The organism is Pedobacter sp., from assembly GCF_965227205.1.
In the GTDB taxonomy this organism is placed as follows: Bacteria; Bacteroidota; Bacteroidia; order Sphingobacteriales; family Sphingobacteriaceae; genus Pedobacter.
In genome coordinates this window covers 2,941,250-3,402,622 of record NZ_OZ245727.1, presented here as the reverse complement: position 1 = coordinate 3,402,622, position 461,373 = coordinate 2,941,250, and the positions used below count along the sequence as shown (strand labels likewise).

At 36.5% G+C, this 461,373-nt stretch carries 422 protein-coding genes, 3 tRNA genes and 1 pseudogene (2 of these 426 only partly in view); 242 read left to right on the top strand and 184 right to left on the bottom strand.

Annotated elements, in window-relative coordinates:
• The 3 genes from ACO05K_RS14590 to ACO05K_RS14580 form a co-directional block, all read left to right on the top strand.
• Positions 1-260 carry the 3' end of a pyridoxal phosphate-dependent decarboxylase family protein gene (locus tag ACO05K_RS14590; protein WP_421945161.1) on the top strand. 1,132 nt of this gene lie to the left of the window's left edge, so the window shows 260 of its 1,392 coding nt (coding positions 1,133-1,392); its start codon lies off the left edge, out of view; the stop codon is at positions 258-260.
• Positions 261-305: 45 nt separating this feature from the next.
• On the top strand, positions 306-605 hold the full coding sequence (locus ACO05K_RS14585) for a hypothetical protein (RefSeq protein ID WP_421945160.1): 300 nt from the start codon (positions 306-308) through the stop codon (positions 603-605).
• 86 nt (positions 606-691) lie between these two features.
• Complete coding sequence (locus ACO05K_RS14580) at positions 692-1,105, top strand: tail fiber domain-containing protein (RefSeq protein ID WP_421945159.1); 414 nt, start codon at positions 692-694, stop codon at positions 1,103-1,105.
• A 58-nt stretch (positions 1,106-1,163) separates the two neighbouring features.
• Here ACO05K_RS14580 and ACO05K_RS14575 read toward each other — a convergent pair whose 3' ends face one another.
• The 5 genes from ACO05K_RS14575 to ACO05K_RS14555 form a co-directional block, all read right to left on the bottom strand.
• Positions 1,164-1,898 (bottom strand): NUDIX hydrolase, encoded by a 735-nt coding sequence (locus ACO05K_RS14575; protein ID WP_421945158.1) that lies wholly within the window; start codon positions 1,896-1,898, stop codon positions 1,164-1,166.
• Between the two features lie 133 nt (positions 1,899-2,031).
• The gene (gene thrC, locus ACO05K_RS14570) at positions 2,032-3,339 is read right to left on the bottom strand and encodes a threonine synthase (RefSeq protein ID WP_421945157.1); all 1,308 of its coding nucleotides are present in this window, start codon (positions 3,337-3,339) and stop codon (positions 2,032-2,034) included.
• Positions 3,340-3,412: 73 nt separating this feature from the next.
• Entirely contained in the window at positions 3,413-4,342 is a 930-nt protein-coding gene (locus ACO05K_RS14565; protein ID WP_421945156.1) for a homoserine kinase, read from the bottom strand.
• Between the two features lie 179 nt (positions 4,343-4,521).
• Positions 4,522-6,972, bottom strand: a complete 2,451-nt coding sequence (gene thrA / locus ACO05K_RS14560) for a bifunctional aspartate kinase/homoserine dehydrogenase I (protein ID WP_421945155.1) — start codon at positions 6,970-6,972, stop codon at positions 4,522-4,524.
• Between the two features lie 769 nt (positions 6,973-7,741).
• Positions 7,742-8,188 carry a GyrI-like domain-containing protein gene (locus ACO05K_RS14555; protein ID WP_421945154.1) on the bottom strand — a complete coding sequence of 149 codons (447 nt, stop codon included), beginning with the start codon at positions 8,186-8,188 and terminating at the stop codon, positions 7,742-7,744.
• Positions 8,189-8,700: 512 nt separating this feature from the next.
• On the opposite strand from ACO05K_RS14555, the gene rsgA reads away from it, so the two are divergent.
• From rsgA to ACO05K_RS14535, 4 genes are all read left to right on the top strand, one after another.
• Positions 8,701-9,621 (top strand): ribosome small subunit-dependent GTPase A, encoded by a 921-nt coding sequence (gene rsgA, locus ACO05K_RS14550; RefSeq protein ID WP_421945153.1) that lies wholly within the window; start codon positions 8,701-8,703, stop codon positions 9,619-9,621.
• 64 nt (positions 9,622-9,685) lie between these two features.
• Positions 9,686-10,138 (top strand): D-aminoacyl-tRNA deacylase, encoded by a 453-nt coding sequence (dtd, locus tag ACO05K_RS14545; RefSeq protein WP_421945152.1) that lies wholly within the window; start codon positions 9,686-9,688, stop codon positions 10,136-10,138.
• Positions 10,138-11,676, top strand: coding sequence for a glycosyltransferase family 39 protein (locus ACO05K_RS14540; protein ID WP_421945151.1), 1,539 nt, complete (start codon positions 10,138-10,140; stop codon positions 11,674-11,676). Before dtd ends, ACO05K_RS14540 begins: the two co-directional genes overlap by 1 nt.
• Positions 11,666-11,992 carry a nucleotide pyrophosphohydrolase gene (locus ACO05K_RS14535; RefSeq protein ID WP_421945150.1) on the top strand — a complete coding sequence of 109 codons (327 nt, stop codon included), beginning with the start codon at positions 11,666-11,668 and terminating at the stop codon, positions 11,990-11,992. Before ACO05K_RS14540 ends, ACO05K_RS14535 begins: the two co-directional genes overlap by 11 nt.
• A gap of 10 nt (positions 11,993-12,002) precedes the next feature.
• Here ACO05K_RS14535 and ACO05K_RS14530 read toward each other — a convergent pair whose 3' ends face one another.
• On the bottom strand, positions 12,003-12,305 hold the full coding sequence (locus ACO05K_RS14530; RefSeq protein ID WP_421945149.1) for a DUF4286 family protein: 303 nt from the start codon (positions 12,303-12,305) through the stop codon (positions 12,003-12,005).
• Positions 12,306-12,443: 138 nt separating this feature from the next.
• Between ACO05K_RS14530 and ACO05K_RS14525 the strand changes: the two genes are divergently transcribed.
• Positions 12,444-12,773 carry a hypothetical protein gene (locus ACO05K_RS14525; RefSeq protein WP_421945148.1) on the top strand — a complete coding sequence of 110 codons (330 nt, stop codon included), beginning with the start codon at positions 12,444-12,446 and terminating at the stop codon, positions 12,771-12,773.
• On the opposite strand, the gene ACO05K_RS14520 is transcribed toward ACO05K_RS14525, so the two are convergent.
• A complete protein-coding gene (locus ACO05K_RS14520) occupies positions 12,770-14,593 on the bottom strand; it encodes a tetratricopeptide repeat protein (RefSeq protein ID WP_421945147.1) in 1,824 nt (607 codons plus the stop codon). The genes ACO05K_RS14525 and ACO05K_RS14520 overlap by 4 nt on opposite strands.
• Before the next feature lie 224 nt (positions 14,594-14,817).
• On the opposite strand from ACO05K_RS14520, the gene ACO05K_RS14515 reads away from it, so the two are divergent.
• From ACO05K_RS14515 to ACO05K_RS14505, 3 genes are all read left to right on the top strand, one after another.
• Positions 14,818-16,704 carry a S9 family peptidase gene (locus ACO05K_RS14515; protein WP_421945146.1) on the top strand — a complete coding sequence of 629 codons (1,887 nt, stop codon included), beginning with the start codon at positions 14,818-14,820 and terminating at the stop codon, positions 16,702-16,704.
• A gap of 3 nt (positions 16,705-16,707) precedes the next feature.
• The gene (locus ACO05K_RS14510; RefSeq protein ID WP_421945145.1) at positions 16,708-18,375 is read left to right on the top strand and encodes a sensor histidine kinase; all 1,668 of its coding nucleotides are present in this window, start codon (positions 16,708-16,710) and stop codon (positions 18,373-18,375) included.
• A 102-nt stretch (positions 18,376-18,477) separates the two neighbouring features.
• Positions 18,478-19,167, top strand: coding sequence for a response regulator transcription factor (locus ACO05K_RS14505; RefSeq protein ID WP_231459006.1), 690 nt, complete (start codon positions 18,478-18,480; stop codon positions 19,165-19,167).
• Between the two features lie 161 nt (positions 19,168-19,328).
• Here the strand turns inward: ACO05K_RS14505 and ACO05K_RS14500 are convergent, their stop codons facing one another.
• The 5 genes from ACO05K_RS14500 to ACO05K_RS14480 all read right to left on the bottom strand — a co-directional run bounded on the left by ACO05K_RS14500 (position 19,329) and on the right by ACO05K_RS14480 (position 25,406).
• The gene (locus tag ACO05K_RS14500) at positions 19,329-20,573 is read right to left on the bottom strand and encodes a metallophosphoesterase (RefSeq protein ID WP_421945144.1); all 1,245 of its coding nucleotides are present in this window, start codon (positions 20,571-20,573) and stop codon (positions 19,329-19,331) included.
• Positions 20,574-20,666: 93 nt separating this feature from the next.
• Positions 20,667-22,154 carry a magnesium chelatase gene (locus ACO05K_RS14495; RefSeq protein WP_421945143.1) on the bottom strand — a complete coding sequence of 496 codons (1,488 nt, stop codon included), beginning with the start codon at positions 22,152-22,154 and terminating at the stop codon, positions 20,667-20,669.
• Positions 22,155-22,234: 80 nt separating this feature from the next.
• On the bottom strand, positions 22,235-23,332 hold the full coding sequence (locus tag ACO05K_RS14490) for a vWA domain-containing protein (RefSeq protein ID WP_047798931.1): 1,098 nt from the start codon (positions 23,330-23,332) through the stop codon (positions 22,235-22,237).
• A 288-nt stretch (positions 23,333-23,620) separates the two neighbouring features.
• Entirely contained in the window at positions 23,621-24,286 is a 666-nt protein-coding gene (locus ACO05K_RS14485) for a suppressor of fused domain protein (protein ID WP_421945142.1), read from the bottom strand.
• A gap of 241 nt (positions 24,287-24,527) precedes the next feature.
• Positions 24,528-25,406, bottom strand: coding sequence for a carbohydrate kinase family protein (locus tag ACO05K_RS14480; protein ID WP_421945141.1), 879 nt, complete (start codon positions 25,404-25,406; stop codon positions 24,528-24,530).
• 84 nt (positions 25,407-25,490) lie between these two features.
• Here ACO05K_RS14480 and ACO05K_RS14475 point away from each other — a divergent pair, with 84 nt between their 5' ends.
• A complete protein-coding gene (locus tag ACO05K_RS14475) occupies positions 25,491-25,916 on the top strand; it encodes a YybH family protein (protein ID WP_421945140.1) in 426 nt (141 codons plus the stop codon).
• On the opposite strand, the gene ACO05K_RS14470 is transcribed toward ACO05K_RS14475, so the two are convergent.
• The 7 genes from ACO05K_RS14470 to hemW all read right to left on the bottom strand — a co-directional run bounded on the left by ACO05K_RS14470 (position 25,913) and on the right by hemW (position 33,145).
• Positions 25,913-27,178 carry a DUF5690 family protein gene (locus tag ACO05K_RS14470; RefSeq protein ID WP_421945139.1) on the bottom strand — a complete coding sequence of 422 codons (1,266 nt, stop codon included), beginning with the start codon at positions 27,176-27,178 and terminating at the stop codon, positions 25,913-25,915. The genes ACO05K_RS14475 and ACO05K_RS14470 overlap by 4 nt on opposite strands.
• 190 nt (positions 27,179-27,368) lie before the next feature.
• Positions 27,369-27,983, bottom strand: a complete 615-nt coding sequence (locus tag ACO05K_RS14465; protein ID WP_421945138.1) for a sugar O-acetyltransferase — start codon at positions 27,981-27,983, stop codon at positions 27,369-27,371.
• Between the two features lie 265 nt (positions 27,984-28,248).
• Positions 28,249-29,127, bottom strand: coding sequence for a cupin-like domain-containing protein (locus ACO05K_RS14460; RefSeq protein ID WP_421945137.1), 879 nt, complete (start codon positions 29,125-29,127; stop codon positions 28,249-28,251).
• Between the two features lie 127 nt (positions 29,128-29,254).
• Positions 29,255-30,040 (bottom strand): DUF3050 domain-containing protein, encoded by a 786-nt coding sequence (locus ACO05K_RS14455; protein ID WP_421945136.1) that lies wholly within the window; start codon positions 30,038-30,040, stop codon positions 29,255-29,257.
• 215 nt (positions 30,041-30,255) lie between these two features.
• Positions 30,256-30,807, bottom strand: coding sequence for a fasciclin domain-containing protein (locus ACO05K_RS14450; RefSeq protein ID WP_421945135.1), 552 nt, complete (start codon positions 30,805-30,807; stop codon positions 30,256-30,258).
• A gap of 327 nt (positions 30,808-31,134) precedes the next feature.
• Positions 31,135-31,917 carry an SDR family oxidoreductase gene (locus tag ACO05K_RS14445; RefSeq protein WP_421945134.1) on the bottom strand — a complete coding sequence of 261 codons (783 nt, stop codon included), beginning with the start codon at positions 31,915-31,917 and terminating at the stop codon, positions 31,135-31,137.
• A gap of 97 nt (positions 31,918-32,014) precedes the next feature.
• Positions 32,015-33,145 carry a radical SAM family heme chaperone HemW gene (gene hemW, locus ACO05K_RS14440; protein WP_421945133.1) on the bottom strand — a complete coding sequence of 377 codons (1,131 nt, stop codon included), beginning with the start codon at positions 33,143-33,145 and terminating at the stop codon, positions 32,015-32,017.
• A 98-nt stretch (positions 33,146-33,243) separates the two neighbouring features.
• Between hemW and ACO05K_RS14435 the strand changes: the two genes are divergently transcribed.
• The 6 genes from ACO05K_RS14435 (at position 33,244) to gldN (ending at position 39,904) form a co-directional block, all read left to right on the top strand.
• Positions 33,244-34,221, top strand: coding sequence for a DUF4271 domain-containing protein (locus ACO05K_RS14435; protein WP_421945132.1), 978 nt, complete (start codon positions 33,244-33,246; stop codon positions 34,219-34,221).
• 15 nt (positions 34,222-34,236) lie between these two features.
• Positions 34,237-35,007 (top strand): uroporphyrinogen-III synthase, encoded by a 771-nt coding sequence (locus ACO05K_RS14430; RefSeq protein ID WP_421945131.1) that lies wholly within the window; start codon positions 34,237-34,239, stop codon positions 35,005-35,007.
• Positions 35,008-35,232: 225 nt separating this feature from the next.
• Complete coding sequence (locus tag ACO05K_RS14425) at positions 35,233-36,561, top strand: SUMF1/EgtB/PvdO family nonheme iron enzyme (RefSeq protein WP_421945130.1); 1,329 nt, start codon at positions 35,233-35,235, stop codon at positions 36,559-36,561.
• A 47-nt stretch (positions 36,562-36,608) separates the two neighbouring features.
• Positions 36,609-37,415 carry a gliding motility protein GldL gene (gene gldL / locus ACO05K_RS14420; RefSeq protein WP_421945129.1) on the top strand — a complete coding sequence of 269 codons (807 nt, stop codon included), beginning with the start codon at positions 36,609-36,611 and terminating at the stop codon, positions 37,413-37,415.
• A 40-nt stretch (positions 37,416-37,455) separates the two neighbouring features.
• The gene (gldM, locus tag ACO05K_RS14415) at positions 37,456-38,991 is read left to right on the top strand and encodes a gliding motility protein GldM (protein ID WP_421945128.1); all 1,536 of its coding nucleotides are present in this window, start codon (positions 37,456-37,458) and stop codon (positions 38,989-38,991) included.
• Between the two features lie 7 nt (positions 38,992-38,998).
• A complete protein-coding gene (gldN, locus tag ACO05K_RS14410; protein WP_421945127.1) occupies positions 38,999-39,904 on the top strand; it encodes a gliding motility protein GldN in 906 nt (301 codons plus the stop codon).
• 138 nt (positions 39,905-40,042) lie between these two features.
• Here the strand turns inward: gldN and uvrC are convergent, their stop codons facing one another.
• From uvrC to ACO05K_RS14395, 3 genes are all read right to left on the bottom strand, one after another.
• Positions 40,043-41,854 carry an excinuclease ABC subunit UvrC gene (gene uvrC, locus ACO05K_RS14405; protein WP_421945126.1) on the bottom strand — a complete coding sequence of 604 codons (1,812 nt, stop codon included), beginning with the start codon at positions 41,852-41,854 and terminating at the stop codon, positions 40,043-40,045.
• A gap of 207 nt (positions 41,855-42,061) precedes the next feature.
• The gene (locus ACO05K_RS14400) at positions 42,062-44,284 is read right to left on the bottom strand and encodes a transglycosylase domain-containing protein (RefSeq protein ID WP_421945125.1); all 2,223 of its coding nucleotides are present in this window, start codon (positions 44,282-44,284) and stop codon (positions 42,062-42,064) included.
• A 67-nt stretch (positions 44,285-44,351) separates the two neighbouring features.
• The gene (locus ACO05K_RS14395; RefSeq protein WP_421945124.1) at positions 44,352-47,135 is read right to left on the bottom strand and encodes a tetratricopeptide repeat protein; all 2,784 of its coding nucleotides are present in this window, start codon (positions 47,133-47,135) and stop codon (positions 44,352-44,354) included.
• A 109-nt stretch (positions 47,136-47,244) separates the two neighbouring features.
• On the opposite strand from ACO05K_RS14395, the gene ACO05K_RS14390 reads away from it, so the two are divergent.
• The 8 genes from ACO05K_RS14390 to atpG all read left to right on the top strand — a co-directional run bounded on the left by ACO05K_RS14390 (position 47,245) and on the right by atpG (position 53,564).
• Positions 47,245-47,469: an AtpZ/AtpI family protein gene (locus tag ACO05K_RS14390; RefSeq protein ID WP_421945123.1), complete on the top strand. Its 225-nt coding sequence runs from the start codon at positions 47,245-47,247 to the stop codon at positions 47,467-47,469.
• 108 nt (positions 47,470-47,577) lie between these two features.
• Entirely contained in the window at positions 47,578-47,967 is a 390-nt protein-coding gene (locus ACO05K_RS14385; RefSeq protein ID WP_421945122.1) for a hypothetical protein, read from the top strand.
• A 14-nt stretch (positions 47,968-47,981) separates the two neighbouring features.
• Positions 47,982-49,181, top strand: coding sequence for a F0F1 ATP synthase subunit A (gene atpB, locus ACO05K_RS14380; protein WP_421945121.1), 1,200 nt, complete (start codon positions 47,982-47,984; stop codon positions 49,179-49,181).
• Positions 49,182-49,218: 37 nt separating this feature from the next.
• Complete coding sequence (atpE, locus tag ACO05K_RS14375; protein WP_010601523.1) at positions 49,219-49,425, top strand: ATP synthase F0 subunit C; 207 nt, start codon at positions 49,219-49,221, stop codon at positions 49,423-49,425.
• Between the two features lie 91 nt (positions 49,426-49,516).
• On the top strand, positions 49,517-50,011 hold the full coding sequence (locus ACO05K_RS14370; RefSeq protein ID WP_421945120.1) for a F0F1 ATP synthase subunit B: 495 nt from the start codon (positions 49,517-49,519) through the stop codon (positions 50,009-50,011).
• 102 nt (positions 50,012-50,113) lie between these two features.
• Entirely contained in the window at positions 50,114-50,653 is a 540-nt protein-coding gene (atpH, locus tag ACO05K_RS14365; RefSeq protein ID WP_421945119.1) for a F0F1 ATP synthase subunit delta, read from the top strand.
• A gap of 266 nt (positions 50,654-50,919) precedes the next feature.
• A complete protein-coding gene (gene atpA / locus ACO05K_RS14360) occupies positions 50,920-52,494 on the top strand; it encodes a F0F1 ATP synthase subunit alpha (RefSeq protein WP_421945118.1) in 1,575 nt (524 codons plus the stop codon).
• Positions 52,495-52,670: 176 nt separating this feature from the next.
• Positions 52,671-53,564, top strand: coding sequence for an ATP synthase F1 subunit gamma (atpG, locus tag ACO05K_RS14355; protein ID WP_421945117.1), 894 nt, complete (start codon positions 52,671-52,673; stop codon positions 53,562-53,564).
• 254 nt (positions 53,565-53,818) lie between these two features.
• On the opposite strand, the gene ACO05K_RS14350 is transcribed toward atpG, so the two are convergent.
• Positions 53,819-55,270, bottom strand: coding sequence for an IS1182 family transposase (locus ACO05K_RS14350; RefSeq protein ID WP_421945116.1), 1,452 nt, complete (start codon positions 55,268-55,270; stop codon positions 53,819-53,821).
• A 130-nt stretch (positions 55,271-55,400) separates the two neighbouring features.
• Positions 55,401-56,135: a hypothetical protein gene (locus tag ACO05K_RS14345; protein ID WP_421945115.1), complete on the bottom strand. Its 735-nt coding sequence runs from the start codon at positions 56,133-56,135 to the stop codon at positions 55,401-55,403.
• 170 nt (positions 56,136-56,305) lie between these two features.
• Between ACO05K_RS14345 and ACO05K_RS14340 the strand changes: the two genes are divergently transcribed.
• The 3 genes from ACO05K_RS14340 to ACO05K_RS14330 all read left to right on the top strand — a co-directional run bounded on the left by ACO05K_RS14340 (position 56,306) and on the right by ACO05K_RS14330 (position 58,655).
• The gene (locus ACO05K_RS14340) at positions 56,306-57,070 is read left to right on the top strand and encodes a 5'-nucleotidase, lipoprotein e(P4) family (protein WP_421945114.1); all 765 of its coding nucleotides are present in this window, start codon (positions 56,306-56,308) and stop codon (positions 57,068-57,070) included.
• Between the two features lie 58 nt (positions 57,071-57,128).
• A complete protein-coding gene (locus ACO05K_RS14335; protein WP_421945113.1) occupies positions 57,129-57,347 on the top strand; it encodes a hypothetical protein in 219 nt (72 codons plus the stop codon).
• A gap of 459 nt (positions 57,348-57,806) precedes the next feature.
• The gene (locus ACO05K_RS14330; RefSeq protein ID WP_421945112.1) at positions 57,807-58,655 is read left to right on the top strand and encodes a DUF4349 domain-containing protein; all 849 of its coding nucleotides are present in this window, start codon (positions 57,807-57,809) and stop codon (positions 58,653-58,655) included.
• 165 nt (positions 58,656-58,820) lie between these two features.
• Here the strand turns inward: ACO05K_RS14330 and ruvC are convergent, their stop codons facing one another.
• A complete protein-coding gene (gene ruvC, locus ACO05K_RS14325) occupies positions 58,821-59,408 on the bottom strand; it encodes a crossover junction endodeoxyribonuclease RuvC (RefSeq protein WP_421946298.1) in 588 nt (195 codons plus the stop codon).
• 41 nt (positions 59,409-59,449) lie between these two features.
• Here ruvC and ACO05K_RS14320 point away from each other — a divergent pair, with 41 nt between their 5' ends.
• The 3 genes from ACO05K_RS14320 to ACO05K_RS14310 are packed head-to-tail and all read left to right on the top strand — an operon-like array spanning position 59,450 to position 62,680.
• A complete protein-coding gene (locus ACO05K_RS14320; protein ID WP_421945111.1) occupies positions 59,450-60,427 on the top strand; it encodes a hypothetical protein in 978 nt (325 codons plus the stop codon).
• Complete coding sequence (locus ACO05K_RS14315; RefSeq protein WP_421945110.1) at positions 60,405-61,541, top strand: glycosyltransferase family 2 protein; 1,137 nt, start codon at positions 60,405-60,407, stop codon at positions 61,539-61,541. Before ACO05K_RS14320 ends, ACO05K_RS14315 begins: the two co-directional genes overlap by 23 nt.
• Positions 61,541-62,680 carry an ABC transporter permease gene (locus tag ACO05K_RS14310; protein WP_421945109.1) on the top strand — a complete coding sequence of 380 codons (1,140 nt, stop codon included), beginning with the start codon at positions 61,541-61,543 and terminating at the stop codon, positions 62,678-62,680. Before ACO05K_RS14315 ends, ACO05K_RS14310 begins: the two co-directional genes overlap by 1 nt.
• Here the strand turns inward: ACO05K_RS14310 and ACO05K_RS14305 are convergent.
• The gene (locus tag ACO05K_RS14305) at positions 62,670-63,020 is read right to left on the bottom strand and encodes a TfoX/Sxy family protein (RefSeq protein WP_421945108.1); all 351 of its coding nucleotides are present in this window, start codon (positions 63,018-63,020) and stop codon (positions 62,670-62,672) included. The genes ACO05K_RS14310 and ACO05K_RS14305 overlap by 11 nt on opposite strands.
• Positions 63,021-63,097: 77 nt before the next feature.
• Here ACO05K_RS14305 and ACO05K_RS14300 point away from each other — a divergent pair, with 77 nt between their 5' ends.
• Complete coding sequence (locus ACO05K_RS14300) at positions 63,098-63,706, top strand: ribonuclease HII (protein WP_421945107.1); 609 nt, start codon at positions 63,098-63,100, stop codon at positions 63,704-63,706.
• Between the two features lie 21 nt (positions 63,707-63,727).
• Positions 63,728-64,930, top strand: coding sequence for a glycosyltransferase family 4 protein (locus ACO05K_RS14295; protein WP_421945106.1), 1,203 nt, complete (start codon positions 63,728-63,730; stop codon positions 64,928-64,930).
• A 28-nt stretch (positions 64,931-64,958) separates the two neighbouring features.
• Here the strand turns inward: ACO05K_RS14295 and ACO05K_RS14290 are convergent, their stop codons facing one another.
• A complete protein-coding gene (locus ACO05K_RS14290) occupies positions 64,959-65,297 on the bottom strand; it encodes a hypothetical protein (RefSeq protein ID WP_421945105.1) in 339 nt (112 codons plus the stop codon).
• 78 nt (positions 65,298-65,375) lie between these two features.
• On the bottom strand, positions 65,376-65,624 hold the full coding sequence (locus ACO05K_RS14285) for a redox-active disulfide protein 2 (protein ID WP_421945104.1): 249 nt from the start codon (positions 65,622-65,624) through the stop codon (positions 65,376-65,378).
• 371 nt (positions 65,625-65,995) lie between these two features.
• Between ACO05K_RS14285 and gcvT the strand changes: the two genes are divergently transcribed.
• Together gcvT and ACO05K_RS14275 are read left to right on the top strand one after the other, a co-directional pair.
• Complete coding sequence (gcvT, locus tag ACO05K_RS14280; RefSeq protein ID WP_421945103.1) at positions 65,996-67,075, top strand: glycine cleavage system aminomethyltransferase GcvT; 1,080 nt, start codon at positions 65,996-65,998, stop codon at positions 67,073-67,075.
• 72 nt (positions 67,076-67,147) lie between these two features.
• A complete protein-coding gene (locus tag ACO05K_RS14275) occupies positions 67,148-67,861 on the top strand; it encodes a 2-phosphosulfolactate phosphatase (protein WP_421945102.1) in 714 nt (237 codons plus the stop codon).
• A gap of 116 nt (positions 67,862-67,977) precedes the next feature.
• On the opposite strand, the gene ACO05K_RS14270 is transcribed toward ACO05K_RS14275, so the two are convergent.
• Positions 67,978-68,787, bottom strand: a complete 810-nt coding sequence (locus tag ACO05K_RS14270; protein WP_421945101.1) for a patatin-like phospholipase family protein — start codon at positions 68,785-68,787, stop codon at positions 67,978-67,980.
• 28 nt (positions 68,788-68,815) lie between these two features.
• Positions 68,816-69,847: a gliding motility lipoprotein GldB gene (gldB, locus tag ACO05K_RS14265; RefSeq protein WP_421945100.1), complete on the bottom strand. Its 1,032-nt coding sequence runs from the start codon at positions 69,845-69,847 to the stop codon at positions 68,816-68,818.
• Positions 69,848-69,873: 26 nt separating this feature from the next.
• Here gldB and ACO05K_RS14260 point away from each other — a divergent pair, with 26 nt between their 5' ends.
• From ACO05K_RS14260 to ACO05K_RS14250, 3 genes are all read left to right on the top strand, one after another.
• Complete coding sequence (locus tag ACO05K_RS14260) at positions 69,874-70,551, top strand: porin family protein (protein ID WP_421945099.1); 678 nt, start codon at positions 69,874-69,876, stop codon at positions 70,549-70,551.
• A 14-nt stretch (positions 70,552-70,565) separates the two neighbouring features.
• Positions 70,566-72,206, top strand: a complete 1,641-nt coding sequence (locus tag ACO05K_RS14255; RefSeq protein WP_421945098.1) for an NAD+ synthase — start codon at positions 70,566-70,568, stop codon at positions 72,204-72,206.
• 79 nt (positions 72,207-72,285) lie between these two features.
• Complete coding sequence (locus ACO05K_RS14250; protein WP_421945097.1) at positions 72,286-72,975, top strand: response regulator transcription factor; 690 nt, start codon at positions 72,286-72,288, stop codon at positions 72,973-72,975.
• A gap of 50 nt (positions 72,976-73,025) precedes the next feature.
• Here ACO05K_RS14250 and ACO05K_RS14245 read toward each other — a convergent pair whose 3' ends face one another.
• From ACO05K_RS14245 to rsmI, 6 genes are all read right to left on the bottom strand, one after another.
• A complete protein-coding gene (locus ACO05K_RS14245; RefSeq protein WP_421945096.1) occupies positions 73,026-73,442 on the bottom strand; it encodes an OsmC family protein in 417 nt (138 codons plus the stop codon).
• Between the two features lie 110 nt (positions 73,443-73,552).
• Positions 73,553-74,074 (bottom strand): signal peptidase II, encoded by a 522-nt coding sequence (gene lspA / locus ACO05K_RS14240; protein ID WP_421945095.1) that lies wholly within the window; start codon positions 74,072-74,074, stop codon positions 73,553-73,555.
• 10 nt (positions 74,075-74,084) lie between these two features.
• Positions 74,085-74,567, bottom strand: coding sequence for a DinB family protein (locus ACO05K_RS14235; RefSeq protein WP_421945094.1), 483 nt, complete (start codon positions 74,565-74,567; stop codon positions 74,085-74,087).
• Positions 74,552-76,162: an apolipoprotein N-acyltransferase gene (gene lnt, locus ACO05K_RS14230; protein WP_421946297.1), complete on the bottom strand. Its 1,611-nt coding sequence runs from the start codon at positions 76,160-76,162 to the stop codon at positions 74,552-74,554. Before lnt ends, ACO05K_RS14235 begins: the two co-directional genes overlap by 16 nt.
• Before the next feature lie 444 nt (positions 76,163-76,606).
• Positions 76,607-77,254: a PH domain-containing protein gene (locus tag ACO05K_RS14225; protein WP_421945093.1), complete on the bottom strand. Its 648-nt coding sequence runs from the start codon at positions 77,252-77,254 to the stop codon at positions 76,607-76,609.
• Between the two features lie 23 nt (positions 77,255-77,277).
• Entirely contained in the window at positions 77,278-77,988 is a 711-nt protein-coding gene (gene rsmI / locus ACO05K_RS14220) for a 16S rRNA (cytidine(1402)-2'-O)-methyltransferase (protein WP_421945092.1), read from the bottom strand.
• Positions 77,989-78,105: 117 nt separating this feature from the next.
• Between rsmI and serS the strand changes: the two genes are divergently transcribed.
• Positions 78,106-79,377 carry a serine--tRNA ligase gene (gene serS / locus ACO05K_RS14215; protein ID WP_421945091.1) on the top strand — a complete coding sequence of 424 codons (1,272 nt, stop codon included), beginning with the start codon at positions 78,106-78,108 and terminating at the stop codon, positions 79,375-79,377.
• A gap of 311 nt (positions 79,378-79,688) precedes the next feature.
• On the opposite strand, the gene ACO05K_RS14210 is transcribed toward serS, so the two are convergent.
• The 5 genes from ACO05K_RS14210 to fabV form a co-directional block, all read right to left on the bottom strand.
• Entirely contained in the window at positions 79,689-80,003 is a 315-nt protein-coding gene (locus tag ACO05K_RS14210) for a hypothetical protein (RefSeq protein ID WP_421945090.1), read from the bottom strand.
• A gap of 99 nt (positions 80,004-80,102) precedes the next feature.
• Complete coding sequence (locus ACO05K_RS14205) at positions 80,103-80,789, bottom strand: SIMPL domain-containing protein (protein WP_421945089.1); 687 nt, start codon at positions 80,787-80,789, stop codon at positions 80,103-80,105.
• 596 nt (positions 80,790-81,385) lie between these two features.
• Positions 81,386-81,838, bottom strand: a complete 453-nt coding sequence (locus ACO05K_RS14200; protein WP_290243075.1) for a cold-shock protein — start codon at positions 81,836-81,838, stop codon at positions 81,386-81,388.
• 107 nt (positions 81,839-81,945) lie between these two features.
• A complete protein-coding gene (locus ACO05K_RS14195) occupies positions 81,946-82,482 on the bottom strand; it encodes a GNAT family N-acetyltransferase (RefSeq protein ID WP_421945088.1) in 537 nt (178 codons plus the stop codon).
• A gap of 74 nt (positions 82,483-82,556) precedes the next feature.
• A complete protein-coding gene (gene fabV, locus ACO05K_RS14190; protein ID WP_421945087.1) occupies positions 82,557-83,750 on the bottom strand; it encodes an enoyl-ACP reductase FabV in 1,194 nt (397 codons plus the stop codon).
• A 223-nt stretch (positions 83,751-83,973) separates the two neighbouring features.
• Here fabV and ACO05K_RS14185 point away from each other — a divergent pair, with 223 nt between their 5' ends.
• Positions 83,974-84,684 (top strand): DUF2490 domain-containing protein, encoded by a 711-nt coding sequence (locus tag ACO05K_RS14185; RefSeq protein ID WP_421945086.1) that lies wholly within the window; start codon positions 83,974-83,976, stop codon positions 84,682-84,684.
• Between the two features lie 96 nt (positions 84,685-84,780).
• Entirely contained in the window at positions 84,781-85,671 is an 891-nt protein-coding gene (locus ACO05K_RS14180) for a hypothetical protein (protein WP_421945085.1), read from the top strand.
• Here the strand turns inward: ACO05K_RS14180 and ACO05K_RS14175 are convergent.
• The 4 genes from ACO05K_RS14175 to ACO05K_RS14160 form a co-directional block, all read right to left on the bottom strand.
• Complete coding sequence (locus ACO05K_RS14175) at positions 85,668-86,444, bottom strand: hypothetical protein (RefSeq protein ID WP_421945084.1); 777 nt, start codon at positions 86,442-86,444, stop codon at positions 85,668-85,670. The genes ACO05K_RS14180 and ACO05K_RS14175 overlap by 4 nt on opposite strands.
• A gap of 82 nt (positions 86,445-86,526) precedes the next feature.
• Positions 86,527-87,255 carry a head GIN domain-containing protein gene (locus tag ACO05K_RS14170; protein WP_421945083.1) on the bottom strand — a complete coding sequence of 243 codons (729 nt, stop codon included), beginning with the start codon at positions 87,253-87,255 and terminating at the stop codon, positions 86,527-86,529.
• Positions 87,256-87,367: 112 nt separating this feature from the next.
• Positions 87,368-89,020 carry a M1 family metallopeptidase gene (locus tag ACO05K_RS14165; protein WP_421945082.1) on the bottom strand — a complete coding sequence of 551 codons (1,653 nt, stop codon included), beginning with the start codon at positions 89,018-89,020 and terminating at the stop codon, positions 87,368-87,370.
• Positions 89,021-89,129: 109 nt separating this feature from the next.
• The gene (locus ACO05K_RS14160) at positions 89,130-90,998 is read right to left on the bottom strand and encodes a CocE/NonD family hydrolase (protein WP_421945081.1); all 1,869 of its coding nucleotides are present in this window, start codon (positions 90,996-90,998) and stop codon (positions 89,130-89,132) included.
• A gap of 194 nt (positions 90,999-91,192) precedes the next feature.
• Here ACO05K_RS14160 and ACO05K_RS14155 point away from each other — a divergent pair, with 194 nt between their 5' ends.
• The 5 genes from ACO05K_RS14155 (at position 91,193) to ACO05K_RS14135 (ending at position 97,976) form a co-directional block, all read left to right on the top strand.
• On the top strand, positions 91,193-92,035 hold the full coding sequence (locus ACO05K_RS14155) for a DUF6515 family protein (protein WP_421945080.1): 843 nt from the start codon (positions 91,193-91,195) through the stop codon (positions 92,033-92,035).
• A 90-nt stretch (positions 92,036-92,125) separates the two neighbouring features.
• On the top strand, positions 92,126-93,289 hold the full coding sequence (locus tag ACO05K_RS14150; protein ID WP_421945079.1) for an esterase-like activity of phytase family protein: 1,164 nt from the start codon (positions 92,126-92,128) through the stop codon (positions 93,287-93,289).
• 176 nt (positions 93,290-93,465) lie between these two features.
• Positions 93,466-94,872, top strand: a complete 1,407-nt coding sequence (lpdA, locus tag ACO05K_RS14145) for a dihydrolipoyl dehydrogenase (protein ID WP_421945078.1) — start codon at positions 93,466-93,468, stop codon at positions 94,870-94,872.
• Positions 94,873-95,110: 238 nt separating this feature from the next.
• A complete protein-coding gene (locus tag ACO05K_RS14140; protein ID WP_421945077.1) occupies positions 95,111-96,631 on the top strand; it encodes a choice-of-anchor I family protein in 1,521 nt (506 codons plus the stop codon).
• Between the two features lie 145 nt (positions 96,632-96,776).
• On the top strand, positions 96,777-97,976 hold the full coding sequence (locus ACO05K_RS14135; RefSeq protein ID WP_421945076.1) for an MFS transporter: 1,200 nt from the start codon (positions 96,777-96,779) through the stop codon (positions 97,974-97,976).
• Positions 97,977-97,981: 5 nt separating this feature from the next.
• Here the strand turns inward: ACO05K_RS14135 and ACO05K_RS14130 are convergent, their stop codons facing one another.
• From ACO05K_RS14130 to ACO05K_RS14110, 5 genes are all read right to left on the bottom strand, one after another.
• Entirely contained in the window at positions 97,982-98,800 is an 819-nt protein-coding gene (locus tag ACO05K_RS14130) for a hypothetical protein (protein WP_421945075.1), read from the bottom strand.
• A 304-nt stretch (positions 98,801-99,104) separates the two neighbouring features.
• Entirely contained in the window at positions 99,105-102,299 is a 3,195-nt protein-coding gene (locus tag ACO05K_RS14125; protein ID WP_421945074.1) for an efflux RND transporter permease subunit, read from the bottom strand.
• A gap of 66 nt (positions 102,300-102,365) precedes the next feature.
• A complete protein-coding gene (locus ACO05K_RS14120; RefSeq protein WP_421945073.1) occupies positions 102,366-103,433 on the bottom strand; it encodes an efflux RND transporter periplasmic adaptor subunit in 1,068 nt (355 codons plus the stop codon).
• Between the two features lie 2 nt (positions 103,434-103,435).
• Complete coding sequence (locus ACO05K_RS14115) at positions 103,436-104,776, bottom strand: TolC family protein (RefSeq protein WP_421945072.1); 1,341 nt, start codon at positions 104,774-104,776, stop codon at positions 103,436-103,438.
• Positions 104,777-104,840: 64 nt separating this feature from the next.
• Positions 104,841-105,449, bottom strand: a complete 609-nt coding sequence (locus tag ACO05K_RS14110) for a TetR/AcrR family transcriptional regulator (protein ID WP_421945071.1) — start codon at positions 105,447-105,449, stop codon at positions 104,841-104,843.
• A 164-nt stretch (positions 105,450-105,613) separates the two neighbouring features.
• On the opposite strand from ACO05K_RS14110, the gene ACO05K_RS14105 reads away from it, so the two are divergent.
• The 4 genes from ACO05K_RS14105 (at position 105,614) to ACO05K_RS14090 (ending at position 107,997) form a co-directional block, all read left to right on the top strand.
• The gene (locus ACO05K_RS14105; RefSeq protein WP_421945070.1) at positions 105,614-106,051 is read left to right on the top strand and encodes a sterol desaturase family protein; all 438 of its coding nucleotides are present in this window, start codon (positions 105,614-105,616) and stop codon (positions 106,049-106,051) included.
• Positions 106,052-106,127: 76 nt separating this feature from the next.
• On the top strand, positions 106,128-107,144 hold the full coding sequence (gene murB, locus ACO05K_RS14100) for a UDP-N-acetylmuramate dehydrogenase (protein WP_421945069.1): 1,017 nt from the start codon (positions 106,128-106,130) through the stop codon (positions 107,142-107,144).
• Positions 107,145-107,278: 134 nt separating this feature from the next.
• Positions 107,279-107,809, top strand: coding sequence for an RNA polymerase sigma factor (locus tag ACO05K_RS14095; RefSeq protein WP_421945068.1), 531 nt, complete (start codon positions 107,279-107,281; stop codon positions 107,807-107,809).
• A gap of 20 nt (positions 107,810-107,829) precedes the next feature.
• A complete protein-coding gene (locus ACO05K_RS14090) occupies positions 107,830-107,997 on the top strand; it encodes a hypothetical protein (protein ID WP_421945067.1) in 168 nt (55 codons plus the stop codon).
• Between the two features lie 698 nt (positions 107,998-108,695).
• Here ACO05K_RS14090 and ACO05K_RS14085 read toward each other — a convergent pair.
• The gene (locus tag ACO05K_RS14085; RefSeq protein WP_421945066.1) at positions 108,696-110,177 is read right to left on the bottom strand and encodes a phytoene desaturase family protein; all 1,482 of its coding nucleotides are present in this window, start codon (positions 110,175-110,177) and stop codon (positions 108,696-108,698) included.
• Positions 110,178-110,283: 106 nt separating this feature from the next.
• On the opposite strand from ACO05K_RS14085, the gene ACO05K_RS14080 reads away from it, so the two are divergent.
• The 3 genes from ACO05K_RS14080 to ACO05K_RS14070 all read left to right on the top strand — a co-directional run bounded on the left by ACO05K_RS14080 (position 110,284) and on the right by ACO05K_RS14070 (position 112,064).
• On the top strand, positions 110,284-110,814 hold the full coding sequence (locus tag ACO05K_RS14080; protein WP_421945065.1) for a hypothetical protein: 531 nt from the start codon (positions 110,284-110,286) through the stop codon (positions 110,812-110,814).
• The gene (locus ACO05K_RS14075) at positions 110,815-111,510 is read left to right on the top strand and encodes a lycopene cyclase domain-containing protein (RefSeq protein WP_421945064.1); all 696 of its coding nucleotides are present in this window, start codon (positions 110,815-110,817) and stop codon (positions 111,508-111,510) included.
• Between the two features lie 317 nt (positions 111,511-111,827).
• Entirely contained in the window at positions 111,828-112,064 is a 237-nt protein-coding gene (locus ACO05K_RS14070) for a cytochrome b5 domain-containing protein (protein ID WP_421945063.1), read from the top strand.
• A gap of 145 nt (positions 112,065-112,209) precedes the next feature.
• On the opposite strand, the gene ACO05K_RS14065 is transcribed toward ACO05K_RS14070, so the two are convergent.
• Positions 112,210-113,130: a PfkB family carbohydrate kinase gene (locus ACO05K_RS14065; RefSeq protein ID WP_421945062.1), complete on the bottom strand. Its 921-nt coding sequence runs from the start codon at positions 113,128-113,130 to the stop codon at positions 112,210-112,212.
• Positions 113,131-113,275: 145 nt separating this feature from the next.
• Here ACO05K_RS14065 and ACO05K_RS14060 point away from each other — a divergent pair.
• The 3 genes from ACO05K_RS14060 to ACO05K_RS14050 all read left to right on the top strand — a co-directional run bounded on the left by ACO05K_RS14060 (position 113,276) and on the right by ACO05K_RS14050 (position 114,329).
• A tRNA-Asn gene (locus ACO05K_RS14060) sits at positions 113,276-113,349 on the top strand.
• Positions 113,350-113,435: 86 nt separating this feature from the next.
• Positions 113,436-113,509, top strand: a tRNA-Asn gene (locus ACO05K_RS14055).
• Between the two features lie 481 nt (positions 113,510-113,990).
• On the top strand, positions 113,991-114,329 hold the full coding sequence (locus ACO05K_RS14050) for a YnfA family protein (RefSeq protein ID WP_421945061.1): 339 nt from the start codon (positions 113,991-113,993) through the stop codon (positions 114,327-114,329).
• A gap of 22 nt (positions 114,330-114,351) precedes the next feature.
• Here the strand turns inward: ACO05K_RS14050 and ACO05K_RS14045 are convergent, their stop codons facing one another.
• Entirely contained in the window at positions 114,352-115,728 is a 1,377-nt protein-coding gene (locus ACO05K_RS14045) for an aspartate kinase (RefSeq protein WP_056851475.1), read from the bottom strand.
• 346 nt (positions 115,729-116,074) lie between these two features.
• Here ACO05K_RS14045 and ACO05K_RS14040 point away from each other — a divergent pair, with 346 nt between their 5' ends.
• The 13 genes from ACO05K_RS14040 (at position 116,075) to ACO05K_RS13980 (ending at position 131,293) form a co-directional block, all read left to right on the top strand.
• Complete coding sequence (locus tag ACO05K_RS14040) at positions 116,075-116,680, top strand: N-acetyltransferase (protein WP_056851476.1); 606 nt, start codon at positions 116,075-116,077, stop codon at positions 116,678-116,680.
• Between the two features lie 14 nt (positions 116,681-116,694).
• On the top strand, positions 116,695-117,849 hold the full coding sequence (locus ACO05K_RS14035; protein ID WP_421945060.1) for a M20/M25/M40 family metallo-hydrolase: 1,155 nt from the start codon (positions 116,695-116,697) through the stop codon (positions 117,847-117,849).
• Positions 117,850-117,902: 53 nt separating this feature from the next.
• Positions 117,903-119,234 (top strand): sigma-54-dependent transcriptional regulator, encoded by a 1,332-nt coding sequence (locus tag ACO05K_RS14030; protein ID WP_421945059.1) that lies wholly within the window; start codon positions 117,903-117,905, stop codon positions 119,232-119,234.
• A gap of 252 nt (positions 119,235-119,486) precedes the next feature.
• A complete protein-coding gene (locus tag ACO05K_RS14025; protein ID WP_082035969.1) occupies positions 119,487-119,564 on the top strand; it encodes a potassium-transporting ATPase subunit F in 78 nt (25 codons plus the stop codon).
• A gap of 37 nt (positions 119,565-119,601) precedes the next feature.
• Positions 119,602-121,320: a potassium-transporting ATPase subunit KdpA gene (gene kdpA / locus ACO05K_RS14020; protein WP_421945058.1), complete on the top strand. Its 1,719-nt coding sequence runs from the start codon at positions 119,602-119,604 to the stop codon at positions 121,318-121,320.
• An 8-nt stretch (positions 121,321-121,328) separates the two neighbouring features.
• The gene (gene kdpB, locus ACO05K_RS14015; protein WP_421945057.1) at positions 121,329-123,356 is read left to right on the top strand and encodes a potassium-transporting ATPase subunit KdpB; all 2,028 of its coding nucleotides are present in this window, start codon (positions 121,329-121,331) and stop codon (positions 123,354-123,356) included.
• Positions 123,357-123,374: 18 nt separating this feature from the next.
• The gene (locus ACO05K_RS14010) at positions 123,375-123,935 is read left to right on the top strand and encodes a K(+)-transporting ATPase subunit C (protein WP_056851481.1); all 561 of its coding nucleotides are present in this window, start codon (positions 123,375-123,377) and stop codon (positions 123,933-123,935) included.
• 256 nt (positions 123,936-124,191) lie between these two features.
• Positions 124,192-125,262: a porin gene (locus ACO05K_RS14005; protein WP_421945056.1), complete on the top strand. Its 1,071-nt coding sequence runs from the start codon at positions 124,192-124,194 to the stop codon at positions 125,260-125,262.
• Positions 125,263-125,577: 315 nt separating this feature from the next.
• Complete coding sequence (locus ACO05K_RS14000; RefSeq protein WP_421945055.1) at positions 125,578-126,708, top strand: sensor protein KdpD; 1,131 nt, start codon at positions 125,578-125,580, stop codon at positions 126,706-126,708.
• Between the two features lie 31 nt (positions 126,709-126,739).
• On the top strand, positions 126,740-128,488 hold the full coding sequence (locus ACO05K_RS13995) for an ATP-binding protein (protein ID WP_421945054.1): 1,749 nt from the start codon (positions 126,740-126,742) through the stop codon (positions 128,486-128,488).
• 259 nt (positions 128,489-128,747) lie between these two features.
• A complete protein-coding gene (locus ACO05K_RS13990; RefSeq protein ID WP_421945053.1) occupies positions 128,748-128,966 on the top strand; it encodes a hypothetical protein in 219 nt (72 codons plus the stop codon).
• Between the two features lie 15 nt (positions 128,967-128,981).
• Positions 128,982-130,154 (top strand): M20/M25/M40 family metallo-hydrolase, encoded by a 1,173-nt coding sequence (locus ACO05K_RS13985; RefSeq protein ID WP_421945052.1) that lies wholly within the window; start codon positions 128,982-128,984, stop codon positions 130,152-130,154.
• Between the two features lie 236 nt (positions 130,155-130,390).
• Positions 130,391-131,293: a prohibitin family protein gene (locus ACO05K_RS13980; RefSeq protein WP_421945051.1), complete on the top strand. Its 903-nt coding sequence runs from the start codon at positions 130,391-130,393 to the stop codon at positions 131,291-131,293.
• A gap of 39 nt (positions 131,294-131,332) precedes the next feature.
• On the opposite strand, the gene ACO05K_RS13975 is transcribed toward ACO05K_RS13980, so the two are convergent.
• Positions 131,333-131,596: a hypothetical protein gene (locus ACO05K_RS13975; protein WP_421945050.1), complete on the bottom strand. Its 264-nt coding sequence runs from the start codon at positions 131,594-131,596 to the stop codon at positions 131,333-131,335.
• Positions 131,597-132,348: 752 nt separating this feature from the next.
• Between ACO05K_RS13975 and nhaA the strand changes: the two genes are divergently transcribed.
• The 5 genes from nhaA (at position 132,349) to ACO05K_RS13950 (ending at position 139,922) form a co-directional block, all read left to right on the top strand.
• Positions 132,349-133,683, top strand: a complete 1,335-nt coding sequence (nhaA, locus tag ACO05K_RS13970; RefSeq protein ID WP_421945049.1) for a Na+/H+ antiporter NhaA — start codon at positions 132,349-132,351, stop codon at positions 133,681-133,683.
• A 4-nt stretch (positions 133,684-133,687) separates the two neighbouring features.
• Positions 133,688-135,019 carry a TIGR00341 family protein gene (locus ACO05K_RS13965; RefSeq protein ID WP_421945048.1) on the top strand — a complete coding sequence of 444 codons (1,332 nt, stop codon included), beginning with the start codon at positions 133,688-133,690 and terminating at the stop codon, positions 135,017-135,019.
• A gap of 533 nt (positions 135,020-135,552) precedes the next feature.
• On the top strand, positions 135,553-137,547 hold the full coding sequence (locus tag ACO05K_RS13960) for a S41 family peptidase (RefSeq protein WP_421945047.1): 1,995 nt from the start codon (positions 135,553-135,555) through the stop codon (positions 137,545-137,547).
• A 1,086-nt stretch (positions 137,548-138,633) separates the two neighbouring features.
• The gene (locus ACO05K_RS13955) at positions 138,634-138,942 is read left to right on the top strand and encodes a response regulator (protein ID WP_421945046.1); all 309 of its coding nucleotides are present in this window, start codon (positions 138,634-138,636) and stop codon (positions 138,940-138,942) included.
• A gap of 800 nt (positions 138,943-139,742) precedes the next feature.
• Positions 139,743-139,922 carry a histone H1 gene (locus tag ACO05K_RS13950; protein ID WP_421945045.1) on the top strand — a complete coding sequence of 60 codons (180 nt, stop codon included), beginning with the start codon at positions 139,743-139,745 and terminating at the stop codon, positions 139,920-139,922.
• Between the two features lie 175 nt (positions 139,923-140,097).
• Here the strand turns inward: ACO05K_RS13950 and ACO05K_RS13945 are convergent, their stop codons facing one another.
• Positions 140,098-141,660, bottom strand: coding sequence for a P-loop NTPase fold protein (locus tag ACO05K_RS13945; RefSeq protein ID WP_421945044.1), 1,563 nt, complete (start codon positions 141,658-141,660; stop codon positions 140,098-140,100).
• A gap of 121 nt (positions 141,661-141,781) precedes the next feature.
• Here ACO05K_RS13945 and ACO05K_RS13940 point away from each other — a divergent pair, with 121 nt between their 5' ends.
• Both ACO05K_RS13940 and ACO05K_RS13935 read left to right on the top strand, forming a co-directional pair.
• Positions 141,782-142,957, top strand: a complete 1,176-nt coding sequence (locus tag ACO05K_RS13940; protein WP_421945043.1) for a hypothetical protein — start codon at positions 141,782-141,784, stop codon at positions 142,955-142,957.
• 10 nt (positions 142,958-142,967) lie between these two features.
• Positions 142,968-143,846 (top strand): hypothetical protein, encoded by an 879-nt coding sequence (locus ACO05K_RS13935; RefSeq protein ID WP_421945042.1) that lies wholly within the window; start codon positions 142,968-142,970, stop codon positions 143,844-143,846.
• A gap of 605 nt (positions 143,847-144,451) precedes the next feature.
• Here the strand turns inward: ACO05K_RS13935 and ACO05K_RS13930 are convergent.
• Entirely contained in the window at positions 144,452-144,616 is a 165-nt protein-coding gene (locus ACO05K_RS13930) for a hypothetical protein (RefSeq protein WP_421945041.1), read from the bottom strand.
• Positions 144,617-144,912: 296 nt separating this feature from the next.
• On the opposite strand from ACO05K_RS13930, the gene ACO05K_RS13925 reads away from it, so the two are divergent.
• The 4 genes from ACO05K_RS13925 (at position 144,913) to ACO05K_RS13910 (ending at position 152,221) form a co-directional block, all read left to right on the top strand.
• Positions 144,913-145,557, top strand: coding sequence for a hypothetical protein (locus ACO05K_RS13925; RefSeq protein ID WP_421945040.1), 645 nt, complete (start codon positions 144,913-144,915; stop codon positions 145,555-145,557).
• 250 nt (positions 145,558-145,807) lie between these two features.
• Entirely contained in the window at positions 145,808-146,704 is an 897-nt protein-coding gene (locus tag ACO05K_RS13920) for a hypothetical protein (RefSeq protein WP_421945039.1), read from the top strand.
• A 374-nt stretch (positions 146,705-147,078) separates the two neighbouring features.
• A complete protein-coding gene (locus tag ACO05K_RS13915; protein WP_421945038.1) occupies positions 147,079-148,218 on the top strand; it encodes an SIR2 family protein in 1,140 nt (379 codons plus the stop codon).
• Entirely contained in the window at positions 148,208-152,221 is a 4,014-nt protein-coding gene (locus ACO05K_RS13910) for a hypothetical protein (protein WP_421945037.1), read from the top strand. The genes ACO05K_RS13915 and ACO05K_RS13910 overlap by 11 nt, the downstream gene beginning before the upstream one ends.
• A gap of 658 nt (positions 152,222-152,879) precedes the next feature.
• On the opposite strand, the gene ACO05K_RS13905 is transcribed toward ACO05K_RS13910, so the two are convergent.
• Positions 152,880-153,485 carry an AbiV family abortive infection protein gene (locus tag ACO05K_RS13905; RefSeq protein ID WP_421945036.1) on the bottom strand — a complete coding sequence of 202 codons (606 nt, stop codon included), beginning with the start codon at positions 153,483-153,485 and terminating at the stop codon, positions 152,880-152,882.
• A gap of 80 nt (positions 153,486-153,565) precedes the next feature.
• Between ACO05K_RS13905 and ACO05K_RS13900 the strand changes: the two genes are divergently transcribed.
• Genes ACO05K_RS13900 through ACO05K_RS13890 form a run of 3 tightly spaced genes read left to right on the top strand, consistent with a single transcriptional unit; the run spans position 153,566 to position 157,493 of the window.
• Complete coding sequence (locus tag ACO05K_RS13900) at positions 153,566-155,815, top strand: ATP-binding protein (protein WP_421945035.1); 2,250 nt, start codon at positions 153,566-153,568, stop codon at positions 155,813-155,815.
• Positions 155,815-156,792 carry a hypothetical protein gene (locus ACO05K_RS13895; RefSeq protein WP_421945034.1) on the top strand — a complete coding sequence of 326 codons (978 nt, stop codon included), beginning with the start codon at positions 155,815-155,817 and terminating at the stop codon, positions 156,790-156,792. Before ACO05K_RS13900 ends, ACO05K_RS13895 begins: the two co-directional genes overlap by 1 nt.
• Entirely contained in the window at positions 156,789-157,493 is a 705-nt protein-coding gene (locus ACO05K_RS13890) for a hypothetical protein (protein WP_421945033.1), read from the top strand. Before ACO05K_RS13895 ends, ACO05K_RS13890 begins: the two co-directional genes overlap by 4 nt.
• Here the strand turns inward: ACO05K_RS13890 and ACO05K_RS13885 are convergent.
• The gene (locus tag ACO05K_RS13885) at positions 157,482-159,023 is read right to left on the bottom strand and encodes an HsdM family class I SAM-dependent methyltransferase (protein WP_421945032.1); all 1,542 of its coding nucleotides are present in this window, start codon (positions 159,021-159,023) and stop codon (positions 157,482-157,484) included. The two genes, ACO05K_RS13890 and ACO05K_RS13885, sit on opposite strands and share 12 nt — an antisense overlap.
• A 195-nt stretch (positions 159,024-159,218) precedes the next feature.
• On the opposite strand from ACO05K_RS13885, the gene xth reads away from it, so the two are divergent.
• Positions 159,219-159,974, top strand: coding sequence for an exodeoxyribonuclease III (gene xth / locus ACO05K_RS13880; RefSeq protein ID WP_421946296.1), 756 nt, complete (start codon positions 159,219-159,221; stop codon positions 159,972-159,974).
• Between the two features lie 16 nt (positions 159,975-159,990).
• On the opposite strand, the gene ACO05K_RS13875 is transcribed toward xth, so the two are convergent.
• The gene (locus ACO05K_RS13875; protein ID WP_421945031.1) at positions 159,991-161,079 is read right to left on the bottom strand and encodes a sensor histidine kinase; all 1,089 of its coding nucleotides are present in this window, start codon (positions 161,077-161,079) and stop codon (positions 159,991-159,993) included.
• A 253-nt stretch (positions 161,080-161,332) separates the two neighbouring features.
• Complete coding sequence (locus ACO05K_RS13870; protein ID WP_421945030.1) at positions 161,333-161,797, bottom strand: LytR/AlgR family response regulator transcription factor; 465 nt, start codon at positions 161,795-161,797, stop codon at positions 161,333-161,335.
• 155 nt (positions 161,798-161,952) lie between these two features.
• On the opposite strand from ACO05K_RS13870, the gene istA reads away from it, so the two are divergent.
• Both istA and istB read left to right on the top strand, forming a co-directional pair.
• Positions 161,953-163,482, top strand: coding sequence for an IS21 family transposase (gene istA, locus ACO05K_RS13865; protein WP_421944705.1), 1,530 nt, complete (start codon positions 161,953-161,955; stop codon positions 163,480-163,482).
• Positions 163,483-163,501: 19 nt separating this feature from the next.
• Positions 163,502-164,251, top strand: coding sequence for an IS21-like element helper ATPase IstB (istB, locus tag ACO05K_RS13860; protein WP_238414369.1), 750 nt, complete (start codon positions 163,502-163,504; stop codon positions 164,249-164,251).
• A 23-nt stretch (positions 164,252-164,274) separates the two neighbouring features.
• On the opposite strand, the gene ACO05K_RS13855 is transcribed toward istB, so the two are convergent.
• The 3 genes from ACO05K_RS13855 to ACO05K_RS13845 form a co-directional block, all read right to left on the bottom strand.
• On the bottom strand, positions 164,275-164,487 hold the full coding sequence (locus ACO05K_RS13855) for a hypothetical protein (RefSeq protein ID WP_421945029.1): 213 nt from the start codon (positions 164,485-164,487) through the stop codon (positions 164,275-164,277).
• An 852-nt stretch (positions 164,488-165,339) separates the two neighbouring features.
• Positions 165,340-166,095, bottom strand: a complete 756-nt coding sequence (locus ACO05K_RS13850) for a LytR/AlgR family response regulator transcription factor (RefSeq protein WP_421945028.1) — start codon at positions 166,093-166,095, stop codon at positions 165,340-165,342.
• Positions 166,085-167,149: a sensor histidine kinase gene (locus ACO05K_RS13845; RefSeq protein ID WP_421945027.1), complete on the bottom strand. Its 1,065-nt coding sequence runs from the start codon at positions 167,147-167,149 to the stop codon at positions 166,085-166,087. Before ACO05K_RS13845 ends, ACO05K_RS13850 begins: the two co-directional genes overlap by 11 nt.
• 451 nt (positions 167,150-167,600) lie before the next feature.
• Here ACO05K_RS13845 and ACO05K_RS13840 point away from each other — a divergent pair, with 451 nt between their 5' ends.
• The 13 genes from ACO05K_RS13840 (at position 167,601) to ACO05K_RS13780 (ending at position 179,049) form a co-directional block, all read left to right on the top strand.
• Positions 167,601-168,716, top strand: coding sequence for an XdhC family protein (locus tag ACO05K_RS13840; protein ID WP_421945026.1), 1,116 nt, complete (start codon positions 167,601-167,603; stop codon positions 168,714-168,716).
• Complete coding sequence (locus ACO05K_RS13835; protein WP_421945025.1) at positions 168,713-169,303, top strand: nucleotidyltransferase family protein; 591 nt, start codon at positions 168,713-168,715, stop codon at positions 169,301-169,303. Before ACO05K_RS13840 ends, ACO05K_RS13835 begins: the two co-directional genes overlap by 4 nt.
• Positions 169,300-170,280 (top strand): GTP 3',8-cyclase MoaA, encoded by a 981-nt coding sequence (gene moaA / locus ACO05K_RS13830; protein WP_421945024.1) that lies wholly within the window; start codon positions 169,300-169,302, stop codon positions 170,278-170,280. Before ACO05K_RS13835 ends, moaA begins: the two co-directional genes overlap by 4 nt.
• A 7-nt stretch (positions 170,281-170,287) precedes the next feature.
• Positions 170,288-171,466 (top strand): gephyrin-like molybdotransferase Glp, encoded by a 1,179-nt coding sequence (glp, locus tag ACO05K_RS13825; protein WP_421945023.1) that lies wholly within the window; start codon positions 170,288-170,290, stop codon positions 171,464-171,466.
• Between the two features lie 9 nt (positions 171,467-171,475).
• The gene (locus ACO05K_RS13820) at positions 171,476-172,216 is read left to right on the top strand and encodes a sulfite exporter TauE/SafE family protein (RefSeq protein WP_421945022.1); all 741 of its coding nucleotides are present in this window, start codon (positions 171,476-171,478) and stop codon (positions 172,214-172,216) included.
• 1 nt (position 172,217) lies between these two features.
• A complete protein-coding gene (locus tag ACO05K_RS13815) occupies positions 172,218-172,715 on the top strand; it encodes a molybdopterin-binding protein (protein ID WP_421945021.1) in 498 nt (165 codons plus the stop codon).
• A 4-nt stretch (positions 172,716-172,719) separates the two neighbouring features.
• A complete protein-coding gene (locus ACO05K_RS13810; protein WP_421945020.1) occupies positions 172,720-172,953 on the top strand; it encodes a MoaD/ThiS family protein in 234 nt (77 codons plus the stop codon).
• Positions 172,954-172,956: 3 nt separating this feature from the next.
• On the top strand, positions 172,957-174,042 hold the full coding sequence (locus tag ACO05K_RS13805) for a ThiF family adenylyltransferase (RefSeq protein ID WP_421945019.1): 1,086 nt from the start codon (positions 172,957-172,959) through the stop codon (positions 174,040-174,042).
• Positions 174,021-174,485 carry a molybdenum cofactor biosynthesis protein MoaE gene (locus ACO05K_RS13800; RefSeq protein ID WP_421945018.1) on the top strand — a complete coding sequence of 155 codons (465 nt, stop codon included), beginning with the start codon at positions 174,021-174,023 and terminating at the stop codon, positions 174,483-174,485. Before ACO05K_RS13805 ends, ACO05K_RS13800 begins: the two co-directional genes overlap by 22 nt.
• A 1-nt stretch (position 174,486) precedes the next feature.
• On the top strand, positions 174,487-175,395 hold the full coding sequence (moaCB, locus tag ACO05K_RS13795) for a bifunctional molybdenum cofactor biosynthesis protein MoaC/MoaB (RefSeq protein ID WP_421945017.1): 909 nt from the start codon (positions 174,487-174,489) through the stop codon (positions 175,393-175,395).
• A gap of 220 nt (positions 175,396-175,615) precedes the next feature.
• Positions 175,616-177,883, top strand: coding sequence for a molybdopterin cofactor-binding domain-containing protein (locus tag ACO05K_RS13790; protein WP_421945016.1), 2,268 nt, complete (start codon positions 175,616-175,618; stop codon positions 177,881-177,883).
• Positions 177,884-177,914: 31 nt separating this feature from the next.
• On the top strand, positions 177,915-178,373 hold the full coding sequence (locus tag ACO05K_RS13785; RefSeq protein ID WP_421945015.1) for a (2Fe-2S)-binding protein: 459 nt from the start codon (positions 177,915-177,917) through the stop codon (positions 178,371-178,373).
• Between the two features lie 31 nt (positions 178,374-178,404).
• On the top strand, positions 178,405-179,049 hold the full coding sequence (locus tag ACO05K_RS13780) for a hypothetical protein (protein WP_421945014.1): 645 nt from the start codon (positions 178,405-178,407) through the stop codon (positions 179,047-179,049).
• Between the two features lie 149 nt (positions 179,050-179,198).
• Here ACO05K_RS13780 and ACO05K_RS13775 read toward each other — a convergent pair whose 3' ends face one another.
• Positions 179,199-180,014 (bottom strand): AraC family transcriptional regulator, encoded by an 816-nt coding sequence (locus ACO05K_RS13775; protein ID WP_421945013.1) that lies wholly within the window; start codon positions 180,012-180,014, stop codon positions 179,199-179,201.
• Positions 180,015-180,133: 119 nt separating this feature from the next.
• Between ACO05K_RS13775 and ACO05K_RS13770 the strand changes: the two genes are divergently transcribed.
• The 8 genes from ACO05K_RS13770 to ACO05K_RS13735 all read left to right on the top strand — a co-directional run bounded on the left by ACO05K_RS13770 (position 180,134) and on the right by ACO05K_RS13735 (position 187,103).
• The gene (locus ACO05K_RS13770; RefSeq protein ID WP_421945012.1) at positions 180,134-180,694 is read left to right on the top strand and encodes a DapH/DapD/GlmU-related protein; all 561 of its coding nucleotides are present in this window, start codon (positions 180,134-180,136) and stop codon (positions 180,692-180,694) included.
• Position 180,695: 1 nt separating this feature from the next.
• On the top strand, positions 180,696-181,766 hold the full coding sequence (locus tag ACO05K_RS13765; protein ID WP_421945011.1) for an alpha/beta hydrolase: 1,071 nt from the start codon (positions 180,696-180,698) through the stop codon (positions 181,764-181,766).
• A gap of 21 nt (positions 181,767-181,787) precedes the next feature.
• Positions 181,788-182,270 (top strand): cupin domain-containing protein, encoded by a 483-nt coding sequence (locus ACO05K_RS13760; RefSeq protein WP_421945010.1) that lies wholly within the window; start codon positions 181,788-181,790, stop codon positions 182,268-182,270.
• A gap of 142 nt (positions 182,271-182,412) precedes the next feature.
• Positions 182,413-183,594, top strand: coding sequence for an NAD(P)-dependent alcohol dehydrogenase (locus ACO05K_RS13755; protein ID WP_421945009.1), 1,182 nt, complete (start codon positions 182,413-182,415; stop codon positions 183,592-183,594).
• 10 nt (positions 183,595-183,604) lie between these two features.
• A complete protein-coding gene (locus ACO05K_RS13750; protein WP_421945008.1) occupies positions 183,605-184,087 on the top strand; it encodes a cyclophilin-like fold protein in 483 nt (160 codons plus the stop codon).
• Positions 184,088-184,129: 42 nt separating this feature from the next.
• Positions 184,130-184,549, top strand: coding sequence for a (R)-mandelonitrile lyase (locus ACO05K_RS13745; protein WP_421945007.1), 420 nt, complete (start codon positions 184,130-184,132; stop codon positions 184,547-184,549).
• 49 nt (positions 184,550-184,598) lie between these two features.
• Positions 184,599-185,600, top strand: coding sequence for a carboxymuconolactone decarboxylase family protein (locus ACO05K_RS13740; protein ID WP_421945006.1), 1,002 nt, complete (start codon positions 184,599-184,601; stop codon positions 185,598-185,600).
• Positions 185,601-186,641: 1,041 nt separating this feature from the next.
• Positions 186,642-187,103 (top strand): hypothetical protein, encoded by a 462-nt coding sequence (locus tag ACO05K_RS13735; RefSeq protein WP_421945005.1) that lies wholly within the window; start codon positions 186,642-186,644, stop codon positions 187,101-187,103.
• A gap of 94 nt (positions 187,104-187,197) precedes the next feature.
• Here ACO05K_RS13735 and ACO05K_RS13730 read toward each other — a convergent pair whose 3' ends face one another.
• A complete protein-coding gene (locus tag ACO05K_RS13730) occupies positions 187,198-189,066 on the bottom strand; it encodes a TonB-dependent receptor plug domain-containing protein (RefSeq protein ID WP_421945004.1) in 1,869 nt (622 codons plus the stop codon).
• A gap of 64 nt (positions 189,067-189,130) precedes the next feature.
• Between ACO05K_RS13730 and ACO05K_RS13725 the strand changes: the two genes are divergently transcribed.
• From ACO05K_RS13725 to ACO05K_RS13715, 3 genes are all read left to right on the top strand, one after another.
• Positions 189,131-190,609, top strand: coding sequence for a PLP-dependent aminotransferase family protein (locus ACO05K_RS13725; protein WP_421945003.1), 1,479 nt, complete (start codon positions 189,131-189,133; stop codon positions 190,607-190,609).
• Between the two features lie 115 nt (positions 190,610-190,724).
• On the top strand, positions 190,725-192,209 hold the full coding sequence (locus ACO05K_RS13720) for a PAS domain-containing sensor histidine kinase (RefSeq protein ID WP_421945002.1): 1,485 nt from the start codon (positions 190,725-190,727) through the stop codon (positions 192,207-192,209).
• A gap of 136 nt (positions 192,210-192,345) precedes the next feature.
• Positions 192,346-192,876, top strand: a complete 531-nt coding sequence (locus ACO05K_RS13715; protein WP_421945001.1) for a DinB family protein — start codon at positions 192,346-192,348, stop codon at positions 192,874-192,876.
• Positions 192,877-193,107: 231 nt separating this feature from the next.
• Here ACO05K_RS13715 and ACO05K_RS13710 read toward each other — a convergent pair whose 3' ends face one another.
• Complete coding sequence (locus ACO05K_RS13710) at positions 193,108-194,427, bottom strand: hypothetical protein (protein ID WP_421945000.1); 1,320 nt, start codon at positions 194,425-194,427, stop codon at positions 193,108-193,110.
• 17 nt (positions 194,428-194,444) lie between these two features.
• Positions 194,445-196,844: a TonB-dependent receptor gene (locus tag ACO05K_RS13705; protein ID WP_421944999.1), complete on the bottom strand. Its 2,400-nt coding sequence runs from the start codon at positions 196,842-196,844 to the stop codon at positions 194,445-194,447.
• Between the two features lie 81 nt (positions 196,845-196,925).
• Between ACO05K_RS13705 and ACO05K_RS13700 the strand changes: the two genes are divergently transcribed.
• Entirely contained in the window at positions 196,926-197,927 is a 1,002-nt protein-coding gene (locus tag ACO05K_RS13700; protein WP_421944998.1) for a helix-turn-helix transcriptional regulator, read from the top strand.
• A gap of 9 nt (positions 197,928-197,936) precedes the next feature.
• On the opposite strand, the gene ACO05K_RS13695 is transcribed toward ACO05K_RS13700, so the two are convergent.
• Entirely contained in the window at positions 197,937-198,827 is an 891-nt protein-coding gene (locus tag ACO05K_RS13695; RefSeq protein WP_421944997.1) for a helix-turn-helix domain-containing protein, read from the bottom strand.
• Positions 198,828-199,006: 179 nt separating this feature from the next.
• On the opposite strand from ACO05K_RS13695, the gene ACO05K_RS13690 reads away from it, so the two are divergent.
• Together ACO05K_RS13690 and ACO05K_RS13685 are read left to right on the top strand one after the other, a co-directional pair.
• Positions 199,007-199,990: an aldo/keto reductase gene (locus ACO05K_RS13690; protein ID WP_421944996.1), complete on the top strand. Its 984-nt coding sequence runs from the start codon at positions 199,007-199,009 to the stop codon at positions 199,988-199,990.
• Between the two features lie 10 nt (positions 199,991-200,000).
• A complete protein-coding gene (locus ACO05K_RS13685) occupies positions 200,001-200,627 on the top strand; it encodes a flavodoxin family protein (RefSeq protein ID WP_421944995.1) in 627 nt (208 codons plus the stop codon).
• Positions 200,628-200,634: 7 nt separating this feature from the next.
• Here ACO05K_RS13685 and ACO05K_RS13680 read toward each other — a convergent pair whose 3' ends face one another.
• The 3 genes from ACO05K_RS13680 to ACO05K_RS13670 all read right to left on the bottom strand — a co-directional run bounded on the left by ACO05K_RS13680 (position 200,635) and on the right by ACO05K_RS13670 (position 202,032).
• On the bottom strand, positions 200,635-201,135 hold the full coding sequence (locus ACO05K_RS13680; protein ID WP_421944994.1) for a GNAT family N-acetyltransferase: 501 nt from the start codon (positions 201,133-201,135) through the stop codon (positions 200,635-200,637).
• A 71-nt stretch (positions 201,136-201,206) separates the two neighbouring features.
• Positions 201,207-201,635 carry an NAD(+)--rifampin ADP-ribosyltransferase gene (gene arr, locus ACO05K_RS13675; protein WP_421944993.1) on the bottom strand — a complete coding sequence of 143 codons (429 nt, stop codon included), beginning with the start codon at positions 201,633-201,635 and terminating at the stop codon, positions 201,207-201,209.
• A gap of 25 nt (positions 201,636-201,660) precedes the next feature.
• Positions 201,661-202,032 carry a winged helix-turn-helix transcriptional regulator gene (locus tag ACO05K_RS13670; RefSeq protein WP_421944992.1) on the bottom strand — a complete coding sequence of 124 codons (372 nt, stop codon included), beginning with the start codon at positions 202,030-202,032 and terminating at the stop codon, positions 201,661-201,663.
• Between the two features lie 89 nt (positions 202,033-202,121).
• Here ACO05K_RS13670 and ACO05K_RS13665 point away from each other — a divergent pair, with 89 nt between their 5' ends.
• A complete protein-coding gene (locus tag ACO05K_RS13665) occupies positions 202,122-202,652 on the top strand; it encodes an NAD(P)H-dependent oxidoreductase (protein ID WP_421944991.1) in 531 nt (176 codons plus the stop codon).
• A 13-nt stretch (positions 202,653-202,665) separates the two neighbouring features.
• Here ACO05K_RS13665 and ACO05K_RS13660 read toward each other — a convergent pair whose 3' ends face one another.
• The 9 genes from ACO05K_RS13660 to ACO05K_RS13620 all read right to left on the bottom strand — a co-directional run bounded on the left by ACO05K_RS13660 (position 202,666) and on the right by ACO05K_RS13620 (position 208,924).
• A complete protein-coding gene (locus ACO05K_RS13660) occupies positions 202,666-203,550 on the bottom strand; it encodes a tetratricopeptide repeat protein (protein ID WP_421944990.1) in 885 nt (294 codons plus the stop codon).
• Between the two features lie 40 nt (positions 203,551-203,590).
• A complete protein-coding gene (locus tag ACO05K_RS13655) occupies positions 203,591-203,941 on the bottom strand; it encodes a nuclear transport factor 2 family protein (RefSeq protein WP_421944989.1) in 351 nt (116 codons plus the stop codon).
• A 117-nt stretch (positions 203,942-204,058) separates the two neighbouring features.
• Positions 204,059-204,865: an alpha/beta fold hydrolase gene (locus ACO05K_RS13650; RefSeq protein ID WP_421944988.1), complete on the bottom strand. Its 807-nt coding sequence runs from the start codon at positions 204,863-204,865 to the stop codon at positions 204,059-204,061.
• 213 nt (positions 204,866-205,078) lie between these two features.
• The gene (locus ACO05K_RS13645; protein ID WP_421944987.1) at positions 205,079-205,498 is read right to left on the bottom strand and encodes a VOC family protein; all 420 of its coding nucleotides are present in this window, start codon (positions 205,496-205,498) and stop codon (positions 205,079-205,081) included.
• Positions 205,499-205,545: 47 nt separating this feature from the next.
• A complete protein-coding gene (locus ACO05K_RS13640) occupies positions 205,546-205,800 on the bottom strand; it encodes a hypothetical protein (RefSeq protein ID WP_421944986.1) in 255 nt (84 codons plus the stop codon).
• A gap of 199 nt (positions 205,801-205,999) precedes the next feature.
• The gene (locus ACO05K_RS13635) at positions 206,000-206,437 is read right to left on the bottom strand and encodes a VOC family protein (protein ID WP_421944985.1); all 438 of its coding nucleotides are present in this window, start codon (positions 206,435-206,437) and stop codon (positions 206,000-206,002) included.
• A gap of 142 nt (positions 206,438-206,579) precedes the next feature.
• On the bottom strand, positions 206,580-207,005 hold the full coding sequence (locus tag ACO05K_RS13630; RefSeq protein ID WP_421944984.1) for a DUF7336 domain-containing protein: 426 nt from the start codon (positions 207,003-207,005) through the stop codon (positions 206,580-206,582).
• 181 nt (positions 207,006-207,186) lie between these two features.
• Positions 207,187-208,044 carry a hypothetical protein gene (locus ACO05K_RS13625; protein ID WP_421944983.1) on the bottom strand — a complete coding sequence of 286 codons (858 nt, stop codon included), beginning with the start codon at positions 208,042-208,044 and terminating at the stop codon, positions 207,187-207,189.
• Between the two features lie 127 nt (positions 208,045-208,171).
• Positions 208,172-208,924: a response regulator transcription factor gene (locus ACO05K_RS13620; RefSeq protein ID WP_421944982.1), complete on the bottom strand. Its 753-nt coding sequence runs from the start codon at positions 208,922-208,924 to the stop codon at positions 208,172-208,174.
• A 119-nt stretch (positions 208,925-209,043) separates the two neighbouring features.
• On the opposite strand from ACO05K_RS13620, the gene ACO05K_RS13615 reads away from it, so the two are divergent.
• The gene (locus ACO05K_RS13615) at positions 209,044-209,691 is read left to right on the top strand and encodes a DUF1349 domain-containing protein (protein ID WP_421944981.1); all 648 of its coding nucleotides are present in this window, start codon (positions 209,044-209,046) and stop codon (positions 209,689-209,691) included.
• A gap of 53 nt (positions 209,692-209,744) precedes the next feature.
• Here ACO05K_RS13615 and ACO05K_RS13610 read toward each other — a convergent pair whose 3' ends face one another.
• Together ACO05K_RS13610 and ACO05K_RS13605 are read right to left on the bottom strand one after the other, a co-directional pair.
• Positions 209,745-210,803: an NAD(P)-dependent alcohol dehydrogenase gene (locus ACO05K_RS13610; RefSeq protein ID WP_421944980.1), complete on the bottom strand. Its 1,059-nt coding sequence runs from the start codon at positions 210,801-210,803 to the stop codon at positions 209,745-209,747.
• Between the two features lie 40 nt (positions 210,804-210,843).
• Positions 210,844-211,206, bottom strand: a complete 363-nt coding sequence (locus ACO05K_RS13605; RefSeq protein ID WP_421944979.1) for a putative quinol monooxygenase — start codon at positions 211,204-211,206, stop codon at positions 210,844-210,846.
• Positions 211,207-211,435: 229 nt separating this feature from the next.
• Here ACO05K_RS13605 and ACO05K_RS13600 point away from each other — a divergent pair, with 229 nt between their 5' ends.
• Positions 211,436-211,885, top strand: a complete 450-nt coding sequence (locus tag ACO05K_RS13600) for a helix-turn-helix domain-containing protein (RefSeq protein WP_421944978.1) — start codon at positions 211,436-211,438, stop codon at positions 211,883-211,885.
• Here the strand turns inward: ACO05K_RS13600 and ACO05K_RS13595 are convergent.
• Positions 211,828-212,400 (bottom strand): hypothetical protein, encoded by a 573-nt coding sequence (locus ACO05K_RS13595; RefSeq protein WP_421944977.1) that lies wholly within the window; start codon positions 212,398-212,400, stop codon positions 211,828-211,830. The genes ACO05K_RS13600 and ACO05K_RS13595 overlap by 58 nt on opposite strands.
• Positions 212,401-212,531: 131 nt before the next feature.
• The gene (gene dinB / locus ACO05K_RS13590) at positions 212,532-213,632 is read right to left on the bottom strand and encodes a DNA polymerase IV (protein ID WP_421944976.1); all 1,101 of its coding nucleotides are present in this window, start codon (positions 213,630-213,632) and stop codon (positions 212,532-212,534) included.
• A gap of 62 nt (positions 213,633-213,694) precedes the next feature.
• Between dinB and ACO05K_RS13585 the strand changes: the two genes are divergently transcribed.
• Positions 213,695-214,060 carry a DUF6717 family protein gene (locus ACO05K_RS13585; RefSeq protein WP_421944975.1) on the top strand — a complete coding sequence of 122 codons (366 nt, stop codon included), beginning with the start codon at positions 213,695-213,697 and terminating at the stop codon, positions 214,058-214,060.
• Positions 214,061-214,117: 57 nt separating this feature from the next.
• Here the strand turns inward: ACO05K_RS13585 and ACO05K_RS13580 are convergent, their stop codons facing one another.
• The gene (locus tag ACO05K_RS13580) at positions 214,118-214,477 is read right to left on the bottom strand and encodes a response regulator (RefSeq protein WP_421944974.1); all 360 of its coding nucleotides are present in this window, start codon (positions 214,475-214,477) and stop codon (positions 214,118-214,120) included.
• A 261-nt stretch (positions 214,478-214,738) separates the two neighbouring features.
• Between ACO05K_RS13580 and ACO05K_RS13575 the strand changes: the two genes are divergently transcribed.
• From ACO05K_RS13575 to ACO05K_RS13495, 17 genes are all read left to right on the top strand, one after another.
• A complete protein-coding gene (locus tag ACO05K_RS13575) occupies positions 214,739-215,764 on the top strand; it encodes a LacI family DNA-binding transcriptional regulator (RefSeq protein WP_421944973.1) in 1,026 nt (341 codons plus the stop codon).
• Between the two features lie 458 nt (positions 215,765-216,222).
• Positions 216,223-219,147, top strand: a complete 2,925-nt coding sequence (locus tag ACO05K_RS13570) for a SusC/RagA family TonB-linked outer membrane protein (protein WP_421944972.1) — start codon at positions 216,223-216,225, stop codon at positions 219,145-219,147.
• Positions 219,148-219,241: 94 nt separating this feature from the next.
• Positions 219,242-220,831 carry a RagB/SusD family nutrient uptake outer membrane protein gene (locus tag ACO05K_RS13565; protein ID WP_421944971.1) on the top strand — a complete coding sequence of 530 codons (1,590 nt, stop codon included), beginning with the start codon at positions 219,242-219,244 and terminating at the stop codon, positions 220,829-220,831.
• A gap of 18 nt (positions 220,832-220,849) precedes the next feature.
• The gene (locus ACO05K_RS13560) at positions 220,850-221,884 is read left to right on the top strand and encodes a SusE domain-containing protein (protein WP_421944970.1); all 1,035 of its coding nucleotides are present in this window, start codon (positions 220,850-220,852) and stop codon (positions 221,882-221,884) included.
• 216 nt (positions 221,885-222,100) lie between these two features.
• The gene (locus ACO05K_RS13555) at positions 222,101-223,864 is read left to right on the top strand and encodes a glycoside hydrolase family 13 protein (RefSeq protein WP_421944969.1); all 1,764 of its coding nucleotides are present in this window, start codon (positions 222,101-222,103) and stop codon (positions 223,862-223,864) included.
• 63 nt (positions 223,865-223,927) lie between these two features.
• A complete protein-coding gene (gene pgmB / locus ACO05K_RS13550; RefSeq protein ID WP_421944968.1) occupies positions 223,928-224,608 on the top strand; it encodes a beta-phosphoglucomutase in 681 nt (226 codons plus the stop codon).
• 125 nt (positions 224,609-224,733) lie between these two features.
• A complete protein-coding gene (locus ACO05K_RS13545; RefSeq protein ID WP_421944967.1) occupies positions 224,734-227,052 on the top strand; it encodes a glycoside hydrolase family 65 protein in 2,319 nt (772 codons plus the stop codon).
• Complete coding sequence (locus ACO05K_RS13540; RefSeq protein ID WP_421944966.1) at positions 227,049-228,914, top strand: alpha-amylase family glycosyl hydrolase; 1,866 nt, start codon at positions 227,049-227,051, stop codon at positions 228,912-228,914. Before ACO05K_RS13545 ends, ACO05K_RS13540 begins: the two co-directional genes overlap by 4 nt.
• A gap of 124 nt (positions 228,915-229,038) precedes the next feature.
• Positions 229,039-230,415: an MFS transporter gene (locus tag ACO05K_RS13535; RefSeq protein WP_421944965.1), complete on the top strand. Its 1,377-nt coding sequence runs from the start codon at positions 229,039-229,041 to the stop codon at positions 230,413-230,415.
• 120 nt (positions 230,416-230,535) lie between these two features.
• Positions 230,536-232,419 (top strand): alpha-amylase family glycosyl hydrolase, encoded by a 1,884-nt coding sequence (locus tag ACO05K_RS13530; protein ID WP_421944964.1) that lies wholly within the window; start codon positions 230,536-230,538, stop codon positions 232,417-232,419.
• Positions 232,420-232,542: 123 nt separating this feature from the next.
• Entirely contained in the window at positions 232,543-233,097 is a 555-nt protein-coding gene (locus ACO05K_RS13525) for an RNA polymerase sigma factor (RefSeq protein ID WP_421944963.1), read from the top strand.
• A gap of 300 nt (positions 233,098-233,397) precedes the next feature.
• A complete protein-coding gene (locus ACO05K_RS13520; RefSeq protein WP_421944962.1) occupies positions 233,398-234,456 on the top strand; it encodes a FecR family protein in 1,059 nt (352 codons plus the stop codon).
• 181 nt (positions 234,457-234,637) lie between these two features.
• Positions 234,638-237,913: a SusC/RagA family TonB-linked outer membrane protein gene (locus ACO05K_RS13515; RefSeq protein WP_421944961.1), complete on the top strand. Its 3,276-nt coding sequence runs from the start codon at positions 234,638-234,640 to the stop codon at positions 237,911-237,913.
• 19 nt (positions 237,914-237,932) lie between these two features.
• Positions 237,933-239,513, top strand: a complete 1,581-nt coding sequence (locus ACO05K_RS13510) for a SusD/RagB family nutrient-binding outer membrane lipoprotein (protein ID WP_421944960.1) — start codon at positions 237,933-237,935, stop codon at positions 239,511-239,513.
• 132 nt (positions 239,514-239,645) lie between these two features.
• Positions 239,646-241,205, top strand: a complete 1,560-nt coding sequence (locus ACO05K_RS13505; protein WP_421944959.1) for a S10 family peptidase — start codon at positions 239,646-239,648, stop codon at positions 241,203-241,205.
• Between the two features lie 689 nt (positions 241,206-241,894).
• A complete protein-coding gene (locus ACO05K_RS13500) occupies positions 241,895-242,755 on the top strand; it encodes an SPFH domain-containing protein (protein WP_421944958.1) in 861 nt (286 codons plus the stop codon).
• Positions 242,756-242,827: 72 nt separating this feature from the next.
• A complete protein-coding gene (locus ACO05K_RS13495; protein ID WP_421944957.1) occupies positions 242,828-243,790 on the top strand; it encodes an acetyl-CoA carboxylase carboxyltransferase subunit alpha in 963 nt (320 codons plus the stop codon).
• Between the two features lie 407 nt (positions 243,791-244,197).
• Here the strand turns inward: ACO05K_RS13495 and ACO05K_RS13490 are convergent, their stop codons facing one another.
• Complete coding sequence (locus ACO05K_RS13490; protein WP_421944956.1) at positions 244,198-247,239, bottom strand: protein O-mannosyl-transferase family; 3,042 nt, start codon at positions 247,237-247,239, stop codon at positions 244,198-244,200.
• A 225-nt stretch (positions 247,240-247,464) separates the two neighbouring features.
• Positions 247,465-250,494, bottom strand: a complete 3,030-nt coding sequence (locus ACO05K_RS13485; protein WP_421944955.1) for a DUF2723 domain-containing protein — start codon at positions 250,492-250,494, stop codon at positions 247,465-247,467.
• Positions 250,495-250,848: 354 nt separating this feature from the next.
• On the opposite strand from ACO05K_RS13485, the gene ACO05K_RS13480 reads away from it, so the two are divergent.
• The 5 genes from ACO05K_RS13480 (at position 250,849) to ACO05K_RS13460 (ending at position 255,564) form a co-directional block, all read left to right on the top strand.
• A complete protein-coding gene (locus ACO05K_RS13480; RefSeq protein WP_421944954.1) occupies positions 250,849-251,790 on the top strand; it encodes a ribose-phosphate pyrophosphokinase in 942 nt (313 codons plus the stop codon).
• Positions 251,791-251,939: 149 nt separating this feature from the next.
• On the top strand, positions 251,940-252,524 hold the full coding sequence (locus tag ACO05K_RS13475; protein ID WP_421944953.1) for a 50S ribosomal protein L25/general stress protein Ctc: 585 nt from the start codon (positions 251,940-251,942) through the stop codon (positions 252,522-252,524).
• Between the two features lie 237 nt (positions 252,525-252,761).
• Positions 252,762-253,322, top strand: coding sequence for an aminoacyl-tRNA hydrolase (pth, locus tag ACO05K_RS13470; RefSeq protein WP_421944952.1), 561 nt, complete (start codon positions 252,762-252,764; stop codon positions 253,320-253,322).
• Between the two features lie 499 nt (positions 253,323-253,821).
• The gene (gene bshA, locus ACO05K_RS13465; protein ID WP_421944951.1) at positions 253,822-254,967 is read left to right on the top strand and encodes an N-acetyl-alpha-D-glucosaminyl L-malate synthase BshA; all 1,146 of its coding nucleotides are present in this window, start codon (positions 253,822-253,824) and stop codon (positions 254,965-254,967) included.
• A 150-nt stretch (positions 254,968-255,117) separates the two neighbouring features.
• The gene (locus ACO05K_RS13460) at positions 255,118-255,564 is read left to right on the top strand and encodes a KTSC domain-containing protein (RefSeq protein ID WP_421944950.1); all 447 of its coding nucleotides are present in this window, start codon (positions 255,118-255,120) and stop codon (positions 255,562-255,564) included.
• A 227-nt stretch (positions 255,565-255,791) separates the two neighbouring features.
• Here ACO05K_RS13460 and ACO05K_RS13455 read toward each other — a convergent pair whose 3' ends face one another.
• The 3 genes from ACO05K_RS13455 to ACO05K_RS13445 form a co-directional block, all read right to left on the bottom strand.
• Complete coding sequence (locus ACO05K_RS13455; RefSeq protein ID WP_421944949.1) at positions 255,792-256,286, bottom strand: SRPBCC family protein; 495 nt, start codon at positions 256,284-256,286, stop codon at positions 255,792-255,794.
• 6 nt (positions 256,287-256,292) lie between these two features.
• On the bottom strand, positions 256,293-257,402 hold the full coding sequence (locus tag ACO05K_RS13450) for a lactonase family protein (RefSeq protein WP_421944948.1): 1,110 nt from the start codon (positions 257,400-257,402) through the stop codon (positions 256,293-256,295).
• Between the two features lie 79 nt (positions 257,403-257,481).
• Positions 257,482-258,966 carry a pseudouridine synthase gene (locus ACO05K_RS13445; RefSeq protein ID WP_421944947.1) on the bottom strand — a complete coding sequence of 495 codons (1,485 nt, stop codon included), beginning with the start codon at positions 258,964-258,966 and terminating at the stop codon, positions 257,482-257,484.
• Positions 258,967-259,280: 314 nt separating this feature from the next.
• Here ACO05K_RS13445 and ACO05K_RS13440 point away from each other — a divergent pair, with 314 nt between their 5' ends.
• Together ACO05K_RS13440 and ACO05K_RS13435 are read left to right on the top strand one after the other, a co-directional pair.
• Positions 259,281-260,003, top strand: a complete 723-nt coding sequence (locus ACO05K_RS13440; protein ID WP_421944946.1) for a lytic transglycosylase domain-containing protein — start codon at positions 259,281-259,283, stop codon at positions 260,001-260,003.
• Positions 260,004-260,160: 157 nt separating this feature from the next.
• Positions 260,161-261,207 carry a 2Fe-2S iron-sulfur cluster-binding protein gene (locus tag ACO05K_RS13435; RefSeq protein ID WP_421944945.1) on the top strand — a complete coding sequence of 349 codons (1,047 nt, stop codon included), beginning with the start codon at positions 260,161-260,163 and terminating at the stop codon, positions 261,205-261,207.
• A gap of 57 nt (positions 261,208-261,264) precedes the next feature.
• Here ACO05K_RS13435 and ACO05K_RS13430 read toward each other — a convergent pair whose 3' ends face one another.
• The 4 genes from ACO05K_RS13430 to ACO05K_RS13415 all read right to left on the bottom strand — a co-directional run bounded on the left by ACO05K_RS13430 (position 261,265) and on the right by ACO05K_RS13415 (position 264,094).
• Positions 261,265-261,783 carry a HEAT repeat domain-containing protein gene (locus tag ACO05K_RS13430; RefSeq protein WP_421944944.1) on the bottom strand — a complete coding sequence of 173 codons (519 nt, stop codon included), beginning with the start codon at positions 261,781-261,783 and terminating at the stop codon, positions 261,265-261,267.
• Between the two features lie 40 nt (positions 261,784-261,823).
• On the bottom strand, positions 261,824-262,894 hold the full coding sequence (locus ACO05K_RS13425) for a serine hydrolase domain-containing protein (RefSeq protein WP_421944943.1): 1,071 nt from the start codon (positions 262,892-262,894) through the stop codon (positions 261,824-261,826).
• Positions 262,895-262,971: 77 nt separating this feature from the next.
• On the bottom strand, positions 262,972-263,586 hold the full coding sequence (locus ACO05K_RS13420) for a hypothetical protein (protein WP_421944942.1): 615 nt from the start codon (positions 263,584-263,586) through the stop codon (positions 262,972-262,974).
• A gap of 55 nt (positions 263,587-263,641) precedes the next feature.
• A complete protein-coding gene (locus ACO05K_RS13415; RefSeq protein ID WP_421944941.1) occupies positions 263,642-264,094 on the bottom strand; it encodes a DUF4262 domain-containing protein in 453 nt (150 codons plus the stop codon).
• A gap of 108 nt (positions 264,095-264,202) precedes the next feature.
• Here ACO05K_RS13415 and ACO05K_RS13410 point away from each other — a divergent pair, with 108 nt between their 5' ends.
• Positions 264,203-265,168 carry a hypothetical protein gene (locus ACO05K_RS13410; RefSeq protein WP_421944940.1) on the top strand — a complete coding sequence of 322 codons (966 nt, stop codon included), beginning with the start codon at positions 264,203-264,205 and terminating at the stop codon, positions 265,166-265,168.
• A 91-nt stretch (positions 265,169-265,259) separates the two neighbouring features.
• On the opposite strand, the gene ACO05K_RS13405 is transcribed toward ACO05K_RS13410, so the two are convergent.
• Both ACO05K_RS13405 and ACO05K_RS13400 read right to left on the bottom strand, forming a co-directional pair.
• A complete protein-coding gene (locus tag ACO05K_RS13405) occupies positions 265,260-265,826 on the bottom strand; it encodes a hypothetical protein (RefSeq protein WP_421944939.1) in 567 nt (188 codons plus the stop codon).
• 224 nt (positions 265,827-266,050) lie between these two features.
• On the bottom strand, positions 266,051-267,589 hold the full coding sequence (locus ACO05K_RS13400) for a reverse transcriptase domain-containing protein (protein ID WP_421944938.1): 1,539 nt from the start codon (positions 267,587-267,589) through the stop codon (positions 266,051-266,053).
• A 769-nt stretch (positions 267,590-268,358) separates the two neighbouring features.
• On the opposite strand from ACO05K_RS13400, the gene uvrA reads away from it, so the two are divergent.
• Complete coding sequence (gene uvrA, locus ACO05K_RS13395) at positions 268,359-271,202, top strand: excinuclease ABC subunit UvrA (RefSeq protein WP_421944937.1); 2,844 nt, start codon at positions 268,359-268,361, stop codon at positions 271,200-271,202.
• A gap of 366 nt (positions 271,203-271,568) precedes the next feature.
• On the opposite strand, the gene ACO05K_RS13390 is transcribed toward uvrA, so the two are convergent.
• The 12 genes from ACO05K_RS13390 to ACO05K_RS13335 all read right to left on the bottom strand — a co-directional run bounded on the left by ACO05K_RS13390 (position 271,569) and on the right by ACO05K_RS13335 (position 282,473).
• A complete protein-coding gene (locus ACO05K_RS13390; protein WP_421944936.1) occupies positions 271,569-272,336 on the bottom strand; it encodes a DUF3667 domain-containing protein in 768 nt (255 codons plus the stop codon).
• Positions 272,336-272,584, bottom strand: coding sequence for a hypothetical protein (locus ACO05K_RS13385; RefSeq protein WP_421944935.1), 249 nt, complete (start codon positions 272,582-272,584; stop codon positions 272,336-272,338). Before ACO05K_RS13385 ends, ACO05K_RS13390 begins: the two co-directional genes overlap by 1 nt.
• Before the next feature lie 149 nt (positions 272,585-272,733).
• Entirely contained in the window at positions 272,734-273,156 is a 423-nt protein-coding gene (locus tag ACO05K_RS13380; RefSeq protein WP_421944934.1) for an SH3 domain-containing protein, read from the bottom strand.
• An 8-nt stretch (positions 273,157-273,164) separates the two neighbouring features.
• Entirely contained in the window at positions 273,165-273,626 is a 462-nt protein-coding gene (locus tag ACO05K_RS13375) for a BON domain-containing protein (RefSeq protein ID WP_421944933.1), read from the bottom strand.
• Positions 273,627-273,791: 165 nt separating this feature from the next.
• Entirely contained in the window at positions 273,792-273,983 is a 192-nt protein-coding gene (locus ACO05K_RS13370) for a KOW motif-containing protein (protein WP_421944932.1), read from the bottom strand.
• Between the two features lie 17 nt (positions 273,984-274,000).
• Entirely contained in the window at positions 274,001-274,471 is a 471-nt protein-coding gene (locus ACO05K_RS13365; protein WP_421944931.1) for a CYTH domain-containing protein, read from the bottom strand.
• Positions 274,471-276,420, bottom strand: coding sequence for a beta-N-acetylhexosaminidase (locus ACO05K_RS13360; RefSeq protein WP_421944930.1), 1,950 nt, complete (start codon positions 276,418-276,420; stop codon positions 274,471-274,473). Before ACO05K_RS13360 ends, ACO05K_RS13365 begins: the two co-directional genes overlap by 1 nt.
• A 601-nt stretch (positions 276,421-277,021) precedes the next feature.
• Positions 277,022-277,720, bottom strand: a complete 699-nt coding sequence (locus tag ACO05K_RS13355; RefSeq protein WP_421944929.1) for a gamma-glutamyl-gamma-aminobutyrate hydrolase family protein — start codon at positions 277,718-277,720, stop codon at positions 277,022-277,024.
• Between the two features lie 81 nt (positions 277,721-277,801).
• A complete protein-coding gene (locus ACO05K_RS13350) occupies positions 277,802-278,821 on the bottom strand; it encodes an asparaginase (RefSeq protein ID WP_421944928.1) in 1,020 nt (339 codons plus the stop codon).
• Positions 278,822-279,136: 315 nt separating this feature from the next.
• Entirely contained in the window at positions 279,137-279,904 is a 768-nt protein-coding gene (locus ACO05K_RS13345) for a TatD family hydrolase (RefSeq protein ID WP_421944927.1), read from the bottom strand.
• 490 nt (positions 279,905-280,394) lie between these two features.
• Positions 280,395-281,390, bottom strand: a complete 996-nt coding sequence (locus tag ACO05K_RS13340) for an FKBP-type peptidyl-prolyl cis-trans isomerase (protein ID WP_421944926.1) — start codon at positions 281,388-281,390, stop codon at positions 280,395-280,397.
• A gap of 72 nt (positions 281,391-281,462) precedes the next feature.
• Entirely contained in the window at positions 281,463-282,473 is a 1,011-nt protein-coding gene (locus tag ACO05K_RS13335; protein ID WP_421944925.1) for a DHH family phosphoesterase, read from the bottom strand.
• A 215-nt stretch (positions 282,474-282,688) separates the two neighbouring features.
• On the opposite strand from ACO05K_RS13335, the gene ACO05K_RS13330 reads away from it, so the two are divergent.
• The 3 genes from ACO05K_RS13330 (at position 282,689) to ACO05K_RS13320 (ending at position 284,179) form a co-directional block, all read left to right on the top strand.
• On the top strand, positions 282,689-283,108 hold the full coding sequence (locus ACO05K_RS13330; RefSeq protein WP_421944924.1) for a nucleoside-diphosphate kinase: 420 nt from the start codon (positions 282,689-282,691) through the stop codon (positions 283,106-283,108).
• Positions 283,109-283,210: 102 nt separating this feature from the next.
• A complete protein-coding gene (locus tag ACO05K_RS13325; RefSeq protein ID WP_421944923.1) occupies positions 283,211-283,948 on the top strand; it encodes an FKBP-type peptidyl-prolyl cis-trans isomerase in 738 nt (245 codons plus the stop codon).
• A 57-nt stretch (positions 283,949-284,005) separates the two neighbouring features.
• Positions 284,006-284,179 carry a hypothetical protein gene (locus ACO05K_RS13320; protein ID WP_290239013.1) on the top strand — a complete coding sequence of 58 codons (174 nt, stop codon included), beginning with the start codon at positions 284,006-284,008 and terminating at the stop codon, positions 284,177-284,179.
• Between the two features lie 53 nt (positions 284,180-284,232).
• Here ACO05K_RS13320 and ACO05K_RS13315 read toward each other — a convergent pair whose 3' ends face one another.
• Positions 284,233-284,523 (bottom strand): DUF721 domain-containing protein, encoded by a 291-nt coding sequence (locus tag ACO05K_RS13315; protein ID WP_421944922.1) that lies wholly within the window; start codon positions 284,521-284,523, stop codon positions 284,233-284,235.
• Positions 284,516-285,619 carry a DNA replication/repair protein RecF gene (recF, locus tag ACO05K_RS13310; protein WP_421944921.1) on the bottom strand — a complete coding sequence of 368 codons (1,104 nt, stop codon included), beginning with the start codon at positions 285,617-285,619 and terminating at the stop codon, positions 284,516-284,518. The genes ACO05K_RS13315 and recF overlap by 8 nt, the downstream gene beginning before the upstream one ends.
• 100 nt (positions 285,620-285,719) lie before the next feature.
• Here recF and ACO05K_RS13305 point away from each other — a divergent pair, with 100 nt between their 5' ends.
• The 4 genes from ACO05K_RS13305 (at position 285,720) to ACO05K_RS13290 (ending at position 289,664) form a co-directional block, all read left to right on the top strand.
• Complete coding sequence (locus ACO05K_RS13305; protein WP_421944920.1) at positions 285,720-286,112, top strand: hypothetical protein; 393 nt, start codon at positions 285,720-285,722, stop codon at positions 286,110-286,112.
• A 124-nt stretch (positions 286,113-286,236) separates the two neighbouring features.
• Positions 286,237-286,902, top strand: coding sequence for a tetratricopeptide repeat protein (locus ACO05K_RS13300; RefSeq protein WP_421944919.1), 666 nt, complete (start codon positions 286,237-286,239; stop codon positions 286,900-286,902).
• Between the two features lie 211 nt (positions 286,903-287,113).
• Positions 287,114-288,526, top strand: a complete 1,413-nt coding sequence (locus ACO05K_RS13295) for an MBL fold metallo-hydrolase (protein ID WP_421944918.1) — start codon at positions 287,114-287,116, stop codon at positions 288,524-288,526.
• A gap of 172 nt (positions 288,527-288,698) precedes the next feature.
• Positions 288,699-289,664: a YpdA family putative bacillithiol disulfide reductase gene (locus ACO05K_RS13290; protein ID WP_421944917.1), complete on the top strand. Its 966-nt coding sequence runs from the start codon at positions 288,699-288,701 to the stop codon at positions 289,662-289,664.
• 102 nt (positions 289,665-289,766) lie between these two features.
• On the opposite strand, the gene ACO05K_RS13285 is transcribed toward ACO05K_RS13290, so the two are convergent.
• Together ACO05K_RS13285 and ACO05K_RS13280 are read right to left on the bottom strand one after the other, a co-directional pair.
• Positions 289,767-290,753 carry an alpha/beta hydrolase gene (locus ACO05K_RS13285; RefSeq protein ID WP_421944916.1) on the bottom strand — a complete coding sequence of 329 codons (987 nt, stop codon included), beginning with the start codon at positions 290,751-290,753 and terminating at the stop codon, positions 289,767-289,769.
• 14 nt (positions 290,754-290,767) lie between these two features.
• The gene (locus ACO05K_RS13280; protein ID WP_421944915.1) at positions 290,768-291,280 is read right to left on the bottom strand and encodes a DinB family protein; all 513 of its coding nucleotides are present in this window, start codon (positions 291,278-291,280) and stop codon (positions 290,768-290,770) included.
• A gap of 336 nt (positions 291,281-291,616) precedes the next feature.
• Here ACO05K_RS13280 and ACO05K_RS13275 point away from each other — a divergent pair, with 336 nt between their 5' ends.
• From ACO05K_RS13275 to ACO05K_RS13265, 3 genes are all read left to right on the top strand, one after another.
• The gene (locus tag ACO05K_RS13275; RefSeq protein WP_421944914.1) at positions 291,617-292,588 is read left to right on the top strand and encodes a polyprenyl synthetase family protein; all 972 of its coding nucleotides are present in this window, start codon (positions 291,617-291,619) and stop codon (positions 292,586-292,588) included.
• Positions 292,588-293,637 (top strand): TerC/Alx family metal homeostasis membrane protein, encoded by a 1,050-nt coding sequence (locus ACO05K_RS13270; protein ID WP_421944913.1) that lies wholly within the window; start codon positions 292,588-292,590, stop codon positions 293,635-293,637. Before ACO05K_RS13275 ends, ACO05K_RS13270 begins: the two co-directional genes overlap by 1 nt.
• Before the next feature lie 291 nt (positions 293,638-293,928).
• A complete protein-coding gene (locus ACO05K_RS13265) occupies positions 293,929-295,377 on the top strand; it encodes a M20/M25/M40 family metallo-hydrolase (protein ID WP_421944912.1) in 1,449 nt (482 codons plus the stop codon).
• 115 nt (positions 295,378-295,492) lie between these two features.
• On the opposite strand, the gene ACO05K_RS13260 is transcribed toward ACO05K_RS13265, so the two are convergent.
• Complete coding sequence (locus ACO05K_RS13260; protein ID WP_421944911.1) at positions 295,493-295,921, bottom strand: CBS domain-containing protein; 429 nt, start codon at positions 295,919-295,921, stop codon at positions 295,493-295,495.
• 582 nt (positions 295,922-296,503) lie between these two features.
• Between ACO05K_RS13260 and ACO05K_RS13255 the strand changes: the two genes are divergently transcribed.
• The 3 genes from ACO05K_RS13255 (at position 296,504) to ACO05K_RS13245 (ending at position 299,264) form a co-directional block, all read left to right on the top strand.
• Positions 296,504-297,766 carry a tyrosine-type recombinase/integrase gene (locus ACO05K_RS13255; RefSeq protein ID WP_421944910.1) on the top strand — a complete coding sequence of 421 codons (1,263 nt, stop codon included), beginning with the start codon at positions 296,504-296,506 and terminating at the stop codon, positions 297,764-297,766.
• A gap of 153 nt (positions 297,767-297,919) precedes the next feature.
• Positions 297,920-298,336 (top strand): helix-turn-helix domain-containing protein, encoded by a 417-nt coding sequence (locus ACO05K_RS13250; protein ID WP_421944909.1) that lies wholly within the window; start codon positions 297,920-297,922, stop codon positions 298,334-298,336.
• Positions 298,337-298,424: 88 nt separating this feature from the next.
• Complete coding sequence (locus tag ACO05K_RS13245) at positions 298,425-299,264, top strand: hypothetical protein (protein ID WP_421944908.1); 840 nt, start codon at positions 298,425-298,427, stop codon at positions 299,262-299,264.
• Between the two features lie 168 nt (positions 299,265-299,432).
• Here the strand turns inward: ACO05K_RS13245 and ACO05K_RS13240 are convergent, their stop codons facing one another.
• Entirely contained in the window at positions 299,433-299,669 is a 237-nt protein-coding gene (locus ACO05K_RS13240; protein WP_421944907.1) for a helix-turn-helix domain-containing protein, read from the bottom strand.
• A 78-nt stretch (positions 299,670-299,747) separates the two neighbouring features.
• Here ACO05K_RS13240 and ACO05K_RS13235 point away from each other — a divergent pair, with 78 nt between their 5' ends.
• The 7 genes from ACO05K_RS13235 to ACO05K_RS13205 all read left to right on the top strand — a co-directional run bounded on the left by ACO05K_RS13235 (position 299,748) and on the right by ACO05K_RS13205 (position 305,407).
• Complete coding sequence (locus ACO05K_RS13235; protein ID WP_421944906.1) at positions 299,748-300,287, top strand: hypothetical protein; 540 nt, start codon at positions 299,748-299,750, stop codon at positions 300,285-300,287.
• A gap of 205 nt (positions 300,288-300,492) precedes the next feature.
• Positions 300,493-301,467 (top strand): hypothetical protein, encoded by a 975-nt coding sequence (locus tag ACO05K_RS13230; RefSeq protein WP_421944905.1) that lies wholly within the window; start codon positions 300,493-300,495, stop codon positions 301,465-301,467.
• A 25-nt stretch (positions 301,468-301,492) separates the two neighbouring features.
• Entirely contained in the window at positions 301,493-301,675 is a 183-nt protein-coding gene (locus ACO05K_RS13225) for a hypothetical protein (protein ID WP_421944904.1), read from the top strand.
• Positions 301,676-301,709: 34 nt separating this feature from the next.
• A complete protein-coding gene (locus ACO05K_RS13220) occupies positions 301,710-301,931 on the top strand; it encodes a hypothetical protein (protein ID WP_421944903.1) in 222 nt (73 codons plus the stop codon).
• A gap of 2 nt (positions 301,932-301,933) precedes the next feature.
• Entirely contained in the window at positions 301,934-303,097 is a 1,164-nt protein-coding gene (locus ACO05K_RS13215; RefSeq protein WP_421944902.1) for a hypothetical protein, read from the top strand.
• Between the two features lie 228 nt (positions 303,098-303,325).
• Positions 303,326-304,642, top strand: a complete 1,317-nt coding sequence (gene ahcY / locus ACO05K_RS13210) for an adenosylhomocysteinase (RefSeq protein WP_421944901.1) — start codon at positions 303,326-303,328, stop codon at positions 304,640-304,642.
• A 438-nt stretch (positions 304,643-305,080) separates the two neighbouring features.
• A complete protein-coding gene (locus ACO05K_RS13205) occupies positions 305,081-305,407 on the top strand; it encodes a DUF6370 family protein (protein WP_421944900.1) in 327 nt (108 codons plus the stop codon).
• A gap of 168 nt (positions 305,408-305,575) precedes the next feature.
• Here ACO05K_RS13205 and ACO05K_RS13200 read toward each other — a convergent pair whose 3' ends face one another.
• The 3 genes from ACO05K_RS13200 to ACO05K_RS13190 all read right to left on the bottom strand — a co-directional run bounded on the left by ACO05K_RS13200 (position 305,576) and on the right by ACO05K_RS13190 (position 308,755).
• Entirely contained in the window at positions 305,576-306,556 is a 981-nt protein-coding gene (locus tag ACO05K_RS13200) for a polysaccharide deacetylase family protein (RefSeq protein WP_421944899.1), read from the bottom strand.
• Between the two features lie 176 nt (positions 306,557-306,732).
• Positions 306,733-307,113: a GtrA family protein gene (locus ACO05K_RS13195; RefSeq protein WP_421944898.1), complete on the bottom strand. Its 381-nt coding sequence runs from the start codon at positions 307,111-307,113 to the stop codon at positions 306,733-306,735.
• 1 nt (position 307,114) lies between these two features.
• Positions 307,115-308,755: an ArnT family glycosyltransferase gene (locus ACO05K_RS13190; RefSeq protein WP_421944897.1), complete on the bottom strand. Its 1,641-nt coding sequence runs from the start codon at positions 308,753-308,755 to the stop codon at positions 307,115-307,117.
• 84 nt (positions 308,756-308,839) lie between these two features.
• Between ACO05K_RS13190 and ACO05K_RS13185 the strand changes: the two genes are divergently transcribed.
• The 3 genes from ACO05K_RS13185 (at position 308,840) to ACO05K_RS13175 (ending at position 311,198) form a co-directional block, all read left to right on the top strand.
• Positions 308,840-309,556 carry a pyridoxine 5'-phosphate synthase gene (locus tag ACO05K_RS13185; protein ID WP_421944896.1) on the top strand — a complete coding sequence of 239 codons (717 nt, stop codon included), beginning with the start codon at positions 308,840-308,842 and terminating at the stop codon, positions 309,554-309,556.
• 62 nt (positions 309,557-309,618) lie between these two features.
• Complete coding sequence (locus ACO05K_RS13180; protein ID WP_421944895.1) at positions 309,619-310,515, top strand: EamA family transporter; 897 nt, start codon at positions 309,619-309,621, stop codon at positions 310,513-310,515.
• Between the two features lie 119 nt (positions 310,516-310,634).
• A complete protein-coding gene (locus ACO05K_RS13175) occupies positions 310,635-311,198 on the top strand; it encodes a hypothetical protein (RefSeq protein WP_421944894.1) in 564 nt (187 codons plus the stop codon).
• A 4-nt stretch (positions 311,199-311,202) separates the two neighbouring features.
• On the opposite strand, the gene ACO05K_RS13170 is transcribed toward ACO05K_RS13175, so the two are convergent.
• Positions 311,203-312,051 carry a hypothetical protein gene (locus tag ACO05K_RS13170; protein ID WP_421944893.1) on the bottom strand — a complete coding sequence of 283 codons (849 nt, stop codon included), beginning with the start codon at positions 312,049-312,051 and terminating at the stop codon, positions 311,203-311,205.
• Positions 312,052-312,068: 17 nt separating this feature from the next.
• On the opposite strand from ACO05K_RS13170, the gene ACO05K_RS13165 reads away from it, so the two are divergent.
• Together ACO05K_RS13165 and gcvP are read left to right on the top strand one after the other, a co-directional pair.
• Complete coding sequence (locus tag ACO05K_RS13165) at positions 312,069-312,323, top strand: hypothetical protein (protein ID WP_421944892.1); 255 nt, start codon at positions 312,069-312,071, stop codon at positions 312,321-312,323.
• A gap of 168 nt (positions 312,324-312,491) precedes the next feature.
• Positions 312,492-315,368, top strand: coding sequence for an aminomethyl-transferring glycine dehydrogenase (gene gcvP / locus ACO05K_RS13160; protein ID WP_421944891.1), 2,877 nt, complete (start codon positions 312,492-312,494; stop codon positions 315,366-315,368).
• A 254-nt stretch (positions 315,369-315,622) separates the two neighbouring features.
• On the opposite strand, the gene ACO05K_RS13155 is transcribed toward gcvP, so the two are convergent.
• The gene (locus tag ACO05K_RS13155) at positions 315,623-315,985 is read right to left on the bottom strand and encodes a glyoxalase (protein WP_421944890.1); all 363 of its coding nucleotides are present in this window, start codon (positions 315,983-315,985) and stop codon (positions 315,623-315,625) included.
• Between the two features lie 364 nt (positions 315,986-316,349).
• Here ACO05K_RS13155 and ACO05K_RS13150 point away from each other — a divergent pair, with 364 nt between their 5' ends.
• Complete coding sequence (locus tag ACO05K_RS13150) at positions 316,350-316,922, top strand: YceI family protein (protein WP_421944889.1); 573 nt, start codon at positions 316,350-316,352, stop codon at positions 316,920-316,922.
• A 523-nt stretch (positions 316,923-317,445) separates the two neighbouring features.
• Here the strand turns inward: ACO05K_RS13150 and ACO05K_RS13145 are convergent.
• Positions 317,446-318,210, bottom strand: coding sequence for an MBL fold metallo-hydrolase (locus tag ACO05K_RS13145; protein ID WP_421944888.1), 765 nt, complete (start codon positions 318,208-318,210; stop codon positions 317,446-317,448).
• A gap of 124 nt (positions 318,211-318,334) precedes the next feature.
• Between ACO05K_RS13145 and recJ the strand changes: the two genes are divergently transcribed.
• The 9 genes from recJ to ACO05K_RS13100 all read left to right on the top strand — a co-directional run bounded on the left by recJ (position 318,335) and on the right by ACO05K_RS13100 (position 326,233).
• Positions 318,335-320,035 carry a single-stranded-DNA-specific exonuclease RecJ gene (gene recJ / locus ACO05K_RS13140; RefSeq protein ID WP_421944887.1) on the top strand — a complete coding sequence of 567 codons (1,701 nt, stop codon included), beginning with the start codon at positions 318,335-318,337 and terminating at the stop codon, positions 320,033-320,035.
• A gap of 81 nt (positions 320,036-320,116) precedes the next feature.
• The gene (gene lptB, locus ACO05K_RS13135) at positions 320,117-320,857 is read left to right on the top strand and encodes an LPS export ABC transporter ATP-binding protein (RefSeq protein ID WP_421944886.1); all 741 of its coding nucleotides are present in this window, start codon (positions 320,117-320,119) and stop codon (positions 320,855-320,857) included.
• A 9-nt stretch (positions 320,858-320,866) separates the two neighbouring features.
• Positions 320,867-322,384, top strand: a complete 1,518-nt coding sequence (locus ACO05K_RS13130) for a GH3 auxin-responsive promoter family protein (RefSeq protein WP_421944885.1) — start codon at positions 320,867-320,869, stop codon at positions 322,382-322,384.
• A gap of 35 nt (positions 322,385-322,419) precedes the next feature.
• The gene (locus ACO05K_RS13125; RefSeq protein WP_421944884.1) at positions 322,420-322,848 is read left to right on the top strand and encodes a YkvA family protein; all 429 of its coding nucleotides are present in this window, start codon (positions 322,420-322,422) and stop codon (positions 322,846-322,848) included.
• Positions 322,832-323,155, top strand: a complete 324-nt coding sequence (locus tag ACO05K_RS13120) for a DUF2752 domain-containing protein (RefSeq protein ID WP_421944883.1) — start codon at positions 322,832-322,834, stop codon at positions 323,153-323,155. Before ACO05K_RS13125 ends, ACO05K_RS13120 begins: the two co-directional genes overlap by 17 nt.
• A gap of 8 nt (positions 323,156-323,163) precedes the next feature.
• Entirely contained in the window at positions 323,164-323,478 is a 315-nt protein-coding gene (locus ACO05K_RS13115; protein WP_421944882.1) for a CCC motif membrane protein, read from the top strand.
• 236 nt (positions 323,479-323,714) lie between these two features.
• Positions 323,715-324,125 carry a BrxA/BrxB family bacilliredoxin gene (locus tag ACO05K_RS13110; RefSeq protein ID WP_421944881.1) on the top strand — a complete coding sequence of 137 codons (411 nt, stop codon included), beginning with the start codon at positions 323,715-323,717 and terminating at the stop codon, positions 324,123-324,125.
• 395 nt (positions 324,126-324,520) lie between these two features.
• Complete coding sequence (gene pnuC / locus ACO05K_RS13105; protein WP_421944880.1) at positions 324,521-325,144, top strand: nicotinamide riboside transporter PnuC; 624 nt, start codon at positions 324,521-324,523, stop codon at positions 325,142-325,144.
• Complete coding sequence (locus ACO05K_RS13100) at positions 325,145-326,233, top strand: acyl-CoA dehydrogenase family protein (protein WP_421944879.1); 1,089 nt, start codon at positions 325,145-325,147, stop codon at positions 326,231-326,233.
• Here the strand turns inward: ACO05K_RS13100 and msrA are convergent.
• The 8 genes from msrA to ACO05K_RS13060 all read right to left on the bottom strand — a co-directional run bounded on the left by msrA (position 326,230) and on the right by ACO05K_RS13060 (position 332,485).
• Positions 326,230-326,772, bottom strand: a complete 543-nt coding sequence (gene msrA / locus ACO05K_RS13095) for a peptide-methionine (S)-S-oxide reductase MsrA (protein ID WP_421944878.1) — start codon at positions 326,770-326,772, stop codon at positions 326,230-326,232. The genes ACO05K_RS13100 and msrA overlap by 4 nt on opposite strands.
• A 76-nt stretch (positions 326,773-326,848) precedes the next feature.
• The gene (locus tag ACO05K_RS13090) at positions 326,849-328,261 is read right to left on the bottom strand and encodes a hypothetical protein (RefSeq protein WP_421944877.1); all 1,413 of its coding nucleotides are present in this window, start codon (positions 328,259-328,261) and stop codon (positions 326,849-326,851) included.
• Positions 328,262-328,325: 64 nt separating this feature from the next.
• The gene (locus ACO05K_RS13085; protein ID WP_421944876.1) at positions 328,326-329,372 is read right to left on the bottom strand and encodes a hypothetical protein; all 1,047 of its coding nucleotides are present in this window, start codon (positions 329,370-329,372) and stop codon (positions 328,326-328,328) included.
• Positions 329,373-329,469: 97 nt separating this feature from the next.
• A complete protein-coding gene (locus ACO05K_RS13080; RefSeq protein WP_421944875.1) occupies positions 329,470-330,351 on the bottom strand; it encodes a class I SAM-dependent methyltransferase in 882 nt (293 codons plus the stop codon).
• A 4-nt stretch (positions 330,352-330,355) separates the two neighbouring features.
• Positions 330,356-330,730: a type II toxin-antitoxin system VapC family toxin gene (locus ACO05K_RS13075; protein ID WP_421944874.1), complete on the bottom strand. Its 375-nt coding sequence runs from the start codon at positions 330,728-330,730 to the stop codon at positions 330,356-330,358.
• Between the two features lie 8 nt (positions 330,731-330,738).
• Positions 330,739-330,978, bottom strand: coding sequence for a DUF2281 domain-containing protein (locus tag ACO05K_RS13070; RefSeq protein ID WP_421944873.1), 240 nt, complete (start codon positions 330,976-330,978; stop codon positions 330,739-330,741).
• A gap of 20 nt (positions 330,979-330,998) precedes the next feature.
• Positions 330,999-331,751 (bottom strand): ABC transporter ATP-binding protein, encoded by a 753-nt coding sequence (locus tag ACO05K_RS13065; RefSeq protein WP_421944872.1) that lies wholly within the window; start codon positions 331,749-331,751, stop codon positions 330,999-331,001.
• The gene (locus ACO05K_RS13060) at positions 331,751-332,485 is read right to left on the bottom strand and encodes an MlaE family ABC transporter permease (RefSeq protein WP_132403625.1); all 735 of its coding nucleotides are present in this window, start codon (positions 332,483-332,485) and stop codon (positions 331,751-331,753) included. Before ACO05K_RS13060 ends, ACO05K_RS13065 begins: the two co-directional genes overlap by 1 nt.
• A gap of 145 nt (positions 332,486-332,630) precedes the next feature.
• On the opposite strand from ACO05K_RS13060, the gene ACO05K_RS13055 reads away from it, so the two are divergent.
• The 6 genes and pseudogenes from ACO05K_RS13055 (at position 332,631) to ACO05K_RS13030 (ending at position 339,358) form a co-directional block, all read left to right on the top strand.
• The gene (locus ACO05K_RS13055; RefSeq protein WP_421944871.1) at positions 332,631-333,320 is read left to right on the top strand and encodes an SDR family oxidoreductase; all 690 of its coding nucleotides are present in this window, start codon (positions 332,631-332,633) and stop codon (positions 333,318-333,320) included.
• 19 nt (positions 333,321-333,339) lie between these two features.
• A complete protein-coding gene (locus tag ACO05K_RS13050) occupies positions 333,340-334,020 on the top strand; it encodes a PspC domain-containing protein (protein ID WP_421944870.1) in 681 nt (226 codons plus the stop codon).
• A gap of 5 nt (positions 334,021-334,025) precedes the next feature.
• Positions 334,026-335,000, top strand: coding sequence for a LiaF transmembrane domain-containing protein (locus tag ACO05K_RS13045; protein WP_421944869.1), 975 nt, complete (start codon positions 334,026-334,028; stop codon positions 334,998-335,000).
• A gap of 115 nt (positions 335,001-335,115) precedes the next feature.
• Positions 335,116-335,718, top strand: a complete 603-nt coding sequence (locus ACO05K_RS13040; protein WP_421944868.1) for an RDD family protein — start codon at positions 335,116-335,118, stop codon at positions 335,716-335,718.
• A 126-nt stretch (positions 335,719-335,844) separates the two neighbouring features.
• A pseudogene (gene ispG, locus ACO05K_RS13035) lies at positions 335,845-337,826 on the top strand ((E)-4-hydroxy-3-methylbut-2-enyl-diphosphate synthase).
• Between the two features lie 257 nt (positions 337,827-338,083).
• The gene (locus ACO05K_RS13030) at positions 338,084-339,358 is read left to right on the top strand and encodes a mechanosensitive ion channel family protein (protein WP_421944867.1); all 1,275 of its coding nucleotides are present in this window, start codon (positions 338,084-338,086) and stop codon (positions 339,356-339,358) included.
• A gap of 149 nt (positions 339,359-339,507) precedes the next feature.
• Here ACO05K_RS13030 and ACO05K_RS13025 read toward each other — a convergent pair whose 3' ends face one another.
• Positions 339,508-340,332 (bottom strand): alpha/beta hydrolase family protein, encoded by an 825-nt coding sequence (locus ACO05K_RS13025; protein WP_421944866.1) that lies wholly within the window; start codon positions 340,330-340,332, stop codon positions 339,508-339,510.
• 57 nt (positions 340,333-340,389) lie between these two features.
• Here ACO05K_RS13025 and ACO05K_RS13020 point away from each other — a divergent pair, with 57 nt between their 5' ends.
• The gene (locus tag ACO05K_RS13020) at positions 340,390-340,617 is read left to right on the top strand and encodes a YtxH domain-containing protein (RefSeq protein ID WP_421944865.1); all 228 of its coding nucleotides are present in this window, start codon (positions 340,390-340,392) and stop codon (positions 340,615-340,617) included.
• A gap of 352 nt (positions 340,618-340,969) precedes the next feature.
• On the opposite strand, the gene ACO05K_RS13015 is transcribed toward ACO05K_RS13020, so the two are convergent.
• A complete protein-coding gene (locus ACO05K_RS13015) occupies positions 340,970-341,362 on the bottom strand; it encodes a MauE/DoxX family redox-associated membrane protein (RefSeq protein ID WP_421944864.1) in 393 nt (130 codons plus the stop codon).
• Positions 341,363-341,466: 104 nt separating this feature from the next.
• Here ACO05K_RS13015 and hemA point away from each other — a divergent pair, with 104 nt between their 5' ends.
• The 16 genes from hemA (at position 341,467) to ACO05K_RS12935 (ending at position 357,824) form a co-directional block, all read left to right on the top strand.
• Positions 341,467-342,693 (top strand): glutamyl-tRNA reductase, encoded by a 1,227-nt coding sequence (gene hemA / locus ACO05K_RS13010; RefSeq protein WP_421944863.1) that lies wholly within the window; start codon positions 341,467-341,469, stop codon positions 342,691-342,693.
• Positions 342,694-343,210: 517 nt separating this feature from the next.
• A complete protein-coding gene (hemC, locus tag ACO05K_RS13005; RefSeq protein WP_421944862.1) occupies positions 343,211-344,791 on the top strand; it encodes a hydroxymethylbilane synthase in 1,581 nt (526 codons plus the stop codon).
• A 597-nt stretch (positions 344,792-345,388) separates the two neighbouring features.
• Positions 345,389-346,357 (top strand): porphobilinogen synthase, encoded by a 969-nt coding sequence (gene hemB / locus ACO05K_RS13000; RefSeq protein ID WP_421944861.1) that lies wholly within the window; start codon positions 345,389-345,391, stop codon positions 346,355-346,357.
• 97 nt (positions 346,358-346,454) lie between these two features.
• Entirely contained in the window at positions 346,455-347,825 is a 1,371-nt protein-coding gene (gene hemL / locus ACO05K_RS12995) for a glutamate-1-semialdehyde 2,1-aminomutase (RefSeq protein ID WP_421944860.1), read from the top strand.
• A gap of 529 nt (positions 347,826-348,354) precedes the next feature.
• The gene (locus ACO05K_RS12990) at positions 348,355-349,221 is read left to right on the top strand and encodes a sensor histidine kinase (protein ID WP_421944859.1); all 867 of its coding nucleotides are present in this window, start codon (positions 348,355-348,357) and stop codon (positions 349,219-349,221) included.
• Between the two features lie 8 nt (positions 349,222-349,229).
• Positions 349,230-349,934, top strand: coding sequence for a response regulator transcription factor (locus tag ACO05K_RS12985; protein WP_269413539.1), 705 nt, complete (start codon positions 349,230-349,232; stop codon positions 349,932-349,934).
• A complete protein-coding gene (locus tag ACO05K_RS12980) occupies positions 349,934-350,449 on the top strand; it encodes a hypothetical protein (protein WP_421944858.1) in 516 nt (171 codons plus the stop codon). The genes ACO05K_RS12985 and ACO05K_RS12980 overlap by 1 nt, the downstream gene beginning before the upstream one ends.
• A 143-nt stretch (positions 350,450-350,592) precedes the next feature.
• Positions 350,593-351,618 carry a uroporphyrinogen decarboxylase gene (gene hemE / locus ACO05K_RS12975; RefSeq protein WP_421944857.1) on the top strand — a complete coding sequence of 342 codons (1,026 nt, stop codon included), beginning with the start codon at positions 350,593-350,595 and terminating at the stop codon, positions 351,616-351,618.
• Positions 351,619-351,677: 59 nt separating this feature from the next.
• Positions 351,678-351,887 (top strand): hypothetical protein, encoded by a 210-nt coding sequence (locus ACO05K_RS12970; protein WP_421944856.1) that lies wholly within the window; start codon positions 351,678-351,680, stop codon positions 351,885-351,887.
• Positions 351,887-352,168 (top strand): type II toxin-antitoxin system YafQ family toxin, encoded by a 282-nt coding sequence (locus tag ACO05K_RS12965; protein ID WP_421944855.1) that lies wholly within the window; start codon positions 351,887-351,889, stop codon positions 352,166-352,168. The genes ACO05K_RS12970 and ACO05K_RS12965 overlap by 1 nt, the downstream gene beginning before the upstream one ends.
• A gap of 23 nt (positions 352,169-352,191) precedes the next feature.
• A complete protein-coding gene (locus tag ACO05K_RS12960) occupies positions 352,192-352,746 on the top strand; it encodes a CopD family protein (protein ID WP_421944854.1) in 555 nt (184 codons plus the stop codon).
• A gap of 164 nt (positions 352,747-352,910) precedes the next feature.
• The gene (locus ACO05K_RS12955; protein ID WP_421944853.1) at positions 352,911-354,068 is read left to right on the top strand and encodes a hypothetical protein; all 1,158 of its coding nucleotides are present in this window, start codon (positions 352,911-352,913) and stop codon (positions 354,066-354,068) included.
• A gap of 453 nt (positions 354,069-354,521) precedes the next feature.
• A complete protein-coding gene (locus ACO05K_RS12950; RefSeq protein ID WP_421944852.1) occupies positions 354,522-355,091 on the top strand; it encodes an RNA polymerase sigma factor in 570 nt (189 codons plus the stop codon).
• Positions 355,072-355,824, top strand: coding sequence for a hypothetical protein (locus tag ACO05K_RS12945; RefSeq protein ID WP_421944851.1), 753 nt, complete (start codon positions 355,072-355,074; stop codon positions 355,822-355,824). The genes ACO05K_RS12950 and ACO05K_RS12945 overlap by 20 nt, the downstream gene beginning before the upstream one ends.
• Before the next feature lie 95 nt (positions 355,825-355,919).
• Positions 355,920-356,714 (top strand): outer membrane beta-barrel protein, encoded by a 795-nt coding sequence (locus ACO05K_RS12940; RefSeq protein WP_421944850.1) that lies wholly within the window; start codon positions 355,920-355,922, stop codon positions 356,712-356,714.
• A 117-nt stretch (positions 356,715-356,831) separates the two neighbouring features.
• Entirely contained in the window at positions 356,832-357,824 is a 993-nt protein-coding gene (locus tag ACO05K_RS12935; RefSeq protein WP_421944849.1) for an ABC transporter ATP-binding protein, read from the top strand.
• A 9-nt stretch (positions 357,825-357,833) separates the two neighbouring features.
• On the opposite strand, the gene ACO05K_RS12930 is transcribed toward ACO05K_RS12935, so the two are convergent.
• The gene (locus tag ACO05K_RS12930) at positions 357,834-358,241 is read right to left on the bottom strand and encodes a hypothetical protein (RefSeq protein WP_421944848.1); all 408 of its coding nucleotides are present in this window, start codon (positions 358,239-358,241) and stop codon (positions 357,834-357,836) included.
• Positions 358,242-358,377: 136 nt separating this feature from the next.
• Between ACO05K_RS12930 and ACO05K_RS12925 the strand changes: the two genes are divergently transcribed.
• Positions 358,378-358,938, top strand: a complete 561-nt coding sequence (locus ACO05K_RS12925; protein ID WP_421944847.1) for a DUF4230 domain-containing protein — start codon at positions 358,378-358,380, stop codon at positions 358,936-358,938.
• Positions 358,939-359,022: 84 nt separating this feature from the next.
• Here ACO05K_RS12925 and ACO05K_RS12920 read toward each other — a convergent pair whose 3' ends face one another.
• From ACO05K_RS12920 to atpD, 21 genes are all read right to left on the bottom strand, one after another.
• Positions 359,023-359,370: a cupin domain-containing protein gene (locus ACO05K_RS12920; protein ID WP_421944846.1), complete on the bottom strand. Its 348-nt coding sequence runs from the start codon at positions 359,368-359,370 to the stop codon at positions 359,023-359,025.
• A gap of 244 nt (positions 359,371-359,614) precedes the next feature.
• The gene (ilvA, locus tag ACO05K_RS12915; protein ID WP_421944845.1) at positions 359,615-360,865 is read right to left on the bottom strand and encodes a threonine ammonia-lyase IlvA; all 1,251 of its coding nucleotides are present in this window, start codon (positions 360,863-360,865) and stop codon (positions 359,615-359,617) included.
• Between the two features lie 513 nt (positions 360,866-361,378).
• The gene (locus tag ACO05K_RS12910; protein WP_421944844.1) at positions 361,379-362,884 is read right to left on the bottom strand and encodes a 2-isopropylmalate synthase; all 1,506 of its coding nucleotides are present in this window, start codon (positions 362,882-362,884) and stop codon (positions 361,379-361,381) included.
• On the bottom strand, positions 362,884-363,981 hold the full coding sequence (leuB, locus tag ACO05K_RS12905; RefSeq protein WP_421944843.1) for a 3-isopropylmalate dehydrogenase: 1,098 nt from the start codon (positions 363,979-363,981) through the stop codon (positions 362,884-362,886). Before leuB ends, ACO05K_RS12910 begins: the two co-directional genes overlap by 1 nt.
• 55 nt (positions 363,982-364,036) lie before the next feature.
• Positions 364,037-365,530 (bottom strand): ATP-binding cassette domain-containing protein, encoded by a 1,494-nt coding sequence (locus ACO05K_RS12900; protein ID WP_421944842.1) that lies wholly within the window; start codon positions 365,528-365,530, stop codon positions 364,037-364,039.
• 225 nt (positions 365,531-365,755) lie between these two features.
• Complete coding sequence (gene leuD, locus ACO05K_RS12895) at positions 365,756-366,337, bottom strand: 3-isopropylmalate dehydratase small subunit (RefSeq protein WP_421944841.1); 582 nt, start codon at positions 366,335-366,337, stop codon at positions 365,756-365,758.
• Positions 366,338-366,402: 65 nt separating this feature from the next.
• Positions 366,403-367,164, bottom strand: a complete 762-nt coding sequence (locus ACO05K_RS12890) for a class I SAM-dependent methyltransferase (protein ID WP_421944840.1) — start codon at positions 367,162-367,164, stop codon at positions 366,403-366,405.
• Between the two features lie 168 nt (positions 367,165-367,332).
• Positions 367,333-368,745, bottom strand: coding sequence for a 3-isopropylmalate dehydratase large subunit (leuC, locus tag ACO05K_RS12885; RefSeq protein ID WP_421944839.1), 1,413 nt, complete (start codon positions 368,743-368,745; stop codon positions 367,333-367,335).
• A gap of 122 nt (positions 368,746-368,867) precedes the next feature.
• Positions 368,868-370,349, bottom strand: a complete 1,482-nt coding sequence (gene ilvC, locus ACO05K_RS12880) for a ketol-acid reductoisomerase (RefSeq protein ID WP_421944838.1) — start codon at positions 370,347-370,349, stop codon at positions 368,868-368,870.
• Positions 370,350-370,604: 255 nt separating this feature from the next.
• A complete protein-coding gene (locus ACO05K_RS12875) occupies positions 370,605-371,078 on the bottom strand; it encodes a DinB family protein (protein WP_421944837.1) in 474 nt (157 codons plus the stop codon).
• A gap of 4 nt (positions 371,079-371,082) precedes the next feature.
• A complete protein-coding gene (locus ACO05K_RS12870) occupies positions 371,083-371,466 on the bottom strand; it encodes a glyoxalase superfamily protein (RefSeq protein ID WP_421944836.1) in 384 nt (127 codons plus the stop codon).
• Between the two features lie 115 nt (positions 371,467-371,581).
• The gene (gene ilvN / locus ACO05K_RS12865; RefSeq protein ID WP_421944835.1) at positions 371,582-372,220 is read right to left on the bottom strand and encodes an acetolactate synthase small subunit; all 639 of its coding nucleotides are present in this window, start codon (positions 372,218-372,220) and stop codon (positions 371,582-371,584) included.
• Between the two features lie 92 nt (positions 372,221-372,312).
• Complete coding sequence (gene ilvB / locus ACO05K_RS12860; protein ID WP_421944834.1) at positions 372,313-374,055, bottom strand: biosynthetic-type acetolactate synthase large subunit; 1,743 nt, start codon at positions 374,053-374,055, stop codon at positions 372,313-372,315.
• Positions 374,056-374,212: 157 nt separating this feature from the next.
• Positions 374,213-375,895, bottom strand: coding sequence for a dihydroxy-acid dehydratase (ilvD, locus tag ACO05K_RS12855; RefSeq protein ID WP_421944833.1), 1,683 nt, complete (start codon positions 375,893-375,895; stop codon positions 374,213-374,215).
• Between the two features lie 86 nt (positions 375,896-375,981).
• Positions 375,982-376,872, bottom strand: a complete 891-nt coding sequence (gene ilvE / locus ACO05K_RS12850; RefSeq protein ID WP_421944832.1) for a branched-chain-amino-acid transaminase — start codon at positions 376,870-376,872, stop codon at positions 375,982-375,984.
• A gap of 75 nt (positions 376,873-376,947) precedes the next feature.
• Entirely contained in the window at positions 376,948-377,079 is a 132-nt protein-coding gene (locus tag ACO05K_RS12845) for a hypothetical protein (RefSeq protein WP_421944831.1), read from the bottom strand.
• 306 nt (positions 377,080-377,385) lie between these two features.
• On the bottom strand, positions 377,386-378,105 hold the full coding sequence (locus ACO05K_RS12840; RefSeq protein WP_421944830.1) for a hypothetical protein: 720 nt from the start codon (positions 378,103-378,105) through the stop codon (positions 377,386-377,388).
• Between the two features lie 280 nt (positions 378,106-378,385).
• The gene (locus ACO05K_RS12835) at positions 378,386-379,837 is read right to left on the bottom strand and encodes an IS1182 family transposase (RefSeq protein WP_421942526.1); all 1,452 of its coding nucleotides are present in this window, start codon (positions 379,835-379,837) and stop codon (positions 378,386-378,388) included.
• A gap of 150 nt (positions 379,838-379,987) precedes the next feature.
• Complete coding sequence (locus tag ACO05K_RS12830; protein ID WP_421944829.1) at positions 379,988-381,235, bottom strand: cation:proton antiporter; 1,248 nt, start codon at positions 381,233-381,235, stop codon at positions 379,988-379,990.
• A 219-nt stretch (positions 381,236-381,454) separates the two neighbouring features.
• Positions 381,455-381,700, bottom strand: a complete 246-nt coding sequence (gene atpC, locus ACO05K_RS12825; protein WP_421944828.1) for an ATP synthase F1 subunit epsilon — start codon at positions 381,698-381,700, stop codon at positions 381,455-381,457.
• 85 nt (positions 381,701-381,785) lie between these two features.
• The gene (gene atpD / locus ACO05K_RS12820; RefSeq protein WP_231425224.1) at positions 381,786-383,288 is read right to left on the bottom strand and encodes a F0F1 ATP synthase subunit beta; all 1,503 of its coding nucleotides are present in this window, start codon (positions 383,286-383,288) and stop codon (positions 381,786-381,788) included.
• A gap of 161 nt (positions 383,289-383,449) precedes the next feature.
• On the opposite strand from atpD, the gene ACO05K_RS12815 reads away from it, so the two are divergent.
• The 14 genes from ACO05K_RS12815 (at position 383,450) to ACO05K_RS12750 (ending at position 396,411) form a co-directional block, all read left to right on the top strand.
• Positions 383,450-384,364 (top strand): SDR family oxidoreductase, encoded by a 915-nt coding sequence (locus tag ACO05K_RS12815; RefSeq protein ID WP_421944827.1) that lies wholly within the window; start codon positions 383,450-383,452, stop codon positions 384,362-384,364.
• 174 nt (positions 384,365-384,538) lie between these two features.
• Positions 384,539-385,003 (top strand): redoxin domain-containing protein, encoded by a 465-nt coding sequence (locus ACO05K_RS12810; RefSeq protein ID WP_421944826.1) that lies wholly within the window; start codon positions 384,539-384,541, stop codon positions 385,001-385,003.
• Between the two features lie 97 nt (positions 385,004-385,100).
• Positions 385,101-385,174 (top strand) — tRNA-Arg (locus ACO05K_RS12805).
• A 485-nt stretch (positions 385,175-385,659) separates the two neighbouring features.
• Positions 385,660-386,040 carry a transmembrane 220 family protein gene (locus ACO05K_RS12800; protein ID WP_421944825.1) on the top strand — a complete coding sequence of 127 codons (381 nt, stop codon included), beginning with the start codon at positions 385,660-385,662 and terminating at the stop codon, positions 386,038-386,040.
• Between the two features lie 33 nt (positions 386,041-386,073).
• Positions 386,074-386,877 carry an EboA domain-containing protein gene (locus tag ACO05K_RS12795; RefSeq protein WP_421944824.1) on the top strand — a complete coding sequence of 268 codons (804 nt, stop codon included), beginning with the start codon at positions 386,074-386,076 and terminating at the stop codon, positions 386,875-386,877.
• 36 nt (positions 386,878-386,913) lie between these two features.
• Complete coding sequence (locus ACO05K_RS12790; protein WP_421944823.1) at positions 386,914-387,900, top strand: TatD family hydrolase; 987 nt, start codon at positions 386,914-386,916, stop codon at positions 387,898-387,900.
• 6 nt (positions 387,901-387,906) lie between these two features.
• Positions 387,907-388,791, top strand: coding sequence for a UbiA-like protein EboC (gene eboC, locus ACO05K_RS12785; RefSeq protein ID WP_421944822.1), 885 nt, complete (start codon positions 387,907-387,909; stop codon positions 388,789-388,791).
• 34 nt (positions 388,792-388,825) lie between these two features.
• A complete protein-coding gene (locus ACO05K_RS12780) occupies positions 388,826-389,992 on the top strand; it encodes a 3-dehydroquinate synthase (RefSeq protein ID WP_421944821.1) in 1,167 nt (388 codons plus the stop codon).
• A 5-nt stretch (positions 389,993-389,997) separates the two neighbouring features.
• Positions 389,998-391,182 (top strand): metabolite traffic protein EboE, encoded by a 1,185-nt coding sequence (gene eboE / locus ACO05K_RS12775; protein ID WP_421944820.1) that lies wholly within the window; start codon positions 389,998-390,000, stop codon positions 391,180-391,182.
• On the top strand, positions 391,175-392,524 hold the full coding sequence (locus ACO05K_RS12770; protein ID WP_421944819.1) for an alkaline phosphatase family protein: 1,350 nt from the start codon (positions 391,175-391,177) through the stop codon (positions 392,522-392,524). The genes eboE and ACO05K_RS12770 overlap by 8 nt, the downstream gene beginning before the upstream one ends.
• 874 nt (positions 392,525-393,398) lie before the next feature.
• Complete coding sequence (locus ACO05K_RS12765) at positions 393,399-393,968, top strand: adenylate kinase (RefSeq protein ID WP_316735995.1); 570 nt, start codon at positions 393,399-393,401, stop codon at positions 393,966-393,968.
• Positions 393,969-394,131: 163 nt separating this feature from the next.
• Positions 394,132-395,127, top strand: a complete 996-nt coding sequence (gene obgE / locus ACO05K_RS12760) for a GTPase ObgE (RefSeq protein WP_421944818.1) — start codon at positions 394,132-394,134, stop codon at positions 395,125-395,127.
• Between the two features lie 211 nt (positions 395,128-395,338).
• A complete protein-coding gene (locus ACO05K_RS12755) occupies positions 395,339-395,803 on the top strand; it encodes a DUF1572 domain-containing protein (RefSeq protein ID WP_421944817.1) in 465 nt (154 codons plus the stop codon).
• A 26-nt stretch (positions 395,804-395,829) separates the two neighbouring features.
• Positions 395,830-396,411 (top strand): YdeI/OmpD-associated family protein, encoded by a 582-nt coding sequence (locus ACO05K_RS12750; protein ID WP_421944816.1) that lies wholly within the window; start codon positions 395,830-395,832, stop codon positions 396,409-396,411.
• On the opposite strand, the gene ACO05K_RS12745 is transcribed toward ACO05K_RS12750, so the two are convergent.
• A complete protein-coding gene (locus ACO05K_RS12745; RefSeq protein WP_421944815.1) occupies positions 396,408-397,151 on the bottom strand; it encodes a YdcF family protein in 744 nt (247 codons plus the stop codon). The genes ACO05K_RS12750 and ACO05K_RS12745 overlap by 4 nt on opposite strands.
• A 48-nt stretch (positions 397,152-397,199) precedes the next feature.
• Complete coding sequence (locus ACO05K_RS12740; protein ID WP_421944814.1) at positions 397,200-397,565, bottom strand: YtxH domain-containing protein; 366 nt, start codon at positions 397,563-397,565, stop codon at positions 397,200-397,202.
• A 455-nt stretch (positions 397,566-398,020) separates the two neighbouring features.
• Between ACO05K_RS12740 and ACO05K_RS12735 the strand changes: the two genes are divergently transcribed.
• From ACO05K_RS12735 to ACO05K_RS12715, 5 genes are all read left to right on the top strand, one after another.
• Complete coding sequence (locus ACO05K_RS12735) at positions 398,021-398,401, top strand: OsmC family protein (RefSeq protein ID WP_421944813.1); 381 nt, start codon at positions 398,021-398,023, stop codon at positions 398,399-398,401.
• A gap of 86 nt (positions 398,402-398,487) precedes the next feature.
• Entirely contained in the window at positions 398,488-399,741 is a 1,254-nt protein-coding gene (locus ACO05K_RS12730) for a DUF2130 domain-containing protein (RefSeq protein ID WP_421944812.1), read from the top strand.
• Positions 399,742-399,875: 134 nt separating this feature from the next.
• A complete protein-coding gene (locus ACO05K_RS12725) occupies positions 399,876-402,011 on the top strand; it encodes a glycoside hydrolase family 97 protein (RefSeq protein WP_421944811.1) in 2,136 nt (711 codons plus the stop codon).
• Positions 402,012-402,412: 401 nt separating this feature from the next.
• Positions 402,413-402,889 (top strand): acyl-CoA thioesterase, encoded by a 477-nt coding sequence (locus tag ACO05K_RS12720; RefSeq protein ID WP_421944810.1) that lies wholly within the window; start codon positions 402,413-402,415, stop codon positions 402,887-402,889.
• 121 nt (positions 402,890-403,010) lie between these two features.
• Entirely contained in the window at positions 403,011-403,253 is a 243-nt protein-coding gene (locus tag ACO05K_RS12715; RefSeq protein WP_421944809.1) for a hypothetical protein, read from the top strand.
• A 37-nt stretch (positions 403,254-403,290) separates the two neighbouring features.
• On the opposite strand, the gene ACO05K_RS12710 is transcribed toward ACO05K_RS12715, so the two are convergent.
• From ACO05K_RS12710 to ACO05K_RS12670, 9 genes are all read right to left on the bottom strand, one after another.
• Entirely contained in the window at positions 403,291-405,027 is a 1,737-nt protein-coding gene (locus tag ACO05K_RS12710; RefSeq protein ID WP_421944808.1) for an ATP-binding protein, read from the bottom strand.
• A 211-nt stretch (positions 405,028-405,238) separates the two neighbouring features.
• Positions 405,239-406,357 carry a sensor protein KdpD gene (locus tag ACO05K_RS12705; protein ID WP_421944807.1) on the bottom strand — a complete coding sequence of 373 codons (1,119 nt, stop codon included), beginning with the start codon at positions 406,355-406,357 and terminating at the stop codon, positions 405,239-405,241.
• Between the two features lie 81 nt (positions 406,358-406,438).
• Complete coding sequence (locus ACO05K_RS12700) at positions 406,439-407,509, bottom strand: porin (protein WP_421944806.1); 1,071 nt, start codon at positions 407,507-407,509, stop codon at positions 406,439-406,441.
• A 150-nt stretch (positions 407,510-407,659) separates the two neighbouring features.
• Positions 407,660-408,220 (bottom strand): K(+)-transporting ATPase subunit C, encoded by a 561-nt coding sequence (locus ACO05K_RS12695; RefSeq protein ID WP_421944805.1) that lies wholly within the window; start codon positions 408,218-408,220, stop codon positions 407,660-407,662.
• 155 nt (positions 408,221-408,375) lie between these two features.
• Positions 408,376-410,403 (bottom strand): potassium-transporting ATPase subunit KdpB, encoded by a 2,028-nt coding sequence (gene kdpB / locus ACO05K_RS12690; RefSeq protein WP_421944804.1) that lies wholly within the window; start codon positions 410,401-410,403, stop codon positions 408,376-408,378.
• A gap of 137 nt (positions 410,404-410,540) precedes the next feature.
• Positions 410,541-412,259, bottom strand: a complete 1,719-nt coding sequence (kdpA, locus tag ACO05K_RS12685) for a potassium-transporting ATPase subunit KdpA (RefSeq protein WP_421944803.1) — start codon at positions 412,257-412,259, stop codon at positions 410,541-410,543.
• 67 nt (positions 412,260-412,326) lie between these two features.
• Positions 412,327-412,404 (bottom strand): K(+)-transporting ATPase subunit F, encoded by a 78-nt coding sequence (kdpF, locus tag ACO05K_RS12680; RefSeq protein ID WP_410478693.1) that lies wholly within the window; start codon positions 412,402-412,404, stop codon positions 412,327-412,329.
• A gap of 337 nt (positions 412,405-412,741) precedes the next feature.
• Positions 412,742-414,322, bottom strand: coding sequence for a M1 family metallopeptidase (locus ACO05K_RS12675; protein ID WP_421944802.1), 1,581 nt, complete (start codon positions 414,320-414,322; stop codon positions 412,742-412,744).
• A gap of 72 nt (positions 414,323-414,394) precedes the next feature.
• Positions 414,395-415,732, bottom strand: a complete 1,338-nt coding sequence (locus ACO05K_RS12670) for a sigma-54-dependent transcriptional regulator (protein ID WP_421944801.1) — start codon at positions 415,730-415,732, stop codon at positions 414,395-414,397.
• A gap of 120 nt (positions 415,733-415,852) precedes the next feature.
• Between ACO05K_RS12670 and ACO05K_RS12665 the strand changes: the two genes are divergently transcribed.
• The 6 genes from ACO05K_RS12665 to ACO05K_RS12640 all read left to right on the top strand — a co-directional run bounded on the left by ACO05K_RS12665 (position 415,853) and on the right by ACO05K_RS12640 (position 423,727).
• On the top strand, positions 415,853-418,321 hold the full coding sequence (locus tag ACO05K_RS12665) for a PIG-L family deacetylase (protein ID WP_421944800.1): 2,469 nt from the start codon (positions 415,853-415,855) through the stop codon (positions 418,319-418,321).
• A 101-nt stretch (positions 418,322-418,422) separates the two neighbouring features.
• Positions 418,423-420,114: a sodium:solute symporter gene (locus ACO05K_RS12660; protein WP_421944799.1), complete on the top strand. Its 1,692-nt coding sequence runs from the start codon at positions 418,423-418,425 to the stop codon at positions 420,112-420,114.
• Between the two features lie 34 nt (positions 420,115-420,148).
• Positions 420,149-420,667: a DUF2911 domain-containing protein gene (locus ACO05K_RS12655; RefSeq protein ID WP_421944798.1), complete on the top strand. Its 519-nt coding sequence runs from the start codon at positions 420,149-420,151 to the stop codon at positions 420,665-420,667.
• Positions 420,668-420,826: 159 nt separating this feature from the next.
• Positions 420,827-422,905, top strand: coding sequence for a glycoside hydrolase domain-containing protein (locus ACO05K_RS12650; RefSeq protein ID WP_421944797.1), 2,079 nt, complete (start codon positions 420,827-420,829; stop codon positions 422,903-422,905).
• A gap of 97 nt (positions 422,906-423,002) precedes the next feature.
• Entirely contained in the window at positions 423,003-423,194 is a 192-nt protein-coding gene (locus ACO05K_RS12645; RefSeq protein WP_421944796.1) for a hypothetical protein, read from the top strand.
• Between the two features lie 77 nt (positions 423,195-423,271).
• Entirely contained in the window at positions 423,272-423,727 is a 456-nt protein-coding gene (locus ACO05K_RS12640; protein WP_421944795.1) for an NUDIX domain-containing protein, read from the top strand.
• Here ACO05K_RS12640 and ACO05K_RS12635 read toward each other — a convergent pair.
• Together ACO05K_RS12635 and ACO05K_RS12630 are read right to left on the bottom strand one after the other, a co-directional pair.
• On the bottom strand, positions 423,724-424,101 hold the full coding sequence (locus ACO05K_RS12635; protein ID WP_421944794.1) for a DUF779 domain-containing protein: 378 nt from the start codon (positions 424,099-424,101) through the stop codon (positions 423,724-423,726). The genes ACO05K_RS12640 and ACO05K_RS12635 overlap by 4 nt on opposite strands.
• A 63-nt stretch (positions 424,102-424,164) precedes the next feature.
• A complete protein-coding gene (locus tag ACO05K_RS12630) occupies positions 424,165-425,670 on the bottom strand; it encodes an aldehyde dehydrogenase family protein (RefSeq protein ID WP_421944793.1) in 1,506 nt (501 codons plus the stop codon).
• On the opposite strand from ACO05K_RS12630, the gene ACO05K_RS12625 reads away from it, so the two are divergent.
• Together ACO05K_RS12625 and ACO05K_RS12620 are read left to right on the top strand one after the other, a co-directional pair.
• A complete protein-coding gene (locus tag ACO05K_RS12625) occupies positions 425,669-425,794 on the top strand; it encodes a hypothetical protein (protein WP_421944792.1) in 126 nt (41 codons plus the stop codon). The two genes, ACO05K_RS12630 and ACO05K_RS12625, sit on opposite strands and share 2 nt — an antisense overlap.
• A gap of 30 nt (positions 425,795-425,824) precedes the next feature.
• Positions 425,825-426,751, top strand: a complete 927-nt coding sequence (locus tag ACO05K_RS12620) for an AraC family transcriptional regulator (protein ID WP_421944791.1) — start codon at positions 425,825-425,827, stop codon at positions 426,749-426,751.
• Here the strand turns inward: ACO05K_RS12620 and ACO05K_RS12615 are convergent.
• Positions 426,743-427,843, bottom strand: a complete 1,101-nt coding sequence (locus ACO05K_RS12615) for a DNA alkylation repair protein (RefSeq protein WP_421944790.1) — start codon at positions 427,841-427,843, stop codon at positions 426,743-426,745. The genes ACO05K_RS12620 and ACO05K_RS12615 overlap by 9 nt on opposite strands.
• A gap of 93 nt (positions 427,844-427,936) precedes the next feature.
• Between ACO05K_RS12615 and ACO05K_RS12610 the strand changes: the two genes are divergently transcribed.
• Positions 427,937-428,791 carry an NAD(P)-dependent oxidoreductase gene (locus ACO05K_RS12610; RefSeq protein ID WP_421944789.1) on the top strand — a complete coding sequence of 285 codons (855 nt, stop codon included), beginning with the start codon at positions 427,937-427,939 and terminating at the stop codon, positions 428,789-428,791.
• Positions 428,792-429,124: 333 nt separating this feature from the next.
• Positions 429,125-429,523 carry a GlcG/HbpS family heme-binding protein gene (locus ACO05K_RS12605; RefSeq protein ID WP_421944788.1) on the top strand — a complete coding sequence of 133 codons (399 nt, stop codon included), beginning with the start codon at positions 429,125-429,127 and terminating at the stop codon, positions 429,521-429,523.
• An 11-nt stretch (positions 429,524-429,534) separates the two neighbouring features.
• Here ACO05K_RS12605 and ACO05K_RS12600 read toward each other — a convergent pair whose 3' ends face one another.
• Positions 429,535-430,896, bottom strand: coding sequence for a hypothetical protein (locus ACO05K_RS12600; RefSeq protein WP_421944787.1), 1,362 nt, complete (start codon positions 430,894-430,896; stop codon positions 429,535-429,537).
• A gap of 163 nt (positions 430,897-431,059) precedes the next feature.
• On the opposite strand from ACO05K_RS12600, the gene ACO05K_RS12595 reads away from it, so the two are divergent.
• From ACO05K_RS12595 to ACO05K_RS12580, 4 genes are all read left to right on the top strand, one after another.
• On the top strand, positions 431,060-431,452 hold the full coding sequence (locus ACO05K_RS12595) for a BlaI/MecI/CopY family transcriptional regulator (protein ID WP_421944786.1): 393 nt from the start codon (positions 431,060-431,062) through the stop codon (positions 431,450-431,452).
• 23 nt (positions 431,453-431,475) lie between these two features.
• Entirely contained in the window at positions 431,476-433,380 is a 1,905-nt protein-coding gene (locus ACO05K_RS12590) for a M56 family metallopeptidase (RefSeq protein WP_421944785.1), read from the top strand.
• A gap of 30 nt (positions 433,381-433,410) precedes the next feature.
• Positions 433,411-435,864 (top strand): outer membrane beta-barrel protein, encoded by a 2,454-nt coding sequence (locus tag ACO05K_RS12585; protein ID WP_421944784.1) that lies wholly within the window; start codon positions 433,411-433,413, stop codon positions 435,862-435,864.
• A 67-nt stretch (positions 435,865-435,931) separates the two neighbouring features.
• A complete protein-coding gene (locus tag ACO05K_RS12580; RefSeq protein WP_421944783.1) occupies positions 435,932-436,417 on the top strand; it encodes a DUF7004 family protein in 486 nt (161 codons plus the stop codon).
• Here ACO05K_RS12580 and ACO05K_RS12575 read toward each other — a convergent pair.
• Positions 436,391-437,389, bottom strand: coding sequence for a DNA adenine methylase (locus ACO05K_RS12575; protein ID WP_421944782.1), 999 nt, complete (start codon positions 437,387-437,389; stop codon positions 436,391-436,393). The genes ACO05K_RS12580 and ACO05K_RS12575 overlap by 27 nt on opposite strands.
• A gap of 43 nt (positions 437,390-437,432) precedes the next feature.
• Between ACO05K_RS12575 and ACO05K_RS12570 the strand changes: the two genes are divergently transcribed.
• Both ACO05K_RS12570 and ACO05K_RS12565 read left to right on the top strand, forming a co-directional pair.
• Complete coding sequence (locus ACO05K_RS12570) at positions 437,433-438,575, top strand: serine hydrolase domain-containing protein (protein WP_421944781.1); 1,143 nt, start codon at positions 437,433-437,435, stop codon at positions 438,573-438,575.
• A 486-nt stretch (positions 438,576-439,061) separates the two neighbouring features.
• A complete protein-coding gene (locus ACO05K_RS12565) occupies positions 439,062-440,495 on the top strand; it encodes an AAA family ATPase (RefSeq protein ID WP_421944780.1) in 1,434 nt (477 codons plus the stop codon).
• A gap of 387 nt (positions 440,496-440,882) precedes the next feature.
• On the opposite strand, the gene ACO05K_RS12560 is transcribed toward ACO05K_RS12565, so the two are convergent.
• From ACO05K_RS12560 to ACO05K_RS12515, 10 genes are all read right to left on the bottom strand, one after another.
• On the bottom strand, positions 440,883-441,071 hold the full coding sequence (locus ACO05K_RS12560; RefSeq protein WP_421944779.1) for a hypothetical protein: 189 nt from the start codon (positions 441,069-441,071) through the stop codon (positions 440,883-440,885).
• A 631-nt stretch (positions 441,072-441,702) separates the two neighbouring features.
• Positions 441,703-441,969, bottom strand: coding sequence for a type II toxin-antitoxin system RelE family toxin (locus ACO05K_RS12555; RefSeq protein WP_421944778.1), 267 nt, complete (start codon positions 441,967-441,969; stop codon positions 441,703-441,705).
• Complete coding sequence (locus tag ACO05K_RS12550) at positions 441,969-442,217, bottom strand: hypothetical protein (RefSeq protein WP_421944777.1); 249 nt, start codon at positions 442,215-442,217, stop codon at positions 441,969-441,971. Before ACO05K_RS12550 ends, ACO05K_RS12555 begins: the two co-directional genes overlap by 1 nt.
• Positions 442,218-442,633: 416 nt before the next feature.
• A complete protein-coding gene (locus ACO05K_RS12545) occupies positions 442,634-443,893 on the bottom strand; it encodes a type II toxin-antitoxin system HipA family toxin (protein WP_421944776.1) in 1,260 nt (419 codons plus the stop codon).
• Positions 443,893-444,183: a helix-turn-helix domain-containing protein gene (locus tag ACO05K_RS12540; RefSeq protein ID WP_421944775.1), complete on the bottom strand. Its 291-nt coding sequence runs from the start codon at positions 444,181-444,183 to the stop codon at positions 443,893-443,895. The genes ACO05K_RS12545 and ACO05K_RS12540 overlap by 1 nt, the downstream gene beginning before the upstream one ends.
• A gap of 174 nt (positions 444,184-444,357) precedes the next feature.
• Complete coding sequence (locus ACO05K_RS12535; RefSeq protein WP_421944774.1) at positions 444,358-444,600, bottom strand: tyrosine-type recombinase/integrase; 243 nt, start codon at positions 444,598-444,600, stop codon at positions 444,358-444,360.
• 247 nt (positions 444,601-444,847) lie between these two features.
• Positions 444,848-446,113 (bottom strand): Hsp70 family protein, encoded by a 1,266-nt coding sequence (locus tag ACO05K_RS12530; protein WP_421944773.1) that lies wholly within the window; start codon positions 446,111-446,113, stop codon positions 444,848-444,850.
• A gap of 161 nt (positions 446,114-446,274) precedes the next feature.
• Complete coding sequence (locus tag ACO05K_RS12525; protein ID WP_421944772.1) at positions 446,275-447,516, bottom strand: PQQ-dependent sugar dehydrogenase; 1,242 nt, start codon at positions 447,514-447,516, stop codon at positions 446,275-446,277.
• A gap of 92 nt (positions 447,517-447,608) precedes the next feature.
• Positions 447,609-450,155, bottom strand: coding sequence for an ABC transporter permease (locus ACO05K_RS12520; RefSeq protein WP_421944771.1), 2,547 nt, complete (start codon positions 450,153-450,155; stop codon positions 447,609-447,611).
• Complete coding sequence (locus ACO05K_RS12515) at positions 450,148-450,879, bottom strand: ABC transporter ATP-binding protein (RefSeq protein ID WP_421944770.1); 732 nt, start codon at positions 450,877-450,879, stop codon at positions 450,148-450,150. Before ACO05K_RS12515 ends, ACO05K_RS12520 begins: the two co-directional genes overlap by 8 nt.
• Positions 450,880-450,958: 79 nt before the next feature.
• On the opposite strand from ACO05K_RS12515, the gene ACO05K_RS12510 reads away from it, so the two are divergent.
• Both ACO05K_RS12510 and ACO05K_RS12505 read left to right on the top strand, forming a co-directional pair.
• Positions 450,959-451,621 carry an arylesterase gene (locus tag ACO05K_RS12510; protein ID WP_421944769.1) on the top strand — a complete coding sequence of 221 codons (663 nt, stop codon included), beginning with the start codon at positions 450,959-450,961 and terminating at the stop codon, positions 451,619-451,621.
• Between the two features lie 115 nt (positions 451,622-451,736).
• Positions 451,737-452,939 (top strand): GAF domain-containing sensor histidine kinase, encoded by a 1,203-nt coding sequence (locus tag ACO05K_RS12505; RefSeq protein ID WP_421944768.1) that lies wholly within the window; start codon positions 451,737-451,739, stop codon positions 452,937-452,939.
• Between the two features lie 8 nt (positions 452,940-452,947).
• Here ACO05K_RS12505 and ACO05K_RS12500 read toward each other — a convergent pair whose 3' ends face one another.
• The 6 genes from ACO05K_RS12500 to ACO05K_RS12475 form a co-directional block, all read right to left on the bottom strand.
• Positions 452,948-454,237 (bottom strand): gluconate:H+ symporter, encoded by a 1,290-nt coding sequence (locus ACO05K_RS12500; RefSeq protein ID WP_421944767.1) that lies wholly within the window; start codon positions 454,235-454,237, stop codon positions 452,948-452,950.
• 10 nt (positions 454,238-454,247) lie between these two features.
• Positions 454,248-455,732: a gluconokinase gene (locus ACO05K_RS12495; protein WP_421944766.1), complete on the bottom strand. Its 1,485-nt coding sequence runs from the start codon at positions 455,730-455,732 to the stop codon at positions 454,248-454,250.
• A 51-nt stretch (positions 455,733-455,783) separates the two neighbouring features.
• Entirely contained in the window at positions 455,784-456,794 is a 1,011-nt protein-coding gene (locus ACO05K_RS12490; protein ID WP_421944765.1) for a LacI family DNA-binding transcriptional regulator, read from the bottom strand.
• A gap of 175 nt (positions 456,795-456,969) precedes the next feature.
• Positions 456,970-457,428 carry a DoxX family protein gene (locus ACO05K_RS12485; protein ID WP_421944764.1) on the bottom strand — a complete coding sequence of 153 codons (459 nt, stop codon included), beginning with the start codon at positions 457,426-457,428 and terminating at the stop codon, positions 456,970-456,972.
• A 79-nt stretch (positions 457,429-457,507) separates the two neighbouring features.
• Positions 457,508-458,119 carry a Crp/Fnr family transcriptional regulator gene (locus tag ACO05K_RS12480; protein WP_421944763.1) on the bottom strand — a complete coding sequence of 204 codons (612 nt, stop codon included), beginning with the start codon at positions 458,117-458,119 and terminating at the stop codon, positions 457,508-457,510.
• 176 nt (positions 458,120-458,295) lie between these two features.
• Positions 458,296-459,345, bottom strand: coding sequence for a helix-turn-helix domain-containing protein (locus ACO05K_RS12475; RefSeq protein WP_421944762.1), 1,050 nt, complete (start codon positions 459,343-459,345; stop codon positions 458,296-458,298).
• Positions 459,346-459,824: 479 nt separating this feature from the next.
• On the opposite strand from ACO05K_RS12475, the gene ACO05K_RS12470 reads away from it, so the two are divergent.
• Positions 459,825-460,796, top strand: a complete 972-nt coding sequence (locus ACO05K_RS12470; protein WP_421944761.1) for an aldo/keto reductase — start codon at positions 459,825-459,827, stop codon at positions 460,794-460,796.
• Positions 460,797-461,373, top strand: the 5' portion of a protein-coding gene (locus ACO05K_RS12465) for a helix-turn-helix domain-containing protein (protein WP_421944760.1). The gene runs 254 nt beyond the window's last position; only the first 577 of its 831 coding nucleotides appear in the window; the start codon lies at positions 460,797-460,799; its stop codon lies off the right edge, out of view. It abuts the gene before it with no gap.

Here is a 461,373-nt window from a genome sequence, read left to right as displayed (position 1 = left end):
TTTCTGCGTTTATAAATGAAAATCCTGCCTTTGAATTATTAGCGCCAGTTCGGTTAAATACGGTTTGTTTTGCACTCGTTGATGCCAAAAAAAATGAAACCTTTTTAAACACTTTGAACAATAGCGGTAAGGTTTTTATGACCGCAACATCTTATAAAGGTAAAAAGGGGATAAGGGCAGCCTTTGTAAATTGGCGCACAACTAATGCCGATATAGATTTGGTAACAAACGAAATCATCAAAATTCTTACAGAACTTTAACTTCAATTAGTTGTTTAATAAGTTGTACAACTTATCTTTGTAGCAATGAAGTTTATAAATATTAAATATGTGCTAATCATTTGCGTTGCAATTACCTTATTTTTTAAGGTGAGCAATGTAATGTCATATTTAAAATTCTCTGCTTCAAACATTGAATACTCTGCGTTAAGTGATGACGCTGAGAAAGAAGAAAAGAAAATTGAAAGCGAATATTTCGACAATCAAATACTCTTCGATTCATTCGTAAAAATATTTCCAACGGCAGAAAAGAAATTGATTATATCACACAATTTCTCCATTTTAGGCTATTTTCCAGAGGTTTTAACGCCTCCACCATCCGTTTAGAAGGTTCTTTTTAAGATAACTTTCATTCCTGTCTTTCAAGTTTTTGAAGACAATAACTATTCTTTTTAATTCAAATACATCATATTATGAAACGAGCAATTTCATTCGCGGTATTTTTTGTAGCCGCATCATTTTCTCTTAGTGCACAAGAGGTAGCACAAAACAATATTAAACCTGTAAATAATTCTTTAGAAAAGGTTTCTAAACTTCAACCTGTAAGTTTTACTTACGATGAAAATTGGGCAGAAAAGTTAAAGCTTTCAAAAAATACTCAATTGGGTTTTGTTGGGGCCGTTGCTAAAACAGCAGTTCCTGAGATTGTTAAAGTTCAGGCCAAAGATTATGTTTCGGGTAAGAATGCTTACAAAACAGCAACCTTAACTAAGGTAGATTACGAGAGTTTAATACCGCTTTTAGTTGGAAGCATAAAAGAACAGCAGCAACAAATTGATGAGCTCAAACGTGAGCTTCAATCATTAAAAACACAAAAAGGTGAATAGTTTTTTAGTTTAATAAGTTGGTTTAGGTCGGAACATTATTGTTCCGGCCTTTTTTATTTTACCAGTTGAACTCTTTTAAAGCTTTTTTATAATTTTCTTCATCAAAGCGATAAAGATTCGGCGCTTTATGTGCTCCGCCTTTTCTAGATTCAGCTTGTTTTATCAGAATGTTATAACGCATTATTTTCCTGTAAAAATTACCACGATTTAACTTCTGCCCTAATATCGCTTCATATAAAGCTTGTAATTCGGGCATTGTAAATGTTTCTGGTAATAAATTGTATCCAATAGGTTTATAACTGATTTGCTCTCGTAAAGCGGTTAGCGCTTTTTTTAAAATCTCTCCATGATCCATAATTGTATTAGGGAGTTTATCGACCGGAACCCATTCGCAAACATCTGAGTAAACATCTAAAACCGGAGTAACTTGTGTGTGATCGACCAAAGCATAGTAACCAACACTTACAAAACGTTGTTTATGCCATAAATCATCAGGATAATCTTTAAAATATTCTTCAGAACGATTCACATTTCCAAAAACACTAAATACATTTAAAAAAATTTTATCTGCACCGCTTCTTTCAAATAATATTCGCTCTGCAGCTGCATCAAGAGATTCATCTTTGTAAACATATCCCCCGGGAAGCATCCAGTTTTCTTCACCCTTTAATTTTAACATTAAAGCATTTAACCTGTTATCTTTAAATCCGAAAAGCACACAATCTACAGAAACATGAGCCAAAGCCTTACTGTAAAGCTTGCCACTTTCATCTAGAACCTCTTTAATAATCATCTGCCTGAAGTTTTGTTAATAGGACATCTAAATTAGTAATTTGTTACTTTTATTCTAAATGTCCTGTTAATAGTGGTGGCGATAACCGTTTATTTAAATCATATACAGACAGAACCTGTAAAATCAATAATTATTATCCCTTTAACAAGTATTCTTTAAAGCCTTCAAAATCTGTGTTTAATTTATCAGCATGCTGAGGTTTGGTTTCTAAAGCTTTAACTTGTTCTGGTATCTCAATTTTAGCTGCTATATCTGTAGGGAAAATATCAGGAAATTTGCAAGCGTGAGCAGTTGATAAAAATACGGCAGCACTTTCATCAGCAGGATTTTCTTTTCTGAATTTTTCAATGGCTAAATAGGCAATTGCAGTATGCGGACAAGCAACATAATCAAATTTAGCATCGATTTCTTTAATGCCTGCAAGTGTTTCATCATCGTTAAAACGATAAGAAGTGACTACTTTTTTCAATTCATCAACATCGTTTTTAAACAAATCCATAATGCGAACCCAATTACTTGGTGCACCAACATCCATCGCATTTGAATAGGTTTGAGTTGATGGTTTGGTTTCATAAACGCCAGTTTCCAAAAAGCGTGGAACAGTATCGTTTACATTAGTTGCGGCAATAAATTGTTTTACTGGCAATCCTAATTTGTAAGCCAATAAGCCTGCGCCAATGTTTCCAAAATTTCCACTTGGAACAGAAAAAATCACATCGTTTAAACCTTGTTTTTTCAACTGCGCATAAGTATTGAAATAATAAAAAGTTTGAGGAATTAATCTCGAAATATTAATTGAATTTGCAGAAGTCAAACGAAATTTTGCATTCAGTTCATCGTCAGCGAAAGCTTGCTTAACCAACGCCTGGCAATCATCAAATGTGCCTTTAACTTCAATTGCTCTAATGTTTTGTCCGTTAGTGGTTAACTGTAATTCCTGTATCGGGCTCACTTTTCCCTCTGGGTAAAGAATGGTAACACGAGTATTTGGTACACCTAAGAAACCCAAAGCAACAGCTCCACCTGTATCGCCAGAAGTAGCGACCAAAACATCTAATAATTGTTCTCCAGCTTTTAAGAAATAAGCCATTACACGGCTCATAAAACGAGCACCGAAATCTTTAAAAGCGAGTGATGGTCCGTGGAAAAGTTCTAGTACGAAAGTTTTATCATCAAGCTTTACTGCTGGTGCATCAAAATTTATCGCATCATCAATCAAAGCTTTTAAATCATCAGCAGGAATTTCATCTTTCAAAAAAGTTGAAGCTACCTTATAAGCAATTTCTGGTAAAGAAAACTGCTCAATATTTTTAATAAAATCTGCATCTAATTGCGGAATTTCTACAGGCATGTATAAACCTTCATCCTGCGGCATACTGTTAAAAACGGCATCTTTAAAGGAAACGCGTAAATCTTTATTGTTGGTTGAGTATAGTTTCATTTTTTAAGTTGTAGGTTTTAAGTTTTAAGTTATAAGTTTTGCACTTGCTGACTTATAACGTAAAACTTATTACTTAAATCACTCTCGGTCCTTCAGCGTTAACTGAAGAAACGTAGGCTTTGCTGTTAATATTAAGTTTGTGTAAATGTTGTTGTTGTGCTTTGGTTATTTTTTTTGCCGTTTCTTCATCTTTGGTCAAGGCGAAAACTGATGGTCCAGAGCCTGAAATTCCAAAACCAATGGCTCCGTTTTCCATCGCCAGCTTTCTCATTTCTTCGAAACCTGGAATTAAGATAGAGCGTGTTGGTTCTACCAAAACATCTTTCATGCTACGTCCAATTAAATCGAAATCATTCATGAATAATCCGCTTACCAAGCCCGCAACATTTCCCCACTGGGTTACCGCATCTTTTAAAAACACTTTGCTACGAATCATTTGGCGGGCATCTTTTGTGGGCACATCAACTTCAGGATAAACAATTGCCGCATACATTCCAGCTGGAGTGGGAAGCGAAATTACATCCAGTGGTTCGTAACTTCTAACCAAAACAAAACCGCCTAAAATGGCTGGTGCAACATTATCTGCATGACCATAACCGCAAGCCAATTCTTCACCTTTCATGGCAAAGGGAACCAATTCTTTTGCTGTTAACAAATCGCCCATTAACTTATTTATGGCGAACAAACCTGCAACAGTACTTGCCGAACTTGAGCCTAAACCACTACCAATTGGCATTTTCTTATGCAGTTCGATTTCAACACCAACATCCAAACAGTTAATGTGTTGCAAATAATGCTGAACGCTTGCGCTCACAGTATTTTTTGCAGCATCTAAAGGCAAACGACCATCATCACCAGTAATTCTTTTGATAACTACTCCCGGTGTATCCGTTAAACGCATTTCAACTTCATCGCCTGGTTCGTTAACTGCGAAACCCAAAACATCGAAACCGCAAACTACATTGGCAACAGTCGCCGGAGCGAAAACTTTTATTTCTTTCATAATTTGAATAAAGATGAAGGAGCAAGGATTAAAGGCCTTACACCAACTCACTTATATTTATCTTTTATCTCTGAATCGTTAGATAACCGTTTAAGTTTATAAGAATTGTCAGTCTGAGTTTATCGAAGACCTTATAAAAAGTGCTTCGACAAGCTCAGCATGACAAAACATACTTGCTCTTAACTTAAAGAACCCACATTTATAATATCTGCAAAAACGCCTGCTGCGGTAACTTCTGCTCCAGCACCTGGGCCTTTAACCACTAACGGACGAGATTTATATCTATCCGTAGTGAACGAGATGATGTTATCACTTCCCGAAAGCATATAGAATGGATGACTGTCATCAACCATCTGTAGGCTGATTTCTACATTACCATCTTCCAGTTTACCGATGTAACGTAATACTTTACCATCATTTGCAGCTTTGTTTTTTAAATCTTCAAAATAAACCGCATTCTTTTGTAATTCTGAGTAGAAATCTTCAACAGAAGTTGCATTTAAGCAAGCTTCAGGTAAAATATTGTCGATTTTTACATCAGCAGCTTCTAAGGGATAACCTGCATCACGAGCCAGGATTAACATTTTACGCATAAAATCTTTTCCGTTCAAATCATCACGTGGGTCGGGTTCGGTATAGCCCAATTCCTGTGCCTCTTTTACAGTTTCATAAAAACCAGCATCGCCTTTAAAATTATTGAAAATGTAAGAAATCGTTCCTGATAAAATCGCTTCGATGCGGGCAACTTTATCGCCACTCATCATCAACTCTCTTAAAGTACGGATGATGGGCAAACCTGCACCCACATTGGTTTCGTAATAAAAATCGACACCAAATTTGCGGGCAGTATCTTTAAACGATTTGTATTGAGCGAAATCGGCAGAGTTTCCTTTTTTATTACAAGTAACAACAGAAATGCTGCTTTCAAAAATTCCCTGATAAAACTCTATTGGCGATTCTGCGGCTGTATTATCCACAAAAACACAGTTTGGTAAGTTCATCGATTTCATGCGCTTAACAAAACCTGTTAAATCTGCCTGTTCGCCGTTGGTGTCTAAATTATTTTCCCAATCCTCGAGCGATAAACCCTCTGCACTGAAAACCATTTTGCGGGTATTGCTGATGCCTGCAACCTTAACTTGTAAATCGTTATTGGCCGCCAAGAAAGGCATTTGTTCTTTTAATTGGTTGAATAATGTTTTCCCAATATTTCCAGTTCCTAAGCAGAAAATGTTTAATGTGCGCTTTAAATCAGTAAAAAATGCATCGTGAACCGCATTAACCGCTTTCGATAAATCAGCTGCGCTGATGATAACCGAAATGTTATATTCTGATGAACCTTGAGCAATTGCCCTGACGTTGATACCATTTCTTCCCAATGCATTGAACAATCGTCCACTCATACCAGGTGTGCGTTTCATGTTCTCGCCTACAATGGCTAAAACGGCCAAATTATTTTCAACCTCTGGTAAAGCCAGTTTATTCGCATCCAATTCAAGCTCAAATTCCTTTTTAATTAAGGCAATTGCCTGACCAGCATCTGTTGGTTTAACCGCAAAAGTAATGCTATGCTCTGATGAAGATTGTGTAATCAACACCACGTTAATCTGCTCGCGAGAAAGCAAAGAAAATAACCTGCCGCTGAAACCAGCTTTGCCAACCATTCCACTACCAGTTAAGTTAATAATGCTGATATGGTCGATAGAAGAAATGCCTTTTATCGGCAAGCTCGATGCCTTAACATCGCTTTTAATATATGTTCCTGCAAAATCAGGTTGAAAAGTATTTTTAATAACAAGCGGAATTTTCTTCATAAAAGCCGGAATCATCGTTGGCGGATAAATCACTTTCGCCCCGAAATAACTTAATTCCATTGCCTCGGTGTAACTCAATTCTGGCAAAGAAAACGCTTTTTTCACGATACGTGGGTCGGCTGTCATCATACCATTTACATCCGTCCAGATTTCGATTTCTTCTGCATTTAAAGCTGCACCCCAAACGGCTGCGGTGTAATCAGAACCACCACGACCTAACGTAGTAACCCTCCCAGCTGCATTGCTGGCAATAAAACCAGTAACAAAAAGCACTTTGTCTTTATTGGCCTGATAAAAATCATTTATCAATATCTCCGTCAATTCGGTATCAACCTTTGCCTGTCCGAAATTGCTATCAGTTTTAATTAATTCTGAGCCATTAACGTACAAAGCTTCTGGCAATTGTTGCAATGCGATGTGCGCAATCATGAACGATGAACAACGTTCGCCGTAGCTTAAAATCTGGTCTTTTGTTTGTAAGCTCAGTTCTTTAAGGTTGGTTACGGCTTGTAATAAATCTTCCAACTCGTTGAAGAAGATTTTTAAACGGGTAAAAACCGGGTTTTGTGCTGCTGCAGGTAATAGCGAACGGATTACAGCAAAATGTTTTGCCTCAATTTCCTTTAATCCAGCATCGTAACTTTCGCCCCGTTCGGCACTTTCGGCCATATCGGTAAGTAAATTGGTTACGCCACTCATTGCCGATAATACAACTACCGGATTGCTCTGTAATTTTTCTTTGGCCACTATGCTCAGTAGCGTTTTAATGTTCTCGGCCGAACCTACGGATGTGCCGCCGAATTTTAATACTTTCATCAGTTTTTGGTTTAATGAACCTTGCACGTTTGCTTGTTAATTAATTTGTGCAGTTTTCAATGGTTTTGGTTTAAAAAAAAAGCGCCCCGATTTGTGTCGGGACGCTTTCTGTGTTTATCTTTTTTCAATTTACAACAAATTAGCCTCCCTGATTTTCTCCGGTGGTAATAATAATCGTTGTAATAATTGATGTGTTAAAATTCATGCTGTCTTTGTGTACTTTGTACACCGTAAAGTAGAAGATTATTTTTTTAAAATGCAAATTTTTTCTAAAATTATTTGAAAATATTTTAATAAAACGATTAACTAGATGAAATGATAGCATGTTTTGAACCGAAAACTAATATAGGTTTTTATAGTTTGGGTTCAACTCCCATCCTTTTTTCAAGGAGGGGTGTCCGCAGGGTGGGGTGGTTAATTAAATTAGTTTAATAATTAGAAAAGGTGCTTCAGTAATTCTTCGGTTGCAGCAGTCCTGCCATTTGCTTCAATCTTTTTGTTGCTGCTGCCTTTCCTATTATCGTCTTTGCGAGGAGGAACGACGTGGCAATCTATTTCGTTCGATTAAGCAAAAAGTATTTCCGCGTCTGTCAGGTTTAGTTAAAATTCGGTTTGTAGCACTATTTGAGTTTCTTGCCTATCAAGTTTGTGAAAGTTTAAAGCCTTCGTCATTGCGAGGCACGAAGCAATCTTAAAGCGTTCGCTTATCAAACTCAAAGTGGTAAGATTGCTTCGTGCCTCGCAATGACGAAATGAATGAGATTAACAACTACCTAACCCCAATATAAATCTCAACCTCCGAATCCTCTCCATTTTGAGATTTAGAGCCATAAACCTCAAAATCGGCAATGTAACTTCTGTTCAGATTCGCATCATTGTTCCAAATTTCTATCCAGGTATTTACAACTGCATTTGGCATTTCGCCTTTTGCAATATATTTTTTCAAGTTTTCGTTGTTAATCTCTTTGCCAACTAATCCATCAGGAATATTATTTAACGAACTTACCTTTTGGCCAATAATGGTTGTATATTTTCCGGTATAATCGCTTTCGTAATCGGTGTAAGTGGCATAAACATCTTCACTTTCCTTGTTCGGGATTTTATTGAAAATTTCTTCAGCGTAAAACTGTTGCCAAAGTTTGCCCAAATCTGTTGCAGCTTGATTGTTTTGGTTTGTTGTTTGAACGGAGATGCCGATAATTTTGAAGTTATTCATGTATTTAGATTTTAAACGAAGATAATATTTTCTATGATGTTGTCAGTCTGAGCTTGTCGAAGACTTTTTAATTTATTGTCCTTCGACAAGCTCAGGATGACAAACTGGAAAATACTCTGCGATAACATAGTTTCTAAGTGAAATTTATTAGCGCTTGAATTGTTACGCTTCGACAAACTCATGATGACAATTTCATCTATCGGTTGATGTCTCACCAATCGAAAACAAATCTTAATCTGTGGTTGGTGAGACACCAACCATTAGTACAATTTTATTAACGCTTAAATTGTTACGCTTCGAAAAGTCAGAATGACCAAATAGAACGGAATTTCTTGCAATAACCTTTGTTTTTAAACCTGATTGCCGCGAACATCCCGAATTTCTCGGGATAAAGCAGAAAGCAGGACGAACATTAAAATGAAACATAGGTTTTGCTTTCCAAATCCTTATCAATTTCATCTTCTATTTTACAAATACAACTTCCATCCTTTTATTTACCTTTGTTGTAAAATATGCAGGGCTTAGTTATTAAATCTACAGGAAGTTGGTACAATGTTTTGGCCGATAGCGGCGAACGTTACGATTGCCGGATTGTAGGGAAATTTAGGATAAAAGGGATTAAAACTACGAACCCGATTGCGGTTGGCGATAGGGTTAAATTTGAGCTCGAAAGTGGGAGTAACCAAGGTTTGATTAACGAATTGTTGCCTCGTAAGAACTATATTATCCGCAAATCGATTAACCTGAGCAAGCAAGCTCAAATTCTGGCTGCTAACTTAGATATGGCGATTTTGGTGGTTACGCTTGCATCGCCCAGAACTTCGTTAGGTTTTATTGATAGGTTTTTGGTTACTGCCGAAGCTTACGATGTACCAGCGGTTTTGGTGTTTAATAAGCTCGATTTATTTAGCAAAGAAGGGCTGGAAATTCTGCAAGACTTTAAAGATATTTACGAAAATATTGGCTACGCCACTTATGAGGTTTCGGCTTTAAAAGGCATAAATATTCCAGTTATTCAAGAACTTATTACCGATAAGATTACACTAATTTCTGGTCACTCGGGTGTTGGGAAATCGAGCCTAATTAATGCTTTATTGCCTGATAGAGATTTACGCACAGGCGAGGTTTCGGATTGGAGCGATAAAGGACAACACACCACAACATTTGCCGAAATGTTCGAACTGCCTCAAGGCGGTTTCATTGTCGATTCGCCTGGGATTAGAGAATTGGGTGTTATCGATATTGAAAAAGAAGAACTTGGTCATTTCTTTAGAGAGATTTTCAAAACTTCTCACAATTGCCGTTTTAACAATTGCAGACATATAAATGAACCTGGTTGTGCGGTAATTGAAGCTGTGAATAATGATGAAATCGCAATATCAAGATATGAAAGTTACCTAAGTATTTTTCACGGTAACGATACAAGGCATTAATCCCTTATTTAGCACAATTCTTCCAAAATACTTATCTTTCGCATAACATATCCCAAAGACTAAGATGCGAGCAGTTTTACAAAGAGTTACACAAGCCAGTTGTGTTGTTGATGGAAATACAACAGGACAAATTGAAACAGGTTTTTTAGTGCTTTTAGGCATTGAAGATGCTGATACCATTGAAGATTTAGATTGGCTTGCTCAGAAAATTGTAAATATGCGTGTGTTTTCTGATGAAAACGATTTAATGAATAAGGCGCTTGCTGATGTTAATGGTGGTATTCTTTTAGTTAGTCAGTTTACGTTATTTGCTGCCACAAAAAAAGGAAACCGACCAGGGTTTACAAGAGCCGCCAGACCAGATTTCGCTATCCCACTTTACGAAAAAATGATACTGAAGTTATCTGCTTTGCTAGGTAAAAAAGTAGAAACCGGAATTTTTGGTGCAGATATGAAAATCAGTTTGCTAAACGACGGACCGGTTACCATTTTAATTGACACGAAAAATAAGGAATAATGAAAAGCAGAAATCATCACCTTACAGAAGTTTTATTTCTTTTCGTTTTTATAATACTCAAATTTATTCTGAGCTACTTTTTAGTAAACGGTGTTTACGAACTTCACCGTGATGAGTTTCTGCATTTAGACCAAGGTAGCCATTTAGCAGCCGGCTTTACCTCAATACCCCCATTAACCTCAATCTTCTCGGTAATTATTAAGTTTCTTGGAAACAGCGTTTTTTGGGTGAAGTTTTTCCCAACGCTTTTTGGTGCGCTAACCATGCTATTTGCCTGGCAAATTGTAGGTGTGTTAAGAGGTAATTTATTAGCAAAATCTTTAGTAGCTATTGCATATATCTGTTCTGCGTATTTAAGACTTAATATTCTTTACCAACCGAATTCTTTTGATGTTTTAGCGTGGACAGCCATTTACTATTACCTTTTAAAATACTTCGAAAATAGGCAAGCCAAGTATCTATACTGTTTTGCCATTTGGTTAGGTTTGGGTTTTCTTAATAAATACAATGTGATGTTTTTAGTTTTGGGAATATTACCAGCGGTTATAATTTTACCTAACCGGAATATTTTTAAGGATAAGCATTTATATTTCTCTATACTTTTAGTGCTGATTATCATCTCTCCGAATGTTATCTGGCAAATTGTAAATAACTTTCCTGTTATAAGCCATATGAAAGAGCTAGCCGAAACGCAATTGGTAAATGTTAAACGAGCCGATTTCTTCAAAGAACAATTCCTCTTTTTTATAAGTGATATCTTTATTCTTATAGCTTGCTTTGTTGGTCTAATAGTTTACAAGCCTTTTCGGAAGCATCTTTGGGTAATACTTTCGTACGTTTTTACCATAATTATTTTTAGCTATTTTAAAGCTAAAGGTTATTATGCTTTAGGTCTGTATCCTGCATTGCTGGCTTTTGGTAGTGTTTATATTTGCCAAATTATTGGCAAAAGATATGTTTTAGCTGTATTGTTAATTTTCGTAATGGTTGGTTTTTTTGCCTATACCATTCCGCTTTTGATGCCGGTTTATTCGCCAAAGGAAATTGTTCGGAATCACAATAGATTTGAAAGAGTTGGAGCGTTGCGCTGGGAAGATGGAAAAAACCGTGATTTGCCGCAGGATTATGCAGATATGCAAGGTTGGAAAGAACTTGCAGCAATTGTAGACTCAGCTTACGGAAAAGTGAAAGATAAAGCAGCAGTTGTTGTGCGTACAGATAATTATGGACAAGCTGGAGCGATTAATTATTATTCGAAATTTAAAAACATAAATGCTGTTTCTTACAATGCGGATTATCTTTATTGGTTTAAGATGGATAAACCTATTAAAGATTTAATTTTGATAAGGGAGGCAGGAGAAAGCGATCCCGAACGGAAAAAAGAAAAACCGTTTTTTGATAAAATTATTAAAATTGGCGAATTGAAAAATAATTTGGCAAGAGAAAAGGGTACAACAGTATTCCTTTTGGAGGGTGCTAAAATAGATGTCAATAGCAGGTTAAAATCAGAAATAGAAGAACGAAAACATGACCATTAACGAAGCACAGGAAACAATAGATAAGTGGATTAACACAACCGGAATTCGCTATTTTAATGAGCTTACCAATACTGCCATTTTAATGGAAGAGGTTGGAGAAGTTGCCCGTATAATGGCACGTAAATATGGCGAGCAATCTTTCAAAAAAAGTGATGAAGCTGTAAACCTTGCTGATGAAATGGCAGACGTACTATTTGTTTTGATTTGTCTGGCAAATCAAACCGGAATTAATTTGACTGATGCACTTGAGCAAAATTTACAGAAGAAAAATATACGCGATGCAGAGCGCCACAAAAACAATGAAAAGTTAAAGTAATATTGACTATTTAACCAACAAACTCCATTAAGCTTCTATAAGCGACAAAACGATTTTTAAATTTTTCGTTCAAACCTTCCTGTAAAGCTGGAGCATATTTTTCCTGGTATTCGTTGTAGTTTTCTAAATTGTCAACAACATATTGAGCACAATAGGTTACACCTTCATTTGGCGAATCAATTACTTTTAAAAGTCTATGTGAAACAAACATTCCTGTAGCCATAACTTCCGGAATGTGGATTTCATTCATCCATTTTAACCACTCTTCGGCTGCAGTATCTTCTAATATTAGGGTAACGTTGTATAAAAGCATGGACAAATATAAATAATAAGCTTGGCTAATAATACTTTAATAAGATGACTTATATGTGAAATGTTAATGTTTTATATTATTTTAGATAAGTCATAAATTTTTCGAACTTAGTGTTTTAGAATTAACAATCACTCCTTAATGAAATTTTTCCGCCCGTATAGATGTTTTAAAGCATTTATAATTATTGCTGTTTTAACTACAATTTGTTTTTTTGCTTTTGTTTCTGAAGACAAGCATGTTTTTGCACCTAATTTTTTATTAAGTTCTTTAGCAGATTTGTATTCGTTTTTTCAATTTCCAACACATACTTTTTTGTGGAGAATTTTTAGCTCAAATTCTGCATTATACTTTTTCGGCTTGGTTTTTAATTGTGCGTTATATGCACTTATTATTGAGGTTGGCTTAGCTTTAGAAATGCAGAAGCGTTACGGTAAACAACAAAATGAACAAAAGGAAGGCGAAAACTAAACGCCATCTCCACGTAAGTTTCTAAATCTTTTTCTGGCTTCGGCAGTAAACATACTTCCCGGATAATCGGTAATCAATTTTTGAAAATATATTTTTGCCTGAACCAAATCATTTAGCTTTTTTTCATATAAATCTGCGAGGGTAAAAAGGGCATCATCTGTCCAGATTCCATCATTGTAGCTTTCATCAACTTTTTTTAGAATTGCAGCTGCAGCTTCATACTGCTCTGATTTTATTAAAATTTTAGCTTTGCTCATTAGTATCGCATCTGCAAGAGTATTTTGCGGAAAAGCAATTGAAATACTATCTAATTTTTTGATGGATTGTTCGGGCAAATTTCTAAAAACCAGCATTTCTGCATCGGCATACATTTTTAATGCACTGCTATCGGTTGGGGTTTGAATGTTATCAGATATTAAAAGACTTAAATTTAATGCGTCGTTTGCAATTAATTGGGTGGTTGCTGTTTTTAAAATCATGCATTGACCCATACTATATTCAAAGTTTCCCTGATAAAAAGAAAGTTTTGCACTTCTAAATCTAGCTTCGTTTCCAATTGGTTGGCCTTCAAATTGTTTACTTACTTGTTCGTAAACTAAAAAGGCTTCCCAAGGTTGTTTGGTTAAAATGTAAATGTCGCCTAAATCAAGTTTAAGCTGGCCATTTTCCTGCGGACTTAATCCCGGCAATTTCAATGCTTCTTCCAAAGCAAGTTCAGCTTTCTTTGGCTGATTTAAATAATACGCCTGCAAGTTCGACCACTTTTTTACAGCAAATAAGGTGTTTTTGTTCTTGCCGTTTTCATCTAATAAAACCTGATAATCTTTGGCTAAAAGGTCTAAATCTGCAACATTAAATTTCCCCTTGGTTTGTATATTATACTTTGTATTAAGTAATTCGATTTTAGCAGGCAGATAATATTGATTTTCCTTGCCTTTAGTAATTATATATTCATAGGCTTTAATTGCAGTTTCGTAAGCTCCATTATCAGCAAAAGTATAAACCGCGTTAAACAACGTAGTTCCATCTGCTTTGGTTCGTTTATCATAAGCAATTAACTGTCGTAAAGCCATATCATATTCCTGCTGCTGAATATAGTTCCATGTAAGCAGCTGAATATAAATTTCGGCATCTGGAGCTTTTTGAATCTTTTTTAAAATTCCGGTTTGAAAGGTTTGATAATCGTTTTTATCCTCAAAAATCATCGATAAAACGGCTTCAGCCTGTGGCAGGAGTTGCGGAGCTGTTGGCAAGATGTCTAAATATTCTTGCATCAACATCGGTTTATCCTTTTTAAAGCGATAAATGTTTAATAGTTCAAATGCAAAAGCCTTTTCATCATTTAATATTTTTCTGCCATGTTTAAAAGCTTGTATTGCATATTCATAATTTTCGAAACGATAGAAATTATTTGCTAGCATTCTAATCCGAAATTCGTCTTTTGGTAATTTATTTATTGCTTCGGTAAAAATTTTATTAGCTGCCGATGCGTCGCCTTTTTCCTGATATAATTTTCCTAAAGCTACGGCGTACATTTCATTATCAGGCGATTGCTTAATTTGCTTCTTTACCGTTTTCTCAGCAACATCGTATTTTTTTAATTTTAATAGAACATTAAAATATATGTCAAAATAACCCTCGTTATTTGGGTTAGCAAAAAGTTTTTCTAGTAATACGGCAGCCTTGTCAAACTCACCATCCTGATAATATTGAATTGCTAACGATGCATCATCATTGGCAATTTGTCTCCCAGGTCGAAATGTTTGAGCATTCGAAGCAATGGCTGCCAGAAATAAAAGGACAAAGATTACAGACTTCATTATAGAAAATATTCGTTTTAAATGTAACATTTTAATACCTAATTCCTTAAACTCAACTAGTAGATAAAACGTATTTTAAATGTTACCTGTATTTTATTTTGTGTGTTTATTTTAAATACTAAATTGGAAACAATCGGGTATTCGCCATGTTGGTAACATTCTTACTGCATAATACCTTTAAGCTAACAGGTTATTATATTTTTGTCGTCCCGAAAAAGGAGATTATGTTTAAAAGAATTATTTTATTGGTTTTAGTGGCTTTTATTTGTGCTTGCAAAGGTTCAAAAAAAGAGCAGACTATTCCTGTAGATAACTTTTTTCGTACTCAGGATAAAGCATATTACCATGTATCTCCAGATGGGAAATCTCTTTCATATTTAAAACTTCAGGATAAAAAACTCGATCTTTTTGTAGAAGACATAGAAAGTGGGACCGTTAAGCAACTTACACATCTAGAAGAAAAAAGCATAAGTTTTTATTTCTGGACAAGCAATAACGAGTTGATTTATTACACCGAGGATGAATCGAAAGAAAGAAAATCTGATTTGTTCGTGGTAAGTAAGGATGGAAGCAAACAAAAACAGCTTAGTTCAAACGAAAAAAATCGCCTTCGTGTTATCGAAGATCAGTTAATTGATGATAAGTATATTATTGTTGCCTCGAACAAAAGAGATTCAACCGTTTTTGATGTTTACAGGCTGAACGTTCGTACTGGTAACATGGAAATTGCCGCAAAAAACCCAGGTAATGTTACAGAGTGGGTAACCGATAATAAAGGTATTTTAAAAATTGCTGTAGCCAGCGATGGGGTAAATGAAACACTTTTGTATCGTGAAAACGAACGTTTACCATTTAAGGCTGTAACTACAAATAATTTTGAAACCACACTTCAACCTGTTGCGTTCTCAGAAAACGAAGCAGATGTGCTTTACGCAATTTCTAATGTAAACAGAGATAAAAATGCATTGGTGGCCTTAGATTTAAAAACAGGAACCGAGAAACAGGTTTTGTTTGGTAATGATACCTTGAATGTTGTTGATGCCAAATACTCTAAGGCGAAGAAGAAAATGATGTTTGTAACCTGCGAGACCTGGAAAAAGGAGAAATATTACCTTGATGATAGCACCAGAATTGCATATTCAAAAATAGATCAGCTTTTACCGGGAACCGAATGGCGGATAATGGATAAAGACAAAAACGATAAAGTTTTTGTGGTTAGAACTTATACCGACAGAAACCCGGGTTCTTACTATTTATATGTAGTTAACCAGAATAAGCTTAAAAAACTGGCTGATATTAATCCTTCAATTAATGAGGATGATATGAGCCAAATGAAGCCGATAAGCTATAAAAGTAGCGACGGTTTACAGATAAACGGCTATTTAACATTACCTAAAAATAAAAAGCCAACCAATTTACCTGTTGTAGTTTTGCCTCATAATGGTCCGGGAAGTAGAAATACCTGGGGTTACAACGCCGATGTTCAGTTTTTGGCAAATAGAGGTTACGCCGTTTTGCAGGTTAATTATCGTGGTTCTGGTGGTTATGGCAAATCTTTTTATGCTGCCGGATTTAAAGAATGGAGCGATAAAATTCAGGAAGATGTTAATGATGGTGTGAGATGGCTTGTTCAGAAAAAAATTGCAAACCCTAAAAAAGTAGCCATTTATGGTAATGGTTTAGGTGGATTTATTGCATTGAATTGTTTGTATAAAAATCCCGATATTTATGCTTGTGGTGGTTCAAATTCTGGCGTTATCAGTTTATTTAGCTATTTAACTACAATACCACCTTTCTTAAAATCGAACTTGCAGATGTATTACGAAATATTTGGCAACCCCGAAACCGATACCGATTACATTCGTTTCGCTTCACCAGTTTTTCATGCAGATAGATTTAAAGCACCGCTTTTTATTGCTCAAAACCCAAAAGATCCACGTGTAAATGTTGCTCAGGGCGTACAATTTGTAAAGGAGCTTAAAAAACGAAATGTTTCGGTTACTTATATTGAGAAAGAAGAAGGTCCGAATCCGGTTTTAAGGCAGCAAGGTAGAACCGCCTTATATAAAGCTTTAGAAGAATTTCTACAGGAAAACCTGAATAAAAAATAGGTTATGGCCCTGGAGAAGAAAAGTGGTTATCGGAAAAATTTCTCGTTGAGTGTTACCTTTATTGCACTCATATCTATACTTTTCGTTCTATCGTTGTTTTTGGCTTTTAACTACAGTAAAAAATCAATCGAGAACGAATTTGTTTCAGAAAAGGTTAATGTTTTAGAACAAAGTATTCAATCTTATAACGAATTTTTCCAGAATAAAATACCCGAAGTTTCTTATTACAATGGTTTTTTAGATTCGGCTACTGCATCTAAATTTGTTGATACTATTACGCTAAAATATCCTTTTGTTTCCAAAGTGATGTTTTACGATTCGGAGGTTAAAAATACGCCTGTTAAGGATGGAATGAATGCTGGTCATTTCTCAATCGGACCAAAATCCATATTTCAATTCGGCAGAACTGTAAAGCCGGATTCAATTAAATTGTTTTCTGAAGAAGATACCCGTTCTTTTAAGGTTAATGATGATTTTAATGGCATGGCGTTAAAACTCGTTCGTTTTATCGACCAGCTTGATACCGCTTCTGTTCCATCTCAAGAAGAGCTGTTTACAAATTTCTCGGTGGTTTTATCTAATAAGATAACTTACTTAAACATACCACGTCAGGAAGATTTAAAAATGTATAAGGAAATGCTTCAGCGCAAGTTAGAACCTTCTCCAGTGTATCAACAAGATATGTTGGTTTTTGAGTTGAATCCTTACAAAATCAAGGTAATAAATACGCGTCCGTTATTGTATCAAAGTATTAAAGTAGAGCCGTTAACTTACGATCCGATTGATACTTCTGATGAAAATATAACTACGGAAATTGCTTTACCAGGCGCTTTTTCAGATTTTAAGCTGTACTTCACTTCATCAAAATCATATATTAAGAAAGAAATTTTTATTTACTTTTTGCCAATAGCCTTGGTTTTGCTTTTGGTTTATGGAGTGTTATTATTGGTAGCATTTTTAATTTACCGAAACTTAAACATCAACAGTAAAATGTTTAAGCTGCAATATGATTTTGTAAACAACCTAACGCATGAGTTTAAAACTCCGGTTAGTGTAATCAAAATTGCGGGTAACAATATTAAAAGCGCACCTTCTTTAAGCCAGAAAGAACAACATCTTTACGGTAAAATTTTAGATGAAGAAGCCGATAAATTAAATGGTTTGATGAATAAATTACTGGCATTCACTCAAATCGAAAACAAAGCCATTAAACTTAACCAGGAAGAAGTTAATATTAAAGATTTTATTGAAAGTACAATAGAGTCGCATACTTTAAAACATCCTGATTTTGATATAACTTACGAAGTGGTTGGCTTTAAAACCTTTATAACTGACCCAGTTTTATTAGGTAGTTTGTTCGATAATCTGGCAGAGAATGCCTACAAATACTCTAAGCCCGAAAACAAAAAATTACACATTAGCGCAAAGCTGATAAAAGGAGTTTTGGTTTTTCGCTTTGCGGATAAAGGAATTGGCATTCCATCTTCAGAATTAAATAATATATTTAAGAAGTTTTTCAGAATACAGAACGAATATAACCAAATGGGAAGCGTAGGCTTAGGTTTGGCATTTTGCAAAGAACTGGTTAACTTTATGCTTGGCGAAATTACGGTTAAGAGTAAAGTTGGCGTTGGTACTGAGTTTAAAATTGTATTACCCTATAATAGTTAAAAATTGAATTTTGAGTTGTTTTAATGTTGAGGTGTTGTAAAGTTGTATAATCAGCTTTTAAACCCTTCAGCTTTTAACCTTTCAACCTAAACACACATATAAATGTCTAAAGAAGTAAAAATATTAATTGTAGAGGATGATGAAAATCTTCGCTTTCTTGTGGCGCACCGTTTAAAAGCCGAAGGTTACAATGTACTTGAAGCTAATGATGGTGAAGCAGGTGAGCGAATGATTTTAGCAGACCAACCTGATATTGTTTTATTAGATTGGATGATGCCCGGTAAACAAGGCGCTGAAGTTTGTGAATCTGTTCGTAAGCAAGGTTTCGAAAACCTGATTATTATGATGACCGCTAAAGCACAGGATGTAGATAAAATTGATGCTTATAATTTTGGCGCATCAGATTACATCACCAAGCCATTTAATATGGATGTTTTGGTGGCTATGTTAGAAAGCAAAGTGAAGTTCATCGTAAATAAAGATTCGGCCGAAATACACCGTTTTGGCAGTATGGAACATCATCCAAATATTCATACTTTATTTAGAGATGGAAAGAAAATTGAGCTTACCATTTTAGAAAACCGCATTTTGCTTTATTTCTTACGCAATCCGGGTAAAGTAATCAACCGTGATGAATTAATGCTTGTAGTATGGGGTTATAACTCTGATGTAAATACACGTACGTTAGATATGCATATTGTACGCTTGCGTAAAAAGATTGAATTGAATCCTGATAATCCGCAATTATTGCAAACTGTAAGAGGCGTGGGTTATCGTTTTAATGCGGGATAAGTGTTTTGTCATTCTGAGCTTGTCGAAGAAGTTTTAAAAAGCATTTCGAAAAGCTCAATAGGACACCATTACTCTAAACCTACTGGTTGGTGTCTCCACCAACCAGATTACTGGTAGATTTTCGGTTGGTGAGACACCAACCGATAGCATTCTTAATTCCTTTAACCTCTCTTTAGCGTAAATACCGTTATCTCTGGCAAAATACCAACTCTGCCAGGGTAACCTAAAAAGCCATAGCCAACATTAACATAAAGCTGTTGTTTCTGTTCTTGATACAATCCTGCCCATTCCTTGTAAATATATTGTACCGGACTCCACTGGTATTCCTTTAAACGTACACCGAATTGCATTCCATGTGTATGGCCGCTAAACATTGCATCAATCTGAGGATATTTTTGCAAAACCTCTCCACGCCAATGAGATGGATCGTGACTTAATAAAAGCTTCACAGGCAAATCATCTGTATTTTCAACAGCAAGTTCCATTTTTCCATATTTAGGAAAACGACCCATTCCCCAGTTTTCGATTCCTAAAATGCCGATTTCTTCACCATCAACTTTTAATCTTCGGTTTTCGTTCATCAATAAATCGTATCCCATTATTTTGTGAACATCAATAATATCTTTAAGGTTTTTTACTTTGGCTGGTGATGATTCTTTACCGAAATAATAGTCGCCATAATCGTGGTTACCAAGTGTTGAATAAACGCCTAACGGTGCTTTTACTTTTGCAAAAATGTCTTGATATTCACTTACCTCTTTGGTTAAATTATTAACTAAATCTCCGGTAAAGAAAACGAAATCGGGTTTCTCTGCAAGTAGCATTTCAACCCCACCTTTTACTGCTGTTTTATTGTAAAAACTTCCAGAATGAATATCCGAAATCTGAGCCATTGTAATTCCGTCAAAAGCTTTTGGAAGGTTCGGTAAAATTAAGTTTACCCTTCTTACCTGATAATCGTAAGCACCGGAAATAATGCCCCAACTTAATGAAGTTAACGGAACGGCAGCAGCAACTAAGCCAGCTTTTACCAAAAATTCTGAACGAGAAATAGGTTCTGCTTCGGTTATTTGTTGTGTTTTTACGGCCTCTTTCTTTTTAAAAAGTTTTATGAAAAGCCTTCTTAAATCATCAAAAACAAGGAAAGGTAACATTGCCAGTTTACAGGCTACGGTTAAGAAAAAGGTAACCAATATAATAGCTCTTAAGGCTAAAAAAAGATTGAGGTAAATCCCAGCGAAAACGCCAATAATGAGTAAAGCACTAAAAGTCCAATATAAAATTCCAAATATTTTTTTTGTTGATGGCTTCCATTTTTTAAAAACCGAAACAATAGCCCGGTAGCAATAAATATCAAAAGCTGTAATTAAAATGCAAGCTGCAATTATGAAAGGTAGTCTGCCCATATTGGGTTATTCGGGTTTAAATTAAAAAGCTTTGAAGAATATCTCAGTTAGAGAATATTTCTTCAAAGCTAAACAAAAATGCATTATTCAATTCTATCTAAAATCGTCTTCATCTTCTTCCTCATCAAATTCAGCATTGAATAAACTGCCAAACATATCCGAGAATCCAAAACCTCCGTTAAGATAGTTTTTGCTTAATTGAGAATATTCTGCTAAACCATGTAAAACGAATTCCATTAAAAGTAAAGTTTGGTTTTCGCTTAATTTTGGGTGGAATTTCTTAACAACATCATATAAACTTGGTACTAACATCAGCGCTTTTTTGTATTGAGCATTTGTTAAACTATCTGTTACATCAACATTGTTTCCTTCGGTAAACCATTCGGTAATTTCTGTATAAGGATTTGCCGTTTTGGTTTTCTTGGCTTTTTCTGGGTCGGGAAAATAACGGGCGAATAATGTTTTAACTGCTTTTCCTATTAATGTGGTTGCTACATGCGCCGGGCCTTCTAATTCACCTTCGTAAACCAGTTCTATTTTACCAGTAATTGCAGGAATAATTCCAGCTAAATCTGATAAACGAACGAAAGTGTTTTTCTCTCCGGAGATTAACATTCTGCGCTCGGCCGTGCTGATTAAGTTTTCGTAAGCCGAAATGGTTAACCTTGCCGAAACACCAGATTTTTGGTCGATGTATTCACTCTTGCGAGCTTCAAAAGCAATTTGCTCAATTAAGTCTTTCACCAAACCATCTGCTTCGATATTTGCTCTTTGCTCAGCTGTAAGTTTAGCTTCCTGAAAAGTGATTTTACGTGAAATTTCGATGCTTTTAGGGTAGTGCGTTAAAATCTGACTTTCAATTCTATCCTTCAATGGCGTTACAATACTTCCACGGTTAGTGTAATCTTCAGGATTGGCTGTAAAAACAAATTGAATATCTAAAGGCAAACGCAGTTTAAATCCACGAATTTGAATATCCTTTTCTTGCAACATATTAAACAATGCCACCTGAATACGAGCTTGCAAATCGGGCAACTCATTAATAACAAAAATACTTCTGTGTGCTCTTGGAATTAATCCGAAATGAATCACTCTTTCATCATTATAAGTTAATTTCAAAGTGGCTGCTTTAATTGGGTCAACATCGCCAATTAAATCGGCAACAGTAACATCTGGAGTAGCCAATTTTTCGGTATAACGTTCGCTTCTGTGCAACCAGGCAATTTCCGTTTCATCACCTTTGGTGGCAATTTCATTTTTGGCAAACCAGGAAATTGGATTTAGCGGATCATCGAAAATTTCGCTTCCGGCAACATAAGGAACATATTCATCCAATAAATTAACCATTAAACGGGCTATCCGGGTTTTTGCCTGACCGCGTAAGCCTAAAAGCAAAATGTTATGTCGCGAGAGAATTGCAGTTTGTAGTTCAGGAATTACAGTTTCATCGTAACCGATGATGCCCTCAAATTCTGTTTTTTTATCCCTTAAAACTTTTATCAGATTTTCTCTAAGTTCTTCCTTAACGCTTCTTGATTTATAATTTGTAGCCTTTAATTGGCCTAAAGTTGTGTTTTGCATATATCTGTGTTATGAGTTACAGGCTATGAGTTAAAAGGCTATACGTTTAAACCTAAAACTTTTAACTTTCAACCTTTAACTTATTTAACCGTTTTCCTTCTATTTTTAATGTAATCTTCAAAAATGTATTCGCCCAATCCATTTAGCGAACTGTAAAAAGCTCTACCGCCATTTATTTCAGTAAACTGACGGACGAACTGTTGTAAATATGGGTCTTTGGCAATCATGAAAGTGGTGATTGGGATTTTCAAACGCTTGCATTGCGCTGCCATATTTAAGGTTTTATTAATCACCTTTCTATCCAAACCCATACTGTTTTTATAGTATTTGCCGTTTTCTTTTAAACAGGTTGGCTTCCCGTCGGTAATCATAAAAATCTGCTTGTTATGCGTTTTACGGCGACGGAGCAAATCTGTTGCAAGCTCTAAGCCCGCAAAAGTATTGGTATGGTAAGGCCCAACTTGCAGGTAGGGTAAATCTTTAACTGTAATTGGCCATGCATCGTTTCCAAAAACTACAATGTCTAAAGTGTCTTTCGGGTATTTGGTCTTAATCAGTTCGGCCAAAGCCATTGCCACTTTTTTTGCAGGCGTAATTCTATCCTCGCCATACAAAATCATAGAGTGCGAAATGTCAATCATCAAGACTGTAGAAGTTAGTGTTTTAAAATCTTTTTCTTCTACTTCTAAATCCCTATCTGTTAGAGTGAAATCGCCAATTCCGTGGTTAATTTGTGCATTCTGGATAGAGGCCGTCATGTCGATTTGGTCTAAGCTATCGCCAAAATTGTATTCTCTGCGGTCGGCATTTTTTTCTTCGCCAATTCCCGATTGGTTGCTGTTATGGTTTCCGCGACCAGATTTTTTGAGTTTTCCGAAAATTTCATCTAATGCCGATTTCCGTATCGTTTGCTCTGTTTTTGCGGTTATCTTAAACTCACCAGATTGATTATCTTCCGTTAGGTAACCTTTATCTTTCAGGTCGTCGATAAAATTTCCAATACCATAATCATTATTGGTTAATTTGTATTGCTTATCAAGTTCGTTAAGCCAACTCAATGCTTCGGCAGCATCTCCCGCGGTATAATTTAGCAATTCGCTAAATAATTTCAGCAACTCATCAAAGCCACCCTTTGGCGTATCGCCAGGTTTATAATCAGAAAAACGAAAACCTCTCATGTGCTTTTATTAACAGAAAATTAAAGATAAAAGTTTGCTTTTGTATTAATTTAAGCGTGGTGTCATATTTGGAGTTAAGCTGAAATGTTAAGGCCGAAAAACTAAAGCAGAAAGCTCAAAGTTTAAATAATTTGGGCGTTCCCCAATCCCGATGAAAAATCGGGAAAGGGTCGGGCTTTTCAGGGCTTCGCTGCGCTACGGTACCGATAAAAAATCGGTACTAAACCCTTTCAATCCCTAACGCAAAACCTAGCGTAACTAAAGATATTCGTTTCTCCATAGCAATATTTAGGTTAATAAATTTGCTCTGTTATAATCGAAAATTTCTTTTGCATTTTTGTCGATTAACTTATCTAATAGGGCATTATATCCATTTTTTATTTTGTAATTCATTTCATCTTCATATAATGGAAAAGCAGAGTAAATATTGATTACGTTTTCTCCGGCTTGCAGCGAAGTAAAATCTTCATCAAATGTTACAGATGGCAAAACAACTATCCCAGTGTAAATTGTGTTTTCGCTATAAGGTTCCATATCTGCAGTGGCTTGTAAGGTATGACCGATAGACAACCAGGTGTCATAATGATGTGGGAACCGGGCAGATTCTTTCAGCATTTCAATTAGCCAATCGTTTGGGTTTTCTCCAGTAACTTTACCAAAACCTATAGATTTTGGTAATAACAACATTAGCTCGGCGAATTTATAATCTTCAGGGTTTTCAACTGCATTTGGAACCGTCATTTCTATTGTGCTCATTCCGGCAGTAAGTAAGAAATTAAATTCGTGCTGTTTAGAATTTACAAAATAAACATCGAGGTGTATATCTGGAGAAAATATTTCATGGAAAACTGTAATCTCTTCAGATTTGTATCGCTTATCTAAATGTTCTGAAATTAATTCTGAATGATGATAAAAGTGTTCTTTGCTTTTGAATTTCTCGAAAAAATCGTTCATAGTTTTGGTTTTGTAAGATTGGTTCATACAAAAACTACAATTCTTGTTCCAATTGTGATGAATATTGCGCCATCAAAAGCAAAAGGATAATTAAAGGTTATGCTCGGAAAGCTGCAGTGAATAAATCTCTAATTAAATTATTTAAAACTATCTTTTGCTTTAAAATAATACTCCTCAAAATAATGATTTATAAATCTTTTTTAGATAAAATCAGAGGATTAAATGAATTAATGTGTAATAATTACCCCAATGCCATATGGTAAATTTTCTTATTGTACTCTGGGTTTGCACCAGCTTGCGAAGCTACAAAAGCACCAACTTTGCAGGCATTATCTAAAATGGTTTCTATGGAATAACCTTGCAAATAACAAGCAACAAAAGTGGCTAGAAAAGCATCGCCTGCACCAACGGTATCTGCAACCTGAACTTTATAACCAGCATGTTTAAACAGTTTGCCATCTTTTAAAACGCAGGCGCCTTTATCACCAAGCGTTAAGCAAATAATTTCAATATTATATTTAGATGATAGCTGCTTTAAAATCTGTTCGTTTGTACTTCCTGTGAAACCGAATGTTTCTTTAACCCAAACAATTTCATCCTCATTAATTTTCAAAATATCAGCTTTGGCTAAAAGTTCTCCAATTAATTCTTTTTGGTAAAATGGTGCACGTAAATTAATATCGAAAATTTTGGTTTTGGCATTTTCTAAAAGTGAAAATATCGTTTTTCTTGATTCAGCATTTCTACAGGTTAAACTGCAATACACAAAAGCATCTGCATTTTTAACGGCGAGAATAACTTCATCCGTAAGTTTAATCGCATCCCAGGCAACTGGTTCTACAATAGTATAGGTTGCTTGTTGCAAGCTATCCAATTTAACTTCTACGGTACTTGTTGGTAATTCATTAACCTGAATTAAATCAGTTTTAAAATTCTGGTGATTCAAAAAATCTGTTAATTCTTTACCTAATTCATCTTTACCAACAGCACTAATGAAATTACTGGTTATACCTTGCTTATGTAGATTAAGCGCTACATTCATCGAAGAACCACCTGCATTTCTCCTGTCCGGAAAAACATCCCATAAAATTTCACCAATAGAAGTTACTGTCTTGCTCATAGAAAAATTGTTAAAGTATAAAGAAACAAATTTCTGTAGCTTTTAAATAAAATAAAACGCATTTTTATTTTTTAATTTTCAATTATGAGTATTAGGATTATAATATTTCTTTTATCAATTTCATTTTTTGCAAAGGCACAAACAAAAGGCGATAAGCAAGCTATTCTCAATGTTTTGGAAACGCAGCGAAGCGCCTGGAATAAAGGCGATGTTGAGCAATATATGCAAGGCTATGTAAAAAGCGATAGTTTATTATTTGTTGGGAAAAGAGGACCAACTTATGGTTGGCAACAAACTTTAGATAATTACAAAAAAGGTTATCCTGATAAGGCTGCAATGGGTTTTCTAACTTTTGGTATTAAAAAGGTAGAATTTTTAAATAAAGATGTAGCCTTTGTTTTAGGAAGCTGGAATTTAAAACGCGAAAAAGATGAACCTCAAGGATTTTTCACCTTGTTGCTAAGAAAAATTAAAGGAGAATGGAAAGTAATTGTAGATCATTCCAGTTAAGCTTCTACCTTAATCTTTTTATACTTCGATTTAAAATACTGCAACGAAAAGAATGTAAGCAGAATGCCCATTAGCGATAAAGCAATTACACTATTGTAGAAAAACGTTACCCAGTTTAATTTTACTTTCAATATCTCTTTACTAAACAAAACGCCAATACTGCCAACATAACCGAACGAATCGGCAATGTATATTAAAAAGCCAACGTTGCTCGTGTATTTAAAAGTAGAAATTAACCTGTCGAAAAATACAGCATTAAACGGAATGTAAACCATATAAAGTCCTAATCCGGTTAGTGTCATCCACCAAATTGGCGGCAACATTTGGGCTTTGAAAAGTAAACTGAAAGCCCCGGCAAAAATAAATCCTATTAAAATAAAATAGTGCGCTAACTGTAAAGCCTTAAAGTTGTTTTTAATCAGCACCATGCTACCAATTAAAAATAAAACAATTAAAGTTATTGGTGTTTCGGTTTTCGCAAAAATAGAGGGTTGATTAAAAAAGCCCATTTCCTTCCACATTTCAGCGCTGAAATTATCTCTGATATCTCTAAAAATAGTTGCAAAACAATAAATGGTAACGCAAGCCAGCAAACCCCAGAAAAAATCTTTAATAAATAATTTTCGGTCTGCCTTATTCATCGGGATTCTTTCCGTTCTAAACGTTATATCTTCTGCATCTGGAGGTGGAATCTTTTCCATCAAATAAACAAAAAGCAATAGGGGTAAGGCAAAAACTAATCCGGTGTAAAATGGTATCCAAAACTCAGAAAGATTAAAATTAATGCTTAACCATAAACCTACCGATTTTACAAAACCAGATGCGAAAATAAAACTCACCGCCAAGGTTGCGCCGATAAAATCAGTGCTTCGTCTACCTTCAACGTAAGAAAATACAACACCCCAAAGCATCCCCAACGGGAAACCGTTCGCAAACAGAAAAATAATATTGTAAGGAATTGGCGTGATGGCAAAAAACAACCAGCTTAACCAGGAAATTCCGGTTAAAAGAAGTATAATTTTACCTCGCCCCGTTCTTTTTAGTTCGGATATAAATTTTATTCCGTAAAATTTGGCTAACAAATAGCCAAGCATTTGGCAAATTACCAAAATGGTTTTATAATTATAACCGGCAATGGTTAAGCCATCGAATGTTGCAACGGTGAACGATTTTCTGAAACCGAAAATCATTGTGTAAGCTAAGAAAACAACAATAGCTGCGTATAGACCGGTTTTAATTTGCTGCTTGTTTTTAATAGCCATAATTCAATATAGCCTAATTTTTTAGAAAAACAATGTCATCACATTTGGCAACATCAGTCCTTCTTTACACTATATCTTTTCGCTGCGCTCAAAGGATGCCGTTTCAATAAGGTTTAAAAAACAAGGTTCAGTAATTCTTTTGAAACTTAGCAACCCCTCAAATATTTCAATCTAACAGGATTTCTAAACTTTACTCACCCAATTTAAAATCTTTATAATAGTAATCCTTATCCTCATCTGTTAACTGACGAATAACTCTACAAGGATTTCCTGCAGCAAACACATTATCTGGTATATCTCTAGTTACAATACTTCCAGAACCGATAACCACGTTAGAACCAATGGTTACTCCAGGATTTATTACAACGTTACCGCCAATCCAAACACTGTTCCCGATGTTAACTTCTTGTGCCCACTCATATTCTTGGTCACGTAGGTGTGCATGTATTGGGTGCCCGGCTGTATAAATGGCAACGTTTGGAGCAATAAACACACTATTGCCAATACTTACTTTAGCACAATCTAAAACTACGAGGTTAAAATTTGCGTAAAAGTTATCGCCAATTTCAATGTTGTAACCATAATCGCAGCGAAAAGGTGGTTCTATATAAAACATCTTTTCAGTTTTACCGAACAATCTTTTTAAAAGCTCTTTTCGTTGTTTAATACATTTTGGAGCAAGGTTGTTAAACTCATGAACAATTTCTCTGGCTTTTAATCGTTCTTGTGCTAATTCAGTTCCGCCAGCTTGGTAAGCTTTGCCGGCAAGCATTTTCTGTTTCTCGGTAAGTATTTCGTTTTCCATATACCGAAGATAAAAAAGTTTATGAATCTTTTTTGTCATTGCGAGGCACGAAGCAATCATACAAGTATAGGTTTATGCAGCTACCGCTTTAGGATTGCTTCGTGCCTCGCAATGACGAGCGCTGTAGTGGAATAGTAACAAACTCAAATAATATAACGATCTAAATAAAATATCCTGTAAACAAAAAACGGGGCTATCGATAAACGATGCCCCGCTGAAATTGCTTTCCCCAAAACCGATTAAACGGTTTGAAATATATTTTATTTTATGGTTTTCCTTTTGCTAAAGCTTTTTCTGCAATTACCACTGCTTTTTTCTCTCTCCAGTTAGCATACTTTTCTTTGAAAGTCATTTTAATTAAACTGTCTATTGCTCCATGAGTAAATAAACTCCAAACGCTAGCTACTTTGCGAGTGATAGATTGATCCCAAGCACGAAGACTTAAAGAGAATGAACCGTCAAGATATTTCATCCAGTGCCACATTCCTGTAGGCATAAATAAAGTATCGCCATGTTCTAAGAAAACTTCGTAACCCTCAACTCCGTTTAAAGCAGGAAACTTTTCGAAATCTGGATTAGCAACATCGTAATCTTCCAAAGCATAAGTTGCATTTGGTAAACAATACAATCTATCTTTCCATTTATTATCGAAAAGAACAATATGTTTTCTACCGCCAAAGTGTGTGTGGAAAATGTGCGGTAAATCAATATCGTAATGTAAAAACGTTACCGAATTTGAACCACCAAAAAACATTGCCGGCATACTTTCTATAAAACCACCCATTAAATCTTTGGGTATTTTTATATCGTTAATTAAACTCGGAACTTTTTTAAACAGGTTAAAAAAGAAGATGCGAAGTTCTGTAGGTTCGCGTTTAATCAAATCCAAATAATCGCCGAATTTCATATGTGCTGTTGCAGCATTAATCGGTTTTGATGGATCTGCTTTAGAATTATCATACAATGGAACTTCTAAATCTCCACCAATTTCCTTCAAATATTCGGTTGTCCATTTCTCTCTTGCAGGCCAGTCTTTTGTAAGACCTCTAATAACCAAAGGACGTTTCGTTTTCAGATAATTTTTCTTAAAATCCTCTGGAGTGATATTCTCAACGATATCTACAGGTTTTAAAATGAAACTCATGTGCTTAAAATCGGCTATTTGTACCGAACAACAAATGTGTGAATTTTATTTAATAATATTGTTACCTACCTTCAATTGTGACGAAAATCACTTAATTCTGACTTAATAATTTTTTAACAATTCGTTGTTATGCAACAACTTTCTGTTTAATTATTTCGGCATAAGCTGCGTCCCATAAATCAATACGATTTTGCAAAGCCACTTTCGCGGTTTCGTCAGCTTCAGCCCAAAAAAATTCATCTTTATTGCAAAGTTTTTCAGTCATTGATAAAGCTAAATGGCTATGGTGGTCGCCATCAACTTCAATATGGCGCTCCAGGTAATATTTAAATGTAGAAACCTGTTCTGGTTTAGTGCTGTTTAAATCATTAACCATGCTGTAAAACATATTTGGAATTAAATCTTCTCTGCCAAAAGTAAAGCTTGCTGCCTGTAAATGCGCTTTGCGACTATTAATAGTATCAAAAGTAGATTTTACAAAATTTCTAGCCGCATCTGGTACCTGTGCAAGTTCAAAAGCCATGTCAAATTCTCTTCCGTTTTGTAACGAGGTTAAGAAATTTTTAACAGGTTTGGTATCTGCACCGCATTGGTCCATTGCATCTAAATACAATTCGAAATGGCTTTTAATATTACCTTCTGCATCTACATCACTTTCTTCTCCGGCAACAATTTCGTTAATTAATTGGCGGGTAACTGCATCGCCAACCGGAAACCAAGGTAGGGTTGTGCAAGTTAAATTTATCTGTAATGCTTTAAGTAGCGACATAAAATCCCATACAGCGTAAATATGGTGTTCCATAAAAATTTGTAAATCTTCTAATTCACTTATTTCGCTGTAAACTTTATGATTAATGATTTGTTGCCTAAGCGGCTCGATGTTTTGTTGAATTTTTGAAATCTTGGGATTCATTGCTTTTGTTATTCAATAACTAAACTTGTTATCGCTAAGTTTAATTATTTATTAGGCTGTAAAATTATGTACTTAATAACAGCATTGGCTAAAAATTAAAAAACCTGAAAAACTACTGACAAATAACGCGTTTGCTGATTAATCCAGGTAACAAAAAAACGCTTCTACCAAATGGTAGAAACGTTTCAAATTATAGTTATAGGATGTGAAATCTCTTAGTTAGGCATTAACACAGTATCAATAACGTGTATTACACCATTTTTTTGGTTAACATCAGCAATAGTAACTGTACTCATTCCACCTTTTTCATCTTTAAGAACCAATTTTTTACCTTCCATCCAAGCCCAAAGTTTGCCACCTTGTACTGTAGTTAGTTCTGCTTTACCACCACCAGCTTTAATTGCAGCAGCAATTGCTTTGCTATCCATTTTACCGGCAACAACATGGTAAGTTAAAATTTTAGTAAGCGTAGCTTTGTTTTCTGGTTTAACTAAATTATCAACCGTTCCAGCAGGTAATTTATCAAATGCAGCGTTTGTTGGTGCAAAAACTGTGAAAGGTCCGGCGCTTTTTAAAGTTTCTACTAAACCAGCAGCTTTAACGGCAGCAACCAAAGTTGTATGGTCTTTAGAGTTTACAGCGTTGTCAACAATATCTTTTGTTGCATACATTTCTGCACCACCAACCATCGGGTTTTTTTGTGCGTAAACTTGACTTGTAAATGCCATAGTAACAACGGCAATTGCAGATAAGATTAATTTTTTCATTATTTCTAATTTTTAAGTTTCTGTTATTTGATTCCATTTACGATAGCCAACAGAGACTTGGTTTTTCTAAATTAGAAAATTAATTTAATTACCTGACAATGAGCTATTTAATTTTGTTTGAAAAGTAAGTGATGTAGTTCTTTTGAAAATACAGTCCGTTTTTCCGCTAAATCTTTTTTGCTCGTAAAAACAACTTACGAAGTCTAAATTTATGGAACTTAACTTTGGAGACTTCGTAGTTAAATCAAAGGCAAAAAAGTATACCGCTGCAATACGGTTTAGTTTAAGCAGGTTTGTGCAATTTATTAAAGTTTGCTTGCCTGGCGTTTACGTAACCTTTGCTTCTCTAACTTTTTTCGAAAATATTTTCGGGAAAAAGCGCTTAAGTAAAACAGCTTTAGTTTCTTTGCCGCCGATGTAAACTTCTTCTTTTTTAGCAGAAACCGCTTTAATAATTTCCTTTGCACAATCTTCAGCGCTCATTCCGTTCGCTTGTGCATCGTCCATTGTTCCCTGTGTTTTGCCGTCAGCCGTTAGCGCATTTATCGAGACATTGGTTTTAATAAATCCCGGACAAACAATTGTAATATCTATATTTTTATCATAAACTTCAGAACGTAATGAATCGAAATAGCCATGCAAAGCATGTTTAGATGCAGAATATGCAGAGCGTAATTTGGTTCCAAACTTGCCAACCAAACTACTTACAACAACAATTTGTCCACCACCGTTTGCAATCATATTTTTAACTACAGCTTTGCTTAAAATTGCAGTTCCCCAAAAATTGGTAGCCATAATTTGTTGCTCTGTTTCGGTACTGGTATTTAAAGCCAAACTCCGCTGACTAACACCGCCTGAATTAATAAGCAAATCAATTTTTCCGAAAATTTTGATAGCATCTTCAGCTTTTTGTTCTAGAATTTCAGTTTCACTCAAATCGAAAGGCAAAACATGTACATTGAATGAGTTTTGGCAGTTTCCTTTAACTCTGAATAACTCATCTCTGTTACGCCCAGAAATAATCAGCTTGTTACCTCCTTTAAAATATTCGTAAACCAAAGCTTCTCCAATTCCCGATGAAGCGCCTGTAATCCATATAATTTTAGACATACCTATATAATTATTGAATTAAAGATTGACTGAATGATAGAATGACCCTCTATTACGATATAAAAATCATTCAAAATTCACTCACTCTCTAATTCACTCATTCATTTATTATAAACAATTCTGATGCAATATGGTCGGCAAAAAGTTTTCCATTTTCGCTCAATTTAATCGTTTCGTTTTCTAATATTAACCAATCTTTATCTTCAAAATTTCGAAGATTATATTTCGTTTCTTCCAAAAAATCTTTTCCAAAATCAGTAGCAATTTTTTGCAAATCTGTACCCCAAATTGTTCTTAGCGAAGTCATCATATATTCGTTGAATCTATCGTTTAAACTAAGCTCTTCAATAATTTCTGGTAATTTATTGCTTTGCAATGTTTCAATGTATAAAGCATTATTTGCAGGATTCATGTAGCGGTTTCTGCCATCAAAACCATGAGCTGATGGACCTATGCCAATATAATCTACACCTTTCCAATAATTTGTATTGTGAACTGCATAGCAAGAAGGCTTCGCAAAATTTGAAATTTCGTAATGTTCAAAACCTGCCTTTTTAAGTTCATCCATCAAAATAATAAACTGAGAAGCACTTTGGTTATCATTTACAGGAGCTTGCTTTTTGGTTTTTATCGCATGCGCTAAAGCAGTTTTAGGCTCAACTGTTAGTGCGTATGCAGAAATATGAGGAACGCTTAATTCAATAGCCTTGTTAATATTGGTTTCCCACTTCTCATCAGTTAAAAGCGGATAACCATAAATTAAATCTAAAGTTAGGTTCTCAAATCCTGCATCCTGACTTCTTTTGATGCAATTTTCAGCTTCATCGGCATTATGCGCCCTGTTCATCCAAATCAAATCTTCATTAAAAAAAGACTGGATACCAACGCTGAAACGGTTCACAGGTAATTGTTTTAACTCTTTAAGTTTCTGTGATGTTAAATCATCAGGATTAGTTTCGATGGTAATTTCCGCATTTGAATCGACAGAAAAAGTTTGGTTTATAGTATCAAAAATTTTCTGCAAGGCAGATTGCGGTAGGATAGAAGGCGTACCGCCACCAAAATAAATACTTCCAATCTGTCCGCTAATTCTGTCTTTTTTAAATTTGATTTCCTTACATATGCTTTCAACCATTTCATCAGCATATTTTAACGATGTGCTAAAATGAAAATCGCAATAGTGGCAAGCCTTTTTGCAGAAGGGAATATGGATATAGATACCGGACATTGCCGCAAAGATACATCATATTCCAAATCCATTTATTTTCTTTAGGTAAACAATGATTATTCAGTTACTTTTGCGAATTAAGTTTTGAAGTGGCTCTAATGCTGAAACATATTTTAATCTTCCTTTCTTTAATTTTATGTGTAGAAATTGCTTCTGCGCAACAAGTCCCTGCTGTTAAGGATAGTGTTTCAGCGATTAAATACAGTTATAGACGTTATAAAGTCGACTCTGCTACCTTGGTGCGCCAACAATTTGTTACAGATTCAATTATTAGGCATACATGGGTTTTGCCAGATAGTGCATTAAATAAAAATGCTTTAATTGATAGTGTAGAGAAAGAATTTCTTTTTCCAACGCTGGATTTACTTGCTTGGCAGCAGAAATATAAAAACTTCAAGAAAAAAGAAAATCCATATCAGTTAGGTAAGTCAATACCTAAAGGAAATGTTTATTTGCTAGGCTTTATTTTTATAATGTTAGTTGTATTCGCCATTCTGAAAAATGCATTTTCAAAGCAACTGTCAGCTATTGTGCAATCATTTTTTAGCAACCGAATTTTAAATAATATTAATAAAGAAGATAATTTATTTAGTTCTTGGCCATTCTTGCTTTTGTTTATACAATTCGGATTCATTTTAGGAATGTTTTTCTTCTTGGTTGCGCAGTATTACAACATGTATCAAGCTCAAGATGGCTTTAAATTTTTCTTCTCAATCTCTCTAATTATTATTGTTTTCTATGCGCTAAAACTAGTTTTATTAAGGTTTTTAGGGTTTCTTTTTAATATGCAAAAGCCTGTAGGAGAGTACATTTCTATATTATATTTGAGTTATTTTAATGCTTCGTTGTTATTTATACCTTTAGTTGTGGCTTTCGCTCTATCGCCATTAAAGTATGGGGCAATTTACATAGGTATAGCGGTGTTGTTGCTGGTGGTTATATTTGCTTTTCAGTTACTTAGAGCAGGGGTAACCATACTTTCTAATAATAAGTTTTCGAAAATGCATTTATTTTTGTACTTTTGCGCCCTCGAAATATGTCCTATTTTAATACTAATTAAAACGATAGGGCTGTAGCAGATAAAAAGGAAAATGCAAGAAAAGAACGACTCTAGAATTCGTAAAGTAAAAAGTATTTTAGTTACTCTACCGAAACCTGAAACAGAAAAATCTCCTTATTACGATTTGGCGAAAAAGCATAACCTGAAAGTAGATTTCAGATCCTTTATTCATGTTGAAGGCGTTCCTGCCAGAGATTTCAGGAAGGATAAGATTAATTTAGCCGATTTTACAGCTGTTATTTTTACGAGTAGAAACGCTGCTGATCATTTTTTCAGAATCTGTGAAGAAATGCGTTACGATGTACCCGCAGAGCTAAAATACTTCTGTCTGTCTGAAACTATAGCTTTGTATCTTCAAAAATATATTCAGTACAGAAAACGTAAAATATTTTTCGGAAAGCAAACTGCAGCTGATTTGGCTGAAGTTTTGAAAAAACATGCTAACGAGAAATTTTTATATCCATGTTCGGACGTAGCAACTGAAGATACCATGAAATTCTTGGAAAAAAGTGGATATGATTTTACACCTGCAGTGCTATTCAGAACGGTTGTAAGCGACCTTTCAGACCTTGCTGAAGTGTTTTACGATGTCATTGCATTCTTCAGTCCATCGAGTATTCAATCATTGTTTAAAAATTTTCCTGACTTTAAACAAAACAATACGAGGATTGCAGCGTTTGGAGTTAATACCAGTAAAGCTGTAACTGATATGGATTTGGTTGTTGATATAGCAGCTCCAACACCTGGAGTGCCTTCAATGACTATGGCTATTGAGAATTACATCAAAGTTTCCAATAAATAAAAGATTCCCTCTAAATTTTTTTTGATAAATAACAATAAACTGCAACTTTTTGAGTTATAGCAGGATAGTGGCTTATTTGTAACGAAAATATTAGGTTAAACGTTCGGTGAAAACCGTTCTTATACCCTAATAAAGGGGTGTTCGTGTAATTTTTTTGAATTTGTTGTATATTTAAGTCATTTTTGATACAATTGCTAATTGTGTTTTTTACACTATAAAAGAAATATGAAGAAAATTTACCTTCTGTCTATATTGGCTGTAACAGTATTACTAGCTAGCTGTGGCCATGGCGGTCAAGGTGAGCTTGTTGGCTCTTATAACCGTAAATTTAAAAATCAAAGGATTCCGCTTGGAATGGTTTATATTCCACCTGGGCATACTCCTCTTGGAGGTTCAGATGAAGATATTACTTTTTCTCAGGCTGGACCAAGCAGAATGACAACCATTCCTGCTTTCTTTATGGATCAAACCGAAATTTCCAATGCAGAGTATCGCCAATTTACAAAATGGGTTCGCGATTCTATTGCTATTGTAGCAATGGGTTATCCTCAGCAATATATGATGACTCAAAAAGGTGCAGCAGCAAATGCAGTTGGTGGAGAAAAGTATATCGATTGGAGAAAAGTTGGTAATGGCTCAGGAATTTGGAGTGGTAAAGGAAAAGGTGCAAACGCAGCTAATGCAAGCCAATTGGATAATATGTATTATTCTGGCTTAGATGCCTTGCCCGGAAAAAAGGAAATCGATGTTCGTAAATTAGAATATACTTACGGCATATTAAATTTTGATAAAGCAGCTTTAGGGCACAAAGACCCAAATAGTAAACGTCAGGATTATATAGATAGATATTCAATAGCTGTTTATCCAGATACAATGGTTTGGAAAACAGATTATTCTTATTCGCAGAACGATCCAATGGTTAGAGGTTATTTTAACCATCCTTCGTATGATGACTATCCGGTTATAGGTGTAAGTTGGGAACAAACACAGGCTTTCTCACACTGGCGCACGCAACTTTATCAAGGTGTGGCTTCAGCCAGAAAAATGCCAGCAAATGCTAGAGCAGATTATAGACTACCATCAGAGTCTGAATTTGAGTATGCCGCAAGAGGTGGTAATACTAAAACAAAATACCCTTGGGGTGGTCCATACATTAGAAATACCAAAGGTTGCTTACAAGCTAACTTTAAACCAGGTCGTGGAGATTATTCTAGCGATGGCGGTATTTATACTGTAGGTGTACGTTCATATTTCCCTAACGACTACGGCTTGTATAATATGGCTGGAAATGTTGCCGAATGGACACAGACTGCATACAACAAATCAGCAGCTCCGCTTTTACACGATTTAAGTCCGAACTTCACTTATGTTGCAGGAAAAGAAGATAGCAAATATTTAAAACGTAAAGTGGTTAAGGGCGGTTCATGGAAAGATACAGGCTATTTCTTACAGAATGCTGTATCAACTTATGAATATCAAGACCAACAAAGATCTTATATCGGATTTAGATGTGTATCAGCACTTTACGGTACGGATTTAAGAAACAAAAACTAATAAACCAAACAAACTAAAAACTAAAGAAAACATTTTAAGAGAATTTTATGGCAGCAAAGAAACAACCAAGTTGGTTACACGTAGCGATTTCATGGGGAGCGAGTATTGTAATTATAGGTGCATTATTTAAAATTCTTCACCTTGGGGGAATCTTAGGTAACTACATGATAGGTGCCGGTTTAGGTATTGAAGCTTTGTTATTCTTTTTAACAGGTTTCTTCCCACCAGAGCCAGAACCAGCATGGGAAAGAGTGTACCCAGAACTTAGAGAAGATTTTAAAGGCGAATTGCCAGTTGCTTCAGCAAGACCACAAGCGGCAGTTTCGGCTCCAACATCAGCAGCTTTAGATAAAATGTTATCTGATGCCAAAGTTGGTCCTGAATTAATTGAAAGTTTAGGTAATGGCTTACGCACATTTGGCGATAAAGTAGCTGCAATTTCAAACGTTGCTGATGCTTCTACTGCTACAAATGAGTTTACAAGCAAAATAAAAACTGCTTCAGCAGGATTTGATAGTTTAAGCGTTTCGTTTGAAAAAGCTACTGCAAATTTAAAGGCAATGGGTGATAATGGTGTGAATGCTCAGGCTTACCATGATCAAGTAAATAATTTGGCTAAAAACTTATCTGCTTTAAATGCTGTGTATGAATTAGAATTGCAAGATTCATCTGCGCATTTAAAATCGATGAATAAATTCTATTCAAACTTATCGCTTACAATGCAAAACTTTAACGAATCTATGGAAGATTCTAAACAGTTTAAAGAAGAAGTAAATAAGTTAGCGAAAAACTTATCATCACTTAATGCCATTTATGGTAACATGCTTTCGGCTATGAACAGCCCAAGAGTTTAATTATTTAGTTTTTAACTTAATTAGAAAAGCTACATAAGAAATGGCAGGCGGAAAAGAATCAACGAGGCAGCGGATGATCAATATCATGTATTTGGTATTGTTAGCTATGCTTGCCCTTAACGTATCAGATACAATATTAGATGCTTTTAAAAACATCAATGACAGTTTAGATACATCAAAAAATAATGTTAATACAAGTATTGAACAACTTTTTTCTTCTTTCGAGAACTCAAAATTAAAAGAAGAGCCGGCAAGAGCACAGCCTATTTACGATAAAGCTAAACAAGCTAAAGCAGCTGCTGACGATTTGAACAATTACATTGAAAGCATTAAAAAGCAATTTACTACTGCTGGTGACGGAATAAATCCAGAAACTGGTGATTTGACAAATAGAGATAATCAGGATATTTCTCCTAATATCATGATTAATCAAAAGGAAGGCGCAAAACTTAAAGCTAAAATTAATGCAACTCGTGAGAAATTAATTTCTTTGCTTGATGCTCAGGATAGAGCTTCGGTAACTTTCTCACTTGAAGCAAAAGATCCGGCTAGAAAAAGAAAAGGAAACTGGGAAGAAACTCTTTTTGGTGAAGGTACTCCTTTAACTGCTGCAATGACAATCTTGACTAAACTTCAAACGGATACAAAAAATGCCGAAGCTGAAGTAGTTAAAAAGTTATTCGGAAATATGGATAAAGCCATTGTTAACATCGATAAGTTTGCAGCAGTTGCGGTTGCGCCAACTTCGTATGTTATTCAAGGTCAACCTTACACCGCAGAAGTATTTTTAACTGCGAGCGATTCAAGATCGAGTCCTGATATTAGCGTTGGCGGTGGAAAACTTAATGTAAAAGAAGGAAAAGGTACCTACACTGGTAGTACTGGTAGTGTTGGTGTTTTCAAATGGGTAGGAACAATTCGTGTTCGCCAAACTGATGGACAAATAAAAGAGTACAAAACACCTGAACAGAGTTACCAGGTTGCAAAACCTTCGGCAAGTGTATCTTCTGATAAGATGAATGTAATTTATGCTGGTATTCCAAATCCATTTTCAGTATCAGCGGCAGGTTTTCCATTAGAAAGTGTTAATGCAAGTGCTTCTGGAGCTTCAATGAGTAAAATCGGTGCAGGAAAGTACAATGTTCTTGCAAGTGGTTCTCAGGTTGGTTCTGATGTATCAATTAACGTTACGGCATCAAATGCTGGCAAAACAGTTAGTTTAGGTTCTCAGAAATTCAGAGTTAAGGCAATTCCAGCTCCAATTGCAAAAGTTGGTGGTAGAATTGGTGGAGATGTTTCTTCAGTTCAGTTAAAAAGTGAAACAGAAATTGAGGCAGATTTAGATGATTTCCCTTTTGATGTTTCTTTTAAAATTTTAAGATATAAGATAACTGTAATTAAACCACGCTCTGAAGCAGTAACCATTGCAGGTAGTGGTGGTAGCTTTGCTGGTGCGGTAAGAGGTGCAATGAATGCAATAACGCCAGGTTCGAAGGTTTTCTTTGATGATATCGTTTCTCAAGGACCAGATGGTCGTCAGAAAATTTTGCCTTCGGTTTCATTTAATGTTAAATAGAAGAAAGATGAAAAGGATTTTAAGCTTAGCGGTTTTAGTTTTATCAACAGGATTGGTTTATGCACAGACGCCTTTAAAGAAAAAGGCGCCAGTACAGCAATCTGCGGGTAATACGGTTACTCCGGTTGATTCAGCTAAAAAAGTTTCAGTGAAGAAAAAACTGAAGGTTCCGCCAAAGGATGGTTTTTATGCTCGTAAGGATATAGATAGTACTGAAATGGTTCCTTTTGCTGATGTACGTGAGGAAGATGTGTTTTACGCAAAGCGTATCTGGAGAGAGATCGATTTAAGAGATACTGTTAATTCAGTTTTGAAATCGCCTAAATCAAGGTTAATTGATGTTCTTATAGCTTCTATAAAAGCAGAAGAATTAACCGCATATGCACCAATTGATAGTGCTTTAAATGAAGATGATGCATTTCATACTCCTTTAAGCGCTGATTCTGCTGCGAGAAACGCATTGGGTACTTCAGAAGTTTCAAATAATAAAACAGGAACTGTTACTACGGTTGTAAATGATTTTAATCCTGAATCATTTTTGAAATTCCGTGTAAAAGAAGATTGGATTTTCGATACAAAACGTGGAATTTTTGAGCCTCGTATTGTGGGTATCGCACCGTTAAAATACAACGAGATTTCAAAAGTTTGGCAACCGGTTTTTTGGGTTAGCTATGATGAATTGAGACCTATTATTGCTCATAAGAGGTTAATCAATACTAATAATGATGCCTCAACATTGAGTTTTGATGATTTCTTTATCCGTCGTTTATTTAGCAGTTACATTGTTAAAGAATCTAATCCGGGTGATAATAAGTTGAGAGATATTATTTCTGATCCAAGAGAAAGACTAATGGAGTCTGAAAGAATTAAAAGAGCAGTTCTTGATTACGAACAAGGACTTTGGGAATATTAAAAAGAAAGGCTTCGATTTTCATCGAAGCCCTTCTTTTTAGAGCAGACCCTCATTGCGAGGCACGAAGCAATCTTAAAGCGCAAGATAGTTAAGAACTCAAAATAAGATAACTTCGTACCTTTTTGATTTTGATAAATTTTAGATTGATTTATCCTGCTTAAAATAATCTAATAGCGTTACGGTTTGCTTTTTATTTAAAACTTCTGAAAGCTCCTTTTCTGTAGCTTCTTTAATCTTTTTAACCGACTTGAAATGTTTCAGCAACTTATCGGCAGTAGTTTTACCAATGCCTTCAATTTGCTCTAATTCTGTTTTTAAAGTGCCTTGGTCTCGTTTTTTTCTGTGGAAAGTAATTCCGAAACGGTGTGCCTCATCCCTTAACTGTTGAATCACTTTTAAGGTTTCTGATTTTTTATCCAAGTACAAAGGATAAGAATCGCCAGGATAGAATAATTCTTCTAGTCTTTTAGCAATGCCAATCACAGTAACCCGATTGTAAATTCCAAGGGTTTTTAAACTTTTAACTGCCGATGAAAGCTGCCCTTTACCGCCATCAATAATAATAAGTTGAGGCAATGGCTGGTCTTCATCCAACATTCGTCTGTAGCGCCTAAAAACGGCCTCTTCCATAGTTGCAAAATCGTTCGGGCCTTCTACCGTTTTAACATTAAAGTGTCGGTAATCTTTTTTAGAAGGTTTAGCATCTTTAAAAACAACTATTGCTGAAACCGGATATTTCCCTTGAAAGTTGGAGTTATCGAAACACTCAATATGTTTTGGCAACTGAGTTAAGCGTAAATCCTTCTGCATTGTTGTTAAAATGCGGTCAACTCTTAAATCAGGATTAAGCTTTTCGTACTGGTTAAGCTTTTCCTTTTTAAAGAAGAGCACGTTTTTTTGAGATAATTCTAAAAGCTTCTTTTTCTCGCCAAGTTTTGGAACCGTAAATCTCAGATTTTCATCTTGTAAAGAAAGTTCAAAAGGCACAATAATTTCCTTGGATGTACTATTGAATTTCGTTCTAAAATCCAGCATCGCTAAAGTTAAAATCTCATCGTCGCTTTCATCCAATTGCTTTTTAACTTCAATAGTTTGGGTTTGGATAATTGTACCATTCATCACCTTTAGGTAGTTTACAAAAGCGTAACGTTCATCAGATGCAATGCTTACCACATCAACATTCGTAATGGCACTATTTACAACGGTAGATTTACTTTGGTATTTCTCTAAAACTTCTAATCGCCTTGCATATTGATGCGCCATTTCGAAGTTTAACTCTTCAGATGATTTTTTGATAACACCCTTTACATCGCGGATAACGTTGCCAATTTTTCCATTTAAAATCTCCTTTATCTCGCCAATGTTTTTATCATAATCAGCTTCGCTTTGATAAGCCTGACAAGGTCCTTTGCAATTTCCAATTTGATATTCCAGGCAAACTTTAAACTTCCCTTCGGCAATATTTTTATCGTTTAAAGGTAAACTGCAAGTTCGTAAGGCGTAAGTTTCTTTAATTAAATCAAGAATGGTATGCATCATTCCAATCGAACCATAAGGACCAAAATAGGTGGAACCATCTTTTATTACCTTTCTGGTCCAATATATTCTTGGGAAATGCTCATTCTTTACAATTATCCAAGGGTAGGTTTTATCATCCTTTAAATTGATGTTAAACTTTGGTTGATGCTTTTTAATTAAACTGTTTTCAAGCAGCCAGGCATCAATTTCAGTATCTACAATGGTAAAAGTTATCTTCCTTATACGCGAAACAAGCACCCGTGTTTTACCGTTAAATTGGTTTTTATCCGTATTAAAATAAGAACCAACCCGATTTCTTAAATCTTTAGCTTTGCCAATATACATCAACTTTCCATCCACATCCCAATATTGGTAAACACCGGGTTTATGTGGAATTGCGGTTAATGCTGTTTTATGGTCGAAACTGCTCATTAATACAAATTAAGATTTTGCTAGGATTTTTTGTAGTGATTTAATTAAAATTTGGGCGTGCCCCCAAGCTACGCAAGGGGTCAGGCTATTCGCTTCAAGTCCGCTCCCGATGAAACCTGTGAAACAATCAATCATACCTTTTAAAAATATGGTTCAATGCTTTAAATCGGGATTGCGGGCTTTCCGCTTCTATCCTTCACGCAAAACCTAGAAGCCTAACTTTTCGTCAAGCTCTGTGGTTCCTTCTTCTTGTTGCTGGTATTGGTTGCAGTCAAATACAATCGAAACACCCGATTTTGGGGCTTCAAAATCAGCATGACTAATCTTCAATTTAGGGTTTGCATAAACACGTTTAATAAAACCAGCAAAAATAGGCAGCGCAGTATTTGCACCTTCACCTTGACTAGTGCTAATAAAGTGAAAAGCACGATCTTCACAACCAGTCCAAACGCCTGTTACCAATTGTGGAGTAATTGCCATAAACCAACCATCGGAGTTGTTTTGCGTTGTACCTGTTTTACCACCAATTGGAGCATTAACTTTGTACTTGTTTATTAGCCTGTAGCCAGTACCACTTGTTACTACACCTTTAAGCATTCTGGTCATCACATAAGCAACTTCCTCGCTCATTATTGGTTTTGGTATTGGTTTTTGAGAAAATAAAACAACACCATTTTTATCTTCAATTCTTAATAAATAAACTGGTTTTGTATATACACCCTTATTTGCGAAAGCTCCATAGGCGCCAACCATATTATAAATAGAGGAATCAAACGTACCTAAAGAAATTGAAGGGTAAGCAGGAACATTTGGTATTCCCATTTTAGTTGCCAGTGTTGAAACTGCAACAGGACCAACTTGTTTCATTAAATAAGCTGTAACATAGTTTTGCGAATAAGCTAAAGCCTTCTGCAAGGTAATTGAACCTTCTAATGGTTTGCCGGAAGATCTTGGTGTCCACGGGTCGCCATAACCTTCAATTGTTACAGGCGTATTCGGAACAGTTAAGCAAGGAGAATAGCCGTTCTCAATAGCAACTGCGTAGGTGAAAGGTTTCGCAGTTGAACCAACTTGTCGGGTTCCCATTTTCACTTGATCGTATTTGAAATGCTCGTAGTTAATACCGCCAACCCAAGCTTTAACATAACCTGTTGATGGGTCCATACTCATCATCGCGTTGCGCAAAAGCATTTTGTAATACCGAACGGAATCAATTGGTTTCATAGTAGTATCAACATTTCCTTTCCAGGTAAAAATGGTTAACTGTGTTGGCGTATTGAAATCAGTTTTAATTTCCTCATCAGTTTTGCCTTCTAATTTTAAAGATTTATAACGGTCAGAGCGTTTTATACCTTGTTCAATTTGCAAAGCTTTGTCTTTAAATGGATTTCGTCCTTTCCAACTATTTGTAAATTGTGCTTGAAGCGTTTTCATGTACTCTTTTTGAGCTGCTTCAGCGTATTCCTGCATATCGTAATTAATGGTTGTGTAGATTTTTAAACCATCTCTATCCAAATCGTAAGTTGTTCCATCAGGTTTTGTAATTCCCTGTTCTTCAAAAATATTTTTAATATCAGCTTTTAATACCGACCTAAAATACGGCGCAATACCATCATTAACGGTTGCAGCATTAAAATGCAAACCAAGTGGTTTTTCCTTTTCAGTCTCAAACTGTTGTTGAGTTAAATGGTCAGATTTTACCATCATAGCCATTACCGTATTCCTGCGGGCTTTTGAGCGTTCAGGGTTTCGGGTAGGCGAGTACATTGTAATTCCTTTTTGCATACCAACCAAGGTTGCCGCTTCGGTAATGCTTAATTTATCTGGTGTTGTGTTAAAATAAACCCTAGCAGCCGATTTAATTCCGTAAGCCTGATTACCAAAATCTACCGTGTTTAGGTACATGGTAATAATTTCTTCTTTGGTGTAATTGCGCTCCAATTTAACCGCTACTACCCATTCTTTAAACTTTTGCATTACGCGTTTAAAGAAATTGCGCTCTCTTCCTTCCTCAGAAAATAAATTAAGTGCCAATTGTTGCGTTATGGTACTTCCACCTTGTTTTTTGCCAATTAAATTGTATCCAATAATTGTAAAGGTTCTTTGAAAATCTATGCCCGAATGGTCTTTGAAACGAGTGTCTTCTGTTGCAATTAAGCTATTTATTACATTTGGTGAAATCTCTTTATAAGTAACATTAGAGCGATTTTGAACAAAATAGGTACCCAATGGTCTTCCATCTTCAGCAATAATTTCTGAAGCCTGATTACTTTTTGGGTGTTCAATATCTCTAAATGATGGTAAACTTCCGAAAAGCCCAAATCCAAGCATTGAAATAAATATGGCAAAGATTGCAATCCCTCCGATTACAATTTTCCATATTCTTAAATTATATCTTTTAATATCAGCTTCTGAAATAGATTTTTTCATCCGTGTGTTTTTATTTTTAATGTGATGAAGTTGGTTTTTCTATCATTCAAAAAACCTTTTATTCACCTTAATAATTGTTTTTGTAAAACTCGAGATATTCGTTAATGCGACTTCTATCGGTTAGCTTTTCAAAATTTTCTTTACTAATTATAAAGCTCTTATACTTTGTAACCGGAACTTTCATTATGTTTTTTAGCTGCCCTTTTATGCTTTCCTCATAAATTTTGGCATCTTCCAAATCAACAAAACTGGTTACGTAAATAAGTTGGTCATCATCTAACTCTACCAATTTATGGGCCAAATCGTTATCAGGATAATTACCTCTGTTAAACTGTCCAACTCCGTATCTCGAAGAGCTCAAAGTTAAGGAAGCATCTGCAACATCTATAACATAATAATAAGTATTTGAGGTAGCGGTGCTAAAAATGCTCGCTGGTTTACTTTCTATAGGCTTAATAGTTGCAGTCGGTTCAACTTGTTTATCAGCTGGTTTAGTAACAGTTTTAGGCTGTTTATTGTCAGCAGCATTAATATTTTCAATCGGCTTAGGTTTATTGTCGGCAATTGGATTTTGAGCCACAAATCTGGGTTCATTTGAATCAAAATCAATTAATGCCACAGGTCTTTGCTTAAATTCGGCCAGGTTTGCATCAATGTATTTCAAATGATCGCGAACCAATGGAACGATAATTAAATCATTCGGATAAAGTGTTGTAATCGAATTAAATTCGGTAAGCAAAGCATCAACTTTCGAAGTTCTGCCAATTGCAATTGCTTTTAAATAAGCGTATTGAGGCGCTAAATCGCTATTTGGATAGGCCAGAAGGTTTTCATTTACTTGTTTAACAACATTGCCATAATCTTTGCGGGCATAATTATCAAAAACCTTATTGTACTGCTCATTAATGATATTTTCTAATTGATCTTGTTTAGCTGAATAAGCAGGGTCGAGAATACTTTTAGCGAAATTACTTTCTGGAAATTTATTTAAAACCTGTTGTCTGTACTCGTTTGATTTTCCAGCTTCAGTATCTTTATAATTTAGATAAAGACTGTAGTAGATTGCAGCCAGATGGTTGTTCTCAGGATATCTTTTTAGCAATTCAAGGTAAACCCGATTTGCTTCAGGGATATCATTTAATTCCTGCTGATAGAAACTTGCAATTTCAAAATAAGCATCGATAATTTTTTGATTAGATGCGGCAAGCAATTCTGGAGTCACTGGTAAGTTATCTATAAACTGTTTTTCAATCGAAGTTTGCGAATTATCAGTAGATGTATTTTGAGCGTTTGATGGATTAATTCCAGTCGCCACATTACTACCTGCTAAAACCTGATTGTTATCTTGTGCAGATGAGCGAGCACTTTGGCGCCAATTATCTTCGAGTTGACGGTTTCCCCAACGTTTTTTGAAATCGGCAAAACCATTGCTAATTGCTGCGCTGTTGTTAAAATAGAAAGTATTGCCTGTGCCGTTTGGTAAATTTGGATTTAACGATTGGTTAGGGGATGCAATATTACTCAGTAAATCGTTTCCTGTAGGATTTGAAGGGTTAGATACTTCAACTTTTGGGCGTAAGTAATCTTTTACTTTTGCCATTCTTTCACCTTCAGACAAACGAGAAATAAATTGTGCAGTGTCTTCTTTCGAGATTAGCGTATATCTATCTACTAGGTATTGCAGGTTGTTTGTTTTTTTAACAATGTTATCATAATCTGCAAAGTTTTTAGGTAAAATCGTTACTGCACTATCATAATAAAGCTTTGCCCTGATGTAATTTTTAAATTCCTTGAAATTTAAATCAGCAACCTTTAAGTATGATAAGGCTTTTTGGTTCTGGTTTCTGGTACTTTTTTGAATAGATTTTTGATAATTTTCTTCAGCCTTTACCAAATTACCTTCAGTGTAGAAAAGTTCTCCAACCTGATAATAAATCTGGTCGGTATAATCGAAGTTCTTATCGTCTTTCAGTAGAGCAAGCAAAGCTTGTTCTTCATTAATTTTGTAACCGCTTATTATTGCCCTAAGTTTTATGCGGTTTAAATTTGCATGAAAATACATTTCGAAAGGTGCATTGCTATTCTCTACTTTAGTAAAGTTGATAAATGCATTTTGATAATCTTTTTCCTTTTCTTGAAGTTGAGCAAGGATGTATTGCCACCTGATACGCAGTTGCTTTTCAGGAGCCAACCTTATTGCATTCTGTAAAAGTAAAATTGCTTCGTTGTTTCTCTTTTGATAAATACGCATTTGCGCTGTTGTAGCTAATGGCTCAGCTATATCTTTTTTGAGATCATCTGCTGCCCGCAACATGGTATCTAAAATTTTATCGGCAACAACCATATTATTTAGTTGCATCTGGCTTCTGGCTTTCCAGTTCATAGCCATTACAAATGTTTTTAAGTTGTTGTTATAAGTTTTTGCTACATAATCAAAATATTCTGATGAGATAAAATAATTTCCTTTTAGGTAATTAGCTTTGCCCATCAACATGTAAGAATCATCAATATAATTACTAAAGCTTTTTTCGTTGATTATGGTTTGCCCTTTGAAAATAACCTCATCTAATTGTTTGTTCTCAATTCCTGGTGTTAAAACTAAATTAACCTGAGGTTCAGGATCTAAATAAACCTGTAAAATTTGCCCATAATTATCTGCATAACTTTGTAAAAGCGTCTCATTGTATTCGGTAAGCAAAACATTTGAGTTATATATATAGTTATACCTTGCCGTAAGGTTTTGCATCTTACGGTCGATGGCTGTATTTTTATTGGCAACGCAGCCATAAAGAAATAATAAGCCAAAAAATAAAAGGAAGGGAGATAAAGTTTTGCCGGTATGTTTTTTCAAGTATTAATAATTGCTTTAGTTGTATATACAATTAACAAAATGTACGTAAAATTATTTTATTTAGCTATACATTTAATTTATCAAAGTTAACTATTTATTATATTAAAAAATGGATAAACCTGAAGACAACGGTAATGGGAAAAAGCTTAATGGAGTAGCAAAATATTCTGCTATTGGCTTTCAAATGATAGCTACGATTGGATTGTTAACTTTTATTGGTTATAAAATTGATGAGCATCAAAAAAACGAATCGAATATTATTACTGCAATTTTTGCTTTAGTTGGTGTTGCCTTGGGTTTATACCAGGCGATAAGGCAAATTACAAAACCATAAATCTAAAATTGATAAATTTTCAATAATTCAAATGTTGAGGTAGTTACTTGATTTTAAAAATCTTATCTTTGCAGAAGTTTAAAATAAGTTAAAAATATCTATCTGCAATTGACTCTAACCAAATTTACCAGCTATTACTTTATTCTTATTGGTTTGCTAATTGGCCTGGCTATAGTTATGCCCTTAATTTTACCTGGATTTCAAATTCTAGTGGGTAGTTTTTGGTTAATTTTTGGGTTTTTAGCCGGTATTACTTATATCGCTTATTTATTAGCTTACATGGGGATAAACAGAAATCCTGAAGCCGGAGTTATGGCTATTTTAGGCTCTGTAATTTTGAAGATGATTTTTTGTATGGCTTTTGTGCTGATTTACAGTATAAATACAAAGGAAAACGGCGTTCTCTTTGTTGTAAATTTTTTTTCTCTTTATTTATTGTTTACAGCCTTTGAAATGTACTGTTTGTTACGTAACTTGCGCCACCAAAATTTAAAGTAAAAAACTGCCAATAAATGGATTTTAACCGAGTTTTTATGTCGAAAGTTGTTAAGGTAATTGTTGTTTTTACGCTTTTAACAGCGTTTTTATCTATCAAAAATAATACTTTCGCTCAAGTTGATAGCGTTAATTCTCTACCTGTAGATACTGCTGTAGCTGCTACTCATGAAGCAGGTGCTGTTGTTAATCATGCTGAAGCTCATGAGGAAAAAGAAAAAGGTTTTGATATCACATCATTCATTTTTCACCACATTAGCGATAGTCACTTTTTTACACTTTTTGGTCATGGAGAACATGGTGTAACTTTACACTTGCCGATTATACTTTGGACTAACAACGGTTTAGTTACTTTTAGTTCATCTGATTTTAAATTTAACGACGACGGAACTCAGGTTGTTGAAAAAGATGGTCAGAGGTTTGCGATTGCCCATAACAAAATCTATTATGCAAATGCAACTGCGAATGAGCATGGTGCTTTTGTATCTCACGAAGTTAAAGATGGTGCTGAAGTTGTAACAAACGCTCGTCCTCTTGATTTCTCAGTTACTAAAAACGTTTTCAGTATGCTTTTATCAGTAGTATTATTGGTAATTGTTTTCACTACTGTAGCATCATCATACAAAAAAAGAAATGGTAAAGCCCCAAAAGGATTGCAATCTTTCTTAGAGCCGATTATCATATTTGTTCGTGATGATATTGCTAGGCCAAACTTGGGTCATAAGTACGCTGCTTTTATGCCGTATTTATTATCAGTGTTTTTCTTTATTTGGTTAAACAATATTTTAGGTTTAGTTCCATTCTTTCCGGGTGGTGCAAACGTAACTGGTAACATTGCTTTAACAATTGTTTTAGCAGGCTGTACATTTTTAATTATTACATTTAAGGGTAACAAATACTATTGGGGTCACATTCTTAATCCTCCTGTGCCTTGGTGGTTAAAACCGTTAATGATTCCTGTTGAGATTTTTGGTATTTTCACTAAGCCAATCGCACTTGCAATCAGGTTATTTGCAAACATTACTGCTGGTCACATCTTGGTAATGTCTTTATTATGCTTAATTTTTATTTTTAATTCACTTTGGATTGCTCCAGCTTCAATTTTCTTTGCCGTATTTATTGGCTTAATTGAGTTTTTGGTAGCGTTTATCCAGGCGTTTATATTTACTATTCTTTCGGCCTTATTTATTGGTATGGCTGTAGAAGAACACCATTAAGAACATTATTGTTAAATTAATATAAATAAATCAGAAAATGACTGGAACATTAGCTGCAATCGGCGCAGGCTTAGCTGCAATAGGCGCTGGATTAGGTATCGGTAAAATTGGTGGTTCTGCAATGGAATCTATTGCTCGTCAACCAGAAGCCGCTTCAAAAATTCAAACTGCTATGCTTATTGCTGCAGCCTTTATCGAGGCGGTTGCTTTATTCGCAGTAGTAGTTTCTTTGATCGCAAAATAATCAAAGAAAAACTTAATACAAGAACCTTTTCGGGATTGCCGTTAAGGTTCTTGTTTAAATTATGTAGTAAAAAGAATATTAATTATATAAGATGGATTTATTAGTTCCTGAAATTGGCTTGTTGGTATGGAATACCATTGCGTTTTTATTATTGGTGTTTTTGTTAGGTAAATTTGCCTGGAAACCAATTATGAAAGCTATCCACGAGCGTGAGCAAAGCATTGATGATGCTTTAAACAAAGCGGAGTTAGCTAAACAAGAAATGGCTCGTTTAACTAGTCAAAACCAAGATTTGATGCAACAAGCACGTGCTGAACGTGATGAGATTTTGAAAGAAGCTAAAACTTTAAAGGATAGCATTTTAAACGAAGCTAAAAAACAAGCTCAGGTTGAAGGTGCTAAATTAATCGAGAAAGCTAAAATCGAAATCGAAAACCAAAAGAAAGTGGCTTTGGCTGAAGTTAAGGGTCAGGTTTCTTCTTTATCATTAGAAATTGCTGAACGTGTTTTACGTACGCAGTTAGATGATAAAACCAAGCAGGAAGCTTTAGTGGCTAACTTGTTAAAAGACGTTGAATTAAACTAAGTTATAAGTACTACGTTTTAAGTTTTAAGTATTGGGCTTATAGTTAGGGTTACGCCGTAATTATAACTTACAACTTATAACTTACAACTTACAACTCAAAATATGTCAGAAATTAAAGTTGCAGGCAGATACGCCAAATCATTAATCGACTTAGCTGTTGAAAACAACGGTTTAGCTGAATCGTACAATGATATGGTTTTGTTTGAAAAAGTGGTTGATGAAACTCCTGAGCTAGAAGCGATATTAAAGAACCCAATTGTACCTTTAGATAAAAAGGTTGGTATTTTGAATGGTGTTTTTGCTGATAAGGTAGGTAAACTAACACTTACTTTTTTCAAAATTGTGGTGAATAAAGGCCGTTCGGCAATCTTATTTGCTACTGCAAAACAGTTTATTAAACAATACAACGAAATAAAAGGAATTGTTACTGCTGATGTTACTTCGGCAACTGTTTTAAGTGCTGAAGCTAAAGCACAGATTATTGAAACGGTAAAAAAAGAAATGGGTGCTAATGAGGTTATTGTTAATGAAAAAATTGACGAAAAACTAATTGGTGGTTTTATTTTAAAAGTTGGTGATAAACAGTTTGATGCAAGTATTGCCAGCGGATTAAATAAACTTAAAAAGGAATTTGCTGCGTAGGAGTATAAAGTAGTTAGTATCAAGTATCAAGTATCAGGTATCAAGTATCAAGTATCAAGATTGGGTTTGGAAACTGAAAACAGTAAACTGGTAATTAAATTTGAGGGATACTGAATTAACAAAAGAACTACAGCATTAAATAATATAAACCCGATTGGCAGCGGCAGGCTTTGAAGCTGAAAGCAAAAAGACTAAAGCAGAAAGCGGGACTGGAAAAACAAAAGAATTACAAGATTTACATTTACAAAAAGATATAAATTAAAATTATGGTAGAGGTAAGACCAGACGAAGTATCGGCAATTATCAGACAGCAATTGGCGGGCTTCAAATCAGAAACCGAACTGGAAGAAGTTGGTACCGTGTTGCAAGTGGGCGACGGTATTGCCCGTGTTTACGGTTTAACTAAAGTTCAATCGGGTGAGTTGGTTGAATTTGCAAACGGCCTGCAAGGCATTGTATTAAACCTTGAAGAAGATAACGTTGGTGTGGTACTTTTAGGTGCTTCTGACGGTATTAAAGAAGGTGATACAATTAAACGTACTAAAAAAATTGCCTCTATTAAAGTTGGTGAAGGTATGCTTGGCCGCGTAGTGAACACTTTAGGTGAGCCTTTAGATGGTAAAGGTCCAATCTTGGGTGAAACTTACGAAATGCCTTTAGAGCGTAAAGCACCTGGTGTAATTTATCGTCAGCCGGTAAATGAGCCTTTACAAACTGGTATTAAAGCAATCGATGCAATGATTCCAATTGGTCGTGGTCAACGTGAGTTGGTTATTGGCGACCGTCAGATTGGTAAAACTGCTGTTTGTATCGATACCATTATTAACCAAAAAGAATTTTATGAAGCAGGCCAGCCTGTGTTCTGTATTTATGTAGCCATCGGTCAGAAAAACTCTACCGTTGCAAACATTGTACGTACACTAGAGGAAAACGGCGCTTTACCATATACAGTTGTTGTTGCTGCTTCGGCTGCTGACCCTGCTCCAATGCAGTTCTACGCTCCGTTTGCAGGTGCTGCAATTGGTGAGTTTTTTCGTGATACGGGTAGACCAGCTTTAATTGTTTATGATGATTTATCTAAACAAGCTGTTGCTTATCGTGAGGTATCTTTATTACTTCGTCGTCCACCGGGCCGTGAGGCTTATCCAGGTGACGTTTTCTACTTACACAGTCGTTTGTTAGAAAGAGCTGCGAAAATTAACGCGAATGATGATATCGCTAAAGACATGAATGATTTACCAGAATCGATTAGACATATCGTTAAAGGTGGTGGTTCATTAACAGCTTTACCAATTATCGAAACACAAGCGGGTGACGTTTCTGCATACATTCCAACTAACGTAATTTCGATTACTGATGGTCAGATTTTCTTGGAGTCGAACTTGTTCAACTCAGGTATTCGTCCGGCTATTAACGTAGGTATTTCGGTATCACGTGTGGGTGGTAATGCTCAAATTAAATCGATGAAGAAAGTTGCTGGTACTTTAAAGTTAGACCAGGCGCAATACCGCGAGTTAGAGGCTTTCTCTAAGTTCGGTTCTGATTTGGATGCTGCAACAAAATCTGTTTTAGATAAAGGAGCACGTAACGTACAAATGTTAAAACAAGCACAGTTTACTCCTTTTACAGTAGAGAAACAAGTTGCTATCGTTTATGCTGGTACTAAAAACTTAATGCGTAGCGTACCAGTTGATAAAGTAAAAGAATTCGAAACTGAATATTTAACTCAATTGGAAATGCGTCATCCAGAAACTTTAGCGGCATTAAAAGCTGGTAAATTTGATGATACCATTACTGGTGTTTTAGATACAGTAGCAAAAGAGATTTCAAGTAAATACTAATAAGTATAAAGTAATTAGTATCAAGTATCAAGACAAAGCTTTGTGCCTAATCTTGCTACTTGTTAATGATGAAATAAAATAGATTAATTAGATACAGGTTAGTGAGTTTCAAATATTAACACAGGATGAAAATCCAATCTTGATACTTGATACTTAATACTCGATACTAAAAAAGAATGGCTAATTTAAAAGAAGTAAGAAACCGGATTGCATCGGTACAATCAACCCAGCAAATTACCAAAGCTATGAAAATGGTTTCGGCGGCTAAGTTGAAACGTGCTACCAATGCAATTATCGCTTTACGTCCTTATGCAACTAAGTTGAAAGAGATTTTAGGAAATCTTTCGGCAAGTTTAGAAGGTTCTTCATCGCCTTTTATTCAAGAGCGTGAACCTAATAAGGTTTTAATTGTAACAGTATCATCAAACCGTGGTTTGGCTGGTGCTTTCAACATGAACGTAATTAAAGCGGCCAATAATTTAATTGCTGAGAAATATAGCGAACAATTCAAAAACGGAAACGTAAGCATTATTTCTATCGGTAAAAAAACACAAGATTTTTACGAGAAACGTAAGTACAACGTTATTGGTAACAACAACGAAGTATATGCCGCGTTAACTTTTGAAAACGTTACTAAAATTACGGATGCAATTATGGCTGGCTTTTTAAAAGGCGAGTTTGATAAAGTGGAAGTAGTTTACAATCGTTTTAGAAACGCAGCCGTTCAGTATATTACTACCGAGCAATTGTTGCCTTTACCAAAGGTTGAAGAAGTTGTAGAAACAAAAGCAGATAAAAAAACTGCCAATGTTGATTACATTTTAGAGCCATCTCAAGAAGAAATTGTAGAGCAATTAATTCCAAAATCAATCAAAATTCAGTTATATAAAGCGGTGTTAGATTCTCACGCATCTGAGCATGGCGCACGTATGACATCAATGGATAAAGCAACTGAAAACGCTGGTGAGTTATTGAAAGCCTTGAAACTTTCTTACAACCAGGCTCGTCAGGCAGCAATTACAACTGAGTTAACTGAGATTGTAAGTGGTGCAGCAGCATTGAACGGATAATTAGAATTGTCATCCTGAGCTTGTCGAAGGATTAAATATAAAAACCCATTTCTTAGTTGGAGGGCACTGAAAAAGTAGACTTAAAAATGGTCTATAAAAAGATTAGCGGATGGGTAGGTTATAAGATCTCCATCCGCTTTTTGTTTTTTGAGTATTTTTATATTTTTACGGGGCCCAATCTATTGAGATTTCTCGCCGAATTCTGGTATTTTATGGTTGTTTTTAGGATATTTTGTGGCAATGATGATCCCGCTTTAGAATTTGAGGATTCTTTTAAGATTTACTACGAATATCGCAAGTGCACCTTGCATTTTCATGCTTTCAAGGCCATAGGAATTTGCTCTGTCATATCCATGAACATTTTTCAATTCACTATTTTTCGCCTCAATTTTATATCTGTGTTTTGACTTTTCCCTGAAGTACTCGCTTTGTTGGAATATTTCCTGCTCTTTGTGCTCATCTGGTTTTATTGCGACCGAGTAAGTCCTGCTTTTGGCTTCCGATTTATAGCAGCCATCTCTTAGCGGGCATACTTTGCATTTTTCGATATCGAAATAATAGGTCATCATCTGGTTTTTCCTGTCTACCTTTTTGCCCTGCACCCGTTTATACATAGCCAGGTGCCCTGCGGGGCATACGAACATATCTGCATCTTTATTGTAATCAAACTTTTCTTCCTCTTTTCTGGTACCATGAGTAATAGCAGGGTTCATCCTGGCAACTATCTTAACCTTATTTCCGTTCAAACCCTTAAGCTTAAGGTTGTTCTTGCCAGCATAGGCTGCATCATCTATAATAGTATCCACCTCCATTCCGTTTGACTGTGTCTGACCCAATAATTTTGGTAGCTCAGGACCATCTCCTTTCTCTCCGGAGGTAACAACAGCTGCTGTTATGATACGCTCCTCTGTCATTGCCAAATGAGTTTTGTAACCAAAAAAGCTACTATCAGCGGTTTTGTGTCCGACTCTGGCATCCATATCTTTGGATAAGGTGTAGTTATCCTGGGTATCTTCTACTGTTTCTTTTAAGAGGTTTAGCTTCTCTTTCACTGCAGGAATTTCACTTAATGCTTCATCAGACTCGATAACTTTTTGTAATTCCTTGCAGTATTCTATTTCTTTAAGAATATCATTTGAATCATTTTTCTCAGGCATCTGACCCTTGAAGTCATCATCCATTAGGTACACTGCTTTTCGAAGCAGTTTTGAGCGTTGCCTGAGTACTTCAATAGGTGAATATGGATTGGATCTGGAAAGTGAATGTGTCGCATCGACAATGATGGACCTGGATTTAATAATGCCTTTTTCCAATGCAAGGGAAACAGTTTTACCAATTAGAAGGTTTAAAAGATCCATGTCCTTGAGGCGGAGCTTTCGGAACTTGGTCAATGAGCTTGAATTGATCACATCCTCCTCCGGGGACATCTCCAGGAAATATTTGAAGGACATATCATAGCGGGAACGTTCTACCACATCAACATCTGAAACCGTATAAATTGTTTTCAGCAATAAGTATTTAAACATGCGTACCGGACTCTCAGCATTACGCCCGTTGTCCGGGCAGTATTTATCCAGAAGCTCATCATATATAAAACCAAAATCTATAAGCTCATTAATCTTGCGCAGTAAGTTCTCTTTGGGAACAATCAGGTCATAAAGCCTGGAAAACTCGCTAAACTGGATTTTTTGTTGTTGAAGAAGCATCTTAAAAGCAGTAATAATATACCTTTAAAATACAAAAAAAGGAGCAGAAAAACTAGTTTTCTACTCCTTTTGTCCTTTTCAATTAGGGGACTTTTTCAGTGCCCTCCTTAGTTGAAATGGGTTTTTTTGATTAATAATAAAGGTTCTCTGGATTGATTATTAACCGCAAATATCCTTTCTCAATTTTTTTAATATTTGTGCCATCACCTCGATACACTGATGCATTGAATTTTGCTTCTAACAAATATTTTCCTGATTTTAGTTTTTGAAAGTTTGTGACTTCAAATTTAGATTGGCTTTGTAACTCAGGCTTTAAAAGCGCATGATACGCAAGACTAGAATATCCATTAGTTTGCAAACCATAATTATCTCCAAATAATTCAAAAACAATACCATTTTGCGAATTATTTCTACTAAAATCCATTGCAAATTTACGTTCGCCAATAGAAAATAAATCTAATTTGTCTTTAGGTACAAAAAAGATGGTTTGGTTAGTTTGTGGCTGAGCCTGATTTTTGTTGTATTTTTTTAAAAAAGATATATCTATTCCGTTTCTTCCCTCACCTTCAAAAGGGAAGCCCACTCCAAACATCACTGAATCTTTATCGCTTGAGGTATACTCTTTCTGCTTTACTAACGAATCAAGCTTAACATTTGCTAGTGCATTTCTTAAAGAATTACTCCTGCTTTGTGATTTTCTTAATACCATTTGCTTTCCATCGATAATGTACGAAACGGAATCTTTTAACAGTTCTAATGGATCGGGTTTTTCAATAACAGGTGGTTCAATTCCTGGTCCTTCCTTCTTGCAAGCAGCAAAACAAAGCAAGGCTAAACTTAGCCCTAATAAACTTTTAAATTTCATAGTAATGATTTTATTTGTGTGTACACCAAAACTATTAAAAAGTATTAACTAAAAAGATAGTAATTGTAATAAAAAATCATTTTCAACATACATGTTACTGTAATAACTTTAACCGCTTAAATAGAACAAAGCAACAGATGTTTAATACCTTTGTATTTTAATTTGACAATATGAGAAAATACATCTTTATCATTATAACACTCGTTCCTTTCTTCGTTAAAGCACAATCTTCGGCCAGAGATTACACTAACGCCGTTTTATGGCAGCAAACTTCAGGCGAATACAAAGCATTGTGTTTTCAGGCATATAATTTTGCCCGCTTATCACTTAAAGAAGCTTTGTGGGCAGATACCAGTAAAAAACCAAATTGTGTTATTGTAGATATTGATGAAACCGTTTTAGATAATTCGCCGTTTCAAGGGCACGAAATTAAAAAAGGATTAAGCTATAACCCAACAGATTGGACAGAGTGGACAAACCTTGCAAAAGCAGATACTGTTCCCGGTGCTTTGGCCTTTTTAAAATTTGCAGCCTCGAAAAATATTGAAACTTTTTACCTGAGTAATCGCGATGAAAAGGATTATGCAGCAACTTTAAAAAATCTTCAGGCTTTTGGGTTTCCGTACGCAGATGATGCGCATTTGTTGGTTTCGAAAGGGACTTCAAACAAAGAACCTCGCAGACAAAAAATTGCTGAAACGCATAATATCTTAATGCTCTGCGGCGATAATTTAAGCGATTTCTCTAATATTTTTTATCGTGAAAATAAGAATACTACAGAGCAAGTAAATGCCAACCAAACGCTGTTTGGCGTAAAATATATAGTATTACCAAACCCAATGTATGGCGATTGGGAAAAGCCTTTATATCAAGGTGAAAACCTTAGTGATAAAGACAAAGGAAAACAACGCTTAGAACGATTAAAAAGTTACTAAGTTTATGTAATTATTCAGCAATAAGTATTACTTTTGCAGCATCATAAAAATAAACATTATGGAGAACAACGAATTAAAGCACAATACAGAAAGTATGCAAACGGCTAATCAGCCAGGAATTTATAAATTAATAATTTTTGGTGTACTCGTTTCTATCGTTGGTACTTATCTACGTTTCGCTCACGATTCTTGGCAAATGTCTTTAATCTCATGGATTATTTTATTCATCGGAGCAATTATTGCCATTAAAGGCGTTTTCAAAATTTTAGGTGCATAACACATTTTCTCTCTAAATACAAGAGCCAATTATGTTCGATACATGATTGGCTTTTTTGTTTTTAATCGTTTTATTTTTAGAAAGGCATGTTTCAGATTCGCTTTTGTACCGATAGCCCTGCCATCCGCTTTACTTGCCTCATAAAAATTCGGCTGCGTGTTCGCTCCTGTCAGGTTTAGGTTACTTATGTAAACCTTACTATTTGAGGTTTAGATTCGCCATTCTAAATTTTTGGCCACAAATTTACAGATTAGAGGTCATTTTATAATCTGTAAATCTGTGGCAACTATTCTAACATACCAACACTTGAAAATCTTTAACTGTGGATTGTGATGGGTTACCTAAATCGCTTTTTTGTATAAAGGGAAAAAGACGATTAAACTAACCAAAACGTCGGAAAAAAATCTAATGGCCATTAGATAATATTTTAAAATGATTACAAATTAAAACCATCGAATCATGAAAAGGAATATTATTGCTATTGCCATAATTTTAGGCTTGTTCGGCTGCCAAAATGCTGAAAAGAAATATGAATCTGTTGCATCAACCGATGCTGTAGCTGCCGATAGCGCTTCTGTAGCTAATGCTGAAAATACTGAAAAAATTATAAAGACCGCTGATATGCGGTTTCGGGTTAAAGACGTTCAAAACACGAAAGAGAAACTAAGTAAAGTTATTAAAGCCGAAGGCGGTACTGTTGCTGAATTTTCTATTCAAAGCGTAGTACTGGAAAGTGATAAAGTAAAACAATCTGCAGATTCACTGAAAGAAATTACTTCATATCGTACTGAGGGCTATTTGGTTGCAAAAGTACCTTCAGAAAAACTAGATGAGTTTACCAATACCATTGCTCAAATGTCGGTTTTTGTCCATAATCAATCGCTAAAAATGGACGACCAAAGCATTGCTTATTTAGCTAACAAACTTAAAGCCGAAAACCGAATTGAGGCTGTTGGCAGAATTAATAAATTGGCTACAAAGAAGAGTCCGAATGTAGAAACATCGATGCTAATTAAAGATGATTTGATTGATAAGAAAATAGAAAATATGTTGATTGATAGTAAGGTTAAATACAGCAACATTACACTTAATTTTTATCAGGATAATACTGTAAAAACAATGATTGTGGCGAATGATACTTTATCAGATTATCGTCCTGCTTTTGCAACCCGTTTATGGCTAAATATTGTAAGCGGATGGAGTATTTTTATGGAACTTATTTTAGCGCTAGCAAATTTGTGGATGCTAATTTTGGCAGCTGTTTTGGGCGTATTTGTATTTAAATATTATAGAGCAAGGAGAGTTTAAGTTTAATCCTCACGTCATTGCGAGGTACAGTTTATCCCGAGCATTCGGGAAAGCAATCTTTCTAGCAAAGAGATTGCTTCGTTTCATTAAAATGATTTTTTAAGGAGACCCTGAAAGAATTCAGGGTGACGATTAATCTTTCGGTCGGTGTCTCACCGACCGAAACTATTTCTTAGCTTTCGCAGCTAAACCTTTAACCTTGGTTTTGTTATCACTTACAAAAGATTCCCAGCCAGAATAAGTTTTAGATTTTCCGCTTGTTGATATTTTTTGGAAAGAATGGCAAACTGCAACGGCTAAACCATCAGTTGCATCTAAAAACTCTGGTGTTTCTTTAAAGTTTAGTAAGCGCTGCAACATGGCAGCCACTTGTTCTTTAGTCGCATTTCCGTTTCCGGTAATCGATTGCTTTATTTTACGTGGAGAATATTCGGTTACAGATATATTGCGAGATAACGCTGCTGCAATTGCAGTTCCCTGTGCTCTGCCTAACTTTAAAAGCACCTGAATGTTTTTGCCATAAAAAGGAGCTTCAATCGCCAAAACATCTGGATTATATTGGTCGATTAGTACTACGGTTTTTTCAAAAATGCGTTGAAGTTTAAGAAAAGGATCATCTAAATGAGTCATTTTAACTACGCCCATGCTTAGCAATTCGGTTTTATTTCCTTTTTCCAAAATCACTCCATAACCCATTACCGCTGTACCTGGATCAATCCCCAAAATTACCCTTTCCTTTTTTTCGCTCAACATTACAGCAATATTAAGCATATTTGCAAACTAAAAAGAGCAACTTGACCGCCAGAAATAAAAAAATATTTTCAATATCAGTTAAAACCACAATTGTAATCCTGGCATTTTGGTTTATTTACCATAAGCTGGTAGCTAATGAAAATCTGCAGAATTTTACTCAGCTTTTAAGCGATATTCCACAAGCTCAGATTATTGGCGTAATCGGATTTGTATTTCTACTTATGTTCGTTAACTGGTTTCTGGAGTCTGCAAAGTGGAAATATCTGATGCAAAGAATCGAACAGATTAGCTTTTATAGAGCAATTGAATCTGTTTTCTGCGGATTAACTTTGGCCATTTTTACTCCAAACCGATTAGGAGAATATGGAGGCAGAGTTTTCTTTTTATCGCCTAAAAGGCGAATTGTTGGTGTTGTTGCAATGGCAGTTGGTAACATTGGGCAATTGGTTTTAACAAATATCTTCGGAGCAATCGCCTTAAGTGCATTTATATATCGGTTTATGAATTTAGATTACCGATTATTTTTTGCTATTGAAATTGTAGTCGTAGTTTTTTGTCTGTTTTTTCTGGTATTTTTCTTTAACATCAGGTGGCTAAATGGTATTCTTTTATCTTTTAAAATCACCAGAAAATATAAAAAATTTTACAGCATTTTAGGCCGATACAGAAAGGGCGAATTGTTTAAAATATTAATGTTTTGCCTTGCCAGATATTTTGTGTTTAGTTCGCAATACTTCATTCTTTTTACTTGGCTCATTCCCGGACTTCATTATCTGGATATTGTAATGATGATTTGCATTTTGTTCTTCGTTCAATCTACATTACCATCTTTAGATTTGTTTGATGTAGGCATTAGAAGTGTAACGGCATCATATTTTTTTAGTTTTATTACCAAACAAGATGTGGCTGTAATTGCATGCACAGCTAGTATTTGGCTTATAAATATTATTATTCCTGCTATATTAGGCACATATTTCGTTTTTAAACTCAATTTTTTTGGAAATCCTAAATCTGATTAGTCTATTTTCTGCGCTATTAACCTTAGTTTATTGCTTATTAGTTGTTAGTTTTATTCGGGGATGGCATAAATTAACATACTTTAATCCAACTATTAGAGAACCTAAAACCAAGGTTTCGATAATTGTTGCTGCCCGCGATGAAGAAAATAATATTAGTAAAACAATAGATGATTTAATTGCTCAGGATTATCCAAAGTCTTTAACAGAAATTATCATAATTGATGATCATTCTACCGATAAAACAGCTGAAATTGTATTAAGCTACGCAGATAAAAATGTTAAGCTGATTAAATTAAACGAAGATAAAGCACTAAATTCTTATAAAAAGAAGGCAATTCAAACCGCAATTGGAACCTGTTCTGGAGATTTAATTATTACAACAGACGCAGATTGTAGAATGGGAGAGAAGTGGTTATTAACTATTGTCGCACTTTACGAGGAAAAGGATTATAAAATGATTTCTTCTCCGGTAGGTTATTTCCAGGAAAAAAGTTTATTTGAGCAATTACAATCGTTGGAGTTTTTATACCTGATTGGTTTGGGCGCATCTACAATCGGCAACAAAAAACCTTCTACTTGTAACGGGGCTAATTTGGCTTATGAAAAGGCAACGTTTTATGAAGTTGGTGGTTTTACCGGAATTGATGATTTGGCTTCTGGTGATGATGAATTGTTGCTGCATAAAATTGCAGCGAAGTACCCAAATAACATAGGCTTTTTGAAAAACCATGATGCCATTGTTTACACTCATGCTAAAGAGAATTTAAAATCATTTATTCAACAGCGAAAGCGGTGGGCCTCAAAAAGTACCAGATATAAAAACAAAGGCATTATCGTTTTAGGAGTTTTTGTATGGGTTTTTAACATTAGTATTTTAGCAAACTTTGTTGCTGGCTTATTCCTTCCGGGATATTTGACAATTATGTTTTACCAATTATTAGCTAAAATGATTTTGGAAGGGTTATTTTTATGGGATGTAACAAGTTTTAGCAAAAGGCGCAGCTTACTCGGATTCGTGCCTTTTTTAAGCATTTTACACATTCTGTATATCATATTTATTGGCGTGGCAGGAAACAGCGGAAAATACAATTGGAAAGGAAGAATGGTTAAGTAATGGATAATAGCCCATCGAAAAAAGTTTGGATAAAATTTAGAAGAAATAAGCTTGCTTTAAGCGGCCTTATCTTTATTTTATTATTGATGTTGATGGGCATTTTGGGTTATTTAATTATGCCCGATGATTCTCCAAACGCAAACCATCAAATGGTGCAGATTGCAAAGGAAAAACCTGGAGCCAAATTCACCTTTATGATTGTTGAACATTATCCTCAGGTTGAAAAAGTTGGATTTTTTGAAAGGATGTTAAACGGTCAAAAACCAAACTTTAAAAGTATTCCAATTACATCATACAGAATTGCTGGCGAAACAGTTTTTGCTACTGAGTTTATAGGCGAAGAAAAGGCAACAGAAACTAAATACAGCTTAAAAGATTTATGTCCGAATTGTAAAGTGCCTTCCACGTTAGGAACGGTAGAAATGCTCTTCGAACAGCATAACATCTACCAAAAAACTTTTCTTCTCGGAACAGATATTTATGGTCGGGATTTGTTGAGCCGCTTAATTTTGGGTATTCGTGTTTCACTTTCTGTTGGATTAATTGCGGTATTAATTTCGCTTTTTATTGGGGTAAGTTTAGGTGCAATTGCTGGTTATTTTGGCGGTAAAACCGATGCAGCCATTAGTTGGTTTATGAATGTAGTTTGGTCTCTGCCTTCGCTACTTTTAGTTATTGCCATTTCATTTGCATTGGGTAAGGGTTTTTGGCAAATTTTTATTGCTGTTGGTTTATCAACATGGGTAGATGTAGCCAGATTGGTACGCGGACAAGTAATGGCGCTTAAAGAAGTGGAGTTTGTTGAAGCTGCTAGAGCTTTGGGATTTAGCACTACCAGAACCATTATTAAACATATTCTTCCAAATATTGCCGGGCCAATATTAGTTGTAGCATCAGCAAATTTTGCGTCGGCTATTTTATTAGAAACAGGATTAAGTTTTTTAGGCTTCGGCGCACAACCACCAATGCCAAGTTGGGGTAGTATGATTAAAGAACATTATGGCTACATTATTATGGATGCAGCTTATTTAGCAGTTCTACCGGGTTTAGCAATAATGCTTACGGTTTATGCTTTTAATGTTTTGGCAATCGGCTTACGCGATGCTTTTGATGTTAAAGGGCAAAATGTTAGCGTTTAACTTTTCTCTTCGAAGCTTTGGCAAGCGGATTAAAATCGAGTGCAAGTTTCATCCAGAAGTCTAACTCATCATTACGGTTAAGTACATCTTCAGAAACAAGTATATATCCATTCATTACTTTATTTCCCATTGTCATTTGTTGCCAGCCATCTTTATTATTCAGGCTTTCCAAATCGGAAGGATTTATTCTCAACATTAAATCTTGCTTGGAAACCCCGATGCACATTTTGCCATTAACCATAAAAACCAATCCGCTAAACATTTCTTTTTCTTCAACATCTGGTAAATGCATTAACTTTTCAGCGATTCTTGCGGCTAATGTTTCATTGTATTTCCTCATGATTGATTGTTTAAAACTAATTTAATCAATCCGTACCGGTTAGGCAAAAATTAATCGTTATTCTTTAAATTTGCGTTATGTTATTAAATTGTTATCAGGAAGATTTTTTAGAAGCAGGTTGCGATGAAGCGGGGAGAGGTTGTTTGGCCGGTCCAGTTTTTGCAGCAGCGGTAATTTTGCCAAAAGGTTTCGTGCTGGAAGGCTTAAACGATTCAAAACAATTAACACACGAACAACGCAATTTGCTTCGCCCAATTATTGAAAGAGAAGCATTAGCCTGGGCAGTTGCCTCTTGCGACCATGAAGAAATCGACAAAATTAATATTCTAAACGCTTCTTTTTTAGCAATGCACAGAGCGGTTGAGAAACTTCACACTCGTCCGGGTTATTTGGTAGTTGATGGAAACCGCTTCAAAGCTTATCCTGAAATACCGCACAGTTGCATTATTAAAGGTGATGGAAAGTATTTGAATATTGCCGCGGCCTCTATTTTAGCAAAAACGCATCGCGATGAATTTATGACTAATCTTCACTTAGATTATCCACATTACAATTGGGGCAAAAACAAAGGTTATCCAACTATTGCACATAGAAAAGCGGTGCTGGAAATCGGGCTTTCGCCATTTCACCGTAAAACATTTAATGTTAGCGCACCACAGCTCGAATTGTTTTCAAAAAACGCCTAATTTTCGTATTTTCACAACATTGTGAAAATACTGCTAATTACTAAACGGGTTCCATTTCCGCCAAATAGCGGCTATCCAATTGTGGTTTATAACACCATGAAAGGTTTGCTTCAGCTTGGTGCAGATATTACTTTGTTTAGTTTGAATCCGGCAAATTCAAGAATTGATATTGAAGAAATTACCGGCCCTGTTTTCGAAAAAATAAAATACCACAGTTGCGATTTAGATACTGAAGTAAATGTATGGTCAGCATTTTTTAATATTTTCACCAATGAATCTTATAACGTCTCCCGGTATTATGATGAAGAAGCTGCAAGGATTTTAGAAAATGTACTCCGGGAGAATGTTTTTGATATCATTCAGTTTGAAGGCTTATTTGTGGTGCCTTACCTTGATATTGTTAAAGCGAATAGTAATGCAAAGCTGATTTATCGGGCACATAATATCGAATTTACCATGTGGGAACGACTTTCTCATTCTGAAAGTTTCCTTATCCGAAGAAAGTATCTGGCATTTTTAGCGCAACGCTTAAAAGCATACGAAACAGAACAAATTAATCGATTTCACCATATTTTTGCCATTAGTGAACCAGACAGGCAAAGCATTTTAATGTTTGGTTGTGAAATACCAATGTCGGTCTTTCCGGTGGCGATAGATTTAGAAAAATATAAAATCGATAACAGTAAAACCAGTTTTCCAACACTTTTTCATTTAGGGGCAATGGATTGGCGTCCAAACCAGGAAGGTTTAGAATGGTTTTTGGATGATATTTGGCCGGATATTGAAAAGTTAAATAAAGATTTACGCTTTTACATTGCCGGAAAAAATATGCAGAAGCATTTTTTTGAATACGACTCTGATAATCTGATTGTAGAAGGCGAGGTTTTTGATGCTGTAGAATTTATGAATTCGAAGGCCATTATGATTGTGCCTTTAATTTCAGGAACGGGAATGCGGGTGAAAATTATTGAAGGTATGGCGATGAAGAAATGCATTATTGCAACGCCAACAGCTGCCGAAGGTATAAATTGCAGGCATGGGCATGATATTTTAATCGCAAATTCTGCCGATGAATTTTACCGTTCTATTCTCCAATGTATCATTAACCCAAAAAGATGGTTGGAAATTGGTGATAATGCCCGTAAAACCGTCGAAAACGAACATGGCGTTCATTTGGTTGCGGGTAATATGCTCAAAGTTTACGAGCAGCTTTTAGCTAGTTAAAGCTACTCATAAACTTTTCTAAATGATTTTAATCCCATAAGCCAGTAGCTGCAAGTGCTAAAATTAAACTCAACCATAAGGAAACACAAAAAAGCACAGCGAACAAAACGTTAAATGCTGTTTTTTTCCAGCCATATAATTGCATAAAATTATTTATTAGCGAATAAATAGCACCTCCGCAAAAACCAGTAAAGGTAACGCTGACTGCAGATAGTATTGCCCAAAACCCAAATTTGGTTTCAGATGCTAGAATTAAAAATAGTATAAAGCTAACGCTAAGCATAAGCGCTAGGCTTCCACCTTTTAATGCGTACTTAAGCATTGTTTTTTGTGAAGTATTCTGGGTAAATTGTTTTTGGTTAGTCATAACTCTTGTTTTTAAAGTGCTTTGAAATACAAAGTAAGTGTATAAAAATTTACAAACCAAATTTTATCTATAAAAAAATTATAAGGCATTTCTTGAATTCAACTCTTTTTTAATTTCCTTTAAATTGCTGAAGTTTATAATTACGATAGGTAAGAGCGCTATAGGAACAACAGATAATGCAGAAAAACCTTTTTTAAATGCTGTAATAATATTAATTACAAATAAAACACCAAGCATTCCGGCGAGCATTGCAGTAATTACTTTGATTGATTTTTCATTTTTAATCAATTCTTCTGTGCTCATTTCACTGTATTTTGTTGCTTTCATGGTTTAATTTTTTCAGATTTAAATGAAGCCCTTAAATTATAAAATATGTTTTGGAATTTAGTAATTGAAAATCTTGAGGGGAACAGGCTTTATTATTTATGCATAGGTTTTTGTTAAATAAACCCGATAGTAGTGGAAATGCTTTTTTAATTGCAGCAACTTCGTTCCTCCGAATGACAAGAAGGTTAAAAAAGATTGGAACGAATAGCGGGGCTAAAGTACCTATGAAACGCTTACATACATTTCCAAATCCCGATAAAATTTTACCCAAAACATTCCCTTTTTCTTAGTAGTTTTGCCGCAAGAATAAACATACGGAGCGGTTAAAGTTAAAATTAAGTCGCTTTAGAAATAAATAACACATTCTAACAATGAAAAATACCGCTTTAACAGAAAAACACATCTCATTAGGTGCTAAAATGGTTCCGTTTGCAGGCTACAATATGCCGGTAACTTACGAGGGAATAAACGCAGAACATGCTACCGTTCGTGGCAGTGTTGGTGTTTTTGATGTGAGCCACATGGGAGAATTTATTTTAAAAGGCGAAAATGCTTTAGATTTAATTCAACGTGTTACCAGTAACGATGCATCGAAACTTTACGATGGTAAGGTGCAATATTCTTGCCTTCCGAACAAGGATGGCGGTATTGTAGATGACCTTTTGGTTTACCGCATAGATGAAAAAACGTATATGCTGGTTGTAAATGCATCGAACATAGAAAAAGATTGGAACTGGATTCAACAGTTTAATGATAAAGCGGTTGAAATGCATAATATTTCTGATAAAACTTCTTTGTTAGCCATTCAAGGTCCGAAAGCTGCAGATGCTTTGCAGAGTTTAACTGAAGTTGATTTAGCTTCTATGGAGTATTATACTTTTGTTAAAGGCACTTTTGCAGGTGTAGAAAATGTTGTGATTTCTGCAACTGGTTACACTGGAGCAGGAGGTTTTGAGATTTATTTTGATAACGAACACGCTGATAAAATCTGGAATGCAATCTTTGAAGCTGGTGCGCCGAACAATATTAAACCAATTGGCTTGGGTGCCCGTGATACTTTGCGTTTAGAAATGGGTTTCTGTTTATACGGGAATGATATTGATGATACTACTTCACCGTTAGAAGCTGGTTTGGGTTGGATTACTAAATTTTCTAAAAACTTCACAAATTCTGAGGCTTTACAGGCTCAAAAAGAAGCAGGTATTCAAAAGAAATTGGTTGGTTTTGAAATGATTGATAGAGGAATTCCTCGCCATGATTATGAAATTGCTGATGCGGAAGGAAACATAATCGGTAAGGTTACTTCTGGTACGCAAGCTCCATCTTTACAAAAAGCAATTGGTATGGGTTATGTTGCCAAAGATTTCGCTAAAGAAGGAACTGAAATTTTTATTAATATCCGCAACACGCCAATTAAAGCTAAAGTTGTTAAGTTTCCTTTTTATAAATAGATATAAGTAGTTAGTATCAAGTATCAAGATGATTGTCTTGCTACTTGATACTTTGTACTCGATACTCAGAATATGTCGAAAAAAATTGAAGTTTGTTTAACGCCTGCCCTGATTGATTTATACGATATTGAACAGAGTATTGTGGTTGTTATTGATATTTTAAGGGCAACCTCTTCTTTAACTTATGGGATAGAAAATGGTGCTGAAGCCATTATTCCGGTCGCAAATGTTGAGGATTGCTTAACTTTTGCTGATAAGGGTTATTTATTAGCAGCTGAGCGTAATGGTGAGGTTGTTGCAGGCTACGATTTTGGAAATTCGCCATTCTCTTACACAAAAGAAAAAGTTGAAGGTAAAACTATTGTGCTAACCACAACTAATGGAACTAAAGCACTTCATTTGGCTAATAAAAGAGCATATCAGGTTGTGATTGGTTCTTTTTTAAATCTTGATTCGCTTTGTGAGTATTTGGCAAGCCAAGACAAAAATGTTTTATTGCTTTGTGCAGGCTGGAAAGACCAATTTAATTTAGAAGATACTTTATTTGCAGGTGCTGTTGTAAATAAATTGCGTAAAAACTTCGAACATTTTGATGATTCGAGCGTTGCTGCTGAAGATTTATATTTATTAGCTAAAGATGATTTGCGAAAATATCTACATAAATCGTCGCACAGCCATCGTTTAGCACAGCTGAATATAGAAGAAGATGTTGTATTCTGTTTGCAATTGAATGTTTGCACAGCGATTCCTGTTTTAGAAGGAGAGCGACTGGTTAAGTTGAAGTAGAGGATTATCTGTTTATAACGAAGTAATCAATGAATCTTTATCAATTACAAAGATTTAGCTTCGCTGAGCACTGCGTGGTTTTCGGCTTCGCTCGAAATGACGGATATACTTAAGTTTTACTTCGTTATCAATTCCCTAATTGTAGGTGTTTTTTTAATAACGTTTAAAGCCTCTTCATGGGCTAACCAATAAATATCTTCAGCACGTTTCATATCGAAGGTGCTAATGGCGCCTAAACCTTTTGGTTCTATAACTACGTTGCAGAATTTTGCCTTACGCTCCATATCATGGTTTATAGACATCAATCCGGCCCGACCAAGCAAATTGGTTATTCCCGTAATTTTATCAACTGCCTTTAAATGATTACAAGATGAACCAATAATAAAATCACATTCATTCATTAAAGGTTCAACCGGAAAGTTATTTAAAATTCCACCATCAACGTACATTTGTCCATCAATCATAATTGGTTTAAAAATACCCGGAATACAGCTCGATGCATGAATGGCTCTGATTAGGGGCCCTTTAGTGAAATAAACTAATTTGCCTTCGCTAAAATTAACAGCAGCAATGGTTAACGGAATTTTGAGTTTCTCAATTGAATCTTCAGGGAAATATTCTTTTAAAATTTGTGAGGTGTTTTCAATATTTATTAAACCAAGTGAACCAACAGCAGGACGAACAAAACGCCATAATTTTGTTTTAAGGAAGATATTCAAACCTTCTTCGGGGTCGATACCTGCCGCAAAAAATGCTCCTGCAATTGCACCTGCGCTTGTACCACTGATGTGGCTGAAAGTTATCCCAAGATTACTGAAGGCTTTTAATATTCCTAAATGGGCAATTCCTCTAATTCCACCTCCTGATAAAACTATACCTACTTTCTTTGGTTTTTTAGGTTCTTGGATGTTTGGTTGATTCGTCATTAGTTCATAGATAATTTTCAATCAAAACTTACTTCCTTTTCGGTTTGTATTTCGATTGATTCAATATTTTCTGTGCATCGTTTTCTGCCATAAGCTGTTTTAAAGTAACATCTGGATGCGTTTCCATATATTTCTTTACAATTTGCCACCCTGTAAAAACACCAAGTTTTGGAGCAGAATCTCTGTTCTCGCCCAAGCCAGGTGTAAAAGGTCCTTCGGATAGAAAAACTTGTATTTTATGGTAATCTGTTTCATATAGAAAATTGTTTTCCAAAAAATATGCCCAAATATCTGTTTCAAAATTTTGTGCCCATCCTAATTGGTCTTTTGTATAGCCAATTTTTATCGAGTCGGGTATATTTTCTGGTAAAACCTGATCTAAGAAATATAAAATTTTACCTTGGAAAATCATTTTTGATAATAAAGTTCTATCTCCATCAGGTTCCTGAAAAAGTTCTTCGTGGGCATAAGTCTCTGCCACACGAGGTACAATATATTCCGGTGTAAATCTCTTCGATAAATAAAGCGGAACACTTTTAACTATGGCAGTATAAAATTTACTGTCCTTCCCTAAAAACATATCCAAACCTATGCCTAAATAATTATCGCCAACTGGCATTTGATATGCAAAACCCGATACAAACGAAACGATTTTAGGAATTTTTGCCTTCGGATAATAATATTTGATGTATTTAAAGGTTTCAGTCAAACCTTCTTCCTGCGCTTTTAAATTCAGGAAAACGCTATCTACTTCGTTCGTTAAATCTGTGTAGGCTTTATCATTATATAAATTGTAAAGAGATTCGGTATTTGAATACCTGCTATCCAGAATTTTATGAAGGAAATCATCATAAAAAACGCCATATTTTGTATTTAACTTTTTATCGGTTGCAGTAACATCATTTGCTTTTCCTGAGTAAAGGTCTTTATCAAAACGCTCAATCTTAATATCAAGTTTTATATTGCTAACATCCGGTCGATTACCTTGCTTACAGGAAATAAATACTAAGGCAAACAGAAAAATTAGATAAATTTGCTGGTGTTTTACGTTATACTTCATTATAGACAAATATAAACACATAAGGTATGAAAAGAATAACGACCGTTTTACTTTTATCATTTTTAAGTTTTGCTGCTTTAGCTCAAAATTTTGGTGGCCCAAATTATGGTTTCAGACTAGGTTTAACTGCAACGCCAACAATTGGCTGGATAAAACCAGAACAGGGTAAAACCAACGGTGTAGGTTTAGGATTTTCATACGGTATTATGGGCGATTTTAATTTTGCACCGAATTATAGTTTTTCTACGGCATTAACCATTACAACAATTAATGGAAAAAGTACCGAGGTTAATGTAAATCCGTATCATATATCTAGTAGTAGTGCAGGAATACCTGTTACGTACGATTTAAGATATAAAATGCAATACATCGAGATTCCACTTACAATTAAGCTTAAAACTTTAAAAGAAGATGGCAAAAGATGGTACGGGCAATTCGGTTTATCAAATGCGTTTAACATTAGTGCCAAACAAGATGCTGTTAGAAATAACGTAAACGTAGGCGACAATCAAAATATTTCTGATTTTTCAAGGTTCTACCGTGCCGGATTAGTTATTGGCGGCGGTGGCGAGTTCGATATTTCTGGAAATACCAGCGTACTTGCCGGCTTAACTTTTAATAATGGTTTTACTAACATTGTAAAAGATGGGAGTCGCGAAAGCAGAAACCATTACCTTGCATTAAACTTTGGCATATTCTTTTAAATTTTTTACATTACATGAAAATAGCTCTAGCTCAACTTAATTACCACATTGGAAATTTCGAGGCCAATACCGAAAAAATCATCAGCAATATTAAAGCCGCTAAAAGTAAAGGTGCAGATTTGGTGGTTTTTGCAGAATTGGCGATTTGTGGTTATCCGCCACGCGATTTTTTAGAATTTGATGAGTTTATATCGCTTTGCGAAAAATCGGCTTTAACAATTGCTGAGCATTGCCAAGATATTGCCTGTATAGTTGGTTTGCCGGTTAAAAATGATGTCTTGCAAGGGAAAGATTTGTTTAACGCAGCCTATTTTATAGAAAACGGAAAGGTAAAAGCTGTAACAAAAAAGGCTTTGCTACCAACTTACGATGTTTTTGATGAATACCGTTATTTTGAACCTGCTACGAAGTTTCAGTGTATCGATTTTAAAGGAAAAAAGATTGCTTTAACCATATGTGAAGATTTATGGAACATTAATGATAATCCATTATACGTTTCTATTCCAATGGATGAATTGATAAAAGAGCAGCCAGATGTTATGATAAATATTGCCGCTTCTCCATTTTCTTACACGCATGATGATGAACGTATAAAGGTACTTTCTGATAATGCTAAGAAATATAACCTGCCTGTATTTTATGTTAATCAGGTTGGTGCTCAAACTGAAATTATTTTTGATGGCGGTTCTTTAGTGTTTGATTCAGAAGGCGCTACAAAAGCAGAAATGAAATATTTTGAGGAGGATTTGCAAGTTTTCGATTTAGATGAAATAGAAAATGTAAAGAACAAATATCCGGCAGCACCACGCTTAACAGATATTGAGCAAATTCACGACGCCTTGGTTTTAGGTATTAAAGATTACTTTCAAAAATCGGGTTTTAGCAAAGCAGTTTTAGGTTTATCTGGCGGTATTGATTCTGCCGTTGTTTGCGCTTTAGCATGCAGAGCACTTGGCGCAGAAAACGTAATGGCTGTGTTAATGCCATCTAAATTTTCATCTGATCACTCTGTTCAAGATGCCTTAGATTTGGTTGAAAATATTGGCTGTATGCACGAAATTATCCCGATAAAAGATGCTGCTGAAGCATTTGATAATATGCTTGCTCCAGCGTTTAAAAGTTTGCCTTTTAACTTAACAGAAGAAAATATTCAGGCCCGTATCCGTGGAATTATAAATATGGCGATGAGTAATAAATTCGGCTATATTTTGCTAAACACATCAAACAAAAGCGAGTGTGCTGTTGGTTATGGTACACTTTATGGCGATATGTGTGGCGCTATTGGGGTAATTGGCGATGTGTACAAAACCCAGGTTTTTCAACTGGCGAGATACATAAATACCGAAAAGGAAATTATTCCGGTTAATACGATTGTAAAACCACCTTCAGCAGAATTAAGACCAGACCAGAAGGACTCTGATTCGTTACCTGATTACGATTTGTTAGATAAAGTTTTATATCAACACATCGAATTAAAACAAGGCTCGAAGGCTCTTATTGCTCAGGGATATGATGAAGCTTTAGTTACCAGGATACTTAAAATGGTTAATGTTGCAGAGTTTAAACGATACCAAACCCCGCCAATTTTAAGGGTTTCTCCAAAAGCATTTGGAATGGGCAGGCGAATGCCAATTGTTGGGAAGTATTTGAGTTAGCATAATAAATTTGAGAACATATGGGGCTATCTACTTAATTTTAAGTATTTTGCATGGATAATCCCAACCTCTCAAATTAATGTTAAGCTACTACAAACCTATTCTTACTGCGGAAATGCTGAGTCTTTTAGATGAGCATGCAGAATCATTTGAACATTTACCCGGTGCTGTTATCGTTCACGAAACCCTAAATTGGGAAGTAGCATACATGAACAGATTAGGCCTAAGTCAATTACAATTGAGCTTGGAAGAAGTTTGTAAACTTAGTAGTGCAGAGTACTATTTTAATTATTTTAATCCTGAAGATGCTAAAGATTACGTGCCAAAAATTATCTCATTCATGGAGAGAAATAAGCATGATGAAACACTCAGTTATTATCAGCAGCTAAAATTTCCTGGTACAAAAGGATGGAGATGGCATTTATCGAGTACAAAAATTTTTTTTAGGGATAATAACGGGGTACCGCTTTTATCTTTAACCATTTCAATACCAATTGATGCGATGCATCATCTGGCTTCTAAGGCGGATAGATTGCTCGAAGAAAATAATTTTTTAAGAAATAATTATAGCAGTTTTTCTAAACTCAGTAAGCGTGAAAAAACCATTTTGAGAGAAATGGCTTTGGGTAAAAGTTCTATCGAAATTGCGAACGAATTGCACATTTCTCCAACAACTGTTGATACGCATAGAAGAAATATTCGTGATAAACTTAATACCAAATCGTTTTTCGAGATTTCGAATTACGCAAGAGCATTCGATTTAATATAAACCTGTCGAAACTGAGTAGAAAAGTTTCGACAAGTTCTACATACAATTCCTTATGCTAAAGTTGCATCAACAGTAATTGTTGTATTTAATAATTTTGAAATCGGGCAATTTTTTTCTGCATCTGCAACCAATTCATCAAATTTCTCCTGTGTAATATCAGGAATAGAAGCGGTTAAAGTTAAATGAGATTCAACAATTTCTCCTTTTGATGGATCTAAATTGATTTCGCATTTAGTTTCTAATTTATCGGCAGTAAAACCGGCTTCGCCTAAGTTTGCAGAAAGTTTCATTGTAAAACAGCCTGCATGTGCTGCAGCGATTAATTCTTCAGGGTTTGTACCAACACCTTCTGCAAAACGCGAATTGAACGAATATTGAGTGTTGCTTAAAGTTGTACTTTGCGTAGTAATATTACCAGCGCCTTCTTTAATAGAACCTTGCCAAACGGCAGTAGCATTTCTTTTCATCTTACTTAATTTTGAGTTGATTTTAGTTTGTTAACACATAAAGATAATTATATGTTTGTTTATAAAATGAAATTAAATATTAAGGAATTGAGTTATTGATGTTTTGAAAATTATTCTGATTCGCTTGAACGAGGTTGATGATTGCTCAACCTCACCATTAACGATTGTATTAACAAAATACCAACTCCAATCATAATAGAAATATCGGCAAAGTTGAAAACCCCGGTTTGGAATATTTTAAAATCTAGGTGCATAAAATCCGTTACCGAACCATATACAATTCTATCATACAGATTACCAGTACCGCCGCCAATTAAAAAGCATAAAGCAATTTGAAAGCTTAACGGGAGATTGGTTTTGTTGTAAAGATAGAAGATTCCGTAACCTAAGAATAGTAAAGGTAAACCTGTTAAAATGATTAACCTGAATATGTAAGGCATTTGGTCGCCCAGACTTAAAAAAGCCCCACTATTTTCTACTTTAGTTAAAGTGAAAGTATCTTTTATGATGGTAATGTGTTCGTATTCGCTTATGTTATTTCTGGCAATATTTTTCGAAACCTGATCGCAACCTATGTTTAATAAGAGTAATAAGGTTATAAGAATTAATCTAACTGTGTGTCTTGATTTCATAAAATGGTTCTTAACGAATAATATCAGCATCAACAGGAATATAACCCAAATGCCTGCTTAACGACATGATTTGTCCTTTGTGATGAAATTCATGTGTAATTGTGTGCGTAAATAACCTCAATGGAGTGAGTTGCAATGTTTCTCCATCTCGGTAAATCTTAATTTCGATTTGATAATCTGATTCAAACTTGTGCAAATAGGTGTTAACAAATTCATCAATCTGATGGAAATAACCGATGCAATCCTGAATATTTTTATATTCAGAAAAAGATTTAAAATCATGTTTTAGCTTGAGCGCTCTTACACCAATCCACGCCGCATATGTATCGCAAATGTGTACTAAAAGGTTTCTTATAGAACCACGACCAAAGCTGCTGTTTTCGGCTACAAAGTTTTCAATACTCATCGTTTTAATATATTCAATTATGGTATTTCTCGAATATAGAACGTTATCGTACTGAGCCGAAAGTATATTTCTTACTTCTTTACCCATTTTCTGTATGGAATAATTAAGGCTAAAATAAAAGCAGCTACACAAAGTAATTTGGCAATTACATCACCACTTTTTACGTAAAAAGTAATTTCATCATTTAAATTAATATCTGCTTTAATTGCGGTTCTGGTCCACCATTTTGTGTTTTGAGTAATATCACCTCGTTGGTTTATAAAACAAGAAATCCCTGTATTCGCAGAGCGTGCAACATCTCTACGCGTTTCTATGGCTCTTAATCTGGCATACATTTCATGTTGAGATTTTCCTGATGTATTTCCCCACCAACCATCATTTGTAATAATTGCAATGAATTGGGCACCATCTTTTACTTGCTTTCCAATCCAATCGCCCCACAGGCTTTCATAACAAACTACAGGAGCTGCTCCAATTCCGCTTTGCGCATAAAGCACACTAGGTTCTTCCTGCCATCCCCATCCACCTACAGCACCGCCAAGTTGGGCAAATACGCCATCCAAAAATGAAAATACTTTAGGGAAAGGCATTTTTTCAACTCCCGGAACGAGTTTAGATTTGTGGTAAAACTGAACATTTGCAGAATTTTCTACCTGCATAGCCGAATTGAAATTATCATAAAACATTCCATCTCTGGGTTTTGCAGAAAGTGTTCTTTTATCTGGATACCATTTAATCGATTCTATTCCGGTAATAAGTGTTCCGTTTTTATATTTACCTAAGAAGCTTTGAAGGCTCAGAAGTGTTTGCGAATTATGAATCCTGTCTTCATCATCGTAAGTTGGTAAAGCTGTTTCTGGCCAAATAAAATACTCGGTATTACTTTGTGCAATGGAATCAGATAAGTGAGTTAAAATTTGAAGCTGTTCATTGGCAGAAATGCTTTCGAATTTTTGATAAGGATCTATATTCGGTTGTACCACAACTACGTTACTAGGTGTTCCGGCTTGCTCGTAGTTAAAATACTTAGTTAGAGATATAGCTATCGGAATCAGTACAACCAAGCCCCAAATTCCTAATGCTCGGTATTTCAAATATCCGCTTTGCGATTTTAATTTTTTATAAGCTTCAAATGCTAAAATATTGCTAAGTAAAATCCAGAGTGAGCCACCATAAATTCCTGTGCTATCATACCATTGCGCCAGTTGGTGCATGCCTGCCAAACCGTTTCCTAAAGTCATCCATGGGAAAGCTAAATCCCAGGTTTGCTGCAAATATTCTAAACCAATGTAAAAAGAAATCAACCCGAAATAAGCTATTTTTTGACTTGTGTACTTGCTTAATCTGTAAAACAACCAAAAGGCAAAAGTCATTAATAATGCGCCTAAACCAAAAGGAATAAGCGAAATAGGAATGGCTATGATTTCTCCGTTATAAGCACTAATTGCATTATAAACCCAGTAAATTGAAGCTGAGTTCCAAATCAGGAAAGTTAATCCAGCGGTTAAAAATATCGCTCTTCCGCGTTTTTTTATTTCCCTTTTGGATATATCTTCAAGCGCAATAAATAATGGAGCTAGGGCAATTAACAACAATGGCGTTGTAAATGGTACTGGTGGCCATGCAAGCCATAATAGAAATGCGCTTAGTAGGGCGAGGAGATAGTTTTGTCTGGATTTCATATTTCGGCTTATTTTTATGCCGTTAATTTTTACGCTCATAATGCTGAATTTTGTATAAAATCAATATCAGCGACATTTCATAGCAGATTTATTTTCTGCGTATTGTAATTCCCCTCTTTCAGAGGGGTGCCCGCAGGGCGGGGTGTTTATGTGTCTTAGCCAGACAGGCTTCTTTCTTTTGACAACAAAAGAAAGAAAATTGCCGGCTGAAAATTTTTGTATTAAAGTCAGTAGTTCGGCTTTGACACTGCATCCCCAATCCCGTACGTACGGGATGTTAGGCCGGTTTAAAGCAAAACGGAGGGTTTCTACTTAGGCCTTGCTAGATGGAAACATATCATTACTAGCTTAATTAAACATTAATTCAATTACAATATAAGCTTGTCGAATATTGTTGTTATACGTTTCGACAAGCTCAACGTGACAGTACTGGAAAATCTTGTTCTACAAACTATCTAAAATATTTGCTTTTTTGGCTTCGTATTCTTCTTGCGTAATTAAATGCTTATCGTACAAAGTTTTAAGCTTACGCAGTTTCAAAGTGGTTTCGTCTTCTGGTTCTTCAACAACCTCAGCAATTTCTATAACTGGTTTTTCAACTTCTACTGCCGGAATATCTACAAAAGATTGTGGCGGTGCCGATAGACTAACTGAAGCAGCAGTAGCACGATTCTCTTCTAATTTTTGCTGTCTAACTAACTCTTTAAAAGCTTCTAACTGTTCAGTTGCTGCCTGATGTAATTTTCTTGCCTGTACTTTCGGAATAAATTCAGTTACAATATTTTCGCCATGCTGCGGTACACAAATAAATTTCGAACCGAAAAATTCTTCTTTAAAAGAAACTTCTTTAATGCTTTTCCACGAAATATCCTTGAAATTCATGGTAAGTCCGAGGTTGCCTGGCTCGCAGTAAAAAATTCTTTTATTTGAAACCGCAATACTATCTGGAAGAAGATTAACAGCTGGTTTTTTTTGAACTGCCAGATATAAAATTTCTTCGCCGGTTGTTAAAAGATCATTCAATTTTCCAACAACCTTTTCAACAGCTTTTGGATCTTGTTCGTCACTTAAAAATCTATCTATACTAATCATTTTTTTAATATTAATTTGAGCTGTTAATCAGCATCGTTGTATTTATTTTTACTTTTCGATGCAGGTTTTCCTGCAATGCAAATTACAAATTCTCCTTTTAAAACATTGTTTTCAAAGTGTGATTTTATCTCTACCAAAGTTCCTCTAACGGTTTCCTCAAACATTTTGGTAAGCTCTCTACTTACCGATGCCTGTCTATCTTCGCCAAGGTACTGCGCAAATTCTTCTAAAGTTTTTAATAAACGGTGCGGACTTTCATAAAGTATAATTGTTCTGTCTTCTTCTGCTAGTTTTTTAAACTTCGTTTGTCTTCCTTTTTTAACAGGCAAAAATCCCTCAAAACAAAAAGCATCGGCGGGTAAGCCAGAATTTACCAAAGCAGGTACAAATGCAGTAGCGCCAGGTAAACATTCAACAGCAATATTATTTTTTATCGCTTCGCGAACGAGGAAAAAACCAGGGTCGGAAATTGCTGGCGTTCCGGCGTCGGAGATTAAAGCAATCTTTTGCCCTTCATTTAAAAACTTTATAATTTCAGAAGTAGCTTTGTGTTCGTTATGTTGGTGGTGCGAAAACACTTTCTTATCAATGCCAAAATGTTTAAGCATTGGTGCGCTGGTTCGGGTATCTTCAGCAAGAATTAAATCGCATTCTTTTAATACCCGAATTGCCCTAAAAGTCATATCTTCTAAATTACCAATCGGTGTTGGTACCAGAAATAGTTTTCCATCCATATTTTTTATACGCTCGTCATTGCGAGGAGGAACGACGAAGCAATCTTTTTGGAGAGAGATTGCCGCACTACGTTCGCAATGACGACTTAATTATTATCTTTGTGAAAAAATTAAATAATGCTGCAAGTTAACTATATCCGCGAAAATAGAGAGAAAGTTTTAGAACGTTTAAGTAAGCGTAACTTTAAACAACCAGAGTTGGTTGATGAAATCATCAAAATTGATGAAGAACGTCGTTCTACTCAAACTTCGCTTGATAGCCTTTCTGCCGAAGCAAATGCAGCTGCAAAACAAATCGGCGATTTAATGCGCACAGGCAAAAAAGAAGAGGCCGAAGCTATTAAAACTCAAACTGCATCACACAAAGAAAACATTAAAAGTTTAACTGAAAAGTTAAATGAACTGGAAACAGCACAGTTTAATTCTTTGGTGTTGTTGCCTAATTTACCTCACGATTTAGTTAAACCAGGTACTACGCCTGAAGAAAACGAAGTTGTTTTGGTACATGGAGAACCAGCTCAATTACCGAAAGATGCAAAGCCACATTGGGAGCTAGCTGCGAAATACGATATTATCGATTTTGAACTTGGTGTTAAAATTACGGGTGCAGGTTTTCCGGTTTATAAAGGAAAAGGAGCAAGATTACAAAGAGCTTTAATTAATTTCTTTTTAGATGAAGCAATTGCTGCTGGATACAAAGAAGTTCAGGTTCCGCATTTGGTAAATGCAGCTTCTGGTTTTGGTACTGGTCAGTTGCCAGATAAAGAAGGCCAGATGTACCACTCAACTGTTGATGATTTATATTTAATCCCGACGGCTGAGGTTCCGGTTACCAACTTGTACAGAGATGTAATTTTAAAGGAAGAAGAATTGCCAATCAAAAATACCGCATATACGCCTTGTTTCCGTAGAGAAGCGGGTTCTTATGGTTCTCATGTTCGTGGCTTAAACCGCTTGCACCAATTTGATAAAGTAGAATTGGTTCAGGTTACTCATCCAGATAAATCTTACGAAACTTTGGAAGACATGAGCACCTATGTACAAAGCTTATTACAAAAATTAGGTTTGCACTACCGCGTTTTACGTTTGTGTGGTGGCGATATGGGTTTTGGTTCTGCAATGACATACGATATGGAAACCTGGAGCGCATCACAAGAGCGTTGGTTAGAAGTATCTTCAGTATCAAACGTAGAAACTTTCCAAAGTAACCGTTCAAAAATTCGTTTTAAAGGCAAAGAAGGTAAAACCCAATTGGCACATACTTTAAATGGAAGTGCATTAGCATTACCACGAATTGTTGCTTCTATTTTAGAAAACTATCAAACAGAAAACGGAATTAAAATTCCAGAAGCTTTGGTGAAATATACAGGCTTCGATATTATTGATTAAAAAAACCTCTCCCTGCGAGCGGTAGTGGTAAGTCTTCTGACTTCCAGTCCCTCTCCTTGAGGAGAGGGAAGCACAGACAGTACATAAAACCCAATCCGTTAATAGGGAGAGGTATTTCTTTATCCATTCTCGTCATTGCGAGGCACGAAGCAATCTTAAAACGCATTAGGATTGCTTTGTGCCTCGAAATGACGAAAATATAGCCTTAATCTGTGTCCGCACAGATAAAATTATTAACCCACAAAAAAAGCTTTGCAGTAATGCAAAGCTTTTTGTTTTTATATAGATAGATGTAATGTTTTCTCTTGGGATTATAAAATCAAGATTAATAATAAAATGATGATGATAATAGCACCAACTGAAAGATAAACACCACCAGAAACTGCACGTGCCTGACCTTTTAATTCTTTTAACTCGCTACGAAGCGCTTTACGCTCAGCTCTGGTTAAATTAGATTTATCCATGTCTCTAATTTCTTCAACACGGGTTTTGATTTTCTCTAACTGCAAAGTTTGTTCGGCAGTTAACTCTGTTGGGTTTTTTGCTTTTTTATCTGCAGCCTGAGCAGAGTTAAAACTAATTGCTAAAGAGAAAACAAGGGCTAAGGTGTAAATGAATTTTTTCATAATTTATAAATTTTTAGTGTTTCGATGATAGCTTAACAAAAAACCTACCAAAATGTGTTGGTAGGTTTTAAAAAAAGCGTTAAATAAAATCTTTAACAACTATTTTATCTCAAACACAGCGTTAACTGTAAAATTTAACTTTATTTTTTTGAAATCTATTTCCGGTGCAGCGCCTGCATCAGCCATTTCTGCTTTCATCATATAGTTTCTATATACAGGCTGTATTACATTATCTCCACCATCTTGTATATCAATTACGGCACCTAATTTATCGCCAAGTGCTTCTACCATGTAAGCTGCTTTTTCTTTCGCGGCTAAAAGTGCTTTAATTTTAAGTTCTTTTTTAAGTCCTTCAATTTTCGAGTAATCATAACTCTCAATGTTTGTGCTTGCAATTCCTTTAGCGTCTATTGCTTCAATAATCGAATTGAATTTATTTAAATCGCTAACTTTTAAACGGTATTGTTTGCTTGCTAAAAAATCAGGATTTTTCTTTTTTTCGGTCGCGTAATTCCAGCTGCTTAAATTACTAACTGTTAAATTTTCTTTTGCAATTCCTGCTTTTTGCACCGCAGCATAAAGTTGTTTTTCTAATTCGGTAATCTCTACTTTTTTCTTTCCGTTTAAATATTCTTTAAGCGAAATGCCGATGTAAATAATATCGGGTGTTACTTCGGTTTCTGCCGAGCCACTTACATTAATTTTTCTGCGTAAATCTACTTGTTGAGCCTTAACTGTAGATAATCCTAAAACTGTAACCAGTGCAATTGCTATTAACTTTTTCATAATCTTATTTTCTTTGTGTGTGCTGTAATGATGAAAATTCAAAGCAAATTCCACACCGAGATTTAATATTTCTTTAATTTATGAAAATGAACGGTTCTTTTTCTTTGGCAAATCCAGCCCTGCTATCCGTTCCAAGCCGCTCCCGATGAAAATCGGGATGCGGGCTTTATACTCCTATCAGGTTTATTTACAAAAGATTGTGCTGCTATGTTACACAGTTCTATCGCCGAAAAACTTTGAGTAGTTCAACCAGAAATTTTTAAAACGCAGACTGTGTAATTTTCTCTTAAAAAGAACCACAGTTTTTGAAAAATAAACCCGACAGAGCTAAATAGCCCGGAATGGCAGCGCAGCGAAAATGAGGACTATAAGCGATGGCGGGACTGAAATAGCCTAAACCAACCGGAGCCTGATTTTCTAAAAATTTAAAATGAATTTAATTGGATATTCCTTTCGAAAGGAAAAAATGCGCCAGGTTTTATGCTTAAATAGACGGAATTATATATGTTTATAAAACCTTGCGCAGCAGAATTTTCTGCAAGATTTGAAGATGAATTTATAGATATAAACTACAAATTATACATCTGAGGATTAAATTAAACTTTAGAAACTTTTACTGCAGTTGGTCCTTTTTGACCCATTTCTACCTCGAAAGTAACTTTATCGCCTTCTTTAATTTGTGTCGTTAATCCATTAACGTGAACAAAAATGCTATCTTGAGTTTCAGTGTTTTTAATGAAACCGTAACCTTTGCTATCATTAAAAAATGTTACTGTACCTTTTTTAACCGGGTTTTCATCAACAATATCTTCTTGTCTTGAAATTCCAATCTGAATATCTTCGGTATTGATAACTTTTTTCTTTTTCGGATCTGGTGGAGTAGAAGAAATGTTACCATTTTCATCAACGTAAGCCATCATATCCTCAAGCGCTAAACCTTTTTTTGCATTAGCTTGACGCTCTTCTTTTTTCTCTTGTTTGTCTTTTTGTTTCTTTAATCGTTTTTTTTCGTTCTCTTTTTTGCTGTATGTTGCCTGAGATTTAGCCATATATTATTTAATCGTTTTGTTGTTAAAAAGGGTGAGTGGAATGGAGAATTATACAAATATAACAATACTAAAGTACAAATACGATTTTATTAGGTTCTGAGATTTGATTATTGGGCTGATTGCCACTCCTTTTTGTCTACTTCGTAAGCAAAATTCCATTTTAAAGGTTCACCATAATAGGCAACTTCAATTTCGCTTATTTTCTTGGCTCCAAGTTTTTCAGCAGCCTTTTGCGAACGAAAATTTGTTGCGCCAATGTGTAGAATTACTTTATCTACAAACTGAAAAGCATGGTTAAACATTAAGGTTTTTAAAGCTTTGTTGTGTGCTTTACCCCAATATGCTCTGCCAATAAATGTATAGCCCACTGCAACCGATTTATTTGGTTCATCTAATTCGTAAAACCTGGAACTACCAACTACATTGCCACTTTGTTTTTCGTAAACTATAAAAGCACCGCCAGATTCAATCGCTCCTTTAAAAAAGTTCTCGAAAACAGGGCGCTGATAACGGTTTTTATTTGGATGCTGTTCCCAAAGTAATTCGTCGTTGGCTACTTCGTAAAGCTTTTCAAAATCATCAGCCTTTAAAGGCACCACGCTTAACAGATCATTTTCTAAAATTGGTTGTAAGTTGAAACTCATATTTTAATCAAATTAAAAACGGCTGGTTTATGCGCCAGCCGTTTAGTATTTTATAATAAAAAGGTTTTTTGTTTTTACTCAACCAAACCTTCAATTTTTACAACTTCGTTGGCATCTTTTTGATAATCTACCTTATCAATCTCAAAACCGAATAAGCTTAAGAAATCAGAACGGTAGCCTGGCAAATCTCCGATAGCTGGTAAAGTTTCGGTTGTTGCTTCTTCCCAAAGTTTTGCAACTTTAGCCTGAACGTCATCACGCATTTCCCAATCGTCGATTCTGATTCTGCCTTTTTCATCAACTGGAACTTCTCCACCGTTAAACAATCTATCTGCAAATAAACGTTGAATTTGCTCTATCGTTCCTTCGTGTACGCCTTCTTCTTTCATTATTTTGTACAATAAAGAAATATAAAGTGGAATAACCGGAATTGCAGAACTTGCTTGCGTTACTAAAGCTTTGTTAACAGAAACATAAGCTTTTCCATCAATGTCTTTTAATTTATCGCTGATGGTAAAAGCAGTTGCTTCTAAATCATCTTTTGCACGTCCGATTGTTCCTTTACGATAAACCGGTTCGGTTAAAGCAGGGCCTATATATGAATACGCAACTGTCGTAGCGCCTTCAGCCAATAAATTTTCTGCTTTTAAGGCATCAATCCACATTGCCCAGTCTTCGCCACCCATAACAGCAACTGTATTTGCGATATCTTCTTCGTTTGCTGGTTCAATTGAAATTTCGGTTACATTACCTGTATGGAAATCGACCGTTTTATTGGTGTACGTACCACCGATTGGTTTTAACGTAGAACGATGTAAAACTTCTGTATTTGGGTTTTTTCTAACTGGAGAAGCTAAACTGTAAATTACTAAATCTATCTGACCTAAATCAGCTTTAATTAAATCGATTGTTTTTTGCTTAATCTCGTTAGAGAAAGCATCGCCGTTTATACTTTTAGCATATAAACCAGCTGCATGAGCTTCTTTTTCAAATGCTGCACTATTGTACCAACCTGGAGAAGCAGTTTTGCCTTCAGATGGTGCTTTTTCGAAAAAGACACCAATTGTTGCTGCATTTGAGCCATAAGCTGCAGTAATTCTTGATGCTAAACCAAATCCGGTTGATGCACCAATTACTAAAACTTTCTTAGGTCCGTTAACTTCGCCTTTTGATTTAACATATTCAATTTGGTTCTTTACGTTTTGTGCGCAACCATCTGGGTGTGCAGTTAAACAAATAAAGCCCCTCATTCTAGGTTCAATAATCATTGTTTTTTGATTTTACGTTTTGTATTGTATTTCGGGATATAGTTACAAATACCGAAATCTTTAACGAAGATAAATTTTTAATTGCTTAACGCTAAATGAAATTTAAATAAACGTCAATCGGTTAAGATTATATTTTCAAACCCAATATTAAATTAAGGTTAAATTAAATGCTTGATGGAAATTTTATAATTTAGCCAAACACAGATAAAACCATTTTACTTATATGAAAAAACTGCAATTGCTAACCATCGTTTTACTATTGTTTGTTGCAAAGCTTTCTGCCCAAACGCAGTATCAAAATTCTGGTTGGTTTATGTTGGTTAACAACACAAAATTTAACGAAAAGTGGGGTTTGCAATTCGATTTTCAGGTTCGTTCTGCTGATGATTGGGATCATGTAAGAAATACGCTTGTTAGACCTGCGTTGCAGTATTTCATCAGCAAAAATAGTAATGTTGCACTTGGCTATTTATGGCAAACTACCCAAACAACACCAGTGGGAGCAGATTATACAGTTACTCTAAACGAGCATCGAATTTTTGAACAATACATTTACAACCATAAAATTAAATCGGTTTTTGCAAGTCACCGCCTTAGGTTAGAGCAAAGATTTATTGGAAGATTAGCAAACGAAGATTTATTTTCGCAACGTTTTCGCTATTTCTTCAGGTTGATTCAACCTTTACAAAAAACAGAAGCAACATTTACTAAAGGGGCTTTTGTAGCCTTGCAAAATGAGGTTTTCTTAAATCTCCAGAATAACGATGAGTTAAGTAATAAGGTGTTCGACCAAAACAGAGCTTATTTGGCAGCTGGTTATCGTTTTTCGAAACAGTTTGATATTGAGGTGGGCTATATGAATCAGGCAATAAAAGGTAGAGCGAATAATACAGTAAACAATATTGCACAACTGGCTTTATATACAAGATTTTAATTTTGTTTTAATGATTTAAAGTCATATTCTTATTTGCAACTATTACAATATGTTAAATTGCTTGTAATAGTTGTCGCTTTTTGCTCACTTTGCCGCGTGAAAAAGTTCTCCATTTTATTCTTAGCGCTCTTGTTTGGTAAGCGTATACAAGCTCAAGAGGTTTCCCCTTCGTCTACAAATAATACTCCAACATCAAAAAGTTTATTTAATCCAGAATATAAACGCAATTTTTCGCGTAAAGGCGATTTTTATTTTCACTGGGGTTACAATAGTTCCTGGTACGGAAAAAGCGATATTCGCTTTCAAGGACCAAATTATGATTTTACTTTAAGTGATGTTACTGCTCGTGACAGACAATCGAAATTAGACTGGAGTTACTTAAATCCTAGTTTGATAACGGTTCCTCAATATAACATCAGAGTTGGATATTTTATAAAAGATAATTATAGCATCTCCATCGGTTGGGACCACATGAAATATGTTGTGGATATTCCTCAAACAGTTACCATAAATGGCTATATCGGCCCAAACATTTCTCATGATAATGCAACTACAGGAAATTTAGCGGGCACTTACAATGGGCAAATGATTAACGTTAAAGAAAGTATGTTAACCTACGAACATACTGACGGTTTTAACTATGCAAATGTAGAATTAGAGCGTTATGACGATATCTGGGTTGCTCCAAGCGGAAATACATCATTAACTTTAGAAACAGGTTTAGGTGGTGGTTTACTTGTTCCACGATCAGATGTTCGTTTGTTTGGCCAAGGTAGAAACAATCACTTCAGTATTTCTGGTTATGGTGTTTCAGCAAAAATTGGATTGAAATTTTATGTTTGGAAACATATCTACTTACAAAATACAACCAAAGTTGGCGCAACTAATTTAACCAATGTACATACCACAGGGTGGGATGAATTGGATAAAGCAAGCCAGAAAATTAATTACCTGGAAAACATGTGGGTAATTGGTTTCCAGTTTTAAGAATTTTTGATTTTTTCGTAATACTGGAGTACGCTATCTTCAGCCTTGTTCAAATTAATATTGGCTTTGTATAAGTCTTTTCTTAAACTTTGATAAAGCTTAATTATATTTTCAAGTGCTTTAAGTAATGATGCTTTTTCATTGTTTGATAGTGTGCCTTTAAGTAAATCGAAATCATTCTGGATTAATTGAGTTTCAACTTTTCGTACGCCTCTTGGCAAATTATTGTTTCGAAGATGCAACAGTGGACCGATTACAACCATACGCATAAATCCAAAGAAATCTAAGGCTTCGAAATACTCTCCGCGACCAATTTTTAAAAATGCGTAATGCACCCAAGTCCAAAAGCGATCTTCTATCCATTGAAAATCGGGCATTGGAAAATTTGCCTGTGTCTTATCTATTACATCTTGAAGTTGGTTATCTGTATCTAACAGAATAACCGGATTTTCAACTCTAATTTCAAACTCTTTGAGCGTTACAAATTTGATATCTACATGTAATAAAGGGTTTTCATAAAGACAAATTAACAACCTGCTTTCGCCAACATGCTCACCTGTAAAAGCCGACAATAAATATCCGAACTTATTGGCATAACCAAGCATTTTTTCTTTATCACCTCCAATAATTCCTTTGGTAACTAAAACAAGATCCAAGTCAGAATATTCATCTAACTCGTTTGTTAACCAAGAGCCCGCTGCCGCTAAACCAATAACATTTTCATCACTTTTTAAGATGTCAGTTACTTGTTGTGCAAATTCGTGTTGAATCATTTTAATTTTTATCGATGTAATTTAACAAAAAAAGCGCCCTGATTATTAGTCAGGGCGCTTTATATAATTTTTTTAGTTTGAATTATATTTTCCTAACTCTTCCTGAACCTACAATTGTCTTTTCAACTTGTGGATTACCAGAATAATTTACACTTCCAGAACCACTGATTACCGCTCTGATATTTTCCTCTGCATTAATATTTACAGTTCCCGAACCGCTGATGGTTGAAGTTAAATTATTTACAGAAAAACTTTTGCCAGAAAAACTACCAGAACTGCTGATAACGATTTTAGCTCTATCAGAACTTCCTGTTATGTTCAAAGAACCAGAACCGCTGATAACACCGTTGTAATTATCAACATCAGCAGTTGCTTTAATGCTACCCGAGCCGCTTAATGTTGTTGTTAAATCGTTAGTAGAAATTTTTCCATTAACTACTAGGCTTCCAGAACCACTCATTGTTAAACTTTTAATAGATTTTGCTGTAATGTAAGCTGTGATTTTTTTATCCTCATATTTTCTAGACCAGCTGGTTATGCTGTTCTCTGGACGGATAATTAACACGTTACCTTTTACTTCTGTGATAATTGAGGCAATTGCTTCTGCATCACCCTCAAAACGGCAACTTTCTGTATTTCCTAAGGTAACGATAACGTTAATCGGTCCTGCTGATGCAATGCCACTAAAGTTTTTAACGTCTCTATCCTCAGATTTTTTTGATGTTGAAATGGTTATTTCAGTTTTTGCGAATGTATTTAAGCTTGTTGCTAAAACTAATGCTGCAAAGGTAAAAGCGAATATTTTTTTCATATTATTAGAAATTATGGTTTTAGGTTTGATTAATCCATTTATGGATTTTCTTAATAAGACGATCGTTTTCCTAAAAAGTTGCACATGCTTAAAAATCTTTTTGAATTAAAGTTTATCCCTTTTTCGTTTTGATATAAAAAAGTGGGTCATGTTTAAAATTGTCAGCATTTATGCTTTTATCAACTTTAATTGTTTTCCAATCGTTTGAAGGCTTAATTAATGTATAGCTTCCGCTTTTCAGCGTTACTTTAACTGGCATATCAAAACCTTTAACATCAGTTATCCAACGGTAAGAAAGTACATTGTTCTCAATTTTATATTCCAATACCGGAATATTTGTAAAGCGAAGATATTGGTCGAAAATCTTGCTGAGTTTTAAACCACTTTGCTTAGCAATATAATTTTCAATATCGGCAGTTGTTACGGTTTTGTGATAAAAGGTTTTGTTTAATCCACGAAGAATTTGTCTGAATTTTTCATCATTATCTATTAACTGGCGGATGGTGTGAATCAGGTTTGCGCCTTTAGGATACATATCTCCAGAACCTTCTTTATTAACGCCATACGGTCCTATGACTGGAATATCATTTTGTATGATTTTTTGCAAACCAATGGAGTATTCGTTTGCTGCGGTTTTACTTTCTGTACATTCTGTAAACAGTACTTCCGAATAATTTGTAAAACCCTCATGTACCCACATATCGGCAATGTCTTTTGAGGTAATGCTGTTCCCAAACCATTCATGTCCACTTTCGTGTATGGTAATAAAATCCCATTTTAATCCGTGTCCGGTGCCGCTTAAATCTCTACCTAAATATCCTTTCTTAAATTGATTACCATAAGCAACAGCACTTTGATGCTCCATACCTAAATGTGGCGCTTGTACTAATTTATAGCCATCTTTATACCAAGGATAGGGCCCGAACCAATGTTCGAAACATTTTAGCATTGGTTTCACATCAGCATCCCAATGTGTACGGGCCTTTGCGTTATCTGCTTTAAGTGCCCAGTAATCGATGCTTAATTTTCCGTTTTCACCATCAAAAGTATCTGTCCAATGCGCATATTTGCCAATGTAGAAGGTTACATCGTAATTATTAATTGGGTTGCTTACTAGCCAATTGTATTGTTTGTAACCATCTGGTTTATCTACCGTATTTAATAATCTTCCGTTAGAAATTTCCTGTAAATCTTTAGGTACGCTGATGCTGATTTTCATGCTGTCAACTTCATCACTTTGATGATCTTTATTAGGCCACCAAACGCTAGCACCAAGTCCCTGGCAAGCAACAGAAACAAAAGGATTGCCTTCTGAATCTTTTTTGAAAATAAAACCGCCATCCCACGGTGCATTTTTGGCTACACGCGGATTTCCTGAATAAAACACAGTAAATTTCTCTTTGCTGCCTTTTTTAATTGTTTTAGGAAAAGTTACAAATACGGCATCGTATTCTCTGGTGAAGTTTAAATCTGCTCCATTAAAAACAACCTTTTCTACCTTCAAATTTGAGAAAAGATCGAATTGAAGTTCTGTAAAATCCTGAGTTGCTGTGAAGGCAAATTCGTTGCTCCCGGCAACAGATTTCTTTTCAATATTAATCTTAACATCTAAGTGATAATAATTAATATCGTAGCAAGTTCTTAGCGGGGTTAGTGTTCCTCGTAAACTATCTGCCCTAGAATTTTCCTGGTTTTTACCAAGCATTTGGGCATTTGCAGTTGAGATAGCTAATGCAAGTGCAAAAAGTGTAACAAGTTTTTTCATTTTTAGTTATATACTTCATTGTGAGTCACGAAGCAATCTCGCAAAATTAAACTCATAAGAGATTGCTTCGTGACTCGCAATGGCGATTTTTTAGTTAATAACAAGAAATTTATTTTAAAACAGATACCGAAATGTATGAGCTATTAGAAGTATCGTGAAAAATTTTATGCGTCGCTTTTTGGAAATCGGCAGGCTCAGCTTCGTAAATATTCATAAATTTTTGCGGGTTTCTATCTGCCAACGGAAACCATGAATTCTGAATTTGAATCATAATTTTATGTCCTTTTTTGAAGGTGTGCGCTACATCTGGTAACGCATAATTAACCTTTGTAATTTGTCCTGGCACAAAAGCTTCTGGTTTTTCGAAGCTATTGCGGTATTTTCCTCTTAAAATTTCACCTCTTACCAACATTTCATATCCTCCCATAATAATGTTTTTGGGGTTAGGAGTTGGATTTGGTTCGTTTTCCGGATAAACATCGATTAACTTCACCACATAATCAGCATCAGTTCCTGTTGTAGAAACAACTAGATTTGCCAAAACTGGTCCGGTTAAAGTAATATCTTCGGTTAAAGCATCTGTTTGATAAGTTTTTACATCAGGTCTGCGAGCCGCAAATCTTTGGTCATCAATCATATATTCTCGGGTACGTTTTGCTTGTACACCATCTTGGTAAGGAACCGGATTATTTGGGTCGCTCACATATTCATCCCAACTATCTGTTCTGCCAACTTTTTCAAAAGCCAGTTTTCCGTTAGGATGTAAATAAAGATTCTTAGTTTCAACTTCTTGTGGCGGCCAGTTTGCAAATTGCTTCCATTCATTGCTTCCGGTTACAAAAATATTTGCTTCGCCAGCTTTAAAATCACCTTCTCCTTTTAAATAATGTTTAAAAAATGGTAACTCGTATTGTTGCTGATAATCAATGCTTGTGTTTTTTCCGAATTTAATATCACCAAAATAAGAACCATCGCTGCGTACCCAGCCACCATGGTACCAAGGTCCAGCAACTAAAATATTGTTTCCGTTTGGATTTTGCTTTTCAATGGCTTTATAAGTAGCAAATGTTCCGTAGGCATCTTCAGCATCAAAAAAGCCACCAACAACCATCACTGCAGGTTTAACATTTTTTAAATGAGGAAGGATGTATCTTGCTTTCCAAAATGTATCCAAATTTGGATGTTTAACTAAATCGTTCCAGAATTTAATGCTATCAGCAAAATATTTGTCCTTTAAATTTTTAACCGAACCGGCTTCTAAATAGAAACGGTAATTATCCTGAATCGGGAATTGAAAACCTTTCGGGCCTTTATCGGGTGTAATAGGTTTCGGACGAGGAACGCCGAAACTACTCATAAAACTGAAGGCATCCATTAAAAATAAACTTCCACCATGATGAAAATCATCACCAATAAACCAATCGGTTACTGGTGCTTGAGGTGAAACAGCCTTTAAAGCCGGATGTGAATTCGGTAGTGAAGTTGTTGAGTAAAATCCCGGATAGGAGATGCCATAAATACCAGCGTTTCCATTGTTGTTTTTTATGTTTTTAACTAGCCAATCGATGGTATCGTAAGTGTCTGTACTTTCATCAATATCTTTTTTGCCTTTTTTCAAAGTCTGCGGACGTATATCCTCAAAAGTTCCCTCACTCATCCATTTTCCCCTTACATCCTGATAAACAAAAATAAATCCTTCACGCATCATCGCCGGGAAATTACCTAAACTCAGCTTATATTTATCTTCACCATAAGGTGCTACAGTATAAGGCGTTCTATTAATTAAAAACGGGAATTTCTTGGTTTGATTTTTGGGTACATAAATAGAGGTGAAGAGCTTAACGCCATCACGCATAGGTATTTGTCGCTCAATTTTTGTGTAATTGGCTCTAACGTATGCCGAATCTGTTTCTTGGGCAATAATCGCCTTTGAAACTAACAAGCAAACTATAAAAGATAAAATTTTAGTAAGGTTCATTAACAGTTGATTTTAGGAATAATTTTTAAATATAGACATAAGCCGAAAGATTTAGAAAAACATGCGGTAAAAGGTTTGTTAAGCGTTGCTGTTTAAATCGTCATTCCATTATCAGAATTTAGTTAAATAACGTTAAGGCATAATCTTTTGTAGATTTTCATCGTCATATTAATAATTGAATTAAACACTATAAAATGAAAAGGTTATTAAATAAAGGATTGGTTGTTTTTGCTGTATCGGCAATGGTAACAACTTTTAGCGTAGAAAGCGCTTTGGCGCAACGTCCTAGCCGGGGTGGAAGCTCAGGTGGTGGTCGTTCAGGAAGTGTAGCACCATCGAGAGGCGGTGGTATTTCACGTCAACCATCAATGCAGGCACCATCAAATAATAGAATTTCTCAAGCTCCGAATCGTGGTAATTACGGTTACGGTGGCAGACCGGAAAGACCCGGTTACCGTCCAAATCAAAGTTACCGTCCAAATTATAATTACAGACAAGGTTACCGTTATAGTCCGGGTTATCGTTTTTACGGGAGACCAAATTATGGATATTATAATTTCTACAGACCATTCATCGGTTTCCGTTTAAATGTACTGCCGCTTGGTTATTACCCATTTTATTACGGGCCAAATCAATATTACTATTCTGGAGGATTATTCTATCGCCAGTATGAAAATAACTACCAAGTTGTTACGCCTCCGGTTGGTGCCGAAGTTCCTAATTTACCAGATGATGCAGAATTGGTTACTATCGATGGTGTAGATTATTACGAGCTTAAAGGCGTTTACTACACTCAATCTACCAATAAAGAGGGAAAAACTGTTTATGTTGTTGCGGGTAAAGACGGTGTGTTAAATACGACTGATGGACCTGTTGTAACACATCAAATTGGCGATATTATTTCCGTTTTACCAGAGGGATGTAGAGAAGTAACCATTAAAAATGATAAGTATTTTGTTTCTCCTGATGATGTATATTACGAAGAAGTTATTGAGGGCAACAAAACCAGCTACCGTGTAATTGGCAAGTTGTACTAAACAAAATTTAAAAATAAGGCCGCTTTAATTTAATATTGAAGCGGTTTTTTATTGCACTAAAAAGTATATTTTTGCTTAAAACAAAATCTTTTGAAAATATCCTCAATCAAAATTTCCCTGCTTTACATTATTCTTTTTGGGCTATTAACTTCTTGCTCAACCACGCGTTATGCATCTAAAAAAGGTAATGAAACTACAATTTCTGCCATAAAATTTTTAGATGAATACATTATGCCAATTGGTGAGCAATTTAAAGGTACATCGGTTGGTGGTTTATCGGGGATTGATCACGATGCAAAAAACGATCGTTATTTTTTAATAAGTGATGATCCAAGCCAGTTTAGTACGGCCAGGGTTTATACTGCTAATATCAATATCAAAAACAATAAAATTGATACCGTTTTAATAAATGGAATTATACCGATTCTGCAAGAAAATGGTAAAGAGTATCCAAAGTATGGAACGGTAAAAAGTTTAAAAGCTGATGGAGAATCTGTTCGTTTCAATCCGTTAAAAAATGAATTAATTTGGAGTAACGAAGGAGAAAGATTATTTAAAAATGGCGATTCACTTATTATTCAACCTGCTTTAACTTTTATTTCTGCTGATGGAAAGTTTTTGGATACTATTCCACTTCCTAAAGGCTTTCATTTTACCAAAGGCGAAAATGGGCCGAGAAAAAATGCTTTATTTGAAGGCGTAACTTTTGCAGATAATTATAGAACACTTTATGCAAGTTTAGAAGAGCCCTTGTATCAGGATGGAAGATCGGCAGCTTATGGATTTGGCGGTGCAATAACACGCATCTTAAAGTTTGACACTAAGTCAAAACGAAACACAGCGCAATATGCTTATAATTTAGGCGAATTACCAGTAGAACCTACTGTGCAAAGCGACTGGAATTTAAACGGAATTTCTGAAATTCTGGCAATTAATAACCACACTCTGTTGGTGATGGAACGTGCCTGGGCTAAAGGACATGATGATCATACTTTTGTTAAACTGTTTTTGGTTGATTTAAACGAGGCAGAAAATGTAATTAACAATCCGTCGTTTTCGAAAAATCCACCGAAGGTGTTAAAGAAAAAACTACTTTTTGATTTTGATACAATTGATAAACACATCGACAATTTTGAGGGCGTAACTTTTGGTCCGAATTTGCCGAATGGAAATAAAACCTTAATTTTTTGTGTAGATAATAATTTCTCGAAAACCCAAACGCAACAATTTTTCCTTTTCGAAGTAGAACCTTAATTAGGTTAGATATTTCGGACAAAGGAATCATTCATTATTAAAAAGGAATTAGAAATACATTTAATATTGCTTATTCATTGTAAAAATGAATTTTCAAACCAATTCATTTAAGTTTTTGACTTTCAGCTTTCCGCCTTTTTTCCCTACATTTGGCTAATCAAAATTCTAAAGAAATTATGCAATACGATGTCGTTGTTATCGGTTCAGGGCCGGGCGGTTATGTAGGCGCAATCCGTTGTGCTCAGTTAGGTTTAAAAACTGCAGTTATAGAAAAATATAAAACTTTTGGAGGTACATGCTTAAACGTAGGTTGTATTCCATCAAAAGCTTTGTTAGATTCTTCTGAGCATTTCCATAACGCTGCTCACACTTTTACAACTCACGGTATCAACTTAAAAGATTTAAAAGTTGATATGAAACAAATGATCGCTCGTAAAGACGATGTTGTTGCTCAAAATACCGCTGGTATTACTTATTTATTCAAAAAAAATAAAATTGATTCTTACGAAGGGCTTGGTTCTTTCGTTGATAGAAACACAGTTTTAATCACTAAAGAAGATGGTTCTACCGAAACTTTAACTGCTAAAAATGTGATTATTGCTACAGGTTCTAAGCCAACAGCTTTACCATTTTTACCAATTGATAAAAAACGCGTCATTACTTCAACCGAAGCTTTAAATATTAAAGAAGTGCCAAAAACAATGGTTGTAATTGGTGGTGGTGTTATCGGTTTAGAATTGGGTTCGGTGTATGCTCGTTTGGGTACAAAAGTTTCTGTTGTAGAGTTTTTACCATCAATCATCGCTACTATGGATGCTGGTTTAGGTAAAGAACTTCAACGTGTTTTAAAGAAAAACCTGGGTATGGAGTTTTACATGGGACACAAAGTTACTGGCGCAACTACAAAAGGTAAAGTGGTAACCGTAACTGCAGAAAATCCAAAAGGCGAAACCATTTCTTTAGAAGCTGATTATTGTATCGTAGCAGTTGGTCGTACGGCTTATACAGAAGGTTTAGCTTTAGATAAAATCGGAATTACAGTTGAAGAACGTGGTAAAAAAATCCCTGTAAACGAACATTTAGAAACTTCGGTTAAAGGTGTTTATGCCATTGGCGATGTTATTACTGGTGCAATGTTGGCACACAAAGCAGAAGATGAAGGAACTTATGTTGCAGAAACTATCGCGGGACAAAAACCGCACATTAATTATAACCTAATTCCAGGAGTTGTTTACACTTGGCCGGAAGTTGCTTCAGTTGGTTTAACCGAAGAGCAATTGAAAGAAAAAGGTACAAAATATAAAGCAGGTTCATTCCCATTCAAAGCAAGCGGACGTGCTAAAGCAAGTATGGATACCGATGGTTTCATTAAAGTTTTAGCCGATGCTGCAACTGACGAAGTTTTAGGTGTACACATGATTGGCCCACGTGCTGCGGATATGATTGCAGAAGCAGTTATTGCGATGGAATTTCGTGCTTCTGCAGAAGATATTGCCCGTACTTGCCATGCTCACCCAACTTATACAGAGGCGTTAAAAGAAGCTGCTTTGGCTGCAACTGATAACAGAGCAATACATATTTAATAGGTATCCGTCATGCTGAACTTGTTTCAGTATCTCTACGCCTTGGTTTGTGTCTTCACAAACCAAAAGGAAAGCCGATAAGAAATTATCGGCTTTTTTTGTGGCTAACACTCATTGCCGTCTGCTTCAGCTGACTGTTAAAAAGTGTTTATCATTCCTTAACCAAAAGATAACATTGTGAGCCTATAAAACAGCAAGTTGCGAATTTATTTTTGCGATTCAGATAAGCAAACAAACCATGAACTGTAAAAAACTTTTTGTAGCCTTAATGATGGCTACAATGGCAATAACTGCCTGTAAAAAAACTTCAGATCCTATTGAAGAAATAGACCCAATCGTTGCAGAAGATATATCGAGTTTTAAAGAAACCGCATCAATAGATTTAGGAGGAGAAACATCGGCCGAAATTTCTGCTTACGATCCATCAACAAAAAAACTATTTGTTGTAAGTAATGAAGGAGGCGCGAAGGTTGAAGTTGTAGATTTAACAAACTATCCAACGGTAACTAAAACAAGAACCTTAACATTTGCAAGCAATGCTGGTATAAATAGTGTGGCTGTAAGCAATGGTTTGTTGGCAATAGCATTAGATGGAGCCGATAAACAAGGTAATGGCGATGTTGTTGTTTTAAAAACATCAGATTTATCTGAAGTTAAAAAAATCACGGTTGGCGCTATGCCAGATATGGTAACTTTTAGTCCGGATGGAAATTATATTTTATCTGCAAACGAAGGTGAGCCAAATGATGCATATACTGTAGATCCAAATGGAAGCATCTCAGTTATCAACGTAAAAGATAATTATTCGGTTAAAACTTTAGATTTTTCTGGATTCGAATCGCAAAAGGCAGCGTTGGTTACAGGTGGTTTTAGAATTTACGGACCAAAAGCAACATTTGCTCAGGACATTGAACCAGAATACATTGCTGTTAGTTCAGATTCTAAAAAAGCATATGTTACTTTACAGGAAAACAATGGTGTTGCAGAAGTTGATATCGTTGCCGGAACAATCACGAAAATTAATCCTTTAGGCACAAGAGACATCAGCCTTGCTGAAAATGCTTTTGATGTAAGTGATTTAGATAATAAAATAGCTTTAGGAACCTGGCCAATCAAGGCTTTTTATTTACCAGATGCAATTTCATTTTTTACAACAGAAGGCAATAATTATTTAGCTTTAGCAAATGAGGGTGATACTAGAGCCTGGAAAGGTTACGACGAAGAAGCAAGAGTAAAAAGTTTAAAACTCGACCCAACTAAATTTCCAACTGCAGCAACTTTGCAACTGGATGGAAACTTAGGCAGGTTAACGGTTACAAAAGCTTATGGCGATACAGATGGCGACGGAGATTACGATGAATTATATGCAACTGGTGGCAGAAGCATGAGCATTATTAATGCTAATACAGGTGCTTTAGTTGCAAATGTTGGAAAAGACTTAGAGCAACGTGTTATTGATGCAGGTAAGTATGATGATACGCGTTCGGATAATAAAGGTGTTGAAGTAGAAGGAGTAACTGTTGCACAGGTTAATGGCAGAACTTTAGCATTTATTGGTATGGAACGTGTTGATATGATTGCAATTTATGATGTTACAACTCCGTCATCACCAAAATTTGTTCAATTATTTGCTTCTGGAGATGCACCTGAAGGTTTACTATTTGTTAAACCAAAAGATAGCCCAAATGGCAGAAGTTTATTAGTAGTTGCAAGTGAAGGCGATGGAGCTGTAAAGTTCTTTCAACCGAATAAAATATAAAATAATTAACTTTTAAATCAAAAACCCGCTTTTGAGCGGGTTTTTTAGTTTAATAATTATATATAAATGATAATTATAACTTTCTATTACCATTTCAATTAATGATCTTTGTCACAAAATAATACTTCATTGTTAATATTGCATTTTGGAAGAACTTAATATAAATCAGGAATTATCAAATCAAGCAGAAACGAAACCTGTTAAAAAAAGTTCTCCAAATCGTATTCGCCTTGCGGTATCGTTATTTTACTTTGGTCAAGGTATTGCTTTTGCTTCTTGGGCAAGTCGTATTCCGGATATTAAACATACCTTAAATTTATCTGATGGAGAGTTGGGTAGTATTCTATTAGCACTACCTCTTGGCCAATTGGTAACTATGCCCATATCTGGTAGGTTGGTTACAAAATACGGGAGCAAAAAAATATTAACCATTACCGCACCGCTTTATGTGTTGGCACTTTCTAATTTAGGTTTAGCTTCTGCTTCGTGGCATTTAGCAGCTTTTTTATTTTTATTCGGGATAGTTGGTAACATGTGTAATATCGCCGTTAATACGCAAGGTTCTGAAGCAGAAAAATTATTTGGTAGGCCAATTATGACTTCCTTTCACGGCGCATGGAGCATTGCCGGATTTACCGGGGCATTAGTTGGCTTATTAATGGTTAACCTTCATATTGTTCCTTATCATCACTTTTGGATAATTACTTTCCTGATTTGGTTGAACGTGTTTTTAAACCATAAACATTTGGTGCCTGGTAAAGGTGCTAAAAGCGAACGTAAACCAAAATTATTTACCATGCCCGAAGGTTCTTTGCTACAGCTCGGAATTATCGGCTTTTGCAGCATGGCAACAGAGGGAGCGATGTTTGATTGGAGCGGCGTTTACTTTAAGGAAATTGTTAAAGCGCCAACATCATTAGTAATTCTTGGTTATGCATCTTTTATGGTGATGATGGCTACAGGTCGTTTTGTAGGAGATAAAATTATTGAAAGCCTGGGAAGAAAAAGAACCATTCAAATTAGCGGTTTAATTATTTCTTCGGGGATGTTCTTGTCGGTTTTTCTACCTTACATAGTACCTGCAACTATTGGATTTATGTTGGTTGGCGTTGGCGTATCGAGTATTGTTCCAACGGTTTATAGCGTTGCCGGGAAAAATGGTAAGGTAGCACCAGGAATTGCAATTGCAATGGTTTCGAGCGTGAGTTACCTAGGCTTTTTAATGGGACCACCACTAATCGGTTACATTTCGGCTCTATCAAGCTTACAGTATTCTTATGCCGTAATCGGTATTTTCGGTTTACTGGTAAGTTTAATAGTTGGCAAAATCAGAGCGATGGATTAACTAAATTACTCTTTTTTAGTAATCAGCGTTTTTATCATATTATGTTCTTTCAGTGCAGCTATTGCGATTTCAATCAATCGTAGGTTTTCATCTATGTGACCATGCTGAACTTCGACATTTATGTAAGGGATATCATTTAATTGAGCATAAACAGATAACGAACCATCATTTTCTCCAAATTTAGATTGAAGGATAACATTCACGTTAGCCTTTTTTAAACTGTTGAATAGCTTTAAATCGGTAACATAAAGCAGGTCATCACCATCCATTTCTGGGTTTAAATAAACAGAATCTGCAGTGCTCGATAAATCGTAGCCTGGTAGATAGGATGAAATTCCAAAACCACCGTCGGCATTGTTGTGTAGCGTTAAAATATATCCTGTTTCTTTGGGATTATAGTAATCGAGGATTTTCTTTCCTGCATCATTTAATGCTTTTTCAACTTCGTTTGAGCTGAATTCATCTTTTTTTAATCTGGTGTTAACGCCTCTTTCTGTATAAATTGCGTTAGGATCAATTCGATAGGTATCATCCATGTAGGTGAAGTTATAATCTCTAACACCACCATATTGGCTATCAATTAATTTTCCGCCATTCCACCTAATGTATTCGAAGCCGGCTTTTACACCAGTATCTTCATTATCATGCACAACCAGGAATTTAATTCCATTTGGCTTGTAGGTGTATTTTACAAGATTGATTTTTAAATCATAAAGCTGAAACGATGTTGAATCGGTTGTCATTGCTTCGAAAACCGGAGGATGTTGGGCTGAAACTGCAAAAGCGATGTTTATGATTAAAGCGCTGAGGATGATTTTAAGCATATGCCTAATATACAAATTGATACAATATTTTGTTTGGCGTTTTAGATTTTTGCAGTCGACTTTGTTGCTAACGGGATAGAAGCGATATCCTTTTTTGCTGATTTACTAAACTTACGAAGTCTCCTGAGCACTTAAGTAAATAGACTTCGTGAGTTTAAGTTTTGAGCAAAAAAGATTTATCGAACAGCCCGACTGGAGTAAGCGATGAAATACTGTCCTTACCTTTTCAAGAAAAAATAAAACAAAAAAAGGCCGCCTTTTGGGAGGCGACCTGATTGATTGTTAATCTGGATGTATAAAAATTTTAATGTTCTAAATCTGCATCGTATTCCAAAACGTCTTTATGGTCGTATGGTTCTTCCAGCAATTCATCTATGGTTTTTACTTTTTTGTTGAAACCAAATCTATCTAACATTCTATCGAAAACTAAATAAACTACTGGTACCACAATTAAGGTTAAAAATAGCGAACTGGTTAAACCACCCACAATAACCCAGGCCAAACCGTTTTTCCATTCTGCACCTGCACCACTTGCCAATGCAATTGGAAGCATACCAAATATCATGGCGATGGTGGTCATTAAAATTGGACGTAAACGAGCATGGTTAGCTAAGATTAAAGCATCGATTGTTGATTTTCCTTCTGCCTTCATGTGGTTGGTAAAATCGACTAAGATAATCGCATTCTTTGCCACTAAACCCATCAACATAATAAAACCTAAAATGGTAAATATACCCAATGAGTTATTCGTTAACGCCAAGGCTAATAAAGCTCCAATTAATGCCAATGGTAGCGAGAACATTACTACCAATGGGTAAATAAAGCTATCGTACAAAGCAACCATGATAAAGTAAACTAAGATAATCGATGCCAATAATGCAATACCTAAAGTACCAAAACCTTCTGCTTGATTTTCTTCATCTCCAGCCCATGTGTAGCTTACGCCAACAGGAGCTTTTAATTTACCGTTTTCTTGCAGTTCGATTAATTTTGCTTTAAAATCGGCTACAATTGTACCCGTTGGGCGACCAATGGATTGTGCCTGAACAGAAACCGAAGTAGATTTATTTAAACGCTCTAACTGACTTGGACCAGAACCTTCGGTAATGTTTGCAAACTGTGATAACTTAATTTGTGCACCCTTATCGTTCACAAAAATCAAATTACGTACATCATCGATATCTTTCCTGTTGAAATCTTGATATTGAATATTAATGTCGTACTCGTATTCGCCTTTTCTGTATTTACCATCGGTATTTCCGGCAAAGGCGGTTTGCATGGTAGAACCAACTGTTGAAAGCGTTAAGCCAACAGCCGACATTTTATCTCTATCTACCTGAACATTAATCTCAGGTGTACCTTTTTCTACAGAAAGTTTAATCTCTGTTGCACCAGGAATGGTTGCTAACAAGCTTTTAGCACCTTCTGCATATTTCAAAGCACTATCTAAGTTAGAACCCATAACCACTAAGCTAATTGGCGCATTCTCTGCAATACCCAAAATACTAATTGGCACTGTTTTAACTTTTGCTCCAACCAATTCTTTAGCTAAAGCTCTACTCATTTTCGTAGCGAATACATCAGATGACATACCTTCGCGTTTATCACGCTCAACTAACTTTACGTTAATCTCCGATTTGTATGCTGTTGCCTGTGTACCACCAAAGTCACCACTGGCTTGTCCAACTGTAGTAATTAACTGGATAATTTCTGGTTGTTTATCTAAGAAAGCTTCTGCTTTTTGTGTGTAGAAGTTAGTTTGCTCTAACGGTGCATCTTTTGGTAATTCAATTTGTACCAGGAATTCTCCTTTATCTGATTTAGGGAAGAACTCTGAACCAATAAAACCTGCACCTAATAAACCACATGAACCTAAGAACAACACAAAAACCATGATTAGGGTTAATGCTTTGTGGCGTAAGGACCAGTTTAAAATATTGGTAATCCAAATAGTGAATTTTTTAAGCTGTTTTTCGAACCATAAAATGAAACGACCAAACATGTTTTTCCCTTCAATGTGCTCTAGTTTTCCATATCTTGAGAAAAGCAAAGGAACGATAGTAAATGAAGCAACTAATGAAAGTAATGTTGCAATAATTACAACCACACAGAATTGGCGTAAAATGTTAGATACCAAACCAGAACTAATGGCGATAGGGAAGAACACTACTACAATTACCATTGTAATCGATACAACCGTAAAACCAATTTCTCTAGTTGCATCAGAGGCTGCTCTAACTTTATTTTTACCCATCTCCATGTGTCGCTGGATATTTTCCAGTACCACAATCGCATCATCCACAAGGATACCTACCACGAGTGATAGACCCAATAACGACATTAAGTTTAAGGTATAGCCGAAAAGACTAATACCGATAAAGGTTGCAATTAATGATGCCGGGATTGAAACCATTACAATTAATGCATTTCGCAAACTGTGCAAGAAGAAAAGCATTACAAAAGCTACCAATACAACCGCAAGCATTAAATCGTGTATTACCGCATCTGCCGATTCTAATGTAAAAATCGAACTGTCGTTAACAATTTTAATATCAAGCTTGTTGCCCGCATATTCTGTTTTAAGCTTTGCAATGATAGCGTGAACACCTTCACTCACTTTTACTGCATTGGCATCACTCTGTTTAATAATTTGAATTGCAATAGAAGACTGACGGTTAATACGAGCCAGTTTTTCGGTTTCTTTTTTCGAATCCTGAACATCAGATACATCGCCTAAACGAATTTGTGCACCCTCTTTTGATGTCGTTAACACCAAGTTTCTTAATTCATCGATACTTCTGTATTTACCCGATAAACGGATTAAAACGTCTTGATTCTGAGTTTTAACACTTCCGGTTGGGAAATCTAAGTTTGAACTTAAAATCATTTGCTGCACTTGCGGTACAGAAAGATTGTAACCTTGAAGTTTAGATGCATCTAAAGCAACCTGAATTTCACGTTCAGAACCACCAACTAAATTTACCTGCGCAATACCGCTAACCCTTGAAATTACCGGAGCAATTCTTTGATCAATTAAATCGTAAAAGGTAACATCATCCATGTTCGCCGAAGCCGTCATGGTAATTACTGGTAAATCATCTAAAGAGAATTTACTAAGTGATGGTGTTTTTACATCGTCCGGTAAATCAGAAAGGATAGCATTTACTTTACGTTGCGCATCATTTAATGAAATATCGATGTTTGCTGCATCTGTTAAAGTAATGGTTACAACCGATAAACTTTCATAAGAAACTGCATTTAGTTTCTTAATGTTTTCCATCGACGATACGGCATCCTCAATTTTTTTGGTTACCGTGTTTTCAACCTCCGCTGGTGATGCACCAGGATAAATGGTTGATATAGATACTACGTTGTTTGAGAATTTTGGAAGTAATTCATAACCCAGCGAAAAGTAACTTAACAGCCCCAGTAAAGTAAGTGCGGTAAATACCACAATTACCAGCGAGGGCCTTTTTATAGATATATCTGTTATTTTCATTTTAATTTTTTATGTTGAAATATCATTATCCTTCGACGTGCTTAGGATGACAAATTATAAACTAACTTATTTAACAATGCTTACAGCAGTGCCTTCAGCTAAGTTGATTTGTCCACTGGTAATTACAGTTTCACCTTCAGTTAATCCGCTAATAACTTCTACGTTATCACCTAAAATTCTACCTGTAACAACTTTTCTTATTTTAGAAGTGTTGTTCGATTTATCATAGATGAAAAGTTGATTGCTACTTACGCTACCCACAAAAGATGTGCGTGGTACCAAAATACTTGGCGCTTGCTTAGGGAAATTAAACACAGCAGTTCCATACATACCAGCTCTTAAGCTATTTTTTGTATTGTTAGATACTTCAATTTCAATTGGGAAGTTTAAAGTTGCATCTGCTTTAGCAGCAATAAAAGTAACTTTACCAGAGAATTTTTCATCAGGAAACACAGTTGATTTGATATCGATGTTATCACCGATTTTCAAACTTGCAACCTGCGATTCGTTAACGTTAACCTTTAACTTTAATTTAGAAACATCAACAATTTCGAATAATTGCGTTCCTTGCGCAGTAACAAAAGCACCTACTTCAATATAACGTTTGTTTACAATACCGTTAATTGGAGATTTGATATTTGCATCACTCAATTTTCTTTGAGAAGCCTGTAAACGCAATTTCGCATTTCTGGTTGCTAATTTAGCCTGATCTAACTGTTGTTGAGTTACACCACCAGTTTCATAAGAACTTTGATATCTAGCTTCATCTCTCTTAGCGTTATCATAAGAAGCCTGAGCAGTTTCTCTATCTGTATTGATAATTTCAGCATCTATGCGAGCTAAAACCTGACCTTTGCTAACACGAGCGCCTTCATCAACATAAATTGCCGAAACACGACCAGCATTTTCAGATAAAAAGTTTAATTCCTGTTTTGGTATAAAATTTCCGTTTGCAACAAAGTCCAAATCGACAACTTTTTTCTCTACAGTAGCAACACGAACCGCTACAGCACCACCACCTTCAGCAATGAATGCAGTTTTAGCTTCGTTCTTCTTTTTATTGTTGCTTAAAACATAAGCTATTGCACCAAGGGCAACAACAACTACGATTATTATGGTAATTATTCTTTTCATTTCTATTGTACTAGCGATTTAATATTTCCGTTTGATTTTATTAATTGTATTTCGGCAATTTTATAATTTAATAAAGCCTGTGTATAGCTGTTTTGCGATGATGTTAAAGAGTTTTCTGTATCAAGCAAATCTGTTAATGTTGCCAATCCGTTATTGTAATTGTTTTGTGTGCTTTTGTAAATTTCTTCAGCCAGCTCAACATTTTTACGTTGCAAATTGATTGTGTTTAAGTTATTGCGAAGTTGGATTTTAGCATTTTCGTAAGCTAAGTTTAATCCATTTACGTTTTCTTTTCTATCCTCTTTAGCTTTTAAAATATCAACATTAGCCTGGCGAACTTTTGAACGTGTTAAAAAGCCATTGAAAATTGGTACACGTAAAGTTAAACCGATTGCAGATGCGCCATATCCAATTGCAGCCGCATTAGAGCTTAAGAAATCGAAACCATCACTTTGGCTTGAATAAGTATAGTTTCCTGTTAATGATAATGATGGATAATACTCAGCCAAATAAGCTTTTCTTTGTAAAGAAAGTAACTTATCCTGGTTGTTCAAAAGCTTGATTTCTGTTCTGTTTGCTAAATCAACCGAATCTGTAAATACTGGTAATTGTGTAACCTGAGTAAGTTCTGCAGCTGGTAATTCAATTGGATTTGAAACCGGCATACCCATCGAAAATTTTAATTGATTTTCTAATTGAGTGATGGCATTAACAACTTGATCTCTTTGTGTATTTAAGTTTGTTAAATTAACCGTAATACGATCTACATCAATCTTTCTGGCCAAACCATTTTTAAACTGATTAGAGATTACTTTTTCTACAGTTTTAACGTTTTTGATGTTAGTATCAATTACGTTCAGCTGTTGTCTGTTAACTAAAACCTGATAATAGTTATTGGCAACCAATTCAATAATTTGCTCCTCAGTTAACTGTGAAGTTAAATTATAATACTCTTCACTAGAACGTGCTGCTTGCAAACCTGTAAATACCTGTTGGTTAAATAACTGCTGTGAAAGTTGTACACCCGCAGTCGAGTTCCAGTTTTGACCTAGCTTGATGGCCTGCGTTTGTCCACCAAAATTTGCAACAAGCTGACCGATAATTGGATTGTAAGTTAAGCCTGCATTACCTGTAATTTGTGGTAAAGCCTGCGCTCTAACTTCTTCAACCTTATATCTTCCACCTTCTATATCAAGTTTCGATTTACGAACTTTAATATTGTTTTGCAGCGCATAGGTAAGCGCTTCTTTTAAGGTAATCCGTTGCTGTGCAGCTAACAGATTAGGTAAAGTAATGCCGATTATAAGCAGGAGCATTAATTTTACCATTTTTATTCTAAGCATAATGTATTGTTTTTTGTTTTTGGGTTCTATTTATTTATCTGTATTAAAGCACTGCTGCTTTATATTATTCGCATCTTAAACCTTTGGTAAAAATTACAGACAGGTCTTTTTGCTTTTGGCTCATTCTGTTTAATGCCTTTTTATCAGGAAAAATGTCCTTTCCAGTTTCCATAACGCACATTGTGGTTAAGCCCATTAAGCTTTCTAGATACAGTTCTGATATATGGCTCATGTCAGGATGATCGATTTCACCTTTTTCTTTTGCCTTAGTAAAAACCTTTGCGAAGAAATCTTTTTCCAAATCCTTTAATGAATTCAGTTTAACTTTAATAACCTCATCATTTAATAAATCTGGTATCCCTTCAGCAATTTTCAGCATGTAATATTTCTGAAAAAATGTGTTTCGAACATCAATAGTATTAACCAAAGTGGTTTCTAAATTTTGCTCTGGGTTATACTTTTTCTGTATTGCTTCAAAAAAATCGGTAAATACTTTTTCAATTACACCAAGTATTAAGTGTTTTTTATCGGGGAAATAATAATAAAGGGATGGTTTTGAAACAGCTAAATCTTCTGCAATATCATTCATCGTAGTTTTGTTGATACCAAAATGGCTAAAACGCTTAATGGCACCTTCAATAATTTGTTCCCTTTTTTTATCGGCTACAATCATTTTACTTTTCTACTTTCTGACTTTTTTAATATATTAGTCAAAAGTAGATCTAAAATTTCAAATCTTAATCATTCGATTAATAAACGAGATATAAGGTTACAATATTATGACACAGGCAGGCTTTCTTATTGGTTTATATTGCGTTATGGTTTAAATATTCAGACATGCAATTTGTATTTAACTTAGTTATAATATGCACAACAGTTGTGCTGATGGAATGTCTGTCGTGGGCAATACATAAATATCTGTTTCACGGACCATTGTGGTTTATGCATAAAAGCCATCATAAACATTCAAAATCCTTTTTAGAATGGAATGATGTTTTTGCGCTAATCTTTGCCGTTTCTTCTCTTTACCTGATGTATATTGATAGAGAAAATCCCAGTCTTAGATTTTCTGTTGGTGCAGGTATTACAATTTATGGCTTAATCTATTTTGTAGTGCACGATTGGTTTGTACATCAACGAATCAAACCATTTAAATCAAAAAATAGCTATCTGGTTAGAATAAGGAAAGCGCATAAAATCCACCATAAAAATATGGACAAGGAGAAGGGAAGGGCTTTTGGATTGTTGTTTGTTAATAAAGAAGTATTAAAATAAGTTATCGAAAACCAATTTCAGCTAACTAAACTTCTATCTATATATTTCTTACTTTTGTCGGCATAACAAAATCAACATGCTTCAGATACAAGAAAATATTTCATTAAAACCTTACAATACATTTGGTATAGATGTTAAATCACATTTTTTTGCTGAAATATTTGAAGTAGAAGATTTAAAAGCACTTTTCGAAAACGAGCTAACCAAAACGCAAAAAATCTTAATTATTGGTGGCGGCAGTAATATGCTTTTTACCAAAGATTTTGATGGTCTTGTAATTAAAATAAGCATAAAGGGAATTCAGGCTAACGAAAACGGAGCGCAAATAAGTGTAAAAGCTGGCGGGGGAGTAGTTTGGAACGATTTTGTAAATTATTGCGTAGAACATAATTATGCAGGTGTAGAGAATTTAAGTCTTATACCGGGCACAGTTGGCGCATCTCCAATACAAAATATTGGCGCTTATGGAGTAGAATTGAAAGATGTTTTCGAAAGCTGCGAAGCATTCGAAATAAAAACAGGAAATGTAAAAACGTTCAACTTTAATGATTGCCATTTTGGTTATCGGGAGAGCATATTCAAAGGCGAGTTAAAAGGACAGTACATTATAACCTCAGTAACTTTCAATTTAAAAACTGAAGCCAATGTTAACACCTCTTACGGTGCAATCGAAACAGAATTACAAAAAAGAGGAATAGAAAAACCTGGCATAGCCGAAGTTTCTGCTGCGGTTTCGCACATTCGAGTAAGTAAACTGCCCGATCCTTCAACCATTGGCAACGCAGGCAGTTTCTTTAAAAATCCGGTTATAGAAAAGTACGAATTTGCAGACATTGTAGCCAAAACTCCAGATGTGGTGCATTATCCAACGGCCGATGGAAAAATAAAACTTGCAGCTGGCTGGCTTATCGAACAGTGCGGTTGGAAAGGTAAAATTCAAGGTCAAACCGGAACCTGGAAAAATCAGGCATTGGTATTGGTTAATCATGGAAATGCCACAGGCTCAGAAGTGTACAGTTTTTCTGAACAAATAATAGACAGTGTAAAGTCTACTTTTGGAGTCACTTTAGAACGCGAAGTAAATATCCTGTGACGAAACCCTGCCTGAGCTTTTAAAAGGCAATTTGGCACCGTGCCAAAAAAAGTTGGTACTAAGTTTGTTTAGCTTAATACGAAATAGAGAACAATTTATTTGTTTTTTCAAGTCGTACCTAAAGCTAAAATATCATGACAAAATTTGAATTCAACCATCTAGTTAACCACCATTCAGTATCCCTTAGATCGTATGCTTTGAACTTTACTAAAGATGCAGAAGACGCAAATGATTTAGTTCAGGATACTATGCTTAAAGCGATAACTTATTATAATAAGTTTAAAGAAGGAACCAATTTAAAAGGCTGGTTATTTACCATAATGAAAAACACTTTCATTAATAACTACCGTCGTTTGGTTAAAACAAATACTCTAATTACACAAAGCGAAGATATTTCTTCAGCAAACCTTTCATACAGTGCAACTAAAAATCAGGCAGAAAGTAAATTTGTTTTAGGCGATATCGATAAAGCCTTGGCAACACTTCCTGAAGAATATTATGTGCCATTTATCCGTTATTTCGAAGGGTTTAAATACCACGAAATAGCAGATATGTTAAATATCCCAATCGGAACCGTAAAAACACGTATCCATGTAGCAAGAGGGATTTTAAAAAAATATCTTAAAACTTATTCAAAAGACATCGCTGTAGAAGAGATGGCGTAAAAATACATCCACTTTAAAACATGAAAAGCTCAGATTTTATCTGGGCTTTTTTTATTATTGAAGATTTTTATAAATATTTGAAGCGCAAGTTAAGTGGCTTTTCGGTTTCAGCAGTCCCGCTGCCATTCCAAGTCTTCAGCTTTCGTACCTCAAGCTTCCGGGCTTTCCATTTTATCTGGGCTATTTAACTTAATTTACTGCATGTAGGTAGAAACCTCTACCTTCCAACTTTGCGATGTTATCAGCTCACTAAAATAGTTATCTGAATCTATCGAAAAACTCTCTAATAACCTGAGTTCGATTGATATTTCTTGAAGACAGAAGTCTAATGACCTTTTACGTCACTGCGAGGTACGAAGCAATCTGTTTTTTAGATAAGAAAGATTGCTTCGGCTCGCACAAGTCCAGCTTCGCAATAACGACCGTTCTTTTTTTGTACTAGTAGTTGGTGTCTCGCTAACCACAGATTAAAATTATAGTGTGTTTTGGATAATATTTAGATTGCTTTCTGTTGGTGAGACACCAACAGAAAAATAAAATTTGATGTGCTTTTCAGACTAGCACAACCGCTGTCTGTCTGAGCTTGTCGAAGACCTCTCTATAAAATAAAACATATTTGTCCTTCAGCTACTTGTTCAGAAACTTAATTACTATTAGCCAAAAAAGGAAAGTGTTTGGAAAGCGCTACAAAAGCAAAAGGCCTGGAATAAATCCGGGCCTTTTTGCTTATCATATATTTGGTTAGTTGATTCTTATGTTTTATTTCAACAATTCGCCTTCTCTCTAATTTCGAAACAAATGCAAACCTCAATAATTTACGCGTTTTAATGAAGTTTTGCAGTATTTTTGTTTTGTGGTTATAAAGATAAGGGAAATTTTAAATTTGTCAAGCTTTTTTTAACTTTTTTATTATTTCTTTTGCAACTACTTCTCCGGAGATAATTGCAGGTGGCACTCCGGGGCCTGGGACGGTTAATTGTCCGGTATATAATAAATTCGTTACGTTGCTTTTCATTTTTGGCTTCAAAAACGCTGTCTGTTTCAAAGTGTTAGCTAAACCGTAGGCATTTCCTTTAAACGCATGATAGTCGCTCTCAAAATCATTCATTGCATAGCTTCTTTTAAACAAAATACTATCAGTAATATCGTTACCGGTTAAATTTTTAAACCGTTTTACCAATAAGTTAAAGTATTCTTCCCTTTTGGTTTCGCTATCTTTCAAACCTGGTGCAACCGGAACCAAAAAGAAAAGATTCTCACATCCATCGGGTGCAACGCTCAAATCTGTAACCGAAGGGCAACAAGCATAAAATAATGGCTTCGACGGCCATTTGGCATCTGTATAAATTTCCGCGGCATGTTCATCAAAGCTTTCATCAAAAAATAGGTTATGATGAAGAATATTATTCAGTTTTTTGTTCAACCCAATATAAAATAAAAGGCAAGATGGTGCCATTGTCCTTTTATCCCAATAGTGTTCGTTGTATTTTCTATACGGTTTGTCTAGTAAATTTTGTTCAATGTGATGGTAATCGGCATTGCCAACAACAAAATGTGTTTCAATACTTCCATTTGTTGTAATCAATCTTTCAACTATATTATGCTGCACATCAATTTTGGTAACCTCGGTATTAAATTCAAACTTAACACCTTGTGCTTCGGCAATTTTCTGCATAGCCTCTACAATTTTATGCATACCACCCATTGGATACCATGTGCCTAAAATTAAATCTGCATAGTTCATTAAACTGTACAAAGCGGGCGTGTTTTGCGGCGTTGCACCTAGAAATAAAACCGGAAATTCTAAAAGCTTACGCAGTTTTTCATTTTTAAACAGCTTGTGAACATGAGTTCTCATGTTTCCGATTAGCTGTAGTTTTATGCCGCTTATAGCCAAACGTGGGTCGAAATATTCCATCACACTGTGCGATGGTTTATAAACGTACTCCGTCATTCCAACTTCGTATTTATATTTCGCCTGATTTAAGAAACTTATTAAATTCTTTGAGCTACCGGGTTCAAGTGTTTCAAAAAGTTTAAATAACTCTGCTTCCGTCGCCGGAACATCTAAAGTATCATCTTGCCCGAAGTAAATTCTATAAGATGGAGCCAAACGTTTTAGCTCGTAAAAATCGGAAGTTGTTTTTCCGAATTGCTGATAAAAATTTTCAAAAACATCCGGCATCCAATACCAACTTGGGCCCATGTCGAATAAAAAACCATCCTTGCTCCAGGTTCTGGCTCTTCCGCCTGCCATTTCGTTTTTTTCTATAACCGTAACATCGCAACCATTTTTAGCCAAAATTGCTGCGGCAGATAAGCCTGCAAAACCAGCACCAACAACAGTTACTTTTGTTTTTTTATCCATGCTGTAAATAAAAGAATTTTGAACGATTTTGTTTTTCTTTTCTTTAACTGCTTTCGCTGAACCTAATACTTAAACGCAAATAAAACCATTACCTTTGTTTGAACACATGATTAGACTACGATTTTTATTTATTTTACTCTTTGTTTCAACACAAATTTGCAAAGCACAATTATCAACAAAAGAAATAGCTGTTTTGAAACTGGAGCTGGTTAAAGCGGTTGAAAATTCAAGGCTTACCGATTCTCTTTCTAAAAAACTAAATGCTTTGCCTCATAAAACAGCGCTGATAACAGGCTATGCGGGCACGCTCGAAGCTTTAAAGGCCAAGCATTCATGGAACCCATACAACAAGATAAAATACGTAAAGCGTTCTTTAAAAACTATGCAAACGGCCATAAACATGGATAAGGAAAATTTGGAAATCAGGTTTATGCGGTTTTCAATCGAGCATTTTACACCTTCGTTTTTAGGTTTTAGCAAAGATTTAGATGTTGACAGGAAAGAAATTGTAAAACATTACCAAAATAATAATTTTGGTTTGGCAGATGATGCTTTAATTAAAAACGTGGCTAAATTTATGATTGATAGCAAACGTTGTACTGCCGCTGAAATTAAAATCTTAAAAAAACACATTTAAATGAATTACCTATATCTGCTTATAAATATTGCAGTAATCTTATTCCCGCTGTTGCTTTCTTTCGATAAAAAGGTTTATTTTTTTAGTAAATGGAAGTTTATTTTGCCAGCAATAATTATTACTGGGATTGTGTTTTTGATATGGGATTTACTTTTTGTAAAACTGAACGTCTGGTCTTTCAACCCTGCATATTTAGTGGGAATAAGTTTTTTTGGTTTGCCGCTTGAAGAAATTTTATTCTTTTTAACGGTTCCTTATGCCTGCGTTTTTATTTATGAATGTTTAAATGTTTACTTTCCGAAAAACAACTTACAACGCTATAGTTTGGCCTTAAGTAATTTGTTGTTAGGTGTCTGCATAGCCATATTATTTTTTGGCTACAGCAAATGGTACACGGTAATTAATTTCGGTTTCTTATTCGTAGTCCTTTTGTATGTCGAATATGTAAACGCAAAATTGCGCTTTATGTACAAGTTTTACAGGGCTTATGTTGTTTCGCTATTGCCATTTTATATTGTGAATGGTTTTTTAACTGCTATTCCGGTAGTAATTTATAATAATGAAGAAACTTTAAATATGCGGGTTGGAACAATTCCATTCGAAGATCATTTTTATCTGCTTTCTCTGCTGTTGATGAATGTATTTCTTTACGAGTTTTTTAAAAATAGGGCAGAGCTTAAGAAAATAGGTGAATGATAGTTCGTCTTTATTCGTCATTGCGAGGCACGAAGCAATCTCTTTACAGGAAGGGAATTTGTTCTTTTGAGATTGCTTCGTGCCTCGCAATGACGTGTGTTTATAGTATTTGCGACTAAAGAAATATCTATTAAGAAGGTTTATGAACAAGGTTTTGCGATTTACAAGCCATAAAAATGAAATGCAGTTTTTGCGAACTAGGCCCGGTTGCAGCGATACCCTGCAGAGAGTATTAACGAGCGAAGCGTATAAGCGAAAAACGGGAATAAACTTTGTGTTTTACACAGGAGCTGCGCTTCAAATAAATTTATTTTAAAATGATGGATTTACCAGTTTACACAAAATCTCAATTGGCGCTTCGAAACGGGCAAGACAAACCTGAAATTTGGGTTGCGTTTAAAGGCCTGATTTACGATATGACCGAAAGTAGATTGTGGCGGAACGGTAAGCATTATGAGCATTGGGCCGGACAGGATTTGACAGAAGAATTAGTCGATGCACCGCATACCGAAGCGGTTTTTGAGAAATTTACACCTATTGCTAAAATGCTTTAAAAGTTAGCCACAGATTAACAGATTTTGATTTTTTGATACACGGTATAAGATAGAGTTTACATCATATGCACTAAATAAAAGCCACAGATTGGCAGATGAATAAAATCTGTAAATCTGTGGCTGTAAATATAATAGTTGAAGCTTTTTATGCTTCTATTGTAAATGCGCTTAAGTTTACAAATTGTTGAATTCTGCTCGCAACTTCTTCTTCTGTTAAGTTTAACAATTTCTCAGTTCCGAATTTCTCTACACAGAATGAAGCTAATGCCGAACCATAAATGATTGCATTTTTCATGTTGTTAAAGTTAATAGTACCAACTTTAGCTAAATAACCAATAAAACCACCAGCGAAAGTATCACCAGCACCTGTTGGGTCAAAAACCTCTGCCAATGGTAGGGCAGGAGCAGAGAAAATCTGATCTTCGTGGAACAATAATGCACCGTGCTCACCTTTTTTAATGATTAAATATTTAGGGCCCATTGCTAAAATTTTCTTAGCCGCTTTTACTAAAGAATATTCGCCAGAAAGCTGACGAGCTTCTGCATCATTAATGGTTAAAACGTCTACTAATTTGATTGTTTCCAATAAATCATCCATCATAATGTCCATCCAGAAGTTCATGGTATCCATTACAATTAGTTTTGGGCGGTTTTTAAGGCGTTTAATTACCGTTTGTTGAACTTGAGGAGTAAGATTTCCTAACATTAAGTATTCGCAATCCTGGTAGCTTTCTGGGATAATTGGGTCGAAGTTTTCTAAAACATTAAGTTCCGTAATTAAAGTATCACGGCTGTTCATATCGTTATGGTATTTTCCCGACCAAAAAAATGATTTTTCTCCGGCTTTAATCTGTAAACCTTCGGTATCAATTCCGTGCTCATTAAAGGTATCGATATCCGATTTTGCAAAGTCATCACCAACTACTGCAACAATTTTTGCTTTATTATAAAAGTAAGAAGCAGCTAAACTTGCGTAAGTTGCAGCTCCACCAACAATTTTATCTGTTTTTCCAAAAGGAGTTTCAATAGCATCAAAAGCTACAGTACCTATGATTATCAGGCTCATATATTTTAATTTGAATTTTTTTAAAAATTTTTCACTGCAAATATTGCATAAATAATTTAAAAGCCCTAATATTGCATTCCCAAAACGAACAAGGGTATGCGAGCTGCAAAGCACAAAGAACCTCGTTTTAGGAAACAACCAGCACTCCTTCTTAGCTCAGCTGGTTAGAGCATCTGACTGTTAATCAGAGGGTCGCTGGTTCGAGCCCAGCAGAGGGAGCAAAAATCCTCACAGCAATGTGGGGATTTTTTATAATATAATTGCCAAATGATTTTGGTAGAAAATAGTTAAACCAGAATAAATATTCCTTCTTAGCTCAGCTGGTTAGAGCATCTGACTGTTAATCAGAGGGTCGCTGGTTCGAGCCCAGCAGAGGGAGCTGATAATCAATCAGTTAGCCTCACTCTGTCCGAGTGAGGCTTTTTATTTGCACAAAATTTGCACATTGAATTTTCTACGATTTTTTTTCTTGCAAACAGCTATGAAATTGAAAAGTCGAAAGAATATTTAGATTTTTTAGAAGTTAATTGATTTGAGAAAATTTGACAAGCGATGTTCAAAATTTATCATTGTGAATTTTCAGTTTGCACAGAATTTGCATAATTGTTATTGCCGCTTGTGTAGCTTTTATCCGCGGAAAATCGAACTTTTATGACCATTTTGAAGCGATAATAAATTTTGAAAAAGTTTTGAAGAACAAGATTGAGGTGAAGTATAGCAAAAAAGAAATGTTTGTAGTTTTTCACCTATCGGATAAAAGGTAAGCTATAGTAGAATGAAACAAGCTGGTCACATATACATAAAGTGAATCATTTTCGGCGATCATTTTGTAAGTTTGAAACTCCAAAAGACCTACCGATATGAGCATTTTTAAATCACTTTCTATTTTTGTTTTAGCCGGACTTTTTGAAATCGGTGGTGGATATTTAATTTGGCTTTGGCTTAAGGAAGATAAACCATATTGGTATGGGATTATCGGCACATTTATACTCGCGCTTTATGGTATTATAGCTACTTGGCAAACTGCAGAATTTGGGCGGGTATATGCGGCATATGGTGGTGTTTTTATTATCATGGCATTGATCTGGGCCTGGAAGATCGATGGATTTAAACCTGACCGATACGACATTATTGGCGCTCTCATTGCTCTTACAGGTGTTTGTATTATACTATTTTTTCCAAGGCCAGAGATCAAGTAGCCAGCCATGGAAATTTTTACTTTTATTGCATTGCTTTGTTTAGTGCTATTATTGCGGGACGGTAGTCTTCACGGTCCAATATAAACTGTATGTTTACCTTACGTAGTGCAAATCCCGCGCTTTTGATATTAATCCCATTTTCAGTCAAGGCAGAAGCACTTTTTGCAAGCAGGCCAGGTTGGTCTATATTGGAGCCAAGTAAACAGACAATCGCAACCTTTTCATATATGACTTTTTCAAACTCACGTTGGAGATCTGTGATCAGGTTTTTTCGGAAATCTTTTTCCCATATCAAAACTGAAATACTATTTGCACTGGTCGTCTTAAAAGTATATGAAATATTATGGGCGGCGAAAATATGCATCGCCTTTAAATCGCTGCCTACGCTTCCAACCATTAAAGCATCATATATGTCAATAAGCAGAAGTTTCTCTGCTCCGGTAATCATTTCTATGCGCTTTTTCTCACAAAGGTAAGACTTGGTTATAAGCGTTCCTTCATGGGCTGGATCAAATGTGTTTTTAATTCGAAGTGAAATCCCTTTCATTTCGAGTGGCTTGGAAGCAGAAGGATGGATTGCCTCCATGCCTACATCAGCCAGTTGATCGGCAATGTCGTAATTGGTAAAGCCAACCGGGCTACAGTTTTCTTTGCCAACGATAGCAGGATCGGCAGTTGACAGATGATATTCCTTATGGATGATGGCTTCATCGGGGCGCAGGATTTCTGCGATTTTGCTAAAGGTTACTTCAGAATATCCCCGGTCAAACTCCCTCATAATCCCTTCTGTTCCTTTAGTATAACCGGTAACAATGCAGATGGTCCGTGCTAGTGGTACCTCTTTAAATGCTTTTTTGATTCGCTGATCAATGGTGATTGAAGCATGGTCATCAAAACCTCCAAGATCCATCCGGTGAACACTAAGCCCGCGGTTTGCCAAGATATTGCTCAAAACGAAAGCAGAATGACTCTCACCAACGGAGGCAAGTATTTCCCTGGCTGCCAGCAAAATCCCGCTTTTGCTTACATACCCAGAGGAGAGGATGTTGACAAGATTATCCAGGTATTCAGCTGCTTTTTTGACATGGTTTTCAATAAAAAAATCTGCTGCCTGCAGATCCAATCCAATCTGGACATAACGAAGATTAATAGATTTGAGCTTGGATACCAAAGACTGCATCGGTCCGGCAAAATCCTGGTGTTTAGTTATCTTGTGATATATCCCAGGTGCTCCTGTTTTTTTGTTTTCCAAAAGCAAATCGGTAACACCTGAAAAAGCAGAAACGACAAATACCCGATTATAAAGTTCATCACCGCTCTTTCCATAAAACATGATATTTTCAATTACCTCATATAGTGCGGACATCGAGGTTCCGCCGATTTTTTCTACGCTTAACATTAGATTGCTTTTTCATCACCTATACCATTGTCATGCCAATACAAACCAAATTACAGTTGTTCCAAAGGCATAACAGCTAAAAATAGCCTTGATTTGGTATGCAACGGAGAAATAGTTTACTAAAACCCATCGTGTTTTTTTCTGCCGTTGCCACTGATCTTTTATGCACTATTGTTTACACTGCCAAAATGAAATTGACCCTTTCATTTTGAAAGGGTTTGGCATTAAGGGTTTCCATTCACAGAAAATAAATGTATCCGCTCATTTGCGCTAAAACCCTTTTTCAAGTCGGGCACTGATTTAAGGCACCACCTTTGTAATTGGCCTGTAATGAAATTTTAAGATAATGGATAACCAAATTATTTTTATACGAATCGCAGATGAGCGAGATACCAAATTTATACCCGAAATCATCGCCGAAACTGAGCGGTCTGCTATAGCGAGGGGTTCGGGAATTGCTAAAAGAACACCTTCTTCTGTAGAAGAGAAAATTCTTGCGGGAAAGTCAGTCATAGCGGTAACCAGTAGCGATCAGTGGGTTGGCTTTTCTTATTTAGAGACTTGGGAACAAGGCAGGTTCGTTTCGAATTCCGGCCTGATTGTCGCGCCTAAATTCAGGAATTCAGGAGTAGCAAAATCCATAAAGAACCGGATATTCAAACTCTCCAGGAGGCTATACCCGGAAGCGAAAATTTTTAGTATCACTTCAGGGCCTGCTATTATGCGCATGAATGCCAAGCTAGGCTTTCTGCCTGTAAGTTTCGCTGAGATTACCCATGATGAGCATTTCTGGGAAGGCTGTAAGAGCTGCGTTAATTACGATATTTTAAAAAGGAAGGAAAAATGCAACTGCCTTTGTACCGCAATGCTCTTTGATCCGGAATACCTCATTGACGCACAGCCGTTAATTTACCTTAACACAGAAATCTATCAGGAAGTTTCTTATTCTTAAAAACCAATTAATCCATGTACAACATCATCAGAAAAACAACTGCCGGAGCACCGGACCTGAACCAAATTTATCAGCATTCGCTTCAACTGCTTTCAACCCTTATCTCAACGCCTTCTTTCAGCAGCGATGAAATGCTGACTGCCGATGCTATTGAGTCCTTTTTAAACCTAAGTGGTGTCAATACCTTTAGAAAATATAACAATGTCTGGTGCTACAACAAGCATATGGATGCCGAAAAGCCTACCATTTTGCTAAACTCACACCATGATACAGTGCAGCCCAATGGTCAATACACTAGAGATCCATTTAATCCAGCCATAGAAGATGAGAAGATTTTTGGCCTTGGCAGTAACGATGCAGGTGGCTCTCTGGTTTCATTGATAGCTGCTTTTTTATATTTCTTTGAGCGCGATGACTTACCTTTTAATCTATGTCTGGCAGCGACTGCTGAAGAGGAGACCTCGGGGGAATTGGGTATCCGTTCGATACTTGGTGATCTGAAAGATATTTCGTTCGCAATAGTAGGTGAACCAACAGGGATGCAGATGGCCATTGCCGAAAAAGGGTCAATGGTCTTAGACTGCGTAGCCAAAGGCCGCTGTGGGCATGCAGCCAGGGAAGAGGGTGACAATGCCATTTATCATGCACTGAAAGACATAGAATGGTTCCGGACTTTCCAGTTCCCGATTATGGATGGTCAGCCACAACCCGTAAAAATGAGCGTAACTGAAATTAGGGCTGGTATTCAGCATAATATCATCCCAGCCGAGTGTCATTTCACGGTAGACATCCGTTATGATCATAATTACAACGAAAGGGAATTGATCAATATGATAATAAACCATACATCTAGTTATTTCAAGATTCGCCCCAATGTGTTGAAACCATCATTCATTGATTTGACCCATCCGATAGTAGTATCCGGATGCTCTCTGGGAAGAGCGACTTATCTTTCCCCGACAAGCTCAGACCAGGGCTGGCTGGATGTGCCCTCAATAAAGATGGGTCCGGGAAACTCTGCGCGCTCTCATACAGCTGATGAGTACATTGGTATTGATGAAATTGAAGAGGGTATCAATATTTACATTGCCATTCTTGAATCGCTGGATTTAACTCATCATAAAAACGTTCTCAGATTCGAGAAAGGGACGGATATCAATCCTGGATAAAGGAAGATTTTCCATTCCATCTTCATATCGAAAACGAACATTATATTTACCACATGGAAAAAACTGTCCTCATCATAGATGATGAGCCAAAAATACTTGGTCTGTTGTCCAGGATAATAGAACTTGAAGGCTTTAAAGTTCTTCAGGCTAATACTGGGAAAACAGGATTGAAAATCGTGAAATCCAGAGAGGTACATGTCGTCATAAGTGATGTTAAGTTGCCTGACATTAATGGTGTAGAACTGGTTTTAGCAATCAAAAAGCTAAAGCCTTTTATCGAGGTGATCAATCTCACGGCTTTTGGTACGATTTCCGACGGTGTTCAGGCCATGCGAAACGGCGCCTTTGATTATATTGTAAAAGGGGATGACAATGATAAAATCATTCCCCTACTGCATAAGGCTATTGACAAGGTGAAGCTCCAGATCCGTGTTTATGAACTGGAAAGGCAAGTTGGAAAAAAACATAGTTTTGATGAAATTATCGGTAGTTCCCCGTCAATAACTAATGCTATTGATATGGCAAAAAAAGTAGCCAATTCCGATGCTACTGTGCTCCTTCTTGGAGAAACAGGTACGGGAAAGGAGGTTTTTGCGCAGGCGATCCATCATGAAAGTCCCAGGAAGCTAAAGCCTTTTGTCGCACTGAACTGTAGCGGATTTAATCCTGAACTTCTTGAGAGTGAACTATTTGGATACAAGGAGGGTGCGTTTACCGGAGCTGCACGTGACAAAAAAGGGCTATTGGAAGAAGCTAACGAGGGAACACTATTTTTGGATGAAATAGGTGAGATGAACATAGATCTTCAGGCCAAACTTTTACGGGTACTGGAAAACCAGAGTTTCATCAAGATAGGAGATACCAAAACCAGCAAAGTTGATGTAAGAATCATTGCAGCGACCAATCGAGGTTTAAAGGAGGAGGCTGAAAAAGGTACTTTCCGGTCAGATCTTTATTACCGTCTGTCGGTATTCTCACTAGAACTTCCCTCACTTGGTCAAAGGAGGGCAGATATTGTGCCTATTGCAAAACATTTTCTTAATTTATTTGCAGCTAAGGTAAACCGGGCAGAGATGGTAATGGATAAAGAGTTTATAACCCTACTTACCAATCATGCCTGGAAGGGAAACATCAGAGAACTTAAGAACATCATTGAGCGGGTAGTCATTCTTGCCGACGGCAATTTGATTACCGCCGATCTTTTGCCCTTTGAGTTCCATGATCTTGATGGTGCAAACGGGGGGCTGAGCATGGCGGCAGTAGAGCGTCAGCATATCAAAAAAATCTTGATGCACACTGGCGGAAACAAGACCGAGGCGTCCAGGGTTCTGGGAATTGGGCTTACGACCCTTTATCGTAAGCTCGAGGAATACGGATTAAACTGATTTTTCCATAATGAAAATGACCCTTCCATTTTGGAAGGGTTTTTTTTTGAGAAAATATTTCAAAAGTAATTTACCTTCGATTAATTATTTGACCTTCAGTGTTTTATGTATTAATTAATTATTTGTGGTACGGGAGTTGAATAAGGGCTTACCAAAAGTAACTTATTATGACTGTACTATTTATCATCATCCTTCTTTTGCTCTGCTGGGCAGCTTACAAATCAATCGACTGGTTCGAAAAAATCTAAAACTATGATAGCACTATTTATTATCGCAATTGCCGTATTCATCTACATGATTTACGTGCTGATTAAACCCGAAAAATTTTAATCCTGTCTCCCGCTTGGGACCATTAACAAATTAAGAAATGAACACTGAATTAACCGGCATTATTGCCACATTCCTGCTCACCCTTGTTATCGCCATTCCTTTAGGGATGTATCTGGCCAAGGTTTTTGCAGGGGAAAAAGTCTGGACAGATTTTTTAAAACCTCTTGAATCCGGGATCTATAAGTTATCCGGAATAAACATCAAAGAGCAAATGAACTGGAAACAACAGATGAAAGCATTGATGACTATCAATTTATTATGGCTAGTCTATGGTTTCTTTGTGCTTATCTTCCAGGACAAGCTCCCATTTAACCCAGATGGAAATCCAGGAATGACCCCTGATCTTGCTTTCAATACCATTATCAGCTTTGTTGCTAACTGTAACCTGCAACATTATTCGGGCGAAAGTGGTGTAAGTTACCTTAGCCAGCAATATGTGTTGATGTTTTTGCAATTCGTAAGCGCAGCAACAGGTATCGCAGCTGCGGTAGTGCTGTTTAAAGCATTCAGGGATAAAACAACTACAGAACTTGGAAATTTTTGGGAATTTTTTGTAAAGGCAATTACCCGCTTGCTTATGCCTTTAGCTATTGTAGTTGCAACGATCCTAACATTTAACGGTACACCATCGAGTTACGAGGGCAAAGACCAGTTTATATCCATGCAGGGAGATACGGTAAATGTTTCCCGCGGACCTGCTGCACAGATGATTGCCATAAAACACCTGGGTACAAATGGTGGAGGCTACTTTGGTGTGAATTCGGCCCATCCTTTTGAAAATCCAAGCTACTTTACCAATATGGTAGAGTTGATTGCGCAGGTCATCATTCCAATTGCTATGGTCATCGCCTTTGGCTTTTTCATAAAAAGGAAAAAACTTGGCTGGACTATTTTTGGGGTAATGACAATCGGCCTTTTTATGTTGCTTATCCCAATGCTCAGCTCAGAGCTTGGCGGAAGTCCGGCATTAGCTAAAATGGGTATTTCCCAAACAACAGGTGCTATGGAAGGGAAGGAAGTACGCTTCGGACCGGCTGCATCTGCATACTGGGCTACTGTAACGACCATTATTTCTACAGGTTCGGTGAACAGCATGCATGATAGTACCATGCCAATGTCCGGTACATGGCAGCTATTGGGCATGATGATTAATTCATTTTACGGGGGATGTGGAGTTGGTCTACTGAATTACTTTATTTACTTAATTGTAGCGGTGTTTATTTCAGGACTAATGGTTGGTAGAACACCAGAGTTTTTAGGACATAAGGTAGAAGCCAGGGAAATTAAGATAGCGGCTATTATTACTTTACTGAGTCCATTTTTAATTTTGGCCGGAACAGCCATTGCAAGCTATGTTTTTACGAACTATGGAGATGCGGGCTGGGCAGTTCAACCCAAAAACTGGCTAAATAATCCAGGTTTTCATGGATTTTCAGAGATGCTTTATGAGGTAACCTCATCGAATGCCAATAACGGATCTGGTTTTGAAGGACTTGGAGATAACAACATTTTCTGGAACCTTTTAACAGGTGTTATTATTTTCCTTGGTCGTTTCCTTCCCATTATTGGTCCTATAGCTATCGCCGGATTGCTTGGCGCTAAAAAATTCATTCCGGAATCAGCCGGTACACTTAGAACAGATACGAAGACCTTTGCACTGATGACCTTTGCTGTTATTATCGTGCTGAATGCACTTTCTTATTTTCCTGCACTGGCCCTGGGCCCAATAGCGGAATATTTTACCATGCTTAAATAGATATATAAATGAAACCCAATAATAAATTGTTCGAACCTGCCTTGGTGCAGACCGCACTAAAACAATCCTTCATTAAGCTAGATCCCAGGGTAATGGTCCGTAATCCGGTGATGTTTACCGTAGAGATCGGAACCCTGGTAATGGCTTATGTTACCGTATATTCTTTCAGCCATAGCGGACAGGGATCTCCCTTATACAATTTCTTCATCTTTTTAGTTTTATTGCTGACAGTACTGTTTGCGAACTTTGCTGAAGCCATTGCAGAGGCAAGAGGTAAGGCACAGGCTGACAGTCTGCGCAAGACCAGGGAAGAAACACCTGCAAAAGTGCTTCTGGCAAACGGAACCATTGAGATCCGTTCATCTAATATGCTTAAAAAAGGTGATGTGTTTGTCTGTGAAACAGGAGATACCATCCCAACTGACGGAGAAATTATCGAAGGTATTGCAACCATTGATGAATCGGCCATTACAGGGGAATCTGCTCCGGTAATTCGCGAATCGGGTGGTGATAAATCATCTGTTACCGGTGGTACAAAAGTCTTATCAGATGAGATAAAAGTGCAGGTAAGTACTGCACCTGGCGAAAGCTTTTTAGATAAAATGATTGCTTTGGTAGAAGGTGCATCACGTCAAAAAACGCCTAACGAGATTGCTTTGACAATTCTATTAGCAAGCTTTACTCTAGTATTTATCATTGTATGCGTAACCTTAAAACCTTTCGCAGATTATGCAAATACTCCAATTACCATTGCAGCTTTAATTTCGCTTTTCGTTTGTTTAATTCCTACAACAATAGGTGGTTTGTTATCTGCTATTGGCATAGCTGGTATGGATAGGGCTTTAAGAGCAAACGTAATTACCAAATCGGGTAAAGCAGTTGAAACTGCAGGTGATATCGATGTACTGCTATTGGACAAAACCGGAACAATTACTATTGGTAACCGTAAGGCAACCAATTTTTACCCAACAGAGGGAGTAGATGAAAAAACATTTACTGATGCCTGTGTCTTGAGTTCACTGGCTGATGAAACCCCTGAGGGAAAATCGATCATCGAACTTGCAGGTGAACAAGGTTTCAGAACAAGCGGAACCCCTGAAGGTTCAACTTTTATCAAGTTTACGGCTGAAACCCGTTCTAGCGGACTGGATACAGCTGATGGTAGAAGAATCAGAAAAGGTGCTTTCGATTCAATCAGGAACATAGTTGAGAAAGCGGGTAACATTTTTCCTTCTGATATAGAAAACCATGTGAAAACTATTGCAACAAATGGTGGAACACCGTTAGTTGTTTCTGAAAATGAAAAAGCGCTTGGTGTAATCGAACTTCAGGATATTATTAAACCAGGTATCAGCGAACGCTTTGAACGGCTTAGAAAAATGGGTGTTAAAACGGTAATGGTAACGGGTGATAACCCTTTGACGGCTAAGTATATTGCTGAAAAGGCGGGTGTTGATGATTTTATCGCCGAGGCAAAGCCTGAGGATAAGATGAACTACATCAAGGATGAGCAAGCCCTTGGTAAGCTGGTTGCGATGATGGGTGACGGTACAAACGATGCGCCGGCTTTAGCTCAGGCAGATGTTGGTGTAGCCATGAATAGTGGAACACAAGCGGCAAAGGAGGCAGGAAACATGGTCGATTTAGATAACGACCCAACCAAATTAATTGAGATTGTAGAAATCGGGAAACAGCTGTTAATCACCCGTGGAACGCTGACTACCTTTTCGATTGCCAATGACGTTGCGAAGTATTTTGCTATAGTTCCTGCCTTATTTATCGCTTCAATCCCTGCGTTGCAGAGCTTAAATATTATGGGACTGCATTCTCCGGAATCGGCGATCATGTCGGCGGTCATCTTCAATGCGATTATTATCCCGATCCTGATTCCGTTAGCACTTAAAGGTGTTGCCTATAAGCCAATCGGTGCGACCGCACTCTTGCGCAGGAATCTGTTCATATATGGTATAGGTGGGGTGGTTGCTCCATTTATAGGCATCAAAATTATTGATTTATTAGTAGGCTTATTCGTATAAGCCTTAAATTAAAATAAAATGAAAAAGTATATTATTCAATCCATCCGCTTAACAGTTGTCTTAATTGTATTGTTATGCGTTGTTTATCCCATTAGTGTTGCCTTTATGGGTAAAATGTCCAAAGGAAACGGCGGGGGTGAGAAAATCATCAAAAACGGCAAAACAGTGGGATACGCATTACTTGGCCAGTCTTTTACCAAACCGGAATATTTCTGGGGAAGGCCATCTGCAGCTGGCTATAATGCGGCCGGTTCAGCGGGTTCAAATAAAGGACCTTCTAATCCGGATTATTTAAAGGATGTACAGTCTCGTATCGATACCTTATTGAAATACAACCCTGGGATTAAAAAATCCGATATCCCCGCCGATATGGTTACTGCATCAGGAAGCGGGCTTGACCCGAATATTTCTGAAGCCGGCGCCGCCATCCAGGTGGCAAGGGTGGCCAAAGCCAGGAAAATAGACGAGCAAAAAGTGAAAGAACTGGTTGCCATGAATACCCTTAAGCCCTTTATGGGACTTTTCGGACCATCATCGGTAAATGTACTGAAACTCAACCTGGCCCTTGATGAACTATAAAAAACTGACCATCCTGCTGCCTGCTTTTAAAGCGTTTGCCAAAACAGTCAAGTAGGCAGCATCACCGGTCAATCTGATAACACCCTAAAATTAATAACAACAAAGTTTTTGGGGCCCGTAAAAAAAGAGCACGGGTCTCAAGGGCTTTGCCCTAAAAAGCACATTTTCAATTTTTATGAAACCGTCATAATTTTTCATACCGCGTTGTGGGATTAACAAATTCGATGGCTTCATTACCGTTAAATTATTCAAAAAGATGAAAAAATTATTATTACTAGCCGCTGCAGTTTCAACAGTATTCTTAGCCAAAGCGCAGGAAGAACCAAAGATCAAGGTAACCGGATACCTGGAAGCCTATTATGGATATGACTTTAACAAACCGGCAGATCATAACCGCCCTAGCTTTATCTATTCACATAACCGCGCAAATGAAGTGAACTTAAATCTTGGTTTTATCAAAGCGGCTTACGATAGCGGTAATATCCGTGCAAACCTGGCTGTGATGGCAGGGACATACGCAAACGCCAACCTTACGGCCGAACCAGGAGTGTTGAAAAACGTCTTCGAAGCCAATGCGGGTGTAAAGCTTTCTAAATCTGAAAATCTTTGGATTGATGCGGGTATCTTTTCATCACATATAGGCTTCGAGAGCGCCATATCTAAGGACTGCTGGGTACTTACCAGAAACATTTCTTCCGAGAATACGCCTTACTATGAGTCTGGTGCAAAAATTACATATGGTACAAAGGATGGTAAATTTACAGCAGTCGCCCTATATCTGAATGGATGGCAGCGAATTACACGCCAGAATGGCAATGATAAACCTGCAGGAGGCTTGCAGCTGACTTGGAAGCCTACGGATAAAATTACGGTAAATTACAGTAATTTCCTTGGAAGCGAAGGCGCTGACACGGTTAGGGTAAACCGCTTCTATCATAACGTTTATGGTATCTTTCAGCTTACCGATAAGTTCGGCGTAACACTAGGTTTCGATTACGGAACCCAGCAAAAAATAAAAGGAAGTAATGACAAGAATGAAGTGATCTCACCAGTAGCTATCCTGCAATATAAGTTTGCGCCAAAATGGGCTGTTGCGGGTAGGTTCGAATATTATGAAGATAAAAATGGCGTATTTATAGCAACAGGAACTCCAAATGGATTTAAAACAAAGGGTTATTCTTTAAACCTTGATTATTCTCCAATTCCAAACGCTGTCATTCGTTTAGAAGGAAAAGCATATGACAGCAAAGATAAAATATTTGTCAGAGATGCCGGTGCGGTTAATGCCAATGCAGCATTAACTGCCAGCATAGCCGTTTCATTTTAATAAAGCTCATTTATCCACCCGGAAACATTTTTCGGGTGGTCAATTTAAAAGATTATGCATCCTTACATAGAAATCATATACTGCTTAATTTTGATCACCCTAGGTGTGATTTTAATTAAAAGGCTTAGGGTAGTTAAGAACAGGAAAAATATAAACTTTTACAGGACATTTGCCGCAAGGAAATATTGCGAGCTCATGTCCAGAAAATTAACCATCCGGTTAATTATTACGGTATTTGTACTAAGCCTGGTCGTAACCAGTTTTATACTAATCGAAAAGGGTATCATGAGTGTGGTTTGGAATTATTAAACGATAATGGAAGAGCAACAAAAGGAAGAATCGGTAAAACATTTTCTCGATCTGGTTAAAAAGTCGAGGCGTGGAAAGCTGAAAGTGTATATTGGCATGAGTGCCGGTGTTGGCAAAACGTACAGGATGCTCCAGGAAGCACACGCTTTGCTTCGTAATGGTATCGATATCTGCATTGGATATGTAGAGACCCATAACCGGGCGGAGACCCATGCTCTTGTTGCCGGTCTTCCTGAAGTCAAGAGGCGAAAGATATTTTATCGTGGTAAGGAACTCGAAGAAATGGACCTTCAGGGTATCATCAATCGTCATCCGGAGATTGTCATTGTTGATGAACTTGCCCATACGAATGCGGAAGGTAGTAAAAACAGCAAGCGCTGGCAGGACGTTTTTGATTTGCTGGAAGCCGGGATCAGTGTTATCTCAGCCGTCAATATTCAACATTTGGAGAGTATTAATGAGGAGATAGAGCAGATAACGGGTATAGCGGTGACCGAACGCATACCGGACAAGATTTTGGAGCTAGCCGATGAAATCGTAAATATCGACCTTACAGCTGATGAGCTGGTAACCAGGCTGAAAGAGGGGAAGATCTATGATAAGAGTAAGATAGAACGGGCACTTGGAAATTTTTTCCAGTCCGATAAAATCCTTCAGTTGCGCGAACTCGCCCTCAAAGAGGTCGTGCACCAGGTAGAAAGGAAAATCCAAACCGAAATCCCCAAATCCATTAAGCTTAGACCTGAACGCTTTCTGGCCTGTATATCTTCCAATGCTGAAACAGCAGGTGTTGTAATCAGGAAAACAGCACGCCTGGCATCCTATTACCGTTCTCCCTGGATTGTGCTATATGTACAGAGTGATAGTGAAAGCTTAGAACGCATAAAACTAGACAAGCAAAGGCACCTGATCAATCATTTTAAGCTTGCTACTGAACTTGGGGCAGAGGTGATTAAAATCAAAAGTAATCAGGTTACGCGTGCCATCATTGATATGGCTACCGAAAAGGAGGTTACAACCATCTGTATCGGGAAGCCACACCTGAATATCTTTCAAGTCATTCTTCGAACGGCAATCTTCAACGGACTGTTGAAAAATCTTGCCATGAAGGACATCGATCTGGTCATTCTATCTTAATACTTACCATATATACAAAAAAATAGTCATCATGAAAATAAAGACTAAACTCCGCCTGGGCTTCGGCTTCCTTTTTATATTAGTGCTCTCCTTCGGACTAATTGCCATTTTTTTTCTCAATGAGCTCTCTGATAAATCCAAGGTAATTCTCAAGGATAACTATAAAACCTTAAAATATATAGCCGCAATGCGTGGTGTGTTGGATAATAGCAGCCTCCCATTGCAAAATGCTGAAAAAGCAGTTTTCGCTAAAAACCTGAAATTGGAACAAGAAAATATTACAGAACCCGGGGAGCGCGATGCTGTAGAAAGCCTCCAGCGGGGTTTTGAAAAGATTTCAAATGCTAGCTCATCAGTGGGATTGGAGAGTTTTCTGAGGGAAGTGAGAACAGCTCTGCAGCAAATAGAGGATTTGAATATGAAAGCCATATATGAGAAGAACGGTTTGGCTACAGCAGCTTCCGAGCGAGCGAATATCTATATCGGCATAGCTGCAACAGTTTGTTTTATGATTCTATTTACTTTTATTGTAAATTTTCCTGGCTTTGTTGCCAATCCGCTTGCGGAATTCAGCAAGGCGATCCGCGAGATCAGCAGAGGAAATTATAAGCAGCGCCTGCACTTTAATAACAACGATGAATTCAGTGAGCTTGCTTCCTCGTTCAACAGCATGACAAAAAAGCTTAACGAATGGGAAAATAGCAATCTCTCGAAACTCAAATCTGAAAAACTGCGCATTGAGGCAATTATTGCCCAAATGCAGGATGCTATCATCGGGCTTAATGAAAAAGGCGAGATTCTCTTTCTAAATACCCTAGCCTCAAAACTAATTAATCTGGATGCCGAAAAGACCGTTGGTCAAAACGTATCTCAACTTGTCGAAAAAAATCAACTTTTTAAACGTATCTTGAGTCCTCAGACAGATACTAAGCCCTTAAAGATATTCGCCGATGATAAGGAAAGTTATTTTCAGCTCGAAAACAGAGAAATTGTTATACCCAATTTCGAGGTACAAGAAGGTGACACGCTTGTAGAATCCTCCAAATCCGCGGGGAGCGTTTACGTTTTGAAAAACATTACCCAATTTAAAGAACTTGACGAGGCTAAGACCAACTTTATCGCTACTGTCTCCCATGAACTTAAAACTCCACTATCATCGATAAAGATGAGTCTGAAGCTTTTAAAGGATGAAAGGGTCGGAGGAATGAACGAAGAACAAAAAGAATTACTCGAACATATTCGGGAAGATTCCGATAGATTACTTAAGATAACCAGTGAGCTATTGGATCTCTCCCAGGCCGAAACGGGCAATCTCAAGCTCAGCTTTGCGATCACCAAACCACTTGAAATCGTAAATTATGCGATTGATGCGGTAAGTTTTCAGGCGGAACAGAAGCATATTAGGCTCGAGGTGAACTGTGATGAAAACCTTCCAAAAGTGAATGCCGACATCCAGAAAACCGCCTGGGTACTAGTAAACTTTCTTTCCAATGCACTGCGATACAGCTCGGACAAATCAAGGGTTATTCTTGATGTCGTTCAGCTGTCCGGTCAGGTCCGCTTTTCTGTACGGGATTTTGGAAAGGGCATTGATGAAAAGTACCAGAAAAGGCTTTTCGACAGGTACTTTCAGGTGCCTACAGACGGGCAAAACAAGTCGGGATCAGGCTTAGGCTTGGCCATTTCCAAGGATTTTATCGAAGCTGAAAAGGGGAGGATCTGGGTCGAAAGTGCAATTGGAGAAGGAAGCAGCTTCTTTTTTACGCTACCCAACGCATAGGAGAAAGAGCTAATACATTCTCCTTTGAAAATTTCCAAAGAGATGTGCCTGTTTTCATGGTCATCTCTCTTGTTCTTTTTAATGTTTTTCCAAAATGGGAATGACCCTTCTATTTTGAAAGGTATAAGTATTGATGATCTTTATTCTTGAATGAATAGATCTCGCTTTATGGCCTATAATGGCCTGTTTTCCATTAAGAAGACACTTTAGGCATCCACTTTGATAATATTGGATAAAGTAAGCAATGGAAATCAAGAGTATGGCAAACAACGAAAGTCATGGAAAAAAAATCTTAAAAATGAACAGTGCTCGCAGTTTTCGACAGCTGTATGAATGGGTAAGGGTTTATCTTTCTCCTTTTAAAACAAACAAAAATCCTGTTAGCGATAAGATTCATGGAGAGCTTGCATATATGGAAAACCTTATCGGAGACCGGAAGGGTAGGCCTACTTTTTATATTTCCTATACAGGATTATAATTAAAACTAAAAATTATGGAAACCTATATGATTATAAATCCCGTTCCCATCAAAACTCCGGAGGAACTGGGACATCAGGCTATCGAACTCTTAAAAACACTGATCACTACGCCATCGACCAGTGGGGAAGAAAAGCATGCTTCAGACTTTATTGAAAATTTCCTCAGTGAATACTATGCCATCAGGACGATCAGAAAATTCAACAACATCTGGTGTTACAATAAGTTCTTTGATGTTAAAAAGCCAACGGTCCTGCTGACCTCGCACATTGATACCATACACCCACATGATAACTGGACCAGGGATCCGTTTACAGCATCAATATATGAGGGAAAAATTTATGGACTCGGAAGCAATGATTCCGGAGCTTCGCTGGTTTCTCTTTTGTCGGCATTTTTATATTTTTATGACTGGAAGGGCCTGCCTTTCAATCTTTGTCTGGCGGTAACTGCAGAGGAGCAGAATTCTGGAAATAAAGGACTGGGATCCATTCTTTCTGATCTAATGCCAATATCCTTTGCCATAATGGGCGAGCCTACAGATATGGATATGGCCATTGAGGAAATGGGCGCTATTGTGGTAGACTGTACATCCAGCGGAATATCCGCCCATGCGAGTTCAAGTGATGCAGATAATGCCATTTACCGGGCAATGAAGGATATTGGATGGTTTTCGAGCTTTCAATTTCCAGTCCATGGTTTTGACCATCATGCCGTGAAGATGACCGTAACCGAAATAAATGGCGGAGTAAGGCACAACATTGTGCCAAGTGAATGCTCCTTTACCGTGGACATCCGGTTTGATCATCACTACAGTGAAAAAGAAATCATGAACATCATCCGCAACCACACATTCTGTCAAACGGCTATCCGGACAAACCTGATTACCCCATCAGCGATCGACCTTAACCATCCCTTGGTTAATGCGGGAAAACAAATTGGCAGAAATACTTTTTCTTCACCAACCAGCTCGGAGCGGAGCCTATTGCATATGCCCTCTTTAAAAATGGGTCCAGGTTCTCCGTTGAGATCTTTAATGACCGATGAATATGTTTACTTATCAGAGGTCACCGAAGGGACTGCTCTGTATATAAAGCTGCTGGAATCCCTGAGCGCGATTTTTAATCATCACCCAGAAAATCGTAATACTGGCTATGAAAAAGAAACTGAGCCGGAACTGAATACATAGAAATCATGAAGAGCAAAAATAATGTTGTCTTTGAGATATTCCTCATTGATATTGTAGTCCCTCATGAGTTACCAAAATGAGAAATATCACCCCATTTTGATATGGTAACCCCATGTTGTTATTTTTTGGCATGAGAAAGAAAATGTCTTTTTAATAGGCACTGATGCCTTTATCTGACCTTTCAAATTTTGGGGCATTTCCTTTGCTAAAGTTATCTGTAAATTAAAACCAATATTATGTTTCTCATTATCCTAGGTTTCCTTATTGTTATAATAAGTATTATTTCCGCAAAAGGTGAAACGCGTCTCACCCGCTACAGCAGGCTCATTAGAATAGTAGGTGTTGTGGTTATCCTGTTAGGAGCGTCACTTTCCATGTTCAAGGTTGTTCCCGCAGGTCAGGTTGGGGTAAAGACATTGTATGGAAAGGTTGATAACGATGTGCTTTTCAGCGGACTCAATATAGTTAACCCCCTCGTTGAAGTCACTACCTTTGATGTCAAGACCCAGAATTATACCATGTCGGCGGTGCATGATGAAGGTAATAAAGTGGGCGATGATGCTATCCGTATACTGACCTCGGACGGTCTCGAAGTTACAATAGATCTTTCTGTTCTTTTCAGTGTCACCCCGAAGGATGCACCAAGGATATTAAAAGAAATAGGGGATGATTACCTGGATAAGATCGTACGTCCAATTGCCCGCACAGCTATACGGGACAATGCCGTTTCTTATGAAGCTGTGGCGCTGTATTCTACCAAAAGACAGGAGTTTCAGAGCAAGATATTTTCTGCAATTGATCAGAGTTTTGCCAAGCGAGGGTTAAAGCTTGAGCAGCTTTTGGTTAGAAATGTAACCTTGCCAGAATCTGTCCGAAAAGCAATCGAATCCAAAATCAATGCTGAACAGGATGCCCAAAAGATGCAGTTTGTACTGCAAAAGGAAAAACAGCTGGCTGAGCGTAAACGTATCGAAGCGCAGGGTATAGCCGATTATCAGCGAATTCTTTCAACAGGCCTAAGCGACAAACAGCTCCAGTATGAATCCATTCTCGCGCAGAAAGAAATCGCACTATCAACAAATGCGAAGATCATTATCATGGGTAACGCAAAAAACCCTATAATTCTGGGAGGAAATTAGAAAATAGATATCCTCTTTTATGGGAGGAGGATATTGAATTCATGCTGTTGAACTTTTAATTTTTTCCCAAATGATTTTCTCCAGTCTGGCCAACTGATTTGCGATTTTTACATAGCTATCAGTATTAAGTTTTTGTGCATGCCTACGAGCTATTAATCCATCCACATAATTTATGTCTCTAGTGATCTCGAGTAGCGATTTTACCAGGTTTTTATCCAGTATAACATCTGCCCACATCTCGGCATATTCCTGAATAATCCTGCCAAGAATTTTCTGCTCATTCCGATGATCAGCATTTCCCATATTGAATTTAATGTGTGAGTTATACTCTCGGCTATTGACCTTCAGTACCCCATTTCGTTTTTAAAGCATTTAGCGTTATGGCCAAAACTCCTTTTTATATCTGCCTTTTTTTTTAGCCATTGAAGATAAACTTCATCTACATTTCAATTTTATGCTGTGATCGGGTCAGTTTTCTTCTGCCTGCAAAAAAGGCAAATCCGATAATGACCATAATTAGGGATAGTAATGAACATATCACTGTCAGTGCATCAATTTTTAACATGCGGATCGGGATGCCCACAAGGATGATTGTTGCATAAAAAATTACTAAGAAATGGAAAGGTTTGACCCTACCGAGCCTGCTCAGTAGACTTCTTTTTTCGTTAATACTATAAGATCGTTTCATGTTCTCTATTTGCGATCATTTAACCAAAATCATTCCGATAACTTTATTTTTCTGTAAATTGCTTATAATCAGTATCTTGATTTTTATTCTAAGTTTAGAAATTGCGTGTATCCATCCATAATGGGGTGGTGATTTTCAAGTTGGGTGTGTCGGATAATCAAGGGTTTATTTCAAATTTGATAACAAGATTTCCGCATATGAAATTCTAAAAAAGTCCAATATAGATGGCATAAGAAAAGGCGTTTGGCGTCAGAATCCGTGTTAGAACTTACTTAAATCTTCTTATATGATTTATTGTTTTTTACAATAGGTTAATCGGCCTAAAAAAGTATTTTAGCAGTTTGTAATACTATAAAAAGTTCCTGTGATGAATTCTCTACCGAAAAGCCCAATTGAAAAAATAATAGCCCCAGTCAGTCGTTTTGTTCACCTGGAATATACCAGCGGGATTGTTTTGCTTATAAGCGTCGTGCTTGCGATTATTTGGGCGAATTCTGCTTTTAATGAATCCTATCATCATTTATGGGATACACATTTTATGGTCGGTCTTGGAGAACATCTTTTGGATAAGCCGCTTCATATATGGATTAATGATGGGCTAATGGCTCTTTTCTTTTTTGTTATCGGGCTTGAGCTCAAGCGCGAATTTATGGAGGGTGAGCTTTCCACCTTTTCCAAAGCGTTGCTACCTATGACTGCAGCACTGGGAGGAATGCTCGTCCCTGCAGGCATCTACTTTTTGATCAACCGCGGAACTAGTGCTGACCATGGCTGGGGTATTCCGATGGCGACAGATATTGCCTTTGCACTGGCACTGCTTTCCATGGCGGGTAAGCACATTCCTGGCAGTATTAAAGTTTTTCTATCGGCACTAGCTGTTGCGGATGACCTCGGCGCGGTGCTGGTGATTGCATTTTTTTATACTGGACAGGTCAACTTTGTAGCGCTTGGAATTGCCGGAATCTTTTTGATTGTATTGATTATTGGAAATGCAATGGGGATTAGGAGCAGTGCATTTTACCTCATTATTGGAATTGTCGTATGGATTGGGTTTCTGCTATCTGGTGTTCACGCCACCCTAGCCGGGGTATTGGTTGCTTTCACCATTCCGGCGAGGACAAAAATTGATGAAGAGGTCTATTCCAACACCCTTCGTAAATTAACAGACGACTTTGATCGTGAAATCCCTAGCAACAGTACATTAACCACGCCAGATCAGCACCAAACTATACAGCAGGTAAAGCACCTCAGTCTTGCTGCGGAAACCCCACTCCAGAAGATCGAGCATGCGCTACATCCCTATGTGGCCTTTCTGGTCATGCCACTTTTTGCACTAGCAAACTCGGGCATATTGATCGGTGCTGATTTTTTCTCGGCTATAATCAATCCGGTCTCTATAGGAGTAACAGTAGGCCTTGTTCTGGGCAAGTTTATCGGCATATTGCTATTTTCTTTTATCATGGTAAAACTACGTATTGCAAAGTTGCCTGAGGGTGGAACCTGGAAACACATGATTGGGGTTTCGCTTCTTGCTGGGATAGGCTTTACCATGTCCCTTTTTATAAGCGGCCTTGCCTTCTCAAATCCGCAATATGTTGAACAGGCCAAGTATGGGATACTGATTGCCTCTGTTCTGGCAGGCATACTGGGAACCTTGGTATTAAGAGGAACTGCGCCGAATCAAATTGAATTAAAAAAATAATGGTATGAAAGAACACGAATCAGGCCTGGGTGCTTACATCAGATTATTTTTTCAGCGAAGGTTCAACCTGCACCTGGATAAGGCCAATGAAGAAGAGGTAGTGACGGCCATAAAGGCCAATACAGTTTTTGTCGGTCCAAGTTTATGGACGCTTATTTTTGCGATATTTATCGCTTCCATCGGTCTGAATGTAAACTCGACGGCGGTAATCATCGGGGCGATGCTCATTTCGCCGCTCATGGGACCGATCATCGGGATTGGACTGGGCATCGGGACCAATGACCTTGCACTGGTACGCCAGGGCGGGAGGAACCTGCTGATTGCGACAATAATTAGTATCGCTACCTCAACACTTTACTTTTACATCACCCCACTTCATGATGCGCAGAGTGAACTGCTGGCCCGGACAACGCCTTCTATATGGGATGTATTCATCGCTTTCGTTGGTGGTTTGGCCGGAGCAATAGCGGTGACGAGAAAAGAAAAAAGTAATGTCATTCCTGGGGTGGCCATCGCGACTGCCTTGATGCCACCTCTTTGTACGGCGGGATTCGGGCTCGCTTCGGGCAACCTGCTCTTTTTTGCCGGGGCAATCTATCTCTTTTTCATAAACAGCCTGTTCATTTGCATTTCCACTTACCTGATCGTTCGTTTTCTTAAATTCAATAAAAAGTATTTTGAGGACAGAAATACGGAGAAAAAGGTGTCGAGATATATTCTCATTACGGTTTTAGTAACCGTATTGCCAAGTATTTATCTAGCTTACGGAATAGTACAAAAAAGTATCTTTGAAAATAGTGCGCAGCGGTTTGTTCGTGAAGAATTCAATTTTAGTAATACTCAGGTGGTCAATAAGAGTTTTAAGTATTCCAGGAATTTAAGAGAAATTGATTTACTTTTAATTGGTGCGGAACTGCCCAAATCAACTGTTGACAGCATCCGTTCTAAACTATCTAGTTATAAACTTATAGGTACTAGGCTCATTATCCGCCAGGGACTGGATGCCAGGGCAAATGTGGATTTTTCACAAATCAAAGCCAGTATTATGGAGGATGTATTCAACCGCGATTCGCTAGCTAAAAAGGTAGTGTCGGGAAACAAAGACGAGAGCAGCATTCCAGAAATCCGTGAAGAGATCAAGAGTTTGTTTCCAGCCATAAAAAGTTATAGTGTAGCTAATACTGTCTTCATGAATACCGATACCCTTAAAAGAGACACAATTCTTCAGTTTACAGCAACACTTACAGGCAAAATGCCGGATTCAGATAAAAACAAGATGGAGAAATGGCTTAAGGCAAGGCTCAGCGCTGATAAGCTCAAAGTCGTTTTAGAATAAGAGTAATCCATTTAATCTTGATGAAATTTAATCCTATTAAATTGAAAGAAAAATTTTGATTAATGATAGAGAATAGGATATTAATTGCGAATCCTTCACTTTTAAATAGATTATATGAAAAAAATTCTTGGAATAATACTTCTTGGCATTGGCCTATTACTTTTTCTTCTAGGAGGTAGTGTGACGGATAATACCGGGAAAATGACTTTTTCCCTTGTATTTTGTATATGGGGTTTAGTTTTGTTTAGTGCTAAAAATAATGTTTGACATTATTGCCCCAGCATCAATTTAAATCTGAATATTCTTTTAGGATTCCGCCTATGAAAAAATTACTAATAGAGGGGCAAAATGGTTTGTAGTGATTAAATATTTGGAAACCCAGTGTAGTTTATCCCTTACTACGAGATAATTAATGATTTAATTCAGATGCAATTACTGGGGAGATCGGGTCAACTGGCTTCGCGGTTATTCATTAAATGAGTAGATTCACACTTCGTTGTACATGATCATTCTGATCTTATAGTTCGTCCTGAATGGATATTTTGACAATTCTTTTTTACGTTCTGAATTATAATTTCAGTTTAGAGAACGTTTTTTTTAAACCAAAAAACTTTTCATCAACTTCCAGTTGCTATGCCGGATTATGGTTGAAACTAGAAGGAGAAAATGGTCAATTAGCATATATTGATACAAAGCAGGCGGGAACTCATGATTGGGCCGAATATAGAGTCAAACTCCCTTTCACCAAAAAAGTAAAGGGGATAGCTTATGGAGGATTTCTAGATGGGATTGGCAAAGTATGGTTCGATAATTTCCAGCTTTTTAAGGATGGAAAACGGATGAAAAACTTAAGGCGCATCCCTCCAAAGAAAGCTCAGGTAGATACTTCGTATCTGCATGGTTCTGATATAAGCGATGTACATACGAATGCCAGCAATATTACCAGACTCGCTATTGTAGGGCAGGTATGGGGGTTTTTGAAATATCATCACCCATATGCCGGTAGCGGCGATTTGAACTGGGATGGCGAATTATTCAAAATCTTAGCCAATATACGTAATTGTAATAATCTTCGGGACTTAAGTCACGCCCTTGAAGCTTACATAGATTCCCTTCCTAATGTGAAGAAGTGTGATAACTGTAAAATACCATCTGCTTCCGAAGTGTTAATGGCTCCGGATTATGGGGATCTCTTCACAGGAAAAACGCTATCAGCAAGCTTAACAAACAAACTTAGGTACATTCGGCAAAACAGGTCGGATAAACAGAATTATTGGGTAAAAAAAGAACCAGGCCTGGGTTATCCACTATTCGTCAACGAAAAAAGCTACGATGAAATGTTATTTCCGGATGCAGGCTACAGGCTACTCTCCTTATTTCGATATTGGTCTATCATAAATTATTATTCGCCATACAGAAACATTACAGAAAAACACTGGAACCAGGTTCTGAAAGATTTCATTCCGCAATTTGTAGCTGCCAGGAACGCCGAAGAATATACACTTGCAACATTAAGACTTATATCGACAATTAAGGACACTCATGCAAATATCATCAACGATTATCCAACCTTAGAATCACTAAAGGGTAAATATCGCGTTCCTTTTAGAGCCGAGTTTGTCGAAAACAAGCTAATCGTAAGCGGATACCGTACCGATACTTTAGGTATTCAGGATAAGGTTAAAATAGGTGATATTATTGTCTCGATCAAAGGAGAAAGAATTGAAAAGCTTGTCAAGAAATACTTACCAGTCACACCAGCTTCCAATTATAATGCTCAATTGAGAGATTTGCCATGGAATTATCTGATGAGAAGTAATGATGAAGAAATGCGGTTTGTGTTTAATCGAAATGGAAGGAGAATCAAATTAGACATCGCAACGCTCAAGGGCAAATCAAATTATAGAGCGCCCGGACAAACACAAAAAGAGGCTTATTATTTAATAAATGATCAGATTGGCTATCTTAATGCAGGTAAATACATAAATTCGGATTTAGCACAGATAGAAAAAATGTTCGCAAAAACAAAGGGAATAATTGTAGATATGAGGGAGTATCCGGCTGATTTGATGTCTTACACATTCGCAAGCTACATTAAATCATTCAAAAGTATGTTTTTAAAGCTGTCAACGGTAGACTATTCAAATCCGGGTACATTTGTGATCACTGATTCAGAATATAATGGACCAGCAAAAAATGGCGAATCATATGATGGGAAGGTAGTGGTAATTGTCAGTTCCGACACGCAAAGCCAGGGAGAGTACACAACAATGGCACTCCAGAGCTCACCAAATGTTAGCGTAATTGGAAGCCAGACAGCAGGTGCGGATGGGGAGGTAACCACTCTCGTACTTCCAGGTGGCATTTACACCAGGATATCAAGTAAGGGTGTATTTTATCCCGATAATTCTCCAACTCAAAGAATTGGTGTGAAAATCGATGAGTTTGTAAAACCAACAATTAAAGGGATAATATATAAAAAGGACGCATTACTAGATAAAGCTATTAACATCTTAACTAACAACTAATTTCCATGGATACCAATTCAATCGAGCTAAAATTATAACGTGTTGGGGCTGAATTATTCAAGATAACGCCTATATCTAGTAACATTTTCTTGCTAGATGAAAAGTCAATTTGCTTAAGATTGATAAAGAAACAAAGGCACAATTGAGCTTATATTTTTTATCAAAAAACGGTGGAATAAGAAGAATTTATTACTTGTCATGACTCAAAAGATGAGATACTGAATATCTTTAGTATCTTAGATTTATTTTAAGAAATTCATTAATTAAAAGCTATGTTATTTTTTGCTGTTCCATTGTATTTTATTGCTTTCATTGGCTGGATCATTTACGCAGGACTAATTAAAAAGAACCTAAAAGAAAATATGCCGATGTTTTATTTTGGTAGTGTTTTCAGTGTTATTTGGGTAGTGATCATCTTGGTATCTCTTTAGGTGTATCTGTAATAACTACAATCGATACTAAATATCAGATGTTTTGATTTTACTTTTGTTAAGCTATTAATGCTAACGAAAAGTTATCAATTTCAAATTAGCTAAGAATTGTTTGGGAAAAGTTTAAATTAAAGCACCTGATGCTTTCTTATAATTTAAGATTTTATATTCTCAAAAAACGGTCGTTTGTTAAGACTAAAACCGAGACCCATCCTTGCAACCCAATAAAATTCGATTTTGGCGACATGAACCTTTTCCATTACAGTAATATCGTTTTAGCAGGGTTTGTCGTGACCAATGATGGCAATTTTTATGGATGGATAAGAGACTTGACTAACAAATAGTTTGATTAGATATATTAAAGTTGTTCAAGATCTGTATGTTCTTTTTTTTTCACCAAGGTATTTGGTAAATAAAATCCATGTGATTCCAGCAACAGCAAAGCCTATAAAGGGGTTGTGCATTGTAGCTGCAGCGATCATTGCACAAGTTGAAATGAAGCAACTCAATAAAAATAATGTTTTCATAAATAAAGAAATACTAATGTTGAATAATGTTGTTCATTCTTTCTAAACGATCATTTATGCAGAAGATGAGCGGTGGTTTCGGGAACCAATGGTCGAAATGTTGGTTGATGGTGGCTTTGATGTCATGAGTGCTTTTAGTGACGGAATGGAGCTTCTTGGTTTCGCAGATAGGTGCACAGTTCCTCCGGATATATTTGACCGACCTGCGTATGCCAAATATGAACGGTCTTGAGTTGACAAAAGAAATTTTGAAAAGATATCCCAACGCTAAAGTGATTATTTTGACTTCAGAGATAGAAAATTTTTATGTCGAGGAGGCATCTAAAGCTGGTGCTGTTGGCTTTTCACATAAAATTATCGACTACAAAAATATCAAACACGCCCTGTTGGAGGTTCACCAAACAGGGGCGACTGCCGTCGGAAAACTGAATTTGTAATACATGTCCCGATATCCTTTAGGCAGAGGGTAAACACATCCACTACAGGCATATTCTATTACGTTGTCCTTGGATTATAGGTTGATTTCAAATCATCTAAAGCATTGCACAAAATTTGCACTAAAAATTCGCCTTTCCTTAGAGTCCACCTGCAACTTGCCGACCTTTCATGAGCAAGTAAGGCAGGTGTAAATTACTAAAAAAAGTAAGTAGTAACGTTGACGGACGATATAGAAAAAGAAATAAAATAATGATTTGGTAAGCATAAGGAGGCTGCTCAATAGCCACTGGCTTTCATCTCGTGTCCGTCTTTTTTGGCCTATTTTGTTCACTAGATTTCGCTGTGATGTAGACCCCGGCTCATTTCAAATGGTTTTAAGCTTCTGAAAAGCCGGGCCGAATTCACTTGGTATTTACACCTAGAAAAGAAAAAGTGAGTACGCTTTAATAGCTTCAAAAAGTTAATTTTCTCACCTTGATGTTCTTTATAAAGTGAGAAGATTTGGTGTAAATCATTGAAAAGATTTTTTTTTGCAAAGCCATCATCCGTGGAGAATGAAGGATTAAATAAAGGAAAGACTGATTTATCTAGAATAAAATCAAAAATCAAATACGATTTTCTCGCTGTGCAGTAGGGAATTGAAAGCAGCATTTTTTTATGAAGAAGCTGAATGCCTACTCAACTGATGATAAAGCAGCATTTTTGTTTGCTGAACTGAAATCGTTTGTTAATTTCGTTTTGATTAATCCAAATGGTTTTCAAGAAAGAAAAACACACTGCAAAAACTAAATATATAAAGATGGACAAATTCAAACAATTACAAGAGGTGATCTCTTCAACAGAAGCAGATGTTGCGAAATTTTATGATGGTGGAAACGCTGCTGCGGGAACTAGGGTTCGTAAAGCGATGCAAGACCTGAAAGTTTTAGCTCAGGAGATCAGAGCTGAGGTTACAGAAAAGAAAAATAGCGATAAATAAACAGAGATAGATTTTTTATCAAAACCACAGAACTCCTGTGGTTTTTTTGTTCACCTTTTGATTTATAAAAAAGGGCCGAACAGCTTTGCTGTTTGGCCCAATCTAAATTAACGCTCTCAGGGTAAAGATAACATTCCTGATTATTTTAAACAAGCGGTTCTCTGGAATTTAAATGTTATTTCAGAATACCTTTGATTTTTGACTTCCTGAGCGTTTCTTTTAATAAAACAAACAGGTTGAGCTCCGAAAACTTAACCTCAACACCTACCGCATCGGTCACCCTAAGGAATTGGTACCTGGTTTTTCTATTTTCCTCTATCGCCCTATAAATGATCTGCTTATCTCCCAGACTGATCTTGAGATTTGTGGAGTCAATTTTAGCATCCATGGTATTGAGTACCGGAAGGCAGTAGTCAATAATCCATGTACCCCAGTCCTTCTCATAAGCACTATCGATAATCCCGACATATCTTGGATCGGATGTACTTACCTCCGATAGTTGGTCCAGTTTGATTTCAAAGGCATCAAGGCTTCCAAATAACTGGCAAAAAAACTGGATGAATATCAGGATTTCGTAATCAATGGAATCCCCTTCAAATCCACTGTTCCCTTCATTAAAGAATTTGTACTTCCTGATATTGAATTTGGACATGCCCATGATCGACCGCAATTCCAAAAGACCAGTCTTGACCAATGCATTCAGAACATATGTTAGGCTCAACGAAAAATAGTTGCCCTCATGCTTTCTAAGGTCATATTTTTTTAAGGGATGGTAAATATCCGCTTTTTCCACCGCCTTGGTATTCAGCGTGTCTAGTATGCCCCTAAGGTTGGAGATGACATGTGCGGCATTATCAAAAGCGTATACATGGCTGCTGTAAAATTTATTGATGTATCCGACAAAATCGACGTTCTTGCCATATCTGTGTTCATAAATATAACGGATGTTCTTAACATCACAGACCACTATCACCTTATCGAACCCGAACTTGTTCTTATAGGTTTTCCAGTCCTGGTGTGCACTGAAGATATTGAAGATTCGGAAGACGTGCTCAGGATCTATTCTATCCAGGTCGTCAATAATGAGCACATTTTCCTTTGGCTTATCTTTGGACGCGCGTTCTTCCGTCTGGACATCTTCCAGAAAACCGGGTTCCTTTAGTCCCGTTAATATTCCCGCGATCATCTTGGATATCGAATCATATTCATAAACCGACCCTTTGACCATTTCAAAAGCGAGCGTATACTCTTCGATGACTTCGATTTTGCCCTCACGGATCTTCTTGAAATATTCCTCGAAGTCGCCCTTGGACTCTTTGGCAATCGAGATTACCTCAGAAATCTCCTTTCCGGTTTTATATATGATCGATGCAAGTTTTTGGAAAAGGTCAAGTGGCTTGAATTCATTGTTGATGTATAGCTGAAGCGCGAGCGATCTTGAAAAATCCAGGTCCCCATCCTGAAGTGCTATCTCCGATCTGTATTTCAACATAAGCTCAAAGAGAATATCATATTTGATGAGTTCAAATATATCTTCATTTCCCGAAACAGAATAATAGACAGGGTATAGGTGGACAAAGTTATACTCCTCGGTGTTTGCCCTGAAAAAATCATCCAGAAATGTTGTTTTTCCAGCTCCAAAAGGTGCAGAGAACAAGATGGAATTATTGCCGGGTATATCCAGATGGTTTTTGAAGTCCTTTGCGATATCAGGCGTTTCGATTTTGAGTTTTTGCATATAATTTCGATTTAGCTCCTAAAAAAATAAGTAATTTTATCTCCGCAAGATAATAATATTGGCAGGTGCAAATTGTGCGTTTGATCACCAATTGAATTTTTGCCCAAACTTTTTTAACGAAATGGAAACATCTACAAATCAGAAGGTAGGTTATAACAGTACCTATATCAGCATGAACCTGATCGACGAGCTGGATCATTTTCTGGGCGGGTATGCGAAGCCGAATATCGAGTTTATGTTTTCTCTGAACACATTTGTGGAATCTTTTATTGCCTGTTCGAGTTTTTACACCTCCCTTAGCGAGCTTAAACACATCCAGTTGGCCTCGCCTGCGTTATTTCCGAAGGGCCGACCAATTCTAAATTTAATTACCAAAGCATGTTCGATCAGATATGTGGACGGGGTAGTTGAAACCAATGGCCGCGAACTATATTCTGACTTCGATCCGGGACTTACCCGCAAGGAAGCCGAGCACAGGTTTGTGTCCAATTTCGGGAAAAACAGGTTCAGTGAATATCTCATTCCCAGTAGCATCTCTTCGGTCAAAACTGAGATCCCGCTGCTTATTTCTAATTTTGAGAACGGGAAGTTCTCAGTTTCCGAGATCAGGAGCAGCTCAAACGAGCTGATCTCGAATCTATTAAAGGTGGCAACCCATAACAGCATCCAAACGACACTTCCGTTGCAGCTTTTTAGCGAGCAGGTTCTTTCCCTCACAAACAGGCCGTATTCCATCAAGTCTTTGGAATCTTTGGCCAGCCTGTTTGATGAAAGTGTAGAAAGCCTGAAAAAGAGTCTCGACTACACTTTTCTCCCTATTCCACCCTTTACCAATATTCTTTTGAGCCAGATTCGAAATATTTCTGAAATTCCATATAAGCTGGGTCAGTTGCGGGCGGATTACCAACAGTTGCGGGACCAATTTGTAAAACTTGAAGATGAGGTCCATGGCGCAGCGAGTTTAAAGGAACAGTCTGATGCTTATGCCAGATTTCAGGAATTCTGGAAGGTCTTCAACCGGAAATACCTGGATGAGAACAGCAGGATTATCTATGGACTGCTTGATATCAATGAACCGAGCGGCAAAGACAGGTCAGGATGGCTATACGACAGGAAAGTTGTTAAAAGATACAAGGGATTAACCAATATCTGGGACCTCTTTGGAAATAGCAAAAATATCGGCGAACAGCTTAAGCATTTTGAAAGGCTCTTCGGTGTGCAATATAATCTAAGTGAAATTAACGGTGTCCATAGCTATGTGAAATCTAAATTCGGGCGGGTAAAAAAGAGCAGTTAGAACAAAAAACATGGGTAAGAGAGAATCAATCGGGTTGTTTTATTATGATAACGGTGCCTATAGGGAATATGGTCATGTTCCTGGTAACGGCTCCTACATAGCCATCGTTGAAGATCAAGGCTATCATTCAGATGAGGTACATATCTATCAGGTTCCCAAAAAAGATTCTGACAAGATTGAAACGATTGCCGTCGAGGTATTCAGCAGGAATGTCGTTTTTGCGATTACGCCAAAGCATGTTACCTTTTTAATTGACAAGGACATAAAAAAAGCCATGTCCAGTTTTTCTTTCGATTGGGAATACCGGCCAACCGTCATCCTGGAAATCCTGGATCGAGCTGTTATCAATGAAAGCCTGAACATCGAATTTCTGAGCGAAGTTTTGGGTTTGAAGGAAACATCTGATTATGGCTTGTTTTACAGCAGAAAAATAAAATGTTACCTGCATATAAATAATGGAATACTGACTGATTTCCAATATGACGATGGGCTCTCCACCTGGGCGAGGGAACTCCGGGATTCGAACAACGGGATTTATAACCTTATCTCAAAAACAGCCAATAGATATAGATCGGAAGATCCTTTTATGGCACAAAAGGAAATCAACACGCAATGCGATGCCTGGGCATCGGTGCCCCAGGCTTCAAGAAATGAATTTGCGACATTGCACCGCCAGGGTCATGGACCAATCAATTACCACATGCTTTTGGTTGCACATTATGGCACGACAATCTCCGAGCGGGAATTTCTTGAACTTAATTTTGGTAGATATCAATGGGACAAATCATGGCAGGGGAAAGGAAGGAAATATGACTGTGGCTATTTTTCTTATCAGTTTGACGAGAATGGGGAGCTCTTAGATGTGGCAGGTCCCAATTTCTTGGGCTGATCAAAGATTGGCCCTTTGAGTTGAATATGTCGATAAAGGGATAGTCACTAATCGCGAAAGGACGTCTCGCCACTGAGCAATTTAGGGGAGAAGTTCAAGATCAATCATTTCAAAATGATGAATCAGGGAACGTGTTTGGCTGAATTTCCAGATAATATTTTTCAAAAAAAAAGCATCAGCTGTCGCAAAACAACTGATGCAAATTTTTACAGATCAATTAGCAATATTTCCTTGGCAAAATCGAAAACTTTCCTGATTCTGCGCAGACAGCTGAAATGGCTGTCATGCTGAGATACAAGTCTGATAATCTGGCCGGCCTTAAGATTATTACCACCGTGGTAAAAATGTGAAACCATGTAGGGGTTTCCTGAGACGAAATATGTTTCCATCTTAAAATTGTGTTTTTAATTTTTTCGATTTGGGTACTTCGATCTTTTAGCAAAAATAAGCTATAAATTTTGTAGCGGCAAATTGCTGATCAGGTCATCTGAATGCTTTTGGTCGGCGTTATTTGAACTTGAATGATTTAGCTATTGAATCTTGTCCTTTCAGGTTTACCAATGGAATCCCAAATGAATTATATCACCTCAATCTGGCACAACATATTAAGTGTGTTTTAGGTAAATCTCTATCACTATACCACCATCAAGGTTTAAGCTATGGGCAATATATGTATAGCCTGAAAGCCATTCGGTCAGTTTTTGCTTAAGTGTTTCTATGATTGCCCCACAGTTTGATTGGCGGGCTTCTTCTTCGATACCTTTTGACATATCTTTTGTCCTCGTTCAGATCGATTACCTTGAGATCTATATTCAGTGAGTTTATTTCCTTTTTATCAGATTATCCTATTATATTCTTTGCTGATGTGGCAGCTTTATTCTATTTTACGATGCAAGTCCTTTTTAGGGAACAGTCAATATGGACGGAAGAAGGATTTTCAAACAGTCACATCCAAGTTGTTAGTGTAATTCGCTATCATGAAGACAGGTATGTTTCTTATTTTTAAATAAATTATCTATATTACAATCAATCGCAGCTACTATTCGAAATCTAAATTGAAGCTTTTGTGGAAGTTACCGACTTACCAAATTATCACCGAATTACTCCCTTAGATGAAAGCGTTCATATCCTTAACGTTATAAACAATAATATTATAAGGTATCATCGGGCATTATGTAGTTTGCCTGACTATCATGTCGATCCAAATATTGTCATTTCTATAAATACGATGAGTTTTGAAAACGGCTGCATGTTGGTGACTAGTTATCTAGATGAGTATCATGGTCACTTTACAAGACTTCTAAATGAGCAACAGAAAAAATATATAGCCCCCTACTTTAAGCGAATTAAAAGTGTACTAAATCTTTTTCCCGACATTAAAGAGTTCAGAAATCAAGTGGTGGCGCATAATTTAAGAGTTAAGAACAAAAGTGTACCCACCAATAAAAGTCTTAACAGTTTCTTGGTGCCGCAAACAATTATCGAATTCAGCTTAGTTATTGAATGTATAAAATACATTACCACGATAATTAATAGAATGTTTCCAACAGCGATGGAAAAGGTTGTAATGTATGTATCTGATATGGCGAAGAAATCAAATGTCGTTATGAAGCCACCGCTAACACCTGCAGATGCAGAAAAAATTCTAGTGGAACTTATTCGTGACCTAGACAAAATAACAAACAATGAGCGTATTCCAAATGAGAGATAAATGCATATTTTCAATATAAGAACTAAAAGTAAATTAATTCTAACTAATAAATCAAGTTTATAGTGAACTCAGGTCGGATTTGGTACATATAAATTTTAGTGAAATGATAAATTAGGTGGAAATGCATATTCTAGTTATGTTTCTCATTTGGTGATAATCTTATTATGACTGAGTGACTGAAAGAAGTTAATGGCCTAGGTGTTGTATTCATAGTTCATTATCTTGCCACTATACAAATAATCCCAACAAAATGCCTTTCAAAACTCTTATCTCACGCACTAATATTATTGAACTGCTTTTCGAAAAGTTAAACATTATAAATTATAGGCAACATACAATCCAAGTTGACAATACACCTGATTTCGAGGTTTTCCAGTATTCAGGACTGAATGTTGTGCCGTATTATTTCCATCAATCATGGAAATTCAAAGATCTCTATTATTCTGTTATTTCTGCTGATTTTGGAAGGTACGGTGTTTTCAACTATTCGAGCGTAAATCATATTTTAGATGATTTTAATTTGCCGGAAATACAGAGGGATGAACCGCTTGAAAGAGCGGTTGAACGTGCTGCGAAAAATGCCCATCCTTACTCAGACTTATTTCGTGATCATGAATATGATGGCTTCAAGGTAAGGAAAATTCAGGTCGACTATGTCAATAACCAGAATAAAACAATAGAATATTCGGGATTCTTTGATGGCGACTCAACAGCTATCGGGGAAGATATAGTGTTGATTGCCGAACTGAATTTAGCGGTTCTCAATGCTAACTTATCAGACCCCTTATATAGGCTGTTGTTGGTGGATAGTTATCTTCACTACAGTAGGAATGAATATAATCAGGCTTTTTTCTATGCTTTTGTAGCTTTTGAAACCTATCTAAATTCATCGGGTAAGCAAGGTCAATTAAAGCAAAAGCTTCGTGAGTTAAAGAACGGTGAAAGTGAAATCTTTTTGAATGCTACAGAAGAATTAGGACGGTTTGAAGAAATGAGAAATACGATTGCACACGGGAAAGAATATATCGAAATGGTGGAGTCAACAATAAAAGAGTTTTATGCCACATTTATTCCCTTAATTTTTTATGTAGAAGGCCACGCTAAGACTTTCAATGGTATATTACGAGCGAAAGTAAAATCATTTTAATCGGTTATATTAATTTTCTGGTTAATAGTAAATCGATACTTCGTAATGCTGATGTAAAACCTACTCTAGTTGACCCCGTTCCACCAAATTCCATAGTCGCAAGACAACTAATGATTCAATTCAAATGTTGTTTCCGATGGTATGGGATCGACAGGTTGTGCTTAGCCCACTCAAGGTGGAGCTTTTCGAGAATTTTATACATAAAATCTATATTTCGGATTTCGGCATTTTATTATAATTTAGCGGCGTGCATTTAGGAAATGAACGCTTCGTTTTTCACGAGGAGCAAATCCTGGATGTAAATCTTAGCTTTAGAAGAATGACGCTCAACAATAAATTAACCGCTTCTTCCCTCACCATTAATCCCTACCGGTATGTCTGAGGAAGAACTACGCCAGGAAATCTTTAAACGCAGTGAAAGTAATAAGGCCAAGCTCATCGAACTCATCGAGTCAGGAGAGGCCATTCTTTTGGCCGGGGCAGGGGTAACGGCAAGTATGTTTGTGACCTGGAAGGGACTTGTCGAGGAATTCCAGCGGGTAGCGACCGAAGCGCAGCCCGACTTTGCACCTTTTGATGATACAGCGGAAAATTACCTTGATTTTTTTGACCGCGTGAAAGCGGTACTCATTGCTGAGATCTATACCAACGTGATCATGCAGAAATTCCATACGGATACCTTTGAGGACTACCATAAGCTTCTGGTAAGTATGCCCTTCAGGGGATTTGTGACAACAAACTACGATACGGTGCTTGAAAATGCACTTACCCACCTCACCCGTAAGTCACAAATGCCTGTCTCTATCGATGAGGGTATCAATGCCAAGGTGCTGCTCAGTTTTTTCAAGTCACTAAACTATAATAAGTTGAATGCAAGAAAGATCTTTCACATCCACGGATTAAACTATACACCAAATACCATTCTGCTCAGTCAGTCGGAGTATATGGAGAAATATGGTTATATACTTACCCCGCCGACCCCGCCGGTACTGGCAGAACTCGCTAATCCCGATCTCACTCAGGACCAGATCAACAAGATCCTCAGCCAAAGCTCGCTAAGATGGACTGCCCATCGTAAAATTCTTTGGTCCCTGCTCGCGACAAGGCGGGTAATTTTCATGGGCTTTAGTATTGAAGACCCTTACTTTCTGCAGATGCTCAATATGGTAAAAGACGACCTCAATACCTACGATGATGAGGTACATATGGCTGTATTCAGGCTCGCTGAGGGAGGCGCGGCCAAGGCGGCGAAAATTGTAAAAGAGCTGAGTCAATACGGCATAGAGTGCGTGTTTTATGAAGATGATCAAAGCTATTCCGGATTTTCAAAATTCGTGAGTGAGCTTAGTGGGGCCGTTTCGATACACCCGAGCATCCCTAGGGAGGAACATCCCGACGCCGCAGCAGCGCAGCAGGAGGGGTCGGAAAATGTGGTTGATGAGCAGCAGGAAATTCCCGATTGGATGAATGACCAGAACAGGGTGTTAAGTAAGGATATTAGAAATGAAGATTGATAGAAAAAAGCTTATTGATCAGGTGATGGCATTTGCCCAAACTGACAGTGGGGTGATCATCGGAAATCCCGGGGTAGGGAAGACCTATACCTTGAGTGAACTCATGAGCAGGCTCCTGACACTGAAAATTCCTGCGGCCATGGTGCGCATGGATTTTCTGATCGAGGCTACGGATGCTGAAATCGCCCAGGGACTGGGTATGCCGAATCCAGATTGGCTTGGACTTTTAAAGCGCATTCCAATAAACGGAGATAAAAAGGGCGTATTGATTTTTGATTCCTTTGACTCGGCCAGGGATGAAAGTTTGAAGGACAAACTTATCCACCAGATTTCAAGGGCAAAGAACGAACTTCCCGGATGGTCGATCCTGGTCAGCGTGAGAAGCTATGACGCTTCAAAGTCGCAGAAGCTTATAGACTTGTTCCCGGCAAAATTCAATGATGACGGCATTCACTGCCGAAAATTTTTAATTCCGGTATTAAGCCAGGCTGAGCTTGATCCCTTTCTTGTGCTGAACCCTGGTATCAATGCTGTATTTTATGGGGCGGAACAAAAACTAAGGGAAATTCTTACCATTCCATTTTTTCTGAATCTATTGGAACTGATCCTGCAAAGTGATCTCGGAAATGTAGAGCATATCAAACTGGTCCGTTCGGAGATCCAACTGCTGGATATGTACTGGGAAAAGGTGATCTTCAAGGTAGGTGTCCCGGAGCAGGTTGAACTTTTGCTAATGGGCCTGAGTAATACTATGGTAGATGCGAAAACACTTTCTGTCAATAAACTTGATTATCTGGAAAAAATAAGCGCTGATAATGTGATCCTTATATCAAGACTGCTCAGCTTAAATGTACTTGCTGAACAGGAGGTCGTGTCATCCAAACTGGGCTTTTCTCATAATATATTATTTGACTATGCGGTGAGCAGGCTCCTCTTAAGGGATACCGCAACGCAGATTGTCGGCTTTATCCTAGAGGACAATGCAAGGCCGTTTTTTTTGCGGCCAAGTTTTATCTATTTTTTTTCCCGCTTATGGTATCGGCAGCAAGAAAGATTCTGGGAAGTTTACCGCGAATTATCCATTGCAGAACAGCCCCAGATTGTCCTTTTCAACAAGCTTATACCGGCCACTGTCATTGCCAGGGAATTCGATGATGTGAATCAATTGAATATCTTTGAGGGAACGGTAGCACTTCAGATCCAGCAAATCAGAAACATACTGCAGGCCATCCGGTTCCTGGGTGATAAGGGTAATAAGTTCTCCCATGTCGGGCTGCTGAGAATATTATCTACCCGCCTGGAACTGGCCTTTATCTGGGACTTCGTCATTATTCTTGAACTGCTGGTTAAAGATGCGGATATTGCAGGTGATCCGGAAATGTACCTGGCCTGTGGGGAAAGTTCACGAAACCTGATGAGCTTCCTTTTGGACCAGCGGATAAAATCACCCAATCAGAACCTGGACCAACTTGCAAGTTATCGCGGGACAGAGCTTGTGGCGAGAACCTTTGCTTCCGATCCGCTAGCTTCAAAGGAAATACTGACCAGGGTATTGGAAATTATGGATGAAAAGGATTTTCCGATTTCCTATATTTCCTATCTCAGTGAGAGCCTTGTTCACTTTTACCATCACGATCCGCTATTCGTAGCAGAGATATATGCCCGAATATTTGCTCCCCGGGTAATGGAGAATACCCCCACTGTGGCTCATGAAAGTGTGCTCATGACCTTCAAGACCAATAGAAGAGATGATTTTGAGCTGTGTCACTACAGGCTTTTACGCTTCTTTCCGGAATTCCTTGACGATTATCCACGAATCTGCATACCCATGGGGCTTGCTATAGTTAATGCCTTTATCATTGCCAGAAATAACGGGGAGATACAGGTGGCGCAGCATATAGCCATTCCCAGTTCAATGGTAATCAATAATGTACCTGCACAATACAAGGTTGATATGTCCGCGCTGTGGGCAGAAAACAGTGATTTGCATAAGCCGTTTTCGCACACTTCGCTCATCATTGACTTTTTGGAGCGCTGCCTTACCACTCCTGATTTACGGGATATCAATGAAATGCTTGAGATATATTATCGTCACGCAGAATTTGCATTTAATTGGAAAGCAATCCTCAATCTGGGAAGCAAGCTAACCGAGCAACTTTACGGGCTTCTTTATGAACTTCTCCTCCAACCACCGATTCTGTACTGGTCTGATACGGTGTATGAGGCCGCAAAATTCCTGGAACTATCTGCCCGTTTTTTGTCAGAGCCACAGCTTCAGAAAATAGAACGGGCAATTCTTGGCCTGTCCAGTTTTCAAAATGAGCCGGGAGAGAATAGTGCTGATGCCAGAATCGTCAGGCTGCTGGGCAGGATTCCAAAAGAGAATCTTAAGGATGAGCGGTCCCAAGCGTATTTAAGCAAAAATTCCATTATAGAAAATAAGCCTGTCGTGCAGTTTTCTTCCTCCTTTGGGACAATGACCACCGAAATGTTTCTTTCCGACAGTGGTGTGGACGTTGAGGAACCGGAGAATGAAAGGTTACTTTCTCTCAATGCAGGTCTGGAACAATTCAATATGACTTATCAGAATGATTTTCCCGATAATGAGGTCTTTGCCGGGCTTAGTGAGGTTGCCCTGGAGCTCTTCCGCTCCATAAAAGATAATCAGGATTTGCCCGGGCGTCTTTCTCAGACGATTTTTCAGGAGATTGCTGCATTTTTTACCAAAGTCGTACATTCAGTTTATCGGGTAAATAGTATTAAATTGCCCTTTGAATATGTTTTAGTCAAAGAGATCCTGCTCTATTGCTTAAATATGCACACCGAGAGTGATGAGTACGCGGAAAAGAATTATTCCCCTGCTAGTGGTTATTCCTCTACGCCCAGGAGCGCTGCTGCAGAGGGAATCCCTTATCTCTACGGTATTTCAGAAGACAGGGAACTGGTCGCGTTAATCGATACTTTCTCGAGGGATAAAAATGCCGTTACCAGATTTCATATCCTTAAATCGCTATACGTCCTTTACAAACCGGAGCCCGAAGAATTCTGGGACATTGTTTTTGACAGAATGCAAAATGAGAAGGATTCATTCACCAAGGCATCCATCATTCGTAGTCTGGATAATAAAATGATCTTTGACTATGATACTACTCGGTTGCTCAAAGCCCTTAAGATGGGTCAGCAGGCCATACTGAAGCTTAGTGGAAACAATTCTTTTCTTGAAAATTATCTGACCATTGCCCTTGGGTTTTACAGGCTGAGTGAAAATGATACAGTGAAAAAACTCCTTATCGATTCCATTAAGGAAAATCCAAGCCTGGCTAAAAGCCTGATCTTTCATGCCTTTCAGGTTATTGAGCCCGCGAACTTTTACCGCAATTATGCCGATCCAAAGGATGTTACACTGAATAAAAGGATCCTCGATCTGCTCCTTTTGGTCCTGGATACCAGCGGGGTCTTCCTTGACGAAGTTAGCGCTGGTAAAGGGGAGCCATCTGAGGAATTGAAAGAAGCATTTGTGGTGCTGGATACCATGATCCAGCGGATATATTTCTCCCTACAGGTCAATCAAAGGCTGATCAAGATGCATAGAGACCGTTTATCTATTTCTGATCAGGATAGGGAGCAGTTCTACTTCTTTATCAAGCCGCTGCTTGAGAAAATGCTCCAGATATCTACAGGCTTAGGTGGGGGAATCATACAGGCCCATACTGCACATTACTTTATTGAAATCCTCTCTGAGGCCCTAAAGTTTGACGCCGAATATTCGCTCTCATCTGTAGCTGCGATCACCCGGATGACCGCTGGCACGGCCTACACATTTGACCGTTCCGCTATTCAGGAAGTGGTCAGGTTTACCGAAAAGCTGCTGGCCGACCATAAGCGGATGTTGACTAATCCTGATGCATTTACCCAGATCATGGCGCTTTTAACGATCTATGTAGACTCCGGTTGGCCGGAGGCGCTGGAGCTGATATGGAAGCTTGATGAGGTCTTTAGATAACGGTGAAATTTGAATTATCATTTGATGTAGATTACTGATCCTTGAAAGGATAGCCATTCGGTCACCAGGCTGAATGGCTATCAATAAATTTAAGATTGCTGTACTTTTTATTTCCGGAAGTTGGATATGTTAGGCTCGAAATTATTAGTGTTTTTCGATAATATTATGAGAATCATCGCATAATAAACTAAAATACCTGTAAGCAGAGGGTAGGTAGATATAGTGCATTAATAACTTTTACTTCGGCATTGGATTGCAGGTCGTTTGAAATCATTTAAAGGATTTGCGAAAAAAAATGCAATAAAAATTCCGCCTTTTTCCTTCTAGTAGGCCACTCGTAAATGTAAATTCTATACTGATTTTTAAGACACACTTCACAGAGTAGAGGCCTACTATAAAAAATATGTTGAAGACAATCTATTTCCATCTTATCGAAGACCTATTTGACACGGAAAACAAAAAGATCTGGACTGTACAAACTTATAATATGCAACTATAAAATACACAACCTATCAACTAATTCCGTAGATGTACAGAGTTCATTATATGTACATCAAACCCACCACCTGTAATTATTTGGATTGTACGCTAGCAAAAAAACGAGAAAATTAAAGGTTGTAATAAAAAATAGAATTTTTTTTTTGACTGGGATAGCGGTTTATTCTCCAAATATTTTTTTTTCAAAGGCATCTCTTTCTTCGTTATTGCTAAGCAAATTTTTGAGTTTGTTGGAGGATGCTTTGATCTGCCCCAAAGGTCTAAACATAGGCTCCACGCATGCTAGTCTTATTTCTGCTTTTTCAATTATCTCGTTTGCCATCATGTCTGTAATTTTATTAACTGGGCTGAAGAATGAGTCATTCTTGACTCCAACGTATAAGCTATTGTTTTTCAAATTATTTATTTCTGAAATTGACTCGAGGTCCTTTAAGATAGCATCGGTTAAATGTGTTTCTTTTTCTGAATCTTTTTCAAAGAGCATAATTGCAAAGGCTTCTGATTTTAATGATAGTTTTGTTTTCTCTTGGTGATTTCGAAAACCCAAACTATCTAGGTATTTTTCATTAATTTCATCGCCTTGATAGTACCCAAGAACTGCTCTGTATAATAGCATTCCCTTACCTGATTCTTCAATGGACAGTTGAGCAAGGCTGTATGCCCTAGCAAAAAAATTGTTTTTTAGTAAAAACTTGGCTTCAATTAATAGAGCTCTTCCGTTTTCCATCACAGCCCTAAACCCTTTCTCAAGTTCGACATCATTCATATCCAAATATAAAAGAATATCTCAGGGTGATATGGTATTAGTAAAAGAATACTTATTTTGTAAAACTTATTAAATTAACAATGGATATTCTAAATTTCACAGTGGATAGCGCTCTTTTACAAGAATTGGGCGAAAAACTAGTTGAAACAGTTCATATTGCTCTTGTCGAATTGGTGAAAAATAGTTACGATGCTGATGCCACAGAGCTGGAAATCAAGTTCGTCAAAGATGAAGAGGGTAAATCTGAAATCCATGTGATTGATAATGGAAAGGGGATGAATTTTCAAGCTGTTCAGGATTATTGGATGCGTATTGCGACAACAAATAAAGAAATAAAATATTCCTCAACAATTTTTGGTCGGCCACTGACCGGGGCTAAAGGAATTGGTAGATTTTCGTGTAGAAGATTGGGGGCCAATTTAAAGTTAATAACCTATGGTACAGAACAAGGCGATGTTGTTGGAAATCAGTTAGGAATCGAGAGAACCGAAGTAGAGTTTCCATGGGGAAAGTTTATCCCCGGCACTGATGTAACAGATATAAAATGTGAAGGCAGTAGATTAAATCTAGATGGTCATACTGGAACTACTTTAGTAATAAGGGAAATTAACGAGGAATGGAATGTAAGAGGTTGGAATTGGTTAAAACGACAATTGGCCGTTTTATCGGCTAACCGCGGTGTGCAGCGTGCCAATTTCCCTTACGATCCTGGTTTCAATATAAAAATTACGGCTCCTGATTTTGAAGGGGGTATCAGGGATATAAGGGAGGATATAATAAATTCGGGATGGGGTACTTTAACCGCGCATATCAACTCGAAACACCAAGCCGTTTGTGTTTTAGAAGCAATGGGTATAGGAAGAAAAACTATTACCTCAACTTCGATATTCCCACATTTAAAAGATGTAAGGTTAGAACTGGGTATAATGGTTAGCGATCGGTCGCAAATGAGAAACGTCTCCAGCCTTTCCCTTGGTACATTACAAAATATCTTGCCTGAGTGGGGAGGTGTCCAGGTACGTTACAAGAGCTTTAGGGTTTTTCCTTATGGCGATGATGATTGGTTGGAAATTGACAAAGATAGAGGTCTAAGGAAAAGTCAATCTAGGATTAATGAACTTTCTTCATTTGCGAGCACACTCCGAGGGGTGGATCCTCAGCGAGCATTGCTAAACCTCTTGTCTATGCGGGGATATTTAGGTGGTGTAGAAATTGGCGAACAGGCAGAGGGCTTTGAGATGAAGTTAAATAGAGAGGGATTTATTCAGTCTGATGCAGTAGAAGAGCTGAAGCAATTTGTTCGATATGCAATCGATTGGTCTACTATTTATAGAGATTATTATTTAAGGCAGGATACGCAGGAAAAATCGATTGAATCAATCCGCCTGTTTGAAGATATCATCCATGAAAAGTTAGAGCCTGCAAAATATGTTGAAGCAGCTGTAGCTTATTTAGAAAAGGAGGTCAAAAACATTGCTCAAATCTTACCGGAGACAGAAAGATTTGAAACTGAAATGTCATTCTTCAGGGCGACAGATGTTATAAGGAAACATAATGACACAAATAAGGCTGAATTACTACACCTGAGGTTGGTTGCTTCGACATCTACATTGTTACTAATCTTCTCTCATGAAGTAAAATCCCTGCTCGGCCTATTAGAGCAAAGCAAAAATTCCCTAACCCATCTTGCAGCGAAGTTGCTTCCTAAAGAGCGAAATGAGGTTCTGAATTTGACCGGTAATTTTGTTGATTTGAAAGAGAGACTTGACGATTTGCTCCAGATGACCTCGTTGGTGGGAACAGACCAGAGGCATGCTAAACCGGGTCAGGTATCGATAAAAACCAAGATCACGAGAGTGCTTAAAGTTTTCTCATTAATCACTAAAAAATATCAAATTACTATTGATTTTTCTAAAGTCCCCAATAATATAGCCATAAAAAATATATTAGAGGCTGAAGTATATTCGATACTTCTTAACGTATTATCAAATTCAATAAAATCGGTCATTGCAGGCGGCAAAAATCGAAAGATTGAATTTTCTGCAATTAGGGATGACAACAAGACAATCTTATCTATTAAGGATACAGGCATTGGCTTGGATGAAGACAAGTTTGACGATGTATTTATCCCATTTGTTTCTGATCCAGATAGTAAATTATATAATAATCTTGAAAAACGTTTAAATCAAGAGGATAAACTAATAGTTGGAAGTGGAAGTGGCCTTGGTTTAGGTATTGTAAAAGAAATAATTAATGCTCACAATGGTGCGGTTAGATTCGTAACCCCTGACAAAGGTTGGAACGCTGAACTACAAATTTTATTACCATAATGTCAAATCTTAATTTTATTTGGATTGATGATCTTCCTGAAAGGGAATCAGAAGCCCGCAATATGGAAAAGTCTTTGGGTGTAACTATCGAATTCAAGGACGTCAAAAACAAGGAATTAATTAATGAATTAACGAAGATTGTTTCAGGGAAAGAACCAGATTTGATAATTATTGACCATAATCTTGAAGATGCGGACTCCGGAATATTTAAAAAAGGCTCATCTGCCGCACCTTTCATAAGAGAAATATGGCCGGAATGTCCAATTGTATGTGTCTCAGCAGTTGATATTCGTCAAGTCGACGGTAAGCAAAAATCTAATTATGAGGAGATTTTTTCAATCGATGAAATATCAAAACATTACTGGGAAATTCTATCTATCGCAAAATCGTTCTATTTTGCAAAAGAGAATCGTCCACAATCAATAGTTGACATATTGAATCTTCTTAATTGTCCAGAAATCGATAGGCATAAACTTGCATCAGTGTTGCCTACAACTCTCAAAGATAACCTTTCCGATACAAGCATAATACTAGAGCTGTCTGACTGGGTAAGAAATACCCTTTTAAAGAGACCAGGTTTTCTTTATAATACTTTATGGTTATCAACACTTATTGGCGTTAAAGTTGAAAGTTTCCAGAAAATTGAGCATAATTTCAAGGGAGCACTTTATGACGGCATATTTAATAAGGATTCAGACCCAAGATGGTGGAAAAGCCAAGTTATGGAGATTTTGTTTGAGATTTCTCAAATGCAGGGACTTCCTTGGGTAAAGGGTAGAGGCATTAATGGCCTTAGCGATCAGGATTTCAGCGTATGTTATGCTACTGAAGCTGAATTTCCCGAGACTGTAGCTTATGAGGACCAATCGCAGGACGCGAAGGAGGTTCCGGTGAAGATAAGGGAGACTGTTTTACATCCAGACTTCGAGAGTCTATTATACTTTGATGAAATTCGTTTAATGAAAGCCGCGGAATGAAAATAGATGAAAACTACCCAATATTTGCAAGTTTTGTGAAGAACGAGCTGGATACGTTAGAATATATAAAAACAAGAGCATTACTTACGAAGTATGAAAACTTGTCTAGTTCACTAGATTTAGCATTTTACGATTTAAAGCAAAGGCTGAAAAGCTCAAACTCACCAGACTTTATATTTCATTGTGACTTCAACATGAAAGTTGAAAAACATAACCATCGGATAATTATCGGAGCAAATGTCGTTTATGATTATGCAATGTGTTCATACTTTCTTGCTGTTGTGGGAAAAGGTGATGATGAAGGTAAGTTAATTAGAAAGTTTCATTTTGACTTTGCATTACCAACTATAGCTACAAGACAAAGGGTACCGGTTTTTCACCTTCAATATGGTGGTGAACTAAGTCCAAAGGTAGAAGAATCTGGGTTGAGTGGCGAAAGGCTTGATTCTTGGCTCTCAGTTCCTAGATTGAACTATACGCCCATCAATCTCGCACTATTGCTGGACATACTTTTTTGTGAATTTAAAACTCAGGAAACCTATGATATGATTCAGGGTGACTTGTGGAGGGCTATGATTTTCAATAATGAAAAGTTTTTAACGGTTAACTACTTTAAAAATATCTATGAGCATATTGGATCCACTAGGTATAAAAAGGAGAACCTTTTGAGAGATCTTTGCTACGGAGATTTATCGGGTTAAAGATGATAGGAAGTTCAATATTTCGGATTTGGCTATACCTGATTTATTCTCACTTATTAACCGAAGACACGTATTATAGATGTCATCTACTGCGCTCTCAAACAAATGATCGATCTTTTTCGGGATAAGAAAGGGAATTTTCCTGGCATCCCGAGGCTCAAATTTAAAAATACTATTGCCATATTCTCTAGCGATTGATTTAGTTTCATCTTGGAAATAACCAGAAAATGTCTGCATAGCAAAGAATTTGACAATACTTAAGGAATTTGAAAATTTTGGTTTAAGATATAGGCGATGAATCGAATTGGTGCAATTTAATTCTCGTCTAGCGTTGAGAATAAGTTTAGGCATTCCTTGAGAAAAATAAGTCAGAAATGCATCTGGATGTTTAAAGTCGTCATAGCTGAACAATCTAGTACGTTTTCTGAAAGTTTCGTTCAATAATGTTTCATTGGGAAAGCTTAAAAGAAATTTAGAAAATAGTTCGGGTGATTCATGCTCCATTTTTATTGCATCGATAATATAAATAGGACTAAGTTCATCAGTAAGAAGACTTTTTTTGTCAATTTGCAAACCTGATAACTGGATTCCCTTAGAGATTATCGGGTATGTAAATTCTGGAAAATAAGAGGTCTTAGTAATCTTTTTGGTGTCAAATAAGAGTAATTTAGATGCTCCCGTCACAATTCCAATTCGTATATCAAATACATCTCCAAGCGTTACTTGCTTCAGTTTAGAATTTCTTTTTTTTGATCCAATAATTTTCAACGGAGGCTTTTTCGCCCTATATTTCTTTACTTTGAATTTTTGTATATCTTTCAAAGCATCCACCAACAGTGGATAATGAGAATATGTTATGTTGCAGTTACCTTGCTGATGACCATCGCACAGTAGAAATACGGTTTTTTCGTATGTCCCTTCATCAATAAAGTATCTTTCATCAACCCTAACAAGTTGAACTGAGAGAAAGTGTGTCTGCAATTGAGAAAGAAATATTTTTCCATACTCAGTAAAAAATAAACTATCCGGTAATACCCAGGCCATCCTTCCACCCATCCTGAGATACTCAAATGACTGGATAACAAAATATACCCACAGGCTTGATCTTTTCGGGATCGAGAAACCCCTGTTTTTGAATTTTCCAATGAGCTGTTTTTTATACTCTTCTTCTAATTTTTGAATGGGCAGATAAGGCGGATTTCCCAAAATGACATTAACTTCAACTTTTTTTTCGATTAATTCGTTCGAAGTAAGAAAATCTCCGAGAATAAAATTGGAAGTGTCGATTCCTATTTCACTCAAAATTCTAAAAGCCTGGGCATCTATATCAAAGCCATAGATATTCTTCATTGCCTCCACTGATCCTAATTTATCTAAAGTATCCATCGATGAAATCAAGAAGTTACAGCCGCCAAAACTAGGTTCTAGTACAAGATCGTTTGGACTTCGAATAGCCCAGTCGCTTAGTATATTAGTTACTTTTTGTGGTGTATAATATGCTGCCAGCTTTTTTTTTTGGTCAACAGTCATAAGAGGCATTGAGGTTGTATGGTATAGTTTTATTTTGCATTGGAATTGCTAAAAATACACTTTTTAAATAAGTGTTACACATTTGAATCGATGCAAAAACTAAAATAAGTAAATATGATGCTTGATTTTCACAGAACGCTAGCTTCATCCTTCTTGTGAATATTAATAGTGGAAGTTAAGTTATAATCTAATTTTATAAGTATCGTCAATGGCCGGATCGAAATTTTGCTAAAATGGTTAAAAGAGCGGTCACCGGACGTTGTATGTCTGCAGGAAATAAAATGTCAGGACAAGGATTTTCCGGCCAAAAAGCTGATGGATGCAGGATATTATTGCATATGGCAGGGCCAGAAAAGCTGGAATGGTGTAGCAATCCTATCTAAGACAGAAATCAAGGAAACAAGGCGTGGCTTGCCTGGTGAACCAAAAGATGATCAGAGTAGATACATTGAAGCTTTTATCAATGGCCTGGTTATAGGCTGCATTTATCTTCCAAACGGAAATCCTGCGCCGGGCCCGAAATTTGAATATAAAATAAAATGGTTCAAGCGGCTGACTGCCCATTCAAAAAAATTGCTCTCTTTTGGCATCCCGACAATCTTGATCGGCGACTATAATGTTATACCGACTGACCTCGACCTTTATAATCCAGACAGGTTCAGGGACAATGCCCTTTTCTTTCCTGAATCCAAAAAAGCATATCAGAAACTATTATCTCTCGGATGGGCAGATGCAATAAGACCCCTGTATCCCGATGAAATTATTTATACCTTTTATGATTATCTTCGGAATGCATTTGGAAGGAATGCCGGTTTGAGACTGGACCATTTCCTATTGTCTCCGGATTTAAAAGGGACTTTGGTTGATGGCGGCGTCGAAAAGCATGTCAGAGGGTGGAAAGGAGCTAGCGACCATTGTCCGGTTTGGATCGAAATTCGACCACTAAAATAATCCCCTAGATGTATATTTAAACGATGGGATCAATTTTCAAAGTTATATTGACATCAAAATAATTACCATCCCTTTTGCCGTAAGACAATGAAAATTTATCGCCATAAGCCAAACCTAATCGCTTTTCAACATTCTCCATTCCTTTATTAAAGCCTGAATGGTGGATCCTGGTGTTGATCAGATTAGAAGTGCTTATTGAAAATTCGTTTTTACTCAATTTAATATCTAAAAATCCAGGTTGGTTTGGCTTTTGTAAATTTCCATGCTTAAGCATGTTTTCTAACAATGTGATTATGACCAATGGTATAAAGCGAAAATTCTTAACTTCTTCAGGATAAAAAAGATCAATATACTGTTCTTTGTCTTTCCTTATTTTATTAAGGGATATGAGGTTATCAATTTGATGGAGTTCCTCCTCCAGCTTGGGAAATTCTTCGGGGGATTCCTTGGTTTCAAGGCTAAACCGCATCAATTCGGCCAAATTAAGAACTGCTTCTCCGGCGTCCTCATTAAATTTCCGGACGCTATCATATAAAAAACTCAATGTGTTGAATAATAGGTGTGGATTGATTTGGGCTCGTAAATATTCATACTTCGCAACATGCAATTCATTTTGCATCTCTTTATTTTTCAAATCGTTCAAATATTCCATTCTTTCTGAATGTTCTCTTTTTAAACGTTCCGCTTTGAAACGCAAAAACAAATAGTAAAAGCAGGAAAGAACGATAAAAAACAAACCTCTCCAAAGCGATTGAAAAAAACTTTTATGGTTAGTAATAATTGTTGGGGTATTAAATCCTTTATGAGTTCCTTCCAGTACGTAATTAAGATAAGATCTGAAAAAAATATACAAACCGATTTGAATTATCATGAGGATGATTACCCTTGTCCAGGGTTTAGGCTTTGTAAAACTCTTCTTGAGCACAAAATGCGCATTCGCATAAAATAGAAGAATATTAAGAATATAATGGAGGGCATAATTCAAAGCTTTTCCAAAAAAGCCCATTGAAAGTCCGATCAGTCCGATCTCTAATGTTATGAATATCGCCCATCCAATTAGGTGCAAGCGCTGCACTTTTCCCCATTCGAAAATTTTCTTAGTCATGCTATAATTGCTCTTGGTGTAACCTCATTTTATCGCGGTGTAAAAAGTTTTTTTACGCTAAATAATGGCTCTAGTTTCAAAATAAAAACATGAAACAGAACCCTAAAAAACTGGTCAAAAAAACAGTATTTGTTTTTAGATCGCAGCAAACAACTCGAAAGTCCGAAACTGATCCGACTACTTCCAGCATCATCATTATTTCCAATGAAACGTTGATTAGCCATCGTTGAGTGTTGGTTTCACATTTGAATCCTTAAGACTTCCGGCCGGATCTTAATGTTTTATTTTCAGAAAATTCAATAAAACCTTGCTTATAGTTGTTGCCCATCGGAATGATGTGTGCTCCAAGCTTTAATGTGTTCCCAGCTATTTTTTCAACCCTTTCTTCATTTACGAAGTAACTGCGGTGAACTCTGTAGAACAAACTGCCCCAAAACTCCTTTTCAACTTCCTTCATTGTCAAATAAACGGTGTAATCTTCATCCTCAGTGACAATTTTCATATAGTTTTTCAAGCTTTCGAAAAATAATATTTTGGATTTCTTTATCTTCAGTTTCTGTCCCCTTTCGCCGATGCTGACATAGAAATATTTTTTTTGGGCAATCCGTATCCCTTCAATTCTTTTTCTTTCCGCATCTAAAATGTCCCAAACGGTTTTAATGAATTTCGGTTTTGAGATTGGCTTAACCAGATTGGAGATTTCGCTGAAATTGACCACCCTGTTTCGGTTTAAACTGACCACCTGTTCCGCGGGAAACTGACCACTGGATTTCGGACCAAATTGACCAGTCCGAACGATCGGCAAATGCTATAGATACAAGTCTATTTTTGGGATATACATAATTCCCGAAGATGGCAAATACGACTATTAGCATGAGCAAGATAAGACAGATTCTCAGAATGTACAGCCAGGGGCGAAGCAAGCTTTCCATAGCGACCCAGGTCGGTGTTTCCCGCAATACAGCAAAAAGATACTTCAGTGCGTTTGATTCCGGTGGGTGTACATTTGAACAGATAAATGCACTTAATGACAAGGAGCTTGAGGATTTTTTTGGAAAGAGCCGGGAACGGGCACCCGATAGCCGTCTTTTAACTTTACAACGTTGTTTTCCTGGTATTGACAAAGAACTTAAACGCACTGGGGTAACCCGTGTGATGCTCTGGGAAGCTTATCTAAAGGAATTTCCCAATGGCTTTCATTACACGCAGTTCTGCTTCTATTATAACCAGTGGAAGTCCCGTGTGAACCCGGTGATGCACCTTGACCACAAGGCGGGCGATAAACTCTTTGTTGATTTTGCCGGACAGAAACTCTCCATTGTTGACCAGGAAACCGGTGAGGTGATTGATGTCGAGGTGTTCGTTGCCATCCTTGGTGCCAGCCAGCTTACCTATGTGGAGGCCGTACTCACACAACAGAAAGAAGACTTTATATCTGCGTGCGAGAATACATTCCATTATATTGGTGGGGTCTCAGCGGCCATTGTTCCCGATAACCTCAAGGCAGCGGTAACCAAGAGCAACAAATACGAGCCTACCCTGAACGAGACCTTTGCGGATTTTGCCGACCATTACGGAACAACTATTCTGCCTGCACGGGCATACCGCCCAAGGGACAAGGCACTTGTTGAAGGAGCTGTTAAGATTGCCTATAGCCGGATCTACGCGCCATTAAGAAAACATGTCTTTCACTCCCTGGCAGAACTGAATGTTGCAATACTTGAGGCACTTGAGGTGCACAATAGCCAGCCCCTCAAGGGAAGAAACTATAGCAGACGCTTGCAGTTCGAGGAGATTGAGCGGGAGGCACTCAATCCTTTGCCAGTGCTGAAATACGAGTTCAAGAAACAGCACCACGCAACGGTGATGAAAAATGGCCACGTCAATCTTGGTCCCGATAAGCATTATTACAGTGTCCCATTCCGTTTTATCGGTAAAAAAGTCAAGATACTCTACTCCAGGTCAAATGTGGAGGTCTTCTATCACTATGAGCGCATAGCGATGCACAAACGGATGAAAAGTCCTTATAGTTACACTACGGATAAAGACCATATGGCCACTACCCATAAGTTCGTCACGGAATGGACACCGGACCGTTTTCTGGAGTGGGCATCCAGCATAGATGAGGACGTCAAGCTTTATATCCTTAAAATACTCGACAGGAAACAGCATCCTGAGCAGGCGTACAAATCATGCGTGGGCATATTAAGCTTTTCGAAGAAAGCCGGGAACCAGCGATTAATCAATGCCTGCAGACGGGCCCTTGGCTTTGGGATATACAGTTATAAAACCATACAGACCATACTTGAACGCAACCTTGACCAGTATGAGGAAAGCCTGTTCGCTGATGAACTGCCAATGCCAGCCCATGACAACATTCGCGGAGGCGACTACTACAAGTAACCATTAAAACCATATAGAAATGAATACGAATACACTTGACAAAATGCGAAGGCTGAAGTTCTATGGAATGTTCCATGCCTTCAAAAGCAGTATTGAAACTGGACAGACCACAGAATATACCGCTGATGAACTGTTGGCACACCTGATAGAGGCTGAATGGGATGACAGGCAAAACCGAAAGATTGAACGGCAGATCCTTTACGCCAGGTTCCGTTATAAGGCATCCATAGAGGATCTGCATTATCATGTAGAAAGAAGTATTGACAGAAACCAGATTATGAGATTGGCGGACTGCACCTTTATCGACAGGTTTGAAAATCTACTTATAACAGGAAGCACTGGCATAGGAAAAAGTTATCTTGCCTCAGCAATCGGTTATCAGGCATGTATGCTCGGTTACAGGGTTCTGTATGGAAGTACACCAAAGCTATTCGCAAAGCTAAAGATGGCAAAGGCTGATGGATCTTATATCAAAGAGGTTTCACGTATTGAAAAACAACAGCTTCTGATACTGGACGATTTCGGGATACAGCCATTCGACTCACAAAGTAGGGCTGCACTCATGGAGATCATTGAGGATAGGCATGGTAAGACATCACTTATTATAACATCACAGCTTCCGGTAAGTAAATGGCATGAGGTAATTGGAGAAAAAACGATTGCTGATGCAATCTTGGACAGGATTGTTCACGATGCCCACAGGATAGAACTCAAGGGCGAATCGATGCGCAAGAAAAGGACCGTTGCTCCCGAAAATACCTATCTGTAAAAATTACTTTTAAATCATTACTTTTAAATCATTACTTTTGACATCATACCTATAGCATCTGCTGCACTCGTTCGCCAGCAATTCAGGTGGTCAGTTTGCCACGGAATCACATGGTCAGTTTCTCCGAAATATACAGTAGCAGCCCTATTTACAGAATTAAAAAATGGTCTTATCCCGCCTATAGCTTTACATTTTACAACCAAACCTAGAAGCACTGCATAAGAATTCGATATCATCGATTTGGCGAGCTATCTGTTTTGATAGCTCGCCAAAAGTATATATGTGCTGACGAATATTGGTTTTATTGCGTACTGAAAAGCTGATTTTAAGGCGTAGAGGTATAAGCTATGGATTGTTTTTCCATTCCTCAATAAAAAGCTATATCTTTAATTAACAAAATAAAAACCGTTACAAATACATTACGGGATTTCTTTGAAGGCTTGTAACTAATTGATAAACATATTATTAGAAATGGGTAGCGTCCGTCTGTTAATCGGATGGGGTGATAAAGCGCTAAAAGCAGATAATAAATCATCTTCAGCGTAAGCCCTATGATTCACCTCGAAAATTACATTGTGTTAGCTATTTTCTACGTTTTCTAGGAATTCCCATTATGATTTCCGCTAGGAATTTATTTCTCAAGTTGTCATCCCTTTCTAATTGGTCTTTGGGAAAATGAAGTTTGTGAATTTCGGTTATCAGTCTGGAAATTTCTTTGAGTGGACAAACTCTCTGCTCATTGCATTTATCTTTTCAATCAACTCCATGTTTGTTTTGAGTAACTGCTGTAAAGTTTGGTTATCTGGGGGATTTCCTGGTTCTTTCATTTTTGTTGAAGATTAGTCCACTAACATTTATGAAGAACGGATTGGAGAAAAATTTATTTTTTATCTCACAATAGTGGAGAATATTGCATTCAAAACTAAATGCTTGTATGAATCTAATCGTGAACTATTTACAACCTATTGAAACCGTAGCGCAGCCAATAGTAAGCCATGAATACATGGTTGCATGCAACAGGCACCTTTTTCCTTTCCTCCAACTCTCACAGTAATGTAGCTAATAAGGTATTGTCTTACCTTCTGTTATCAAAGTACCCACTTCGTTAAAAACCGATTAAAATCCTCTTTGAACTGCTCACTTACTGGTATGGTGGTGGAACCAATCTGCACGCTCGTTTTGGTCGCAGAGCGGATGGCGCCCGTCGCAACAATGAAAGAACGGTGAAGACGGAGAAACATCTCTGTTGGTAGCTTTTCCTGAAGCCTTTTTAAGCTCGTAATAGTCAAAACTGGCTTTTCGGATGACGCAAGATAAACTTTTACATAATCCTTAAGTCCCTCGATGTAAAGAATGTCTGAAATGTCAATCTTCACCAATTGGTGCTCCACTTTCAAGTAAATGTATTGATCGGTAGTTTGCCTAGGCAGCCCTTCTATTTTTGCTACCTGAAGGCTGGATTTGTACATGGCGAAATAATCTTTGGCCTTTTCGGCAGATGCTGAAAAGTCGACAAAATTAAAGGGTTTGACCAAATAGTCCAGCGCATCGACCTTGAATCCATCAAGTGCATATTGGTCGTATGCAGTTGTGAAAATAATCCGCAAATCCTTTCGTTTGTCTGACTGTCCGATGATTTTCGCGAGCTCGATCCCATTTAGGTCTGGCATATTGATGTCCAAGAACAATAATTGAAGGTCATTATTCTGATGCACTTCGCTTAGCGCAGCAATCGCGTTGTTGAACCTTGCCGCCAGCCTCAGATAGGATGTACGTTCGATGTAGGAAGTGATCAGATCGAGCGCTGCTGGCTCATCATCTACGGCTATACAGTTAATGCTCATCTAAGTCCAACTTTAAGGTTACCACAAATTCTTTTGCGAAAGTATCATTTTCGGCTACAAGTTCATATTTGCCCTGATATATCAGTTCGAGTCTTCGTCTAGTGTTCAGTATGCCAATACCGCTTCCCTCCTCAAGTTGGCTAGTATGTCCGTTGAAAAGCGGATTGCGAGTTCCAAATACCAGTTTATTATCCCTTTCGAAAATCTCTATGTAAACATAGCTTGGATGGACAGCACTGACCCCGTGCTTAAATGCATTTTCGACAAACGGTAGCAATAACATTGGAGCGATGGGCAGATCGTTAAGCCCTATTTGTCTTTCAAATATGACCTGAACATCTGGAGCAATCCTAACCTTCATCAATGCAATATAATCTTCAATGAACTGTAGCTCCTTTGAAAGTGAAGTGACTTCGTTCTTGGTTTCATAAAGCACGTAGCGCATCATATGCGACAACGAATAGATAGAATTTTTAGCTGATGGTAGATTGGTGTCCATCAAGGCATAGATGGTATGCAACGTGTTAAAGAAGAAATGTGGATTGATCTGCGCCTTCAGGAAGGCTAGTTCAGCTACGACTCTCTCTTTTTCCAATAACTCAAATGCAACGTGTTTTTTCTGCAGTTTTTTAGCTACGTTAGAAACATAGCTTAACCCAAGAATAGTTACAGACATCGCAGTTATCCAGGTCTTTGTCCAATGTGGGTTAGGTTTATATGGGTGCCCCGGGGTTGAAAGCTGTTTGATGTTCGCTTCGTCAACACCAATGAGATCGCAGAAAAACAGATTGCCCGATACATTAAGCCATATAGCCAAAATTAGAACAACAAGATAAGGAAATCCCCAAAACTTATTTGAAAGAGTTGGATAAAAGAACAAAAGATTGGCAAAGTACAATGCGGCAAAGGATATATTTTCCACTGTTTGCTTCAAATAATATTGAGATGGCATGTTCTCCCTGCTCAGTTGCATTATTAGCCAAGCTCCCAGCACCAGCATAGTGAATGAGTCTATAGAGAATATGGCGCTAAGGATCCGCGTTCTGAAGTTCATTTTAACCAAGTTTTGATAGTGGTCAGCTAAAATAGTCATTTTAAATTTCCAGTCTTGGGCAATAGACAGTCTGCTGAAACTTATCGACGAATTCGGCATCGCCATCTACCATCCGCGCAAGGACAAATATCGGCAATCGGTCTAGTATTTTCGCCAATCCGTCTATTGTGTGGGAAATCTTTTAGGTAAAGCCCTATTTTGGTTGATGCAATTCCGCCTAATTTTTTACTTGACACAAATAAGGAATAATGTGTAATACGATTGCTGCTCATATTTAAAACTTCTTTAGCAACACTGGTTTATCTACCAGTAACCGGTTGCTAGGGAGTAGTATTGGCAGTCAAATCAATAATTGAAGTAACATTTGTATGGTTTTGGCTAATAATTTCGTCTTATCTTTTATCTTTAATTTAGACATACATTTATTACATCCGGCAATATTGAGTTAAGCATGAAAGAAATTATAGACATACTTAAGGCATATCGAAATACTCAAAAACAGAGTGTTAGGTCTGCTCTTGCCACTGTCGTCCGTGTGGAAGGCTCATCCTACAGAAGGGCTGGAGCAAGGATGCTCGTCACAGAAGATGGTATGTTAACCGGAGCGATCAGTGGCGGATGTTTGGAGGGTGATGCGCTGAAAAAAGCACTGTCTGCCATCCATCAACAAGAAAATAAATTAGTCACCTATGATACTACTGATGAAGATGATGCAAAGTTTGGTATACAGTTGGGCTGCAACGGTATTGTACATATTCTTTTCGAACCTATCGACAGCAATAAAGAGATAAATCCAATCTCCATCCTAGAGGCCTTACAATCGGAAAGAGCAGATGCGATGGTTGTTACCTTGTTTTCCTTAGAAAGTAAAAGTCAGATTGGAACTGTCATGGTCTATAATAATACAAATGTTATAGAAAATGTTCCGCTAGCTATCAGGTCCCAATTGCTCACTGATGTAGAGGAAACTTTTGCTGGCAAAACCTCCGAGTTCAAAGCTTATCCATTCGGCTCGGAATCAATCGATGCCTTTTTAGAGTTTGTCAAACCTCCAATCTCTATCATCATCGCAGGAGCAGGGAACGATGCCCAGCCCTTAGCGGAGATTGCCTATATGCTAGGTTGGGAAGTAACCGTAGCCGATGGAAGACCAACTCACGCTACACAGCAACGTTTTGGCAAAGCTAAAAACGTGTTGATTGCAAAACCAGCGCAATTGTTTCCGCTAGTAGAGATAGATGGACAGACTGCAATCGTGCTGATGACCCATAACTATAATTATGACATAGAACTTTTGGGGATGCTACTGACTACTGATGCACCCTATATCGGTACATTGGGACCAAAGAAGAAATTGATCCGTATGCTCGATGAATTGCAAATGAATACGGAAGAAAACCAGATGCGCGTCCATGGCCCTGTGGGACTCGATATCGGTGCGGAAACTGCTGAAGAAATTGCCATTTCCATCATTGCCGAAATCAAATCGGTTTTTGCGAGAGCTGCCGGAAAATCATTGAAAGAAAAAACTGGAGCGATCCATAGCAATACCGAAAAAAGCCTATGAGTACTGGAATTATCATATTGGCGGCTGGAAACTCTAGCAGGTTGGGAAGCCCCAAGCAAATGCTAAGTTTCAAAGGGCGAACGCTTCTGGCAACTACCGTCGAGGCCGCCGAACATACATCCTGTGCACCTATAGTTCTAGTCTTAGGTGCCTTTGCCAATGAAATCCTAACTGCACACCCAGAACTCAAAATAAATCATATTATTAATGATAGCTGGGCAGAAGGAATGTCGACAAGCATAGCTGCCGGATTAGGCAAAATGATTGATCTGGAACCCAGCACTGAAAATGTAATAATCACAGTGTCGGATCAGCCATTTATTACTTCTGCCACCTTTGAAAATTTATTGGACAGCCATGAAAGAACTGGTAAAAACTTGGTTGCCAGCCAATATGCACATACGATCGGAACACCAGCGCTCTTCAATAAAAAGTATTTTGAAGAACTGATGTTGTTGGAGGGACATTCAGGTGCAAAACATATATTGACCCATTACGTTGATGAAATGACCACTATTCCATTTGAACTTGGGCATGTTGATATCGACACGGAAACTGACTATAAAAATTTAACACAGCAAAAATGATAGTTGACTCTTTTGGACGCGTACACGACTACCTGCGGATATCTTTAACAGATAACTGTAATTTCCGTTGCTTTTACTGCATGCCAGAAGAAGACTACGACTTTACGCCTGCTTCCCGATTAATGCAGCCAGATGAGATTTTACATTTAGCTAAGATCTTTGTTGAACAAGGTGTAAAAAAAATCAGATTAACCGGTGGGGAGCCATTGGTTCGTAAAGATGCCGCAGAAATCATTACCGCCCTTGGCGGGTTGCCAGTCGAACTGGTGATCACCACCAACGGAACTAGGATTGCAGAACTATTACCCACGTTGATCGGTGCGGGAATTAAGACCATTAACATCAGCTTAGATACTTTGCAGCCAGAAAAGTTCCTAGTGATTACCCGTCGAGACCTTTTCCATCAGGTACGAAGCAATATAGAATTGCTGTTGCAACATAAGATAACCGTTAAGATCAATATGGTTGTGATGAAGGGGCTAAATGATAATGAGATTATTGACTTTATCAAATGGACCAAACATAATCCAATCCAGATCCGGTTTATCGAATTTATGCCTTTTAGCGGCAATAAATGGACCAGTAACAAGATGTTCTCGCTCCAGGAAATACTGAGCGTTGTTGGAAAAGACTATACCATTCTACCAGTTAAGGCAGAACCGCACGACACGGCAAAAAGCTTTATGATCCCAGGACACGAAGGTTCATTCGCCATCATCAGCACCATGACAGCTCCGTTTTGCAGTACCTGTAACCGCATGCGACTAACTGCCGATGGTAAACTGAAAAACTGTTTGTTCAGTGATGGAGAAACCGACCTACTCACTGCGCTTCGAAAGAACGAAGAAATATTGCCATTAATCGCGGCTTCAATTTGGAGCAAGAAAAAGGAATTGGGCGGGCAGCTTGGCAAACATTTTGAATTATTGGATGCCGAGAGTATCAAGAACCGCAGTATGATCACCATTGGAGGATAGGCCAGCTATGATTTCAGTTAGAGAAGCAAAGAAATTAATCTACGATCATGCTGCTAAACTGCAAGCCATCACTGTTCCGCTTGAGGAGGCAGCTGGGCGCATCCTAGCTGAAGATGTTTATGCCATATGCGATATCCCTGCTTTCAGGCAATCCTCAATGGATGGCTATGCCTTTAAATTTGAAGAAAACGTTACCTCGCTGAAACTAGTTGGCGAAATGGCTGCGGGAACAACGTTGAATGCTTCGATTGGGCATGGTGAAGCTTATCGCATTTTTACAGGAGCACCTCTTCCTTTGCAGGCTGATACCGTTATTATGCAGGAGAAAGTATCACTAGAAAATGATAAGGTCGTCCTTCTTGATCCGAACCTGAAAAAAGGCCTCAATGCAAGGGAGAAAGGTTCAGAAATTAAATTGGGCGATCTTGCGATAGGCAAAGGAAGCTTAATGACCCCAGCCGCCATGGGCTTTCTTGCGGGAATTGGAATAGACAAAGTAAGTATCGTTCCTTCACCAAAGATCGCAATCATCCTTACCGGAAACGAGCTGCAACAGCCAGGATCGCCTTTAGCTTTTGGCCAGGTTTACGAATCAAATTCGTTTGCGCTTACTGCCGCACTAAACCAAATGGGGATAACTGGTGTCGAGATTTTGACCGCAAAGGATGACCTTGAAACCTTAACTCATATATTAGGTGCCGCCTTGCAGACCCATGATATGGTACTGCTAACTGGTGGCGTTAGCGTAGGTGATTATGATTTCGTAATCCAAGCTACCAGCTTATGTGGTGTCAAGCAGATCTTCCATAAAGTAAAACAGAAACCGGGCAAGCCCCTTTATTTTGGCAAGAAGGAAAACAAGCTCGTCTTTGGTTTGCCTGGCAACCCATCATCCGTGCTAAGCTGCTTTTATAATTATGTTTTTCCAGCAATAGGGCTATTGAACAATAGTTTTATTAAAGTGAAAATTGTAACAGCGATACTAATAGCTGGCTATCGTAAGCCAAGTGGCCTGACCCATTTTTTAAAGAGTATTTATCATGAGGGTAAAGCTAAACCTTTGGGCGCACAGGATTCCTACCGCATGAGTTCTTTTGCGCAGGCGAACTGCTTGATCTGTTTAGATGAAGAGGCTACTGAATTCTTTCCTGGAGACGAGGTTTGTGCGTTATTATTACCGAATTAACTAGCATCTATGCAAACAGAAATACTACTATTATTTTCGCTTCTTTTCATCGTTGCCTTTCTTTATGCCTCGGTTGGCCATGGTGGCGCTAGTGGTTATCTGGCGCTAATGGCTACCTTTGCCATATCCCCTTTGGTGATGAAGCCAACCGCACTATTGCTTAACCTTTTCGTATCCTCGATCTCTTTCGCCCAGTTTTACAGGGGCGGCCATTTTAGATGGAAGACCTTTTGGCCATTTGTAGCCACTTCCATTCCGTTCTCTTTCCTTGGCGGCACGATGGCTATCGAAAGCAATGTCTATAAGAAAATACTTGGCGCATTACTACTTATTCCTGTTTTTCGTTTCTTCTTTTTCCCGAATGCTGACCCCAGAGACCAAAAGCCATCAAACATTCCTCTATCCTTATTGATTGGAGGTATAATTGGTCTGCTATCAGGTATGATCGGCATAGGCGGGGGCATCATTCTTTCCCCAATTCTGATCTTGTTAAAATGGACTGATCAAAAGCAGACTGCGGCCATCAGCGCTGCTTTCATCTTTGTTAATTCCTTTGCAGGTTTAGCAGGACAACTGATCAAGGGCATCACATTTACCACGGATATGTTCCTTTACGTAGCCATTGCCTTTGTCGGCGGAATTGCTGGAGCTTATTTCGGCTCATTGAAATTCCCGCAGACTGCCTTAAAATATGTACTGGCTATTGTACTGGCACTGGCAAGCTATAAACTTTTACTTACCACCGCCTAATATGAAATATCTTATTCCAATCCTTCTGTTAATCTGTTTTTCAGCCAAAGCACAGGAAAGCAAAGAATTTAAAGTTGATGGAAAGGTGGAACAAACTTTAGTTGTATCACTTGACAGCCTCAAAAAATATCCGATGTTAGCTCTTGATAGTATGGTCATCTATAATCATAAAATGGAACGCAAAAGCACCATTAAAAATATAAAAGGTGTTTTGTTAAAAGACATCCTCTCTAAAGTGGAAATCGACTCTCCAACGCCTACTGCCTTGAGTGAATATTATTTGGTTTGTACAGCTACCGATGGTTATAAAGTCGTGCTTTCATGGAATGAAGTCTTCAATTCAAAAAGCAGGGATAATATATTAGTCTTGTATAGTTTTGATGTTGACCCCAAAAAAGCTGAAAAGGGAAATATCGCAATGATTGCGCCCATAGATGTGGCCTCTGGTAGGCGCTATGTAAAGGGCCTAAGCAAGATCACAATTTTAAGAGTAAATTAGAGGTATGGAGATTGAGATCATAACTTTTGGAAAAATAGCTGAATTTCTGGCAAACCAGCGGATGGATGTTGGAGAAATTCGTGACACCGATAGCCTTAAAAGCTATCTTGAAAATTCATTTCCTAAGCTCGCAGGAATGAAATACAAACTCGCAGTAAATAAGAATATCATTCAGTATAACGAACCATTAAGTGAACAGGATTCGGTTGCAATTATGCCGCCGTTTTCAGGAGGTTAAATCATGGATAGCGAAAGATATAATAGACAGCTCATACTCCAAGGTTTCGGCGAGCAGGCACAAAAGAAACTGGCAACGGCTAAGGTTTTGGTGGTGGGTGCTGGAGGGCTTGGCTGTCCTGCCCTACAATATCTTGCAGCAGCAGGTGTTGGCCGGTTGGGTATTGTTGATGATGATATTATTTCCTTATCAAATCTTCACCGACAAATTCTTTATACAACGGGCGATCTGGGAAAGCTGAAAGTAACTGTGGTCAAAGCTCGATTAACCGAAATGAATGCTGAGGTCCATATTGTTTCCTATCCAAAACGCTTGGTGCGAGATAACATAGTTGAATTGCTCGGAGAATATGATGTTGTTTTTGATGGAACAGACAATTTCAAGACTAGATACTTGATTAATGATGTTTGTGCCGTACTAAAAAGGCCATTAATTTTTGCTGCTGTTTCTGGCTATGAAGGCCAACTGGCCGTTTTCAATGTACCTGATGAAAACGGATTGGCGACAAACTATCGTGATCTTTTTCCAGTTGAGCCTGCGGTGGGCGAAATACCCAACTGCGCGGAAAATGGTGTCCTTGGTGTGTTGCCAGGTATTATTGGTATGATGGCAGCAGGCGAAATCATAAAGCTGATTACAGGCATCGGAAAACCTTTAATCAACAGACTACTACATTACAATTTGCTAAACAATGAGCAGTACGAATTGAAAATCACTAAGGGGGAAGATTATCAACTTCCCAACTCCGTTGATGCTTTGCTAAGTGCTGATATTGGACATAGGGGATACATAGAAATAGACGGTGAACAATTGGATAGCATTAGAAAGGAGAAATCTTCACTATGCATCGACGTAAGGGAAGAACATGAATTTCCTCGATTGGACAAAAATATTTACCAGCAGTTTCCGATGTCAAATTTTAATGCTTTGCTAGAAGAAGAGATCAATGAAAAGAACATCGTATTGATTTGCCAACATGGTATAAGAAGTGTTGCGGCGGCCGAGGCCATGCACGAAAAGTATGGCAACACAAAAAACATTTATAGCCTAAAAGGCGGCATCGCCAAATGGCACAATTACCTAATATGATGTTAGAAAAACCAATAAAGAACATATTTGTAACAGGAGCGATCGAACCTGTATTTATTGCCGACAGTATCGCCAAGCACAGTAGTAAAACAGCTATCGGCGGGCACAGCATCTTTATGGGGCAGGTAAGAAAAGACGATATCGATGGCAAGTTGGTAGCTTCAATCGAGTACACCGCTTTCGAAGAGGCTGCGCTAGAAAAAATGCATGAAATTAGGGAAGCCGTTTTTGCGAAGTATCAATTGCATTGCATGCACGTTCACCACAGTTTGGGTACCATTAAAGCTGGAGAAATATGTCTTTTTGTTTTCACTTCATCAGCGCACCGCAAACCAGCTATTGATGCGTGCACCGAAATTGTAGAGCGTTTAAAAGCGGAACTGCCAATTTGGGGCAAGGAAATATTTGAAGATAATACACACCAGTGGAAGGAGAACATATAACATGGTAAACATCACCCAAAAATCAAGCACCTTAAGAATAGCAATCGCTACTGCAACGGTAAGTGTTTCCAAACCTGAAACGATTGTAGCTATTCAGCAACGAAAAGTACCAAAAGGCGACGTGTATGAATTCGCACGGGCTGCTGGATTGCTAGGCGTGAAAAAAACCAGCGATCTGATTCCCGATTGCCATCCATTGCCAATAGAATACACAAATATTTCTTATGAGATTGAGGGGTTATCTCTGGTCATTACAGTAGAAGTGCATACCATCTACAAAACAGGTGTTGAGGTCGAGGCCATGCATGGCGCATCAATTACGGCTCTTACAATTTATGACATGCTCAAACCCATTGATAAGGGCGTAGAGATTTCAAGTATCAAGCTACTTAAAAAATCAGGCGGTAAGACTGATCTTAAACATTTGAAATTTTCTCATCTCAAAGCTGCAGTGGTTGTCTGTTCGGACTCAGTTTCTCGAGGCGAATCTGAAGACAGTTCTGGTAAGCACATCATCGCTCAGCTTGAAGCTCTGGGAATTGATACACTTGCTTACGAAATTGTAAAAGATGAGGTAGAAACGATAAGAAATAAAGCTGTTGAACTTTGTGGGTATCAACACCAACTTGTGATATTCACCGGAGGAACTGGTTTATCTCCTCGTGACGTTACGCCTGAAGCTATTGCGCCGCTGATTGATAGGCCAATCGATGGCATCATGGAAACAGCAAGAAGATATGGACAAGAGCGTATGCCCTATGCCATGCTTTCTAGGGGAATAGCAGGTTTTGCAGGCAATACGTTAGTGCTTACTTTCCCAGGATCAAAGAAAGGTGCTGATGAATATTTAGCGGCATTGTTTCCACAAATACTTCATCTTTTTGACATCAATAAAGGACAAAAACACTAGTAGTAAGACTAGGCTATAGCCTAACCATAGATGATAAGGCGGAGTTCATCTATAACTTTAGCCGAACCATCTATTAATCTCTACCGAATAACTAAAATACACGATCTTGTAGGTATCCGATTGGAGACCTACAGACATATGGGTTAACTAATTGCCTTAATTATTAGTAACTTAACTGTAATAACCAACTTGTTAAAAGACATTATAAAAACCATTCACAATGGAAAAGACCAATACTAGTCAAAGTAGACGTTCATTTTTGAAAACTTCCGCACTTGCTGGAGGAGGGTTGCTCATCCATTTTAGCGGTCTGGCGAAATTTGCGGCCGCAGACAGGACTGCCAACGCCGATACTCTCGCACAATGGAGCGAATTGAACGGCTATATAAAGATTATGCCAGACAGTACCATCAAGATCATTTGCCCTAACCCGGAGTTTGGACAGAATGTGATGACTTCACTGCCAATGATCGTAGCCGAGGAACTGGATGTAGATTGGCAGCAAGTATTAGTTGAAATGGGGCATCATGATAATGTAAAGTTAGGTCCACAATTCACTGGAGGAAGCAATTCCATGCGGATGTATTGGAGAGTGCTGCGCGAAGCAGGTGCAACTGGGCGATATATGCTAGTCCAGGCGGCTGCCCAAACTTGGGCCGTACCGGCCGAAGAAATTACCACTAAAGCGGGAATGCTTTATCATGAGAAATCTGGTAAAAAAGGAAAATATGGAGAGTTCGCTTCCAAAGCGGCTACCATTACCGTTGCAAAAGGTGTGGTGAAGCTTAAAGATCTTAAAAATTTCAGCGTGGTCGGTAATTCCAAGAAAAATGTAGAGGGATCGAAAATTGTCTCAGGCAAACCGCTCTTTGGCCTGGATTACAAACATGAAGGCATGTTGATTGCAATGATCCACCATCCACCTGCTTTTGGGATGAAACTCAAATCTTTCGATGCTGCCCACGCGTTGAAAATGCCGGGTATAACCGATGTTTTTACCATGAAACTTTATGAAGATGGCTTTGAACAGGGTGGTTTTGACGTGCGTACTTTCAACGATTTACTTGTAGTTGTAGGAAAGACAACTTGGGAGGTGATGGAAGCACGTAAAAAGTTAACTGTAGAATGGACCCAGGCAACTGACGTAGTGAATACCTTTGGTGGAAGAAATGGAAAACGGGAGGTAAAGGTTCCAGGAGAATTAGAGGATACCGACGCCCAACGAGCTAAGATGAAGGAATATGCAGTAAAGCCTGGCCAACAATTGAGAAAGGATGGCGATCCGGAAACTGCATTTAAAAATGCTGCTCAGATTATTGAAAGAACTTATAATGCACCGTTCCTTGCACACAACTGCATGGAACCCATTAATTTCTTCGCCCATGTAACGGATGATATGGCATTATTGATTGGTCCAGTTCAAATACCTGGCTTCGTAGAGCCGACATTGATGAAAATATTGAAGCTACCCGCCGAGAAAATAGAAATACGGATGACCAGGATGGGTGGTGGATTTGGCAGAAAATCTTACGGACACTACCTCGTGGAAACCGCTTTGATTTCCAGGCGAATTAAAGCACCGGTAAAATTGATTTATACACGTGAGGATGATGCAACTTATGGGATTTACCGGCCAATGTACACTGCCACATACCGTGCCGCACTTGATGCGGATAAAAAGCTGATCGGATTTCATTTAAAGGGTGGAGGAATTCCTGAGCATGCTGTGCATGCAAACCGTTTCCCAGCTGGTGCAATTGACAATTACTTAGCTGAAAGTTGGCAAATCCCATCGAACATTACAGTGGGTTCATTTAGAGCGCCGGGATCAAATTTTGCTGCTGCTGCCGAACAATCTTTTTTGGATGAACTGGCTGAAGCTATGGGGAAAGACCCGATCGATTTCCGTTTGGAACTGCTCAAGAGAGCCAAAGAAAATCCTGTAGGTAGAAATAACGACTATAATCCCGACCGTTATGCGGCAGTGCTCCAGCTAGTGAAGGAAAAATCGGGTTGGAATGGAGCCGACCATAGTAGATATAGCAGAGGTGTTTCTGCTTATTTCTGCCACGCTTCCTACGCTGCCCATGTGATAGATATGGTAATGCGGGACGGACAGCCCTATGTAGAAAGGGTGTTCAGTGCGGTCGATTGCGGAATTGTAATCAATCCGGATGCTGCGGTGAATATGGTTCAGGGAGCAGTGGTAGATGGAATTGGCAATAGTCTTTATGGTGGGCTTACACACAAAGCGGGTGTTGTAGAGGAAAGTAACTTTCATAAATATAGGATCATCCGCATGCCCGAGGCACCAAAGAAAATAGAGGTCAGCTTTGTAGAGAACGACATTGACCCGACAGGACTTGGTGAACCTCCTTTCCCTCCGGTTTTCGGTGCAGTGGCCAATGCGCTATTCAAAGCAACAGGAAAACGGTATTACGAGCAACCGTTCATGCTTGCGAAACCTACAAGTTCACCGAACGTATAAAGAATTCTGCCATTACATTTAAGCTAAAAATATGATCACTTTAAATATCAATAAAAAGACACATAAAATAGATGCAGATCCTGATATGCCATTGCTTTGGGTACTGAGGGATATTGTTGGCCTAGTAGGCACAAAGTATGGCTGCGGAGTTGCACAGTGCGGTGCTTGCGTTGTTCACTTAGATGGTGAAGCAGTCCGTTCTTGTGTGACTAAGGTTAGTAGGGCTGCGGGCAAAAGCGTAGTGACGATAGAAGGACTTTCGCAAACCAATGACCACCCACTGCAAAAAGCATGGCTTGACCTTGATGTTTCGCAATGCGGCTACTGCCAAGCGGGTCAGATCATGTCGGCAGCTGTTCTGCTCAAAGAGAATAAAAATCCAACCGATCAAGATATCGACGATGCCATGGCAGGAAACATCTGTCGTTGCGGTACCTATTTGCGGATTAGAGATGCCATTCATTTGGCTGCCAAGGCCTCGAAAAAGTAAGAGAATCCAGTTGATAAATTAACTCATTCACATGAAACAAGATTTAAATTCACAAAAGGGCTTTTCTAGAAAAATAAGAACGATTGCAGTGCTAACGGTACTGTTTTCATTGGTAATTTTCATGGGCTTTGGTATTGAACATGGAACCACAACAACCGTTGTAAATATTAAGGCAGCTGAAAAGGATAGTGTCGCCTCTACAAAAGCATTTATGCAGGTGTATAAGGTGTTGATGAGTCCACGTTGTATGAACTGCCATCCATCAGGAGACATTCCTTTACAGGGAGATGATAGCCATTTGCATGCGATGTTTCCCAAACGGGGGGTTGAGGGAAAGGGTGTGACCGCAATGAAATGTATGAACTGTCATCAGCCTAAAAATGTTCCCGGTCTGAATACCCCTCCTGGGGACCCAAATTGGCATTTGCCTCCTGCAAACATGAAAATGGTTTTTCAGGGAAGAACACCTGCGCAACTGGCCAAGCAACTGGTCAATCCTAAAACCAACGGAAACAAAACTATGGAGCAATTGATTGCCCATGCAGATGATGGACTGGTAAAGGCTGGATGGAACCCTGGGGAGGGTCGTACACTTCCTCCGTTAAGCCATGCTGAATTTAAAAAGGAATGGATCCAATGGATCAAGACAGGGGCGTTTGCGCCAAAAGACAAATAGTTATAATGCATGAAGAAATTCCTGTACACTGAAATTTTTATGGTGGTTTAAAAGTATTTTTGGCTAAGTTCGATTTCCTAGGATGGAAATAACCACCATGTCGGGATGCCTTAGTTTACCAGAATAGGTAATAAATCATTAGAAAATTTTCATATACGCTCTCGGTACTCCTTCGGCGTCACGCCCAGCAATTTTTTAACATAGCGGGTAAAAAAGGAACGGCTCGAAAAGTCCATTTCATCGGCTATTTCGGAAATATTTAGCTTCTTGTTTTGTAACAGGATAATGATCCGCTCCTTTGCGTTACGCTGTATCCATTCCGAGGCGGTAATCCGGGTATTGGCCTTGCAAATGTAATTGAGGTACTTGGGGGTGATATTCAGCTTATCGCTATAAAACCGAACCTCCCGCTCTCTCATGCAATGTTCTCGCACCAATTGTACGAACTGCTCATAAAGGGTTCCGCTTTGGAGACTTCTTTTTTTTCTATCGAGCTCGTCCTCAAAAATGTGCCACATCTCCAATAAGAAAATCTGCATTTGCAGTTTAAGTGCTTCCGCATAGAACCGATGGCCTGTTTCTTGGGACATATCGTACAGCAACTGAAAATTTTTCAGGATCTTCTCCTTGTCTTTTTCATCCGGATGCAAGATCGGATATTCTTTGGAATGTATAATGCTGTCTATGCTCGTCGTGGCACTGGGCAAACTTGCGGTAAGCAGATCGCTGTCGACAAACAAAACCGTGGCCTTAAAATTTTTTGAAAAAGACAGGTCCGAAACATCGATACCCGCCAGCCAAAAAATAAACTCACCTTTTTTACTTTCATATTGCTGGCCATTAAAGAGAAATTTCACGCTCCCACGCTGACAATACATATGTGTATGGAACCGGATGTTAAAATCCTCTGGAAATTCACTTCCCGATACTGCTTTGTAGAGCATAACTTTTTGATTTGCTGCCATATTAGGTAAAAATATAATATTTAATTAATAATAGGTAATATTTGACATTACTTGCGAAATAAATGTAACAGAAGGTCTTTGGAATCCCTTTATCTTTGTTTTAGTTAAAAATCAGGGCAATGAGCACAGAGAACATTTTCGAGAGGTTACGCAATGGGGAAACCATTTCACCGAACGATCCCGATGCATACAGAATGCGAGAAGAATCGTTTGCGACCAAGAAACTTTTGGTCCAAATGAACAGCACCCCAGATCCAGATGAAATCAGAAGCTTATTAAGCCAGATTACGGGTTCGGAAATTTATGAAAGTGTTGTGGTATTCACGCCTTTGCATATCAATTATGGAAAACATACCAAAATCGGTAAAAATGTGTTCATCAATTTCGATTGTGTTTTTTTGGATCTTGGCGGAATTACCATTGAGGACGATGTGTTTATCGCTCCGAAAGTAAGCATATTATCCGAAGGCCATCCAACGTTCATAGAAGACCGGCATTCGTTGGTTCCAAAAGCCATACACATCAAAAAGAATGCCTGGATCGGTGCGGGGGCAACCATACTTCCGGGAGTTACCATTGGAGAAAATGCCGTGGTTGCCGCTGGAGCAGTTGTTTCCAGTGACGTTGCCCCAAATACAATTGTCGGAGGAGTTCCGGCAAAATTCATCAAAAACATTTAACATGAATAAATCAATTTTTATCACGCTCACGGCTGTGCTTTTATATGCTACAGCAAATGCACAATCGACATCAAAAAATGTACAGATGAAAGAAATATCAGCTAAAGATTACACCACGTTTAAGGTAAGTGACAAGGTCGCCCTGTATGCCGTAAGTTTCAAGAACCAATATAACCTCCAGGTGGCTGGACATCTTTTCATTCCCAAGAACTTGGATAGGAAAGCAAAAAATGCAGCAATCGTCGTGGGCCACCCGATGGGCGCAGTAAAGGAACAGAGTGCGGATGTGTATGCCTCGAATATGGCGGACAGGGGTTTTATTGCCCTGGCAATTGACCTTTCATTTTGGGGCGAAAGTGAAGGTTCACCACGCAATGCCGTACTTCCGGACATGTATGCCGAAGATTTCAGTGCAGCTGTGGATTTCCTTGGTACCAGAGAATTTGTTGACAGGGAGCGCATAGGAGTACTCGGCGTATGTGGAAGTGGGAGCTTTGTGGTCAGCGCGGCCAAGATTGACCCAAGGATGAAGGCAATTGCAACGGTGAGCATGTACGACATGGGCTCGGCAAACCGCAATGCTCTTAACCATTCGCAGAGCCTTGAGCAAAGGAAAAAAAACCAGGCAGAAGCAGTAGCGCAACGCTATGCCGAATTTTTGGGCGGCGAGACCAAATATACGGGAGGAACTACCCACGAGCTGGATGCAAATACCCATCCGATACAGCGCGAGTTCTATGAGTTCTATCGCACGCCAAGAGGGGAATATACGCCTAAAGGTGGCTCGCCGAAAACGACTACACATCCTACATTGAGCAGTAATACAAAGTTCAATAACTTCTACCCTTTCAACGATATCGAAACCATTTCACCCCGTCCAATGTTGTTCATTACCGGAGATAAGGCACACTCCAGGGAATTTAGCGAAGATGCCTATAAACGTGCAGGACAACCAAAAGAACTGGTCATTATACCAAATGCCGGGCATGTCGACCTTTACGATAAAACCGACCTGATTCCGTTCGACAAGCTGGAGGCCTTTTTTACCAAACACCTGAAAGACCAGAAATAGTAGATTTAAATATCAAATCATATGAAAGTATTAACAATAACCGCAATCGTTACATTGGCTCTGTTCAGTTTTACCGGAAGCGCCCAAAGTAATAAAAAAGCGGATCAGAAAAAACCAAACTTTATTTTTCCGAAAGGCACACTTGGACCAGCAGAAAATTTCACGGGCAAGGCATGGAATATTGGGCTGGTAGAGAATGACTCGGTTTATAATACCGTTGTCGGTAATGTCTATTTCGAGCCCGGAGCGAGAAGCAACTGGCACAAACATCCCGCGGGTCAGATCCTGATCATCACCGATGGTACGGGATACCACCAGATCAAAGGCCAGCCAAAACAAGCCCTTAAAAAAGGAGATATCGTAAAATGCCCGGCCAACGTAGAACATTGGCATGGGGCAAGTGCCGATACGGGAATGCTACAGATGTATATCCTCCCCAAAACGGAAAAGGGAATCGTGACCTGGCAGCAGAAAGTTACAGATGAAGAATACGGTAAAAAATAATCCCATGAATAAATACAAGAGGAGATGATCGGTGTTTTGTGCACTGCAATATTGCCTTTCACTAGTTTAAGTGCATATATTCTATAAAGGCGATGCAGGAAAAACAACTAGAATATAAATCACTAGAGAAAAAATATCAGATATGGAACGTACCGATTATTCAACAAGAAGAAAGTTCATTCACCAAACGGCAATTGTAAGTGCGGGCTTAATGCTTGCCGATCCACTTAATGTATTTTCAGAAACAGATCAACTGACAATTATGGCTAATAATATTAAATCAAAAGGCTTTGCCGGAAAAGACGAGCAAAGCAAACTAAGCTCTTGGAGCTTTGAGCGCAGGCCAGTAGGCGACAATGACATTTTAATTGAAATTAAATATTCTGGGATCTGCCACTCGGATATCCATACCATCAGGGGGCATTGGGGAAAGCAACAATATCCGCAAGTCCCTGGTCATGAAATAGCAGGAATCGTAACCGCTATTGGTAAAAGCGTTACCAAGTTCAAGGTAGGCGATAAAGCAGGTGTGGGCTGTATGGTTAACAGTTGCATGAAATGCGAGAGTTGTAAAAAAGGAGAAGAACACCATTGCGAAACAACGGGAATGGTCGGAACCTACGGTTCGCCTGAAAAAAGCTCGCCTACGGGCATTACCCAGGGAGGCTATTCAAATAACATTGTGGTTACCGAACATTTCGCGATAAAAATTCCAACCAATATTGATCTGCAATTTGCAGCGCCACTGCTTTGCGCTGGGATAACCACCTATTCACCGATGATGCAGTACAAAATGAAAAAGGGCGACAAGGTAGGTGTGGTCGGTATTGGCGGACTGGGGCACATGGCAATCAAAATTGCTGTTTCCAAAGGTGCAGAGGTTTATGCATTTACTACGTCTTCCTCAAAAACAGGTGATATCAAAGCTTTTGGGGCAAAAGAAGCGATCATTGTAAATTCTGCAGAAGATTTAAAGTCTTGGAAAGGCAAGCTGGACTATATGATATCTACAGTTCCATATGTCTATGAAATGTCTCCATACATAGACTGCGTAAAGCCATATGGCAATTTCACACAGGTGGGACAGCCGATAAATGGCGCGCTGCCAATCAATAACTTTAATATGATCTTTAACCGCGTAAACTTTAACGGGTCAATGATTGGCGGTATTTCAGAGACACAGGAGGTGATGGACTACTGCGCAGCGAATAAAATCTATCCGCAGGTACAGCTCATCAATGCTGATGAAATTAATGGTGCCTGGGAAAAAATCGTAGATAAGCGGGCTAGATATAGATACGTAATTGATGCATCCACTTTCTAAATTTAATCCTATGAAATATCTTATAACAACCATTGTGATGCTAGTTTCTCTATCTTTAAGTATGTCAAGCTGTGGCAAGGACAATGAACAGAAAATAACTTCAGAAAGTACTGATAATGATGGACAAACAGACAATCCAACAGGAAGCAAGATGAAGGTTACGATAGGTACTGCTGTATTTACAGCTACGTTTAACAGTAATGCTGCGGCAACTGCCTTTAAAGCTAGATTGCCACTTACGCTAAATATGACCGAATTGAACGGCAATGAAAAATATTTCGACCTTCCGGTAGCATTGCCAGCTAATGCTTCAAACCCCGGAACGATCCACACTGGAGACTTGTTACTTTACGGTTCTAATACGTTGGTTCTTTTTTATAAAACGTTTTCAACGTCTTATAGTTATACAAGGATTGCACGGGTTGATAATCCGGCTGGCCTTGCTGCTGCATTGGGTTCTGGCAATGCAACCGTAAAGTTTGAACTGCAATAGCTTAGGGAGATTATATCAAAAAGAATTCTTAAATTTCTAAATATGGAAACAACAGAAATATTCCCATCGGGCGAACCATTATCCAATGATTGGTTTACAGGAAAAGCATATTTATATCCCCTTGTTGCAAGGGACAACAATAATGGTTTTTCGGCTGGTGCCGTAACCTTTGAACCTGGGGCAAGAACCAATTGGCATACCCATCCAAAAGGACAGGTACTGATTGTTATTGAAGGTAATGGTTTTTATCAGGAACAGGGCAAAACTGCACAGCCGATAAAAAAAGGTGATGTGATAAATATTCCAGAAAATGTTACACACTGGCACGGGGCGTCAGCTACTGGCAGAATGGTTCATATTGCCATTACCAATTACAATGGCGATGAAAGCGTGGCCTGGCTTAAAGCAGTAACAGATCAGGAATTTCATGAAGTAAATCAACAAGATTATGAAAAGGCATAGCATTATCAAATGGGTGATCTGTCTGACCTTGATCATAAGCAGTAAAACAATGAACGCACAAATTGAAACTGGCACCAGTACTTCTTTAAGTCAGGCACAGCAAAGTCTGGTGGCTATTTCGTCACTTACCGCAACTGGTGATATGACGAACCTCAAGATACAGTTGAACACCGCACTTGGTGCAGGGCTTACAGTCAATGAAATCAAGGAAGTTCTGGTGCAACTGTATGCCTATTGCGGCTTTCCGCGAAGCCTCAATGCGATCAATGTTTTCATGAAGGTAATTGATGAGCGGAAATCCAAAGGCATTAGTGACAATGAGGGAAAGAAAATTATCATAAACCGTGCTTCAGGGGACAACTATGAACGTGGAAGAAAGGTATTGGAGACTTTAACTGGTACGTCCCAGGCAAAGCCGGCACCGGGGTTTGGTGAATTCATTCCCAGCATCGATGCTTTTTTAAAGGAACATTTATTTGCCGATGTTTTCCAGAGCGATGTGCTCACCTATCAGCAAAGAGAACTGGTAACTATTTCTGCTTTAGCCGCAATGCAGGGAGTAGAATCCCAACTGCAATCCCATGTTAAAATGGGAATGAATACCGGGATCACGCAAACGCAGCTAATAGAAGTTGCAAAACAGATCGAAAAGCACGTCAGCAGAACGCAGGCAAATTCTCTGAGAAATGTCTTATCTATTGATACCACCGCAATCGTCCAGGAGGATATGATGGTACGTATTTCCGAAATCGAAATCATACCAGAATACCTGGAGCAATATAACGCTATCCTAAAAGAAGAAGCCTCGGCTTCTGTAAAACTAGAACAAGGTGTGATTGCGATTTTCCCAATGTTCCAGAAGGAGACACCTACCCAGATTAGAATAATAGAGATATATGCGAATAAGGCGGCCTATCAATCCCACTTGACAACACCACATTTTCAGCATTACAAAACCAGTACGCTAAAAATGGTCAAAGCATTAAAATTGGTGGATATGGTAAGCCTGGATAAACAAACTATGCAAGAGATATTCAAAAAATTAAAATAATTGTGCAATGGTATAAAATAAGGATTGTTAAAAATATACACGTTTACAGCCTTTAGGATAACCCCAATAGTAGCGGAATTGATTATATTATTATGATTTCGTTTTGCTAGGAAAGAATTCAGAGTTAAAATAGATTATAATTCTAGTCTATAGCTTAGTAAAACCCTCAAGTATGCCTTCCAATACAAAATAACTCAGCCAAAACTCAGCCAAATCACCCAAAATGAGCGATAAGAAACCTCTTTTAGAGCATCAAAAACAGCGTTTAGAGCTCGCGATTGATGAAATATCCACTCCGATATTCTCCATCTAAATTGTCTGGTAAAGGAGTTTTGATGGTTCATAAGTTTTTCTGTTAGGTTCTCATTAGTTTGATATGTGTACAAGCAATAAAGTATCGCCTCTAATGCTTTATTGACTCCATTTTTAACACCATCTGTCAATCTGAACATTTGGTATTCTTTGAACATATATATATTCAAGTTATTTTTTTCTCCCAATTTTGTGTAGTATTTATGTTGGTTTTTGAAAAAAAATAAAAGGCTAGAACGATGTATTAGAAAAAAAAATTAAATTTGAGTTTATAAAAAAAACCGTTACAAATACATTACAGGATTTCTTTGAAAGGTCGTAACTAATTGATAAACATATTGTTAGAAATGGATAGCGTCTGTCTGTTAATCAGAGGGTCGCTGGTTCGAGCCCAGCAGAGGGAGCTTGAAAAATCAAGCTAAGCCCCACTCCGTCCGAGTGGGGCTTTTTATTTGCACAAAGTTTGCACATAGATTTTTTTTTGTAAATTTTGATTGAAAGCAAATAGAATTTTCAAGATCAGTGGCGATTAAGAAGTTTGCATAATTCAATTGCAATTGGTAAAATAGAAGTTTGAATAGGTTTAGGAATTAAGTATCAATTAGTTTGCACAATATTTGCACAAATTATTATAATACCTTCGATCTCTATTGATGGCATCCTTTAGCAACCCACCTTACGCTGGAGAACACGGCAACGCATTACAAAAGTTTTATTCCTTTAGCCGTTATGTCTTCTTCGGCTCTATCTTCCTTTAATGGAAGTACATTAGTTCCGATACCTTGGGAAACCAGTAGCGTTGTTATTTCAAACCCGGCTTATGTAGTAATGAACACTGACTTGCAAACATTTACTATAAACAAAACAGGATATTATAAATTATCTGGATTTATAAATTACAATCCAAAAATTAGTAGTTCGTCTAGTAAAACTGCATTAAGATTAGTGTTACAAATTAATAAACTAGGCATTTGGGTTGATAGAATTGCAGTAAATTCTACATTTGAAGAAATGGCAACGAATACCGTTCAAACTGTAACAATTCCATTTGACATTATAAAATTAGATGCAAACGATCAATTCAGGTTTATGATTACTAAACCAAGTGCAGGAAGCAATACAAATCACGGAACTAGTGCAGGAATAACCTCAATAACCGGAGATTTAAGAAAGTCTTTCAGGATAACCTAAATTAACAATTAATGGTTTTTTAAGGATTTAAGATTCCTGAGTATAGATAAAAACCAAAAAGCCAGCATTTGCTGGCTTTTTGGTTAGAGATTATTTAAAAACTCACAAATTTTACACCTAAACTAATCCATCTTGATGGCAAAGGTATCGCTCCAATTTCGTTGTAAGTAGTATCAAATATATTTTGAGCATCTAAAAAGAATGTAAACTTATTTACCGATTGTGATAATCTAACGTCGTTTATCCAATAAGATGGGCCTGACATTCTTTGGTTGAAACGGGTTGCCAGTAATACAGAAAAGTTTGCATAACGAAAATCAACTGTGTTGGTAACCTGGTGTTTTAAAGATGAAATTAAATATTTAAAGGCAAGTTGGGAATTGATGCCTGTGAATTTAGAATCTAAATAAGTATAAGCTAAATTAATATTGATTTTAGATTTCTCCGCTACCGCAAAATTGTAGTTCGATCTAACATTAAAGCCATTAGTTTGTAAATCGCCTATATTATTACTTTGCCAAGGTTCTGTAGTTACCGTTCGTGTCCAATCTATAAATTTATCTATGGTTCTGTAAAAGTAGTTGGCGTTGAAATTGAAGTTTCCCTTATCAATTTTTAAACCCAGTTCTGCCTGTAAAGCATTTTCTGGAGAAAGGTTTTCATTACCAATATTTCCCGGGCGCTGGTTTAAGTATAAATCAGTAAAAGATGGAATACGCTGACTTGTACCAACATTGGTTACCAGCCTCACGCCATTTGCAATTTCATAACTCGCATCTAAACCCGGGTAAATTTGCCATTTATAATCAGAATTATAGTTAAGATATGTTCCAATATTTACATTTAATTTTTCCAGCAATTGAGTTCTGTATTGAGCATAAATGCCTAAATTATCTCTGTTGCGTTCGCCAATGCTAGTGGAATTAATATCATCTTTTCTTGCTTCTGCTCCAAAACCAAATTCGCCAGTGGCAATTTTATAAGTTGTATTTAATTCGGCTGAAAAGGAATTGCTGTAATGCCTGCTTCTTCCTGCATTTAAATTTGATGGGCCAAAATAACGGTAATCATCAAAATTATAACGGTAACTTAAACGAGGCATTAAAGTCCATTTATCAGATATCTGGTGTTTAGATTGTAATGAAGCAAGCGTGGTTTGAACGTGTTCGTCAGAATTTTTATCGCCCGGACTGGCATAAAATCCGTTTGCGCCAAAACCACTTTTTACATAACCGAATAAAGCATCAACGGTGTTCGATTCATCGATTTGGAAATTCCCCTGATAAAGCAATTTAGTGTTTTCGAAACCTGTGTTGAAACGATATCCATTCCCCTTATCATACGCACCGAAAAGAGAATGTTGGTGATTTTTTTTGCTTAAAACACCACCAGCTTGAACACCACCACCAACAAATGTGTTTCCGTTTCCATCGGTATTTTTCTCGAAATTTGAACCGGCATAAGTCGAAACCAAAACACCGGAAGTTGTTGGTTTTTTAGTAACAATGTTAATGGCGCCAGTTAAACTGTTAATGCCGTAAATACGAGCAGCCGGACCACGAACAATCTCAATTCGCTCAATTGCTTCTACTGGAATTGGTAGGTTAAGCATATTGTGCGCTGTTTGCATATCGATAATTTTTGTACCGTTTAATAGCAAAACCGTTTGCTCAAAACTGCCGCCATCTACACTAATATCCGCTTGTCCGCCGAAAGCACCACGCTGTCTAATGTCTATTCCGTTAGCATATTGCAATACTTCCTGGAGCGTTCTGCCTGGTAATTTTGCAATAGTAACATTGTCAATTACATAAACATTTCTGTTTTGTTTTGAAATTGGGGTGTTGAAACGGTTCTCATTAATCACAACATCATTCATATTAATAATGCTGTCTTTTTTGATTTGGGCAGATAAACCTCCCGTTAAGCTTGCAAAAAGTATAGCAAAGTAAAGTTTCTTCATTCGTTTGTTTTTTTTGCAAAAGTAGTATCTTGCCGTACCATTAAAGTGTACCAGTTTTAATAAAATGGATAGTCCGGTTCAAATTCCTTTTCAAAGCTTTATTCAACTTAAGCCAAATGACAGCGTAGCGGTTTACCTGCAAATCGTTTTCGAATTTATAAAAGCGATACAAATGGGTTTGCTACCAGAAGGAACAAAACTTCCGGGTACGCGTGTGCTCTGCAAATTGCTTAAGGTTAATCGCAATACATTGATAAAAGCTTTTGATGATTTGCAGCTGCAAGGTTTTATAGAAATTTTGCCAAACAAAGGAACGTTTATACTTTCAAATCAAAAGCAAATTAAAGAGGCAAAACCTGCTCAAAATTTAAATACCAGTTTTGCTTTTAAGCGTTCGGTGATTTTAGAAGACCCTCTTGAAACCAGTAATTTGCCTTACCAATTTAATGATGGTTTGCCCGATTTAAGATTAGTACAAACCGATATTTTAGCCAGGTTGTATGTATCAAAACTGAAAAGAAAGAAAAACGGCATCAGCTGGAAACAACAACAATCGCAATCGCACACGGAATTTAAAAATCACTTTTCTAATTTTTTAAATGTAACCCGTGGTTTGCGCATTTCTTCATCTAACATTCTTACCACCAGCAGTCACGAAGTAAGCTTGTATTTAGCTATAAAACTATTAATCTCAAAAGGTGATAAAGTGGTTGTAGCTTCGCCAAGTTATTACGGTTCGAACATGACTTTGCTGGATAGGGGTGCACAAATTATTACCGTATCGGTTGACGAAGACGGTATAAACACAAAGGAATTAAAGAGAGTTTGCGAAGAAAATTTAATCAGAGCTTTATATCTCACCTCTAATTACCACTATCCAACTACAAATTGCTTGAGCGCAAAGCGAAGGATGGAGATTTTAGAGCTGGCAGATGCCTATGGTTTTGTAGTAATAGAAGATGATCACGATTTCGATTTTCATTATGATAACAATCCAATTCTTCCGTTATCGGCTGTAAATCCGAATGCTAATGTGGTTTATATTGGTTCGTTCGCCCGTTCTTTGCCATCAGGTTTTGGCTATGGATTTATTACAGCGCCAGCTGAGTTTATTGCTGAACTAGAAAAGCATCAGCGGATTTTAGAACCCGGAATTGATGTAATAAAAGAGCAGGTTTTAAGCCATTGGATAGAAGAGGGGGAAGTTCATCGCCTTGCGAAAAAAAACAAAAAGATATACAAACAGCGAAGAGATGATTTTGTGAATTTGTTAACCGAAAAATTGAAAGGCAAAATAAAATTTAAGATACCGGCACGTGGCTTAGCGGTTTGGGTAGAATGGCTTGATGATTTTAGCTTAATCAGGCTGAAACAGCAGTGTGCAAATTATGGTTTGTTCCTGCCAAAAACAATTTTGTATCAAACTAAAAACCTTCGGGCAATACGTTTAGGTTTTGGCCATCTAGATAAAAGTGAAATGGAAAACGCAATCGAAATTCTTCAAAAATCTTTAGATACAGTTTTACAGAAAGCGGTTAATTGATCTATAAATCGGTTTCCACAATATTGTTTTTCTGGTTAAAGCCAAAAAATTTTATCTAAAACAATGGTTGTATTTTCACGTTTTATTTCTGATTTTCGGTATTGTTTAACTAATTATGAGCGCAGCATCTAATAATCTGATTTCAGAACAGCAATCTGTTGTGGCAAGCGAGCAGCGTTTTAGAGCGTTAGTTACTGCTACATCTGATATGGTTTACCGTATGAGTGCGGATTGGCTTGTAATGCAAGAACTTGATGGAAGAGGTTTTCTGCCTAATACAACTGCGCCAAATGCCGATTGGATTGAGCAATATATTCATCCTTTAGATAAGGAAAAAGTAAGAACAGCAATTCAGGAGGCCATTCATGGAAAGAAAATTTTTCAGCTAGAGCATCGTGTGCTTCAGCGGGATGGTTCTATTGGATGGACACTTTCAAGGGCAGTACCAATTATTGATGATGCCGGAACAATAGTGGAATGGTTTGGTGCGGCAAGTGATATAACCGATCGCAAACGGTTTGAAGAGGCGCTTACAGAGGCAAAAGAGCAATCGGAACAACAAAAAAGATTATATGAAACCATCACCTCGGGTACGCCAGATTTGATGTATGTATTTGATTTGAATTACAACTTTATCTATGCGAATGAAGCTTTGCTAACCATGTGGGGAAAAACCCCAGAAGAAGCAATTGGCAAGGGATTGTTGGAAAATGGTTACGAGCCATGGCATGCTGAAATGCATGAACGTGAAATTGACTATATCATTGCAACTAAAGAATCTGTTCGGGGAGAGGTATCCTTTCCGCATGCTGTTCTGGGTAGTCGTGTGTATGACTATATCTTAATCCCTGTTATTGATGAAAGGGGTGAAGTAGAGGCTGTAGCAGGAACCACACGTGATATTTCGGATATTAAGGAGCACGACCAGCGCAAAAATGATTTCATTAGCATGGTTAGTCATGAATTGAAAACACCTTTAACATCGTTAACAGCTTATTTACAGGTTTTAGATAAGAAGCAAATTGCAGAAGCTGATGAAATGGCGAAGCGGGCAATTTTCCAATCTATAAAGCAAACCAAAAGAATGACTAATATGATTAATGGTTTTCTTAATCTGGCTCGTTTGGAATCGGGGAAACTGTTTATCGAAAAAATAGATTTTGATATTGCTGTTCTCTTAAAGGATATAGAAGAAGAAACTTTCATATTATATCCAAATCATGTTTTTATTTTTGAGCCTGTTGAATCTGTTATGATTAATGCAGACCGAGCAAAAATTAGCCAGGTGATTATTAATCTGATAAATAATGCGGCAAAATATTCTGAGCTGGGTTCTACTGTGCAGATTTCATGTGTTAGAATTGATAATAATATCTTTATTAAGGTAAAGGATGAAGGTGTTGGAATCATGGATGAAGAGATGCCAAAATTGTTTGAGCGTTTTTACCGGGTGCAGAATAATAATTTAATTGCCGGTTTTGGTATTGGTTTATTTCTTTGCAAAGAAATTATTAACGGACATGGTGGCGAAATTGGTGTAGAAAGTGTTTTATCAAAGGGGAGTACATTTCATTTCACACTACCACTAAATGTTAATTAAAGAGCTGCGGCACTAATTTGAATTAAAATAATTTTCCTCCAGATATTTCTTTTTTGTTTGCAGTTATTTTCTGAAATACATTAATAGCTATCTTTGCTTTAGGCCTCATGTTTCTGAGGTTTTTAAAAGCAACAAAATGAAAAAACTAAAACAAATTACTTTGCTTGCATTGTTCGTGTTAACAGTGGGAGCAGCCAAAGCACAAACAGCAACTGATGCAGTTGTTAAAGAATTGGAAAGAGCAAAAGCATACACTAAAGAATATCTTGATGTTATGCCAGAAGCTTCTTACAGTTTGAAACCAACTCCTCAAATGCGTTCTTTCGCAGATCAGTTTCTTCACTTAGCTGATGCAAATTATGCATTTGCAGCAACTGCAACCGGCGAAAAAAGTCCATTGGCAATGGGCGCTTTAGAAAAGGGAACAGATAAATCAAAAGCAACGGTTACCAAAGATGTTTTGGCAAGCTATGATTTTGTAATTGCAAGTATTAAAAAGCTTCCGGAAGCAAAATTAAAAGAAGTGGTTAAGGTTTTTGGTCGATTTGATTTAACCAGAGCACAGACTTTAGATAAATGTTTCGAGCATCAAACACATCATAGAGGGCAAGCAACCGTTTACATCAGATTGGCTGGTGCAACACCTCCGCAAGAAAAATTATTTTAAAAATAATTTTAAGATTGTCATTTAAAAAAAGAGGCTGTCTCAAAAGTAGAATTTGATAACTCAGTAGGAAATTTTATTTCGTTTTCTCGTCATTCCCGCGAAGGCCGGAATCCTAAAGCAATCACAAATCGCATTAAGATTCCCAATTAAATTGGGAATGACGACCGTTCAGAATATAACTTGCCTAATAGAGTAAACAAATATTTGAGACAGCCTTATTTTTTATGTTAATTAAAATACACCGATATAGTGGTTACCGATTTTGTTTACCAATTTAGCACCTTTGGTTAATACACCAGTTCTGCTGTTGATAATGTAGATGTTACCATCTTTACCAACCGGAGTCACTGCAACAAATATTTCATCGCCGTTTACCACAAATCCCTGGTACTGACCGAAACTTAAATCAACATCATCAGGAATGGCTACCTTTGTTGCTGTTCTGTTGTTTAAGTTTACTAATGCAAGGTAACCACCTTTATCAGCAACGTTGTAAGCAATAATTCCAACTCCGTTACCAGCATATCTCCAGGCATCAACATAACTTCCGGTTACACCCAAAGCCGCATCCAGGCTAAATACATAAGAGTTGTCATACTCGTTATTTTGTCCGATTCTTAAAATATGAGAACCTGAAGTACCGTTTTGTGTTGCCTGATAGATGTTACCATCTTCGCCTAAGAAAGCGTTAAAACTACGGTAACCATTTGTATTACCTTGACTAACCGTAGAAGAGATAACTTTTGGATTTTTTAATGAAGGATAATCTACCACAACTGATTTCGAAGAAATTTTAACCGTTCCTGTGTTATCAGCAACACCTGTAGTTGTGTTGTATTTACTTCTTGATGCACCGATGATTAATTTATCGCCAGCTTTGTTTAAAACTGGTCCATCTAAACGACCGATGTAAAAACCTTGAGCTTCTTCTTGTGTAGAAAGTGGAATTTCATATTGCTCGTAAGTTTTAATACCTGCAGCTTGTAAATTTAAAGATAACACAGTTGATGTACCTCTTGCATAGCTGTATGCACCACCTGCACCAGTCGTAATTTTTACACCTGAAACGTTTACCGCAATACCTGTTTGGTCGTTATCAAATAATTTAACCCATCTTGGCGAAGTTGTGGCGTAGCTAGAGATATTTACTTTATCAGATAATTCTGAGTAGTTAGAACCACCATTTACTTTATATTTAGAGAATTCGCCTCCGTTTGCACCAGTATATGCAATGTTAAAAAGTGTTGCACCATCGTTTGATGATTGTAAACGAGCAGTGCGTTGAGATCTTACCGGGAAACCATTATCATAAACGCTGAATGATTTGTTAGGATCTTTAGCATCGTTTACACTTACAGAATAAACCATCGTCCCGCCATTACCATCACCAGCAGTTGTACCCATTAAAGCACCAGAAAGTGTAATCCAGCGGTTAGAATCGCCTAAATTTTCTTCGGGTTGAGGCTCTTCACCAGTTTTTGAACAACCTGCAAGCGTAATGGTTGTTGCAACGGCTCCTAACATCAGGAGTTTTAAAAATTGCTTTTTCATCTTTTATAAATTAGATTTTAAAAATTATTAATGGTATAGTTAAATTTTAAGTAAAAGGCTCTGCCTGGTTTTTGAGCAGCGAAATTGTCGTATGCTTCTTTGTTGAAGATGTTTTTGGCATCAAAACTCAACACCATTCTTTGGTTTGGGAAGCGATAACTAGCACCTAAATCCTGAATAAATTGCGTTGGTGTTACGTTAAACTCATCGCGTCTTAATTGCCAGATGGTTTCGAATGGATGTACATATCCAAAATTGTAGTAAAGGTTAACCATCGATTTTTTCTGCAAAACATCATTAAATCGATATTGAACATTTCCGTTCGCGGTAAAAAATGGTTCGTTAGGTATTTGTCGACCGTTAAATAATGAAGCATTATCTTGCAGCAAAGCATTAAACTTCGACATGTTTAATATCACATTAAGGTTGCGATATATGTAGTTTATTTCGGCTTCGAAACCAATTGAACGTACGCCAGAAAGATTTACGTTGTTAGTGGTTTCTACATTCGTGATGTTTCTATCGTTTGATAATAAAACAATTTTATCTTTTGTATTACGGATAAAACCAGCACCAGAAACAGAAATTTTGTGGTCGTTAATCTGGTATGCACCAGCTCTAAAACCTAAGTTAAAATTATCGCTAATTTCTGGACGAATAGATGGATTTGGCGTTAAGTTATCAGCCTGATTACCAAAAATTTCAGATTCTCCGGGCATTCTTACCGCCTTTTCTGCTGATGCGATTAACACCAGATTATTAATTATAGAATACGATGCTGCAAAACCATATCCGGTTGTATTTCTATTGTCGCTGGTAATTCTCTCTACCCTTGTCGGCACGCCGTTAACCGTTTGTTGTATTGGGTCCATGCGGTCGATTTTTTGCTGATAATACTTTGCAAATAAATTGGTTCTTAAACGGCCGTTAAAAGTTTCAGCTTCGTAAGATAACGACGAAACATTCTTGGTTAAATCACTTGTAGATAAGTAGTTTCTTTCTAAAACCGTTCTTAAAGCATCAGAGTCTTGTCTATCAACTACATAAAACATATGGTTTAAAACAATTTTATGGTTTTGAACAATGTTATAACTTAAGCTAGAACGCAATGTTGCAATTTGCCTGTTAATCGTGTTCATGGTTGGCAAACCTTGCTGACCGCCGTTTAAAGTTCTTAAAGGGTCGCCCCTTATACCAATAACTCTTTCGCCGTTCCAGTTGTACCTGTAACTTACCGTATCCTGGATGTATTGTTGTCTATCACTGTAAACACCGTTGAAATTAAAGTTTAAGCCTTTTAAAAACAGGTTATTCTTTTTGTAATCTAAACCAATAACATGTGCCTGAGATTCTGAGAACCTACCCATGTAAGGTCTGCTCATATATTGCCCGTGCTGAACTTCATCGTAAGTATCGGAGAAATTGTAATTCAGCATTAAATTATCTGCCCATTTTACATCTGTAAAGCCAAGTTCGAAACGTCCGCCGAAAGATTTATAAGCATCGTTAAAACGTCTGCCTCTGGTTTCAACCATTTGTCCGTTAGGCATTTCGTTTCTTACAAATTGTCCCCATACTTCGTAATCATTATCGGTATAACTGTAAAAGCCTGATCCACGCACCGTAAAACCAGATTTCGCATTGCGATACATACCGCTTAAATCTGCCTGCTGCGTATTGAATGAGCCATAAGAAACAGAAGCAATCAGGTTATTTCGCATACCACCTTTCTTAAGGATTACATTAATACCGCCACCAAGAAAATCTCCTGCAAGGTGCGCTGGTAAAACGCCTTTGTAAACCTCAATACGTTCTATTAAAGCAGGTAAAATATTATTTAAGTTGAAAGAAGAACCATATGTAGAGATTTCAATTCCATCTATAAATACACCAATCGCTCTGCCAGACATGCCGTTAAGGTTGTAACTTGCATCAGAACCTAAACCACCGCTCTGACGAACCCTTACGCCAACCGTTCTGTTTAATAGTTCGTTAGTTTGTAAATTTCTTAAGGAAGCTTCTTTTGTATCGATAACATTTACCGCAAAACCAGAAGTTTCTATTTTTTTCTTTTCGGTTTTACCCTGAATGTTTACTTGCCCGAGTTCTTTATCAGAAATGCCTTTTACTTTAGAATTGGCGGTAATTGAAGCGCCATCAATTTTTACAGAAAGTTTTTTCGGTTCTGATACAACAGAGCTTATTAGCAAAACGTAGTTGCCGTATGGTAATGCCCTCAATTCATATTTTCCGTCATCATCCGTCATTGTGCTTCTGTTAATCTCTTTAATGGAGATGGTTGCACCAGCTAAAGGTTTTCCCTGTTCATCTATGATTTTACCCGATAATGAGCCAGTTTGTGCTTTAGCAGCAATTGAAATGATAAAAAATGTGATTACTAGTAAAGCGTGTTTCATTAATAATTGTGTAACTTTTTTAACTTCTTCTTTAGAATAGGTCTTAATAAGAATAACTTTGCGCAAAGATAGATTCTGAACATGACGCAATCGGGAGAAGAAACAACGCTTAAAGGAGAATATATTCCATCGATGGAAAGCGTATATTCATTTAATAAAGCCATAACAGTGAGCCACAGTATTAATGTGGGCAATAGAAATAAGGTTGAAATAAAAATGGCTTATCCTGATGATACTCAACCAGAATCTTATCAAATGATTTTTGTGATGAAAGGTAGCATCAGCATAAGTAAAAGAGGAGGCGTTACTGATGATTTGGAAATAGCGGCGCAGCAACATAATTTATGCAAGGTTGCATTAAAATCTACCAGAATAGAGATGCGCAGCTTAAAAGACGAAGTTGTATGCATTAATTTGAGCAAAGAGTTTTTAAGAAGATACATTCCCATAAATCATCTGGCATACCAACAATTAACACTTTTGAAGGATGACGGAGAACCCGCTGTACTTTCAGCTGGTAACCTGCCAATTACACCAGAAATTAGCTCTATTGTACAACGTTTAAGTACATCTGATAGTGGTGATTTCCACCAACAACTTTTGCTAGAATCGAAAGTAATCGAATTATTAGCCTTGCAGATTTCTCAATTTGAGCAGGTTCAAAATAATTCAGCTCCGGCATTGCTTAAGCAAACAGAAATGGAGAAAATGCAGGAAGCGAGGGAAATTTTAATTAGTAATACCGGCGAGCAACTTTCTTTAAAAACGCTTGCTTTAAGGGTTGGTACTAATGAATTTAACCTGAAACGTGATTTTAAAACGCTATTCGGTAATACGGTTTACGGTTACTTAAACCAGTATAAAATGGAACAGGCAAAGTTAATGGTTATAGAAAATGAATTTACCATTGCCGAAATTTCTGAAAAGGTAGGCTATAAACATGCAACCCATTTTACCAGTGCATTTAAAAAATACTTTGGCTTTTTGCCAAACAAGCTACGCTCTGGCAAATTGTCGTTATTAATATTTGCCGATGAATTGATGATGGTTTTCGAAAATTTTGGCTGTTTTGTTGGGTATTAATGCCTTAAACTAATTTACATTACGATACTCATTAGGTGAAATGCCCATTCTTTGCTTAAAGAAACGTGTAAAATGCTGCGGATATTTAAAGCCTAAATCATAAGCAACTTCGCTAACGGTTTTTTGTAAATCAAAAATTCTTTCTTTTGCCACTTCGATTATTTTACCCTGAACATATTCCTGTGCGGTTTTACCAGTTTCTTTCTTAATTAAATCTCCAAAATAATTTGGAGATAAATTCATTTCATCAGCACAATAAGCTACAGATGGCAAACCAATTTTAGCTGGTTTTTCTGATTGGAAATAGTCATTTAAAAGCTGCTCGAACTTTTCCAAAATGCCTTTATTTACGTTATCTCTGGTGATAAACTGTCTATCATAAAACCTTGTGCAATAGTTCAAAAACAATTCGATGTTTGATGCAATTAAAGTCTTGCTGTGTTTATCAATAGACTGTTCCAGTTCGTACTGAATTTTCGAAAAACAATCTGCAATTATCTTCTTTTCCTTTTCTGATAAATGCAAGGCTTCATTAGTATTGTATGAGAAAAAATTGTAATCGTTAATGTGCTTTCCTAATGCGGTATGGTGCAATAAATCTGGGTGAAATACCAAAGCATATCCAGATGGTTGGTAATAATCCTGATTAATAACTTCAGCAACTTGACCCGGACCAAAAAAAACTAAAGTTCCTTCCTGGTAATCGTACGAATGGTTGCCGTATTTAATATCACCACACTTTACATTTTTAAGTACAATGCAATAAACATTAAAGTTCATTTTATAATTTTTTCTTGGCGATGCCTGCGATAAATCAACAATGCTTACTAAAGGATGCAGCGTTTGGTTATTGTTGTAATTATTATAATCGCTAACACTATCAAAGTTTACAATATCCATTTCCTTGTTTAATTTTTTATAAAATTAAGCTTTTTGAACACTGCTCAATGTGTTTTGCCAAGCCATCAGTAATAATGGTATAGATTGCAGTAATCTATATAATAAAAGCAACACAATCCTTCCCGACATTTGTATTTATAATTGGAAATCAGCGCATTTCTATTTTTAATTTTATCATTATGGAAAAAAGAATATTAGGTAAAAACGGCTTAGAAGTTTCTGCTTTAGGATTGGGATGTATGGGCTTAAGTTTTGGCTACGGACCTGCAACTGATAAACAAGAAGCCATTAAATTAATTCAGGGTGCTTACGAAAATGGCATAACATTTTTTGATACCGCAGAATGTTATGGACCATTTGCTAATGAAATATTATTAGGCGAAGCTTTAGCTTCATTTAGAAACAAGGTTGTTATTGCAACAAAGTTTGGTTTTAAGGATGGAGATTCTACAAAAGGTTTAGATAGTAGCCCGGCACGAATTAGAGCCGCAGTTGAAGGTTCTTTGAAAAGATTAAACACAGATTACATTGATTTACTCTACCAACACCGTGTTGACCCAAATGTACGGATGGAAGATGCGGCTGGAACTGTAAAAGATTTAATTGCAGAAGGAAAGGTAAAGCATTTTGGTTTATCAGAAGCTGGCGTAGAAAGCATACGCAAGGCTAACGCTGTGCAACCTGTAGCTGCTTTGCAAAGCGAATATTCATTGTTTTTCCGTGAGCCTGAGCAAGAAATTATTCCACTTTTGGAAGAATTGGGCATTGGCTTTGTTCCATTTAGTCCACTAGGTAAAGGATTTTTAACCGGAGCAATAAACGAAGAAACTAAATTCGATGCTTCAGATTTTAGGAACATCGTTCCTCGTTTTTCTGAAGAGAACAGAAAGGCAAACCAGAGCTTGGTAGAATTGGTAAAAACCATTGCAGTTGAAAAAGATGCAACGCCTGCACAAATCGCACTTGCATGGTTATTGGCTCAAAAAAATTGGATTGCACCAATTCCAGGCACTACAAAACTACATCGACTTGAAGAAAATATTGGAGGCGTTTCTGTTGGACTTACGAGCGACGATTTACAGCAAATTGAAGCGGCTGCATCTAAAATTACAATTCAGGGCGAACGTTATCCTGCACATTTGCAGAAAATTGTAGGTAAATAATCCTCATAAAATGAAGAATAAGTTTTTGGTTTTTTGCCTCGGATTTTTAATTACATTTTTCACATCAGCTTGCAGTAATGCGCAACCAGATGTGAATTCTAAACAACAAAATATTGCCAAGAAAAAGATTTTGATAGTTTATTTATCCCGGACTAAAAATACAAAAGCAGTTGCGGAAATGATTTATAAAAACATTGGTGGCGATTTAGTTGAGCTTGAAGTTAAAAATCCTTATCCAACAGATTATAAATTAACAGTGGAGCAAGTTTCAAGAGAACTCAATTCGGGATTTCTACCGCCATTGAAAACTAAAATTAATAATATAGAAAGTTACGATTTGGTATTTATTGGTTTCCCAACATGGTCTATGCAGTTGCCGCCACCAATTAAAAGCTTTTTAAAAACCTATAATTTAAAGGGCAAAACCGTTATTCCGTTTAACACTAATGCAGGTTATGGTATTGGCAGTAGCTTTGAAACGGTAAAAGAACTTAGTAGTGGTAGCAAACACTTAGAAGGTTACAGCACCAAAGGCGGTGTAGAGCGAGATAATATTTTGTATATTATGGAAGGTGAAAAGTACATACAAGTAGAAAAACAAGTTAAAGATTGGTTAAAGAAAATAGAATTGCTGTAATAATTTTTTATAGCAATTTTTGATAACAGAAGAATCTTAATCCCGGTCTTTTCGCCAAACTGATTTCGCCACTAAAATCGTAACCAAGTTTAGGAAATAAAGCATTAGTTGCCTTGTTTTCAGTATTGGTATCAACTCTAAGTATTTTTATGCCTCTGTTGTTCGCTACAATTTCAGCTTGTTGCATTAGCGCCTTGGCAATTCCTTTTCCCTGTAAATCAGGATCTACCGCAAGGCGATGTGTAACAATGGCTTCCTCTGTAATATCCCAACCTGCATCTGCATATTCAGGGTCTTGGTCGGTTGTAATGGCCGAAACACCACCAATTTTACCATCTAATTCTGCCACCCACAATTGGCCAATTGCAATGTCTTTTTCAAAAACTTCTGGATTTGGATAATCATCTCCCCACTGAAAATTTCCTGTGGCACGCATAAGCGGAACAACTTTTTTAACCAAATGCATAATTGCCGGAACATCTTCTGTTTGTGCTAATCTTATCTCCATATCGCAAATATAAAAGAATGGATTTTCTACATCAAACGGAGTAAAGTCATAATTTATTCTTTACAAAATAATTAATCTTCAATCGCCTCGATTCCTTGTTGCTTTAGCTTTTCGAGATTAGCTTTCATTGCATTTAATTGCTCTGGAGTATGTCCGTTCCATTCCTTAATTTCTCCAACTACTTTTAAAGCTTGCGCTGTTCTGTAGGATTTTGTTGGATTGCCGGGATATTTTTTATCCGTTAAATTAGGGTCGTCTTCAAATTTCCCGATAGGTTCAACGATGTAAATTCTTTCTGCGTTTTCACCAACTGCCAATTCTGCGCCCCAGATAGAAGCTTCCAGTGTTGCTGAAAAATAAACAAATTTGGCCTTATTTCGGCTTCCGTAATTTGAATTAAAACCAGGTTTGATTAAGTCGCCAATTTTTAAATCGGCTTTGGTGCCATGATAAAAAACCTCTAAGTTTTTATCCTGATTATTCTGAATTGAATCGCTCATAAATTTATTTATTGATTTCTAATTTCTAACTTTCAGATGTGTTAATTAGGTTTTTATGTCTTTCTCCCCATTTTTCCAGACCTTTGATAACAGATTTTAATTCGTAGCCAATTTCAGTTAATTCATATTCTACCTTCGGTGGAACCTGTGCATAAACCTTTCGACTTACAATTTTATTTTCTTCGAGTTTCCGGAGTTGTAAAGTCAGCATTCTTTCGGTTATGTTGGGCAAGAATTTTTTCAATTCTCCAAAACGTAATTTGCCGTTTAGTAACCAAGAACAAATTACCAAAGACCATTGTCCGCCGATTAAATTGGCAGCATAAACCTCCGGACATTCATCGGCTAATGCCTGCTTGTTTGCAAAATTTGTTGATGTCTGCTTGATTTCAGTCATTACTTACATTTTTGATAGTACATTACAATTGGTAGCTAATATACAAAATGACGGGTTTGGCTCGTAAATTTGAATTAAAATAAAAACGAATGAAAATATTAGTAATTGTAACTCATCCCGATTTAAATAAATCTGTAATTAATAAAAGATGGGTGGCAGAATTGAAAAAGTACCCTGAAATTTATACCATACATGATTTGCATAAAACTTATCCTGACGGAAATATTGACGTTTTAAAGGAGCAACAACTGGTAGAGCAATACGATAAAATTGTTTTTCAATTTCCAGTTTTTTGGTTTAGCTGTCCGGCCTTGCTAAAAAAATGGATTGATGAAGTTTTAATATACGGATGGGCTTACGGAAGTAAAAGCGGCTACAAAGTTTCGGGCAAAAAAGTTGCCTTAGCTATGTCCGTAGGGGTAGAGGAACACGAATACAATCAAGGAGAAAAATATAGATATACGTTGGAAGAATTAACCCGACCGTTTGAGCTTAGTTTTGAATATGTTAGGGCAGATTACAAACCATTCTTTGCCTATTACGGAATCGAACTTAACACTACTGATGAGTACATAGAAAAAAGTGTTCCGCTTTATCTTGAATTTTTAAACTCTTTTTAAAGCATTGATAGAATTACATTTTATTCTCGCTTAAAATTTTTCTTGCATTATCATTCTTCGGATTTAGTGCTAACGATTTTTTATATGCCTTTAAGCTTTCTGCTTTTTTGCCAAGCTTCATTAAGCATTCACCATAACTATCAAAAGCATTAAATCCGTTAGGGTAAATTTCTGTATTGAGTTTGAAAATCTTTAAGGCTTCCTCTTCTTTATTAGCACCCATTAATTCATAACCGAAGGTATTAATTCTACTTTCAGAAATATCATATTCAGATTGTGCTCCTTTTTTAAACTCAGTTTTTATAAATTTTACCGTATTATCAATTGCATTTGATTTTGAATGATAATCAGAAACTGAAAGTAGATTCATGCTTCGCTCTTTTAACTTCTGCTCGGCAAGGGTTTCTACGTTGTAATATTTTCTTTGCTCGTCAGTAACCTTAGTGGTATCAATTTTATAGCGTTCAAATTTTGCATTTTCTCCCATTTTAATATACTGCGTTCCATAAATCTGAGGTTTATTTCTCCTCATCAAGTCTCTATCAATCGCGGCGGCTAATAACCACTTATTAATTGTGGGGTCTAATTCAATCGCTTTTTTCATTTGTTTAACAGCCATTGCAGAAGCTGTTGTATCTCTACCGTGTTGAAAAATCATGGCCGAATTATAGTAATCTTTACCGGTTACAATTTTACCATCTTTAATAAATTCGTAAACTTTTCGTTCTCTTAAACTATCCTGTTTAGATAAAATTTTCCAATCTATTTTGCCAGATTGCCTTGCACCTTGGTCTTCATCGTACATTTTTTGCAATTCTGCATTATCTTTCGATTGTGAAAATGCACTTAACGATAAAAGTGTGAAAAAAGCGAAGTGATAAAAAACGAGGTTCTTCATAGATTAGGTCTGATGTTTTTAAGATGATGTTTAAAGTTTGTTAAAGTTCGATATCCATACGCCTCAATAAATTATCTTCTAGGTTGTAGATGTGTTTTACATTTCCATCAAAAATTATATTGTCTTGTAAATCTTTAACTTTTTGATGTACTGTAATTTCTAAGCTTCCATTTTCTCTTTCTTTGAAAGCGACTGGTGTAACAACAGGATTTATCTCCGACCATTGTCTTGTCCAGTAAGCTCTTATTTCATCATGTCCGCTTACGTACCCACCTTCAAAAGCCTTTGGCCATTGTACATTTTGGTGCATTGTAGAAAGTGCGGTATCAATATCTCTGTTGTTAAAGGCGTTGTATGCTTTCTTTACTAATTCTATATGTGTTGATGTCATGGTTTTTTGTTAAAATTAGTAATTGGGTGCAATAATTAAGTGGTTAGACATTCAGTAGTTCGATTCGGTTACAAGAAATACTCAGCCAGAATCCGAAATTTTGTTTTTAATCTATGGTTATTTTTCAACCTTGTTGAGGAATTTTTCAATCAGCGGAATAACCAGCTCACTTTCTTTAAAATCAGGTTTTAAAGTCGTAATTTCTCCGATGTATTCTCCATGTCCGCCAGGAATTATTGCTAGTTCCGAATTTGCAATTTGCCTGTGTAACTCCAACGCATGTTCTGGCAAAATAACATCTTTATCGCCAATAATAATTAGTGTTGGAGCCTTAATTGCTTTAATCTGTTCATCAGGAATGTCTTTAAAATTTACCATTCTTTTAGCGTCTCTATCATGCATTACCTGTAAACCATCAGGATTTGGCGCAACCTTTTTATAGCCATCTTGCAATGGTTTTGGCATATTTTCTAGTTTCGCTTGAGCCATAAATCCCCAGAACCAATCTGGCACTCCATTGCGTTTAGCGAGTGCAGAACCTAAAATTATTTTGTTAACCAATTTTGGGTGGCGGATAGCGATTTGCAAAGTTGTTGTACCACCATTACTAAAACCTAAAAAATCGGCTTTGCCTATATTTAAATTTTTCAGCAGCGTTGCAATATCATCTGCGTCTTGTTCAAAGGTAAGGTCAGCGTTGCGGTCGCTTGTGCGCCCGTGTGCCTGAATTTCAACAGCAATAACTTCACGGTTTTTGGCCAACAATGGGATAACTTTTTCGAAATTAGTTTGGATGGTAGAACCTCCACCATGAACAAGAACAATTGGCTTTCCTTTTCCATGGATTTCGTAATACATTTTCATTCCATTCACATCAGAATACCCACTTTTAAAAGCAATATTGTTTTTTGATGCTGTTTCCATTTTTGTTTTTTGATTAGTTTTTTGTCCGTAGCATAGCTGCCCGAAAAGAAAAAATAAAATAATGTTAAGCCTTATAATTTTCATTTATTCACATCTTTTTTTGCAAATGATAGAAATAGCAAAAACTAATTTAATGAGAAAAGCTGAAGTTTTCGCTTCAGCTTTTTTATAATTTAATTTCTCCTTAAAGGATAAGTATTTATTTTGTAGTTATTAACTTGCTGGCTGTTCTGTCGGAAATTTGGTCATATCCATAAAGAAAACTTCCCAGGTATGTCCGTCAAAATCTTCGATGGTTCTTTGTACCATAAAGCCATAATCTCTTAACTCGTTAGGTTCAGTTCCGCCGGCTTTTAAACCAGCTTCTACAATTTTGTTTACTTCTTCAACACTATCAACCGATAATGAAAAAAGACCTGCTAAACCCGCTTTAGTATCGGCAATTGGTTTGGTTGCAAAAGTTGCAAATTTCTCGTGGTTTAAAAGCATTACGAAAATATTTTCGCTCCAAACCATACATTTTGCAGTATCGTCAGAAAATTGTGGATTGTTTGTAAAGCCTAATGCAGTGTAAAAATCTGTTGATTTTTGTAGGTCTTTAACAGGGAAGTTGATGAAAATTTGTTTGCTCATATTACAGATTTTTTGATTTGGTTTTCTTTACTATATAGCTTGGTTCTTTATTTTATGTTTCGTTCTTTCAATAGCTCATCTACCTTTTTAACCCTTTTGTTTTTTGGGTCATTAGTAAATTTGTAAATAAGAAAAAGAGGTATGATAAGTGAAACGTTATATGCGCTGTAATAAATGCTCACAAAAATAATTCCTACTAAAAAACCAATAAGGAAAGCATTTAGTATAGAGAATGATTTTAGTTCTTTTCTTTCGTCTATTAATTCCTGGTCCGTTAAACTCATTAATTCTATTTCTTCCATTAGTGTTTAAATATTTGTTTTCTAATAATTTATTGGGATTTTAGATAGGGAGGAAGTTTCGATAGAAACGTAATATTAAATTACAAATTTTAACAGAGATACAAAATTACTTTTTTGCGATATGGCATAAATTGAAGGCACATTTAAACAATAGAAGCTGAGAGATAATTCGTTACAAACGATTCTTAAATTATCTTGATTAAATTTGCCCTTTGTAATTCGGGTCGAAATCTACCATCCATTCAATACCATATTTATCTCTGAACATTCCAAAATATGAACCCCATGGACTTTCAGCAATAGGCATTTCAACTTGTCCGCCTGCCGAAAGCCCATTAAATAATTTATCGGCTTCTTCTTTGCTTTCTGCGCTTATAGAAATTTTACTTCTGTTTTCATTTTCGTTCGTTTTACCTAAAATTTCCGGAACATCATTTCCCATTAAAATGTTCGGTCCGATAGGTAAAGCAATGTGCATGATTTTATTTGCTTCGTTTTCTGATACCGGAAAATCATCACTTGCTAAATCTTTAAAACGCATAATTTTTGCAAATGCTCCGCCAAATACTGATTTGTAGAAATTAAAAGCTTCTTCGGCATTTCCGTTGAAGTTAATGTGAGGATTGATAATTGCCATAAGTTTTTTTTTTGGTTAGATTTTTAATAATTAAATTTAGTGAATTATTTTGGGCGGTGCGTATTGATTTGGTTATTGTTTGATTAAGTTAATACAGTTTCACCCCACTATCGAAAAGCCCTTATTAACTCTTCGGATATGTTTAACTGTTGTTACTTGGTTGTATGTCAGATTTACTTACAAGTTTAACCGCAAATAAATCATTGTCTTTTTCTTCACACTCTACAATGTCCAAATGTTTAAACTCACCTAGTAATTTATTTTCGTTTAGCTCCCAAATTTGATACAGGTTATCCGGCAAGCACTCGGCTTCAACTGTTATCCAAGTATCGTTTTTATTTTTTACTTGAATGTTTGTCATAGTCGAAAAACCTTCTTTCCAGTTATCTTGATCAAGTTCGTGTTGAGAAATCTCAAATGCATCTGGTCTATATTTGAAGCCATTCTTATCTTTAAGTCGAATTATTGCCAATTCAGCTTGTTCTTTTGTCGAATATGCACCAATTAATTTGGTCTCATCACATCCTTCAAGTTCGTAAGAATGATATAGAATAAACACTGTTTTCATTGTTTTTTTGATGTTTTTAAATTATCCATAACGTTTCAGGGCTTTGCGATGGAGGGGAAAATCAAAGCACGACCTGTCTCGATTTTACATCGGAAATCTTCAATTTTTTACAAAAGTTCAAACGAAGAACTACCCTTGAACTTTGCAGTTTCGCCCCACTATTGCAAAACCTTTGTTATGCCTAGTTTTTCTTAAACAGTCGTTTTAGTTTATTCAGAAATCCGCCCTCATTTTTTTGTGACGTTTGGTTACTTGCTTTTTCCATTTCAAGCACCATTTCTTTCGCTTTTTCATTTTTGTTTATGTGAACTCTTTTTGGTTCAGCTATAATTTGTCCACTTAGCCTTTCAAAACTTTTTTTAGCAGTTTCAAATACTTTGATTTCACTTTCAGGTCTGTCGTCAACAAATGAAATTTCAGGAAATAATCCGCTACTTGCCTTTACGGATTCGGATTCGAAGTCATTCATAATACCTCGATAAATTTTCATTGCCGTTTCTGTTTGTTCAACTCTTTCATATGACTGAGCGAATTGTAGCATATCTTCTCCAATTTCATATTTTTCCAATAAATTTCCAATTGAACTAGATATTTGTGCTTTTGTAGCTGAAAGATTTGCAATTGGTTTATCTTGATTTTCAGATTTTTTTAAAAACTCAATGAAATCTTGTAATCTCTGTCTTATAGCTGGATTTACTTTATATAATTCTTCAATGTCAGATAAGTAGACACCTTTGTTCATTGCAGTTTGAGACATTAGTTGAATAAATCCACCCATTTTGAAAGCTAGTTCAACTAAGATATTTAGAAATTTATCGAGTTTTACTTTGTCAATATTGGATTTGATGAGAGCCTCAAATATTTGCAAGCCTTCTAAAAATTCTTCCTGGTATCTATCTGCTGAAAAACTTTCTCCATCAATTTCAACCGTTTTGTCATTTAAAACATCCAAAAGATATAAGTATATTTTATATTCAGTTGAATTTATTAAGGCTTCCTTTAACTCGTCAAATTTATTTTCTTCAATTAAATGTGTCATTGTTTCGTTCGATTTTAAAATTAGGCATAACACCTAAATTTACGCATTGCCTAAATCCAAGTTATAAAACATTTCTAAATCTAATTGAGAAAAAATATCCAATTCTTTTTTAAGTGTAATAACCACCTCAAAACAAACCTGTGGTTTCTGCAATTCGGCAGGCTTCAAGCGCATTGGTTACGTTTAACTTATTAAAAATATTTTGCCTGTGCCGGTTTATGGTGTTTATGCTTAATGAAAGTTTATCGGCGATTTCTTTGCTGCGGTAACCGAGCTTAATTAAGTGTAAAATTTCCTTTTCCCTTTCTGAGATGATGTTGCTAAACTTTTGCTCATCGTGTTCTATAACTTTTCCTGTTAGCGTATTAATAATTACCCCATCAGGAATTGTAAATTCTGGGTGATTGTAAACAACATCATATAAACATAAAGCCAGCCAAATACTCCCATCATCAGAGCTAGAAACGTATAACAATCTATGTTTTATTAATATGTATTTGCCCGTTGTATCTTTAATTCTTAGCCGGGTAATTAGCTGGTAATTTGTTCGCTCAAGAACATCAACATTGTTTAATATTTTAAAAAACTGAAATTCGAGGCGGTATTTTTTTTGAAGATCTTCTGTATGCACTTTACTTAATAACTCATCTTCCCAAATAGATTTAATTTCGGTAGGTCGGTTGGTAAGCCCGATTTTATCCGCAACAGCACTGTAAGAAATATAACTTTTTCTTGCCTTTAAATCGCTTAAAACACTAATGCAGTTTTCCAATTTGCTATACATCTGGGCAATGTATTTGGCGCTTTCTAATTGTAAATCTTTATTTAAGTTGTTTTGAAAAGGTTGCGAGAAAAGTTTTATATCGAGTAGGTCTCTCATTGGCAAGCGCTGTTATGGTTATTTTTTACCATTGAATTTATAATTAGCGGCAAATAACTTTGCTAACTTACTAAAGTAGAATGGTGATTTTAAAAAATCTTAAAACGAAATCTTCGATAATGAAAAAAATCCTTTTGGCACTAAGCCTTATGTTCAGCTTGCTGGAATTGAAAGCGCAAACCCTCGAAAAAATGCAATGGTTTAATGAGCCTGCAAAATGGCAAATAAAAGATAACAGCCTAATCATGCAGGTAACGCCACAAAGTGATTATTGGCGCATAGCTCACTATGGTTTTACTGTAGATGATGCCCCATTTTATTTTGCAAATTACGGTGGTGAGTTCGAAGCAAAGGTTAAATTAACGGGTGCTTATAAAGCCCGGTTCGACCAGATGGGTTTAATGATACGTACCAACGAAAAGAATTATATTAAAACAGGAGTGGAGTTTGTTGATGGAAAATTTAATGTAAGTACGGTTGTTACCCACGATAAAAGCGATTGGAGTGTTTTGCCTTTAGAAAAGGTTCCTCCATTTATTTGGATAAAAGTTGTTCGCAGATTGGATGCTTTAGAGATTTTCTATTCTCTTGATGATAAAAATTACATTATGACACGTAATGCGCCTCTGCAGGATAACGCACCCGTTATGGTAGGTTTAATGGCCGCAAGTCCGGATGGAGCAGGTTTTGAAGCTAAATTTGAAAACTTTTCGGTAAAACACTTGCCTGATCAACGCAGGTTGGAGTGGTTAAAAAATCATCAATAAGGTAAAAATGGATAAGCAAGATTTTTTGCAGCTTGCTTATCCGTTTTATGTTTTTAGTTTTTAAGCGAAGCCATATCGATTACGAAACGATAGCGAACATCACTTTTAAGCATACGTTCGTAAGCTTCGTTAATATCTTGCATTTTAATTACTTCAATATCCGAAACGATATTGTGTTCGCCGCAGAAATCTAATAATTCCTGCGTTTCGGCAATGCCACCAATTACCGAGCCGGCAACAGATTTTCTGCCCATAATCATTGGTACGGTGTTCAACATCGGGTCAAGCGGACCTAAATAACCAACCAACACAATTGTACCGTTAATGTTTAACGTTGGGATGTATTCATTTACATCATGTACATAAGGAACGGTATCAATAATTAAGTCGAACTTTCCGGCTACTTTTTTCATCTGTGCGCTATCTGTAGAGATGATAACCTCGTTCGCACCTAATTCTTTAGCATCTTTTTCTTTCTCCGGAGATCTTGAAAAAAGTGTTACTTCAGCACCTAATCCTTTGGCTAGTTTTATTGCCATATGGCCCAAACCACCTAAACCAACAACAGCAACTTTACTGTCTTTAGTAACGTTCCAATGTTTTAACGGCGACCAGGTTGTTATTCCTGCACAAAGTAGTGGCGCAGTTGCAGCCAAATCAAGGTTTTCCGGAACTTTTAAAACGAAGTGTTCTTCTACCACAATTTTTTCAGAGTAGCCACCAAATGTACGGCCGCCAAGATGTTTATCTTTTGCATTGTATGTTCCGGTAAAGCCTGGAATACAGTATTGTTCTAAATCTTGCTTGCATGATGCGCATTCCTGACAAGAATCTACAATACAACCGATGGCTGCAATATCTCCAACTTTAAATTTACTCACCTCGCTGCCAACTTTGGTAACACGACCAACAATTTCGTGCCCAGGAACTACCGGATAAGCACTTCCGCCCCAATCGTTTCTGGCGGTATGTAAATCAGAATGGCACACGCCGCAGAAAAGGATATCAATTTCTACATCTTTTGGTGTGGTTACTCTGCGTTTAATTGTTAATTCTTTAAGCGCTTCGGTTTTTGAATCTGTTCCGAATGCTTTTATTTCGAATGTTTCCATTTATTTTATGTTTTAATTTCTAGTATGATTAATAAATAAATCAGTGTTTTTGTTTTGCACCAAGGCTTATTGGTAAACAAGGAATAAGCTCAAGGTTTTTTACCATTTTTTCTGTTGAAGTTTTATACTTTATAAAATGAGGTGATTTTAAATGTTTCTGATAGGCTTGCTCATCAAGGTAGGTTTCAAATATTGTAATGAAATTTGGTCTGTCTTTTTCTGCAACAGCATATAAAGTGAGTACGCCAGGTTCTTTTTTAATAGAGCTGGTAATTTCCTCCTCTAAAAGTTTTTTGTACTGCGCTAAATGCTCTGGATAGATTTCCAGTTTTGCAATTCGCACCATTTGTACTGATTGTGCGAAAGTTAAGGTGTTAACAAATCCTACAATTACAAACGTCATTATTAAAATTTTTAGCAGATAGCAGCTTCTTATATTCTTCATGTTTCTTTAAAAGTTTAAAATGGTCTGTATAGAACAAAAGTCTTATCTATTTCAGCATTACTTATTATATCAATTACGGTATTTTATACCATTATTACTGATGTATCCTTTGAGATAGAAAAGCAGCACATGGAAATATTAAATTTGATTTACCAGATAAACCAAGTATTAAAAAAGGAATACTCAAATGAGCGCAAAAATAGTTTCTGATTTACATTATGTGCCTGCAAATGCTTCAAATCGCATCACAACATTATTTCTGATATTTTTAGAAGAACAGTTTTCAAGTGCTGAACAAAGAAAGGAATACAAACTTCGTTCGGCTTCAGGATTTGCAAATCAGCTTAATATTCATGTAAACCATCTTAACAGGGCAGTAAAAGATGTAACAGGTAAAACAACTTCCGATTTAATTAGTAATCGGTTTATAAAAGAAGCTAAAAAACTTCTAACTAAAACAACACTAAACATTTCAGAAATTAGCTATGCATTAGGTTTTACAGAAACCTCTAATTTCAACGGATTTTTTAAAAAGCATGTTAAAATAAGTCCATCAAAATATAGAAAGCTTAATACCTTTTACTCATGGAAAAGTGGATTTGGTGCAGTGAATTTCGAAACACCAACAGTTAAATAACTTAAGTATTCAAGCGAAATTATTAAAGCGCCAGATAAATAAGGTTCATAATTTTTTGGTTTTATAATGTATAAAATATTGCGCTTGCTGAAATAGTGCTCATCGCAAAAGAGATTAAAAAGATGAAATCTCCTCTCCAGATTTTGATCTGCTAAAATAAAAGAAGCAGTTTCTCCGGTTGGAATAAAACTATCGTGTTTTTTATCCTTAACACCACCAAATTCAGTGTAGTTTTTATTGTATAAAGGGTTTTTCGTTAAAAAAATATCAAACATTTCTGGTCTGATGTGTGGTGCTAAAGCTAATAGCAGAACTATTCTTTCTTCTGTACTTACATTATCTCGCTTAAGTACTTCTGCGTAGAAAGATTCATCGTTGCTAATGTCAGGTGGTTCAATATCGTAAATGCTCGAATGCTCGTGTTCTAAATTAAAGAAAGATTTAATTCTAATGTCTATTATTTTTTGAAGCCAGATAAGCTCCTGTTCTAATGCCTCAGCATTTTTTCTAACCATAACTTTCATTGGGAAATGCTTTAATTTCGATGAGTTAAGATAAGGATTATAATTAAATAAAAGATATTTTTAGTGTGTAAATCCTTGAATGATTGTTTATTGGCAATGTTATTGTAAGATGGTTATTATTGCTAAAATTCAAATTCCAGCTGGTTATCTCTTGCGCTGTCATCAATTAAATCATCGTAAAAACGAGAAACTGTAATGCCTAATAATCTAACCCTCGAAAAACCTATTTCAGCCTCGCTGAGTAAAATCAAAGCTTCTTTATAAATAGATTCAGCTTTATCAATCGGCTGTGCAAACGAACGGCTTCTTGTTATTTGTTTAAAGTCTTCGAACTTAATTTTAATGGTGATGGTTTTGCCTTTCAGCTGTTTTTGTTCAAGTCGTTTTGCAACCGTTTGGCTAATTTGGTTTAAAAGATTGTGCATAACAGAAACATCGCTAGTATCGGTAGCAAATGTATCTTCTGCACCAACAGATTTTGTTTCGCGATGTGCCTGAACGGGGCGTTCGTCAATGCCACGAACTATTTTGTAGTAGAATTTCCCGGTTTTACCAAATTGAGCAATTAGTTGTTGTTCCGTAAGTTTCTTTAAATCCAAACCATTATTTAACTGCATCGCTTTCATTCTTGCGGCGGTTACCTTACCCACACCGAAGAACTTTTCAACCGGCAGTTTTTCCATAAAAGCTTTTATTTTTGAAGGACCGATAAAAGTTAAACCATCGGGTTTGTTCATGTCTGATGCAATCTTCGCCACAAACTTATTTATCGAAACACCAGCCGAAGCAGTAAGATTCAACTCGTTTTTAATTGCATCTTTTATAGATTGCGCAATATCTATCGCCGAACCAATGTTGAGTTTGTCTTCGGTAACATCAAGATAAGCTTCATCTAAGGAAAGTGGTTCAATAATATCTGTGTATCGACTAAAAATCTCTCTGATAGATTTAGAAACTGCGATGTACGCATCAAACCTCGGATAAACAAATATTGCAGTTGGGCATAACTGATAAGCCTTGCTGCAAGACATTGCAGAACGGATTCCAAACTGACGAGCTTCATAACTGGCTGTTGCCACAACACCTCTGCTATCGGGTTTTCCACCAACAACTAAAGGTCTGCCTCTATATTCTGGAAAATCACGTTGTTCTACAGATGCATAGAACGCATCCATATCAATGTGAATGATTTTCCTAAAATTTTGTTTGTCTTGCTCCAGCATTAATACTCTAAAATCGGGTTTTTATCTTGAAAATTGATTTAGATTTTTTTTCTTTACAAAATATGGAAAGAGCAATCAGGTTTTACAAAAATGCAAAAGGTGAATGGTATGCAGATATACCGGAGTGGGGAGGCGATCCGGCCGACTTACAAATGGTAGAAGGAGCGGATGAATTGCTGGATTGGATTGCTACATCGAATGATGAATGTAAAATTATCTGGGCAGATAATCACATGCCTGATGCCGAACAGCTTAAACTTGTTTATACCCGTGAAGAAAATTTGGGGGGAGGTGGCGATTATTTACTAGAATACTTTAACGGAAACCACATAAACCACAAATTATGGCTTTGTTACGTTACTGAATTTGTTTTTAAATCGCTGCCAGAAATTATTTATTTTAAGGGCACTGATGACCAAACTCCATAAGTGGAAATATCGCCATCATTCGCTGTTAAGTTAAATGCAATAAAAATGTGAGTAAATCTAATTCAATAATAAATCAACTTTGTTTAACAATGAGTCCATTTCAAATGGCTTTTCCATAAAATCATTTGCGCCTGCATCTAATGCCGATTGTTTTATATCGCGACTTGCAGAAATCATTAATATTGGAATGCCGCTGTAATCAGGATCGCTTTTGAGTTGTTTGCAAATATCTCTGCCGTCATGTCCGCTCATCCAAATATCTAAGAGTATTAAATCGGGTTTTTTCTTTACGGCGTCTAAAACTGCACCACCATCATAAGTAAAATCTACCTCATAACCCATAACTTCTAATATCATCGAAACTGCATCGACTATGCCCTCATCATCGTCTGCAATAAGAATTTTTTTAGTTCCCATTAAATTTATTCAAGTACTTGTGTTTGCTTGATTTCAGATACAACTGAATTTCAATACAGTATTAATACTTAATGCTTGTGTTTTGTTTTAATTAATAAATATTTCTTTGCTTTTATAAGTTTATGTGTCTCAATGTATGAGTTTATTTACATAATTACGGCTTTTTGTGGTTTTTTTGATTTTTTAAAATTCGACGTATTAGTGTTATAATATTTTATATTTACAGCAGAATTTTTACAATTATAAGGTTTGTTAACCAAAATGGATAGTATTAATATAAAGAAATTAGCAGAAGCTTTAAATTTATCTACCTCTACAATTTCAAGAGCTTTTAGAGATAATAGTGATATAAAGGCAGATACGAAAGCACTGATTTTGGCTAAAGCTAAAGAATTAAACTACCAACCAAACCATTATGCAAGTAATTTACGCGAGCAAAAAAGTAAAACTATTGCAGTAATTGTTCCGGAACTTGCCAACAATTATTTCTCGCAGGCCATACATGGCATTGAACGGGTTGCCCGGGAAAATGGTTATCACATTCTGATTTATGTTACAGATGATGATTTTAATAAAGAAATTAATTTCATCAGGCATTTGCACAACGGTAGGGCAGATGGAATTATAATGTCGGTTTCTGGTGAGGCAAATGACCACAATTATTTGAACAAGTTTGGTGCAAATCGTTTGCCGCTAGTGTTTTTCGATAGAATTTATGAAGACATTGAAACGCCACGCGTTATTACAAATGATTATAACAGCAGTTTCTTGGCAACCGAACATTTAATTGAGCAAGGTTGCAAAAGAATTGCTTATCTGGTTGTAAATAAAAGTTTATCAATCGGTAAAACACGTATGCAGGGTTATATAGATGCATTAGCAAAACATAACGTAATTTTTGAGGAACAATTAATTGTTGATTGCAGCAATAGTTACGAAGAAAACAGTATAATTATAAAAGATGCTTTAACACAATTAAAACCTGATGGTGTTTTCACATCTGTTGAGCGTTTAGCTTTTGCAACATACTATGCTTGCTACGATTTAAATATATCCATTCCTAATGAGTTAAAGGTAATCAGTTTTTCAAGTCTGGAAATTGCGCCGCTTTTAAATCCATCATTAACAACTATAACCCAGCCCGCTACCGAAATTGGTACGGAAGCTGCCAAAATGCTCTTCAGAGTTTTGGATCAGAAAAGTGATAAAAACAGCTCTTTAGAAGTAGTTTTGCAGTCTAAAATAATCATGCGAAATTCGACTTCAAATTCGCCTGAAAAGCGTTAAAAATCGTCTCCATTTTTCAACGTTTTTTTGATAAAAAATATACTCACTTAGTGTATTTTAAGCAGAATTTTTGATTTTCTTCGGGAACGTTCCCGAAAATTATTCTTAATTGCGCTGAAAATAGCCGGGAACGTTCCCGAAAATGGAGCTAAAAATCACTTAGTGTAAAAAATACACTTTAAATTTGTTTTTTGTTTTTGTAAAATATTTAATATCAATTAATTATAAATATAATACTCAGACTATATGAATTTTAATTTTCAAAAATTTATTGATTTTTAAATAAAAAACTAACCCTAAAATATCGCCAAAAATATATTTTTTAAATAAATTTTGAATTATGATTTAGTGCTGTAAATTAGTCGGGTGTGTAAATCACAATAATATTTAACCAAATTTTTATACTTAAAAGAGCTTCGAATATGAAAGTATTTTACCTGTTAAAACAGGGGCTTTTGATGCTGTTAGTTTTTTCAGCATTAATCGTAAAAGCACAAACCGGATCAGTTTCTGGTAAAGTGCTTGATGAAACCGGCCAACCATTGCCTGGTGCTTCCATTTTAGTTAAAGGAACTACCAGAAGTACATCAACAGATGCTGATGGTAATTTCAAACTGGCGGGTTTATCAACAGGTTCCCTAACCTTATCTGCAAGTTTTGTAGGTTACCAAACTATGGATAAGGCTGTAAGTGTTGCAGCAAACGCAACTGTTAGTTTCCAATTAGTGCCAGATGCACAAAAATTAAATGAAGTAGTTGTTATCGGTTATGGTACTGCCGAAAAGAAAAACCTAACAGGTTCAATTACAACAGTAAGTGCTAAAGATTTCCAAAAAGGAACAATTACTACACCAGAGCAATTGATTCAAGGTAAAGTTGCGGGTGTTAACATCATCTCAGGTGGTGGTGCTCCAGGTGGCGGTAGTACTATTCGCGTTCGTGGTGGTGCTTCGTTAAATGCAAGTCTTGATCCGCTTATTGTTGTTGATGGAGTTCCTTTCAGTGGAAACAGTATTGGTAATGCACCTAGTCCTCTTTCTTTAATTAACCCGAATGATATAGAAACATTTACGGTATTAAAAGATGCGAATGCAACAGCTATTTACGGTTCAAGAGCATCAAACGGTGTAATTTTAATTACAACTAAAAAAGGAACATCTGGTGCTCCACAAATAAATTTAAGCACTAATAATTCAATTTCTACTGTAGCTAGAAAAGTAGATGTGCTTTCTGCGGATCAAGTTCGTGCATTTGTAAATGCCAATGGTAATGCTACCCAAATAGCTTTATTGGGCACTGCTAATACAGATTGGCAAGATGAAATTTACAGAACTGCTTTTACAACAGATAACAATTTAAGTCTTTCTGGTTCATTTAAAGGTGTTCCTTATCGTGTTTCAGCAGGTTATTTAGAACAAGAAGGTGTTGTAATTACCAGTAAATTAAAAAGAGCTACAGGTGCTTTCTCAATTTCACCAAAATTATTTCAAGATCATTTAAAAATCGAGTTAAATTTAAAAGGCTCATTAACTGATTCTCAATATCCAAATGATGGAGCAATTGGCGCTGCCATTCAGTTCGACCCAACACAACCGGTTAATGCTACAAATAAATTTGGAAATTACTTCGAATGGATTACATCTGCTGGAGTTCCAAATCCAAACGCACCTCGTAACCCTGTTGCATTAATCAGGCAACAAGATAATCATGGCAATGCAGCAAGAAGTTTTGGTAACGTTAAATTGGATTATTCTTTCCATTTCTTACCAGAATTACATGCCGTAGTAAATGTAGGTTACGATTATTCAAAAGGATATGGACGTACAATTGTTCCTATTTTTGCAGCACAAAGTTTTTCAACTGAAGGTTCTTTTTCTAGAAGATTAAATACAGAGATGAATAAATTCTCTGAAGCTTATTTAACTTATGCTAAAACAATAGGTAAAAGCAGATTTGATTTTACCGGTGGTTATGGCTATTACGATGATGCCGTTACTAATTATAATTATGCAACTTACAGAGGTACCGGGGTTTTACAAACTACACCAGTTTTCCCATTCTCAATTGATCAAAATAAATTACTTTCTTACTACGGTCGTTTCAATTACACTTTAGCTGATAAATATATTCTATCAGGTACTATGAGGGCTGATGCTTCATCAAAATTTGCAGAAAACAATCGTTGGGGTTATTTTCCATCAGTTGGTTTTACCTGGAGAGTTATAGGCGAAGATTTCTTGAAAGACAGCAAAGTATTATCTGATTTGAAATTAAGACTAACCTATGGTGAAACTGGTAATAAAGATGGTATTGGTAATTATGATTATTTATCTAAATACTATGCTAGCACCAATAATGGTCAGTATCAGGTTGGAAACACTTTCTACAATTATTACAGTCCGGCAGGTTACGACCCAGATTTAAAATGGGAATCTACAACTACTTATAATGCTGGTTTAGATTATGGATTTTTACAAGGCAGATTGTATGGTAGTATTGATGCTTATTACAAAAAAACCAAAGATTTATTAAGTACTGTAACCATACCAGTAGGAACAAACTTTAGTAACGTTTTAACTACCAATGTTGGTAACATGGAAGTTAGAGGTGCTGAGGTAAGCTTAAATTATGTTGCAATTAAAACAGAAAATACAACTTGGGATATTGGTGTAAACGGTGCTTACAATAAAAGAAAGGTTACTAACTTAACATTAAATCCTAATTCAGGTTTTAAAATTGATGCTGGTGATATTACCGGAGGTACTGGTATTCACTTAAAATACAATGCTGTAAATCAATTACCAGGTTCGTTTTTTGTATATAAACAAGTATACAACGCTGATGGAAAACCATTAGAAGGTGTTTACGAAGATTTAAATAAAGATGGTGTCGTTAACGATGGTGACCAGTATTTTTACAAATCACCTGATCCGGTAATTACATTGGGTTTCAATACATCTTTCACATACAAAAGATGGACAGCAAGCACCGTATTAAGAGCAAATTTAGGTAACTATATTTACGATAATATTTCTTCTAACTTCGGTATCAGAAATAATGTGTTAAGCACACAAGGTATATTAAATAATTCTACATCAGATTTATTTAATACCAATTTTTCAGGAGCATCTGGTGTTCAGTACTTAAGCGATTATTACATCAGAAATGCATCGTTCTTAAAAATGGATAATCTTGGCTTATCATACAATGTAGGTAAATTATCCAAAAATGGTAATGCTTCAATGCGTATCTCGGCAAACTGCCAAAATGTATTTGTCGTATCTCAGTACAAAGGGATAGATCCTGAATCAGTTTCAGGTATCGATTATAACTTGTATCCTCGTCCGAGAACATACACATTAGGTTTAAATGTTGGGTTTTAATTATTAAATAGCAATGAACACTAATAATCTATACACCCAAAAAACAAGTGCAGAGATTACTGTGAACAATACCTATCAACGAAAAAATATGAAAATGAAAGATTCATTTAAAATATTAGTGGCATCAGGATTACTACTGGTGACATTAAATTCATGCAAGAAAGAGTCATTTAATTTAACACCAACTAATGATGTAACATCTGCTACTGTTTATGCAACTCCGGCAGGATATAAAAATAGTTTAGTTAAATTATATGCAACTTATGCACTAACTAGTCCGTCTGGTTCTGATAATAGTGATGTAGGTGGATTAAATGCTGGTTACGCAGATTTTCTACGTCTATTTTGGACATCTCAAGAGTTAGTTACCGATGAAGCAATTTGTGCTTGGGGCGATGTTGGTATTCCGGAATTAGATTTTGGTACTCCAACACCAGATAACCAATTTTTACGTGGTTTATATTCGAGAAGTGTATTGCAAATTACTTTTTGCAATGAATTCTTACGTGAAAGTACACCAGAAAAATTAGCAAGCAGAAATATCACTGGTGCTGATGCAACAGCGATTACAAAGTATCGTGCTGAGGCTCGTTTTTTACGTGCTTTTCAATATTGGGTTTTACTTGATGCTTTCGGTAATCCACCATTTGTAACGGAAGATGATAATATTGGTAAAGTTAATCCAAAACAAATTCAAAGACCAGCATTATTCAATTACATAGAATCTGAATTGAAAGCTATTGAAAGCGATTTAGCAGAACCAATAGCAAATGAATATGGTCGTGCTGATAAAGGTGCAGATTGGGCATTGTTAGCTAGATTATACCTAAATGCTCAAGTTTACACTGGCACGGCAAAATATACTGAAGCCATTACTTATTCAAGCAAAGTTATCAATGGTGGTTATAAATTAAAAGCAAACTATATGGATTTGTTTAAAGCAGATAACGATGTAAACAATACTGAAAACATCTTAACCATTAACTATGATGGTATAAACGGAACCAATTATGGCGGAACAACATTTTTAATTAATGCCGGTATCAATGCAGATATGAACCCAACAAGTTTTGGTGTGCCTGCAGGTGGTTGGGGCGGTAACAGAACCCGTCAGAATTTGCCAAATTTATTTCCAGATGCTAATGGAACTTTAGATACACGAGGTGTGTTTTTTGGAGCAAAGAGAAATGTTGATGCAGTTGGAGAATTTACAGATGGTTTACGTGTAACGAAATTTAAAAACATAACATCATCAGGCGCACCTGGCAGATCTTTAAATGGAACCTTCAGTTCTTTAGATTTTGCTTTATTCCGTTTGGCTGAACAATATTTAATTTATGGAGAAGCTGTTGCCCGTGGTGGTTCTGGTGGTACTGTGGCACAAGCTTTAACTTACGTAAATGCTTTACGTTTCAGAGCTTACGGAAATACATCAGGCAATGTAAGTGCAGCGGCATTAACAACTGATTTTTATTTAGATGAGCGTGGTCGTGAGTTATACTGGGAAGCACACCGTCGTACGGATTTAATTCGTTTCGGTAAATTTACAGGCTCTTCATACATATGGCCATTTAAAGGTGGTACGCAAGCAGGTACTTCGTTGCCAGCTTTCCGTAATCTTTATCCGCTTCCATTAGCAGATTTAATTGCTAATCCGAATTTGGTTCAAAACACAGGTTATTAATCTTTATTTATAAAAGATATGAAATCAATATTTTTCAAATCCTTAGCTATCTGCTTTATAGCATTATCGCTTTGGTCATGTAAAAAAGATGAAACCAGAACGGTTTCAAATATTACGCCAGCAGGTACACTGGCAGCTTCTACTACAACGCTAAATTTAGTTCAAAGTAGCGCTACATTGCCTGCGGTAACTTTAAGTTATCCTTTGGCTACGTCTACTGGTTATGTTGTACCAGTTACAACTACTTTACAATTTGGTTTAAAAGGAAGCAATTTTACACCGGTTAGAGAAATTGTTGTAACAAATAAAACCTATGCCCCAACTGTTACTGATGTAAATAACATGATTTTAGCTTTAGGTGGCAAGGTTGGAACTCCTGCACAAATTGAAGTAAGATTAAAATCAGGTGCAGCAGTTAATGATTTAACTTACTCAAACATTATTACTTTAAGTGCAACACCTTATTTAGCTTCTGCATGGATTTATGTTCCTGGTGCATACCAAGGCTGGAATCCAGCAACTGCTGATAGTTTGGTTTCTGTATCAAGCAATGGCGTTTACACAGGTATGATTGCTTACACAGCTGGTAACTTAGAATTTAAAGTAACACCTGCAAAAAAATGGGATATTGCTTTTGGCGATGCAGGTGCTGGTAAAATCAGTTCGAGCGCTGGCGATAACTTAAAATCGCCTGATGCAGTTGTTAAACAGGTTACTGTTGATTTAAACAAAAACACTATCGTTTTTGGTACACCAAGCGAGTGGGCTTTAATTGGCGATGCAACACCAGGTGGTTGGAATACCGATACAGATATGAAAGTTACTAATGATGGTAAAGGACTTGTTTACACATTAAAAACAAATTTAACCGTTGGTGAATTCAAATTCCGTTTCGGTCACGCCTGGGACATTAATTTAGGTGGCGATGCAACCCTAACCTTAAATGGTGGAAATATTAAAGTTGCAACTGCAGGTACTTATACAGTTACACTTACAGTAGTAAAAGCTGCTGATAAAGTAACTGGTGGTTCTTATACTATAGTTAAAAACTAATTTTTATTAATCGCCCCGTAGTAAATTCTACTGCGGGGCTTTTTAATCTCTTAAAGTCTCAACATGATCAGATCCCTCTACTTAATATTTCGCTCCCACATATATAATGTTCAGACTAATTTCAGCTCTACTGGAATAAAGATAATTTCATTTTGCTTAATACTACTTTCCTTTTGTATTAACTTATCCGCTCAAAAATTAGAGCGTATCGAACCAATGTTTTGGTTCTCAGGGATGAAAAATCCTAAATTACAATTACTTGTTCATGGCGATAATATTGCTGCAAGTACAATCTCTCTAACTTATCCAGGTGTAAAACTGGTTAAGGTTAACAAAGTTGAAAATCCTAATTACCTTTTTGTTGATTTAGAAATCTCTGCATCAGCAAAGGCAGGTAAATTCCCTATAAATTTTTCTGCCAACGGCAAAAAACTATTTTCTTACACTTACGAATTAAAAAACCGCGACAAAAGTGCGACCAGAATTCAAGGTGTAACACAAAAAGATTTTATTTATTTATTGATGCCCGATCGCTTCTCAAACGGCGATAAAAGCAATGATGTTGTTCAGGGTTTAACTGAAACTGCATTAAATCGCGATAGCATGTACTACCGCCACGGTGGTGATATTCAGGGCGTGATTAACCATTTAGATTATCTTAAAGATTTAGGAATTACCACAGTGTGGATGACTCCTGAAATTGAAAACGACATGCCTCAAGCTTCTTATCATGGTTATGCTGCTACAGATCATTATAAAATTGATCCACGTTACGGAACTAACGAGCTATTTAAGAAATACGTTGAAACTGCACATGCTAAAGGCATGAAGATTATAAAAGATATTGTGCACAACCATATCGGTACCGGACATTGGTTTTTTAAAGATTTACCAATGAAAAATTGGGTGCATCAATGGCCAAAATATACTCAAACAAATTACCGCGACCAAACGGTTATGGATACTCATGCATCTGAAGCTGATAGAAAAAAAATGCTTGATGGATGGTTTGTACCGTCAATGCCAGATTTAAATCAGAAAAATCCTTACGTTCAAAATTACCTTACACAAAACCACATCTGGTGGATTGAATATGCAGGGATTGATGGTCTGCGTTTAGATACATATCCTTATAATGATCCTGAATACATGGCAGATTGGGCAATTAAGTTAAGAAAGGAATTTCCCAATCTATCTGTATTTGGTGAAACCTTTGTTCATGGTGTAGCTAATCAGGCTTATTTTACAGGTGGAAATACAGTTAACCGCGGTTTCGATACACACTTACCAGGTATTACAGATATGGCGGTTAAAGAAGGCATTTATGAAGCTTTGAATGGTAAAAATGGCTGGACCGATGGTATAAACCGTTTGTATGATGTTGTTGCCCACGATTTTTTATACAAAGACCCATCGTTAAATTGCATAGCTTTAGATAACCATGATATGAGTCGTTTTTATTCCGTTGTGAATGAAGATTTCGATAAATATAAAATGGGAATGGCACTTTTATTAACCATGCGTGGTATTCCACAAATGTATTACGGAACAGAAATTTTGATGAAGAATTTTTCCAATCCTGATGGTTTGGTTCGTTCTGATTTTCCTGGCGGATGGGATGGTGATAAAAAGGATAAGTTCATCGCCGATGGCAGAACAAATAAAGAAAACGAAGCATTTACTTTTGTGAAAACTTTAGCAAATTACCGTAAAAACAGTCCGACTTTACAAACTGGAAAATTAATGCAATTTGTGCCAGAGGATGATATTTATGTTTATTTCCGTTACAACAAAATGGCTAAAGGTTCAGTGATGGTTATCTCAAATAATACAGAGAAAGAAAAAACATTAAATACCGAAAGATTTGCAGAACGGACAGCAGGAATCACAACTGTAAAAAACATTATTACAGGAGAAACTGTATCATTTAAAGAAATTAAAGTTCCGTCAAAAACGACTTTAGTTTTGGAGTTAAATTAAAGCTAAAAGCAGAATGCGAACTATCCTGATATTTGATACTCGCTACTAAAATACTATCAAACAATGCAAGAAACATCTCACATTTCACATCTCACATCTTCCATAAAAGCCTGTCTTTTTGATTTGGATGGTGTACTGGTAGATACCGCAGTTTATCATTATCAAGCCTGGAAACGTTTGGCCAATACTATGGGTTTCGATTTTACCGAAGAACAAAACGAGCAATTGAAAGGCGTAAGCCGTGTAGAAAGCTTGAATAAAATTTTGGCTTGGGGCAATGTAGAAAAAACAGATGCTGAAAAAGAAGAATTGGCTACGCTGAAAAACAGCTGGTATGTAGATATGATTACCAAAATGACACCTGCTGAGGTTTTACCTGGGACAGTTGATTTTTTAACCGAAATTCATAAAGCGGGTTATAAATTGGCTTTAGGTTCTGCAAGTAAAAACTCTGGAATTATTCTAGAACGCACCAATCTGGCTCATTTCTTTGATGAAATTGTAGATGGCAATATGGTTACGAAATCAAAACCAGACCCAGAGGTTTTTTTAAAAGGCGCTGAGCTTTTAGGATTCAAACCTGATGAATGTGCGGTGTTTGAAGATGCCGTTGCAGGTGTTGAAGCCGCAAAACGCGGTGGCATGAAAGCCATCGGTATTGGCGAAAAAAGTGTGCTTACCGAAGCTGATGTCGTGGTAAGTGGATTAGATAAATTAACAGTTAAGGATTTAGAAGAGTTATAAGTTAGCCAATGCCGTCATTGCGAGGCACGAAGCAATCTTAAAGCGAAAGAAATTCAAATCAATTGTGGGGATGAACGCTCTGAAAGGAGATTGCTTCGTGCCCCTCAATGACGAAAGCATAAAAGATGAAGAATTACATTAAAGCAGATGAGTGGAACATTATCGAAGAAGGCTTTGATCCACATTTAAATAAAATTTCGGAAAGTATTTTCAGTTTAGGTAATGGCCGAATGGGTCAGCGTGCTAATTTTGAAGAAACTTATACTGGCGAAACCCTTTTGGGTAATTATGTTGCTGGCGTTTATTATCCAGATAAAACCCGAGTAGGTTGGTGGAAAAACGGCTATCCAGAATATTTTGCCAAAGTTTTAAATGCAGCAAACTGGGTGGGCATCGAAGTAAAATTGGATGATGAAATCTTAGATTTGGCAACCGCCGAAGTAAGCGATTTCAAACGTGTGCTGAATATGCATGCTGGTGTTTTGGAACGTACTTTCACGGCAAAATTGAAAAGTGGTAAAACGGTAAAAGTTAAAGCAACTCGTTTTTGCAGCATAGCTGATGATGAGGTTGGCGCAATCCGCTACAGCATTACATCTTTAAACTTTGATGGTAAAATCACATTGATGCCTTTCATCGATGGCGATATCAAAAATCAAGATAGCAACTACGATGAAAAATTCTGGACAATGGTTTCAGATGAAATCACAGGTTCGGAAGCTTACATCAAACTAAGAACAAAGAAAACGGAGTTTGAGGTTTGCACAGGGAGCAACATTGAATTGTATAAAAATTCGGAGAAAGTAAGCATTAACCCAGAAGCTGTTCGCAAGGAAAAATTCGTTGGGCAATCTTTTTCAGTTGATGTAAAGGCGAACGAAGAAATCACTTTGATTAAAATCGCTGCTAATTTATCTTCAGAAAACTATCCAAAAGAAGCACTTTTAGAAGAAGCGAAATCAGTTATCGCGAAAGCAACAGCTAAAGGTTTCAATACCTTATTAAAAGAGCAAACAGAAGCCTGGGCGAAAAAATGGGAAGAAAGCGATATCATAATTGAAGGCGATGTTTCGGCTCAACAGGCTATCCGTTTCAATATTTTCCAACTGTTCCAGACTTATACAGGTAAAGATGACAGGTTAAATATCGGTCCGAAAGGTTTTACTGGCGAGAAATACGGCGGTTCTACTTACTGGGATACCGAAGCTTATTGTGTACCATTTTACTTGGCAACTGCTCCGCAGGAAGTAAGTAAAAATCTACTGGTTTATCGCCATAAACAATTGGGCAAAGCGATAGAAAATGCAGCTAAATTAGGTTTCAAAGATGGTGCTGCTTTATATCCAATGGTTACCATGAATGGCGAAGAATGCCACAATGAGTGGGAAATTACTTTTGAAGAAATCCATCGTAATGGCGCTATTGCATTCGCAATTTTCAATTACATCCGTTACACTGGCGATGAAAGTTATTTATCAGATTTCGGTTTAGAAGTTTTAATCGGCATTGCCCGTTTCTGGAAACAACGTGTAAACTGGAGTGGCGAAAAACAGCAATATGTAATGTTGGGCGTTACTGGTCCGAATGAATACGAAAACAACGTAAACAACAACTGGTACACCAATTTATTAGCAACCTGGTGCATGAAATATGCAACCGAAGCTGCTGAAATTGTAAAAACTCAGCAACCAGAAAAATATAACAGCTTATTAAAAAGCTTAAATTTCGACGCTAAAGAATTTGCCGATTGGGCAGATATTATCGAGAAAATGTATTATCCGGAAGATAAAAATCTTGGTATTTTCTTACAGCAAGATGGATATTTGGATAAGGAACAAACCTTGGTTAAAGATTTGCCGGCAAGCGAAAGACCAATTAACCAGAAATGGAGTTGGGATAGAATTTTGCGTTCGCCATTTATCAAACAAGCTGATGTTTTACAGGGATTATATTTCTTTGAAGAAGATTACGATTTAGAAACCATCAGAAGAAACTTCGATTTTTATGAGCCTCGTACGGTTCACGAAAGTTCTTTATCGCCTTGCGTACACAGTATTTTAGCGGCAAAATTAAATGATGAAGCCCGTGCCTACGAATTCTATTTGCGTACCGCCCGTTTAGATTTAGACGATTATAACAACGATACAGAAGATGGTTTGCATATCACATCGATGGCTGGAACCTGGATGAGCGTGGTTGAGGGTTTCGCAGGTATGCGTGTTCGCGATGGTAAATTGCAATTCAATCCTTTCTTGCCAACGCAATGGAAATCGTTCTCGTTTACCATTGGTTTCAGAGGTGCAACCTTGAAAGTGAACATCACAGAAAACGGCATCAACATTAAAAATAACAATGATGTTGATTTAGAAATCGGTATCAGAAACCAGGTTTATAAACTGGCTGGAAACGCAGAAATCGAAGTGAATAACGCGGAGTTGGTATGATTAAGGTGAAGGGTTTAGAGGTTGAGGGTATAGGGTTTAAACCTCAAGCCTTAATAAGTGGAAAGGTTTTCTTTGCTTCATGCTTTACTCCACTTGGAGGTGGCACAAGGAGGATTTTAGCACTTTCCATCATCTTTACCATTCTTTCATCATCATCATTTGCACAAAAAAAGAGTAAAAAAATGAACGATAAACAAATCGTTATATATCAGTTATTGCCGCGTTTATTCGGGAATAAAAATACAGCTAACATCCCTTACGGCACCATTGAACAAAACGGTTCGGGGAAGTTTAATGATATTACGGATAAAGCTTTAGATGGCATAAAAGAGCTTCATGTCAATTACGTTTGGTACACGGGTGCTATCGCTCACGCCAGTTTAACCGATTATTCTGCTTATGGAATTAAGGTTGATGATGCGGATGTGGTTAAAGGCAGAGCGGGTTCGCCTTACGCCATTCGCGATTACTATGATGTAAATCCTGATTTAGCAGTTGATGTGAAGAATCGAATGAAAGAGTTCGAATCTTTGGTAAAAAGAACACACGCTAAAAACCTGAAAGTAATTATCGATTTCGTTCCAAACCATGTAGCCAGAAGTTATCATTCTTACGCCAAACCAAAAAATGTAGTTGATTTTGGTGCGAAGGATGATGTAACTAAAGGTTTTAGTCCACAGAACGATTTTTACTATATCCCTGGTCAGCCTTTTGTGGTGCCGACCAATAGACAAAAAACGCCATTATCTGCTTTGCAGGATGGAAAGTTTGATGAAAATCCAGCGAAAGCAACGGGCAATGATGCTTTTACAGCATCGCCGAAATATGACGATTGGTACGAAACCATTAAGTTAAATTATGGTGTTGATTACCAAAACGGCAGACAAAATCACTTCGAACCTATTCCACCAGTGTGGACTAAAATGAGAGATATTTTAATCTTCTGGACGAAAAAAGATGTTGATGGTTTTCGTTGTGATATGGCCGAAATGGTGCCTATTGCCTTCTGGAACTGGGTTATTCCTCAGGTGAAACAAGTTAATCCAGATTTAATTTTCTTGGGCGAAGCTTATAATCCACAAGTTTACAAACAATATCTGGAGGAAGGAAAATTCGATTATCTATATGATAAAGTTGGATTGTATGATGGATTGAAAAGATTAATCAGAAACGAACCTCATGCAGATGTAGCCGCTATTCGTTATGTATGGCAGAAAGAAAGTGCTGGTTTTGGCAAAAATATGTTGCGCTTTTTAGAAAACCATGACGAGGAGCGGATTGCATCGGCAGGATTTGCCGGAAAAGCTGAACTGGCTTTGCCTGCAATGGTGGTTTCGGCAACTTTAGGTTCTGGGCCAGTGATGCTTTATTTCGGTCAGGAAGTTGGCGAACCAGGAAAAGGTGCAGAAGGTTTTGGTGGCGATGATAACCGCACCACGATTTTCGATTATTGGGGCGTTCCAAATCATCAGAAATGGATGAATGGCGGTTTGTTCGATGGTCATAAATTAAATGCTGCACAACAAAATTTAAGGGCTTATTACAAACAGCTTTTAAAAGTAACTTCAACAAGTGATGCAGTTGTAAACGGCGAAATTTATGATGTTCCGCAAGCTGGAAATATGAATAACCGTATGTATGCTTTTATTCGTTATTCGGGCAAACAACGTTTATTGGTTGTGGCAAACTTCGATAGAAATGAAACTTTAGAAGCCAATATCGAAATCCCTGACCATATTTTAAAAGTTAAGAACTCTTCTCCGGTAACGGATTTATTATCGGATAGAAAATTAAATATACCAGCAGGAACGAGCATTCCTGTTAAACTTGGACCGGTTTCGGCACAAGTGATAGAATTTTAAACCAATAAAATTAACCGCAAAGAACGCAAAGATTTTCGCAAAGTATACTAAGTGTAAACACCAAACTTTGCGTCCTTAGCGCTTTTTCGCTCTGCGCCCTTTGCGGTTAAATAAACCAAATACAATGAGCTTAAAAACAGTATTCGAGAACCCGAAATTAACCCTTGCACAAATTATTAATATGAGTGTAGGTTTCTTCGGAATCCAATTTGGTTGGGATTTACAACGTGCCAACATGGGGCGTATTTACGAAAACCTTGGCGCAAACCCCGACCAGGTTCCATTGTTGTTTTTAGCAGCACCATTAACTGGTCTTTTGGTTCAACCGATTATTGGTTATTTGAGCGATAGAACCTGGCATCCCAAATGGGGCAGAAGAAGACCTTATTTCATGATTGGTGCAATCGTGAGCAGTATCGCTTTAATTTTCATGCCGCACAGTAGTGTTTTATGGATGGCTGCAGGTTTACTTTGGATTTTAGATGTTTTTGGGAACATCGCGATGGAACCTTTCCGTGCTTTCGTTACCGATAAGTTACCTGACAGTCAGGTTAACCGTGGTTTTATTATGCAAAGCATGATGATTGGTTTGGGTGGAAGTATCGCTTCGGCACTACCTTGGTTAATGAACAATGTTTTTCATCTACAGAATACAGCAACTCAAGGCAACATCCCCGAAAATGTAAAATTCTCTTTTTATATCGGTGCATTTTTCTTTTTTGCTGCGGTACTGTGGACGGTTTTAACCACTAAAGAATATCCGCCACAAGAGGTTGATTTTAAAGAAAAAGTTTTGGAAAGCAATAAAGGTTTCGGCGGTGGTGCAAGGGAAATTTTCCATGCCCTAAAAAATATGCCGAAACGAATGCAAATTGTTTCTTTGGTGCAGTTTTTTACCTGGCCAGGTTTATTTTTAATGTGGTTTTATTACACCACGGCAGTTGCGGTAAACGTATTTGGTGGTAAAGATGCAGCCGACCCAATTTATGCTCAGGGTGCCGATTTCGGAAGTTTAACCTTAGCTTATTACAGCGTAATTACCTTTCTTTTCGCATTGGTTTTACCAAAAATCGCCGATGCTTTGGGCAGAAAAACTACCCACGCTTTATGTTTAATTTGTGGTGCAATTGGCTTAATCAGTGTGGCTTGGGTTCATGATAAAAACATGCTTTATGTATGTATGACAGGTGTCGGTATTGCCTGGGCAAGTATTCTTTCTATGCCTTACGCCATGTTAAGCGGCTCCTTACCTAAAGATAAAATCGGTATTTACATGGGGATTTTTAATTTCTTCATCGTATTACCAGAGATTATTGCCTCACTTGGCTTCGGATGGTTAATGCGAAATGTATTAAATAATGATAGACTTTTAGCAGTTCAACTTGGTGGAGGATTAATGATTCTAGCCGCTATGATTTGCTATTTATTTATCAGAGAACCAAAGAAAACGGATGAAGTTTTAGCTTCAGAACTGTCTATTGAAGAAAATAGGTCAGTGTAATATATTCCGTCATTGCGAGGTACGAAGCAATCTTAAAGCTATAGTATAAGATTGCTTTCCCGAAGCGTCGGGACAAGCTGTGCCTCGCAATGACGACTCCTCTATAACAATCCTAATCAAATGAAAAAAATCATCTACCTACTGCTGTTTGTAACAGCATTCCATACTTCCTGCAAAAAATCTTCTACCGATGGAGGAACAGAAACACCAACAAACCCAACGACAGATTTACCTGCTGGCGCAAAAGATGGCGTTGCTTTTATCAATAACGGCACATCGGCCATTGTAACGCTTTACGCACCTGGGAAAAACTCGGTTTCGTTAATTGGTGAATTTAACGATTGGTCGACAACGGCTTCTGTGATGAAGAAAACCAGTGATGGAAATACCTGGTGGGTTCAAATTAATAATCTTAACCCTAACACCGAGTACGCTTATCAATTTTATGTTGATGGAAATTTAAAAGTTGCCGACCCTTACAGCGAGAAAGTTCTCGACCCGGATAATGATAAGTACATCACCTCGAGTGTTTATCCCAATTTGAAAGCTTATCCAACGGGAAAAACAACAGGGATTGTGAGTGTAATGCAAGCAAACCAGCCAACTTACACCTGGAAAAATAACAGTTTTACTCGACCAGAAAAAAATAATTTAGTGATTTATGAATTGCTCATTCGTGATTTTACCACCGAGCATACTTATGCGTCTACGTTAGCAAAGCTTGATTATTTAACTGGTTTAGGCATTAATGCAATTGAACTGATGCCGGTAAATGAATTTGAGGGGAATTTAAGCTGGGGTTATAATCCATCATTTTATTTTGCTGCGGATAAATATTACGGAACAAAAACAGCTTTACAAAACTTTATTGATGAATGCCACGGTAAAGGAATTGCTGTAATTATGGATATGGTTTTAAACCACTCATTCGGACAATCGCCGATGGTGCAATTATATTTTGATGGCTCGAAACCAACTGCAAATAGTCCTTGGTTTAATGTTGATGCCAAACATCCTTTTAATGTGGGTTACGATTTTAATCACGAAAGCGCAGCTACTAAAAAGTTCTCGAAAGATGTAATCAAATTCTGGATGCAGCAGTACAAAATTGATGGTTTCCGTTTCGATTTATCTAAAGGATTTACACAAACGCAATCTTCAGGAGATGATGTTTTCAGAAAATACGATGCAGGTAGAGTGGCCATCTGGAAAGATTACAATAGCTATATCAAAAGTATCGACGCGAATAACTTTTATGTGATATTAGAGCATTTCGCGGAAGAATCAGAAGAAAAAGTTTTGGCTGATGATGGTATGATGCTTTGGAATAATTTAAATTATAACATGAACGAAGCGACTATGGGTTGGTTAACCAATTCTAACTTTCAGTGGGGATTTTATGCAAATCATGGTTTTTCTAAATCAGAAAATCTGGTAGGTTATGGCGAAAGCCATGATGAGGAGCGTTTAAATTTCAAAAACATCACTTATGGAAACGTTTCGGGTAATTATGCAATCAAAGGGAATCTGGCCACATCATTAAAACGTGAGGAAATAGCTGCAGCATTTTTATTCGCCATACCAGGTCCGAAAATGGTTTGGCAATTTGGCGAATTGGGTTATGATGTAAACATCGATTTCAATGGCAGAACAGGAGAAAAACCAATCAAATGGGAATATTTTAACGAGCCAAATAGAAAAGCTTTGTATGATGTTTATGCGAAATTAATCAAGCTAAAAAGAAATAATTCCATTTTCAATTCTACCAACTCAACTTATAATTTAACAGGTGGAGTAAAATACATCAAGCTGGTTGAAGGTTCAAATACAGTAGTTGTTGTCGGGAATTTCGATGTGGTCAATCAAACTGCAAATGTAGATTTTGGTGCATCGGGAACTTGGATTGATGCCTTTGGAAGTAATGTTAACTTATCATCTAACAATTATACCGCAACATTAGCGCCCGGAGAATACCATGTATTTAGTAAGGTAGCTTTAAAATAAATTCGTTTAAATTTAGTGTGGCCGCCAATAATCTGGAAATTGAAAGAAAATCTGATTATTGGCGGCTATTTGTATTAATTTATCTCTATTTTAGCTAACCTTACCTTAACAACTAACTAATACATGGAGAACAAATTAGCGCATCATTTGCTGTGGGAACGATTACGTGCCGCCGATAAAGATGCTTTTTTTGATCTCTACAAAGAACTTTACTATCCACTGGTAAATTTTGGTATTAGGGTTTGTGCTGATGCAGATATTTCCAGCGAAGCTACCGATTTGGTTTTTACCACCATTTGGGAGAAACATGAAACTTTATCAAGAGTTGATAATGTGGAAGCCTACTTACGAACGTTTCTTAAACGGAAATTACTCCGAATCCTCGAACGTAAGAAAAAATTAAGCATTGCACTTAATAACGCAGGGGCAGATGGCGAATGGATGGAAATGAGTTACGAAGAATTTATCGTTAAAGTGCAAAGCGATGAATTGGTCAGACATCAGCTAAAAAATGCTTTGGAGAAACTCACTTTCAGGCAGAAGCAATTAATACACCTTAAGTTTTTTGATGGATTGAGTTACGAACAAATCGCCGAACAAACCAACCAAACCATTAAAACAGCTTACAATACCATTTATGATGCACTAAAAGTGCTGAGGAAAGAGTTTAAATCGTAACCGAAATTATCTATACATCTACGGGTAGGTTCTCTTATTTATACGAATGACTAGTCCACAACGTCATTCTCGCGAAAGCGTGAATCTTAAAGTGTTCGTTGTGCTCCAGCTTTAGGATTCCCACCCGCGTGGGAATGACGAATTTGTTTGATAATTTGGATTTTTCGGTTTTATTCTAAAATTTTATTTCCTCATCCTATACTGCTGCAACGCAGTTATTTCGTCATGTTAAAAAAAAGTTAAAATTTCTTTAGGAAAAAGTAAAGGTTTTGGGCACTGATATATAAAAGCCAAATAATAATGATTGATAGAAGTCACTTCAATTCAGAAGACTTTCTTGTTGATAGCACTTTCCAGCAATATTGTGCCGGAACAGACAAGCTATGTGTAGGATATTGGGAAAAATATATTAAGGCACATCCAGAGCAAGCTGAAGTTATAACAGAAGCTAAAAAATTATTTTTTATTCTAAGCGGAAACAAACAGCCAATAAATAATCAATTCGATAGTTTTAAAGAAAATTTTAATACTGCACCTAAAACATTAAAAATTAATCCTTCATGGTTAAAAATTGCAGCAGCAATTCTCCTAATTGGTTTAATTGGATTTATTTATCAAAACTACAATAATAAAATATCTGATGAACCAATAGCAGTTGCTCAAGTTTTTAAAACCAGCACTGGTGAAAGGAAAAAGATCACGTTAAGCGATGGTACAACAGTTCTATTGAATGCCAAGAGTTCGCTATCTGTGAGCAAAGACTTTAATACGAAATTACGTGAAGTGATTTTAACAGGTGAAGCCTATTTCGATGTTGTGCATAATAAAGAGAAACCATTTCAAGTTCATACGGCAGAGTTTAATATTAATGTGCTTGGAACATCTTTCAATGTAAAAGCTTACCCAGATGAAGTAACCTCAGAAGCGACCTTGATTAATGGCTTAATTACAATGGAGGCCGTTAATGGAAACGGTGGAACAATTACTTTAAAGCCTAGTCAGAAAGTTACATTTTACAAAAACTTACCTCAAACACAAGCTAAGAAAGTTTTAAAACCAGCTTCTACGCGACCGGAAATTACCATTAACCATTACACATTAATTAAGGATAGTACCATCGTAGAAACTGCATGGACCAAAAATCGGATTGAAATCTACGATCAGGATTTTGATGAGATAAAAGGTGTGCTGGAAAAGTGGTTTAATGTAGAAATTAAGTTTGCCGATCCTGAGATTGAAAAGTATCGCTTTACCGCAACATTTATCAACGAAAACATAGACCAGGTAATGTCGACATTACAGAAAGTAGAAAATTTTAAATATGAAATAAAAGGAAATCAAGTAATCATTTCTAAGTAGAAAAAAAGGACGGTGTTGGCGCACCGCCCTTAAATTCTTCTTTGATTAATCAAATGGCAGTTTATGCGCAAACAGATTGCTGCCAGATAATTATGCAACCAAAAAAAACAAAAATATGATTTATTATTACTTACTGCAAGGGCATCCGAAATACCGGAGGCTTTTAAAATTCATTATGCTAATGAAACTAACCTGTATCATGGTTTTCATTACCTGTCTTAATGTTTCTGCATCGGTTTTTTCTCAGGAAAAAATCTCACTCGATGTAAAGAAAACAAAGCTAGCCAGGGTTTTACAGATTATTGAGCAGCAAAGCAGTTATCATTTTGTGTATAGCTCTTCTTACGTTCCTGTTAATAAGGATGTAAGTATTACGGTTTCTAATACTTTAGTTACTGAAGTTTTATCTACAATTTTAAACAGAACAAATTTAAAGTATTCAGTTTCTGATGGAGGTTTAATTGTTATCAGCAGAAATAAAGAAGTTCCAATTTCTGGAACGGTTAAAGATGCACTTGGCGGTTCACTACCCGGAGCCACAGTAAGGGTAAAAGGAACGGCGATTGGTGTATCGACAGATGTTAACGGAAAATTTGCTTTAAATGCTCCTGAAAATGCTGTTCTTGTTGTTTCTTACGCAGGATTTCAAACCAAAGAAGTTTCAATAGGTAATCAAACCAGTATTGATATTGTTTTAGCTGAGGATACGAAACAACTTAGTGATGTTGTGGTTACAGCTTTAGGTATCAAGAAAGAAAGAAGGGCTTTAGGTTATTCAGTAACTCAAGTTGGCGGAGAAACCTTAACACAAGCTCGTGAAAATAACATTACAAATTCTTTAGTTGGTAAAGTTGCCGGTTTAGATATCGCCGGAACATCAGGTGGTGCAGGTGCTGCAACTAACGTAACCATTCGTGGTGTTTCAAGTTTGGGCTCTTCAAGTCAGCCATTATATGTTGTAAATGGTATCCCGATGGAAAGTGCTCCAGTTGGATTTGGCAGTACAATCGGAATTGGTAATAATGGTGGTCAGTACGATAATGCACCTGATTTGGGCGATGCAATAAGCAACTTAAATCCCGATGATATCGAAAGTATTTCGGTGCTTAAAGGTGCGGCTGCATCTGCGCTTTACGGTAACAGGGCAAAAGCTGGGGTAATTTTAATCACCACAAAAAGTGGAAAAGGAAATAGCATAGAGTTTAGCAGTAATTACGTTGCCGAACAGATTATGGACAGAACAAACTGGCAATATGTTTATGGTCAAGGTGTAAATGGGTTAAAACCTACTACGCAACTTGCTGCGGCTTCAACTGGAAGTTCTAGCTGGGGTGCAAGATTAGATGGTAGCAGTGTTATCCAGTTTGATGGTGTGAGCAGACCATATACTGCACAAGAAAATAATATTGAAGATTTTTACAGAACTGGAGGAAGCTGGACAAATACATTAGCGCTGAATAAATCGTTCACTGGCGGTGTAATTCGTTTATCAGCAAGCGATTTAACCAATAAATCTGTTGTGCCAAACTCTGGTCTCGACAGACAAAACTTCACCTTATCAGGAACTTTTGATCCAATCAAGAATTTAGTAATCGATGCTCGTGTAAACTACATTTTAGAGCAGGCCAATAACAGACCAATGCTTTCAGACGGTGCAGGTAATGCCAATTATAATGCTGCATTTTTACCAACAAGTGTAAATATTGCAACCTTACAGCCTGGTAAATTACCTAACGGAAACGAACTTTCTTACAATACAGGTAATCCTTATGCAACAAACCCATGGTTTGCAGCTTACGATTTTATTCACAATACCAAAAGAGAGCGTTTATTAAGTTCATTCAGTGCTAAATATACTTTTGACAACGGATTATTTTTACAAGGAAGAGCTGGTAGAGATTCATATAATGATAGTTACATCGCCGTTACGCCTTCTGGCACAGCTTACGATGCTGATGGTGGTTATACTGAACAAAACAGTAAATTCTCTGATATTAATATCGATGGTTTAGTTGGTAAATCTTTTAAAGTTGATGATTTCTCCATCACACCAAATATTGGTGCAAGTTTTCGTCGTACAAAAAGCGAAGCCGTTACTAATGGAGGTGCATCATTTCAGTTATTCGGTATTTATACTTTAGCAAATACAGGTGGGAAATCAGTTTCAGCTTATAAACAAGACCAAGAAACGCAATCGGTCTATGGAACTTTAGAACTTGCTTATAAAGATGTTTTGTACTTAACAGGAAGTGCCCGTTCAGATTGGTTCTCGACGCTGGCTACACCAGGCAAAGACAATAAACTTAACGTAATCTATCCTTCGGTTAGTGGTTCATTTGTGTTTTCCGAATTATGGAAACCATCGTTTTTAAGTTTTGGTAAATTAAGAGCAGGTTATGCAATGGTTGGACAAGCAACTATACCTTTCCAAACTCAACTTTATTATAATTTACGTAGCGAATCCATCAACAACAATCCTTTAGGAAATATTGTAAACAGTTCTATTCCAAATTCATCTTTAAGAGCTTCAAAGGCAACTGAGTTAGAAATTGGTACTGAAATGAAGTTCTTTAAAGATAGATTAAGTTTAGATTTTACCTGGTATAACAAAAAATCTACTGATGAAATTCTTCCTGTTCCAACTTCTACTACTACAGGTTACAGCGGTGCTGTTTTAAATATTGGTGAACTTAGAAACAAAGGTGTTGAAGCCTTAGTTTCTGGTATAGTTTTAAAGAACGAAGATTTCAGCTGGACATCAAGTGTAAACGGTTCATATAATGATAACAAGGTAATTACGCTTGCGCCTGGAACAGCATCTCAGCTTTTAGCAACTTCAAGAAGTAATGTTGGTTTCTTGCAAAATTTAGAAGGTAAAGCTATCGGACAGGTTATGGCTTATGATTTCTTATACGATGCGACAGGCAATATTTTAAAAGATGCAAATGGTGCACCACAAAGGGGAGAGTTAAAGGCTTATGGTTCAGCTTATAATAAGTGGGCTGCAGGCTGGAATAACGAATTCAATTATAAAGGTGTAAATCTATCTTTCTTAATTGATGGAAAATGGGGCGGAAAAATCTTCTCGGCTACTGATTACTACGGTTACATTTTTGGCTTACATCAGGCAACGCTCGAAAATCGTGATGCTTTAGGTGTTAATGCTGCAAATTATTACAGCACTTATGCTAACAATGTTTCAAAGCAATTCGTTCAAGACGCTAGTTTCATCAAATTCAGACAAGTAATTCTTGGTTATAATTTCCCGGCTAAAATGTTTAATAATAAGATTAAAGGCTTAAATGTAAGTTTTGTTGGGCGTAACTTATTTATCCTGATGAAAAGAACGAATAACATCGACCCTGAATCTAGTTATAATGCAACCATTCCCGGTATGGAGCTAGGCGGTGTGCCACCTGTGCGTACTTACGGTTTAAATTTAAGTGTTAAGTTATAATCTTCTAAACGAATTGAAAATGAAAACGATCATAAAATTATACGTACCACTTTTATTATCTGGTTTAGTACTGATATCTGGGTGTACAAAAGATTTCCAAAAAATTAATACCGATCCTGTTTCGGTAAGTCAGGAACAATATAATCCAAATTACTTACTGTCAACGGCTCAATTAACATATACTGGTAGTACCGATTTTGCATACGAAACCTGGAGAGGAAATTTGATTTATGCCTCTACAATGATGCAAGGCATGTCATCTGTAATCGGATATTGGGCAGGCGATAAATACATGTTAAACGAAGGCTATACGGCTGCTTATTGGGAAAAGGCTTATCCTGATCAGGTAAAATATGCTGTTGATTTGGTTGAATTTACCAGAGGAAAAGCGCAATACAATAACGTTTATAATATGGGAAGAATCTGGAGAGCTTTAATTTTTGAAAGATTAACAGATTTGTACGGAGATATTCCTTATTCTGATGCAGGAAAGGGTTATTATTCTGCAATACTTTATCCAAAATACGATGCTCAGCAAGCCATTTATACTGATTTATTAAAAGAAGTTGATGAAGCATCTACTGCTTTAAATGCTTCGGGCGATGTTGTAAATGGCGATTTGGTTTTTGGTGGTGATGTTGCAAAATGGAAACGTTTTGGTAACAGTTTAATGTTGCGTATGGCTATGCGCTTAACCAAAGCCGATGCAACGCTTGCACAAACCTACATTACAAAAGCGGTTGGTAAAACCATGACCAGCGATGGTGATAACGCAATTTTTAAACACGATGCAAATGGCGGTCGTGTAACACAAAATAGAAATGCACAGGTTTTATTAGGAGATGGTGGTCAGGAAAATTACTACACCAGATGGAGCAGCACTTTTATTAATTTCTTGAAAAGCAATAACGACCCACGTTTAAGTAAAATTGCAGTTACCAAATTGTATTTAACAGATGGAAGCAAAACTCAAAATCCTAATTTTATCACTATAGCAGCAGTACAAAAAGGAATGCCTAATGGTAAAGATTTGAGTGGTATTGCAGGTAGAGATGTTCGTCAGGATGCTTCTTACACTGATTTTACAGATTATTCTTCACCGCATCCGGGTATGCTAAAAAGAGATGGTAACACCTTCATATTAACATATGCAGAAAGTGAACTACTTTGGGCAGAAGCAGCACAACGTTTTAATATCGGCGGTTCGGCAGCTACGCATTACAACGCAGGTGTAACAGCGGCAATGACATTCCTATCTCAGTATGATGCAGCGATGGCTGTAAACGCAAGCGATGCAGCCGCTTATTTAACTGCGCATCCTTATGTTGCAGCAAACGGATTAGATATGATTGCTACTCAATATTGGGCACATACCATCACTATGTTAGATTTTTATGAAACATGGGCAAACTGGAGAAGAACAGGTTTACCTGCGTTAGTTCCAATTGTGTATCCAAATACCAATACAGGTGGTTCAATTCCTCGTCGTTTTCCTTACCCTTTAGCAGAAGGTGTATCTAACGCGGCAAACTATAAAGCGGCTTCGGCAGCAGTTCCCGGAGGCGATAAGCTTGTTGGAAGAGTTTGGTGGGATAAATAATTTCACCATTTAAATCATCTCTACGAACGGTTCTGCAAATAGCAGAGCCGTTTTTTTTATGGTAACATTTTCAATGTTTTTTTGAATAGCAAAAGCTTTAGTTTGATATTTATGGTTCAAACCAAACTTTAAATGAAATTCAAATTTATACTGTCGGCATGCTTGCTTACAAGCGTTTTTGCCAGTGCACAGCAAACGCCACGAAGAACTCCGGCAAAAGAAACTACAACAACATCACAAGTTACCATTAAAGAAGAACCAAAACCTACGGGCAGCGAAAGAGCCATTAAGGTAGAAAGTGCTGTGATAACAAACCATAGTGTTAATATTGGTGGTAAATCAGTGCCATACAAAGCCACAACAGGTACATTGCCTGTTTGGGATGAGGAAGGAAAACCAATTGCAGGTTTATTTTACACTTACTACGAAAGAAGTGATGTACAAAATAGAGATAAAAGACCTTTAGTTATTTCCTTCAACGGTGGCCCGGGTTCAGCTTCTGTTTGGATGCACATTGCATATACTGGTCCGGTGGTTCTTAACATTGATGATGAAGGTTATCCGGTACAACCATATGGTTACAAAGAAAATCCATATTCAATTTTAGATGTTGCAGATATCGTTTACATCGACCCGGTTAATACGGGTTACTCAAGGGCAGTTAGTAAAGATATTCCGGGAAGTAAATTTTTCGGTGTAAGAGCTGATATTAAATATTTGGCAGAATGGATTAATACTTTCGTTACCAGAAATAATCGTTGGGCATCGCCAAAGTTTTTAATTGGCGAAAGTTATGGTACAACCCGTGTTTCCGGACTTGCTTTAGAACTGCAAAACAACCAATGGATGTATTTAAATGGTGTTGTTTTGGTTTCGCCAACAGAATTAGGTATCGAACGTGGTGGTCCGGTTGATGCAGCTTTGCGTTTACCTTATTTTGCTGCAACGGCATGGTATCACAAAGCTTTGCCAGCAGATTTACAATCAAAAGATTTAACAGCAATGCTGCCAGAAGTGGAGCAATTTACCATTAACGAAGTTATTCCGGCAATTTCCCAGGGCGCCATGTTAAGTGCTGAGAAGAAAAAAGCAGTCGCAGCTAAAATGGCTCGTTATTCTGGCATATCTGAAAAGGTTTTTCTTGATTACAACTTAAATGTTCCAACAAATTTCTTCTGGAAAGAACTTTTAAGAGATAAAGGTTTCACCGTTGGTCGATTGGATTCTCGTTACAAAGGAATTGATAAAATGGCTGCCGGAGAAGGACCTGATTATAACGCAGAACTAACATCCTGGTTGCATTCTTTTACGCCGGCGATAAATATGTACTTAAGAAATGAACTGAATTATAAAACTGATTTGAAATACAACATGTTTGGTTCGGTGCATCCTTGGGATAATTCTGGCGATAGAACCGGAGACAATTTACGTCAGGCGATGGCACAAAACCCATATTTACACTTATTAGTTCAATCTGGTTATTATGATGGTGCTTGCGATTATTTCAACGCAAAATATAGCATGTGGCAGTTAGATGCTGCGGGTAAGCTGCAAGATAGAATGAGTTGGGAAGGTTATCGCAGCGGCCACATGATGTACTTACGCAAAGACGATTTAAAAACATCTAACGAACATGTTCGCGAGTTTATTAAAAAAGCATTGCCAAAAACCGGAGAAGCGGCGAAATTTTAACCAGGATTTTTGAGGATTAATGGATTTTCAGGATGATTGAGATAAAACTAAATCACTTTAAATCTGCGTTTTTTTCTGCGTAAATCTGCGGAAAAATCTTTTAAAAATAATTTGTAGCGCAAAGATGGTACAACAATTAATCGTTAGTCCTGCTTTGCGCTACAATCTTTTTAAACTTCTGTCATGCTGAGGCACGAAGCATCTGTTCATAGGTTGCAGATGACAGCTTATTTATGTTACTGTACCAAAAAGTATTTCCGCTCCAATCACGGCTATTTTACTTATGCGATTGCAAGAAAAACCCCCTCGTAGTTGTAAAAACCTGCGTAATTTAAACCTGATAGTAGCGCTATCCTTTTGTGCTGTCATCCTGAGCGTAGTCGAAGGAAGCACAAAAGATATAGCGAATAGCAGGACTAACTTTTCAAATGAAAAACTGCAACTGCTTTTCAAAAAAATGATTTGAAATATTTCAAGTTTTCATTATATTTCTACCTAAACCAAGTAACAATGAATTTCGTTCTCAATCTAACCTGTGTTATTGCTGCAATAATACTTATCAGCTTCGGTGTAAATTCTATCAGTCAGCCCTCAAATTTGAAGGTTTATATCGGCGTTTTCGAAATTATTGTTGCCTTTATAATTTTATATTTTCCTATTCAAAAACTATTTAAAAAACTTTAACGCTCATGGACGACGGAACTACAAGAGGAACACTTATTAGACGATTTATTAAATATGGCTCAATTGTTATTGGTCTTATTATAATTTATGCTGTTCAACCTTTTACTTATGAAAATATTGATGCCGGAAATGTAGGTATAAAAATAAATTTATATGGATCGGATAGAGGTGTAGATAACATTACAATTGTTACCGGAAGGGTTTGGTACAACACCTGGACAACCAAAATTGTAGAATTTCCTACTTATACACAATCTGTAGATTATGAGCCATTTGTTGTTACCACAAAAGATGCTGCCGAATTTAAGGTAGACCCTAAGTTAAATTACCATGTAAATTCTACCATGGTGCCGCAAATTTACAGGCAGTACCGTAAACCATTAGCAGAAATTGAGCAGCAGTTTATGCGTAATACCATTTATGATGCGTATAGAATTGTAGCAAACTCTTTCAGTTCTGATTCGGTTATGAGTAACCGCGAACGTTTTGAAGATAGAATTCAGATGATTTTAACTAAAAACCTAAGTAAAGATGGTTTTGTGTACGACCAGTTAACATCGGCAATTACGCCGCCTGAAAGTTTAAGGCAAATGATTGATGAGAAAAACGCATCGATACAGGCACGTTTAAAGGCAGAAAATCAAGCTAAACAAGCAGATGCAGAAGCAAAAGTTAAAGTTGCAACGGCAACTGGTGAAGCACAAGCTTTACTGGTTCGTGCCAAGGCAGAATCGGAAGCAAATAAATTAAGACAGCAATCTTTAACGCCTTTATTGGTGCAACAGCAATGGATACAAAGATGGGATGGTAAGTTGCCTACAACGCAGGCAGGCGGAAATTCGAGCTTTATGTTGCCTTTGAAATAACCATTAAGTGTTAATAAAACACTAACTGTTAACTGCAAACTAAAAATAATTACTTATTTTTGTTGTCCAATTATGCAGCAAATAAAAACATCATTCGATTTTGAGAAACCTATTGCCGATTTAGTTCAGCAGATAGAAAAGGTTAAACAAGTTGCCGAAAAGACTAAGGTAGATATGTCTGCCACTTTAGATGAACTTGATGGCAAATTAGATGAAACCACAAATAACTTATATAAAAATTTAACCGGCTGGAATAAGGTTCAAATGAGCCGTCACCCAGACAGACCACAAACGCTGGATTATATCAATATGATTTGCGATGATTTTATCGAACTTCATGGAGATAGAACGGTTAAAGATGATAAGGCAATTATTGGCGGTTTTGCAACAATTAATGGCCAAACTGTGATGGTTATTGGTCACCAAAAAGGTAAAAATACTAAAGAACGCCAGTTCCGTAATTTCGGTATGGCTAACCCGGAAGGTTACCGTAAAGCATTACGTTTAATGCGTTTGGCTGAAAAGTTTAATAAACCTGTAGTTTCTTTTATTGATACGATGGGTGCTTACCCGGGTTTAGAAGCTGAAGAACGTGGTCAGGGTGAAGCAATTGCACGTAACTTACTTGAAATGTCTATTTTAAGAGTACCAATTATCTGCGTTGTTGTAGGTGAGGGTGCATCTGGTGGTGCTTTAGGCATTGGTATTGGTGATAAAGTTTATATGTTAGAACATACTTGGTATTCTGTTATTTCTCCTGAATCTTGCTCATCTATTTTATGGAGAAGCTGGGATTTTAAAGAGAAGGCTGCTGAATGTTTGAAGTTAACATCTGATGATATGTTCGGCAATAAACTAATTGATGGTATTATTCCAGAACCTTTGGGTGGTGCACATCAAGACCCGGAATTAATGGGACAAACGCTTAAAGATTATCTTTTAAAAGATTTAGCTGCTTTAGGTAAAATCAAAACAGATAAACTGATAGAACAAAGAATTAACAAGTTCTGCGAAATGGGACTTGTAAACGAATAATTTTAACAAATCATTATATTAAACCTGCTTAATTTATTAAGCAGGTTTTTTTGTGCACCAGACTTACGAAGTTTAATTAAGCGCTTTGTTTAAAACTTCGTAAGTCTTGCACAAGACGTTTAGTTGGACTTACGAAGTTTTAATCAGCACTTTGTTTAGAAAACTTCGTAGGTCTTGCAAAAGGCGGTTATTAGACTTACGAAGTTTATCGGCGTTTTGTTTAAACCTCATCGTCTTATTTCAGCATCCTAAAGCGTTAGATGCTTTTATAGACTTACGAAGTTTCTTTGCAATATGCTAGTGAAACTTCGTAAGTCTTAGCCCTCAGGGTGACGGCAACGGAAGGAAAACAAAAAAGCAGTTACAAATTAATGCAACTGCCTTAAATACTTTAAAACTTTCGAAGTTTATTCCGTTGGCTGCTGACCAAAATATCTGCTGAATCTGCCTTCGAGAGAAGTAAACTGGCGCTCTAATTGTGCGCTTACTTTGGCTTGTCCCATTGCTTTCGAAGTTTTAACCATTCTATCCAAATAGTACAATCCTGTTTGAATATTTTGCATACCTGTTAAGCTAGATTTTGAATCAGAAATATCTGCTAAGTAGGTTAACTCTTTAGTGATATAATCTCCTGATTTCGTTAAGATATCATTTGCTCTTGCGCTTTCTCCAAGTTTGTAAAGGTTTTCTGCCATGTAATATTTTACAACCACAGTGCGGATTCCGTAAAACTTATCCGGCATTACTTCAAAATATTTGTTAACCACTTTTTTAGCTTCATCTACTTTACCTTCTTTAATTAAGCTTCCAGTTAAACTGCTAAAAAGGTTTGTGAAAATGAAAGTATCATCAGATGATTGTGGATCTAAATATTTAGCGGTTTTCATATTGCCCCACTTAAATTTATCCATTACATTTTTGTAAAGAACCGGAGTATTTAATAATTCTTCTCTCTCTTCGCTTGCTGTAGTATCGGCTTTTAATGGCAATAATCTTAAAGCTAAACCTTCGCTGTATAAATACTTATCTAAGCCATTATATTGTTCTGATGGAACTGTAGAAGCGAAATAGATAGGGCGTTTCCAATTGTTATGTGCTAAAATATCAAACATTGCCAATGTTCCTTTCGTAACATAACCTTTGTTAAATTTCCATTCCATTGCCGGTGTAATTTTATCAGCATCAGCTGCCTGAACAGTTCCAGTGCTAATCACTTCCTGCGGATTGATGGTTAATTTGAAATTCTTAGTTGGTAAGAAGTTTGATTTCGTTCCATCCTGCATCGCAACTTTATCTTCAGCACTATCAGATAATAATAAATCGACCACATTTTTAAGCTCCACGCTACCGGCAATTTTATAATCATCGTAAGGCATTACATCACGTTCACCTTGTACAAATTGCGATTCTTTCATCGAAATTGGCAATGGTTCAGAATCGTTTTGCTTTTGCTTCATTCCATTGATATACCAATCAGTATCAAATAAACTCAAGTTTACAATACGTACATCTGGGCGAACTTTTTCAACTTCCTGAATATACCAAAGCGGATAAGTATCATTATCTCCATAAGTGAAAATAATGGCGTTTGGTGCGCAAGATTGTAAATAATCGTAAGCAATATCATGCGCTACCAACTTAGTTGAACGATCGTGATCATCCCAACCTTGTTGTGCCATAATAATTGGTGCTGCAAATAAACCAATAACAGTAGCTGCAATTGCACCAGTTGTTGGGGTTAACTTTTTAAACAGCCATTCTTTTATCGCCAACACACCTAAACCTATCCAAATTGCAAAGGCATAGAATGAGCCAACATAAGCATAATCACGTTCACGAGGTTCAAGAGGTTTTTGATTTAAGTATAAAACGATTGCAATACCTGTGAAGAAAAATAGTAAACCAACAACACCAGCATCTTTTTGGTTACGTTGAAAATGCCAGATAGCACCTAATAAACCAATAATCAATGGTAAAAAGAAAAAGCGGTTGTATGCTTTATTATCAACAGTTGATGGAGGTAAATTAGTTTGATTGCCATGCCAGATTGCATCAATTGGTTTAACACCGCTTAATGAAGTTCCTTCAAAACCGCTACCTTGACCTTGTTCATCATTTTGGCGACCAATAAAATTCCAACCGAAATAACGTAAATACATGTAGCCAATTTGGTAGCTAAATAAGAAACCAACGTTATCAATGGTATTCGGTTTTTTACTTGGGTCTAAGTGCATCCACTCTTTGTAGAAATCGGCATGACGCTGATCATCGCTGTACATACGAGGTAAAAATGTATTGTCGCTGTATTGATAATCGCTTTTCTTACCTGCAACTTCATACTTTTCTGCACCTTTTCTGTAAATGGTTTTTCCTTGTTCAACACCAACACGTTCAGAGTTATAATTCGGACCAAAAACTAATGGTCTATCGCCATATTGTTCACGGTTTAAGTAACTTAAAAATGAGAAAGCATCTTTTGGCGCACTGTTATTTAAGTTCGGGTCTGCTTTTGCTCTGATGATAATCATTGCGAAAGAAGCATAACCAAATATGATTAAAACTGTAGAAATTAAACCTAAGTTTAATAATTTCTTCTGGTGTTGAATAGAGTATCTGATACCCCAAACCAATAAGCCGATAACAATCAGAGCAAAGAATAATACACCCGTTCCAAAGCCTAAACCTAAAGTGTTTACAAAGAACAAATCGAAGTAAGCACCAAATGAAACCAAGTATTGGATGATACCATACTGAATCACACCTAATATTAAAATCCCTACAATTAAGGTTTTTATAATGCCTGAAGTGGTTACTTTTTCAGCTCTTTTGAAGTAATAAATGAAAGCAATTGCCGGAACAGTAAGTAAGTTTAATAAGTGAATACCAATTGATAAACCCATAATGTACGCGATGAACAATAACCATCTGTCTGCTCTTGGTTCATCTGCGTGAGATTCCCATTTTAAAATACCCCAGAATACTATAGCCGTAAATAAAGATGATTGTGCGTAAACCTCAGATTCTACAGCTGAAAACCAAAAACTATCAGAAAATGTGTATGCTAAAGCACCAACAATACCCGCACCCATAATGCTGTAAAGATTTGATGTAGAAACTTCTTCGCCTGCTTTTACAAGCGTTTTCTTAGCTAAAGCAGTTATCGTCCAGAATAAAAATAGGATGGTTGCCGCACTTGAAATGGCTGAACCGATATTCATCCAATAGGCAACTTTAGTAACATCGCCAAAGGCAAAAATACCAAAAAAACGTTGTATCATTAAAAATAAAGGCGCACCTGGTTGGTGTACAACTTGCATTTTTAACGCAGAAGCGATAAACTCTCCGCAATCCCAGAAACTTACAGAAGGCTCTAAGGTTAAAACGTAAGTTATTGTAGCAATTAAAAAGCAGATCCAGCCTACTATATTATTAACTTTTGAATAATTCATTGGTTTTTGATAATGGATAATTAAATGTTACTGTGCATAAAAATGCTGCCGAAATTAATTAATATAGTCGATAAATAAGGAAATTCTCCTATTGTTTTTACATATTTTAACTGTTTAATATTTTGACTGATGTCAAATTCAGCTTTAACCATAAATATTAAACAATAAAACCCATCTCTTTCCATTTCGAAAAAAGATGGGTTTTACCATGTAAACTTCTACTTCCTAACCACTAAAATATGGTGAAAATCGGTTAAGCAGCTGATTGTATTGCTTCTCTAACTTAATGCTTAAATCTTTTTGTTTGTAGTTATGGGTAAGCTTTACCATTTCACCAAGATAGGTCAGGTAGCTCTGTACATCTCGTTGGTTTGTTAGTCTGTTTTTGCTTTCAGATACATCAGCCAGATAGGTTAGTTCCTTATTCATATAATCAGCAGATCTAATTATAAAAGCATTTGCTCTGTTCAAATCATTTAATCGGTAGAGGTTTTGCGTAAAATAAAATGAACTCATTACATGGCGCATACTATAAAATTTTGCAGGCATTACCTCATAATATTTCTCTACTGCTTTTTTACTTTCGGCAATTTTATTTTCGGTTATCAACTCGCCAATTATTCCGTTAAACATATTTGTAAACATGGCAACATCATCGGCCGATTGCCTGTCTAAATGGTTTGCGTTTTTAATATTGCCCCATTTGTAAACATTTAACATGTTATTTAAATAAGGTTTAGCGTTTACTTGTTCGAAAATTTCTGTTTTATTGGTGTCAGGTATCAAAGGGAGTAACCTCAGGTTTAATCCTTCTGTGTATAAATATCTGTCTAAACCAATATATTGTTCATCAGGCATTGCATTGGTAAAATATATTGGTCTTTTCCAATCGTTGTGGGTTAAAATATCCAGTAATGCAAGTGTTCCTTTTGTAATGTATTCATCCTGATAAGTCCATTCCATGCTGCCGGCAATTTTTCCTGCATCTTCAATAGGAACTGTTCCGGTATCCAAAACATCTTTTTTATTTACTGTAATTTTGAAATTTTTTGTTGGTAAGATGTTTGATTTTGAGCCATCCTGTAAAGTGATTTTATCTTCATCACTATCAGAAAGTAAAACTTCAAGTATTTGCTTTAATTCTATATTTTGAGCGATTTTGAAATCCTGATAGTACATCACTTCTCTGGTGCCTTCAGCGTATTGCTCAGGTTTCATGGTGATGGGCAAAGCCGCAGATTCATTTTGCTTTTTGCGCAAACCATCAATTGTCCAGTCGAAGTTTAATAGACTTAAATTTACTACTCGAACATCAGGACGAATATGTTCTACTTCCTGAGCATACCAAACCGGGAAAGTATCATTATCACCATAGGTGAATAAAATTGCATTTGGAGCGCAAGATTTTAAATAGTTTGCGGAGATGTCTTTTGCTAAATAACTTTCTGAACGATTGTGATCGTCCCAACCCTGGCTAGCCATAATGATTGGTGCGGCAAACAAACCAATTACCGAGGCAAAAGTGGCGGCCATTTTTGGAGTAAGGTTTTTAAATAACCATTCCTTTAAGCCAACAACGCTTAAACCAATCCATATTGCAAAGGCATAAAATGAACCTACATAAGCGTAATCACGTTCCCGAGGTTCGATGGGTACAGAATTTAAGTATAAAACGATTGCTACGCCTGTAAAGAAGAATAATAATCCAATAACGCCTGCATGTTTCTGATTTCGTTTAAAATGCCAGATGGCTCCGATTATTCCTAATATCAGCGGCAAGAAGAAAAATCTGTTATACGCTTTATTATCAACAATTGATGGAGGAAGGTTTTGTTGATTTCCAAGTCTGACAGCGTCAATCGGTTTAACCCCACTAAGCCAACCGCCACCATTTTCACCAAGCTGACCATCAACGTTGTTTTGCCTGCCAACAAAATTCCACATAAAGTACCTCATGTACATATGCCCAACCTGAAACGAAGACATGTATTTTAGGTTGTCGGCTAAATTTGGTGTATGCGAATCATCAAAACCCATCCAGTTCTTATAAAAATTGATGTGTTCGGCTTTATCGCTATACATTCTCGGTATTGGCGTAGTTTTTTCGAAAATGTATTTCGAGTTGCTGCCTGCGGATTCATATTTACCATTCGACCCTTTGCGATAAAGCTTTTCCGTTTCTTTTAAATCTACTTTCTGCGTATTGTAGTTTTCGCCAAATAGGAGCGGTCTGCTACCATATTGTGCCCTATTAACGTATCTCAAAAATGAAAATGCATTATCTGGGTTGGTGTTATTCAAATTTGGTTTGGCTTGTGCTCTGATAATTAATAAGGAAAATGAACTGTAACCAAAAATTAATAATACTGTTGAGATTAAAGCCAGGTTTAAAACCTTTTTATTGTTTTTTATAGAATACCTGATGGATAAAACCAATCCGCCAATTAGTAGGATGGCGAAAAACAAAACACCGGTTCCAAAACCTAACCCAAGCTTATTGACAAAAAAGAAATCGAAATTTGCTGCTGCGGCTACCATATATTGGATGATGCCATATTGCACAAATGCTAAAATTAGAATAGAAACGACTAAGGTTTTTAATATTCCTTTAACTGTAGGATTTGGATTTTTGCGGAAATAATAAACAAATATAACTGCCGGAATAACCAATAAATTTAAAAGGTGTACACCGATTGATAAACCAACAATGTAGGCAACAAAAGCCAACCATCTGTCGGCACGAGGTTCATCTGCATTTGCTTCCCATTTCAAAATGCCCCATAATGCTACTGCTGTGCAAAGCGATGACATTGCATAAACTTCTGCTTCAACTGCTGAAAACCAAAAGCTATCAGAAAAAGCATAAGCCAGTGCTCCAACTAAACCTGCGCCAATTAGGGTAATGGTTTCAGCAATGGTAATTGTGTTATTGTTTTTGATTAAAACCCGCTTTGCTAAAGCAGTTATCGTCCAAAATAAAAATAAAATTGTTGCTGCACTTGCCAGGGCTGATGCAACATTCATTAAATAGGCAACTTTGCTGTTATCTCCAAAAGCCAATGCCGAAAATACCCTTTGAATCATAGAAACTATTGGTGCTCCTGGTTGGTGAACAACTTCTAAACGGAATGCTGAAGCGATAAATTCGCCGCAATCCCAAAAACTTACAGAAGAATCTAAAGTTAAAATATAAGTTGTTGCTGCAACAAAAAAGCAGAGCCAACCGGTAACGTTGTTAATTTTGGAATAATTCATAGTCTGGTTAATGATTGATATTAAATTAGTTATAGGTTTTAACCTATAAAGTCGGATTTAAAAGAAGAATGTTGCATGAGCAGCGAACATTTTTATTGAAAAATAAAAGATGAAAAAAAATGATTTTTTTTTGAAATCACTCTTGCATAATTAAAATATGCTTCCTACATTTGCATTCCCAATCGGGGATATATCCTCGATAAGTAGTTTGTCCGATAGTATAAGGGTAGTACGACAGTTTTTGGTACTGTTTGTCTTGGTTCGAATCCAGGTCGGACAACAAATTTAGCATCGGATCGTGTAAATAAAATTACATGATCCGATTTTTTTTAAACCGTAAACTACACACGGATCATGCCATTGCAGTTTAACCCGGTAAAACTATTTTCCGGAACAGGTTCAAGAGGATTATCACTAAAAATTGCTGAACATTACGGCAAACCACTTGGTGAAGTAAGTATCCACAAATTCAGCGATGGCGAATTTCAGCCTTCTTTTGATGAATCAATCCGCGGTTGCGATGTTTTTCTAATCCAGTCTACTTATCAGCCTAGCGATAACTTAATGGAACTTTTATTAATGGTTGATGCAGCTAAAAGAGCATCTGCACATTATATAACTGCAGTAGTTCCTTATTATGGTTTGGCCCGTCAGGATAGAAAAGATAAGCCACGTGTAGCAATTGGTGCTAAATTGGTTGCTAACTTATTAAAATCGGCAGGTATTCACCGCATTATGACGATGGATTTGCATGCTGCACAAATACAAGGTTTCTTTGATATTCCGGTAGATCACTTAGATGGTTCGGTTATTTTTGTTCCTTACATTAAAAGCTTAAATCTGCCTAATTTAACAATTGCATCGCCAGATATGGGCGGTTCTTACAGAGCCCGTACTTTTGCAAAGTTTTTTAATGCAGAAGTTATTATTTGCGATAAACGCCGTAAACGTGCCAATGAAATCGAATCAATGTCGATTATTGGTGATGTAACCGGACAAGATGTTGTTTTAATTGATGATATCTGCGATACAGCCGGAACCTTATCAAAAGCAGCAGCTTTGATTATGGAAAATGGTGCAGCAAGCGTTAGAGCAGTTTGTACACATGCTGTTTTATCGGGCAAAGCAATTGAGACTGTAGAAAATTCTGTGTTATCAGAATTAATTGTTACAGATACAATTCCTTTAAAACAACAGAGCGAAAAAATCAGAGTACTGAGTACCGCAAACTTATTTGCAAGAGCAATTGCTAATGTAAATGAGCATGGTTCAATCAGCGACTTGTTTAAAGTATAGGCTGGTTAATTGTTTTAACCGAGAAATTGGTTAACTGTTACAGAAATACTTTAATAAATATTAGAATAAAAAGGAAGATTGTGTGAGTTGTTGGTTCAGTTTAACAATTATACAATTAACCTATTAAACAATAAATAAATATAACAAAAATGAAAACAATCGCTATTAGCGGTTCTCCAAGAGAGAACGTAGGGAAACGCGATGCTAAGGAACTTCGTTACGAAGGTAAAGTTCCAGCGGTATTGTACGGTGGTAATGAACAACAACATTTAGCTGTTGTAATTGCTGATTTAAGAGATGTTATCTACACGCCAGAAGTAAACTTCGTAGAAATCAATGTTGATGGTAAAAAAACTAAAGCTATCGTAAAAGATACTCAGTTTCACCCGTTAACTGACATTTTAATGCACATCGATTTTCTTCAGTTATTCGACGAGAAAGAAATCGTTATGGAAATTCCTGTTAAATTAACCGGTACTTCTCCAGGTGTTAAAATGGGTGGTAAGTTAATCCAGAAATTACGTAAACTTCGCGTTAAGGCTTTACCAGCTAACATGCCTCAAAACGTTGAAGTAAGCTTAGAGAAATTAGAAGTAGGTAGTTTATTCCGTGTTCGTGATTTAAAAGGTCAGGATTACGCAATTACTAACACTCCTGAAGATACTATCGTTTCTGTTGCAATGTCTAGAGCATTAAAACAAGCAGAAACTGAAGCTGCAAAAGGTAAAAAATAATCAGGATTTCTTGATTATACAGAGAACGGCTCGAATTTATTCGAGCCGTTTTTTTGACCAGGATTGTTTAGGATTTTCAGAATAAGATCTTTCTACCATTGCCATTGTCCATTTCCCATCAAACATTCGCAATTTCCTATTCCCAATTTTCAATTATCCATTTCCCATCATACATCGCCCATCAAACATCCTCCATTTATCTTTGGTCTTTAAGTTTTAAGCATTTACATTTGCGCCATGAAATATCTTATTGTTGGCTTGGGTAATATTGGCCCAGATTATGCGCATACAAGGCATAATATTGGTTTTGATATTGCTGATGAACTTGTAAAAGGATTAGGTGGAAGTTTCGATAACATCCGTTTGGCATATTATGCCGAAGTTGGTTTCAAGGGTAAGAAACTCCATGTTATCAAACCAACAACTTTCATGAATTTGAGCGGTAAAGCGGTTAATTACTGGATGAAGGAGCTTAAAATAGCACCCGAAAATGTTTTAGTAATTGTAGATGATTTAGCACTTCCACTAGGTAAACTGCGCTTGAAATTGCAAGGCAGTAGCGCCGGCCACAATGGTTTAAAAAGCATAGAAGAAGTTTGCGGCGGACAAAACTATGCCCGTTTAAGATTTGGTATCGGTAACGATTATCCAAAAGGAAGACAAGTAGATTTTGTTTTGGGTTTGTTTGATAAGGAAGAACAACTCGAATTGCCTGCCTTGATAGATAAAAGTGTTGATTTAATTAAAAGCTTTGTAACTGTAGGTCCGGCACATACAATGACTGCCTTTAACAAATAGAAAAGAATATTTTTGCCTTAGCTGTAGATACAATTAGCAAAGGATAAGTTTAATTTTTTTGAAGCGCAAGGCATTGTAATACTTGGCTACTTTCTTCCCGCTTTTTGCTGCGCCCGATTAAACCTGTGAAACAAGCAAGCATACCTTTGAAAAATGAAAAACAATGCTTAATCGGGCTACGCGGCAATCGGGGCTATGTTACTTAATTCTGTGCGTTTGGGTGGGGTTTCTTGCAACAGCCATAGTTTATAAACCCGGTGGCAGCGATATACTTCTTGTTGCTAAAATTCAAATTTTGCAGCAGCGTTAACAAAAAGATATAGCGAACAACGGGGTAGGAGTATCTAAATGCAACCAACTTTAATTTTCAAATTTTAATTATAAACTTATTGTTGCTCTAGCCGCTAAATAATCCTTCAGCAATATTATTATTGCAATTTGCCGACACGCAAAATAGATTAAAATCGGCTACATTTGTGGTAACAACAATACATTAATAATGAAGATAGGAATTGTTTGCTATCCCACTTTCGGTGGTAGTGGCGTAGTTGCAACAGAACTTGGTAAGGCACTTGCAAATGAAGGGCATCAAGTCCATTTTATTACTTACAGCCAGCCTGCAAGACTCGATTTTTTTTCTGCCAATTTATTCTATCACGAAGTTTCTGTTAGAGATTATCCATTATTTGATTATGCTCCGTACGAATCTGCGCTTGCAAGTAAGCTTGTAGATGTTGTTCGTTTTGAGCAACTTGATGTGTTGCATGTTCACTATGCCATACCTCACGCTTCGGCAGCTTTTATGGCTAAACAAATATTGGCAAGCTATGGCATTCATATTCCTGTAGTTACCACACTTCACGGTACTGATATTACCTTGGTTGGAAAAGACCCAACCTATAAGCCTGTTGTAACGTTTTCTATTAACCAAAGTGATGGTATTACAACTGTATCTCAAGATTTAAAAGATGATACCTACAGACACTTCGAGATTACGAAGGATATAAAGGTTATTCCGAATTTTATAGATTTTAGTCGTTTTAAATTGCAGGCAAAAGACCATTTCAAAAAAGCAATTGCCCCAAATAACGAGCGCATTCTAATTCACACTTCAAACTTCCGAAAAGTAAAGAGGACTTCTGATGTTATCCGGATTTTCGAAAAAGTGCAGGCGGTGATTCCTTCGAAGCTTTTAATGGTTGGAGACGGACCGGAACGTGTTTATGATGAGCAACTTTGCCGTACCTTAAATATTTCAGATCATGTTCGCTTTTTAGGCAAACAAGATGCTGTTGAGGAAATTTTATCGGTTTCTGATTTATTCTTAATGCCTTCTGAATCTGAAAGTTTTGGTTTAGCTGCTCTTGAGGCGATGGCTTGTAAGGTTCCGGTAATTACTTCAAATGCTGGTGGTTTGCCTGAACTAAATGTTGATGATTTTTGCGGTTATATGTGTGATGTTGGAGATGTTGAAGATATGGCAAATAAAGCCATAACCATTTTAACAAATGATGAAACGCTGAAATATTTTAAAGAGAATGCGCTTACCAGAGCAAAAGATTTCGATTTGAAAAAGATTCTGCCTTCTTACATCAATTTCTATAAAGAGATAGTAGAAAATTCACTTCAGGCGAATATTAATTAACTATTTTGTTGCAACTGTAATGTAATTCAAAGCTTTATACACTTTGAGATGCGGTTATATTTTATTATTAACCAAAGCTTAATAAATTAATAATTGCCAAAACAAAACTTTCTCAAAATCAAATCATTATAAATCGTACCTTTGCGGCAAATGAAAAAAATAGTTGATTATAGAAAGCTTTTAAATGTAGATAAAACGGCAGAGTTAGCATTGCTGAAATCTGTTTATCGTACCATGATGAAAGAGTATCATCCTGATAAGTTTCAGGTTGAGGAAGAAAAGTTAGCGGCCGAAGCAAGAAGTAAAGAAATTATTGAAGCTTACCACTTTTTAGTAAGCATTGCGCCAGAAACTTGCGAGCAAAATATAGAAACGTACACAAATACAATTACCAACTCAAATATTTTAGATTTTGAGTATAAACAATCGGTGTTAAACATTCAGTTTTTTGATGGAAGCGCATATGAGTATTTCGATGTGCCGAGAGCAATTTATATTAAATTGGTAAATGCGGATTCACCCGGTAGGTTTGCCAGAAGACATATTTGTAATTCTTACCCATATCGCAATGTGGTAAAGGTTGCAGAAACAGTATAAAAAAAAAGCTTCTTGATAATTTCAAGAAGCTTTTTTTTAAAAGTGCGTTTTAACCAGTTCTTGTCCTAATGTCATTAACTTAAGGAGAAAACAAAAAAAAATGTCATCCTGAGCTTGTCGAAGGACAAATATTTTTGCTTTTCGACTATAAAAAAGGGTCTTCGACAGGCTCAGACTGACAATGGCTTTTATTAAGTTAATGACCTTGGGGGTGGTTTAAGAGAACCTTAATTATTCAACATCGGTTTAAAGCGATTGTCTTTATTTCTTAAATCTAAACCACCTTCGTAAACTGATTTTAAGTTCAGTAAATAAAAACTCCAGCCACCGTGGCAACCTAAACGTATGTTTCGTTTTGAGTTATCATCTGTCGGGATGTTTTTTTGAGTAAGCTCAACAATAACGTATTCAAATTCTTCCTTCAACTTAATGTCAACTAAGCAATTGCCAGCGAAAGTAAACTGAAGGAAATCAATATTATTAGCTTCTGTGATTTTACCACGTTCAATATCATCGTACAAATACCAAATCCATTTGTAGTTATCGCCTTTTAGAGCAGAACTATCTTTTTCTAAAACAATTTGGTTTTCATCTGAAAATTTAGCTTCGCTTAAAAACCATTTCTCAATTTCAGAAGCTTTTGTCCAGGCATTGTAAATGGTTTCTAAATTAGCTTTGATTGCTATTTTTAGCGTAAACTGCGTCCAATCAAAGTTTTCCATCCAATTCTATTGAAATATTAAACAAACAGGTGCGCCTACTTCTATGCGTTTGCCACTATCAGTAAGTTTGCCGGTTACGCTATTGCGTTTAAAAATTACAACATCATTAGTATATTGATGCGCAACCAATAAAAACTTGCCACTTGGGTCGATTGAAAAATTCCTCGGACCTTTTCCCAAAGTGCTTACGGTTTCAACAAATCTTAATATTCCGGTAGGGAGAATTGAAAATACCGAAATGGTGTTGGCATCGCCCCGATTGGTTTCGTAAAGAAACTTTCCATCAGCCGAAACATGAATATCTGCTGCATCAATTTTGCCTGTGAATGATTTATCTGTTGTGCCGATTTCCTGTATTTTCTTAAGGCTGCCGTTAGTGTAGAAAAATCCGGTAATGCTACCATTAAATTCATGTGCCAAATAAGCAAACTTCCCATTAGGGCTAAAAGCAATATGGCGTGGACCGCTTCCTGCGTTTGTAGATAATACACTTTTTAGCGCCAATACAGTGTTTTTATTAGTAGGATTGTAAGCGTAAGTATAAACTCGGTCTTCGCCTAAATCGTTGCATATTAAATATTTTCCATCCGGTGTAAATTTAACCATGTGTACGTGTGCACTTTCTTGTCTGCCTTTAGGGTCAATACTTTTACCGGTATGCTTAATTACTTGTACAGCCGCCGTTAAAGAGCCATTGGCATTTCTTTTAAAAACAGCAATCGTGCCACCCGAATAGTTGGCTACGATAACATTTTGCCCTCTAACGGTAATGTAACACGGATCGGCGCCTTCGCTACTTACTTTATTTATAAAAGTTAATTTTCCGGAAATTGCATTGTACTTGAATGCACTAATCGTGCTGGTCTCGCCAGTTTCGTTTACTGCATAAGCGAATTTTTTATCGGCAGAAAGCGCTAGGTAACTTGGATTGGCTACATCTTTTGTTATTGCTTTTAATTTGGTGTTGCCGCTTAAACTGTTAAAATTATAGGTATAGATTCCTTCACTCTTGCCAGTATTGGTGTAAGTACCAATAATTAGGTTGTAATTTGGTTTTTGCGCTAACGCTATGGTGTTAATCAATAGAGATAAAATTAAAAGGTTATATTTTTTCATGGGATTTCCTTTATTGGATTAAAACAAATATCAGAAAATAAACCTAACAAAAAAGGCAACCTTTCGATTGCCTTATATTCTATTTTATCAAATGTTTAATTTGAATTAATTCATGCTCTTCTAAATAGCGCCATCTGCCTCTTGGTAAATCTTTCTTAGTTAAGTTGCCATAAACTACACGATCTAACTTTTCTACAGAATAACCTAAATGTTCGAAAATACGACGAACAATACGGTTTTTACCACTGTGGATTTGAATGCCGATTTCCTTTTTGGTTCCACCTGCAACGTAAGAAATGTTATCAGGTTTGATTAAACCATCTTCTAATTCTAAACCAAAAGAAATTTTATTTAAATCACCTTGTGATAAAGCCTTATTTAACTCTACGTTGTAAATTTTAGTGATTCCGTTTTTAGGGTGAGATAATTTATCTGCTAAATCACCATCATTAGTCATTAAAAGTAAACCTGTAGTGTTACGGTCTAATCTTCCTACCGGATAAATACGTTCGCGACTAGCTTTATCAACCAATTGCATTACTGTACGGCGTTCCTGTGGATCGTCGGTTGTAGTGATGTAATCTTTTGGTTTGTTTAATAGAACGTAAACCTTTTTCTCGCGTTTTAATAATTCGCCATTGTAGCGAACTAAATCTTTCGCTGGGTCTACTTTATGTCCAAGTTCCGTAACAGCTTCGCCATTAACGGTAATAATGCCGGCTGCAATTAATTCATCGGCCTTACGGCGAGAACAAATACCTGCATTTGAAATATATCTGTTAAGGCGAATTAAGCCTTTATCTTCGTTTGTTTTTCTACCTTGTTTAATTACAGTTCTTTCTTCGCGATTAAACTCCGTATCTCTCGGTTGAGCTTCTTCACGTTTTCTAAAAGGTCTGCTATCTGCACCAGCTCTAGGTTTTACATCTCTAGAACTTCCTGCACTTGGTTTAAAATCATCAGTTTTTCCACCTCTTGATTTGAAATCTTTATATCCGCCTTCTCTAGGTTTGAAATCCCTGTCGCCAGTTCTCGGTTTAAAAGTTCTCGAATCTCCATCCTTAGATTTGAAATCACGCTCTCCTCTTGGTTTATAGTCTCTTGCTCCATCTTTTGATTTAAAATCTCTTTCTCCTGTTCTCGGTTTGTAATCGCTTGAGCCACCCTCTCTTGATTTGAAATCACGATCGCCTGTTCTTGGCTTGTAATCTCTAGAACCGCCTTCTCTTGGTTTAAAGCTTCGTCCTTCTGGTTTTGCATCTTTAGATTTAAATTCGCGTTCTCCGAATTTAAAAGCTTTTGGCTCTTCATCTCTCGATTTGAAATCGCGATCGCCTCTTGGTTTGAAATCTCTTTTATCGCCGAAAGATTTTGATTTGAAATCTTTGCTGCCTGCGCTTCTAGGTCTGAAGCCTTCTTTTGAATCGGATGATTTTTTGAATTTACTGTCTTTGTCTTCTGACCTTTTTCTGTCAGAACTTCCGGCGCTGCTTCTGCCTTCTGTTTTCCGGCTGCCCGGTTTGGACTTGTCATCCCGACTGTTCCTGTTGTTTTTATTTATCATGATACGCAATTAACCGCACCTAAAATGCGGGCTGCAAATTTAGGCAAAATTGATGAATAATACAATTTTGAGCAGCGTAAAAATTTGATAAAAAAATAGCCTCTAAAATAGGAAATTTGGGATGAAAAACAAAATTTAAAACCCACGTTTAAAGCACTTTAAAAGCTGTTTTGTAGTGATAATTACGCAAGTGCTTGATAATCTGATCATTATTTTTTACCTTTGCCAACGTTTTTTATAAGTTCACCAAAAAAAGGAGGAAGATGTTAAAGAAACACATAGTACCATTTTTGATAGTGTCTGCACTATTTATCATGGCAAAAGTGTTCGCTTACCAAATGCCCTTAGCACAAAAAAGTCTTTTAAAAGAAGAAAAATTAAACACTACAATACCCAAAAAAGAAGAGCCAAAAAAAGAAGAGCCAAAATCTCTGATGGCCCGATTAAATTTCGCTGATGAAACATTGCCGTTAGGTGATAGAAGAGTTGAGCGAAAAATGAAAAAAATCCTTGCGGCACACACGTTCGATAACACACAAACACATCGATTACAACGCAAGGCTGCAGAATGGTTCCCAATTATAGAACCGATTTTAGCAGCGTATGGAATTCCTGAAGATTTTAAATACTTAGCATTAGTAGAATCGGGGATGCAAGGTGGCGTTTCGCCCAAAGGTGCAGCTGGAGTTTGGCAGTTTATGCCAGGAACAGCACGCAGCTATGGTTTGAAAGTTAACGGCAATACAGATGAGCGTTATAATTTGCGCAAATCTACCGTTGCAGCCTGCAAATACATTAAAGAAATGTATAGAGGCTTAGAGAGCTGGACATTAGTTGCTGCGGCATATAATGTTGGCGACGGACGTTTACGCAGGCAAATCGATAATCAAAATCAAGACAATTACTACAAAATGAAACTTAACCGTGAAACCGGTGGTTACGTTTATAAAGTGATTTCGATGAAACAGATTATTGAGCACCCGGCACGTTATGGTTACGAAAAGCCTAAAGAGTTATTGGCTTATAACGCCGAATAATAAATAAAAGACAAGCATTTGGTAAACGTCCTGAATTTTTTCAGGACGTTTTTTTTTGCGAGATTCTTTTAGCCACGGAATCACAGAATTCACGGAATTTTTCTCTCCTAATTTCGCTGCGCTTTCTCCTTTCCCTTCAAATTCCTTTCTTTGCAATATGTATAAACTGCAAATAGAAAAAATAATACCCCAACCAGGTGATAATATTACCATTCAGCTTAAATCTGTTGACGGTGATTATCCTAAATACCTTGCTGGTCAGTTTATATCTTTAATTTTTCAGGGAAAACATGGCGAGATTAGGCGTTCTTATTCTTTTAACAGTTCGCCAGATGTTGATGAACCATTGGCCATTACCGTAAAGCGGGTAGAAAATGGTGAAATCTCCAGGCTTTTGCATCATAAAACTTCTGTTAATGATGTGCTATTTGCACAAGAACCCCAGGGTTTGTTTAGCTACCTGCCAGAGAAAATGCTTAAGCGTGATGTTTTTCTTTTTGCCGCAGGTGTAGGCATTACCCCACTCTTCTCGATTATGAAGACGGCTTTGGTAACCGAGCAACAATCAAAAATTACTTTGGTTTACAGCAATCGTTCTTTAGAGGATGCTTTATTTTATAATGAGATAAGTGGATGGCAGGCGAAATATCCCGATAGGTTAAAAGTGATCTGGGTTTTCAGTAACAGCAAAAATTTAATGACTGCAAGGTTAAATAAGTTTTACATCGATAAGCTATTAAAAGAACATTTAGTTTTTGATAGAAATGATGCGCTTTTTTATACCTGCGGACCGATAATTTACATGGATTTGTGCCGGATTACGTTATTGGGGATGGGTTTTGATATTACGCAGATAAAACGAGAAACCTTTGTTTTGCCGGAAGATGAGGTTGATGAAGATGACAGCACAGAAAAAGTGGTAGACAAGAATACTTATTCAGTTGTTTTAAACTTTAGAGGCGAAGTTCATCATCTTGATATTCCCTGGCCAAAACGGATTTTAGATGTTGCGCTTGAGCATAAAATTAAACTGCCTTATAGTTGTAGAGGAGGCGTTTGCAGCACTTGCGTTGCAAATTGCACAAAAGGAAATGTCCGTATGGATTATAACGAAGTTTTAACCGATGATGAATTGGAAAGGGGTAGGGTTTTAGTTTGCACAGGCCATCCAACTGAAAACGGAACAACGATTGAATGGGATTAAATTTGCCTGTTGTAACTGCTATCGATTACGCTAATCTTCCTCTCAGTTTTTATCGAATTATTTTTTCACTTTTTTGAGTGCATCAAGGTATTTCTTCTTAACTCCGTTATCTTCCTCTTTCTCGCAAATTGCTTCAACTTTCGGTAACAGTTTTTTATTGTTATCGGTTTTTAGTTTGAGTATTTCAGCTAGAGCATAAGCACTTGCCCAGCGCACAACTGTACCCGAATGTTCAGCATTGGATAGCAGATTATTAATCGCGTCTAGTAAGTGCGTTGGTAAAAGCTTGGCAATATTACCAATCACTTTTGCACTCTCCCATTTTACCCTTGGTTCGGTATCTTTTAATGCTTTGGTTACGTAGATGAATAAATCTTCGGTAGCTAAGGTTGGTTCTTTTTTAGTCGCGTATTCTATTGCTTCTATGCAGGTTGCTTTATCCGTTGCTTTTTGATTTTCGGTATAAGCTAATAATTCTTCAATTGGTAATTCGTTATTCAGTAACCATTCGCCAATGGTTGAAACCTTTGTTTTGGCCTTTATTGATTTATCTTTAAATATTTCTTCTAAAGTCATTTTGCATATTTTGGTTAGTCGATTGCTGCTGATTATAATTCTAGTTTATAACCGCATTTATTTTTGCCCAAAGGTCGTTATCAAATCCTGAAACTGCAAAATTTGGATTGCTTGGATTTGATGCATTGCCCATTCTGATAATCACCATTTTTTTGCTCGGGATTACGTAAATGCGTTGGTCGTTTGCGCCCATAGCGGCGTACATATCTGCAGGTGCATTAGGCACTAAAAACCCGTTGAAAACAGTTTGCTCACCAGGAATCATAAACTTGCTTTTGCCGTTAAGCCACCATAAATAACCATAAGATGGATTTATGCTTTGCGAAGTATTAATGCTTTCTGTAAAATATGGCTCGTTGATGATTTGTTCGTCTTTCCATTTGCCTTTATTTAGTGCTAAAAGCCCGAATCTTGCCATGCTTCTTGTACTGCTGTGGTAAATGGTATATATGGTTCCGAAATTCCAGAAACCATCCATACCGATTTTATTTTTCAGTTTCTCGTTAAAGTAAGTTTCGAAATCCTTGTTGCTTGCTTTGGCAACAACATCTGTTAATTTCTGAAAAATATTGCTGTAAGCCCATCTTGTACCCGCATCTGCAACGTAAGTAAGATTAGGTTTTACCACAAATTGCTTGGTATCATCATTGCCCGATGTCATGGTGAGTAAATTTTTTACGGTTATTAAGTTTTCCTTATCAGATGGCATACTTGTCCAGCCAGTTCCTAAATAATCTGAGGCTTTATTGCCAATTTTGAGTAAGATTTCCTGTTGTGCAATTCCTGTTGTAGTTGATACTAAAGTTTTGCCTGCGCTGTTCCATTCCCATTCGGTTGATGCGGTATGTCCATTGAAATATTCTTCCATCACAATTCTACCATTTACGAGTATCATAAACGATTTCGAGTTTTTTTGATCGAGGAAAGTTTTTAAATCTGCAATGGCTGTAGCATTCCAGCCCAATTGTGATGGGGCAGTTGTTTCCCATGTGCTGCCAGAATTTGTCGGGAAATAAAGATTTGTGTCAGGCGTGGTTGGCGTTGGTTCGCCACTTTTACGGCAGCTTACTAAAGATAGCATTGCCAATAACAATAGGTACAGACTTTTCATAATGTTGGGTTTTAAACTTTGACTGTTTTTTTAGAGAAAGTTTAAATAGGGTGTTTGGTTTGTGTTAAGTAGCGCACTCAATAGCGTTCCATTATTCGATACCAATTTTCTTCTAATTTCCAATTATATTCAGGCTTTGCTTTTATTTGTTCCTCATATTGCTTTTTTGTTCCGTTGTCATTTGTGAAAATAAAATAAGTTTGCGGGGACTCGAAAAAACCTCGAGAGATCCAAAATTTAATGGTTTTTGTGTTTTTAACTTTATTTTGATAAATCCAGATGTCGTTTCCTCCATTTGAAATAATCGGAAAGTCAAATGGAAGTTTACAAATTCCATTATTCATTTTACTATTTGGTTTAATTTTTTCGATGAGTGCTTCATTCACAGTTTGAAGACGTTTATTATAAGAAATAGTCCAATCAATTTTTTCAATAATTGAGCTAGGAATTTTGTTCAAATTGTAAAATGTAAGAAAAAATAGAAATAATGTTATAAAAAGATTTAATAGCCTACTTATCCTTAAGTCTCTCCGTTCCTTAACCACTTTTATAGTCTGTCTAACTAATAAGATGAACAAGGTTATGGAGACTAAAAGCCAAGAAAATAACTTTACAAAATATGGAAGATAGAAATATTCAGAAAAAGTGTAAACCAACCATAAGGTCACCAAGATTGCTATTTTCTTTATCATTAATTCATTTTTTAAATAAGATAGTTTGATTGTAATGTAATTAAGAATTGTTTCTCTATACAAACAAATGACCCATAATTTCCTGGTCATAATCATATCCGGTTTCTTGAGGGAATTTTCCTGCTAAGTCTGGGAAAATAATTTGAATAGATTTGAAAACATCGTCTTCATACCACTTAAATGAACTTAATATCTTTTTGCTTAAATTTTTGTTTTCCACAGGAATTATATAAACAGGGAAATCGTCCATTAAATTATTCAATCTTTTATTTAGAGGAATTTCTTGTGCTTTGAATGTCTCAGCATATTTATGTATCAAATTATTAGTAAGCCCATTTGGTAGTCCAGAAACAAAAGCCTCAGGTATTCCAAAATTTTTATATAACCCTGTTGAATAACCGAAGGGGGTGAAATCTTTTTCCTCTTGAACATAGGTTACATGAAATCCATTTTTTTTGATGTTATTATCAACTATTTCAAAATAAGCTCTTATTCTGTCTTTTTCCATTGTTCAGTATTAATATTGTGATTAAAACGAATATAAAATTTTAACTTAATTATTCGCCATTTCTATAAAACACAAAACCGTTCTTTGCAAACAAACGTTTATTGGGTAATGAAGAAACAGCTCCTGCTCCTTGTAAATATCATACTCCCCACGTTGCTTTTTGCCCAGGCAAACGTTACAGATTCTATTCAGCTGAAACGGGAAATCGCCAATAAATCTTTCGTAAGTCTGTATAAAGAAAATGCCGATTTAGCTTATACATCTCCGGGTGGAGAAATTGGCGCACCAACCAAATATGTAATTAATGGTCGGTTAACTACTACTTACATGCTTTTAGGAAGTTATAAATCGCCTGTGGCGTTTTCTATCATTCCCGATTTTACGGTTCGTGTGCGTAATGAATTTTCTGCTGCTGTTCGTACGCCAAGTTATCGTTTGGGTGGTGCTCTGTATGCTCGCTTAAATCAAAACCCCAATAATTATAAATATGCAGAACTGGCATTTACGCATCATTCTAACGGACAAGACCAGGATGCAAGAAATCCGGATGGAAGCATTAACACCTTCAACGGTAATTTTAATGCCAATTATTTAACGTTTTCTTATCGGTTTGGGCATTTGTTAAAATCGGCGATTGGCGAAACGAAATATTATACCGTAAATCATAGGGTAGGTTTTCAAAGTCATAAACTTTTTAGATATGAGCCGGTTTTAGATGATGGTTTCGGTTTTACCAGATTGTTATATAATTTCTCTTTCAGGAGGTATGATGAAATCGAACGAAAATCGCTAATACAGAACAATAAAAAGAGCGAGAAAGAAACCTGGAGGTTAAATGCAGAGTTTTCTTACGCCATTAATAATATCCCCAGGAAAAATATTGCCAATATTCAAAAGCGACTGAATGCGGAAATTAACTTTAATTATAGTTTCCCGTTTATGCATAATGTGTTTTTAATGGCTGCGGTAGGTTATTACGGAGAGGATAACTACAACATTTATTTTCAGGATAAGTATGCGTATATGCGTTTTGGGTTATCGTCTGGGTTTTTAAGAAACAGGGGGAGGGAATAGCTAATTCTAAGTTTTCAGCCACAGTCTTCGGTTTGTATTGTAAATTTAAGTGACCGCTGAAAAAGCGAACACTTAAACTAGTGGGGAATTTTTAAGCGGCGTTTTTATTTTTTTCGTTAAACTCTCTGATAATTGACTTTATTTTCAGGTTGTCAAACCATGGATGAAAAGGTGATTTAAGTCCTCTGTAATTAAAACGTGAAATGGTGATTAAAATATCTTGATTGTCGAGAATGACGATTACCCTCGTTCCCCATTTCCAGAAAGTCGCTTTCTTATAAATTCTCATTGTTTTTCCTTCAGTCTTATTAACATGAATTTTAAACCGCTGCTCCAAAATTTCTAAAATAACGTTACGGTTAAATTCCTGAGTTCTACCTTTAAATCTTTGTAGTCTATTGTCGTTTATTAATGCATAAAAAGTCAGTAACCCTAAGATGATAAATGGGGAGAAGGTTACTAAAAGCGATATGATTTTCTCTCGGCCTTCAATAATCCCTTGAACTGTCATTATTGTAGGGGCAACTAATCCTACTAAAATCATAGCCAGTGATAGAAAAATGTAAAATATAGATTCAAATTTTTGATAAAAGTCTTGATAAAGTACTTTTAAACGCTCACTTTTAATTGATTGGTCAACGTCTATATTAATTCGCATATATCATTTAAAATTGCTATTAGTTTATATATCCCGTTTCTGGTTTAAGTTTTCCGTATGGTCACTTAAATCTTTAACTGAAACTAAGGTCTCCGACCGAAATGTAGCATTGTATTTTCGCTAGAGTTGTATCTCAAGACAAAGTCTTCGGTTGTATTGTAAATTTAAGTGACCGCTGAAAAAGCGAACACTTAAAATAGTTGAACCGCTGAATGAGCGAACACCTAAACTAGTGGGGCGTTTTTTGGTTCTCCATATATTTCCAATAGTTTATTGAAATTTCTCCATAATTTTCGAGTTTGTCTTTTAATTGAATCTGAATTATTTATTTCCTTCATGGTATGGTCTGCCTTCAAAACATAACTTAAATAGTTTCCCCAATTATATTCTTTACTTTTTACGTATTTAGTGTTGTCAATTTTTGATGGCCTATAAATCAATTTCCTTTTTGCACCTTTGTGGGTAAATCTTTTAAAGAGTTTTGACTTAAAAATTCTTTTATCTGGGTTCTTGCTATTTCTTGCGAAAGAGGCTGATTTTTTAAAAGACTTTATCATTGAACGATAAAATTTTGAGAAGCCAGCTGATTTAATTAATACATTTTCTCCGTCGTAAGAGAAACCCAAATATTCTAACTTTTTGTTGAAATTTGGTGCTTTATTTTTTTCGTCTATTTCAAAACCAGTAAATTTTATACCTATATTTTCAAAACGATACACTTTTGTTTTTTTTGATTGAATTTCAAGGTTTGCAATACTTTTATCTGCAATACTTTCTCTAATAGTTTTTATTATTTCGTCTTCATATTGCTGTTCGCAAACAACTATCAAATCATCACTATACCTTTGGTAGAAGCCACCAATTAAATCAATTTTATTGAAAATATTTTGGTCAAAATCCAACATATAAACATTTGCTAATGTTGCGCTTATCGGACTTCCTTGAGGTATACCTTTAACGTTGTTTTTCGAAATTATTATTTTTAGATTATTTTTAAGAAAATCACTTTTTTCGCAATACGCAATTGCTTTTTTTTCTTTAAAATAATTTGACTTTAAAATTTCTTTTCGAACATATTCAAATTCATTATTTGAATTTGGAACTCCCCGTTTCACTAACATTGTATTGTTATAATTTTTAAAAAGCTGTTCACCTTCAACGTATTTGATTTTGGTAAGTGCTTTAAATACATTATAATGTTCCAGAGGTAGTGTGGAAGAATTTAATACTTTTGCCCATTGTTTTTTTAAAAGTTTGTGGTCAAGATTATCAAAAAATGAAGTTATATCAGCGACAATAACCGTTAGTTTTTTATCATTATTATCTTTTATAAATTTAAATGTTGATTTTGCGAAGTCAATGTTGCATTTATTCGATTCTGCTCCCTCGAACATTGGGATTTTTCTATAAGCAACGATTGAATTATTAAAGGTCTTACTCTTTATGTAATTCTCGTATGATTCAACGAGTAAACTATTGAAATAAGAGAAAATCAATGAGTCTAAATGAGAAGCAAAATATATATCTCTATTTTTTTTATCTTTTATTCTAAATCTCTTTTTAGTTTTTGTTTTGTCAGCTCTTAATTTATCGGGTCTGAATTTTCTTTGTGAAATACACTTATGAATTAGAGGTAGAAAACTATGAACTCTAACTTTTTCTTTATCCATTATGTATTCTTTTACCCAATTATAATCTTCGATTGTAATTGGTAATCCAATATGTGGATATTTTTTAAGTTTAAACCAACTTTCTAATTCCATAGTTTAAAAAAAGGGGCAGATTTATAGTAGCAGGTTTGAAATGTACAGGCTCTGACGAAGCTTTTGCCTTTTTCAAGGCTATTGCGACACTACTCTTTTCAGGTATAGAAATTGTTATCTTCGTCATTAAATTCATAAACACAATAAATATGTTGCTAAACGTCAAACGCAGAACCAACTTCAAGATTACAACAGGCATGATGCTGTTGATAACTCTTTCCTCAATTCTATTTAAAGAATATTTGGAAATTGGTATTCTCCTTCCCAGTTAACGTATGTCTTAACGTGGTGTCAAATAGTAAAACGTATCATTCCGACCTTCTGCCCCCTAAATCTTTATTAGTTAATATCCATTATTATATTGTCTGTTTTTATATTTTTCTATCAAGTGTCTTTCATAGGGTAAGATCTAACTTACATATCCACATAATCACACATCCCACCCCAAAAAGATGAAACAAGCAAAAAAGAGAGTAGCGTAAAATTTATTCTTCTAAAACTAATAAATTTAAATCACCCATAAAATATTTTATCCGCTTTGCGAATACCAAAAACTAAAAAATACAAAACCCTTGCCTCCGCTTAATGTTAATAGAGAAAGCCTTTCAAAATGTCAATATCAATTAGTAAAAAGCATGCAAATAATTATGACAATTAATCCTTAATACAGATTGGATTAGGCTTTCATTTTGATAAAATTTTTAGCAATTTTGCCGATTGGAATTTTGCCTTTTTTGTGGCTTGTAATTCCTCAACTTTTTTAAAAAATATGAGCAATAAATCTATCGACCTTGGCGAGCAAAAAGATGTAGAAGTTTACGGTGCAAGGGTACATAATTTAAAAAATATCGATGTTAGTTTCCCACGAAACCAGATGGTTGTAATAACCGGTTTGAGTGGTAGTGGCAAATCTTCTTTGGCTTTTGATACCATTTACGCCGAAGGACAACGCCGTTACATGGAAACTTTCAGCGCTTACAGTCGCCAGTTTATGGGCGGCATGGAACGCCCCGATGTAGATAAGGTTTCGGGCTTAAGTCCGGTTATTGCCATAGAACAAAAAACCACCAGTAAAAATCCACGCTCTACGGTGGGTACCATTACCGAGATTTACGATTTTATGCGTTTGCTTTATGCTCGTGTTGCAGATGCTTACTCGTACAATACCGGCGAGAAAATGGAGCGCATGAGCGAAGATCAGATTCTGCAAAATATTTATAAAAAGTTTGATGGTGTTGCCGTAAATATTCTTGCTCCGGTAGTTAAGGGTAGAAAGGGGCATTATCGTGAGTTGTTTGAGCAAATCCGTAAGCAAGGTTATACTAAAGTTCGTGTTGATGGAGAAATCAAAGACATCACTGCTAAAATGCAAGTCGACAGGTATAAAATTCACGACATCGAGGTTGTAATCGATAGGTTAATCATCGACGAGAAAGATAAAAAACGCCTGTTAGATTCCCTTCAAATTGCCATGAAAATGGGTAAGGGTGTTATCAAAATCAGCGATAAGGATAATAATGTGGCGCATTTTAGTAAATTCTTAATGTGCCCAACCACCGGAATTTCTTACGATGAACCTCAGCCAAACAGTTTTTCATTTAACTCGCCTTATGGTGCTTGTGAGCGTTGTGATGGTTTAGGTTATATTTTCGTAGTAGATAAGGAATCGGTAATGCCAAATCCGAAACTGAGCATTTTAAATGGCGGTTTGGCTCCGCTTGGCGAATACCGCGATACCTGGATGTTTCAGGTTTTAAAATCATTATCAAAAAAATACAATTTCTCTTTATCTACGCCGATAGAAAAATTAAGCGATGAGGTTATCAATATTATTTTAAATGGTACTCACGATTTAATAAAGGTTGAGGTAGAATACAATAAATGGAACGTACAGAATTATAACATCACTTTCGATGGAATAATTAAAATGCTTGAAGAGCAAAACGAGAAAAGAAGTGAAAGTGCTGTTGATGATTTGGAAGCTTTTAGAAAACTTAAAACCTGCCCTGAATGTAATGGCGCAAGGTTAAAAAAAGAAAGCCTGCATTTTAAAGTTGATGGTAAAAATATTTTCGATTTGTCGTCGATGGATATTAATAACCTTCACAAATGGTTTGAAAATGTTGATGAACGCCTTTCTGAGCGTCAGAATATTATTGCCAAAGAAATTTTAAAAGAGATTAACGCCCGTATTGGATTTTTAACTGATGTTGGTTTAACTTATTTAACGTTGGATAGAACTGCTCGTACACTTTCTGGTGGCGAAGCACAAAGGATTCGTTTGGCAACGCAAATTGGTTCGCAATTGATGAACGTAATGTACATTCTTGATGAGCCAAGTATTGGTTTGCACCAACGCGATAACGAACGTTTAATTAATGCACTTAAAAATCTTCGCGATTTAGGCAATACCGTTCTGGTTGTAGAGCATGATAAAGACATGATTTTGGAGGCCGATTGGGTAATTGATGTTGGTCCGGGAGCAGGAATACACGGTGGAACAGTTGTTGCAGAAGGAACTGCAAAGCAAATCTTAAAATCGAATACTTTAACGGCACAATACTTAAACGGTAAAAAAAGCATCGAAATCCCTAAAGTTAGGCGCAAAGGTAACGGTCATAAATTATCAATCGTTAAAGCCCACGGACATAATTTAAAAGATGTTTCTGTCGATTTTCCGCTTGGTAAATTTATTGCAGTAACTGGCGTTTCGGGTAGTGGTAAATCGAGTTTAATTACCGAAACTTTGTACCCAATTTTAAATCACCATTTCTTTAGGGCTAAGAAAACGCCTTTGCCTTACGAGAAAATTACGGGTTTAAAAGAAATTGATAAGGTTATTGAAATTGATCAGGCGCCGATTGGTAGAACGCCACGTTCAAATCCATCAACTTATACAGGTGTTTTTTCTGATATCAGAAACCTATTTGTTCAATTGCCTGAGGCTAAAATTCGTGGTTACAAGCCTGGTCGTTTCTCTTTTAACGTAAAAGGTGGCAGATGCGAAACTTGTCAGGGTGGAGGAATGAAGGTTATTGAAATGAATTTCTTGCCTGATGTACAAGTGCCTTGCGAAGAATGTGGTGGTAAAAGATATAACCGCGAAACTTTAGAAGTGCGTTATCGTGGAAAATCGATTAGCGATGTATTGGATATGAGCATTGAAGATGCTTGTGTTTATTTTGAGCACATTCCGAACATCTACCGTAAAATAAAAACCTTAAAAGATGTTGGTTTAGGCTACATTACTTTAGGTCAATCTTCGGTTACTTTATCGGGTGGTGAGGCGCAACGTGTTAAGCTTGCAACAGAATTATCGAAAAAGGATACAGGTAAAACTTTCTATATTTTAGATGAGCCAACAACCGGTTTACATTTTGAAGATATCAATGTGCTTTTAGGTGTGTTGCAGGAACTGGTAGATAAAGGCAATACAATTTTAGTCATCGAACATAATTTAGATGTGGTTAAAGTTGCCGATTGGGTGATAGATTTAGGTGAAGAAGGTGGCGCAGGTGGTGGAAGAATTTTATTTGAAGGAACGCCTGAAGGTTTAATTCAGAATCCAATTAGCTTGACTGGGAAGTTCTTGAAGAAAGAGATGGGATTGTAGATTGGTTAATTGTAGAATTGGTTAATTGAGCCTTGGTTATTTGCTGAATTTGTTATTGGTTCATTGCTGGTCTTCGACTATGCTCAGACTGACAACCGAAAATGAAATTTGATAATTGATTAAATTCCCGTCATTGCGAAATCGATTTTTCATCGATTGAAGCAATCTCATTCGAGATAATTTTCCAGAGATTGCTTCGTACCTCGCAAAGACGAATTCGCTAATATTGATTTTTATGAAATAAATTAACCTTCAGAATGACAGAGTTTTTTAAGATACCCGTTTCCGTCATTGCGAGGAGGCACGACGAAGCAATCTCTACTCGTAAAAATTCTCTAGACTATATTATGTTCAAATTTTAAGAACCTACTTTTTAACCGCTCCCAATACACCTAATACAAATCCAATAATTCCAGACAGGAACAAATACGATACAGGAATCATAATTGCCCTGAATATTGCCCCCTTTTTAGAGTATGGGTGGCCAGCGAAGAATTGGCTATAAAACCAAACGCTGTAGATTATCGTGCCCAAAGCAATAAATACATAGTATATATAAAATAGCACGATAATATTAGTGTAGAATATGGTTAATACCGAAAAAAACAAACCAAAAATTAGTTCACCTGCAGTTTTATAAGAGTTTAAAACTAAATGCTCGCTGTAATTTAACTTAGCTTTTCTAAACCATAAAAAGCTAAATAACGAATAGATAGGTATTAAAATTAAGATAACAAGCTTCGGATATTTTGTTGTGAATTTCTCTATTGAATTCATGGTTTGCTGCATGCTTTTTGGCATTAAATCCGTAATGTGGACTTGCGTATACTGCGACAATAATCCAGATGTAGCCAGAATAACTACGATCAGTGTTACGAAACTAAAGAAACGTGCTCTTTTACCCTGAATAAATTCACGAACGCTATGCCCTGGTCTGGTAAAAAGTTCTTTAATGGTATATAAAACACCTTTATCAACATGCCAAATGCCATGAATGAAATCATGTTCAACAAAATGTTTTAAAGAGTAACGGTGTGTGCTTGATTTCTGCCCACAACTTTGGCAATAATTTTCGGTAAGCTCACGATTGCAGTTTAAACAATTGTGATGAAGTGCAGGAGCGTTTGAATCCACTAGTTAATTTGTCTAGATTTTATTTCAGTGTTTATTTGGCCGAAACGGATAAGTATTGGTAATAAGGTTATCATACTTGCCGGAAGCACAGCAATTAGTCCAAAGTTTTTCTTCTGGACGGCTACATACAAAATTACACTAAATGATAAAAGCAATACGATGCCAAAACCAATTGCAACACCTTTTAACAAATTTCTTTGCTTAATTAGTGATTCAATACTTTGGTCGGATAAGTTATTATTTTTCATAGATAGTTTGGTTTATCTAAACAGAGCCGAATTTAGTAAAATTCGGTTAAAGTTTATATAAACTTTTGGTTACTTATGAAATTGCTTTTTTTAAGGATTTTATAGTTATAAAAAAAGCGCAACCGTTGCCGATTGCGCTTCAATGTATTTTAAGCTTGAGGTTCTAAGTATTGTGCATAACAATAACCTTCTTCTCCATCTTTAGTACGCACTAACCACCACAAATCATTGCTGCGGTTTACAAGCGTAATAATTTCATCATGTGCAGCTTTACCAACAATTGGCTGGTCAGTTCCCGGACCTTTACGGATATTTAAATTGCTGCTTTTTGTAATTACTTTTGCATGCGTTACCGCAACATCAATTGATACGTTAACGTTTAACACTAAATCGCCAGAAGCAAAATTCGGGTCAATTTGATTGTATATTTCCCAAAGATTATCCTTTGTTGTTGCATTAGCTGCTGTACCATCAACATATAAAATTCCATCTTGTTCGCGTACTGCTAAATCTGAAATTCCGGCAGAAACTGCTGCATCGGTTAACGCTTTATATTTTTCTTGTAATGCCATTGTTCAGGTTATTTTACGGTTAATTTATTGTCGATTTTTTTAGGTTTTAATGCGCTAAGTTGTTGCATTAATGTAATTAGAGATGCTTTTTTAATTTCTCCTGTTAGCAGAACCACACCATCTTTAACCTCGGCTTTTACTGTCGGGAAATCTTTAGTTGCATCAGCAACGTTTTTAGTTAAAGCTGAGTCTTCTGCAATAACTACAGGCGCTACGGCTTTAATTGTTAAGCTGTTAATAACCGATTTAACGCCTTTGTCCGCTTTAGCAATTTCTTCAGCTTTAGCTTTTGCAGCCTCATCGGCAACTTCGCCGGTAAGCGTAACATCACCTTTGGCTACTGCTACAGTAATTCCTGCAGCTTCTTTAGCTTGCACAGCAGACTGAATATCTGCATCTTTTGGTTTACAGCTGGCAAAAAATAGCGTAGCTGCGATAACCGCACTCATTAAAAATTTAGTTGTTTTCATCCTTTAATATAATTGTTTAAAATTTTTAATCGTAGAATCAGTTTATTTAGGGATAACTGATTTAAAGTTTAAACAAGGATGATTATTTCGAAAGAGGAATATAAGAATTGCCTTTTATTGAGTTTTTAAAACGGACAATTATTTATTCACATTTTATCAGAAGTATTAATTAGCTACAACAACATTCTTTCCTAACGTTTTGAATTTTATACCTGTTGTTTGGGTAACCGTTATTGTGATATGGCCAGTTTTACTCGTGTTAATATCGCTTACTATACCAGATTTACCTTTGTGTGTGCCGTTAATAACCATACACTTATCTCCATCTTTTAGTATTGATACTTGTTGTAAATCCATAATTCAGGTATTCTTAACTATTCCCAATTTTTAAAAGGATGTTTGGTTAAATTTGAATTGTAGTATTTCTTATCATGAGTAACTTCTTCGGCAACCCAGTCTGGGAGTTCAAATTGTTCATCTTCTGATAAAAGTTCAATTTCAGCTACGATTAAGCCTTTGTTATCGCCTGCAAAAACATCAACCTCCCAAAGTTTTCCTTTATGAGCAATTTCATATCTTACTTTTTCTAATTCAGCTTCTGAAAAGTTATCCAGCAATTCATTTCCTTCTTGCAATGGGATTTCATATTCAAATTCCAATCTCGATGCACCAACAGAAATGCCTTTTATGGTTAACCAGGCAGTTTTATCGGCAATTCTTACTCGGATGGTTTTATTCGGGTCAGTTAAAATGTACCCTTGCCTTAGCTGCTTTCCGCTTGGTTTATCTAATCCTTCCCATTCGGCTACCTTTATTAGGAATTTGCGTTCTATTTCCTGCCCCATTATTTAGCACGCTTTTGTAAGTCTGTAATCGGCAAGCTAATTAATCTACCAACAGCCTGTTTGCCTTTGTAAGAAATGATACGCAGCATACTTGCATCTTTTGGTGGCGTAATTGCTGAAGTATATTTAGGGTAAAAACGATCTGGAGTAGAATTATCGAAGCTGTAATAAATGTCTAAACCTTCAATTTCTGGGGTTAATTCTATCATTAATTGTTTGTCAGGAGATCTTTTTACATTAATAGATGGATCGTAAATCGCTGCAGAGTATTTGGTTTCAGCTAAATCTAAACGCTTGAAGTGTTGTTCTGTTCTATCTACAAAATTTACCCAATTTTTCTTTTCAATTGGGCTCCAAACCGATTCTGATATTGCAAATGCTCTCGGCCAAACCATATATTGAACCTGGCGGAAATTAAAAATCTGCTCCGTCCATAAATTTGCCTGACCACCAATAATGTATTTTGGATCGGCACCTGCCGGAATTGGGTTAAACTGGTAAGTTTTATTTAAACGTAGAGAAGCATAAACTTTAGGTTCTGTAATTACGTCGGCCTGCATATAATCCAAATAGGCAAAATCCGTCGGACTCATAACCACATTATGTTTATCTTTTGATGCCTGAATACCATATTTTAAACCTCTCCAGCTCATAACAGAGGCAGTCGGCGATACACCACCTTCTAAAATTTCATCCCAACCCATAAACTTTTTACCTTTTGAAACTACGATTTGCTCTACACGTTTTTCAAAATAAGCCTGCACCTGCGGAATGGTTTTTAAGCCTTCACGTTGCATTAGTTGTTTAACTTGCTCGTTTTTCTCCCAGAAATTATGCGGTGCTTCATCTCCACCCATGTGTATGTATTCGAAAGGGAAAAGTTTTGCAACCTGTGTAATCACTGAATCCAGAAAAACATAAACCTTTTCATTAGCGGGACAGAGTGTGTTATCAACCAGTGCTAAAGGTGGCGCACCACGGCTCCAATCCATAATTTTTTCTCCAGAACGAACTTTGTAATTCACCGCATCTGGGGTACAAGATAATTCAGGGTAAGAAGCAATTGCCGCTAAACTGTGTCCGGGAACGTCGATTTCGGGCATAACATTTACAAAACGTTCTTGCGCATATTGTACAATTTCCTTTATATCTTCCTGAGTGTAAAAACCGCCATAAGTACGAGGCTCATCTGCGGTAGGCGGAATAAAATCGCCAAAAGTTCCAACTTTTTTTACGCTCCATGCGCCAACTTCAGTCAGTTTAGGTAAGCCTTTTATTTCGATTCTCCAACCCTCATCATCTGTTAAATGCCAGTGTAATAAGTTAAACTTATAGCGAACCATATCATCAATGAAACGTTTAACTTCATCTTTGGTGAAAAAATGGCGGGCAACATCAAACATCAATCCTCTCCAACCAAGTTTTGGATAATCAATAACATCAACGCAAGGCGCTTTCCATTTTACATTGCCAACCAATTCCTTGCTTTCAATCTCCGCAGGAAACAATTGAATTAAGGATTGTATGCCCCAAAAAATCCCGGCAGGTTTATTTGCGGTTACTACAATTTGTGCTGGATTAACATTAAGCTTGTAACCCTCATTTCCAAGTTGAGCATCTTCCTGAGTATTTAGAATTAACTTGATTGTTGGGTGCGCTGCACTGTTTGCAGTACTCACAAATTTTCCGGTTGCAGTAGTTATTCTATCTGTAAGAAAAGCAATAGATTGTTTCAATTCGCTACTTTTTACAGCATGAATGATTACATTTTCAGGCAAAGTAAAAGTGCCGGTTTTCTTCATTAACGAAACCGGTTCTGGAATTATGGCTATTGGCGTTTGTACTGCAATAGCATCTCCGTCGCCAATTTCAGTTTCATTTACTATGGTTTGGGCATATCCACTTATTGTGAAAATGCAAAAGGAAACAATCAGGAATAGCTTTCTCATTAAATATTTTACTGATGATTAATTGAAAATTATTAATCGGCAATTTAATAAAAAAGATTTAGATGGGTTTTTTGGAAGGATTTTAATCAGTAATATTAATTCTAATGTTTCGATTTTTCTATCTTTTTACCTGTTAGTTTTAATTCTAATAGAATAAGTAATATATACGCAACTAATAGCAACAAGGAAATGAAGAAATCATCTATACTTCCTGATTTTACAACTACTGCCAAAAATGATGATACAACAAGTATTGATAAGAATAGAAAAATCAATACGGTAAAAAAAGAAGGCCTAAGTTTGTAATAGGTTATACTATTGTCTTTAGGAAAAGATATGATTATTTTTGGAAGAATTGTTTCGAATGAAGTTTTAATTCTCGTAAACTTTAAGTTCTTATCATTTTCATTTCCAAAAAAGTATTTATCCGACCCAATATTTGAAGTCTCAAATAAAATATCTAAAGATTTATTTCTTCGAAGACTGCGACTTCTTAAACATTTCTCTAAATTTTGTTTCTCGAATTGGTCTGTGAAATATATTCGTTTAATGTAGAGCATTAATGATTTGTTAGGTTACTAAATAACGGCTGAGTGTTTATTTACTTTGTAATCGCGTTGATAAAAGCATTGTGCAAATTCTTGCTAAATGGACTCTGTTTATCTTTTAAACGTTCGGGATGCCATTGTACAAATAGTAAAAAACCTTTTCCTTCGGGATCTAAACGCTCCATTGCTTCAGCAACTCCATCGGCCGTAATTGCACTTACAACAAAATCTTTGGCAACTCTATCTGTACTCTGGTGATGGTTACTGTTTACTAAGCCTTTATCGGTATTTACAATCTGGCTTAACCAGGAAGATGGATTTACAATAATCTCGTGGTATCTATCGCTTTTATCAGGCATTTTAGAGTGCGCAAATTTTCCCCAGGTAGGAATGTCGGGGATTAAGTTACCACCGAAAAATACATTTCCAACTTGCATACCTCTGCAAATGCCTAAAACCGGAATACTATTCTCTTCAGTGTAGGTTAGAACTTTAAATTCAAATTCATCGCGTTGCTCATCAATATCGTCATCGTAGCAGTATGGATAATATTCTGGCTGATTGTAAAACCTCGGGTGAACATCTTCGCCACCGGTTAAAACAATGCCATCACATTTTTTTATATCATCGAAGTTATTAAGCTTGTAACCGAGCTGAATTACTTCAACACGTTCATCGTAACTTAAAACCCAGTCGCGATAGATTTCAAATTTGCTGCAATCGGTAACACCGATAATAATTTTATCAGACATTTAATTCTTTCTTTATTGATAAAAAGATAATGCCCTAAATTAATGGAATTCGGCCGAAATCGCAATTAGAGATTTGAGAAATTATTCGCTGGTCAACTCACCACGAAGCGATTTTTCCATCAGTTTTTTACTCTCTTCAATTGGTAAACCTAAGCCCATAACAAACATAAGTTTGGTTACGGTAGCTTCAAAAGTCAAGTCATAACCGCTTAAAATGCCCATTTGCTGTAGTTCTCTACTGGTTTCGTAACGGCCTAATTGTACAGAGCCTTTTTTACATTGAGAGATATCTACAGTGATTTTATCCTTTGCAATCGCTTCTTTTAGACTGTCTAAAAACCATTCAGCCGTTGTGGTATTTCCAGAACCAAAGGTTTCCAGAATTATTGCATCTACTTTAGATTCGGTAATGGCCAGTACTGCTTGCGGCGTAATACCAGGATAGAGTTTAAGCACACCAATATTTGAATTGAAGTTAGTGCGGAGTTTCAAGCTTTCTTCAGGAGTATCTAAAATGTAGTTTTTATGAAATTGTAAGTGAACACCAGCTTCGGCTAAAAGAGAATAATTTGGCGAACGGAAAGCCTCAAACTTTTCGATATTGTATTTAATAGAACGGTTACCTCTAAATAATTGTGCATCAAAATAAATGCAAACTTCTGGTACAAGCGCTTTACCGTCTTCTTTTGTTGCGGCAATTTCTAAGGCAGTAATTAAATTTTCCTTCGCATCGGTTCTGATTTGTCCGATAGGTAATTGCGAACCCGTTAAAACGACAGGTTTGCCCAAGTTTTCTAACATAAAACTCAATGCAGAAGCTGTAAAAGCCATCGTGTCAGAACCATGAAGGATTACAAAGCCATCGTAAGCATCGTAATTGCTGTAAACAAGTTCGGCTAAGGTTTTCCATATTTCAGGACTCATGTTTGATGAATCCAAAACAGGTTCAAAAGAATGAACATCCAAATGATAATTTAATCGGCTCAGTTCTGGAACGTTATTTTTTATTTGTTCAAAATCAAAAGGAATTAACATTCCATTATCCGGATCGTTCACCATACCGATGGTTCCACCGGTATAAATTATCAAAATTTTAGTCATTTGGTTGGTATAGGTTGCTCAGCGCAAAAGAACGCAAAAGATTTGTAATTCGCAGATTAGTTTTCAATGAATTAACAATTAATGCAGGTTTTGCACCATTCTAGGGGGCAGGGGGAGGATTTATTAACTTAAGGGAAAACAAAAAAATATTGTCATCCTGAGCTTGTCGAAGGACAAATGTTTTTTATTTTTCAATTGTAAAAAAGGTCTTCGACAGGCTCAGACTGACAACTTCTTTTCTTAAATCAATGACGTAAGGGCAACACTGAAGACTTACCTACGACTAGCCTATATAAAATTTTCGAAAATGAATGTTTACACTCCAAAAATCTTTTTAGAATTGGCTGTAGTAATATTCGCTATTTCTTCTACCGATACATTATAAATTTCGGCCAGTTTTTGGGCAACATAAATCAAGTAACTGCTTTCATTTGGTTTGCCTCTAAAAGGAACAGGAGCAAGGTATGGCGAATCGGTTTCCAATACTAATTTATCTAAAGGAATATTTGCTAAAACCAAGTCTAAACCTGCTTTTTTATAAGTTACAACACCGCCAATTCCTAAATAGAAATTTAAGTTTATGGCTTGGTTGGCTTGCTGCTCATTTCCGGTAAAGCAATGAAAAATCCCTCTAAGTTTATCATCTTTCTCTGCTTCTAAAACCTCAAAAACTTCATCAAAAGCTTCTCTGCAATGTATTACAATTGGTAAGTCTAAATTTTTTGCCCAGTTTATTTGTTTGCGAAAAGCATCTTGCTGAATACCTAAAGTGGTTTTATCCCAATATAAATCAATACCAATTTCACCGATGGCGTAAATTTTTCTACCATTAATGCTGTTATAAATTTCTTGCAGTTGTGTCTCGTAGTCGTCTTTTACATCGCAGGGGTGCAATCCAGCCATCGCGAAACAGTTCTCTGGATACTTTTTTACCAAATCATCAATCATTTTAATCGATGCAACATCAACATTCGGTAAGAACAATCGGTTCACATTGTTTTCAAAACAACGCTCCATTAACTGAGCTCGTTTTTCTGCGTCTTGTTCGTAATATAAATGTGTGTGTGTATCGGTAAAAATCATTTGGCAAAGGTAAGGATAAAGCTTTGAAAGGTAAATTGCTGATGGATTTTAAAAGTTATCTTTTAACTATTAATATTTTGGAAATGAATGCTTCGGTGCGTTTGGCGGTTTGTAGTCCTGCTTTTTGTTACTCCCGATGAAAAATCGGGAATCACTCCAATCACGTTTAAGAACTGGGGTTTTTCGCCAGAGCTAAGCAAACTTACGAAGTCTATTAGCATTCTGTTTAGTTAGACTTCGTAAGTTTTTCAAGCCAAACCACCCCCGCCCCTCCTTAAAAAAGGAGGGGAGCTTCCCTCAGAGTTTAGGCGATTTCCATTGTTCTTAGCCCCGACATACGCGGAAATACTTTTGGCTTTTTAAACTTACGAAGTCTATTGAGTATCTTGTTTAGTTAGACTTCGTAAGGTTCATAAAAAGACAAAAAAATAAGTAAAAAATAAAGCCCCAGAATTATAAATCCTGAGGCTTAGAAAAATATTTTATTTAATTATTGTACCGGAGCAGCTTGTGGTTGTGCTGCAACTGGTGCACCAGCCGGACCTTTTTTAATTGCTTTGATTTCGATATCGAAAACTAATGGAGTGAATGGGTTGATTGGACCACCACCATTTTCGCCATAACCTAATTTAGAAGGAATGATGATTTTAATTTTACCACCAACACCAATTAATTGAACACCTTCTACAAAACCCGGAGCCAATTGGTTTAAAACTAATGGACGAGCAGCATATTGTGCCATTGGAGAGTGAATTCCTGCTTTTTTAGCAATTTTCTCATCAGAACTGTCGAAAACATTTGGATCGCCATTGCTTTTTTTGTTTGTAAACTGACCAGTATAATCAACGATAGCAGTATCTGTTAATGCAGCTCTTTCTGCATTACCTGGTTTTTCGATAATATATTGTAAACCTGATGCTGTAGTTTTAACATCTAATTTATTCTCTTCAACATATTTTTTAATTTTGGCGTTTTCGTTGTTTTTGTTTTTCTCGATTAAAGCCTTGTATTCTGTTTCAAAGAAATCTCTTTTCTTTTTTTCGAAAGTAGAATCTGCTTCGTTTGCAGCTTTGTGTAATACTTTTTCGATTTTAACTGTAAAAGTTGCGTAGTTAGATTTTAAACCTGCTGGTTTTGGTTGGCCAGAATATTTAGCCATCGAATCTAAATTTAATTTGAAAGATGCACTATCGCCTTCGCCTAACATTTTTAAAGCCGAAACTAAATCGCCTTTAAACATAGATTTGTTAATTGGGAAAAACGCCGGACGCTCGTTATCGTAAGTGTTTACCAAAGTAGAATCTGCATTTGTAGTACCCTCAACAGTTTGAACACCGTTTAATTTTACAAAATCGCCTTCTTTGATTTTTTCTTTGCCTTCATCTTTTAAGATTTTGTACTGCAAATCGCCTTCGCCCTTTTTGTAATTGTTACATGCAGCTAAACCCATTGTTGCTGCAAATAGAATAATAATTCCTTTTTTCATTATATTGTTAATTGTTTTTGGTCATGAAATTTGCTTTGCAACTTCACTATTATTTATATTTCTGTTATTAATTTATGCGATTAACTGACTTTTATAATCAGGTAAGATTGATTTAAATTGTTCAATAACTTCAGTTAATGATTTATCTGATGCACCTCCGGCGGCATTTCTGTGACCGCCACCATTAAAGTATTTTTTACAAATTTCGTTTGCAGGAAAGTCGCCTGTAGAACGTAAAGATAATTTCACTTTATCAGTTCTTTCGATAATTAATGCAGCTAAACGAATTCCATTTATAGATAAAGCATAATTTACCACGCCTTCAGTATCGCCTGTTGCACTGTGGTATTTTGCCAGTTCTTCTTTAGTAACCGTAATAATTGCAGTGTTAAATTCGTGAAAAACCTCTAATTTGTTTGATAAGCAATAACCCAAAAACCTTAAACGGTCTTCGCTGGCGTTATCATATACTAATTGGTGTATTTTCCAATGTTCTGCACCTAAATCAATTAAGTTTGCCGCAATGCGATAAACATTTGAGGTTGCTAACGGAAAGCGAAACGATGCAGAATCGGTCATTATACCTGTATACAAACAAGTTGCCACATCTTTATTAATACCGTCGCTATCATTGAGTTGGTTTGCAATGAAATCGTAAACCAGTTGTGCAGCTGCACAAGCGTTTATGTCCCAATGACGGTAATCATCAAAATCTTCTGGGTCAAGGTGATGGTCAATCATCACTTTTTTTGCAGATGCTGCTCTTACCAATTCGCCAAGCTCGTTAATTCTGCTTAGCGTATTAAAATCAAGGCAAAAAATTAGGTCGGCTTCTTCTACAAGTTTTGCAGCCTTTTCTTGTTCCTCTGTAAAAATTATAACATCAGCATTATTGGGCATCCAATGTAAAAATGTTGGATAATCGGTAGGTGTAATCACTTTTACGTGATGGCCTTTCTGTATAAGATAACCGTACAATCCTAACGATGAGCCCATTGCATCACCATCAGGTTTATGATGTGTAGTGATAACAATTTTCTGGGGCGAAGCCAGAATGGATTTTAATTCTGTTAATGTAAGCATAATTTTTGCGCTGCAAAGCTAATTAAATTTAGTGTTAGTTAAACTGTTATTTAATGGTTTAATTGCTTTTGTGTTTAACATCTTTATAAATTTTACGAACAATGCTTTAACGCATTTGTTTAATAAGTTGGTTTATACACGAAAGAGATTGTTATTTAGGCTTTTTCTTTCATCAATAAAACGTACTTTTGCACAAAAATTGATATCAAAGCACAATGAGCACTAACAGAACTTTTACAATGATTAAGCCAGATGCAGTTGCAAACGGCCATATCGGATCTATTTTAAACGACATCACAAATGCTGGTTTTAAAATCATTGCATTAAAATATACTAAATTAACTGATGAAACTGCTGGTCAGTTTTACGCAGTACACGCTGAGCGTCCTTTCTACAAAGATTTAGTTGGCTTTATGTCTTCAGGACCAATCGTTGCAGCTATCTTAGAAAAAGATAACGCTATCGAAGATTTCAGAAAATTAATCGGTGCTACTAACCCGGCTGAAGCTGCAGAAGGTACAATCCGTCAGAAATATGCAAAATCAATTGATGCAAATGCTGTTCACGGTTCAGATTCTGATGAGAATGCAGAAATTGAAGGTAACTTCTTCTTCAAAGCTGACGAACGTTTCTAAGCATATTTTTAAAAGATAAAACATAAAAACCCCGAAATATTTCGGGGTTTTTATGTTTTATAAGTTTTGTATCTTTCGCCATTAAAACACAATATAAATTAAATGAAAAAAATTTTCTTAACGGTATTAATTTCTGGTATCGCTATCACATCATTTGCACAAACCAAAAAACCTGTAGCTAAAAAACCAGCAACAGCAGCTAAAGTAGTATCAAAACCAACTGCTTCGCCTGCTGCTTTAAAATCATCTTTAGATTCGGCTAGTTACGCTTTCGGTACTTCTATTGGTGCAAGTTTAAAAACAACTGGTTTATCTACCTTAAATTACGATATATTATTAAAAGGCCTAAAGGATGCTTTTACTGGTGCCAAAACGGTTTTAGATCAGCAACAAGCGCAAGAAGCAATTTCTACTGTTTTAAACAATGCCAACAAAAGTAAATTTGCAGGTAAAATAGCAGAAGGGAAGGCATTTTTAGAGCAAAATAAAAAACGTACTGGTGTACAAACAACCGCAAGCGGTTTGCAGTATGAAGTATTGAAAGCTGGAAACGGTGCGAAACCTACTGCAACCGATTCTGTTTTAGTTAATTACAAAGGAACTTTATTAGATGGAAAGCAATTTGATAGTTCTTATGATAGAGGAGAGCCAATTACATTTACACTAAACCAGGTAATAAAAGGTTGGACTGAAGGTGTACAGTTAATGAATGGAGGTTCGAAATATAAGTTCTTCGTTCCTTACAATTTAGCTTACGGCGAGCGTGGTTATGGCCCGGATATTCCACCATATAGCACTCTGATTTTTGAAATTGAATTGTTAAAAGTTAACGGCAAATAGCCTCGAAACAAAACTTTCTTTCAGGTTTTATGTTAATTATACCAAATTGACATCAACATGAAAAGAACATTGCCTTTAGTACTTATTGCATTTTTATGCACTACCTTAACCAGTTGCGAATTGGCTCAAGGTATTTTTAAAGCCGGCGTTTGGTCGGGAATTATTATTGTTGTAATTGTAGTTGCGCTTATCATCTGGATTCTATCCAAAGTATTCGGCGGTAAGGGATAAAGGCAATTAAAAAATATGGTGTGAGGTTATTTACCTTGCACCTTTTTTATGTCTTACAAAAAGATAATTTCGTTTATTACAACACTGCCTGCGTGGTCATTTAGTTTTTGGATAATTCCAGCCCTCACCAAAACCAATTCATTTTTTATTACGGATGATTCAATCCTGATGAATAATTTTTTATCGTGGATATAAATCTGTTTGGTTCTGTTGGCAATTGCAGTTCCCATTATTTCCGGCCAAATGGCAACAATTGAAGTTTCGTCGAATTTACGGCGTATTCTATACACATCAAGCATTTTGCTGATGGCATCTTTTAGGGTAACATCGTTAGGTTTACGCATTTTGAATCTTTCCGTTTTCTACTTCAAACAAAGTTACATCAACTTCTATCTTTTTGAAAATAGATTTTACCCTTTCTATGCCTGTATCGGTAATAAAAATTTGCCCAAAATCGTGATGTGAAACCATTTGCATCAGCTTTTGAACACGATTATCATCAAGCTTGTCAAAAATATCATCGAGTAGCAATAAAGGTTTAAATCCTTTGTTTTTTGCAAGGTAGGCATATTGCGCAAGCTTTAAGGCAATTAAAAATGATTTCTGCTGACCTTGCGAACCAAACTTTTTCAGTGGCATTTCGTGTATGCTAAACACAAGCTCATCCTTATGTATGCCCGTGGTGGTGCGTTCTAAAACCCGGTCTTTCTCTACTGATTTTTTTAACAGTTCCTCAAAAGAAGTTTCCTTTAGTTGAGATTGATAGTTTAATTCTACAATTTCGTTATTATCCGTTAGGTAGATATAATATTGGTTAAAGAGCGGAATAAAATCATCCATAAAAGCATTTCGCATTGCGAAGATTTTATTACCTGCCAAAACCAATTGCTCATCCATAATTTCGAGCAAGGTAGGGTCGTACCTTTTGGTAACGGCAATTTGCTTAAGCATTGCATTTCGGTTAGCCAAAACTCGGTTATAACTTATGAGCTGGTCTAAATAATGTGAATCGGTTTGAGAAATCACATTATCAATAAATTTCCGGCGCTCTTCGCTACCTTCCATTATTAGATTTACATCGTAAGGCGAAACCATCACTACCGGGAACAAACCGATGTGGTCGGCAAGTTTATCGTACTCTTTTTTGTTTCTTTTGAACTGCTTTTTCTGGCTCCTTTTTACGCCACAGCTAATCTTTTCATTTCTTTCGTTGCGGTCAAAATCACCCTGAATCATAAAAACATCAGCACCGGTTTTGATTTGTTGTCCATCAATAGGGTTGAAATAGCTTTTGCACAAACACAGGTAATGAATAGCATCTAACATATTCGTTTTGCCAGAGCCATTATTGCCGGTAAATACGTTTACGGTTTCAGAAAAACTGATTCCTGCATCGCTGTAATTTTTAAAATTAAGAAGGGTAATATTCTTTAACCACATAAATATGTCGCAATTTACCTAATTTTTACCCTTCAAACGGTTAATGTTAAAAATTAAAGCTTACATTCATCGTTAGGAAAATTATATGGTAGCACAAAAAATGTTAGAAGGAAATGTTCTTTGGTCGTACGATCATGAACTGAACAACGAAAAAAGAAATGGTTGGTTAAAAACGATTGCTGGAATATTCTCTTTTATAAAGCCAATGCACAACCACGAAGGCAATATTCTTCTCGCATCTAATGGTCTTTTTATTACAGGCGATGAACATTTAGAACTTCCACTTTCGCACATTGAAGAAGTTTACATGGGTTTCGATGATATATTTCCGGCAACATCTGTAAAAAACTTTGGTGCACTTTGGCAGCCCATCCGTATAAAGTCTTTTATAAGCAATTCCGAAAGTCAAACCATTTACCTTATTATTAACTACAGCGGTATTTTCAGCGATAATAAAACCTGGTTTAACACTTTAATTAGTTTGCTAAGGTAAGAGAAACACAATATCCAATATTTCGAGCTTCTAAATAACTACAGTTTAATTAAATACTTAAAAATAAAGGTTGATACTTTGATTGAAAAACGTATTTTTGCAATCTTAAATTTTTTAAACAAACATGTCTACAACAGATAATCAGACAACTCAACCTATTAGAAAAGGTTCTTTTTTACAGGAAAATAATAAAAGCCTGCTATTTATAGCTGGTGCTGTAGTGGTTTTAATTGGTGTATATTTTTGGTACCAAAACGTTTACTTAAAAGATCGTGCTGAAGAAGCTGCAAGTAAAATGTTTAAAGCAGAGCAATTAATTGGTGTAGATTCTTTATCTAACAAAGCAATTAAAGGCGAAGGCGGTTACCCAGGTTTAGAGCAAATTGCTAAAGATTACGATAATACAAAATCAGCTAATTTAGCTAACTTATATTTAGGTGGTATTTATTTACGTAAAGGTGAATACAAACAAGCTATCGATGCTTTAAGCAAATACAGTGCTACTGGTAGTCCGGTTGCAGATCCATTAGCTTTAGGTTTATTAGGTGATGCTTACAGTGAATTGAAAGATTACAAACAAGCATCTACTTATTATAAAAAAGCTGCAGATAAAGCAAGTAAATTTACTTCTCCTATGTTCTTAAAGAAATTAGGTTTAGTAAACGAAAACTTAAAAGATTTTAAAGGCGCTGCTGAAGCATATAACAAAATCAAATCTCAATACCCTGAAAGTCAGGAAGCTCAACTAATTGACGCTTACATTGCAAGGGCTGAAGAACAAGTTAAATAATCATTAACTAAATATTTTTAAAAGAGACTATCGAAAGATGGTCTTTTTTTTGCCCTGATATTTTTTAGGTTGAGACTATGGGTTAAGTAAAACTTATGCAATTATGATGCGCATCATTTCGGTTATAATTAAATAGCATTATTTTTGCTTTGATTGTAAGGTGAAGATATAAGATTGCTAAATCTCATATCTCGATTCTCAAATCTAAAATATGAAGATAGAACAGATTTATACAGGTTGTTTAGCAGAAGCTGCTTATTATATAGAAAGTAATGGAGAAGCTGCTATAATTGATCCTTTGAGAGAGGTTTCAACCTATTTAAAAAAGGCAGAAAAGGCCGGGGCAAAGATTAAATATATTTTCGAAACGCACTTTCATGCCGATTTTGTTTCTGGTCATGTAGATTTGGCTGAAAAATCTGGTGCTGAAATTATTTACGGCCCGACTGCCAAAACTGAATTTAAAGCGCACATTGCAAAAGATGGTGAGCAATTTAAAATTGGTAATATTACAATTACTGCCTTACATACGCCTGGTCACACCCTTGAATCTACAACCTATCTTCTTACGGATGAAAACGGAAAAGACCATTGCATTTTTAGTGGTGATACACTTTTTATAGGAGATGTTGGTCGTCCGGATTTAGCGCAAAAAGGCAATTTAACAATGGAAGATTTAGCAGGAATGCTCTACGATTCATTAAATGATAAAATTAAACCTTTGGCAGATGATGTAATCGTTTATCCGGCTCATGGCGCTGGTTCTGCCTGCGGTAAAAGTATGAGCAAAGAAACGTTCGATACTTTAGGGCATCAGAAAGCAGTTAATTACGCTCTTAAGGCAGAAAATAAAGAACAGTTTATTGCAGAAGTTACGGATGGAATTATGCCTCCGCCACAATATTTTGCAAAGAATGCTGCAATTAATAAAGGTGCTGTAGAAAGTATTGATGAAGTTTTCGAAAAAGGGTTAAATCCATTAACACCTCAGGCTTTCGAAGATTTAGCAAACCAAATCGGTGCTTTGATTTTAGATACCCGCGATCCTCAGATTTTTGCAAAGGGATTTATTCCAAATTCAATTAACATTGGGTTGAACGGACAATTTGCGCCTTGGGTTGGCGCATTGATTAACGATTTGCAGCAGCCAATTTTATTGGTAACTGATGAAGGCAAGGAACAGGAAACCATTACACGTTTAACCCGTGTTGGTTACGATAATACGATTGGTTATCTGGAAAACGGATTTCAAAACTGGATATCTACAGACAAGGAAATTGATACCATTGAATCCATTTCTGCTGATGCTTTTGAAGAAGCCTTTAATCAAAATGAAATTACCGCTTTAGATGTTCGCAAACCTGGTGAATATGAATCTGAGCATTTGGAGTTTACTTTAAGTCGCCCGTTAGATTTTATTAACGATTGGATGGACGAGATAAATCCAAAATCTACCTATTACATTCATTGTGCTGGTGGTTACCGATCTATGATCGCGGCATCAATTTTAAAATCTCGTGGTGTAGAAAATGTAATAGATGTTGCAGGTGGCTATAGTGCCATTAAAAATACCAGTTTAAAAAGAACCGATTTCGCTTGCCCAAGTAAAGCAATGAAAGTTTAATTAATTTGAACCATCTTAGAAACCTAAGAACATTCTAGCTCTAAAAGTTTTCTGTGCTGAATTTAGAAAGTCTTAAATGTCTAAGCTGATCAATATTTTATTATCTCAATGAGGGTTTATTGCTATCGTCATTGCGAGGCACGAAGCAATCTCATTAGTCGATAAAACTTAAATGAAAAACCAATCTCATTACGATATCATCATCATTGGCGCTGGTCCGATTGGTATGGCTTGCGCTATCGAAGCCCAAAAAGCTAACCTTAGTTATTTGATTATAGAAAAAGGGGCACTAGTAAACAGCCTTTTTAATTATCCGGTTTTCATGACTTTCTTTTCCACTTCTCAAAAACTGGAAATAGGTGGCGTTCCTTTTGTTACGATTAGTCCGAAGCCAAACAGAAACGAAGCAGTTGAATATTACCGTCGCGTAGCTGAAAAATTTAACTTGAATATTAATTTATTCGAAAGGGTTAACAAAGTTGATAAAGGTGAGGATGAAATATTTAAAATCAATACCTCAAAAGCCGATTACACTGCAAAGAATGTAATTGTTGCGACTGGCTTTTATGATGTTCCTTTGTTACTGAATGTTCCTGGAGAGGATTTGCCAAAAGTTACACACTATTATAAAGACCCACATTTATATGCGTTCCAAAATGTAGTTGTGGTTGGCGCAAATAATTCTGGAGTTGATGCCGCCTTAGAAACTTACAGAAAAGGTGCGAAAGTAACCGTTATTATTAGAGGTAACGAACTCGGGCCGCATGTAAAATATTGGGTTCGTCCGGATATTGAGAACAGGATAAAGGAAGGAGAGATTACTGCACTTTTTAACTCTGAGCTACTTGAAATCAGAGAAAATGAAGTATATGTTAAAACACCTGAAGGCATAAAAACCATTTCAAATGATTTTGTAATCGCAATGACCGGTTATCAACCTGATTTTTCGATGCTAAGAAAATTTGGGATTGATTTACCCGAAAGTTTGTGCCCCGCTTATAATGAAGATACAATGGAAACCAATGTAAAAGGGCTTTACCTTGCAGGTGTGGTTTGCGGAGGTATGGATACACATAAGCTTTTCATAGAAAACTCGAGAGTACATGCCGAGATGATTGTGACGAATATTGTGGGGTAAGATAACGTTATCGTCATTGCGAGGCACGAAGCAATCTCGCTAAAAGATGTTTTGTCAAAAATAGATTGCTTCGTACCTCGCAATGACGACTGTCTTTAAACGTTACTGCAATTTCAAAACATCTTTTACAAAACTATCAATCGCTAACTCTACACCTGGTAAATCTTTTGATGTTAGATAACTACCTAACACGTGATTACCAGCATTTGGAATTGCAACTTTACGTTTTAACCCAGAGGCAGTTCCAAGTTCATCATACATTTTCAGCATTGCATCAACCCGAACAACAGGATCTTGTTCGAGTTCATTTTTATAATAGTATACCATTAAAACTGGTTGCTTTACCTTTTCGAAAATTTTTTTCAGCATAGTGGTTTCAACAAATTCCTGAAGCTCTACTAACGATTCTATCCGATAATTGGTGTACCAGTATTTTTTGTATTCTAAAGTTCTGCCATCAACAACGCGTTCATCGCTACCTAAAACTTTTCTTGCAATTTGCAATCCCCATGGGTCGTTTAACATCCAGGCATTTCTATCGTTAATAGCAACATTTGGTGAAAGTAAAATCAAGCTATTAATTTCTGGGTATGTAGCAGCAAGTTTTAAAGCTGCGGTTCCACCTGTAGAAGTGCCGATAAGAATTACCTTTTTACCCAATTTTTTACCAATTGCTAATGCTTCTTTGCTGGTGTTCCACAAACCATCGGCGGTGAAATTTTGCAACGGCGCAATGGTATCAATTCCATGATCTGCCAAACGCGATAAATATAAGTTTGCCTTTAATTTTTTAGCCAAATTTAAGTGGACCGGGTTACCTTCTGTTTTAGAAGCAGAAAAACCATGTAAATACACAATAGCGTATTCAGTTTGTTTATGATTTGAATCTGCCCAAACAATCTCCGCTTCATTACCCGGTTTTATTTTATGCTTACTTTCAATTTCTGCAACATATTTTTCAAGTTCTTTTAGTTCTGGAACTTTTACAGGTGTAGCCAGATATAATGGCCTTTTAGGTTTTGGTCCGGCGAAATAAGCAGCAACCAAAATTGCAGATAAGCCAAGCAAAACTTTGTAACGTTTTTTCATTTAGAGGATTTATTTTAATGCTTTTCTTTTACTACGGCTGCGGTAACCATTAATTGACCGACATGGCGCATTGTATGTTCTGCTGCATGGAATAATAAGCCAATAACTGTTGATGGTAAACCTGCTCTGCCAACGCCACGATAATCGCCTAAAGTTGCTTCGTCAGTGGTTTTTAATTGCTGTAAGGCTGTATCAACTTGTTTGTCAAATCTGTTTACTAATGCTTCAACGCTGTAACCATCGGTAGAATCTTTTCCTTCTTCATACAATTGTTCGAATTGAAAATCGGATAGTTTTTCTGCTCTGGCGTAAGTAAAAACCCTATCGAGTACGCCACTTAAATGCTGAAGATGAAAACCTACAGATGCCATATTTGCAAGGCGCAACCAAAGTAATTCTGCCGGGAACTGATGCATGTAATCATTAATTTCTTCTCTGGCTTGTAGCAATGCATGAGCGACAGGTTGTAACACGGTAATGTATTCGGGCGATGGACCTCTTTGCCAGACTTCGAGTTTTTGCGACATTGAACTGCTTTTTTATCTAATTAAAGGTAAAATATTTAATGAATAACTGAAACCTGCAAAGGGATTTTTAAATCTACGTTTTGGGTTTTAACAGCACATAACTTTGTTAATAAACCTGAGCGGAACGAGCACGACTCCCGATTTTAACATCTGTCTGGATGATTTGAATTAAGGCTTTCAAAATTCACAGGTTTTATCGGGAGGAGTAAAGTGTAGTGCAAGACTGAAGATTGTAATTTGTAGTTCCTTTCCTTTCCAAATCCTTATTATTAGCATTATACATTATCTTTTTATGGGAATTTAGTTTAAGTTTGCAGTCAAAATTTTTTCGACTTAATGCCGGGAATCGAACAGATAAAAACACCAATAGCAGCCGATATTAAAGCGTTTGAAAAAACCTTTAAAGAATCTATGCACAGCGATGCACCATTGCTGGATAGGATTACGCATTATATTGTAAAACAAAAGGGGAAGCAGATGCGCCCTATGTTTGTTTTTTTTGCTGCAAAACTTTGCGGTGGCATTACCGAATCTACGCATCGTGGGGCGGCTTTAGTAGAACTTTTACATACGGCTACGCTTGTACACGATGATGTTGTGGATAATGCTTATGAGCGTCGCGGGTTTTTCTCTATTAATGCCTTGTGGAAGAATAAAATTGCGGTTTTGGTAGGCGATTATCTTTTAGCAAAAGGTTTATTGCTTTCGGTGAACAATAACGAACATCGATTGTTACAAATTGTATCAGAAGCGGTTAAGCAAATGAGCGAGGGAGAATTGTTGCAGGTTGAAAAGGTTAGAAGGATGGATATTTCAGAAGATTTATATTTTGATGTTATCCGACAGAAAACTGCTTCGTTAATTGCATCGTGTTGTGCTGCGGGTGCGGCTTCTTCTGGTGCCGATGATGCTACAATTGAAAAAATGCGCTTGTTTGGCGAGAAAGTTGGAATTGCTTTTCAGATAAAAGACGATACTTTTGATTTTGGGACTGATGATGTTGGGAAACCATTAGGCATTGATATTAAAGAAAAGAAAGTAACGCTCCCTTTAATTTATGCGCTGAATAAGGCAGAAAAATCTGAAAGAAAATGCATCATAAATCTGGTGAAAAACCATCAGGATGATGCGGGCAAAATTCAGGAAATTATTGATTTTGTAAACGCAAAAGAAGGTGTTTATTACGCCAACCAAAAAATGCTTGAATACCAGAAGGAAGCTTTTGATATTTTACATCAATTTGAAGCCGGCGAAGCGAGAACGGGACTCGAACAACTCGTTTTATATACTACCGAACGTAAAAAATAATGAGTAACGAATTACTTTTCAGTCTAGGTTTCCTATTGTTTATAGTGCTGATTTTGGCACTTGATTTAGGTCTTTTTAGTAAAAAAGAGCATGTTGTAAGTTTAAAACAAGCCGGCATTATGAGCTTGATAATGGTTGGACTTGCGCTTGGTTTTTACTTTTTGTTGCTTACCGAAGGCCATCAATTGCACGGCATTGAGGATTTTAACCGATTGCAATACATTGTTACCAAGCATCAGCATCACATTAAACTCATACCTGATGATTTTCCGCAAAGTTTAGCCGTTTACAGACAAAACCTTGGTTTAGAATTTTTAACAGGTTACGTTATTGAATATGCTTTATCGGTAGATAACATTTTCGTAATTGTATTAATATTTTCAGCCTTTGCTGTTGAAGAAAAATATTACCACCGAGTATTGTTTTGGGGTATTTTAGGTGCAATTATTATGCGTTTCATCTTCATTTTTGTAGGTGCTGCGTTAATTACAAAATTTGCCTGGATACTATATATTTTCGGCGCATTCCTAGTTTTTACCGGTATAAAAATGTTTTTCAGTAAAGAGGAAGACGATAAAATTGATACTCAAAACCATCCGGTTGTAAAATGGGCTTCGAAAATTTTTGCTATTCACCCTAAATACGAGGGCAAAAATTTCTTTGTTAAAATTAACCATAAACGCATGGTTACTCCATTATTTCTGGTTCTATTAATTGTAGAGTTTACCGATTTGCTTTTCGCTGTAGATTCTATTCCGGCAATTTTTGCGGTTACTAAAGACCCATATATTGTATTCTTTTCGAATATTTTTGCCATCATGGGTTTACGTTCTATGTTTTTCCTTTTGGTAAATATTATCCATAAATTCCATTACTTAAAAACTGGTTTGGCATTTTTACTGGCCTTTATTGGTGTGAAAATGTTAGGCCATGTTTATTTAGAGAAATGGGGCTTTACTACAGAACATTCGCTAATTATTATTCTGAGTATTTTGGTTATCAGTGTAGTTGCTTCTTTGGTTTTTCCTAAAAAAGTAGTGCATAAATAAGGAGTTTTAATAACCATCTAAGACATCTAAATTCTCTGTCTTATGTTATCTTAAATGCCTTATGTGGTTAGTTTTTTCACCATCTAAGAAATCTAAGGTTCATCTAAGCTTATGATTTTAAATATTGTAACTCATAGATTTAAGTTTTTTGGCTCATTGCCTCATTGCCTTAGATTTTCTTAGATGCCTAAAATGGTAGAGTATTTAAATTGCAAAGCGCAAAATAAACGTTACAGCTAAAATTTAGTGCTTAAAATTTGTACTTTAAGCCCATCAAAAAACCAAACTTTTATGAAATATCTTTTATCTGCTGCAATTATTTGTGCCGCATCGTTTGTTAATGCGCAAGATAAATTTGGCGATGTATTTGCAAAAATCAATACTGAAGTTCAGCAAAACTCCAAAGCATATCAAACCTTAAAATACGAAACAGAAACCATCGGACATCGTTTAACGGGTTCTGAAAATGGTGCAAAAGCAGAACAGTACGCATATAACTTACTAAAATCTTATGGTTGCGAAGTTAAGTTTCAACCTTTCGAAGTAGAAAGCTGGAGCCGAAAAACCATTAATGTAGAAATTGGTGCTGATAAAAACACACTTGCAAAAGTTAAAGCTGTTACACTTGCGCATTCTCCGGTTAGTGCAAATATTACAGGAGATATTGTTGATGCAGGAAATGGTTTAGAAGTAGATTATCAAGCTAATCCAGCTAAATTTAAAGGTAAAATTGCCTTGATTTATTTAGGTGTTTTACCAGGTTCTGCCGCAGGAACAAAATCCTTACACCGCTCAGAAAAAACAGCTATTGCAACAAAATATGGTGCATCAGGTGTAATTATAATCAATACGGTTAAAAATGGGGTTTTGTTAACAGGAACAGCATCGGTTACTGGTAAATTAATTACCATTCCGGCAGTTTGTATTGGCTTAGAAGATGGTTTAGCTTTAAAGGAAAAACTTAAAACACAGCCTAGTGTTGCTCACATCGAAATGACCAACTTCTCGGGACTAATTAAAGCCAGAAATGTAGTTGCAACCTTTAAAGGAACAGAATTTCCGAAAGATAAAATTGTTGTTGGCGGACATTTAGATAGCTGGGATTTAGCAACCGGAGCAATTGACAATGGTATCGGTTCATTCGCGATAATGGATATGGCCAGAACTTTCAAAAAACTTAACTTAAAAACCAAACGTACGGTAGAGTTTGTATTGTTTATGGGTGAGGAGCAAGGTTTACTAGGTTCTAAGGCTTATGTAGAACAGGCTAAAAAAGATAAAAATCTTAATCAGGTTAAGTTTATGCTTAATTACGATATGACGAACGACCCAAAAGGATTTTCAACTTCTCGTGCTGAAATGAAAGAATTATTTACAGCTTGGGGCGCTGATATTGTAAAGATAGATACGGGTTTTAAAAATTTATTTAATGCAGGTGCAGGTTTGCATAGCGACCACCAACCTTTTCTTTTAGAAGGCATTCCGACAGGTGGCGGAGCAGGAGGCAAGCTACCGAATAACTCTGGGCCATTCTACCATTCAGATGGTGATAGCTTTAAGTTAGTTGATGAGCAAGGTTTAAAAAATACCGTTCGTTACAGCGCTATGTTAACTTATGCATTAGCAAATACTCCAAAAATTCCGGGTGGTGTACAAGGCGAAGAAGAATTGAGAACATTTTTAGAATCGCAGAATTTGAAAGAGCCTTTAACAATTGCTGGCGAATGGCGCTGGAAATAGTTTTTCATTAAAATACCTTAAATCATTTAACCCGTCATTTCGACTGAAGCAGTGAAATCTTTTTTACGCTTCGTTTCTCGAAATGACGGGTTTTTTACTTTCCACTTTTAACTCCCTACCCACTTATATAGCTTTCCAGCTGAGAAATTGTTTGTTTCTGATCTGCAATAATAAACTTTACCAAATCACCAATTGAAATCATTCCCTTAACCTCATTATTAGCTACAATTGGCAAATGGCGAATATGCTTTTCAGTCATAATTTCCATGCACTTATCAATCGTATCATTCATCGAAATGGTTATTGGGTTAGCGGTCATGGCTTCATCAATATTGGTGTCTTTTGATGCTTTGCCATGTAAAACTATTTTTCGAGCATAATCTCGTTCTGTAAAAATCCCAAGTAAAGTTTCGTTTTCCATCACTAATACGGCACTAATGTTTTTATCCGTCATTACTTTTAAAGCATCCAAAACAGAGCTGTTCGGACTAACAGAAATAATTCTAACTTGCTTGGTGTCAAGTAAATGTTTTACAGTTTTCATAATAGTTTAATTTGGTTACATCAATTTAAGAAATAATTAATGGTAAATCAATTTTTATTTTAAGGAAAATCACTGTTGTATTTTCAGTAAAACAACGTTTTAAAAAGGGTGATTTTACCTTAAAAATTTTTAGTAGGTAAATGTAGTTTTGGGTATGAACAATCAATCAAACGACATCCGGAAAATGCTTATTATCTTACTAGGCTTTATGATTGTTTTCAGCATTTTAAGTTCTTACGTCTTAAGAAATCAGAAGATCTCAGACAAGAAAAATAATTCTTTTTTTTGCCCTTCTTGCATTAGCAGTTTTAACAACAACTAGCTTATTTACAATTTACAAACGCTCCTGAGAGGTTATTTATTTGGCTTTCACAAAGCTATGCCGTAACTTTGCATCACATTTAAAAACAAGAAATTATGTCATCAGTAGTGACAAAAACGATATTTCTCACTAGCTTTTGTTTACTATTAATTTCATTCTGGGGCTTTTAGACGTAACATCATATACTATAAAATAACACTTTATTTATTTTTAGCGTGCAAAAAGCATGCAAATAAATAATAAGTTTTATATTTGTTACTATGGCAACAGTTCAGCTTTTTCTTGATAGAAGACGTTCAAAATCAGACAGTACATTTCCACTAAAATTAAGGATTGGTTTTGGTAAGAAAGCAAAACTATTTTCTACACAAATTTCACTTAAAGAATCAGATTTTATAAAACTAATAGCAGGAAAGGGGAAGTTTACGTCTGATTTAATTGAAGTTCAAAATTATACTGAGGCAATCCTTCGAAAGGCAAAAGACATAATTTTAACGCTTGACCCATTTTGTATAGATAAATTCTCTACAAGGTATTTACAAAAAGGAAATAGACTTGATTTGATTTACCTACTAAACGAAAAAGGTTCAAGATTAATAGTTGCTGACAAGATAGGAAATGGCAATTTGTATCTTCAAACCGCAGCTTTACTTAGTGCTTATTGCAAAGAACAAAAAAAACATTCAGAATTGATTCTTAATACTGTCACCGTTAATTTCCTTTCAGAATTTGAGAAATGGACTTTGAGTCAATTGAGACAAGAAAAGTCTGGAGATTTTGTTAATAGATATAGTAAAACAACGTTAGGGATGTATCTTATAAGAGTAAGGTCAATATTTAACGATGCTATAAGTGAGCAAATGATTTCAGGAACCTTGTATCCTTTCCACAGGCCACAGAATAACAAAGGGTATAAAATTCCTAAAGCAAGTGGGAACAAGCGTGCCCTTTCAAAAGAAGATATCATAAAACTATCGGAATATTCTACAATTAATAAAAATGAAGCTTTCGCAAGAGATATTTTCATATTTAGTTATTTATCGAGTGGGATGAATTGTATAGATATCTTTCGATTGAAATGGAGTGGGATTTCTGAAAATGATTTTAAGTTCATCCGTCGAAAAACAGAGTCAAAACTGGGTGAAAGTTGTGAGATTACTATTCTTCTAAATGACAAATTAAAAAGTATCATTGAGCTGCATGGCAGTGATAAAAATAATAATACTTATGTTTTTAATGTTATTGCGGAAGGCTCATCTGAGGTTGACATGCTTAAATCTGTTAGGTCTGCAATATCGATGATAAACTTTAATCTAAAAAAAATAGCGAAGGATCTTGGGATAACTCAAAATATAAGTACGTATTTTGCACGTCATAGCTTTAGTACCAATCTTATGAATAATGAAGTCCCTATATCTTACATAAGTAAACAATTAGGTCACTCAAGTCTGAAAACAACGGAAAGTTATTTAAGCAGTTTCGATACAAGTAAGTCCCTCCATTACGTCTCAGATTTACTATAAATAAAAAAAACTAAAAGATTTTTATTTTATGTTGTTCTGTACTATATTTGAACCATGTTAGTATAAAGGGTATCAACTAAATTCTTACGAGATAAACTTTATCGAATACTGGATCACTGGAATGTGCAGGAGCTTTGGTATAGTGCTTATTAAATGGATTTGCCACATCAAATCTGGGTTTTAAGATGCGCCAAAAGGATGGTAAAGGAGTGTAAAATAGCTGATGTGGCGGCTCTATTTTACATTCTTATTTCAATGGGACTATCAAAAGATACTCTATTAAAAGACCTTACAGTGGGTCAATTTGAAGCTGTTCTAAAAGCTCTGAATTTCTCAGGTGCTAAATCACAAGAAGTTTACTTAAATACTATCGAAGCTGCGGAATTTATCCGCAAATCGCCACAAGCATTAAGACAGATCGTTTATAACGGTAAAATTAAAAGTCTCAAACGAGGCAATAATCTTTTATTTTTAAAAAGTGATTTGATAGAGTGGCTAGAAAAAGGCAGGAAACTCGATAAAGCATCAAGCACCACTCACCTTCCGTTTTCTTTTCTGAATAGGAAATAATATGGAATTTATATTTAAAAAATTGCTAAACGGCTATGCCGCCTGCAACCCACTCTAACTTGATGAAGTTATGGTGGACTACGTAAATATGGCAATCATTGATCCTGCGTGCGCCAAGCTTTTGATTTCTGAAAATAAATACAATTTTGAGCAACATATATGTTTGAGAACAGGGACGATTTTAAGATATCGATGCAAGCATGGGCCATTAATTATAATAATTTATCCTAATGGGAAAATAATTTTCAAAGGAAGCCTTCATAAATTCTACAACTTTATCTCGTATGATCTCACTCATAATTATAACACTTTTGGATTTGAAGCAGTTGGATATGTAATAAATTATTTCAAAGAAATCTTCAATTTGGATGTTTTTAAATTACGCATTCATAACTTAGAAATTGGATTGAATCTGAAGATTAATTTGCCAGTTCATAAGGTTATTGGTCACGTACTTTGCTATAGGTCCAAAGATTTTTTTGAACGAGCCTTTGATAGTCCTGGACGAATGGTTGTATGTCCATTTTCTGAACATAGAATCAAGATTTATGATAAGGGGATGCAAGAAAATAAAGGTCGAAATGTCTTAAGATTAGAAAGTCATATAAATAAAATGCGTTCCAGATTTAATGCGCATGTTTATCTTTGTGATTTTTTAGATAAGAAAATTTGGGTAGCTTGTTCAGAAATACTATCTGATATGGTTAATAACATTACATTCAATGATGATTTTAATTATGATAGATTGTCAATCAATTCCAAAAGAATTTTTAGGGAAATAAATGATAGAAGCCTTTTTCAAAAGTTTGATAGACGTACCAAAAGTCGTAAGCTAAAGGCCTTCAATACTTTAATAGACAAACAAGGTTTGTTGAAGATAAAAAAGCAGTTATCAGAATCGATTTTAGAGGAAGTTAAATCTCTCTAATCAAAAAAGTGTAGACATCTCCACCTAAATAATAAAGGGTGGGAATGTCTATACTTTTTTATTTAAATCAATAAACCTGACAATTCTGACTATTAAATGAACAAATGATATTCAGAATCCGATTTTTCCGACTCCGTAAAAGACTTTTGGACTTTTCGGACAGCTATTCTAATCTGAATAGCTGAATGAAAATAGTTCAGATGGTTTTATGTTCAAAGCCTTTGCCAATAGATATATAGTAGAAATAGTAGTGTTTATTTTGCCATGTTCAATATCAAAGATTTGCGAATATTCGATATTGGCAATTAAAGCAAGTTTTTCCATAGATAATGCTTTAGATTTCCTTATAGATCGTAGATTTTCCCCAAAAGCCTTTAGATATCCATTATTGCGAGATTTATTCACGCTGCAAACTGCATGAAATTAGAGTTCTATGTTATGGTATATATCCTATATTTTGATATTTTTGTATAAAAATATCTTATGAAAAAAATACTAGTATTATTTGTTTTCTCTCCTTTTTGGTTATTTAGTCAGCAAAAGCCAAATAAATTAGCTGTAATTAAAGCCACAGCATTAAAAACGTTGAAGCAGAATCTTAATAATCCAAGTAGCTACACCGGTGTTTCTTGGGGTGATTTGAAAATTCAGAATACAAGCATAAATGATAGCGAGAAAAAATATCAGACTTTGTTGATAGCATTTAGTAGTCAGAAAAAATATTTAGCTAAACAAATTGATGATGAGATGAATAAGCGAAATTTAAGTGAGTTCGGACTAAAAGCAGATGAGGCTCTTATTTCTTCGAAAGAAAGTGAGTTAAAAAAAGTAACGAACTCATTGGATAGTATTATCAAAAAGAGAGAAATAGATATCCAGGGTTTCAAACCGCAATTTAAAAACTACTACATCGAGCATAAGTTTCGAACTAGGAATAATTTCAATGCGTTAATATTAGTGAATTATTTTTTTATTTTTTCAGAAGAATTACAACTTATGGAATATGGAATTTTAAGTTATTAGATATAATTACTCCTTGTAAAAGAGTTGTTCTTCGACAATTTATGTTCTTTATTAATTGATCGAAATCATAGATATGTATACTTGCTATTTTTGATTGTTTGTGAGCATCAATCTAATTTAAAGTGTAACAGATCTGATAAACGGCATCTTTATTTTGGTAAATAAATTTAATATTTTATTTTTAGAATAAAATTAACTCTCAACAATGACTTTCATCGCCAGTGTAATCGCTAAAGAAGGAGTTGCAATAATCGCTGACTCCTTAGTAACCACGTCACAACCAGTTCTAGATTACGGAACGTTTCAGCGCTATCTTATAGATCAAAAAAAAAACAACACAAACGGTGTGTCTCTTGAAGCAAAAGATATTGCTAGGTTATTTAAAGTAAAACCGTCATATACTAAAGATTATGAAGATAAGTTATATATGTATGATAAGTTTACTGCAATTACAACAGCGGGGTCTGCAAGTATTAATAATAAAAGAATTAAAAAACTTATTCTTGAGGCAATTCGTAAATTAAAGCCAGCTGGGAGAAATACAGATAAAAATATCAAAGATAAATTAGATAAATTGAAAGGTTTCATTTCTCAGGAAGTAAAGAAATATTTTTTGAAAAACGCAAGGATAAGTGAGACTATCTTACTAATAACATTTTATGCACCGGGGAACAATAAAACAACTGTGTATAAATTAATTGTGAAATCTGCTATAAAAGAAGATTTTGACGAGGAAGGTTTTGAAGTAGTAGAAGCTGATGTCGTTCCAGATCACATTAAGGTCGTTTGCGATGGGCAAAACCGGATGGCTGAAAGAATTTTGTTTGGTGATTTTAACGCAGCATTCGATTTAATACCTAAAATTGTTATGCGTGTTGCAAAAGACTTCAAGATTCCAGATGAGAAAGTGGATCAAGAATATTGGATTACTATTTTGGAAGATGAAAATATTATAAGTGAGCAGATGCGTGCGGAGGCCAAAATAAATAAATTAACAGGTTTAAGTTTGCAACAGGCTGTAGATTTAGCTAATTTACTTATGAAGATTGAAATTGATCTTCAGAAATATACGGAAAACATTCCGACAGTAGGGGGTGTTATAAAGTTAGCAGTTATAGATGATGATGGATTTAGATATGTAGCAGGAAATACAATAGTAAAACACCATGACAGTTATTAATTAAATTATATTTAATTTTGTTATTATGAAAACGACGATAAAAAAACGTAGAGTAAGCTACAACGACTTTTATTCAAAATTCGTTGAAAAATTGCGTTCGTCCGAAATTGAAAAGGAGAATGAAGAGCGCAAAGTAATTGCAAAGGATATCGAAAAAATCCTTGACGGTAAGACTATGGTCATTCACGGAAACATGATCTCCCTATAGTTAATTTAATTTTCATTCTTTTAAATCTAGCTGTATGAATAAAAATACTGCAATCGATAATTTATACCGAGTAGCTTTGAATATGTTTAGCCAATTCAGAACAGATGAGCCATTAATAAGTGATGAAGCAAAGGAAATTTTAAGTGTTGTTGAAAACAGAAACGAAATTTCGAAAAAAATCATTAATAATAGAAAAAATGGCGAGATCGTATTGAAGGTAGATGGTGAGGATATTAAGTTCTTTGTTGAGGCCTAAAATTGGAACTTCAATTAGCTCTTAATACTCTATTAGCCGTGATGATGGCTATATTCCCGGGCTTTCTATTTCGAAAATTTTACTATCGTGGAGAATTTACGAAGCAATTCAGCCAATCAAATGAATTTGATAAACTACTATGGAACTTATTTTTTAGCGCTTTAACTTTAGGATTCACTGCTTTATCAATTTATTTTTTCCGATCAGTTACTGAACTAAAAGTTTTGAGTAGCTTAGGTTATGATACAATTAGTCAGTTAGCGGGGCCAATTGCGGACAATAAAATACCTCAAAAGAAAATTCTAGACAAAACTTATAAGGATCTTCTTATAATTATAGTTTTAATCTATTCCTTTGCCTGTTTTTTTGGCTTTATGTTACATTGGCTTGTAAGGATACTTAAGTTAGATGTCAGGTTCTCTGTTTTGCGATTTAAAAATTATTGGTATTACTACATTCATGGCGGTAGGATACTTTATAATAAGGATAGTCATAGAAATTTGGAGTTTACAGTGGTAGATGTGCTTTGCGAATTTGCTGGTGGTACGAAGTTGTACTCTGGAATATTATCTCAATATACAATAAACAAAGACGATAATAATTTGGAAAATATTTTTCTCACTAATGCTAAAGTCCTTAAACAAATAAAGGATGAAGTTGGAAATACTGTTAAAGTGGAAAAAAGGGAGATTCCAGGCGCAACATTTTCGATTCCATACAAAAATGTAGTAAATATTAATTTTTCTTATGTATATAAAGAAGTTGTTGAAGTTAGCTCTCCTAAAATTTTCGGTTTAATTCTCAATATTTCATTTTTCGTATGTTACATTTTATTAATCTCGTCTTTGTGGTTTGACTTATCTAAATTTGGAATTATTGGGTTTTGGGATAAACTCGGATTTCTTTGCTGGTCATTTGTAGGTCTTACTAATTTTCGTCTCTTATTATCCATATTTAACGTAAGAGAACGCAAAAATAATGAATGGGTTGGTCAAATGTTATCTGCGGTTACTTCTGTATTTTGGGTGCTTTGGATAGGCAACGTTTTACCTCTTTGGCTAGTGGTTATTGAGTTAATAATTGCTATTTATTTAATTGCAAAATATTCAACTTCTGAAAAGGAAGATGCTGAATCAAATACTGAGTCCAAAGATGTGATTGTCTAAGAGGTAGCTATATGAATAGAATCCATTCCTGCTACTCAGAAAGAATTTAAGAAAAAACACTGTCATAGTTTAATTTATTAATGCTGAAGCTTTGGGTTTTGGCATACTAATTATGTATTTTTGCAGACGGAATTAATTGAGCGTTATAGTAAGTGTGCAAATAGCATGCACTTATTATCTGAATATACTTTTAATCGATTGATTATTAAATACTTAAAAAACAATAATATGTCATCAGTAGAGACAACTTACATCCCTTACAAAGTTAAGGACATTTCACTGGCAGAATGGGGCCGTAAAGAAATCGAATTAGCCGAAGCAGAAATGCCAGGTTTAATGAGTTTACGTAAAGAATTCGGTCCAACGCAACCGTTAAAAGGTGCTCGTATTGCAGGTTGTCTGCACATGACTATCCAAACGGCTGTATTAATCGAAACATTAGTGGCTTTAGGTGCAGAAGTTACCTGGTCATCATGTAATATTTTCTCAACTCAAGATCACGCTGCTGCTGCAATCGCTGCTGCTGGTATTCAGGTTTACGCTTGGAAAGGCTTAAACGAAGAGGAGTTTGATTGGTGTATCGAACAAACTTTACACTTCGGTCCGGAGCAACAACCATTAAATATGATTTTAGATGATGGTGGCGATTTAACTAACATGGTTTTTGATAAATACCCTGAGTTAATTGCTGCAATTAAAGGTTTATCAGAAGAAACTACTACTGGTGTACACCGTTTATACGAAAGAATGAAAAACGGAACATTGCACTTGCCTGCAATTAACGTTAACGATTCTGTAACTAAATCTAAGTTCGATAACAAATACGGATGTCGCGAATCTTTAGTTGATGCGATTCGTCGTGCAACTGACGTAATGATGGCTGGTAAAGTAGCTGTTGTTTGCGGCTATGGCGATGTTGGTAAAGGATCTGCAGAATCTTTAAGCTCACAAGGTGTACGTGTAATCGTTACTGAAATTGACCCAATTTGTGCATTACAGGCAGCAATGGAAGGTTACGAAGTTAAAAAATTCGCTACAGCGGTTAAAGAAGCCGATATTATTGTAACTACAACTGGTAACCGTGATATCGTTCGTGGCGAGCATTTCTTAGCTATGAAAGATAAAGCTATCGTTTGTAACATTGGTCACTTCGATAACGAAATCGATGTTGCCTGGTTAAACGAAAAATACGGTTCAACTAAGGTAGAAATCAAACCTCAGGTAGATAAATATACTATCGAAGGTAAAGACATCATTTTATTGGCTGAAGGTCGTTTAGTAAACTTAGGTTGTGCAACTGGCCACCCAAGTTTCGTAATGAGTAACTCATTCACTAACCAAACTTTAGCGCAATTAGAACTTTGGACTAACACAGATAAATACGAAAACAAAGTTTATGTTTTACCTAAGTATTTAGATGAAAAAGTTGCTCGTTTACACTTAGAAAAAATCGGTGTAGAGTTAGATATTTTAGACCAACACCAAGCTGATTACATTGGCGTTCCGGTTGAAGGCCCATTCAAATCAGACGAATATCGTTACTAATCGCTTCTCGTCATTGCGAGGAACAGCTTGCCCCGACCATTCGGGGAAGCAATCTCATAATGAGTTGCCAAAAGGGATGTGCAAATTGCATATCCCTTTTTTCTTAGTCAAGAAATTTTACCATCTAAGACATCTAAGGTTCATCTAAGTTCATGGGCTTAATTTATATGGCCAAAGTTTTACTTAAGCATTCATTTAATCTCCTTAATCTCTTTAAAGTTGTCGAAAGATTTTAAATTCCGTGCCTTCTGTGTTTCCGTGGCAAAAAAAAAGATTTTGAAAACGAAGATTCAGTAATTCTTCGGCAATTTCAGCCCTGCTGTACACTTTACTTCTCCCGATGAAATATCGGGATCCGTGTTCGTTTCCATCAGGTTTATTTTACAAAATACAGTAATACTTTTGCAACCAAAAACCTAAATTTGAGAAAAATATAGAATGAAAAATTTATTCTTTGCCCTATTTATTACAGTATTTGCTGTAAATACAAATGCCCAAACTGCACCTAAGAAAGAAATTATCAAACAAACTGTAGAAATTGCATGCGGCGAATGTCAGTTTAAAATGAAAGGTAAAGATTGTGATTTAGCCGTTAGAATTGATGGCAAACCTTATTTCGTTGATGGAAAAAACATTGATGATTTTGGCGATGCACATGGAGAACATGGTTTCTGCAATGCAATCAATAAAGCTGAAGTTACTGGCGAAATCGTGAATAATCGTTTCAAAGCAAAAGAAATAAAGCTGTTGCCAAATAAGAAGTAGTTAACCGCAAAGGGCGAAGAGTTTTTCGCAAAGAGACGCAAAGCTTATTTTGTAAGCATATGGTAATTATTTACTTACCCTACATTTTGTAAAATGGCTTAAGTTTGGTGCCTTGCTTAATTTTTCTTTGCGTCTTTCTCTCTGAGTTCTTTGCGGTTAAACGGAAAACTATTCAAATTCTTTTTCCAACCCCTGTCTTAAATCAAATAGAAGCCACTGTTTATTCTTAACATCACTTTGCTTTGTTTTTAGCAATTGAATAAAATCTTTCACGCCAATTTCTTCATTGCCATTACCGTGAATAAGAACAATACTGCCTGCATTGGCTTGCTGACCTTTAGCCAACCACGCATCCGAACCAATTGGTATCAATCCATATTCTTCAATTTTTCGAACAATCGATTTATCTGAAACCAAACCCGGAAAACGAAAAAATACGGAAGGAGTCAATCCATTTTTAAGCATCAGTTTTTCATTTTCTAAAACTTCAGTATCTAAATTAGTACCTGGAGAAAGTAGAAAATTCTCGGCCAATGGCAAATTATTTACTTCGTGATTGTAAGAATGATTTACCCAGGTAATTGCTAATTCCTTCTGACTGACAAGGCTTTTCAACCAGTTTAAATCATCTAAATGTTTTAACATCCATTTGCCAGATACAGACACAGCAAGTGGCGCAGGTTGCTCTATATTTTTAAATTCATTAAAAACAGATTGAAAAATAACTCTATCTAATGGTTTATGCGATGGACATAAATCGATGGTTAAAGTAATGCCTGCTTCATTCGGAATCGAATAGTCTATTCCTGCATTTTGAAGTTGAGCATCTGTTGAAAAAGCTGCTTCCAATGCCTTTACATAAGCTGTATTTTTAAAAAGTGCTAATACGTTTGAGTATGCTAAACTGCTTACTGAATAGTTGTTGGCTAAATCAACTTTAGTTTCCAGATTTTTCGGGTCAACCAATAACAAGTAATTCTGATTGTTGTTTACAAAGCTTCTCAAGGCTATCAACTTTTGGTTTGATTTAACAGCGAGTGCAAAATTTACCTTGTAGCGCTTAATTGCATCGAAGCTTTGAGCGTAAACACCAACCGAACTCAATAGAATTAAATAAATTGTTGAGCGTAACACTTTAGATAAAATCATAATCCTTATTTAAAATCTTTCTAATTTAATTCAAAATCAATTATCTTTACCAAACAGCGCCATGAACAAAGAAAAATTAAAATTGTGGTTTAAAAGGGTTGGATTAATTGGATTTTTATTCTTCTTAATTAAAGGCCTCGTGTGGCTTGTTGTATTCTATTTTATTGGCAAGAATGTTACCTAAATGTAAATAACATGTTCGCTAAAAAATTCCACACAAATACAATTACAATGGCAAAGAACTTTGCTAAATAAAAGTTAATTCCATTTCTGCGTTGGTGAAAAAAGTAAATAATTACTGTATTTAAGCCTAAACCAAATAAACTTACCGCTAAAAATTTGAAAAACTCTGCACCCCAATGTGCATTGGTACTTTGGAAAGTCCAGATTCTGTTAATAAGGTAATTGTTGGTTACAGCAAGTGTAAAACCGATTGCATTGGCAATATATTTATTGATTTTTATTTTTTCCTTAAACAACCAGGTTGCGCCAAAATCAATTGCCATGCCTAAAAGACCGGTCAATCCAAATTTTATAATGCGGAAAAATAAATCCATACTATTCTACTTTAACCAAATAAAAGTGCTCTAACACTTGGTTTCTTGTGTTTTTATTTAAAAATTTTGGCGTCAGTTTAGAAATATGAAAGTATTCAAAAGAATTCAATACTTTAACGTTATACGTTGTTTTTAATTTTGGTAATTCAGTTTCTGAAACATAAATAACTAAATCTTTTGTGGCTTTATAGTGATTTAAATCATCGTAATTCCATAAATATTTAACTTCTCCAGGAGCGTAAAAATCAAAAGAAAAAGCATCGATATAATTTAAAACAGCAGGTTTCGCAGTTGGATAGTTTTTCTTTAGCCATGTTCCGGCCTCACTGCCAGATTGATATTTTAAGGCTGCAGGATAGAAGAATACAAAAAGAAATATCATCAATCCAACGGAAAGAAATACACTTCGACCAATTATGGTTTCAATTTTAATTCCTTGAAAAAGCCAAAAGGCTAAAACGAAAAGGATGGCTAAAATGATAATCGCCAGTACATAATTGTTAAAGCCAAAGAAATAAGCTAAAGCAGAAAGTAGGATCAGAACTAAAGCATAAATAACATTCTGAACAATTAGAAAAGCTTTTAATCCTTTGATTTCGAGTTTCTGTAAATACAGCGCTGTAATAATTGCAAACTGTGGAAAAATGATTAAAATATAATGTGGCAGCTGAAACTTAGATAATGAAAAAATTAAAAACGTAACCGTAGCACTCGCCCAAATAATTATGCTTTCTGGAGCTAAATTAACTCTGTTTTTCTTTTTGAACAGGTTTACTACCGCTGCATATAATAATACCGACCAAGGCAGAAACGCCCAGAGAGTGGTATGTAAAAAGAAGGAAATATCGCCCTTTCCTTTTATCGGTCCGCTGTTAAAAAATCGGCCAAATTGGCTATCCCAAAAGAAAAATTTTAAACCCGAAACCCCAGTTCTGTTAAGCACAACTTTTTCTGGGTGTAAATCAAATTGTGTGTAAAGCGAATAAAGTTCTGGAGTAATGAAAATAAAAATTAAAACGATTGCTATCCACCATTTCGGTTGCCATAACTGTTTGTATTGTTTTGTAAATAACCAATAAATAATAAAACCTGCAAAAACAGGAATGAGTACAAAAATTCCTTTAATTAAAATTGCACAAGCCGCAAAAAATGAACCTGCCACAATGTGCCAAAATGAATGATTTTGCGCTTTGTAATAATGGTAAATTGAAGCCAGCGTAAAAGTTGTGATGTAAATTTCTGCCCTTACATCAAAAGTCGAAGTACCGATATGTAATGCACTGAGAAAAATTACAGCACTAATTAATCCGGTTTTTCCATCGTAAATGTCTTTTGCGAGTTTGTAGAGATACCATGCACCAAGAAGTCCAAATAAGAAATTTGGCAATTTATATGCAAAGGCTGAAATGCCAAAAAGTTTAAAAGAAGTAGCTGCAATCCAAAATGTTAAATGTGGTTTGTCAAGCCAATCCGCCCCGCGACCATAAAGATTAAACCAATCTTCAAAAATGATTATGTTTTTTGCCATCGAAGCATAAAGTGCTCCATCTGGTTCCATAACGCCACTAAAAAGGGCGAAGCTGCTTACGATTACGAGTATCGCAATTAAAATTTTGTATAGTGTTGTATCCTTTAAATTCATGACGATTTGAACAAATATGAGCAAAAAAAAGTCAAATTTATTTAGAGTTTGAGATAAACAAAGGCAAAGCGCTATCTTTACAGCATGACAAAGTTATCGGTTAACATCAATAAAATTGCTACGCTACGCAACAGTCGTGGTGGTAATAATCCTGATTTAGTTAAGGTTGCATTAGATTGTGAACGTTTTGGTGCGCAGGGAATTACGGTGCATCCACGCCCGGATGAACGCCACATTCGTTATCAGGATGTTTACGATTTGAAAGCTGTTATTGCTACAGAATTTAACATCGAAGGTAATTGCCGAGAAGATAAATTTGTCGATTTGGTTTTAGCCAACAAACCTGCCCAAGTTACTTTAGTTCCTGATGCCGAAGGTCAGATTACTTCAAACCACGGTTGGGATACAATAAAACATAAAGACTATTTGAAAGAAATGGTTTCTGTTTTTCAAAAGGAAGGTATTAGAGTTTCAATTTTTGTTGACCCAATAGTTGATATGGTTGAAGGTGCAGCCGAAACAGGAACAAACAGAATTGAACTTTACACAGAGGCTTATGCGCATAATTATTTTGCCGATAGAGAAAAAGCTATTGTGAATTATATTGCTGCGGCGCACCACGCAAATAAATTAGGTTTAGGTATTAACGCAGGCCATGATTTGGATTTGCATAATCTACATTATTTCGCTCAAAGTATCCCGGGTCTACTTGAGGTTTCAATCGGTCATGCTTTAATAAGCGATGCGCTTTACCTAGGTTTGGAAACAACAGTTCAAAAATATTTACAACAACTGGCATAACAAGCTGAAAGATTAAAGCAAAAAGTTAAAAGCTTTAATCTTTCAGCTTTTAACTTCTATCTATGTTAAAAGGAATTCTCCTTGTTTTTTTTGGTGCCTGTAGTTTCGGCATCTTATCTACTTTTGTAAAACTTGCTTATCATGAAGGTTACACTTTGGGTGATGTAACGGGCGCTCAGGCTTTTTTTGGTGCTGTAATTTTATGGACTCTGTTTTTCTTTCAAAGCAGAACATCAAAATATAAAGCTAAAGAAATAGAACTTAAAACCCCTTGGTGGAAAATGGTTTTGGCTGGTACTTGTACAGGTTTAGTTAGCGTGTTTTACTACCAGTGTGTTAAACTTGTTCCAAATTCTGTGGCTATTATTTTACTAATGCAGTTTATCTGGATTAGTATTTTGCTCGAATTTATAATATTCAAAAAGAAGCCTTCTGGATTACAATTTGTTGCAATTTTATTGGTTTTAGGCGGTACAGTTTTGGCAAGCGGTATGGTTGAAACCAGTATCGGAAGTTTAAATTTTACAGGAATTGGTTTTGGTTTATTGGCTGCTGTTTCTTACGCAGGCTTTTTAATGTTAAGCGGAAGAATTGGTAATGAATATCCAGCGTTAAAGAAAAGCGCTTTAATGATTACCGGAGCGTGCATTTTGATTTTCATTCTATTTCCTCCAGCATTTTTATTTAACGGTGCTTTAAGCGGTAGTTTATTAAAATGGGGATTAATTATTGCGATTTTCGGGACAGTAATTCCACCTTTGTTTTATGCGGAAGGCGTTCCAAGAATTGGCACAGCTCTAAGCTCAATTTTAAGTGCGGCAGAATTGCCTGTTGCAGTAATGATGGCTGGTTTTGTTTTGCAAGAGCAGGTTTCTTTTTTACGTTGGGTTGGAGTTGCAGTAATTTTATCGGCAATGGTGCTGCCAAATTTGAAGTATTTGAAAAGGGGAAAAGGGTAGAAGGTTTAAGGCATAAGGTACAAAACCCAGAATATTTTTATTTCAGTCACCTAACTTTCGGACTTCAGACCTCTGACTTTTAAAAAAAATAAATACCTTTAAAAAGCAAAATCAGAAACATGAAAAAACATATTCTTTATATTTTATCTTTTCTTATTATCGGCTTCGCCGGATGTAAAACCAAAACCACTATTAACCAGGAAGAAGCAGGTAGCGTAATTACTGATTATTTAACGGCAAACCCTGAATATAAAACCACACGATTTAACTTTGGGGAGATAAAGTTTAGCAGCAAAAGTGATAAACAAGATTTAGCTAAATACAAAACTTTAGAAAGTGCCGGAATGGTTACATTAAGCCTAAAAGAAGCCAATAAGAAATTCCTTTCGAAGGATAGAAGTTTTGTTTACCAGATAACATTAACAGAGAAGGCGAGTCCTTTGGTTTTAAAGCAAGATGAAGATAAAGCAACAGTTAAAGTTGTTGAGTATGTGCTTTCGGACGAAAAACCAGTTGATTTTTCTCAGGTAAATTCTAGTACAGCAAAGGTTACTGTTTCACTTAAAAAAGTAAATACAGATTTTGCTCCATTTGATAAAAATGCAAGTGAAAATAGTAGCTTTATTACCAAAACTTATAAGCTTAAGTTGAGTAAGGATGAAGGTTGGAAGGTGCAGAAATAGGTTTTTATTTCTTCCTATTCAAAAACCAAGTTTTAAATTTTTTAAACAAGTCTACTTTCTTGGGTTTAGGTTTTCCATCATGCGTTAAATCATTATCGTAATGATTTTGTAGTTCTTGTGCGTATTTTTTTTCTTGTGCATTGCCTGATTTCAGTTCTTCTATAAAACGAACGGCATTGAAATTAAGCGTACTATTAAAAGAAACCGCATAATATTCACTTCTTTTTATCGGGTTTTTGTTTGAGTTTATTTCTGTTGCTCCGTTTTCTGCGAAATAATCTATATGATGAATGAGCGGGTTGAGTTTTTTTAATCGTTTTGTTCCTTTTCTTTCGTTTCTCCAAGGATGCTCTTTTTTATAAAGTTGAGCCAGCAGAAAATCCTTTTTCCAAAGGGTAATTTGGTGCGACATTAGAAAATGAGAAGCTTTGTTATCCACTTCCGAAACATTAAAACCCTCTATAAAATTATCGGTTTGTTTAGTTGTATAAACATCAGAACTGTGAAGCTTTATTTGTTGAGCATCATTTTTATCAGCAAAATCGAATAATTCTTTGAAAAAAGTTGAATTTACAGGTTTGCTAAGCCACATGTCTTCCTGAAAATAGAGCACATATTCTTCTTCGATGCTTCTAAGCAAAGTTGCAAGTCTATCTGCCCATTCGCCTTTACCAGATTTTATGTTTGTAAAGCCTTTAATTGTCGCATCTTTTACTTCCGTTGCAAAATAATAATTGCAGGGAATTTCAAAATCCCAGTTTTTTGAAAATGCATAATCAAAACCTTCGTAAAGAAACTCGTAACGGTCGCAGGCATGAACTAAAAGCGCAACTTTATTATTTGATTTTGGCATGTAAGCTTAAACGATTAATGTTTCAAAGATATAAAACTTTGAAAGGGTTTAAACCGGGATTTGAGTACAGGTTTAATTTTCTAAACCCGACAGTAGCGAAAATACTTTTAAAATGCAGCAAGCCTGGATATGCTGCGCTGCTGAGGCACGAAGCATCTGCAACAAATGAAACAGATGCTTCGTGCCTCAGCAGGGTAGAAGTTGTTTTAAAAGATTGTAGCGAATGGCGGGAACAAACTTTAATTTTAGCAAAAGCATTGCTTTCCAAATAATCGGTTATTCTAATTAAATTGAATAAACGTTTGCCTTAATCCTTGTTTGCAAAATCTACTATTTTAGTCGCTTTTAAACGTAAATAAGACACCTTTTTTACACTGATACATAGCAAAATTCAACATCGTTTTTGCTACCTTTGCACGCAAATTTATTATTCATACCGCATGAGCTTAAATATCCATTACAAGGAAGATTTTCAAAATCGTCATATTGCACCAAATGAGGCAGATACAGCTGAAATGTTGCAAACTGTTGGCGTAAATTCTATTGATGAGCTAATTGAACAAACTGTTCCGACGGCGATTAGGTTAAAACAGCCTTTAAATTTGCCTGCTGCGAAATCAGAAACTGAATATCTTGGTGCTTTGAAACAAACTTCATTGTTAAATAAAGTTTTCAAAAGCTTTATCGGTCAGGGTTATTACGATACGATTACGCCAGGTGTAATTTTGCGTAACGTTTTCGAAAATCCGGGATGGTACACGCAATATACGCCATACCAGGCAGAGATTGCGCAAGGTCGTTTGCAGGCTTTGTTAAATTTCCAAACCATGGTTATCGATTTAACTGGAATGGAAATTGCTAATGCTTCACTTTTAGATGAAGGTACGGCTGCGGCTGAAGCAATGTTTATGCAATACAGTACGCGTAAAAATCAGGCTGCGAAAAAGTATTTCGTATCGGAATTGGTTTTTGCACAAACGATAGATATTTTAAAAACCCGTGCTAATCCTTACGGTATTGAGTTGGTTATTGGAAGTCATTTAGATTTTGTTGCTACTGAAGATTTCTTCGGTGCGATTGTTCAATATCCGGCAGGTAATGGCGAGGTTTTCGATTATAAAAACTTCGCTTCGGAGCTTCACAACCAAAATATTAAATTAACAGTTGCAGCTGATATTTTAAGCTTAACCTTATTAACGCCTCCAGGCGAATGGGGCGCTGATATCGTAGTGGGTACAACCCAACGCTTCGGTATTCCGATGGGTTTTGGTGGACCACACGCCGCATTTTTTGCAACTAAAGATGAATATAAACGTTCAATCCCAGGTCGTATTATTGGTGTAACCATTGATAGCCATGGCGATTATGCTTTACGTATGGCTTTGCAAACCCGCGAGCAACACATCCGTAGAGATAAAGCAACTTCAAATATTTGTACTGCACAAGCATTATTGGCTATTATGGCTGGTTTTTATGCGGCTTATCATGGCCCGAAAGGATTGAAAGCGATTGCAGAACGTACACATGGTTTGGCGGTAAGCTTAGCATCAACTTTAAAAGGTTTAGGTTACGAGCAATTAAACTCAGCATATTTTGACACCATTCGTTTCGATTTAGGCGATTTAAAAGGTGGCATTCATTCTGGTTGTTTAGATAACGAAATCAACTTAAACTACACTGGTAATGTTGCAACAATTTCAATTGATGAAACAACAACTTTCGAAGACATTGCTTTAATCGCAAGAATTTTTGCTAAAGTTAAAGCGGTAGCAGCCGACCAGGTTGAAGTGGTAGAAAATGTTGAAACCGTTATTCCATCGGCTTTACAACGTACATCTGATTATTTAACACACCCGATTTTCAATTCGCACCATTCAGAGCATGAAATGTTGCGCTATATTAAATCGTTAGAAGCAAAAGATTTATCGCTTTGCCACTCGATGATTGCTTTGGGAAGCTGTACAATGAAATTAAACGCAACGGCAGAAATGATTCCGGTAACCTGGTCTCACTTCGGTCGCGTACACCCATTTGCACCAGCCGACCAGGTTTTAGGTTATTATTCGGTTTTTAACGAATTGGATAAATGGTTAAGTGAAATTACTGGTTTTGCTGCCATGAGTTTACAGCCAAATGCTGGTGCTCAAGGCGAATACGCAGGTTTAATGGTTATTCGTGCTTATCACCAGGATAGAGGCGACTTCCACCGTAATGTAGCATTAATTCCGGCTTCGGCTCACGGTACAAACCCTGCTTCTGCGGCAATGGCCGATATGAAAATCGTTGTGGTAAAATCGTTAGAAAACGGTAACATCGATGTTGAAGATTTAAAAGCAAAAGCAGAATTACATAAAGACAATCTTTCGTGTTTGATGGTTACTTATCCATCAACTCACGGTGTATTCGAAGAAAGCATTATCGAGATTTGTGAAACGATTCACGCTAATGGCGGACAAGTTTACATGGATGGTGCAAACATGAATGCGCAAGTTGGTTTAACAAGCCCGGCTAATATCGGTGCCGATGTTTGCCACTTAAACTTACACAAAACTTTCTGTATTCCTCACGGTGGTGGTGGTCCTGGTATGGGTCCGATTGGTGTTGCAAAACATTTGGTTCCTTATCTTCCTGGTCACGCTGTAGTTGATATTGATAAAGGAAAATCAATTTCTGCGGTTTCATCTGCACCATGGGGTTCAGCTTCAATCTTGATTATTTCTCACGCTTACATCGCTATGATGGGTGCTGAAGGATTAACCAACGCTACAAAATATGCGATTTTAAACGCAAACTATATGAAAGCTCGTTTAGAGCAACACTACCCAGTGCTTTATTCAGGTGCTCAAGGTCGTTGTGCACACGAGATGATTTTAGATTGCCGTTCTTTCAAAGCTTTTGGAATTGAGGTTACTGATATTGCAAAACGTTTAATGGATTACGGTTTCCATGCACCAACGGTTTCATTCCCGGTTGCGGGAACATTAATGGTTGAGCCTACTGAATCTGAGCCTAAACATGAGTTAGACCGTTTCTGTGATGCTTTAATCGCCATTAAAAACGAAATTACTGAAGTAGAAAATGGAACTTTAGATAAAGTTGATAACCCATTAAAAAATGCACCACACACGGTTTCAGTAATTACTGCAAATGAGTGGGCGCATGCTTACAGCCGTCAAACTGCTGCGTTTCCATTACCTTACGTTTTGGAGCGTAAGTTCTGGCCGTCAGTTGGTCGTGTAAACGATAGCCATGGCGATAGGTCGTTAATTTGTGCTTGCCCACCGGTGGAGAGTTATTTGGAAGAAATAGTGCCTTAAGGTTTAGGGTAAAGGGTTTAGGGTTTTTCCTTGCCGAAGCCAATACCGTCATTGCGAGGTACGAAGCAATCTCATTAAGATAATTTATCTGCAAGTTGTATGAATTCATTTTCATAAAACTTGCAGATTTTTTGCTTTAAACGCCTTGGTTTGTGTCTTCACGAACCAAGTATCATTTCTTTATTTCGCTTTAATTTGGCACTTTGCTATCCCCCTTTGGAGGGGGCAAGGGTGAGGATTTTATATTTCAATCTCTAATAAAAAGCTCCAAAGTGCCATAAGATTCCCGAGGGATCGTGTAAAAAACATTCGCTTCCCCAACTTTCATTTCTTACCGGGGTTAGCCTTACATTTTTGTACTTAGCGGGTAAATCTAAAGCTAAAAGGTCTTTGTAGAAATTATTCACATTACCTACTTCAATAAAAATCATGGAATTATCAATCCAATCTTTAACATATGCTTTTTGTAAGTAAAAGGAAATCTTATCTGTGCTGAAGAGTGACATCTGTTCGCCTAAGCTCACTTCGTCAAAACCTAAATCTTTGTAAAATGCTCTCGATATTTCGAAATCCTTAGCGCCGATAAACGGGCGGATTGATTTTGCATTCTGTTTCATGGCGTGTATTTTAGAGTATACTAATATAAGAAAATAAAAGCTAGACATTTTGCAACCCAACATAGTAGCACAAACTTTTTTACTAAACGGGATTGAAATGGTATCCTTTTTTGTTGTAGTGTTTCGACAGGCTCAGCATGACAATCGCAAAAAAGATTTAATGGAAAGCCCGACGAACATTAATTATAACAACACAATTGCTTTCCAAATCATTTAAAATAAGATTCAGATTAAACCCCAGTAATATTTTTCAGTCAATAGAATGATTTTAAATAATTCAAATTATTTTTAAAATCTTAACATAGGTCAATAACATATTACCGAACGTTAATATATCTTTGTATCACAATTTAAAAACCAGAAAATGAAATTAAAAATCTCTTCAATCTTTTTATTAGTTGCAGTTGTGTCTTTATCAGCTTTTACAACTATTAAACCAGTTGCTTACACTGTAGATGCAGCAAAATCGACCATTACTTGGGTTGGTAAAAAAGTAACAGGTTCTCATAACGGAACTATCGCTTTACAATCAGGTACTTTAAACGTTGATGGTAAAAAAGTAACAGGTGGTACTTTTACTATCGATATGAACTCTATCAAAGATGCTGATGGTAGCGCGAAATTAGAAGGTCACTTAAAAGCTGATGATTTCTTCGGTACAGCTAAATTCCCAACAGCTACTTTCGTAATTACTAAAGTTGCTGGTACAACTGTAACAGGTAACTTAACTATTAAAGGTATTACTAAACCATTAAGTTTCCCTGCAACTGTAACTGTAAATGCTGATGGTACTGTTTCTGCTTTAGCAGGTAAAATCGTTGTTGATAGAACTAAATATGACATTAAATATGGTTCAAAATCATTTTTCGATAGCATTGGCGACAAAGCAATTAACGATGAGTTTGAATTAGCTGTTAAATTAGTAGCTAAAAAATAAACCCCTCCCAACCCTCCCCTGAAAGGGAGGGCTTTAAAGGTAAAAAGGTCTCGAGGCAAATCGAGACCTTTTTTTGTTAATTAGTTTTACCATCTAAGTAACCTAAGTCCATCTAAGATTTTGATAAGCATTTCAATAAACTTAGATGACCTAAGATTTCTTAGATGGTAAAAAATAGGTAACTGTAAAACCTAGCTTTTTAGTTTTTTAGATTTTGGAAAGCAGTTTTGGTTAAACTATTAAAATTTGTTCCCGCCATTCGCTGCAATCTTTTTGTAAATTTCTTTCGTGACAATTTATTCAAGGTTGCTGCAAACAAAAAGTATTTTCGCTGCTGTCGGGTTTAGAAACTAACAGAACTGCAAGAAACAAAGGTTGCAAATTGAAGTTTTGGCTAAAGCCCTGCTCGCTTTATTTTCCGTCAGTTGAAATTGATGGCAATGAAATTTAAAGTTTGTGGGTTTTCGCAATAATCTTTCAGCTTTAATCTTTTTGCTTTCGGCTTTTAACTTCCAACTCAACCTTACCTAATTTTAAATCCACCATCAACTTCATCAATAAAACCAGTAGCTTCTCTTTTGCTGTGGTAAAATAAACATTCCCAGTTTTCGGCTGCGGCTCTTTTGCCAAATCCTTTGCGTAACTCCATCGCCAAGCGACCATCGAAATCGTATTTAGCAATAAAGTTTTTTATTAATTCGCTAGGTTCTGGTAAAACATCGCCACCAAAAAATACTTTCTGATTGCCCTCAGTTAAAAGAAAAACCTGATGATTTGGACAATGAGCGCCGGTAAATTCAAAAGCAATGGTTTCATCTAAACTTCCATCTCCTTCTACAAATTTCAATTGTGCATTACGTTGTAAAAACTCAAAAATATCAGTGTGGTAAGAGCTAGAAGTGCTGCTAAAAGCTGTTTCCCATTCACCTCGATTAATTACATATTCTGCATCAGGAAAACTAACTTCTGTTTTATCGCCAATTTTGTGAATCATTCCGCCAGAATGGTCGTAATGCAAATGCGACATTAAAACCTTCGTTACATCAGTCGGGTCGAAACCTGCATTGCGGATGTTTTTATGCAAAATCAATTCGCCATGGTCATCACTAAAACCTAAGCCTGTATCAAAAAGAATCAAATCATTTTTCAGTTCAACTAAAAAAGGTTGTACGTTAATGAAAAGTGATGCCGGTCTATCTTTAAAACTATGAATGGCATCATCAAAAGGAATAAATTTCTTAGTGGCATCTACAGAATAGGTGCCTTCAAATAAGGTATGAACTTGCAAAATGTTAGAGTTTTAATGTTTCACAAAGTTAACAATCTATTTGTTTATTCGTTTTTGCGAGTAAGTCTAAGTTATGTAAGAGTATTCAATTAAAATGTATATTTACTGTTCGGAAATAGAATAAATGGAAAAAAGATGGGTAAAAGCATCAGATTGTAATGATGATACAATAAATAAAATTGCTGAAGAATTAAATATAGATAGGTCGCTTGCGCAAATATTAGTACAAAGAAACATTTGTAGTTTCGATGAGGCGAAAGATTTTTTCAGGCCAGATTTAGCGCATCTTCATAATCCTTTTTTAATGAAGGATATGGATGTTGCAGTTGCCAGAATTGAAGTTGCAATTGATAATCAAGAGAAAATTTTAATATATGGCGATTATGATGTAGATGGAACAACCTCTGTAGCACTTGCTTACAGCTTTTTTTCTAAACTAACTTCAAACATAGAATATTATATACCAGATAGATACCTGGAAGGTTATGGTATTTCTACCGCAGGAATAGATTATGCTAAAGACAATGGATTTACCTTAATTATCGCGTTAGATTGTGGTATAAAATCTATCGATAAAATTGATTATGCCAATACTTTTGGAATTGATTTTATTATCTGTGACCACCACTTACCAGGCAATGAATTGCCAAAAGCATTAGCCGTTTTAGACCCAAAAAGGAATGATTGCGAGTATCCATTCAAAGAACTTGCAGGCTGTGGAATTGGTTTCAAACTGGCGCAGGCTTATGCGCAGCAGTACGAACTTCCGCAAGAAACATATTTGCAATATTTGGATTTGGTAATGGTTAGTATTGCTGCAGATATTGTTCCTGTAGTGGGCGAAAACAGAATATTAGCTTACTACGGATTGCAAAAACTAAACACTAACCCTTGCGAAGGTTTAAGAGCATTAATGGAAGTTTCTGGTAAAACAGAAAATTACACCATTACAGATGTCGTCTTTACTTTAGGTCCGCGGATTAATGCTGCTGGTAGAATTGACCATGCAAAACATGCTGTAGCCATGTTGCTTTGTCAGGCTGATGGAAATTCATCAGAGCAAAGTGAATTGATTAACCTAAAAAATACCGAACGTAAAACTTACGACCAGGATATTACCCGTGAAGCTTTGGCTTTGATAGGCGATAGTGAAGTACTTATCAATAAAAAAACGACTGTTGTTTTTAACGAAACCTGGCACAAGGGCGTTATCGGAATTGTTGCGTCTCGTTTAACGGAGAAATATTATCGGCCAACAATCGTACTTACAAAATCAAACGGACATGTAGCGGGTTCTTGCCGTTCTGTTGTTGGTTTTGATTTGTACGAAGCTTTGAGTGGTTGTGCACATTTGCTCGACCAATACGGTGGACATAAATTTGCAGCAGGCTTAACCATGCAGGAAAGTAATGTTAATGCTTTTGCAGATAAATTTGAAGAAATAGTTTCGGCTAGTATAACTGATGAGTTGCTAACGCCAATGATAAGAATTGATGCAGAGATAGATTTGGCTCAAATCGACGGCAAATTTTATCGGGTTTTAGCACAAATGGGGCCTTTTGGGCCAGAAAACATGGCGCCAATTTTTGTAACTCACAATGTTTATCTTTCTCAATATGCAACGGTTGTAGGCGCAAATCATTTAAAAATTAATATAAAGCAACAAAATTCGAGTATTTTTGAAGGCATTGCTTTCGGGCTTGCAGAATTTGAAAAACTTTTACAACCAAAAGTTCCTTTTTCTGTTTGTTATACTTTGGAAGAAAATGTGTGGCGTGATAAAAAACGTTTGCAATTAAATATTAAGGGAATAAAAGTTAATTAATAAATCTACAAAAGATGTCATCCTGAGTTTATCGAAGGACGTTTCGACAAGCTCAACGTGACATCAACTGTTAAGTTATATATGATATTAAGAGCCGAAAATCTGGTTAAAAAATATAAACAGCGAACTGTTGTTAACGATGTTTCATTTAACGTAAGTCAGGGTGAAATAGTTGGTTTATTAGGCCCAAACGGTGCTGGTAAAACAACTTCTTTTTACATGATTGTTGGTTTAATAAAACCAAATGAAGGTCGGATCTTTCTGGAGGAAGAAGATATTACTGAAGATGCAATGTATCGCAGGGCACAAAAAGGTATTGGTTATTTAGCTCAGGAAGCATCAGTTTTTAGAAAACTAACTGTAGAAGATAATATTCTTGCTATTTTGGAAATGAGCAAGCTAAGCAAAGAAGAACAAAAGCACAAATTAGAAGAATTAATTAACGAATTCAGCTTGCATAAAGTTCGTAAAAACCGTGGCGATTTATTATCTGGAGGAGAACGTAGACGTACAGAAATTGCAAGAGCTTTAGCTGCAGACCCAAGCTTTATTTTACTTGATGAACCTTTTGCAGGGGTAGACCCGATTGCGGTTGAGGAAATTCAATCGATTGTAGCAAAACTAAAACACAAAAATATTGGTATTCTGATAACAGACCACAATGTTCAGGAAACACTTTCGATTACAGATAGAGCTTATCTGCTTTTTGAGGGTAAAATTTTGGAGCAAGGTGTACCAGAAGTATTAGCAGAAAATGAAATGGTTAGAAAAGTTTACCTGGGTTCTAACTTTGTTTTAAAACGTAAGAATTTTGATGTTTAAGAAAAGCTCATGGCAATAGTAAACTCTATTTTTACTTGGTTAATGAAAAAGCGCATTCATCAGATTGAGCTTTTTATGAAATATCCTCACGATGTTCAGCAGGAGTGGTTTCATACTTTAATTGATAGTGCCGAAAATACCGAGTGGGGTAAAAAATACGATTATAAATCGATTTTAACTCCTCAGCAATTTCAAGAACGTGTTCCAGTTCAAAATTACGATACCTTAAAGCCATACATCGAGCGGATGCTTAATGGCGAACAAAATATTCTGTGGCCCTCTGATATAAAATGGTTTGCAAAATCATCAGGTACAACAAGTGATAGAAGCAAATTTATTCCTGTATCAGAAGAAAGCTTAGAGGAGTGCCATTTTAAGGGCGGCAAAGATATGTTATCTATCTATTGCAATAACCGTCCGGATAATCAAATGTTTACAGGTAAAGGTTTGGTTTTGGGTGGAAGCCATCAGGTTAATCAACTTAACGAAGATTGTTTTTATGGCGATTTATCAGCTGTGCTGATTAAAAATTTACCAATCTGGGCAGAGTTTTATCGTACACCGGATATGTCGATCGCTTTGATGGATAATTACGAAATTAAGATGGATAGAATGGCAGAAGCGACTATCCATGAAAATGTAACCAGCATTTCGGGCGTACCAACATGGACTATCGTTTTAGCAAAAAAGGTATTAGAGCTTACAGGCAAAAAAAACTTACTGGAGGTTTGGCCTAATTTGGAGCTTTATGTTCATGGTGCTGTAAATTTCGGGCCTTATCGAGAGCAGTTTAAACAACTCATTCCATCACCGGATATGTATTATTTGGAAACCTATAATGCATCCGAAGGATTTTTTGGAATTCAGGATCAGGATAATTCCGAAGAAATGCTATTAATGTTAGATTATGGCATTTTCTATGAATTTATTCCGATGGAAAATATAGGAGAAGAAAATCCAAAGGCACTTTTGTTAGGCGATGTAGAGTTGAATAAGAATTATGCAATTGTAATTTCAACCAATGGCGGTTTGTGGCGATATATGATTGGCGATACTGTTCAGTTTACATCTTTGGAACCTTACCGCATTAAAATTACAGGAAGAACGAAACACTTTATAAATGCTTTCGGCGAAGAGGTAATTATCGATAATGCAGAACAGGCACTTACCAAAGCTTGCAATGTAACCGGTGCAGAAATTAAGGATTACACCGCCGGTCCGATTTATTTTGAGGGTGAAAAAGCAGGTGGACATGAATGGATTATCGAGTTTGACAAACAACCGGATGATTTTGAGAAGTTTATCGATGTAATGGATAATACCCTGCGTGAAGTAAATTCTGATTATGATGCTAAGCGCTTTAAGGATATGGCACTTAGCCGTCCGAAAGTTCATAATGCTGCTGCCAATACTTTTTACAATTGGCTAAAAGCAAAAAACAAACTAGGCGGACAACACAAAGTACCACGCCTTGCCAACGAAAGAAAATACGTTGATGATATTTTAGAGATGATGAAATCTCAATAAAATTGTGCTTTTCTCGTTAATTCTAAAACGATTGTATGAAATTGAACAGACAGAAAATATTAGATTTCTTTAAAAAATCGGAAAGCAAAGCGAGTGTTTTATTGAATAATAAGAGTAAAGCCAAACAAACCATTAACGATGCTTTGGGCAAAGCGGTTACAAACAAAGGTGACTTGGAAGGTGTTTGGAGTAAACTGATTTTGCTTTTTGCCGTAGCAAAGGATTATGTTGGTGGGCGCTACACGGAAATTCCAAAACGCTCAATTATAGCCATATTAGGTGGCATTGTGTATTTTTTATCTCCCATTGATGTTGTACCCGATTTTGTTCCGGTTTTAGGTTTTATTGATGATGTATTTGTTTTAAATCTGGTTTATAAACAAGTTTTAAAAGATTTGGAGAAATACAAAGTTTGGAAAGATCAACAACTGAATCTAAATGAACTTGATGGCGCATCAACATAAAGGCTTTTTCGATTGGTTAAGCCATCACTTATTTACTTGCCCATTTAAAGCGCAATTTGGTTTCGATTGCCCTGATTGTGGCTTACAACGTTCGGGAATTGCATTGCTACAAGGTAATTTTATAGAATCCTTCAAGCTTTATCCACCAACCATATTTATGGTTTTTCTTTGCTTGTTTACCGCTTTGCATCTAAAACTCGATTTCAAGTTTGGAGCACTAATTATTAAAAGTACTTTCATTGCTATTGCAGTAATTATTGTAATCAATTACATTTACAAAATATACAACCATCAACTCATAAGTTAAACTCTACCATGTCAGAAGAACAAACTCCACAAGAAAACCAACCATTCGAACCAATTAATACACCACCTGTAACCCCGCCACCTTTTCAACAACCACCGCCATTTGGTCAGTTTGGTGGAGGAATGGGTTATCAGAATTTACCTAATTCTACCATTGTACTGGTTTTAGGTATTGCATCAATCGCTCTTTGCTGCTGTTATGGAATTTTAGGTTTAATTCCAGCTATAATTGCCTTGGTTTTAAGCAAAAAAGATAAAGCTTTGTATGTTTCAAATCCTTCTCTTTATACTCAGAGTTCGTTTAAAAAATTTAAATGCAGGTAGAATTTGTGCGATTATCGGGTTAATTCTGAACATACTATCTTTACTTTATTATGCGGCAATCATCATTATTTTTGGCTTTGGAATGATGAATGATCCTCAAAAAGTACAAGAAATTTTAAAAGGGCTTCAATAATTTATACCCTCTTAATTTTACCTTAAAAATATAAATCGAATGGTGCATGCCATTCGATTTTCTTATTTTTGTACATTCAATTGTAAATCAAAACATAATATAAATGTATCCAGAATATTTAGTTGAACCAATGCGTAAGGAATTAACCAACGTTGGTTTTGAAGAATTAAAAAATGCACAGGAAGTAGATGCAGCAATTAAAGGCGAAGGCACTGTATTGGTTGTTGTAAACTCTGTATGTGGTTGCGCAGCAGCAAATGCTCGTCCGGCAGCAAGAGCAGCGGCAGCACACGAAAAACACCCTGATAAATTGGTTACTGTTTTTGCAGGAATGGAAAAAGAAGCAGTAGATCAGGCTAGAAACTACATGATGCCTTTTCCTCCATCATCACCAGCAATGGCTTTGTTTAAAGATGGTAAATTAGTACACATAATTGAGCGCCACCAAATTGAAGGCAGACCAGCGGCAATGATTGCTGATAACCTTATCGGTGCTTTCGAGCAATATTGCTAAATATTAAACTATTGTTATCCTGAGGAATAATTTGCTCAGGGTAACAATTAGAATAAAAATTAAATTCTCTCGATTTAAAAACTATATTTGCCTTACTCAATAGGGGTGCTTTTTGAAATGTTTCCAAAACAATCGAAAGGCTGAGATTACACCCATTACCTTGAGGAAATTAACAAATCATAATATTCAATGTTCAAAATGTTTGAAACTTGATATTTGATTACTGAGATTTCTACAAGTTATGCACCTGATTCGGATAATGCCGACGTAGGGAAGAGGTTATAGATTTGCTGTTTCGCCCCTGAAAGCAGTTTTCAATTATTTTTTATTTTTTGATTCATCGGTGGAAGGAGATATTTCTGCTGTAAATCAAATTATTTAACAATTTATTGTAAATGAATTTTCAGGATTGGTTTAAACTCTTTGCAGAACAGATAGCAAGCACATCGATAATCGAATGGTTAGCTGTAGGTTTTGGTGTTTCAGAAGTATTATTAGCAAAAAAGAATAATATTTGGCTATATCCAACGGGTATCGTTTCAATTTTGTTATCTATGTTTCTGCTGCTTAATGTAAAACTCTATGCAGAAATGTTATTGAGTATTTATTATCTGGTAATGAGTGTATACGGTTGGATAATATGGAAAAAACGTAAGGAAGAAGGAGAAAATCAAGTTTCTTACAGTTCTAATAGAGATTTACTTATCGCGATACTAATTTCCACTATTGGTTTTGTAGTTTTCTACTTCGCATTGAAAAATCATACAGATTCTGATGTTCCAATTTTAGATGCGTTTGTTTCTGCAACAGCCTGGGCAGGAATGTGGCTTTTAGCTAAAAGGAAAATTGAAAACTGGATTTTCCTGAATATATCAAACATTGTCGCCATTCCACTTTTATTTCATAAAAAACTTCCGTTAATGGGTTGTTTAACTGCATTTTTGTTTGTAGTTGCAATATTTGGCTTTTTCGACTGGAAAAAAATTATCAATAAAAACAAATTAAAACTTGCAGTCTAAATGGAAACATTAACATCAACAGATTGGCAAAAAAGGGTTAAACAATTTGCTGCATCATCAGAAGAAATGGGCGAGTTGCATCCCGAAATTTTAGAACTTGCTTATCAGGAAGATTGGTTTAAGCTTTTTGTGCCGAAAATATATGGTGGTGCAGGCAAAAAATTGCCAGAAATTTTAAGACTTGAAGAGGAACTTGCACAAGCAGATGGCAGCCTTGGTTGGACCATTACACTTTGTGCTGGAGCAGCATGGTTTGCAGGTTTTTTAAACCCTGAACTAGCCGAAGAAGTTTTTGAAGATAGAAAGGTTTGTTTTGCTGGAAGCGGTGCTGTAGGCGGAATTGCAATTAAAACAGCAAGCGGGTACCTGATTAATGGACACTGGAAATATGCGAGTGGCGCATTACATGCCACCATTTTTACGGCAAACTGTACACTAAAGAATCAAGATGGTTCGGATATATTAGATGAAGAAGGTAAGCCAAAAGTATTATCATTTATCTTAAAGAAAGATGAAGTGAAAATTTTATCGGGTTGGTCTTACTTTGGCTTGGTTGCAACAGGTAGTCATGCTTTTGAGGTAAATAACCTTGAGGTGCCTGCTAATCGCACTTTTAAAATAAACAATGATATAAAGTTTGAAGATGAAGGTTTCGATTATCCATTTTTACAGCTTGCAGAAACAACTCTTGTGGTTAATACCTTAGGAATGACCAATCACTTTGTCGAATTGGTTGAAGATGAATTTTTATCACGAAGTGGTTTAAAAAGATATTCTGAAGAGCAGATTTTATATTTCAAATCTGAACTAAAAGCGTGTAAAACTGAAATAAGTGAACTTCGAGATAACTTCTATAAAGCTTTTGATGAATCCTGGGAGCAGCTTCAAAACAATAGTACAATCACAGATGAAAAGTTAAGGCGAGTAAGCCTTATAAGTAGAACTTTAGCGCATGCTTGTTGGCGTATAACTGGTAAATTATTTCCATACGCCGGATTGGAAGCCGCAAAGACTGAAACAGAAATTAACAGGGTTTGGAGAGATATCCATACAGCTAGTCAACATGCTTTGCTAACATTTATTGATTAACTGGATAACTCTGATTTAATCATTTTATTAAACTCTAGAATGAATTTATCAAGCTTTGGTTGTATTACGAATGCGCAATAGGGTTTTCCTGCATTCTTTATGAAATAGTTTTGGTGGTAATCTTCAGCTTCATAAAAATCTGTTGCAAAACAAATTTCAGTAACGATAGGTTTTTTGAACACCCTTTCATTGGTTAGTTTTTCTATTATTTGTTTTGCAAGAAGTTTCTGTTCCGAACTGTGGTAATAAATAACAGAGCGATATTGAGGGCCAATATCATTGCCCTGCCTATTCAAAAAAGTTGGGGTGTGGGTTTTAAAAAACACAAGCAATAAATCATTATATGAAATTATTTTTTCATCAAATTCTATTTGAATCACTTCTGCGTGGCCGGTATCACCATTTGAAATTTCCATGTAAGTTGGATGTTTCAACAAACCTCCCATGTACCCGGAAGTTACACTTTCTACGCCGTTTAAAACTTGAAATACAGCTTCAGTACACCAAAAGCATCCTCCACCAAATGTTGCTGTTTGCATAATATATAAACGTAATGCAGGTAACAAAGGTTTTGGAGTTAAAAAAGCCTGTAAAGTTAATTACAGGCCTCTTTATTTATATTTGTCTTGCTCTCATCTTCTTTAATTCTTCCTGAAGATGTTTGGTATCGTGATTTTCAAATTTTGATTTTTCTATCGCTAATTGCTGATTTTTTATCGCCTCCTCATAATATTCAAGTCTGTATAAGATATGAGCTAGGGTATCATAATATGCACTTATTGGATGTAATTCAATTGAACGTCTACTCCAAATCATTGCTTTGGTTAAATGATTTATATTTTTCTTTCCTGTTTCATAAAATTTGTAAGCCGCATTATTTAATTCATTTGCATAACTGCTTGATGTAGGACCTACGGCAACAATAGATTGAGTAATCATATTTGCGCCTTTGGCTTTCATTAAACTATCCATTTTCTCTTTCGAAACAATGTTTTGATTTAATGTTGCTGGTAGTCCGCGTCTTTCCATAGCTTTAAGTTCTGCAGCTTCCATTTTCTTAATACTATCTGCTCCAATTCTCATATAATAACTATCATAATGATATGTTGCAGTTTGTAGATATCTAGCAGTATCCTTAACGGCCAAATAATAACGCATCATTTGGCTATCATAAGCTTTAGAACCTTTTATGTAATCATTTGACCATGTGCCCCTGGTAAATGATGCGGCAGATTGTGCCTTAGCTATGTTTTTAGCTTTTATCGCATCATTCATGGTGTTATTAATCATAAAGTTATTAAAAGTAGAACGCTTTGCAAATGGTTCCATTCTGTATATACTATCAATTAATTTTCGGTTAGTATGAGCAAACTTATATGCATTGCCATCGGTATGTGGTCCGGCCTCTAAAATATAAAGTACAGTTTGATAATTGTTAAAATCATCAATTTTTAAGCTTTTAACATATTCTTCAATTAATTCGGCATTGTTATTTTGGCCAAGTTTTTTTCTTGCATCAATCAAGTTTTTTAACAATTGGACATCCGTTTTATTTGCTGCATATTCAAGCTCTAGCTCCGAAATAGGCTTTTCCTTTAAAGCTTTTAATGCATTATCAATCATGTAAAAGTATCTCTGTTTAGAGGTAGAATTTCCATAATCTTTAAAAAAGACTTCTTTATTTGAACGTAAAAAGATGTACGCAGGGAATGAATTGATTGCTGATTTGGATAAAATACTTCTTATCGAAGTATCATTCATTATTGTTTTATAAGCAATAAAATTTTGATTAATTCTTTCAATCACTTCGGCATCATCAATAGCAGAAGTAAAATTTATTTTTGTTCCATTTGATGTTGTTTGTGGCACATTCATATTCGGAACTGAAACAATTAAAATAATAGGTTTATCTTTTTTAACCGATTGTTGTATTGCTTTTTCTAGTGATGATTGCGTGTTAAGTTTCTGCGCAAAAGCATTAGAGAAAAATAGGATGGTAATTGCTAATGTAGTAAGGAAGTTTTTCATGAGGCGTTTAATAATTTGCTGTAAGATACAAAAAGCCTGTAAACTTAATTACAGGCTTTGAATATTATTGGTATTGGATGTAGATTGGTTTAGGTGTGAGTTTCAAAAGTTCCTCTGGTGTCATTAACCTGTTTGGAGCTTTCTTCAAATCGTTCTTGTAAAACACTTTAAATCCAGTAAACTGAACAGGTTCAGAAAAGATGAAATGTCTGTATGTTCCTTTTTTCAATTCCGGTTCGCCCCATCCATCCATGTGCATTACCACTTGTACTTCCGGACGAAGTTTAATGTTTTGCGAATTGGTAACCATTTTCTTTGTAAAACGATGTAATACGAAAACTTTTGGAGGAAGATTGTGCTTTTTAACAATATCTGCTAAGTAACCTGTTACATAATTAATATCTGCAGCATCGTATGTTCCAATTTTTTTACCAGGTAAAGAGCCATCTTTCATAGAAAATTCAGGGTCGATGCCTAAATGCACATATGGCAACTCTAAATATTTTTCAATATGAGGTAATTCTGCTTTTATAGTACTTAAAGCTACTTGTAAATCTAAAAATACAATCGTATTTGGCTGCATTTTGGCAATTTTTAAAACAGAATCAATCTGCTTATTTCCCATACGATTAATGTATTTTCCATCTTTACCAGGTGTTCCGCTAGCTACGGCAGCGATGTAATGTAATCCTGGTTGTACAGGTGTAGATGGATCTGCCTTTTCCCATTTTTTAACTTCTGTATTTAAACGTTGCCACATTTCTTTTGGAGCATATTCTCCAAGGGCGCCCATTTTTTTTGAGTGAAGATTTCCATAGTAAACTACAATTCTTTTAAATGGTAAAATTGCACCTGCTAATGGATATGGCTGATTTTTAGCTGGCCATTTCCCCGTTGTATCTGTTATTGATAGTTTTTTTACTAATGAGTCGTAAAGCTTCGGATCAACCGGCTTCATAACATTTTCAACAGTATCCGTTTTTTTCTTTGTCGTGTCAGAAGAGAACATTTTACCAACGCCACCGGCTTTGCCGTCAGAATTGCAATTGGCAAATAAGCCTATCGCAGCAAAACCTAGCACAATTGTGCCGGTTAATTTTGGAAATTTCATAGATATATTTTAGGTTAAATTTTAGACAGTTTTTCCGAATCTGTTTGGGATGAAATTATGACGGAAAATTGAGAGTACAAAATAAAATAGTTAACATTTAAACATTACAGAATTTACCGAAAACACCAAGGGGTAATTTTACGCCTTCAGTAGCTTGTAAGTATAATTCGCCGGTCTCTAAATTGTTTACAGATGGGAATGATGTCCTGATTAAATTTTCTACAATAACTGATGAAAATCCCAGTGAGTAGGTATTAAGAATTAGAAAATGCTCTTCTTCATCCAGAAGCTGAACAACATCTTGCATCATTTCTTGAATATGATCTTCAAGCTTCCACTTTTCACCGTTTGGTCCATGCCCGTAAGCCGGAGGATCCAAAATAATTCCGTTATATTTTTTACCTCTTTTAAGTTCTTTTTTAACAAACTTTAAGGCATCCTCAACCATCCAACGGGTATTTTTTAAACCCGAAAGTTCTTGATTTTCATTCGCCCAGGTAACTACTTGTTTTATCGAATCTACGTGAGTAGTTTCTGCACCTGCAGCATTTGCAATAAGCGATGCAGCACCTGTGTAGGCAAAAAGGTTTAAAACTTTTGGTTGTGGGGTTTTAAATTTTTTAATCGATGATGAAATATAATCCCAATTAACAGCCTGTTCGGGGAAAACACCAACATGCTTAAAAGAAGTTAAACCTAAACGAAGTTTAATAGCAACTTCATTATTTTTGTATTCAACATGCCATCTATCAGGAATAGCTTGGTTTTTCTTTACCCATTCTCCCGAAGTTGCCGAACGACCTCTAAAAGTTATATTTGCCCTCTTTTTCCACTCTTGCTCAGAAAGTGTTTTTTTCCAAACCGCTTGTGGCTCTGGGCGAATTAAAATTGCAGTTCCAAAACGTTCTAGTTTTTCAAAATCCCCGCAATCAATCAGTTCATAATCTTTCCAATGGGTTGGGGCAAGTAATTGTATCATGTAATTAAAATAGCTTTAAATTTGGATAATTTTTGATGAGTTGGTCATCTGTAATTAATGTTAGATCATTTGCCATTGTTTGTGAAATAATCATTCTATCAAGAGGATCTTTGTGGATTAATGGTAGCGTTAAATATTTGTCAAAATCTGGTTTCTGAAAATTTAATATTGTAATACCATCATTTGTTATTACATCATACATTTCCTGAATACTTCTTGTAATAAATAATTTTCCAATATTAACTTTAACAATTATTTCCCAAATACTAGCAACGCTGATAAAAATTTCGTTTTCTTTATTATCAACTGCTTCAATGTATAGGATATTAAAATCTTCTTCATTGTTAATTAAAGAGATGAATATATGCGTATCAATCAAATACCGCATTACATATAATCTTTAAGATCTTCTAATGGCTCGTTAAAATCTTTAGGAATAATAAATAGACCCTTCGCTGCTCCATACAAGCCTTTTGGTTCTTCTACTAAATCATCTTGATTAATTGACTTTTCAGGCTGTTTAGCATGTTTGGCTTTCAAAAAATCAATAAAATCTTCAACCTCATTTACCATGCTTTTAGGTAAGGTTTCTAATTTATCGATGATATTTTTTGTTGCCGCTGTCATAATCAAATATAAGAATTTTATTAAAACTTATCTTTTGCAGCTTTCATAAAGCGGCTGGCGAAAACGAAGTCGTTAAGTTCTTTTATATCCGTATGGGCGATTTCTTTGTTGCTTCCTTCCCAGAATTTTTTTCCTTCGTGCAAAAACAAAATGTAATCTCCAATACCCATTACCGAGTTCATATCGTGGGTAACTACAATGGTTGTGGTTTTAAATTCTTCAGTTAATTCTTGGATCAATTCATCAATTACAATGGATGTTTTCGGGTCTAAACCAGAGTTAGGTTCATCACAAAATAAATATTTAGGATTCATGGAAATAGCTCGGGCAATACCAACACGCTTTTTCATACCACCAGATAATTCAGCAGGAAATAGCTTGTTTTTACCCGCAAGATTTACGCGTTCCAAACAAAAATTTACTCTATCTACTTTTTCACTTCTGCTTTGGTCGGTAAACATATTTAGCGGAAACATAATATTATCTTCCACTGTCATACTATCAAAAAGAGCCGAACCTTGAAAAAGCATCCCAATTTCTTTACGAACATCAATACGTTGCTCATAAGTCATCGGTGTAAAATCGCGACCATCGTATAATACCGAACCCGAATCTGGTTGATGTAAACCAACCATACATTTAAGTAGTGTTGTTTTTCCCGAACCAGAACCTCCAATGATAAGATTTGTTACGCCTTCTTCAAACTTCCCTGAAATGCCTTTCAAAACGTCATTTCCAGAGAATGATTTATATATATCTTTAATTTCGATCATTACAATAACAATTGAGTAACTAAATAATCGCAAACAAGAATCGAAATACAGCTAATTACAACCGCTCTTGTACTTGCCTGAGAAACCTCTAATGCACCACCGCGAACGTAAAAGCCTTCATAAGCCGGAACGGATGTGATAATAAATCCAAAAACAAATGCTTTAACTAATGCAACAACAATTGTGTAAGGGTTAAAATCAGTTGTAATACCTTGTATATATTCGGCAGGAGTTACCGCTCCAGAGATTGAACCGCCAATATAACCACCAGAAATACTTAAGAACATAGAAATAATTACCAACATTGGAACCATTGTTATACCTGAAATAATTTTTGGTAGAATTAGATAACCCGGCGCATTTATTCCCATAATCTCTAGTGCATCAATTTGCTCAGTAACTCGCATCGAACCAATTTCTGATGAAATTGCAGACCCAATTTTACCTGCTAAAACAATTGCGCTAATGGTTGGGCTAAGTTCTAAAATACTCGAATCTCGGTTAACTGAACCAATAATGGTTTTAGGGATAAAATCGCTAACCAGCTGGAAAGCAATCTGCAATGTCATTACTGCACCAATAAAAGTAGAGATGATTGCAATTAAGCCAAGCGAGCCAACACCAACGTAATCCATTTGTTTGGCTATTTCTTTTAAATATATCTTCAGTTTTTCCGGCTTTCTGAACACAGATTTGAGTAGCAGTATGTACCTGCCGAAATTGGTAAAATTCATTCCGTATGTGTTGCTTAATTAAGTGTGCATTATATAATACTACAAAGAAACGATAAAAAAGTTGTAGCCCTTTGTTAATTACAAAAATATTCGTGGTTTTGAATATAAATATGGTTTTTTGCTTACAAAAATTAAACCACAATACATGAAAGCTTTAATAACTGGTGCAACAAAAGGAATTGGTAGAGCTATTGCGATTAAATTATGGCAAAATGGATATGATTTAGCACTTATTGCCAGAAACAAAAAAGAACTTGAAAGCTTTAGAGATGAACTATTTCTGACTGGGAGAACGGTTTTGATTTATGCTGTTGACTGTTCGCAGAAAGAGCAGGTTTATGATTTTTTAAACAAGGTTGATAATGAGTTTGGGTTTGTTGATGTTTTGGTTAATAATGTCGGAACTTTTTTACCAGGTAGCTTGCTCGATGAGGATGATGAAGTTTTTGAAATACAACAGCAGCTCAACGTAAATTCCGCCTATTACATTAGTAAGTTTTTTGCTAAAAATATGCGTTCTGCTGGGCGTGGGCACATTTTTAACATATGTTCGGTTGCAAGTAAAACACCTGTAAAAAATGGCGGAAGTTATAGTGTAACAAAAGCAGCGATGTTAAGTCTTAATAATGTATTGCGGCAAGAATTAGCACCACACAATGTAAAAGTAACTGCTTTTTTGCCGGGTTCAACCAAAACTTCATCATGGGAGGGAACAACAATTCCGGATGAAAAATTTGTACAACCCGAAGATATTGCAGAAACGCTATTTACCATTTTAAACTTAAGTAAAGGGGTAAACGTTGATGAGGTTTTAATCACTCCGCTAGATTTTTAAACACAAAATGAACAACGTTATGGAAAAGAAGCTTTTTAGAAACGAACACGATAAAATGATTGCCGGTGTAGCTTCGGGTCTTGCAGATTATATGCAGGTTGAAGTAACCATAGTTAGACTGTTATTTGCATTATCAGCAATATTTTTTGCAGGAGGCGGACTTATCGCCTATGTAGTAATGTGGATTATTGTTCCGGTTAATAATGATCCGGCAGCCAAATTCTCAAAGTTTAACGATTATTTTAAGAATAATCCAAATACACCACCTTTTGGCACTAGTGGTGCTTATACTGGTCCGGTAGGTTCTACAAATACAAATTGGAGCCAGCCATTAAGCGATACTCAAAAAGTGCCTTTCGAAAGTCACGCCGATTTTAGCAAATTCAATAAACCTAATGATACAGGACGTACAATAGGAGGCTTGGTATTGCTTGTAATTGGTTGCTTTTTTCTGATGAGAGAACTGGATTTTATTCCGGATTGGTTCCGCTTTAGGAATTTCTGGCCAGTAATTTTCATTGTTTTGGGTATTAGCATCATCGCGAAAGCTAAAAGAAAAAATGATTGGGCAGCATTTCAAAATCAGCAATCTGCTGAAACAGAGCCAAAAACGGAAACTGTTACTAATGCAATTATTGTTGAAGAAACAGAAAAGCCGAAAGATGATAATAATTCGAATCCCGCTAACCCTCAAGTATAAATATTATGAAACTCGATAGACTGATTTGGGGTATCTTACTGCTTTTTATAGGTGGTGTACTCTTGCTAGAAAACTTTAATGTAATTACTTTTTACTGGCGTAATGTATGGCACTTTTGGCCAGTGTTTTTAATTATTGCAGGTTTAAACATCCTTTTTAATAAAAATAATACCCAAACGGGAAGCATAATTTCCATTGGCGTTTTAGTAATTACACTTTCTTTCCTATTTGTAAAAGGACAACAAAAACCCGAGCGTGGTTCTTGGTGGGGGCATAAACTTAAAGATGATGTTGATATTAACATCGATGATGATAATGAAGATTCGAATGATGAGGACACCGCTGGAAACCGCTTAAATTTTTCAGAAGTTTTTAACGCAGTAGATACAACTAAAAAAACTGTGTTAAATATTTCTGGTGGTGGAATTTCTTTTAATCTTGATGGAGAAACATCTGATTTGATAAACGCTGACGTGAAAAAGAGAAGACGCAGTAACTTTTCGCTTGTAAAACAATTAACTGATAGTGCTGTGGTTTTAAACTTCAAAATGGAAGGTAAAACTAATAAATGGAATTTTGGTGATGGCGGAAATGATGTTGATTTTAAACTGAATAAAGCTCCAAAATGGGATATCAACATGAAACTAGGTGCTGGAGAAGCAGATTTCGATTTCACTGATTATAAAGTTAGATCTTTCCGCTTTGATGGTGGTGCCGCATCTTTAGATATTAAAGTTGGCGATTTATTACCAATTACCGATGTTGTTGTAAAATCGGGAGTAGCCGATGTTAAAATCAAAATACCAACAAACTCTGGTTGTCGCATAAAAACCAAAACAGGTCTATCAGCAAAAGATTTTTCAGGCTTTGAAAAACTAAGCGATGGCGTATATGAAACAGCCAACTATAAAACATCAACCAAAAAAATATTTATTAATTTGGATGGCGGTTTAAGTAACTTTGAGGTATCGAGATACTAAGTTTTAGGTTGTAAGTTTTACGTTATAAGTTACATAAGCTATTTGTAGAACAGTAGAAATTAGTTTCTGTAACTTGCCTACCACTTAAAACTTACCACATAAAACGTATAACTTAATGGAATACACAGTTGTAATAAATGGAAAACCACAAGGGCCATACAGTTTGTCCGAGCTTGCGAACCTGAATATTACACCAAATACATTTATCCGTAAACCCGGAATGGATGATTATAAAGAAGCTCATGCAATACCAGAATTGCGTGAGCTTCTTGGTTTTAGCTATCAAAAAACCGCACCGCAATATTTCGCAGCTTTCGATTTGCGATTATTAGCCTCAGTTATTGATCACTTTCTTATTTTCATAATTTACAGCCTCTGTATTTTAATCAGCTTTGCTTTTATAGAAGGAAAAGACCAACGAATTATGGCCTTTGTAACGCCTTTGCCATTAATTTTTATTGTAAAACTTATTTATGGCAGTTTTGCAGAATCATCTGGCAAGCAGGCAACAATTGGTAAACGATTGGTAAATATTAAGGTTACAGATTTAGAAGGAACAAGAGTATCTTTCGGTCGCTCATTAATTCGAAATTTCTCTAAAATACTTTCTGTAATTCCGGTTTTCTTCGGCTATTTCTATAGTTTTCTAAATAAAAAAAATCAATGCTGGCACGATATATCTGCAAATACTTTGGTGATAAAAGATAGGTTGATATAACAAATTATTAAGTTTTGAACGATTTAGAAACTACTATTCACTCACTCAAAATTCATTCATGCCGTCATTAAATATTCGAACATTCCAACATCAAAACATTCCAACAATACTTATCTTTGCATCGGCATGGAAAATATACTTGTAAAAGATGGTTTAGGTGGTGGATATTGCAACAGTTTAACGCAATATTCCAGGTTTTTAACTCGCGAGGTAAAGATTGGAGATATGGCATTGGGCGGTCATAATCCAATTCGCATTCAATCGATGACCACGACCGATACCATGGATACTATTGGAACGGTTGAACAGACCATTCGTATGGTGGAATCTGGTTGTGATTATGTTCGAATTACGGCTCCAAGCATCAAGGAGGCTGAAAATTTATCCAACATTAAAAAGAATTACGCTTTCGCGGATACGATGTTCCCTTAATTGCCGATATTCATTTTACACCGAACGCTGCTGAAATGGCGGCCAGAATCGTAGAAAAAGTTCGTGTAAATCCGGGAAACTATGCCGATAAAAAGAAATTCGAAAATTTAGAATATACTCAGGATGCTTACACGGCAGAACTGGAAAGGATAAACAAGAAATTTATTCCGCTGATTAAAATTTGTAAGGAATACGGCACAGCGATGCGTATTGGTACAAATCATGGTTCTCTTTCTGATCGGATTATGAGCCATTACGGCGATACACCAAGAGGAATGGTCGAATCGGCAATGGAATTTATCCGTATGTGCGAGGCTGAAAATTACTATAATCTGGTTATTTCCATGAAAGCTAGTAACACACAGGTAATGGTTCAGGCTTACCGTTTATTGGTAGAAACCATGGTTAAGGAAGGAATGAATTACCCTTTACACCTTGGCGTAACCGAAGCTGGTGATGGCGAAGATGGTCGTATAAAATCGGCTGTTGGAATTGGAACATTGTTAGAGGACGGTTTAGGCGATACCATTCGTGTTTCGTTAACGGAAGACCCAGAATTTGAGGCGCCAGTTGCGAAAGCTTTGGCAGATAGATATGTGAATAGAGTTGAAAGTCAAAAGTTGAAAGTTGAAAGCAACACTGTCGTATGTCATCATGAGCTTGTCGAAGGACAATCACCAACTTATAGTCCATACCAATATTCCCGCAGAATTACTCAACCTGTTCAACACATTGGTGGTCACTACCATCCTTTGGTAATGATTGATGTTACAAAAGAAAACCTGAAAGACCCATATTTTTTAAGTTCTGTAGGGTATAATTATAGTGCTGGATTAGACAAATATAACCTAGCTGACCAAGCCTGCGATTTAGCTTTCCTTGGTGATAATTTGCCGTCATTTTCTTTTCCGGGGAATTTAAAGCAAGTTTATAATTACAATACTTGGTTAAAACTTCAAGATAAAAATAATTGCCATCCGCTTTTTTCTTTGGATGAATTTAGCAAGGCTGAAATCAAAGATGAATTATTAAACTTTGTATCTATTGATGCAAAACAACTAGATAATTTATCAATCGAGCAATCTAACAACATCGTTTTCATTTTGGAAACTTCAGCCAATCACGGAATGGCAGAACAAAGAGCATTCTTCGTTACTTTACAAGAAAAAAATATACAAATTCCGGTAATTATTAAACGCACTTACGAAAATTTAAACGCTGATAATTTACAGCTTTATGCTTCGACAGATTTTGGCGCTTTGTTTACCGATGGTTTTGGCGATGGGATTTGGATTGATGCTCAAGGTCAGGATTTGGCTTTGATTAATTCGACCAGTTTCGGGATTTTGCAGGCAACCAGAACAAGAATTAGTAAAACTGAATATATTTCTTGCCCGAGTTGTGGCAGAACACTTTTCGATTTACAGGAGACTACACAGCTTATTCGTTCGAGAACAGATCATTTGAAAGGCCTTAAAATTGGAATTATGGGTTGCATCGTTAATGGTCCAGGCGAAATGGCCGATGCCGATTATGGTTACGTTGGTACTGGTCCTGATAAAATTACTTTGTACCGTGGACAAGAAGTTGTGAAGAAAAATGTAAATACAGCTTTTGCTTTGGATGAGTTGATTGATATTATTAAAGGTGATGGGAATTGGGTTGAGAAAGGTTAGCTTTTAATTTTTCAAGAAATCAATTCGAGGGATATTTCGGCGCTGTCGTCATTGCGAGGGAGTATTTCACGACCGCGGCAATCTTATCTTTTATGAATGAGATTGCTTTAATCGATGAAAAATCGATTTCGCAATGACGGAATATCCTAAAAGTAACTACAGCCTGTAGAAGAATCGGATGTGTTTCGACAAGCTCAACATGACAAGAATCGAGCATCTGATTTATTATTCTAGCCAATAAAAACTAAATTACCTCAATGAATATTCCAACCTTTCAAACCATATTTAACGAATTCAGAAATTGGCTGATAGAAAAAGACCTTTCAGGAACTGAATTAATTTATTCTTACTTTTTTATTGGTTTAATTGGTGTAACCCTATTTCTTTTCATAACCATATTTGTCACCAGACAAGTATTTATTTTTGCTGTAAAAAGTGCTAAAACGAAGCCCGATTGGCAAAGTGCACTTTTTGAATTTAGGGTTTTCAGAGCTTTTGCATTGATATTTGGAGCATACATTATTTACAATGCTGTTCCATTTGTGTTTATCGATTTTAAAAACTGGCTTTTTTACGCATTAATATTCTCCAGGATTTATGTGGTTTTGGCTACCATGTTTGCCATTAATGCATTTTTAAATGCAATGGTTTCCATAATGGAAGCATCAAGGAAATATGCTGATAAACCTATTCGAAGTTATAAACAGGTTGCAAAAATCATCATCTATATTTTAGGCTTTGTACTAATTCTGTCTATCATTTTAAATGAATCACCTTTGTATATTTTTGGAGGTTTTGGTGCGGTTACGGCAGTATTTATATTGGTTTTTCGCGATCCGATTTTAGGTTTTGTTGCTTCTGTACAGATGAGTGCGATAGATTTGGTTCGCGTTGGCGACTGGATTACGGTTGAAAAATATGGTGCAGATGGCGAAGTAACTGAAATTAATTTAACCACAATTAAAGTTCGTAATTGGGATAAAACGGTTACGATTGTGCCAAGTTATGCCATTGTTAGTGAGTCATTTAAAAATTGGCGAGCAATGGAAGAAAGTGAGGGCAGAAGGATTAAACGTCACATTAATATTAAAATTTCGAGCATTAAATTTTGCGATGAGGATTTAATTAATCGCTTAAAAAGTATCGATTTCTTAAAAGAATATCTTCGCGAAACGCAACAACAAATTGAGATTTTCAACGCCGAAAATACAGTCAATCCAAACAATTTGGTTAACGGAAGGCACATGACGAATATTGGAACATTTCGTGTTTATGCAGAAAAATACCTGGAAAGCAATCCATTCATTAATACCGATTTAACTTTTATGGTACGCCAATTACAAGCTACGGAAAACGGACTTCCTATTGAAATTTATGTGTTTTCTAAAGAAAAGGGATTGAAAAAATTTGAAGAAGTTGCTGCCGATATTTTCGACCATTTGCTTGCTGCGGTTCCTTATTTCGATTTAGAGATTTTCCAAAGCCCAAGCGGAAGCGACATGCGTGGTTTTGTCAGCAGGGGAAATGATTAGTTTTGTTACTGTCATTCTGAACGTAGTGAAGAATCTGTAGGCAATGAAACAAAGCTGTAAGTTTAACTACGATACCAAGTTTGATTACTGCTGTTAAAATTGTCTTTTGTAGGTTACAGATTCTTCGTTCCTCAGAATAACAAAAGTTTCTACTCCCCCAAAAACATCAAAACCTTCTCGCAAACTTTAAACAAAAGTGGAGGCAAAGTTTCATTTCCATAAGGATGCGAGGCACCATAAACATGATTTGCGCCCTCAATTTTAACAAGTCGGCTGTTAGGGTTGGCATTAGCCAGGGTTTGAGCATTTTCAAAAGGAACATTCACATCATCATCACCTTGAACAATTAACCAAGGAATATTTATGCGTTTTGCTGCTTCAACTATGTTTAAGGTTTCTGCATTTTTTTCAAAATCCTCTAATAAGGCAACATTTAAAGGCAGTTGTTCTTTAGTTCTGGCATTGGTTACATAGATTTTTCCTGTACTTTTCCATTCGGCTTCCTGCTCTTTTTTCCAAAGGCTATCGAAACTCGAGATAGAACTCCAGGTAATTAATTTATTAATTCGTAAATCATTTGCAGCTTCAATAATAGCTAAACCACCACCACGACTATGGCCAATTATATTCACTTCAGTTTCTCTACCGTAAGCTTTTTCTATATAATCCAACACTGCATTTACATCAAAAAGTTCTTTCGAAAATGTATTGCCGGCAAAAGCTTCTAAATCACTTACATCTTTAGGATTATTTGCCGGAACGCCGCTGTACGATAAATTAAACTTGATGTAGCGGTAACCGTTTGCAGCAAAATAGCGGGCAACTAAATTATGTGCACCCCAATCTTTAAAACCTTTAAAACCGTGTACAAATAGTACAATCGGCGTATTTGGATTATGCTCATCAAAGGTAATGTCGCCAATTATTAATTTTCCATCCGAACCACTAAGGCTAAATTCGTTTTGTTTAATCATAATATTTTAACAGATGTTATGGAATAGTGTTTGCCTGATTTTTATAAAATAATTATTATGGCTACAGAAAACCAAACCCCAAACCCTGAATCAGAAAACGGATTTTTTGATAATTTAAAGGATAAATTTAACGAATTTAAAGAAAAAGCTGAAGATACATTTGAGGATATTAAAGATAAAGCAGAAGATATTTGGGAAGAAACCAAAGAAAAAGCTGAGGATTTAAAAGACCAGGCTGAGGAAAAATGGGAAGACTTAACCTCAAAAGAAGAAGAAAAAAAATAGTTTAATAACCAAATTGAAGACAGGTGGAATTTTAATTTTACCTGTTTTTTTATTTTAAGGGAATTTTACTTGATGAAGGTAAAATTCGAAAAGTAGTTTTGCGATATGCCATTCCCCTCCTTTGGAGGGGTGCCCGCAGGGTGGGGTGGTTTTGTGTTTCTTGCACAAACAGAAGTTCTCTAAACCCGATAATAGTGGAAATACTTTTTGGTGGTTTTAGAAAAAGATTGCCACGTCGTTCCTCCTCGCAATTAGGGAAATGGAGCAGAATGACAGAAGTTAACAAAAAGATTTAAACGAAAAGCGGGACTAACATTAAGCAAACTCACTGCAATTGCTTTTCAAATAATTTTTATTTTTTGGTATAAACCCACGCCCACCAAATAAAAAATGCCTGAAAAGGAATCCGAATCCATGCAATTAGTGGCGTAATTTCAATTGATTTTAGCATAAAAGGTGCTTTCTGAATCATATAAATATGCACAGGCATAAAGGCTAAAAGCATTAAAATAATTAGCCATGCTCCAAGCTTTCGGGTTGGCGAAAAAAGCAACATAATGCCAAAAGTAATTTCTGAAATGCCCGATAAGTAAATTAAAAATTTGTGTGCGGGCAACCATTCTGGCATAATTGCGTAATAACCTTGGGTAGATAAAAAATGATTAAAGCCAGCTGCAATGTAGAATAGGGCATAAATCCATAGAGAAATTTTGAAAGCTAAGGATGTATTGTCAGTGTTTTGCATTTATTTAAAACCGTTCTAAATTGATGTAAATTACAGATTAATGACGGTGACATGCACTAAGCCTGTTACTTTTGTATCCCGATAATAGTTAACAACGGAATCACTTGGAATATTTAAAAGTAATAGCTTTTACGCATCACCACATCGACCTGAAATCTTTAGGGAAATTAGTTATTTGCGATCAAAGTCTTGATAGCAGGTTGAAGAATATTCAAACGGAACTTCCCGTTAGCGAAATTTTTTACATCGGTACTTGTAATCGTGTAGAGTTTGTTTTCCTTACCAAAGAAAAGACCGACAAAGAATTTGTAACTAAATTTTTAACTGTTCTAGATATGGGTTTGCCTCCTGAGTTTATGGAGCGCTTCCTTGATAATGTTACTGTTTTCGAAAATGAAGAAGCTTTTAATCATTTACTAAGAACTTCTTGTTCTTTAGAAAGTTTGGTTGTTGGCGAAAAAGAAATCCTAGCTCAAATACGTAAAGCTTACGAGAACTGCCGTGATGCAGGTTTTACTGGCGATTATTTACGTATGATAATGGATAGAGTGGTGAAAACGGCGAAAGAAGTTTATACAAACACCAATATTTCAAAAAACCCGGTCTCTGTTGTTTCATTAGCTTATCGCAAACTTAAAGAATTAAATATGTGTGGCAACTCACGTGTTTTAATTATCGGTGCCGGCGAAACCAACCAGAACATTGCAAAATACCTTAACAAACATAAATACTCAAACTTCTCAATCTTTAACCGTACGCTTTCTAAAGCCGAAACTTTGGCAGAAGAATTAAACGGTAAAGCTTATCACTTAAGTGCTTTAGAGAATTTTACCGAAGGTTTCGATGTAATTATTACCTGTACGGGTTCTACAGAGGCAATTATTGATGAAAAACTTTACGCAAAATTGCTTAATGGCGATACTGGCAAAAAGGTAATTGTCGATTTAGCAATTCCAAACGATGTTGCCCCAGCTGTTATTCACAATAACCCGGTTCACTACATCGAGGTAGAATCTTTAAAAGAAGTTGCCCGCAAAAATATTCAGGAGCGTTACAACGAATTGGTTCACGCCGAAGATATTATAACAGCAAATATTGCAGAGTTTTTCACAGTTTTAAAGCAACGCCGTATCGAATTGGCTATGCAAGAGGTGCCCCGCAAGATTAAAGAAATCAAAAATACGGCCTTAAATGGTGTGTTCGCCGACGAAATTAGTCAGATGGACGATGCATCTCGTGAGGTTTTGGAGCGAGTAATGAACTACATGGAGAAAAAATGTATCAGCGTTCCGATGATTATGGCCAAAGAGATTTTGGTTAAAGAATCTTAGGGGATAACCATTTTTTATACTGTCGTCATTGCGAGGCACGAAGCAATCTTAAAGCGGTGGTTAATTAATATTCATAGGCTTAATTATTCTTATTTTCTTAGTGGTTCGATTAATTGAAAAGCAATTCTCTGTGCTTTTCGGTGGGTTCAGTCCTGCTTTTCGTTACAATCTTTTTGCGATTGCAAGTCTGCACCATTTCCGTCATTGCAAGGAGGAACTTCGTGTCAATCTTTTTTCGTTAACCATCAAAAAGTATTTCCACTTCTCCCGATAGCTATCGGGACGGGTTTAAAAGAGCCTCTGTTTGTGCAATATGCTCAAAACCACCCCGCCCTGCGGGCACCCTTCCAAACGAGGGGAATTGCAAATCGCACAAAAATCCCCTTAATATTATAAAGCTTTCCAGACTTTAAACTTTAAGCTTTCCACTCCGAACTGTAACCTCACTGTCTCATTTTTAAACAATTTACTAGATAAAGCCGTATTTAGTTAGATTTGCAAATCATTTAACAACACAGTGAAGAAATTAACCATCGGAACACGCGGTAGCGAACTTGCATTATGGCAGGCTAACCACATTCAAAGTGAATTAGCGGCTATCGGAATTGAGGCAGAAATTAAAATCATCAAAACGCAGGGCGATAAAATCCTGAATTTACGTTTAGATAAATTAGAAGGAAAAGGTTTTTTTACCAAAGAACTGGAAGAAGAACTTTTGGCTGGCACAATCGATTTAGCGGTACATTGCCTTAAAGATTTGCCAACAACTCATCCTGCGGGTTTAACGATTGCTGCAATTCCACCTCGCGAAGAAGCAACAGAATATCTTTTAATTTTAAAGGATTGTGTTGATGTTTCGCAAAAGCTTTCCTTAAAAAAAGGAGCAATGGTAGGTACTTCATCAAACAGAAGAAAAGCACAGCTTTTGGGTTTACGTTCTGATTTAGAAATTGAAGATTTACGCGGAAACGTTCCAACCCGTATTCAAAAACTTCGTGATGAAGATTACGATGCCATTATGCTGGCAAAAGCAGGCATTAAGCGTTTGGGTTTAGATGTAAGCGAATTTCATGTTGAAGAATTAGAACCAACTGAATTTGTTCCTGCTCCTGCTCAAGGTGCTTTAGCGATTCAAATCAGAGAAAATGATAATGAACTTTTTGAAGCTTTACAAAAACTTCACGACCCGGCAACAGCTGAAGAAGTTGGTGTTGAACGTAAAGTGTTGAATATTTTTGAGGGTGGTTGTCACATGCCTTTAGGCTGTTACTGCAAAAAAGAAGATGGCTTTTTCGAAGTGTGGACTTCCAAAGCGGAAACTGCAGAAGATTTTCCTGAACGTTTGTTTTTACGTTCGGAGACTACAGAGGGTTTGGCAGAAAAAATCGTTGCTAAATTTGATAAAGAAAGAAAGAAGCCAGCAAAGGTTTTCATCTCCCGCGAAATTGGTGAACACAGTTATTTCCGTAAAGCTTTAGAAAGTAATAATATAGAAATCGAGGGCCGTTCGCTAATTCGTACGTTCCCGATTGTTACTGTTTTAGACCAATTCATTTTAAAAAATATCGATTGGATTTTCTTCAGTAGCAGAAATAGTGTAGAATATTTTTTCAACTTAAAACCACAATTGCCAAAGAAAACACAATTTGGTGTGGTAGGTAGAGGCTCTGAAGATGCTTTGCGTAAGTTTAATCATTTCGCTGATTTTGTTGGCACCAGTGGCGATATTGCCGAAGTCGCTGAAGATTTTGCGAAATTAGTTTCTGGGAAAAATGTTTTATTCCCAAGAGCGCAAGACTCGTTACAGTCGATTCAGAAGTCGTTACCAGCAGATGCAAAAATTATAGATTTACCAATTTACGAAACGGTTATTGAAGAAAATATCGACCAGAGTTATGCAGATGTGCTGATTTTTACCAGTCCATCGAACGTTGATGCTTATTTCGCTGATAATTTATTGGAACCTGGTCAGCAAGTGATTGCGATTGGTAATTCTACAGGTAAAAAATTCGACGAAATGGGCGTGAAGTATGCTTTACCATATTCGCCTGATGAAATTGGATTAGCAGAAGCAGTTTTTGGGATTGAGATTAGGTAGAGGTTTAGGGTTTAAAGTTTTAGGGTGTAGGGTTTGGAAGCAGAAAGACTAAAGCTAAAAGACTAAAGCAAAAAGCAAGACCAAATCGTCATTGCGAGGTACGAAGCAATCTTAAAGCGAAGAGATTTAAAGATAGAAGTTTACCGAGATATAAAGATACATGCCGTCCTGCGGACACCCCTCTAAAAGAGGTAAATGATGGGCGGCTATTGCCTGGTTATAAAACTCTGAGGGGAACTCCCCTCCTTATTTTCAAGGAGGGGTTGGGGGTGGTTTTTGAGTTTCTTGTAAAAGCAGAAGTTTCTCTAAACCCGATTGAAGTGGAAATACTTTTTGAGCAGCAACCCTGAATAATTTGTCATGCTGAGGCACGAAGCATCTGCAACCGATGAAACAGATGCTTCGTTCCTCAGCATGACAGAAGTTAAAAAAAAAGATTGCAACGAAAAGCGGGACTGTTGTAACCGAAGCATTATTGAAACTGCTTTTCAGAAAAATATTAGTTAATGTTTCGTGAAGACACGAACCATGGCGCTACAAAAAATAATACAATACTCAAGTTTCGATACTTGATACTAAATACTTGATACTAAAAAAATGTTACATCGTCCGCGAAGATTAAGGAAAAACCCGTTGGTTAGAGAGATGGTAGCCGAAACCCGACTATCGAAAGATATGTTTGTGTACCCGTATTTTGTGGTGCCAGGAACGAATGTTACGCATGCAATTGATGCCATGCCAGGCGTAAACCATTATTCGGTTGATACTTTGGTGAAGGATGTGGATGCCGGAATGAAAAAAGGCCTGAATAAAATCATGCTTTTTGGTGTGGGCGATGAAAAATCGGCTGATGCAAAATCTGCTTATCACGACCATTCGTTAGTACCAACAGCGGTTCGTGAGTTGAAGAAACAATTTGGTGAGGATTTGTACGTAGTTACCGATGTTTGTGTTTGTTCTTACACCAATCACGGTCATTGTGGAATTATGGAGAACGATTATGTTCAAAATGATAAAACGGTAGATGTGATTGCGAAAATGGCTTTAACGCATGCACAAGCTGGCGCTGATATGTTTGCGCCATCGGATATGATGGACGGCAGAATCGAAGCGATGCGTAATCTATTGGATGAAAATGGTTTCGTAAATGCGGCTATTATGAGTCATGCCACGAAGTTTGCATCTGCTTATTATGGTCCGTTTAGGGAAGCTGCAGATTGTGCACCAAGTAAAGGCGACCGAAAGGCCTACCAAATGGATTTTAGAAACCCTTTGGAAGCTCTACGTGAAGCGCAATTAGATGAGCAGGAGGGTGCAGATGTGTTAATGGTAAAACCAGGATTAGCTTATCTTGATATTATACAGCGGTTAAAACAAGATACCAATTTGCCTATCGCAGTTTATAATGTTTCGGGCGAATACTCGATGGTTAAAGCTGCTGCACAACGTGGCTGGATTGACGAACAAAAAGTGGTTATGGAAACCATGCATGCCTTTGCCAGAGCAGGAGCAAGCATTATCACCACTTACCATATTAAAGATATTTTAAATAACGACTGGATGTAATTTGAGCTGAAAGCTTAAAGCAGAAAGACCAAAGCCACGTTGTAGCGCTTTACTTTTTGCTTTGAGCCTTAGTCTTTCAGCTTTAAGCTTAATAAAAATGTTAGATTCATTAAAGAAAATGTTTTCAGGCAATGAGGCCGATATTCCAGTGAATACGGGAAGTAAACCTGATATTTCGAGGGTTAAATCTGCGGAGTTGTATGAGAAGTCAAAAACTTATTTCCCTGGTGGGGTAAACTCGCCGGTTAGGGCTTTCAAGTCAGTTTATGGTACGCCACTTTTTATTGAGAAAGGCGATGGTTGCTACATTTGGGATGCCGATGGAAACCAATTTATTGATTTCTGTGGAAGTTGGGGTCCGCTGATTTTAGGACACAATAACACTAAAATCCGTGAGAAAGTTACTGAAGTGATGCAAAACGGAATGAGTTTCGGTGCGCCAACTGCTCTGGAAAATCAACTGGCAGAATTGATTATTAAAAACAATCGCTTTGTAGAGAAAATTCGTTTCACGAGTTCTGGTACAGAAGCAGTAATGTCGGCAATTCGTTTGGCCAGAGGTTTTACGGGCAGAGATAAGATATTAAAATTCGAGGGTTGTTACCACGGTCATAGCGATTCGCTTTTGGTAAAAGCAGGTTCGGGTTTAGTAACTTTTGGTGAAACTTCTTCGGCTGGTGTTCCAAAATCTTTTGCTGAAGAAACGATTGTAATTCCTTTAAATGATAAAACGGCTATTGAACAGGCTTTCGCTCAATTTAAAGACCAGATTGCTGCGGTAATTATTGAGGGGATTCCAGCAAATAATGGTTTAATTATGCAGGATGAAGAATACATTCATTTCTTGCGTAAAATCTGCACGGAGAACAATTCGCTTTTAATTTTTGATGAAGTGATTACAGGTTTCCGTGTTGGTTTTGAGGGTGCGGCTGCATATTATGGCATTACCCCTGATATTGTAACGTACGGAAAAATCATCGGTGGTGGTTTGCCAGTTGGGATGTATGGTGCAAGAGCTGAAATTATGGCGCATATCTCACCTGATGGTGGTGTTTACCAGGCAGGAACTTTATCTGGAAACCCAGTAGCAATGGCTGCAGGGATTGCAACTTTAACAGAATTAAATAAATCTAGCTTTTATAAGGATTTAAATAATAAAACTCAGGATTTTGTAGCCAGCATTCAGCGTTTTGCTACGGCCAGAAATTATAAGTTTAAAGTGTTTACGGTTGGTTCTATTTTCTGGTTTGCTTTTACCGATAAGGATAAAATTCAATCGGCTGATGATATTGATGCGGGCAGCATGGAGAAATTTAAAGTGATGCACCGTGAATTGCTAAACCGTGGGATTTATTTAGGCCCATCGGGATATGAGGTTGGTTTTGTATCTTCAGCACATACCAAAATAGAATTAGAGAAAGCGAAGAGAGCGATTTTTGAGGCGTTGGATTTGGTGTTTAAGAAATAACGGTTTTTAACCACAGAGAACATAGAGGTTTTCACAGAGTGGTATGAGTTTAGTTTTTGAATGATATAGGCATTTAAGAAAATATAAGCTCAGTACCTGAGCGTCATTGCGAGGTACGAAGCAATCTTAAAGCTTTGGGTTTAAAATAGCGATTGTTGTAGGATTGCTTTGTGCCTCGCAATGATGAGAGTATAAATAACTCTGAGGGGTATCCCCCTTTGGAGGGGGCAGGGGGAGGATTTAAGATTCTTTCAGAAGCTGAAGCTTCTTAAACCCGTCCCGATAGCTATCGGGAGAAGTGGAAATACTTTTTTTGATGTTTACCGAAAAAGATTGCCACGTCGTTCCTCCTCGCAATGACGGAAATGGAGCGAATGACAGAGGTTGAAAAAAGATTGCAATCACCAAAAATGTTGGGGAGGACTGAAATAACCAAAATGAACAGAAAATTGCTTTTCAAATAATATAATTTAGCAATTAAGGAATAAATCTTAAAATCCTTAAATCATTAAAATCCTTGTAAAGACAGATGAAGAAATCGATTATCATATTTTACGCATTATTGCTTTATGCTTTAATCCAGCTCATTTCTTGGGGTACTTTGGTGGTGCGTTTGCAGCCAAGCCGCATGACGATGATTATGGGAGAGGGTTCGGTGTTTTTATTTCTGCTTTGTATTGGTGGCTATTTTCTGCATCAAGCGCTAAAACGAGATGAAAAATTTACTGAACAACAGCAGAATTTTTTAATGTCGATTACGCATGAATTGAAATCGCCATTGGCAGCTATAAAACTTTCTATCCAAACCATTGTTAAAAGAGATTTAGATAAGGCTCGTCAGGTTTCTTTGTTGAATAATTCTTTGAAAGATATTGAGCGCTTGGATGATTTGGTAGAAAACATGCTTTTGGCGACAAAGATTGAAAACCGTTCTTACTCGTTTCCAAAAGAAGATTTTAACTTTTCGGAATTGGTTTATAGAATTACAGATAGATTGCAGGTACATTCTTGTGGTAACGAACAATTGATAAATGCGCAAATTCAGCCAAATTTGCAGTTAATGGGTGACAAGTTTGCCTTATCGTCAGTTGTTACTAATTTGATTGAAAATGCGGTTAAATATTCTAGCCCGTGTGATGAGATAAATGTGCTTTTAGACCAGGTTGATGGGCATATTCGATTAAGTGTGATAGATAAAGGACCGGGAATTTCAGATGCCGAAAAAATGTTGATATTTGATAAGTTTTACCGCGTTGGTAATGAGAATGTCAGGAAAGCGAAAGGAACAGGTTTAGGCTTGTTTATTGTGAAAGAGGTTTTACAGTACCATGATGCAGATATTGTAGTAAAAGACAATTTGCCTCAAGGAAGTATTTTTGAAGTAACATTTAGTTAATCTCAATTATGTCACAAAAATTAAGAATTCTATTGGTAGAAGACGAGGATCACTTGTTAGATGCTATCAAATTAAACCTCGAACTTGAGGGTTATAAAGTTCACGCCGTTAAAGATGGTAAAACTGCTCTTAAAGTATTTAAAGAGGAACGTTTTAACCTAATCGTTTTAGATGTTATGTTGCCTGAAATGGATGGTTTCCAAGTTTGTGAAACAATTCGTTTAGAGAATGCAGAAGTTCCTATTATGTTTTTAACTGCTAAAAATACATCAGAAGACCGTGTTTTAGGTTTGAAAAAAGGAGCTGATGATTATTTGGTTAAACCTTTCAACTTAGAGGAATTAATTCTTCGTGTTGGAATTTTAGTTAAACGTAGTTTAAAATCAGATGATTTAAAAGAACTAAATTCTTACAAAATCGGAGATAAAACAATCTATTTTAACTCTTTCGAATTGAAACACGATGATGGCACAATTACACCATTAACGAAAAAAGAAACAATGTTGTTGAAGCTTTTAATTGAGCGTAAAAATGATGCGGTTTCTCGTGAGCAGATTTTAGAAACGGTTTGGAATTATGATGTTTATCCATCTACAAGAACGATTGATAACTTTATTTTAACGTTCCGTAAGTATTTCGAGCCAGATCAAAAAAACCCAGTTTACTTCCACTCGATTCGTGGTGTTGGTTATAAATTTACTGATATTCATTAATGTATAACAACAAAGGCAGATATGCTTTGATGGCTGTTTTTATAATAGCCGCATTAGTTTGTAGTTATTACGAACAATACCAGTTGGCTGCATTGGCAGCCTTTTTATTAGGTTTTGTAATTTGGAGCCATTTAAAGCACAGTTCGGTTTTAATGGCATCTAAGCATTTCAAGAATAACGAATTTGTAAAAGCTAAAGCTTTGCTTGATGAGGTTGCTAGTCCGGAAAGATTAGCCAAAAGCCGCAGAGGTTATTACGAATTTATGCAAGGTAATATTGCTTTAAAAGAAGAGAACTGGGATAAGGCGGAATATCATTTTCAATTGGCAAGCCGTTTTCCGGTTGGTGGTAAAACGCAGAAAGGTTACGTGCTGATTCATTTGGCTAATCTCGCTTTGCGGAAAAAGGATAAAGAAAAAGCCGAGGCTTATACTAAAATCGCAAAAGAACTTGCTGATACCGAGCGTTCGAAAGATATTATTGTTAAGATAGAGAAGGAAATAGGCAAATTATAATACTAATATTGTCATTTTGAGAAACGAAGCACCCGTTTAGTAATAAAAAGGTACTTCGTTTTTTTTTTATTTATACCTTTGCGGAATTCAAATTTTAGACTGTTCGTCATGCTTTGACGATTAGTAAGATACAACAACAAATCATGAAGAATAATTTATTTTTAGACGCAGCATTTTCAAAACAAACAGAACGTCCACCAGTTTGGATGATGCGTCAGGCAGGTCGTTTTATGCCACAATATTGGGAGATTAAAAACAAATACTCTTTTTTAGAGATGTGTAAAACTCCAGAAATTGCTGCTGATGTAACGATGCTTCCTGTTGATTTGTTGGATATTGATGCGGCTATTCTATTCTGTGATATTTTAGTAACTGGCGAGGCGATGGGTGGCGATTTGAGTTTTACTCAAGGCGTTGGTCCGAAGTTTGCAAACCCTGTGCGTAATGCGCAAGATATTGAAAACCTGAACGTTGATTGTTTAGATGAATTGCAATATGTTGCGGATGCGATTAAAGTAATTCAACAACGCTTAAACGGTCGCATTCCATTAATTGGTTTCGCTGGGGCACCTTTTACGGTAATGAGTTATTTAATTGAGGGCGGTTCTTCTAAAGATTTTAAGTTAACGAAGCTTTTTATACATAATCAACCTGAATTAGCGCACAAACTTTTGGCTAAAATTGCTAAAGTAACGGCCGATTATTTAAATCTTCAAATTGCTGCTGGTGTTAATGCACTTCAAATTTTTGATAGCTGGGCGTTGGCATTATCTTGGAACGATTATCAGGAATTCTCACACCGTTATATTCAGGAAATTATTGCAAACTTAAACAGAAAAGATATTCCTGTAATTTCTTTCTGTAAAGGAAGTTCGGTTTTTGCGCCAATTATGGCAGAAGCTAGACCAGATGTAATTTCGGTTGATTGGAATGCTGATTTGTTGAACATTAAAAACGCTTTGCCAAAAGGCATTGCGGTTCAGGGAAATTTAGACCCACATATTTTATATGCTGACAAGGCTGTGATTAAAGCACAAATTCATAAATTATTTGAGCGCATGCGTGGTACTGAAGGTTTTATCTTCAATTTAGGTCATGGTATTATGCCAGATATTCCTTTTGATAATGTGAAGTATGCGATTGATGTAGTAAAGGAGTTTAGGTATTAACCCCCCTAAATCCCCTAAAGGAAACTTTGAACGCCATTTAATATTGATTATATTTGAGTATGGAAACATTAACTATCGATATTCCTGAAAACAAAAGTTCATTAGTAAAAAGCCTATTAAAAGAACTTGGTGTTACTATTCACAAAAAAAATGTAAAGAAAGTTCGAGTTCCAAATGAACTTACCCGTAAAACGATTGAAGATGCGCATAAAGGAATTGGAGTTGGAGAACCTATTGAGGATGTGAAATCATTTTTGGGTTCTTTATAATGTTTACTTTAAAGCCTACCCATCAGTTTAAAAAGGATGCAAAACGAGTAATCAAAAGAGCGTCTAAAAATTTATTTTTACTAGAAAATTTTCTGGAAAAACTTAAAGTAGAGGGGGCAATTGGTATAGAAAAGAAACATCTTCCACATAAACTCACTGGAAATTATAAAGATAATTGGGAGGCACACATTAAACCTGATTTGTTAATTATTTGGTTTGAAATAACTGAAGAAAACGAGATTATTTTACTGAGGTTAGGTACTCATTCTGACTTATTTTAACTCAAAGATTTGCTCTTCATATAATGATAGAAACCCTACAGCCATATTACTACTACTTTCTTGCGGTGCACATCGTATTTGTTATTAGCTGGATGGCTGGGTTATTTTATATTTTAAGTCTTTTTATTTACCATACAGAAGCTAATGAAAAACCAGAGCCTGAAAAAAGTATTCTGATAAAACAGTTTACGAAAATGGAGGCCACTTTATGGAAAATCATTGCTACTCCTGCAATGATAATTTCAGTTTTGGCTGGTGTTTCTATGCTTACTTTGCACTCTGGTTTGCTACAAGCCGATTGGATGCATGTTAAGCTTGGTTTCGTTGTCGGATTGTTAATCTATCATTTCATTTGCCAAAATATCGTAAAACAGCTTAAAAATGGTCAATTCAAAATGACAAGCTTTCAGTTGCGTTTGTGGCGTGAGTTGGCTACCATTTTTATGATTGCAATCGTTTTTGTGGTTATTCTAAAAAATGCATTAAACTGGATTTATGGTTTAATTGGCATAATGGGCGTCGCGATGGCGATTATGATTGCCGTTAAACTGTATAAGAATTATCGGTTGAAAAAGTAAGCTTGGAGTGTAAAGCTGAAAGACCAAAAAATAAGTTGAAAGCGATTGTATCAAGCATATTGTTAATCTATCGTAAACTTGCAATCTGTTCTTAATACTTGATACCCGCTACTTTATACTTTACCGAAAAACTATTCTAAATTTGGCCGATAAAATCCAAACACATGTTTACATCCACAGGTTTGAAAAAAGCCTTACTATTTATATCCTTTCTCTTCACAACTTACATTGCTTCGGCTCAGTTTAATCAATCGGCTCTTGAGAATAGAATTCGTCCGGATAGCAGTTTAACTGACGAGATTCATTTTAACTTTTACAACCTAAACTTCGTTCGGAATTACGAATACACCAATGATTTTCATGATGGTTATACTTTGTATGGAACGCAGTTGCAACCTCAGATTGTGTATTATGCGCATCCTAATTTAGCGATTACGGCTGGTGCTTTTATTCGTAAAGATTTTGGAAGAAATGGTATTACGGATGCCAAGCCATTATTTAGCCTAAAATATCATAAAAGAAATTTAACCTTAATTTTTGGTAGTCTGGAAGGTGGTATTCAGCATAAATATATCGAACCAATTTATAATTTTGAACGAACATTAACCAATCCAATTGAATATGGAACGCAGTTATTGGTTGAACGCAAGAGATTTAATTTAGATGCCTGGATTGCATGGCAGAAAATGATAGAAAAAGGCGAGGCTGCTAAAGAAGAAATTGTTGGTGGTTTATCTACTGAAACAACGATTGCGGAAAACAATGGCTGGAAGTTTAGCTTCCCTGCACAGTTTTTGGCTTTCCACCAAGGCGGACAAATTGATGTGTTAAAAGAGATTCCGATTAGTACGGTTTTTAATGGTGCCGCTGGATTGAAATTACATAAAGAAATTGGTACAAACATTAAACAAGTTTACACCGATAACTATATCGCAGTCTATAAAGATTTATCTCCTGATAAACGCAGAGCTTTTCAAAGCGGTTTCGGTGTGTGGTTAAATGCTGGAGTTGAAAGTAAATGGGGTAGTCTGGTTGCTTCTTATTGGAAAGGGAATAACTTTATTTCCATTAAAGGTATGCCTTTGTATGAATCGGTTTCGAGTAATTTATACACCAATGGTTTAAAGCAAAGCGGTAGAAACATTGTATCGCTGCGTTATGCTTACCAAAAGGAATTAATTCCGCATTTGTATCTTGATGTTCGTTTTGAGCCGCATATTGATTTAGACAATACGGATAAACAGCTGCAGTTTAATCATTCGTTTTTCTTGACATATAAACAGGATTTTAGATTGTTTAAGGCTAAGAAAGCAGAAAGGTAAAAGCTGAAAGGCTAAAGCGAAAGAATTAATTGTATTATAAGACCGTCAACTCAATAAAAATCTACAACAAAACCGTCATTGCGAGGTACGAAGCAGTCTTAAAGCGAAAGATACTAACCCGTAGTTGTAAGATTGCTTCATGCCTCGCAATGACGGCCGAAACTTGAACCCGATAGGAGTGGAAATACTTTTGCTTAAACCTATAAGGTTTTTAAAACCTTATAGGTTTGCAAAAGATTGTAATCTCCAACATTGTTGGGGAGGACCAACACTTCAAAAAAGCTTCTGCCATTGCTTTGCATATCAAAAATCTATATCTTTCTTGAAATTTATTTAAACATTATCTTATTGATAATCAGGTGTTAAAAAAAAATTTTAACTTTTATTTAACTTTTTCTACTACCTCATGCAACCATTGTTCGTAATCTGCCATCTTCTATATACAAACACACAATGAAATTGACGCGAAGCTATACGATAAACGATTTGATGGAGGGCTGCAAAGCTGGCGACCGGAAGATGCAGGAGCTGCTTTATAAGCAAACTGCATCGAAAATGCTGGCTGTTTGCATGCGCTACGCCAAAGATAGAATGGAAGCCGAAGATGTATTGCAAATGGGGTACATTAAAGTTTTTCAAAAGATTAAGGAGTACAGAGGTGATGGTTCTTCTGAAGGCTGGATTAGGAGAGTTATGGTGAACACGGCCATTGAAAGTTACCGAAAAAATTTACGCAGCTTAAATGTGGTTGAAATAGATGAAGCTTACGAGCAACCATCAACCGGATTTGATTTTGGCACATTAGGTATGCAAGATTTGATGAAGGTAATACAGAAACTGGCAGATGGTTACAGAATGGTTTTCAATATGTACGCCATTGAAGGTTATTCGCACAAAGAAATAGGTGAGACTTTAGGTATCTCGGAAGGCGCAAGTAAATCTCAATTATCGAGAGCACGAGCGATTTTAAAAGAAGAAATTATAAAAATGGAGGGATTTGGTTATGCAACCTATACAGGATAAGGATTTTGATAAGTTATTTAAAAACGCTTTCGATGATGCCGAAATTACACCATCTAGAGATTTGTGGAGTAGCATTGAAAGCGAAATTGAACCAAAGAAAAGGAGAATTATTCCAATTTATTGGTTGGCTGCAGCGGCGGTTTTATTAATTGCAACAGTTAGCATTTTGGTTTACCAACAGCAAGATACTGAGCCAAAAAAATATGCCAACAATGTGGCACCAAAAGTTGAAACACCAATTGTAACGGAACAACCAGCTCAAGATTCATCGTTTTCAATTGCAACACCAGTTGAAAAGGTTAATCAAGTGTTACCTGTAAGTGATAAACCAGTTACGACTTTAGCTAAAACTAGGGTAAAAGAAGATGCTAAGCCTATAGAAATACAGAAAGTTGTAACCGCACCTGAAATGCAAAAGCAAGAACAGGTAATTGTTAAAGTTGAGAACCCGCAAAAGGACATTAAAACTAAAATTGAGGAAGCAATTTTACAACCTAAACAAGAAACTGTAATTGCTTCTACACCAGCAGCTGTTAAAACAGATTATGTTGATAATGAAAATAATCAAGCTGAAAGTAAAGGGATAAGAAATGTTGGGGATGTTGTAAACTTAATTGTTAACAAAGTTGATAAGAGGAAAGATAAATTCATCCAGTTTCGTACCGATGATGATGATTCTTCGCTCTCCTCAATAAACATTGGCCCTTTCAAGTTTGGTAAAAAGAAAAAATAGAGTAGGATTTATTAAGATTTAAGGATTGGGCTGTGTAACATTCACTCTTTCAAAAATCAATCACTCAAAATTCAAAAAATAAACACACACAAAATATGAAACAGTTAATTCTTAAAACACTTTTGATAGGCGGGCTTATCGGTGTTATGGCTCAAGGTACTTACGCGCAGCAAGATTCGATAAAAAAGAATAGAAAAGATATAAATTTAGGTATGGTTAAGTTTACCAGAGATGGGAAAGATAGCTCTGCTACTGCTGCAAAATCGGGTCGCTTTGTTGGTGGAATTACCTTTACAAGAGTTGATTTGGGTTTCTCCAGATTAATTGATAACGGAGATTTTAACTTATCTCCAAATAATGAATTTTTAGATTATAAAGGTGGAAAAACAAGTACTTTCTCTTTTGATATCTTGCAGTTTGGATACCGTTTTAACTCTAACTTTAAAGTTTATGTTGCAGGTGGTTTCGACTGGACTTTAATTCGACTGAGAAAAAATATAACAATTGCTAAGAATTCTAATGAATTTGTTTACACCGAACAACCTGTTAACTTCTCAAAAAATAGATTTTCTAGCAGTTATGTACACATTCCTTTAAATTTTGAATTCCGTACTAAAGAAAACGGTAAAGGCAAGAGATTTTACTTCGTTCTTGGCCCTGAAGTAAGCTTTTTACTTAATGGAAAAATTAAACAGGTTAGTGAAGAACGTGGCAAAGAAAAACAATACGATAGTTACCATTTTCAAGCCGTACGTTACGGAGGCACAGTTAGATTTGGTTACGGTGGCTTAGGTTTGTTTACTAAATATTATTTCAACGATATGTTTACAACTTCACAGCAAGCTGGATTAAAGAACATGAGTTTCGGTGTAACCTTCGGTTTAAACTAAAATATAACAACACACAAATCATGTAAATCCTGTTTCGGTTAGGCGGAACAGGATTTTTTTGTTTAAAACATTTGGGTAAAGCTTTAGTCTTTCTGCTTTAAGCTTTATATTTACTCCGTGAGCGATACTATAATCATTGTAAAAAACTTAACGAAACAATACCAGGCTGAACAAGCCGGAGGAATAAAAAATATTAGTTTTAGCATTAATAGAGGTGATGTTGTGGCTATTATTGGCGAAAGCGGTAGCGGGAAATCAACTTTGTTAAAATCTATTTATGGTTTATTAAAAACCGATGAGGGTGAAATTTTCTTCGAAGATAAGCGTGTTTTAGGTCCGGATGAACAATTAATGCCGGGTCATAAACAGATGAAAATGGTGACTCAGGATTTTTCATTGAATATTTATGCAAAGGTTTATGATAATATTGCTTCACAATTATCGAATACAGATTTAAAAACCAAAGCAGAAAAAACTTTGGCAATAATGGAACATCTGCGTATCCTTCCATTACAAAATAAAAAGATTATCGAATTAAGCGGTGGAGAACAACAACGTGTTGCGATTGCCAAAGCGATGGTTGCCGATACTAAAGTTTTATTGTTGGATGAGCCTTTTAGCCAGGTTGATGCTTTACTTAAAAACCAATTAAGAGCCGATATTAAACGTGTTGCAGCAGAAACTGGTGTAACGGTTATTTTGGTTTCTCACGACCCAGCAGATGGATTATTTTTAGCTGATCAATTACTGATTTTGAGGAATGGTGAACTTTTGCAAACTGGCAAACCAACAGAAATTTATCAACACCCAAAACATATTTATACTGCACAAATTTTAGGCAACGCAGTTGTTTTATCTCGTGGCGATGCAGAAAAACTGGGTTTGAAAACTTTTGCGGCCTCTGTTGTTTTTTATCCCGAATGGGCTGAAATAAATAATGGTTGGAGTAGCAGAAGATTTGAAATTAAAGATGTTTATTATAAAGGATTCTATGACGAATTGCTATTGGAAAGAAATGGCGTAACAGTTAGGGCACTACAATTAAATAGGGGAGAGCATAAAAAAAACGACCACGTTCAATTGAACATTAGTCGTTTTTTAGAGTTTTAGAAATATAAATTATAAATCGTTTCCTACCAGTACTATTTTAATTCTAACAGTTGATGTAGGTCTTCTTGGTTGAAGTTGAAAATCTGCACTTTGAACATCGATAGCAACACCACCTCTATATACTTCATAGCTGAAAGCATCAATATTATATACAAAAGGTAATGCAATATAACTTGCACCGCTATTATAAGAAATGTAAACTAAAGTTCCTTCATTATCTATGTGATATTGGTCAATCTCAGGAACAGAAATTTCCGCTGTATACGTTCTGCTATCGCTGCTGAGTGCCCATGCCGTTGTTGGAATATCGCGAACTACTGTTAAAATAGTATTTGGACTTTGAACAAAGGTTTCTTTTTTGCAAGATGCCAAACCTAGTGTGGCAATGCAAAGCATTAAAATAGTAAGTTTTTTCATGTTGATTTTGTTTAATTTGTGTGTGTACTGAACGTAATACAAAACAACTGCCAAAAATTCTGAATCACACATTATGGATTAATAATTGTTTAGCAAGTGTAACATAACATTGAAATTTGAATTAATTCTTTTCACTATGAGAATCATTTTTAGAGTTTTACCTTGGCTAATTTTACTCGTTGCAGGTTACTTTTTTATCTCCAAAAAGTTCAGCATTAATACTTCTGTCGAAAGTAAACATCAACTTTTGGTAGAAAAAATAGAGGCTATTGGTAAACTGGAGCTGGTTCGCTATCAAATTAGCGATGTATTGGAGCATAAAAATAAAACCGATTTTTTGCCTGAGGCAAGTGTTTTGTTAATTGTAAAAGCAGAGGCTGTAGGTTGTATCGACTTAACAAAAATAACCAAAGATAATATTGAAATTGATGCTGATACAGCTGTAGTAAATTTGCCACAGCCCGAGATTTGTTATGTAAAAATCGACCATAAAAATTCGAAAGTTTACGATACCAAAATGGCTTTCTTCCGCGAAGCGGGATTAGTTGATGAGGCTTACAAAGCAGCAGAAAAACATGTAACCGCTGAAGTGAAGAAATCGGATATTCTGGCGCAAACCAAAACCAATGCGGCAAATGTTTTGAAACCTATTATCGAAGGATTAGGCTATAAAAATGTTCGGTTAACTTTTGATTAGTATTTTGTATGTTACCACCTCAGAAACCTTAGTACTGCTAAGTTTTTTAAACGGATAACTTAGGTGCCTGAGGTGGTGAAAAAATTATAAAAAATCTTCACGGTGAGGATTAAAAATATCGATTAACAATCCTTCTTCTAAACAAACCACACCGTGAAATACATTCGATGGCGCAAAGAAAACATCACCTTCGTTTAGTATTTTTTTATCGTCGCCCATGGTAACTTCAAAACTGCCTTTTGCTACATAACTCAATTGCAAGTGCGGATGATTGTGAATTGTACCAACTGCATTTTTCTCAAAAGCAACTTTAACCAGCATCAGGTTATCATCAAAAGGCATTACTTTACGCTTTACTCCTGAGCCTAAATCATCCCAGTCGATATCGTTATCGGTAATTAATGTTTTGTTGGTTAAATCTTTGAAGTTCATTTTTTTATGAGATTTTGTCACGTTGAGCTTGTCGAAACGCTTTTACCGTCCTTCGACAAGCTAAGGATGACACTGATTTAAAAACTTTATCTGCACTTAAATTTTACCACCTAAGAAATGTAAGTTAATCTAAGCGCAACTGTCTTAATGTTCTTATCTTTCTTAATGGTTATTTTTCTAAGTAATCCTTTGCGTTCTTTGCGAAAAACTCTGCGCTCTTTGCGGTTAAAAGCAGTTAAACAAATTAAACCAAATATTCAAACAAAGTCTGGTCTTGGTTCAACTCTATAATTTCGAATTTAAAATCTTCCATACGCTGCAATAAACTCGCATAATCCTCTTTATTGGTTAGCTCGATTCCAACTAGAGCAGGCCCATTTTCCTTATTCGTTTTTTTGATGAACTCGAAACGGGTAATATCATCATGCGGACCTAAAACCTCATTCACAAATAACTTTAAAGCTCCCGGACGTTGCGGAAAACGAACAATGAAATAATGTTTTAAACCCTCAAAAAGCAAAGATTTTTCTTTGATCTCCTGCATGCGCTCAATGTCGTTATTGCCGCCGCTAATTACGCAAACCACATTTTTGCCTACAATTTGGTCTTTTACCTGTTCTAACGCAGCAACAGATAATGCACCAGCAGGTTCTACAACAATCGCATCTTCATTATAAAGTTTTAAAATGGTGGTACAAATTTGTCCTTCTGGAATTAAATATGTCGAGCTGAGCAATTCCTTACAATATTGATAAGTAATCCAGCCCATTCTTTTCACTGCAGCACCATCTACAAAACGTTCAATATTTTCAACAGTTATTGGTCCACCGTTTTTAAGCGCCTCGCTTAACGATGGCGCACCCATTGGCTCAACCCCAAAAATTTTAACGTCAGGTTTTACCGTTTGCAAATACGCACTCACACCCGAAGCTAAGCCACCACCCCCAACAGGTACAACAATCATATCTAAATCTGGTAAATCTTCGAAAATTTCCATCGCAACCGTAGCCTGCCCCTCAATCACTTTTTCATCATCAAAAGGCGGAATAAATGTCGAAGATTTTTCTTCGCAATAAATTAAAGCCTCCTTTAAACAATCGTCGAAAGTATCGCCAACCAAAACAATTTCGATATTATTACCACCAAACATGTTTACCTGTTTGATTTTCTGCTTTGGGGTAATTTCAGGCATAAAAATTACACCTTTAATATTCAGTTTTTTGCAAGAATAAGCAACACCCTGCGCATGATTACCGGCACTCGCACACACAATTCCATTTTGTAATGCATCCGCATTTAAACCACTTATTTTATTGTAAGCACCTCGCAATTTGTATGAACGAACAATTTGTAAATCCTCTCTTTTTAAATAAATGTTGGCATTGTATTTTTGCGATAATCCTTCATTAAACTCAAGCGGAGTGCGTTTTACTACTCCTGCCAAGGTTTTAAAAGCGCTTTCAAAATCGAAAGTATTTTTTATTGTATTGTTCATTTTTTCTAGTATCAAGTAGTGAGAATCAAGTATCAAGATTTGAATCGCACTTATATTCTTTTGAAAAGCAACTTTTTTGCTTATCGGTTATTGTAGTCCTGCCATGCGTTACAATCTTTTTGCGATTGTCAGTCTGAGCTTGTCGAAGACCTGCAAACAAAAAGTATTTCCACTGCTGTCAGGTTTATATACTTTGGTCTGTGCAAGATGCTAAAGGAACACCCCGCCTTTCAGGCACCACTCTAAAAAGAGGGGAATTCCCCTCAAAGTTTAAAAGCAACATACAGACTTGCGCTTTGCAATTCCCCTCTTCCAGAGGGGTGTCCGCAGGACGGGGTGTTCCTTTTCATACCCCCATCTCTTTATTCCATAAACCTCATCGCCTTAAGATTGCTTCCCCGAAATGTCGGGGCAGGCTGTGCCTCGCAATGACGAAGCGGCTTTTCTTTTCGCTTTAACTTTTAGTCTCTAACCTTTAGTCTTTCAGCTTTAATCTTTCTGCTTTCAGCTCCCTTACAAAAACTTATTAATCGCGTCTAAATATGCATTAGCAGATGCCTTCACGATATCAGTGCTGAAACCAAAACCCACGAAAGATTTGCCTTGGTAATCTACCTTCATGTTTACTTTACTCACATCATCACTTCCGCCATGCATGGCTTGAATAGCAAATTCCTTAAGTGTAATATCTTTGTCGATGATGCTCACAATAGCGTTTATTGTTGCGTCAACTGGTCCGTTACCTTCGGCTTTAGCTTCTTTCTCTACACCTTCATATTGCAATTTGATGTTAGCTGTAGGCTTAGCCTGGTCGCCACAAACCACCTGAAGCAAGTTTAATTTGTAACCATTTTTGTAAGATTCAGTTTCGCCATCGCTCATTAAGAAAAGTAAATCATCATCTGTAATGTCTTTTTTCTCATCAGCTAAAACCAAGAAACGTTCGTACACATCATCAATATTAATTTTCTCAATATCATAATCTAAACGCTCTAAATGGTGTTTCAAAGCATGGCGACCGCTACGGGCAGTTAAAATAATATCCGCACTGTTTAAACCAACATCTTCAGGGTTGATGATTTCATAATTTTCGCGGTGTTTCAAAAATCCATCCTGGTGAATGCCAGAGCTATGGGCAAAAGCATTTTTACCAACAATAGCTTTGTTTGGTTGAACTGGCATGTGCATCATGCGACTAACCATTCCGCTGATTTCAGTAAAGTGCTTGCTGTTTATTCCGGTATGTAAACCTAAAGCATGGGTTTTTAAAATCATCGAAACTTCTTCCAAAGCAGTATTTCCGGCTCTTTCGCCAATTCCATTTATAGTACACTCAATCTGGCGGGCACCATTTAAAACACCAGCAATGCTATTAGCTGTTGCAACGCCTAAATCGTTATGGCAATGAACAGAAATAATAGCCTGGTCTATATTTTTAACATTTTCTTTTAAGTAAAGAATTTTCGAACCATACTGCTCTGGTAAACAATAACCATTCGTATCAGGGATATTTACCACAGTTGCACCAGCTGCAATTACCGCTTCAATCATTTGAGCCAAAAATGCATTGTCAGCTCTTCCTGCATCTTCCGCATAGAATTCAACATCCTCTACAAACTTTTTTGCATATTTAACGGCTTCAACCGCTCTTTCTAAAATTTTCTCTCGGGTACTGTTAAATTTGTATTGAATGTGCATATCCGAAGCGCCAATTCCAGTATGGATACGTGGATATTTGGCGTATTTCAACGATTCTGCTGCCACGTCTATATCGCCTTTAATGGCTCTTGTTAAAGCACATATGGTTGGGTTTTTTATCGCTTTTGATAACTCCACCACACTTTGAAAATCGCCTGGACTTGAAATTGGAAAACCAGCTTCAATCACATCAACACCAAGTAATTCAAGTGCTTTAGCAATCTCAATTTTTTGGTTGGTATCTAACTGGCAGCCTGGAACCTGTTCGCCATCGCGTAATGTGGTGTCGAAAATATATACTTTATTTGGGTCGTGTATCATTATTCTTGTGTTGGGATTAACTTTTGTGATAAAAATTTCAATACCAATTTGCCCATTTCGGCTGTGCCTAAAACTTTAAATCGGTTGGTGGTTTGGTCGGCAATGTCATGTGTTCTGAAACCTTCTTTCAAAACCGCATCAACGGTGTCAACCAATAACTTAGCTTCTTCTTTCAGCCCGAAACCAATTTCGAGCATTAAGGCTGCGGATAGGATAGAAGCGAGTGGATTAGCTAAATCTTTTCCTGTAATATCATGTGCCGAACCATGGATTGGCTCGAAGAAACCTGTACTTTCTCCGACAGATGCAGAAGCCAACATACCCATCGAACCTGCAATTTGCGAAGCTTCATCAGTTAAGATATCGCCAAATAAATTTGCCGTTAAAACCACATCAAATTTTTTCGGGTTTTTGATTAACTGCATCGCAGCATTGTCAATAAACATGTGCTCGGTTTCTACATCAGGATACTGTTTCGCAATTTCCTGAACGGTTTCACGCCATAAACGAGAACTTTCCAAAACATTAGCTTTATCTACAGAACATAATCTTTTGCTACGTTGTTGTGCGGCTTGGTAAGCTTTGTGCGCAATACGCTCCACTTCGTAACGATGGTAAATCATCAAATCAGAAGCTGTATTTCTATCTTCGGAACGTGTTTTTTCGCCGAAATAAACATCGCCAGTTAATTCGCGGAAGAATAAAATATCTGTTCCTCTTAAAATTTCTGGTTTAATGCTCGATGCCTGAAGAAGTTCATCAAATAATAAAATTGGGCGCAGGTTTGCGAATAAACCAAGTTCCTTACGGATTTTTAATAAACCTTGCTCAGGTCTAACTTTTAAACTCGGGTCGTTGTCGTATTTGGCATGGCCGATAGCGCCAAAGAGGATGGCATCGCTTTTTCTTGCTTTCTCTAAAGTTTCGTCTGGCAAAGGTTCGCCTGTAACTTCAATAGCCGCATGGCCCATTAAAGCTTCGTCAAAAACAAATTCATGACCGAAAATTTCTGCAATTTTCTCTAATGCTGCTTTTCCCCAAGTGGTTACTTCTGGTCCAATACCGTCTCCAGGTATTACTAAAATGTTCTTCTTCATCGTATTAATATTGTCGTCATTGCGAGGTACGAAGCAATCTCCTTTGCTGTACTTCTTAAACGAGATTGCTTCGTGCCTCGCAATGACGAGTTTGGGTATTTAAACTTTCGACGACTTTTACTTCGCCTTTTTCTAATAATATTCTTTTTTCGATGCAGGTTGGCAGCTGCGATTCAAAATGGCCAACATAAATTAAAGTCATTCCATTGCTGCACAACTCATCAACCAATTGGTTAAAATGTTGGGTTTGCTGTTGGTCTAAACCCTGACAAGGTTCATCTAAAATCAATAATTCAGGATTTTTAATGATTGTTCTAGCCAGTAAAACCAATCGTTGTTTCCCCAATGGAAGTGCCGTTAACAACTCATTTTTATTTTCGGTTAAGCTAAAATATTCAACCAATTCATCAACCTGTTGGCTTTTGCTGTATGGCAATTGCTGAAATAACCCGACAGTATCATAAAAACCCGAAGCAATGCTTTGCCAAACCGTTGCCGAAGCATCAAAATACCAATGAAATTCAGGTGAAATTAAACCGATGTGCTGCTTAATGTCCCAAATGCTTTCACCACTTCCTCGTCTGTTTCCAAATAAATAAAGTTCGTTGGCGTAAGATTGCGGATGGTCGCCGTTTACCAGACTTAATAAAGTTGATTTTCCAGAACCATTATGCCCTTGCAACAACCATTTTTCGCCTGCTTTAACTTCCCAGTTAATGTTTTTTAAAACTTGTTTTTCGCCGTAGCTGATATTCACATCAACCATTTTAACGATGTTATTTGATGAATAAACCGGCGATTCTTTTAGAAAATCTGGAATTTCCTTTAGATTTTTTTTAGCAGAAACTGATGTTACAACTCTTAAATTTGAAACGCTGATTTTACCATCTTTTATTTCCGCAAAGCGATTTATAGAAGTTGGCAATTCAGTATCGTTAGAAATCAAAATCAATTGAACGCCGCTTTCAGCAACCTCATCTAAAAGAATATTTAAATTTTTGCGTGATGCTGCATCTAAACCCGTGTAAGGTTGGTCGATGATTAATAGTTGTGGTTTTAGCCATAAAGCTTTAACCAATTGCAGTTTTTTGTGTTCTCCGCTTGATAATTCAATCAGTTGCGAACTGGCAAATGAAGAAAAATTTAAAGCTTCTAAAATGCGTTCAACTTTATCTAAATGAAGACTTTTTTCTTTGCCATAACTCACCAATTCAGCATGAACAGTAAGTGTATCCTTAGCCTGCTGACTGGTGTAACGCTGTTGATAATAGAAATTTGCAACGCCTTCTAAATTTTTAAATTGATACCAACTCTCTACAAATAAAACCTCGGCAGGCAAATCGCTTTCATCATCAAAGTTGATTTTTAATTCGCCAATGGCACTTTGTAAGCCAGCTATTATTTTAGCCAGGGATGTTTTTCCGCTTCCGCTTTCGCCAAATAAAACAGATTGTTCACCAGTATTTATTGTCCAATTCAAATCCTTTAACACCGATTTTTGTTGGTGTTTTAAGGTTAAATCTTGAATACTGACGAAACTTTCTTTCATGTTTTTTATTTTTTCCCTTCGGGATGATTGCACCGATTAAAGTGATTTCACTGATTTTTATTGGCGGTCGTCATTGCGAGGTACGAAGCAATCCTACAACTTGTGGCTTTGGTTTTTAACCTATCGCATTAAGATTGCTTCGTGCCTCGCAATGACGAGTGTGTTAGTTTTTCGCTTTAGCCTTTAGCTTTACTCTTTCGCTTTGGTCTTTCAGCTGTACGCTTTCTACCTCTTCTCAAACTCTTCAATCAAATCTTTTTGAGCCAAGATGAAATCGATATCATCATAACCATTAATCAAGCATGATTTTTTATAAGCATTAATCTCGAAAGATTCTTGCGTGCCCGTATCAACAATGGTTACCGTTTGGTTTTCTAAGTCAACTTCTAGAGGAGATTTAGCATTATTTTCCACCGCTTTAAAAATTTGAGCCAGAAAATCCTCACTCACTTGTATTGGTAATAAGCCATTGTTTAGCGCATTACCTTTAAAAATATCGGCAAAAAAACTACTGATTACCGCATCAAAACCTGCATCCTGAATCGCCCAAGCTGCATGCTCACGACTACTGCCACAACCAAAGTTCTTCCCAGCCACTAAAACCTGTCCGCTGTAAGTTGGGTTATTTAAAACGAAATCAGTTTTAGGTTGATTATTGTTTTCATAGCGCCAGTCGCGGAACAAGTTTTCGCCAAAACCCTCACGAGTTGTCGCTTTCAAAAACCTTGCAGGGATAATCTGGTCGGTATCGATGTTTTCTATATTTAAAGGCACTACTGCCGATGTTAATTTTGTGAATTTTTTCATTGTGTCGTTTTTTTGTTCTCTGGTTTGTTGGTTGTTTAGACTTACAACTTATAACCTAAAACTTATTACTTTTTTATCGCTTTCACTCGCAATCTTCTATAATCTGCTACCCATTCTCCGTTGATGAAATAATCGGGTTTCAGTATTTCTACGGCTAAATTTTTAATAGATTCAGCTTGTTCTTCTGTTGAGTTTTTAAATGCATGCTGTGCAAATTGGTTAATCCAAACATACATTCCGTCCTCGCCAATTAGCGTTGTTGGTCTGTCGAATAACCAAATTTGTTCTACTTCAAAACCTTTCGATTCTAAAAGCGTAGCGTAGGCACTCACTGATGGGAAAAACCAAAAATCAGTCAGCACTTTATCTGCAAAGCCTAATTGTTCAGCGGCAGATTTTATCGCATCGGTTATGCTTTTAACATTGCCTTTGCCGCCAAACTCCGCAACCAATCTTCCACCAGTTTTAAGGCTTTTAAATAATGCCTCAGCCAAAGCATTTTGGTTTTCAATCCAATGGAAAGTCGCATTGCTGAAAATTGCATCAAACTTTTCATGGTAAGCAAGTCGAGTTCCATCCACCACTTCAAAGTTTAAGTTGGGATAAGTAGTTCTGGCATTTGCAACCATATCTGCTGATGCATCAGTGCCTATAACAACAGCACCACTTTCGGCAATTTGCGCAGCCAGCTGACCAGTTCCGCAACCCACATCTAAAATGTGTTCGTCGGCTTTAGGCGCTAACCATTGCAAAACATCCGCTCCGAAATCAGATACGAAATGGTGTTGTTTATCGTATATTGTTGCATCCCAAACTATTTCTGGCATTTTTACTTTATTTTAATTTTTTTACCATCTAAGAAACCTAAGGCCATCTAAGATTTTTTCGCGTTATCGTCATTGCGAGGTACGAAGCAATCTATTTTATAAGTGAGATTGCTTCGTGCCTCGCAATGACGATTGGTAAAGGTCAAGAAGTCTTTAATCTTTGTTCCTTTATCTTTGTTCTTGCAAAAGCATTTCCCTCACATCCGTAATCACACCTGTAACAGCCGCCGCTGCCGCCGTTAATGGACTCGCTAATAAAGTTCTTGCGTTTTGCCCTTGTCTACCTTCAAAATTTCTGTTCGATGTAGAAACGCAATATTTTCCTGCTGGAATTTTATCCTCGTTCATACCTAAACAAGCACTACAACCTGGCTCACGTAATTGGAAACCAGCCGCTTCGAAAATTTTATCCAAACCTTCGTTTTTAGCTTGCTGCTCAACTTGTTTCGAACCTGGAACAATCCAAACCGTAACATTATCCGCTTTGCGTTTATCTTTTACAAAATCTGCTACCTCACGTAAATCTTCAATACGAGAGTTGGTGCAGCTTCCGATGAAAACATAATCAACTGGCTTGCCAATTAACGATGCATCATCATCAAAACCCATATAATCCAACGCCTTTTGATAAGAAAGCTTCTCTTTTTCAGGTTGTGCACTAGTTGCAGGGATATTTTCCTGGATACCCATTCCCATTCCCGGGTTGGTTCCGTAAGTAATCATCGGTGCAATGTCTGCCGCATCGAAAGTTAAAACGCTATCAAATGTTGCATCAGCATCGCTGTATAACGTTTTCCAATACGCTAAAGCTTTATCCCATTCGTCGCCAGTAGGTGCGAACTCTCTGCCTTTAATGTAATCGAAAGTGATTTGGTCTGGAGCAATTAACCCACCTCTTGCACCCATTTCGATACTCATGTTGCAAATCGTCATTCGAGCTTCCATACTCAAACTCTCGATTGCTGAACCTGCGTATTCAATGAAATATCCAGTTCCACCAGCGGCAGAAATCTGAGCGATGATGTAAAGAATAATGTCTTTCGCACCAACACCTTTTCCAAGTTCGCCGTTAACCTCAATTTTCATGGTTTTAGGTTTCGATTGCAATAAACATTGCGTTGCGAAAACCTGCTCTACCTGTGATGTTCCGATACCGAAAGCAATTGCCCCGAAAGCGCCATGTGTAGAAGTATGACTATCGCCACAAACCATCGTTTTTCCTGGTAAGGTAATACCCAACTCAGGTCCGATTACGTGAACAATCCCTTGAAAAGGATGACCTAAACCATAAAGTTCAATACCAAATTCAGCACAATTTTTAGTCAGCATATCCACCTGGTAGCGGGAAAGCTCTTCTTTAATCGGCAATAACTGGTTTAAAGTTGGTACGTTATGGTCGGCCGTAGCCACTGTTTGCTGCGGACGAAAAACAGGCAAACCTCTCTTGCGCAAACCATCAAAAGCCTGCGGAGAAGTTACCTCATGTATTAAGTGTGTATCAATGTATAAAATATCAGGAAACCCTTCTTCACTTTTTACAACGTGTGCATCCCAAATTTTTTCTACTAATGTTTTTGACATTTTGTTTTATTTTAATGTTGTCAGTCTGAGCTTAGCTAGTACTGAGCTTGTCGAAGTATCGAAGACTCTTTAAAGAATAAAAAGAATTCCTTCGACAAGCTCAGGATGACATTCTTTTTATTCTATGCAGTTTTAATCGCCTTCATTGCCGTCATCGCTTTACGCAACGTAGCACCAATTTGTTCTACTTCGTGTGAGCGGATTGCCTCGTTAACATCAATTAATTTTCTGTTATCAACACCACCGTCTTTACCTTCATTGAAGTTTTTACCAACTAAATCAATATCCACTTTTTTCATGAAATCAGCCAATAGAGGTTTACAAGCCTGGTCGAATAAATAACATCCGTATTCAGCTGTATCAGAAATTACGCGGTTCATTTCGAATAATTTCTTACGGGCAATGGTGTTTGCGATAAGCGGTGTTTCGTGTAACGATTCGTAATAAGCAGATTCTGGTTTAATACCTGCCTGAACCATTGTTTCGAAAGCCAATTCAACACCCGCACGTACGAAAGCAACCATCAATAAATAGTTATCGAAATACTCTTGTTCGCCAATTTTAACATCGCCAGCAGGCGTTTTTTCAAAGGCAGTTTCGCCAGTTTCAGCTCTCCAAGCCAAAAGGTTTTTATCGCCATTTGCCCAATCTTCCATCATAATGCGGCTAAATTCGCCACTCATAATATCGTCTTGGTGTTTTTGAAATAACGGACGCATAATATCTTTTAATTCTTCCGAAATTTCGAAAGCTTTAATTTTAGCAACATTACTCAATCTATCAATCATCGCCGTAATACCACCTTGCTTTAAAGCTTCAGTAATTACCTCAACACCATACTGAACCAGTTTAGAAGCGTAACCAGCATCAATTCCTTTCTCCACCATTTTATCGAAAGATAGGATAGAACCCGTCTGTAACAAACCACAAAGAATGGTTTGCTCACCCATTAAATCAGATTTAACTTCAGCAACGAAAGACGATTTTAAAACACCAGCTCTGTGACCGCCCGTACCAACAGCATAAGCTTTTGCCTGCGCTAATCCTTTACCTTGAGGGTCGTTTTCTGGGTGCACCGCAATTAAAGTAGGTACGCCGAAACCACGAACATATTCTGCTCTAACTTCGCTTCCTGGGCATTTTGGGGCCACCATAATTACTGTTAAGTCTTTACGGATTTGCATACCTTCCTCCACAATATTAAAACCGTGAGAATACAATAAAGTAGCGCCATCTTTCATTAAAGGCATAATTGCATTCACAACGGCAGTGTGTTGTTTATCCGGCGTAAGGTTAATTACCACATCAGCAGCTGGAATTAATTCTTCGTAAGTACCAACCTTGAAGTTGTTTTCCGTTGCATTTTTCCACGAATCTCTTTTGCCCTCAATCGCCTCTTTGCGCAACGTGTAGCTTACATCTAAACCACTATCTCTTAAATTTAAACCCTGGTTTAAGCCTTGAGCGCCGCAACCCACAATTACTAGTTTTTTGCCTTTCAAAGCGCTAACGCCATCTAAAAATTCGTTGCTTTCCATGAAATCGCAAACACCCAATTGGTTTAATTTTTCTCTAAGAGGTAATGTGTTAAAATAATTTGACATCGTTTTTGTTATTTATTTTATGGTTCTATTTTCTAATTATTTGTTCTTTTTGAAAAGCAATTTTCTGTGCTTTTCGGTTATTTCAGTCCTCCCCAACATTGTTGAGGATTGCAATCTTTTTGTACTCTGTCAGTCTGCTCTACTTCCATCATTGCGAGGAGGAACGACGTGGCAATCTTTTCGTAAACCCATCCAAAAGTATTTCCACTTCAATCGGGTTTATCTAACTTGGGTTTGGTGTTTTTACCATAAACCCTAAACCTTTTCTACACCTTTCTTCAGCGCCCATGCATATCCATAATGCACATTATCATGACCTATGGTTGTAACCAAGACCTCTTCAATACTTTTCATCTCTACGCCGTAAGTTGAAGTTGAAAAAGGAGTGATGTTCGCAAACATGCCATTAGCATAGTCTTCTTTTATCTTTTCAATACTGTCAAGCGCTAGAGCCTTTAATTCTGCTACTTCCTCCGCTGTTACAGTATAAGTAGGGCGAGTATCTTTTTTATAAAACTCATTGAATTTTATTGAACTCGCATCGGCTAAAATTCCTGTGCGCACATAACAAAGCGTTTGCGTACTCACCACAATATGCCCGAAATTCCAAATGATATTATTGCTGTAACCATCAGGAATTTTATTCAGCTGTTCAATTGATAATCCATCAACAAGTTGAATAAAAGCCTTGCGTGAGTTTATTATAAAATCAAATACTTCGTTTATCATATTTTTATGCTTCTATCTCCGATTCGTCTAATGGTTGGTTAAAAGTTATCTTATTAAAGAATGGGTCATTTACCGTAACTGCCCAACTTCCGTAAAAAGTTCTTTCTAAACCCGGTCTGTTATATTTATACTTCTTATCAATAATCTGTTTGTGAAATTCTTTCAAGCCAGTGCAATCGATATGAATATGAGCACCGGGAGCACAATCGCCATGATGCTCGCTTAAATGTAATTCAATTCCATCCAATGAAATCTGCATATAAGTTGGCGTATTATCTTCAAAACGATGCTCCCAATCTATCGTAAAGCCTAACCAATCCACATAAAATTCGATTGCTTTATCATAATCGAACATTCTTAAAATTGGCTTAACGCTATTACACTTCATAGTTTTTTTTGATTTTCGTCATTGCGAGGCTGGATTTGTGCGAGCCGAAGCAATCTGTCTGATTCCTCTAAATAGATTGCTTCGTCGTTCCTCCTCGAAATGACGGATTATTTTCCTACATCGTAAATATCTTGTCTCCCTTTTCTAAAAACTCATTCTCAATAAGTTCTTCACCAGGCTCAAAGGCTTCAAATTCTTTCAGTTTTTCGTGGAAACCAGCACTGTCTTTAATAATCGCTACCCTTGCCGAACGTACAAATTCAATTAATTCATAAGGCTCTAAAGCTTTCACTAAAGCATCGGTTTCTTCTCTATGACCAGTTACAGCAAAAACGGTATAATCTTTACGAATTACAACCGCACTTGCACCATATTGTCTAAGCAATCTTTCTACGGTTACTTTCTCCGCAATTTCATCAGTAGAAACTTTGTATAAAGCCAGTTCCTGCCAGATAATTTCCTCGTTGGTGTTGAAATAAACCTTTAAAACTTCAATTTGCTTTTCAATCTGACGAGCCAGTTTTCTAACCACCTCATAACTTTCCGTAATCACAATATTGAAACGGTGTATGCCGTCAATTTCAGATGGAGAAGTGTTTAAGCTTTCGATATTGATTTTTCTTTTGGAGAAGATAATCGCAATTCTGTTTAATAAACCGATACGATTTTCAGCATACACCGTAATGGTATATTCCTGCTTGCCCTCTAAATCAACTTTATCTATTTTATGTTCTAATGTGTTTTCAGTATTCATTTTTCTTGGATTAAGGATAAAGGAACAAGGATAAAAGACAAAAAACCTGTACTTTTAATCTTTATTCCTTGCTCTTTGTTCTTTTATCTTAATTATTTCAACCTAATCTCGCTTACGCTCATTCCTTGTGGAACCATTGGGAAAACGTTATTTTCTCTTCCAACCATTACTTCTAATAAGTAAGAACCTTCATGGTTAATCATCGTTTCCAATGCTGTTCTCAAGTTAGCACGTTCATCAACTTTATCAGCTTCAATGTAATAAGCTTTAGCAAGCGCCACAAAATCAGGACTGGTAATGTTTACAAATGAGTAGCGCTTATCGTGAAATAACTGTTGCCATTGGCGTACCATTCCTAAGAAACGGTTGTTTAAAATCAGGATTTTCACCGCTGCACCAAACTGCATAATAGTACCCAATTCTTGTGGTGTCATTTGGAAACCGCCATCGCCAATAATTGCGATTACCGTTTTGTTCGGTGCTCCATATTTAGCACCAATTGCTGCAGGCAAACCAAAACCCATTGTGCCTAAACCGCCTGAGGTAATATTGCTACGGGTATTGTTAAATCTAGCATAACGGCAAGCTACCATTTGGTGCTGACCAACATCGGTAACAATCACTGCGTCGCCGCCACAAATTTCATTAATGTTACGTAAAACTTCGCCCATCGTCATTTCTTCGCTTGTTGGGTAAAGTTCTGGCGTAATCACCTGGTCTATTTCCTCCTGATTATAATCTCTGAATTTGGCTAACCAATCTTCGTGTTTGTTCTCGTTAACTAAGTTGGTTAATAGGGGTAAAGTTTCTTTACAATCGCCCCAAACACCAACCTCAGCCTTTACGTTTTTATCAATCTCTGCAGGGTCAATATCTAAATGAATTACTTTCGCCTGCTTTGCATATTTGTCTAAACGACCAGTTACGCGGTCATCGAAGCGCATACCGATGGCAATCAAGACATCGCATTCGTTGGTTAAAACATTTGGGCCATAATTGCCATGCATACCCAACATACCAACATTAAGTGGGTGTGAAGTTGGAATGGCGCCTTCGCCCATAATTGTCCAGGCAGCAGGAATGCCACTTTTCTCGATGAAAGCTTTAAACTCTTCTTCAGCACTGCCTAAAACAACACCTTGCCCGAATAAAACGAATGGTTTTTTAGCTGCATTGATTAATTCAGCTGCTTGCTCAATATATTCAACCCTAACTTTTGGTTTTGGGCGATAAGAACGTATATGATTACACTTTACGTATTCAGGAAATTCCTCAACCTGTAATTGTGCATTTTTAGTAATATCAATTAAAACTGGTCCCGGTCTGCCGCTTTTAGCAATGTAAAATGCTTTAGCCAAAACCTCAGGGATTTCTTTAGCATCGGTAACCTGATAATTCCATTTGGTAACTGGGGTAGTAATGTTAATTACATCAGTCTCTTGAAAAGCATCAGTTCCTAATAAATGAGCGAAAACTTGTCCAGTGATACAAACCAAGGGTGTGCTGTCGATTTGTGCATCTGCTAAACCTGTAACTAGGTTTGTGGCCCCAGGACCACTTGTAGCAAAACAAACACCAACCTTACCGCTTGTCCGGGCAAAACCTTGGGCAGCATGGATGCCACCCTGCTCATGGCGAACCAAAATGTGTTCTAATTTATCTGCGTAATCGTAAAGTGCATCATAAATTGGCATGATTGCTCCACCTGGATAACCAAAAATGGTAGTGACACCTTCTTCAATTAACCCATTCAACAAAACCTGTGAACCAGTTCCCTTGAAAGTTTTTGAGGTTTCTGCCTTTGCCTCGGTTTGTATTTCTTGTGCAGTTTCCATAATTATGTTTTTGCGGTTCTATTATTTTTTAATCTTGATGTCACAAATTGTGACTTCAAGTCATCATCCCAAATTATAATGATTGGTGTCTTGATTGTATGCGGTCACAAATTGTGACCGGATTAAATTTAACATTTTCCTTCTCCCCTTCAGGGGGTTAATATTCGTCAGTTACGCAGCCACTTGCCGCATCTGAAACTGTTTTAGCATATTTATATAAAACGCCTTTTGTTACTTTTAATGCAGGTTGAACATATTTTTTTCTTCGCTCTGAGATAACTTCTTCGCTTACTTGTAAACTGATGATGTTATTAACGGCGTCGATTAAAATTGGGTCGTTATCTTCTACCAAACCAATTAAACCACCTTTGTAAGATTCTGGTGTGATGTGACCTACTACAAAACCGTGAGTACCGCCAGAGAAACGACCATCAGTAATTAAAGCAACCGATTTACCCAAACCTGCACCAATAATTGCCGAGGTTGGTTTTAACATTTCAGGCATACCTGGAGCGCCGACAGGGCCAGAGTTTTTAATTACAATTACATCGCCTGGTTGAACACGACCGCTAGAGATACCGGCAATTAAATCATGCTCACCATCAAATACACGTGCAGGACCTTCAAATTTTTCGCCCTCTTTACCAGAAATTTTAGCAACCGAACCTTTCTCCGCCAAGTTTCCATAAAGAATTTGTAAGTGGCCAGTTGCTTTAATCGGCTCGCTTAATTTTTGAACGATTTTCTGGTCGTAATCCATAATCGATTTCACATCAGCTAAATTTTCAGCCATTGTTTTACCAGTTACAGTTAAGCAATCGCCATGCAATAAACCTTCGTTTAATAAAAACTTCAATACTGCTGGAATACCACCATATTGATGTAAATCCTGCATTAAATATTTGCCACTTGGTTTAAAATCGGCCAAAACAGGCGTCACATCACTCATCTTTTGGAAATCATCCTGCGTAATTTCTACACCGATTGCTTTTCCCATTGCGATAAAATGCAACACCGCATTTGTACTTCCACCTAATATAATGATTGAGCGAATCGCATTCTCGAATGCTTTTCTCGTCATAATATCAGATGGTTTAATATCTTTTTCTAATAAAACTTTGATGTATTGACCAGCATCTAAACATTCTTGTTTTTTCTCAGGACTAACTGCTGGATTTGATGAAGAATATGGCAAACTCATACCTAAAGCCTCAATTGCTGATGCCATTGTATTTGCCGTGTACATACCACCACAAGCACCTGCACCAGGGCAAGTATGTTTAATAATGCCTTGATAATCATCTTCTGATAAATTACCGCATATTTTTTGTCCTAAAGCTTCAAAAGCTGAAACAATGTTCAATTCTTCGCCTTTGTAATGCCCAGGAGCAATTGTTCCACCGTAAACCATAATCGATGGGCGGTCTAAACGAGCCATTGCCATAATTGCACCTGGCATATTTTTATCGCAACCAGGAATAGAAATAATGCCATCATAATATTGGCCACCACAAATGGTTTCAATACTATCTGCAATTACATCACGGCTTACTAATGAGTAACGCATTCCATCTGTACCGTTGCTCATTCCATCACTCACACCAATAGTGTTAAAAATCAAGCCCACTAAATCATTTTTCCAAACGCCTGCTTTAACGTCTTTTGCAAGGTCGTTAAGGTGCATGTTGCAGGTGTTACCATCGTAACCCATACTTGCAATCCCGACTTGTGCCTTTGCCATATCTGCATCAGTTAATCCGATTCCGTAAAGCATAGCTTGCGCTGCAGGTTGTGTTGGGTCTTGTGTAAATGTTTTACTGTACTTATTTAATTCGCTCATTGTTATTGGTTGGTTGTAATGTTGTATTGTTTTAAGGTTGTAATGTTTTGCAATCCGTCTTGATACTTGATTCTCGCTACTCGATACTAAATAATCACTTCGTAATTCACTTTTTCAAGCACTAGGTTTTTGTAAGCACGTTGTATGGTATAACCAATAGATTCTCTCCATAAACTACGGAAAACGATATCATCGATTGAGGCAATACCTGCAATTTCAGTAGCTGTTCCACATAAGAAAGCACTATCTGCGTTTCTCAGATCTTCTACCATTAATTTTTTCTCTATACATTCGATATCTAAAACTGTACAAAGTTCTTTAACCGTAGCTCGAGTAATTCCAGGTAAAATATTTCCTAATGATGGCGTGTACAATTTTCCATCTTTTTCAATAAAAATATTTGCACCCGATGCTTCAGCTACAAAACCATGCATATCTAAAAGCAAAGCTTCATCATATCCTTTAATGTTGGCTGCGGTGGTTGCTAAAATTGAGTTTACATAGTTTCCGCTTAGTTTCGCTTCCATTGGAGATGATTTTGGATTCGGCCTTTCGTAATCTGAAATGGTTAATTTCAGTAACTTATTGCCCGAATAAGCATCCCAATCCCAAGCGCAAATTAAAATTGAAACACCACTTGGCTCATTCAATTTCATGTTTGGATGGCAAAAAACTAAAGGACGGATGTAGGCATCTTTCAGTTTGTTTAACGTTAGAAGTTTATAAGTTTCTTTGATTAATTCCTGTTTATCCCATGGGAATGGAATATTTGCCAGTTGGCAAGAACGCTCTAAACGATCGAAATGAGCAGCAGCTTTAAAAATACGATTACCATTGTGCGTTTTGTAAGCTCTAATACCTTCGAATGCTGCATAACCGTAGTGTAACGACTGGCCATAAAGGTCGGTACTGCTATCTACAGCCTTTTCAAACTTTCCATCAAGGTAAATGATCGTGTTCGAATTATAATATTTCATCACGTTTTGTTATTTAAAAAAAGCGTCCTGTTTGTATCAGGACGCTTTAGGTATATTTAGTTTTTTTAAATCTATTTATAAGCTGTCCATCTTCTTCCCTAAAATATTTAGGAGTAGCAGATTTAAAATAATGACAGGTAACAACACAACATTGCCAGCTGCAATTGCAGTAACATTGTTCGATAAAGTGTTGAATTGATTAGTCATTATTTCCTTATTGTTTATAAATACCAATTTAGTTTTTGGTTCATTAATATGCAAGAGAAATCAAAAAAAAGTGAAATTAGAATATAATTCTTAAAAAATAACCAAATTCAGAATAATATTCTTAATGATGATGGAATTAGTGATTTAATGTTGCTGACTGTAGACCAAATATCAAAACGGTATACGGTATGTTTGTTATGCTTGCATTATAAATTTACTGATTTTCTTCTTGAAATTTAAGTTTTGCCTCAAAAAATCAAAATAAAAGCTAAAGCTTTAAGTAAAATTAAAATTGAGAAAGAATAATTATTTTCTGATATCTGGATTTTTATAATGCATCATTTTCATTCCGTAAAGCCACCTGTCTCGGATATTTAATAAATTTCCTTCAAATTCAAAACCTGATAACATTTTGGAAAGTGCAGTTTCTCGTCTTAAAGATTTTTGAAGTTTTTTAAGTGAAGATTCACCCAGTTTTTGATAATAAGGGTCGATAATATTTTGCTCTCTTAGTAAAAGATGTCCATCCCAAACCTCGGCATCCATTCCTTTTAAAGGCTCGTGTTCATAAAGGAGTTTTAAATCTTTCCAAATATCATCAAAAATAATTGCGTTGCCCGTAATTACAAATGTTTCAATTTCCTTATTTGAGTTACCGGCTGCAAGCGCAATAGGGTTAAGAAGGTTTTTAAGTTTTGATGTGGTTTCTTTTGCTGCCGCTGGCCATCGGGTTTGAAAACCTAAAGAATCTGTTTTTTGTTCAAACCATTTATAGAAATCGCAGCGCTGATAAATATCTTCATACTCTAAATAGCCATTTATTTTTTTTAGATTGATTTTATTCGCTTGATTCCAGGTTTCTGAATTTTTCTCTCTATCCTCCTTCAGCCAGTTGCCATCACTGCCATTAGCCCTTTTTTCAGGATAAGTTTTATGGTAGTCATCCAAGGTTAAAAACTCTTTTGCATCTACTCTAAAAGAAAGTAGAATGAGTAGAAAAACATATAACTTTTTTAAGTTAACCATCTTTTAAACTGTATCTAAATAAGATACGATTAAAATGAGGGTTTGGGTTGCCGACGGGAAAATAAAAAGCCTTTCCGAAAGGAATGAGGGCACTGAAAAAGTAGACTTAAAAATGGTCTATAAAAAGATTAGCGGATGGGTAGGTTATAAGATCTCCATCCGCTTTTTGTTTTTTGAGTATTTTTATATTTTTACGGGGCCCAATCTATTGAGATTTCTCGCCGAATTCTGGTATTTTATGGTTGTTTTTAGGATATTTTGTGGCAATGATGATCCCGCTTTAGAATTTGAGGATTCTTTTAAGATTTACTACGAATATCGCAAGTGCACCTTGCATTTTCATGCTTTCAAGGCCATAGGAATTTGCTCTGTCATATCCATGAACATTTTTCAATTCACTATTTTTCGCCTCAATTTTATATCTGTGTTTTGACTTTTCCCTGAAGTACTCGCTTTGTTGGAATATTTCCTGCTCTTTGTGCTCATCTGGTTTTATGGCGACCGAGTAAGTCCTGCTTTTGGCTTCCGATTTATAGCAGCCATCTCTTAGCGGGCATACTTTGCATTTTTCGATATCGAAATAATAGGTCATCATCTGGTTTTTCCTGTCTACCTTTTTGCCCTGCACCCGTTTATACATAGCCAGGTGCCCTGCGGGGCATACGAACATATCTGCATCTTTATTGTAATCAAACTTTTCTTCCTCTTTTCTGGTACCATGAGTAATAGCAGGGTTCATCCTGGCAACTATCTTAACCTTATTTCCGTTCAAACCCTTAAGCTTAAGGTTGTTCTTGCCAGCATAGGCTGCATCACCTATAATAGTATCCACCTCCATTCCGTTTGACTGTGTCTGACCCAATAATTTTGGTAGCTCAGGACCATCTCCTTTCTCTCCGGAGGTAACAACAGCTGCTGTTATGATACGCTCCTCTGTCATTGCCAAATGAGTTTTGTAACCAAAAAAGCTACTATCAGCGGTTTTGTGTCCGACTCTGGCATCCATATCTTTGGATAAGGTGTAGTTATCCTGGGTATCTTCTACTGTTTCTTTTAAGAGGTTTAGCTTCTCTTTCACTGCAGGAATTTCACTTAATGCTTCATCAGACTCGATAACTTTTTGTAATTCCTTGCAGTATTCTATTTCTTTAAGAATATCATTTGAATCATTTTTCTCAGGCATCTGACCCTTGAAGTCATCATCCATTAGGTACACTGCTTTTCGAAGCAGTTTTGAGCGTTGCCTGAGTACTTCAATAGGTGAATATGGATTGGATCTGGAAAGTGAATGTGTCGCATCGACAATGATGGACCTGGATTTAATAATGCCTTTTTCCAATGCAAGGGAAACAGTTTTACCAATTAGAAGGTTTAAAAGATCCATGTCCTTGAGGCGGAGCTTTCGGAACTTGGTCAATGAGCTTGAATTGATCACATCCTCCTCCGGGGACATCTCCAGGAAATATTTGAAGGACATATCATAGCGGGAACGTTCTACCACATCAACATCTGAAACCGTATAAATTGTTTTCAGCAATAAGTATTTAAACATGCGTACCGGACTCTCAGCATTACGCCCGTTGTCCGGGCAGTATTTATCCAGAAGCTCATCATATATAAAACCAAAATCTATAAGCTCATTAATCTTGCGCAGTAAGTTCTCTTTGGGAACAATCAGGTCATAAAGCCTGGAAAACTCGCTAAACTGGATTTTTTGTTGTTGAAGAAGCATCTTAAAAGCAGTAATAATATACCTTTAAAATACAAAAAAAGGAGCAGAAAAACTAGTTTTCTACTCCTTTTGTCCTTTTCAATTAGGGGACTTTTTCAGTGCCCTCAAAGGAATCGAAAAGGCTTAGAGTAAATTATGATTCAGCTACAACTATTCTTCTTCTTTTGAAAGTACTCTCGATGCAACTTTACCCACAGTAAGCCCTTGAACAATGATTGAGAATACAACAACAAAATAAGTAGCTGCAATTAAAGTCGGTTTATATGGACCTTCATCCATCGATAAAGCTAAGGCAATAGAAACCCCACCACGTAAACCACCCCAAACCAATACTTTTATTGTTCCGTTGCTGAATTTGTTTTTGAAAGGAATTAAAAGAACCGGTATGTATATTGATAAAAATCTGGAGAATAGAACAATAACAATACTGGCTGTACCAATAATCCAATATGAAGTTATATTTTGAATAATTAGGAGTTCGAAACCAATAAAAAGGAATAGAACAGCATTAAGGATTTCATCTATTAACTCCCAGAATTTGTTTAGATAATCTTTAGTAGTTGCAGACATAGCCGTTCTTTTGCCATAATTTCCAATTACTATTCCGGCGGCAACCATGGTTAACGGACCAGAAATATGCATTGAATGTGCAATAAGATAACCACCCATAACAACTGAAAGTGTAATTAATACAGAAACTTTATAATCATCTATTTTTCGCATAGCATTTGAAGCGCCTAAGCCTAAGAGTGTTCCTAAAACGAAGCCGCCCAAAGCTTCTTTAATTAATAACCATGAGATATTTAAAAAAGAAATTTCTACCTCGCTGCTTTGTGTAAGCTGAAGAATTACCGCAAAAACCACTACTGCTACTCCGTCATTAAAAAGGGATTCCCCAGCTACCTTAGTTTCTAGCGACTTTTTAACTTTAGCTTCTTTTAGCACACCCATAACTGCAATTGGATCGGTAGGGGATATCAAGGCTCCAAAAAGTAAGCAATAAATAAATGGAACATGAACGCCTAAAATAGGCCCGAGGTAATATAAAATTCCGCCTACGGCGAATGTAGAAATAACTACACTTACCGTTGAGAAGATAATTACCGGACCTCTTTGTTCTTTTAAATCGATTAAATTAATATGGATAGCACCTGCAAATAGTAAAAAGTTAAGCATGGCGCCCATTAATACTTCTGTAAAATCTACATCAGAAAGTAACGTAGAAAAATGATTAAAGGCTTTAGGAAACAAACTACCTGTAACAACCAATATTATGGATGCAAGCATGGCAATTATCATGATGCCAATTGTAGAAGGTAATTTGAGGTAGCGTAAGTTTAAATAAGCAAAGAAAGATGCAATAACAATAAGTACTGAAAACGAATAGTATAATTCCATTAAAAAAATAAATATTAAAAATTTGCCATAATTAGCTATTCCCGTAATATAATTAATTCAGATTTTTATGGAGCATTTAAAACTAAATCTATAGGGAATTTTTACTTAAAAAGGAATTTTATATGATTTTGTGGACAAATAAAAAAGCCTTTCCGAATTAATCGAAAAGGCCTTTCTTGAGCCGATAATCCCGAAGGTTCAGCGCAATATGAATACTAATTAAGCGATACCTTCTGCCAAAACAACAATTTTGTTGTGGATGGCTTCAACTACACCGCCCTTAATAAAAAAGCGTTGTTCATCGTTTTGGTTTGCTTTTATAATAACTTCTCCATCTTCTAAAGTTGAAATGATAGCAGCGTGGTCTTTCAAAATCTGAAAAGAACCCAAAGTTCCAGGAACCGTAACTGCCGTTACTTCACCTTCGAACACTTTTTTATCTGGAGTTAATATTTCTAAGTTCATTTTTTTTGATTTGAGTACAAAGTAGTTAGTATCAAGTATCAAGATTATGTTTACAATCTTGATACTCGATACTCAAATCTTGATACTAGTTCGCTTCTGCTAATAATTTTTTACCTTTTTCAATAGCATCTTCAATGCTACCAACTAAGTTAAATGCAGCTTCGGGATATTCATCAACTTCACCATCCATAATCATGTTGAAACCTTTGATGGTATCTTTAATATCAACCAATACACCTTTTAAGCCTGTAAATTGCTCAGCTACGTGGAAAGGTTGAGATAAGAAACGTTGAACACGACGAGCTCTTGATACAACTAATTTATCTTCTTCAGATAATTCGTCCATACCTAAAATCGCGATGATATCTTGTAATTCTTTATAACGTTGTAAAGTTTCTTTAACACGTTGTGCAGTGTTATAGTGCTCATCACCTAAAACAGCAGGAGAAAGGATACGTGAAGTAGAATCTAATGGATCTACCGCTGGATAAATACCTAACTCAGCAATTTTACGAGAAAGTACTGTAGTTGCATCTAAGTGGGCGAAAGTTGTAGCCGGAGCCGGGTCAGTTAAATCATCGGCAGGTACGTATACCGCTTGTACAGATGTAATTGAACCACGTTTAGTTGAAGTAATACGCTCTTGCATTAAACCCATTTCAGTTGCCAATGTTGGTTGGTAACCTACTGCAGATGGCATACGACCTAATAAAGCCGATACCTCAGAACCTGCCTGAGTGAAACGGAAGATGTTATCAACGAAGAAAAGGATATCTTTTCCAGCGCCTTCGCCATCACCATCACGGAAATATTCTGCAACTGTTAATCCTGATAATGCTACACGAGCACGTGCACCAGGAGGCTCGTTCATTTGACCGAAAACCAATGTTGCTTTTGATTCTTTTAATTTTTCAGTATCAACTGCTTTCAAATCCCATCCACCTTTTTCCATTGAGTGTAAGAATTCATCACCATAGTTGATTACACCTGATTCGATAAACTCACGAAGTAAATCGTTACCCTCACGAGTACGCTCACCAACACCTGCGAATACTGATAAACCAGCATAAGCTTTAGCAATGTTGTTAACCAACTCCATAATTAATACAGTTTTACCTACACCAGCACCACCGAATAAACCGATTTTACCACCTTTTGCATAAGGCTCTAATAAATCGATTACTTTAATACCTGTAAAAAGTACCTCAGTTTCAGTTGATAAATCTTCGAACTTAGGAGGAGTAGCGTGAATCGGACGACCGTCAGCTTTATCTACTGCAGTGATTCCGTCAATCGCGTCACCAACTACATTAAATAAACGACCTTTAATTTGGTCGCCAACTGGCATTTTAATCGCTGAACCAGTATCAAGTACCTTCATTCCACGAACTAAACCATCAGTAGAATCCATAGAGATTGCACGTACGCGGTCTTCGCCTAAATGCTGTTGAACTTCTAAAACAATTTTTTGTCCATTTTCTTTTGTTATCTCTAACGCATCGAAAATTTTAGGTAGATGGGCATCATCAGCAAAGCTAACGTCAACCACTGGGCCGATAATTTGTGCTATTTTTCCTAAGTTAGGCATATCTGTTGTGAGTATATTTATTATAGTCAATGAATTAAAGCGATTTATAGGGGCTCCAATTCGGTTGGCAAAGTTAAGTTATTATTAGTAAATTTTAAATATATATTATAAGTTTTTTCAACTCGCTTTTAATAGATAATTTAGAAGCATAAATTTACTCTATGAAAACCGTTTTAACTACAGGTAGCAATGGCCTTTTAGGTCAGAAATTAACAGAAAAAGTATTAGCCGAAGGACGGATAAAATTAGTAGCAACATCAATAGGCGTAAATCGTTACCCTGTAAGCGAAGGATTCGAATATGCAGAAATGGATATTCTAAATGCAGAACAAGTAACAGCTGTTATCGAAAAGTATAAACCCGATGCCATTATCCACACGGCTGCTATGACAAATGTTGATATCAGCGAAGCTAACAAAGAACTATGCCATCAACTAAATGTAGAAGCTACTCAAAACTTAATATCGCTTTGCGAAGAAAATAATATACACCTTATACATTTAAGTACCGATTTTATTTTTGATGGTGCCGATGGACCCTATAAAGAAGATGATGCGCCAAATCCTTTAAGTTATTATGGAGAAACAAAACTTTTGGCTGAATTGGCGATTAAAGAATCGAAAGCAAATTGGGCAATTTTACGTACAATTTTAGTTTATGGTATTACTAATGATATGAGCAGAAGTAATATTGTACTTTGGGCCAAAGGTGCATTAGAAAAAGGTCAGCCTATTAATGTTGTTAACGACCAATGGAGAATGCCAACTTTAGCAGAAGATTTAGCCGAAGCCTGTTTATTGTCAGTAGAGAAAAATGCACAAGGTGTTTATCACGTTTCGGGGAAAGATTACATGAGCATTGCAGATTTAGTAAGAAAAGTTGCCGATTATTGGTCGCTCGATAAATCGATAATTTCTGAGATAAGTTCTGCAAGTTTAAATCAATCAGCAAAGCGACCAATTAAAACTGGTTTTGTGTTAGATAAAACGATAAAAGATTTAGATTACAAACCACATAGCTTTAATGAGGGGTTGAAAATTGTGGATGAGCAGATGAAAAAAGTAGCAAGTATTTAGTATCAAGTATCAAGACTGGATGATGAAAAGCTTAATGTAGAAAATGGGGAAATGGGGATTAGGAAATAGACAAATCAGTTAGCTCTTTCTTTTTGAGACTTTGACTTCAATTAACCAGTTAAACAATTAACCAGTTAAACAATTAATCAGTTAACCAATAACAACAATATAAGTATGTCACTACAAATTGGCGATAAAGCCCCAGATTTTAAATTATACAGTTCAGATTTAACTGAAGTTTCCTTAGCAGCATTTAAAGGTAAGAAAGTTATTATTCACTTTTTCCCGATGGCTTTTACCGGAACATGTACAGAGCAATTATGTACAATGAGAGATAATTTTAGTTTTTATGAAGGAATTAATGCTCAGGTTTTAGGTGTTTCTGTTGATTCTCCTTTTTCACTGGCTAAATTTAAAGAAGTTCAAAATTATCAGTTTCCTCTATTGTCTGATTTTAACAAAGATGTATCAGAAGCTTATGGTGCTTTTTATCCGGAATTTGTGTTCGGATTGAAAGGTGTATCAAAAAGAGCTGCTTTTGTAATTGATGAAGAAGGAAAAATTGCATATGCTGAAGTTTTAGAAGATGCACACGAGTTGCCTGATTTTAAAGCAATTGATGATGCATTAAAAGCATAATGATTTTGCAATGGTAAGATTTTTGAATATTTTTTTAAATAATATTTTGAATTTAAATCTCAAATCTTACCTTTGCAGTCCGTTAACAAACGGAAATGCATTTGTAGCTCAATTGGATAGAGCATCTCACTACGGATGAGAAGGTTTGGGGTTCGAATCCCTACAAGTGCACTTGAAGGGAGGATTGTAAAATCCTCCCTTTTTTTATCTGTAGGTGTTCGATAGATGTCGTTTTCGTAGTAGAGGTTCGAGTCGAACACCAAATCTATAAATTCACGCTTCTCTAGCGTCTCAAACTGATGATAGACCGATTTGATATCAGTTAGTACATCCAGTTGCTCATTGAGAATACCGTAAGCTTCACCATTGGACATACCAATTAATTTGACCCCTTCTAGCCAATTTATAAACATGAAGATCATCAAAAGCTTGCAACAAATCTACTCCTGGTGAGCCGGGGTCAATCTACTCCGGTTTATCCAACTATCGACAGAAAGTAAGATATTTAATGTGTTTACCACCAAAGTGGAGAAGAACCCCTTTCAGCGTAATATGCAGTTGGTTATATAATTTAAATTTTTTAATAAGGAAAAAAGACGGAAATAAATACCTTTGGATTTAGAAAATCGATTTAGTGAAAGTCTTATAAATTCTCAATGGTATTAATCATAATCAATATTATATTCTGCATTTCCTTCATTGGCTTTGCTTACGTCAACCTTAATGATAAGGATTCCTGGCTTTGGGTTCCTATTTATATGTCCGCTTCAATTTGTTGCGGAGTCGCTGCAGCGGGTTTCTTATACCCATATGTGTATCTGGCTTTAATTACGTTTTACCTGATTTACGCAACTAAAATTTTCTTTGCGAAAGATGGTGTTCGAAATTGGATAACCAAATATAATAAACCAAGTCTGGTAGAAAGCATGCAGGCCACAAAACCTTACATAGAGCAAACCAGAGAATTTTTTGGATTGCTTATTATCGCAGGCGCATTATTTATAAATTATCTGGTATCAACAGGAGTTTTTGCATAGATTTTTATGGCGACTAAAGATACTTCAGGAAATATGAGCCAACTATTTTTAAACATAATAAGAGATAATGTAGATGACAGTGCTTTAGAATGGCTTTTGAATGCAGGTTCAGCAAATGAAATCAGTAAACTAGGACAAGCTTTTGTAATGCTGCCCCGTAAAATCGGAAAATCCTTCTTAAATATTTCTGAAATACAGAACAAGAAGATTGAAGAAACAGGTTCAGTATATATAGCCGACTGGAGCGTTGAACGTTTAGCAAGGGTTTGGTTGCTAAGCGTTCATAGTTTTGCTGATGCTGAAAAATCGCATGCTGTTATCGAAAATCTATTTTTATCGGCTGAAGTAAATGAAGCCATAGCCTTATATTCTGCATTACCGTTTTTGGCAGCGCCAGAAACCTGGATAAAAAGATGTGCAGAAGGCATTAGAAGTAATATTGGCTCTGTATTGGAAGCGATTATCGAAAACAATCTTTATCCTTCCAAATATTTAGACGAAGCAGCCTGGAATCAATTGGTTTTAAAGGCTTTTTTTACCGAAAAAGACATCAATAAAATAAATGGTTTGAATGAACGGTCAAATTTGCAGCTTGCGATAACCTTGAGTGATTATGCCCGGGAACGTTATGCTGCAGGTCGCAAAGTAAATCCTGAATTATGGCATTTAGCTGGTCCGTTTATAAACGAGCAAATTTTTGAAGCAATAAAAATCGGTTTAACTAATCAAGACAAAGAAGATCATAAGGCGATAGCAATTGCCATTTCTGCATCTGATTTTGAACCCGCAAAAGTATATATCAGTCAATTTCCGGAACTTAATCAATTAAGTAATTAGACTTTAGAATTCGATAATAAATTAAAATTTTAGAAAATGTGTTGCAGCAATTCAATAGAAAGAGATAGGGCGACGATGGGTGAGCCTGAAGCGTTTGATATAAGTGCCGTTAAGGGAATGAAGTTTTTTGATCCGCATGTGCACATGACTTCCCGCACAACAGATGATTATCAGGCTATGGCTGATGCTGGTGTTGTGGCATTAATTGAACCTGCATTCTGGTTAGGGCAACCCCGTACCGGTTTAGATAGTTTCAGAGATTATTACAGCAGTTTAATCGGCTGGGAAAGATTCCGTTCCTCCCAGTTTGGAATTAAACATTATTGTACCATAGGCTTAAACTCTCGTGAGGCAAATAATGAAGCGCTTGCGGAGCAGGTTATGGAAATTTTGCCCTTGTTTATTTATAAAGAAGGTGTAGTTGGTATTGGCGAAATCGGCTTTGATGACCAGACTGCCGCAGAAGAAAAATATTATCGACTGCAACTGGAACTTGCTAAAGAAGCAGGTTTACCCGTTCAGATTCATACCCCTCACCGAGATAAGAAAAAAGGAACGCAGCGCAGTATGGATATTGCTTTAGAACATGGTTTAGATCCTTACCAAATCATCATCGATCATAATAATGAGGAAACCGTAAAAGAGGTTTTGGATAGAGGCTTTTTCGCTGCTTTCACAATCTATCCTTTTACCAAAATGGGTAATGAGCGTATGGTTGAAATTGTAAAGCAATATGGTTCGGAGCGTATAATGGTTAATTCTGCCGCTGATTGGGGTATCAGCGACCCATTGGCTGTGCCTAAAACTGCCGCTTTAATGAAGTTGAAAGGGATAAGCGATGCGGATATAGAACTGGTAACCTATCGCAATGCGATTACCGCCTTTGCGCAAAGCGGACAAATAGACGAAGCTGACTTTACTGCTCCTAAAAACATCGATCAAAGCGAAAAATTTGAAGGCAATACAATTTTACGCGGCGGACAACAACCACGGACAGATAGATCATCAATCATTATTAGCTAAATAGAATTGGGAAAATTATTCGCTTATTTGCGCATTATGCGCCCGGCAAATATTGTAACTTCTGTTGGTGATATTCTTGCAGGTATTGCCATTTCGGGCGTGTTGATAAACAATGGTACTTTACTTTGGTATGCCATCGTTTTTCTTTGCCTTTCTACTGCTTGTTTATATGGTGGTGGTATTGTTTTTAATGATGTTTTCGATGCTGAACTGGATAAAATTGAAAGACCTGAACGCGCCATTCCGAGTGGAATAATCAGTTTAACGAATGCGACCATTTTAGGTGTAGCTTTAATGATTTCGGGTATTGCATTTGCTTCATTAGCGAGCTTCACTTCTGGATTGCTTGCATTTGCTGTTTGTTTTTTTGCACTACTATATAATAAAATAGGAAAACATCATCCGTTTTTCGGTCCGCTGAGTATGGGCATTTGCCGTGGTTTAAATTTATTGCTTGGCTTAAGTATTGTGCCTGAAATGCTGTACCAACAGTATTTTATCGCAATAATTCCAGTGATTTATATTTTTTCCATCACCATGACAAGTCGGGGAGAAGTGCATGGCGGCAACACTAAAAATCTTTACCTCGCTGCAGGTTTGTATGCAATCGTAATTGGAGCTATCGCCTGGTTTGCTTTTATAAACGAACGGTTATTATGGTCGTTGCTTTTTCTTTTGCCATTTGCCTGGATGATTTTCAAACCTTTATCCAAAGCAATTAAGAATCCGATTGGTAAAAACATTGGAGGAGCTGTAAAAGCCGGCGTTATTTCTTTAATATTAATGGATGCTGCCTGGGCTGTAACTTTCGATGCGCTGCTTCTGGCTTTTATCATTGCCTTATTATTGCCCATATCGATTTGGCTTTCTAAATTATTCGCAGTCACTTGATTTTACAATTTATCAAAAAGATTATCCAATTTATATGGAACATTTGCAACAATCCTTTACCGTTCAATACAATTTTAACGTCTTCTTTACTTCTGCCCTTTTTTCAGTTGAAAACGATTTGTTTAAGAATTTTCTTGCAGGGTTGAATCCTGCAAAAGCGGTAAAAAAGATATTTTTTGTGATAGACGAAGGCGTTGCAAATGCACACCCTGACTTAAGTCAAAACATAAAAAAATATTTTAGTAAATACAACCTAACGCAATTGGTTGAAGATATACTGGTAATCCCCGGAGGAGAAATTGTAAAGAATGAAACCCAGTATTTCGATAAGGTTTTACAAGCTGTAAATACTTACGGCATCGATCGCCATTCTTTTATTGCAGCTATTGGTGGCGGTGCTTTGCTTGATATGGTTGGTTATGTTGCTAATGTTTCGCACCGTGGCATTAAACATATTCGAATCCCTACAACTGTATTATCTCAGAATGATTCTGGTGTGGGCGTTAAAAACGGCATCAACTATTTCAATAAAAAGAACTTTCTAGGTACTTTTTCGCCGCCCGTTGCGGTTTTTAATGATGATTCTTTTTTAAACACTTTATCCGATCGCGATTGGCGTTCGGGAATTGCAGAAGCCATAAAAGTGGCTTTGATAAAAGATGGCGAGTTTTTCGAATGGCTGGAAGCAAATGCTGAAGCCATGGCAAACCGAGATATCGAAGCGATGAATTATCAGATATGGAAATGTGCAAAGTTGCATATGGAACACATCAGAAGCGGCGATCCTTTCGAAAGTGGTTCTGCCCGCCCTTTAGATTTTGGACATTGGAGTGCACATAAACTCGAATACCTCACTAATTTCGAAATCAGACATGGCGAAGCTGTTGCAATGGGTATTGCTTTAGACACCATTTACTCACAACTTTCAGGAAGAATAAGTTCTCATGATTCACAAAGGATAATAAAACTGATTCAGGCGCTCGGTTTAGAACTAACACATCCATTGTTACAGGTAACGGCGGACAACAGCCCGATTTTACGAGGTTTAGAAGAATTCAGAGAACATCTTGGCGGAGAATTAACCATTACTTTGCTAACAGGAATTGGTAGCGGTGAGGAAGTTCATGAAATGGATACAGAACTGTTAAGACAAGCTGCTGAAATATTAAATCACCACTCAAATCTTCGGTCAATAATTTAATAGCTATGGAAATTAATTCAGCACATTTAACTTTCTGTACAAACATTTATGCCGGCGAAAGCTGGTCGGCACATTTTGCCGTTCTAGAGGATAGTTTTCCTGTTTTAAAGGCTCAGTTATCTCCCGATAAACCCATGGGCATTGGCCTTCGTTTATCCAATCTGGCGAGTTTAGAATTATTGAAGGAAAACCATCTAGAAGAATTTAAACAATGGCTTAACAAAGTTGGTGGTTATGTTTTTACAATGAATGGATTCCCTTACGGTGGCTTTCACCATACCAGGGTTAAAGACCAGGTGCACGCACCAGATTGGACAACCAATGAACGACTTGTTTATACAATCCGTCTGTTTAAAATTCTTGCTGAATTACTTCCCGAGCAAATGGACGGAGGCATTTCTACATCTCCGTTAAGCTATAAACCATGGTTTTCTAACGCTGATGAACGTAAATCTGCAACAGCAGCAGCAACTGAAAATATTCTAATGGTGGCTGCAGAGCTTAAAAATATAAAAGACCGGACAGGAAGAATCCTACACCTGGATATAGAACCCGAACCAGATGGTTTTTTAGAATCTGGAGCGGAATTTATTAACTGGTATGAGCAGGTTTTGCTGAAAGCAGGGAAATTAAACTCAGGCATTATAAAAGAACACATCTGTTTATGTTATGATGTTTGCCATTTCGCCATTGGTTACGAACCGCATATCGAAATTATTGAAGAACTTAAAGAAAAAGGCATTTCGATAGGTAAAATCCAGATTAGCGCTGCATTAAAAGCTAAATTGCCTGCTCAGATTTCAGAAAGAACGGAAGTATTCAATGCTCTTGCAGGTTTCGATGAGCCGACCTATTTACATCAGGTTATTGCAAAGCAAAAGGATGGCACTTTAATTCGTTATCCTGATTTATCCGATGCACTGGCCGATAAGGAAAATACAAATGCTGAGGAGTGGAGGGCACACTTTCATGTTCCAATCTTTGTTGAAGATATGGGCATGATACAATCTACACAAACTGATATTAAAGCCGTTTTAGATTATCATAAAAATAAACCTTTCACAAATCATCTGGAAGTGGAAACCTACACATGGGAAGTGCTTCCCGCTTCTTTAAAAGCACCATTAAACGACTCGATTGTTCGGGAATTACAATGGGTTAGAAACATTTTAGAATCAAATCATGAATAAAACAGTTGTTATTGATATTGTTGGTTTGTCTACATCAGTTATTGGAGAGCACACGCCATTTCTTAAAAAATACATTGCTGAAAAGCATTTAACCAATATTGAACCCTTATTGCCCGCAGTTACGACAAGTGTACAGTCCAGTTACCTGACCGGAAAATACCCATCAGAAAATGGCATTGTTGGTAATGGATGGTATGATAATGTTGATAGCGAAATAAAATTCTGGAAACAATCTAACAAACTTGTTGATGCAGAAAAAATCTGGGATAAAGCAAAAAGAGAAAATCCGTCTTTTACCTGCTCTAATATGTTCTGGTGGTACAATATGTATTCCAATGCAGATTACTCGGTAACACCTCGTCCAAACTATCTGGCAGATGGACGTAAACTGCCGGATTGCTATTCTCAGCCACCCGAACTCCGCGAACACTTACAAGAAAAGTTCGGTCAGTTTCCACTATTTCAATTTTGGGGGCCTGGGGCAAATATCAAATCAACCAGATGGATTGCAGATGCTGCCATGGAAACAGAGCAGCTACATAATCCAACACTTACACTAATTTACCTTCCGCATTTAGATTATTGTTTACAAAAATTTGGTCCTGATTTCGATAAGATAAATAAAGAACTTAAGGAAATTGATGAAATCGTTGAAGAACTGGTTGGGTTTTACGAGAAAAAAGGTGCAAGAATAATCCTGTTATCTGAATACGGTATTGAGCCTGTGAATCAACCAATTCATTTAAACCGGGTTCTTAGGGAAAATGGCTTAATCGGGATAAGAGAAGAACGGGGATTGGAGTTGCTTGATCCTGGCGCATCGAAAGCATTTGTTGTTGCCGACCACCAGATAGCTCATGTTTACATCAATGATAAGAGCGTAACGGAAAAGGTTAAAGAAATACTGGAAAATGCTAATGGTGTTGATTTGGTATTGGATAAAAAGGAACAGGAAAAATATAATATTAACCATGAACGAGCGGGGGATTTTGTAATTACGGCTAAAGAAAATTGCTGGTTTACTTATTATTTCTGGCTTGATGATGCAAAAGCTCCAGATTATGCAAGATGCGTGGATATTCATAAAAAGCCTGGTTACGATCCTGTTGAAATGTTCATGTCCTCGAAACTCCGTGTAGGTTATAAATTACTTAGAAAAAAATCAGGATTCAGATATGTTATGGATGTAATTCCACTTGATGCAACTTTGGTTAAGGGCTCACACGGTAGAGCCGGAGTATCAGACGCATTCAAGCCGGTGTTAATTACAGATTCTAAAATCATTAAGAAGCTAAAAGCACCGCATGTTTTTGACGTAATATGGGAGACGCTCGTAAAATAGATAGCTGACAACTCATAACAGTTAAGCGCAAGCTATCGCTCTTTTGAGTAGCTATCGCTTTACATTCTAGTTTGTTAGGAAGTATGGCTGGGGAATAGGGTAACATAATTCATTCCTCTAATTTTCCTGTTTTGATATTTTTGAACAATTTGAGCAATTCTATAGTATCTCTGAACACCCAGATTCAACGCGTAGATATGTAAAATTTAAACAAAACGCCTTTAAGCAAGATTGTCATTCTGTGAGATCCCAATTAAGCGCTAAAGTTCGAGGATTAAACCATTGTTCGATTATATTCCCTTTATTATTTACAGAATATAATCTGACACTTTAACCTTGATTTGATATTGTTAATATATTTAAAATACCCGGTCAGTTTCCAGTAACAGTCAGACGTGCTAACATCCTGTAAATGTATCATAATTGTACTTAAATAAGTGTTTTATCCATCGTTTCTATTGTTAAACAATGTGAGTAAGGGTATCAATTGTTCAATTGTAGTCCCTGCCAGTGCACGAAAGAGGGTTTCATTTATTTGAAATCCTTTTTTTATTTTAATTCAATTTTAGAAAGTGATTTATTGTCTAAATACCCATGGATTATCAACTAAGCTTTAAGGTAAATGCTGCTCAAGAGTATAATTCTTAGTAGAATATTTGGTTAGAAATCAATATCTCCAATAAATCTTTTTAAAAATATTTAGAATGGTTTTAAAATGCCCTGATTTTTAAATTAATTGCTGATTTTAAACCTCATCTAAATTAATAATTATATATTTGCAGCCTTGAAAGGCAACACTTTGTGTTATTTTTTCAATTTTAGATGAGTCCCGAGAATAAGGCTCTTAATTTTAAAGACAACCTAAACCACTTTAATGCTTAATTTAGTTCTCTTTGGCCCTCCAGGGGCGGGTAAAGGCACCCAATCTGCAAAATTGATTGAAAAATATCAGTTAGTACATGTTTCAACAGGCGATCTTTTTAGAGCACACGTTAAAGGAGAAACAGAATTAGGAAAAAAAGTTAGTCAATTGTTAGCTGATGGTGAGTTAGTACCTGATGCGATTACAATTGCCATGCTTGAAGAAGAAGTAGATAAAAACCCAGATGCAAAAGGATTTGTATTTGATGGTTTTCCACGTACAGTTCCGCAAGCAATAGAATTAGATTTATTTTTAGAGCGTAAAGGAAGTAAAATTGCTGGTGTTATTGCTTTAGATGTAGACCAGGATGAATTAACAAAACGCATTGCTGAACGTCATAAAATTAGTGGCCGCCCGGATGATGACGCAGAAAAGTTAAAAAAACGTATTTCTGAATACTTTGATAAAACAATCCATGTATTGCCTTATTACGAGGAACAAGGAAAATTAGAAAAAGTAAACGGAATTGGTGAGATTGATACAGTTTATAATAACCTTTGTTCGGTTATCGATAAATTTTAATATAATATTTTAAAATTCTAACATCCGCAAAAAGGCATTTATTGTTTTTTGCGGATGTTTGTTTTTTAGCGATTTTTGTAAATTGAAATCGTAAAACTAAAACACAATAAGTTTATCGGCAATTTTGTTAGTTCAAAATCGCCAATCTAAAATCTTAAATAATATGTCACAGGGTTCGAATTTCGTAGATTATGTAAAAATTTGTTGCCGTTCTGGTAAGGGCGGGGCAGGTTCTGCACATTTGCATCGTGATATTTTAACATCAATGGGTGGCCCTGACGGTGGAGATGGCGGTCGTGGCGGACATATCACAGTTGTTGGAAGTAGCAACATCTGGACATTATTGCACCTTAAATATCGTAAGCATATCATCGCTGAAGATGGATTGGCTGGCGGAAGTTCTCACAAATTCGGCCGACAAGGGAAAGACGAGATTTTAGAAGTTCCACTTGGAACTATTGCTAAAGATGCTGAAACTGGAGAAGTGCTTTTCGAAATTACCAAACATGGCGAAACGAAAATTTTAACGGCTGGCGGTCGCGGTGGTTTGGGTAACGCACACTTTAAAAACTCGGTTCAGCAAACACCACGTTTTGCACAGCCAGGAGAACCAGGAAAAGAAGTTTGGAACATTCTTGAACTTAAAGTTTTAGCCGATGTAGGTTTGGTTGGTTTTCCGAATGCAGGTAAATCCACTTTGCTTTCAGTAGTTTCTGCTGCAAAACCAGAAATTGCCGATTATCCTTTTACCACAATTGTTCCTAATTTAGGTATCGTAAGTTACCGTGGTGGAAAATCATTCGTAATGGCCGATATTCCTGGAATTATCGAAGGTGCATCAAAAGGAAAAGGTTTGGGTTATCGTTTTCTACGTCATATAGAGCGTAATTCAGTTTTGCTTTTTATGGTTCCGGCCGATACAAGCAGAACAATTAAGGAAGAATATGAAATTCTTAAAAGTGAATTGGAATCTTACAATCCTGAACTGATGCAAAAACCTCATGTTTTAGCGGTTACTAAATCAGATATGTTAGATGAAGAACTGATGGCAGAAATGAAACAAGACTTACCAAATGTACCATCAATATTTATATCTTCAGTAGCGCAAAAAAACATCTTGGAATTAAAAGATATGTTGGTGAAAGCTATTGAAGCATAGTTTGGCTTTTTAATCAAAGCTTCTTACCAATAATTCCTTTTTAGGCTCTGTACAGTATTTACTTCACAAAAGATTTTGCTTTTATTTAGCATTTATTCTTTGTTGTTTGGAATAAGTAATTCTTTTTAAATTAGTGATATGTTTTTTAAGGTATAACATCGAAATCATTAAGGTGTGTAAGTTTTGCCTTCTAAATTAATCGATAATATTTATGAGTAGAAGCATAATACTTGCCGGGAGACTAAGAGAAGTTTTTTTGAATGGTTTCTGGATTGCGAATACAAATTATCAGGAACTATTAAAAGATTTAACCTGGCAACAGGCAGTGCAAAAAGTTGGTAGCTTAAATACAATTGCTGCATTAACATTTCATATCAATTATTACCTTAAGGGATTTTTAGATGCATTCGAAAGTGGTCAACTTCAAATTCATGATAAGTATAGTTTTGACCTCCCGCCGATAAATTCACAAATCGAATGGAATAAACTAGTTAGTGATTTCCTCGACAACTCAGAAGCATTTGTACAAAAAGTTGAAAAGATGAATGATGAGGAGTTGGAAAAGCCTTTTTTTGAGGAGAAGTATGGTACATTTCTCAGAAATATTGAAGGCGTTATAGAACATAGTTACTATCATCTTGGTCAAATCTCCTTAATTAGGAAAATTGTTAGTTGATATAATATTTATTAAAATTTGAATTGATGAATACTGAAGTTGAAACATTTTTTGAAAAGGAAAAGAGATGGAATAAGGAATTCAAGTTATTGAGGTCAATCATTTTGGAAAATAGTGCACTTTATGAGGATTATAAGTGGATGCATCCTTGTTATACTTATCAGAACAAAAATGTTGTGCTTATTCATGGCTTTAAAGATTACTGCGCTTTGCTTTTTCATAAAGGTGCTTTGCTCTCAGATCCTGAAGGTATATTAATACAGCAAACAGAAAACGTACAATCGGCAAGGCAACTACGATTTACCAATATAGAACAAATTGAAGAACAAAAGTCTGCAATAAAAGAATACATAAAAGAGGCACCAGAAATAGAAAAGAAAGGTGAAAAAATTACCTTAAAGTCTGTTAAAGATTATCCAATTCCAGCTGAATTTCAAAAAGCACTAGAAGAAAGTGAAGAACTTTCGACTGCATTTTATGCCTTAACACCAGGCAGACAAAAAGGATATCTATTTTTCTTCAATCAGGCTAAGCAAGCTAAAACACGAGAATCAAGAATAGAAAAGTACTATCAGCATATTTTAGATGGTAAAGGAATTGATGATTAGCTTCTAATTCTGTCGACAATCAAACCTACCCATTCTTTCAAAATAAATTGCCAATAGCCTAATGAACCAGCATCGGGCAAATAATAGTCGGATATATCATAATTTTTTTTCCCAATATAATCGGTTGGATAATAATCTAATTTTCGGTTAAAAGCCTTGTCAAAAATCATTTTCGACCGGGGAATGTGCCAAGCACTCGTAATCACCAGCATAGAAGCATTGGGCTTATTTTTATTTACCAATTCTGCACTGTATTTCGCATTTTCAATGGTATTTTTGCTTCTGTTTTCAATTAATATCGATGAATCTGGAATGCCTAAACTTTTCAAATAAGTTAAAGTTAAGTCAGCCTCTATAGCTTCTGTACCAACAAGTTTTCCCGAACCACCACTCACTAAAATCTTTTTAATAGTTCCGTTTTTTAATAAATTAATGGTTTGAATTAGTCTATCGCCACGCTCATTTACCGCTAACTGACCACCTTGTGTAGATTTTGAAAAACCGCCTAATAAGATGCCGATATCGTATTGCTTTTTGACTGGATAAGATGCTTCGTAAAAATTATAAGCCTTACCAACCAAAAAACGATTCGAAAAGACAAAGAATAAAACGGTTGCAATTATTAAAAATTTCTTTCTACGTTCTTGTTTTTTCGAAAAAACAGCAAACAAGAGCGTTAAGAATATCCAGATAATTGGTTGCAGAATAAAAATTAAAATTTTAGAGATTACGAACGTCATTTAGCTTAATTAAAGCTCAAATGTATGTCAAAATCTGTTAAATTAAAATTATCCTTGTCCTTCTTGCACTTGCCCGTTTTGATGTGCATGTTCTAAAATATCCTGCACATCCGATTTACGTTTCTTTTCTACCTTATGCTTAAAATGCGGCACTTCATGCTCCACAATATCTTCTTCAATTGCCTCAACGCCAAATACTTTTTCTTTTAAAATATTGTATTTATCCTGAAAGCCGTAACGAAGATTTCTTGCACCACCTGCAATTTTTCCACGTGTTCCAGCTCCACTATCTGGTGCAAATAATACACTAATTACAGCTCCAGCAGCTAAACCTGCAACTAAAGCAATAGCAATCTGTGCGTTGTTATTAGATTTATGCGCTAAATATTTTCCGATTAACTTTCTGTATTTCATAATGATGTATTTCTAAAAAGAACAAATGCAGCATAATAATGTTTCGTTCTTTTTAAATTCAATATCTTATTAAAGAATTTTTTGAAGCGCAATTGCAATGCAACTATTAAAATTCAGTCCCACTTTTCATTTCAATCTTTTTTACTTCTGTCAATCGTCACCATTTCTGTCATTGCGAGGAGGCACGACGTGGTAATCTTTTTCGGAAGTACTTTAAAAAGTATTTCCACTTCAATTGGGGCTAAGTGGCAAAGGCATTTTTCATTTTTAGCGGTTTGCAGGGCGCTTAACCGTTGTTTCTAAACCTGATTTTAGTGGAACGCCCGCAAGCGAGGTACGAGTGCGGACTTGAAACGGTAAGCAGGACTGCAAGCCTCCAAGCGGACAGAACCTTTCATTTTCCAAAAAAAACAATTTGATTTTAACTAAGTTTAAACTTTTTAAATCGAAATATAATGGTAAAAGCAACGATAAATAAAGAGCACTACGCTTGTGCAGTAACGAACGGAACGCATGATATTGTAATAGATGAGCCTGCAGATTTAGGTGGAACGAATAAAGGTTTTGCACCAAAAGGCTTGTTGATGGCCTCGCTTGCATCTTGCGTGGCGATTACGCTGCGGATGTATGTGGACAGAAAAGGTTGGGCGGTTGATAAAATTGAGGTGGAGGTAAATATGGGAATCGAAAATGCGCAAAATATTTTCCTCGAAGAAATTACCTGTACTGGCGATTTAACTGAAGAACAGAAACAAAGACTGGAAGATATTGCGGCTAAATGCCCGGTAAGTAAAATTTTGACGGCAGGGAATGAAGTTCGCTCGAAAGTGCTTTAAGTAAATGGTGCAAAACTCCTTTACCTTTTCCTAAAAAGCTTTAATATCTTTGTACCTCTTCAACTTTTGTGAATTAGAAATTATTTATGGCTACCGAAATTAAATGCCCAAACTGTGCTCATGTTTTTCCGATGGAAGAAGCCATGGCCGAAGATTATAAGAAAGAGCTGAGAGAGAAAGCGGCGGCCTATGCCAGACAAAAAGACGAGGAGTACCAACGTAAACTTCAGGTTTTTGAGGCAGATAAACAGCAGCAACAAAAAACTTTCGAAGCTAAATTGGTTGAAGAAAAGAACAAATTAAAAGGCGATTTGGAAGAAAATCTGCGTAAAAGTATTGCGTCGGATTTTGAAACCAAATTGCAAATGCTGGAAGGCAATGCGAAAGACAGCGAAGAAAAACTAAAGCTTGCACGTGAAAAGGAATTAGAATTTTTGCGTCGTGAGCAGGGTTTGAAGCTGAAAGAGGAAGAAATGGAGCTGGCTTTTCAGCGTAAAATAAATGAGCAACGCAATGAGTTGGTCGAGCAAATTCGTAAACAGGAAGCCGAAAAAAATAGCATTAAAGATACCGAGCACCAGTTGCGTTTAAGAGAACTGGAAAAACAACTCGACGACCAGAAAAAACTTGCTGAAGAAATGAAACGCAAAGCGGAGCAAGGCAGTATGCAATTGCAAGGCGAAGTACAGGAGTTGATTTTAGAAGAATTACTGCGTAGTAATTTCCCGTTCGATTTAATAGAAGAAGTTGGAAAAGGTGTTCGTGGAGCGGATTGTGTGCAGGTGGTTCGAAATAACTTTGGACAAGAATGCGGCAAAATTATTTATGAAAGTAAGCGTACCAAAGATTTCGGTGGCGACTGGATTGAAAAGTTGAAAAAAGACATGCGGAGTATGGGCGTTGATGTTGCGGTAATCGTGAGTCAGTGTTATCCGAAAGGTATGGATTGTTTCGGGCAGAAAGATGGCGTTTGGATTTGCTCTTTTGAGGAAGTTAATGCGGTTGCTTATGTGTTGCGTGATGGGATTTTACGTTTATCTACCGCAATGAAATCGCAGGAAAACCGTGGCGATAAAATGCACATGCTTTACGATTACTTAACTGGAGCTGAATTTTCTGAGCAATGGAAAGCCATTCGCGAGGGTTTTATGAGCATGAAGTTGTCTATCCAACGTGAACGTGATGCCATGGAACGTTTGTGGAAAGCCCGTGAAAAACAATTGGAAAAAGTATTGTTAAACGCCACACATATTCGTGGCTCTATTGAAGGTATTGCAGGTAGCGATAGTATTCAGTTGAGTTTGACCGATGATGAGGAGGATACTTTGTTGTTGGATTAAGGACGAACGACACAGATAAAAGAACTCGTCATTGCGAGGCACGAGGCAATCTTTTTAATAAATATTGGATTGAGATTGCTTCGTGCCTCGCAATGACGTGGAGTATAAAAGAATTAAAAAGTAAATTATATAAAGTGAATAAAAACCTAAACAACAAAATCATTAACCTCTCTAAATTATTCGCAATTATTTGCGTTTTGCTATTTTCCGGGAACGTTTCCGGACAGGAATTAAAATCGCCTGATGCGAATTTGGTTGCTAATTTTTCATTAGCAACAGGAGGTGTACCGACTTACAGTTTAAAGTACAAAGGCAAGGAAGTAATCAAAACGAGCAAGCTTGGTTTGGAACTTAAAGATGGTAAAAACTTAAGCAGTGGTTTTACGATAAGCGATAGCAAAACCAGCACCTTTAACGAAACTTGGAAACCGGTTTGGGGCGAGGTAAAGGAAATCGTAAATCATTATAATGAGTTGGCGGTTACTTTAACGCAAAAGGAAAGCAATCGTTTCATCATTGTTCGTTTACGTTTATTTAACGATGGTTTGGGTTTTAGATATGAATTTCCGGAGCAGAAAAACCTTGATTATTTCGTAATTAAAGAAGAGAAAACACAATTTGCTTTAGCTGGCGACCATAAAGCTTTTTGGTTACCCGGCGATTACGATACACAGGAATATAGCACCGTAACTTCAAATTTATCAGAAGTTCGTGGTAAAATGAAAGATGCGGTTACACCAAATGCTTCACAAACAACTTTCTCACCAACGGGTTTACAAACACCTTTAATGATGAAAAGTAAAGATGGTTTGTACATCAATATTCATGAGGCGGCTTTGATTAATTATTCTTTAATGTCGTTAAATTTGGATGATAAAAACATGGTCTTAGAATCCTGGTTAACGCCAGATGCGGTAGGAGATAAAGGTTATTTACAGGCACCATGCGTTACACCCTGGAGAACCATTATTGTGAGCGATAAAGCGGGCGATATTTTAACTTCTAAGCTAACTTATAACTTAAACGAGCCAACAAAATTCAAAGATGTATCGTGGATTAAGCCTACAAAATATGTTGGCGTTTGGTGGGAAATGATTACTGGCAAAAGTACCTGGGCTTATAATGATTTAACAAGTGTTCAGCTGGGTGTAACCGATTACTCCAAAACTAAACCGAACGGGAAACATGCCGCAAATACAGCTCATGTTAAAGAATATATTGATTTCGCAGCGAAGCATGGTTTAGATGGCGTTTTGGTTGAAGGCTGGAATGAAGGTTGGGAAGATTGGTTCGGTAAAACGAAAGATTATGTTTTCGATTTCGTAACGCCTTATCCTGATTTTGATGTGTTGGAATTGCATCGCTATGCGGCAAGTAAAAATGTTAAAATGATTATGCACCACGAAACATCTTCTTCGGTTCGTAATTATGAAAGACATTTAGATACAGCATACAAATTTATGAAAGCCAATGGCTACGATGCTGTGAAAAGCGGTTATGTAGGCAATATGATTCCTCGTGGCGAGCACCATTACGGACAATGGTTAAACAACCATTACTTATACGCGATTGAAAAAGCCGCGGAATATAAAATTATGGTTAATGCACATGAAGCGGTTCGCCCGACAGGTTTGGCTCGTACTTATCCGAACTTAATTGGAAACGAATCTGCCCGTGGAACAGAATACGAAGCGTTTGGGGGTAACAATGCCGACCACACTACCATTTTACCTTTTACCCGTTTAATCGGCGGTCCGATGGATTATACGCCTGGTATTTTCGAAACCAAGGTAAGTGCTTATAATCCGGAAAATAATTCGTTTGTACACACTACAATTGCCCGTCAGCTGGCACTTTATGTTACAATGTATAGCCCGTTGCAAATGGCGGCAGATTTACCAGAAACTTACAACAAACATTTAGATGCTTTCCAGTTTATTAAAGATGTTGCGGTTGACTGGGATGATACGAAAGTTTTAGAAGCCGAGCCTGGAGATTACATCACATTTGCCCGTAAAGCTAAAGGAAAAAACAATTGGTTTGTTGGAAGAACGAATGATGAAATTGCCCGTACTTCGAAAATTGATTTCAGCTTTTTAGATGCTGGTAAAAAATATACAGCAACTATTTATGCTGATGCAAAGGATGCGCATTATGAAACGAATCCAAAAGCATATACCATTCGTAAAATGGAAGTAAGTAATAAAACAAAGTTAACGTTGAATTGTGCTCCGGGTGGTGGTTATGCGATTAGCATCATGGCAAAATAAGGTTACTGATTTAAAAGTTTACCACAAAGGCACAAAGAGCACAAAGGTTTTTTATTAATGATAGTCGTTCCATTTGGAGCGACTTTTTTGTTTTAAAATGCTTCCGCAGATTAAAATGATTTACGCAGATTTATAATTTTTTCTGTGCTATACACAATAGTTCGTCATTGCGAGGCACGAAGCAATCCTACAACTGTAGTTATAAAATTCTTTCACTTTAGGATTGCTTCGTGCCTCGCAATGACGTGCATTGTAGTTATTAAATTCTTTAGCTTTAAGATTGCTTTATGCCTCGCAATGATGTCATCTTAAAAAAATTACCACAAAAACATTAATTTTCGCATATTGCCATTAGCAAAATTATTTGCGTAAATCATTTTAATCTGCGGGACATAACTATCATGGCCAGAACAAAAAATCACATCGAATTACAATTTTTAAGCGAACCATCTGATGTAAATTACGGTGGAAAGGTGCATGGTGGTATGATGATGAAATGGATTGACCAGGCTGCTTTCGCCTGTGCTTTGCAATGGAGCGATTCTTATTGTGTAACGGTTTATGTAGGTGGAATTCGGTTTTTTCATCCAGTTCACATCGGTCATTTGGTGAAAATGGAAGCCCGAATTATTTATACGGGCAAAACCAGTATGCACATTGCTGTCGATGCTTTCTCGAAACCAGTTGGTCAGTCAGGATTTGTTAAAAACACCCACTGCATTATTGTTTTCGTGGCTGTTGATGAGGATGGAAAACCGAAAACAATTCCGTCTTTCACTCCAAAAACAGAGAAAGAAAATGCCATGCATGGCTATGCGATAAAACTAATGGAATTACGGAAAACTATTGATAAAGAAATGGAACCTTATATAGTTTAGTGTTTGTTGCTAACTGTTTGATTTATAGATTGAAATTATTTTAATGGCGAATTTAAATTAGGGTGTTTTTACGGTGCGATTTGAAAATTACTTGATTATTTTTGTTGTAAATCAAACCAAAATGGAAAACCAAACCCTTATTCTTTCACTACAAGGTCTTGTAATGGAAACTGAAAAGCTAAAAACTTATAATCCAAAAAGCTTTGAAAACATTTTTAATACGCTAAAGCAATTGCCTGAATTACAAACTTCAAAAACAAAAAACCTATTACAAGATTTGGTCACAGAAAAGAACTGGCTAAATATAAAGTATAATCTTCTTGATGAAATGGTTAAAAAGATTGGCGATTTCCTTCATGTTTAAATAAGATTTTACTCAGTTTTATTTCCTTTTGATTTAACTAAACAACCGGGAGCGTAAAGCAAAATTTGCTTCCTTCTCCAATTGCACTTATTACCCAAATTTTGCCATCTTCGGCTTCGATAAAATCTTTAGAGATGGCCAAACCCAAACCCGAACCCGATTTATTTTGACCATCCGTCGGTACTTGGAAATATCGCTCAAACAATCGTTTTTGGTACTTTTCATCTATACCTTTTCCAAAATCCTGAACTGAAAACTGAATGAATTTATCTTTCTGAAAAACATCAATTTTTACGGTCGATTTTTCTGAACTGTAACGCAGTGCGTTTGATAAAAAGTTAACTAAAACCCAGGCCGTTTTCTGAATATCTGCATTTACATTAGGCAAATTAGAATCACAATTTAACTCCAATTTTATTGATTTCTGTTCTGCCTGAAATTTAACAGCATCAATTGCATAATTTACAATATCCTCAGGTTTTGCAATGGCAAAAGTAAGTTTCAAATTTCCTGTTTCCACCTGCGATAAATCCAGTAATTCACCTGTGATTTTTAGTAGCCGGTCGCAGTCTTCTTTGATATGCGTGAGCAGTTGAATCTGTTCCTCGTTCATATTGCCAATGCGTTCATCGTTCAACAATTTTAAGCTCATTTTTATTGATGCCAACGGCGTTTTTAACTCATGAGAAACTGTGGCGATAAAATTCGTTTTTGCTTCATCCAATTCCTTAAACTGGGTTATATTTTTTAGAACAAAAACGCTTCCTGCCGATTTTGAAGATTCAAATAAGGTTTTATCTTCAGGTGTTTCGTAATTTGGAATGATAATTTCGCGGTTCTCTAACAAAAAGTACGATTCCTTTTCATCAGCATAAATTTTAAGCGTTTTATCTTCCGTTTCTGGCTTGATGATTCTTTTCAATAATTCATTTTTTTTCATCAATTCTGTAACGTTTTGTCCGATGATTTTTTCTTCGTCGAGGTTCATCAGCTTTGCTGCTAAATGATTTAAAAAAAGCACCTCGTCCTTTTCATTTAAACCGATAATGGCATCTTGCATTTGCGCAATGATGGCTTCGATTCGCGATTTTTCAGATTTAATTTTAGAAATATTACTGTTCTCCCATTCATTTAATTTTACCACCATGCCATTGAACGAATCTGCAAGTTCAGTAAACTCATCATGATTATTGAAATGAAGTCGCTGCTTATAATTTTTTTTGCTGATTTGTTTTATCGCCTGACTAAATTCGGCTAGCGGATTGGCTACAAAACCTGGGAAATTAACAATGAATGTAAATAAGATGAGGAAACCAACCATTGCAGCGATTGAAATGTATAAATTTGCCCTTGAAGATGTAGCATTTGCCATTTCATTTTTATCGTAAATGGCTTTCATATTCACTTCTTCGATGTTTTGAAGTGAAGAACGCATATCTTTTAATTCGATAGCATTGGCTGTTTTTTGCAACTTTTGATAAGCAAATGCCAGTTTTTGATAGGCTATTCTTTCACCATTTTCTGTAATGTTTTGTCCTTCATTTTTTAAATTTTGCTCAAATATTTTTGCTTTTTCTTCGGGTAGCGGAAAATTGTTTTCATCTGCTATATTTCGCATTGCGGAAACATATTTCAGCGATTTGTAATTGTCTTTCAGGATAACTTTCGATTTATCAGAAAGCTCATTTAAAAAGAAAAGCGCAATCAATCCAAAGGATAAGACGATTATAAAGAGAAACCCGAATCCGAGGCGGAGCTTGGTTTTTATTTTCATGATGATGTTGTTTTTGTTAACCGCAAAGAGCGCTGAGTTTTTCGCAAAGAACACAAAGCTGGTTTCTCAAACTCCGTGTACTCTGTGTTTTTCTCAGTGAACTCTGTGGTCAAATAATTTAAGGTTTTTTAACACAGAGAAACACCAAGATAGTTGCCATTTACTTTGCGTTCTTTGCGATTTTTCTTTGTGTTCTTTGCGGTAAAATGGTTTAAGATAGTATAACCAAATCAATTTCTTTTGCCGCTAAATTACGCAACAGTTGATTAAAAATTGCCGTTCGCATAATCACTTGAAAAATGGTTAAATGCGGCTTGCCAACGCAAATGGTTGTGATTTCTTTTTCTGTTGCCATGTTGATAATGGTTTGGGTAATTTGGTTGCTTTTAACTTTAATCAGCTCGGCACCCAATTCGGTTGCCAGCTTGAAATGATTAATCAAATGTCGTTGTTTATCTAACTTTATTTTATCGAAACTTTCGGCATCACTTTGTACATACAAAACAATCCAAGGCGAACGATAATATGAAGCCAATCGGGCAGTTTTTCTAATGACTACGCCTGCAGTCTCCACATTGGATGAAATACAGGCTAAAAACCTTTCCGGACGTAACTTGATGGATTTTGGTATTTCGGTCTGAATTTTTCGCTCAACCTGATGCACCACTTCTTTCAAAGCCAGTTCCCGCAACTGCAAAATTTTATCAGCCTGGAAAAAGTTTTGTAAAGCGCTTTCAATTTTGCTTTTATCGTATATTTTCCCCTCTTTCAATCTGGTCACTAATTCATCGGCTGTTAAATCGATGTTTACAATTTCATCAGCAATTTCAAGAATTTTATCTGGAATCCGCTCGGTAACATTAATGCCTGTGATGTGTTCAATTTCTTCGTTTATGCTTTCCAAATGCTGAATGTTTACGGCCGATATTACACTAATTCCAGCCTCCAATAAATCGAAAACATCTTGCCAGCGTTTCTCGTTTTTACTGCCTTCGGCATTGGTGTGTGCCAGTTCATCCACTATAACAATTTCGGGGTGGCGATTTAAAATGCCTTGTAAATCCATTTCATCTATTTCCTTTCCACGGTAGAAAATATTTTTTCTTGAGATTAGTGGCAAACCAGCAACCAAAGCCTCAGTTTCTGCTCTTTTATGAGTTTCTACATAGCCAATGCAAATATCGATTCCGTTACGCAAAAGCGCATGAGATTCTTGCAGCATCCGATAGGTTTTACCCACGCCTGCGCTCATCCCAATGTAGATTTTGAGTTTTCCTCGCCTTGATTTTTTAATGAGATTGAGGAAGTTTTTAACTGAATCGTCTTTCATGTTATATGTAAAATGGAAGAATGTAAGATGGATGAAGGAACTTTGCACATCATCCATTTTACATCTTCCTTCACCCATCAATTAAAAAGCTACTGCAATACTCGCCGTTAAGGTGGTATTCGCATTCACTGCGTTGCTTTCTCTGATAAAAATTTTGTCTTTACTACCATAGGTTTTGCCTTCTAAACGGATAACTGCATTTGAAATTGGCGAGTAATCGAGGTTTAGAGAATAGCCTTTTGTTTTGAAACCATTTGGTGTTCCTGTTGAAATAAAAATACCATTTTTATCTTCATAGTATTCGAATCTACCAGCGATGGCCCATTTTGGAGCGAACTTATATTGTGCAATTGCCACAGGCGATAGTATTTCATTTTTCTCGCTACTGCCTTTAACTTTTTGCTGTGCTCCGTAATCGAAACCAAGGGTTAAACCAAATTTATTTGTGAACTGAAAAACCCCATAAATATTATGGTATAATCGGTTTACACGTACCGAATCTGGACCTTCAGTTCCTAAATAATTGCTGTAATTTACTGTGATTTTATCAGTCGGTTTCCAGGTTAATTGTAAACCACCAGCGGGTTTGTTATTGCCATCAACGCGGGTAATCCTTTGCCATCCATTTAGGTAGAGTAGGGTCGCGGTCAGTTTTCCATCCTTTGTGCCATAAGTAAGTTTTGCTCCAGATTCATAATATGGTGTGTTTTCTGATGCGATATTGCGGGTTAATACCCAGCAATCTTTAGAGATGGCACTTTCAAAACCAATATGTGAAGCGAAAATTCCGGCATCAATCCACAGGTTTTCTGATTGGGAAAGTTTAACCCCTGCGTTGGCTTCGAAAATATTTTTTAGAACGCCAGGCTCTGCCGCTAAGTTAGCATTGGCATAAGTTCCAGCCATTACTGCCAGATTCGCCCGGATTGAACCACTATCATAAGCCGCTTTGATAAAACCTAAATTCAAGTTTAGTTCGTTTGCACGATTGTGAGAATATATAAAGCCTGGGCGGTTATGGTCAACTGGTTTATTAAAATCGTAACCATAGTAGGTTTCTAAGTAGCCTGAGAATTTTACTTTAGGTTCTTCTTGAGCAAAGGCAGTTAAGCTTGCTGTTAATGTTGTAATAAGGGTGATTAATTTTTTCATGATTTTATTAGTGTTTGTCATTTTGAGGAACGAAGAATCTGCAATCGATTAGTAGTACAAGAATTTTCTGTAGAAACTTAGGTTAAAAGCTTATTTAGGGAAGGTTTCTGCCGCTTGGAGATTCTTCGCTACACTCAGATGACAGGGTTTCTACAAATTATCCAGTGCTAAATTCAGGTTCAACACGTTTACTGATGACGGTCCAAATAAACCCATCATTGGTTTTAAAGTGTTCATCGCCACTAATTCTTTAACTTTCTGCTCGTCAATTTTACGGGCCTTTGCCACCCTGGCAATTTGTATGGCCGCACCTTGTTCAGAAATATTCGGGTCTAAGCCACTACCCGAAGCAGTAACCATATCAGCAGGGATATCTGATTTTTTTAACCCTGGATTATATTTCAAAAGTGTATCAATTCTAGATTGAACTTCTTTCAGATAATCTGGATTGGACGGACCTTTGTTCGAGCCAGCAGAACCCGCCGCATTGTAGCCAACTGCTGATGGACGACCCCAGAAATATTCGGGTTTAGTAAACGATTGACCTATTAAAGCGTAGCCGGCAGTTTTACCATTTCTGGTGATTTTTTCTCCGCCACCTTTTCCGTTAGAAAGTTTGCCTGCTAACGCAATGCTGATGGGGTAGATGATGCATAACAATACGATTAAAACCAGTGTTAAGCGTAGCGATTGTATGATGTATTTTTTCATTTTTTTTGAATTTTAGAAAATGGTCATTTAGGGAATAGGAAATAGATTTGACTTTTAGGGATTGGGTGTGAGGAAATTGAAAATAGATTTGAGTTTTAGGTAATGATTATTAGCCGCCTGACCTATTTCCTATTCCCTATTTTCCATTCCCTCTTTTAAACAAGCAACCCAATTACTAAATCAATTAATTTAATGCCGATAAACGGAGCGACAACACCTCCGATGCCATAAATGAATAAATTTCTACGTAGCAAAGCCGTTGCGCCAATCGGTTTGTAGGCCACACCTTTAAGTGCCAGTGGAATTAAAATCGGGATGATAATCGCATTAAAAATAACGGCCGACATGATTGCGCTTTCTGGCGTATGCAAACCCATGATGTTTAAACTTTGCAGAGCTGGAATGGAAGCAATAAACAAAGCCGGAACGATGGCGAAATACTTGGCTACATCATTTGCGATAGAGAAAGTGGTTAGCGTACCACGGGTAATTAAAAGTTGCTTTCCAATTTCTACAATTTCGATTAATTTCGTTGGGTCGTTATCCAAATCAACCATGTTTCCAGCCTCTTTCGCAGCCTGGGTTCCGCTGTTCATCGCTACACCAACATCAGCTTGTGCAAGTGCAGGTGCATCATTTGTACCATCACCCATCATGGCAACCAGTTTTCCTAAAGCCTGTTCATCTTTAATGTAATTCATTTTATCTTCAGGTTTTGCTTCTGCGATAAAATCATCTACGCCAGCTTTTTCTGCAATGTATTTCGCAGTTAAAGGATTATCGCCGGTAACCATTACCGTTTTAACGCCCATTTTTCTTAAGCGTTCGAAACGTTCACTGATGCCGGGTTTGATGATGTCCTGCAATTCTATTACGCCTAAAGCCTTTTCATTTTCTGAAACCACTAAAGGTGTTCCGCCATTCGTGGCGATGGATTTAACATGGTCTTCGATATCCGATGGAAAGATATTTCCAGCTTTTTCCACTATATTCCTGATGGAATCAAAAGCACCTTTTCTGATGCGTCTTCCATCTGTAGTATCCAATCCGCTGGAGCGGGTTTCCGCAGTGAATTTTATAAATGTTGAACCATGTGGCGTACCCGTATTCTTAAAACCTTGTTCGGCAGCTAATTCGATAATTGATTTTCCTTCCGGGGTTTCATCAGCTAAAGAACTCAATACGCAGGCATCGGTTAAATCTTTAATAACTACTCCTGCAGTAGGATAGAAGTTGGTTGCCTTACGGTTACCAATGGTTATCGTTCCGGTTTTATCCAAAAGCAGCACATCAATATCACCTGCTGTTTCTACAGCCTTACCCGATTTGGTAATTACGTTTGCCCTTAACGCCCTGTCCATTCCGGCGATACCGATTGCCGATAATAAACCACCAATGGTTGTCGGGATTAAACAAACGAACAGTGAAATTAATGCTGCAATGGTAATTGGCGTGTTGGCATAATCAGCGAATGGTTTCAGCGTTACGCAAACGATAATGAAAACCAATGTGAAGCTGGCCAACAAAATAGTTAGCGCAATTTCGTTAGGTGTTTTCTGGCGAGATGCACCTTCAACTAAAGCAATCATTTTATCTAAAAAACTTTCGCCGGCAGCGGTACTCACCTTAACTTTTATTTCGTCTGATAAAACCTTTGTTCCACCGGTTACAGAAGATTTATCGCCACCAGATTCACGAATTACGGGAGCAGATTCACCAGTAATCGCCGATTCATCGATGGTTGCGATACCTTCGATAATTTCCCCATCGGTTGGAATGGTATCACCGGATTCACAAACAAAAATATCGCCTTTATTCAGTTGATTAGATGAACGAATTTCAATTGTTCCATTCTGCAAAACAACTTTTGCAGGTGTTTCTTCACGGGTTTTACGTAAGCTATCTGCCTGTGCTTTACCTCGTGCCTCGGCTATTGCTTCCGCGAAATTGGCAAACAAAACCGTTAACAACAGCACTAAAAAGACGAAGAAATTATACAATGGAGAACCTTGTTCGCTGTTACTGAAAGAATACACCGTAACGTAAGCCATTACCAGCGTGCCGATTTCAACGGTGAACATCACCGGGTTGCGAACCATTACCCGCGGGTCGAGTTTGATGAAAGATTGTTTCAATGCAGTTTGCACTAAAGCGGGTTCAAATAATTTATTATTGGGTTTCATTTTTATTTATGTAAGATGTTTGATGTAAGATGGATAATGTGTTTCGGACTGTTCCAATATTCATTTTCCATCATTAATAAATCTTTAGAGCTGGATGATGTTTAGTCTATTCCCTTATCCATCATCCAGCTCACGTTTTACCTCAATTGAGAAAAGTATTCCGCCAACGGCCCCAAAGCCAACGCTGGGAAGTACGACAGCGCATTAAGCACTAAAATCACAGCGAAAGTCATTAGTGCAAATGTTTTGGTATCAGTTTTTAAAGTTCCTGCAGATTCCGGGATGAATTTTTTAGCACCTAATAAACCTGCAATGGCAACTGGGCCAATTATTGGTAAAAAGCGACCTAAGAAAATAATCACACCAGTAAGCACATTCCAGAATACATTGTTATCACCTAAACCCTCGAAGCCAGAACCATTATTCGCATTTGATGAAGTGACTTCGTAAAGCATTTCTGAGAAACCGTGGAAACCAGAATTATTTAACCAATTTTTAGGTTGGGTAGCCCAGGCTGCATCGCCATGATTGGTAAATACGAAACTTGCAATGGCTGTTCCCGCTAAAATTAAAAACGGACTTAACAACGTGATGATGGCAGCAATTTTAATTTCCCTGGCTTCAACCTTATGACCTAAAAACTCTGGCGTTCTACCCACCATTAAGCTCGAGATAAATACAGCAATAATCAGATAAATGAAATAATTTAATAATCCCACGCCGCAACCGCCGTAAATGGCGTTTATCATCATCGCTAGTAATTGCCATAAACCTGTTAGTGGCATGGTGCTGTCATGCATTCCATTTACCGAACCTGTAGAAATTACAGTGGTTAAAGTACTCCAATAGCCGGTGGCAGCAGGTCCGAGGCGCACTTCTTTACCTTCCATTGCTCCAGTATTTTGTGATATGCCCATCTTAGCCAAAGCAGGATTTCCGCCTAATTCAGAAGTCAGCGTTGGAATCATTAGCATCAATAAACCAATGGTCATTACGCCGAAGATAGTCCAGGCCAATTTTTTCCTGCGGATGAAATATCCGAACGCGATAATCATAGCCATGGGAATGATGGTTTGGGCAATAATTTCAACCATGTTGGTTAGGTAACTCGGGTTTTCGAATGGATGGGCAGAATTTGCACCAAAATACCCACCACCATTCGTTCCCAAGTGTTTGATGGCAATCATCTGCGCTGCCGGGCCTCTTGATACATTTACGGTATCGCCCTGAAGAGAAATGAACTGGTCTTTTGCGTCGTAACTGGCAGGTGTGCCATTAAAAGTTAAAATCAGCGCCACAACAATTGATAATGGCAATAATAATCGTGTAATGGCCCTTACGAAAAACTCCCAAAAGTTTCCCAGCTGTGTGGTGGTTTTATCTCTAAAAGCTTTAAATAATACCACAGCTGCGGCTATACCTGTTGCTGCGCTCACAAATTGTAGAAACATCAGTACAAATTGCTGTGTGAGATAGCTTACACCGCTCTCGCCTGAGTAGTGTTGCAGGTTACAATTGGCAACAAAGCTGATGATGGAATTGAAAGCCAAATCTGGTGTCATTCCAGGATTTCCATCAGGATTAAAGGGCAATTTTTCCTGAAATATCAACACAAAAAAGCCGTAAACGAGCCATAAAACATTGATGGTTAGCAAAGCTTTTAATTGTTGTTTCCAGTTCATCTGTTCTTTAATGTTGATGCCTGAAAGTTTATAAATTCCGTTTTCCAACGGCTTTAAAAAGTCTGTCCAGACTTTTTCTCCTGCAAAAACTTTCGCCAAATACTTACCCAAAGGGATGGCAATGACTATCGTTAGCAAGAAGGTGGCAATAATGCCAGTTAATTCAGTGTTCATTTTTTTGTTTTTTACAAATGATTGTCGTTGTGCTTAGTGTTTCGACAAGCCCAACATGACAACTGCGTTAAAATTTTTCTGGTTTAATCAACACGTAAATCATATAGATAAATACGGCGATTGCGATGATAAGTAGTGCTAACATTTTCTTTAATTTTTTTCGAACCAATCGATGGAAAGGTAAGTTGCCCAACAGAGCAGGATTAGAATTAGAAACAGGATAATTGTCATAACTTATTGATTTATGAAATGCCTATTGCCAACTCTTGTGCCGATGAAAATGTATTTTCTGTAAAAGATTGTTTTACAGTTGTTTGATTTGTTTTGAATGTGAAATCAAAATTTTAGGCAAAAAAAAACCCTTCCATTTTGGAAAGGTTTTTACCGTTTTGGTATGATGTTTTTTTGTCTTAGCCAGGCGGGCTTTTTTCTTTTTTGTAGCATTCGAGCTTTGGTCTTTCAGCTTTAACCTTTCACCTCCCTTAAAACTTTCCTTTCTGATTTAGCAGTTCAAAATACTTATCCAAATTAACACCTAAAGATTTTTCGAAAGAAGCCTTAAAATCTGCTGGCGTTGGGTGTTTGTTTTTCCACTCGCTAAAATAAGCCTGAAAAGCTTTGTCGAATTTTTCCTGACCGATTTCAGCTTCTAAAATATAAAGCCATAAAGCCGTTTTAGCATAAGAAATCAAACCATATTCTTCTGAAGTTTTAAAATCAGCTGCGGGTGTTTCAATCGCCGATTCCATTGGAACATTAGATAAAGCACCATAAATACTTGCCAGAAATTTGTCTGTAGGTAATTCCTTAATATTTGCCGGAATCGCATCACCAAAAATAGAATTAGCCTTGTATTTTTCAGCTTCGTATCTAAACTGGTAAAAAGTATTAAAACCTTCATCTTGCCATGTATGCATCCGCTCATTGCTTCCAAGCATACTCATAAACCAGTTGTGTCCAACTTCGTGTGTAATTACACCATCTAAAGTTTCTTTCTTTGCATCCGGACTTGTAATTAAAGTAATGGTGGGATATTCCATTCCGCCGCTGGCATTATTTTTTGGACCTTCAATAGCCTGAACGGTTGGATATTCGTACTCACCAATCCACTGGCTGTATTTCTTCGTCGCATCTTTAATGTAATCGATACTGTTTACCCAAAGTGTATTTTTCTTATTATGATAGTAACTAAAAGCATCAACCACTTTTCCCGATGCAAGTTTTACCGTATCATATTGAATAACCAAATCTTTATCAGCAAACCAGGCAAAATCTGGAACATTATTTATAGAGTAAGTTAATTTTTTGGTTTCTGATTTACCATCAGGTTTATAAAGTTCAGGTTTGTTATTTCTGTTGGCTGTATTTTTTGAACCAATAGTTTTGTATGCATTTAGTTCGTCAGCATTTTGCAAAACACCTGTTGCACCAACAATATACGATGATGGTAAAGTAATATGTACTTTGTAATCTGCATATTCGCTGTAAAATTCGCCCATATCCAAGTATGGAAATTCATGCCAACCATCCTTATCAAAAACTGCGGGTTTTGGATACCATTGCGTAACCATAAATTGAGTTTCAACATAGCCAGAACGAGAAAAATAACTTGGTAATTTCACATTAAAATCTGTTGATATTGAAACAGAATCGCCTGGTTTTAATGGCGATGGTAGTAAAACTTTAATCACATCTATATATTGTGGATTTGAATGCGCTTCTGTTTTAGCTGCTTTGCCTTCAACCTTAAAATTTAACCCATCAATACTGCCGTAGGTTACATTTTTAAGTTTCTCCTTACGGGATTTATCGGTTTTTATTTGTTGAAATAACGCAGTTGATTCATTTTTATAGGCGTTTGGCCAAATATGAAACCAGATAAAATCGAGATTTGAGGGAGAATTATTTTTGTAAATAATCGTTTCGGCACCTTTAAGCGATTTATCGTTATCATTTAAAGTAACATCGATATTGTAAGTTAAATGTTGTTGAAAGTAATTTTGCTGTGCAAAAATTGAAGATGTAATAAGGGATAATAAAATGGTTAGAAGGCTTTTCTGCATACTTGGTTTTTGTATAAAATATTTATCTGCTAATAAAGCAAATCGATTACGTAAAGAACGTAATTTATTAAATTAAATTTCTGAAATTCCGTATTCCTCTAATTTTCTGTAGAGTGTGGTGAGTCCAATACCTAGCAGTCGAGAGGTTTCTGTTTTATTCCCTTTTGTATGTGCCAACACTTTTTGAATGTGTTGTTTTTCTACTTCTTGTAGATTGAAGTTATTTTCCATTGGGGCAAATTCGAAAAATTCTTGTGGCAAAGCCGATATGCTTAATTCATTCTCATTTGATAAGATGACCAACCGTTCTATTACATTTTTAAGTTCACGGATATTTCCCCGCCAATTGTATTTTTTAAAAACTTCCAGAATTTTATCACTCAGTTTAATTTTTGGTTGATTTATTTTAGTAGAAAACTCCTTCAAATAATATTTGGCTAAGGCAGCAATATCTGATTTTCTTTCTCGTAACGGAGGGAGAGAAATTGTGAAAACAGAAAGCCTGTAATATAAATCAGAACGGAATTTTCCGCTGGCTGCATCAGCTTTTAAATCTTTATTCGTTGCCGCTAGAATACGTACATTTACCTGTTGCGTATGCGTATCACCAACTTTAATAAAACTTTGATTTTCTAAAACTCTGAGCAGTTTGGCCTGTAAATCCAGATGCATTTCTCCAATTTCATCCAAAAATAATGTTCCGCCATTTGCCTCTTCTAAAAGTCCTTTTTTATCTTTATTTGCTCCGGTAAAAGCTCCGGCTTTATAACCAAATAACTCGCTTTCTAATAACTCAGCACTGAAACCACTGCAATTTAAAGCAACGAATGGTTTAGAAGCCCTTAAACTTTCGTAATGAATAGATTGAGCAAAAACTTCTTTTCCAGTTCCTGTTTCGCCTAAAAGTAAAACCGTTGTATCCGTTTTGCTTACTTTTTTTGATATCTCTATAGCTTCCTTTAAAGCTTTTGATTGTCCAATGATTGTATCGAAATAGTATTTTCTTGTCGTTTTATCTTCTAATTGTAAAACACGCTTTTGAAGATTAACTTTATCCATAGCCTTATAAAGCAAAGGAATAATTTTATCGTTATCATCGCCTTTAACCAAATAATCAAAAGCTCCGTTTTTCATCGCTAAAACGCCATCAGAAATGGTTCCGTAAGCAGTTAAATTGATAACTTCGACATAAGATTTAATCGCTTTAATGTCTTTTACCAAGCTAACGCCATTAACATCAGGTAATTTTACATCGCTGATAACAACATCTACATCATTTGTTTTTAAAAGTTTTATGCCGTCTTTGCCGGTATTTGCCTGCAAGGTTTTAAAACCTTCTAATTCTATAATTCTGGAAAGTAAGCTGCAAATTTTCTTTTCATCGTCAATGATGAGGACAATCCCGTTCATAGGTGTAATTTATGGTACAATATTAAGGATTAAAATTTTGCTTTGTTTGTACCTTTTTTGTTTTCTACGCTTCAAAATAAAAGCAATTTAGCATCTTTGAAACAACACAAAGCAAATTGTATGTTTAAAGTAATTATTGCCACACTGGGATTGGGCTTTTTGTCCTTTCTATGCTCGGCGCAACAAGTACGTCCTTCAAAATCTTCAGAAATATATAGAGATTTAAAAACCCTTAAGCATATGCCTAAGGTGCTTTATCTCGCAGCCCATCCAGATGATGAAAATACGGGTTTACTCTCTTGGTTAATTAACGAACAAAATGTAGAAACAGGCTATTTATCTTTAACCAGAGGTGATGGAGGACAAAATCTTTTAGGAACTGAGCAAGGAGCAGCTTTAGGGTTAATCAGAACTCACGAACTTCTCGAAGCCAGAAATTTAGATGGCGCACAGCAATTTTTTACGCGTGCAATTGATTTTGGTTTTTCGAAAAATACCGACGATACCTTTAAACAATGGGATGCGGATAGTATTACTGCTGATGTGGTTTGGGTAATCAGAAAATTCCGCCCAGATGTTATTATTTGCCGCTTCCCGCCAACTGCTGCCGCAGGACATGGGCAACATGCTGCATCGGCTGTTGTTGCCGAAAAAGCATTTAAACTCGCTGCAGATAAAAATGCCTTTCCAAATCAATTGAAGTATGTAAACGTTTGGCAGCCTAAAAGGTTATTGTGGAATACCTTCCGCTTTGGAAATGTAAATACCACATCCGAAAATCAATTAAAAGCAAACGTTGGACAGTATGATGCCCAATTAGGCATGGGCTACGGTGAGCTTGCAGGCTTGAGCAGAAGTTTACATAAAAGTCAGGGTGCAGGAACGCAATCGGTAGCAGGCGTGAGAACTGAATATTTTACTCATGTTTTAGGAGAGCAGGCAAAAGGTTCTTTATTTGATAAAATTCCGCTTAATTGGACGGAAAAAGGGGTAAATGATGTTGATGATTTAATTGACGTGCTTTTGCTTTCTTTTGATTACAATCATCCTGATAAGAGTTTGCATGGTTTATTGATGTTGCGAAAAAAAATCGTCGAGCTTAAGGATGTTAACCTGAAAAAAGACAAACTTGCGGCCATTGATAAAATTATTTTAAGCTGCACAGGATTTATGGGCGAGGTGGTTACAAATCAGCCTGAAGCCATTGCAGGCAATAGCTACAGTTTTCGCTTAAATGTAATTTCAAGGTCGGCAAGTCCGGTTATTTTACAACAAGTAAACTGGATAAATCAAACTGATAATTTAAACAGAAGAATTGTTGGCGATTCATTAGTTACAATCGAACGTAAAATCCAAATTCCAGCCGATGCTAAACTAACTGAGCCTTATTGGCTGGAGAAACCTGCAAAAAACGCAGCAACTTTTAGCGTTGCGAATGATACACTAATCGGTTTGGCAGAAAATGAAGCGGCTCTAAATGTTACTTTATTGCTAAAAATCGATACAGATAAATTTACGGTAAAGCTTCCTTTATCATTCAAAAAATTAGACCCTGTTAAGGGCGATGTTGTAGAGCAACTTCGAATTGTTCCGGCTTTGGATTTGAGTTTTACCGAACCTGTTTATTTTGCTAGGGAAAAGGAAGCACTTGCAATTACACTAAAATTAAAGGCAAACAAAAATATTAATTACGGTAAAGTAAGTTTCAAAATCGGGAGTACCGTGGTTAAAACTTTTACTGGAATAAATTTAGCTGAAAACACCATAACCATTAAAGATTTTTTAATTCCTGGGGAAGATTTGGCAAAGATTAAAACAAGCCAGAACAAGCTGGAAGCTGTTTTTTCTTCTGAAACTAACGAGTTTACAAAAGGACAGGTTTTAATTCAATATCCTCATTTGCCATCCTTGCAATATTTTGTTCCGGCTACAACCTGGCTTTTGAAAGATGATGTTAAAGTATTAGCAAAAAAGGTTGGTTATATTCATGGTGCAGGAGATTTAATTCCTGAATTTTTGAGACAGGCAGGATTGCAGGTAGATGTATTAACTGAAGCCGATGTTTTAAATCCTTTAAAACTTGCTACTTATGACGCTATAGTAACTGGCGTTCGGGTTATCAACACAGAAAAAAGAATTAAAAACTGGCAAAATGCTTTGAGGGCTTATGTTGAAAACGGTGGTACAATTGTAATGCAATACAATACCACGCAAGATATGGCGCTGCAAAACTTTGGCATTTATCCTTTTAGCATCAGTGGAAAAAGGGTTACTGAAGAAAATGCTTCGGTTAAATTTTTAAATCCTAAGCATAAGCTGTTAAATTATCCAAACAAAATTACAGCCGATGATTTTAATGGTTGGGTGCAAGAACGTGGTGCTTATTTTCCAGACAAATGGGATGAAAAATATGAGCCACTTTTCGAAATGAACGATACAGGCGAAGAACCGCTTAAAGGTTCAACTTTGTATGCGAAGTTTGGTAAAGGGAATTTTATTTACACACCATTAGCATTTTTCCGTCAATTACCAGCAGGTAATGTGGGTGCGGCAAGACTATTCTTCAACTTTATTTCAGCGGGAAAATAAATGAAAAATCAATTCAAAAACTGGAATACCTGGTATATTTTATTGGCAATTGCATTGGTGTTTCAAATCGTGTTTTATTATTTGTTTACTAAATTTTGGGCATGAGTAATATAGATTGGATTGTTCTAATATTTACTTTACTCGCCGTTGTCGTTTATGGTGTTTTTATTGGTCGCGGGCAAAAGAGCAATGAATCTTATTTAAAAGCCGATAGCAAAATGCCGTGGTACATTGTATTGCTCGGCATTATGGCAACGCAAGCCAGTGCAATTACATTTTTATCTGCACCTGGACAAGCATACACCGATGGAATGCGTTTCGTACAATATTATTTTGGCTTGCCGTTGGCGATGATTGTAATTTGCATCACTTTCATCCCAATATTTCAGCGATTAAATGTTTACACCGCTTACGAATATCTTGAAAATCGCTTCGATAAAAAAACAAGAGTGCTTACGTCCTTACTTTTCCTTTTTTCCCGTGGATTATCAACCGGAATAAGCATTTATGCGCCAAGTATAATTTTATCAAGCGTTTTAAACTGGAATATTTATTTAACCAATATCCTAACGGGAGGGATACTTTTAATCTATACCTACGTTGGCGGTGCAAAAGCAATTGCGCACACACAAAAACTTCAGTTTCTGATAATTTTAGGAACCATGACTTTTGCGGGTTATTTATTGGTGCAGAATATGCCAAATGGTATTGGTTTTAGTGATGCACTTTATCTAGCAGGAAAATCGGGAAAGTTAAACGTAATTACTACTGAGTTCGATTGGAAAGATAAATATAATATCTGGAGTGGTTTAATCGGTGGTTTCTTTTTAGCGCTGTCTTACTTCGGTACCGACCAAAGTCAGGTTGGGCGATACATTACCGCAAAAGACAATACCAACGCAAAAATGGGTTTGCTTTTAAACGGCTTGGTTAAAATACCGATGCAGTTCGCCATACTTTTAATCGGAGCTTTACTCTTTGCGTTTTTCTCTTTAAAACCAGCGCCGATTTATTTTAACGAACGTTCTTATCAGTTTTTAAAAGAAAACCAACCTCAACAAGCTGCAGCTTTTGAAAAAGAGCACAAAACATTAGAGACGAGGTTTAACGCTCAATCTAAAACCATTTTAAGTCAGAAAGAAAGTCATTCACCAGAATTGAATACTACAATTGCCAATTTTAAAGTTACGCAGGGCGAAGTAAAAGCTTTACATGGCAGGGTAGAAGAAGCAATAAATAATTCGAATTACAACGCAGAGAAAACCGATACCAATTATATTTTCCTGTATTTCGTCAAAAACACACTTCCTGTTGGTATGATAGGCTTATTGTTTGCCGTGATTTTCTTAGCGAGTTGGGGTTCTATTTCTGCAGCATTAAATTCGCTTGCGGCTTGCTCATTAAAAGATGTACATCTAATTTTCAGTAAAAAACAAATTGATGATACCACTGAACTTAAGTACAGCAGGCTTCATACTTTAGGTTGGGGGATTTTTTCAATCGCAGTTGCTATGTTTGCTACACAAATGGGTTCACTGATAGAAGCCGTTAATGTTTTAGGCTCACTTTTCTACGGCCCAATTCTGGGGATTTTTCTTGTGGCATTCTACTTCAAAAAAATTAACGGAACAATAGTTTTTATTTCTGCAATTTTATCAGAAATCGCTGTAATTGCCGTTTATGAATTTGATGTCGTTTCTTTTCTGTGGTTAAATGTAATTGGCGCTGCTGCGGTAATCGCTTTTTCGACTTTAGGATTATTATTTTATCGACCCAAAGCATTAAATTCGTAAAATTAAAACAACAAAAACAGATAATTATATTACTATGAAAACCACTATTAAATCTATCGCTTTGCTTTTTGCGGCAATTACTATTTCTGTAGGCGCAATGGCTCAAGAAGCAAAAAAGCCAGCAAGTCCGGCTGCAACTGCTACAGGAAAAATTAAGGATGCAACGATTACAATTGCTTACAGTAGCCCATCTGTAAAAGGACGTAAAATTTGGGGTGGCCTTGAAAAATATGATGTTGTTTGGCGTGCAGGCGCTAACGAAGCAACAACTTTCGAAACTGATAAAAATATTACGGTTCAGGGAAAAGCTTTACCAGCAGGTAAATACAGCTTTTTCTTAATCCCTAAAGAAAGCGGAACATGGACTGCAATTTTTAACAAAGAGCCAAAACAATGGGGTGCTTATAAATATGAAGAAGCTAAAGATGCTTTACGTGTAGATGTTAAAGTAAAAGCATTAAAAGCAACACAAGAAACTTTAGTTTATAAAGTAAACAAAGCTGGTTTTACAATGGATTGGGATAAAGTTTCAGTTCCGGTAGCAGTAAAATAAGGCGAATTTTTTTTAAAATATTTAAGCCATTCTGATTTATCAGGATGGCTTTTTTATTGTTATTACATGGTATGCAAAGAAGATAAAATATAACGATATATTAACCTTAAATTATATAATTTAGCCCCAAGAAATCCAGACAAATTATTGATATTAAAGATGAGAAGAATTTTAACCGCCATTTGCTTTTTAATTTACTTAAACGTATTAGCTCAGAGCAAATCAACTAATTTCTCAATTGCCAACACCAGACCTGTAGATTTAGTGAACGTTTTTTTAGGCTCTTCAGGAGACCATGGCCAAATGTCGCCGGCAGCTTCCTATCCTTTTAGCATGTTGAGTATTTGTCCGCAAACTTATCCAAAAACCCACACCGGATATGAGTTTTTGGCAAAGAAATTTGAAGGTTTTACTCACAATAGATTTGAAGGCGTTGGTTGCCAGGGTTCTGGTGGAAATATCTTAATAAAACCATTTTTGGGTACAGATCCATCAAAATCAATGTTAATAAAATCAACAGAAAAAGCAGCTCCGGGATATTACGAAGTTGGATTTGATAACCAGATTAAAACACAATTAACAGTTTTGGGCAACGCAGGCAAACATGCTTATCAGTTTCCAAAGGGAGAAAAAGGTTTTTATCTGGATTTAAGTTATGCATTTAATGGAGCTTTTGTATCTGAAGAACATGAAATAAATGGGAATACAGTAAGTGGAACTTTGGTATCTAAAACAACTTGTAGTGTTGGTAAATATCGCTTGTATTATTATCTCGAATTGGATGAAAAAGCTACCTGGAAAGAGCAAAGCAATCATAAATTAATCGCGATGCTCAATAATGCTTCAACCACAGCAGGGATTAATATTGCATTTTCTTCTGTTAGTATAGATGCGGCTAAAAAATCAATTAATAAAGGTCCTTTTGAACAAATGAAAGCTCAAAGCAGTAAAGATTGGAATAGTAATTTGAGTAAAATTGCTGTTGATGGAGATTTGGAAAGTGCAAAGCTATTTTATTCTATGCTTTACCGTACCATGCAATCGCCGTACGTAATTTCTGAAAGTGATGGGCAATATCGTAACACCAAAGGTGAATTAAAAAAGGATACTGAAACAAGATATAATGGCTGGGCAATTTGGGATAATTACCGCACACAACTTCCATTGCTTTCAATTATATCGCCAGATCGTTACCAAGGAATTGTGACTTCCATTGCTGATTTATATAACTCAGGCAAAAAGGATTATGCAACGCAAACAGAACCATCAAACACAGTTAGAACCGAACACGGTATTGTTGTCTTATTAGATGCTTACCGCAAAGGTTACAAAGTTGATTTTAAAAGCATAACCGATTCTTTAATGAAAGAGGTAAATGGTTTAGATTTTAAATCGCCAGATAAAGCTTTAGAGTCGAGCTACGATAATTGGGCACTTTCGGAAATTTTTAAAATTCAGAATAATAAAGAAAAATCAGATTTCTACTTAAATAAAGCTCTGGAATATAAAACCTATTGGAACAAAGATTTTAAAGACCTAACGAAAAATGATGTTGACAGAATGCAGGCAAGAGGCTTATATCAAGGAACCATCTGGCAGTATCGTTGGTTTGTTCCTTACGATTTTAAAGGGTTGATTGAACTTGATGGTGGAGAACAAAATTACCTTAAAAACTTAGATACATTCTTCGAAAGAGATTTATATAACCACGCAAACGAACCTGATTTGCAAGCTCCGTTAATGTACAATGTTACTAAGTCTGGGTATAAATCTCAGGATTGGATGCACCAGTTAGCAGCCGATACCGTTATCCAGAATTACTTTAATGATAACAGCCGTGGCATTGGTTCTTTTATCGGTAAAATCTACCAAAATAAACCCCAGGCATATGTACGTACAATGGATGATGATGCAGGCGCAATGTCGGCTTGGTATGTTTTTACAGCGAGTGGATTTTCTCCTCCATGCGTGGGTTGGCCGGTTTATTACTTAAACGTTCCGCTTTTTAAATCAGTTACTTATCAGGTTAAAGCAGGTAAAACATTTAAGGTTGAAGTAGAAAATTTCAGCGTTAAAAATAAATACGTAAAAGAGGTTTTTCTAAACGGTAAAAAGTTTAATAAGAATTACATTACACAGGACGAAATTAATGCTGGAGGAATTTTAAAAATTGTTGCTTCTGCTACTCCTGTTTTGGTTTCCAATACCGAAAATTGGATATCCAGCCTAGAAAAATAATCTGCCATTTGTTGGTTTTTAGTCAGATTGATTTTTTTTATTATCTGAGCAAAACAAAATTGATTTGAGCCGTGTTCTTGATAAAAATATATAGCACATGGCTCCTTTGAAAACAGACGAAAATCAGAATGATACGCTTACACGTAAAAGCGTTGTAGAAGAAAACAATTACAATCAAGATACAATGCACCCTGAAGCATATAAGGTGAAAGGACCGTCTCCTGAAAAGATGAAAACGGTTTCAGAATCTTTGCGTACTTATGCTCATGGAATATACGGATTACTATAATCGGTTTAACGGTTTGGTTAGAAAAGCAATCTGAAAAAAATCAGGTTGCTTTTTTTGTTTAATTTAGACTTTAAGTTTTGAAACAAAGCGCAGGCATATTAGCATTTAGGATAATTGGGGAAGAATTTGAGTTTTTCCTTGTACATCCGGGCGGACCATTTTTTGCTAAAAAAGATGCCGGAGTGTGGACTGTACCCAAAGGAGAATTACTTGCCAATGAAGAAATGCTTGCAGCGGCGATTCGCGAATTTGAAGAGGAAACTTCCATCAAACTTGAAGGAGAATTTATTCCGCTAAAAGAAATTACCCAAAAAGGCGGAAAGAAAGTTTACTGTTGGGCAATTAATTTCGATTTTGATGCTTCGAAAATTGTAAGCAATACCTTCGAAATGGAATGGCCTCCGCGAAGCGGCAAAAAAATAGAAATTGCCGAAATTGATAAAGGAGAATGGTTTAATTATCAGGAGGCAAAAATTAAAATTAACGAAAGGCAAATCCCTTTTCTTGATGAAGTTATAAAGCGTTTTGGTTAGTCATCTTCCAGCGGAATTAAAGGTTCCAAATCCTTAATTTCATCATCAGTAAACAACCTCGAATCTATATAAAAACCAACATCCAGGGTAGATTCTAAAGAAAAACTGGCAGCTCTTCCTTCCATAGCATCAAGTGTAAGTTGCGTATGTTTCCAATATTCAAATTGGTCGCCTGCCATGTAAAACTTACAGCCTTCAATTTCGCCAATACAAACATCGTTAGAGCCAATTAAGAAACCACCTTTTTCAAAACAATGTGGATAAGAGCCTTCACAACAACCTCCACTTTGGTGAAACATCAACTCACCATATTCAGCTTTAAGTTTACTGATAACTTCTGCAGCTTTTTCTGTTACTAATACTCTCTTTATCATTTCTTACAATTTAATAAATAAAAACCGGCTGCTAAACAAAATAACAGCCGGAACAAATTTCCCTTAAAAGAAACCTAGTTTATTTTTATCGTAAGAAATAAGCATGTTTTTAGTGCTGCGGTAATGGTCAAGCATCATTTTATGGTTTTCGCGACCAAAACCAGATTTTTTATAGCCACCAAATGGCGCATGAGCTGGATAAGCATGATATTGATTTACCCAAACCCTTCCAGCCTGAATCGCTCTTGGAACTTGATAAAGTTCGTGTGCATCTCTTGTCCATACACCTGCGCCTAATCCATAAAGTGTATCGTTTGCAATTTCGATGGCTTCTTCTACGGTTTTAAAAGTTGTAACGCATACTACAGGTCCAAAAATTTCTTCCTGAAAAACACGCATTTTGTTGTGTCCTTTTAAAATGGTTGGCTCAATATAATATCCGGTTGATAAATCACCGTCAAGTTTATTTGCTTCGCCACCAACTAAAACTTCAGCCCCTTCTTCCTTACCAATTTTTAGGTAGGATAGAATTTTCTGGTATTGCTCGTTTGAGGTTTGAGCACCCATCATTCCGGTTCTATCCAAAGGATGTAAAGTTTTAATTGCTTTTGTACGCTCAATTACCTTTGCAATAAATTTATCGTAAATACTTTCCTGAATTAATAAACGCGATGGACAAGTACAAATTTCACCTTGATTTAAAGCAAACATCACTGCACCTTCTACAGCTTTATCGAAAAATTCATCGTCAGCATCTGCTACAGATTCAAAGAAAATATTTGGAGATTTACCACCCAATTCCATTGTTGATGGAATGATATTTTCGGCTGCGTATTGCATAATCAACCTGCCAGATGTTGTACTTCCTGTAAAAGCCACTTTTGCAATTCTGGATGATGTTGCAAGTGGTTTACCAACTTCGATGCCATAACCGTTTACAATGTTTAAAACCCCTGGAGGCAATAAATCGCCAATCAATTCCATTAAAATGATTATCGAAACTGGTGTTTGCTCGGCTGGTTTAACCACTGTACAACAACCTGCTGCTAATGCTGGTGCAATTTTCCATGTTGCCATTAAAAGCGGAAAATTCCATGGGATGATTTGAGCCACAACGCCGATTGGTTCGTGTAACGCAATGCTAACCGTGTGCTCATCGTGTTCAGAAATGCTGCCTTCATCTCCTCTGATTACACCAGCAAAATAGCGGAAATGATCAACCACCAATGGTAAATCAGCGGCTAAAGTTTCGCGTACAGCTTTACCATTGTCAATGGTTTCTACAGTGGCTAAATATTCAAGATTATCTTCAATTTTCTGAGCGATCTTTAACAGAATGTTACTCCTGTAAGTTGGTGCACTTTTGCTCCAGGTTTTGAAAGCTTCGTGTGCAGCATCGAGCGCAAGCTCAACATCTTCTTTACTAGAACGGGCCGCTTTTGTAAATACTTTTCCATCAATTGGAGAGATGTTATCAAAATAAACACCCTTTACAGGCGGTACAAATTTTCCTCCAATAAAATTATCGTAATGTGGTTTAAAGCTCGGTTTGCTTATTAAATTTTCCATGATTTTGAGATTTGGTTATTACAAACCTAAGCGCAAACCCATCGGTTCAGATAGTGAAATTGTAGCAAATGGTAGCATTATTGTTTCAGGCTATGTAACCTTATCGAAATACAGTTATATTTGAATATCAAGTAAATAATCTAACCAAATTACTATGCAGCATACTTTGGATACCGTTAACTTGAGTAAAACGGAAAATTTACAAACCCTTGTCGAAAACCGGACCTCTTATACCTTAGAACGTTGTGAGCTTAATGTTTTTGAAACCTATACAAAATCTTACATGGTGCCTTTAACCTTTAACGATTTTGTAATTACGAGTATGCTACGTGGAAAAAAGGTAATGCATTTATTTGATAAGCAGGGTTTTGAATATAATCCTGGTCAAACGGTAATTGTTCCCGCTTCTGTTACCATGAAAATTGATTTCCCCGAAGCAACAGACCAAAATCCAACCCAATGTATTGCTTTGGCAATAGATCAGGAGCAGATAAAAAAGACCATAAATTATTTGAATGAGTTTTTCCCAAAAGAAGGAACTGCCGATAAATGGGCTTTGGATTATAATCAATATCACTTTCAAAATAACCAGGAGATTGCTTACCTGATAAATAAAGTGGTTAAAATTTGTGCAGAAAAATCAGTAGAAAAAGACATACTTGCCGATTTAACATTGAAGGAACTTTTGGTAAGGATAATGCAAAGTCAGAATTTGTATGCATTAAATAATGTGCATGATAACGTAAACCAAAATCCAATGGCTTACATTATCGATTATATAAAATCTAATCTCAACGAGAAAATAAATATTGATGGCTTAACCGATAAAGCCTGCATGAGCAGGGCAACATTTTATAGACTTTTTAAAAGAGAATTAGGAATTTCTCCTAACGATTTTATACTGAGCGAAAAAATTAGCAAAGCGAAAGCCCTTTTGGCTAATCCAGCAGCTAAAGTTACTGCCGTGAGTTATGAGCTGGGTTTCAGCGACGCAAATTATTTTATTCGTGCTTTTAAAAAGATAGAAGGTGTTACGCCAGGAAGTTACCAGAGCAACATTATCAATCAAATTTTACACTAATTCGAAAGCTGAAATCTCTTTCTCAACACCGTTGATGATAATTGAGATTTGATGTTGACCAGGATAATATTTTCTTGTAGTTATCAGCACAAATTTCTGCTTTCGGTTTAACATTAGACTACTTCCCGATAAATAATCACGCTCAGAAATTTTAAACACCTTTTTGCTTAACTGACCGTTTTGCTTCATATAGTAAATACCATATTCTAGTCTAACTTTTTGCTGAACGGCATTTGTGTTTGCGATATTGAAAGAAAATTCAAGATTGCCGCCAATATTTACAACTGGCGTTAACACTTTAAAATCTGAAAGATGGATGCCTTTATCACTTAATCCATAATGTTTTAAAATTTCCGAATGCCCTTGTTTCAAAAGTGTTCGGCTTCCATGTTTTACAATAGCATCTGTTTCTTTGCTCAAACCCGACCATCGTGTGGCAATTTCCAATACAATCGAAGGGTGATCTTTAGCAATGTCATTAAGATTATTTGCTACACTTCTGCGTACATATTCAGAAGTATCTGCTTTTAAATTCTCTAAAATTGGCAACACACCAGATGGATTTTTCTTTAACGCCGGAATACCCATTGCCCAAGGCAAACGTGGTCTGCTACCCTCACTGGCCAATCTGCGTACTTTATGATTTTCATGCTTCGACCATTTTAACATTTCTGCAAGCATTGCATCTCCGTACTTTAAAATAAATGGGCGAATGGCAAATTCACAGCTTGTAAATTGAGTAGTAAATTTTAATGCCTTTACAGCGCTCTCAAAATCTTCTAAACCGTAAGTTTCAATATAATCTGGCAGAAACATATAGGTTAATGAGTCTTCACCAATTCGTTCAATTCTTAATTGATTAATTATTTTTTCAATTAGCAAGGTGCTTTCGGCAAAGTTTTCTGGCATAAAATGATGTAAAACCTTAGTGGTGTGTTTCATCCTTTCTTTCAGTTCCTTTGATTCAAAGTCTGCTGTGTAAATCTCTGCGATAAACTTATTTTTATCAAAACCAGGCAAGGTTTTAATTAAAACGTTCGATAGATTATCGTAGAAATTAGGAGAATATAAATCTTTTAAAAGGTAGCTCATTGTTAAAAAATATGCCACAAAGTAACTTATAATTTTACTCTAGTTTAAAAAAGCTTTTGCACAATCAGTGGAGTTTTTGTTGATATTTGTTAGATGGAACAATTAAATATCGGATGGGTTGGACTTGGCAATATGGGGATGCCAATGTCAGCTCAATTAATTAAGGCAGGTTACAAACTTAACGTTTTCAATCGCAGTAAAGATAAAGCGCAATCGTTGCTAAACAGTGGCGCTGAGGTTGTTTCAAGTCCACGGGATTTAGTAGCTATAAGCGATATTATTTTTGTAATGGTTTCTGATGACGCAGCAATAAAACAAATTTTTACTGGAGCCGATGGTTTGTTAGAGCAAGATTTAAGCAATAAAATCATTATAAATATGAGTACAGTTTCTCCGGGAATAAGCATAGAAATGGCTTCTCTTTGTAAAACGAAAGGCGGTGCTTATTTAGATGCACCAGTTTCTGGAAGTGTTAAGCAAGCAGAAACGGGTACACTTGTAATTATGGTTGGTGGTGATGAAGCAGCTTTTAATAAAGTAAAACCAGTTTTCGAAAAATTAGGAAAACTAGCGATGTTGGTTGGCGAAACAGGTGCAGGAAATAATGCAAAGCTTGCCATTAATGGTTTATTGGCTTTACATGCTCAAGGTTTAGCAGAAGCGATTTTGTTCGCTCAATCTAAAAATATAGATACTCAAAGTTTACTTACACTAATAGAGAATAGCGCTTTAGGTAATATTTTCAGCAAAATAAAAGGTGAAGCAATTGTAAATGATAATTACAATGCCGCTTTTGCTTTAAAGCACATTGTAAAAGATTTGAATTTGGCAAAAGCAGAAGGTTTGGTTTCGCCACTTGCTAAAACTACACTTGCTACATACGAGGATGCTGCACAAGAGCATGAAAATGAAGATATTATTGCTGTGTTTAAGGCCTTGAAATATTAAACGACACAATTAGGGTGTTTATCGATTCAATTAAACTAATTTCATAATATTAGCTTAATTGAATCTTTTAAATTGTCCCGCACATGAAAACATTCTTAATTCGATTGCTCTGCAACCATGAATATAAAAATGCGTTCTCTTCAAAACCTGTTTATCATGTAAAACACGGTCAAATCTATTTAGCTAAACACACTTGTATACATTGCGGAAAGAATAAATATTTTTTAGCTAACGAAAAATATTCCATCACTTCATAAAGGAGTGTATTAATAGTAGAAACTTGAAACCAATGTGTTGTCGCCATGTTTTATAAGCAGTTAACATATAAAGGTTATGAGCATTACATTAGAACAAGCAGAAAAAGCTATTGCTGCTGCGAAACAAAAAGCATCAGCAATAGATACTAAAATGAATATTGCCATTGTAGATTCTGGAAGTAATTTGATTGCATTTGCACATATGGATGGAAGTTGGATTGGTTCTGTTGATATATCTATCAAAAAAGCCAGAACGGCAGCATGGTTTCAGATGGACACTAAAGCGTTAACGCCACTTGTTCAGCCAGGCGAAGCATTGTTTAACATAGAACATTCAAACGGTGGTTTAATAACGTTTCCCGGTGGAGTTACCTTAAAAAATTCTGAAGGTGAAATAATCGGTGCAATTGGAGTATCTGGAAGTACGGTTGATGATGATCATGAGGTTGCGATAGCTGGATCAGAGGCCATTTAACCAAGGTAATCTTAATTCATCTTCATCAGCTTAGGATAAATACGTATAAAAATTTGTCCGCCTATTGGATTTTTTCCGTAAAGATTATCTAAAGCACTTTTTGTGTTGTAGATGGAAAACTGTCCGCCAATAGCTGAACGGAATTTTGAAAATTTGAATACATCGTAATTTACACCCAAGCTTAAAACGTTTACTCCAAATAGATCTTTACCGAAAGTATTTTCATTAAGGTTTAATTCTTCTGCCGATTTTTGAACCCATTCGTAACGGCTGTAAAGCGAAAGCTTTTTTCTTCGATATGCAGCCTCAATTAATGCTGCGTTTTCTCCTGAATGTCCTTTGCTTTTGTTTAAGCCCCATAAAGCGGTTGCATTTAAATTCTGTTCATCGCCAATTGGCAATGCGTAAATTGCTGAGGCAATTGTTCGATTAACGTTTTCATTATTGTGCAATAGCTCAGGGCTTTTAATCCATCCTTGCGAAACCTGTAATGCCCAGTTTTTATTCGGATTGAAAGATAAACGGGCAGAATAAGAATCGAACCGAGGTTTATCAAAATCAAAACGGTTTTCATCAGGTTCTCTACCTGTAAAAGAAGATGCCTCAATTTTAAATTTATCATATCTAAAACCTAAAGTTGCTACACCAAAGGTGATGTGTGTTCCGTCATTCCAATGGTGTGAAATTGGCGCATCTGGATTAGCCAAAGCAGATGGACGATGCATAAAAGCAACTGAACCCAAAGCTGGTTCGCCTGGATAACCAAAGTAAAAGGTAAGATCGGCTTTCTTTGAAAACGAGTGCGTGTAAGCCACAGATAATTCTGAAAATAAATCGTGAGGATGTTGTTTATCTACTAACGGATTTCCTTTCCAGCTTTCTCCGGTTTGAAATAATAGGGGATAACCAGCACCACCTTCTGTTAACCTATCGAATGAAATCATCGCACCGAAATGGAACAATCCTTTTTCTCCCACTTTTCTTTGTCCCATCGCCATAAACCAGTTTGGCGCATCAAATTTATCTCCACCGCGACTGCCTTTATTTGCAATATCTTGATTGGTATACCTTAAAGCAACGTTACCATGTAACATGTACATCCACTTTTTTGAATGAAGCTTTATGCCATACATTGGCGCTGCATCTGGTAGCCAAGAAGTTCCTGACCCATTTCTGCTCATCGGTAAATTGAGGGAATAGGAATGGCTCATTGGTGTTCCTGCATCCATGTTATTATGAGCATGATTTGCTGCGGTATCTGTTTTCGCAGAAACCGTATCCTTTTTAGATTGCATGTGCATTTCGTGCTGTGCCTGTACCGAAGATGCAGCTCCGATGATAAGGACGGTGAGCAATGTGAGTTTTAAATTCATATAGAACTGATTTTTGATTTCGTATGTGTGTAACACAAAATTAATTTACCAGAAACAGCTGCTGTTACATCTTTTACAAAATGATTTATATAATTCTCAGAAAAACATTGGAGAAAAAATAAATAATATTTGTTTCGTACGAAAAACATCGTACCTTTAAATTATGAATACGAATAAAGCCGAACATAATTTACCTGAACCTACAAAAGCTGAGTTGGAAATTCTTCAAGTTCTATGGGAATTTGGTCCATCAACAGTTCGTTTTGTAAATGATAAGCTAAACGAACAACGTGAGGTGAATTATACATCAACCTTAAAACAAATGCAGATTTTAACTGAAAAAGGTATTTTGAAACGAGATGAGAGCCAAATGAAACATATTTACATTCCGGTTGAGGCAGAAGCGAAAACTAAAAATCAGTTACTGGATAGGTTTGTAAGTACCCTATATAAAGGCTCAGCTTCTTCTTTAGTTATGCAGTTGCTTGGTAATGAAAAAACTTCTAAAGAAGATATAGATAAGATTAAAAAACTACTTGAAGATTTAGATAATTAAACAAACTCTTAAAGAACCACAAAATGAAATTTAATTTGACAGATTTTTTTGCTCCAGATTGGTTAAGTGCTTTTGGTATCATGTTATTCCACTCGCTATGGCTGGGCGTAATATTATCGTTTTTAGTTGCAGGTATAATATTTTTTACAAGAAAAGGCTCTGCAAATTTGAGGTATAATTTGCTTATTTCTGCAATGTTTTTATTTGTTGCATCGGTTTCTTTTATGTTTTATAATTCTTTCGATAATCAAAATGTAATAGAAGTACATGCGACTTCTAAATTATCGATAGATAAATCAACATCGCAGATGAACACAAATACTGCCAACAATGTGGCTGCAGGCTTTGAAACATTTAGAAGCATTTGGAATGCTTATTCGCCTCAGATTGTTTTGTTATGGTTTATTGTTATCTGCATTAAAAGCATTCAGTTGTTTGTTGGATTAAATGGGGTTTATCACCTCAGAAAAACTAAAGTTTATTCGGCAGGAAAAGTATGGGAAGATAAGTTAGATACATTGGCCAATCAATTTGGCGTTAGCAGAAAGGTAAAAATATTGCAATCAGGATTGGCGCAAGTGCCGATGGTTATTGGACATTTAAAGCCATTGGTTCTAATCCCACTTGGTTTGCTCAATAGCATTTCTACTGAAGAAGTTGAAGCAATTTTATGCCACGAATTGGCACATATCAAACGAAAAGATTATCTGGTTAACCTTTTACAAAGTTTTGTAGAAATTATATTTTTCTTCAACCCGGCAGTAATATGGCTTTCAAAATTAATCCGTGAGGAACGAGAAAATTGCTGTGATGATTTGGCGGTTGCAAAATTAGAAAACAAGAAAAATTATGTAAAAGCATTAATTGTTTGTCAGGAATTTCAATTAAACGCTCCAAAATTTGCCATGGCTTTCAGCGATAAAAAAAGCCCGCTTTTTGAACGTGTAAGCCGAATGCTTTTTGATAATAAAAAAACGCTAAATAAAATGGAAAAAACAATTCTTAGTGCTGCATTAATATCGGTTGTGGTATTTTCAGCAGCTTTCAAAAATTTAAGTGCTAAAGATAACTATGTAAAAAATGCAGCTGTTATTACGGTAAATCAACCAGTTCAAAGTTTACAAGATTCTTTAAAAATTAAATTAGCTAAACAAAAGGCCGAGGCTGATAAAAAACAAGCAGAAAAGCAGAAAGCAAATGTTGATTTAGAAAAGGAAATTGCAATTCGTATGGAATCGCAAGAATTAATAGATAAAGAAATTAAAGCTGATATTGAGCGCAAATTGGCTGATGAAAGATACAAAGTTGACCAAAAGAAATATGAAGAGCATCAGAAACAATACGATGCTGAACAGAAAAGATATGATGCAGAGCAGAAGCGATATGATATAGAGCAAAAACGCTATGAATCTAAGCAAAAGCAATACGAGGTTCAGCAAAAAATTTCTGAGGAGATACAAAAAGCAAGAAGTAAAAAGCATAGTGCGACTGAAATCCCTGTTCCTTCAGTACCGCCAACACCTCCAACTCCACCAATTCATTTAGATTTGAATGTTCCTGTAGCAGTACCTGCAGCACCAACTCCTCCGGTTTACCAAAATGAGTATAACTCTTTTTCTGAAACATCATCGTCACATAAAGCTAAAAGCAGCTCAAAAGTTTCGATTAAAACGGGTACACAAAGAGTAGTAGAATCTGTTACAAGCACGGATACAGATGATCACGATTACAAGAGCATCATTAAAGATTTAATTAAAGATGGTATCATTAAAACCCAAAATAAATTATCGTACAAGCTTGATAAAAATGGTTTCATTATAAATGGTGTAAAACAGAGTAGTAGTTTTCATCAGAAATATAAAAGCAAATATCTGCCTAAAAGCAATAGTGCATTGTTATACGAATATCAGGAAACTAACAATAACTAAATCCTCAGAGCAAAATTAATCTCAGTTTTAATGAATAAAAAATTAACGGCTTTTTTCGTCGTGTGGATAGGTATTGCCCTTAATTTCGCACAAGCACAGCAAAATTCATCTAAAATTTCAGGCCGTGTGGTAGATGGGGAAAATAATAATCTCGAGCTGGCCTCAATAGCATTGTATAATAGCAGAGATTCAGTTTTGCTTAAAACAACTTTGAGCGAAGCAGATGGTCAGTTTAGCTTTAATAATCTATCTTTTGGAAAGTATCATCTGCGCATTTCATCAATCGGTTACGGAATTTATAAAAGTAGTGAAATAGAATTAAACGAGAAAACCGATCCAGTAAATATTGGTAATGTAAAACTCTTAGCCAACGAAAACATACTGAAAGACGTTACGGTAAGTGGTAAAAAGGCTTTTGTAGAACAGAAAATTGATAGAATGGTGGTTAATGTAGATGCATTGATATCTAACGCAGGTACTACTGCTTTGGATGTGCTTTCTAAATCGCCTGGCGTAAATGTAGATCAAAATGGAGTTATCAGCTTAAAAGGAAAAGGTGGTATCAATATTTTTATCGATGATAAACCAACTTATTTATCAGGACAGGATTTGGAAAATTATTTACGTTCGCTGCCGTCTTCTACATTAGAACAAATTGAGATTATGACAAATCCTCCGGCAAAATATGATGCTGCCGGAAATGCAGGCGTAATTAACATCAAGACTAAAAAAAATAAGGTTGCAGACTTTAACGGAGGGGTAAATTTGAGTTTGACTCAAGGACAGTTAACGAGATCTAATAACAGTGCAAATTTTAATTTCAGGAAAAATAAAATAAACGTTTTTGGTAATGTAAGTTATAACCTAAATAACAGTTTTACCGATTTGGATTTAAACCGAACCTACAAAAATGCCGATGATTCGCCAAAGTACTACTTTAATCAGAACTCATATTTTAAGCGACATGGAAATACGTTTAACACAAAGGCTGGAGTAGATTTTTATCAAACTGTAAAAACAACATGGGGTTTTGTTTTTACAGGAATGAGCCGGATTTCTGAACAGATTAATAATAATACGAGTAATTTACTAAACGCAAATAAACAACCGGATTCGGTAATTAAGGCTAAAAATATAGATAACATAAATTATAAAAATGCTGCATTTAATCTTAATTACAGGCATAAGTTTGATAAAGAAGGTGGCGATTTCTCTTTTGATTTAGATTATCTTAATTACAGAAACCGAACCGACCAAGCTTATACTAACGATAGTTACTTTGCAAATATGCAGCGTAAATCTCAGGATTTGCTTACAGGATATTTGCCATCAAACATCCAGATTTATACAGCTAAAACCGATTATTCTAAAAACCTAAATAAGCATTGGAAATTTGAGTCAGGTTTAAAATCCAGTTATACCAAAACCGATAACGCTGCAAATTACTTATATACTGCCAACCAGATTACGGTTGTAGATTATGAAAAAACCAATCAATTTGTTTACAAGGAGAACATAAATGCAGCTTACGCAAACATTAGTATGGAAGGTAAAAGGTTTTCGCTGCAAGGTGGTTTAAGGTTTGAAAGTACAATTTCTGATGGGCACCAACTTGGTAATTTGCTCAAGCCGGATTCATCTTTCAGAAGAACTTATAATAATTTTTTTCCAACCTTATATTTCTCTTATAAGCTAGATACAGCGAATAAAAATCAAATTGGTTTAAACTACGGAAAACGTGTGGATAGACCATATTATCAGGACTTGAATCCTTTTTTCTCTCCACTCGATAAATTTACTTATTATGTTGGAAATCCTTTTTTACGTCCATCGTTTACACAAAGTTTAGAACTTTCTCATACATACAAAAATAAGATAACCACGACATTAGGCTACAGCTGGATTAAGGATGATGTAAACGAAACCATCGAAATAGTTGATGGTACTTATTACAGCAGGCCAGCAAATATTGGTAAAGGAACGGTTAAAAATATTTCAGTAAGTGCCGATCTTGATATTACCAAGTGGTTAAGTACACACATTTATGCTGAGCTTGCCAATATTGTATCTAAAACAGATTTTTATACCGGGTTTTTAAAAACCAATGGAAGTTATTTCAGAACAAATCCAAATCTGCAGTTTAAGATAAGCCCAACCTGGAATGCTGAAGCTAATCTAAGGTATCAATCTAAGTTTTCGAGTGTACAGTTTTTAATTGGTTCTGTACACGAATTTGGTGCTGCTGTTCAGAAGAAATTATCAACAAAAAGTACCTTGAAATTATCTGCATCAGATATTTTTAGAAATAGGGTAGTTGTTGGTGTGATTAATAATTTGGCAGCTACAAATGCCGGTTGGATAAACAGGCAAGACTCCAGGAGTTTGATTCTAAGCTACAGTTACCGTTTTGGAAAGGCATTTGCTGCTCCGGCAAAGCACGAATCTTCTGGCGCTGATGCCGAAAAAAACAGGGTTAAAAATTAAGAATGTAAAAGGAAATTATTTAGCTTTATAATACATCCCGTTTTAATTGATTTTAAATTTTACGGGTATGGCTACGCTAATAAAAATACTTAATAACAACACACGCATCGAATTTGATAAAGGAACTTTTGATGATTGGTGCGTATATCTTTCTAAACCAAATGAACATAGGTATGCACCGCTTGATACCGAATATTTTGGGCGATTGCAGATTTTGGCGAAGAAATACACCACTCAAAAAATCTACAACGATTTTATAAAGTTTTACACCCTAACGGATAAGAATATTAGTCAAGTAATTTTAAGGTTAATAGATGCCATAGCAAAAGAATACTTGGAAGACGAGCAGGAGATTAACATTTGGTTCACAGTAATTTACGTAGGCATGATTGCCGAAGAAAATAAAGCTTATGCCATTTTGAAAAAACGTGTTAAACGTTTGGGGATGCATCAGGTTTTAATGCAGCACTTATCTCCAGTTTATGCAGCCAATTTTTCAAAAGGTAGGAAATGGAAAGAATTGGATTTAATTATGAAAGCAAATGGATTTTGATAAATAGTAATTCATAATTAAGACCTCATTTATTTCACCGCGTTTGGCAGCGTTAGAATTTATCATTCTTTTAGCTTTTACTCTAACGATTGTATTTAATGGCTTATCATAAAGCTGGTCAAAAAAATCATCGCCAGGATTAATATTTTTAGGATCGGAATTGCTTAGCAACCAATATTTTTTTTGCGCTGTTAATTTTTCGGTAAAAGTTGCCAGCCTTTTTTGTTCAGCATCATCAAAACTTCCGCTTGCATAAGCATTGAAAGACGCTGTTTGGCTAATGGGTTTATAAGGCGGGTCGAAATAAAAGAAAGAATTTTCTCCAGCAAAATTAAGCGTGCTTTCGTAATCTCCATTAAGGATTATAACCTTTTGCAATAATTCGCTAATGGCTAAAATATTATTAGCATCGCAGATTTTTGGTTTAACGTACTTCCCGAAAGGAACATTAAATTCATTTTTTTTATTAACCCTGTAAAGACCGTTAAAACAAGTTCTGTTTAAGAAAATAAATAACGCAGCATTTAAAATATCAGTTTCCGATGTAGAATTAAATAAAGTCCTCTGATTTAAGAAGTAAGCTTTTTTGGCATCTTCATCTAACAGGGCATAATATTGATTTTGAATATCTTCTAAAAGGGCAATCAATTCTTTTGGAGAATTTTTAATGCTCTGATAAACATTAATTAAATCTGCATTTACATCATTAATTATTGCTTGTTTTACATTAAAAGTTTGAATAAACCAGAAAAATACCGCACCGCTACCAATAAATGGCTCAACGTAGGTTAAATCCTGTAAAGTTTTTATATTTTCGGGTAAGTAGCTTTCAATAGCAGGAATTAATTGTGTTTTTCCTCCTGCCCATTTTAAAAATGGTTTTGCTATAATGGATTTAGTATGGTTTGGCAATGGTGTAAAAGCTGCTGAATTAATACGCAAGTTATAAAAATAGATTGATCTGTAATTCAAAACATAATTAGTTTATCACAATTAAATTCAACCCCTATCAATAATGAAAATTAAGCTAAGTTCCATCTGTCTATTCCTGTTTTGTTTGTTTGCCGATACGCAGGTATTTAGTCAGAACGCAAAATTCGAAAATGAATTTAAAGATATAATGGAACGCTATAAAAATGTAGGTGTTTCAATAGCCGTTGTTAAAGGTAATGATGTGGTTTTCAGTAAAGCTTACGGCTTAAAAAATATTGAGAGAAATGAACCGCTAACGGAACAGAATTTGTTTCGCATTGCCTCAATATCAAAATCTTTTTCGGCAACTTCCATTATGCAATTGGTTGAAGCCGGGAAAGTTAAATTATCAGATGATTTTGGAGATTTGATGGGTTTTAAAATTAGAAATCCGAAGTTTCCGAATAAAGTAATTACACTTAAAATGGTGATGTCACATACCTCAGGTATAAATGATAGTCAGGGTTATTTAAGCTTAAACGTTATAAATCCTGATAAAAATCCAGACTGGGCAAAATGCTACAGCGACAACGAACCCGGAAGCACTTACGATTATTGCAACTTGAATTATAATATGGTTGGAACGCTAATTGAAAAATTATCTGGAGAACGTTTCGATCAATACGTTAAAAATCACGTCGTAAATCCACTAAAATTATATGGCGGTTATTGTGTCGATTCTTTAGATAATTCGCGGTTTGCAAGTTTGTATGAGTACAATGCAAAAACCAATATGTTTACTGAAGCTACACAAGCTTATGCACCACGCCGCGAAGAAATTAGTAAATATGTTATGGGTTACAGTACACCAATTTTTTCGCCAACTGGCGGAATGAAAATTTCGGCTGTAGACTTAGCAAAATATATGACGATGCACATGAATTTGGGTACGTCTGCAGGTGTAAAAATTATCTCAAAAAAGAGTGCTAAATTAATGCAGACAAAAGTTTCTGAACCTGAGCAATATGGTTTGGCTTTGCTTAAAACAAGTAAAGTTATACCGGGAATTGAACTTACCGGGCACACTGGTTCTGCCTATGGATTATACAGTACCATGTTTTTTTCTAAAAAAGAAGGCTTCGGAATTGTGATTATTACCAACGGCTGCAACCCAACTTATACAGATGGTTTTCCTGATTTTAGCCGAGCCGCGATAAATTGCGTGTACAATAATTTGATTAAATAGTTAAAACAATCTGTCATCTGTAAAAATTCATTTTACCAAAAAAATTGCAGCGGAAAGTCAGTACCTATCGGTTAGAGTAGTCCCGACGAAGCCAGAACAAGCCTTATTCAAACAACCTTCTGATTAACAATTGCTTGCAAACACAATTACGACTCACTAACTATCCAAAATGATTATTATTGGGCTCAAATGTTATTACCCAAATTTACGAAATGAATTTGTTTAACACAAGAAAAATCATTAAGCCATAATAAGCTAAATAGTATTAAGAAAGCCGAAAAAACTAATTTTTGTAAACTAGGCTTACTAAATCGCCATGAGTAAAGGAATTTTTATTAAAACAAAAAAACTATCTATCAACAGCCAAATTAATTGATTTAATATACGTTTTGGCTGAAGATATTTTTTTATCAGCAGCCAAAATGCTATATTTGAACAATGTTTTGGCTGCGGATAAAATTATGTTAATCTCTTAGAAGAAGAAATATGGAATTGCTTATCGGAAGAATAGCGGAAAAGAAAATATTGTCAGAGGCGCTTGCTTCGTCCTCATCAGAGCTCTTAGCAGTCTTTGGCAGGAGAAGAGTCGGAAAAACTTTCTTGATCCGATCGGTCTTCCAGAAACAGCTCATTTTTGAACTGTCGGGAGTTCACGACGCGAATGCTAGCGAGCAATTACTCAATTTTAGCAAGGCTATCGCAGATGCATTAGGCTCAGGATTAACTCCTGCAGCTCCTAAGAACTGGACGGAAGCTTTCTGGCAACTCAGGGAATTTGCAGCCCCTATACTTAAAAAAAGAAAAGCTGTAATTTTCTTTGATGAGTTCCCTTGGCTAAGTTCGCATAAATCTGGATTTCTTTCTGCATTTGAATATTTTTGGAACCAATGGGCCTCTCAACAGCCAAACCTGATTGTTACTATCTGTGGATCTGCTGCCACTTGGATGATCAAAAAAGTTGTCAATAGCAAAGGAGGCCTGCACAATCGCTTAACGCGTAAAATCCGTCTGTTACCTTTCACATTGCACGAGACAGAACAGTACCTAAAAAGTAATAATATCCATATTGACCGTTACCAGGTGCTAACCATTTTTATGGCAATGGGCGGTGTCCCCCATTACCTGAAAGGACTAAAAAAAGGGGAAAGTGCTACCCAGGTCATTGACAGGCTTTGCTTCACAAAGGATGGTCCCCTTTCAACAGAATTCGCAAACCTATACCGCTCTCTTTTCGAAAATGCAGACAGGCATATTTCCATAGTTAAGGCACTCGCGGATAAACCATCTGGATTGACAAGAAACGAAATCATACAGACATGCAACCTACAGAGTGGGGGTACTACCAGTCTTTTACTTGAGGAACTTGTGGAGTCTGGCTTCATTACTCCGCACCTGCCTTTCCAGAAGAATGCCAATCAGAGCATTTACAAGCTTAGCGATGAATACAGCCTTTTCTACCTTAAATTTATTGAACATTCCCGAGCCACCGGTGCTGGTACATGGTTAAAAAAATCATCAACGTCTTCCTGGAGGAGTTGGAGTGGTTATGCCTTTGAAGGGATCTGCATGAAGCATACGGACAATATTAAGCAAGCGCTGGGTATTTCTGGAGTGTTCACTGAAACATCAGCTTGGCGGCACTCTCCTAAAGATGGAAATGGTGCACAGATCGATCTTTTGTTGGACAGAGCGGATAACGTGATAAGCATATGTGAAATGAAGTTCTCAAATGCTGAGTTTGCCATAGATAAAACCTATGCTACTGAGTTAAAGAACAAACTTGATATATTTCGTCGGGAGCGTAAAACTAAAAAAGCACTTTTTCTAGCCATGGTTACAACCTATGGCACCAAAGACAATATGTATTCTATTGGCCTGGTACAGAACGTAGTTACCATGGATGATTTGTTTGTGCCTTAGTACAAGGTATCAAAAGGATTCAAAATGCTGTTTTTATTAAATTGTTTTGTCCACTAAAAAAACAAAATTTTAGGTAAACACCTTATGCATTTACCCTAATTCTGTTACAGGAATTTCAACATCTACCTTAATTCTATTTCAAATTATTAATCTATGTAAGCTAATTTCGTGACGATTTATAGGGATTAATTTTTGCGGAACCAAACATCATTAGGACCTTTATCACTTTAAAACGTATAATACTGTACTGCTTTTTTCTCCGTTGCTGTACTTGGTGCATATAATTAATAGGTGGAAGAAAATATAAATAAGAAATGGATACCTTCGTTTTGTGAGATGAATGTTAATATCTATCGAAATTTACTATGCGTAACATTGTGATTAGTCTTATCTGCCTCCAATCCAAATTGTTCCTTGCGGAAATGCATTGAAAGTTCTTTCAATACCATTTTCTGTTAGAGTAAACGTACGGTGAGGTTTTTCAAGTTTTTTACCAAACCACTTTTTCGTTTCATTGTAATCCTTTAGGTTACGATAGTCTTCGGGCTTACCTAAGTGATCATCTTCTATAGTCATTTCATGTTCGAAAGATTTCTATTGGTATTGTTTAATTCTTTCTTCTAATTCACCATAATTTTTAAATCCGAATGCCTTCGGAGGATTCGATTGGTGGAAAGTATTATTATAAAAGTGCAGCTTCTCATCAATTGCAGAAACGATCTGTGATTTGGAAATATAAGGTTCGAATAACCAAATTTTTAGGTAATAGTCTTTAGTTAAGGTATCTAATTCGGCCTTCCAAGATTCATAGATATCGAGTAATCCTGCGATAATTTTTCTTCTATTTTTTCTCCTAGGCTCAGGAATTGCGCTGTTGATAATGGAGATATCGCACCAAGGGTGCACGAGAACTTCACAATAATCCTTGTGGTTTTTAAAGAAGTAGTGTTTATTGTAAATCAAATTGGTGTGTACCCAATCTTCAATATTCTTTGACCTTCTTTTCTAACCTCTAATTTTCTGGATTTTTATTAAGTTGAGACGTTGATTGCGTTATAGTTTTTTTGACGAAATCTTTTGGTTGCAATTGAAGGAACAATCAGCCAGGTGTGGTGATTTTTATACTAGAATTCTCCTAACTTTTAATTGGTCAACAGCCTGTTGACCAATTGATTTTTTTTTGAGATTTTATATTGTCTGATCTTCATCAAGGAAATATCTTATAAATGTCGTTTCTTTTTACAAATCTGGCTAACTCAATAGTATTTTCATCTTTATAAAACCCCAATCGATAATCCCCAATTCTCCAACGATAAGCTGTAGAGAAACCTTTCATTTTTTTAATATTTGAAAGCTCTTCTAAGCTCTCAGCATTTTCAATATCAATAATAAATTCTTTGATTTTATCTTTCAATTTTCTATCGGTTAGTTTCTTAATATCATTTAGAAAACTTCGTAAGATAATAATTTCCATTAGTCCAAAGCCTTCATTAATTCCTCACGACTTACTACATCATTTCTATCAGCTTGTTGCATAAGTAATAGTAAACCCAAATCCTCTTTATCTTCTTCAGACAAAGTCTTCAAGCGTTCTTTTTCTCTATATTCTACATAAAAAGAAACAGCCTTTTCCATAACTGATTTAACACTTACCTCTTCAAAAACAGACAATATTTTTAATTTAGTTAAAAGACTTTCGTCAATATCAATGTTCTTTTTCATTTCAAAATTTTTATTAAGTTAAATATAGACAATAATATATTATATACAAAATGTATATAATATATTATTTCGTTTCATTTTTAAGGTTTTTATTGTTCTGCATTTTTTTATTTCCTTGTTTCTCGAAAAGATTTTAATACACAGCGTGGAGATTTCGCTGAAATTGGTTCTTCAGCACTTATAGTGAATAAAAAAAGTTAATTGTGACTCAAAGGAAATTTGATTCTTAAATATGTTTTGATTTTGTTATAGGAACATGCCTGCAAACTGAACCCCTGGATTTTCACCAACAGTGGCGAAGAACCGGATTAGTAGATACTGGATTCTGATCGAAAGTTTGCAGGTGAGTTTTGTTCCCTGAATTGGGGAATTTGCAGATCACTAATTGGTCAACATATTTATAATGATTTCTTTCACTATTTAGTAATTATTCTAAATGCGGGAGACATTTCTTCTTGTTCCGCCCGGGATATTCCCAATTTAGTAGCTATCGTTCGCCAATCCTTTACAGTTATTGAAACCTCTTTAATGATTTGGTGCATTTGATTTTCTTTTAGCTGAAACAATTCGCCAACACTTAAAGCCAAATCGAAATCCAACGCGTTATTGTCCATATCAATATTAAGAGCCAATCCATTTTTATCTACTGAGGGATTGATGTCATACGCAGGCGATAACATCCATCCATTTGCTGTCAATAAAAAGCCATGATTCCTTAAATGATCATCCGTGTTGGAGATTGCTATGTTAAATACTATCCTTCTCCATAATTGATGCAGGTCTTCTTCTATATTCGATCCATAACGCTGTATAAAATCTGCTATCTCAAGATAACTAGGAGTAGCATCTCTAATGCTATCCTCACTATTTTTTGTCATAGTCATAGCTGAAGCAAAATGAATACGCTCACCCATATCCCGATCAAACCGCCTGGATAAGAATGTACGATAGGGTCCTTTTACCTTTTCAAGTGTACAAACTGGCATATTGATTCCTGCCCTGGTCGCCAGTTTGTAAGCTAAGTATTCCCATGCAGCCTTATCAATTATATCAGCTTTTGAGGGAAACTTTGCAATACACAAATGACCATCCAAATCAACAACATTTGCTTTTGGCCTTGCTCCACCCAGCGATGACCCTGGCGCAAAAAGCATTGGAATCCAATCACTACCATTTTTCCCTTCCTCATCTTCTTCATAAGCTTTGACACTTGCCTGTAGCTCCCGGAGATGAGTAATTGGTGGAGTAGGATTATCCTTGTTATCATCAAGAAAAGGTCCGTTGGGATTTAGCTTAAACCTTAATGCTCCCATCCTGGAAGCATCATGAACGCCCAATAAAAAATCAATTTCGTATAGTTTCGGCGTCGCGTCCCCTTTGGCAAAAGCAGTTTGCGCAGCACGACGCAACATAAGCTTTCGTCCCCAGGTATCCGGCATCGAATCCATAAATATACCAAAATTGTCTTTTTTGTCAGGGTATTGGGTTCCTGAATATAAACCGATTTCAGGATCAAGCAAAAACAACTGATCAGACTTTAGCCAACCTCGGTCGTATTCAAATCCAAATATCCTATGTCCTTTACTCTGCTGAGCAGAAATCACACCTATGCACTGTGGGGCATCCATGCCTTTCCAGTGAGCATATACCCATATATCTGTCTTTGTTGCTACCATTACTTTAACAAATCTAAGTCTTGAAGTTTTCTACCAAGTTCATCATCTACTGCCAACTTAAGGAAATCTTCATGCAGATTCAGTGCCTTAAGTACGTTGAAATATGACCCCATAGAGACTCCAGGATCCCCCCGTTCAATTTTACGAAGAGTTGCTCTTTCAATAGCAGCGCGTTCTGCAAGTTGAATTGCAGTTAACTTTCTGCGCTTCCTGGCAAGTTTGATGTTTTCGCCTAACTGATCCCAAATTATTTTATATTTTGGGAATATAGCAACTTTCTTCGATTTCATAATGAGTATAATTATGCCCAAATATACTCATAATGGATATAATAACGCTCATTGAAATTTTCATATCATACGATCTCCTAACAAAATTTGAGATTTATAAAAATAAATGGATAATATTATGCCCAATAATTGTCCAAATGCGCATAATATTACCCATTGTTAGCTGTTTCATCTTTACCTAAAGAGTTTCATAACTTTCAAACCATCAAATTTTTGATCCTTATTCCGCTTCAGAATCTTCTCCTGTAGTGCAGACATCTCAGTACTAACTTTCGTATCGACCACCTTCGCATAATGTCGGGTTGTTTTCAGGCTATCGTGCCCAAGCATCTGGGATACAGTCTCAATCGGAACACCATTTGAAAGGGTAATAGTGGTTGCGAAAGTGTGCCTGACAATACTACAATCTTTTGGCAAAAGTTTGTGGAGTTTAAAAGTTTTGAGCTACAACAAGGATTTTCGCTATATCAAGGCTATTTAACTTATAACAATACCATTTTGAAAGGATTTTTCTGCACAAGCCTTTGCACTTAAACCCGAAATAAACGAACACGGGACGCAGTGAAGTAATCCAAACCATAAAGCGATAATCATAATAGATTCTGAAATAAATTCAGAAAACAATGGTTTAGAACATCAGATATTTAAACACACAGGCATTAACTCAATTAAAAAGATAGCCACTATACGCTAAACCTTTGGCAACACTTTTAAAGTTATCGCCAGAGTTTAAATTAATGTGCGGAAAACGTGTTTTAAATAAATTTTGCACCGCCGGAACGAGTGACGTTCCTCCGGTTAAAAACAAACTGTTTATTTCGTTAGGATTGATGTTGTTTTTGCTTAAAAACTCATCCAAATAATCATTAATTCGGTTCAAATCTTTGTCGATGATGGAATCGTAATACTCTGTACTGATGCTTTCATCAATATAAATGCCTAAGTTTTTATAGTAGAAATTACTTTTATCTTGCGACGAAAGTTCAATTTTTGTACGCTCGATAGATTGAAAAACCGAGTAGCCTAAATTGTTATCAACCAAAGTTATCAGGTTCTTAAATTTAGGGTCGTTTCCTGAATAGTAATAATAGTTTTCAATGTCTTTTTTGATTCTCAAACCATTAAAAAAGTTCATTTTATCCCAGGTACAAATATTCGCAAATAAAGATTTTGGTACTAGTAATTTTTTCCCCGGACTAGCCTCATACTGCGTGTTTTTGCCGAAATGTGGTGTGCCTTGTTCCCACATAAAAGCCGAATCAAAACTGTCTCCGCCAATATAAATACCACCCGTTGCCATCATATCATTTTTCCTATCCAAACTTCCAACTTTATCGGGGTCTAAAACCAAATAAGTAAAATCGGTCGTTCCACCACCAATATCGGCAACTAAAACATTTTCTTTTTTGTTGATGGTTTTCTCATAGGCAAATGCTGCTCCGATAGGCTCAAATTGAAATCTAAGTTCATTGAAACCAGCCTTTTCTGCTGCTTTATTTAAACGGTTTTGCGCTAATGTATCTTTCTGACTGCTGTCATCATCAAAGAATACAGGTCGGCCAATAACGGCTTTTTTACAATCTGTTCCGGTAATTTTATCAGCTCTCGATTTTAGTTCAGTTAAGATAATTGCAACAAGGTCTGATGCATTGTAACGCTTGTTTTGAATCAATGTTTCTGTAAAACTGCTTCTTGATAAAATCTGTTTTATCGATTTGATAAAACGCCCTTTCATACCGTCTTCCAGATAGGTTTCTATCGCCTTTTCGCCCACAACATATTTTTGTTCACCAGCAAGCGAATGATTCTCGGGAAAGTAAATCAGCGATGGAATAATTATCGTATCAATAATTTCTGCTTTTTGCTCATCATATATAGATAGCGCAGAGTTAGTTGTTCCGAAGTCGATTCCATAAAGGTATTTACTCATTTTGAAGAAGATTTAATATAACAGAAATTTTGGCGGGGCTGCGAAAGTATGAAAAATTGAGGGATTCTCCAATCGATAAAACATTAAATTTAGGTAAAGCCTGCAACAAAAAACAGCCACCTGATTTAGGTAGCTGTTGAAATTTTTATAAAACTGAAAATTTACTGTTTATCGATTTTATATAGCCTTCCGCCATCTGTAACGGCGTATAACGCATTATCTGTTCCTTGAGTAATATCTCTGAAACGTTGTCCTTCACCACCTAGTAAACGCTCTTCGCTAATGATGCGATTGTTTTCTATAGCAAGTCTAACAATATGTGTTCCGCTTAATGAGCCTATAAAAAGATTGTTTTGCCATTCTGGTACGCGGTTTCCTTTGTAAAAAGTCATACCGCTTGGCGATACAACCGGGTCCCAGTAATAGGCAGGTTGCTCCATTCCGTTTTGCTGTTGAATGCCCGAACCTATTGCTGCCCCACCATATTCAATACCGTATGTAATAGTTGGCCAACCGTAATTACTTCCTGCCTGTACTCTGTTAAGCTCATCGCCACCGCGAGGACCATGCTCACTTTGCCATAAATCACCAGTTGTTGGGTGTATTGCAAGCCCTTGAGGATTTCTATGGCCGATACTGTAAAGTTCTGGCAAAGCACCCGAACCGCTAAAAGTTGGATTACCAGCTGCTGCTGCACCGCTGGTTGTAATTCTAACAATTTTACCCAAAGCTGCCGAAACAGATTGTGCTAATGGTCTGGTTGCTAAATCCGAACGTTCACCAGTGCTTACAAATAAGTTTCCGGTACGATCAAAAAGTATTCTTCCTCCGTAATGCAACGTGCCATTGTAAACTGGGTTAGCCCTATATATAATCGTTGCGTTTTCAATGGTACGTTCGTTATCAGCAAGACGTCCTTTAGCAACTGCCGTTTGTGTTCCTCCAGTCGAATTAAGAGAGAAAACCCAATAAACCATTCTGTTTGTGCTAAACTGCGGGTCGATACAAAGTCCTAATAAACCACCTTGCCCTGAAGAATTGACAGCCGGAATGCCGGTTATTGCAGCGCTCAAAGTTCCGGTGGCGGTTGCAATGCGCATCGTTCCGGTTTTTTCGGTTATCAATAATCTTCCATCAGGTAATGGAGTTATGCCCCAGGGCGATGAAAGTCCTGACGCAATCGCTGTTCCTTGAAATGCAGTTGTTGTAACCACTTTGCCAACTCGTGTTTGACCCGTAAACGCAGGTTTATAATTTGTGTTTGGGGCAGCAGTTTCTACTCCGGGCCCTGTTGCTGGTTCAGGTCCAGGCTCTTCAACACCTCCATCATCTACTTTAGAACACGCAGTGAATATAAGCAGCAAGCCTGCAAGTAGTGAGTAGTAAAGTTTTGACTTAATCATGTTTTCAAATTTTAGGTTTAACATAATAGATGGTAATACTTTAACACTCATGTTGTTAAAAGGTTCTAACGAATAGATGGAATTTTTATTCTTTAGTTTACTTCATTCCTTAATATCTGCAAAGGCGGTTTGTTTAATATGCTTCTGCTACTTAAATATCCTGTAATAACAACTAACGTAACAACACTGGTAAATAATATTAAAGTAGGTAAAAGGGGAGGAACAAAATTTGAATCGAAGCTAAATTTAGCCAAACCCCAACTTCCTGCCAAGGCTAAAATTAAACCTGCCGCTGCAGCAAGTAAGCCAAGGAAAAAGTATTCAATAACGTTAATGGCTAATATTTGCTTTCTGCTTGCGCCCATTGTTCTAAGTAAAATACTTTCTTTAATACGTTGGTTTTTACTGGTAAGCACAGCTGATACTAAAACAATCCATCCGGTTATCATGCTAAAACCTGCCATAAATTGAATTACGAAGCCTATTTTGCTCAGTATTTCATCTAAAAGCTTCAATACCAAACCTAAATCGATAACCGAAATGTTTGGGAATTTACGTACAACGTTTCCTTGAAAACTTGCCGAAGTTTCACTATTTGGTATTCTTGTCATTAATACATGAAACTGTGGTGCCTGTTCTAAAACACCTGCCGGAAACACAACCCTGAAATTGGTTTGTAATCTGGTCCAGTTCACTTCGCGTAAGCTACCCACAACGGTTTGCAAAAGCATTCCTTGTACATTAAAAGTGATTTTGTCATTAACCTTAACTTTTATGCTTCGTGCAAAATTCTGGTCTAAGGAAATATAAATTACATCATTAGGACCATTAACTTTTGGTATCCATTTACCTTCAATTATTTTTTCGGCAGCGGTTAAAGTATCTTGATAAGTAGCTCTGAGTTCGTTTCTAAAAGCCCTTGTATTGGTGCTATCTTGCCCTGCTTTTTTACCGTTTATTTCTTCAATCCGCATGGTAATCACCGGAACCTGATTCATCAATGGCAATTTATATGATTTGGTTAAATCGGTTACAGCTTGCTTTTGCGAAGTCTGTATATCGAACAACACCATGTTTGGCTGGTTAGTTCCGGATGAAAGCGTAACGCGGTTTATCAATATGCCCTGAACAAAATACAAAGTGCAAATAAAAGCTGTCGAAAGCCCAATAGAAACGGTGAGCATTAGGGTTTGATTATTCGGACGATACAAGTTAGCAAATCCTTGTCGCCACAAATAACTTAAAGATGCAGGCATTAATTTTCTAACCAGATACATTAAAAGGCTGGATAAAGCCATCAATAATAAAAACGCAATTAATATCCCTATGGTGAAGGCTAAGGTTTGAATCCAGCTTTTCATCTGCAAATAAGTGAAGCCGGCTACAAAAGCAATCATTAATAGATAAACAAAAGCCTTCAAGTAATCTCTTTTTTTGTTTGAATTACCCTCAAAAGTTGCTCTAATAGCATTTAATGGCGAAATTCTTCTAACCGATAAAAGTGATGGCAAAGCAAAGAGTACCGATATAACTAAGCCCAATAACAAGCCCTGCCCAATGGCCGACCATGAAATCTGCATTGTAATTTCTACCGGCAGGAAATCTTTTAATACAATTGGCAAAAGAAATTGTATTAACGTACCCAATACAGAACCAATTACTGCTGCAATAATTCCGATAACAGAAACTTGTACCAGGTAGATATAAAATGCATCCCAGGCTTTTAAACCCATGCAACGTAATGTGGCAATTGCCGAAAGTTTTTCTTGAATATAAACGTGAATTGCACTACCTACACCAACACAGCCAAGCAACAATGCAATGAACCCGGTTAGCGCTAAAAAGCGGTTCAAATCTCTGAAAGAACGTCCGGTTTGTTCTTTTCGTTCTGCAACAGTATCTAAATCAAAGCTTTCTTTTTCTGCTTTAGGCTGAAGATTTTTTATAACCGCATTGAGTTTATCTTCACTATTAAACTTATAATAAAATTTATAGTTAATGCGGCTCCCGGTTTGCACCAAGCCCGTTTTATCCATATATTTTAGTGGGATGTAAATAATAGGTGCAACACTTGCCGCAATTCCGGTTTGTCCGGGTGCTTTATCTAATGCGCCTGCAATTTTAAACTTTAGATCGCCAACAATTATCGAATCGCCTGTTTTAGCATTAAACTGGAGCATCAATGTTTTATCAACCAAAGCTTCGCGACCGTTAAAAAAGCCTTTTGCAGCACTTACAGGTGTGGTTTCAATAGTGCCATAAAATGGATAATTGCCCTGCAAAGCTTTCATTTGTACCAAACGGCTACCACCATCTTTTACAAAATATACCATCGAGGCGAATGTACTTTCAGTTGCCCGGTCATCGCCCATGGTTTTAAGCAATTTTTCCGTTGGCTTGCTTAAGGTTTTTCTACTTTCAACAATTAAATCGGCTCCGGTAAGTTCTTTTGCTTGTCTGTCTAAGTCGTTTTGTAAGTTATCCTTAAAAGAATAAACAGCTACAAGTGCAGCAATGCCCAAAACAATAGAGGAAATAAACAGCAGCAAACGCGATCGGTTTTTACGACTATCCCGCCATGCCATTTTAAAAATCCACGAAAGCGGAACATTTTGTTTAGGTGTTAATTGCTTATGCATAACTTGGGTTTTCGTCGGCTATAATTAGCCCACCTTTCATTTTTACAACTCTGCCTGTTCTCGAAGCTAAATCCAAATCATGCGTTACAATAACAAGTGTTGTACCTGCATCAGTATTCAAATCGAAAAGCAGTTTTATAATTTTTTCGCTTGTTTCAGCATCCAGATTTCCGGTAGGTTCATCAGCAAATAAAATGGCAGGTTTATTAGAGAATGCTCTTGCTAATGAAACCCTTTGTTGCTCGCCACCAGATAATTGAATTGGATAGTGTTGCGCCCTTTCTGTCAAGCCTACTTTGTCTAACAATTCCATCGCCTGTGGCTTAATGTTTTTTAAACCCCTTAATTCTAACGGAACCATGACATTTTCTAATGCAGTTAAAGTTGGTAACAGCTGAAAATTCTGAAAAATAAACCCAACATGCTGGTTTCTTACCGAAGCCCTTTCATCTTCAGATAATTTATCTAACAAAACACCAGCAAGTTCAACATTACCGGAGGTAGCTCGGTCTAAACCTGCGCAAAGTCCTAGTAAGGTGGTTTTACCACTTCCCGATGGACCAGTTATGGCAACGGTTGAGCCGGTTTCTATATTTAAGTTTATGTTATGTAAAACGGTAAGTTCGTGTCCTGCACTCTGATAAATTTTGCTTACATTTCGGATGTTCAGAATATTTTCCAATGGCTGAATAATTAAATCTTTGGCTTTAAACGCAGCAAACATATTGTGCGTTTAGCCTGTTAAAGATATTGTTTTTTGATAATTAGAGATTGAAATTATAGATATGTTACGAAAACGTATAATGAGTTTAATTGTTTTTGCCGGAATGTTCGCAGCTTGCTCAAACAATAGTAATACCGATAAGATTGTAGATAAAGATTCAGTTAAAAATGGTAAAGCCGAAGTCGAATCTCCTGTTAAAACGATTCTGTTTTTCGGAACAAGTTTAACTGCCGGGTTGGGTTTAGATCCAACTGAAGCTTATCCGGCTTTAATTCAGCAAAAGATTGATGCAGAGAAACTTCCATACAAAGTAATTAATGGTGGCTTAAGTGGTGAAACTTCTGCCGCAGGCAAAAGCCGTATCGATTGGTTATTAAAACAAAAAGTAGATATCCTTGTGTTGGAGCTTGGTTCTAACGACGGCTTGCGTGGTTTACCCGTAGCCGAAACCGCTAAAAATTTGCAAAGCATTATTGATAAGGTTAAAGCTAAATTTCCTGAAGTGAAAATTGTTATCGCTGGTATGCAGATGCCACCAAGTATGGGCGCTAAATATACAGGCGACTTTAAAAACATATTTCCGGAATTGGCAACAAAAAATAATGCGGCTTTAATTCCATTCCTTTTAGATAAAGTTGGAGGCGTGGCGAAACTTAATCAGGCAGATGGAATTCATCCAACAGCAGAAGGCGATAAAATTTTAGCCGATAACGTTTGGGTTGTTTTAAAACCTTTGCTTTAAACTAAATTATTGCAGAATCAACGAAATAAGATTGTTTAATTTTTATCGTTAAATATTTTTGAATAAACAGTTAATGTTATAAATTGGCGTACGCTCGGAAATTTTAACATTTTACATGACTCCCGTTACAGAACACATCCGCCCGATCCCCGAGAATGAAGTTGGCAGGCTTGCAGATTTAGCCGAATTCGACCCCGACTATACAGATCTTCAAAATGATTTTGAACATTTAACCGCTTTAGCGGCCAAAATTGCTGGTACAGATATTTCTTTGGTAAACCTGATTGATTCTTTTACCCAATGGTCTATTTCGCATTATGGGATTGATGTAGGCCAGATGCCAAGAGAGGAGTCGATTTGCCAATATACTATTATGGAAAGCGGACATTTTGAAGTAAATGATTTGTCTTTGGATGACAGATTAAAAAACTTCTCATACGTTGGAAATCCGCTAAACCTAAGGTATTATTTTGGTGTGCCATTAACAACGCCAAATGGCTACAATATTGGAGCGCTATGCGTTTTGGATACTAAAACAAAAAGGCTGAGCGATGATAAAATAGAACTGCTTAAACTCATCGCCAATGAGGTAGTTGATAAACTGATTAATTTGAAGATTCTTCACAGTATAAAAGCTGAATTGGATGAATACAAAAATGATCTGCGTAAAACTGCTCACGACATTAGGGGCCCTTTATCAGGTATTACGGGTATAATCGATATCATTCGTAAAAAGATGGATAGGGCAAAGCCTGAAGACATTCTTGATTATATTGAAATGATTGATAAGACCACGAAAGCCGTTTTATCGCTATCAGAAGAAATCTTAAGCAGAGAAAAGTTTCCTAAAGAAGACGATTTTGACCTCGCCATATTTAAAGATAAGCTGGAGAAATTATACCTTCCACAGGCAAAGGCTAAAAATATTTTCTTTAAGGTTACAATTGGAAATGTGAACACTAAGGTATTATTCGCAAAGACTAAATTATTACAAATTTCTGGTAACCTGATATCGAATGCAATAAAGTTTAGTTCAGATTATGGAACAGTTACCATTAAGCTGGAGCTGGAAATAAAGGATAAATCAAAAACCCTAAAAATGAACGTTTCTGATAATGGCAATGGTTTAAATGAAACAGCTGTAGAAAAAATACTCGCCGGAAATTTAGAAACAACCAAAGGAACCAAAGGGGAACGTGGCTATGGCTTAGGTTTGCCAATGGTTGTAGAAAACATCAGAAGCCTTAACGGCGATATTCAAATTGAATCGCAGGAAGGGTGGGGTACAAATTTTGAAGTAACCATTCCTCTTACTTAATTTTAAGATTACACGAAATTATTAATAAGTAAAACTCCCAGTAAGCCAAGTATAGAAACAATGGTTTCCATCATGGTCCAGGTTTTAAAGGTTTGTTTTAAATTGAGTTCGAAGTATTCTTTAAACATCCAGAATCCCGTATCGTTAACGTGTGAAAACATTAAGCTACCCGCACCCACAGATAAAACCATAAGTTCTGGAGAAGCTCCAATGCCAATGAATGGCAAAACTATGCCTGAAGCAGTTAATGCAGCTACGGTTGCAGAACCAAGTGTAACTCTTAATGAGGCCGTAATTAACCAAGCTAAAAATAATGGCGATAAATTCAATCCCATGGTTAGTATTTTAACAGTCTCACCAACACCGCTATCCACCAAAATTTGTTTAAATGCACCACCTGCAGCAATAATTAAAATAATCATTGCAATACTTTTTACGCCTTCTACACAAGATTCCATCGCTTTTGATATAGAATTATCCTGAACCAAAACTGTAATCAATACCGCAATTAATAATGCTGCTGTTGGATCTGCCAAAAAGATAAACACCGGTTTTAATAAATAGGGTTGGGTAATGGCTGTACCGATTGTGCCCGCAATGATTAAAAAAACTGGTAATAAGGCTGTAAAAAAACTTTTTAATCCCGAAGGAGAGTGTTCATCTTCGGAAATTTTAAATTGCGTTGTAGCCTCACCCAAAGATTTTTTAATGATTAATCTTGGAAAATAAATTCCGGCAATTATTGCAATCGGGATGCTTAACATCAAACCGTAAATTAAAGTTTTGCCAATATCAGCATGAAAAATTGCTGCTAAAGATACTGGCCCCGGATGCGGAGGTAAAAAGCCATGCGTTACGGATAATGCTGCTGCCATTGGGATACCGATGTATAATTTTGGCAATCCTGTAGCACTAGCAATTGCAAATACCAAAGGTATCAATACAACAAAGCCGGCATTGTAAAATAGTGGAATACCAACCAGTAATCCGGTAATTAATACCGCCCATTGAATGTTTTTTTGTCCAAAAGCTTTGATTAAGATGAACACAATTTTCCGGGCAGAACCACTGTCTTCAATAAGTTTACCCATCATGGCCCCTAAAGCAAGTACCATTACCATGCTTCCTAAGGTACTTCCTATTCCAGTGCTTATGGCTGCCATTACTTTTGCAGCGGGCATACCTAAAAGTAATCCCGTAACAATTGCAACAAGTAATAAGGCAATCATCGGGTTTAACTTTTTAATTATCAGGATAAAAAGTAACAGTATGCCAAGAAGTACAATAAATAAAGACATGGTTTTCGATTTAAGAATTGTTAATTTCTTTCATACATTCCTTCAAGTTAACGTATGCTTTCTTATAAATCCCGAATCTTCTTTGATAGAAAATATGATGAGAAGTATCAGGGTAAATAATATTGAATTTATTTTGAGTAGCTGATGGATAATTATCGATTAAGCCATTCGCTTTTGCCGCAAGGTAAGCAGCGCCTACAGCCGATGCATCTTCTTCAGTAATGAGCAAAATTTCTTTTCCGGTAACATCGGCCAAAATTTGCATCCACACTTTAGAATGAACAAAGCCACCGCTTGCATGGATTTTTTTGATACTCGCACCATTAGTTTCCATTTCTGTTAATACATCATTTAAAGAAAAACAAATGCCTTCAATTACAGCCCTTGCCATATCTTTTTGGTGATGTTGATTAGACAAGCCTAAAAAAGTGCCTGAAGCTCTGCTGTTCCAAATCGGTGCTCTTTCCCCTGTTAAGTATGGTAAAAAAATTAAACCATTGCTTCCGACAGCACTTGTTTCTATCTCGTTAAACAAATTAGTATAATCTGCTTCGTTAAGCTCTTTTTTGCCAAATACATTCTTCATTAACCATTGGAGGGCGAGTCCACCGTTATTAATCGGGCCACCACAAATAAAAGTTTCACTATCCAGAATGTAATTAAATGTCATCGCATTTTTGTTTACAACTGGCTTTGAACTGGGAACACGTAAAGCACCAGATGTGCCAATGGTAACTGCTGCGGCACCATCACTAATGGCTTCGCTACCTAAATTAGCCAAACAACCATCACTTGCACCAATTACAAAACTTACATTTTTATTATTGAAAAATGCCTGATGCGCTTGAACCAGCTTTGTATTGCTAAAGGAAGTTTGGACAGGTTCTGATAAGTGAGCGGAATTAATCTTACATAATTTTAATGCCTCTTCATTCCAGTTAAGCTTATTGATATCAAACAGGCCAGTGCAAGATGCAATGGAGTAATCAATTTTATACTCACCAAATAACTTAAACCAGATATATTCTTTTATGGATATGAACTTACTGGTTTCGATAAATAATTGAGGTTCATTTTCCCTTAACCAAATAATTTTGCATAGCGGCGACATTGGATGGATGGGCGTTCCGGTAGAGGCGTAAAGTTGCAAGCCTTCATCACCATTTAACAACCTGTTGGCAATATCTGCACTACGATTATCTGCCCAGGTAATCATTGGCGCCAAAGGCTCTCCATTAGAATCAACCATAATTAAACTGTGCATTGCACTACTTAAGCCAACGGTAAATGGTTCAGCACCTAGTTCAGTTTTTAAATCAGCAATGCAGTTTAAAAAAGCTTGATAGATAATTTCAGGCTCTTGTTCGCTATAGCCAGGTTTTACCGAATGGGTAGGGTAGTAATGCTGGCTCGTACTTATTGGTTCGTAGTTTAAATTAAGGGCTACTGCTTTTGTACTACCAGTTCCGATGTCGATTCCTAAAATGTATTCCATCTAAATCTATAAGGTAATTTAAATTATAGTAGCTTAATTTTTGCGTCGATGTTATTGTGTAGATTGCCTGATGTTTAAATTTGCACCGATATTGAACACTTCATGTTTTGTGGGTTTTGCATCGGCTTGCAATCTTTTAATGAGTTGTTTAACTATTTTTTCGCCCAAAAGTTGAATCGGTTGCTCTATTGCTGTAATTGAGGGTTTGATAAATTCTAATAACTCAAAATCATCAAATGAAATTACTGCCTTAGAGGTAAGCAACTGTTCATTTCCAGTTCTTGATAGTTTTAGGCCATCCATTGTAAGATAATTCGATGCAAAAATAACAGCATCTAATTCAGGTTTTTCAATCAAAAACTTTTTGATACATTCCGTGGAATCTTCACTGGTGGTATATTTTATTTTCAAAACGCTTTGCGTTTTGCGGGCGTTATCAATTGCTGCTGCATAACCTTTATAACGATCGAGCATTTGCTGTTGTTGGGTATCAATAGTTACAAAACCAATATTTTCATAACCTTTATCCAGAAGGTGTTGGCTGGCATTGTAAGTGGCTAAATAATTATCCGTTAGCACATAATCGGCTGTTAGCTCTGGTAAATATCTATCAAAAAGAATTACAGGGGTTTTATCTGTTACAAGTGCTCCAATTTCTTTTTCTAAGCCCTCAGCAATGGCAATTATGTAACCATCAACATGTCTTTCTTTAAACATGCTCAAAATCTCATTTATCCTCTTCCTATCGTTGCCAGTACTGCTAAAAATTATTTTATAACCATACTCAGAAGCTTTATAGTCAATTACGCTGGCTATGCCAGAGAAAAATGGTTTTGAAATATCATCCACTAAGAAACCTATAATTTTAGATTTTCCTGTTCTTAAACTTCTGGCAATAGAGTTTGGTTGATAGCCCAATTCTGCTACAACACTAAGTATTTTTTCGGTAATGCTGGCGCTAATGTGTTTTTCTTTTGCTTTACCGTTTAAAACAAATGAAACTGTGGTAGTTGATGTGCCCACGCGGTTGGCGATATCTTTAATGGATATTTTTTCCTGCATTGATTAAAATATGCTTAATGAGTATTGTTAACTAGCCAAAATAAAATTTGGGCATTTAGCAAATATAAAATTAATAATCACTTGATAACATCAATTAATCATATTAAGCAAGCATAAATTGGGCAGAGTCCCTTTAAAAAAATTATAAATACAAATTATCGCAGATGCTACGTAATTATTTCTTTGTGTGCTTTAATTTATTGCTGGTATTCTCCATTTTTTCAACAGAAAAAACGCCATTCCCTTCAACCAGAAAGCAGGCAAGAGCAATTAGTACAGCAAGAGAAAGCCAAAACTCGCTATAAGGCTTAAATATTCCGTGCGAAAGGTTGATAAAAAAGGTTGCGCCAATAAGAATAGGCAGATTAAGCAAACAGAATGTACGGGTACAAGTACCTAACATAATGGCTAAGCCACCAATAATGTGCAACAATATGATTAAATGGGCAAACATGCTTATAGATACCGCAGTGCCTAAATGTGCACCACGCATCAGTGCGTTAAAAGCGTCGAGATTTATCCAAAAGGCAATGCCTTTCCAAAATAATATAATGCCTAAAATAATTCTGAAAACATCTATCCAGGCAGGATGGTGGCTATCGCCCCAATTCTGAATTTTTTTTATTGTGCTCATAACGATTAAACTTGGTTAGTTCAATTTACGAAAAAAAAACTCGTTTGTATGTGATGAGACGAAAAATAAAAACAGCTAATTAACTTGCGTGTTGCAACTGTAATGATTTGGTTCTCATTCTGCTTAGGGTTTCTAAACGCATACCTAAATAGCTGGCTAAATAGCGTAAGGGAATTCGGTTTGTATTAAGTTGTGTGTTTTCGAATTTGAGATATCTGCCCATTGCAGATGGAATTCTGGCAAGAATAGCACGTTCTGCTGCGGCGTGATATTGTATCTCCAGCAGTTTTCTGCTAATAAGATTAGTTTCAGGGAAATGAGATAGAAAATCGATATTTTGGTAAGGTATAGAAATTAACTCGCTATCTTCCAATGCCTGAACGTATTCGTATGAGGGTTTTGAATGCTGGTTAGGATTGCGGATGGCTGTGATAAGTTCGTTATCTGTACCAAACCAGGTACTGATGTCTTTCTGGCCTTCTTTTATGAAGCCTCTAACCAAACCCTTTACCAGGAAGTATACCGAATTATTATTATCAATTGGAGAAAGGATAAATTTATTCTTTTTAATGTGAATGTATCTGCAGGTTTTTAAATGGTAATTTATAAAACCCTCAGACAAGGGGTGGAACTGCTCAAGGAAATTAAAAAGCGGTTGTATAAATAAAGGATTTTCTGAATCTTTTATCATATCGGTTCGGGAATAATTTAGAGATTTAAGCTTTATTTAGAAAAACCGATTTTGTGTTTTTTCTATAAACCAAAAGTATCTGTAATTCAACCAAACCAATTAAAATTGAAGCCCTGTAAGCCCTAACGATTCAACGGTTAGATGAATTTATATTCCTGAAAAGTGTTGAGTTGAGTTTACGAATTGAAGTAAGTGCTTGGTAGAGCGCCTTTTTCTTTTTTAAAAGCATTGTAGAAGGTAGCCAGGCTTTTAAAACCCGATTCTTGAGCAATGGCCTCTATTGTCATTCTATTTCCTTGCAGTGGATATTGTTTTAAGAAGTGTTCGATCCGGTATCCGTTTATCCAGTCTCTGAAATTTTTTCCAATTTCATTATTTAAGACATATGAACAATGATGAACAGGTATATTAAGTTTAATAGCAACATCAATAATTTGTAGTTCGGGCTTCAAATACAGTTGTTCATCTTCCATCGCTTGCTTGATTAAAATAGAATAGGCTTTTTGCTGTTCTGTGGGAAGTTGATTTCTTTTCTTATCAGTATTAGTTCGCCTCTGCTCTAATTCTTTGTCGGTTATTTCAACCTGTTCTATTGCTAATTCATGAACCTGAAAAGTTTTTTCATCCCAGGTAGTTGCAACAAGAAGGTGTCCATAGAAAAGTTTAGGCTTGTGTAAAGCGTAAGATAAAACGATTAATAGCGCTACGCAATTGAAAATGATAAAGTAAGTATGGTTAAGTGGAATACCTAGCCATAGATATAAAATAGGCGACAATCCAATTATTTGGAAAATTGTAGCGACTCCAAGTATGAATAAAACCCAATCTTTTCCAAGGTTTTCTTTTCCATTTGATTTGATGATTCCCGATTTTAGAATCGCCCTCCAGCACATAAAAAGATAAAATAACATTAATATGGTTCGTCCCCAATTGTGAAAATAGATTGTAAACAAACCGCTTTTTGCCGATAGTGTTAAATAGCCGTTTTGTGCAAGTTGTTCGGAAATAAGGCCCCAGTCTAAAGGAGCGAGTCCTGGCCAGGGAATAACGTGTATTACAGCCAAAACTGCGGGGATAAAATGAAGCCATTGGATGGGTAATATTCCCTTTCTGTCTGTTAAAGAACCGGTTACATAGAGGTAAAAACAAGCAGGGGCTAAAAAATGAAATGGCGTTAATATCTGAAAAAGTACAGATAAGGTTTTCTCATGACCAGCAGTTATCAATATTGAATTTAATATCTGGCCGAACCTTGTAAAAAAGACTATAGATAAGAGTATATTATTTGTCCGGTTCCCTTTTTTTGCAAAAAAGAGGTGTAAGGAAAATAGTAGAAGGAAGAAACAAGTCGTACTGACTAAAAAACTTTGGAAATACATAAAGAGCCGCTTCCAAGATAGCGCTTTATTGTAAATTTAAGAATACATTATTTTAATTTTTTATACAATAGTTCTAATGATTTTTAAAATATGATAGAATTTGACAACTATCGATTATCAACCTAAACATCATTGCGAATGAGAATAACAGCAAATATCAAATGAGTAATTTGTTGAAGAAACTGTTCTATTTTAAATTCTAGGCAGTAGCTAATCACTTCTCTGACGGTCTTCGATCTTTTTTGGCAATCATGATGAGCCGTATAAGCAAATTAATTGAGCTCTGCAGGCAATTTTATTTTCCCTGCAGACTGGATATTTGTGTTATGAAAAACATCAATCAAATTCAGTTGGGCCATAATGGGCCTTTTGTATCCAGTCTTGGGCTGGGGTGCATGCGCATGTCCTCAATTTGGGGAGGAAGAACTCCTAATGAACCAGAAAGTATTGCCACTATTAATGAGGCCTTGGATCTCGGCATCAACTTTTTAAACACCGGTGATTTTTATGGTGCGGGCCACAATGAAATGCTTATCGGAAAGGCGATAAAAGGGAGACGGGATGATGCTTTTATCAGTGTAAAGTTTGGAGCGCTTTTTCATAATGGTCAATGGTTGGGCCTTGATCTTAGGCCAAATTCAATTAAAAACTTTATTAATTACTCACTTACCCGCCTTGGTATCGAAACCATTGATCTCTATCAGCCTAGCCGGATGGATGACAGCGTACCGGTGGAGGATATTATCGGAACCGTGGCTGAACTGGTTAAGGAGGGTAAAGTCCGTCATATCGGAGTATCAGAAATTTCCGCTGAGCAGCTGCGTAAGGCCAATGATGTTCATCCGATAAGTGCACTGGAAATCGGTTATTCCCTTGCAGATAGGCAAATAGAAAATGAGTTGCTGCCTGCAGCCAGAGATTTGGAGATTACTGTCGTCGCGTTTGCAAACACAGCAGAAGGTTTACTAAGCGGAGAATTAAGCGCGCCATTAGCTGATCAGGATTATCGTCAGCATTTCTCCAGATTTCAAAACGAGAATCTCTTACACAATCTTCAAAAAGTCGAAATATTGAAAGATTTGGCATCCGCGAAGGGATTTACCCCTACACAGCTTGCGATTGCTTGGGTAAAACAGCAGGGCAAACAGATCATGCCTTTGGTTAGCATGAGCAAAAGATCTCGCCTGGCTGAAAATATCGCAGCCATGAAAATCGAGTTTAGCGAGGAAGAAATGAACACATTAAATACTACTTTTGCAATAGGCGCCATTAAAGGAGGTACCTATTTAGCGCGATAAATGGAAAGTCCAGCAGAAATTCTTCCAGGTGTAATCTTTTACTCTTATCTCTCTACTCAAAGGAGACAGAAAGCATGTTTTTGGAATCACCATACCTTGATATTGCAGGTTTCCGGTGAATTCGCGCTGGAAACCTCGGCGCAAAGCATTTCGATGGAGGCAGGAGAGATGCTGCTGATCGGCAAAAACCAGTTGGGTACCCTCACCAAGACACCTGGTGAGAATGGTAGCTATGAAACCATTGTCATATCACTCCAAGAGGACTTGATGCGAAAAATTGCCTTGGAAGAAAAAATTACTTCTGAGGGCAAATATGTCGGAAGGCCAAACCTACTGATTCCCTCTAATGAATTTTTGCAGGGCTATTTTCAATCCATCGTCCCTTATGCAAGAAGTTCGGGAGCCACCATGACCGATGAGATGGGTATATTGAAAGTAAAAGAAGGCATTAAATTATTACTACTGGCGCTTCCTGCATTACGAAATTTCCTGTTTGATTACGCAGAACCTCATAAAATTGATCTGGAAAAGTTCATGCTTAATAATTTCCAGTTTAATGTACCAATAGAAAAATTTG

Excerpts from the sequence above, each read along its gene's own strand:
- pth (WP_421944952.1), top strand. The coding sequence starts at position 252,762 with ATGAAATATCTTATTGTTGGCTTGGGTAATATTGGCCCAGATTATGCG.
- ACO05K_RS14305 (WP_421945108.1), bottom strand. The coding sequence starts at position 63,020 with ATGAGGAAATACAATGAAACATTAGCCGCAAGAATCGCTGAAAAGTTA.
- ACO05K_RS13885 (WP_421945032.1), bottom strand. The coding sequence starts at position 159,023 with ATGACTGTTGACCAAAAAAAAAAGCTGGCAGCATATTATACACCACAA.
- ACO05K_RS14130 (WP_421945075.1), bottom strand. The coding sequence starts at position 98,800 with ATGCTTAAAATCATCCTCAGCGCTTTAATCATAAACATCGCTTTTGCA.
- ACO05K_RS12835 (WP_421942526.1), bottom strand. The coding sequence starts at position 379,837 with ATGCTTCTTCAACAACAAAAAATCCAGTTTAGCGAGTTTTCCAGGCTT.
- ACO05K_RS12515 (WP_421944770.1), bottom strand. The coding sequence starts at position 450,879 with ATGTTTGCTGCGTTTAAAGCCAAAGATTTAATTATTCAGCCATTGGAA.
- ACO05K_RS13765 (WP_421945011.1), top strand. The coding sequence starts at position 180,696 with ATGAATAAATCAATTTTTATCACGCTCACGGCTGTGCTTTTATATGCT.
- hemW (WP_421945133.1), bottom strand. The coding sequence starts at position 33,145 with ATGTCCGGTATCTATATCCATATTCCCTTCTGCAAAAAGGCTTGCCAC.
- ACO05K_RS12800 (WP_421944825.1), top strand. The coding sequence starts at position 385,660 with ATGGTATTAATCATAATCAATATTATATTCTGCATTTCCTTCATTGGC.
- ACO05K_RS14210 (WP_421945090.1), bottom strand. The coding sequence starts at position 80,003 with ATGAAAAAATTCATTTACACCTTAGCCCTTGTTTTCTCTTTAGCAATT.
- ACO05K_RS13290 (WP_421944917.1), top strand. The coding sequence starts at position 288,699 with ATGAAAAACCAATCTCATTACGATATCATCATCATTGGCGCTGGTCCG.
- ACO05K_RS13915 (WP_421945038.1), top strand. The coding sequence starts at position 147,079 with ATGTCTGAGGAAGAACTACGCCAGGAAATCTTTAAACGCAGTGAAAGT.
- ACO05K_RS13440 (WP_421944946.1), top strand. The coding sequence starts at position 259,281 with ATGGCAAAAGTGTTCGCTTACCAAATGCCCTTAGCACAAAAAAGTCTT.
- lpdA (WP_421945078.1), top strand. The coding sequence starts at position 93,466 with ATGCAATACGATGTCGTTGTTATCGGTTCAGGGCCGGGCGGTTATGTA.
- ACO05K_RS12950 (WP_421944852.1), top strand. The coding sequence starts at position 354,522 with ATGAAATTGACGCGAAGCTATACGATAAACGATTTGATGGAGGGCTGC.
- ACO05K_RS13625 (WP_421944983.1), bottom strand. The coding sequence starts at position 208,044 with ATGACACATTTAATTGAAGAAAATAAATTTGACGAGTTAAAGGAAGCC.
- ACO05K_RS14005 (WP_421945056.1), top strand. The coding sequence starts at position 124,192 with ATGAAAAAATTATTATTACTAGCCGCTGCAGTTTCAACAGTATTCTTA.
- lspA (WP_421945095.1), bottom strand. The coding sequence starts at position 74,074 with ATGAAATCAAGACACACAGTTAGATTAATTCTTATAACCTTATTACTC.
- ACO05K_RS13370 (WP_421944932.1), bottom strand. The coding sequence starts at position 273,983 with ATGGATTTACAACAAGTATCAATACTAAAAGATGGAGATAAGTGTATG.
- ACO05K_RS13255 (WP_421944910.1), top strand. The coding sequence starts at position 296,504 with ATGGCAACAGTTCAGCTTTTTCTTGATAGAAGACGTTCAAAATCAGAC.
- ACO05K_RS13510 (WP_421944960.1), top strand. The coding sequence starts at position 237,933 with ATGAAAACGATCATAAAATTATACGTACCACTTTTATTATCTGGTTTA.
- ACO05K_RS14500 (WP_421945144.1), bottom strand. The coding sequence starts at position 20,573 with ATGGGCAGACTACCTTTCATAATTGCAGCTTGCATTTTAATTACAGCT.
- ACO05K_RS13665 (WP_421944991.1), top strand. The coding sequence starts at position 202,122 with ATGAAAATATTAGTAATTGTAACTCATCCCGATTTAAATAAATCTGTA.
- ACO05K_RS14050 (WP_421945061.1), top strand. The coding sequence starts at position 113,991 with ATGAGCATTTTTAAATCACTTTCTATTTTTGTTTTAGCCGGACTTTTT.
- pgmB (WP_421944968.1), top strand. The coding sequence starts at position 223,928 with ATGCAAGAAACATCTCACATTTCACATCTCACATCTTCCATAAAAGCC.
- ACO05K_RS13785 (WP_421945015.1), top strand. The coding sequence starts at position 177,915 with ATGATCACTTTAAATATCAATAAAAAGACACATAAAATAGATGCAGAT.
- ACO05K_RS14425 (WP_421945130.1), top strand. The coding sequence starts at position 35,233 with ATGAAGAAAATTTACCTTCTGTCTATATTGGCTGTAACAGTATTACTA.
- ACO05K_RS12645 (WP_421944796.1), top strand. The coding sequence starts at position 423,003 with ATGGCTCCTTTGAAAACAGACGAAAATCAGAATGATACGCTTACACGT.
- ACO05K_RS12745 (WP_421944815.1), bottom strand. The coding sequence starts at position 397,151 with ATGACGTTCGTAATCTCTAAAATTTTAATTTTTATTCTGCAACCAATT.
- lptB (WP_421944886.1), top strand. The coding sequence starts at position 320,117 with ATGATATTAAGAGCCGAAAATCTGGTTAAAAAATATAAACAGCGAACT.
- ACO05K_RS14555 (WP_421945154.1), bottom strand. The coding sequence starts at position 8,188 with ATGAATAACTTCAAAATTATCGGCATCTCCGTTCAAACAACAAACCAA.
- serS (WP_421945091.1), top strand. The coding sequence starts at position 78,106 with ATGCTGCAAGTTAACTATATCCGCGAAAATAGAGAGAAAGTTTTAGAA.
- ACO05K_RS13595 (WP_421944977.1), bottom strand. The coding sequence starts at position 212,400 with ATGGTTAGAAAAAATGCTGAGGCATTAGAACAGGAGCTTATCTGGCTT.
- ACO05K_RS13575 (WP_421944973.1), top strand. The coding sequence starts at position 214,739 with ATGGATAGTATTAATATAAAGAAATTAGCAGAAGCTTTAAATTTATCT.
- ACO05K_RS13770 (WP_421945012.1), top strand. The coding sequence starts at position 180,134 with ATGAGCACAGAGAACATTTTCGAGAGGTTACGCAATGGGGAAACCATT.
- ACO05K_RS13415 (WP_421944941.1), bottom strand. The coding sequence starts at position 264,094 with ATGGAAAAAGACAGAATAAGAGCTTATTTTGAAATAGTTGATAATAAC.
- ACO05K_RS13790 (WP_421945016.1), top strand. The coding sequence starts at position 175,616 with ATGGAAAAGACCAATACTAGTCAAAGTAGACGTTCATTTTTGAAAACT.
- ACO05K_RS13840 (WP_421945026.1), top strand. The coding sequence starts at position 167,601 with ATGAAAGAAATTATAGACATACTTAAGGCATATCGAAATACTCAAAAA.
- ACO05K_RS14525 (WP_421945148.1), top strand. The coding sequence starts at position 12,444 with ATGAAATTTTTCCGCCCGTATAGATGTTTTAAAGCATTTATAATTATT.
- ACO05K_RS14245 (WP_421945096.1), bottom strand. The coding sequence starts at position 73,442 with ATGAAAAGAAATGCTACTGCCGTTTGGCAAGGTTCTATTAAAGAAGGC.
- ACO05K_RS13775 (WP_421945013.1), bottom strand. The coding sequence starts at position 180,014 with ATGGCAGCAAATCAAAAAGTTATGCTCTACAAAGCAGTATCGGGAAGT.
- ACO05K_RS12715 (WP_421944809.1), top strand. The coding sequence starts at position 403,011 with ATGGAAAACCAAACCCTTATTCTTTCACTACAAGGTCTTGTAATGGAA.
- gcvT (WP_421945103.1), top strand. The coding sequence starts at position 65,996 with ATGAAAAATACCGCTTTAACAGAAAAACACATCTCATTAGGTGCTAAA.
- ACO05K_RS12815 (WP_421944827.1), top strand. The coding sequence starts at position 383,450 with ATGAAAACCGTTTTAACTACAGGTAGCAATGGCCTTTTAGGTCAGAAA.
- ACO05K_RS14250 (WP_421945097.1), top strand. The coding sequence starts at position 72,286 with ATGTTAAGCTACTACAAACCTATTCTTACTGCGGAAATGCTGAGTCTT.
- ACO05K_RS13555 (WP_421944969.1), top strand. The coding sequence starts at position 222,101 with ATGTTTTGGTTCTCAGGGATGAAAAATCCTAAATTACAATTACTTGTT.
- ACO05K_RS14310 (WP_421945109.1), top strand. The coding sequence starts at position 61,541 with ATGGATAATAGCCCATCGAAAAAAGTTTGGATAAAATTTAGAAGAAAT.
- ACO05K_RS13635 (WP_421944985.1), bottom strand. The coding sequence starts at position 206,437 with ATGGCAATTATCAATCCTCACATTAACTTCAACGGAAATGCCGAAGAA.
- ACO05K_RS12780 (WP_421944821.1), top strand. The coding sequence starts at position 388,826 with ATGGAACATTTGCAACAATCCTTTACCGTTCAATACAATTTTAACGTC.
- ACO05K_RS12595 (WP_421944786.1), top strand. The coding sequence starts at position 431,060 with ATGAATACGAATAAAGCCGAACATAATTTACCTGAACCTACAAAAGCT.
- ACO05K_RS13515 (WP_421944961.1), top strand. The coding sequence starts at position 234,638 with ATGAAACTAACCTGTATCATGGTTTTCATTACCTGTCTTAATGTTTCT.
- ACO05K_RS13295 (WP_421944918.1), top strand. The coding sequence starts at position 287,114 with ATGAAGATAGAACAGATTTATACAGGTTGTTTAGCAGAAGCTGCTTAT.
- ACO05K_RS13285 (WP_421944916.1), bottom strand. The coding sequence starts at position 290,753 with ATGAAAAAACGTTACAAAGTTTTGCTTGGCTTATCTGCAATTTTGGTT.
- ACO05K_RS13905 (WP_421945036.1), bottom strand. The coding sequence starts at position 153,485 with ATGAATGATGTCGAACTTGAGAAAGGGTTTAGGGCTGTGATGGAAAAC.
- ACO05K_RS12740 (WP_421944814.1), bottom strand. The coding sequence starts at position 397,565 with ATGAAATACAGAAAGTTAATCGGAAAATATTTAGCGCATAAATCTAAT.
- ACO05K_RS13980 (WP_421945051.1), top strand. The coding sequence starts at position 130,391 with ATGTTTCTCATTATCCTAGGTTTCCTTATTGTTATAATAAGTATTATT.
- ACO05K_RS13065 (WP_421944872.1), bottom strand. The coding sequence starts at position 331,751 with ATGATCGAAATTAAAGATATATATAAATCATTCTCTGGAAATGACGTT.
- ACO05K_RS12485 (WP_421944764.1), bottom strand. The coding sequence starts at position 457,428 with ATGAGCACAATAAAAAAAATTCAGAATTGGGGCGATAGCCACCATCCT.
- ACO05K_RS14515 (WP_421945146.1), top strand. The coding sequence starts at position 14,818 with ATGTTTAAAAGAATTATTTTATTGGTTTTAGTGGCTTTTATTTGTGCT.
- ACO05K_RS14175 (WP_421945084.1), bottom strand. The coding sequence starts at position 86,444 with ATGATTCAACACGAATTTGCACAACAAGTAACTGACATCTTAAAAAGT.
- ACO05K_RS13705 (WP_421944999.1), bottom strand. The coding sequence starts at position 196,844 with ATGAAACACGCTTTACTAGTAATCACATTTTTTATCATTTCAATTGCT.
- ACO05K_RS13335 (WP_421944925.1), bottom strand. The coding sequence starts at position 282,473 with ATGCTTACATTAACAGAATTAAAATCCATTCTGGCTTCGCCCCAGAAA.
- atpB (WP_421945121.1), top strand. The coding sequence starts at position 47,982 with ATGGATTTTAACCGAGTTTTTATGTCGAAAGTTGTTAAGGTAATTGTT.
- uvrA (WP_421944937.1), top strand. The coding sequence starts at position 268,359 with ATGAGCAATAAATCTATCGACCTTGGCGAGCAAAAAGATGTAGAAGTT.
- ACO05K_RS14435 (WP_421945132.1), top strand. The coding sequence starts at position 33,244 with ATGCTGAAACATATTTTAATCTTCCTTTCTTTAATTTTATGTGTAGAA.
- ACO05K_RS13560 (WP_421944970.1), top strand. The coding sequence starts at position 220,850 with ATGAAATCAATATTTTTCAAATCCTTAGCTATCTGCTTTATAGCATTA.
- arr (WP_421944993.1), bottom strand. The coding sequence starts at position 201,635 with ATGAGCGATTCAATTCAGAATAATCAGGATAAAAACTTAGAGGTTTTT.
- ACO05K_RS13420 (WP_421944942.1), bottom strand. The coding sequence starts at position 263,586 with ATGATAAAGAAAATAGCAATCTTGGTGACCTTATGGTTGGTTTACACT.
- ACO05K_RS12540 (WP_421944775.1), bottom strand. The coding sequence starts at position 444,183 with ATGAAATCGAAGAAAGTTGCTATATTCCCAAAATATAAAATAATTTGG.
- gldN (WP_421945127.1), top strand. The coding sequence starts at position 38,999 with ATGAAAAGGATTTTAAGCTTAGCGGTTTTAGTTTTATCAACAGGATTG.
- ACO05K_RS14065 (WP_421945062.1), bottom strand. The coding sequence starts at position 113,130 with ATGAGCCTGATAATCATAGGTACTGTAGCTTTTGATGCTATTGAAACT.
- ACO05K_RS12565 (WP_421944780.1), top strand. The coding sequence starts at position 439,062 with ATGGAATTGCTTATCGGAAGAATAGCGGAAAAGAAAATATTGTCAGAG.
- ACO05K_RS12660 (WP_421944799.1), top strand. The coding sequence starts at position 418,423 with ATGAGTAATATAGATTGGATTGTTCTAATATTTACTTTACTCGCCGTT.
- ACO05K_RS13875 (WP_421945031.1), bottom strand. The coding sequence starts at position 161,079 with ATGACTAAGAAAATTTTCGAATGGGGAAAAGTGCAGCGCTTGCACCTA.
- ACO05K_RS13175 (WP_421944894.1), top strand. The coding sequence starts at position 310,635 with ATGAAAAAACATATTCTTTATATTTTATCTTTTCTTATTATCGGCTTC.
- ACO05K_RS12810 (WP_421944826.1), top strand. The coding sequence starts at position 384,539 with ATGTCACTACAAATTGGCGATAAAGCCCCAGATTTTAAATTATACAGT.
- ACO05K_RS13740 (WP_421945006.1), top strand. The coding sequence starts at position 184,599 with ATGAACGCACAAATTGAAACTGGCACCAGTACTTCTTTAAGTCAGGCA.
- ACO05K_RS12695 (WP_421944805.1), bottom strand. The coding sequence starts at position 408,220 with ATGAAAAAATACATCATACAATCGCTACGCTTAACACTGGTTTTAATC.
- ACO05K_RS13110 (WP_421944881.1), top strand. The coding sequence starts at position 323,715 with ATGTATCCAGAATATTTAGTTGAACCAATGCGTAAGGAATTAACCAAC.
- ACO05K_RS13995 (WP_421945054.1), top strand. The coding sequence starts at position 126,740 with ATGAAAATAAAGACTAAACTCCGCCTGGGCTTCGGCTTCCTTTTTATA.
- ACO05K_RS14505 (WP_231459006.1), top strand. The coding sequence starts at position 18,478 with ATGTCTAAAGAAGTAAAAATATTAATTGTAGAGGATGATGAAAATCTT.
- ACO05K_RS13630 (WP_421944984.1), bottom strand. The coding sequence starts at position 207,005 with ATGAAAACAGTGTTTATTCTATATCATTCTTACGAACTTGAAGGATGT.
- ACO05K_RS12580 (WP_421944783.1), top strand. The coding sequence starts at position 435,932 with ATGGCTACGCTAATAAAAATACTTAATAACAACACACGCATCGAATTT.
- ACO05K_RS12590 (WP_421944785.1), top strand. The coding sequence starts at position 431,476 with ATGAAATTTAATTTGACAGATTTTTTTGCTCCAGATTGGTTAAGTGCT.
- ACO05K_RS12920 (WP_421944846.1), bottom strand. The coding sequence starts at position 359,370 with ATGAACTTCAAAGATTTAACCAACAAAACATTAATTACCGATAACGAT.
- kdpA (WP_421945058.1), top strand. The coding sequence starts at position 119,602 with ATGAACACTGAATTAACCGGCATTATTGCCACATTCCTGCTCACCCTT.
- ACO05K_RS13600 (WP_421944978.1), top strand. The coding sequence starts at position 211,436 with ATGAGCGCAAAAATAGTTTCTGATTTACATTATGTGCCTGCAAATGCT.
- ACO05K_RS12955 (WP_421944853.1), top strand. The coding sequence starts at position 352,911 with ATGTTTACATCCACAGGTTTGAAAAAAGCCTTACTATTTATATCCTTT.
- ACO05K_RS13245 (WP_421944908.1), top strand. The coding sequence starts at position 298,425 with ATGGCAATCATTGATCCTGCGTGCGCCAAGCTTTTGATTTCTGAAAAT.
- ACO05K_RS13275 (WP_421944914.1), top strand. The coding sequence starts at position 291,617 with ATGCCGGGAATCGAACAGATAAAAACACCAATAGCAGCCGATATTAAA.
- ACO05K_RS12795 (WP_421944824.1), top strand. The coding sequence starts at position 386,074 with ATGAGCCAACTATTTTTAAACATAATAAGAGATAATGTAGATGACAGT.
- ACO05K_RS13195 (WP_421944898.1), bottom strand. The coding sequence starts at position 307,113 with ATGGATTTATTTTTCCGCATTATAAAATTTGGATTGACCGGTCTTTTA.
- ACO05K_RS13690 (WP_421944996.1), top strand. The coding sequence starts at position 199,007 with ATGGAAAAAAGAATATTAGGTAAAAACGGCTTAGAAGTTTCTGCTTTA.
- ilvN (WP_421944835.1), bottom strand. The coding sequence starts at position 372,220 with ATGAATACTGAAAACACATTAGAACATAAAATAGATAAAGTTGATTTA.
- ACO05K_RS13950 (WP_421945045.1), top strand. The coding sequence starts at position 139,743 with ATGGACAAATTCAAACAATTACAAGAGGTGATCTCTTCAACAGAAGCA.
- ACO05K_RS12655 (WP_421944798.1), top strand. The coding sequence starts at position 420,149 with ATGAAAACCACTATTAAATCTATCGCTTTGCTTTTTGCGGCAATTACT.
- ACO05K_RS12840 (WP_421944830.1), bottom strand. The coding sequence starts at position 378,105 with ATGGTTAACTTAAAAAAGTTATATGTTTTTCTACTCATTCTACTTTCT.
- gldL (WP_421945129.1), top strand. The coding sequence starts at position 36,609 with ATGGCAGCAAAGAAACAACCAAGTTGGTTACACGTAGCGATTTCATGG.
- ACO05K_RS12480 (WP_421944763.1), bottom strand. The coding sequence starts at position 458,119 with ATGATAAAAGATTCAGAAAATCCTTTATTTATACAACCGCTTTTTAAT.
- ACO05K_RS13055 (WP_421944871.1), top strand. The coding sequence starts at position 332,631 with ATGAAAGCTTTAATAACTGGTGCAACAAAAGGAATTGGTAGAGCTATT.
- ACO05K_RS13205 (WP_421944900.1), top strand. The coding sequence starts at position 305,081 with ATGAAAAATTTATTCTTTGCCCTATTTATTACAGTATTTGCTGTAAAT.
- ACO05K_RS13730 (WP_421945004.1), bottom strand. The coding sequence starts at position 189,066 with ATGAAGAAACTTTACTTTGCTATACTTTTTGCAAGCTTAACGGGAGGT.
- ACO05K_RS13450 (WP_421944948.1), bottom strand. The coding sequence starts at position 257,402 with ATGAAAAAATATAACCTTTTAATTTTATCTCTATTGATTAACACCATA.
- ACO05K_RS12610 (WP_421944789.1), top strand. The coding sequence starts at position 427,937 with ATGGAACAATTAAATATCGGATGGGTTGGACTTGGCAATATGGGGATG.
- ACO05K_RS13540 (WP_421944966.1), top strand. The coding sequence starts at position 227,049 with ATGATTAAGGTGAAGGGTTTAGAGGTTGAGGGTATAGGGTTTAAACCT.
- ACO05K_RS14260 (WP_421945099.1), top strand. The coding sequence starts at position 69,874 with ATGAAAAGAATAACGACCGTTTTACTTTTATCATTTTTAAGTTTTGCT.
- ACO05K_RS13725 (WP_421945003.1), top strand. The coding sequence starts at position 189,131 with ATGGATAGTCCGGTTCAAATTCCTTTTCAAAGCTTTATTCAACTTAAG.
- ACO05K_RS13580 (WP_421944974.1), bottom strand. The coding sequence starts at position 214,477 with ATGGGAACTAAAAAAATTCTTATTGCAGACGATGATGAGGGCATAGTC.
- atpH (WP_421945119.1), top strand. The coding sequence starts at position 50,114 with ATGTCAGAAATTAAAGTTGCAGGCAGATACGCCAAATCATTAATCGAC.
- ACO05K_RS14455 (WP_421945136.1), bottom strand. The coding sequence starts at position 30,040 with ATGAATCCCAAGATTTCAAAAATTCAACAAAACATCGAGCCGCTTAGG.
- obgE (WP_421944818.1), top strand. The coding sequence starts at position 394,132 with ATGTCACAGGGTTCGAATTTCGTAGATTATGTAAAAATTTGTTGCCGT.
- ACO05K_RS13340 (WP_421944926.1), bottom strand. The coding sequence starts at position 281,390 with ATGAAAAAAGGAATTATTATTCTATTTGCAGCAACAATGGGTTTAGCT.
- ACO05K_RS12845 (WP_421944831.1), bottom strand. The coding sequence starts at position 377,079 with ATGACTAATCAATTCAACACTTTATCGAACAATGTTACTGCAATTGCA.
- ACO05K_RS13940 (WP_421945043.1), top strand. The coding sequence starts at position 141,782 with ATGGAAACATCTACAAATCAGAAGGTAGGTTATAACAGTACCTATATC.
- ACO05K_RS13920 (WP_421945039.1), top strand. The coding sequence starts at position 145,808 with ATGCCTTTCAAAACTCTTATCTCACGCACTAATATTATTGAACTGCTT.
- ACO05K_RS13735 (WP_421945005.1), top strand. The coding sequence starts at position 186,642 with ATGTCTTCTTCGGCTCTATCTTCCTTTAATGGAAGTACATTAGTTCCG.
- ACO05K_RS13935 (WP_421945042.1), top strand. The coding sequence starts at position 142,968 with ATGGGTAAGAGAGAATCAATCGGGTTGTTTTATTATGATAACGGTGCC.
- ACO05K_RS13015 (WP_421944864.1), bottom strand. The coding sequence starts at position 341,362 with ATGCAAAACACTGACAATACATCCTTAGCTTTCAAAATTTCTCTATGG.
- ACO05K_RS12525 (WP_421944772.1), bottom strand. The coding sequence starts at position 447,516 with ATGATTAAGTCAAAACTTTACTACTCACTACTTGCAGGCTTGCTGCTT.
- ACO05K_RS12930 (WP_421944848.1), bottom strand. The coding sequence starts at position 358,241 with ATGAAAAAACTTACTATTTTAATGCTTTGCATTGCCACACTAGGTTTG.
- ACO05K_RS13385 (WP_421944935.1), bottom strand. The coding sequence starts at position 272,584 with ATGAAAAATAATAACTTATCCGACCAAAGTATTGAATCACTAATTAAG.
- ACO05K_RS14000 (WP_421945055.1), top strand. The coding sequence starts at position 125,578 with ATGGAAGAGCAACAAAAGGAAGAATCGGTAAAACATTTTCTCGATCTG.
- ACO05K_RS12505 (WP_421944768.1), top strand. The coding sequence starts at position 451,737 with ATGACTCCCGTTACAGAACACATCCGCCCGATCCCCGAGAATGAAGTT.
- ACO05K_RS13660 (WP_421944990.1), bottom strand. The coding sequence starts at position 203,550 with ATGAAGAACCTCGTTTTTTATCACTTCGCTTTTTTCACACTTTTATCG.
- ACO05K_RS13655 (WP_421944989.1), bottom strand. The coding sequence starts at position 203,941 with ATGACATCAACACATATAGAATTAGTAAAGAAAGCATACAACGCCTTT.
- thrC (WP_421945157.1), bottom strand. The coding sequence starts at position 3,339 with ATGAAACTATACTCAACCAACAATAAAGATTTACGCGTTTCCTTTAAA.
- atpG (WP_421945117.1), top strand. The coding sequence starts at position 52,671 with ATGGCTAATTTAAAAGAAGTAAGAAACCGGATTGCATCGGTACAATCA.
- ACO05K_RS13650 (WP_421944988.1), bottom strand. The coding sequence starts at position 204,865 with ATGGAAACAGCATCAAAAAACAATATTGCTTTTAAAAGTGGGTATTCT.
- ACO05K_RS12550 (WP_421944777.1), bottom strand. The coding sequence starts at position 442,217 with ATGAAAAAGAACATTGATATTGACGAAAGTCTTTTAACTAAATTAAAA.
- ACO05K_RS13720 (WP_421945002.1), top strand. The coding sequence starts at position 190,725 with ATGAGCGCAGCATCTAATAATCTGATTTCAGAACAGCAATCTGTTGTG.
- ACO05K_RS12750 (WP_421944816.1), top strand. The coding sequence starts at position 395,830 with ATGAATACTGAAGTTGAAACATTTTTTGAAAAGGAAAAGAGATGGAAT.
- ACO05K_RS13485 (WP_421944955.1), bottom strand. The coding sequence starts at position 250,494 with ATGAATTATTCCAAAATTAACAACGTTACCGGTTGGCTCTGCTTTTTT.
- ilvA (WP_421944845.1), bottom strand. The coding sequence starts at position 360,865 with ATGAACAATACAATAAAAAATACTTTCGATTTTGAAAGCGCTTTTAAA.
- ACO05K_RS13505 (WP_421944959.1), top strand. The coding sequence starts at position 239,646 with ATGAAATTCAAATTTATACTGTCGGCATGCTTGCTTACAAGCGTTTTT.
- ACO05K_RS14160 (WP_421945081.1), bottom strand. The coding sequence starts at position 90,998 with ATGAACCTTACTAAAATTTTATCTTTTATAGTTTGCTTGTTAGTTTCA.
- lnt (WP_421946297.1), bottom strand. The coding sequence starts at position 76,162 with ATGAAATCCAGACAAAACTATCTCCTCGCCCTACTAAGCGCATTTCTA.
- ACO05K_RS14390 (WP_421945123.1), top strand. The coding sequence starts at position 47,245 with ATGGATAAACCTGAAGACAACGGTAATGGGAAAAAGCTTAATGGAGTA.
- ACO05K_RS13685 (WP_421944995.1), top strand. The coding sequence starts at position 200,001 with ATGAAGAATAAGTTTTTGGTTTTTTGCCTCGGATTTTTAATTACATTT.
- ACO05K_RS13975 (WP_421945050.1), bottom strand. The coding sequence starts at position 131,596 with ATGGGAAATGCTGATCATCGGAATGAGCAGAAAATTCTTGGCAGGATT.
- ACO05K_RS13235 (WP_421944906.1), top strand. The coding sequence starts at position 299,748 with ATGAAAAAAATACTAGTATTATTTGTTTTCTCTCCTTTTTGGTTATTT.
- ACO05K_RS12530 (WP_421944773.1), bottom strand. The coding sequence starts at position 446,113 with ATGAGTAAATACCTTTATGGAATCGACTTCGGAACAACTAACTCTGCG.
- ACO05K_RS13490 (WP_421944956.1), bottom strand. The coding sequence starts at position 247,239 with ATGAATTATTCAAAAGTTAATAATATAGTAGGCTGGATCTGCTTTTTA.
- bshA (WP_421944951.1), top strand. The coding sequence starts at position 253,822 with ATGAAGATAGGAATTGTTTGCTATCCCACTTTCGGTGGTAGTGGCGTA.
- ACO05K_RS13165 (WP_421944892.1), top strand. The coding sequence starts at position 312,069 with ATGTTTCAAAGATATAAAACTTTGAAAGGGTTTAAACCGGGATTTGAG.
- ACO05K_RS12875 (WP_421944837.1), bottom strand. The coding sequence starts at position 371,078 with ATGATAAACGAAGTATTTGATTTTATAATAAACTCACGCAAGGCTTTT.
- ACO05K_RS12630 (WP_421944793.1), bottom strand. The coding sequence starts at position 425,670 with ATGGAAAATTTAATAAGCAAACCGAGCTTTAAACCACATTACGATAAT.
- atpC (WP_421944828.1), bottom strand. The coding sequence starts at position 381,700 with ATGAACTTAGAAATATTAACTCCAGATAAAAAAGTGTTCGAAGGTGAA.
- ACO05K_RS13500 (WP_421944958.1), top strand. The coding sequence starts at position 241,895 with ATGGACGACGGAACTACAAGAGGAACACTTATTAGACGATTTATTAAA.
- ACO05K_RS12720 (WP_421944810.1), top strand. The coding sequence starts at position 402,413 with ATGGCCAGAACAAAAAATCACATCGAATTACAATTTTTAAGCGAACCA.
- ACO05K_RS12910 (WP_421944844.1), bottom strand. The coding sequence starts at position 362,884 with ATGATACACGACCCAAATAAAGTATATATTTTCGACACCACATTACGC.
- ACO05K_RS13760 (WP_421945010.1), top strand. The coding sequence starts at position 181,788 with ATGAAAGTATTAACAATAACCGCAATCGTTACATTGGCTCTGTTCAGT.
- ACO05K_RS14115 (WP_421945072.1), bottom strand. The coding sequence starts at position 104,776 with ATGCTTAGAATAAAAATGGTAAAATTAATGCTCCTGCTTATAATCGGC.
- uvrC (WP_421945126.1), bottom strand. The coding sequence starts at position 41,854 with ATGAGCAGTTTCGACCATAAAACAGCATTAACCGCAATTCCACATAAA.
- ilvB (WP_421944834.1), bottom strand. The coding sequence starts at position 374,055 with ATGGAAACTGCACAAGAAATACAAACCGAGGCAAAGGCAGAAACCTCA.
- ACO05K_RS13620 (WP_421944982.1), bottom strand. The coding sequence starts at position 208,924 with ATGAGAGACCTACTCGATATAAAACTTTTCTCGCAACCTTTTCAAAAC.
- ACO05K_RS12545 (WP_421944776.1), bottom strand. The coding sequence starts at position 443,893 with ATGGTAGCAACAAAGACAGATATATGGGTATATGCTCACTGGAAAGGC.
- kdpA (WP_421944803.1), bottom strand. The coding sequence starts at position 412,259 with ATGAACACTGAATTAACTGGCATTATTGCCACCTTCTTGCTAACGATA.
- moaA (WP_421945024.1), top strand. The coding sequence starts at position 169,300 with ATGATAGTTGACTCTTTTGGACGCGTACACGACTACCTGCGGATATCT.
- ACO05K_RS13845 (WP_421945027.1), bottom strand. The coding sequence starts at position 167,149 with ATGAACTTCAGAACGCGGATCCTTAGCGCCATATTCTCTATAGACTCA.
- ACO05K_RS13745 (WP_421945007.1), top strand. The coding sequence starts at position 184,130 with ATGGAAACAACAGAAATATTCCCATCGGGCGAACCATTATCCAATGAT.
- murB (WP_421945069.1), top strand. The coding sequence starts at position 106,128 with ATGCTTCAGATACAAGAAAATATTTCATTAAAACCTTACAATACATTT.
- ACO05K_RS13355 (WP_421944929.1), bottom strand. The coding sequence starts at position 277,720 with ATGTCTGATAAAATTATTATCGGTGTTACCGATTGCAGCAAATTTGAA.
- atpE (WP_010601523.1), top strand. The coding sequence starts at position 49,219 with ATGACTGGAACATTAGCTGCAATCGGCGCAGGCTTAGCTGCAATAGGC.
- ACO05K_RS13185 (WP_421944896.1), top strand. The coding sequence starts at position 308,840 with ATGACAAAGTTATCGGTTAACATCAATAAAATTGCTACGCTACGCAAC.
- ACO05K_RS13330 (WP_421944924.1), top strand. The coding sequence starts at position 282,689 with ATGAGCACTAACAGAACTTTTACAATGATTAAGCCAGATGCAGTTGCA.
- ACO05K_RS14125 (WP_421945074.1), bottom strand. The coding sequence starts at position 102,299 with ATGAAAATAACAGATATATCTATAAAAAGGCCCTCGCTGGTAATTGTG.
- ACO05K_RS13930 (WP_421945041.1), bottom strand. The coding sequence starts at position 144,616 with ATGTCAAAAGGTATCGAAGAAGAAGCCCGCCAATCAAACTGTGGGGCA.
- ACO05K_RS12940 (WP_421944850.1), top strand. The coding sequence starts at position 355,920 with ATGAAACAGTTAATTCTTAAAACACTTTTGATAGGCGGGCTTATCGGT.
- ACO05K_RS13265 (WP_421944912.1), top strand. The coding sequence starts at position 293,929 with ATGAAATATCTTTTATCTGCTGCAATTATTTGTGCCGCATCGTTTGTT.
- ACO05K_RS14510 (WP_421945145.1), top strand. The coding sequence starts at position 16,708 with ATGGCCCTGGAGAAGAAAAGTGGTTATCGGAAAAATTTCTCGTTGAGT.
- ACO05K_RS14140 (WP_421945077.1), top strand. The coding sequence starts at position 95,111 with ATGAACTGTAAAAAACTTTTTGTAGCCTTAATGATGGCTACAATGGCA.
- ACO05K_RS13850 (WP_421945028.1), bottom strand. The coding sequence starts at position 166,095 with ATGAGCATTAACTGTATAGCCGTAGATGATGAGCCAGCAGCGCTCGAT.
- ACO05K_RS13200 (WP_421944899.1), bottom strand. The coding sequence starts at position 306,556 with ATGATTTTATCTAAAGTGTTACGCTCAACAATTTATTTAATTCTATTG.
- ACO05K_RS12625 (WP_421944792.1), top strand. The coding sequence starts at position 425,669 with ATGATTTTGAGATTTGGTTATTACAAACCTAAGCGCAAACCCATCGGT.
- ACO05K_RS13260 (WP_421944911.1), bottom strand. The coding sequence starts at position 295,921 with ATGAAAACTGTAAAACATTTACTTGACACCAAGCAAGTTAGAATTATT.
- ACO05K_RS13460 (WP_421944950.1), top strand. The coding sequence starts at position 255,118 with ATGAAAAAAATAGTTGATTATAGAAAGCTTTTAAATGTAGATAAAACG.
- ACO05K_RS13945 (WP_421945044.1), bottom strand. The coding sequence starts at position 141,660 with ATGCAAAAACTCAAAATCGAAACGCCTGATATCGCAAAGGACTTCAAA.
- ACO05K_RS14105 (WP_421945070.1), top strand. The coding sequence starts at position 105,614 with ATGCAATTTGTATTTAACTTAGTTATAATATGCACAACAGTTGTGCTG.
- ACO05K_RS14270 (WP_421945101.1), bottom strand. The coding sequence starts at position 68,787 with ATGACGAATCAACCAAACATCCAAGAACCTAAAAAACCAAAGAAAGTA.
- ACO05K_RS14450 (WP_421945135.1), bottom strand. The coding sequence starts at position 30,807 with ATGAAAAAATTAATCTTATCTGCAATTGCCGTTGTTACTATGGCATTT.
- ACO05K_RS13425 (WP_421944943.1), bottom strand. The coding sequence starts at position 262,894 with ATGAAAAGTCTGTACCTATTGTTATTGGCAATGCTATCTTTAGTAAGC.
- hemB (WP_421944861.1), top strand. The coding sequence starts at position 345,389 with ATGTTACATCGTCCGCGAAGATTAAGGAAAAACCCGTTGGTTAGAGAG.
- ilvE (WP_421944832.1), bottom strand. The coding sequence starts at position 376,872 with ATGAAATATTATAATTCGAACACGATCATTTACCTTGATGGAAAGTTT.
- ACO05K_RS12730 (WP_421944812.1), top strand. The coding sequence starts at position 398,488 with ATGGCTACCGAAATTAAATGCCCAAACTGTGCTCATGTTTTTCCGATG.
- dinB (WP_421944976.1), bottom strand. The coding sequence starts at position 213,632 with ATGCTGGAGCAAGACAAACAAAATTTTAGGAAAATCATTCACATTGAT.
- ACO05K_RS13805 (WP_421945019.1), top strand. The coding sequence starts at position 172,957 with ATGGATAGCGAAAGATATAATAGACAGCTCATACTCCAAGGTTTCGGC.
- ACO05K_RS14200 (WP_290243075.1), bottom strand. The coding sequence starts at position 81,838 with ATGGCTAAATCTCAGGCAACATACAGCAAAAAAGAGAACGAAAAAAAA.
- ACO05K_RS13755 (WP_421945009.1), top strand. The coding sequence starts at position 182,413 with ATGGAACGTACCGATTATTCAACAAGAAGAAAGTTCATTCACCAAACG.
- ACO05K_RS12830 (WP_421944829.1), bottom strand. The coding sequence starts at position 381,235 with ATGGAATTATACTATTCGTTTTCAGTACTTATTGTTATTGCATCTTTC.
- ACO05K_RS14465 (WP_421945138.1), bottom strand. The coding sequence starts at position 27,983 with ATGGAAAACGAAATACTTACCGAGAAACAGAAAATGCTTGCCGGCAAA.
- ACO05K_RS13320 (WP_290239013.1), top strand. The coding sequence starts at position 284,006 with ATGAAAAGAACATTGCCTTTAGTACTTATTGCATTTTTATGCACTACC.
- ACO05K_RS13615 (WP_421944981.1), top strand. The coding sequence starts at position 209,044 with ATGAAAAAAATCCTTTTGGCACTAAGCCTTATGTTCAGCTTGCTGGAA.
- ACO05K_RS14480 (WP_421945141.1), bottom strand. The coding sequence starts at position 25,406 with ATGAGCAAGACAGTAACTTCTATTGGTGAAATTTTATGGGATGTTTTT.
- ACO05K_RS14430 (WP_421945131.1), top strand. The coding sequence starts at position 34,237 with ATGCAAGAAAAGAACGACTCTAGAATTCGTAAAGTAAAAAGTATTTTA.
- ACO05K_RS13345 (WP_421944927.1), bottom strand. The coding sequence starts at position 279,904 with ATGATTTTTACCGATACACACACACATTTATATTACGAACAAGACGCA.
- ACO05K_RS14085 (WP_421945066.1), bottom strand. The coding sequence starts at position 110,177 with ATGGATAAAAAAACAAAAGTAACTGTTGTTGGTGCTGGTTTTGCAGGC.
- recJ (WP_421944887.1), top strand. The coding sequence starts at position 318,335 with ATGGAAAAAAGATGGGTAAAAGCATCAGATTGTAATGATGATACAATA.
- ACO05K_RS14540 (WP_421945151.1), top strand. The coding sequence starts at position 10,138 with ATGAAAAGCAGAAATCATCACCTTACAGAAGTTTTATTTCTTTTCGTT.
- ACO05K_RS13030 (WP_421944867.1), top strand. The coding sequence starts at position 338,084 with ATGAATATTCCAACCTTTCAAACCATATTTAACGAATTCAGAAATTGG.
- ACO05K_RS12790 (WP_421944823.1), top strand. The coding sequence starts at position 386,914 with ATGTGTTGCAGCAATTCAATAGAAAGAGATAGGGCGACGATGGGTGAG.
- kdpB (WP_421945057.1), top strand. The coding sequence starts at position 121,329 with ATGAAACCCAATAATAAATTGTTCGAACCTGCCTTGGTGCAGACCGCA.
- ACO05K_RS13120 (WP_421944883.1), top strand. The coding sequence starts at position 322,832 with ATGGCGCATCAACATAAAGGCTTTTTCGATTGGTTAAGCCATCACTTA.
- ACO05K_RS14460 (WP_421945137.1), bottom strand. The coding sequence starts at position 29,127 with ATGAGTTTCATTTTAAAACCTGTAGATATCGTTGAGAATATCACTCCA.
- ACO05K_RS13855 (WP_421945029.1), bottom strand. The coding sequence starts at position 164,487 with ATGATATCGAATTCTTATGCAGTGCTTCTAGGTTTGGTTGTAAAATGT.
- ACO05K_RS14170 (WP_421945083.1), bottom strand. The coding sequence starts at position 87,255 with ATGAAAAAAATATTCGCTTTTACCTTTGCAGCATTAGTTTTAGCAACA.
- ACO05K_RS13645 (WP_421944987.1), bottom strand. The coding sequence starts at position 205,498 with ATGAGCAAACAAATTTTCATCAACTTCCCTGTTAAAGACCTACAAAAA.
- kdpF (WP_410478693.1), bottom strand. The coding sequence starts at position 412,404 with ATGTTAGCACTACTTATCATCGCAATCGCCGTATTTATCTATATGATT.
- ACO05K_RS14235 (WP_421945094.1), bottom strand. The coding sequence starts at position 74,567 with ATGGGTAAAGAAGTAAGAAATATACTTTCGGCTCAGTACGATAACGTT.
- ACO05K_RS13400 (WP_421944938.1), bottom strand. The coding sequence starts at position 267,589 with ATGGAATTAGAAAGTTGGTTTAAACTTAAAAAATATCCACATATTGGA.
- pnuC (WP_421944880.1), top strand. The coding sequence starts at position 324,521 with ATGAATTTTCAGGATTGGTTTAAACTCTTTGCAGAACAGATAGCAAGC.
- ACO05K_RS13835 (WP_421945025.1), top strand. The coding sequence starts at position 168,713 with ATGAGTACTGGAATTATCATATTGGCGGCTGGAAACTCTAGCAGGTTG.
- ACO05K_RS14255 (WP_421945098.1), top strand. The coding sequence starts at position 70,566 with ATGAAAATAGCTCTAGCTCAACTTAATTACCACATTGGAAATTTCGAG.
- ACO05K_RS13475 (WP_421944953.1), top strand. The coding sequence starts at position 251,940 with ATGAAAACAATCGCTATTAGCGGTTCTCCAAGAGAGAACGTAGGGAAA.
- ACO05K_RS12585 (WP_421944784.1), top strand. The coding sequence starts at position 433,411 with ATGAATAAAAAATTAACGGCTTTTTTCGTCGTGTGGATAGGTATTGCC.
- ACO05K_RS13605 (WP_421944979.1), bottom strand. The coding sequence starts at position 211,206 with ATGACGTTTGTAATTGTAGGATTTGTTAACACCTTAACTTTCGCACAA.
- ACO05K_RS14285 (WP_421945104.1), bottom strand. The coding sequence starts at position 65,624 with ATGAAAGCAACAAAATACAGTGAAATGAGCACAGAAGAATTGATTAAA.
- ACO05K_RS12500 (WP_421944767.1), bottom strand. The coding sequence starts at position 454,237 with ATGTCTTTATTTATTGTACTTCTTGGCATACTGTTACTTTTTATCCTG.
- ACO05K_RS14345 (WP_421945115.1), bottom strand. The coding sequence starts at position 56,135 with ATGAAATTTAAAAGTTTATTAGGGCTAAGTTTAGCCTTGCTTTGTTTT.
- ACO05K_RS13455 (WP_421944949.1), bottom strand. The coding sequence starts at position 256,286 with ATGGAAAACTTTGATTGGACGCAGTTTACGCTAAAAATAGCAATCAAA.
- ACO05K_RS13585 (WP_421944975.1), top strand. The coding sequence starts at position 213,695 with ATGGAAAGAGCAATCAGGTTTTACAAAAATGCAAAAGGTGAATGGTAT.
- ACO05K_RS14110 (WP_421945071.1), bottom strand. The coding sequence starts at position 105,449 with ATGATTGTAGCCGATAAAAAAAGGGAACAAATTATTGAAGGTGCCATT.
- ilvD (WP_421944833.1), bottom strand. The coding sequence starts at position 375,895 with ATGAGCGAATTAAATAAGTACAGTAAAACATTTACACAAGACCCAACA.
- ACO05K_RS14575 (WP_421945158.1), bottom strand. The coding sequence starts at position 1,898 with ATGATTATTAAAGAGGTTCTAGATGAAAGTGGCAAGCTTTACAGTAAG.
- ACO05K_RS12700 (WP_421944806.1), bottom strand. The coding sequence starts at position 407,509 with ATGAAAAAATTAATCACCCTTATTACAACATTAACAGCAAGCTTAACT.
- ACO05K_RS14370 (WP_421945120.1), top strand. The coding sequence starts at position 49,517 with ATGGATTTATTAGTTCCTGAAATTGGCTTGTTGGTATGGAATACCATT.
- ACO05K_RS13085 (WP_421944876.1), bottom strand. The coding sequence starts at position 329,372 with ATGAAATTTCCAAAATTAACCGGCACAATTGTGCTAGGTTTTGCTGCG.
- ACO05K_RS13480 (WP_421944954.1), top strand. The coding sequence starts at position 250,849 with ATGCCATTGCAGTTTAACCCGGTAAAACTATTTTCCGGAACAGGTTCA.
- ACO05K_RS12520 (WP_421944771.1), bottom strand. The coding sequence starts at position 450,155 with ATGCATAAGCAATTAACACCTAAACAAAATGTTCCGCTTTCGTGGATT.
- ACO05K_RS13380 (WP_421944934.1), bottom strand. The coding sequence starts at position 273,156 with ATGGCATTACAAGAAAAATATAAAGCGTTAACCGATGCAGCAGTTTCT.
- ACO05K_RS13570 (WP_421944972.1), top strand. The coding sequence starts at position 216,223 with ATGCTGTTAGTTTTTTCAGCATTAATCGTAAAAGCACAAACCGGATCA.
- ACO05K_RS14185 (WP_421945086.1), top strand. The coding sequence starts at position 83,974 with ATGAAAAAACTGCAATTGCTAACCATCGTTTTACTATTGTTTGTTGCA.
- ACO05K_RS12620 (WP_421944791.1), top strand. The coding sequence starts at position 425,825 with ATGCAGCATACTTTGGATACCGTTAACTTGAGTAAAACGGAAAATTTA.
- ACO05K_RS14155 (WP_421945080.1), top strand. The coding sequence starts at position 91,193 with ATGAAAAGGTTATTAAATAAAGGATTGGTTGTTTTTGCTGTATCGGCA.
- istA (WP_421944705.1), top strand. The coding sequence starts at position 161,953 with ATGAGCAAGATAAGACAGATTCTCAGAATGTACAGCCAGGGGCGAAGC.
- ACO05K_RS12570 (WP_421944781.1), top strand. The coding sequence starts at position 437,433 with ATGAAAATTAAGCTAAGTTCCATCTGTCTATTCCTGTTTTGTTTGTTT.
- ACO05K_RS12970 (WP_421944856.1), top strand. The coding sequence starts at position 351,678 with ATGGAAACATTAACTATCGATATTCCTGAAAACAAAAGTTCATTAGTA.
- ACO05K_RS14120 (WP_421945073.1), bottom strand. The coding sequence starts at position 103,433 with ATGAAAAGAATAATTACCATAATAATCGTAGTTGTTGTTGCCCTTGGT.
- ACO05K_RS13520 (WP_421944962.1), top strand. The coding sequence starts at position 233,398 with ATGATTGATAGAAGTCACTTCAATTCAGAAGACTTTCTTGTTGATAGC.
- ACO05K_RS12560 (WP_421944779.1), bottom strand. The coding sequence starts at position 441,071 with ATGACTATAGAAGATGATCACTTAGGTAAGCCCGAAGACTATCGTAAC.
- ACO05K_RS14075 (WP_421945064.1), top strand. The coding sequence starts at position 110,815 with ATGAATTACCTATATCTGCTTATAAATATTGCAGTAATCTTATTCCCG.
- ACO05K_RS13710 (WP_421945000.1), bottom strand. The coding sequence starts at position 194,427 with ATGAAAAAGCAATTTTTAAAACTCCTGATGTTAGGAGCCGTTGCAACA.
- eboE (WP_421944820.1), top strand. The coding sequence starts at position 389,998 with ATGGAAATTAATTCAGCACATTTAACTTTCTGTACAAACATTTATGCC.
- ACO05K_RS13965 (WP_421945048.1), top strand. The coding sequence starts at position 133,688 with ATGAAAGAACACGAATCAGGCCTGGGTGCTTACATCAGATTATTTTTT.
- ACO05K_RS13025 (WP_421944866.1), bottom strand. The coding sequence starts at position 340,332 with ATGATTAAACAAAACGAATTTAGCCTTAGTGGTTCGGATGGAAAATTA.
- gldM (WP_421945128.1), top strand. The coding sequence starts at position 37,456 with ATGGCAGGCGGAAAAGAATCAACGAGGCAGCGGATGATCAATATCATG.
- gldB (WP_421945100.1), bottom strand. The coding sequence starts at position 69,847 with ATGAAGTATAACGTAAAACACCAGCAAATTTATCTAATTTTTCTGTTT.
- dtd (WP_421945152.1), top strand. The coding sequence starts at position 9,686 with ATGCGAGCAGTTTTACAAAGAGTTACACAAGCCAGTTGTGTTGTTGAT.
- ACO05K_RS12770 (WP_421944819.1), top strand. The coding sequence starts at position 391,175 with ATGAATAAAACAGTTGTTATTGATATTGTTGGTTTGTCTACATCAGTT.
- ACO05K_RS13305 (WP_421944920.1), top strand. The coding sequence starts at position 285,720 with ATGTTAGAAGGAAATGTTCTTTGGTCGTACGATCATGAACTGAACAAC.
- ACO05K_RS13080 (WP_421944875.1), bottom strand. The coding sequence starts at position 330,351 with ATGATACAATTACTTGCCCCAACCCATTGGAAAGATTATGAACTGATT.
- ACO05K_RS12870 (WP_421944836.1), bottom strand. The coding sequence starts at position 371,466 with ATGAAGTGTAATAGCGTTAAGCCAATTTTAAGAATGTTCGATTATGAT.
- ACO05K_RS13020 (WP_421944865.1), top strand. The coding sequence starts at position 340,390 with ATGGCTACAGAAAACCAAACCCCAAACCCTGAATCAGAAAACGGATTT.
- ACO05K_RS13525 (WP_421944963.1), top strand. The coding sequence starts at position 232,543 with ATGGAGAACAAATTAGCGCATCATTTGCTGTGGGAACGATTACGTGCC.
- ahcY (WP_421944901.1), top strand. The coding sequence starts at position 303,326 with ATGTCATCAGTAGAGACAACTTACATCCCTTACAAAGTTAAGGACATT.
- ACO05K_RS13280 (WP_421944915.1), bottom strand. The coding sequence starts at position 291,280 with ATGTCGCAAAAACTCGAAGTCTGGCAAAGAGGTCCATCGCCCGAATAC.
- ACO05K_RS14585 (WP_421945160.1), top strand. The coding sequence starts at position 306 with ATGAAGTTTATAAATATTAAATATGTGCTAATCATTTGCGTTGCAATT.
- glp (WP_421945023.1), top strand. The coding sequence starts at position 170,288 with ATGATTTCAGTTAGAGAAGCAAAGAAATTAATCTACGATCATGCTGCT.
- ACO05K_RS12755 (WP_421944817.1), top strand. The coding sequence starts at position 395,339 with ATGAGTAGAAGCATAATACTTGCCGGGAGACTAAGAGAAGTTTTTTTG.
- ACO05K_RS13405 (WP_421944939.1), bottom strand. The coding sequence starts at position 265,826 with ATGCGAATTAATATAGACGTTGACCAATCAATTAAAAGTGAGCGTTTA.
- ACO05K_RS14350 (WP_421945116.1), bottom strand. The coding sequence starts at position 55,270 with ATGCTTCTTCAACAACAAAAAATCCAGTTTAGCGAGTTTTCCAGGCTT.
- ACO05K_RS13130 (WP_421944885.1), top strand. The coding sequence starts at position 320,867 with ATGGCAATAGTAAACTCTATTTTTACTTGGTTAATGAAAAAGCGCATT.
- ACO05K_RS13350 (WP_421944928.1), bottom strand. The coding sequence starts at position 278,821 with ATGACTAAAATTTTGATAATTTATACCGGTGGAACCATCGGTATGGTG.
- leuD (WP_421944841.1), bottom strand. The coding sequence starts at position 366,337 with ATGAAAAAATTCACAAAATTAACATCGGCAGTAGTGCCTTTAAATATA.
- ACO05K_RS13890 (WP_421945033.1), top strand. The coding sequence starts at position 156,789 with ATGAAAATAGATGAAAACTACCCAATATTTGCAAGTTTTGTGAAGAAC.
- ACO05K_RS14485 (WP_421945142.1), bottom strand. The coding sequence starts at position 24,286 with ATGAACGATTTTTTCGAGAAATTCAAAAGCAAAGAACACTTTTATCAT.
- ACO05K_RS13960 (WP_421945047.1), top strand. The coding sequence starts at position 135,553 with ATGGATATTTTGACAATTCTTTTTTACGTTCTGAATTATAATTTCAGT.
- ACO05K_RS13115 (WP_421944882.1), top strand. The coding sequence starts at position 323,164 with ATGTCAGAAGAACAAACTCCACAAGAAAACCAACCATTCGAACCAATT.
- ACO05K_RS12765 (WP_316735995.1), top strand. The coding sequence starts at position 393,399 with ATGCTTAATTTAGTTCTCTTTGGCCCTCCAGGGGCGGGTAAAGGCACC.
- ACO05K_RS13155 (WP_421944890.1), bottom strand. The coding sequence starts at position 315,985 with ATGAAACAGAATGCAAAATCAATCCGCCCGTTTATCGGCGCTAAGGAT.
- ACO05K_RS13300 (WP_421944919.1), top strand. The coding sequence starts at position 286,237 with ATGTCTACAACAGATAATCAGACAACTCAACCTATTAGAAAAGGTTCT.
- moaCB (WP_421945017.1), top strand. The coding sequence starts at position 174,487 with ATGGTAAACATCACCCAAAAATCAAGCACCTTAAGAATAGCAATCGCT.
- ACO05K_RS12495 (WP_421944766.1), bottom strand. The coding sequence starts at position 455,732 with ATGGAATACATTTTAGGAATCGACATCGGAACTGGTAGTACAAAAGCA.
- ACO05K_RS13530 (WP_421944964.1), top strand. The coding sequence starts at position 230,536 with ATGAAAAAAATCATCTACCTACTGCTGTTTGTAACAGCATTCCATACT.
- ACO05K_RS13700 (WP_421944998.1), top strand. The coding sequence starts at position 196,926 with ATGACGCAATCGGGAGAAGAAACAACGCTTAAAGGAGAATATATTCCA.
- ACO05K_RS12510 (WP_421944769.1), top strand. The coding sequence starts at position 450,959 with ATGAGTTTAATTGTTTTTGCCGGAATGTTCGCAGCTTGCTCAAACAAT.
- ACO05K_RS13270 (WP_421944913.1), top strand. The coding sequence starts at position 292,588 with ATGAGTAACGAATTACTTTTCAGTCTAGGTTTCCTATTGTTTATAGTG.
- ACO05K_RS13535 (WP_421944965.1), top strand. The coding sequence starts at position 229,039 with ATGAGCTTAAAAACAGTATTCGAGAACCCGAAATTAACCCTTGCACAA.
- ACO05K_RS12705 (WP_421944807.1), bottom strand. The coding sequence starts at position 406,357 with ATGAAAGACGATTCAGTTAAAAACTTCCTCAATCTCATTAAAAAATCA.
- ACO05K_RS14535 (WP_421945150.1), top strand. The coding sequence starts at position 11,666 with ATGACCATTAACGAAGCACAGGAAACAATAGATAAGTGGATTAACACA.
- hemL (WP_421944860.1), top strand. The coding sequence starts at position 346,455 with ATGTTAGATTCATTAAAGAAAATGTTTTCAGGCAATGAGGCCGATATT.
- ACO05K_RS12470 (WP_421944761.1), top strand. The coding sequence starts at position 459,825 with ATGAAAAACATCAATCAAATTCAGTTGGGCCATAATGGGCCTTTTGTA.
- ACO05K_RS12990 (WP_421944859.1), top strand. The coding sequence starts at position 348,355 with ATGAAGAAATCGATTATCATATTTTACGCATTATTGCTTTATGCTTTA.
- ACO05K_RS13375 (WP_421944933.1), bottom strand. The coding sequence starts at position 273,626 with ATGAAAACAACTAAATTTTTAATGAGTGCGGTTATCGCAGCTACGCTA.
- ACO05K_RS14300 (WP_421945107.1), top strand. The coding sequence starts at position 63,098 with ATGTTATTAAATTGTTATCAGGAAGATTTTTTAGAAGCAGGTTGCGAT.
- leuB (WP_421944843.1), bottom strand. The coding sequence starts at position 363,981 with ATGAAGAAGAACATTTTAGTAATACCTGGAGACGGTATTGGACCAGAA.
- ACO05K_RS13045 (WP_421944869.1), top strand. The coding sequence starts at position 334,026 with ATGAAACTCGATAGACTGATTTGGGGTATCTTACTGCTTTTTATAGGT.
- msrA (WP_421944878.1), bottom strand. The coding sequence starts at position 326,772 with ATGCAAACAGCAACATTTGGTGGAGGATGCTTTTGGTGTACTGAAGCT.
- ACO05K_RS14010 (WP_056851481.1), top strand. The coding sequence starts at position 123,375 with ATGAAAAAGTATATTATTCAATCCATCCGCTTAACAGTTGTCTTAATT.
- ACO05K_RS13225 (WP_421944904.1), top strand. The coding sequence starts at position 301,493 with ATGAAAACGACGATAAAAAAACGTAGAGTAAGCTACAACGACTTTTAT.
- ACO05K_RS13170 (WP_421944893.1), bottom strand. The coding sequence starts at position 312,051 with ATGCCAAAATCAAATAATAAAGTTGCGCTTTTAGTTCATGCCTGCGAC.
- ACO05K_RS13430 (WP_421944944.1), bottom strand. The coding sequence starts at position 261,783 with ATGACTTTAGAAGAAATATTTAAAGATAAATCAATAAAGGCCAAAACA.
- ACO05K_RS13565 (WP_421944971.1), top strand. The coding sequence starts at position 219,242 with ATGAAAGATTCATTTAAAATATTAGTGGCATCAGGATTACTACTGGTG.
- ACO05K_RS12980 (WP_421944858.1), top strand. The coding sequence starts at position 349,934 with ATGTATAACAACAAAGGCAGATATGCTTTGATGGCTGTTTTTATAATA.
- ACO05K_RS13190 (WP_421944897.1), bottom strand. The coding sequence starts at position 308,755 with ATGAATTTAAAGGATACAACACTATACAAAATTTTAATTGCGATACTC.
- ACO05K_RS12965 (WP_421944855.1), top strand. The coding sequence starts at position 351,887 with ATGTTTACTTTAAAGCCTACCCATCAGTTTAAAAAGGATGCAAAACGA.
- ACO05K_RS14530 (WP_421945149.1), bottom strand. The coding sequence starts at position 12,305 with ATGCTTTTATACAACGTTACCCTAATATTAGAAGATACTGCAGCCGAA.
- leuC (WP_421944839.1), bottom strand. The coding sequence starts at position 368,745 with ATGTCAAAAACATTAGTAGAAAAAATTTGGGATGCACACGTTGTAAAA.
- ACO05K_RS14445 (WP_421945134.1), bottom strand. The coding sequence starts at position 31,917 with ATGTCTAAAATTATATGGATTACAGGCGCTTCATCGGGAATTGGAGAA.
- ACO05K_RS13610 (WP_421944980.1), bottom strand. The coding sequence starts at position 210,803 with ATGGAAACATTCGAAATAAAAGCATTCGGAACAGATTCAAAAACCGAA.
- ACO05K_RS13150 (WP_421944889.1), top strand. The coding sequence starts at position 316,350 with ATGAAATTAAAAATCTCTTCAATCTTTTTATTAGTTGCAGTTGTGTCT.
- nhaA (WP_421945049.1), top strand. The coding sequence starts at position 132,349 with ATGAATTCTCTACCGAAAAGCCCAATTGAAAAAATAATAGCCCCAGTC.
- rsgA (WP_421945153.1), top strand. The coding sequence starts at position 8,701 with ATGCAGGGCTTAGTTATTAAATCTACAGGAAGTTGGTACAATGTTTTG.
- ACO05K_RS13545 (WP_421944967.1), top strand. The coding sequence starts at position 224,734 with ATGAAGAATTACATTAAAGCAGATGAGTGGAACATTATCGAAGAAGGC.
- ACO05K_RS13315 (WP_421944922.1), bottom strand. The coding sequence starts at position 284,523 with ATGCGTAAACCTAACGATGTTACCCTAAAAGATGCCATCAGCAAAATG.
- ACO05K_RS14335 (WP_421945113.1), top strand. The coding sequence starts at position 57,129 with ATGGAGAACAACGAATTAAAGCACAATACAGAAAGTATGCAAACGGCT.
- gcvP (WP_421944891.1), top strand. The coding sequence starts at position 312,492 with ATGAGCTTAAATATCCATTACAAGGAAGATTTTCAAAATCGTCATATT.
- ACO05K_RS13445 (WP_421944947.1), bottom strand. The coding sequence starts at position 258,966 with ATGATAAATAAAAACAACAGGAACAGTCGGGATGACAAGTCCAAACCG.
- kdpB (WP_421944804.1), bottom strand. The coding sequence starts at position 410,403 with ATGAAACCCAATAATAAATTATTTGAACCCGCTTTAGTGCAAACTGCA.
- ACO05K_RS13360 (WP_421944930.1), bottom strand. The coding sequence starts at position 276,420 with ATGAGAAAGCTATTCCTGATTGTTTCCTTTTGCATTTTCACAATAAGT.
- ACO05K_RS12675 (WP_421944802.1), bottom strand. The coding sequence starts at position 414,322 with ATGCAGAAAAGCCTTCTAACCATTTTATTATCCCTTATTACATCTTCA.
- ACO05K_RS13985 (WP_421945052.1), top strand. The coding sequence starts at position 128,982 with ATGGAAACCTATATGATTATAAATCCCGTTCCCATCAAAACTCCGGAG.
- ACO05K_RS13070 (WP_421944873.1), bottom strand. The coding sequence starts at position 330,978 with ATGACAGCGGCAACAAAAAATATCATCGATAAATTAGAAACCTTACCT.
- ACO05K_RS12635 (WP_421944794.1), bottom strand. The coding sequence starts at position 424,101 with ATGATAAAGAGAGTATTAGTAACAGAAAAAGCTGCAGAAGTTATCAGT.
- thrA (WP_421945155.1), bottom strand. The coding sequence starts at position 6,972 with ATGAAAGTATTAAAATTCGGCGGCACATCCGTAGGTTCGGCCGAGAAC.
- ACO05K_RS13410 (WP_421944940.1), top strand. The coding sequence starts at position 264,203 with ATGAAGAAACAGCTCCTGCTCCTTGTAAATATCATACTCCCCACGTTG.
- ACO05K_RS13060 (WP_132403625.1), bottom strand. The coding sequence starts at position 332,485 with ATGAATTTTACCAATTTCGGCAGGTACATACTGCTACTCAAATCTGTG.
- ACO05K_RS14275 (WP_421945102.1), top strand. The coding sequence starts at position 67,148 with ATGTCGAAAAAAATTGAAGTTTGTTTAACGCCTGCCCTGATTGATTTA.
- ACO05K_RS14195 (WP_421945088.1), bottom strand. The coding sequence starts at position 82,482 with ATGAGTTTCAACTTACAACCAATTTTAGAAAATGATCTGTTAAGCGTG.
- ACO05K_RS13100 (WP_421944879.1), top strand. The coding sequence starts at position 325,145 with ATGGAAACATTAACATCAACAGATTGGCAAAAAAGGGTTAAACAATTT.
- ACO05K_RS13495 (WP_421944957.1), top strand. The coding sequence starts at position 242,828 with ATGCAGCAAATAAAAACATCATTCGATTTTGAGAAACCTATTGCCGAT.
- ACO05K_RS12665 (WP_421944800.1), top strand. The coding sequence starts at position 415,853 with ATGTTTAAAGTAATTATTGCCACACTGGGATTGGGCTTTTTGTCCTTT.
- atpD (WP_231425224.1), bottom strand. The coding sequence starts at position 383,288 with ATGCCTAACTTAGGAAAAATAGCACAAATTATCGGCCCAGTGGTTGAC.
- ACO05K_RS13895 (WP_421945034.1), top strand. The coding sequence starts at position 155,815 with ATGTCAAATCTTAATTTTATTTGGATTGATGATCTTCCTGAAAGGGAA.
- ACO05K_RS14090 (WP_421945067.1), top strand. The coding sequence starts at position 107,830 with ATGAAAAGCTCAGATTTTATCTGGGCTTTTTTTATTATTGAAGATTTT.
- ACO05K_RS12960 (WP_421944854.1), top strand. The coding sequence starts at position 352,192 with ATGATAGAAACCCTACAGCCATATTACTACTACTTTCTTGCGGTGCAC.
- ACO05K_RS13750 (WP_421945008.1), top strand. The coding sequence starts at position 183,605 with ATGAAATATCTTATAACAACCATTGTGATGCTAGTTTCTCTATCTTTA.
- ACO05K_RS14225 (WP_421945093.1), bottom strand. The coding sequence starts at position 77,254 with ATGATTAGTATAGATAGATTTTTAAGTGACGAACAAGATCCAAAAGCT.
- ACO05K_RS13040 (WP_421944868.1), top strand. The coding sequence starts at position 335,116 with ATGGAATACACAGTTGTAATAAATGGAAAACCACAAGGGCCATACAGT.
- ACO05K_RS12555 (WP_421944778.1), bottom strand. The coding sequence starts at position 441,969 with ATGGAAATTATTATCTTACGAAGTTTTCTAAATGATATTAAGAAACTA.
- fabV (WP_421945087.1), bottom strand. The coding sequence starts at position 83,750 with ATGATTATTGAACCTAGAATGAGGGGCTTTATTTGTTTAACTGCACAC.
- ACO05K_RS14025 (WP_082035969.1), top strand. The coding sequence starts at position 119,487 with ATGATAGCACTATTTATTATCGCAATTGCCGTATTCATCTACATGATT.
- rsmI (WP_421945092.1), bottom strand. The coding sequence starts at position 77,988 with ATGGATGGAAAACTATTTCTGGTACCAACACCGATTGGTAATTTAGAA.
- ACO05K_RS12900 (WP_421944842.1), bottom strand. The coding sequence starts at position 365,530 with ATGAAAGAAAGTTTCGTCAGTATTCAAGATTTAACCTTAAAACACCAA.
- ACO05K_RS13910 (WP_421945037.1), top strand. The coding sequence starts at position 148,208 with ATGAAGATTGATAGAAAAAAGCTTATTGATCAGGTGATGGCATTTGCC.
- ACO05K_RS13670 (WP_421944992.1), bottom strand. The coding sequence starts at position 202,032 with ATGACTGAAATCAAGCAGACATCAACAAATTTTGCAAACAAGCAGGCA.
- ACO05K_RS14165 (WP_421945082.1), bottom strand. The coding sequence starts at position 89,020 with ATGAAAAAACTTGTTACACTTTTTGCACTTGCATTAGCTATCTCAACT.
- ACO05K_RS14030 (WP_421945059.1), top strand. The coding sequence starts at position 117,903 with ATGGAAAAAACTGTCCTCATCATAGATGATGAGCCAAAAATACTTGGT.
- ilvC (WP_421944838.1), bottom strand. The coding sequence starts at position 370,349 with ATGTCAAATTATTTTAACACATTACCTCTTAGAGAAAAATTAAACCAA.
- istB (WP_238414369.1), top strand. The coding sequence starts at position 163,502 with ATGAATACGAATACACTTGACAAAATGCGAAGGCTGAAGTTCTATGGA.
- ACO05K_RS13815 (WP_421945021.1), top strand. The coding sequence starts at position 172,218 with ATGAAATATCTTATTCCAATCCTTCTGTTAATCTGTTTTTCAGCCAAA.
- ACO05K_RS14045 (WP_056851475.1), bottom strand. The coding sequence starts at position 115,728 with ATGTTAAGCGTAGAAAAAATCGGCGGAACCTCGATGTCCGCACTATAT.
- ACO05K_RS13230 (WP_421944905.1), top strand. The coding sequence starts at position 300,493 with ATGACTTTCATCGCCAGTGTAATCGCTAAAGAAGGAGTTGCAATAATC.
- ACO05K_RS12605 (WP_421944788.1), top strand. The coding sequence starts at position 429,125 with ATGAGCATTACATTAGAACAAGCAGAAAAAGCTATTGCTGCTGCGAAA.
- ACO05K_RS14475 (WP_421945140.1), top strand. The coding sequence starts at position 25,491 with ATGAGTATTAGGATTATAATATTTCTTTTATCAATTTCATTTTTTGCA.
- ACO05K_RS13810 (WP_421945020.1), top strand. The coding sequence starts at position 172,720 with ATGGAGATTGAGATCATAACTTTTGGAAAAATAGCTGAATTTCTGGCA.
- ACO05K_RS13695 (WP_421944997.1), bottom strand. The coding sequence starts at position 198,827 with ATGGATATTGTAAACTTTGATAGTGTTAGCGATTATAATAATTACAAC.
- ruvC (WP_421946298.1), bottom strand. The coding sequence starts at position 59,408 with ATGTTGAGCGAAAAAAAGGAAAGGGTAATTTTGGGGATTGATCCAGGT.
- ACO05K_RS14205 (WP_421945089.1), bottom strand. The coding sequence starts at position 80,789 with ATGAAAAAGTTAATAGCAATTGCACTGGTTACAGTTTTAGGATTATCT.
- ACO05K_RS14340 (WP_421945114.1), top strand. The coding sequence starts at position 56,306 with ATGAGAAAATACATCTTTATCATTATAACACTCGTTCCTTTCTTCGTT.
- ACO05K_RS13435 (WP_421944945.1), top strand. The coding sequence starts at position 260,161 with ATGTATAAACTGCAAATAGAAAAAATAATACCCCAACCAGGTGATAAT.
- ACO05K_RS12490 (WP_421944765.1), bottom strand. The coding sequence starts at position 456,794 with ATGCAGGAAAAAATATCCATTAAAGATATCGCCAACCGCGTGGGCACA.
- ACO05K_RS12600 (WP_421944787.1), bottom strand. The coding sequence starts at position 430,896 with ATGAATTTAAAACTCACATTGCTCACCGTCCTTATCATCGGAGCTGCA.
- hemE (WP_421944857.1), top strand. The coding sequence starts at position 350,593 with ATGAAGAATAATTTATTTTTAGACGCAGCATTTTCAAAACAAACAGAA.
- ACO05K_RS14470 (WP_421945139.1), bottom strand. The coding sequence starts at position 27,178 with ATGGCTATTAAAAACAAGCAGCAAATTAAAACCGGTCTATACGCAGCT.
- ACO05K_RS12945 (WP_421944851.1), top strand. The coding sequence starts at position 355,072 with ATGCAACCTATACAGGATAAGGATTTTGATAAGTTATTTAAAAACGCT.
- ACO05K_RS14035 (WP_421945060.1), top strand. The coding sequence starts at position 116,695 with ATGTACAACATCATCAGAAAAACAACTGCCGGAGCACCGGACCTGAAC.
- ACO05K_RS14095 (WP_421945068.1), top strand. The coding sequence starts at position 107,279 with ATGACAAAATTTGAATTCAACCATCTAGTTAACCACCATTCAGTATCC.
- ACO05K_RS13680 (WP_421944994.1), bottom strand. The coding sequence starts at position 201,135 with ATGGAGATAAGATTAGCACAAACAGAAGATGTTCCGGCAATTATGCAT.
- ACO05K_RS13090 (WP_421944877.1), bottom strand. The coding sequence starts at position 328,261 with ATGAAAAACTTCCTTACTACATTAGCAATTACCATCCTATTTTTCTCT.
- ACO05K_RS13365 (WP_421944931.1), bottom strand. The coding sequence starts at position 274,471 with ATGGGGCAGGAAATAGAACGCAAATTCCTAATAAAGGTAGCCGAATGG.
- ACO05K_RS12650 (WP_421944797.1), top strand. The coding sequence starts at position 420,827 with ATGAGAAGAATTTTAACCGCCATTTGCTTTTTAATTTACTTAAACGTA.
- ACO05K_RS12735 (WP_421944813.1), top strand. The coding sequence starts at position 398,021 with ATGGTAAAAGCAACGATAAATAAAGAGCACTACGCTTGTGCAGTAACG.
- ACO05K_RS13800 (WP_421945018.1), top strand. The coding sequence starts at position 174,021 with ATGGCACAATTACCTAATATGATGTTAGAAAAACCAATAAAGAACATA.
- ACO05K_RS13715 (WP_421945001.1), top strand. The coding sequence starts at position 192,346 with ATGAAAAAACTAAAACAAATTACTTTGCTTGCATTGTTCGTGTTAACA.
- ACO05K_RS12925 (WP_421944847.1), top strand. The coding sequence starts at position 358,378 with ATGAGAATCATTTTTAGAGTTTTACCTTGGCTAATTTTACTCGTTGCA.
- ACO05K_RS14070 (WP_421945063.1), top strand. The coding sequence starts at position 111,828 with ATGATGGATTTACCAGTTTACACAAAATCTCAATTGGCGCTTCGAAAC.
- atpA (WP_421945118.1), top strand. The coding sequence starts at position 50,920 with ATGGTAGAGGTAAGACCAGACGAAGTATCGGCAATTATCAGACAGCAA.
- ACO05K_RS14040 (WP_056851476.1), top strand. The coding sequence starts at position 116,075 with ATGGATAACCAAATTATTTTTATACGAATCGCAGATGAGCGAGATACC.
- ACO05K_RS12985 (WP_269413539.1), top strand. The coding sequence starts at position 349,230 with ATGTCACAAAAATTAAGAATTCTATTGGTAGAAGACGAGGATCACTTG.
- ACO05K_RS13125 (WP_421944884.1), top strand. The coding sequence starts at position 322,420 with ATGAAATTGAACAGACAGAAAATATTAGATTTCTTTAAAAAATCGGAA.
- ACO05K_RS12710 (WP_421944808.1), bottom strand. The coding sequence starts at position 405,027 with ATGAAAATAAAAACCAAGCTCCGCCTCGGATTCGGGTTTCTCTTTATA.
- ACO05K_RS13250 (WP_421944909.1), top strand. The coding sequence starts at position 297,920 with ATGGATTTGCCACATCAAATCTGGGTTTTAAGATGCGCCAAAAGGATG.
- ACO05K_RS14565 (WP_421945156.1), bottom strand. The coding sequence starts at position 4,342 with ATGAAAGAAATAAAAGTTTTCGCTCCGGCGACTGTTGCCAATGTAGTT.
- ACO05K_RS12615 (WP_421944790.1), bottom strand. The coding sequence starts at position 427,843 with ATGAGCTACCTTTTAAAAGATTTATATTCTCCTAATTTCTACGATAAT.
- ACO05K_RS13220 (WP_421944903.1), top strand. The coding sequence starts at position 301,710 with ATGAATAAAAATACTGCAATCGATAATTTATACCGAGTAGCTTTGAAT.
- ACO05K_RS12890 (WP_421944840.1), bottom strand. The coding sequence starts at position 367,164 with ATGCCAGAAATAGTTTGGGATGCAACAATATACGATAAACAACACCAT.
- ACO05K_RS13050 (WP_421944870.1), top strand. The coding sequence starts at position 333,340 with ATGGAAAAGAAGCTTTTTAGAAACGAACACGATAAAATGATTGCCGGT.
- ACO05K_RS13325 (WP_421944923.1), top strand. The coding sequence starts at position 283,211 with ATGAAAAAAATTTTCTTAACGGTATTAATTTCTGGTATCGCTATCACA.
- ACO05K_RS14330 (WP_421945112.1), top strand. The coding sequence starts at position 57,807 with ATGAAAAGGAATATTATTGCTATTGCCATAATTTTAGGCTTGTTCGGC.
- ACO05K_RS13900 (WP_421945035.1), top strand. The coding sequence starts at position 153,566 with ATGGATATTCTAAATTTCACAGTGGATAGCGCTCTTTTACAAGAATTG.
- ACO05K_RS14490 (WP_047798931.1), bottom strand. The coding sequence starts at position 23,332 with ATGAGAGGTTTTCGTTTTTCTGATTATAAACCTGGCGATACGCCAAAG.
- ACO05K_RS13640 (WP_421944986.1), bottom strand. The coding sequence starts at position 205,800 with ATGGAAGAAATAGAATTAATGAGTTTAACGGACCAGGAATTAATAGAC.
- ACO05K_RS13180 (WP_421944895.1), top strand. The coding sequence starts at position 309,619 with ATGTTAAAAGGAATTCTCCTTGTTTTTTTTGGTGCCTGTAGTTTCGGC.
- ACO05K_RS13990 (WP_421945053.1), top strand. The coding sequence starts at position 128,748 with ATGGCAAACAACGAAAGTCATGGAAAAAAAATCTTAAAAATGAACAGT.
- recF (WP_421944921.1), bottom strand. The coding sequence starts at position 285,619 with ATGTGGTTAAAGAATATTACCCTTCTTAATTTTAAAAATTACAGCGAT.
- ACO05K_RS13780 (WP_421945014.1), top strand. The coding sequence starts at position 178,405 with ATGAAACAAGATTTAAATTCACAAAAGGGCTTTTCTAGAAAAATAAGA.
- ACO05K_RS14080 (WP_421945065.1), top strand. The coding sequence starts at position 110,284 with ATGATTAGACTACGATTTTTATTTATTTTACTCTTTGTTTCAACACAA.
- ACO05K_RS14290 (WP_421945105.1), bottom strand. The coding sequence starts at position 65,297 with ATGACTAACCAAAAACAATTTACCCAGAATACTTCACAAAAAACAATG.
- ACO05K_RS14520 (WP_421945147.1), bottom strand. The coding sequence starts at position 14,593 with ATGAAGTCTGTAATCTTTGTCCTTTTATTTCTGGCAGCCATTGCTTCG.
- ACO05K_RS14580 (WP_421945159.1), top strand. The coding sequence starts at position 692 with ATGAAACGAGCAATTTCATTCGCGGTATTTTTTGTAGCCGCATCATTT.
- ACO05K_RS12670 (WP_421944801.1), bottom strand. The coding sequence starts at position 415,732 with ATGAACGGGATTGTCCTCATCATTGACGATGAAAAGAAAATTTGCAGC.
- ACO05K_RS14495 (WP_421945143.1), bottom strand. The coding sequence starts at position 22,154 with ATGCAAAACACAACTTTAGGCCAATTAAAGGCTACAAATTATAAATCA.
- ACO05K_RS14400 (WP_421945125.1), bottom strand. The coding sequence starts at position 44,284 with ATGAAAAAATCTATTTCAGAAGCTGATATTAAAAGATATAATTTAAGA.
- ACO05K_RS13820 (WP_421945022.1), top strand. The coding sequence starts at position 171,476 with ATGCAAACAGAAATACTACTATTATTTTCGCTTCTTTTCATCGTTGCC.